The organism is Comamonas sp. wu1-DMT (genome assembly GCF_040187805.1).
GTDB lineage: Bacteria > Pseudomonadota > Gammaproteobacteria > Burkholderiales > Burkholderiaceae_C > Comamonas > Comamonas thiooxydans.
Genome location: NZ_JBANEM010000001.1, coordinates 114215 through 565358, shown reverse-complemented (window position 1 = coordinate 565358; position 451144 = coordinate 114215). Strand labels below are relative to the sequence as shown.

General features: G+C 61.1%; 408 protein-coding genes, 2 tRNA genes, 12 pseudogenes and 6 riboswitches (2 of these 428 cut by a window edge). Of the genes and pseudogenes, 197 read left to right on the top strand and 225 right to left on the bottom strand.

Annotated elements, in window-relative coordinates:
• Together truB and typA are read left to right on the top strand one after the other, a co-directional pair.
• On the top strand, positions 1-134 hold the final stretch of the coding sequence (gene truB / locus V8Z78_RS02615) for a tRNA pseudouridine(55) synthase TruB (protein WP_003063153.1). 859 nt of this gene lie to the left of the window's left edge; 134 of the gene's 993 nt are visible here — the last part of the coding sequence; its start codon lies off the left edge, out of view; the stop codon is at positions 132-134.
• Positions 131-1957, top strand: a complete 1827-nt coding sequence (gene typA / locus V8Z78_RS02610; RefSeq protein WP_003063151.1) for a translational GTPase TypA — start codon at positions 131-133, stop codon at positions 1955-1957. The genes truB and typA overlap by 4 nt, the downstream gene beginning before the upstream one ends.
• Before the next feature lie 327 nt (positions 1958-2284).
• Here typA and V8Z78_RS02605 read toward each other — a convergent pair whose 3' ends face one another.
• Positions 2285-2590, bottom strand: coding sequence for a c-type cytochrome (locus tag V8Z78_RS02605; RefSeq protein WP_003063149.1), 306 nt, complete (start codon positions 2588-2590; stop codon positions 2285-2287).
• Between the two features lie 113 nt (positions 2591-2703).
• Between V8Z78_RS02605 and V8Z78_RS02600 the strand changes: the two genes are divergently transcribed.
• The 7 genes from V8Z78_RS02600 (at position 2704) to V8Z78_RS02570 (ending at position 11472) form a co-directional block, all read left to right on the top strand.
• Entirely contained in the window at positions 2704-2943 is a 240-nt protein-coding gene (locus tag V8Z78_RS02600) for a TIGR04438 family Trp-rich protein (RefSeq protein ID WP_003063147.1), read from the top strand.
• A 140-nt stretch (positions 2944-3083) separates the two neighbouring features.
• Entirely contained in the window at positions 3084-4943 is a 1860-nt protein-coding gene (ilvD, locus tag V8Z78_RS02595) for a dihydroxy-acid dehydratase (protein WP_349730840.1), read from the top strand.
• A gap of 116 nt (positions 4944-5059) precedes the next feature.
• Entirely contained in the window at positions 5060-6067 is a 1008-nt protein-coding gene (locus V8Z78_RS02590) for a Bug family tripartite tricarboxylate transporter substrate binding protein (protein WP_349730839.1), read from the top strand.
• A 145-nt stretch (positions 6068-6212) separates the two neighbouring features.
• The gene (lgt, locus tag V8Z78_RS02585; protein WP_003080469.1) at positions 6213-7055 is read left to right on the top strand and encodes a prolipoprotein diacylglyceryl transferase; all 843 of its coding nucleotides are present in this window, start codon (positions 6213-6215) and stop codon (positions 7053-7055) included.
• Between the two features lie 155 nt (positions 7056-7210).
• Complete coding sequence (locus V8Z78_RS02580) at positions 7211-8626, top strand: malonyl-CoA decarboxylase (RefSeq protein WP_134737291.1); 1416 nt, start codon at positions 7211-7213, stop codon at positions 8624-8626.
• Between the two features lie 113 nt (positions 8627-8739).
• Entirely contained in the window at positions 8740-9756 is a 1017-nt protein-coding gene (locus V8Z78_RS02575; protein WP_003063139.1) for a Bug family tripartite tricarboxylate transporter substrate binding protein, read from the top strand.
• Between the two features lie 162 nt (positions 9757-9918).
• Positions 9919-11472 carry a malonate--CoA ligase gene (locus V8Z78_RS02570; protein WP_034361621.1) on the top strand — a complete coding sequence of 518 codons (1554 nt, stop codon included), beginning with the start codon at positions 9919-9921 and terminating at the stop codon, positions 11470-11472.
• 320 nt (positions 11473-11792) lie between these two features.
• Here V8Z78_RS02570 and V8Z78_RS02565 read toward each other — a convergent pair whose 3' ends face one another.
• Entirely contained in the window at positions 11793-12236 is a 444-nt protein-coding gene (locus V8Z78_RS02565) for a universal stress protein (protein ID WP_003063135.1), read from the bottom strand.
• A 188-nt stretch (positions 12237-12424) separates the two neighbouring features.
• On the opposite strand from V8Z78_RS02565, the gene V8Z78_RS02560 reads away from it, so the two are divergent.
• From V8Z78_RS02560 to V8Z78_RS02520, 9 genes are all read left to right on the top strand, one after another.
• Positions 12425-14809 carry a heavy metal translocating P-type ATPase gene (locus V8Z78_RS02560; RefSeq protein WP_349730970.1) on the top strand — a complete coding sequence of 795 codons (2385 nt, stop codon included), beginning with the start codon at positions 12425-12427 and terminating at the stop codon, positions 14807-14809.
• Entirely contained in the window at positions 14809-14946 is a 138-nt protein-coding gene (gene ccoS, locus V8Z78_RS02555) for a cbb3-type cytochrome oxidase assembly protein CcoS (RefSeq protein WP_003056328.1), read from the top strand. The genes V8Z78_RS02560 and ccoS overlap by 1 nt, the downstream gene beginning before the upstream one ends.
• A gap of 63 nt (positions 14947-15009) precedes the next feature.
• Entirely contained in the window at positions 15010-16446 is a 1437-nt protein-coding gene (gene ccoN / locus V8Z78_RS02550; protein ID WP_034351806.1) for a cytochrome-c oxidase, cbb3-type subunit I, read from the top strand.
• A 19-nt stretch (positions 16447-16465) separates the two neighbouring features.
• A complete protein-coding gene (gene ccoO, locus V8Z78_RS02545) occupies positions 16466-17098 on the top strand; it encodes a cytochrome-c oxidase, cbb3-type subunit II (RefSeq protein ID WP_003063130.1) in 633 nt (210 codons plus the stop codon).
• A gap of 17 nt (positions 17099-17115) precedes the next feature.
• Positions 17116-17253 carry a cbb3-type cytochrome oxidase subunit 3 gene (locus V8Z78_RS02540; protein ID WP_003063128.1) on the top strand — a complete coding sequence of 46 codons (138 nt, stop codon included), beginning with the start codon at positions 17116-17118 and terminating at the stop codon, positions 17251-17253.
• 27 nt (positions 17254-17280) lie between these two features.
• On the top strand, positions 17281-18192 hold the full coding sequence (gene ccoP, locus V8Z78_RS02535; RefSeq protein ID WP_003063126.1) for a cytochrome-c oxidase, cbb3-type subunit III: 912 nt from the start codon (positions 17281-17283) through the stop codon (positions 18190-18192).
• Between the two features lie 82 nt (positions 18193-18274).
• The gene (ccoG, locus tag V8Z78_RS02530; RefSeq protein ID WP_034351807.1) at positions 18275-19717 is read left to right on the top strand and encodes a cytochrome c oxidase accessory protein CcoG; all 1443 of its coding nucleotides are present in this window, start codon (positions 18275-18277) and stop codon (positions 19715-19717) included.
• Positions 19718-19842: 125 nt separating this feature from the next.
• Entirely contained in the window at positions 19843-20148 is a 306-nt protein-coding gene (locus V8Z78_RS02525; RefSeq protein WP_003063123.1) for a FixH family protein, read from the top strand.
• Positions 20149-20405: 257 nt separating this feature from the next.
• A complete protein-coding gene (locus V8Z78_RS02520; RefSeq protein ID WP_003063120.1) occupies positions 20406-20669 on the top strand; it encodes a hypothetical protein in 264 nt (87 codons plus the stop codon).
• Positions 20670-20732: 63 nt separating this feature from the next.
• On the opposite strand, the gene fnr is transcribed toward V8Z78_RS02520, so the two are convergent.
• On the bottom strand, positions 20733-21455 hold the full coding sequence (fnr, locus tag V8Z78_RS02515) for a fumarate/nitrate reduction transcriptional regulator Fnr (protein WP_034351808.1): 723 nt from the start codon (positions 21453-21455) through the stop codon (positions 20733-20735).
• A gap of 268 nt (positions 21456-21723) precedes the next feature.
• Between fnr and hemN the strand changes: the two genes are divergently transcribed.
• The 5 genes from hemN (at position 21724) to V8Z78_RS02490 (ending at position 29097) form a co-directional block, all read left to right on the top strand.
• Complete coding sequence (gene hemN, locus V8Z78_RS02510) at positions 21724-23106, top strand: oxygen-independent coproporphyrinogen III oxidase (RefSeq protein WP_179626036.1); 1383 nt, start codon at positions 21724-21726, stop codon at positions 23104-23106.
• A gap of 3 nt (positions 23107-23109) precedes the next feature.
• Positions 23110-23823, top strand: coding sequence for a sulfite exporter TauE/SafE family protein (locus V8Z78_RS02505; RefSeq protein WP_349730838.1), 714 nt, complete (start codon positions 23110-23112; stop codon positions 23821-23823).
• A gap of 110 nt (positions 23824-23933) precedes the next feature.
• The gene (locus V8Z78_RS02500; protein WP_349730837.1) at positions 23934-25178 is read left to right on the top strand and encodes an HD-GYP domain-containing protein; all 1245 of its coding nucleotides are present in this window, start codon (positions 23934-23936) and stop codon (positions 25176-25178) included.
• Entirely contained in the window at positions 25175-27664 is a 2490-nt protein-coding gene (locus tag V8Z78_RS02495) for a sensor domain-containing protein (protein WP_280007639.1), read from the top strand. The genes V8Z78_RS02500 and V8Z78_RS02495 overlap by 4 nt, the downstream gene beginning before the upstream one ends.
• Before the next feature lie 182 nt (positions 27665-27846).
• Positions 27847-29097, top strand: coding sequence for a helix-turn-helix transcriptional regulator (locus tag V8Z78_RS02490; protein ID WP_003063107.1), 1251 nt, complete (start codon positions 27847-27849; stop codon positions 29095-29097).
• A gap of 1185 nt (positions 29098-30282) precedes the next feature.
• Here the strand turns inward: V8Z78_RS02490 and V8Z78_RS02485 are convergent.
• The 4 genes from V8Z78_RS02485 to V8Z78_RS02470 form a co-directional block, all read right to left on the bottom strand.
• Positions 30283-31122: an SDR family NAD(P)-dependent oxidoreductase gene (locus V8Z78_RS02485; RefSeq protein WP_003063105.1), complete on the bottom strand. Its 840-nt coding sequence runs from the start codon at positions 31120-31122 to the stop codon at positions 30283-30285.
• A 403-nt stretch (positions 31123-31525) separates the two neighbouring features.
• A complete protein-coding gene (locus V8Z78_RS02480; protein WP_034361570.1) occupies positions 31526-32599 on the bottom strand; it encodes a linear amide C-N hydrolase in 1074 nt (357 codons plus the stop codon).
• A 262-nt stretch (positions 32600-32861) separates the two neighbouring features.
• A complete protein-coding gene (locus V8Z78_RS02475) occupies positions 32862-32990 on the bottom strand; it encodes a hypothetical protein (RefSeq protein ID WP_003063099.1) in 129 nt (42 codons plus the stop codon).
• 104 nt (positions 32991-33094) lie between these two features.
• Positions 33095-34015 carry a GGDEF domain-containing protein gene (locus V8Z78_RS02470; RefSeq protein WP_003063096.1) on the bottom strand — a complete coding sequence of 307 codons (921 nt, stop codon included), beginning with the start codon at positions 34013-34015 and terminating at the stop codon, positions 33095-33097.
• Positions 34016-34631: 616 nt separating this feature from the next.
• On the opposite strand from V8Z78_RS02470, the gene V8Z78_RS02465 reads away from it, so the two are divergent.
• Together V8Z78_RS02465 and V8Z78_RS02460 are read left to right on the top strand one after the other, a co-directional pair.
• Positions 34632-34847 carry a hypothetical protein gene (locus V8Z78_RS02465; protein WP_003063093.1) on the top strand — a complete coding sequence of 72 codons (216 nt, stop codon included), beginning with the start codon at positions 34632-34634 and terminating at the stop codon, positions 34845-34847.
• Positions 34848-35433: 586 nt separating this feature from the next.
• Positions 35434-35639, top strand: a pseudogene (locus tag V8Z78_RS02460) (transposase); the annotation flags it as partial.
• Between the two features lie 416 nt (positions 35640-36055).
• Here V8Z78_RS02460 and V8Z78_RS02455 read toward each other — a convergent pair.
• Together V8Z78_RS02455 and V8Z78_RS02450 are read right to left on the bottom strand one after the other, a co-directional pair.
• On the bottom strand, positions 36056-36763 hold the full coding sequence (locus V8Z78_RS02455; RefSeq protein ID WP_231879631.1) for an aspartate/glutamate racemase family protein: 708 nt from the start codon (positions 36761-36763) through the stop codon (positions 36056-36058).
• Positions 36760-37548 carry a glutamine amidotransferase gene (locus V8Z78_RS02450; RefSeq protein WP_100086386.1) on the bottom strand — a complete coding sequence of 263 codons (789 nt, stop codon included), beginning with the start codon at positions 37546-37548 and terminating at the stop codon, positions 36760-36762. Before V8Z78_RS02450 ends, V8Z78_RS02455 begins: the two co-directional genes overlap by 4 nt.
• 88 nt (positions 37549-37636) lie before the next feature.
• On the opposite strand from V8Z78_RS02450, the pseudogene V8Z78_RS02445 reads away from it, so the two are divergent.
• Positions 37637-38516, top strand: a pseudogene (locus V8Z78_RS02445) (LysR family transcriptional regulator).
• A gap of 18 nt (positions 38517-38534) precedes the next feature.
• On the opposite strand, the gene V8Z78_RS02440 reads toward V8Z78_RS02445, so the two are convergent.
• A complete protein-coding gene (locus tag V8Z78_RS02440) occupies positions 38535-39488 on the bottom strand; it encodes a LysR family transcriptional regulator (protein WP_223305718.1) in 954 nt (317 codons plus the stop codon).
• Positions 39489-39593: 105 nt separating this feature from the next.
• Here V8Z78_RS02440 and V8Z78_RS02435 point away from each other — a divergent pair, with 105 nt between their 5' ends.
• Both V8Z78_RS02435 and V8Z78_RS02430 read left to right on the top strand, forming a co-directional pair.
• The gene (locus V8Z78_RS02435) at positions 39594-40580 is read left to right on the top strand and encodes a Bug family tripartite tricarboxylate transporter substrate binding protein (RefSeq protein ID WP_349730836.1); all 987 of its coding nucleotides are present in this window, start codon (positions 39594-39596) and stop codon (positions 40578-40580) included.
• 9 nt (positions 40581-40589) lie between these two features.
• The gene (locus V8Z78_RS02430; RefSeq protein WP_003063076.1) at positions 40590-41777 is read left to right on the top strand and encodes a M20 aminoacylase family protein; all 1188 of its coding nucleotides are present in this window, start codon (positions 40590-40592) and stop codon (positions 41775-41777) included.
• Between the two features lie 87 nt (positions 41778-41864).
• On the opposite strand, the gene V8Z78_RS02425 is transcribed toward V8Z78_RS02430, so the two are convergent.
• Positions 41865-42764: a PhzF family phenazine biosynthesis protein gene (locus tag V8Z78_RS02425; RefSeq protein ID WP_349730835.1), complete on the bottom strand. Its 900-nt coding sequence runs from the start codon at positions 42762-42764 to the stop codon at positions 41865-41867.
• A 547-nt stretch (positions 42765-43311) separates the two neighbouring features.
• On the bottom strand, positions 43312-43656 hold the full coding sequence (locus V8Z78_RS02420) for a MarR family winged helix-turn-helix transcriptional regulator (protein ID WP_349730969.1): 345 nt from the start codon (positions 43654-43656) through the stop codon (positions 43312-43314).
• 422 nt (positions 43657-44078) lie between these two features.
• On the opposite strand from V8Z78_RS02420, the gene V8Z78_RS02415 reads away from it, so the two are divergent.
• From V8Z78_RS02415 to V8Z78_RS02405, 3 genes are all read left to right on the top strand, one after another.
• Positions 44079-45029, top strand: coding sequence for a PDR/VanB family oxidoreductase (locus V8Z78_RS02415; RefSeq protein WP_003063064.1), 951 nt, complete (start codon positions 44079-44081; stop codon positions 45027-45029).
• Positions 45030-45068: 39 nt separating this feature from the next.
• Positions 45069-46133 (top strand): aromatic ring-hydroxylating dioxygenase subunit alpha, encoded by a 1065-nt coding sequence (locus tag V8Z78_RS02410; protein ID WP_349730834.1) that lies wholly within the window; start codon positions 45069-45071, stop codon positions 46131-46133.
• Between the two features lie 196 nt (positions 46134-46329).
• Positions 46330-47691 (top strand): MFS transporter, encoded by a 1362-nt coding sequence (locus tag V8Z78_RS02405; protein WP_349730833.1) that lies wholly within the window; start codon positions 46330-46332, stop codon positions 47689-47691.
• 57 nt (positions 47692-47748) lie between these two features.
• On the opposite strand, the gene V8Z78_RS02400 is transcribed toward V8Z78_RS02405, so the two are convergent.
• The 3 genes from V8Z78_RS02400 to V8Z78_RS02390 form a co-directional block, all read right to left on the bottom strand.
• A complete protein-coding gene (locus V8Z78_RS02400; RefSeq protein ID WP_349730832.1) occupies positions 47749-48198 on the bottom strand; it encodes a thermonuclease family protein in 450 nt (149 codons plus the stop codon).
• A 411-nt stretch (positions 48199-48609) separates the two neighbouring features.
• A complete protein-coding gene (locus tag V8Z78_RS02395) occupies positions 48610-48990 on the bottom strand; it encodes a cell division protein ZapA (RefSeq protein ID WP_003063055.1) in 381 nt (126 codons plus the stop codon).
• 40 nt (positions 48991-49030) lie between these two features.
• Complete coding sequence (locus tag V8Z78_RS02390) at positions 49031-49240, bottom strand: hypothetical protein (protein ID WP_003063053.1); 210 nt, start codon at positions 49238-49240, stop codon at positions 49031-49033.
• A gap of 241 nt (positions 49241-49481) precedes the next feature.
• Positions 49482-49723, top strand: a riboswitch (cobalamin riboswitch).
• A gap of 244 nt (positions 49724-49967) precedes the next feature.
• Between V8Z78_RS02390 and V8Z78_RS02385 the strand changes: the two genes are divergently transcribed.
• From V8Z78_RS02385 to cobT, 15 genes are all read left to right on the top strand, one after another.
• On the top strand, positions 49968-51671 hold the full coding sequence (locus tag V8Z78_RS02385; RefSeq protein WP_349730831.1) for a TonB-dependent receptor domain-containing protein: 1704 nt from the start codon (positions 49968-49970) through the stop codon (positions 51669-51671).
• Between the two features lie 30 nt (positions 51672-51701).
• Positions 51702-53096 (top strand): cobyrinic acid a,c-diamide synthase CobB, encoded by a 1395-nt coding sequence (locus tag V8Z78_RS02380; RefSeq protein WP_349730830.1) that lies wholly within the window; start codon positions 51702-51704, stop codon positions 53094-53096.
• A 50-nt stretch (positions 53097-53146) separates the two neighbouring features.
• On the top strand, positions 53147-53728 hold the full coding sequence (locus tag V8Z78_RS02375) for a bifunctional adenosylcobinamide kinase/adenosylcobinamide-phosphate guanylyltransferase (protein ID WP_034361613.1): 582 nt from the start codon (positions 53147-53149) through the stop codon (positions 53726-53728).
• Positions 53725-54636 carry an ABC transporter substrate-binding protein gene (locus tag V8Z78_RS02370; protein WP_349730829.1) on the top strand — a complete coding sequence of 304 codons (912 nt, stop codon included), beginning with the start codon at positions 53725-53727 and terminating at the stop codon, positions 54634-54636. The genes V8Z78_RS02375 and V8Z78_RS02370 overlap by 4 nt, the downstream gene beginning before the upstream one ends.
• A complete protein-coding gene (locus V8Z78_RS02365) occupies positions 54633-55682 on the top strand; it encodes a FecCD family ABC transporter permease (RefSeq protein WP_349730828.1) in 1050 nt (349 codons plus the stop codon). Before V8Z78_RS02370 ends, V8Z78_RS02365 begins: the two co-directional genes overlap by 4 nt.
• Entirely contained in the window at positions 55679-56476 is a 798-nt protein-coding gene (locus V8Z78_RS02360; RefSeq protein ID WP_349730827.1) for an ABC transporter ATP-binding protein, read from the top strand. The genes V8Z78_RS02365 and V8Z78_RS02360 overlap by 4 nt, the downstream gene beginning before the upstream one ends.
• Positions 56477-56536: 60 nt before the next feature.
• The gene (gene cobO / locus V8Z78_RS02355) at positions 56537-57106 is read left to right on the top strand and encodes a cob(I)yrinic acid a,c-diamide adenosyltransferase (RefSeq protein ID WP_003063040.1); all 570 of its coding nucleotides are present in this window, start codon (positions 56537-56539) and stop codon (positions 57104-57106) included.
• Positions 57107-57142: 36 nt separating this feature from the next.
• Positions 57143-57895, top strand: coding sequence for a 5,6-dimethylbenzimidazole synthase (gene bluB / locus V8Z78_RS02350; RefSeq protein ID WP_349730826.1), 753 nt, complete (start codon positions 57143-57145; stop codon positions 57893-57895).
• Positions 57892-58974 carry an adenosylcobinamide-phosphate synthase CbiB gene (cbiB, locus tag V8Z78_RS02345; RefSeq protein WP_003063036.1) on the top strand — a complete coding sequence of 361 codons (1083 nt, stop codon included), beginning with the start codon at positions 57892-57894 and terminating at the stop codon, positions 58972-58974. The genes bluB and cbiB overlap by 4 nt, the downstream gene beginning before the upstream one ends.
• The gene (locus tag V8Z78_RS02340; protein WP_314352906.1) at positions 58967-59974 is read left to right on the top strand and encodes an aminotransferase class I/II-fold pyridoxal phosphate-dependent enzyme; all 1008 of its coding nucleotides are present in this window, start codon (positions 58967-58969) and stop codon (positions 59972-59974) included. Before cbiB ends, V8Z78_RS02340 begins: the two co-directional genes overlap by 8 nt.
• Before the next feature lie 65 nt (positions 59975-60039).
• Positions 60040-60825: a HipA family kinase gene (locus V8Z78_RS02335; protein ID WP_314352907.1), complete on the top strand. Its 786-nt coding sequence runs from the start codon at positions 60040-60042 to the stop codon at positions 60823-60825.
• Positions 60812-61213: a DUF3037 domain-containing protein gene (locus V8Z78_RS02330; protein ID WP_279087015.1), complete on the top strand. Its 402-nt coding sequence runs from the start codon at positions 60812-60814 to the stop codon at positions 61211-61213. The genes V8Z78_RS02335 and V8Z78_RS02330 overlap by 14 nt, the downstream gene beginning before the upstream one ends.
• A 3-nt stretch (positions 61214-61216) precedes the next feature.
• Positions 61217-62683 (top strand): cobyric acid synthase, encoded by a 1467-nt coding sequence (locus tag V8Z78_RS02325; RefSeq protein ID WP_314352867.1) that lies wholly within the window; start codon positions 61217-61219, stop codon positions 62681-62683.
• 105 nt (positions 62684-62788) lie between these two features.
• Positions 62789-63217, top strand: coding sequence for a hypothetical protein (locus tag V8Z78_RS02320; RefSeq protein ID WP_349730825.1), 429 nt, complete (start codon positions 62789-62791; stop codon positions 63215-63217).
• Positions 63218-63400: 183 nt separating this feature from the next.
• On the top strand, positions 63401-64513 hold the full coding sequence (cobT, locus tag V8Z78_RS02315; protein WP_279087012.1) for a nicotinate-nucleotide--dimethylbenzimidazole phosphoribosyltransferase: 1113 nt from the start codon (positions 63401-63403) through the stop codon (positions 64511-64513).
• A gap of 55 nt (positions 64514-64568) precedes the next feature.
• On the opposite strand, the gene nth is transcribed toward cobT, so the two are convergent.
• From nth to V8Z78_RS02300, 3 genes are all read right to left on the bottom strand, one after another.
• Positions 64569-65225, bottom strand: a complete 657-nt coding sequence (nth, locus tag V8Z78_RS02310) for an endonuclease III (protein ID WP_012837964.1) — start codon at positions 65223-65225, stop codon at positions 64569-64571.
• 89 nt (positions 65226-65314) lie between these two features.
• Positions 65315-67024: a ShlB/FhaC/HecB family hemolysin secretion/activation protein gene (locus V8Z78_RS02305; protein ID WP_349730824.1), complete on the bottom strand. Its 1710-nt coding sequence runs from the start codon at positions 67022-67024 to the stop codon at positions 65315-65317.
• Positions 67025-67156: 132 nt separating this feature from the next.
• A complete protein-coding gene (locus V8Z78_RS02300) occupies positions 67157-68686 on the bottom strand; it encodes a collagen-like triple helix repeat-containing protein (protein ID WP_349730823.1) in 1530 nt (509 codons plus the stop codon).
• Positions 68687-68985: 299 nt separating this feature from the next.
• On the opposite strand from V8Z78_RS02300, the gene V8Z78_RS02295 reads away from it, so the two are divergent.
• Both V8Z78_RS02295 and V8Z78_RS02290 read left to right on the top strand, forming a co-directional pair.
• The gene (locus V8Z78_RS02295; RefSeq protein WP_003063017.1) at positions 68986-70182 is read left to right on the top strand and encodes an aminotransferase-like domain-containing protein; all 1197 of its coding nucleotides are present in this window, start codon (positions 68986-68988) and stop codon (positions 70180-70182) included.
• Positions 70179-70400, top strand: coding sequence for a SlyX family protein (locus V8Z78_RS02290; RefSeq protein ID WP_003063015.1), 222 nt, complete (start codon positions 70179-70181; stop codon positions 70398-70400). Before V8Z78_RS02295 ends, V8Z78_RS02290 begins: the two co-directional genes overlap by 4 nt.
• 125 nt (positions 70401-70525) lie before the next feature.
• On the opposite strand, the gene V8Z78_RS02285 is transcribed toward V8Z78_RS02290, so the two are convergent.
• From V8Z78_RS02285 to V8Z78_RS02275, 3 genes and pseudogenes are all read right to left on the bottom strand, one after another.
• Positions 70526-70669, bottom strand: a complete 144-nt coding sequence (locus V8Z78_RS02285) for a DUF3149 domain-containing protein (RefSeq protein WP_349730822.1) — start codon at positions 70667-70669, stop codon at positions 70526-70528.
• Between the two features lie 208 nt (positions 70670-70877).
• Positions 70878-72306: pseudogene (locus V8Z78_RS02280) on the bottom strand (M20 family metallopeptidase).
• Between the two features lie 90 nt (positions 72307-72396).
• The gene (locus V8Z78_RS02275; RefSeq protein ID WP_003063010.1) at positions 72397-73422 is read right to left on the bottom strand and encodes a tripartite tricarboxylate transporter substrate binding protein BugE; all 1026 of its coding nucleotides are present in this window, start codon (positions 73420-73422) and stop codon (positions 72397-72399) included.
• A gap of 687 nt (positions 73423-74109) precedes the next feature.
• Between V8Z78_RS02275 and V8Z78_RS02270 the strand changes: the two genes are divergently transcribed.
• The 4 genes from V8Z78_RS02270 (at position 74110) to V8Z78_RS02255 (ending at position 77749) form a co-directional block, all read left to right on the top strand.
• Positions 74110-75012, top strand: coding sequence for a glutamate ABC transporter substrate-binding protein (locus tag V8Z78_RS02270; protein ID WP_003063006.1), 903 nt, complete (start codon positions 74110-74112; stop codon positions 75010-75012).
• Positions 75013-75015: 3 nt separating this feature from the next.
• A complete protein-coding gene (locus V8Z78_RS02265; protein WP_349730821.1) occupies positions 75016-75678 on the top strand; it encodes an amino acid ABC transporter permease in 663 nt (220 codons plus the stop codon).
• Complete coding sequence (locus V8Z78_RS02260; RefSeq protein ID WP_003063002.1) at positions 75675-76475, top strand: amino acid ABC transporter permease; 801 nt, start codon at positions 75675-75677, stop codon at positions 76473-76475. The genes V8Z78_RS02265 and V8Z78_RS02260 overlap by 4 nt, the downstream gene beginning before the upstream one ends.
• A 266-nt stretch (positions 76476-76741) precedes the next feature.
• Entirely contained in the window at positions 76742-77749 is a 1008-nt protein-coding gene (locus tag V8Z78_RS02255; RefSeq protein ID WP_003063000.1) for a LysR family transcriptional regulator, read from the top strand.
• Positions 77750-77867: 118 nt separating this feature from the next.
• Here the strand turns inward: V8Z78_RS02255 and cobF are convergent, their stop codons facing one another.
• The 4 genes from cobF to V8Z78_RS02235 are packed head-to-tail and all read right to left on the bottom strand — an operon-like array spanning position 77868 to position 81053.
• Positions 77868-78626 (bottom strand): precorrin-6A synthase (deacetylating), encoded by a 759-nt coding sequence (cobF, locus tag V8Z78_RS02250; RefSeq protein ID WP_349730820.1) that lies wholly within the window; start codon positions 78624-78626, stop codon positions 77868-77870.
• Entirely contained in the window at positions 78626-79420 is a 795-nt protein-coding gene (gene cobM, locus V8Z78_RS02245) for a precorrin-4 C(11)-methyltransferase (RefSeq protein ID WP_057092089.1), read from the bottom strand. The genes cobF and cobM overlap by 1 nt, the downstream gene beginning before the upstream one ends.
• Entirely contained in the window at positions 79417-79860 is a 444-nt protein-coding gene (locus V8Z78_RS02240; protein ID WP_003062995.1) for a cobalamin biosynthesis protein, read from the bottom strand. Before V8Z78_RS02240 ends, cobM begins: the two co-directional genes overlap by 4 nt.
• Positions 79857-81053 carry a bifunctional cobalt-precorrin-7 (C(5))-methyltransferase/cobalt-precorrin-6B (C(15))-methyltransferase gene (locus tag V8Z78_RS02235; RefSeq protein WP_003062993.1) on the bottom strand — a complete coding sequence of 399 codons (1197 nt, stop codon included), beginning with the start codon at positions 81051-81053 and terminating at the stop codon, positions 79857-79859. Before V8Z78_RS02235 ends, V8Z78_RS02240 begins: the two co-directional genes overlap by 4 nt.
• Between V8Z78_RS02235 and V8Z78_RS02230 the strand changes: the two genes are divergently transcribed.
• Positions 81046-81801: a cobalt-precorrin-6A reductase gene (locus V8Z78_RS02230; RefSeq protein WP_314352874.1), complete on the top strand. Its 756-nt coding sequence runs from the start codon at positions 81046-81048 to the stop codon at positions 81799-81801. The two genes, V8Z78_RS02235 and V8Z78_RS02230, sit on opposite strands and share 8 nt — an antisense overlap.
• A 31-nt stretch (positions 81802-81832) precedes the next feature.
• Here V8Z78_RS02230 and cobJ read toward each other — a convergent pair whose 3' ends face one another.
• The 13 genes and pseudogenes from cobJ to V8Z78_RS02165 all read right to left on the bottom strand — a co-directional run bounded on the left by cobJ (position 81833) and on the right by V8Z78_RS02165 (position 99082).
• A complete protein-coding gene (gene cobJ, locus V8Z78_RS02225) occupies positions 81833-82621 on the bottom strand; it encodes a precorrin-3B C(17)-methyltransferase (protein WP_349730968.1) in 789 nt (262 codons plus the stop codon).
• A 25-nt stretch (positions 82622-82646) separates the two neighbouring features.
• Complete coding sequence (gene cobI, locus V8Z78_RS02220) at positions 82647-83387, bottom strand: precorrin-2 C(20)-methyltransferase (RefSeq protein WP_046461938.1); 741 nt, start codon at positions 83385-83387, stop codon at positions 82647-82649.
• 11 nt (positions 83388-83398) lie between these two features.
• On the bottom strand, positions 83399-84028 hold the full coding sequence (locus V8Z78_RS02215; RefSeq protein WP_057092092.1) for a precorrin-8X methylmutase: 630 nt from the start codon (positions 84026-84028) through the stop codon (positions 83399-83401).
• Positions 84012-85283, bottom strand: a complete 1272-nt coding sequence (locus V8Z78_RS02210; protein WP_223305711.1) for a ferredoxin-like domain-containing protein — start codon at positions 85281-85283, stop codon at positions 84012-84014. The genes V8Z78_RS02215 and V8Z78_RS02210 overlap by 17 nt, the downstream gene beginning before the upstream one ends.
• Before the next feature lie 198 nt (positions 85284-85481).
• Positions 85482-85721, bottom strand: a riboswitch (cobalamin riboswitch).
• A gap of 173 nt (positions 85722-85894) precedes the next feature.
• Complete coding sequence (locus tag V8Z78_RS02205; RefSeq protein WP_314352876.1) at positions 85895-86515, bottom strand: vWA domain-containing protein; 621 nt, start codon at positions 86513-86515, stop codon at positions 85895-85897.
• Between the two features lie 44 nt (positions 86516-86559).
• Positions 86560-87775: pseudogene (locus tag V8Z78_RS02200) on the bottom strand (magnesium chelatase ATPase subunit I).
• Complete coding sequence (gene cobN / locus V8Z78_RS02195) at positions 87772-91608, bottom strand: cobaltochelatase subunit CobN (protein WP_349730819.1); 3837 nt, start codon at positions 91606-91608, stop codon at positions 87772-87774. Before cobN ends, V8Z78_RS02200 begins: the two are co-directional and overlap by 4 nt.
• A gap of 62 nt (positions 91609-91670) precedes the next feature.
• Complete coding sequence (cobW, locus tag V8Z78_RS02190; protein WP_046461942.1) at positions 91671-92717, bottom strand: cobalamin biosynthesis protein CobW; 1047 nt, start codon at positions 92715-92717, stop codon at positions 91671-91673.
• A 33-nt stretch (positions 92718-92750) separates the two neighbouring features.
• On the bottom strand, positions 92751-93572 hold the full coding sequence (locus tag V8Z78_RS02185; protein ID WP_046461943.1) for a (2Fe-2S) ferredoxin domain-containing protein: 822 nt from the start codon (positions 93570-93572) through the stop codon (positions 92751-92753).
• Positions 93569-94603 carry an ABC transporter substrate-binding protein gene (locus V8Z78_RS02180; RefSeq protein WP_255443166.1) on the bottom strand — a complete coding sequence of 345 codons (1035 nt, stop codon included), beginning with the start codon at positions 94601-94603 and terminating at the stop codon, positions 93569-93571. Before V8Z78_RS02180 ends, V8Z78_RS02185 begins: the two co-directional genes overlap by 4 nt.
• A gap of 35 nt (positions 94604-94638) precedes the next feature.
• Complete coding sequence (locus tag V8Z78_RS02175; protein ID WP_255443165.1) at positions 94639-96663, bottom strand: TonB-dependent receptor; 2025 nt, start codon at positions 96661-96663, stop codon at positions 94639-94641.
• A gap of 252 nt (positions 96664-96915) precedes the next feature.
• Positions 96916-97174, bottom strand: a riboswitch (cobalamin riboswitch).
• Positions 97175-97223: 49 nt separating this feature from the next.
• The gene (locus V8Z78_RS02170; RefSeq protein ID WP_052951092.1) at positions 97224-98021 is read right to left on the bottom strand and encodes an ABC transporter ATP-binding protein; all 798 of its coding nucleotides are present in this window, start codon (positions 98019-98021) and stop codon (positions 97224-97226) included.
• On the bottom strand, positions 98018-99082 hold the full coding sequence (locus V8Z78_RS02165) for a FecCD family ABC transporter permease (protein ID WP_314352908.1): 1065 nt from the start codon (positions 99080-99082) through the stop codon (positions 98018-98020). The genes V8Z78_RS02170 and V8Z78_RS02165 overlap by 4 nt, the downstream gene beginning before the upstream one ends.
• A gap of 225 nt (positions 99083-99307) precedes the next feature.
• Positions 99308-99549: riboswitch (cobalamin riboswitch) on the bottom strand.
• Positions 99550-99877: 328 nt separating this feature from the next.
• Here V8Z78_RS02165 and V8Z78_RS02160 point away from each other — a divergent pair.
• Together V8Z78_RS02160 and V8Z78_RS02155 are read left to right on the top strand one after the other, a co-directional pair.
• Positions 99878-100373: pseudogene (locus tag V8Z78_RS02160) on the top strand (DUF2721 domain-containing protein).
• A gap of 14 nt (positions 100374-100387) precedes the next feature.
• Positions 100388-100717: a hypothetical protein gene (locus V8Z78_RS02155; RefSeq protein ID WP_046461945.1), complete on the top strand. Its 330-nt coding sequence runs from the start codon at positions 100388-100390 to the stop codon at positions 100715-100717.
• 1 nt (position 100718) lies between these two features.
• Here the strand turns inward: V8Z78_RS02155 and V8Z78_RS02150 are convergent, their stop codons facing one another.
• Positions 100719-101639: an HTH-type transcriptional regulator ArgP gene (locus V8Z78_RS02150; RefSeq protein ID WP_349730818.1), complete on the bottom strand. Its 921-nt coding sequence runs from the start codon at positions 101637-101639 to the stop codon at positions 100719-100721.
• 91 nt (positions 101640-101730) lie between these two features.
• Here V8Z78_RS02150 and V8Z78_RS02145 point away from each other — a divergent pair, with 91 nt between their 5' ends.
• Positions 101731-102381: a LysE/ArgO family amino acid transporter gene (locus V8Z78_RS02145; protein ID WP_003062963.1), complete on the top strand. Its 651-nt coding sequence runs from the start codon at positions 101731-101733 to the stop codon at positions 102379-102381.
• A 58-nt stretch (positions 102382-102439) separates the two neighbouring features.
• Here the strand turns inward: V8Z78_RS02145 and V8Z78_RS02140 are convergent, their stop codons facing one another.
• Both V8Z78_RS02140 and V8Z78_RS02135 read right to left on the bottom strand, forming a co-directional pair.
• Positions 102440-102748: a hypothetical protein gene (locus V8Z78_RS02140; RefSeq protein WP_003062961.1), complete on the bottom strand. Its 309-nt coding sequence runs from the start codon at positions 102746-102748 to the stop codon at positions 102440-102442.
• 164 nt (positions 102749-102912) lie between these two features.
• Positions 102913-103389, bottom strand: a complete 477-nt coding sequence (locus V8Z78_RS02135) for an Lrp/AsnC family transcriptional regulator (RefSeq protein ID WP_003062959.1) — start codon at positions 103387-103389, stop codon at positions 102913-102915.
• An 88-nt stretch (positions 103390-103477) separates the two neighbouring features.
• On the opposite strand from V8Z78_RS02135, the gene V8Z78_RS02130 reads away from it, so the two are divergent.
• From V8Z78_RS02130 to V8Z78_RS02115, 4 genes are all read left to right on the top strand, one after another.
• A complete protein-coding gene (locus V8Z78_RS02130; protein ID WP_046461946.1) occupies positions 103478-104377 on the top strand; it encodes an EamA family transporter in 900 nt (299 codons plus the stop codon).
• Between the two features lie 465 nt (positions 104378-104842).
• Positions 104843-106765 (top strand): PrkA family serine protein kinase, encoded by a 1923-nt coding sequence (locus V8Z78_RS02125; protein WP_003062956.1) that lies wholly within the window; start codon positions 104843-104845, stop codon positions 106763-106765.
• Positions 106766-106841: 76 nt separating this feature from the next.
• Positions 106842-108110, top strand: coding sequence for a YeaH/YhbH family protein (locus V8Z78_RS02120; protein WP_003062953.1), 1269 nt, complete (start codon positions 106842-106844; stop codon positions 108108-108110).
• Positions 108107-109741, top strand: coding sequence for a SpoVR family protein (locus V8Z78_RS02115; protein WP_003062951.1), 1635 nt, complete (start codon positions 108107-108109; stop codon positions 109739-109741). Before V8Z78_RS02120 ends, V8Z78_RS02115 begins: the two co-directional genes overlap by 4 nt.
• 243 nt (positions 109742-109984) lie before the next feature.
• Here V8Z78_RS02115 and V8Z78_RS02110 read toward each other — a convergent pair whose 3' ends face one another.
• Positions 109985-110770, bottom strand: a complete 786-nt coding sequence (locus V8Z78_RS02110; protein ID WP_003055852.1) for a MetQ/NlpA family ABC transporter substrate-binding protein — start codon at positions 110768-110770, stop codon at positions 109985-109987.
• A 167-nt stretch (positions 110771-110937) separates the two neighbouring features.
• Here V8Z78_RS02110 and V8Z78_RS02105 point away from each other — a divergent pair, with 167 nt between their 5' ends.
• Positions 110938-111177: a DUF3820 family protein gene (locus tag V8Z78_RS02105; RefSeq protein WP_003062948.1), complete on the top strand. Its 240-nt coding sequence runs from the start codon at positions 110938-110940 to the stop codon at positions 111175-111177.
• A gap of 226 nt (positions 111178-111403) precedes the next feature.
• Here the strand turns inward: V8Z78_RS02105 and V8Z78_RS02100 are convergent, their stop codons facing one another.
• Positions 111404-113233, bottom strand: a complete 1830-nt coding sequence (locus V8Z78_RS02100; RefSeq protein WP_012838052.1) for a sensor domain-containing diguanylate cyclase — start codon at positions 113231-113233, stop codon at positions 111404-111406.
• Between the two features lie 395 nt (positions 113234-113628).
• Here V8Z78_RS02100 and V8Z78_RS02095 point away from each other — a divergent pair, with 395 nt between their 5' ends.
• The 8 genes from V8Z78_RS02095 to V8Z78_RS02060 all read left to right on the top strand — a co-directional run bounded on the left by V8Z78_RS02095 (position 113629) and on the right by V8Z78_RS02060 (position 124241).
• Positions 113629-114135, top strand: a complete 507-nt coding sequence (locus V8Z78_RS02095; RefSeq protein WP_034361556.1) for a sigma-70 family RNA polymerase sigma factor — start codon at positions 113629-113631, stop codon at positions 114133-114135.
• 5 nt (positions 114136-114140) lie between these two features.
• Positions 114141-115094, top strand: a complete 954-nt coding sequence (locus V8Z78_RS02090) for a DUF4880 domain-containing protein (RefSeq protein ID WP_349730817.1) — start codon at positions 114141-114143, stop codon at positions 115092-115094.
• 111 nt (positions 115095-115205) lie between these two features.
• Positions 115206-117647: a TonB-dependent siderophore receptor gene (locus V8Z78_RS02085; RefSeq protein WP_349730816.1), complete on the top strand. Its 2442-nt coding sequence runs from the start codon at positions 115206-115208 to the stop codon at positions 117645-117647.
• Between the two features lie 238 nt (positions 117648-117885).
• Positions 117886-119253, top strand: a complete 1368-nt coding sequence (locus tag V8Z78_RS02080; protein WP_349730815.1) for a sigma-70 family RNA polymerase sigma factor — start codon at positions 117886-117888, stop codon at positions 119251-119253.
• A gap of 185 nt (positions 119254-119438) precedes the next feature.
• Positions 119439-121772, top strand: a complete 2334-nt coding sequence (locus V8Z78_RS02075; protein WP_349730966.1) for a TonB-dependent siderophore receptor — start codon at positions 119439-119441, stop codon at positions 121770-121772.
• A gap of 164 nt (positions 121773-121936) precedes the next feature.
• Positions 121937-122227, top strand: coding sequence for a DUF3649 domain-containing protein (locus V8Z78_RS02070; protein WP_003070308.1), 291 nt, complete (start codon positions 121937-121939; stop codon positions 122225-122227).
• Between the two features lie 2 nt (positions 122228-122229).
• Entirely contained in the window at positions 122230-123900 is a 1671-nt protein-coding gene (locus V8Z78_RS02065) for a PepSY-associated TM helix domain-containing protein (protein ID WP_349730814.1), read from the top strand.
• Entirely contained in the window at positions 123897-124241 is a 345-nt protein-coding gene (locus V8Z78_RS02060) for a DUF3325 domain-containing protein (protein ID WP_349730813.1), read from the top strand. The genes V8Z78_RS02065 and V8Z78_RS02060 overlap by 4 nt, the downstream gene beginning before the upstream one ends.
• Positions 124242-124583: 342 nt before the next feature.
• On the opposite strand, the gene V8Z78_RS02055 is transcribed toward V8Z78_RS02060, so the two are convergent.
• From V8Z78_RS02055 to mfd, 6 genes are all read right to left on the bottom strand, one after another.
• The gene (locus tag V8Z78_RS02055) at positions 124584-125105 is read right to left on the bottom strand and encodes a hypothetical protein (protein WP_034351899.1); all 522 of its coding nucleotides are present in this window, start codon (positions 125103-125105) and stop codon (positions 124584-124586) included.
• Between the two features lie 314 nt (positions 125106-125419).
• Positions 125420-125977 (bottom strand): NADPH-dependent FMN reductase, encoded by a 558-nt coding sequence (locus V8Z78_RS02050; RefSeq protein WP_179626065.1) that lies wholly within the window; start codon positions 125975-125977, stop codon positions 125420-125422.
• 143 nt (positions 125978-126120) lie between these two features.
• Positions 126121-126834 (bottom strand): phosphoserine phosphatase SerB, encoded by a 714-nt coding sequence (gene serB, locus V8Z78_RS02045; protein WP_046461953.1) that lies wholly within the window; start codon positions 126832-126834, stop codon positions 126121-126123.
• Positions 126835-126989: 155 nt separating this feature from the next.
• Entirely contained in the window at positions 126990-128012 is a 1023-nt protein-coding gene (locus tag V8Z78_RS02040) for a Bug family tripartite tricarboxylate transporter substrate binding protein (protein WP_349730812.1), read from the bottom strand.
• 181 nt (positions 128013-128193) lie between these two features.
• Positions 128194-128865, bottom strand: coding sequence for a hypothetical protein (locus tag V8Z78_RS02035; protein ID WP_349730811.1), 672 nt, complete (start codon positions 128863-128865; stop codon positions 128194-128196).
• A gap of 90 nt (positions 128866-128955) precedes the next feature.
• The gene (gene mfd / locus V8Z78_RS02030; protein WP_349730810.1) at positions 128956-132447 is read right to left on the bottom strand and encodes a transcription-repair coupling factor; all 3492 of its coding nucleotides are present in this window, start codon (positions 132445-132447) and stop codon (positions 128956-128958) included.
• A gap of 276 nt (positions 132448-132723) precedes the next feature.
• Here mfd and ispD point away from each other — a divergent pair, with 276 nt between their 5' ends.
• Both ispD and ispF read left to right on the top strand, forming a co-directional pair.
• On the top strand, positions 132724-133491 hold the full coding sequence (gene ispD, locus V8Z78_RS02025; protein ID WP_349730965.1) for a 2-C-methyl-D-erythritol 4-phosphate cytidylyltransferase: 768 nt from the start codon (positions 132724-132726) through the stop codon (positions 133489-133491).
• A gap of 122 nt (positions 133492-133613) precedes the next feature.
• On the top strand, positions 133614-134096 hold the full coding sequence (gene ispF / locus V8Z78_RS02020) for a 2-C-methyl-D-erythritol 2,4-cyclodiphosphate synthase (protein ID WP_003070287.1): 483 nt from the start codon (positions 133614-133616) through the stop codon (positions 134094-134096).
• A 34-nt stretch (positions 134097-134130) separates the two neighbouring features.
• Here the strand turns inward: ispF and V8Z78_RS02015 are convergent, their stop codons facing one another.
• The 3 genes from V8Z78_RS02015 to ompR form a co-directional block, all read right to left on the bottom strand.
• On the bottom strand, positions 134131-134526 hold the full coding sequence (locus tag V8Z78_RS02015) for a GFA family protein (protein WP_349730809.1): 396 nt from the start codon (positions 134524-134526) through the stop codon (positions 134131-134133).
• Between the two features lie 60 nt (positions 134527-134586).
• Positions 134587-136089: a sensor histidine kinase family protein gene (locus tag V8Z78_RS02010; protein ID WP_034363318.1), complete on the bottom strand. Its 1503-nt coding sequence runs from the start codon at positions 136087-136089 to the stop codon at positions 134587-134589.
• Positions 136090-136277: 188 nt separating this feature from the next.
• On the bottom strand, positions 136278-137009 hold the full coding sequence (ompR, locus tag V8Z78_RS02005) for an osmolarity response regulator transcription factor OmpR (protein WP_003055820.1): 732 nt from the start codon (positions 137007-137009) through the stop codon (positions 136278-136280).
• A 314-nt stretch (positions 137010-137323) separates the two neighbouring features.
• Here ompR and V8Z78_RS02000 point away from each other — a divergent pair, with 314 nt between their 5' ends.
• Entirely contained in the window at positions 137324-138073 is a 750-nt protein-coding gene (locus V8Z78_RS02000) for an SIMPL domain-containing protein (protein ID WP_003070281.1), read from the top strand.
• Positions 138074-138217: 144 nt separating this feature from the next.
• Here the strand turns inward: V8Z78_RS02000 and V8Z78_RS01995 are convergent, their stop codons facing one another.
• Positions 138218-139000 (bottom strand): 3-hydroxybutyrate dehydrogenase, encoded by a 783-nt coding sequence (locus V8Z78_RS01995; protein ID WP_349730964.1) that lies wholly within the window; start codon positions 138998-139000, stop codon positions 138218-138220.
• A 24-nt stretch (positions 139001-139024) separates the two neighbouring features.
• Positions 139025-139309 (bottom strand): hypothetical protein, encoded by a 285-nt coding sequence (locus V8Z78_RS01990; protein ID WP_034392459.1) that lies wholly within the window; start codon positions 139307-139309, stop codon positions 139025-139027.
• Between the two features lie 123 nt (positions 139310-139432).
• On the opposite strand from V8Z78_RS01990, the gene V8Z78_RS01985 reads away from it, so the two are divergent.
• From V8Z78_RS01985 to V8Z78_RS01930, 12 genes are all read left to right on the top strand, one after another.
• A complete protein-coding gene (locus V8Z78_RS01985) occupies positions 139433-140041 on the top strand; it encodes a hypothetical protein (RefSeq protein ID WP_349730808.1) in 609 nt (202 codons plus the stop codon).
• 570 nt (positions 140042-140611) lie between these two features.
• Positions 140612-141895 carry a replication initiation factor domain-containing protein gene (locus V8Z78_RS01980; RefSeq protein WP_349730807.1) on the top strand — a complete coding sequence of 428 codons (1284 nt, stop codon included), beginning with the start codon at positions 140612-140614 and terminating at the stop codon, positions 141893-141895.
• The gene (locus tag V8Z78_RS01975; RefSeq protein WP_349730806.1) at positions 141892-142212 is read left to right on the top strand and encodes a hypothetical protein; all 321 of its coding nucleotides are present in this window, start codon (positions 141892-141894) and stop codon (positions 142210-142212) included. Before V8Z78_RS01980 ends, V8Z78_RS01975 begins: the two co-directional genes overlap by 4 nt.
• A 407-nt stretch (positions 142213-142619) precedes the next feature.
• Entirely contained in the window at positions 142620-142832 is a 213-nt protein-coding gene (locus tag V8Z78_RS01970) for a hypothetical protein (RefSeq protein WP_349730805.1), read from the top strand.
• Positions 142833-142899: 67 nt separating this feature from the next.
• Positions 142900-143034 (top strand): hypothetical protein, encoded by a 135-nt coding sequence (locus tag V8Z78_RS01965; protein WP_349730804.1) that lies wholly within the window; start codon positions 142900-142902, stop codon positions 143032-143034.
• A gap of 102 nt (positions 143035-143136) precedes the next feature.
• Positions 143137-144489, top strand: a complete 1353-nt coding sequence (locus V8Z78_RS01960; RefSeq protein ID WP_349730803.1) for a hypothetical protein — start codon at positions 143137-143139, stop codon at positions 144487-144489.
• Positions 144490-144491: 2 nt separating this feature from the next.
• Positions 144492-144965, top strand: a complete 474-nt coding sequence (locus tag V8Z78_RS01955) for a DUF2523 family protein (RefSeq protein ID WP_349730802.1) — start codon at positions 144492-144494, stop codon at positions 144963-144965.
• Complete coding sequence (locus tag V8Z78_RS01950; protein WP_349730801.1) at positions 144962-146227, top strand: zonular occludens toxin domain-containing protein; 1266 nt, start codon at positions 144962-144964, stop codon at positions 146225-146227. Before V8Z78_RS01955 ends, V8Z78_RS01950 begins: the two co-directional genes overlap by 4 nt.
• A gap of 311 nt (positions 146228-146538) precedes the next feature.
• Positions 146539-147153, top strand: coding sequence for a recombinase family protein (locus V8Z78_RS01945; protein ID WP_039048585.1), 615 nt, complete (start codon positions 146539-146541; stop codon positions 147151-147153).
• Between the two features lie 49 nt (positions 147154-147202).
• Complete coding sequence (locus V8Z78_RS01940) at positions 147203-148219, top strand: alpha/beta fold hydrolase (protein WP_349730963.1); 1017 nt, start codon at positions 147203-147205, stop codon at positions 148217-148219.
• A complete protein-coding gene (locus V8Z78_RS01935) occupies positions 148216-150447 on the top strand; it encodes a RelA/SpoT family protein (RefSeq protein WP_003070275.1) in 2232 nt (743 codons plus the stop codon). Before V8Z78_RS01940 ends, V8Z78_RS01935 begins: the two co-directional genes overlap by 4 nt.
• Before the next feature lie 105 nt (positions 150448-150552).
• Positions 150553-150629 (top strand) — tRNA-Val (locus V8Z78_RS01930).
• A 540-nt stretch (positions 150630-151169) separates the two neighbouring features.
• On the opposite strand, the gene V8Z78_RS01925 is transcribed toward V8Z78_RS01930, so the two are convergent.
• The 7 genes from V8Z78_RS01925 to V8Z78_RS01895 form a co-directional block, all read right to left on the bottom strand.
• A complete protein-coding gene (locus V8Z78_RS01925; protein WP_231879635.1) occupies positions 151170-152210 on the bottom strand; it encodes a quinone oxidoreductase family protein in 1041 nt (346 codons plus the stop codon).
• 22 nt (positions 152211-152232) lie between these two features.
• Positions 152233-152979, bottom strand: a complete 747-nt coding sequence (locus tag V8Z78_RS01920) for a porin (RefSeq protein WP_349730800.1) — start codon at positions 152977-152979, stop codon at positions 152233-152235.
• Positions 152906-153241: a porin gene (locus V8Z78_RS01915; RefSeq protein ID WP_349730799.1), complete on the bottom strand. Its 336-nt coding sequence runs from the start codon at positions 153239-153241 to the stop codon at positions 152906-152908. Before V8Z78_RS01915 ends, V8Z78_RS01920 begins: the two co-directional genes overlap by 74 nt.
• Positions 153242-153331: 90 nt before the next feature.
• Positions 153332-154321 carry a Bug family tripartite tricarboxylate transporter substrate binding protein gene (locus V8Z78_RS01910; protein WP_349730798.1) on the bottom strand — a complete coding sequence of 330 codons (990 nt, stop codon included), beginning with the start codon at positions 154319-154321 and terminating at the stop codon, positions 153332-153334.
• 224 nt (positions 154322-154545) lie between these two features.
• On the bottom strand, positions 154546-155463 hold the full coding sequence (locus V8Z78_RS01905) for a dioxygenase family protein (RefSeq protein WP_349730797.1): 918 nt from the start codon (positions 155461-155463) through the stop codon (positions 154546-154548).
• 37 nt (positions 155464-155500) lie between these two features.
• Positions 155501-156448 carry a tripartite tricarboxylate transporter substrate binding protein gene (locus V8Z78_RS01900; protein ID WP_349730796.1) on the bottom strand — a complete coding sequence of 316 codons (948 nt, stop codon included), beginning with the start codon at positions 156446-156448 and terminating at the stop codon, positions 155501-155503.
• A 137-nt stretch (positions 156449-156585) separates the two neighbouring features.
• A complete protein-coding gene (locus V8Z78_RS01895) occupies positions 156586-157131 on the bottom strand; it encodes a cupin domain-containing protein (RefSeq protein WP_003070264.1) in 546 nt (181 codons plus the stop codon).
• 177 nt (positions 157132-157308) lie between these two features.
• Here V8Z78_RS01895 and V8Z78_RS01890 point away from each other — a divergent pair, with 177 nt between their 5' ends.
• Positions 157309-158232 (top strand): LysR family transcriptional regulator, encoded by a 924-nt coding sequence (locus V8Z78_RS01890; RefSeq protein ID WP_502878833.1) that lies wholly within the window; start codon positions 157309-157311, stop codon positions 158230-158232.
• 2 nt (positions 158233-158234) lie between these two features.
• On the opposite strand, the gene V8Z78_RS01885 is transcribed toward V8Z78_RS01890, so the two are convergent.
• The 3 genes from V8Z78_RS01885 to V8Z78_RS01875 form a co-directional block, all read right to left on the bottom strand.
• Positions 158235-160007, bottom strand: a complete 1773-nt coding sequence (locus V8Z78_RS01885; RefSeq protein ID WP_349730794.1) for an amidohydrolase — start codon at positions 160005-160007, stop codon at positions 158235-158237.
• A gap of 400 nt (positions 160008-160407) precedes the next feature.
• Positions 160408-161100 (bottom strand): isochorismatase family protein, encoded by a 693-nt coding sequence (locus tag V8Z78_RS01880; RefSeq protein WP_003070256.1) that lies wholly within the window; start codon positions 161098-161100, stop codon positions 160408-160410.
• A 137-nt stretch (positions 161101-161237) separates the two neighbouring features.
• Positions 161238-162152: a LysR substrate-binding domain-containing protein gene (locus tag V8Z78_RS01875; RefSeq protein ID WP_003070254.1), complete on the bottom strand. Its 915-nt coding sequence runs from the start codon at positions 162150-162152 to the stop codon at positions 161238-161240.
• A gap of 638 nt (positions 162153-162790) precedes the next feature.
• Between V8Z78_RS01875 and V8Z78_RS01870 the strand changes: the two genes are divergently transcribed.
• The 9 genes from V8Z78_RS01870 to V8Z78_RS01830 all read left to right on the top strand — a co-directional run bounded on the left by V8Z78_RS01870 (position 162791) and on the right by V8Z78_RS01830 (position 168724).
• Positions 162791-163708: a LysR family transcriptional regulator gene (locus V8Z78_RS01870; protein ID WP_349730793.1), complete on the top strand. Its 918-nt coding sequence runs from the start codon at positions 162791-162793 to the stop codon at positions 163706-163708.
• 156 nt (positions 163709-163864) lie between these two features.
• Entirely contained in the window at positions 163865-164743 is an 879-nt protein-coding gene (locus V8Z78_RS01865; RefSeq protein WP_057092112.1) for a pirin family protein, read from the top strand.
• Between the two features lie 125 nt (positions 164744-164868).
• Positions 164869-165756: a DMT family transporter gene (locus V8Z78_RS01860; protein WP_003070248.1), complete on the top strand. Its 888-nt coding sequence runs from the start codon at positions 164869-164871 to the stop codon at positions 165754-165756.
• 29 nt (positions 165757-165785) lie between these two features.
• The gene (locus V8Z78_RS01855) at positions 165786-166208 is read left to right on the top strand and encodes a DoxX family protein (protein ID WP_003070246.1); all 423 of its coding nucleotides are present in this window, start codon (positions 165786-165788) and stop codon (positions 166206-166208) included.
• 99 nt (positions 166209-166307) lie between these two features.
• Positions 166308-166937 carry an isochorismate family cysteine hydrolase YcaC gene (gene ycaC, locus V8Z78_RS01850; RefSeq protein ID WP_003070244.1) on the top strand — a complete coding sequence of 210 codons (630 nt, stop codon included), beginning with the start codon at positions 166308-166310 and terminating at the stop codon, positions 166935-166937.
• A 50-nt stretch (positions 166938-166987) separates the two neighbouring features.
• Complete coding sequence (locus V8Z78_RS01845; RefSeq protein WP_131361387.1) at positions 166988-167251, top strand: hypothetical protein; 264 nt, start codon at positions 166988-166990, stop codon at positions 167249-167251.
• A 115-nt stretch (positions 167252-167366) separates the two neighbouring features.
• Complete coding sequence (locus tag V8Z78_RS01840) at positions 167367-167765, top strand: Rieske (2Fe-2S) protein (RefSeq protein ID WP_349730792.1); 399 nt, start codon at positions 167367-167369, stop codon at positions 167763-167765.
• Between the two features lie 124 nt (positions 167766-167889).
• Positions 167890-168111 (top strand): DUF2789 family protein, encoded by a 222-nt coding sequence (locus V8Z78_RS01835; RefSeq protein ID WP_349730791.1) that lies wholly within the window; start codon positions 167890-167892, stop codon positions 168109-168111.
• Positions 168053-168724 (top strand): NADPH-dependent FMN reductase, encoded by a 672-nt coding sequence (locus tag V8Z78_RS01830; protein WP_349730790.1) that lies wholly within the window; start codon positions 168053-168055, stop codon positions 168722-168724. The genes V8Z78_RS01835 and V8Z78_RS01830 overlap by 59 nt, the downstream gene beginning before the upstream one ends.
• Before the next feature lie 158 nt (positions 168725-168882).
• Here the strand turns inward: V8Z78_RS01830 and V8Z78_RS01825 are convergent, their stop codons facing one another.
• The 5 genes from V8Z78_RS01825 to V8Z78_RS01805 all read right to left on the bottom strand — a co-directional run bounded on the left by V8Z78_RS01825 (position 168883) and on the right by V8Z78_RS01805 (position 175561).
• Positions 168883-169980: a formylglycine-generating enzyme family protein gene (locus V8Z78_RS01825; protein WP_003070234.1), complete on the bottom strand. Its 1098-nt coding sequence runs from the start codon at positions 169978-169980 to the stop codon at positions 168883-168885.
• An 18-nt stretch (positions 169981-169998) separates the two neighbouring features.
• The gene (locus V8Z78_RS01820; RefSeq protein WP_349730789.1) at positions 169999-171792 is read right to left on the bottom strand and encodes an arylsulfatase; all 1794 of its coding nucleotides are present in this window, start codon (positions 171790-171792) and stop codon (positions 169999-170001) included.
• Positions 171793-171905: 113 nt separating this feature from the next.
• Positions 171906-172880 carry a VOC family protein gene (locus V8Z78_RS01815; protein ID WP_349730788.1) on the bottom strand — a complete coding sequence of 325 codons (975 nt, stop codon included), beginning with the start codon at positions 172878-172880 and terminating at the stop codon, positions 171906-171908.
• A gap of 23 nt (positions 172881-172903) precedes the next feature.
• Complete coding sequence (locus V8Z78_RS01810) at positions 172904-174679, bottom strand: FAD-dependent monooxygenase (RefSeq protein WP_349730787.1); 1776 nt, start codon at positions 174677-174679, stop codon at positions 172904-172906.
• 27 nt (positions 174680-174706) lie between these two features.
• The gene (locus tag V8Z78_RS01805; protein ID WP_057092117.1) at positions 174707-175561 is read right to left on the bottom strand and encodes a fumarylacetoacetate hydrolase family protein; all 855 of its coding nucleotides are present in this window, start codon (positions 175559-175561) and stop codon (positions 174707-174709) included.
• Between the two features lie 115 nt (positions 175562-175676).
• Between V8Z78_RS01805 and V8Z78_RS01800 the strand changes: the two genes are divergently transcribed.
• Positions 175677-176396: a GntR family transcriptional regulator gene (locus tag V8Z78_RS01800; protein ID WP_179626076.1), complete on the top strand. Its 720-nt coding sequence runs from the start codon at positions 175677-175679 to the stop codon at positions 176394-176396.
• A 228-nt stretch (positions 176397-176624) separates the two neighbouring features.
• On the opposite strand, the gene ccmI is transcribed toward V8Z78_RS01800, so the two are convergent.
• The 23 genes from ccmI to V8Z78_RS01685 form a co-directional block, all read right to left on the bottom strand.
• On the bottom strand, positions 176625-177896 hold the full coding sequence (gene ccmI, locus V8Z78_RS01795; protein WP_349730786.1) for a c-type cytochrome biogenesis protein CcmI: 1272 nt from the start codon (positions 177894-177896) through the stop codon (positions 176625-176627).
• Positions 177893-178375 (bottom strand): cytochrome c-type biogenesis protein, encoded by a 483-nt coding sequence (locus V8Z78_RS01790; RefSeq protein ID WP_057092130.1) that lies wholly within the window; start codon positions 178373-178375, stop codon positions 177893-177895. The genes ccmI and V8Z78_RS01790 overlap by 4 nt, the downstream gene beginning before the upstream one ends.
• Positions 178372-178890, bottom strand: coding sequence for a DsbE family thiol:disulfide interchange protein (locus V8Z78_RS01785; protein ID WP_057092131.1), 519 nt, complete (start codon positions 178888-178890; stop codon positions 178372-178374). The genes V8Z78_RS01790 and V8Z78_RS01785 overlap by 4 nt, the downstream gene beginning before the upstream one ends.
• A complete protein-coding gene (locus V8Z78_RS01780; RefSeq protein WP_349730785.1) occupies positions 178890-180896 on the bottom strand; it encodes a heme lyase CcmF/NrfE family subunit in 2007 nt (668 codons plus the stop codon). The genes V8Z78_RS01785 and V8Z78_RS01780 overlap by 1 nt, the downstream gene beginning before the upstream one ends.
• Positions 180893-181405, bottom strand: coding sequence for a cytochrome c maturation protein CcmE (gene ccmE, locus V8Z78_RS01775; protein ID WP_280008228.1), 513 nt, complete (start codon positions 181403-181405; stop codon positions 180893-180895). Before ccmE ends, V8Z78_RS01780 begins: the two co-directional genes overlap by 4 nt.
• Positions 181402-181545 (bottom strand): heme exporter protein CcmD, encoded by a 144-nt coding sequence (gene ccmD / locus V8Z78_RS01770; protein ID WP_179626081.1) that lies wholly within the window; start codon positions 181543-181545, stop codon positions 181402-181404. The genes ccmE and ccmD overlap by 4 nt, the downstream gene beginning before the upstream one ends.
• Positions 181545-182306: a heme ABC transporter permease CcmC gene (gene ccmC / locus V8Z78_RS01765; RefSeq protein ID WP_280008227.1), complete on the bottom strand. Its 762-nt coding sequence runs from the start codon at positions 182304-182306 to the stop codon at positions 181545-181547. Before ccmC ends, ccmD begins: the two co-directional genes overlap by 1 nt.
• 1 nt (position 182307) lies before the next feature.
• Positions 182308-182904, bottom strand: coding sequence for a heme exporter protein CcmB (ccmB, locus tag V8Z78_RS01760; protein ID WP_003070163.1), 597 nt, complete (start codon positions 182902-182904; stop codon positions 182308-182310).
• Positions 182905-182957: 53 nt separating this feature from the next.
• Positions 182958-183647 carry a heme ABC exporter ATP-binding protein CcmA gene (ccmA, locus tag V8Z78_RS01755; protein ID WP_349730784.1) on the bottom strand — a complete coding sequence of 230 codons (690 nt, stop codon included), beginning with the start codon at positions 183645-183647 and terminating at the stop codon, positions 182958-182960.
• 4 nt (positions 183648-183651) lie between these two features.
• Entirely contained in the window at positions 183652-184299 is a 648-nt protein-coding gene (locus tag V8Z78_RS01750) for a cytochrome c3 family protein (protein ID WP_003070157.1), read from the bottom strand.
• A 24-nt stretch (positions 184300-184323) separates the two neighbouring features.
• Positions 184324-184830 carry a nitrate reductase cytochrome c-type subunit gene (locus V8Z78_RS01745; RefSeq protein ID WP_003070155.1) on the bottom strand — a complete coding sequence of 169 codons (507 nt, stop codon included), beginning with the start codon at positions 184828-184830 and terminating at the stop codon, positions 184324-184326.
• 17 nt (positions 184831-184847) lie between these two features.
• Positions 184848-187337 carry a periplasmic nitrate reductase subunit alpha gene (napA, locus tag V8Z78_RS01740; RefSeq protein WP_349730783.1) on the bottom strand — a complete coding sequence of 830 codons (2490 nt, stop codon included), beginning with the start codon at positions 187335-187337 and terminating at the stop codon, positions 184848-184850.
• Complete coding sequence (locus tag V8Z78_RS01735; RefSeq protein WP_349730782.1) at positions 187330-187632, bottom strand: chaperone NapD; 303 nt, start codon at positions 187630-187632, stop codon at positions 187330-187332. Before V8Z78_RS01735 ends, napA begins: the two co-directional genes overlap by 8 nt.
• The gene (napE, locus tag V8Z78_RS01730) at positions 187625-187786 is read right to left on the bottom strand and encodes a periplasmic nitrate reductase, NapE protein (protein ID WP_003070148.1); all 162 of its coding nucleotides are present in this window, start codon (positions 187784-187786) and stop codon (positions 187625-187627) included. The genes V8Z78_RS01735 and napE overlap by 8 nt, the downstream gene beginning before the upstream one ends.
• 780 nt (positions 187787-188566) lie before the next feature.
• Positions 188567-189031: a nuclear transport factor 2 family protein gene (locus V8Z78_RS01725; RefSeq protein WP_003070146.1), complete on the bottom strand. Its 465-nt coding sequence runs from the start codon at positions 189029-189031 to the stop codon at positions 188567-188569.
• Between the two features lie 18 nt (positions 189032-189049).
• Positions 189050-189844 carry an SDR family oxidoreductase gene (locus V8Z78_RS01720; RefSeq protein ID WP_046462009.1) on the bottom strand — a complete coding sequence of 265 codons (795 nt, stop codon included), beginning with the start codon at positions 189842-189844 and terminating at the stop codon, positions 189050-189052.
• A gap of 42 nt (positions 189845-189886) precedes the next feature.
• On the bottom strand, positions 189887-190366 hold the full coding sequence (locus V8Z78_RS01715) for an SRPBCC domain-containing protein (RefSeq protein ID WP_003070142.1): 480 nt from the start codon (positions 190364-190366) through the stop codon (positions 189887-189889).
• A 13-nt stretch (positions 190367-190379) separates the two neighbouring features.
• Positions 190380-190835, bottom strand: a complete 456-nt coding sequence (locus tag V8Z78_RS01710) for a nuclear transport factor 2 family protein (RefSeq protein WP_003070140.1) — start codon at positions 190833-190835, stop codon at positions 190380-190382.
• Positions 190836-191095: 260 nt separating this feature from the next.
• A complete protein-coding gene (locus tag V8Z78_RS01705; protein WP_046462010.1) occupies positions 191096-192283 on the bottom strand; it encodes a sulfotransferase family protein in 1188 nt (395 codons plus the stop codon).
• Complete coding sequence (locus V8Z78_RS01700) at positions 192280-193389, bottom strand: DUF1214 domain-containing protein (protein WP_148747893.1); 1110 nt, start codon at positions 193387-193389, stop codon at positions 192280-192282. The genes V8Z78_RS01705 and V8Z78_RS01700 overlap by 4 nt, the downstream gene beginning before the upstream one ends.
• 113 nt (positions 193390-193502) lie before the next feature.
• Positions 193503-195416, bottom strand: a complete 1914-nt coding sequence (gene cysN, locus V8Z78_RS01695) for a sulfate adenylyltransferase subunit CysN (RefSeq protein WP_046462011.1) — start codon at positions 195414-195416, stop codon at positions 193503-193505.
• A complete protein-coding gene (cysD, locus tag V8Z78_RS01690) occupies positions 195416-196414 on the bottom strand; it encodes a sulfate adenylyltransferase subunit CysD (protein WP_349730962.1) in 999 nt (332 codons plus the stop codon). The genes cysN and cysD overlap by 1 nt, the downstream gene beginning before the upstream one ends.
• A 262-nt stretch (positions 196415-196676) precedes the next feature.
• Complete coding sequence (locus tag V8Z78_RS01685; RefSeq protein ID WP_349730781.1) at positions 196677-197330, bottom strand: helix-turn-helix domain-containing protein; 654 nt, start codon at positions 197328-197330, stop codon at positions 196677-196679.
• Positions 197331-197453: 123 nt separating this feature from the next.
• Here V8Z78_RS01685 and cysQ point away from each other — a divergent pair, with 123 nt between their 5' ends.
• From cysQ to V8Z78_RS01670, 3 genes and pseudogenes are all read left to right on the top strand, one after another.
• Positions 197454-198227: a 3'(2'),5'-bisphosphate nucleotidase CysQ gene (gene cysQ / locus V8Z78_RS01680; RefSeq protein WP_256630306.1), complete on the top strand. Its 774-nt coding sequence runs from the start codon at positions 197454-197456 to the stop codon at positions 198225-198227.
• An 80-nt stretch (positions 198228-198307) separates the two neighbouring features.
• Positions 198308-198694 (top strand): annotated as a pseudogene (locus tag V8Z78_RS01675) (Bug family tripartite tricarboxylate transporter substrate binding protein); the annotation flags it as partial.
• Positions 198695-198728: 34 nt separating this feature from the next.
• Positions 198729-199280 carry a tripartite tricarboxylate transporter substrate binding protein gene (locus tag V8Z78_RS01670; RefSeq protein ID WP_349730780.1) on the top strand — a complete coding sequence of 184 codons (552 nt, stop codon included), beginning with the start codon at positions 198729-198731 and terminating at the stop codon, positions 199278-199280.
• 358 nt (positions 199281-199638) lie between these two features.
• On the opposite strand, the gene V8Z78_RS01665 is transcribed toward V8Z78_RS01670, so the two are convergent.
• Positions 199639-200577, bottom strand: coding sequence for a LysR family transcriptional regulator (locus V8Z78_RS01665; RefSeq protein WP_349730779.1), 939 nt, complete (start codon positions 200575-200577; stop codon positions 199639-199641).
• A 148-nt stretch (positions 200578-200725) separates the two neighbouring features.
• Here V8Z78_RS01665 and V8Z78_RS01660 point away from each other — a divergent pair, with 148 nt between their 5' ends.
• On the top strand, positions 200726-201190 hold the full coding sequence (locus V8Z78_RS01660) for a (2Fe-2S)-binding protein (RefSeq protein WP_003070120.1): 465 nt from the start codon (positions 200726-200728) through the stop codon (positions 201188-201190).
• Between the two features lie 17 nt (positions 201191-201207).
• A pseudogene (locus V8Z78_RS01655) lies at positions 201208-203470 on the top strand (xanthine dehydrogenase family protein molybdopterin-binding subunit).
• Positions 203471-203488: 18 nt separating this feature from the next.
• Here the strand turns inward: V8Z78_RS01655 and V8Z78_RS01650 are convergent.
• Together V8Z78_RS01650 and V8Z78_RS01645 are read right to left on the bottom strand one after the other, a co-directional pair.
• Positions 203489-205876, bottom strand: coding sequence for a DNA polymerase II (locus tag V8Z78_RS01650; RefSeq protein ID WP_349730778.1), 2388 nt, complete (start codon positions 205874-205876; stop codon positions 203489-203491).
• Positions 205877-206263: 387 nt separating this feature from the next.
• Positions 206264-207193, bottom strand: coding sequence for a LysR family transcriptional regulator (locus V8Z78_RS01645; RefSeq protein ID WP_502878829.1), 930 nt, complete (start codon positions 207191-207193; stop codon positions 206264-206266).
• A 68-nt stretch (positions 207194-207261) separates the two neighbouring features.
• Between V8Z78_RS01645 and V8Z78_RS01640 the strand changes: the two genes are divergently transcribed.
• Positions 207262-208260 carry a Bug family tripartite tricarboxylate transporter substrate binding protein gene (locus V8Z78_RS01640; RefSeq protein ID WP_349730776.1) on the top strand — a complete coding sequence of 333 codons (999 nt, stop codon included), beginning with the start codon at positions 207262-207264 and terminating at the stop codon, positions 208258-208260.
• 23 nt (positions 208261-208283) lie between these two features.
• A complete protein-coding gene (locus tag V8Z78_RS01635; RefSeq protein WP_057092144.1) occupies positions 208284-209909 on the top strand; it encodes an FAD-dependent monooxygenase in 1626 nt (541 codons plus the stop codon).
• A gap of 162 nt (positions 209910-210071) precedes the next feature.
• On the opposite strand, the gene V8Z78_RS01630 is transcribed toward V8Z78_RS01635, so the two are convergent.
• Together V8Z78_RS01630 and V8Z78_RS01625 are read right to left on the bottom strand one after the other, a co-directional pair.
• Positions 210072-211328, bottom strand: a complete 1257-nt coding sequence (locus V8Z78_RS01630) for a hydantoinase/carbamoylase family amidase (RefSeq protein ID WP_003070096.1) — start codon at positions 211326-211328, stop codon at positions 210072-210074.
• A complete protein-coding gene (locus V8Z78_RS01625) occupies positions 211325-211996 on the bottom strand; it encodes an orotate phosphoribosyltransferase (RefSeq protein ID WP_003070093.1) in 672 nt (223 codons plus the stop codon). Before V8Z78_RS01625 ends, V8Z78_RS01630 begins: the two co-directional genes overlap by 4 nt.
• 177 nt (positions 211997-212173) lie before the next feature.
• On the opposite strand from V8Z78_RS01625, the gene V8Z78_RS01620 reads away from it, so the two are divergent.
• Entirely contained in the window at positions 212174-213094 is a 921-nt protein-coding gene (locus tag V8Z78_RS01620) for a LysR family transcriptional regulator (RefSeq protein WP_003070090.1), read from the top strand.
• A gap of 131 nt (positions 213095-213225) precedes the next feature.
• Here V8Z78_RS01620 and V8Z78_RS01615 read toward each other — a convergent pair whose 3' ends face one another.
• Genes V8Z78_RS01615 through V8Z78_RS01605 form a run of 3 tightly spaced genes read right to left on the bottom strand, consistent with a single transcriptional unit; the run spans position 213226 to position 214448 of the window.
• Positions 213226-213645 (bottom strand): YeeE/YedE family protein, encoded by a 420-nt coding sequence (locus V8Z78_RS01615; protein ID WP_003070086.1) that lies wholly within the window; start codon positions 213643-213645, stop codon positions 213226-213228.
• Between the two features lie 18 nt (positions 213646-213663).
• Positions 213664-214107 carry a YeeE/YedE family protein gene (locus V8Z78_RS01610; protein ID WP_349730775.1) on the bottom strand — a complete coding sequence of 148 codons (444 nt, stop codon included), beginning with the start codon at positions 214105-214107 and terminating at the stop codon, positions 213664-213666.
• Entirely contained in the window at positions 214104-214448 is a 345-nt protein-coding gene (locus tag V8Z78_RS01605; protein ID WP_046462027.1) for an ArsR/SmtB family transcription factor, read from the bottom strand. The genes V8Z78_RS01610 and V8Z78_RS01605 overlap by 4 nt, the downstream gene beginning before the upstream one ends.
• Positions 214449-214541: 93 nt before the next feature.
• Between V8Z78_RS01605 and V8Z78_RS01600 the strand changes: the two genes are divergently transcribed.
• Positions 214542-215447: an MBL fold metallo-hydrolase gene (locus V8Z78_RS01600; RefSeq protein WP_003070075.1), complete on the top strand. Its 906-nt coding sequence runs from the start codon at positions 214542-214544 to the stop codon at positions 215445-215447.
• Here V8Z78_RS01600 and V8Z78_RS01595 read toward each other — a convergent pair whose 3' ends face one another.
• The 4 genes from V8Z78_RS01595 to V8Z78_RS01580 form a co-directional block, all read right to left on the bottom strand.
• Entirely contained in the window at positions 215448-216935 is a 1488-nt protein-coding gene (locus V8Z78_RS01595) for an MBL fold metallo-hydrolase (protein WP_349730774.1), read from the bottom strand.
• 17 nt (positions 216936-216952) lie between these two features.
• Positions 216953-218350, bottom strand: coding sequence for a DUF1254 domain-containing protein (locus V8Z78_RS01590; protein WP_349730773.1), 1398 nt, complete (start codon positions 218348-218350; stop codon positions 216953-216955).
• A gap of 124 nt (positions 218351-218474) precedes the next feature.
• Positions 218475-219860: a DUF1329 domain-containing protein gene (locus V8Z78_RS01585; RefSeq protein WP_057092150.1), complete on the bottom strand. Its 1386-nt coding sequence runs from the start codon at positions 219858-219860 to the stop codon at positions 218475-218477.
• Positions 219861-220280: 420 nt separating this feature from the next.
• Positions 220281-220691: a hypothetical protein gene (locus V8Z78_RS01580; RefSeq protein WP_349730961.1), complete on the bottom strand. Its 411-nt coding sequence runs from the start codon at positions 220689-220691 to the stop codon at positions 220281-220283.
• Between the two features lie 328 nt (positions 220692-221019).
• Between V8Z78_RS01580 and V8Z78_RS01575 the strand changes: the two genes are divergently transcribed.
• From V8Z78_RS01575 to V8Z78_RS01560, 4 genes are all read left to right on the top strand, one after another.
• Positions 221020-222066: a methionine ABC transporter ATP-binding protein gene (locus tag V8Z78_RS01575; protein ID WP_046462032.1), complete on the top strand. Its 1047-nt coding sequence runs from the start codon at positions 221020-221022 to the stop codon at positions 222064-222066.
• Between the two features lie 5 nt (positions 222067-222071).
• Complete coding sequence (locus V8Z78_RS01570; RefSeq protein ID WP_003055731.1) at positions 222072-222737, top strand: methionine ABC transporter permease; 666 nt, start codon at positions 222072-222074, stop codon at positions 222735-222737.
• Between the two features lie 141 nt (positions 222738-222878).
• On the top strand, positions 222879-223187 hold the full coding sequence (locus tag V8Z78_RS01565; RefSeq protein WP_012838140.1) for a single stranded DNA-binding domain-containing protein: 309 nt from the start codon (positions 222879-222881) through the stop codon (positions 223185-223187).
• 204 nt (positions 223188-223391) lie between these two features.
• Positions 223392-224192: a MetQ/NlpA family ABC transporter substrate-binding protein gene (locus tag V8Z78_RS01560; protein WP_003070058.1), complete on the top strand. Its 801-nt coding sequence runs from the start codon at positions 223392-223394 to the stop codon at positions 224190-224192.
• 243 nt (positions 224193-224435) lie between these two features.
• Here the strand turns inward: V8Z78_RS01560 and V8Z78_RS01555 are convergent, their stop codons facing one another.
• The 7 genes from V8Z78_RS01555 to V8Z78_RS01525 form a co-directional block, all read right to left on the bottom strand.
• A complete protein-coding gene (locus V8Z78_RS01555; RefSeq protein WP_034363254.1) occupies positions 224436-225149 on the bottom strand; it encodes a nitroreductase in 714 nt (237 codons plus the stop codon).
• 25 nt (positions 225150-225174) lie between these two features.
• Positions 225175-226389 carry an acetyl-CoA C-acyltransferase gene (locus V8Z78_RS01550; protein WP_349730772.1) on the bottom strand — a complete coding sequence of 405 codons (1215 nt, stop codon included), beginning with the start codon at positions 226387-226389 and terminating at the stop codon, positions 225175-225177.
• A 5-nt stretch (positions 226390-226394) separates the two neighbouring features.
• A complete protein-coding gene (locus V8Z78_RS01545; protein WP_349730771.1) occupies positions 226395-227906 on the bottom strand; it encodes an AMP-binding protein in 1512 nt (503 codons plus the stop codon).
• The gene (locus tag V8Z78_RS01540) at positions 227903-228496 is read right to left on the bottom strand and encodes a biotin transporter BioY (protein ID WP_003070053.1); all 594 of its coding nucleotides are present in this window, start codon (positions 228494-228496) and stop codon (positions 227903-227905) included. Before V8Z78_RS01540 ends, V8Z78_RS01545 begins: the two co-directional genes overlap by 4 nt.
• Before the next feature lie 10 nt (positions 228497-228506).
• The gene (locus tag V8Z78_RS01535; RefSeq protein WP_003070052.1) at positions 228507-229100 is read right to left on the bottom strand and encodes an energy-coupling factor transporter transmembrane component T family protein; all 594 of its coding nucleotides are present in this window, start codon (positions 229098-229100) and stop codon (positions 228507-228509) included.
• On the bottom strand, positions 229093-229842 hold the full coding sequence (locus V8Z78_RS01530; RefSeq protein ID WP_349730770.1) for an energy-coupling factor ABC transporter ATP-binding protein: 750 nt from the start codon (positions 229840-229842) through the stop codon (positions 229093-229095). Before V8Z78_RS01530 ends, V8Z78_RS01535 begins: the two co-directional genes overlap by 8 nt.
• A gap of 617 nt (positions 229843-230459) precedes the next feature.
• On the bottom strand, positions 230460-232604 hold the full coding sequence (locus V8Z78_RS01525) for a TonB-dependent receptor family protein (protein ID WP_349730769.1): 2145 nt from the start codon (positions 232602-232604) through the stop codon (positions 230460-230462).
• Between the two features lie 473 nt (positions 232605-233077).
• Between V8Z78_RS01525 and V8Z78_RS01520 the strand changes: the two genes are divergently transcribed.
• The 6 genes from V8Z78_RS01520 to V8Z78_RS01495 all read left to right on the top strand — a co-directional run bounded on the left by V8Z78_RS01520 (position 233078) and on the right by V8Z78_RS01495 (position 239143).
• Positions 233078-234172 (top strand): LuxE/PaaK family acyltransferase, encoded by a 1095-nt coding sequence (locus tag V8Z78_RS01520; RefSeq protein WP_280008195.1) that lies wholly within the window; start codon positions 233078-233080, stop codon positions 234170-234172.
• On the top strand, positions 234169-235635 hold the full coding sequence (locus V8Z78_RS01515) for an acyl-CoA reductase (protein WP_349730768.1): 1467 nt from the start codon (positions 234169-234171) through the stop codon (positions 235633-235635). The genes V8Z78_RS01520 and V8Z78_RS01515 overlap by 4 nt, the downstream gene beginning before the upstream one ends.
• Positions 235636-235660: 25 nt before the next feature.
• Positions 235661-236398, top strand: coding sequence for an ABC transporter ATP-binding protein (locus tag V8Z78_RS01510; protein WP_223305728.1), 738 nt, complete (start codon positions 235661-235663; stop codon positions 236396-236398).
• Positions 236395-237183, top strand: coding sequence for an ABC transporter permease (locus tag V8Z78_RS01505; RefSeq protein ID WP_003070878.1), 789 nt, complete (start codon positions 236395-236397; stop codon positions 237181-237183). Before V8Z78_RS01510 ends, V8Z78_RS01505 begins: the two co-directional genes overlap by 4 nt.
• Positions 237184-237205: 22 nt before the next feature.
• Positions 237206-238204, top strand: a complete 999-nt coding sequence (locus V8Z78_RS01500) for an ABC transporter substrate-binding protein (protein WP_003070876.1) — start codon at positions 237206-237208, stop codon at positions 238202-238204.
• A 159-nt stretch (positions 238205-238363) separates the two neighbouring features.
• Entirely contained in the window at positions 238364-239143 is a 780-nt protein-coding gene (locus tag V8Z78_RS01495; RefSeq protein ID WP_435386707.1) for an SDR family oxidoreductase, read from the top strand.
• A gap of 42 nt (positions 239144-239185) precedes the next feature.
• On the opposite strand, the gene V8Z78_RS01490 is transcribed toward V8Z78_RS01495, so the two are convergent.
• Together V8Z78_RS01490 and V8Z78_RS01485 are read right to left on the bottom strand one after the other, a co-directional pair.
• Entirely contained in the window at positions 239186-239587 is a 402-nt protein-coding gene (locus V8Z78_RS01490; protein WP_050788992.1) for a hypothetical protein, read from the bottom strand.
• A gap of 233 nt (positions 239588-239820) precedes the next feature.
• Complete coding sequence (locus V8Z78_RS01485) at positions 239821-240438, bottom strand: FMN-dependent NADH-azoreductase (RefSeq protein WP_003067966.1); 618 nt, start codon at positions 240436-240438, stop codon at positions 239821-239823.
• A 194-nt stretch (positions 240439-240632) separates the two neighbouring features.
• Here V8Z78_RS01485 and V8Z78_RS01480 point away from each other — a divergent pair, with 194 nt between their 5' ends.
• From V8Z78_RS01480 to V8Z78_RS01450, 7 genes are all read left to right on the top strand, one after another.
• Positions 240633-241574, top strand: a complete 942-nt coding sequence (locus tag V8Z78_RS01480) for a LysR family transcriptional regulator (RefSeq protein WP_012838156.1) — start codon at positions 240633-240635, stop codon at positions 241572-241574.
• 142 nt (positions 241575-241716) lie between these two features.
• A complete protein-coding gene (locus V8Z78_RS01475; RefSeq protein WP_003067964.1) occupies positions 241717-242304 on the top strand; it encodes an RBBP9/YdeN family alpha/beta hydrolase in 588 nt (195 codons plus the stop codon).
• Between the two features lie 217 nt (positions 242305-242521).
• Entirely contained in the window at positions 242522-243523 is a 1002-nt protein-coding gene (locus V8Z78_RS01470; protein ID WP_003067963.1) for a sulfate ABC transporter substrate-binding protein, read from the top strand.
• Positions 243524-243690: 167 nt separating this feature from the next.
• Entirely contained in the window at positions 243691-244548 is an 858-nt protein-coding gene (gene cysT, locus V8Z78_RS01465; protein ID WP_034352054.1) for a sulfate ABC transporter permease subunit CysT, read from the top strand.
• A 1-nt stretch (position 244549) separates the two neighbouring features.
• A complete protein-coding gene (gene cysW, locus V8Z78_RS01460; RefSeq protein ID WP_034352057.1) occupies positions 244550-245590 on the top strand; it encodes a sulfate ABC transporter permease subunit CysW in 1041 nt (346 codons plus the stop codon).
• Between the two features lie 29 nt (positions 245591-245619).
• Positions 245620-246747: a sulfate/molybdate ABC transporter ATP-binding protein gene (locus V8Z78_RS01455; RefSeq protein ID WP_003055644.1), complete on the top strand. Its 1128-nt coding sequence runs from the start codon at positions 245620-245622 to the stop codon at positions 246745-246747.
• A gap of 166 nt (positions 246748-246913) precedes the next feature.
• Complete coding sequence (locus V8Z78_RS01450; RefSeq protein WP_039048628.1) at positions 246914-247414, top strand: disulfide bond formation protein B; 501 nt, start codon at positions 246914-246916, stop codon at positions 247412-247414.
• A gap of 117 nt (positions 247415-247531) precedes the next feature.
• Here V8Z78_RS01450 and V8Z78_RS01445 read toward each other — a convergent pair whose 3' ends face one another.
• Together V8Z78_RS01445 and V8Z78_RS01440 are read right to left on the bottom strand one after the other, a co-directional pair.
• Complete coding sequence (locus V8Z78_RS01445) at positions 247532-248248, bottom strand: glutathione S-transferase (protein WP_012838161.1); 717 nt, start codon at positions 248246-248248, stop codon at positions 247532-247534.
• Between the two features lie 139 nt (positions 248249-248387).
• The gene (locus tag V8Z78_RS01440; protein ID WP_003067957.1) at positions 248388-249251 is read right to left on the bottom strand and encodes a LysR family transcriptional regulator; all 864 of its coding nucleotides are present in this window, start codon (positions 249249-249251) and stop codon (positions 248388-248390) included.
• 113 nt (positions 249252-249364) lie between these two features.
• Between V8Z78_RS01440 and bla the strand changes: the two genes are divergently transcribed.
• From bla to V8Z78_RS01420, 4 genes are all read left to right on the top strand, one after another.
• Entirely contained in the window at positions 249365-250270 is a 906-nt protein-coding gene (bla, locus tag V8Z78_RS01435) for a class A beta-lactamase (protein WP_003067956.1), read from the top strand.
• Between the two features lie 479 nt (positions 250271-250749).
• On the top strand, positions 250750-251217 hold the full coding sequence (locus V8Z78_RS01430; RefSeq protein ID WP_039048631.1) for a sigma-70 family RNA polymerase sigma factor: 468 nt from the start codon (positions 250750-250752) through the stop codon (positions 251215-251217).
• Positions 251214-252197 (top strand): FecR family protein, encoded by a 984-nt coding sequence (locus V8Z78_RS01425; protein ID WP_057092164.1) that lies wholly within the window; start codon positions 251214-251216, stop codon positions 252195-252197. Before V8Z78_RS01430 ends, V8Z78_RS01425 begins: the two co-directional genes overlap by 4 nt.
• Before the next feature lie 144 nt (positions 252198-252341).
• Entirely contained in the window at positions 252342-252893 is a 552-nt protein-coding gene (locus V8Z78_RS01420) for an STN domain-containing protein (protein WP_502878828.1), read from the top strand.
• Between the two features lie 209 nt (positions 252894-253102).
• Here V8Z78_RS01420 and V8Z78_RS01415 read toward each other — a convergent pair.
• From V8Z78_RS01415 to V8Z78_RS01250, 34 genes and pseudogenes are all read right to left on the bottom strand, one after another.
• Positions 253103-253752: pseudogene (locus tag V8Z78_RS01415) on the bottom strand (DNA adenine methylase).
• Positions 253673-253906: a Com family DNA-binding transcriptional regulator gene (locus V8Z78_RS01410; RefSeq protein ID WP_349730767.1), complete on the bottom strand. Its 234-nt coding sequence runs from the start codon at positions 253904-253906 to the stop codon at positions 253673-253675. Before V8Z78_RS01410 ends, V8Z78_RS01415 begins: the two are co-directional and overlap by 80 nt.
• 142 nt (positions 253907-254048) lie before the next feature.
• Complete coding sequence (locus tag V8Z78_RS01405) at positions 254049-256214, bottom strand: phage tail protein (protein ID WP_349730766.1); 2166 nt, start codon at positions 256212-256214, stop codon at positions 254049-254051.
• A complete protein-coding gene (locus V8Z78_RS01400; protein ID WP_349730765.1) occupies positions 256207-256437 on the bottom strand; it encodes a hypothetical protein in 231 nt (76 codons plus the stop codon). Before V8Z78_RS01400 ends, V8Z78_RS01405 begins: the two co-directional genes overlap by 8 nt.
• Positions 256438-256447: 10 nt before the next feature.
• Positions 256448-256663, bottom strand: coding sequence for a hypothetical protein (locus V8Z78_RS01395; protein ID WP_349730764.1), 216 nt, complete (start codon positions 256661-256663; stop codon positions 256448-256450).
• A gap of 12 nt (positions 256664-256675) precedes the next feature.
• Positions 256676-257494, bottom strand: a complete 819-nt coding sequence (locus V8Z78_RS01390; protein ID WP_349730763.1) for a phage/gene transfer agent baseplate hub protein — start codon at positions 257492-257494, stop codon at positions 256676-256678.
• Entirely contained in the window at positions 257491-259194 is a 1704-nt protein-coding gene (locus V8Z78_RS01385) for a hypothetical protein (protein ID WP_349730762.1), read from the bottom strand. The genes V8Z78_RS01390 and V8Z78_RS01385 overlap by 4 nt, the downstream gene beginning before the upstream one ends.
• A complete protein-coding gene (locus tag V8Z78_RS01380; RefSeq protein WP_349730761.1) occupies positions 259194-259781 on the bottom strand; it encodes a hypothetical protein in 588 nt (195 codons plus the stop codon). Before V8Z78_RS01380 ends, V8Z78_RS01385 begins: the two co-directional genes overlap by 1 nt.
• 321 nt (positions 259782-260102) lie before the next feature.
• Positions 260103-260978, bottom strand: coding sequence for a hypothetical protein (locus tag V8Z78_RS01375; RefSeq protein WP_349730760.1), 876 nt, complete (start codon positions 260976-260978; stop codon positions 260103-260105).
• Between the two features lie 12 nt (positions 260979-260990).
• Positions 260991-262571 carry a hypothetical protein gene (locus V8Z78_RS01370; RefSeq protein ID WP_349730759.1) on the bottom strand — a complete coding sequence of 527 codons (1581 nt, stop codon included), beginning with the start codon at positions 262569-262571 and terminating at the stop codon, positions 260991-260993.
• A 291-nt stretch (positions 262572-262862) separates the two neighbouring features.
• On the bottom strand, positions 262863-264122 hold the full coding sequence (locus V8Z78_RS01365) for a phage tail length tape measure family protein (protein ID WP_349730758.1): 1260 nt from the start codon (positions 264120-264122) through the stop codon (positions 262863-262865).
• Between the two features lie 128 nt (positions 264123-264250).
• The gene (locus tag V8Z78_RS01360) at positions 264251-264799 is read right to left on the bottom strand and encodes a DUF6631 family protein (protein WP_349730757.1); all 549 of its coding nucleotides are present in this window, start codon (positions 264797-264799) and stop codon (positions 264251-264253) included.
• Between the two features lie 3 nt (positions 264800-264802).
• Entirely contained in the window at positions 264803-265588 is a 786-nt protein-coding gene (locus V8Z78_RS01355) for a phage tail tube protein (RefSeq protein ID WP_349730756.1), read from the bottom strand.
• Between the two features lie 31 nt (positions 265589-265619).
• Positions 265620-265820, bottom strand: coding sequence for a DUF7210 family protein (locus tag V8Z78_RS01350; RefSeq protein ID WP_349730755.1), 201 nt, complete (start codon positions 265818-265820; stop codon positions 265620-265622).
• 7 nt (positions 265821-265827) lie between these two features.
• Entirely contained in the window at positions 265828-266268 is a 441-nt protein-coding gene (locus tag V8Z78_RS01345; protein ID WP_349730754.1) for a phage tail terminator protein, read from the bottom strand.
• An 8-nt stretch (positions 266269-266276) separates the two neighbouring features.
• The gene (locus V8Z78_RS01340; protein ID WP_349730753.1) at positions 266277-266810 is read right to left on the bottom strand and encodes a gp436 family protein; all 534 of its coding nucleotides are present in this window, start codon (positions 266808-266810) and stop codon (positions 266277-266279) included.
• The gene (locus tag V8Z78_RS01335) at positions 266807-267082 is read right to left on the bottom strand and encodes an HI1506-related protein (protein WP_349730752.1); all 276 of its coding nucleotides are present in this window, start codon (positions 267080-267082) and stop codon (positions 266807-266809) included. The genes V8Z78_RS01340 and V8Z78_RS01335 overlap by 4 nt, the downstream gene beginning before the upstream one ends.
• A 38-nt stretch (positions 267083-267120) precedes the next feature.
• Positions 267121-268011, bottom strand: coding sequence for a Mu-like prophage major head subunit gpT family protein (locus V8Z78_RS01330; protein WP_349730751.1), 891 nt, complete (start codon positions 268009-268011; stop codon positions 267121-267123).
• Between the two features lie 29 nt (positions 268012-268040).
• Positions 268041-268451 (bottom strand): hypothetical protein, encoded by a 411-nt coding sequence (locus V8Z78_RS01325; protein ID WP_349730750.1) that lies wholly within the window; start codon positions 268449-268451, stop codon positions 268041-268043.
• A 35-nt stretch (positions 268452-268486) separates the two neighbouring features.
• On the bottom strand, positions 268487-269632 hold the full coding sequence (locus tag V8Z78_RS01320) for a phage protease (protein ID WP_349730749.1): 1146 nt from the start codon (positions 269630-269632) through the stop codon (positions 268487-268489).
• 81 nt (positions 269633-269713) lie between these two features.
• On the bottom strand, positions 269714-270265 hold the full coding sequence (locus V8Z78_RS01315; RefSeq protein WP_349730748.1) for a phage virion morphogenesis protein: 552 nt from the start codon (positions 270263-270265) through the stop codon (positions 269714-269716).
• Between the two features lie 116 nt (positions 270266-270381).
• Positions 270382-271617, bottom strand: a complete 1236-nt coding sequence (locus V8Z78_RS01310; RefSeq protein ID WP_349730747.1) for a PBECR2 nuclease fold domain-containing protein — start codon at positions 271615-271617, stop codon at positions 270382-270384.
• Positions 271610-273196: a DUF935 domain-containing protein gene (locus V8Z78_RS01305; protein WP_349730746.1), complete on the bottom strand. Its 1587-nt coding sequence runs from the start codon at positions 273194-273196 to the stop codon at positions 271610-271612. Before V8Z78_RS01305 ends, V8Z78_RS01310 begins: the two co-directional genes overlap by 8 nt.
• A gap of 166 nt (positions 273197-273362) precedes the next feature.
• Positions 273363-274901: a terminase large subunit domain-containing protein gene (locus V8Z78_RS01300; RefSeq protein ID WP_349730745.1), complete on the bottom strand. Its 1539-nt coding sequence runs from the start codon at positions 274899-274901 to the stop codon at positions 273363-273365.
• Positions 274901-275476, bottom strand: a complete 576-nt coding sequence (locus V8Z78_RS01295; protein WP_003055984.1) for a phage protein Gp27 family protein — start codon at positions 275474-275476, stop codon at positions 274901-274903. The genes V8Z78_RS01300 and V8Z78_RS01295 overlap by 1 nt, the downstream gene beginning before the upstream one ends.
• Positions 275477-275479: 3 nt before the next feature.
• Positions 275480-275794 (bottom strand): hypothetical protein, encoded by a 315-nt coding sequence (locus V8Z78_RS01290; RefSeq protein ID WP_003055982.1) that lies wholly within the window; start codon positions 275792-275794, stop codon positions 275480-275482.
• Positions 275784-276143, bottom strand: coding sequence for a hypothetical protein (locus V8Z78_RS01285; RefSeq protein ID WP_003055979.1), 360 nt, complete (start codon positions 276141-276143; stop codon positions 275784-275786). Before V8Z78_RS01285 ends, V8Z78_RS01290 begins: the two co-directional genes overlap by 11 nt.
• Complete coding sequence (locus tag V8Z78_RS01280) at positions 276140-276370, bottom strand: TraR/DksA C4-type zinc finger protein (RefSeq protein ID WP_349730744.1); 231 nt, start codon at positions 276368-276370, stop codon at positions 276140-276142. The genes V8Z78_RS01285 and V8Z78_RS01280 overlap by 4 nt, the downstream gene beginning before the upstream one ends.
• Positions 276367-276894, bottom strand: a complete 528-nt coding sequence (locus V8Z78_RS01275; protein WP_349730743.1) for a lysis system i-spanin subunit Rz — start codon at positions 276892-276894, stop codon at positions 276367-276369. The genes V8Z78_RS01280 and V8Z78_RS01275 overlap by 4 nt, the downstream gene beginning before the upstream one ends.
• Positions 276891-277514 (bottom strand): transglycosylase SLT domain-containing protein, encoded by a 624-nt coding sequence (locus V8Z78_RS01270; RefSeq protein WP_349730742.1) that lies wholly within the window; start codon positions 277512-277514, stop codon positions 276891-276893. The genes V8Z78_RS01275 and V8Z78_RS01270 overlap by 4 nt, the downstream gene beginning before the upstream one ends.
• Positions 277515-277517: 3 nt before the next feature.
• Positions 277518-277958: a putative holin gene (locus V8Z78_RS01265; protein ID WP_349730741.1), complete on the bottom strand. Its 441-nt coding sequence runs from the start codon at positions 277956-277958 to the stop codon at positions 277518-277520.
• Positions 277959-278039: 81 nt separating this feature from the next.
• Positions 278040-278492 (bottom strand): hypothetical protein, encoded by a 453-nt coding sequence (locus V8Z78_RS01260; RefSeq protein ID WP_349730740.1) that lies wholly within the window; start codon positions 278490-278492, stop codon positions 278040-278042.
• The gene (locus V8Z78_RS01255) at positions 278485-278922 is read right to left on the bottom strand and encodes a hypothetical protein (protein ID WP_349730739.1); all 438 of its coding nucleotides are present in this window, start codon (positions 278920-278922) and stop codon (positions 278485-278487) included. Before V8Z78_RS01255 ends, V8Z78_RS01260 begins: the two co-directional genes overlap by 8 nt.
• A 48-nt stretch (positions 278923-278970) precedes the next feature.
• Positions 278971-279399, bottom strand: a complete 429-nt coding sequence (locus tag V8Z78_RS01250) for a helix-turn-helix domain-containing protein (protein WP_349730738.1) — start codon at positions 279397-279399, stop codon at positions 278971-278973.
• Between the two features lie 99 nt (positions 279400-279498).
• On the opposite strand from V8Z78_RS01250, the gene V8Z78_RS01245 reads away from it, so the two are divergent.
• A complete protein-coding gene (locus tag V8Z78_RS01245; RefSeq protein ID WP_003055965.1) occupies positions 279499-279741 on the top strand; it encodes a DNA-binding protein in 243 nt (80 codons plus the stop codon).
• A 118-nt stretch (positions 279742-279859) separates the two neighbouring features.
• Here the strand turns inward: V8Z78_RS01245 and V8Z78_RS01240 are convergent, their stop codons facing one another.
• Positions 279860-280192, bottom strand: a complete 333-nt coding sequence (locus V8Z78_RS01240; protein ID WP_349730737.1) for a hypothetical protein — start codon at positions 280190-280192, stop codon at positions 279860-279862.
• 96 nt (positions 280193-280288) lie between these two features.
• Between V8Z78_RS01240 and V8Z78_RS01235 the strand changes: the two genes are divergently transcribed.
• The 23 genes and pseudogenes from V8Z78_RS01235 to V8Z78_RS01125 all read left to right on the top strand — a co-directional run bounded on the left by V8Z78_RS01235 (position 280289) and on the right by V8Z78_RS01125 (position 296357).
• The gene (locus V8Z78_RS01235; protein ID WP_349730736.1) at positions 280289-280762 is read left to right on the top strand and encodes a hypothetical protein; all 474 of its coding nucleotides are present in this window, start codon (positions 280289-280291) and stop codon (positions 280760-280762) included.
• Positions 280763-280764: 2 nt separating this feature from the next.
• The gene (locus V8Z78_RS01230; RefSeq protein WP_349730735.1) at positions 280765-281043 is read left to right on the top strand and encodes a hypothetical protein; all 279 of its coding nucleotides are present in this window, start codon (positions 280765-280767) and stop codon (positions 281041-281043) included.
• Positions 281040-281345, top strand: a complete 306-nt coding sequence (locus V8Z78_RS01225; protein ID WP_349730734.1) for an IclR family transcriptional regulator — start codon at positions 281040-281042, stop codon at positions 281343-281345. Before V8Z78_RS01230 ends, V8Z78_RS01225 begins: the two co-directional genes overlap by 4 nt.
• A 6-nt stretch (positions 281346-281351) precedes the next feature.
• Positions 281352-281591 (top strand): hypothetical protein, encoded by a 240-nt coding sequence (locus V8Z78_RS01220; RefSeq protein WP_349730733.1) that lies wholly within the window; start codon positions 281352-281354, stop codon positions 281589-281591.
• Positions 281588-282538, top strand: coding sequence for a hypothetical protein (locus V8Z78_RS01215; RefSeq protein WP_349730732.1), 951 nt, complete (start codon positions 281588-281590; stop codon positions 282536-282538). The genes V8Z78_RS01220 and V8Z78_RS01215 overlap by 4 nt, the downstream gene beginning before the upstream one ends.
• A gap of 18 nt (positions 282539-282556) precedes the next feature.
• Positions 282557-284356: an integrase gene (locus V8Z78_RS01210; RefSeq protein ID WP_349730731.1), complete on the top strand. Its 1800-nt coding sequence runs from the start codon at positions 282557-282559 to the stop codon at positions 284354-284356.
• 7 nt (positions 284357-284363) lie between these two features.
• On the top strand, positions 284364-285620 hold the full coding sequence (locus V8Z78_RS01205) for an ExeA family protein (RefSeq protein ID WP_349730730.1): 1257 nt from the start codon (positions 284364-284366) through the stop codon (positions 285618-285620).
• A complete protein-coding gene (locus V8Z78_RS01200) occupies positions 285613-285948 on the top strand; it encodes a hypothetical protein (protein WP_349730729.1) in 336 nt (111 codons plus the stop codon). The genes V8Z78_RS01205 and V8Z78_RS01200 overlap by 8 nt, the downstream gene beginning before the upstream one ends.
• Complete coding sequence (locus V8Z78_RS01195; RefSeq protein ID WP_349730728.1) at positions 285941-286144, top strand: hypothetical protein; 204 nt, start codon at positions 285941-285943, stop codon at positions 286142-286144. Before V8Z78_RS01200 ends, V8Z78_RS01195 begins: the two co-directional genes overlap by 8 nt.
• Entirely contained in the window at positions 286141-286380 is a 240-nt protein-coding gene (locus V8Z78_RS01190; protein ID WP_349730727.1) for a hypothetical protein, read from the top strand. The genes V8Z78_RS01195 and V8Z78_RS01190 overlap by 4 nt, the downstream gene beginning before the upstream one ends.
• A complete protein-coding gene (locus V8Z78_RS01185; protein WP_349730726.1) occupies positions 286380-286781 on the top strand; it encodes a hypothetical protein in 402 nt (133 codons plus the stop codon). Before V8Z78_RS01190 ends, V8Z78_RS01185 begins: the two co-directional genes overlap by 1 nt.
• Before the next feature lie 24 nt (positions 286782-286805).
• Complete coding sequence (locus tag V8Z78_RS01180; protein WP_349730725.1) at positions 286806-287453, top strand: DUF3164 family protein; 648 nt, start codon at positions 286806-286808, stop codon at positions 287451-287453.
• Positions 287453-287902, top strand: coding sequence for a hypothetical protein (locus V8Z78_RS01175; RefSeq protein ID WP_349730724.1), 450 nt, complete (start codon positions 287453-287455; stop codon positions 287900-287902). The genes V8Z78_RS01180 and V8Z78_RS01175 overlap by 1 nt, the downstream gene beginning before the upstream one ends.
• Positions 287899-288291, top strand: a complete 393-nt coding sequence (locus V8Z78_RS01170; RefSeq protein ID WP_349730723.1) for a DUF2528 family protein — start codon at positions 287899-287901, stop codon at positions 288289-288291. Before V8Z78_RS01175 ends, V8Z78_RS01170 begins: the two co-directional genes overlap by 4 nt.
• Positions 288288-288449: a hypothetical protein gene (locus V8Z78_RS01165; protein ID WP_349730722.1), complete on the top strand. Its 162-nt coding sequence runs from the start codon at positions 288288-288290 to the stop codon at positions 288447-288449. The genes V8Z78_RS01170 and V8Z78_RS01165 overlap by 4 nt, the downstream gene beginning before the upstream one ends.
• A gap of 82 nt (positions 288450-288531) precedes the next feature.
• Positions 288532-289137, top strand: coding sequence for a gp16 family protein (locus V8Z78_RS01160; RefSeq protein ID WP_349730721.1), 606 nt, complete (start codon positions 288532-288534; stop codon positions 289135-289137).
• Positions 289138-289150: 13 nt separating this feature from the next.
• Positions 289151-289525: a Mor transcription activator family protein gene (locus V8Z78_RS01155; protein ID WP_349730720.1), complete on the top strand. Its 375-nt coding sequence runs from the start codon at positions 289151-289153 to the stop codon at positions 289523-289525.
• Positions 289526-289570: 45 nt separating this feature from the next.
• Entirely contained in the window at positions 289571-290254 is a 684-nt protein-coding gene (locus V8Z78_RS01150) for a hypothetical protein (RefSeq protein WP_349730719.1), read from the top strand.
• 135 nt (positions 290255-290389) lie between these two features.
• Positions 290390-292411 (top strand): annotated as a pseudogene (locus tag V8Z78_RS01145) (TonB-dependent siderophore receptor); the annotation flags it as partial.
• Between the two features lie 10 nt (positions 292412-292421).
• Positions 292422-294062 carry a PepSY-associated TM helix domain-containing protein gene (locus tag V8Z78_RS01140; RefSeq protein WP_057092166.1) on the top strand — a complete coding sequence of 547 codons (1641 nt, stop codon included), beginning with the start codon at positions 292422-292424 and terminating at the stop codon, positions 294060-294062.
• Entirely contained in the window at positions 294059-294376 is a 318-nt protein-coding gene (locus V8Z78_RS01135) for a hypothetical protein (RefSeq protein ID WP_280031979.1), read from the top strand. Before V8Z78_RS01140 ends, V8Z78_RS01135 begins: the two co-directional genes overlap by 4 nt.
• Complete coding sequence (locus V8Z78_RS01130; protein ID WP_003067950.1) at positions 294373-294729, top strand: DUF3325 domain-containing protein; 357 nt, start codon at positions 294373-294375, stop codon at positions 294727-294729. Before V8Z78_RS01135 ends, V8Z78_RS01130 begins: the two co-directional genes overlap by 4 nt.
• 197 nt (positions 294730-294926) lie before the next feature.
• On the top strand, positions 294927-296357 hold the full coding sequence (locus V8Z78_RS01125; RefSeq protein WP_046462050.1) for a chloride channel protein: 1431 nt from the start codon (positions 294927-294929) through the stop codon (positions 296355-296357).
• Between the two features lie 414 nt (positions 296358-296771).
• Here V8Z78_RS01125 and V8Z78_RS01120 read toward each other — a convergent pair whose 3' ends face one another.
• From V8Z78_RS01120 to V8Z78_RS01110, 3 genes are all read right to left on the bottom strand, one after another.
• Positions 296772-297419 (bottom strand): dihydrofolate reductase family protein, encoded by a 648-nt coding sequence (locus V8Z78_RS01120; RefSeq protein WP_046462051.1) that lies wholly within the window; start codon positions 297417-297419, stop codon positions 296772-296774.
• A 230-nt stretch (positions 297420-297649) separates the two neighbouring features.
• On the bottom strand, positions 297650-300043 hold the full coding sequence (locus tag V8Z78_RS01115; protein WP_349730718.1) for an adenosylcobalamin-dependent ribonucleoside-diphosphate reductase: 2394 nt from the start codon (positions 300041-300043) through the stop codon (positions 297650-297652).
• 253 nt (positions 300044-300296) lie between these two features.
• Positions 300297-301976 (bottom strand): 2-isopropylmalate synthase, encoded by a 1680-nt coding sequence (locus tag V8Z78_RS01110; RefSeq protein WP_349730717.1) that lies wholly within the window; start codon positions 301974-301976, stop codon positions 300297-300299.
• 269 nt (positions 301977-302245) lie between these two features.
• On the opposite strand from V8Z78_RS01110, the gene V8Z78_RS01105 reads away from it, so the two are divergent.
• Positions 302246-303061 (top strand): AraC family transcriptional regulator, encoded by an 816-nt coding sequence (locus V8Z78_RS01105; RefSeq protein ID WP_003067943.1) that lies wholly within the window; start codon positions 302246-302248, stop codon positions 303059-303061.
• A 102-nt stretch (positions 303062-303163) separates the two neighbouring features.
• Here the strand turns inward: V8Z78_RS01105 and argA are convergent, their stop codons facing one another.
• The 15 genes from argA to V8Z78_RS01030 form a co-directional block, all read right to left on the bottom strand.
• Positions 303164-304510 (bottom strand): amino-acid N-acetyltransferase, encoded by a 1347-nt coding sequence (gene argA, locus V8Z78_RS01100; protein ID WP_003079639.1) that lies wholly within the window; start codon positions 304508-304510, stop codon positions 303164-303166.
• Between the two features lie 474 nt (positions 304511-304984).
• Positions 304985-305896, bottom strand: a complete 912-nt coding sequence (locus V8Z78_RS01095; protein WP_057092169.1) for a type II secretion system F family protein — start codon at positions 305894-305896, stop codon at positions 304985-304987.
• 27 nt (positions 305897-305923) lie between these two features.
• The gene (locus V8Z78_RS01090) at positions 305924-306913 is read right to left on the bottom strand and encodes a type II secretion system F family protein (protein ID WP_039048642.1); all 990 of its coding nucleotides are present in this window, start codon (positions 306911-306913) and stop codon (positions 305924-305926) included.
• A gap of 21 nt (positions 306914-306934) precedes the next feature.
• Complete coding sequence (locus tag V8Z78_RS01085; RefSeq protein WP_280009184.1) at positions 306935-308350, bottom strand: TadA family conjugal transfer-associated ATPase; 1416 nt, start codon at positions 308348-308350, stop codon at positions 306935-306937.
• 27 nt (positions 308351-308377) lie between these two features.
• Complete coding sequence (locus V8Z78_RS01080; RefSeq protein WP_057092171.1) at positions 308378-309538, bottom strand: CpaE/TadZ family protein; 1161 nt, start codon at positions 309536-309538, stop codon at positions 308378-308380.
• Between the two features lie 15 nt (positions 309539-309553).
• A complete protein-coding gene (locus V8Z78_RS01075) occupies positions 309554-309997 on the bottom strand; it encodes a TadE/TadG family type IV pilus assembly protein (RefSeq protein ID WP_280009186.1) in 444 nt (147 codons plus the stop codon).
• The gene (locus tag V8Z78_RS01070; RefSeq protein WP_057094671.1) at positions 309994-310437 is read right to left on the bottom strand and encodes a TadE/TadG family type IV pilus assembly protein; all 444 of its coding nucleotides are present in this window, start codon (positions 310435-310437) and stop codon (positions 309994-309996) included. Before V8Z78_RS01070 ends, V8Z78_RS01075 begins: the two co-directional genes overlap by 4 nt.
• Before the next feature lie 5 nt (positions 310438-310442).
• Positions 310443-311669 (bottom strand): pilus assembly protein TadG-related protein, encoded by a 1227-nt coding sequence (locus tag V8Z78_RS01065; RefSeq protein WP_057092173.1) that lies wholly within the window; start codon positions 311667-311669, stop codon positions 310443-310445.
• 116 nt (positions 311670-311785) lie between these two features.
• A complete protein-coding gene (locus V8Z78_RS01060) occupies positions 311786-311992 on the bottom strand; it encodes a Flp family type IVb pilin (protein WP_057092174.1) in 207 nt (68 codons plus the stop codon).
• 187 nt (positions 311993-312179) lie between these two features.
• Complete coding sequence (locus tag V8Z78_RS01055) at positions 312180-312389, bottom strand: Flp family type IVb pilin (protein WP_034408050.1); 210 nt, start codon at positions 312387-312389, stop codon at positions 312180-312182.
• Between the two features lie 163 nt (positions 312390-312552).
• Positions 312553-312882 carry a hypothetical protein gene (locus V8Z78_RS01050; RefSeq protein ID WP_034408052.1) on the bottom strand — a complete coding sequence of 110 codons (330 nt, stop codon included), beginning with the start codon at positions 312880-312882 and terminating at the stop codon, positions 312553-312555.
• 14 nt (positions 312883-312896) lie between these two features.
• Positions 312897-314465, bottom strand: coding sequence for a type II and III secretion system protein family protein (locus tag V8Z78_RS01045; protein WP_057092176.1), 1569 nt, complete (start codon positions 314463-314465; stop codon positions 312897-312899).
• A gap of 66 nt (positions 314466-314531) precedes the next feature.
• The gene (cpaB, locus tag V8Z78_RS01040; RefSeq protein WP_057092177.1) at positions 314532-315377 is read right to left on the bottom strand and encodes a Flp pilus assembly protein CpaB; all 846 of its coding nucleotides are present in this window, start codon (positions 315375-315377) and stop codon (positions 314532-314534) included.
• Between the two features lie 32 nt (positions 315378-315409).
• Entirely contained in the window at positions 315410-316000 is a 591-nt protein-coding gene (locus V8Z78_RS01035; RefSeq protein WP_057092178.1) for an A24 family peptidase, read from the bottom strand.
• Between the two features lie 849 nt (positions 316001-316849).
• Positions 316850-318043 (bottom strand): MFS transporter, encoded by a 1194-nt coding sequence (locus V8Z78_RS01030; RefSeq protein ID WP_057092179.1) that lies wholly within the window; start codon positions 318041-318043, stop codon positions 316850-316852.
• 133 nt (positions 318044-318176) lie between these two features.
• On the opposite strand from V8Z78_RS01030, the gene V8Z78_RS01025 reads away from it, so the two are divergent.
• The 3 genes from V8Z78_RS01025 (at position 318177) to V8Z78_RS01015 (ending at position 323706) form a co-directional block, all read left to right on the top strand.
• The gene (locus V8Z78_RS01025) at positions 318177-319457 is read left to right on the top strand and encodes an XAC2610-related protein (protein WP_179626122.1); all 1281 of its coding nucleotides are present in this window, start codon (positions 318177-318179) and stop codon (positions 319455-319457) included.
• A 153-nt stretch (positions 319458-319610) separates the two neighbouring features.
• The gene (locus V8Z78_RS01020) at positions 319611-321836 is read left to right on the top strand and encodes a TonB-dependent receptor (protein WP_349730716.1); all 2226 of its coding nucleotides are present in this window, start codon (positions 319611-319613) and stop codon (positions 321834-321836) included.
• A gap of 16 nt (positions 321837-321852) precedes the next feature.
• The gene (locus V8Z78_RS01015) at positions 321853-323706 is read left to right on the top strand and encodes an enterochelin esterase domain-containing protein (RefSeq protein ID WP_349730715.1); all 1854 of its coding nucleotides are present in this window, start codon (positions 321853-321855) and stop codon (positions 323704-323706) included.
• Positions 323707-323802: 96 nt separating this feature from the next.
• Here V8Z78_RS01015 and V8Z78_RS01010 read toward each other — a convergent pair whose 3' ends face one another.
• From V8Z78_RS01010 to V8Z78_RS00995, 4 genes are all read right to left on the bottom strand, one after another.
• Positions 323803-325467 (bottom strand): zinc ribbon domain-containing protein, encoded by a 1665-nt coding sequence (locus V8Z78_RS01010; protein WP_349730714.1) that lies wholly within the window; start codon positions 325465-325467, stop codon positions 323803-323805.
• Positions 325468-325532: 65 nt separating this feature from the next.
• The gene (locus V8Z78_RS01005; RefSeq protein WP_057092184.1) at positions 325533-326195 is read right to left on the bottom strand and encodes a hypothetical protein; all 663 of its coding nucleotides are present in this window, start codon (positions 326193-326195) and stop codon (positions 325533-325535) included.
• Positions 326196-326213: 18 nt separating this feature from the next.
• Entirely contained in the window at positions 326214-327026 is an 813-nt protein-coding gene (locus V8Z78_RS01000; protein ID WP_349730713.1) for a zinc ribbon domain-containing protein, read from the bottom strand.
• 467 nt (positions 327027-327493) lie between these two features.
• Entirely contained in the window at positions 327494-328672 is a 1179-nt protein-coding gene (locus tag V8Z78_RS00995) for a metallophosphoesterase (RefSeq protein WP_349730712.1), read from the bottom strand.
• Between the two features lie 175 nt (positions 328673-328847).
• On the opposite strand from V8Z78_RS00995, the gene hrpA reads away from it, so the two are divergent.
• Positions 328848-332903 (top strand): ATP-dependent RNA helicase HrpA, encoded by a 4056-nt coding sequence (hrpA, locus tag V8Z78_RS00990; RefSeq protein ID WP_349730711.1) that lies wholly within the window; start codon positions 328848-328850, stop codon positions 332901-332903.
• Between the two features lie 30 nt (positions 332904-332933).
• Here the strand turns inward: hrpA and V8Z78_RS00985 are convergent, their stop codons facing one another.
• Positions 332934-333860, bottom strand: a complete 927-nt coding sequence (locus tag V8Z78_RS00985; protein ID WP_003066462.1) for a LysR family transcriptional regulator — start codon at positions 333858-333860, stop codon at positions 332934-332936.
• Between the two features lie 176 nt (positions 333861-334036).
• On the opposite strand from V8Z78_RS00985, the gene V8Z78_RS00980 reads away from it, so the two are divergent.
• From V8Z78_RS00980 to V8Z78_RS00965, 4 genes are all read left to right on the top strand, one after another.
• A complete protein-coding gene (locus V8Z78_RS00980) occupies positions 334037-334873 on the top strand; it encodes an alpha/beta hydrolase (protein ID WP_003066465.1) in 837 nt (278 codons plus the stop codon).
• A 179-nt stretch (positions 334874-335052) separates the two neighbouring features.
• On the top strand, positions 335053-336291 hold the full coding sequence (locus V8Z78_RS00975; protein ID WP_057092190.1) for an efflux RND transporter periplasmic adaptor subunit: 1239 nt from the start codon (positions 335053-335055) through the stop codon (positions 336289-336291).
• A 22-nt stretch (positions 336292-336313) separates the two neighbouring features.
• Entirely contained in the window at positions 336314-339544 is a 3231-nt protein-coding gene (locus V8Z78_RS00970) for an efflux RND transporter permease subunit (protein ID WP_349730710.1), read from the top strand.
• 12 nt (positions 339545-339556) lie between these two features.
• On the top strand, positions 339557-341020 hold the full coding sequence (locus tag V8Z78_RS00965) for an efflux transporter outer membrane subunit (RefSeq protein ID WP_349730709.1): 1464 nt from the start codon (positions 339557-339559) through the stop codon (positions 341018-341020).
• 158 nt (positions 341021-341178) lie between these two features.
• Here V8Z78_RS00965 and V8Z78_RS00960 read toward each other — a convergent pair whose 3' ends face one another.
• From V8Z78_RS00960 to V8Z78_RS00950, 3 genes and pseudogenes are all read right to left on the bottom strand, one after another.
• The gene (locus tag V8Z78_RS00960) at positions 341179-341841 is read right to left on the bottom strand and encodes an aspartate/glutamate racemase family protein (RefSeq protein WP_003066474.1); all 663 of its coding nucleotides are present in this window, start codon (positions 341839-341841) and stop codon (positions 341179-341181) included.
• 27 nt (positions 341842-341868) lie between these two features.
• A complete protein-coding gene (locus V8Z78_RS00955) occupies positions 341869-342735 on the bottom strand; it encodes an amino acid ABC transporter substrate-binding protein (protein ID WP_080554162.1) in 867 nt (288 codons plus the stop codon).
• Between the two features lie 84 nt (positions 342736-342819).
• Positions 342820-344096, bottom strand: a pseudogene (locus V8Z78_RS00950) (aspartate aminotransferase family protein).
• 260 nt (positions 344097-344356) lie between these two features.
• Between V8Z78_RS00950 and V8Z78_RS00945 the strand changes: the two are divergent.
• The 3 genes from V8Z78_RS00945 (at position 344357) to V8Z78_RS00935 (ending at position 347494) form a co-directional block, all read left to right on the top strand.
• Positions 344357-345226, top strand: a complete 870-nt coding sequence (locus V8Z78_RS00945) for a MurR/RpiR family transcriptional regulator (protein ID WP_003066482.1) — start codon at positions 344357-344359, stop codon at positions 345224-345226.
• A gap of 271 nt (positions 345227-345497) precedes the next feature.
• Entirely contained in the window at positions 345498-346898 is a 1401-nt protein-coding gene (locus V8Z78_RS00940) for an MBL fold metallo-hydrolase RNA specificity domain-containing protein (RefSeq protein ID WP_003066484.1), read from the top strand.
• Between the two features lie 77 nt (positions 346899-346975).
• Positions 346976-347494, top strand: a complete 519-nt coding sequence (locus V8Z78_RS00935; RefSeq protein ID WP_003066487.1) for a hypothetical protein — start codon at positions 346976-346978, stop codon at positions 347492-347494.
• Here the strand turns inward: V8Z78_RS00935 and V8Z78_RS00930 are convergent.
• Positions 347491-348003, bottom strand: coding sequence for a pyridoxamine 5'-phosphate oxidase (locus tag V8Z78_RS00930; protein ID WP_171832504.1), 513 nt, complete (start codon positions 348001-348003; stop codon positions 347491-347493). The two genes, V8Z78_RS00935 and V8Z78_RS00930, sit on opposite strands and share 4 nt — an antisense overlap.
• Before the next feature lie 182 nt (positions 348004-348185).
• Here V8Z78_RS00930 and V8Z78_RS00925 point away from each other — a divergent pair, with 182 nt between their 5' ends.
• The gene (locus tag V8Z78_RS00925) at positions 348186-349874 is read left to right on the top strand and encodes a long-chain fatty acid--CoA ligase (RefSeq protein ID WP_057092192.1); all 1689 of its coding nucleotides are present in this window, start codon (positions 348186-348188) and stop codon (positions 349872-349874) included.
• Positions 349875-349891: 17 nt separating this feature from the next.
• On the opposite strand, the gene V8Z78_RS00920 is transcribed toward V8Z78_RS00925, so the two are convergent.
• The 8 genes from V8Z78_RS00920 to V8Z78_RS00885 all read right to left on the bottom strand — a co-directional run bounded on the left by V8Z78_RS00920 (position 349892) and on the right by V8Z78_RS00885 (position 360810).
• Positions 349892-349987, bottom strand: a tRNA-Sec gene (locus V8Z78_RS00920).
• A 184-nt stretch (positions 349988-350171) separates the two neighbouring features.
• Positions 350172-352097, bottom strand: coding sequence for a selenocysteine-specific translation elongation factor (gene selB, locus V8Z78_RS00915; RefSeq protein ID WP_003066493.1), 1926 nt, complete (start codon positions 352095-352097; stop codon positions 350172-350174).
• Positions 352098-352193: 96 nt separating this feature from the next.
• Positions 352194-353633 carry an L-seryl-tRNA(Sec) selenium transferase gene (gene selA / locus V8Z78_RS00910; RefSeq protein WP_057092193.1) on the bottom strand — a complete coding sequence of 480 codons (1440 nt, stop codon included), beginning with the start codon at positions 353631-353633 and terminating at the stop codon, positions 352194-352196.
• Positions 353634-353721: 88 nt separating this feature from the next.
• Positions 353722-354687 carry a formate dehydrogenase accessory protein FdhE gene (gene fdhE / locus V8Z78_RS00905; protein WP_349730708.1) on the bottom strand — a complete coding sequence of 322 codons (966 nt, stop codon included), beginning with the start codon at positions 354685-354687 and terminating at the stop codon, positions 353722-353724.
• Between the two features lie 82 nt (positions 354688-354769).
• On the bottom strand, positions 354770-355396 hold the full coding sequence (locus V8Z78_RS00900; RefSeq protein WP_003066500.1) for a formate dehydrogenase subunit gamma: 627 nt from the start codon (positions 355394-355396) through the stop codon (positions 354770-354772).
• Positions 355393-356322 (bottom strand): formate dehydrogenase subunit beta, encoded by a 930-nt coding sequence (fdxH, locus tag V8Z78_RS00895; protein ID WP_003079546.1) that lies wholly within the window; start codon positions 356320-356322, stop codon positions 355393-355395. The genes V8Z78_RS00900 and fdxH overlap by 4 nt, the downstream gene beginning before the upstream one ends.
• A gap of 12 nt (positions 356323-356334) precedes the next feature.
• Positions 356335-359400, bottom strand: coding sequence for a formate dehydrogenase-N subunit alpha (gene fdnG / locus V8Z78_RS00890; RefSeq protein ID WP_145914916.1), 3066 nt, complete (start codon positions 359398-359400; stop codon positions 356335-356337).
• A gap of 234 nt (positions 359401-359634) precedes the next feature.
• Positions 359635-360810: an AI-2E family transporter gene (locus V8Z78_RS00885; RefSeq protein ID WP_057092194.1), complete on the bottom strand. Its 1176-nt coding sequence runs from the start codon at positions 360808-360810 to the stop codon at positions 359635-359637.
• A gap of 220 nt (positions 360811-361030) precedes the next feature.
• Between V8Z78_RS00885 and V8Z78_RS00880 the strand changes: the two genes are divergently transcribed.
• The 5 genes from V8Z78_RS00880 to V8Z78_RS00860 all read left to right on the top strand — a co-directional run bounded on the left by V8Z78_RS00880 (position 361031) and on the right by V8Z78_RS00860 (position 368814).
• Positions 361031-363910: a 2-oxoglutarate dehydrogenase E1 component gene (locus V8Z78_RS00880; RefSeq protein ID WP_349730707.1), complete on the top strand. Its 2880-nt coding sequence runs from the start codon at positions 361031-361033 to the stop codon at positions 363908-363910.
• Between the two features lie 63 nt (positions 363911-363973).
• The gene (gene odhB / locus V8Z78_RS00875; RefSeq protein WP_179626137.1) at positions 363974-365221 is read left to right on the top strand and encodes a 2-oxoglutarate dehydrogenase complex dihydrolipoyllysine-residue succinyltransferase; all 1248 of its coding nucleotides are present in this window, start codon (positions 363974-363976) and stop codon (positions 365219-365221) included.
• 81 nt (positions 365222-365302) lie between these two features.
• On the top strand, positions 365303-366730 hold the full coding sequence (lpdA, locus tag V8Z78_RS00870; RefSeq protein WP_034352346.1) for a dihydrolipoyl dehydrogenase: 1428 nt from the start codon (positions 365303-365305) through the stop codon (positions 366728-366730).
• A 151-nt stretch (positions 366731-366881) separates the two neighbouring features.
• Positions 366882-367979, top strand: a complete 1098-nt coding sequence (gene zapE, locus V8Z78_RS00865) for a cell division protein ZapE (protein WP_057092196.1) — start codon at positions 366882-366884, stop codon at positions 367977-367979.
• A 67-nt stretch (positions 367980-368046) separates the two neighbouring features.
• Entirely contained in the window at positions 368047-368814 is a 768-nt protein-coding gene (locus V8Z78_RS00860; protein ID WP_349730706.1) for a hypothetical protein, read from the top strand.
• A gap of 106 nt (positions 368815-368920) precedes the next feature.
• Here the strand turns inward: V8Z78_RS00860 and V8Z78_RS00855 are convergent, their stop codons facing one another.
• Entirely contained in the window at positions 368921-369694 is a 774-nt protein-coding gene (locus tag V8Z78_RS00855; protein ID WP_012838214.1) for a PP2C family protein-serine/threonine phosphatase, read from the bottom strand.
• A 136-nt stretch (positions 369695-369830) separates the two neighbouring features.
• Between V8Z78_RS00855 and yoaA the strand changes: the two genes are divergently transcribed.
• Positions 369831-371909: a DNA repair helicase YoaA gene (gene yoaA, locus V8Z78_RS00850; protein WP_057092198.1), complete on the top strand. Its 2079-nt coding sequence runs from the start codon at positions 369831-369833 to the stop codon at positions 371907-371909.
• Between the two features lie 56 nt (positions 371910-371965).
• Here yoaA and V8Z78_RS00845 read toward each other — a convergent pair whose 3' ends face one another.
• Positions 371966-372757 (bottom strand): outer membrane protein assembly factor BamD, encoded by a 792-nt coding sequence (locus V8Z78_RS00845; protein WP_003069900.1) that lies wholly within the window; start codon positions 372755-372757, stop codon positions 371966-371968.
• A 240-nt stretch (positions 372758-372997) separates the two neighbouring features.
• Here V8Z78_RS00845 and dnaE (V8Z78_RS00840) point away from each other — a divergent pair, with 240 nt between their 5' ends.
• The 3 genes from dnaE (V8Z78_RS00840) to clpA all read left to right on the top strand — a co-directional run bounded on the left by dnaE (V8Z78_RS00840) (position 372998) and on the right by clpA (position 379482).
• Positions 372998-376531 (top strand): DNA polymerase III subunit alpha, encoded by a 3534-nt coding sequence (dnaE, locus tag V8Z78_RS00840; RefSeq protein WP_057092199.1) that lies wholly within the window; start codon positions 372998-373000, stop codon positions 376529-376531.
• A gap of 198 nt (positions 376532-376729) precedes the next feature.
• A complete protein-coding gene (gene clpS, locus V8Z78_RS00835) occupies positions 376730-377095 on the top strand; it encodes an ATP-dependent Clp protease adapter ClpS (protein ID WP_034349666.1) in 366 nt (121 codons plus the stop codon).
• Between the two features lie 62 nt (positions 377096-377157).
• Positions 377158-379482, top strand: a complete 2325-nt coding sequence (clpA, locus tag V8Z78_RS00830) for an ATP-dependent Clp protease ATP-binding subunit ClpA (RefSeq protein ID WP_012838218.1) — start codon at positions 377158-377160, stop codon at positions 379480-379482.
• A 351-nt stretch (positions 379483-379833) separates the two neighbouring features.
• Here clpA and V8Z78_RS00825 read toward each other — a convergent pair whose 3' ends face one another.
• From V8Z78_RS00825 to cyoA, 9 genes are all read right to left on the bottom strand, one after another.
• Complete coding sequence (locus V8Z78_RS00825; protein WP_349730705.1) at positions 379834-380085, bottom strand: hypothetical protein; 252 nt, start codon at positions 380083-380085, stop codon at positions 379834-379836.
• Positions 380086-380235: 150 nt separating this feature from the next.
• A complete protein-coding gene (locus V8Z78_RS00820; RefSeq protein ID WP_046462093.1) occupies positions 380236-380664 on the bottom strand; it encodes a hypothetical protein in 429 nt (142 codons plus the stop codon).
• Between the two features lie 156 nt (positions 380665-380820).
• Complete coding sequence (locus V8Z78_RS00815; protein WP_349730704.1) at positions 380821-381357, bottom strand: response regulator transcription factor; 537 nt, start codon at positions 381355-381357, stop codon at positions 380821-380823.
• 15 nt (positions 381358-381372) lie between these two features.
• The gene (locus tag V8Z78_RS00810) at positions 381373-382674 is read right to left on the bottom strand and encodes an ATP-binding protein (protein WP_012838221.1); all 1302 of its coding nucleotides are present in this window, start codon (positions 382672-382674) and stop codon (positions 381373-381375) included.
• A 120-nt stretch (positions 382675-382794) separates the two neighbouring features.
• Entirely contained in the window at positions 382795-383577 is a 783-nt protein-coding gene (locus V8Z78_RS00805) for an SURF1 family protein (protein ID WP_280039731.1), read from the bottom strand.
• 8 nt (positions 383578-383585) lie between these two features.
• Positions 383586-384011 (bottom strand): cytochrome o ubiquinol oxidase subunit IV, encoded by a 426-nt coding sequence (cyoD, locus tag V8Z78_RS00800; protein WP_003067192.1) that lies wholly within the window; start codon positions 384009-384011, stop codon positions 383586-383588.
• The gene (cyoC, locus tag V8Z78_RS00795) at positions 384012-384644 is read right to left on the bottom strand and encodes a cytochrome o ubiquinol oxidase subunit III (protein ID WP_003055501.1); all 633 of its coding nucleotides are present in this window, start codon (positions 384642-384644) and stop codon (positions 384012-384014) included.
• On the bottom strand, positions 384637-386643 hold the full coding sequence (cyoB, locus tag V8Z78_RS00790) for a cytochrome o ubiquinol oxidase subunit I (protein ID WP_179626143.1): 2007 nt from the start codon (positions 386641-386643) through the stop codon (positions 384637-384639). The genes cyoC and cyoB overlap by 8 nt, the downstream gene beginning before the upstream one ends.
• Before the next feature lie 62 nt (positions 386644-386705).
• A complete protein-coding gene (cyoA, locus tag V8Z78_RS00785) occupies positions 386706-387761 on the bottom strand; it encodes a ubiquinol oxidase subunit II (RefSeq protein ID WP_046462095.1) in 1056 nt (351 codons plus the stop codon).
• 338 nt (positions 387762-388099) lie between these two features.
• On the opposite strand from cyoA, the gene V8Z78_RS00780 reads away from it, so the two are divergent.
• Positions 388100-389440, top strand: coding sequence for an MFS transporter (locus V8Z78_RS00780; protein WP_012838225.1), 1341 nt, complete (start codon positions 388100-388102; stop codon positions 389438-389440).
• A gap of 117 nt (positions 389441-389557) precedes the next feature.
• Here the strand turns inward: V8Z78_RS00780 and V8Z78_RS00775 are convergent, their stop codons facing one another.
• Positions 389558-390556 (bottom strand): Bug family tripartite tricarboxylate transporter substrate binding protein, encoded by a 999-nt coding sequence (locus V8Z78_RS00775; protein ID WP_003067198.1) that lies wholly within the window; start codon positions 390554-390556, stop codon positions 389558-389560.
• 188 nt (positions 390557-390744) lie between these two features.
• Here V8Z78_RS00775 and V8Z78_RS00770 point away from each other — a divergent pair, with 188 nt between their 5' ends.
• Positions 390745-391656, top strand: a complete 912-nt coding sequence (locus tag V8Z78_RS00770; RefSeq protein ID WP_003055493.1) for a LysR family transcriptional regulator — start codon at positions 390745-390747, stop codon at positions 391654-391656.
• A 145-nt stretch (positions 391657-391801) separates the two neighbouring features.
• Here the strand turns inward: V8Z78_RS00770 and V8Z78_RS00765 are convergent, their stop codons facing one another.
• Positions 391802-392590 (bottom strand): IclR family transcriptional regulator domain-containing protein, encoded by a 789-nt coding sequence (locus V8Z78_RS00765; RefSeq protein ID WP_003067200.1) that lies wholly within the window; start codon positions 392588-392590, stop codon positions 391802-391804.
• A 180-nt stretch (positions 392591-392770) separates the two neighbouring features.
• Between V8Z78_RS00765 and pobA the strand changes: the two genes are divergently transcribed.
• From pobA to V8Z78_RS00745, 4 genes are all read left to right on the top strand, one after another.
• Entirely contained in the window at positions 392771-393946 is a 1176-nt protein-coding gene (gene pobA, locus V8Z78_RS00760; protein ID WP_349730703.1) for a 4-hydroxybenzoate 3-monooxygenase, read from the top strand.
• 199 nt (positions 393947-394145) lie between these two features.
• Positions 394146-394925 (top strand): 2OG-Fe dioxygenase family protein, encoded by a 780-nt coding sequence (locus V8Z78_RS00755; protein ID WP_003067204.1) that lies wholly within the window; start codon positions 394146-394148, stop codon positions 394923-394925.
• Positions 394926-395120: 195 nt separating this feature from the next.
• Positions 395121-395594 carry a hypothetical protein gene (locus V8Z78_RS00750; protein ID WP_004340638.1) on the top strand — a complete coding sequence of 158 codons (474 nt, stop codon included), beginning with the start codon at positions 395121-395123 and terminating at the stop codon, positions 395592-395594.
• Between the two features lie 155 nt (positions 395595-395749).
• Entirely contained in the window at positions 395750-396187 is a 438-nt protein-coding gene (locus tag V8Z78_RS00745) for a universal stress protein (RefSeq protein ID WP_003079494.1), read from the top strand.
• A gap of 66 nt (positions 396188-396253) precedes the next feature.
• Here the strand turns inward: V8Z78_RS00745 and V8Z78_RS00740 are convergent, their stop codons facing one another.
• The 17 genes and pseudogenes from V8Z78_RS00740 to V8Z78_RS00660 all read right to left on the bottom strand — a co-directional run bounded on the left by V8Z78_RS00740 (position 396254) and on the right by V8Z78_RS00660 (position 414953).
• Positions 396254-396811: a bacteriohemerythrin gene (locus V8Z78_RS00740; protein WP_003079493.1), complete on the bottom strand. Its 558-nt coding sequence runs from the start codon at positions 396809-396811 to the stop codon at positions 396254-396256.
• A gap of 85 nt (positions 396812-396896) precedes the next feature.
• Positions 396897-397880, bottom strand: a complete 984-nt coding sequence (locus V8Z78_RS00735) for a Bug family tripartite tricarboxylate transporter substrate binding protein (protein WP_179626144.1) — start codon at positions 397878-397880, stop codon at positions 396897-396899.
• A 523-nt stretch (positions 397881-398403) separates the two neighbouring features.
• Positions 398404-399168 (bottom strand): SDR family NAD(P)-dependent oxidoreductase, encoded by a 765-nt coding sequence (locus V8Z78_RS00730; RefSeq protein WP_349730702.1) that lies wholly within the window; start codon positions 399166-399168, stop codon positions 398404-398406.
• Positions 399169-399260: 92 nt separating this feature from the next.
• Positions 399261-399974, bottom strand: a complete 714-nt coding sequence (locus tag V8Z78_RS00725) for an ABC transporter ATP-binding protein (RefSeq protein WP_034352393.1) — start codon at positions 399972-399974, stop codon at positions 399261-399263.
• Complete coding sequence (gene livG, locus V8Z78_RS00720; protein WP_003079486.1) at positions 399974-400741, bottom strand: high-affinity branched-chain amino acid ABC transporter ATP-binding protein LivG; 768 nt, start codon at positions 400739-400741, stop codon at positions 399974-399976. Before livG ends, V8Z78_RS00725 begins: the two co-directional genes overlap by 1 nt.
• Before the next feature lie 55 nt (positions 400742-400796).
• Positions 400797-402035 carry a high-affinity branched-chain amino acid ABC transporter permease LivM gene (locus V8Z78_RS00715; protein WP_004340655.1) on the bottom strand — a complete coding sequence of 413 codons (1239 nt, stop codon included), beginning with the start codon at positions 402033-402035 and terminating at the stop codon, positions 400797-400799.
• Positions 402035-402958, bottom strand: coding sequence for a high-affinity branched-chain amino acid ABC transporter permease LivH (livH, locus tag V8Z78_RS00710; protein ID WP_004340658.1), 924 nt, complete (start codon positions 402956-402958; stop codon positions 402035-402037). Before livH ends, V8Z78_RS00715 begins: the two co-directional genes overlap by 1 nt.
• 96 nt (positions 402959-403054) lie before the next feature.
• The gene (locus V8Z78_RS00705; protein WP_004340660.1) at positions 403055-404176 is read right to left on the bottom strand and encodes a branched-chain amino acid ABC transporter substrate-binding protein; all 1122 of its coding nucleotides are present in this window, start codon (positions 404174-404176) and stop codon (positions 403055-403057) included.
• Positions 404177-404527: 351 nt separating this feature from the next.
• Positions 404528-405190, bottom strand: a complete 663-nt coding sequence (locus tag V8Z78_RS00700; protein ID WP_039048679.1) for an RluA family pseudouridine synthase — start codon at positions 405188-405190, stop codon at positions 404528-404530.
• Between the two features lie 20 nt (positions 405191-405210).
• Positions 405211-407391, bottom strand: a complete 2181-nt coding sequence (locus V8Z78_RS00695; protein ID WP_034362511.1) for a PAS domain-containing hybrid sensor histidine kinase/response regulator — start codon at positions 407389-407391, stop codon at positions 405211-405213.
• Positions 407378-407584, bottom strand: coding sequence for a hypothetical protein (locus tag V8Z78_RS00690; protein WP_131361350.1), 207 nt, complete (start codon positions 407582-407584; stop codon positions 407378-407380). Before V8Z78_RS00690 ends, V8Z78_RS00695 begins: the two co-directional genes overlap by 14 nt.
• Before the next feature lie 49 nt (positions 407585-407633).
• Positions 407634-410537: an aminomethyl-transferring glycine dehydrogenase gene (gene gcvP, locus V8Z78_RS00685; RefSeq protein ID WP_349730701.1), complete on the bottom strand. Its 2904-nt coding sequence runs from the start codon at positions 410535-410537 to the stop codon at positions 407634-407636.
• A 90-nt stretch (positions 410538-410627) separates the two neighbouring features.
• Positions 410628-411176 carry a MolR family transcriptional regulator gene (locus tag V8Z78_RS00680; protein WP_349730700.1) on the bottom strand — a complete coding sequence of 183 codons (549 nt, stop codon included), beginning with the start codon at positions 411174-411176 and terminating at the stop codon, positions 410628-410630.
• Between the two features lie 47 nt (positions 411177-411223).
• Positions 411224-411599 (bottom strand): annotated as a pseudogene (gcvH, locus tag V8Z78_RS00675) (glycine cleavage system protein GcvH).
• Between the two features lie 122 nt (positions 411600-411721).
• Entirely contained in the window at positions 411722-412858 is a 1137-nt protein-coding gene (gene gcvT / locus V8Z78_RS00670) for a glycine cleavage system aminomethyltransferase GcvT (protein WP_349730699.1), read from the bottom strand.
• Between the two features lie 64 nt (positions 412859-412922).
• A riboswitch (glycine riboswitch) is annotated at positions 412923-413048 on the bottom strand.
• Positions 413049-413067: 19 nt separating this feature from the next.
• Positions 413068-413178: riboswitch (glycine riboswitch) on the bottom strand.
• 88 nt (positions 413179-413266) lie between these two features.
• Positions 413267-413857 (bottom strand): energy transducer TonB, encoded by a 591-nt coding sequence (locus V8Z78_RS00665; RefSeq protein ID WP_046462103.1) that lies wholly within the window; start codon positions 413855-413857, stop codon positions 413267-413269.
• Positions 413858-413870: 13 nt separating this feature from the next.
• The gene (locus tag V8Z78_RS00660; protein WP_145914917.1) at positions 413871-414953 is read right to left on the bottom strand and encodes an MBL fold metallo-hydrolase; all 1083 of its coding nucleotides are present in this window, start codon (positions 414951-414953) and stop codon (positions 413871-413873) included.
• A 150-nt stretch (positions 414954-415103) separates the two neighbouring features.
• On the opposite strand from V8Z78_RS00660, the gene V8Z78_RS00655 reads away from it, so the two are divergent.
• Positions 415104-415433, top strand: coding sequence for a hypothetical protein (locus tag V8Z78_RS00655; protein WP_280008503.1), 330 nt, complete (start codon positions 415104-415106; stop codon positions 415431-415433).
• A 69-nt stretch (positions 415434-415502) separates the two neighbouring features.
• Here the strand turns inward: V8Z78_RS00655 and V8Z78_RS00650 are convergent, their stop codons facing one another.
• From V8Z78_RS00650 to V8Z78_RS00630, 5 genes are all read right to left on the bottom strand, one after another.
• Positions 415503-417116: a DHA2 family efflux MFS transporter permease subunit gene (locus V8Z78_RS00650; protein ID WP_349730698.1), complete on the bottom strand. Its 1614-nt coding sequence runs from the start codon at positions 417114-417116 to the stop codon at positions 415503-415505.
• Positions 417117-417131: 15 nt separating this feature from the next.
• Complete coding sequence (locus V8Z78_RS00645) at positions 417132-418412, bottom strand: HlyD family secretion protein (RefSeq protein WP_004340680.1); 1281 nt, start codon at positions 418410-418412, stop codon at positions 417132-417134.
• Between the two features lie 151 nt (positions 418413-418563).
• Complete coding sequence (locus tag V8Z78_RS00640; RefSeq protein ID WP_179626145.1) at positions 418564-420048, bottom strand: efflux transporter outer membrane subunit; 1485 nt, start codon at positions 420046-420048, stop codon at positions 418564-418566.
• A gap of 60 nt (positions 420049-420108) precedes the next feature.
• A complete protein-coding gene (locus tag V8Z78_RS00635) occupies positions 420109-420684 on the bottom strand; it encodes a MarR family winged helix-turn-helix transcriptional regulator (RefSeq protein WP_100086419.1) in 576 nt (191 codons plus the stop codon).
• 221 nt (positions 420685-420905) lie between these two features.
• Positions 420906-421376 (bottom strand): CopD family protein, encoded by a 471-nt coding sequence (locus V8Z78_RS00630; protein ID WP_039048689.1) that lies wholly within the window; start codon positions 421374-421376, stop codon positions 420906-420908.
• 156 nt (positions 421377-421532) lie between these two features.
• Between V8Z78_RS00630 and V8Z78_RS00625 the strand changes: the two genes are divergently transcribed.
• Positions 421533-421781 (top strand): hypothetical protein, encoded by a 249-nt coding sequence (locus V8Z78_RS00625; protein ID WP_012838249.1) that lies wholly within the window; start codon positions 421533-421535, stop codon positions 421779-421781.
• A 106-nt stretch (positions 421782-421887) separates the two neighbouring features.
• Here the strand turns inward: V8Z78_RS00625 and katG are convergent, their stop codons facing one another.
• Both katG and V8Z78_RS00615 read right to left on the bottom strand, forming a co-directional pair.
• Positions 421888-424089 carry a catalase/peroxidase HPI gene (katG, locus tag V8Z78_RS00620; RefSeq protein WP_349730697.1) on the bottom strand — a complete coding sequence of 734 codons (2202 nt, stop codon included), beginning with the start codon at positions 424087-424089 and terminating at the stop codon, positions 421888-421890.
• 343 nt (positions 424090-424432) lie between these two features.
• Positions 424433-424975 (bottom strand): PAS and helix-turn-helix domain-containing protein, encoded by a 543-nt coding sequence (locus tag V8Z78_RS00615; RefSeq protein ID WP_003055436.1) that lies wholly within the window; start codon positions 424973-424975, stop codon positions 424433-424435.
• 74 nt (positions 424976-425049) lie between these two features.
• Here V8Z78_RS00615 and V8Z78_RS00610 point away from each other — a divergent pair, with 74 nt between their 5' ends.
• The 7 genes from V8Z78_RS00610 to dnaE (V8Z78_RS00580) all read left to right on the top strand — a co-directional run bounded on the left by V8Z78_RS00610 (position 425050) and on the right by dnaE (V8Z78_RS00580) (position 434555).
• Complete coding sequence (locus V8Z78_RS00610; RefSeq protein WP_003079441.1) at positions 425050-425748, top strand: CoA transferase subunit A; 699 nt, start codon at positions 425050-425052, stop codon at positions 425746-425748.
• A 3-nt stretch (positions 425749-425751) separates the two neighbouring features.
• The gene (locus V8Z78_RS00605) at positions 425752-426228 is read left to right on the top strand and encodes a DUF3806 domain-containing protein (RefSeq protein ID WP_012838251.1); all 477 of its coding nucleotides are present in this window, start codon (positions 425752-425754) and stop codon (positions 426226-426228) included.
• Between the two features lie 30 nt (positions 426229-426258).
• The gene (locus V8Z78_RS00600; protein ID WP_063661116.1) at positions 426259-426897 is read left to right on the top strand and encodes a 3-oxoacid CoA-transferase subunit B; all 639 of its coding nucleotides are present in this window, start codon (positions 426259-426261) and stop codon (positions 426895-426897) included.
• 197 nt (positions 426898-427094) lie between these two features.
• Positions 427095-428447: an HD-GYP domain-containing protein gene (locus tag V8Z78_RS00595; RefSeq protein WP_349730696.1), complete on the top strand. Its 1353-nt coding sequence runs from the start codon at positions 427095-427097 to the stop codon at positions 428445-428447.
• A gap of 283 nt (positions 428448-428730) precedes the next feature.
• The gene (imuA, locus tag V8Z78_RS00590) at positions 428731-429654 is read left to right on the top strand and encodes a translesion DNA synthesis-associated protein ImuA (RefSeq protein WP_349730695.1); all 924 of its coding nucleotides are present in this window, start codon (positions 428731-428733) and stop codon (positions 429652-429654) included.
• A 1-nt stretch (position 429655) separates the two neighbouring features.
• Entirely contained in the window at positions 429656-431152 is a 1497-nt protein-coding gene (locus V8Z78_RS00585) for a Y-family DNA polymerase (protein WP_349730694.1), read from the top strand.
• Complete coding sequence (dnaE, locus tag V8Z78_RS00580; RefSeq protein WP_349730693.1) at positions 431145-434555, top strand: DNA polymerase III subunit alpha; 3411 nt, start codon at positions 431145-431147, stop codon at positions 434553-434555. The genes V8Z78_RS00585 and dnaE (V8Z78_RS00580) overlap by 8 nt, the downstream gene beginning before the upstream one ends.
• A 36-nt stretch (positions 434556-434591) precedes the next feature.
• On the opposite strand, the gene V8Z78_RS00575 is transcribed toward dnaE (V8Z78_RS00580), so the two are convergent.
• Positions 434592-435500, bottom strand: coding sequence for a LysR substrate-binding domain-containing protein (locus tag V8Z78_RS00575; protein WP_004340705.1), 909 nt, complete (start codon positions 435498-435500; stop codon positions 434592-434594).
• Between the two features lie 114 nt (positions 435501-435614).
• Here V8Z78_RS00575 and V8Z78_RS00570 point away from each other — a divergent pair, with 114 nt between their 5' ends.
• The 9 genes and pseudogenes from V8Z78_RS00570 to V8Z78_RS00530 all read left to right on the top strand — a co-directional run bounded on the left by V8Z78_RS00570 (position 435615) and on the right by V8Z78_RS00530 (position 445552).
• Positions 435615-436601, top strand: a complete 987-nt coding sequence (locus tag V8Z78_RS00570; protein ID WP_349730692.1) for a Bug family tripartite tricarboxylate transporter substrate binding protein — start codon at positions 435615-435617, stop codon at positions 436599-436601.
• Positions 436598-437846, top strand: a pseudogene (locus V8Z78_RS00565) (CaiB/BaiF CoA transferase family protein). Before V8Z78_RS00570 ends, V8Z78_RS00565 begins: the two are co-directional and overlap by 4 nt.
• Entirely contained in the window at positions 437843-439072 is a 1230-nt protein-coding gene (locus tag V8Z78_RS00560; protein WP_349730691.1) for a CaiB/BaiF CoA transferase family protein, read from the top strand. The pseudogene V8Z78_RS00565 and the gene V8Z78_RS00560 overlap by 4 nt, the downstream one beginning before the upstream one ends.
• Before the next feature lie 25 nt (positions 439073-439097).
• A complete protein-coding gene (locus V8Z78_RS00555; RefSeq protein WP_004340712.1) occupies positions 439098-439607 on the top strand; it encodes a MaoC family dehydratase in 510 nt (169 codons plus the stop codon).
• A 79-nt stretch (positions 439608-439686) separates the two neighbouring features.
• Positions 439687-440679, top strand: coding sequence for a Bug family tripartite tricarboxylate transporter substrate binding protein (locus tag V8Z78_RS00550; RefSeq protein WP_349730690.1), 993 nt, complete (start codon positions 439687-439689; stop codon positions 440677-440679).
• A 14-nt stretch (positions 440680-440693) separates the two neighbouring features.
• Entirely contained in the window at positions 440694-441851 is a 1158-nt protein-coding gene (locus V8Z78_RS00545) for an acyl-CoA dehydrogenase family protein (RefSeq protein WP_349730689.1), read from the top strand.
• Positions 441852-441865: 14 nt separating this feature from the next.
• Positions 441866-442903: an acyl-CoA dehydrogenase family protein gene (locus V8Z78_RS00540; protein WP_349730688.1), complete on the top strand. Its 1038-nt coding sequence runs from the start codon at positions 441866-441868 to the stop codon at positions 442901-442903.
• A 30-nt stretch (positions 442904-442933) separates the two neighbouring features.
• Positions 442934-443722: a crotonase/enoyl-CoA hydratase family protein gene (locus tag V8Z78_RS00535; RefSeq protein WP_004340721.1), complete on the top strand. Its 789-nt coding sequence runs from the start codon at positions 442934-442936 to the stop codon at positions 443720-443722.
• Between the two features lie 279 nt (positions 443723-444001).
• A complete protein-coding gene (locus V8Z78_RS00530; RefSeq protein WP_041744100.1) occupies positions 444002-445552 on the top strand; it encodes a methyl-accepting chemotaxis protein in 1551 nt (516 codons plus the stop codon).
• Between the two features lie 183 nt (positions 445553-445735).
• On the opposite strand, the gene V8Z78_RS00525 is transcribed toward V8Z78_RS00530, so the two are convergent.
• Both V8Z78_RS00525 and V8Z78_RS00520 read right to left on the bottom strand, forming a co-directional pair.
• Positions 445736-447949: an AsmA family protein gene (locus tag V8Z78_RS00525; protein ID WP_314352115.1), complete on the bottom strand. Its 2214-nt coding sequence runs from the start codon at positions 447947-447949 to the stop codon at positions 445736-445738.
• A 283-nt stretch (positions 447950-448232) separates the two neighbouring features.
• Positions 448233-449183, bottom strand: coding sequence for a LysR family transcriptional regulator (locus V8Z78_RS00520; RefSeq protein WP_349730687.1), 951 nt, complete (start codon positions 449181-449183; stop codon positions 448233-448235).
• A gap of 113 nt (positions 449184-449296) precedes the next feature.
• Between V8Z78_RS00520 and V8Z78_RS00515 the strand changes: the two genes are divergently transcribed.
• A complete protein-coding gene (locus V8Z78_RS00515) occupies positions 449297-450412 on the top strand; it encodes an aryl-sulfate sulfotransferase (protein WP_314352111.1) in 1116 nt (371 codons plus the stop codon).
• A gap of 29 nt (positions 450413-450441) precedes the next feature.
• On the top strand, positions 450442-451144 hold the 5' portion of the coding sequence (locus tag V8Z78_RS00510; RefSeq protein ID WP_349730686.1) for a Bug family tripartite tricarboxylate transporter substrate binding protein. Its footprint extends 293 nt past the window's final position; the window shows 703 of its 996 coding nt (coding positions 1-703); its start codon is at positions 450442-450444; its stop codon lies beyond the right edge, outside the window.

Genomic DNA, 451144 nt, shown 5'->3' with positions numbered 1-451144 from the left:
ATGCCCTTTTAGGGGTAGGCCGTGTGGCGAGCGGGGAATTGATTCCCGAGCGCCTGCTCAGTCCGCTAGAAATTCAACAAATTTTGGAAGGAACGCCGCGTCCACAAGCAAGCGGCATTTTGGAAACATTATGAGCAAACAAATCCGCAACATTGCGATCATCGCGCACGTTGACCACGGTAAGACCACCATGGTGGACCAGCTGCTGCGCCAGTCCGGCACTTTTGCCGAGCACGAAAAAGTCGTCGACACCGTGATGGACAACCATGCCATCGAACGTGAGCGCGGCATCACCATTCTGGCCAAGAACTGTGCCGTGTCCTGGAAGGACACCCACATCAACATTCTCGACACGCCCGGTCACGCGGACTTCGGCGGCGAAGTGGAACGTGCCCTGTCCATGGTCGACGGCGTGGTGCTGCTGATCGATGCGCAGGAAGGCCCCATGCCCCAGACGCGCTTCGTGACCAAGAAGGCTCTGGCCCTGGGTCTGCGCCCCATCGTGGTGGTGAACAAGGTGGACAAGCCCGGTGCCAACCCCGACAAGGTGATCAACGCCGCTTTCGACCTGTTCGACAAGCTGGGCGCCACCGACGAGCAACTGGACTTCCCCGTGGTCTACGCCTCCGGCATCAACGGCTGGTCGTCCAAGGAAGAGGGCGAGCCCGGTGCCAAGTGGGGTGAGGACATGTCCGCCCTGTTCGATACCATCCTCGACCATGTGCCTTCCGTGCAGGGCGATGCCAGCGCTCCCCTGCAACTGCAGGTCTCCGCTCTGGACTATTCCACCTTCGTGGGTCGTATCGGCGTGGGCCGCATCACCCAGGGTACGCTCAAGCCCGGTCAGCAAGTGGCCGTGATGGCCGGTCCTGACGGCAAGAGCTACAGCGGCAAGATCAACCAGGTGCATACCTTCCAGGGTATCGATCGCGTGCAGGCCACCGAAGCTGGTCCTTCCGAGATCGTGCTGATCAGCGGTATCGAAAACATCGGTATCGGCGAGACCGTCACCGATCCCGCCAATCCTCAGCCTCTGCCCATGCTGAAGATTGACGAGCCCACGCTGACCATGAACTTCTGCGTGAACACCTCGCCCCTGGCAGGTCGTGAAGGCAAGTTCGTGACCAGCCGCCAGATCTGGGACCGTCTGCAAAAGGAACTGCGCTCCAACGTGGCTCTGCGCGTCAAGGAAACCGACGAAGACGGTATCTTTGAAGTCTCCGGCCGTGGTGAACTGCACCTGACCATCTTGCTGGAAGAAATGCGCCGCGAAGGCTACGAGCTGGCAGTGTCCAAGCCCCGCGTCGTGATGCAGATGATCGACGGTGAAAAGCACGAGCCCATCGAGCTGGTGACTGCCGACATCGAAGAAGGCCACCAGGGCGGCGTGATGCAGGCACTGGGCGAGCGCAAGGGCGAGCTGGTGAACATGGAACCCGATGGCCGCGGTCGCGTCCGTCTGGAATACCGTATTCCTGCCCGTGGCCTGATCGGTTTCACCAACGAATTCCTGAACCTGACACGTGGTTCCGGCCTGATCGCCAACATCTTCGACAGCTACGAACCCCATAAGGGCGACATCGGCGGCCGCAAGAACGGCGTGCTGATCTCCATGGACGATGGTGAAATCTTCACCTACGCCCTGGGCAAGCTGGACGACCGTGGCCGCATGTTCGTGAAGGCCGGCGACCCCGTGTACGAAGGTATGATCATCGGCATCCACAGCCGCGACAACGACCTGGTGGTGAACGCCACGCGTACCAAGCAGCTGACCAACTTCCGTGTTTCCGGCAAGGAAGACGCGATCAAGATCACGCCTCCCATCGAGCTGTCGCTGGAGTACGGCGTGGAATTCATCGAAGACGACGAGCTGCTGGAAATCACCCCCACCAGCCTGCGCGTGCGCAAGCGTCACCTGAAGGAACACGACCGCAAGCGTGCTTCGCGTGATGCGTAATTCACAGGCCTAGGCTGTGAATCCAAAAAGGCCCTTCGGGGCCTTTTTTATTGCACGCTGCTGCCTGACAGTCTGCATTGCAACGGCTGCGGTATTGATTCGTCGCTGCACGAGCCACGGGCCGAGTTGCTGCCGAGTTGCAGCAGTCAAGTGTTGCAGATGCTGACCTCACGGGTGCGGAGCGAAGTCTGGAATCCTGGTGCCGTAGGGCTGATGGAAGAGCAGGGCGATCCGCTGAGTCGCGGTAGCTTCAGAAACAAAAAACCGCATGGGAGCCATGCGGTTTTTGATAACGGCCCTGTCTCGCGCCGTTGAGAAGCAGTCGATTTACTTCTGCGTCAGAATCCAGGCCACCAGCTTCTTGGCATCGGCGTCGTTCACCTGGGGATTGGCGGGCATGGGCACGGGGCCCCACACGCCGGAGCCGCCCTTGATGACCTTGGCAGCCAGCTTGTCGGCGGCGTCCTTCTGGCCTGCATACTTGGCGGCCACATCCTTGAATGCGGGACCAACCAGCTTCTTGTCAACAGCGTGGCAGGCCATGCAGTTCTTGGACTGCGCCAGGGCCTGATCGGCCATGGCAGGGGCCACGGCAGCGGCGGAAAGGGCGAAAGCGATCAGAAATTGCTTCATCATGAGTTCCCAGGGTGCGGGGTTAAAGTTGATCTTTTAGCGCATTGTAGTGCTTGGCTTGTGTACTCTCCAGTGCACTCTGTGTTCTGGAAAATCAACAAAAAAGGGGATGTATGTATCTGTTAGGTTTGGCGATCGTGTTGTCGCTGCTCAAGCTGGCTCAGATCGGGCCTGTCGCAGGCTGGAGTTGGTGGCCGATTCTGGGCGTTTATGGGGCGGCTGCCGCCTGGTGGGCCTGGGCCGATGCTTCGGGCTATACCAAGCGCAAGGCCATGGAGAAGATGGACCAGCGCAAGAAAGAGCGTATCGAACGTCAGAAGCAGGCCATGGCACCGGGCCAGCGACGTCGTTGAGCAGTGAATCAGGCATCGTGATTGACGATGTCTTGTGATTGTTTTGCCTGACAGCCCGCCATGGGCTAGGCATCGCTGCCTTGCAGTGCTGGGCCATAATCCAAAGAATCATTTCCCGATAACGTCTTATAGCGAACCCCATGCCCGCATACCGTTCCAAAACCTCCACTGGCGGCCGCAACATGGCCGGTGCGCGCGCCCTGTGGCGTGCCACCGGCATGAAAGATGGCGATTTCGACAAGCCCATCATTGCGATTGCCAACTCCTTCACCCAGTTCGTGCCCGGTCATGTGCATCTGAAGGATCTGGGGCAACTGGTCGCGCGCGAGATCGAAAAGGCCGGCGGCGTGGCCAAGGAGTTCAACACCATCGCCGTGGACGATGGCATCGCCATGGGCCATGACGGCATGCTGTATTCGCTGCCCAGCCGCGACCTGATCGCGGACTCGGTCGAGTACATGGTCAATGCCCATTGCGCCGATGCGCTGGTGTGCATCTCCAACTGCGACAAGATCACCCCCGGCATGCTGATGGCCGCGATGCGCCTGAACATTCCGGTGATCTTTGTTTCCGGCGGCCCCATGGAAGCCGGCAAGACCAAGCTGGCCAACCCCGAAACCAAGACCATAGAGTTCAAGAAGCTGGACCTGGTGGACGCCATGGTGATCGCGGCCGATCAGCGCTATTCCGATGCCGAAGTGGCCGAGGTGGAGCGCTCCGCCTGCCCGACCTGCGGTTCCTGCTCGGGCATGTTCACCGCCAATTCGATGAACTGCCTGACCGAAGCGCTGGGCCTGTCCCTGCCCGGCAATGGCACCGTGGTGGCCACGCATGCCGACCGCGAAGAGCTGTTCCTGCGCGCTGGCCGCCGCATCGTCGAGCTGGCCCGCGACTACTACGACAACGACAACGACAGCGTGCTGCCGCGCTCCGTGGGCTTCAAGGCCTTCGAGAACTGCATCACGCTGGACATCGCCATGGGCGGCTCCACCAATACCATCCTGCACCTGCTGGCCATCGCCCAGGAAGCGGGTATCGACTTCACCATGGCCGACATCGACCGCCTCTCGCGCGTCGTGCCCCAGCTGTGCAAGGTGGCACCCAACACGCCCAAGTACCACATCGAAGACGTGCACCGCGCTGGCGGCATCATGGCCATCCTGGGCGAGCTGGACCGCGCCGGCAAGCTGCACACCGATGTGCCCACGGTGCATGCCAAGACCATGAAGGATGCGCTGGAGCAGTGGGACATCATGCGCACGCAGGACGAGGCCGTGCGCCACTTCTACATGGCCGGCCCCGCTGGCATTCCCACGCAGGTGGCGTTCAGCCAGAACACCCGCTGGCCCAGCCTGGACCTGGACCGTGCCGAAGGCTGCATCCGCAGCTACGAGCACGCTTTCAGCAAGGAGGGCGGCTTGGCCGTGCTGCGCGGCAACATCGCGCTGGACGGCTGCGTGGTGAAGTCCGCAGGCGTGGACGAGTCGATCCTGGTCTTCGAAGGCCCTGCCCATGTGGTCGAGTCGCAGGACGAGGCCGTGGCCAACATCCTGGCCGACAAGGTCAAGGCAGGCGATGTGGTCATCGTGCGCTACGAAGGCCCCAAGGGCGGCCCCGGCATGCAGGAAATGCTCTACCCCACCAGCTACATCAAGTCCAAGGGCCTGGGCAAGGCCTGTGCGCTGCTGACGGACGGCCGCTTCTCGGGCGGTACCTCCGGCCTGTCCATCGGTCACTGCTCTCCCGAAGCGGCAGCCGGCGGCGCGATTGGCCTGGTGCAGAACGGCGACATCATCCGCATCGACATTCCCAACCGCAGCATCAATATGCTGGTCAGCGACGAAGAGCTGGCCCGCCGCCGTGAAGCGCAGAATGCCAAGGGCTGGAAGCCTGCCCAGGCCCGTCCCCGCAAGATCTCTGCGGCCCTCAAGGCCTATGCCAAGCTGGTGACCAGCGCCGATACCGGCGCCGTGCGAGATCTGTCGCTGCTCGACGATTAAGTTACGTTTGTTTCGTCATTTCGTCAGCGCGGACTTTGCCTGCTGACGGACAATCCCACAGCCGCTCGATGCAAGTCGCGCGGCTGTTTTTATTGTCTTGCCAGAAAGTGATCTCCATGTCTTTCGCTGTTCGCCCCTCCTTCTTGTTGAAGACAGCAGGGCTGCTGGCCTTGCTGGGGGCATTGACGGCGCAGGCTGCAGAAGGGCGTTACCCGCAGCGTCCCGTGCGTCTGGTGGTCCCTTTCACGCCCGGAGGCTCCACCGATATCGTGGCGCGCCTGGTTGCCGATGCCATGCACACAACCCTGGGTCAGCCCGTGGTGGTCGACAACCGGTCCGGCGCCAGCGGCTTCATCGGGGCCGAGGCCGTGGCCAATGCGGCGCCTGACGGCTACACCATAGGCCTGGGCACCATCAGCACGCTGGTGGTCAATCCCGTCATGCTGCCCCAGTCGGCACGCATAGATCCTGCCAAGGCCTTTGTACCGGTGGTTGCACTGGCGTCCATTCCGTCGGTGTTTTCCGTGCATCCCAATATGGGTGTGCAGAACTATGCCCAGTTCCTCACTCTTGCGCGCAGCAAGCCGGGTCAGTTCAATATCGGATCGGCCGGAATCGGCTCCATCGGGCATCTGATTGCCGAGCGCCTCAATGCCGATCTCAAGCTCAAGCTGCACCATATTCCCTACAAGGGGCAGGGGCCGGTGATCAGCGGCGCGCTGTCGGGCGAGACCCAGGTGCTCAGCGATCAATACCCTTCGTCGGCTCCGCATGTGGCTGCGGGCCGCCTGGTTCCGTTCGCCGTGGCCGCGCAGGAGCGCTTGCCGACCCTGCCGCAGGTGCCCACGTTCAGGGAGTTGGGCCACCCTGCGCTCAACGATCTGGCCATCACCTGGTTCGGCATCGTTGCTCCGGCAGGAACGCCGCAGGCCGTCGTGACCAGGCTCAACGGCGCTGCCAACGCGGCCTTGCAGGATCCTGCCGTGCAGGAGCGGTTGCAGACCATGGGCGTGCAGGTATTGGGCGGCACACCGCAGCGATTGAGCACCATGATGGATGAGACCGCCAAGGTCGTGCGTCAGACCGTGCGCGAGCAGGGCCTGGCGGTGGACAAGCCGCATTGACACTTGAAAGAGCGCCGTTGACGCCGGATGCAGCAGGATGCCAGGTCGAGGTTTTTCGCATCAGGGGGCTTTGAGCCGGTGAATGAGGCTCTGCAACGTTCTCGGAGCATGCAGTTTTGCAGAAACGTCATCGGCCTGCGGCACAATGCCTGACATGCTGATGTATCCGCACATTGATCCTGTAGCCGTGCAGATTGGCCCGCTGGCCGTGCACTGGTATGGCATTACCTATCTGGTGGCCTTTGGTCTGTTCCTGTTTCTGGGCACGCGCCGACTGCACCACCCTCCATTCAAATACATGACGGGCGAGCGTGCCTGGGCGCGCAAGGATGTGGAGGACATTCTCTTTCTCGGCGTGCTGGGCGTGGTCGTGGGCGGGCGCATCGGCTACTGTCTGTTCTACAAGCCCGGTTACTACCTCTCGCATCCGCTGGAGATTCTTGCCGTCTGGCAGGGTGGCATGAGCTTTCACGGCGGCCTGCTGGGCGTCATCGGCTCCATGATCTGGTTTGCGCGCTCGCGCAAGCGCAACTGGTTGGAAGTCGCAGATTTTGTGGCGCCCTGCGTGCCCACAGGGCTGGCTGCGGGCCGCATCGGCAACTTCATCAACGGCGAGCTCTGGGGGCGTTTTGCGAGTGCGGATCTGCCCTGGGCCATGGTGTTTCCGCAAAGCGGCTCCATGCTGCCGCGTCATCCCTCGCAGATCTATCAGTTCCTGATGGAAGGGCTGCTGCTGTTCATCATCCTGTGGCTTTACGCGCGCAAGGAGCGCAAGCCCGGCCAGGTCGCGGCGGTTTTTCTGATCGGCTATGGGGCCTTCCGCTTCATCGCAGAGTACTTCCGCGAGCCCGACGACTTTCTGGGCATTCTCTCGCTGGGCATGAGCATGGGGCAGTGGCTGTGCATTCCCATGATCGTGGCCGGTGTGCTCATGTGGGTGTGGTGCGGCAAGCGCCAGGCCTACGCAGTTCAGCGGACTACGGCCTGAAGGCCGAATCCTGAAAAACGCAGACTTCGGTCTGCGTTTTTCATGGTGTGGTGTACGAGGCTGAAAAACTGCACATAATGGCTGAAAGCGTTACTGCAATTGCGGTATCTGCTTCTTCAATGAGAGCATGATGGTGCTGGAACAAGGAGATGCATATGGGGTGGGCAGCCGAGTGGATTGAGCAAACCAAGCTGTGGGTGCGCGGTGCCGAGGGCGAGAAGGGCGACGCCCAGCATCGTCCGCTGGCGCAACGTCTGGAGGCCACCTTGCGTCGTGGGGAGGAGGCGCTGTCGCCGCGCGAGCTGCGCCGCTTGCTGCTGGACATGCAGCAGGTGGCGGATACCGCGCTCAGCGACGTGGAGGGCGGCCGTCACGCGCAGCTGCTGATGGATTGGTATGCCAAGGCCGATCTGGCCGCACGCAAGGACTTCTGGCTGCTGGCGATCGAAAAGTTCGGCCCCGATGCCAAGGCCCTGCAGGCGGCCCGCGAGCGCTACGACAAGGCGGGCAGCGATGTGGAGCGCAGCGAGGCCGAGATGAGCCTGCGCCGTGCCCTGGTTTCGTCGCGCACGCGGCTGCTGCAGCGTTTTGCCCAGCCCAAGGGCGGCATGGGCTTTCTGGTCGACATGCGCGCCGAGTTGCTGGCCTTGCCCAAGGCGGAGCAGCACTATGTGGCGCTGGACGCCGAGCTGGAGCATCTGTTTTCCAGCTGGTTCGATGTGGCCTTGCTGGAGCTCAGAAGCCTGAACTGGGATTCGCCCGCATCGCTGCTCGAAAAGCTGATCAAGTACGAGGCTGTGCACGACATCCGCAGCTGGGCCGATCTGAAGAATCGCCTCGACAGCGACCGCCGCTGCTATGGGTTCTTTCACCCGCGCATGCCCAATGTGCCGCTGATCTTTGTGGAGGTGGCACTGCTGGACAAGATGGCAGGCAGCATGGCTCCGTTGCTGGACGAGGCCGCGGCGGCTGCCGATCTGGCCAAGGCCAACACCGCCATCTTCTATTCCATCAGCAACACCCAGACCGGACTCAAGGGCGTGAGCTTCGGCGATTCGCTCATCAAGCATGTGGTGGAGACGCTCACCCAGGAGTTTCCCAAGCTCAAGCAGTTCGCCACGCTGTCGCCGATTCCGGGACTGCGCAGCTGGCTGAGCAAGAACGGCGATGCGGCGCTGGCGGAGCTCGACGACAAGCAAAAGGCAGCCCTGGAAAAAGTCGCCGGCGGAGTGAGCGCTGCGCAATTGCTGGCCGCGCTGGACGATCCGGGCTCGCTGCCGGAGAAATCGGTGGTGCGTCAGGCCGCCATGTTTTGCGCCGCGCGCTATCTGGGTCGGGAAACTGCCAAGGGGCGTCCGCTGGATGCCGTGGCACGCTTTCACCTTGGCAACGGTGCGCGCGTGGAGCGCCTGAACTGGGCGGCAGACCTGTCGTCCAAGGGGCTCAAGCAATCCATGGGGCTGATGGTCAACTATCTGTATGACCTCAAGCGCCTGGACAAGCACCGAAGCCTGTTGGCGCAGAGCAAGATTCCCGTTTCCTCGGAGATCGAATCGCTGTGCAAGGGTTGAGTGCATCGCGACTCGCGCTGCGCCCGGCCTGAGCCGGCTTTTGCTGCTGCGTCTTCCAACCACAAGCCTGGCTGCAGCGATGCCTGCTGACCAGGCGCGCAGAGGAGACATAGATGCAGGATTCTTGGGAAAAGAGCGTGGGTTTGCAGCGGCGCACACTGCTGGGGGCGACGGGGGCGCTGCTGGCGGCTGGGGCATCGGGCTGGACGGGCATGGCCCAGGCATCGGAGTGGCCGAGCAGGCCTGTCAATCTGATCGTGCCTTTTCCTGCCGGCGGCGGCACCGACACCTTTGCCAGGCCTTTTTCTGCCCAGTTCGCCAAGACCTCGGGCAAGACCCTGGTGATAGACAACCGCGGTGGCGCGGGCGGCACGCTGGGCGCCAGCATTGCGGCCAAGGCCGCACCCGACGGCTACAACTTCTTCATGGGCGGCACCCACCATGTGATTGCGCCATCGGTCTACCCCAAGCTCGAATACGATCTGGAGCGCGACTTCATCCCGCTGGCGCTGCTGGCCAGCGTGCCGCAAGTCGTGGTGGTCAATCCCAAGAAGGTGACGCATGCCAGCTTGCAGGCTCTTGTACAGGATCTGCGTGCCAACCCCGGCAAGTACAACTATGCCTCGGCAGGGCCGGGTTCCTCGCACCATCTGGCGGGCGAGTTGTTCAAGCTGCAGACCAAGACCCAGATCACCCATATTCCCTACAAGGGTGCGGGCCCTGCGCTGCAGGACCTGATCGCCGGCAATGTGGACATGCTGTTCGATGGCCTGGGCTCATCGGCCCAGCATATCAAGGGCGGCCGCATCAAGGCCTTGATGGTGGCGGGCGCCAAGCGCAATCCCGCCTTCCCCGATGTGCCCAGCGCGGCCGAGTGCGGCCTGCCGGATTTCACCGTCACCACCTGGTATGGACTATGGGCGCCCAAGGGCACGCCTGCCGCCGTGCAGCAGCAGATGCTGGACGAGGTGCGCAAGATCGGAGCCGCCGAGGACATCAAGGCTGCCTGGGCCAAGAACGGCGCCGATTACGGCCAGCTGAGCCAGCCGCAGTTTGCCGCCATGGTGCAAAGCGAGATCCAGCGCTGGGCCCATGTGGTCAAGGCGGCGAATGTGAAGATTGACTCCTGAGCCCGCTGGCTGCCTTGCGGGGCGCCCTTTGCCGGCGCCCCATTTTGAAGAAGTGATTTTTTCAGTGCCTGGCGCCACCGGCCAGGCCAGGGCAGGGCCTATGATGGCCGTGGACCTTTTGCTTTCACCGTTTCCGAGTTCGACAGCATCACGATGACCGACATGCCTCAAGCCAATCTTTTCAGCGCGCTGCGCGCTGCGTTTCCTGCGGATCTGACGAAAATCGCCGTGGAGGCCATCGAGCCCGATGGCTCCAGCCTCTACTACACCTGGGCCGATCTGGAGCAGGGCAGTGCACGCATGGCCAATCTGCTGGCCTCGCTGGATCTGCCCGAAGGCAGCCGCATTGCGGTGCAGGTGGAAAAGTCGGTCGAAGCCATGATGCTCTACCTGGCCACGCTGCGCAGCGGCCATGTGTTCCTGCCGCTGAACACCGCCTACCAGAGCGCCGAGATGGAGTACTTCATCACCAATGCCGAGCCGGCCGTGGTGGTGTGCGCCCCCGGCTGTTTTGGCTGGGTGTCCAAGATTGCCTTCAACCACGGCGTGGGCCATGTCTACACCCTGGGAACCGATCGCACGGGCAGCTTGCTGGAGCGTGCGGCCCACCACAGCGACGAGCATCAGGTCGTGCCACGTCGCGCCGACGATCTGGCGGCGATTCTCTACACCAGCGGCACCACGGGGCGCAGCAAGGGCGCCATGCTCAGCCACGGCAATCTGCTGAGCAATGCGGCCATGCTCAAGGTGTACTGGGGCTGGCAGGAAGGCGATGTGCTGATTCACGCGCTGCCCATCTTCCATGTGCATGGCCTGTTTGTCGCCATTCACGGGGCGCTGCTCAACGGCAGTCCCATGATCTGGTTTGCCCGCTTCGAGCCCGAGGCCGTCATGGCGCGCTTCAAGGATGCGACCGTCTTCATGGGGGTACCAACCCTTTATGTGCGCATGCTGGCCGATGCCAGGCTGGACCGCGACATGGCCGCGCACATGCGTCTGTTCATCTCGGGATCGGCTCCCATGCTGATCGAGACCTTCCGCGCCTGGAAGACGCGTACCGGTCACACCATCCTGGAGCGCTATGGCATGAGCGAGACCATCATGCTGACCTCCAACCCTTATCAGGCCGATGCGCGCTACGGCAACGAGGCCGAGCGCCGCGGCGCAACCGTGGGCTTTCCCCTGCCTGGCGTGGGCGTGCGCATTCATGGCGATGACGGCAAAGCCCTGCCCGCAGGCGAGATCGGCAATATCGAGGTGCAGGGCCCCAACGTCTTCAAGGGCTACTGGCGCATGCCCGAGAAGACGGCAGAGGAGTTCACGGCCGACGGCTGGTTCAAGACCGGCGATGTGGGCATGCAGGACGAGCGCGGCTATTTCAGCATTGTGGGGCGCAGCAAGGACTTGATCATCTCGGGCGGCTACAACGTCTATCCGGCCGAGGTGGAGGGCTTCATCAACGATCTTCCCGGCGTGGACGAAAGCGCCCTGGTGGGCGTGCCTCACCCGGACTTTGGCGAGGTCGGCGTTGCCGTCATCGTGCCGCGCAAGGGCGCGCAGCTCGATGGGCTGAAGATTCTGGAGTCGCTCAAAGCCAGGCTGGCCAATTTCAAGGTGCCCAAGCGCTGCTATGTGGTGGACAGCCTGCCGCGCAACACCATGGGCAAGGTCCAGAAGAAGCTGCTGCGCGACCAGTATCAGCAAGAGTTCTCCTGAAGCCGGTCGAAGCGGACGCCAGGCGTTGGTTTTTGGCTGCAGTATTGGCTGCGTTTCAGGCGCTTGTCTTTTGACTTGACTCCTGAAAAGTGAGCTGATTGCGCAGCTTGCAAGACGGATTCAGCATTGAATCGATCCAAAAATAAAGCAGCTTGTACGCAAGCTGCTTTTAATTTGTGAGTGGCAAACGGCGGCCCCTGAGCGGCCTGTGTCACTGGATATCAGGGGCAAGTCCAGCAAGGGGCGCCCGGCGAGGGCCGTCCCCCAGTACAGATGCCGTCCCCTCAAGGGAAGCCGCTAAGCGGCTCAGGGGGATCCGATCAGCGCAGCACCAGTACCGGCACCGGTGAGTGCGTCAGCACATGCTGGGTTTCGCTGCCCAGCAGCAGGCGCTGCAGACCCTTGCGACCGTGCGAAGCCATGACGATCAGGTCGCAATCATGCTTTTTGGCCATCTCCACAATCGACTCGGCCACCAGGTCTGAGTGGGCGATTTCGGTCGTGACATTGACCTTGCGCTCATGGCCAAAGGCTTTGACGCCGTTCAGCAGGGTCTGGGCCTGATTGGTCCATTGCTCCTCAATGCGCTTGGCCTCCTTGATGTCCAGCAAGTCGCTGCCTTCCAGATAGCTGCGCGGATAGTGCGAGACAACCTTGAGCGCAATCACGCTGGCGCCGCACAAAGCGGCCAGATCCAGGCCTGCATGCACAGCCTTGTCTGAGAGTTCGGTGCCGTCGGTAGCAATCAAAATGCGGTTGTACATAGCTTTCTCCTTAGGTTGCATGCGTTGTAAATACAAGCATATGTCGATTGGGCAGTTAACGGTTGATTAATGTCAAGGTGGGTATCATCTGGCGTCGTTACGCTTGAAACATGTCCCAACACACTACTGTCCAGCCTTCCGCGGCAGAGCATGCTGTTGCTGACACCGGTTTCCTGAACTTGTCCCAGATGCACAGTCATCTGCTGGACGATCCGCAAGAATGGAGCTCGTTTGGTCGCCCCGCCGGCCAGAGCTCCAAGGCCCCAATCTCCGAGAATGCAACCGATTCCCCGGTGTGGGATTCCTTTGTGGTTCTGGAGGGCATGCACTGTGCTGCATGTGCGCTGACCATCGAGGAGGCGCTTCGGGCTGTCCCCGGAGTGCAGGCAGCCGAAGTCAGTGCCGCAACGCGCCGAGCCCGTGTCGAGTGGCGTCCTGCCCAGGTGCTTCCATCGCAATGGATGGAGGCCGTGTCGCGTGCCGGCTATCGCGCCTTGCCCGCGCGCGACGCGTTTGCGCGCGAGCTGCGCCAGGCCGAGACGCGCCGTGCCCTGTGGCGCTGGCTGGTGGCCGGCCTGTGCATGATGCAGGTGATGATGTATGCATGGCCAGCCTACACGGCGCGGCCCGGCGACCTGTCGCTGGAGATGGAGACCTTGCTGCGCTGGGCATCCTGGGTGATTTCTCTGCCCGTGGTGCTGTTTTGTTGCGGCCCGTTCTTCAAGAGCGCGCTCAAGGACATCACCCAGCGCCGCGTGAGCATGGACCTGCCCGTGGCCCTGGGCATGTTGATCACCTTTGTCATCAGCACGCTGGGCACTTTTGATCCCTCCGGTCCTTTCGGTCAGGAAGTCTTCTTCGACTCGCTGACCATGTTTGTCTTCTTCCTGCTTACAGGACGCTGGTTGGAGCTGCGCCTGCGCGACCGCACGGCCGGTGCATTGGAAGCAGTGATGAACCGGCTGCCGGATTCGGTGCTGCGTCAGCAGCCTGACTCGGGAGAGTTCGTGCGTGTGGCCACGCGCCGTCTGCGTGTGGGTGATGTGGTGCGTGTGCTCACAGGCGAGGCTTTCCCCGCAGACGGCCGGATTCTGCGCGGCACCACCCATGCCGATGAGGCGCTTCTGACTGGCGAGTCCACGCCTGTTTTGCGCGCACAAGGCGATGCAGTCACCGCCGGCAGCTACAACCTGGACAGTGTTGTCGAGGTGAGAGTGGACAGCGTGGGTGAGGGCACCCGCTTTGCGCAGATCGTGAATCTGATGGAAAGCGCTTCGCTGCAAAAGCCAACCCTGGCCCAGTTGGCCGACAAGGTGGCCCGGCCTTTTCTCGTCGTGGTGCTGCTGGCGGCGCTGGCCGCCGCCATCTGGTGGTGGCCCGCCGACCCGGGCAAGGCCATGATGGTGGCCGTGGCCGTGCTCATCGTCACCTGTCCCTGTGCGCTTTCGCTGGCCACGCCCGTGGCCATGCTGACGGCGGCCGGCACCTTGGCTCGCAGCGGCGTGCTGGTGCGCAATCTGCAGGGGTTGGAGGCGCTGGCCGCCGTGGATACGCTGGTGTTCGACAAGACCGGAACGCTGACGCGCGACGGCCTGGTGCTGCGCGCGCTGACACCTGCTGAAGGTCAAAATACTGATGAGCTGCTGGCGCTGGCCGCCTTGCTGGCGCGCCAGTCCATGCATCCTGCTTCCAAGGCACTGGCGCAGGCGGCCGAGGTGGCCGAATTGCCTGCCAGCGCATGGCTGCTGGATTCCGTCCAGGAAATCGCTGGCAGCGGCCTCGATGTCTGGGTGCAGGCGCGCAGCAATACCGCCTTGCGCCGCCATCTTCGTCTGGGCTCGGCCGCGCATTGCGGCGTACCCGAGTTGGCACCGCATGAGCCAGGGCAGAGCGTGGTGTTGGCCGAGGAATCGCAAGATGGCTGGCTGCCCCTGGCGCAGTTCCATCTGAGCGAGGACGTGCGCCCCGAAGCGGCCCAGGTCATTGCCGACCTCAGGCAGCAAGGCGTGACGGTGCAACTGCTCTCGGGTGACCGCTCTGCAGCGGTGCAAACCGTGGCCGCCAAGCTGGGCATAGAGCAGGCGCAGGGCGACTGCAAACCGCAGGACAAGCTGGCCGCCATGCAGGCGGCACAGGCTGCAGGGCATAAGGTTGCCATGGTGGGCGACGGCCTGAATGACGGCCCAGTTTTAGCCGGAGCGCATGTCTCTTTTGCTTTTGGTAAAGCAGTGCCGCTGGCACAATCGCGAGCAGACTTCGTGGTACTGGGAGACAGCCTGGAGTTAGTGTTGCAAAGCCTGTTGCTGGCCCGACGGACCCTGTCCGTGGTGCGCCAGAACCTGGGCTGGGCAGCAGCCTATAACGCGATCTCTATTCCTCTGGCCCTCGTGGGCTGGATGCCTGCCTGGCTGGCAGGGCTCGGCATGGCGCTGAGCTCCTTGCTGGTCGTCGCCAACGCAGCCCGTCTTGCACGTGCGTTGCCGCTGCAGGCAGCCGATAGCAACGCGTCCGCCCCCGCCGCGCACCTTGCGCCGCGGGGCACCGTCATGCCACTGACTCAAGGAGGCCATTGATGGACATTTTGTATGTATTGATTCCGCTGTCGGTTGTTTTGGTCATGGCCATTGTGGCTGCCCTGTGGTGGGCCGTGTACCGGGGCCAGTTCGAGAGCGTGGAACAAGAAGGCGAGCGCATTCTTCGCGACGATTGATGTGGCTCAACGAGTCCGACCAGAAACCAATGAACACTTTGCAAGATATCTAAGAGGTGCCCGATGGAAGCAACAAATAACAATGCTGTCTATTACGACGACACCGTCGTAAGACAGTTCTCTATCATGGCCGTGGTATGGGGGGTGGTAGGTATGGCGGTGGGCGTGTTTATCGCGTCCCAGCTGGCCTGGCCGGAACTCAACTTCGGCATTCCATGGCTGAGCTACGGACGTCTGCGTCCGCTGCATACCAATGCCGTGATCTTCGCTTTTGGTGGCTCGGCGCTGTTCGCGACCAGCTACTACGTGGTGCAACGCACCTGCCAGACCAAGCTGTTCATGCCCAAGTTGGCTAGCCTGACTTTCTGGGCCTGGCAACTGGTTATCGTCGGCGCAGCCATCAGCCTGCCTCTGGGTTACACCCAGGGCAAGGAATACGCCGAGCTGGAATGGCCTCTGGACTTGCTGATTGCCGTGACCTGGGTGTCCTATGCCATCGTGTTCTTCGGCACTATCGGTATCCGCAAGGTCAAGCACATCTATGTGGCCAACTGGTTCTTCGGTGCTTTCATTCTGGCCGTGGCCCTGCTGCACATCGTCAACAATATTTCCATCCCCGCCGGCTGGATGAAGAGCTACTCGGCATACGCCGGCGTGCAGGACGCGATGGTTCAGTGGTGGTACGGGCACAATGCCGTGGGCTTCTTCCTGACCGCCGGCTTCCTGGGCATGATGTATTACTTCATCCCCAAGCAGGCGGGCCGTCCCGTGTATTCGTATCGCCTGTCGATCGTGCACTTCTGGGCGCTGATCTTCACGTACATGTGGGCGGGTCCTCACCACCTGCACTACACCGCTTTGCCTGACTGGACTCAGTCCGTGGGCATGGTGTTTTCGCTGATCCTGCTGGCTCCCAGCTGGGGCGGCATGATCAACGGCATCATGACGCTGTCGGGTGCCTGGCACAAGCTGCGCGACGATCCCATCCTGCGTTTCCTGATCGTGTCCCTGTCGTTCTACGGCATGTCCACCTTCGAAGGCCCGATGATGGCCATCAAGACCGTGAACGCGCTGAGCCACTACACCGATTGGACCGTGGGCCACGTGCACTCCGGCGCTCTGGGCTGGGTGGGTCTGATCACCATGGGCTCTCTGTACTACCTGATCCCCCGTCTGTTCGGCCGCGAGAAGATGCACTCCGTGCCCGCGATCGAGCTGCACTTCTGGATGGCGACCATCGGCATCGTGCTGTACATCGCAGCAATGTGGATTGCCGGTGTGATGCAGGGCCTGATGTGGCGCGCTGTCAACCCCGACGGCACGCTGACCTACACCTTCGTGGAAAGCGTGAAGGCGACCTATCCCTTCTATGTGATTCGCGTGACTGGCGGTCTGCTGTATCTGGGCGGCATGCTGGTGATGGCATGGAACACCTGGAAGACCGCAATGGCCGGCCGTTCCGTCAAGGTGGCAGTGCCTGCCGTGGTGGCTCACGCCTGAGCATTGAGGAGCAAAAGCAATGTCTGATCAAAATAACGCAGCTCCCAAGAGCTTTTCGCACGAGAAGATCGAGACCAGCAACTTTTTGCTGATCGCGCTGACGCTGTTCGTGCTGACCATTGGCGGCCTGGTGGAAATCGTGCCGCTGTTCTTCCAGAAGTCCACGACCGAAGCCGTGGCGGGTCTCAAGCCCTACACACCGTTGCAGCTGATGGGGCGCGACGTCTATCTGCGCGAGGGTTGCTACAACTGCCACTCGCAGATGATCCGTCCCTTCCGCGCCGAGACCATGCGCTACGGCCACTACTCGGTGGCTGGCGAGTTCGTCTACGACCACCCCTTCCAGTGGGGCTCCAAACGTACCGGCCCCGACCTGCATCGCGTGGGCGGCAAGTACAGCGACGAATGGCATCGCATCCACCTGAACAACCCGCGTGACGTGGTGCCCGAGTCCAACATGCCTGCTTACCCCTGGCTGGAAGCCAACAAGGTGGATGACACGGCCGTGGCAACGCGCATGAGCGCGCTGCGCAAGGTGGGCGTGCCGTACACCGATGCGGAAATCGCCGGTGCTCAGGCCGAGGTCAAGGACAAGACAGAGATGGAGGCAGTGATTGCCTATCTGCAGGTCCTTGGTCGCGCCGTCAAGTAAGAGAGAAAGGGCTGGAAATGGATATCACCACCATGCGTATCGTGGCCACGCTGGCATCGCTGGCGTGTTTCGTGGGCATCTGGTGGTGGGCGTATGCCCGCCGCAACCAGGCCCGTTTTGACGAGGCAGCTCAGGTTCCATTCCTGGAAGACTGAGTCTGATCACCACAACGAGAACATCCCATGAGCGATTTCATTAACAATTTCTGGTCGGTGTATGTCGCGGCGATTACGCTGATCGGCATCTTTGGCTGCTTGCTGCTGCTGATTCTGGTGGCCCGCAAGAAGGTCGTGCCCTCGGGCGACAACACCACAGGCCATGTCTGGGACGAAGACCTGCGTGAACTCAACAACCCCATGCCCAAGTGGTGGATGGGTCTGTTCGTGATCACCGTGGTTTTCAGCCTGGGCTATCTTGTGGTCTACCCAGGTCTGGGCGGCTTCGGCGGCAAGCTGGACTGGAGCCAGACCGGCGCCTACGACAAGGAAATGGCCAAGGCCAAGGCAGATCTGGAGCCTCTGTATGCCAAGTTCACCAGTATGCCTACCGAAGAAATGGCCAAGGACCCTCAGGCCATGGCCATTGGCGAGCGTCTGTTCATGAACAACTGTGCGCAATGCCACGGCTCTGACGCTCGCGGCAGCAAGTCCTTCCCGAATCTGGCGGACGGCGACTGGTTGCATGGCGGATCTCCCGAGAAGATCAGGGAGACCATCACCAACGGCCGTATCGGCATGATGCCGCCCATGGCGGCAGCCGTGGGCTCGGCGGAGGATGTGCGCAATGTGGCGCACTATGTGCTGAGCCTGTCGGGCAGCCCTCACGATGCCGTCAAGGCTTCGCAGGGCAAGTCCAAATTCGTGGCCTGTGCGGCTTGTCACGGCATGGACGGCAAGGGCAACCCCGCGCTGGGAGCTCCTAACCTGACCGATGACATCTGGCTGCATGGCTGGGGTGAGGCGGCAATCGTCAACATCGTCAACAACGGCAAGCACAATGAGATGCCTGCCCAGAAAGAGAAGTTGACGGAGGCGCAAATTGCCGTGCTGGCTTCCTATGTCTGGAGTCTTTCGAATACGCAAAACCAGAAGTAATGCGTTTTTAAAAGGCGGTGCCCTGGCACCGCCTTTTTCGCGTTTCAATTTTCAGTAATTACAAAAATATTAAGGAACTGCGATGCCGTGCGATCAGGGGAAGCCCCGAAAAGTCATACCGATCACGCCTGAGCCTCATGAGGGCGGGCCTGAGTTGGTGCCTATGTTCGCTTCCGAGCAAAAAGTGTACTCACGCTCTATTAGCGGCGTGTTCTCACGGTGGCGCTGGGCCATGGTGTTTCTGACCCAGATCGTCTTCTACGGCCTGCCCTGGCTGCAGTGGGGCGAGCGCCAGATGGTGCTGTTCGATCTGGGGGCTCGGCGCTTCTATCTGTTCGGACTGGTGCTGTACCCGCAGGACTTCATCTATCTGACGGGGCTGCTGATCATCAGCGCACTGGGGCTGTTCCTGTTTACCGCCGTAGCCGGGCGTCTGTGGTGTGGCTTCTCCTGTCCGCAGACGGTCTACACCGAGATCTTCATGTGGATCGAAAGCAAGGTCGAAGGCGATCGCAGTGCCCGCATGCGTATCGACAAGAGCGGCTGGACTTTGGAGAAGATCTGGAAAAAGTCGCTCAAGCAGTTTCTCTGGATCGCTCTGTCTCTTTGGACAGGTTTCACCTTTGTCGGCTACTTCGTGCCCATCCGTGAGTTGGGTGTGGAGTTGATGGCCTTCCAGGGCAGCTGGCAGATTTTCTGGGTGGCGTTCTACGGCTTCGCCACCTACGGCAACGCCGGCTATATGCGCGAGCAGGTCTGCAAGTACATGTGTCCCTATGCACGCTTTCAGAGTGCCATGTTCGACAAGGACACCATGATCGTCAGCTACGACGCCGAACGTGGTGAAGCTCGCGGCCCGCGCAAGAAAGACGTCGACTACAAGGCACAGGGCCTGGGGGACTGCATAGATTGCAAGCTTTGCGTTCAGGTCTGCCCCGTGGGCATCGATATCCGCAAAGGGTTGCAGTACGAATGCATCGGCTGCGGTCTGTGCATCGATGCCTGCAACTCCGTGATGGACAAGATGGAGTATCCGCGTGGCCTGATCCGATTGACCACTCAGAATGCCGTCGCCAAGGCCTGGAAGCAGGTGCAGGTGATTCGCCGCATTTTCCGCCCGCGTGTGCTGATTTACTCGGCCGTGCTGGTGGCCCTCAGCGCCGCCATGATCGCCAGTCTGGTGCTGCGCGAGCCGCTCAAGGTCGATGTGATTCGCGACCGTGCTGCGCTTTCGCGCATCGTGGCGGGCGGCAAGCTGGAGAACGTCTACCGTCTGCAGATCATGAACGCCACCGAGTCCGAGCAGCGCTACCGTATCAGCGCCGTGGGCCTGGAGAATCTGGAAGTCGCATCCGAGCAGGAAGTGAGCGTTGGCCCTGCAGAGACGCGCGGCATTGCGGTGCGGCTGCAGATTCCGTACGGCTCAGCAACTCCCGGCTCGCACCCCGTACACTTCAATGTGGATGCAGTGACTGCCGGAGCAGGGCGTATTTCCGAGAAGACGGTGTTCCTGGTGCCGCGTTAATGCCAGGTCTTGACGGTCTTCGTGAGCCATCACGGAGGCCGGACAAGGGCACCGCCAATCGGCAACAATTTATGCCACCCTGCCGTGTGTGTCTGGGTGGTCAGAATTTGGAAAGAGGTTTCATCATGTCGGCAGCACAAGCCAAGGTCTCGCAAACGGCCAAGATCATCCACCCCGAGGACGGCAAGCCCTGGTGGAAGTTTGCCCATGTCTGGCTCATCATCGCCGGCCCGGTGATCGTGGTGATTGCCGGCTTTGTCACCGCATACATCGCACTGAGCAGGCCTGATCCCGTGATTGACCCTGACTACTACCGCCATGGCATGGAAATCAACCAGCGCCTGAGCGAAAGTGAAAAAAGCCTGGCCCCAGCAGTCACCGGCCGCAATCATGCGGCCACGCCAGCCAAGGACCATCCGCTGGATCGCTGAGCGCTCCGGCGCTTGCTCCGCCAAGGTCGCTTTTGCGGCCTTTTTTGTTGCCGATATCAAAATCAGAGCGTGTTGCGCATGTTCTGTCTAACGTTGATGTAGAAGCAAATAGTTTTTTGATATCCAGATGGCGCAGGATGCTACTGAAAAGAGAGTGGTTCAGGGTTTCCCGCCACGGTGCATGCCCGCAGTCCTGCATGAACGGTCACCACTGTTGTGCAAAATATGACCAAGCCCACAGCCCAAGGAGAATCAGGATGGATGCTCGACGCTGGATGTGGATTGTCTGGCCGGCCTTTCTGGCGGCGGCAATCATGGAGATGGTGGTTTTCGCCTTTGTGGACCCGCTGGATGTGCACTGGCTGGGCTCCCCCCTGGACTGGTCGCGCCAAGCCATCTATACGGTCGCTTTTTTTGCCTTCTGGGTCGTGACCCTGATCGGAGGTGCGATGACGGTGATGCTGGGTCGCTCCGTCAGCGATCTCAATGGCGGCATCGTTTCCGAGCCTCTGCCCGATTAATTCGCACAGACAAAAAAGCCCGCTGTCCGCGGGCTTTGTCTTGAGAGTGTCTGTCGACTCGGTTCAGTTCTGGCATTGCTGGCTGTTGACGATGCGTTTGAGCGCCTCGGTATCCAGGATGCGCAGGTGGCGCTGCTTGACTTCCACAATGCCTTCCTCTGCAAATTTGGAGAAAGTGCGGCTCACGGTCTCGAGCTTGAGGCCCAGGTAACTGCCGATTTCTTCGCGCGTCATGCGCAGCACCAGTTCCGACTTGGAAAAGCCGCGTGCCGACAGGCGCTGAACCAGGTTCAACACAAAGGCCGCCAGGCGCTCTTCGGCACGCATGCTGCCCAGCAGCAGCATCACGCCATGCTCGCGCACGATTTCGCGGCTCATGACCTTGTGCACATGGTTCTGCAGGGCCGTGACCTCGCGCGAGAGCTGCTCCAGTTTGTCAAACGGCATGACGCAGACCTCGGCGTCTTCCAGGGCCACGGCATCACAAGTGTGGTGGTCGTTGACGATGCCGTCCAGACCAATGATTTCGCCAGCCATCTGAAAGCCTGTGACCTGGTCGCGTCCGTCTTCGGTGGCCACGCTGGTCTTGAAGAAGCCGGTTCGAATGGCATACAGCGAGGTGAACTCTTCGCCATTGCGAAACAGCAGACCGCCGCGCTTGACCTTGCGGCGCGTGGCCACAATCTCGTCAATGCGCTCCATTTGTTCATCGTCCAGGCCCATGGGCATGCACAGTTCACGCAGATTGCAGTTGGAGCAGGATGCTTTGATGGTCTGAAGATTCATGGGCTTTTTGCAACGGCGCAGACAGACACGGAGTGGAGAGTCGCGCTGGTCATTGACCTCGTGGTTGAAGATGAGATGGATCAAATTGTCGCAGCACTTGCCTTGAGGTCTCTTGATTTTCATCAAGGACAGGGTGATTGCCTTGGGGCACATTGCCTGTATTCGTTCAAAAACATGCGCTTTTGCCTATTTTGGGCATGATTTTCAGGATCTGATTTCCATTGAAATCTGCTCTATACAGAGTGTGGGCGCACCCTAACTCCCAGTTATGACCGCAGTCACGCCTGAGTTGCTGAGCCGCTTTGATATCCCCGGCCCACGCTACACATCGTTCCCAACAGCCGACCGTTTTGTTGAGGCTTTTGGTGCAGACGACTACATACTGGCACTCAAGCAGCGCAAGACGCATTCTGGCTCGCGCGCTTTGCCCCTGTCCGTTTATGTGCATGTGCCGTTCTGTGAGTCGCTTTGCTATTACTGCGCCTGCAACAAGATCGTGACCAAGCATCATGAGAAGGCTGCCGAGTATCTGGACTACTTGAGCCGTGAGCTGGCCATGCATACCGAGCATTGCGGCAAAGGTCAGCTCGTAAGCCAGCTACATCTGGGCGGAGGCACACCGACCTTCTTCAGCGATGCCGAGTTGCAGCAGCTGATGGTCTTGATGCGTGAACATTTCAAGCTGGATCCCGCGGGCGAGTACTCCATCGAGGTCGATCCGCGCACCGTCAGCAACGAGCGGCTGAGAGCTCTCAAGAACATGGGGTTCAATCGCCTGAGCTTTGGCGTGCAGGACTTTGATCCCGCGGTGCAGAAAGCGGTGCACCGCGAGCAGCCCGCCGAGCAAGTATTTGCGCTGGTGGCCGAGGCGCGCCGCCTGGGCTTTGTCTCCATCAATGTGGACCTGATCTACGGGCTGCCCAGGCAGACGCCCGAGTCTTTTGCGCGCACGCTGGCACAGGTCAATGAGCTGCGCCCCGATCGCATTGCACTGTATGCCTATGCGCATCTGCCCGAGCGCTTCAAGCCGCAAAGGCGCATCGAATCGGCAGACCTGCCCATGGGACAGGACAAGCTGAACATGCTCTCCGGCGCAATTGATGCATTCATGGATGGCGGCTATGTCTATGTAGGCATGGACCACTTTGCGCTGCCTGACGACTCTTTGGCCATTGCCAAGCGCCAGGGGCGCCTGCATCGCAATTTTCAGGGCTACAGCACCCAGCCTGATTGCGATCTGATTGCACTGGGCGTATCGGCTATCGGCAAGGTGGGCGCGACCTACAGCCAGAACGTCAAGACTCTTGAAGAGTATTACGATGCCGTCGATGGCGGCATGTTGCCCGTGCAGCGCGGACTGGCACTTTCACGTGACGATCTGGTGCGCAGAGCGGTCATCATGTCCATCATGTGCCAGGGCTCCGTCCTGTATGAGCCCATGGAGCAGGCCTGGCTTATCAATTTCCGCGAATACTTCGCTGCGGAGCTGGATGCGCTGGCAGAGATGCAGCGCAACGGCTTGGTCGAGCTGTCCGCCGAGGGCTTCAAGGTCACTGGCCTGGGCTGGTTTTTTGTGCGCGGAGTAGCCATGCTGTTTGACCGATATTTGCAGGCCGACCGGAACCGCGCCCGCTTTTCGCGCATCATCTAGCGCATGTTGTTTTCGCTGGTCTGGACTGCTTTGATCATGGGGCTCGTGGGTGGGCCCCATTGTCTTGTGATGTGCGCTGCCCCCTGCAGTGTGGTCACAGCAGCGAAGCCTGTCAGCGGCGGGCAGCCAGTTGTCGTGCTCGGCCTGCAAAAACGCCAATGGCTGCGTACCAGCCTGTTTCATCTGGGGCGCATCGCTGCCTATGCCCTGCTGGGCGGGATCGCGGCCGTGGCCATGGAAAGTCTGGCCTGGCTGACCAGTCAGACAACGGCATTGCAGAGACTTTGGACGCTGATGCATGTGGCGGTCATGGCCTGGGGACTGGCCATGGTGGTGCAGGCGCGGCAGCCAGCCTGGCTGGAGCGGGCGGGGCGTTCCGTTTGGGCCAGGGTTCAGCCCTGGGTCACCGCGCCGGGCGGCAGTCTGGCAGCAGGCTTTGCCTGGGCACTGATGCCTTGTGGTTTGCTGTATTCGGCGGTGTTGGTGGCGGCCTTGAGTGGCGGCGCCTGGCAAGGGGCTTTGTCCATGGTAGCCTTTGCCGTTGGTGGTGCACTGTGGCTGCTGGCGGGTCCCTGGCTGTGGCAACTGGGACAGTCGCATGTCAATGCATTGCGGGCTAGGTGGGGCACCAGAGTTGCAGGTCTGATGCTGATTGGCGTTGCGAGTTGGGCTTTGTGGATGGACCTGGTCTACAAACCCAGCCTTTGGTGCCGATAAGTCACACAAGAGGGGATTGTTGATGCTGTTTGCATCCCAACAGACCCTAGTCATGCTTGAGCAGTCATGGAACTGCGGAATAATGTCTTATCTTGTGTGTAGCGCTCAAAGTGAATCGTTTCGTTGCTATTGATATCGGACAACTGCGTATTGGCATGTATGTCCATCTGGAGACCGGCTGGTTGCGCCATCCGTTTCCCGTCAGCAGCTTCAAGATTGTCAATGACGAGCAGTTGCAGACACTTAGGACCCTGAAGCTCAAGGCAGTTCAGGTCGATCTATCGAGAAGCGATCTGGAGGAAGCGGCAGCGCCTCCGGCCGCAGACCCTCAACCCGCTCCTATCCCCCCCGAGAACGATGCGCATGCATGGCGTAACAGTATTTTGGGCGTGCAGTCCAGGTTTCTGGGCGCGGTTTCCGTATTTGATGACGTGCAAGCCTTGTTGCCTGTCAACCCCGAGAAGGCGCGGACAACGACGGATATGCTGGTTGCACAGCAAGTCGTCAAACTGGCGCAGGCTCGTGATCTGAGTTTGCATCTGCTCGCGGATACGGGGGGCGCCACCTTTGGCGTACATGGTGTCAACGTCTCCGTGCTGAGCCTGTTGCTGGGTAAGACGCTGGGCCTGTGCGATGACGTATTGACGGATCTGGGCACGGCGGCCCTGTTGCATGACATCGGCAAGCCGGGGCTTGAGATTTCCGCATCGGCCAATGCACTGAATCAGGGCACGGGCCGCACGCCTCTGCGAGAGACCGTGTATGCGCGTCATGTCGGAGAGTCGGTGGCATTGGCTCTATCCATGGGCTATCCTCCTTCCGTCACGACGGCCATCGCCCAGCATCATGAATGGGCCGATGGGTCAGGCTTTCCACTTGGCTTGCTGGCCGAAGATATGGACATTGCCGGACAGATCCTGGCGCTGGTCAATAATTTTGAGCGCTTGTGCAATCTGCCATTGCAAGGCAACGAAATGACGCCTCATGAAGCCATGGCTGCACTGTATGGACAGTATCGCCAGCGATATGCGCCCGATGTGCTCAAGGCATTCGTGCAGACCTTGGGGGTCTATCCGCCGGGCTCTTTGGTGGAACTAAGCGATGGGCGGATGGGCGTGGTGGTGTCTGTCAACACCAGCCAGTCGCTCAAGCCGCAGGTGCTGACCTATGACATGCAGGCGCCGCAGAAGCTGCGGTTCGTAGATTTGCTTGAATATGTGGGTTTGGGTATTCGCCGGGGCTTGACGCGAAATCAGCTTTCTCGAAATGCGTTAGAAGCTTTACAGCCGCAAAGGCGTCTTTGCTACTTTTTTGACAGTTCTGCAGCACCTGCTGCCGAGAAAGACCTCGCGTGACTTTGCAGCAGAGTTTTCTGATTGACCCTCTGCTTGCCTCCATGCTCGATGGTTTGCAGGAGGCGGTCTGGCTGCTGGATGCGCAGACATTGCGTGTCGTGCATGCCAATGCAGCCAGTATGCAGCTCACAGGCTACACGCCCGAGCAGGCGCAGGAGCAGTATGTCGATGTGCTGTGCGCCTCTCTGGTGCAAAAGGCGTTCTGGCAGGATGCCTCAAACTGGGTGGGTGGGGCGAAATTTCTCACAGAAATCTGTACAGCCAATGGTTCATTGACAGCTGTGGAGATGGCGGTGGGCTCCATCGCCCTGAATCCACGCTGGTTGATGCTCACCATGCTCGACCGCAGCGAGCAGTTGCGGCACGAGAGCGAACTGGACATGCTGCTTGCAGAGTTGCGGGCGACGCTTGAGTCCGCTGCAGATGGCATGCTGGTCTGTGATCTGCGCGGCGGCATTCGGGCATTCAATCACCGTTTCGCGGAGCTGTGGCAACTACCCGAACCACTGCTCGTGCAGCGAGATGATGCGGCCGTCTTTGCCCATTTGGAAGCGCAGACCATCAGCAGCGAGAGTCAGTTCACTCTTCTACAGGATGCGCAGGACCTGTCGGCTCCTGAAACCTCGGAGGTACTGCAGCTGCTCAGTGGCAGGGTTCTGGAGCGCCGCTCCGTGCCTCAGCTCAGCCGCGGTGTGGCGATAGGGCGTATCTACTCCTATCGAGACATCACGGTGGAAGCCAGCTCGGCGACAGAACTGCGTCTGGCTGCAAGAGTGTTCGAGTCCAGCCTGGACGGTATCTTCATTGCCGATGCCAATGGTGTCATCGTTCAGGTCAACCCGGCTGGCGGGCAGTTGCTGCATGGCAAGGCGGTGCTGGGGCTCGCTGCCTGGACTCTGTTCGAGTCCGAGGGAGGGCCTGTGTCCGACCTGCTGGAGCTGGCCGCTGCGCGCTGGGATGTGGGCAGCTTCTGGGAGGGCAATCTTTGGCTCAAGCAGAGTGAAGGTCAGCGCTGCGCGGTCTGGTTGTCCTGGGTGGCATTGCGTGACGGCTATGGGCGTCTGGTACAAAGCATTGGCTTTATGCGCGACATGACCATGCAGCGCAGTGCCCAAAAGCAGATTGAGCAGCTGGCTTACAGTGATGCGTTGACAGGGCTGCCCAATCGCCTGAGTTTGAGCCGTCACGTGCAAGCCGCCATCACTGCGGCGCGCTTCACACAGCAGCCCTTCAGCATTCTGTTTCTGGATCTGGACCGTTTCAAGATCATCAACGATTCACTGGGCCATGACTTCGGCGACCGGGTGCTCAAGCTGGTTGCTCAGCGGCTGAGCGGACTGCTGCGCCCTGCCGATGTGCTGTGCCGTCAGGGCGGGGACGAATTTGTTCTCTATCTGCATGATTGCACGGGGGAAGGGGCTTCGGCCGTGGCCGCCCGTATTCTGGACGAAATGCGCCAGCCCTTCATGCTTGACGGTCTGGGCTTTTCCGTTCAGTGCAGCATTGGGGCTGCGCAATTTCCGGCGGATGGTTTGACGCTGGACGAGCTGATTCGTCAGGCCGATATCGCCATGTATCGTGTCAAGGAGCGTGGACGCGGCAATTTCAGTTTCTACCAGCCGCAAATGAGTGCGGGTCTGCTCTCGCGCATGAAGCTGGAGCATGCCATGCGCCAGGCGCTGGACAAGGGGCATATGGCCGTGCACTTTCAGCCACAGGTACATATCCGTTCGGGTCGCATCGTGGCGGCAGAGGCTTTGCTTCGATGGACGGACCCCGAACTGGGGGTGATCTCTCCCGCAGCCTTCATTCCCTTGGCGGAGGAGTCCGGCTATGTGGTTGCGCTGGATGCCTGGGTGCTGGAGCAATCAGTACAAGAGGCGGCGCGCTGGCTGGCTATGGGCATGCCCGTCAAGGTATCGGTGAATGTCTCCGCGCTGGAGTTCAGGCAGCCGGACTTTGTGGACCGACTCAAATATGTGCTGGAAGCCAGCGGCTTGCCGGCACAGTGGCTGGAGCTGGAACTGACCGAGAGCATTTTGCTGCAGGAGGCGCAGGAAATGGCTTTGCGCGTGCATCAGATCGCAGAACTGGGTGTGGGCCTGGTCATTGACGACTTCGGTACCGGCTATTCGAGCTTGGCTTATTTGAAAAAACTGCCGATCTCCAAGATCAAGATCGACCAGAGTTTTGTGCGCGGCCTGCCGCACGATGCGGGAGACAAGGCCATTGTGGGCGCCATCATCAGCATGGGGCAGGCATTGGGTGTGGAACTTGTGGCAGAAGGCGTGGAAACGCAGGAGCAATGCCAGGCAATTGAGCAGTTACAGGGTGACTACTTTCAGGGCTATCTGTGCTCGCCAGCCTTGCCTGCGGAGCAATTTCGAAAGCGCTTGGAGTTGGGTGCATCCGAGCAGGAGCCGAGAGTTCAGCCGTATTCGTCGGATGACGATGCCAGTGGCATTCATATTGCAGGTCTGCAATAGTTGGAGGACATGCTTTTTTGCTAGGTTTCCTATCGTCTGATTTGACGATGCGCAGTTTGTGGGGGCTCAGCAAAATCAAGGCATTTCTTGGGCCGACTTCCGGGTGCGTGCATCAATGAAGAACGCGCGCAGAGTTGAGTAACTGTGCGTTATTTGATGGGCCGGATTTTTTGAGACAGCAAATGCCCAAAAGCGATTACGCAACTTTTGATTTCTACAACTATCGCTCGGATGCTCTTCAGGCCGTCACCGGCTTTCCCGTCCCGTATGCCGTGGAGACTGAGGCCGCTTCTTCGCCGGAACAGGCCTCGGTCATCGGTACCGAAGCCCTGAGTCAACTGATTACTGCGCTGTACGAGTCAGCCATGGACCCGCAGAACTGGAAGGTATTTCTGGAGCTGCTGCGCTCAAGTGCCAATGGCAACTACGCCTCACTCGTGGTGCGCGACCCTCATGGTGAGAATGTGGGCTGGGTGATTTCAGCATCGAGCGGTCGCTCCGAAGTCATTCCTTACGACCCCTATGCGCAATGGAGCCCGTTTCTCGGTATCGCCAAGGACAAGGTGCTCACCCTGTCGGATGTGATGACGGAGGCCGAATGGCATTCCTGTCGCTACTACACCGACTGGTGCAAGGGGGTGAACATCGAGCACATTCTGGCCGTGGATGTCATGACCGATAACGGCTGCTCCTATGGTTGGCGTATCACGCGGCCTACGGCGGCGGGAGCATTCGAGTCAACACATCTGGACGTGGTGCGCATGTTGGTGCCGCACCTCAAGCGGGTGTTGAACATGCAGCTGAATCTGCATCGTGACAGGCAGGTCATTTCGCTATACGGGCGTGCCACTGCGCAGCTGATGATGGGCGTGGTCATTCTCGATCAGACGGGGAAGCTGATCGAGGCCAACCCAGCAGCCACCACCATTCTGAACGTGGGCGATGGAATACGGGTCAACAACGGTGCGCTCGAGGCCGTCTATGCCAATGACAATCGCCGGCTGCAGCGTCTGATCCGCGATGCCTTGCTCTCTCCCAGGCTGGAGAGCGTCTCCATGACCGAGGGCATGTCCATCACTCGCCAGTCCGGTCAACTCAACTGGGGCGTGGTGGTGCAAAGCATCTCTCCAGATGAATGGACCGAAGGCAAGCAGCGTCCCAGCGTAGCGGTTTTTCTGCGTGATACGACGGGGAAGGCAGAGCCGCCCGTCAAGCTCACGCAGCAGCTTTTCCATCTGACTCCTGCAGAGACAGCAGTGGCCACGCATCTGAGCAACGGCATGTCTTTGGAGGAGGCGGCCGAGGCCCTGGGTATCAAACCCAATACCGCCCGCGCCCATTTGCGCTCCATTTTCTCCAAGACCGGGGTACGTCGTCAGACCGAACTGGTGCGACTCTTTCTCAACAGTGTGGCCTGGTTGGGCAATCATTGATTCCAGCCCGGAAAGCAGGCAAAAAAGGCCCGCATTGCGGGATGTTTCTTGTGCCTAGCGGGAAGCTGTTGTCAGCCTGGGGTTTGCATCCGTCATCGCCTCATGCTTGTTGGAGTCGCAGTCATGATGCTTGAAGTCGTCATTCACTGGCTGGGTCATGCCTTAAAGGTCGGCACTATCACGGCGGAGACGCTGCCTGCAAGGTTGAAATCAGCTTTGAATGCGAAGGCAGATGCGCCACCGACGTCTGGAGCTGTCGAATGCCGGTCGCAGTCTTTCTGTTAGTCGCTTAGTGCGCTTGCTGCAGAGGCGAGAGCATCGAGCACTGTCGGCTGGGTTGCCTGCGCAGGCTGCATGCTGGGGAACAGGGTGGCAGTTGTTTGCAATGCTTTGCGGCATGGTCGGGTATCTTGCTTTCCATTTCGGCTCCTCGAATAAGAAAAGCACGCGACGGGCCGGGGTGTTTGTCGACAGTGGCTGCAGGGCGGTGCTCGTCCCTGGCCTTCTTGAAAGCTGGAGGAGATGGATGAATGGCAGCTGCCGCAGCGCTTACCAGATTGAGTGTCGAGTACAGGACTCCAGAAAGTAAAATCCACATAGTGGAGAGCTATGGGTAAACTATTGCTGATTAATTCAGTGAGGCATGTATGGATCGAATGGATGCCGGCGCAACGTATGAAATGAGCCCGCGCAGGGTTGTGTTTGAGTACAGGACCAACGGTGAGGCTCGATCAGCAGCTATCAGTGGCGATGCGCTTGAGCGCCTGACGAGAGCCAAGGAACTTGCTGGAGCGGGGCAGAACCTGGCTGCATACAGAGCCCATTGGCAAGCAATTCATGGGCTGGCTGCGACAAAGCACAATCAAGGTCAGGGGCCTGTCGTCATCCGCGTCGGTGATATTCAAGCTCGATAGAGTGATGTGAGACCTGTGCCAGGCTCTCTGTGCTCATGAAGGAATCGGGCGGCAATCTTTCTTGCTTCCTGAATCTGGGCGTCAAGCCATTCGGCCTTGGCGGTTCGCTCTGTACCTTGCGAAGCGGCTGCAGAGGGTATGGGGCTTGCTTAGTGGTGCAGTGCGCATGGTGCTCCAGGAAGCAAAAGCTCGCGCGATGGCGAGCCTGTCTGTTGGTTGAGGTGGCTTGTCAGAGCCCACTCATGCGGCTCACGGTTGGAGTGCAGTTAATTCATGTTGGGCGTCGTGGCGTTGGCAGATGGCCGCCGTCGACGTAGATGCTCTGACCGGTGATCCATTCGCCTTGGTCGCTGCACAGGAATGCGACCAAGTGGGCGATATCTTCGCCGGTACCTGCCCGACCCAGAGAGATGTAGCCGGCGATCATGTCGTCCCACACTTTGCCGCGAGGCACATCATCCAGACGACTTGTTTCCACGATGCCGGGAGCCACGACATTCACGCGAATCTTCTTGGGGCCAAGCTCTCGCGCCATGATGGTGGTCAGGCCATTGATGGCCACCTTGGTGGTGGCGTAGGCGCCAGTGTCGGGTGCCAGCAGCTGCGCTGCCAGCGACGAGATATTGATGATGACGCCGCCTTCTCCCTGTGCCCCCATTTGTTTTGCGAACGCACGAGACATATAGAAGGTTCCGTTCAGGTTGACATTCATCACCCGATGCCATGTATCGATGGATAGCTCCGTCACCGGGATGCGGTCGTCGCCGCGGGTTGCGCCCGCGTTGTTGATCAGAAAATCCACACGTCCCCATTCTGCAATCGTACGTGCAAGCAATGCATCGATGGACACTGGGTTGCTGACATCGGAGACCACAGGCAGGGCGCGGCGCCCGAGCTGACGGATTTCATCCGCCACCGATTCGATATCTCGCCAATGCGCTTTGCGCTCATCTTCCGGATAGGTGTCGGGGGCGCGGCCCGTGCCCGTCAGGACAACATCACAACCCGCCTGCGCCAATGCCAGTGCAATGGGGCGACCGATGCTGCGCATCCGGCCTGCACCGGTGACCACGGCCACTTTGCCTTCAAAACCAGTCAACGTATACGACATGCCACTTCCTTGCGATAGGGACCCAGAACATTCAGACGCATCAAGATTCTTCGGTCTGGCTTGATGCTCCTGCACTCCAATCTGCGCATCAAGGACGATGCAGCCGTTGAAGATCGAGCAACTCTTCAGCCGGATTCTTGAAGTGGCGGAGTTGAGGGAAATCGTCTGATGGGACTAGGGATACGCGCCCATTGAAGGGTTCCTGCTTGCTGGTCAGTCAGGGATCTTTTGGGGTGCGCTGAGTGCAAGTGGATGAGGTCGGTACGCCTTTTTGCGGTAGGACTGTGGTAACTCAGAAGCGGGGTTGGCGGACCGTCAGCATTGGCTGAAACATCGCGCTCCAGAAAGAAAAACCCGCACGATGCGGGTTTGTATCAGGGCAGAATCATTGGCTGGGAAATGATCAGATGCCTTGAAATTTAAACGGCTCGGATGCCTTGAATTGGCCAGTGGCATCCCCTGAATACGTGTGATTCTGGTCCGGTCCCAGATCGATCTTCATGACCTTGCCTTTTTCCTTGCTGAAGTCCAGTGCCTTCAGGTCCACCCAGAATGTGTTGGGTGTCAGTGCCGACTCAAAGAAATACAGCTTGCGCTCGTGATCAAACACGGTGCGCCAGCGGGTGGAGGATATATTGGGCTCTTCCGGAGTATTAAGGCCGTACGGCACGGAGGCATTGCGGATCACGCTGAAGACGCTGGCCAGTGCCTTGTTCGGACCTTGATCCTTGGGTATTGCGTTCACGTAGAACGAAGCGCGGGCGAAGCGGTCTGCTGCACGGTTGGTGCCAGGCAGCATTGTGGTGCCTCCAATCTGTTTCCAGTATGCATTGAGCGCCAGTTGCTGGTCGAAGGTTGGCGAGTTTGTCATGACCTGGTATTGGCGACCATGATGAATGACTTGCTTGCCTGCGATGTATTCCACGATCGCGCTATCGCCGCTGGAGTCGGAGATTGAAAGGTGTACGGTTGTCAGCCGGTTTTCACCGGGCATGGTGTCGGATACGAGGGTGAATGGTTCCTTACTTAGCGCAGCTACCGCCTGCTGCACTGTTGCAAAGTTGTCCAGTACATATTGAGCCCAGGCGGCAATCGACAAGCCTGGCTTGCTATTGGTGCCAAATGCAGGGTATTGCGACTCGACGAGCCATAGAAGGTTGGCATTCAGACCGGCTTCGTTGACTCCGTCGGTAGTGGAAATGTCATAGCCTGAAGTGATGACGCTGCCGTACTTGGACGTCCAGCGCACAGTATTGGGGCCGGTTTCGCCAGTGCGCTGCATGCCTCGCGGCAGTACCCAGAGGTTGCTGACGATGTCACTCTTCCAGTCCATGGATCGTGCGGTGATCACGTGGCCGTTGGCGCCGTGAAATACCAGCCGTGTGCATGCCCAGGAACTGGACACGGCCGCTAGACCTGAAACTCCAAGCAGCAAGGCTGCCACACGAGGGCGGATACACGGCATATTCATCTTCATTGAGCCTCCACGGTTAAAAAATGTGAATGGTGCCAAGCATGCCACATGCATCGGTAGTGAGATATTGATCGAACTCCAGCGACGTAGATGCCAAGCCGTAAACATTCAAATGGCCTCAGTACCTGCTCTTGCAACAAGTCCAGCAAGGCAGTGGCGATTCATGAACCTCGGGTGCATGTGCTTTTCCAAACACAAAATTCCGCTGCATGGCAGGAAGGGCTCGATAAGTGGATGTTGAAAACGGCTGTTCGCATGGCATGTTTTATCTCCGGGCGCGGCCTTCGCCTCCCTGTGCCTCAATCAGATCGGTAGTCAGGCGCGAGGGCTTGTCCCTGGCAATGGCACCTCCTGTACCAAGGAAAGCTGCATCGTCCAGGCTCTCGGCGTCCATGACCGCATCAAGAAGCGCAAAGTGCTTGATGGCGGTGGGCGGGAATGACCATTCACAAGGAAGCGATCTGACGGCTCAGGGTCTTGGCAAGCGAAAGATTTGAACTAGGCGAGAACTACGCGATTGCGTCCAGCGGCCTTGCCTCGATACATAGCAGCATCAGCGCGCGAGATGAGGGCTTCTGCGGTTTCTCCCTGTCGATACTGAGTCACACCCAACGTACATGTCACTCGCAGATCTTTGTGCACTAACTGTGTCCACGGGAGTGCTTCTGTGCTTTCGCGAATTCTTTCGAGTAGCACTCCTGCCTGGGCCAATGGTGTATCACAGAGCACCAGAAGAAATTCCTCTCCGCCGTAACGACCAGCGCAATCGGTTGCACGAATCTGCGAAGACAGAAGTTGCCCAAAGGCTCGAAGCACTTGATCTCCTCCTTCATGACCGTAACGGTCATTGACCTGTTTGAAGAAATCAATGTCAAGCAATGCGATGCAAAACGGGGCGTCTCTGCGTTGAGCCGCATGAATACATTGTTGCAGTCGATCCATGACCCCTCGGCGGTTTGCCAGTCCCGTCAAGTCATCGTTGCGCACCAAGTTTTCAATCTGCTTCAGCGCGAGGGCCAGTTTTTCATTACTCGCACTGAGTCGATATTGCATGCCACGAAAGTAGGTGACCAGCACGCTGCATCGGACGACTGCTCCGAGCATGACGCCGACAGTGAGGAACTGCCCGATGAGGGTGTCGGTGGTCATGCGCATCTGTGGCCCTGCCCAGTAAACAGCCAGCGCAATTGCAATGAGCGTGCAACTCCAGGTCATCCAGAAACTTGTACGCCGCGGCGCAAGAAAGCCGTCGGTACTGAAGACCAGAAGCATAACCAGCGCCTGGAACGCAACCTGAGGAGCTGCGACAAGCAAGCCCAGCACCCCTGTAACCGAGACCAGTTGGTGCCAGAAGAACAAGCCAGGGTCACTCTGAGTCTGGCTCCAGCCACTGGCGTAGGCCCAGGTGATGAAGGCCATCCCTGCACCTATCCAGAGCCCATACAGCAGCACTGCATGCAACGGCACGTAGCCTGCCCAGCAGTGGCCGAGAAATAGCATGAAGGCATATAGATGGCTCAATAGGACCGAAGCGTGCAACTGCCAGGTGCGCTTGCGCCAGCGTTCGAAATGCTGAGTTTCATTGGCAAGAGGCGATGAAGACCTAGGGCCCCACAAAGGTGGTCCGCGTGTTTTTTCAGGGGAGTGAGCCATTGCCGGTTAATGGTCGCCAAAGTGCGATTGGTTGTTGCAAATAACAGTTTGCCCGAATTCCGGCCCCGGAAAATTACGGTGGGTGACCTGACAAAGCTTGGGTCGAACTGATCGCTAACGGTGCATACGGCAAGGTGACCCAGAGCCATCGGAAGGCTATATCGGTAGAAGTGTTTCCTGGCGCCTTCAACTCGACATGCCGACCTACGACACTGCGGTAAATGATCATGCTCCTGAACATTGCGATCCAGAAACAAATAAAGCCCGCTTGAGCCGGGACGGTGCACGAATTGGGTAGGCAAACAGGAAGTTCAACAAGAACTTACATGCAGCGCGCGCGGCAAGACTAGCCTGCAATGCTCCACGTTCTTAAGGAGTTGCTATGAAAGCGCTACTTTTAATCGCGGCACTTGCCAGCATGCTGGCAGGATGCTCAATGATGCCGGGACGTAGTTCCGGGTCTATGCCTGCCGAGAGTTCCAGCCAGACGATGGGCGGCATGAATATGATCGGCGACCGGGATCGCTGGATGCATGACGACAATGGGCGTCCTTGGACCGGAGGTGATGGTGCCTTCTATGGCGCTCAGAACATGTAGGGGAGTGGCAGGGTCAAGCTTTTGCTTCGAGGCACTGCACGGCCCTTTCGTCCGGCCGCTCGGCATGCGTGCCTGGGCACACGAATTCGTCGCGCAGTGCCTTCACTGGAACAAAGGGCTCATCAGCCTGCCAGAAAGAGCCGATCAGTCTCGACATCAGGTAGACAGCCAAGTTTTATGGCTTCAAAGCTTCAAAAAACAGAGCGCATCAATACTGACTGTTGTATGAATTAGGTAAGCAAAGTAGCCGTTCAACAAGAATTTACAGTGGGCACACGCCCCAGGAATAGCCTTGAAGACTCCTTCTTCTCAAGGAGTTGTCATGAAAGCGCTACTTTTAATTGCAGCAGTAGTCAGTACGCTGGCGGGTTGCTCGATGATGCCAGGGCGTGATGCCGGACACATGTCAGAGCAAGGTGTCCAGCGGACGATGGGAAGCAGTGATATGCGCTATGAATGGGGGCGTGGAGCGTATCAAGGTCCGGGAAGCATGCCGCTGTGGGCAGGCGGGGATGACACTTCTGGAGGCCTTGGCTGGCGTCGTGATTAAGCAGGAAGAACCACATCTTGCAGCGTTGTTGCATAAATCGCTTTCTGCCGTCGGGTAGCCTCGGACGGTGAGTCAGTCCCCCGCTATCGCACAAACCACTGGAAACAGTACAACGCAGTGCTCAAGGCGCGAGGCTCCCTGACCATCTTGTTGGACAAGGATATGTCATGGTTTGCCGCTATCAGCGGCAAACGTGGGCGTAGCCGCAGTTCTCGCATGCAGCTATCCAGTTCTGCTTGACCAGTCTGGCACGGCACTGATTTATGCAACAGTGCCAACCGGAAGTGAAACTGCCTATGGATGACAGAGGCGCAACTATCGTCACTAGCGCAAATGCCAGCACATTTGCAACTTTGATAAGTACCGAGCATGCGGATGAGTAAAGTGGCGCAAGAGGCCAATACTTGTTACTCGTGTCGATTAGTCTGAGCTTCGACCCGATTGGATTGAAGACCAGTCCAGCCTGTGGTGGTGATTCAAGAATCAGAGCCTGTCAGAAAAAGACGAACGCGAAATTCTCGCTCACCTTGCTGCAGTCCACAGGTAAAAGCAGTCGGTCAAGGAAATCTTCTGGGCGTCTGCTTCTGACGGATTGTGGCTGTCGCTGGTCGACCCAGAGCAGACCGCAAGAACGTGGGTAGCTGGGCCTGAAGCAAGCTCAGCTAGAAAGCACCGCACGAATCAAAGCCTCTACGTGAATTTCGACGGTATCAAGGCAAGGAACAGGGCTGTTGCTGTCACTAAGGATCAGAGGCAGTTCAGTGCAAGCGAGTGCTACATGGTCGATACCTTCGCGTTGCTGCAAATCCTGAATGATGGCGACGAACTCCTGTCGGGTGTTCTCTTTGACAAGGCCGTGTTCAAGCTCGGCCTCGATCTTGGCTTGGATGCGCGCAATCTGATGCTCACAGGGCACGATAACTTGTATGCCCCGATCTTCAAAAGGTGTCTTGAAGAATGTATTCGTCATGGTGAACACAGTACCCAGCAAACCGACTCTTTGCGCACCTCGCTCCTTTGCCGCATTGCAGGTGGCGTCAATGGCACTCACTATGGGAATCGGCGACAGCGGAAGTATGCGGTCCAGAACGATGTTGGGCGTATTGCCAGTCAGCCCCACCATGTCCGCACCACCGGCGGCCAGGCAGTGAATTGCGCCGAGCACGTAGTCGGCAAGCTGGTCAAACTCGCGTGCACGACAAAGGCTGAATACCTTGAAAGCGTTGAGGCTTTCGATGGACAGGCGAGGCAGATTCTCCTTGCCTACCTGTGTCTGAACGCCGTGAATGATCTTTCGGTAATAGGCCACGGTGGACTCCGGGCCTATGCCACCAATGAGGCCGAGTTTCTTCATTTCGCTGTTCATTGAGGTAATTCCGGGTGCTTGCCCATGGCTGCATTCAGCGAGGCTGCTGCATTGCCTGCTGGAGCGGTTCCAGCATGGGTTTCGATGAAGCGCCTGAGCAGCATCAACGGCGTTGGTGTGGGGCTAACGCCTTGCAGCATGGCCGCTGGATCTAGACCTTCCGCGCGAAGCAGTTGCGCTCTCGCATTGATGCAGGCCGCCATGACTTCCGATGTGAACTCTGGATGAAACTGCACGGACACTGCGGTGGGGCTGTAGCGGACGATCTGATGAGGATCGTGAGCTGAGCGAGCCAGTGCCCTGGCTCCATTGGGTAAGCACAGGATGGTCTGAAGATGTGTGAGGTGAGCCTGGAAGCGAGGTGGGCATCCGGCGAGCCAGGCGTCCGGCTCTGCAGCCGAGAGCTGTTCGATTTCCAGACATCCCATCTCTCTGCCGTCAGGGTGGTAATCCACGATTCCTCCCAGTGCGTGGGCCATAAGCTGATGCCCATAGCAAACGCCCATGAGCGGCATCCCCTGTGTCACAGCCTGCCGTATCCATTTGGCTGTCGCTTCGCTCCAGGGGTGCTGATCGGTCACCATGGACCACGAGCCCGTGATGATCGCCGCACGGTGCTGTCCGGGCTCGGGCAGAGATTCCCCTTCATACACCTTCACTATGTCAATGGTTTCGGGCCTGCAGCCGATGGCTGTCAGAAACCACTGGGGAAGATCGCCTGTGATGGCTCGAATGTCCTCGGGCGGTGTGCCCGCCTGGATCAGCAGCAAAGATTGATAGTCCACGAGAAATGGGGGAAGGTGGCAAGACCTCACACTTTAGTGAAACAAAACCATCATGAATACTGAATTTCAATGATGAGAAAATCTTGAAATGAGAAAGATTGATCTGGAATCGCTGGCGTTCTTCAAGTCTGTTGTGGATACCGGTAGTGTCACCCAGGCTGCCAGGCAGATGAACCGCGTGCAGTCCAATGTCACCACGCGCATCCGCAATCTGGAGGAGCGCTTGGGCGTGCAACTCTTTCTGCGGCATGGCAACCGGCTCAAGCTCTCGGCCGAAGGCGAGGTGCTGCGCGGCTACGCCGAACGGATACTGCGACTGTCGTCAGAGGCCGAGTCCGCGATGCTGCTTCGCGCGCCGCAGGGTACGCTGCGACTGGGCACACTGGAGAGCACGGCTGCGGCGCGACTCCCCCCCGTTCCTATCCCGATTTCATGAGCGCTACCCGGATGTGTTCATTGAACTGGTTACCGGATCCACATCACGGTTGCTGGACATGGTTCAGCGTTATGAAGTGGATGCAGCGCTGATTTCTGAGCCCTTCACTGCACCGGAGCTGGCGACCCAGAAAGCATTCGATGAGGAACTGGTGCTCATTGCTGCACGCTCGGCTACCGGTGTGCTGGATCCGGAACAGCTGTCACGTTGCACAGTGATTGCATTCCCTGCAGGCTGTTCGTACCGGCGAATCCTGGAGGAATGGTTTGCCAGTACCGGAGCTGCTCCTCACCGCATTCTGGAGATGGCGTCCTACCACGCCATCGTGGCTTGCATTGCAGCCGGTACGGGCATTGGCATCATGCCGCGCTCCATCTTGAAGGTCGTACATGCTGAACCACAGTTGCAGGTGCTTTCCCTGCCCAGACGCTACGCAGAAGTGACCACGCATCTGGTCTGGTTGCCACGGCAGGAGTCAGCCTCCACGGAGGCATTGAGGCAAATGCTGGCCGCCGATCTGCCCCCCCAGTGAAGTGGTGATGACAGGCCTTTATTGCGACCTATGCATCAAGAACTCCGCCAGCATATCCACTCCATGCTTTTCGGGAGTTTCAGGTAGCAACAAGCCGATTGCTGCCAATGTGCGGGGAAACTGCAGAGCCAGCACCTTCAGCCAACCAGCCTGGACAAAGGGCTGAACCACGCTCAGAGGGGTTAGCGCCACCGCATACGTGGCGCGCAAATACTCCAAAAGCATGGGCAGAGATCGCGTGATGAGAGGCGAGCGCTCTGGGAGGTGTTCGCAAGACTCGAACAGACGCTCGAAAGCTTCATGCATCTGCGTGGATAGTGGTGCCAGAACCCATTGCTGCTCAAGCAGCTGGCTTGCGTGCAGGTTACGTTTTCGATGCAGCGGATGGGTGGGGGCTGCCACCACAACCACTTCGTCCTGCAGCAGCGGCACAAAACGCGTTCCGCTGATAGCAGCCGCGGGCGCGCGTACGAGCACCATATCGAGCGTGCGCGCCGCCAGCCCAGCTAACAGAGCATGGTGACTGTCTTCCACCACCTCCACACGCAGTTGCGGATGCTGCTGAAGGAATGGCGGAAGTTCTCGACCCAGGAACCCCGACAGAGCCCCTGTGATGGCTCCGACACTGAGTATCCCCTGCACGCCTTCGGCGGCTGCCGCCAACATTTCTGCGCAGCCATTGAGCGAGCCCAGCATGTTGCGCAATAGCGGCAGAAGGTCGCGGCAGATCAAAGTGGGGCGTACTCCGCGCGCATGGCGCTCGAATAGCGGCAAACCCACCATCCGCTCAAGCTCCGACAAGGCTTTGGTTGCTGACGACTGTGTTTGCCCCACAACCTCGGCAGCGCGCTGGATGCTGCCCAGGTCGGCAATCAACACGAGCAGTTGCAGCTGTCGCAGCCGCGTGCGTGCCAACAGACGATTGAGCAAGGCAGAAGAACGCCCAGAGCTGGGTAAGTGCGAGGTAGTCATAGATTGCATAGCTCAATGCAATTTAGCACTTAAAGGATGGATGTTCTGCCCCAGACTTCTCCCTACCCGCTATCGAGTTTCGCCATCAATAAAAGGAGACATGTCATGACCTCTGCGCCTCACTCATTGGCCCGTAGCCTGATTCGCACTACGGCCACCGCCTGCGCCTTATGGGCATTGGCTGCCTCTGCCATGGCGGAAAGCTTTCCAGAGAAGCTCATTACCTTGGTTGTTCCGTTCGCCTCGGGCGGCTCCATTGATGCTGCCATCCGTGTGGTGCAGCCCAGGCTGTCGGCTGAACTGGGCCAGCCTGTGGTCATTGAAAACCTGGGTGGCGCTGGCGGAGCTCTGGGCGCAGCCAAGGTAGCCAATGCCGCCAAGGATGGGTACACGCTGCTGGTTGGCTCCATCAACGATGTGGTGCTGGTGCCCATGCTCAACAAAAACGTGCGCTATGGCACCAAAGACTTCGCACCTGTCGGTCCTATCAGCTCGAACTCGCCGCTGCTGGTCGCCCGCAAGGATTTACCCGCGAATGACCTGGATGGCGTGATCTCTGCATTGCGAGCCAAGCCAGATTCGATCAGCTATGGCAGTCCCGGCATGGGCACCATGCAGCATCTGGTGATGGAGGATCTGCAGCAACGTGCCAATGTGCGGATGCTGCATGCGCCGTACAAAGGCGCAGGCCCCCTGCTGACGGACTTGCTGGGTGGCCAGATCGACTTGGCCGTAATGGTGCCCGCTACGGCTCTGCCGCATATCGAAGCCGGGCGCATCAAGGCTCTGGGTGTGGCGAGTCTGCAGCGACAACCCATGATCAAGAATATTCCCACGCTCAACGAAGGCAAGGTCGTCAAAGGCCTGGAGATGAATGGCTGGATGGGGCTCTTGGCTCCCAAGGGCGTAGCACCAGATCGTCTCGCTCGTCTGAAGACGGCGTTGGAAGCTGCTCTTGCATCAAAAGGCGTTCCCGAGCAACTGACCGCCATGGGCATGCAAGTGGCGACAGCGGCGGAGCAGAGCCAGTTTGCCGATCAAATCGCGCGTGACCAGGCCAAGGCCCGTAGCTTGAGCGTGAAATTGCAATAAGAGCGCACCATGCCAATTATTCAAGCCATTGCCGACAACCCTGAATTCCGTCAGATCCGTCGTGACCTGCATGCCCATCCTGAGCTGGGCTTTCAAGAGGAGCGCACGAGCGCGCTGGTAGCCGACTACTTGTTGCACTGGGGCTATGAAGTCACGCGCGGCGTGGGCGGCACGGGGGTAGTCGGCACACTCAGGCGCGGATCGGGAGGGCGCAGCATAGGCCTGCGTGCAGACATGGATGCTCTACCCATGCAGGAACTCAATACCTTCGAACACCGTTCGCAGCATGCAGGCCGTATGCATGCCTGTGGCCATGACGGGCACACGGCAACATTGTTGGCGGCTGCCTGGCATCTAGCCCAAAGCGGCAAGTTTGACGGCACGCTGCACTGTATATTCCAGCCCGCTGAAGAAGGTGGGCAGGCCGGTGCCCGCGCCATGATTGAAGATGGCCTCTTTGAGCGCTTTGACTGTGATGCCGTCTTCGGGCTGCACAATGCGCCAGGACGGGCTGTAGGCAGCTTTGGCGTGCGAGCTGGTCCTTTCATGAGCTCCAGCAATCGCTTTCGCATTGATGTCCAAGGCAAGGGAGCCCATGCCTCACAGCCTGACACTGGTGTGGATCCGCTGATGTGTGCAGGCCAGATCCTTATCGGTTTGCAGACCATCATTTCGCGCAACCGCACACCTGACGACGCAGCGGTGCTATCCGTTACCCAGATTCACGGCGGTGATGCCGTCAACGTGATCCCGGACGGCGCCTGGCTGGGTGGCACCGTGCGCACGCAAAGCGCCAGTACATTGGACATGATCGAGCAGCGCATGAAGCATATCGTGCAAGGTTCGGCCATCGCTTATGGCTGTGAAGCGCGGTTGCACTTTGAACGTAACTATCCGGCGCTGGTCAATGACCCGGAACAAACTGCATTTGCGGTATCCGTCATGCGGGAGGTCGTTGGAATTGAACAGGTCGATGACAATGCGCCCCGGCTTACCAACTCCGAGGACTTTGCCTTCATGCTTCAACAGCGTCCCGGTTGCTACGTATTGCTGGGCAATGGAGAGGGCGAGCACCGTTTGCCCGGCCATGGACCTGGACCTTGCCAAGTGCACAACCCTTCGTATGACTTCAACGATGCGCTGATTCCTGTCGGTGCCAGCTATTTTGCGCGACTGGTGGAAAGCTTTCTGAAGTGAACTGCAGCCAGGCAGGCATAGTTGGTGAAGTTACATGGATATCTCTGTAAAAAGTTCGGCACCAGCCGTTGCTAGTGTTTGCTGCTCTTACAGTTGGACTGTGCCTTGCATGCAGGTGACTGTGTGGCCTCCAATCCACAGTTGTTGTTGTGCATCCTGCTGCACGGACACTCGGCCATTGCGGCCCACGCGGGTCCCTTGGCTTGCCATGTAGGGCGCCTGCACATGTTCCTGGGCGATTAGCCACTGAGCCAGGCTGCCATTCAGGCTGCCGGTGACCGGGTCTTCCACTCCGGTGCTGGAAAAGGCGCGCACCTCCAGCTGTGTCTGTATCTCCTGGCAGGCGCCGCCGATAAGTGGCATCGCATTGGCGGTCTGATACAGAGCAGCGACCCCCACCTTGTGGCCCAGGGCCTTGATACGTGCCAAGTCGGGCTCCAGGCCGAGAACGCTGTCGGTATTGTCCAGCAGCAGGCACAGCCACTGTGCTCCATTGTCCAGGTAGGCGGCATCCTGTACCTGGGCTGCGTCTATGCCCAGAGCCTCGTAGATCAGGTGCAAATGGTCAGGCAGGGGCAGGGCCTGGTGGGCCGGAGTGGCGAACGCCAGGCCGTGGATCGAGCGCTGGATGGGGATCAGGCCCTTGACGCACTCTTGCACGATGCGCTCGGAATGGTTGGGGACTCCGCCCTGGGCGAGCCAAGCGTGGCAGGTGCCCAGCGTCGGGTAGCCGGCAAACGGCATCTCGGCGGCCGGGGTGAAGATGCGCACCCTATAGTCGGCCCCCTGGGCGCGGCCCGCGTCCGTCGGGGGCAGGACAAAGGTGGTCTCGGACAAGTTGGTCCAGCGCGCAAAGTTTTGCATCTGTGCATCGTCAAGGCCGCGTCCATCAAGCACCACAGTCACGGGGTTGCCGCAGTAGGGAACGGCCGTGAAGACATCCACGGTCATGAAAGGGCGGAGCTGAAGGGGAACGGCGGTGGCCATGGCGGAGGGATGTTGGTGGACAGCGGCAGATAAGAAAGCGCACAGCCTGCGAGAAGCAGCGCGCGAGCTAGGGTATGCCTGCGACGAGGGTGGCGCTGAATCATGTCATACGCTTGCTGGCGATTTCACGTCGGAACGGCTGTTTTGTGTTGAACGGCGACAGTCGCAATCGGGCAGAAGCAGGTCCCAGGATTAAGAGTTGGAATGGCCGCTTACCGAAGTACGTCAATTGCTTCCACGAGATTTATCACCTGCCATTGCATGCTGCCGGAGGCCTGCGTGCCCTGGGGCCGCAGTTGCACGCTCATGAGCTGTCAGCTTGATGCTCTCATCCCGCAGTATTTGCAGCATCCAAAATTCTGCAGAGGGTCGGCAGCACCTGCAACGTGCTGCTCTATCTTCGGAGCCAGTCGCTCGGCTGTGCGACTAGGCACGAACCGAATCGAACTACCGCTTCTGCGTTCAGCGACAGGGTGATGCTTGCCCAGAGCAGACAGCTATAGCACCTGAATTAAGCCGCGCAGCGAAGCGACGTGGCTTTGTATCCCTAGGGCCTGTACGCGTTGACGTGATCAACTTGCTTGTGGAGACGGTTGAGCATATCGATCAGCAACTCCACTTCTTCATGTGTCAGCGTTTGCAGAAGGCGACGCTCTCTTTCTTTTGCCACATCGAAGATCTGATCATGCAAATGTTGGCCCTCTGCGGTGAGGCTGAGGGTGTATCGCCTCGCGTCTACCGCATCAACTTGCGACTGCACATAACCTGCGTTTTGCAGAACTTGAACAGATTTGCTCACTGCACTCTTGTCCAGTCCGACTACCTGGCATATCCGCTGCGCAGGAATGTGGTTCTCCACCGCCAGCATGGACAACACACGCCACTCGACGATGCCTACATCGAAGTTCTCTCGATAGACCTGTGATGCCCCGGAGGACAGCTTGTTCGCGATGAAGGCCAGTAACGCCGGCGCGTAGCGCTCAAGGTCGAGTTTCTTTTTTTTTCTTCATGCAATCTATGCCAACTTAGGGTAAATATTAGTTGAGATCTCAACAGATTTTTCTACACTGACGCATCTTTGCTTGCACTATAGCTGCGTTTTATTGGTTGATATCTCAACAAAATTTCGAGGCCAACTAGTCAACTGTGAACGGGATCTTGAACATGAGCCATCAATCGATCAAACGCTAAGCCTTGCTCCGCGAGTCCAACTACCCGGTAGCGGCAACTTAGAACAGGCAACCCAATTACAGCCAAAGTCCATGACGCTCTGTGTCAGGGAGAGGCGTTGGCTTTTTCAATAGAGAGTCCCACATGCTAGAGCTTGTTGTTCAACGAAGAGTGCAGGAAGCTGAAGACATCATCAGCCTTGACTTCATATCTGCGCAAGGAACGGTTCTTCCCGCATTTGAACCAGGAGCCCACATTGATGTTCATTTGCCGAATGGTCTGATCCGGCAATATTCCTTGTGCCATCCAAGCGAATCCCGATCTTCAGCCAAGTACACGATCGCAGTTCAGCGCGAGAAAGAGTCACGCGGTGGCTCGATTTCCGTGCATGAACAGCTCACGGTTGGCTCTAGGGTTCATGCCAGCGAACCCAGAAATCTATTTGAACTGGCACCCGCAGCGAGAAAGCATCTGCTTCTAGCTGGAGGTATCGGGATTACGCCGCTGATCTGCATGGCGCAAGCACTCGCCCTCCGGCAACATGACTTTGAGCTTCATTACTTCTGTCGATCTCAGGCCCGCGCAGCCTTTGGCGATCTGCTGAGATCGGACTCCTTGGCGCAGTCAGTGCATTTGTATCTGGATGGCAATACCAGCGCCCACTTGGCAGAACTTCTGAAAAGGCCTGATCCAGACACTCATATCTACGTGTGTGGTCCAAGTGGCTTCATGGACTGTGTGCTTGGCATTGCATCGGAGCGTAATTGGCCATTAGGCAATGTGCACAAGGAGTTCTTCGCCGCTGGCTCATCGCCGCAGGAAGGCGACCAGCTGTTTGAAGTGCAGATTGCCAGTACAGGATACCGATACGAGATACCGGTGGGTGCATCGGTGTTCGAAGTGCTTGATCAAGCCGGCGTGGATATCCCCGTGTCTTGCGAGCAAGGCATATGCGGAACTTGCGTGACCCGTGTGCTGGAGGGTGTTCCAGATCACCGTGACCAATACCTGACGGACGCAGAGAAGGCTGCGAACAAGTGCTTCACGCCTTGTTGCTCACGAGCTCGCAGCAAGCTGCTGGTGCTCGATCTTTGATTTCAGCTTTCCCTCAACGATTTTCCAAGGAGACCTACGATGACCACTATTTCGATTCATCCTGCTCGAGAGAGCGCTGTGCCGCAAAGGAGCAAATTTCCTCTCAATCAGTGGTATGTCGCAGCACATTCACCAGAGCTGGCCGACAAGCCGGTTGGGCGTAAGTTACTGGGAGAGGCTGTAGTGCTGTTCCGTATCGGTGACGGCACAGTGGCGGCACTTGAAGATCGTTGCTGCCATCGTGCTTTGCCGTTGTCCGCTGGAACTGTGGAGAGCTGCGGATTGCGCTGCGGCTACCACGGTCTGCTCTACAACCATGAGGGCAAGTGCGTGGAGATCCCCGGCCAGGAGAAAATTCCTACCAAGGCCAAAGTTTCGGCCTATCACGTACAAGAGCGGGACGGACTCATTTGGATCTGGTTTGGTAAGCCAGAGAATCCCGAGCCTATGTGCGACGCACCCTCGTATTCGGTTCACAGCTCGCCAGAGTATGTCTATGGAGGCGACGTTTACCACTACAACGCACCGTACCAGCTCATCCACGACAACCTGTTGGATCTCAGTCACCTTGGTTATGTGCATTTGCACACCATCGGGGGCAATGCCAAGCTGCATATGAATGCAGAAATGAAGGTCGAAAGCGAAGGAGACTTTGTCAGAGTGGTGCGGTATATGCCCGACTCGGTACCGCCTCCGACATACTCCGCAGCTTATCCTTTCAAGGGGAATGTGGACCGTTGGCAGGAGATCGAATTTCGCGTATCCCATCTGCTGATCTGGACAGGTGCTGTCGATCAGGGAACCGACGCTATGGACGATCCACAAAGAGGTGGCTTTCACATGCGCGGCTTTCATGGGGTTACGCCAGAGAGCGAGACGACTTGCCACTACTTCTGGACCATGGCGACCAATCCGGCCAAGGACGTGGAGGAGGTCAAACGCAAGGTGCTGGAACAAACCGAGCTCACTTTTGACGAAGACAAGGTCGTGATTGAAGCGCAATATCAGAACATGATCCGCTTCGGACCCAAGTCCATGATCGATATCCACGTCGATGTGGGAGCGAATCGCGCTCGACGGATTATTGAAAGATTAATGGCTTAACTCCCAATGCGAAAGGCATGAGCTGTTCTGGCTCAATCCTCTCAAGTACACCCTGCATCAACGGTAATCGCCGGTATCTAGCCCGCGCCTTATCGCCACTCAAATCCGCTTCAGAAAACCCAGGTGGACTGCTTTAGCCATGAGCAGGCCAAGGCCAAGCTACGCCTGACGTAGCAACTTATAAAAGGAGACAACCATGAACTCTTCAGTCGTGGGGAAAATGGATGACAAGCCAATGTCTGCATACCAATGGTTTGTCATCGCACTATGCTTTCTCATCAATATGCTTGATGGGTTTGATGTGCTGGTGATGGCTTTCACAGCTGCCTCGGTTGCCAGTCAATGGGCGTTGAGTGGCGTACAGCTGGGCTATTTACTCAGTGCAGGGCTTGTGGGTATGGCCCTGGGTTCCCTGGTTATCGCCCCTTGGGCAGACAGGATAGGTCGACGGCCGCTCATCATGCTGTGTATTGCGATTGCTGGCGTTGGCATGTTGGCATCTGCATATACACAGTCCGCAGTTCAACTGGGAGCGCAGCGACTGTTCACCGGGTTGGGCATCGGAGGCATTCTAGCCAGCAGTTACGTGATCGCTGGCGAGTATGCATCTAGTCGCTGGCGTGGTTTGGCCATCAGTTTGCAAGCCACGGCATATGCCTTGGGGGCCACTATTGGGGGGCTGATTGCAACACAACTGATCCCTAGCCTAGGCTGGCGATCAGTATTCCTGTATGGCGGGGTGGCGACATTGGTGACTTTGCCAGTCATGTTTTTGTGGTTGCCTGAATCGTTGGATTTCCTGATTGCTAAGCGTCCCTCCAATGCGCTTGGGAAGATGAACATCATTCGATTGAAAGTAGGATTGGAGCCTCTGGCGCAAATGCCCGCTTTCAATCAATCGACGGCAACAGCAGGAGCGAACCGTGTTGCCAGCTTGCTTGCACCTGGACTTGCCGCGTCTACCTTGCTGATTTGGGCCGCCTTTTTTATCGTTATGTTCGGCTTTTACTTTGTGATGAGCTGGACCCCGAAGTTGCTGGTGACGGCGGGATTGTCCAACCAGCAAGGTATCACTGGTGGCGTTCTGCTCAATGTGGGAGGCATTGTCGGTACTTCGCTAATTGGTTTCCTGGCAGCAAAGTACCGCCTGTCCCGGGTACTCATGCTCTACCTCATCATTAACGCAGCATTGATGTGCACGTTTGTGAGCCTGCTTGGTAACTTGGGGATGGCATTCGCTGCCGCCTTGGCCATTGGCGTGTTTGTCAATGGATGCGTTGCTGGCCTTTATGCTTTGACACCAAACATCTATACAGCGACACAGCGCGTCACGGGGCTAGGGTGGGCAATCGGTGTGGGGCGTATCGGCGCGATTGTCTCGCCATTGGTCGCGGGCAAGCTCATTGACGCCAGTTGGAGGCCTGACGAGCTCTTTTCGCTCTATGGTCTTGTCTTCTTGGGTGCCGCATTAGCCGTTTATCAACTACAGCGCAGGAGTTCTGCTTCAACTGCGCCTCAGCCATTGGTGATGCATGATGCCCCTGAAACAGCCGATTGATATGAACTTCTGACCGCCTGCTCCTGGCCGTTAGCACTGGTTCGCGGACCTCGCTACCTACGGCGCGGTTGGCTCTGGATCACGCCACAGCGCGACTTTGCGTGCCATTGCCTCTTGCTCGGCAAACTCATACTGTCCGCGCGCCTGGGGAGACTGTTCGTGGCCACAGGCGCGGGACCATCGGGCCATGCCTTGGGTGATCATGGCCAGGCCGGCATCGAGTGTGCGCGGCCCGCTGGATGCCGACGCAGGCGTCACCCAAACAGAGCAGACCTGTCGCTGGAACCGATCTGCCTTGGTGCAGCGCAGTTCGGCCTCCTTAAGAAATATCAGCTCAGCCAATGCCTGTCGGACTCTCTCTCCGAATGGCTGCTTGCGCTCGGGTGCATCGATGCCCTGCAGCCTGACCGTGACCTGCTCATAAGCGCCAGGCTCACCACAGCGCACGGTCAGGGTGCGACCGTATGAGATGCCGATGACGAGGCAGAGGAGGGTAGCTGCAAGCATGGCTTCAGTCTATTGGGCAAGAAAAAGGCCCGCAACGCGGGCCAATCATCAATCCAGATAGATGCACAAGTTGTTGATTTCAATTGCCTGCAATTGCTCGGCTTTGTTTGATTCTTCAGGCCATCTTCGTGGCTGGAAAGCAAGCAAATCAACAGCTTGTGTGTGTAAAGGTGTCTGCAAATGCCACCGGTTCGTCATCCTGAACCGGGGGTTCAGGTGGGCAAGAGCAACCTATCGTTGGGTTCATCTGACGCGAGACGATCACGCTCAATAGGTGATTTATCAAGCCCATGCTCGTTGAGCATTGGTTCAAGGAAATATAAAAACCGGCAGATTTGCAGACGGTTTTATTCTAACGGGTATTGGCAGTCACGCGGAGGTCATGACTGCTTTGCTGCTGAGGTTACCTGATCAGAGCAGCCTGGCGTCAGCATCCAGTGCCTGATCGAGCTTAAGCACCAGTTGCTCGGCAAGCTCCTGCTGGCGCTGCAGCTCAGCCTGGGCGGCCTCATTGACCTCGGCGGGGGCGAACTGCTCCTGAGCAAGCGCCTGCATTTCTGCCTGGGCGTTGGCCATAAGGGCTTGCTGGGCATCGCGGTCAAGCACGTCGAAAGCCATATTGAGGGCTGCCAGCACTGCCACGCGCTCGCGCGAGCGGACCTTGCCGCTGTCGCGGATGCGGTTCATGGCTTCGTCCACGCGGCGAACGGCTTCCTGCACACGTTCTTCTTGACCATCGGGGCAGGTCAGCACATAGCTTTGCTGCATGATTTGCACATCGATCTGCTTCATGGGCGTCAGTGGCGGGTCTGGTGATGGAGGGTGACGACTGTCACTCTCCCTGGTTGGCGGGCAGGCGTTCGATCAAGGCATCGACGCGCGCACGTGCGGCCTGCAGGCGCAGACGCAGCAAATCGCGCTCTTGCGTCAGAGCGATGACCTGATCGGTGAGCAGGGTGTTGGTGCGCTGCAGTTCCTCGTGGCGCACCAGCAGACGCTCTACGCGCTCGGCAATGAGATCAAGAGAGGGCTGGGTGGTCATAGACTCTGCCATTGTAGGTCTTGCAGTCCGTGGGTGAGTATAAATGTGCAGGCAAATTCAGCAGTTTGTGTAGGAGCACAGGCTGCTTGACTGCCGCAATCGTAAAACTGCAATATTTCTCTCAAAATCGTAGCGTGCTGCACAAGTTCTGTGTACCTCAAACGCATATTTAAGGTAAAAAATCGTCACCTGAGCCGCGCTCGGTTACTCCGAATGAAGGATCTGCGCCGCGTAGCGCTCATTACAATGGGCGTCTGTTGGTGCTCGAGGCCGCTTTTCTGTGGTCTCAGTTCAACGGGAAGCAGGGAGGTGCTGGCCAGACACACTGGCACACCGAACCTGCGCTGCCCCCGCAACGGTCGGCGAATGGAGTGCGCAGCACTCCTCCTTTTCCATTCATAGCCACTGGCGCTTGCGTGCTGGGAAGGCTGGCAAAAGGAAGAATCGCCTAGCCCGGATACCGGCCAACATGGGTTGCCTGCATTCTGTGCAGGTATGTTTGCTCAATGTCGGCGGGTTGGCTGGGTTGGGCGCTTTCTTGCAGATTCCTCATGCCTAGAGTTTCCTCGCCAGTGCGCAGCGTGGCGCCATTTTCCCGCACCCGTGTAGCAGTTGCGGCTGTGCTTTTTTTTTGCTTCTTTCTCTAGTCTGAGTACCCATGCGCAAACTGCGGGGGGGGCGTCAGCTGGCTGAGACAGTCGTCACTGGCAGCCGTGCTGAGGCTTCTGTGGACCAGCTGGCGGCAGATGTGACCGTAATTGACACCAAGAAGATTGAGCGTGCGGTTGGCAGCAGCCTGCCAGAGCTACTCCAGCGTGAGGCCGGGCTGCAGATGAGCAGCAATGGTGGCCTTGGGAAGGAGACTAGTGTCTTCACACGTGGCACGGAGAGTCGCCACACTATTTTGCTGGTGGATGGTGTGCGTTATGGTTCTGCGACTAGCGGTGGTCCTTCTTGGAGCAATATTCCGCTGGCTTCCATTGAGCGCATTGAAGTGATCAAGGGCCCCGCTTCATCCTTGTACGGCAGCGATGCGGTGGGCGGGGTGGTGCAGATTTTCACCAAAAAGGGGGTGGGTGATAAGCCTTTCAACCCCTACGCCAGCGTGACGCTTGGAAGCGATCACTTTGCACAGGCTGCTGCAGGTCTGAGTGGTTCGCAGCAAGGCTGGAACTATTCGCTGAATGCCCAGCGTACGACGGAGCATGGCTTCTCTTCTACTAACCCTAAAGTGCCATACGGCAACTTTAATCCGGACCGTGATCCTTTTCGTCAAAGCTCACTCAATGCCTCCTTGGGCTACGAGATCAACCCCAATTGGCGCGTAGATGGCAGCGTGCTCTATTCCGAGGGTGTCAATCATTTCGATGACGGCCCGGGCGTGGATACACGCAGCGCTCTGCGCTCCCAAGTCAGCACGGCATCTGTCACAGGCAGGATCTTGCCGGATTGGAAGTCCAAGTTCACTATTAGTCATTCGCGCGATGAAAGCAATGCCATCGCGTCGGCCCAGTCGTACAACTTGCCTGGTCTGTTTGCAACGACACAGCGCCAGTACCAATGGCAAAACGATATCGCTACGCCTGTGGGTCTGGTGGTGGCGGGTCTGGAGCGTCTTGAGCAAGAGGTCAAGAGCAGCACCAAATACTCGGTGACCGAGCGGACAGTGAACTCCGGTTTTGTGGGTCTGACCGGTGAAAAAGCAGGCCATAGCTGGCAGGCGAATCTGCGCAGAGACGACAACTCCCAGTTCGGCAGCAAGAATACCTGGGGTGTTGGATATGGATTGCAGCTGAGCTCTCAATGGCGGATGCATGCGTCCCACGGAACCAGCTTTGTCGCGCCGACTTTCAATCAGTTGTACTGGCCTGACTATGGCTCGCCGGACCTTAAGCCGGAGCAGGGACGCAACACTGATGTAGGAGTGACTTGGAGCGAGGGCGGTCACTCTGTGAAGCTGGTCCGCTTTGATAATCGTATTCGTGGCTACATCGCGAACACCACCAAGCCAGAGAACATTCCTCGCAGTCGTATCAAAGGTTGGACCTTGGGGTATAGCGGCCAGTTCATGGGCTGGACCCTGCGTGCTGACTACGATCAGCTTGACCCGCGCAACAGCCTGACTGGCACGCTGCTGCCACGTCGTGCGCGCCATGTGACGCGGCTGTCGGCGGACAAGGATTGGGGTGGCTGGACCTTTGGCGCTTCTGCCCAGTCTGTGGGCAAGCGCTATGACGACGTTAAAAACACACCAGAAAAGCTACTGGGGCAATACACAACCGTGGACTTGTATGCCAGCTACCGTCTGGACAAGGACTGGACGCTGTCTGCCAGGGTATCCAACCTTACGGACAAGGACTACACCACGGCCTATGGCTACAACACGCGCGGCCGTGCAGGTTATCTGACCTTGCAGTGGCAGCCGCGATGAGAGGTGACCAGTGCAATCGAGGTGTTTGCAATGACTGAGATCACGCGCTGCCCGGCGCTGCTGATCAGTGCTCCGGCCTCCGGCCAGGGCAAGACCACCATCACGGCTGCCCTGGCTCGCCTGCATGCGCGCCAGGGACGCAAGGTGCGCGTATTCAAGTGCGGGCCGGATTTTCTGGACCCCTATTGGCACGAGCTGGCCAGCGGTTCGCCCGTGCATTCGGTGGATTTGTGGATGACGGGCGAGGCGGATGTGCGCCAGCGTCTGCATGAGGCGGCCCAGGAGGCCGACCTGATTCTTGTCGAAGGCGTGATGGGCCTGTTCGACGGCAACTTCAGCGCGGGCGATCTGGCGCAGTTGCTGGGTCTGCCTGTGCTGGCCGTGGTCGATGCCTCGGCCATGGCGGGCACTTTCGGGGCGCTGGCCTATGGCTTGCAGCATTACCAGGGCGGTCTGCGCTGGGCCGGCATGCTGGCCAACCGCGTGGCCACGGCTCATCATGCCGATCTGCTCAGGCAAGGCCTGCGCGACCAGTCGCTGTGGCTGGGTGCCATGCCCGGTGTGCAACTGGGCGATGCAGCGGTCAAGGCCAAGTCAGCAGCGCTGCTGCCCGAGCGCCACCTGGGCCTGATCGCAGCCCACGAGCTCGGCGATGCCTTGGAGCGCCTGGACGCTGCGGCCGACGCCCTGGCCCAGACTCCCCTGGGGCAACGGGCCTGGAGCTCGGACGACGGTCAGCCCAGCTGGCAGGACTGGAACGTGGACTTTGCAGCGCCAGACATTTGCGCCGATCAGCCTCGCGTGGAGCCTTGGCTGAGCGGACGTCGCATTGCCGTTGCGCGCGACGCGGCGTTTTCCTTTATTTATCCCGCCAATCTGGACTGTCTGCGTGCCATGGGGGCCGAGTTGTGCTTTTTCTCGCCGCTGGCTGGCGATGCGCTGCCGCCCTGCGATGCGATCTGGCTGCCCGGCGGCTATCCGGAGCTGCATGCCCGGGCCTTGCATGAGAACCGGCCGTTGCGCGACGGCCTTGCCGAGCATATGGCGCAGGGCAAGCCGGTCTGGGCCGAGTGCGGCGGCATGCTTGCCCTGTGTGATGGAGTAACTGCCCTGGACGGCAGCACCCAGCCCATGTGGGGGCTGCTGCCAGGTCAGGTTGTGATGCAGAGCCGGCTTGGCGGTCTGGGCATGCAGCAGCTGGCGCTCGATATGGGCTTGCTGCGCGGCCATACCTTTCACTACACAAGGCTGGAGACGGCCATGCCGGTGCTCACGCGCAGCAGCCGTCCCGGCGCAGCCGTACAGGCAGACCGTGGCGAGGCACTTTATCAATATGGCAGTGTGCGTGCCAGTTACTTTCATGCCTGGTTTCCGTCCTGCCCGGCAGCGGTGGCGTCGCTTTTTGGCGCAACAATCGAAGACTGAGCCTTTTGTCCATCACCACCATGAGCCCTGCAAGCACCACCTCCTTCGTCATGCCGCGTACTCAGCTGATTCTGGGCGGGCAAAAAAGCGGTAAATCCCGTCGTGCAGAGCTGCTGGCGCGCCAGTGGCTGCAGACGGATGCCGGGAATCAGGCTGCGCTGGTGGCGACCGGCCAGGCCTGGGATGCGGAAATGAGCGAGCGCATTGCGCGCCACCAGCGCGACCGCGCCGAGCGCGTGCCAGGCATGTTGACCATAGAGGAGCCTCGCGAGCTGGCCCAGGTGCTGGCCCGGCACAGCAGCCCGCAGCGCCTGCTGGTAATTGATTGCCTGACCTTGTGGCTGACAAACTGGTTGATGCCGGTGCAGACCGGGAATTCTGAAGACAGCCCATCTCCAGCTCCGGACTGGCAATCACAGCTAGCTCTCTTTCTGAAAGCGCTTGACGAAGCTGCCGGCCCCGTGATTCTGGTCGGCAACGAAATCGGTCTGGGCGTGATTCCCATGGGGCGCGAAGTGCGCGCATTTGTCGATGCGCTGGGCTTGCTCAATCAGCAGGCGGCAGCGCATTGCGAAAGCGTCACGCTGATGTGCGCCGGCTTGCCTCTGGCGTTGAAAGGGCCGCAGGCATGAGGGCCACCGTAAAACAGTTTGCCGCTGCTGCGCTGCTTGTTTGCGGCCTGGCCGGGGCTTTGTCGGTGGCGGCGCAGTCCGTGCAGATCATCGATGCACGTGGCGCGCAGGTGCAATTGGCCAAACCGCCGCAGCGCATCGTCAGCCTGCTGCCCTCGCTGACCGAGAGCCTGTGCGCGCTGGGCGGTTGCGAGCGTCTGGTGGGGGTGGATCGCTATTCCAATTGGCCCGCCCATGTGAAGACCGTGCCCGTGGTGGGGGGCGGGCTGGATCCGAATATCGAGGCTATTGTGGCACTAAAGCCAGATCTGGTGCTGGTTTCCATGGCATCACGGGCCATTGCGCGAATGGAGGCACTGGGCCTCAAGGTGGTGGCGCTGGAGCCGCGTACCCACGAGGAAGCGCACACCGTGATGCAGAAAATAGGTCAGCTGCTCGCCTTGCCTCCCACACAGGGCGCAGACCGCGTCTGGGCCGCTATCGAAGCCGGCCTGAACAAGGCCGCTGCCAGCGTGCCCGAAGCCATGCGCGGTCAGCGCGTGTACTTTGAAGCCAGTCGCGGCCCGTATGCCGCCGGTGAAAAATCCTTTATCGGCCAGACACTGACGCGGCTGCATCTGCGCAACGTGGTCGACGCCAGGCAAGGGCCGTTTCCGCGCCTGAATCCCGAATATGTGGTCAAGCAGGACCCAGACCTGTTGATGGCCGGTGAGCGCTCCTGGAAAAATGGCATGCCCGAGTATCCGGGCTGGGCGCAAATGCGAGCCGTGAAGCAGGGGGCTATTTGCTCCTTTACGCCCGAGGAATCCGACATTTTGGTGCGCCCAGGCCCCCGCATGGCCGAAGGCGCGCAGCTTATCGCCCGATGCCTGAAGGGACTGGCCGCCAAGCAGGGCAAGAGTCAATGAGCGACAAGCCCTCAGGCAGCACTCATGCTCCCTATATACAGGCAGGTATTGCCGCGCCCTGGCTGCTGATCTGGCTGGCGCTGGCTGCAACTGTGCTGGTCCTGCTGGGCGCGGGAGTTGGTAGCACGGGTTTTGAGAGCGTACTCAATGCCCGCCAAGACCCGCTAGCCTGGCAGATCGTGATGGATATTCGTCTGCCGCGCACGGCGGCGGCCTTGCTGGCCGGAGGCCTGCTGGGGCTGGCCGGAGCGGTGGCGCAGGGCGTGTTTCGCAACCCCCTGGCCGATCCTTATTTGCTGGGCAGTGCCTCGGGCGCATCGCTGGGCGTGGCGCTGGCCATGGGAGCTCTGGGCGTTTCGCCTTTTGCGCTGACCGGGCTGGCGCGCTGGGGCGTGACGGGCGCGGCTTTTGCGGGTGCCGTGCTTGCCGTGGTGCTGACCCTGGTGCTGGCCAAGGGCGTGCAGAACACCATGCGACTGCTGCTGGCCGGCGTGGTGGTGGGCGTGGTGCTGGGGGCCGTGGCGTCGCTGGTGGTGCTGATGAATCCCGATATTTTGCAGGCCATGCAGTCCTTCATGCTGGGCAGCACAGCCTTTGCGGGCTGGCCTGCCTGCAGGCTGATGCTGTGGGTGCTGCTGCCCACGCTGGTGCTGTCATGGAGTCTGAGCCGCGTGCTCGACGGGCTGGCACTCGGCGAGGCCACGGCTCATAGTCTGGGTCTGCTCCTGGCGCCGCTGCGTCTGCTGCTGATCGTGCTGCTGGCGCTTGCCACGGGCACCGCCGTGGCGCAGACCGGTTTGATCGCTTTTGTAGGCCTGGCTGCGCCCCATCTGGTGCGTTCCATGGTGCGCGCGCTGCACCGCTGGCTGCTGGTGCTAAGCAGTCTGATGGGGGCGGTGCTGCTGCTGGCCGCCGACCTGCTGGCGCGATGGTTGATCGCACCGCAGGAGCTTCCCGTGGGTGTGCTGACGGCGGTGCTGGGAGGCAGCTATCTGCTGTGGCTGATGCACAAGCGTGGCGCCATGCCGTCTGGAGAGGGCGCATGAGCAGCAATATCGAGACTGGAATCGCGTTGGCGACCGAGGCTCTGAGCGTGCAGCTGGGCGAGCGTGAAGTGCTGCGCCAGATCAGCCTGCGCATTCCCCGGGGTCGCTGGACGGCCATCGTTGGCCCCAATGGCGCGGGTAAATCCACGCTGCTGCGCGCCATGGCCGGCATGCGTGCCGCCAACCAGCGGCAAAGCGGCGCGGTGCTTTTGCAGGGCCGTGAGCTCGGCGACTGGAATGGCCGCGAGCGTGCCAAGGCCCTGGCCTGGCTGGGCCAGAATCAGCCTGTTGCGGCTGATATGGCCGTGTATGACGTGGTCATGCTGGGGCGTTTGCCCTACCAGGGTTGGCTGGCTCCGGCCTCGAACGCCGACCGGCAGGCCGTGGAGCAGGCGCTGCGCCAGACCCATGCCTGGGACTGGCGCCAGCGCAGCATAGGCCAGCTATCGGGAGGTGAACGTCAGCGCGTGCTGCTGGCAAGGGCCCTGGCCGTGCAGGCACGGACTCTGCTGATGGATGAGCCACTGGCCAATCTTGACCCGCCGCACCAGACCGACTGGATGCTGACGGCCCGCAGTCTGGTGCAGCAAGGCGCGACCCTGGTCAGCGTGCTGCACGAGTTGTCCTTCGCCTTGCTGGCTGACGAAATGGTCGTCATGCAGGCCGGCCGTATCACCCACCAGGGCGCTTGCAGCGATCCCGCCACCCATGCCGCGCTGGAGTCCGTGTTTGACCGGCGCATACAGGTGCGCGAACTCGATGGCCTGTGGCTGGCCCTGCCGCGCCTGAGCTGAGCTCGGTCGCAATTCTTGATTTTTTGCCCTTTAGCCCTTGATAGACAAGCGAGAGTAGCTATGAATATTGAAAATCCTCCCACCGAGAAGCCTTACGAAAAGCCCGAGGGCGAGCGCCGCGGCCTGATCATCGTCAACACCGGCAATGGCAAGGGCAAGAGTACGGCCGCCTTTGGTCTGGCCTTTCGCGCCACGGGCCGGGGCAAGGCCGTCAAGGTCTATCAGTTCATGAAGGTGCCTACGGCCCGCTTTGGCGAGCACCGCCTGGCCGAGCAGGTCGGTCTGCCCATCGAAGGGCTTGGCGACGGCTTCAGCTGGAAGAGCAAGGACCTCGATCACTCCGCCCAACTGGCGCGTGACGGCTGGGAAAAGGCCAAGGCCGATATTCTCTCGGGCGAGCTGTTTCTGGTCGTGCTCGACGAGATCACCTATCCGCTGATCTATGGCTGGCTGCCGCTGCAGGAGGTGCTGGACACGCTCAAGGCACGCCCCAAGGATGTGCATGTCTGCCTGACAGGCCGCCGCTGCCCGCAGGAAATCATCGACATCGCCGACACCGTGACCGAGATGACGCTGATCAAACATGCTTTCCAGGCGGGTATTCCCGCTCAAAGAGGTATCGAAGACTGATGGCTTTTGCCATGTCTGTGGCGCGACAATAGTTCCATGACCGAATCCAAGACCAGCTCTTTCGCGACGATTGCCGCAACGCCTTTCACCGAGGCCGAGCGGGCTGCCGTCTACCGCGCCATCTATGAGCGCCGCGACATGCGTCATTTTGCGGGCGGTAAGGTCCCCGACGAGGTCTTGCTGCGCCTGTTGCGCGCCGCGCATCACGCGCCCAGCGTGGGGTTCATGCAGCCCTGGCGCTTTATTCGGGTCAAGAGTGCCGAATTGCGCTTGCAGATCCACGGCCTGATCGAGGAGGAGCGCGTGCGCACTGCCCATGCTCTGGGCGAACGTGAAGAAGACTTCATGAAGCTCAAGGTTCAGGGTGTGCTCGATGCGGCCGAGGTGCTGGTTGTCGCCATGCCGCCGGGACGCGAGGCCCATATCTTCGGCCGCCGCACCCTGCCCGAAATGGATATCGCCAGCAGCGCTTGTGCCATCCAGAACCTCTGGCTGGCAGTGCGTGCCGAAGGTCTGGGCATGGGCTGGGTCTCGATTTTCGATCCGCTGGCGCTGGCAAGGCTGTTGCAGATGCCTGAAGGTGCCCACCCGCTGGGCGTGCTCTGCCTGGGCCCAGTCGATGCCTACTATGCCGAGCCCATGCTGCAGCAGGAAAAATGGGCCTGCCGTGCGCCTCTGGAAGACATGCTGATGGACGATGTCTGGGACGACTCGCGTGTGATGGCCGCGGCGACCAAGGGCAAGCCGGGCAGCGGGCCGTGCGCCGCGAAGAGCAAAACAGACACATGACGAGTTTTGGCTGGACTGAGCTGATCGGTCTTTCTCTCAGTCCGCTGGCATGGCTCTATCAGACATTTACCGCCAGTGATCTGGCGGCGTCCAACTGGGCTGCCAATGTGCAGGCCGGCTTGCTGGCCTTGCTGGTTGCCTTGCTGCTGGACCGGCTTTGGGGCGAGCCGCCGGTGTGGCTGCACCCCGTGGTGCTGATGGGCAAATTGCTGGGCTGGTCGGGGCAAGCGCTTGCACCGCGTGTTGAAGTGCCGCGCGACTATCTGCGTTTTTGCCTGGCAGCAATTGTCTGGTGTGCGCTGGCAGCTCTGTTTTTCATGGTTTATGGCCTGGCCCAGTTCATGCTGGGTTTTGCGCCCTGGTGGCTCTGGGGTCTGGTGATGGGGGTGTTGTTCAAGCCGCTGTTGTCCTGGCGCATGCTCAAAGATGAGGTGCAGGCCGTGGAGGCCGCACTGCAGCAATCGCTGCCCGCAGGGCGGGAGCGCCTGAGCTGGCTGGTGAGTCGCGACACGACACAGCTGGACGCGGCCACCGTACGCGAAAGCGCCATCGAGACGCTGGCCGAGAACCTCAGCGACTCCGTGATTGCTCCGCTGTTCTGGTTTGCCGTGGCCGGCTTGCCCGGGGCGGCCGTCTATCGTTTTGCCAATACGGCCGATGCCATGTGGGGCTACCCCGGCTGGCGAGGCCAGGGCGAGCGCCGCCGCCACTGGCAATGGGCAGGCAAATGGGCGGCCCGCGCCGACGATGTGCTGAACTGGATTCCGGCGCGCATCACCGCAATGTGGCTGGCGCTGCTGGCCGGCGGCCTGTCCTGGACCGGTTTGAGGCGCGATGCAGCCGTGACACCGTCGCCCAATGGCGGCTGGCCCATGGGCGCCATGGCGCAGGCGATAGGGGTTCAGCTTTCCAAGCCCGGCGTCTATCGACTCAACCCGCAGGGACGGGCACCGCAGGCGGCTGATCTGAAGCTGTCTGTAAAATTGGCATCAAAAGTGATTAAGTTGCATGTGCTGCTTGCATTGATTGCTATGATTTTGATGTTTTTGTGGAGAGGAAGGCTGCTTGCCAATGTTTGATGTGAATGCGGCAGCCATGCATGGCGGTACTGATGCGCTGGGCGTTCCGGCGCATGATTTTTCGACCAATCGCAATGCCTGCGGGCCTTGTCCCATGGCCGTGAAGGCGTTGCAGGCCGCCCATGTAGCGCAATACCCCGATCCGCAATACGGGGCATTGCGCGCGCAGCTGGCGGCTTTTCATGGCGTGGCGGTCGAGCGCATCCTGATCGGCGGCAGCAGCAGCGAGCTGATTCATCGCCTCACGTTGCACGCTGTGCGCAGCGGTGCCAAAAGCGTGCAGTTTCCCCAGCATCACTATGGCGACTATCTGCAGGCTGCGCGGGTGTGGCGGCTGGCGCTGTGCCGCCGCACAGAAGCGGCCGTGGCGCCGGTGCTCAGCTGGGCCTGCGAGCCTTCAAGCCCGCTGGGGGCGATGGAAGACATCTGGCCTGCCTGGCAGCAGCCGCCGGCGCAGAAGGAATGGCGCGTGCTGGATTGCGCCTACCGTCCGCTATGGCTGGAAGGCGAGCCGCCCGAGCGCGATCTCGACACGGTCTGGCAGCTGTGGACGCCGAACAAGGCCCTGGGAATGACGGGTGTGCGCGCTGCCTATGCGATTGCGCCCATGCAGGCCGCAGCGGCAGAGCTGCAGGCGCTGAATGCGCTGGCGGCATCCTGGGTGGTGGGCTCGCATGGCGTGGCCATGCTGCAGGCCTGGGTGACGGACGAGGTGCAGCAGTGGCTGGCCCACAGCCTCATGACCTTGCGCCGCTGGAAGGCGCAGCAGCTGGCGCTGTGCGAGAGGCTGGGCTGGCAGGTCGTTCCCGGTCATCAGGGCAATTACTTTGTCGCAGGTCTGCCGCCTGCAGAGCTGGCCGCGCCTCTTGCCGGCCTGCGTGCCCAGGGCATCAAACTGCGCGACTGCGCAAGCTTTGGCCTGAGCGGCCATGTGCGGCTGGGCGTGCTGCCGCCCGTGTCGCAGGCCGCTCTGGAGCAGGCCTGGAAAAGCATCCAATGACCTTGCCGATCAGACCTGATGGGCGCAAGGCGCTACCATTTCTCATGGACACTGAAACCTTGAAGCTGCGCTCGGTGCTGGTGGAGCGCTATGTCACGCCGCTGCGCGAAGGCGGCTCCATGCCGGCAATTGTCGAGACTGACGATCTGGGCACCTATGTGCTCAAGTTCCGGGGCGCTGGGCAGGGCGTGCGCGCGCTGATGGCCGAGATCATCTCTGGCGGCGTGGCACGTGCGCTGGGCCTGCCGGTGCCCGAAATCGTGCTGCTGCACTTGAACGGCGACCTGTCCCGCACCGAATCCGACCCCGAGATTCAGGACCTGATTCGCGCCAGCGACGGGCTGAACGTGGGGCTGGACTATCTGCCGGGCTCCATCAACTTTGACCCGGCGGTGGACGTGGTGGACGACGACTTTGCATCGCGCCTCGTGTGGTTCGACACCCTGGTCAGCAATGTGGACCGCACGGCGCGCAACACCAATATGCTGATGTACCAGAAGCAGCCCTGGCTGATCGATCATGGCGCGAGTCTGACCTTTCACCATGCCTGGAACGGAGTCGTCGCCGATCCGGCCAAGCCTTTTGCGCCCAGTGCCGAGCATGTGCTGCTGCCGCAGGCCAGCCAACTGGCGCAGCTGGATGCGCAGCTGGCCGCCAAGCTTGGGCCCGAAGTGCTCAAGAGCATCGTGGACGAGGTGCCCGACTGCTTTCTGGAGCAGGCCGCTGCCGACAAAGAGGGCGATGTGCTCAGGAATGTGCAGGCCCATCGCGCGGCCTATGTGAATTATTTCGTGGCCCGGCTTGCCGAGCGTGGCCGCTGGTTGCAAGGAGTGATCGATGCACGCGCATGAGGTCTACGACTACGCCATCGTGCGGGTAGTGCCGCGCGTGGAGCGTGAGGAATTTGTGAACGCGGGTGTGATCCTCTCCTGCCAGCGCACCGGTCATCTGCAGGCTGCCGTGGCCCTTGACGAACAGCGTCTGCTGGCGCTGGATCCGAATGTGGATCTGGAGGCCGTGCACCGTCACCTGGGCTCCATCGTGGCCATCTGCGAAGGCAGGATCGATGGCGGGCCGATCGCGCAGCTGCCCATACGGGCGCGCTACCACTGGCTCACGGCCAAGCGCAGCAGCATCATCCAGACCTCGCCCTCGCATATGGGCATGTGCACCCATCCCGGCGAGGCGCTGGCCAGAATCCTGCAGCGCGTGGTGCTGCCGATCCCAACCGAGACTTAAGACATGACAGCACGTTGCATCATGGTGCTGGGCACCAGCAGTGGCGCGGGCAAAAGCTGGGTGGCCACGGCGCTGTGCGCCTACTACCGCAGCCAGGGCCTGAAGGTTGCGCCGTTCAAGGCGCAGAACATGAGCAACAACGCGCGTGTTGTGGCCACGCCTGAGGGCCGCTGGGGCGAGATCGGCACGGCCCAGTATCTGCAGGCGCAGGCCGCGGGTGCGGTTCCCGATGTACGGATGAACCCGCTGCTGCTCAAGCCCGAGGCTGACACGCGCAGCCAGGTCGTGCTGTTCGGACAGGTCAATGAGGAGCTGAGCGCCATGCCCTGGCGAGGTCGCAGCCTCAAGGTCTGGCCGCAGATCGCGCAGGCGCTGGACGAGCTGCGTGCCGAAAACGATGTGGTGGTGATCGAAGGCGCGGGCTCGCCGGCCGAAATCAATCTGCATGCCAGCGATGTGGTCAATATGCGTGTGGCCAAACATTGCAACGCACACTGCCTGCTGGTCTCGGACATAGACCGAGGCGGAGCCTTTGCCCATCTCTACGGCACCTGGGCACTGCTGCCTAAGGATGAGCAAAAGCTCATCAAGGGCTTTGTGCTCAACAAGTTCCGGGGTGATGCAGCACTGCTGGCACCGGCGCCCCAGATGCTGGAAGAGAAGACGGGTGTGCCCACGGTGGCTTGCATTCCCATGCAGTTCCAGCATGGTCTGCCCGAGGAGGACGGCGTGTTCGATGATCGCGGCAGCACGGGAGCCGGGCGGGCCGTTCACACCACGATTGCCATCATCGCCTATCCGCGCATCAGCAATCTCGACGAATTTCAGCCCCTGTTGCAAGTGCCAGGCGTGCGCGTGATCTGGGCTCGCTCTCCCGCGCAACTCGCCGAGGCGGACTGGGTCATTCTGCCGGGCAGCAAGGCCACGGCTGCCGACCTGGCCTGGATGCGTGCACAGGGGCTGGATGCAGCCGTCGTCGCTCATGCCGGACTCGGCAAGCGGGTGCTGGGTATTTGCGGCGGTCTGCAGATGTTGGGCGAGGCGCTGATCGATCTGCATGGAGTGGACGGCAATGCCGCAGGCCTGGGTCTGCTGCCGCTGGCGACCCTGTTTGCGCAGGACAAGACTGTGCAACCCACGACCCTGCAACTGCCTGCGTTGCAAGCCCCATGGAATGCCCTGAGTGGCGTGCCGGCACGTGGCTACGAGATCCACCACGGCCAGACCCAACTACGTGCCGACATGCAGATGGCCAGTGTGCGACCGGCTCAGGAACTGTTGCCCGGCATGCTATGGCAGGGAGGCAACAGCGCTGTCATCGGTACCTATCTGCACGGCCTGTTTGAAAACGCCGAGGTGATCCATGCGCTGTTCGGCCACGATGCACCCAGCCTGGAGCAGGTGTTTGCGCGGTTGGCGCAGGGCGTGGGGCAATGGTTTGAGCCGACTGCGCTCCCGCTTACTCGCTGATTTGTAGGATTGATCCTGCGGACTCATAGCCGCTGAACCGATAAACCCTGCCTGAGAGTGCGTGCAAGCTGACCGAGCTATTCACTTTTTGGAATGGAGTTGCGTATGGCTTTTTTCAAGGTTCAGACTCTTCAACTAGCTTTGGGTGCGGCGGTTTTGTCGCTGGCAGGCATGGCCAGCGCACAGGTGGATGCAGCCAAGCCGGCGGCTGAAGCAGCTGCGATGGATGCGGCCAAGCCCGCGATGAAAAAGCACCACCATCGCCATCATCACAAGGGCCAGCGTCCCATGCGCGAGAGCAATTCGTCTTCACGCGAGGCGATGGCGGCAAGTGCCGAAGCCAAGAAGGGCAAGCCCGACGACGGCCAGGGCATCAGCCAGTACGAGCGCAATGCCTACGCCCGTTGCGGTGTGTTCAAGACCGAAATCGACCAGCAGGCCTGTATGGCGCGTGTCAAGGATGGCGCGGTCAGCGGCTCGGTCAAGGACGGAGGCATTCTGCGCGAAATCACGGTTGAGGAAGTCATTCGCTGAGGCTTTGCCGCGTCTTCCGCCAAGGCCCTTAGGGGCCTTTTTTCATGCAGCTTCTGAGCAATCGTTGAACTTGGCGTTGCGGCGCCGATGAAAGCGCGATACTTGCAGGATCCCAAAAACGTGCCTTCCGCATCCCGGTGGTGGATGGCACTCAGGCCTGATGCACCGGGAATGACTGCACGCATGAGTTCCGCTTCTTTTTCCGAATTCCTACCGTCCACCATCTGGTCCTGTCCGCAGGTGCAGGACATCCATGACGCGGCGCTGCAAGCCCGCGTCCAGCATCGCCTGGATTTCAAGACCAAGCCCCAGGGATCGCTGGGCGTGCTGGAACAACTGGCCTTGCGCATTGCCGGCATCGTGGGTTGCGAGACTCCCAATCTGTATGCACCGCAGATGGTGGTGTTCGCTGCGGATCATGGACTGGCTGCTCAGGGTGTGTCGGCCTATCCGGTCGATGTGACTTGGCAGATGGTGGAAAACTTCCTCGCTGGCGGCGCGGCCGTAAGCGTGCTGTCTCTGCAGAACGGAATTGATCTGAATGTCGTGGACTGCGGCGTGGCCCGCGACTTTGAGGTGCGCGAGCAGGATCCTGCGCACAAGCTTCCCAAGGCCCATGAGCCACGCCTGTGGCGGCGCAAGGTGGCCTATGGCACGGCGGACTGCAGCCAGGGTCCGGCCATGACCGAAGCGCAATGTGCGATGGCGCTTCGCAATGGCGGGGAACTGGTCAAGAAACTGCCGGGCAATGCGCTGTTGCTGGGCGAGATGGGCATAGGCAATACATCCAGCGCTTCATTGCTGCTGGCGCGTCTGTGCGGCGAGCCGATAGAGGAGGTGACCGGGGTGGGCACGGGCCTGAGCAGCGAAGGTCTGGCGCGCAAGATCGCCGTGCTCCGTCAGGTGCTGGATCTGCATGTCGACGTGCAAGATCCCCTGGCCGTGCTGGCAGCTATGGGCGGACTGGAGATTGCGACCATGACGGGAGCCGTGCTGCAGGCCGCTGCAGAACGCCGCCTGATCGTGGTGGATGGCTTCATCACCACGGCCGCCGTGCTGGTGGCCAGCCGTCTTCAACCCCATGTGCTGCAGCGCTGCGTGTATGCGCACCGATCGGGTGAGCCGGGTCATGCTCGTATGTTGGCTCACCTCCAGGCCCAGCCCATGCTGGACTGGCAATTGCGCCTGGGCGAGGGTTCTGGCGCGGCGCTGGTCTGGCCGCTGCTGCGCTCGGCCTGCACCATGCTCAACGAAATGGCCAGTTTTGAATCGGCCGGCGTCAGCGGCAAGAGCTGAGGAACTTGAAAAAATATAGCTGCAAGCGCTTTGTGGATATTCGTTTGAGGCGTTTTCAGCTCTTTTTTCCAGCTGCCGGTGCCGGGGTTTTGGGTGTGAAATCGCAGTATTTTGAAGCCACGCATTCCCAGCAGCGGGGCTTGCGCGCCTGGCAGACATAGCGGCCCAGCAGGATCAGCCAGTGATGGGAGTCCACCGCGTATTCGTCGGGTACGCGCTTGAGCAACTGCTTTTCGACTTCCAGCGGATTCTTGCCGGGTGCCAGCCCCGTGCGGTTGCTGACGCGGAAGATGTGCGTGTCCACGGCCATGGTAGGCTGACCGAAAGCCACGTTGAGCACCACATTGGCGGTCTTGCGGCCTACGCCGGGAAGGGCTTCCAGCTCTTCGCGGGTTCTGGGTACTGTGCCTCCATGCAGCTGAACCAGCATGCGGCAGGTCTCCATCAGATGCTTGGCCTTGCTGCGGTACAGGCCTATGGTCTTGATGTAGCTCTCCAGCCCCTCAAGCCCCAGATCCAGAATGGCCTGCGGAGTGTTGGCAACAGGAAAAAGCTTGCGCGTGGCCTTGTTCACCCCTACGTCGGTGGCCTGGGCAGACAGCAGCACGGCGGTCAGTAACTCGAACACCGTGGTGTATTCCAGCTCGGTTTGTGGCGTGGGGTTGGCGGCCTTGAGCGCAGCAAAAAACGGCGCTATATCGTTTTTCTTCATGGGCGATATTGTGGCTTGTCGTTCAGGGGGCGGAACAAAGAAAAAGCCGCTGCGTTACACAGCGGCTCGGCGGGCGGAATCGCAGCAAGTCAGGGATCCAGGTTGTAGCTCAATACAAGGCTGTAGCGCAGTTCCCTATCGGGATTGTTGACAGAGCGATCGCCCAGCGGCTTGCTCATGGCAAGGTCCAGTGCATAGTGGCGGCTGTCGGACAGGCGCAGCCCCAGGCTGGCAGAGCGCAGCGTATTGCCTTTGACTCCGCTGGTCTGCTGATGCGTGCGTGCCCATTCGTAAAGCAGATAGGGCTCAGCCGACTTGATCCAGGCCTGGTTGATGAGGAACTGGTAGTTGAGTTCGGCACTGGCACCCATGCCGGAGTCGCCCGAGAACTCGCCAGCCTGATAGCCGCGGCCGAAGCGGTTAGAGCCAAAGGAGATTTTCTCCGGGATGGGAAGAATGTCGGCACTGTATTGCCCGCCCACGGCAAAAGCGGCGCCCATCTTGTTCGCGAAGCGATGGCGCTGTGCATAGTCGGCGGTGATGCGCGTGAAGTCCAGCTTGGCAGGGTTTTCAAGCTTTTGCAGCAAGCCCTGCCGATAGTAGAGGTCCAGATTCTTGTAGGCCCCCAGGCTGTCCAGGCCGTGGGCCAGCAGGACCGACGCCGAACGGGTGGTGGTCTTGCCAAAGGACGCCCAGGCCATTTGCGCATAGAGCGTGCGAACCTTTTCCTCGCGCAGCAGGGAGGCCTGGCTATCGGCCAGTTCACGGCTGTAATTGATGGCATACAGACCCGCCGTGGTGCTGAGCTGGGTGGTATTGCTCAAGATCCATGGGTGGCTGATATTGAAGTCCAGCTTGCGTTGCTGTGTCAGGTCATCAATGCCGGGAATGCGCGTTGCCGGCGGGTTGAAGCTGCGGTAGTCGGAATAGCTGACACGTGCCTGCGTGCCCTCGGGCGTTAGCTGCTGAGTGAAACCGATGCTGCCGAAACGCTCCTTGTCGGGGTTTTGCAACATCGCCGAAGCCTGAAGCTGGCTGCCTGACCACAGAGGGTCGTTCAGGGTGAGGGAGGCAATGATGCGCGGCGTTGGCTTGCGCGCCTCGCCCCCGACGGTGACTGCAATGGGCTTGTGCTTGGATTTGATGACCAGGGGCACTGCACCATCGGTGGTGGTCGGCAGATTGGCCGACGCGGTGATCTGCACTCCTGGAAGGCGTGCCATCAGCTGGGTCTGGTGCTGAAAGGTTTTGGTGGTCAAAGGCCTCTCATTGAGCAGCGGCTGGGCAATTTCGCGTATCTGGTCCTCGGAGCGACCGAAATTTCCCTCCAGATTCAAGCTCTGCACATAGCCTTCGACCACGATGACCTGCACCGCGCCATTGGCAAAGTCCTGCGGAGGAAGGTAGGCAAAAGACAGGGCGTAGCCATGGCGTTGATACAGCTCGCTGACCTTCTGGGTCGCGGCATTGAGCTCGCCCACCGTATGCGTGCCATTGATGAAGGGTGTGAAAAGTGCGCTAACTTCTTCGAAAGGAATCGCCGTGCTTCCCTGCACATTGACGCCACGTACTGCGACCCGGAGGTTGATGAGGTCCTGAAGACTTGGCTGGGGCTTGTCTATCTGCACCGGAACCTGCCTGGGCTGCTGTTGCAGATTCCTTGCCGATTCGGGCGTTTGGGGCAGGCTGTTGAGCGGATTGCCGCCCTGCTGTGACCAGGCCAGAGGAGCCCAGGCCGCAAGTGCCAACACCTGAATCCTGGGGCCGATGCGGCCCTGTGGTTTTGCTTTTGACTGCAAAAGTCCCTCCTATTCTATTTTTATGACTCTCATTGTTCCCTACATCCCCAGAACTGGGTATGGGGTTGTCGTAAAAAAGCCCGCCTGCAGGCGGGCCAGGCTCAAGCGGTGCACAGACCACCGCCGTTCGCCTTATTTGCTGGTGGCTACCGCTCCACCGCCCAGGCCGAGCGCCAGATTGCCGCCCAGCAGTCCACCCAGCAGGCCGCCCGAGGTGCTTGCACCACCTGCTGCTCCTGCGCCTGCAGCGACATTGGTCACGCCGCCAAGTACACCGCCCACAAGGCCTGTGACTGCGCCAACGGTGTTGCCGACCAGGCCTGTCACCGCAGTGCCGGCACTGCCGCTGCCTCCTGCTGGAGCGCCTGCCGATCCCGTGACACCGCCGACAAGCCCTGTGACGCCGCCCAACACGCCTCCGACCAGATTGCCTGTTCCTGCGACAGGGCTACCGGCATTGCCGCCACCGCTTGCTCCACCGGTCACGCCACCGACCAGGCCCGTGACGCCGCCCAGCACGCCGCCGACTATATTGCCAGCTCCACCAGCGGAGCCGCCTGCGCCGCCCGTGACATTGCCGAGCACGCCACCGAGCAGGCCGCCGCTAGGTGTGCCGGGGCCAGTCACCACGCCGCCCAGGCCGGCCACGGTCTGGCCGACGCCCGAGACCACACCGCCGAGCGGAGCAACAACGGGAACTCCGGTGCTGGTGACGGAAGCTCCCACATGATTGACGACTCCGCCCACGGTACCCAGCAAGCTGTTAACCGGCTGGCCCAGGCCAGTGGTCTGAACCAGATTCTGGGTGGTACCGAGTACGGTGCTCAATACCGGTGTGGCGACCTGGCTGACCTGAGTCGTAAGACCCGAGACCAGCGGGTTGCCGGTCAGCTTTGCCACCGTGCCCTCGACGCCGGAAACGGTGGTGCCCAGGATTTGCACCGTGCCGCCCGCCAGGCCCGCCACATCGCCGACCACGCCAAGCTGAGGAGTGTCCAGCGCACTGACCGTCTTGCCTGCCGAAGTGACCGCAGCGCCCAGATAGCCGACAGCAGGAGCCACGCCTTGCAAGGTGGTGCCGATGGGGTCGGCCGTCTTGCCGATCTGGCCCAGGCCTGCGCTGACGCCGCTACCCACGCTGTTGACGGCATTGTTCACATTGCCAAGAATGCCGCCGGCCGGCTGGGCCACACCGCTCAGAGGCGTGCCGTTGGTGGCCGTGCCCAGAGTGGAGGTCACGATGTTGTTGACGTCGCTGATGACGCCGCTTGTTCCGGAAAGCGTTCCAGTGACATCCGCCACGGTGTCGCGCACCGGCGTGAGCGGAGTGCTTGCCACAGGCGGGTTGCCCGTGCCGCCATCACCGCCACCGGTGTTGCCACCACCAGTACCGCCGCCTGTGCCTCCACCTGTTCCACCGCCAGTTCCACCTCCGGTACCGCCACCAGTGCCGCCGCCGGTGCCACCACCAGTGCCGCCTCCGGCAACAACATCTCCACCGCCGGTGCCGTCGGGTCCGAGGTCGCTGCGCAGAGAGCCGCTAGAGCCACAGGCAGCCAGACTGGCAACCAAGGCTACGGCACACAGGCTGCGTAGGCTCAACGGGGTTTTGCCGTCAATGGCAACAGACAGTGCCTTGCCGGTAAAAGTAGTAGTACGCATAAATCCTCCATCCCAAAAACAAGTGAAAAAATCCGTCAAATACGCGGTCCGTTGATCGGTAGGCGTATGTTCTTGTCAGAGCCTTGGCGCTGTCCAATTCAAAGTTTGAGACACGAAGTTATGCGCAATTAACAATTGCTATCAACTTTTGTAGTTTGGTAGGAGTTTGATTACTTGCAGCATGGAATAGCGCCTACATAAAAGCCACTTCCTGTCTCTGGGGCGATTCGCACGCCACAATGGGCATCTGCCGCTCAAGCAGCGACGAGATTCCCGTAGCGCTTTAACCAAGAAAACGTATGCAATTTGCCAAACGACTCGATAACGTAGAAACCTCTGCGATCCGCGAACTCTTCAAGCTGCTGGGCAAGCCAGGCATCATCAGCTTTGCGGGCGGCTTTCCGGACAGTGCCATGTTTGACGTAGCGGGCATCAGCGCTGCCTCCGCGGCAGCCCTGCAGCAGGAGGCGGGAGCCGCATTGCAGTACGGTGCGACAGAGGGTTACCAGCCGCTGCGCGAGCAACTGTCGTCCTTTATGGCTGGCAAGGGCGTGCCCGATGTGGCGCCCGATCAACTCATCGTCACCACCGGCAGCCAGCAGGCACTGGACTTGCTGGGCAAGACCATGGTGGGAGAGGGTGACAAGGTCATCGTCGAAGGCCCCACTTTCCTGGCCACGATTCAGTGTTTCCGCCTCTATGGCGCAGAGGTGATCTCCGCCCCTGTGGACGAGCATGGTGTGAAGACCGACGAACTGGAAAAGCTGATTGCCGAGCACAAGCCCAAGCTGGTCTATCTGATCCCGACCTTCGGCAATCCCAGTGGTGCCATGCTGAGCCTGGAACGCCGCAAAAAGGTGCTGGAGCTGGCCGTCAAGTACCAGACTCTGGTGGTGGAAGACGACCCCTACGGCGATCTGTACTTCAATGAAGCGCCTCCTGCCAGCCTGCTGTCGCTGACGCGCGAAGTTCCTGGCAGCCGAGAGTGGCTGGCTCACTGCGGTTCATTGTCCAAGGTGCTCAGCCCCGGTCTGCGTATCGGCTGGCTGATTGCACATCCCGAATTGCTTGCTCGCGCCGTGATGTGCAAGCAGTTCAGCGATGCCCATACCAGCACCTTTGCCCAGGCCACTGCAGCCCAGTATCTGAAGTCCGGCGCCATGCCCAAGACCCTGGCCCATGTGCGCGAGGTCTATGCCAAGCGTGCCGAGACCATGGGCGATGCGCTGCGCGAGCAACTGGGCGATGCCGTCGAGTTCGTGCAGCCTGCCGGCGGCCTGTTCATGTGGGTGCGTCTGACGGGCGCGCGTGGCCAATTGGCGGATGCGGCCGTGCTGGCCAAGAAGGCTATTGAAGAGGGCGTGGCCTTTGTACCGGGCGCTCCGTTCTATGCACAGAACCCCGATACGGCGACCTTCCGCCTCTCGTTTGCCACGGCTGACGAGGACAAGATTCGCGCAGGCATTGCTCGTCTTGCCAAGGCGCTGAAGTCATGAGCGACAGTCACGAAGCCTTGCAAGAGCGAATCATGGAGCTGGAGATCAAGGCCAGCTACACCGAGGATTTGCTTGAGCAACTCAATATGACGATCTACCGCCAGCAGCAGCAGATCGATCTGTTGATCAACGAGGTGAGGGAACTCAAGCGCCAAGCGCCAGAAGGCGGGGGCGCGATGGTGCGCAATCTGCGCGACGAGTTGCCGCCGCATTACTGAGCACGCTGGGCGATGCGGTCAAGAAAAAGGCCGGAGTGAAAGCTCCGGCCTTTTTTGCACTCGAACCGCACCATATCGCCAGCAACCCAAGGCAGTACATGCGCAGCGTGCTATGAAGTTTGGATTTACTCCAATGGGGCGCTGGCAACGTTCTTCATCTTGCCAAGAAAGAGGCGGGTAAAGAAAGCGGCCATGACGATGATCAGCAAAATCACGGCCAGGCTCATCAGTCCGTAGTCGGTTGAAAAGAGATCGATCATCAGCTTCATGGTGCCTCCCTGTTGAGTTTCCGCAGTCTTGCGGCATGTCTCACTATGGCCGCTCGGCCTGGCCGGGGGCTTGTGCTGCATCAAGCTTTGACCGCAGCCGCTTTGAGGCAGAGCAAGCATGGCGAATCCTCAATCCTGGCGAGCGTTTTCAGGGGCTTTTGCTTTGAGGTTGCCGAAATTCCTTTCAGAGGAGGGAGGCGTTGCCAACTTACTTTCGCAAAAAGGGCAGGGCTACCTCTTCTGGAATAGGGCAGACATAGGGCTTGCCCTCACGGCGTTGCACTAGTTCTTCCTTGGCGCGTTCCAGCAACTCGGGCTGGGCGAACAGTTCCACAGCGGTGGCGGTCAGAATTTTTGCGGCGTGCACCATGCCGGTGTGAGCCAGGCCGGACTGCCCCTGCGACACCATCTGCCAGGAGTGCAGCGGTGTGCCAAAAGCATAGCAGGCCACCCAGGCCTGAACCGTGGGCGTGATCCAGCTCACATCGGCCACGTCGGTGGAGCCGAACATGATGTCTTTGGCGTTCGGGTCGTAGGGCGTCAGACCTTCAAAAATGGCCGGCACCTTGCCGCGCAGCACGCTGGCCAAAGGGCGGCTGACGGCATCGACATCGTTTTTGTCCAGCGTGGCCTGGAACTGGCCGGCAACAGCATGCGCCTGTGCATTGGCTTGCAACTGTCCCAGTGCCTGCATCTGCGCATGCATCACGCTGTTCAGCGTGCTGTTTTGCAGCAGATTGGAACAGGCCTTGTCGAAGATGATTTCGAGCTTGCAGTCCGTCATCAGTGCGGCGCCACGCGCCACGTTCTGAACGCGCTCATAGAGTTCGGCGGCTTCGTGGTTGCGTGCTGCCCGCACCAGATACAGCACTTCGGCGCGCGCCTGCACGACATTGGGCGACAGACCACCGCTATCGGTGACGGCGTAGTGCACGCGGGCGTCCGAGGGCATGTGCTCGCGCAAATAGTTCACCCCCACGTTCATGAGCTCCACTGCATCCAAGGCGCTGCGGCCCAGGTGGGGCGAGTGCGCGGCATGCGATGCCTTGCCATGGAAGACAAACTTTGCCTGAATATTGGCCAGCGTGCTCTGGCTGAACAGACCGGTGTAGCTGGCTGGGTGCCAGGTCAGTGCTGCATCCACATCATCGAACACGCCGGCGCGGGCCATGAAGGTCTTGCCGGAGCCGCCTTCCTCGGCTGGACAGCCGTAATAGCGCACGCGTCCGCTCGTGCCGGTGCTTTTCAGGTGCTGCTGCAGCGCAATAGCGGCAAAGTGCGCAGAAGTTCCCAGTAGATGGTGGCCGCAGCCGTGGCCGGCCAGACCAGGGCTGTCGGTGGACGGGGTGCAAACCAGAGCACCGCTTTGCTGGTTCAGGCCTGACAGGGCGTCGTATTCACCGAGCAAGGCAATGACCGGGCCTGCATCGCCCCATTCGGCCATGAAGGCGGTGGGGATGTCTGCCACATCGCGCGTGATGCGGAAACCAGCCTGCTGCAGCGCATCGATGTGAAGCTGGGCCGAAGCGTTCTCGGCATAGCGCAGCTCGGCCAGAGACCAGATCTGGTCGGCCAATGCCGTCATGCGTGGTGTCTCGCGTTGAAAAAAAATCCTGCAGGGCGCTCATCGCTTGCATGGCAAAAGGGTCCTTGAGCTGTGGTGAAGAAGATAGGGCATGAAGAAGCAACCGGCCGGCTGCAGCGAGTGCCGGCTGCAGGGCGGGCTCTTATTCGGGCTTGACGCCGGCCTTGTCGAGCAGGGCCTTGTTGCGCTTGAGTTCGGCGGCGATCTGGGCCGGGAACTGGGAGGGCGCTGCCTCGGTCGCCGTCGCGCCCAGATTCTTCAGGTGCTTTTGCACCTCGGGCAGGTGTACTGCCTTGACAGCCGCATCCTGCAACTGCTTCACGATGGGGGCCGGTGTGTTGCTGGGGACGACCAGACCGAACCAGCTGATGCCCAGTTCGTTGAGTTCGTCGTAGCCCAGTTCCTTGAAGGTCGGCACATTGGGCAGGTCGGGTGAGCGGCCATGTGAGGCCACCACCACAGGCAGCAGCTTGCCGCCCTTGATCTGTGGCATTGCCGAGGGCAACTGGTCGGTCATGATCTGAACCATGCCGGCCAAGGCGTCATTGAGTGCAGGGCCGTTGCCGCGATAGGGCACGATCTGGATCTGGGTCTTCATGGTTTCGTTGAACGAGGCAACCATCAGATGTCCCAGCGTTCCCAGGCCTGGCACTCCGGCACTGTAGGTGCCGGGCTGGGCCTTGACCTTGGCGAGAAAGTCCTTGAAGTTGTTCACGCCCATCTTGGGGTGGGCCATATAGACCGAAGGCATGGTCACCAGATTGGCAACCGGCAGCAGCTTGCCTTCAATCTTGCTGGCGCGTTTGTAGAGCAGGGGGTTGATGGTGGCTGTGCTCACGGTAGCCATGCCAATGCTGTAGCCGTCCGGAGCTGCCTGGGCGATGGCCTCGCTGCCGATCAGTCCTCCTGCGCCGCCCTTGTTGTCCACGATCACCGGTTGCCCCAGCGTGGTGCGCATGCCTTCGGCAATCACGCGGGCCACGATGTCGGTGGAGCCGCCGGCGGCAAAAGGCACGATGAGCTTGACAGGCTTGCTTGGATAGGCGTCAGCAGCCAGCGCCTGCGGCGCAGCCAGGGTCCACAAGGAGCTGGCAATCGCCAGCGAGAGCAGGCCGACGCTGCGATTGAGGCCATTTGTGCAGCCGCGAGTGCGTGAAGAGATGGGCATGGAGGGCTCCTGAAAGATATCGGCCGATGCGTGCCTGCACCATCAGTGCTGTTCACGAACTTCTGCCGTCATGGGAATGAAATATAGAAATTCCGGAGCCTGGGCAGTACATGTTATTTGCGGTTAGCTATAAGCTTTGTCGATACCTCGGGTGCGCCTCTCTCTGTGGGGCTGGATGGCTTCTAGTAAAAACCCTTGTATTTCTCGCGATCATTGATCATGTTTGCCATGGACAGTGCCTGGGACAGAGATGCCGCTCAATATCGCTGGATCTGTTTAGGGGTTGTGTGTATTTGCTCACGCTCGGCGACAGCGGTGGTTTCGACTTCTCAAGTTGATGACTTGAAAGCTGCCGTCGAGGTTCTATCAGCAGGTTGCCTTGGCGGTGTGATCGAGCGGCTGCAATATTGCCTTGCCCGCGGCAGGTGCTGCTTGGCCGGCATGGACGCCAGAAATTGCATCGAGCTTGAGTTCAGACTGCTTGCCAGGATTCATAGCTGGACGCCGGCCGGGTCAGACTCTCGAATGAGTGCTAGGCAAGGCCTGGGACTGTTGGCGGCGTCGTGGCCTGTTGGGGCACAAGGGCTGTATTGTGTGCACAATGGTGGCTACGCTCGGACGAGCGGCTCGCGCATTACAAATGCTGCTTTATATTGATTCGCGTCGCAGACCATCCAAGAAGACCGCATGTCGATCAAATCCATTCTGAAATCCACCGTGGTGGCACTGACGATCGTGACCGGTGGGTCGCTTTTCGCACAGGGCACTCCCATCAATGCAGCGGCCTATGACGCACTGGTTGTGCAAGGGCCTGTGGCCGATGCGGCGACCATCGCATCGAGCACCTGGGCCAGCAAGATCAAACAGGCTGGCACGCTGCGCCTCGGCAGCACGCAAACCTCGAATCTTTTCTCGCTGCTCAATGAGAAAGACGGCAAGATCCGCGGCTTTGACCTGGGTCTGGCCCAGCTCATCACTCGCTACATTCTGGGCGACGCCGCCAAGTACCAGTTCACGCAGGTGACCTCGTCCACGCGCGAGCAGGTGCTTATCAATAATCAGGTGGACATGGTCTTCGCCACCTACTCCATCACTCCTGCTCGCGCCGAGAAGATCTCGTTTGCCGGCCCTTACTACACATCGCAGTCCGGCGTGCTGGTCAAGTCGAACAACAAGACGGTTCAGTCTTACAACGACCTGGGCGGCAAGAAGGTGGCCACGCAAGCGGGCTCCACGGGGCCTGCGATATTGGCCCAATATGCTCCCAAGGCTGTCGTGCAAGAGTTTCAGACACATCAGGAAGCCCTCGATGCACTGCGTCAGGGGCGCGTGGATGCCTACGTGACTGATTACACGCTGCTGCTCAACGCCCTGAGCCTTGGCACCAGCAACGCGCGGCTGGCGGGTGCGCCATTCGGCGCGCAGGACCCCTATGGAGTTGGACTGCCCAAGGGCTCGGACGGCGTAGCATTCATCAATGCCTTCCTGAAGAAGCTGGAGGCTGATGGTACCTGGGCCAAACTTTGGACTATCTCCATAGGGCAGCGTACCGGTAGCACGACTGTTCCGACGCCGCCTGCTCTGCCTTGAACAATGGGTGAGGTTTCCAGGCTCCTGGCCGATTATGGGCCTGCCTTCTGGCAGGCCCTCTTGCTGACATGGAAGCTCACGATGGTGTCCTTTGTGCCCGGGGTCATGCTGGGTACGGTCGTCGCGGTGCTTAGGCTTATGCCATTGCCGCCGTTGCGCTTGGCTCTGACCGTCTACGTCGAGATCTTCCGCAATATTCCCAGCGTAGCGCTGCTGATCTTCATCGTTTTCGCGCTACCCGATCTCAACATCGTGATCGACTATGAGCCCAGCGTGATACTGACGCTGACGCTGGTCTGCTCCGCATTCACGGCGGATTACCTGCGCTCGGGTATCAACACCATTCCCGGCAGCCAGATTGAGGCAGCACTCAGCCTGGGCATGCGGCCGCTGCAGATTGTTTCTGCCGTGGTCTTGCCGCAGGCGCTGCGTTCGGTGGTGCAGCCGATGACTTCGTTGCTGATTGCATTGATGCTGTCGACATCTCTGGCGTCGCAGTTGCCGTTTCCAGGCCGGGAGCTCACTGCGCTCGTATCCAAGATCGCCAACGACTCGGCGCTCGGCATTGCCGCGTTCGCAGTGGCCGCCACCATGTATGTGGTGACAGGCCTGCTCATCGCCTGGGCCGGCGCAGCTCTGGAAAAGAAAGTGCGGATACTGCGATGAGCCGCTCTCTGGAGGACATTCTGTTTGCTGCGCCGGGCCCCCAGGCCCGGGCCGTCGCCAACGCGGTGAGCGTGATCGCCGCAGCCGTGCTGCTTTTGCTGGCGGTGGCCATCGTGTTCCGCTTCCATTCGGCAGGGCAGCTCGATGCCCCGTATTGGGAATTCTTTGCCTGGCCGACGACCTGGAGCTTTCTTGCCAAAGGTCTGCTCGGCACGCTGGCATCGTCGGCGATGGCCGCCGTCATTGCTCTGGCCCTCGGGCTGGTGCTGCTGCTGGGGCGGCTGTCGCGGCTGAGGCTGATGCGTTGGCCCAGCATTGCTGTCATCGAGTTCCTGCGCGGCACGCCGACGCTGCTGCTCATCTATGTTTGCTTTCTGGTGCTGCCATCGGTCGGGATCAAGCTGAGCACCTATTGGATGCTGACCTTGCCCATAGGCCTGAGTACCGCAGCCGTGGTTGCCGAGGTATACCGCGCGGGCGTGCTAGCCGTTCCGCGCGGCCAGACCGACGCCGCGCGAAGCCTGGGTTTGACCGAAGTCCAGGTCTTTTTCTTCGTCGTTTTTCCTCAGGCCCTTCGCTACATCGTTCCGGCACTGGTTGCGCAACTGGTCATTGTGGTCAAGGACACCACCTTCGGCTATGTCGTTACCTATGGTGAGCTCATGCAGAACGCCAAGGTGCTGATAGCGAACTACCACTCGCTGGTGCCTGTGTACCTGGTTGTGGCGGCGCTTTACTGCCTTGTGAACTATGCGATTTCAAAGGCGAGCCAGCGACTAGGTAGGCCCATGCATTGACCGCTCTCGGGTGGTTCGCGGGCGGCTGGTACGGCGCTCTGTCATCCGCAGACGGGGCAATTGCATGACAATGCGGTGTCGCGGCGTTTCCTCCGACCGTTCAAGCGGGAGTGAATGCATAGTCGGATGCGTGCAAACCATCCGAATCATGCTCACTTCGGTGCTCGATGCGAGCGGCTCGCTCTCGAACACGGGCTGTGTTCGGTGCCGGCGTTGGCGAGATGCTGCAACGAACTTTGTGGAAGCGATCGACATCCGTTGAAATCATGGCTGCTGACTCGTCTTTTTCTCAGATACAGGCCGGAGCAGGGGCTGCAAGCCCCGAGGGCCGCTTGCTCTTTTCCCGTATGGTCAAGCAGGTGCGGCTGCGTCAGTTGCAGCTTTTGCTGGCTTTGCAGCAATGCGGCTCGGTCATGCAGGCGGCAGTGGAGCTGAGCATGAGCCAGTCAGCGGCTACCCAAGCCCTGGCCGAGCTGGAGCGGGTGCTGGATATCAAGCTGTTCGAGCGCCATGCACGCGGCATGCGGCCCACAGTGGCAGGCCAGGCCTTGATCGATGCGGCACGCGGCATGCTGGTGGGATTGCAGGAAGTGTCCGAATCGCTGGCCTCCATCCGTCGCGGGGCTTCGGCAGCGTTACGCCTCGGGGCCATTCCGGCAGCTGCGCTTTCGGTGCTCTCACAGCTGCTGCCACGCTTTTACGAGGCACACCCGCAGGTCTATGTGGATGTGCATGAGGATGCCAGCGCCCCTTTGCTGTCGCAGCTCATGGCCTCCGGTCTCGATGTGGTGTTCTGTCGCCAGCCCCAGCTTTTGCCGGTGGAGTTTTCCTTCGAGCCGCTGCTGCTGGATGCCGCCGTGGTGATTGCGGATGCTGATCATCCGCTGGTCGGGCGGCGCGATGTGCCGCTGCCTGCCTTGAGGGGCGCACGCTGGGTGCTGCCGAGCTTTGGCATCGCGGTGCGCAATATCGTGGAGACCGAGGTGCTGCCCGTGCTGGAGGATGCCTCCTGGTTTCCGGCCTCCACGGTGTCCCTGCCCGTGCTCGAGGGCCTGCTCACCCAGCCTGGGGCCGTATCACTGGTGCCCCGCAGCATTCTGCCGGGACTGCGTTCCCAGGGGCGTGTGCGTGCGCTGGATGTGCGTATGGAGGGCGGTTTGCCGCCGTTGGGCGCGGTGTATCGCACAGACCATGCGCCAGCGCTGCTGCAGGAGATGCTCAGGCTCTGGCATCGGCTCGAGCTGCCTCATGCATCAGTACCTGCGTCCGCATAGGCTGGCATCGGCAAGCAAGCTGAACACCCTAGGCCATCGAGTCCTTGATGAAGTGACGCACACCGCACGGTGATCCGGTGTGTCCGCCAGGCGACGGATGCGCCTGGGCGACCTTGGGTCAGGGGGCCGCGACCCTGCGCAGCAGGTAGATGTCCATGATCCAGCCATTTTGCGCGCGGGCCTGGGCGCGCCTGCTGGTGATGTCTGGCGCGATGTCGCAAAGCCGGCCATGCATGAGCAATTGCTGGGGCATGCCCAGATAGGCGCCCCAGTAGATGTCGACATCGGTGTCTTTCAACTGTTCATAGCTGCGTTGACCATCCAGCATCACGATCAGGGTGTTCACCCCGGATGGCCAGCCGTTTTCGCGCAGCTGGCGACCGGTGGTGATCAGAAAGGGTTCGCCGATCTCATTGAGGGCAATGCCGTGGGCACTGCACAGCACCTGCATGGAAGTGATGCCAGGCACGACGCATACCTGTTCGCGGGCCAGGCCCAGACGCGAGGCAATGCGCAACGTGCTGTCGTAGAGGGCCGGGTCGCCCCAGACAAGCAGGGCCACGCGTCCCGAACGGGCAGGCAGGCGGTCCTGAAGACTGGCTTGCCAGCGCCGGGCAATGGCCTCATGCCATTCGTCCACCTGCTGGTCGTAGTCCGATCCCTGCTGACGGCGTTGCGGCATGTCGAAGTGAGCAATTCGGCTCTCTTCCACGGCCAGGCTTTGCAGCAGCGACAGGCGGACCTGGGCCAGCTCGGCCTTGCTATCCTCCTTGTGCGGCAACAGAACCAGGTCGGCGCTGCGGATCGCTTTCTCTGCTTCCCGGGTGAGGTGATCGGGGTTGCCCGTGCCGATGCCGATCAGGAACAGCTCCAGCATCAGGCGTCCTCGGTTCCGCGAGGGAAGCGCGGTTCGTCTCCGCGCGGCCGGTAGCGGCGATCGTAGTCATTGGCATAGAGTCGGCTGTTGCCGAAATCCTGCTGGCTCAGTGTGGCCCCGACCAGAATCAGTGCGCTGCGCTGCAGCGGATTGGATTGGGCGGCGCTGGCGATATCTCCCACGCGGGTGCGCAGCAGTTGCTCGTCCGGCCATGAGGCGCGCCAGACAATGGCTGCAGGGCAATCCGGGCCGTAATGGCTGGTGAGTTCCTGCTGCACCTGCTCGGCCACATGGACCGACAGATGAATCGCCAGCACGGCGCCGGTCGCCGCGAAGGCGGCCAGGGTTTCGCCGTCGGGCATGCTCGACGCCCGGCCCGAGGTACGTGTCAGCACCACCGATTGGCAGGAGCCGGGCAGTGTCAGCTCGGCCTCCAGCGCAGCGGCTGCGGCACTGAAGGCGGGGACGCCGGGAGTGACGGTGTAGGGGATGTTCAGCTCGCGCAGGGCGCGCAACTGCTCACCCATGGCAGACCAGATGCTCAGGTCGCCGGAATGCAGGCGGGCGACATCCAGCCCTTGTTCGTGTGCAGTCTGGATTTCGGCCACGATGTCTTCCAGCGACATGGGGGCGGTGTTGACGAGACGGGCTCCGGCAGGGCAGTGCGCCAGCAGCTCGCTGGGTACCAGCGAGCCTGCGTACAGGCACACAGGTGAGGCGGCCAGCAGATCACGCCCGCGAACGGTGATGAGGTCGGCCGCACCGGGGCCGGCTCCGATGAAATGAACGGTCAAGGCAAAACTCCAGGGATAAATGGTGTGGGCAGAGGCAAGCCGGCAATCGCCAGCGTCGCACGTCGGTCTGCCGAAACGGTGCGCAGCACCAGCAGCCGGCTATGGGCCAGGGCGGCGCCGGCATGCAGGGCCAGGGCTTCTGCAACGCTGCCCGTGGCAAAGCGCTGCTGCAATCTTGCCGAATGCGACGGCGTGGCTATATGCGCAATCGCGCTTTCGGCACAGGTCTTCCAGTCGATATGGCCAGGAATCTGGCTGGCCCAATCCTGCAAGGCGCGCGCTGCTGAGGTCTGGCTCCTGGTGGCCAGCAGGGCAAAGGTCCAGCGGCAGGGCGCTGAATCCGCGCTCTCGAGGCTCTGGCAGGCCTGGGTCCAGCAGCTTTCGAATGATTGAGGCAGAGCACCGGCTTGAAAGCCCCAGCCTGCGAACAGATATCTCATTGGCTGCTCCAGACCCACTGCACCAGGGGGCGGGCTGGGGACCAGGAATGCATGCTGCCCAGGCTCTGAGCTTCGCTCCATTGCAACTGATACAGCTGGCCGCCATGCGTACGGTGCAGCTCCAGCAGCAGTGCCTGGGTGTGCAGCGCCACGGCATTCACCACGAGGCGCCAAGGCCCGGAAAGACGCATGCACAGGGCATTGAACAGCTCCGCGCTGAAGCCGCCGCCGACAAAGACGGCCTGCGGCTCTGGCTGCAGACGGGGCAGGGCTGCCAGGGCATGGTCATGAACCACTTCGAGCGCTGCCGCATAGCGCTGCGCATTCTGCGCAATATTGGCCGTACGCGCGGCATGCTGCTCCACGCAGATGGCCTGTCCGCCAGCCAGACACCACTCGACGGCGACCGAGCCCGAACCCGCACCCAGATCCCAGAGCCACTCGCCCTGGCGCGGAGCCAGCGCAGCCAGCGTCATGGCGCGCACCGGGCTTTTGGTGATCTGCCCGTCGTGTGCAAACTCACCGATGGGTCTGCCTGGTACCCGGGACAGACCTTTATCGCCGCGCGCTTCGAAAGCCGCAGTCACAGGGGCCTTGGCCGGCTGGGTTGCCAGCAGGGCGGCCAGCTCGCGCACCGTGCCGCTGCGTATGTCCTGCTGATCGCTGCCTGCCTGCTCCACCAGCCACAGAGGGCTGTCGCCCCAGCCCTGCTGCAGCAGCCATTGAGCCAGAGTGTGAGCGGCCGGGCCATCGCGCAACAGGCAGATAAAGCGCTCTTGAGGCGCCAGCAGAGGCGTCAGGCTGCTCAGGCTGCGGGCATGCAGGCCCAGGCAGTGGGTGCGCTCCTGGGACCAGCCCAGCTCGCCTGCAACCCAGGAAAATGTCGAGGGTTGAGGGTAATTGCGCCACTCGCCCAACTCCAGGTGCCTGGCCAGCGATGCCCCGGCACCGAAGTGAAACGGATCGCCGGACACCAGCACGGCCACGCCTTGCTGTCCACGCAGCTGCAGCACGGGCTCGACGCTGAAGGGGATCGGCCAGGCTCTGCCACGCGCTCCTGCTTGCGCCAGCGCCAGATGACGCGGACTGCCGAACACAACACTGGCATCATCCAGGGCTTGTCGCGCTGCAGGGCTTAGGCCTTCCAGCCCTGACGGATGAATTCCGATAATTGAAAGCCACGGATTGGCCATGACCCAAGTTCTCCTGTTAGGCGGCACTTTCGATGCCTATATCTTGTCCACGCTGCTGCATGAGGCCGGGGTGCAAGCCATCTATTCCTATGCCGGGGCCACCCAGACGCGTCGTACTCCGGCCTTGCCCGTGCGTGTGGGCGGTTTTGGCGGCGTGCAGGGGCTGGTCGATTACCTGAGTGCGCATCACATCACCCATGTCATCGACGCCACCCACCCATTCGCCGCACAGATGAGTGCCAATGCCATTGCGGCCTGCGCCCAACTGGATCTGCCCTTGCTGTCCATGGAGCGGCCAGCCTGGCAGGCGCAGCCTGGCGACCAATGGCAGCATGTGCCGGATATGGCGGCTGCCGCACAGGTCTTGAGTCGGTCTTTGAAGCGAGTGTTTCTGGCCATAGGACGCAAGCAGCTGGCGGCGTTTGCGGGTCTGGACGACGAGCACCAGTTTGTGCTGCGCGTCATCGACCAGGAGGGCGGCGCCTTGCCTTTGCCGGCATCCAGCTATGAGCTGATCGTGGCGCGCGGCCCGTTCCGGCTCGCCGATGAGCTGGCGCTGCTCGGGCAGTACCGCATCGATTGCATCGTCAGCAAGAATGCCGGTGGCGCAGATACCTATGCCAAGATCGAGGCTGCGCGGCAGCTGGGCATTCCGGTCATCATGGTCGACAGACCGGTGCTGGCGCCGCGCACCCAGTGCCAAAGCCCTCAGCAGGCCATGGAGTGGCTGCGCCGCCAGCGCTGCTGAGCAACCGCGCCTGGCAAGACCTTGCGCGCACTCAGGCATGGTCTGTCACGGCAGAGGCAGTGCTGCTGCCGGCCTCATAGCTGCGCGGGGTGTAGACATGCCTGCCAACCCGCCTGGTCTGGCTGTTACCCACAATCACCACCGTGCGCATATCGGCCATGTCGGCTCGTGCGTCCAGCAACTGCACGACCCGCAGCGTCTCATCGGGGCGGCTGACGTTGCGAGCAAAGCAGATCAGGCGCTCGGGCTCGCATTCCTGCTGCAGCACCTGCAGTGCCCGGGAAAAGCCTTGCGGGCGCGATCGGGAGCAGGGGTTGTAGAACGCCATGGCGAAATCGGCCTGGGCGGCCAGACGGATGCGGCGCTCGATGATGCTGGCGGGTTTGAGGTTGTCGGACAGATTGATGGTGCAGAAGTCATGCCCCAAGGGGGCGCCCAGGCGGGCTGCCGCTGCCAGCATGGCGGTGATACCCGGCTGCACCTGCACGTCCACACCCTGCCAGCGGGCTTGCTCCTCGGGGCTGGCCTGCTCCAGCGTCTCGAACACGGCACTGGCCATGGCGAACACGCCCGGGTCGCCCGACGAGAGCATCAGCACCTTGCGGCCCTGGGCTGCAAGATCCAAGGCATTGCGCGCACGCTCCAGCTCCTCGCGGTTGTCGCTGGCGTGCAGCTGCAGATGTTCCAGACCCTGCAGCCGCTCCACATAGGGAAAGTAGCCGAATGCATCGCTTGCGCTGGCGATGCTGTCGCGCACCTGCTGCGTCAGCAGAGCATCATCGCCCGGGCCCAGGCCCAGCACCAGGAGTTGTGGAGGCATTGTGGTCGTGCTCATGACAGCGCATTCACATGTCGTTTGCCGGGCGGCGGCCCTGGCCGTGCACGACGATGATGGCGAAATAAGGGCAGCGCTCGGGTGCGTCGCTCAGCGGCATGACCTGCTGATCGCTCATGGTGCCGTTGATGACCAGCCAGGCGCGGTCCAGCTTGCCTTGCTCGCTCAGCAGCGCACGGATGCGGCCCAGATGCCGTCCCACCTTCATGATGACCAGCGCGTCCGAGCGCGCCATATGCTCGCGCAGCGGTGTATCGGGCAGGGTCGCGGGCAGCACGCTCATCACATCGTCACCCCAGGTCATGGGAATGCCGGTGGCATGCCAGCAGCCCACCATGCCGGGTATGCCGGGCAGCACCTCGACCGTCACCTGCGCCGCCTGGCGCAGACGCACATAGAGGTGCATGAAGGAGCCGTAGAAGAATGGATCGCCTTCGCAAAGCACGATCACATCCTCGCTGCGCGTCAGCTGTGTCAGCCGGGACTGCCAGTCCTGATAGAAGCTGGACAGCTGGGCGATATAGCGCGGGTCGTCGTGCGGGATCTCCGTGGTCAGCGGGTACTCCATCGGGTACTCCGTGACCTCGGCATGCAGCAGGCCGTTGACCAGTTGCCGCGCCTTGCCCGGGTGACCGCGTTTGCGGAAGTAGGCCACATGGCGGGCGTTCCTCAGCAGGCGGTCGGCCTTCACGCTCATCATGTCGGGATCGCCGGGACCCAGTCCCACGCAGAAGATTTTTCCGTGATTCATGGTGACTCTTCCTACTCCACCGTGGTTGCCAGCGCGTTGATGGCGGCAACCGTGATGGCGGAGCCACCGAGGCGTCCTTGCACGATGGCAAACGGAATCTGTCCCCATTCGCGCAGAGCGTCCTTGGACTCCGCAGCTCCCACAAAGCCGACCGGGCAGCCGACGATGGCCGCCGGGCGCGGACAGCCCGGGTCCTGCAGCATATGGAGCAGATGAAACAGGGCCGTCGGCGCATTGCCGATGGCGACCACGGCGCCGTCCAGATGCTCGCGCCACAGCTCCAGTGCTGCGGCGCTGCGGGTGTTGCCCATGTCGGCTGCCAGCGCTGGCACACGCGGGTCCTGCAGGGTGCAGATGATGGGGTTCTGGGCCGACAGGCGCTTGCGCGTGATGCCCTCGCTGACCATGCGTGCATCGCAGAGCACGGGTGCTCCGCGCCGCAGTGCGGCTTCCGCCGCTTCGGCAAAGGTCGGGGAGAAATGGATACGTGCGGCCAGCTCCACCATGCCGGCTGCGTGAATCATGCGGCAGGCGACCCGCTCTTCCACGGGGTTGAAGCGCTTGAGATCGGCCTCTCGGCGGATGATGCTGAAGGATTGCCGGTAAATCTCTTCACCGCACTTTTCATAGTTGTAGGTCATTGAGTTGTTGCTGTATATCGTGAGGATCGGAGTTCAGAGGCCGATAGGGAATGGATGCCCTGGCTGACGGTTGCGCTTCGGCGGGGCTGGCGTGCAGCCATATCTGGCCCGTTGTGTCCTGGCTGGCAAACACCACACTTGTCGCATCGGCAGGCAGGGCACAGAGCTTGGCGCAGCCGCTGATATGAAGATGCCGGTCCGCTGCCTGTGAGCTGGCGAATTGCAAGGCCATGGGCTGGGCCGGGATATGGGCCTGAGGGCAGTTGGGTGCTCCGGTGCAGGCCGAGACCCGCAGGCGCACATCCGTGGACTGGCTGATCCAGTCCCTGGCATCGAGCCGGGCAGGCAGTGAATCCAGGTGCTTGTTCGGCAGAAGCAAGGATTTCCAGGGCGTGACCCGGATCTCCGCTTGTTCGGGCATGAGAGCTGCCAGCTTCTGTATGGCCCATGCGTCCAGGCGTCCCAACGGGGCGCCGAGCAGCAGGCCGTGAGGGTTGGGCGCTCCGGGCCGCAACGACCTGGCAGCGTTCCTGTCCAGAGTCCGGGGCTCAAGGTGATGACTTGCCTTGGCGAGTCCGCAGACCTGACGGTCGATGGGCTTGACAAGGCCGCGCAATCGGCCTGCCGTCTGCGAGCTGCGCTCACGGGCAAACCACAGGGCAATCTGTATGGCTGCCTGCACAGCAGCCGGTGCAGTCTCAAAGCCATACCAGTCTTCCGATTGGCCCAGGGCAAGCCCATAGCCTCCATCGGCGCAGGCCCATAGCTGAAGGTCGGAGCTCAGGCTTCGGAGATGACACTGCGGATCGTCGACCAGCATGTCGAATTTGCCGGGCAGGGCCGGCATGTTCTGCTGTTGCAGGGCCAGGGGACTGAGATCACGCGCCGTTGCCACGGAAAGCGCCAGAGCCAGTGCATGGGTGCGATCTCCTCTTGTATAGAACGGAGTGCAATGCACGGCAGGCGCCAGATCTGCCTGTTCATCGGCTGGGGCCAGTCTCGAGACAACGAGCGCCGTGCGCAAGGCAGGCAGGGCCGATTCGTGCACGCCGCGCAATTGCAGATTGCCGAGGCGGGTCAACTCGATCTGGCCCGAGGCATGGGTTCGTGCGAGGTCGGCCAGTACCAGCCACTGAACGGCGGTTAGAGATGCGCAGCGAGGGCGTACGCGCACAATCCAGCCGTCCTGTGCCTGCATGGGTTTCCAGGTGCTGGGACACCAGCCACGAATCTGGATGGGCTCAGGGCTGGACAAGCTTTGCTCCAGGCGACGAGGCCAGGGCACGGCCGGCCCACTGGGACAAATCGGACTGGCAAATTCCATGCAACATAGGTCATCCACGGTCGGTTTGGCCGATACCCGGGCCAGACAAACAAAATGTGCAGAGGGAAATGAAGAGGTGATAAGCCGCACGCAGGCGTTGGCATATCACAAGCCACATGCAACCCCGCTGCGCCTTGTACACACCAGGCCGGTCTCCGGACTTACAGAGCCCACCTGAGGGTGGCATGTCGATGCGCCTTCCCGCTTTCGCAGTGGCGGCCATGGCCGTGGGCCAGAGCATGCATCTCCATATCTCTGATTACCGTTGCGGGTGCAGTGCAGGATTGGTGGGAACTCCATTCACCTGCTTCTCGTTTCACCTCCGCGTGCCAAAGCACGCTATGAGGCACCTGTGGTGGCGCGATCTTACGCGATAACCTGGTGCACACGGCCGAACTCATCGGCCTGGCAGCAGCTTTCCTGCCGCCTGTGCGGCGACCGGATATCGATAGGGCGGGCAGGGGGCGGCGTGATGTCCTGTTAGATGATTATCAAAATAGATAGCTATTAACGCTTTCCTGTTAAGCGGTAGATGCCTTTTCTTAGCTAAATTTCAGCGGCAGTCGCAAGGTATCCGGCCAGACCTTTACCAACCGCTCGGCACCGCCAAACAGACGCTTGCTCTGGACCGCAGCGGTTTCACAGTCCACCAGAACCTGTGCCACGGCAGGAGCAGGCCAGCGCTCCAGCTGCAGCACATCGGGGCTGCGGAAGTCGCTGATCAGCCACAGGCAGGATGATTGCCGGGAGTATCTGGCAGTCATCTGCCAGCCCGCCTGCAGGGCCTGGGCCAACGGCGTGCCGCCTCCGCCGCGTAGCGGCTCGATCAGATCGGCATTCCAGCGTGGCGCCCGCGTGGGCTCCAGCAGCCAGTGCAGCCGGCCTGCGCCGAAGCAGAGCAGGGCCACGGATTCGCGCTGCAGATAGGCCCGGCGCAGCCACTGCAGCAGCAGGCCCTTGGCCTGGGCGAATGCGCCGCTCTCCACCATGGAGGCCGAGCAGTCCAGCAGGAACAGGTGTTGCCTGCGTACAGCTCCCTCGGGCTGGCGCCAGCGCAGATGTGCGTGTACCAGTGGCTGGTCCTGGCGTTGCCGCAGGGTGGCTGTCCAGTCAATCGATGCCCCTGGCATCTTGTGGACGCTGGGTACGGCATGGCTGGCCAAGGCCAGGCCATGGTTTTCGGAGCCGATTTGCCCCCGGCCGGCGCTCAGCGCAGCGGACCGGAGGCTCGGGCTTTTTTTTGCGGCCAGGGCCTCCAGGGCTGCCTGTGCCATGGCATCGGCCTGTTGTGCATCGAAGGCGGTGCTGCTCACGGCTTGAGCCTGTCCCCAGCCGGCAGGCGGCTGTTCGAGGCTCGGGCCTGCCTCTTGAGGCAAGGAGCTGGTGGCGCCGGGCTCGCGGGTAGCCGGTGAATGAGATGCTGGTGCCTGGGTATCAGGCTCTGTGCGGGCTGCGCTGCCCGCGCCTGACGGTGTGGCGGGCGTTGCCGGCGGCTGGGCGGAAGGCGTGGCTGCAGGGGGCTGCCGCAGCTGGCTGGAGCTGCCCGGATCTGGCTGGCTGGCGCGATGCTGCAGCACCAGTGGCGCGACTTCGGACACATGTGCGGGCGTGATGCTCTGACTGCCTTGCCAGGCCGCCAGAGCGCGTGCAGCACGCAGCATGACCAGGTCGGCACGCAGTCCGTCCACCTGGGCGGCAATGCACTGCAGGGCCACGGCCTCGTGGACGGCATCGCTCCATGTCAGCTCCGAGGCATTGCGGCAACGGCTGCGGGCCAGCGTCAGCCTTTGGCGAATCTCCTGCTGCCCGGTTGCATGAGATCGGGCGAAGCCCTGGGGATCCTGATCAAAGCGCAGCCTTGCCTTGACGATGCTGCTGCGCAGCTGCGGGTCCTGAGCATTGTCCAATTGCACACAAAGGCCCAGTCGGTCCAGCAACTGTGGCCGCAGCATGCCTTCTTCGGGGTTCATGGTGCCGATCAGCACAAAGCGCGCGGCATGGCTGTGCGAGATGCCGTCGCGCTCTATGCGATTGATGCCGGAGGCCGCCACGTCAAGCAGCACATCGACGATGGCATCGGGCAGCAGATTGATTTCATCGACATAGAGCACGCCGTCGTGCGCCTTGGCAATCAGACCCGGAGCGAAGCCCACTTCGTGGCCTGAGAGCGCCTTGGACAGGTCCAGACTGCCGGTCACATGCTCGATGGAAGCGCCTAGCGGCAGGGTGACAAAGGGCGCAGGGGTCAGCAGGTCCGCCAGCGCGCGGGCCGCCGTGGACTTGGCCGTGCCGCGCGGGCCTCGAATCAGCACGCCGCCCAGCTGCGGCTCTATCGCGGCGAGCAGCAGGGCCTGTACCAGGGTGGGCTGCCCCTGTATCGCCGAGAGTGGGAATACGGGTGCCGGATCGTGGTTGGGGCTCATTGGGAAACCTGTCCTTCCATGAATTCTTCGTGCTCCAGCATCTGGGCCAGCAGGTTCTGGCGGTGCGCGCCGGGCTGTTCCCACATGCCGCGGTCTATGGCTTCCAGCAGGCGCGAGACGATATCGCCCAGTGCTTGTGGATTGTGCTGGCGCAGAAACTGTCGCACGTTCTCGTCTTCCACATAGGCCTGGGTGACCATGGCGTAATGCTGGTCCGAGACCAGCGCGGTGGTGGCATCGAAGCCGAACAGATAATCCACCGTCGCCGCTATCTCGAAGCCGCCCTTGTAGCCGTGGCGCATGGCGCCCGCAATCCATTTGGGGTTGGTGACGCGGGCGCGCACCACGCGGCCTATCTCCTCGGCCAGGGAGCGAATCCTGGCAGACTGAGGATTGCCGTGGTCGCCATGATAGATGGCAGGGTCGCTGCCGCCCAGGTGCCGCACGGCCGCCACCATGCCGCCCTGATGCTGGTAGTACTCGCTGGAGTCCAGCAGGTCATGCTCGCGGCTGTCCTGGTTCTGTAGAACCACATCGAGTGCCTGCAGACGCTGCTCCAGCGCGGCGCGGGCCGGCACGCCATCGGCCTGCTGGCCGTAGGCATAGGCACCCCAGTGCAGATAGTGGCGTGCAAAGTCGCCCGCATCGGTCCACTGACCGGTACGCAGCATCTCATGCATGCTGGCACCATAGCTGCCGGTGGGCGCTCCGAAGACGCGCCATAGCGCCTGTTCGCGGGCCGCGTCGGCGCTCAGGCCCTGGTCCATGGCGGTTTGCGTGTCGCGCAGCATGCGGGCGCGGATAGGGTTGTCCTCGGCGTCCTCATCGAGCTCGGCCACGGCACGTACCGCGGCATTGAACATCTGCACCACATTGGGAAAGGCATCACGGAAAAAGCCACTGATGCGCAAGGTCACGTCAACGCGCGGGCGGCGCAGGCCCACGGCGGGAATGATTTCGAAGTCGGTCACGCGCTGGCTGCCGGCCGCCCATTTGGGACGCACACCGATCAGGGCAAAGGCCTGGGCGATATCGTCACCGCCGGTGCGCATGGTGGCTGTTCCCCAGACGGAAAGACCTATGGCCTGTGGATATTCGCCATGCTCCTGCAGATAACGCTCCAGCACGCGCTGCGCGGACTGCTGCCCCAGTGTCCAGGCAGTCTGGGTGGGGATGGCACGGGTGTCCACGGTGTAGAAGTTGCGCCCTGTAGGCAAGGTGTCGCAGCGCCCGCGCGAGGGTGAGCCGCTGGGGCCCGGCGGCACAAAGCGTCCTTGCAGTGCTTGCGAGAACTGCAGCAGCTCCTGCGGGCCGCAGGCATCCAGTGACGGTGCAATCTGCTGCTCTATGCGCGTCAGCACTTGGAGTGTGTGCGGCCAGTCGCGGGCCAGCGCGGGATTGGCAATGACCTGCAGGGCCAGCAGCTCGAGCCGCTCGCGCGTGTCGCCGCCATGGCGCCAGGTGCCGGCATCCTGCTGCTGCAGCGCGGCCGGACGCGGGCCGTTCCAGGGCGCGGCGGCATCCATGTCCAGCGGGTTCCAGTCCATGGCCGGCAGCAGGTCGGCTGTCAGCGCGTTGAGCAGGCCTTGCTCGCTGCCGGCATTGCCGGGATAGCGTGCCAGCGAGAGCAGGGTGGATTCGCGCAGTTGGCCCTGTGGCGAGCTGCCGAAGATATGCAGGCCATCGCGGATCTGGGTTTCCTTGAGTTCGCACAGATAGGCATCGATGCGTTCCAGCAGCAGCTCGTCGGCGCCGGGCTGCGCGCCCGCCGCTTCGAGGCCGAGTTCGCGCAGCAGATCCTGCTGCCTGGCGCAGTCCAGAATCTGCTTGCGCAGCATGCCGGAGCGGCGCAGATCGACCAGCAGGGCTTCGTAGTATTCGTCCACCAGGCGCTCTAGCTCCTGCATGGGGCCGTGGTTTTCGGCGCGCGTGAGTGGCGGCATCAGATGGTCGATGATGACAGCCTGGCTGCGGCGCTTGGCCTGAGCCCCTTCGCCGGGGTCGTTGACGATGAAGGGGTAGACATGCGGCAGCGGGCCGAGAATGGCATCGGGCCAGCATTGCTGCGAAAGCGCCAGGCTCTTGCCCGGCAGCCATTCCAGATTGCCATGCTTGCCCACATGGACCATGGCGTCCACGCCGAATACATCGCGCAGCCAGAAGTAGAACGCCAGATAGTGATGGGGAGGCACCAGCTCGGCGTCGTGGTAGCTCGCGTAGTCATTGCGCCCATCGAGCGAGCGCGCGGGCTGTATGCCGACAAAGACATGGCCCAGCTGCAGGCCCGCAATCATGAACCAGCCGTCGCGCAGCATGGGGTCCTGTTCGGGCGCACCCCAGCGCTCGGCTATGGCCTGGGCCATATCGCCGGGCAGCTTTGCCAGGCGCTGTTGATAGGCCTGCAGCGAATAGCCCTGGCTCGCGGGACGCAGAGGCCATTTTTTCGGGTCATTGGCAATGCCTTGCTGCAGCAGGCCCATCAGAGCCAGACCGGAGTCGGGCCGCGCAGCAGCATCGCCCAGCTGCCAGCCGTCACTTGCCAGCTGATCCAGCAGGGCGATCACGGATTCCGGCGTATCGAGACCCACGCCGCTGCCCATGCGTGCCTCGCTGCCTGGGTAGTTGGCCAGTATCAGCGCGGCTTTCTTCTGCGTTGCAGGCTTGCTGCGCAGCCGACACCAGCGCCAGGCCAGCTCGGCAATCCAGGCGACGCGGTCGGGCTCGGCCTGGTAGCTGATCACATCGGTTTGCGTCAGCTCGCAGCGATGGGCCAGGCCTTTGAAGCTCATGGCGCGCGTCATGATGCGACCGTCCATCTCGGGCAACACCACCTGCATGGCAATGTCGCGCGGGCGCAGGCCCTGGCTGTCGGCCAGCCAGTCCTCGCGGTTGCTGCCGCTGGCAATCACCTGCAGCACAGGGATGTCGCCCGCCAGCGCATCGGCCGCTTCACCAGTGCGCGCATGTTCTCCCAGTGCGGCAAACGCCGTGGTGTTGAGAATGATCTGCACCTGGTGGGTGATGCACAGGGAGCGCAGCGTCTGCAGGCACAGCCCGTCCTTGAGCGACTCCAGGGCCAGCGGCAGCGGGTTCAGGCCGCGTGCGAGCAGGGCGTCGGCCATGAGGTCGAAGGCCTCGGTATTGGCCGCCAGCAGATGCGAGCGGTAGAAGACCAGCATGGCCACGGGGGCGCCGGGCGTCCAGCGTGCCTGCAGGTCGTCCAGGCCCGGAAGATGCCCTGCATCGTCAGCCAGCCAGGCTTGAGGCACATGCACGGCCACGGGGGGCAGCACCCGCACGGGCGCTCCCTCGCGGCCCTGGTTCAGGCCCCAGGCTGCCGCCATGTGCAGGAACTCGCGTGCATTGCCCAGGCCGCCGGCGCGCAGGTATTGCCATAGAGCACGGCTTTGCTCGGGCTCCAGCGTGCCCTTGGCCAGCAGCTCCGGATCTTCCTGGTTGTCGCCAGAGAACATGGCCAGCTTCTGGCCCTTGCGGCGCGCCAGCTTTTGCAGCTGCTCGATGCCGTAGGGCCAGGTGGACTCGGCTCCCAGATGATCAACGATGACCAGCCTGGCATGCTGTAGCACCTCGTCGATATACAGATCGAGCGAGGCGCTCTGGCGCAGATGCAGCAGGTTGGCCAGGCGCAGCGTGGGCGTGGAACTCGCGGCCCGGGGCTCGGCCTGCAGCCACATCCGGTAGGCATCGGCCAGCAGCGACAGCGTGGTGTCTGCGGAACTGAGCACCACCATGTCTGCAGGCGTCTGGTCCAGACGGGTGATGATGCTGTCGTCTTCGACAAAGCCGCCAGGGCGGGAGCTGAGCAGGTGCATGATTCAAAAAGATAGCTTTATCCGCTTGCCAGTAAAGCGATAGAGGCCGATTTGCTTGGATTTTATGCCTGGGCGCCCAGCAAGGCCTGGCGCAGCACGGCGGCGTCCAGCTGCTTGCCGATGAACACCAGACGCGTGGCCGCAGCTTCGCCGTCGGCCCAGGCACGGTCGAAATAGGCATCGAAGCGGCGGCCCACGCCCTGTACCAGCAGACGCATCTTCTTGCCCGGCAGCGCGGCAAAGCCCTTGACGCGCAGCACGCCATGCTGCTCCACGATGGACTGCAGGGCCAGCATCAGGCGATCACGGTCCACGGCACCCAGGTCCAGGTGCAGGGAGTCGAAGGCATCGTGGTCATGGTCTTCGTCATGGTCGTGGTGGCTGTGCTTGTCGTCGATCGACAGCTCGGCGGCGCAATGCTGGCCCAGCAGCACGTTCAGGGGCACCTGGCCCTGCACGGCTTCGATCATCTTCACACTGGCTGGCACCTCTTCGGCCACCAGGGCACGCACCTGGCCGAGTTGTTCGGCCGTGACCAGATCGGCCTTGGACAGCACCACCAGGTCGGCGGCCGAGAGCTGATCCTCGAACAGCTCGTGCAGGCTGGCGTCGTGGTCCAGATTAGGGTCGGCCTGACGCTGTTCATCGACGGCATGCGGGTTATGGGCAAACTGGCCGGCAGCCGCAGCGGGCGTGTCGACCACGGTGACCACGGAATCGACGGTGAAGACATTGGCAATATCGGGCCACTGGAAGGCCTGGACCAGGGGCTTGGGCAAGGCCAGGCCGCTGGTTTCGATCAGCAGTACATCGATGTCGGCGCGGCGCTCGGCCAGGGCCTTCATGACGGGGAAGAACTCTTCCTGCACGGTGCAGCACATGCAGCCGTTGGCCAGCTCGTAGATCTGGCCGTCGGCACCACCTTCTTCCTTGCAGCCTATGGCACAGGTCTTGAGGATTTCGCCGTCAATGCCCAGTTCGCCGAACTCGTTGACGATGACCGCTACGCGCAGACCCTTGGCCTGCTCGAGGATATGGCGCATCAGCGTGGTCTTGCCGCTGCCGAGAAAGCCGGTGACGATGGTGGCGGGGATCTTGGTGGTTTGCATGGATCTATCTCCGGTAGAGGAAAGCAAGAGAAATCAGGGGCGCTTCAAGGTGACTGGTCCGTGGACATGGCGCTCCGCGTTGACGCGGTCATGCAGCACATGGCCCTTGAGGGTGGTCACCATGTTGTCGGCATCCATGGGACCGTACCAGACGCCGTCGGGGTAGACGATCATCAGCGGGCCATGGTTGCAGGGGTACTGGCAGCCGGTCTGCAGCGGCTGCAGCTGGCTTTTCAGTCCCGGGGTTTCGCGTATCGTTCGTGTCAGCGTGGGCCATAGCTGCAGCGCTCCCTTGGCTGCGCAGCGCGGGCCAACGCACCACAGCACATGATGGCGATGCTCGGGCACCAGCGACCAGCCCTTGGGGTCGTGCTCCCATGGATCGTCGCCCAGCACCTCGGGCACATCGGGCTGGCGCAGTGCCTCTTCCACGGACCGGGCCAGCAGCTCGGTCAGGCCGGGCAGCTGCAGCAGCGGTTGACCAAACACCAGACGCGGAGAGGGCTGTGAGGAATCACGTTCTGCACGCCAGCGCATGATGAGCTTGTGCAGCCAGCGGCGCAGCGACGCCTCGTCTGGCACCATCACGGGCAGGATCAGAATGGTCCGGGCGGCGGAACACAGGTCCAGCGCCTCGTTCAGTGTGGGCTGGGCTCGGTCCACATAGGCGGTGCTCACCTGCTGCACAGGCCTGCCCGCAGCAGTCATGGCCGTCTCAAGTCGTGTGGCCAGGTCCCCGAGCTCCGTCAGGCCTGCGGTATAGGCGCCACCCCGGCTGAGCAGGATGATGGCCAGCGAAGGCGCTGCGGCTTGTTTGAGGTCGGCAGGTTGGGTGGTGGGGGGATGCTTGTTCACGGCAGTTCTCCGGCCGCGAATTCGACGGGCTGAACGCTGATCTTGCGCTCGGGGTGCAAGGCGGCGGCCAGGCGCTGCGCGGCTTCGATATTGCGCGGGCCGGGCGTGGCCTCGGCATAGCTCATCACGAAGAACCGGCGATTGCGAACGGCGGAAACCGCTTCAAGCTCCTTTTTTTGCAGCAAGAACTCGATCTTGCCCTGGGCGTCGGGCTGGCCATAGTCAATGATCACGATCCACTCGGGGTCGCGCTCTATCACGTCTTCCCAGTTGCCGCGCTGCCAGTTCTGGCTCAGGTCTGCAAAGATATTGCTGGCACCGGCTTCGTCCAGCATGGCTTGCGGCATGCCGAAGTGGCCGACGGTGACGGGAATCTCCTGGCCGCTGTCGTAGACAAAGACGCGCGGCAGTGCGCGATTGCCTTGCATCTGCTGGCGCAGCTGGGCCTGGGAGGCCCGCAGTTTGTCGATGCGTGGCTGGGTCTGCTGGAGGACGCCAAAGATGCGGCTGATGTTCTCCATGTCCAGCAATGCATCGTCCAGCGCGATGCGCTCGCGCTTTTGCACGCGGATGCAGGACTCGGACAGCACATAGGAGGCGATGCCGTGGCTGGCCAGGCGCTCCGGGGTCACGGCACCTTGGCGAAAGCCATAGCTCCAGCCGCCAAAGACAAAGTCGGCTTCGGCGCCCAGCAATACCTCCAGGTTCATGCCCTGGGATGAAAGATCGGGCAGGCGCTGCAGCCAGGGCTTGAGCTGGGGGCTGATCTCCTTGCTGGAGGGAATGCCCGAGTAGCCGACCAGGCGCCGGCCCAGACCCAGATAGAGAAAGCTCTCGGTGATGTTGACGTCGTGGGTGACGGCGCGCTGGGGAACCTTGTCATAGCGCACGGTCTGCCCGCACACCGGCAACTCCAGCGCCGGTTGATGCTGGCGCGTCGGCGCCGCAACCGCCTGCGGCTCGGGTGCTTTGTCGCAAGCGGCCAGCAGCAGTGATGCGGCCAGCAGCGCCGAGGCACAGGGGCGATTCAAGCAAATAGCTTGCATGGCAACAGGCCTGGGCAACATCAGAAGCGCATCAGAGCCGACAGCTCCACGCTGCGTCCGCGTCCCAGCAGCCATTGATTGCTGCTTTGGGCCGATGTGGCGTAGAGGCGGTTGGTCAGGTTGCGGCCCACCAGACGCAGCGTGGTGCGCGGGTTCATATCCCAGCTCAGCACGGCATCGGTCACTACATAAGAGGGCAGGCGGGTGGTGTTGGCGTTGTCGGAAAAGCGGTCGCCCACGTGGCGCAGGCCCAGCGAAGCCTGCCATGGGCCGGTGCGGTAGTGGCCCCATAGGTTGGCCGTCACGCGCGGAACGTTGCTGGGGCGGTTGCCTGCACGGTCCACACCCTTGCCGCCTTCGAGCAGACGATCGAACTTTGCATCCACATAGGACAGATTGCCTTCGAAGCGCAGTGTCTTGCTGGCATGGATGAGGCCGGTCAGCTCCAGCCCCCTGGACGACTGCTTGCCGCCCTGAACCGATAGTGCCGGACGATCGGGGTCGCGGGTGATGATGTCGTCCTTGACGATACGATAGGCCGCCACGGTCCATTCGCCACGTCCATCGGCCAGTTGCTGCTTGTAGCCGACTTCGACCTGGCGGCCCTGGCTCAGGCTGAAGCCCGATTGCGATTGGGCAATCGACAGCAGGCTGGTGACGGGGTCATGGCCGGTGCTGGTCTGCACATATGCGCTGTTGAGCGCATCGAACTTGTGGGTAAGGCCCAGGCGCCAGGAGGTGCCGTTCAGCGGCTTGTCAAAGCCCGATCCGTCCTGAATATTGTTGCGAGAGAAGGCATACCAGTCGCGGCGCATGCCGGCCATCAGCAGCCATTGCTCGCTGATCTTCCAGGCATCTTCGAGATACAGCGCATTTTGGCGGATGCTGGAGTTCATGCGCGGCAGATAGGCGTCAGGGCTGTCCCAGTAGCCATGCTGCGGGTTGAAGGCCGAAACCGTGGACTGACCGGTGTAGGGCGAGTTGCTGCTGCTGGTGAACTGGGCGTTGGAGATGTCCCAGCCCATGGCGATCTGGTGGCTGGCGGCCTTGAGGTCCAGCCCCATGCGATTGCCCGTCTGCTGCACATCGTGGCCGATTTCCAGATAGTCGGATCGCCCCACCTGACCGGTGGCAGGCTGGTAGTCGTAGGCCTCGATATTCTTCCAGTGGCGATCGGACTTGAAGTGATAGAGCTCGTTGCGCACCGTCAGCGTGTCGCTGGCACGCCACTGGGCCTTGGCACGGAAGCGCTGGTCCTTGAACTGGTCGATGGCATCGAGCACGTTGTAGTTCTTGTTGCGCAGTTCCTTGACGATCTGCCCGTCGATCACGGGCGAGCCGAAATAGCGCTCGGGCTTTTGCTGGCTGATGTCGGCACTGAGGTCCACGGTCAGATCATTGCGCGGAGTCCAGCGCAGCGCGCTCATCAGCTTGCCGCTGCTGGCCTTGCCCAGCTCGCGCTCGCCGTCGGTGCGGTCGCCATAGGCATCGAGTCGGTAACTCAGGGTCTCGCCCAGTGCGCCACTGGCGCCGATGCCGGCATAGGCCTTGCCGTGGCTGCCTGCTCCCAGCAGCACTTCGGTGGAGCGTTCGCGGCTGGGCTGCTTGCGGATGGCATTCATGGTGGCACCTGTGGTGCCGCTGCCATACATCAGCGATGCGGGGCCGCGCAGCACTTCGATGCGCTCATAGCCCCAGCTGTCGCCCGGATAGTTGACGGTGCCCGAGGCCACGCCCAGCATGATGCCGTCCTCTGCAATGCCGATGGAGTTCACTCCACTGAAACCGCGACTTGAAAAAGACAGCCCGCCGTTGCCAGGGGCGCCCGAGGCGCTCAGGCCCACGGTGCGAGTGACGGCGTCGGAGACCCGGTAGTCAGCACGCTCGTCGATCTGCAGCGAAGACACGCCGCTGACACTGGCCGGAAGGTCCAGCACGGGTACGTCCACATGGGACGCTGTGGTTGCCGGCTGGCTGGTCTGCAACTCATGCGAGTGCAGACGGTTTTCCCGCACCGTGACTTCGGGCAGGGACTGCTGGGCCATGCCTACGACCGGGCAGAGCAAGAGCAGCTTGAGTGCGGTGCTGCCTAGATGGCGCAGGTGAGACTTGGAGTTGAGGACGGAATGAAAAGCAGCAGAGGTTTGTGGATGAGAGCACATATCACGAGGCCGAAACTGCCTGAAGGGATAGCTGTGCCGCAGACAGGTCCGCCTTTTTCAGGCATGACGCAATCCACTTTCTGGCCGCTATCCGCACCCCGCAGACAGTTTTCGTAAATACCGCCCCGAGGGGCGGAGTTGAGTCATCGGCAGGCCGGTCTCCGGGCTCACAGGCAATTCATCGCTGAATTCACGACTCGCCTTCCCGAAAGATGCAGACCGTCGCGAGGCGAGGGGCCGGATCATGTCCAGTGGCTGCGAGCGCCGATGCGCTCGCATGAGTGTGTTGACCTGTTTACCGTTGCGGGGGCAGCCAAGGCTTCCTGAGCTTGCGATCAGACCTTGTTCCCGTTTCACTCGCGTTCAAGCGAGCACCTTCCGAAACGAAGCGCCATCAAGGCGCCGCGAGAGTTTATCAGTCCCCGGGCGAAACGCGCAGGGATTTAGAGCAACTCGTCCGGCATGAACTCGATCAGCGGTCTGCCGCTGCGCTCGCTCAGGCGTACCTGGGCACGTACGCCGTAGACTTCGGCAATGGTCTGAGCGGTCAGCACCTGGGCCGGTGTGCCCTGTGCCACCAGCTCTCCTGCCTTGAGCAGGTACAGGCGGTCGCAGTAATGGGCAGCCAGTGGCAGCTCGTGCAGCGCGGCCAGCGTGGTCAGGTCCAGGCTGCGGATCAGGTTCATCAGCTCGAACTGGTGGCGTACATCCAGGTGGTTGGTGGGCTCGTCCAGCACCAGCAGCCTGGTCTGCTGGGCCAGTGCCCTGGCCATGAGCACGCGCTGCTTTTCGCCCCCTGACAGGGTGGAGAACATGCGCTGTGCCAGCGACTGGGCATGGACCTGAGCCAGGGACTGGGCGACGATGCGGAAGTCCTGCTCGCTGTCCCGGGCGAAAGAGCTCTGGTGCGGCGTGCGGCCCATGAGCACCACATCGCAGACGCGCAGATCGAACTCGCTAGCGTTTTCCTGGGTCAGCACTGCCATGGCGCGGGCATTGTCGCGGGCGCTGCGCTGCCAGATGTCCTGTCCGTCTATGCAGACCGCGCCGCTGGCAGGCCTGAGCATGCGGTAGATCATGCGCAGCAGGGTGGACTTGCCGCTGCCGTTGGGGCCGAGCAAGCCGACCAGTTCGCCATGCCGGATATGCAGGCTGATGTCCTTGACTATGGATGCGGCAGCCGTCTGCCAATGCAGGCCGCTGGCCTCCAGCAGGCAGGAAGAGCTGGGTGCGGAACTCACGGATTACCCTTTTCCCGCACGCTCTTGCGGCAAAGCATCCAGACAAAGAAGGGGCCACCCAGCAACGAGGTGATGACACCCACGGGTACTTCGGCGGGGGCAAAGCTGATGCGCGAGAACACATCGACCCAGATCAGAAAGATGGCGCCTGTGAGCGCGGCCACAGGCAGCACGCACCGGTGCTCGGAGCCGACCAGCATGCGGGCGACATGGGGCACGATGAGGCCGACAAAGCCGATCGGACCCGTCAGTGCCACCAGCACGCCCGTTACCATCGAGACCAGAACGAATAGCCAGCGCCTGGTGCGGGTGGTATCCACCCCCAGCGTGGTCGCGGTTTCTTCGCCTGCCAGCAGCGCATTGAGCGAGCGGGCCTGTGCCAGCAGCAGGGCCACGCCCGCAGCCAGCAGGGCGGCCGGCAGGCCCAGCTCCTGCCAGCGGGTTCCAGCCAGGCTGCCCAAGGTCCAGGTGAGCACGGAATTGGCCAGCTCGCGCTGATCGGCCGTCAGCACAATCAGACTGGTGACGCCGCCCAGGCAGTAGGCAATGGCCACGCCGCCCAGAATGAGTCGCGATGCCTGCAGTCGTCCATTGGCATGGGCCAGGAAATACACGGCCACACAGGCCAGCAGCGCACCGCTGAAAGCGCCCAGCGGTAAGGCCAGTTCGCCGGCAAATGCCAGTGCGCCGAAGGCCAGCACGCTCACTGCCCCCACCGACGCACCGGATGAAACGCCCAGCAGATAGGGGTCGGCCAGCGGATTGCGCACCATGGCCTGCATGGCAACGCCCACCAGCGCAAGGCCTGCGCCGGTCAGGGCTGCTAGCAATACGCGCGGCAGGCGCACGCGCCAGACAATCTGGTACTGGGCGCTGCTCCAGCTGCCGGAAGGCCAGTCCAGGCCCAGGCGCTGACCCAGCTCGTAAGCCGTGATTTGCCAGGCTTGCCCGGGGGCGATCCGTACCGGCCCCAGGGTGATGGCCAGAGTCAGAGACAGCAGCAGCACTGCCGTCAACACGGCCAGCCACAGCTTCAGCTGATGGCGTTGCTGGACGAACATCTGTGTCAACGGCTGGGTCATGGCTGAAGCCAGGCGGGCATGGTGCCGGCAGGCCCAAAGCGGGAGGCGAAAGCCTGTGCGAGGTGTCTCATTGTCATCAGCCAGGGCAGAGGGTCTGCATGCTGGTGACGAGATCGGGCGGAGGGCGGGCCTCGCAGCCTGTTGCCGTCACGCTGCTCCCCGCAGACGCTCGTTGCACATGCCGACTGCCGGAACTGGGCCCGGGCGGTCAGCGCTCAACAGGCCGGTATCCGGGCTGGCAGATTGCGCGAGGCATGTCACTTCGCCTTCCCGGCGTTCCCGCGCACCTCCGAAGAGGCCACGTAGAACATCAGTGGCGGGCTTGTGCAAGCGCAAAAGCCATGAAGTGATTCGATCTGCTTACCGTTGCGGGGGCAGCCAAGGCTTTGAACCTTGTTCCCGTTTAACCCGATGAAGTACCGGGCACCTGTTGCATGGGGAAAAAAGCCTGCGGCATCGCAATGCCGTGACTTGTTTCGCTGAAAAATTATATAGCAGCGCATCCAGACATCGTCTGGGAGATCTGGGTGATTCCTTTGAGGCGTCGAGGCGCAGAGACGGGGTGGCCATCGCGTTCAGCGCGACGCCGGTGCTGCAAGGCACAGAGTTCATGCCCTGTGTCGACACCGTCTGCGATCGATATCCGATGCCCAAACAGGCTGCAGCCGCCTGAAATGTCGGTGGCGACTGCTTTTGAGTGGCCGCAGTCAAAACTGAGCTGATATTTGTGCATAAAAATAGAGGCTGAGACAGCCCCCTGATTTTGAGGACACCATGAGCATCTGGTCCATCGACGCACAGACCGTCACCCACAGCATTCAGCTCGCTGTTGCGCCGGTTTTTTTTTCTGACTGCCGTGGCCGGCATGATTGGCTCCGTAGCGGGGCGGCTGGCCCGCATCATTGACCGGGCCCGCAAGCTGGAGGAAAGCCTGCGCACCCTGGACGATCACGACCTGATCGCCCGCCATCTCAAGGAGCTGCATTTTCTGCGCGAGCGCGGGCGGCTGGCCAACGTCTCCATCGCGCTGCTGACGCTGTGCGGCATGTGCATAGGGCTGACCATCGTGCTGCTGTTCGTGGGCCAGGCCTACGGCGTCAGCGGCCACGGCTATGCCGTTTTCAGCTTTCTGCTGGGGGTGCTGGCCTTTGTGCTGGCGCTGTGCTGCTTCCTCTGGGAGACCATCATGGCGACACGCATTCTGGACTTTCATATGCTCACCCAGGCCAGGGCGGCCGTGCGCCATGTGGAGTCCGAGCATCGCCCCTGATTGCGCTGCGAGACATGTTTTTCCTGCCTCTGATCCTGGTGCCCATCGTCTTTCTGATGGCACTTGCTCGCCTCTATCAGATTCCCGTGCAGCTGTGTTCGGGCCGGTTGCTGCTGGTCGAGCGCGGCAGGCCGGTCTTGCGTCTGACCACCTTGCTGGCCTATGCCGGCCTGCTGGCAGGTAGCGGGGCATTGCTTGCGGCCTTGGTGTATGCAAGCTTTTTCGCGGCCGACCGATGGTCGGCCTATCTGCATCTGGTGCCTTATCTGGCGCTTTATCCCTTTCTCTACCTGGCGGCTGCCTGGGTGTTCTATTACGGCCTGAAAAAGTCTTCAGCAGACTGAGCTAGTCCTTCATGGGCTCCAGCCAGGCAGCTGCGGCATGGATGATGCAGTCGGTCAGGCGTTGCAGGCTGGCCTGGGCATTGCGGGTATGGGCCCAGTACATGGGGATGTGGAGATCTCTGCCCGGGAGCAGTTCCGTCAAATCGCCACTGGCCAGCTGCGGGGTGATCAGCTGGGCCGGGTGCATGCCCCAGCCCATGCCCAGTTCCACGGCACGTGTGTAGCCCTGGTTGGAGGGCAGAAAGTGACGCGCATTGTTGCGCCGTCCGTCCAGCCCCAGGCCGTGCAGCCATTGGTCCTGCAGGCTGTCCTTGCGGCCGTAGTACATCATTGGCGCCTTGGCCAGCATCTGGGCCAGCTCCCGATCCGACTCGGCCTGGGCCAGGTGGCGCTGCACAAACTCCGGGCTGGCCACGGCGATATAGCGCATGCGGCCCAGCGGCCAGGTGTTGCAGCCTGCAATCGCCGAGCCCGTGGCCGTGACGGCGGCCATGACTTCGCCTTCCTTGATGCGTTTGGCCGTGTGGTCCTGGTCGTCAATGCTGATGTCCAGCAGCTCGTTGCCATCCTGCGTGAAGGCCGCCATGGCATCTATGAACCAGGTCGACAGGGAGTCGGCATTGACCGCCAGCTTCAGCGTGGGCAGGGCGGTCTGTCCTTCGGGGACCAGCTCGGGGTTCTTGCGTCGCAAATCGTTTTCCAGCAGCGCCACCTGCTCCACATGCAGGCACAGGCGTCGGCCGGCCTCCGTGCCGGTGCAAGGCGTGCCGCGCAGCACCAACACCTGCCCCACGCGTTCCTCGAGCAGCTTGATGCGCTGGGAGATGGCGGAGGGGGTGACATGCAGCTTGCGCGCCGCACGCTCGAAGCTTCCCTCGCGCAATACAGCGGCAAGCGCTTCCAGTCCCGCGTAGTCCAACATTAGAAATTCTTCATTGAATTGAGTAAATGTAATTTTACTTAATTGCTTCGCAGAGCAAGAATCCGGGCCGGTTTGGAGGAGTCAGCGACTCATGGACATGACAACTAATTTCTATTCCGCCTGGATTGCAGGCTTTACGGTGTGTGCTTCGCTCATCGTTTCCATAGGTGCCCAGAACCTGTATGTGCTGCGACAGGCAGTGCATGGCGAACATGTGAAGGCCTGCGTGGCTCTGTGTGTGCTCAGCGACGGGCTGCTGGTTGCGCTGGGGGTGGCCGGCATGGCGCAGATGCTGGCCAGCTATCCGGCATTGGCCCAGTATCTGACGCTGGGTGGCGCCGCATTCTTGCTGGCCTATGGCCTTTTCGCCTTGCGGCGCATGTGGCTGGCCCCGGATGCCGCCATGGAGGCCGGCGAGCGCAGGGCTGCACCACGCGGAATGATGAGCGTGCTGGCTGCGCTGGCAGCCATCACTTTGCTCAATCCTCATGTGTACCTGGATACGGTGTTGCTGATGGGCTCGATTGGCGCCCAGCAGGAGGGTGCGGGCCGCTGGTCCTACGTGATGGGGGCAGCCTCGGCCAGCTGCCTCTGGTTTGTGCTGCTGGCGATGGCGGGGCGCCGTCTCAAGCACTTGTTTGCCAACCCCGGTGCCTGGCGCGTCATGGACGGTATCACCGGTGTGATGATGCTGTGTCTGGCCTGGTGGGTGGCAAACAGCGCTTTGGGAATGGAGATTTGAGTCTCAAGTTGCGCCAGCGCCATTCATTGCAGGCTCTTTCACACCCCCACATCGGGTTTCAAGCCTCTGCGGCTTGTTCCCACAGACCCACGGCTTCGATGAGGTTCCAGCTATTGCATTCAATGCGGTAGTGGCCTGTGGCTCCGGTCTTCTGGCTCTGGCCCTCGATCACCACAATATGCCTGCCATGGCGCTGGGCTTCGGAGAGCGGGCGGATCTTGTCATAGTTGTGCCTCTCGGCAATGTCGCCACGAAAGGCAATCGTCACTTGCTCGCGCCGGGGGAAGTAGTCCTTGGCATATTTGTCCAGAGTGCGATCGGCAACCAGCGTGGCCATATCGGGCGAGGTGGCGGAAGAAGCGTTCATCGTGTCTCCTCAAGAGTGGACTCTTGTTTGTGTGCGGAATCTGAGCCGGTTTATGACGTAATTGTTGCATTTTGTTTCCAGTGGCGCCAGTGCCAACCTCCATGACAAAAGGCAGACCTCGTCCTGCATCAACTCCGGCCGGGCGGTCGCACGGCGGAACCGCCTTATGGCGCAGACAACGGCAGCTGCAGACCTGTCTTGATGCGCTCCAGCGCGATCGAGGTGCTGTAGCGGCGAATGTTTTCGTCCCCTTCGAACAGGCGTTTGCAGATGGCCTGGTAATCATCCATGTCGGTTGCCGTGACGACCAGGATGTAGTCGGTTTCGCCCGTCACATAGAAGCACTGCTGCACAGCCGCTTCGTCGGCGATACGCGCCCTGAAGCCGCGCGACAGATCCGGCCTGTCATTGACCAGCTGCACGGTGATGACCGCAGTCAGCGTGCGGCCCACCTTGACGGGCTCCAGCACGGCCACATTGGCGGCAATCACCCCGGTTTCCTGCAATCGTTTGATGCGCCGCTGCACGGCTGGGGCCGAGAGGTTGATGTGCTCAGCAATCAGACGCTGCGGCATGAGGTTGTCACGCTGGAGCAGGGCAAGAATCGCGTGGTCAAAGGAGTCCAGGTCGGCAGCAGGCATGGTGTTGGATGGGTTGAGAGCGAATCTTGCAGATTCAGGGCTGAAAACGAGCAAATTTCGCGGGTGACATGCAATATCGTACTCACCTATGTCAAAGAACAGCTGGAATCATTGGTGGCCCGTGTTGGCCGTGTTGGGCTCGGTCACTGCACTCGGGCTGGGGACTTCGCTGGCCAAGCAGCTGTTTCCCCTGATCGGTGCCCAGGGCACATCGGCACTGCGAGTGGGCTTTGCAGCGTTGATTCTGGTGTGTGTCTGGCGGCCTTGGCGCTGGTCGCTCAACCGTCAGCAGGCACAGGCTCTGCTGATTTTCGGCATGGCACTGGGCGGCATGAATCTGATGTTCTACATGGCGCTGCGCGATATTCCGTTTGGCCTGGCCGTGGCCATCGAGTTTTCGGGACCGCTGGCCGTGGCCATCTACTACTCACGACGCGCTTTGGACTTTGTCTGGCTGGCGCTGGCGGTTGTCGGCCTGGCACTGATTCTTCCTCTGGGTGGCAGTGCTTCGGGCCTCAACCTGTCCCCGGTGGGTATTGCCTGCGCGCTCGGAGCCGCCATCTGCTGGGCCTCCTACATCGTGCTGGGGCGCAGGCTGGGCCATATCCCCAGCGGCCAGGCCGTCTCCCTGGGCTTGCTGTGCGCGGCGTTGGTGGTGGTGCCGTTTGGTGTGGCAGAGGCTGGAGTCAAGTTGCTGACGCCGTCGATTCTGCTGTTCGGGTTGATGGTGGCGGCCATCTCCAGTGCCTTGCCTTACTCACTGGAAATGCTGGCTCTGCGCCGTCTGCCGCCTGCCACTTTCGGCATCGCGCTGGCGACCGAACCGGCCATTGCAGCACTGATGGGCATGCTGCTGCTCAGCGAGAACCTGACGGCCACGCAGTGGACCGCCATTGCCTGCATCATGGCAGCGGCCATGGGCAGTGCCGTGACGCGCGCAGGTACCAAATCGCCCGCAGTGGATGCTTCGGCAGCCACTTCCGGATGAATACCCATGCTATGAAAAGAGATGCTGCTAGCGCTTGCTCATCAATGCTTTGCCGAAATATTTCTAGTGAATAACCCTTGGAATTTAAGCGGCAAGCTCTGTTTTCTGTAGCTGCAATGGTTCGAAACGCTGCTTGTGCAGCGTTTTTTGTTGCCGCCCAGATTGCCTATAAAGCGATGTTCCGATCAGTTTTGCTAGTCGTCGAAATCTTGAATGATGGCAGATAGATAGGGGGCTTTATTGCTTCCATGAGGACAGACTTCTATGCTCATTTCGAGTCATATTTTTTTGACCGATTTTTGCGCTATCCGGTTTGCGGTTTTGGCTGTCGTGGCTACTGCGTATTTGTAGGAATCTCGGTCTATTCAAATTAGGAGCGAGGTGCTACAACGGACGCACACGGTAACGAATGCCTTGCAACTTTGCGGCACTGATTCGAGCCCTGGTGCCGCCACGGGAGGTCATATGGATGTCATCAGCAATTCCGCAGCACGCTACGTTCGCCTGCGTGAAGAAGAAATGTCGCTGGACGAGTACCTTAGCCTTTGCCAGCGTGATCCCATGGCCTACGCCGGAGCCTCGCAGCGCATGCTGTCCGTCATCGGTGAGCCCGAAATGGTGGATACCCGCAACGATCCCGTGCTGTCGCGTCTGTTTGCCAACAAGGTCATCCGCCGCTATCCCGCATTCTCTGAGTTCTACGGCATGGAAGATGCCATCGAGCAGGTGGTGAGCTTCTTTCGCCATGCGGCCCAGGGCCTGGAGGAACGCAAACAGATTCTCTATCTGCTGGGACCTGTGGGCGGCGGTAAAAGTTCGATTGCAGAGCGTCTCAAATACCTGATGCAAAAGGCACCGTTCTACGCGCTCAAGGGATCGCCTGTGAACGAGTCGCCACTGGGTTTGTTCGACCCCGTGGAAGACGGCCCGGTGCTGGAAGACGAGTTCGGCATTCCGCGCCGCAGTCTGCAGCATGTACTCTCGCCCTGGGCCGTGAAGCGGCTGGAGGAATTCGGCGGAGACATTCGCCAGTTCCGAGTGGTCAAACGCTACCCCAGCATTCTCAAGCAGATAGGCATTGCCAAGACCGAGCCCGGCGATGAGAACAACCAGGATATTTCCAGCCTGGTGGGCAAGGTGGACATCCGCAAGCTGGAGAACTTTTCGCAGGACGACACCGACGCCTACAGCTACTCCGGCGGCTTGTGCCTGGCCAATCAGGGCCTGCTGGAGTTCGTGGAAATGTTCAAGGCTCCGATCAAGGTGCTGCACCCCCTGCTGACGGCCACGCAGGAAGGCAATTACAAGGGCACGGAAGGCTTTGGCGCGATTCCGTTTGACGGCGTGGTGCTGGCGCACAGCAATGAAAGCGAATGGAAGGCCTTCCGCAACAACCGCAACAACGAGGCGTTTCTCGATCGTATCTACATTGTCAAGGTGCCTTACTGCCTGCGCGTGAGCGAGGAAGTCCGCATCTACGAGAAGCTGATCCGGGAGTCTTCGCTGGCCAACGCCATCTGCGCGCCTGGCACGCTCAAGATGATGGCGCAGTTCTCCGTGCTCACGCGCCTCAAGGAGCCAGAGAACTCCAGCATCTTCAGCAAGATGCAGGTCTATGACGGCGAAAGTCTCAAGGACACTGATCCGCGCGCCAAAAGCTATCAGGAATACCGTGACTACGCGGGCGTGGACGAGGGCATGGAGGGCATCTCCACCCGCTTTGCCTTCAAGATACTGGCCAAGGTCTTCAATTACGACAGCACCGAAGTGGCGGCCAATCCCGTGCACCTGATGTATGTGCTGGAGCGGCAGATCGAGCGCGAGCAATTTCCGGCCGAGCTGGAGACCAAGTACATAGGTTTCATCAAGGAATATCTGTCCCAGCGCTATGCCGAGTTCATCGGCAAGGAAATCCAGACTGCCTATCTGGAGAGCTATAGCGAGTACGGTCAGAATATCTTTGACCGCTACGTCACCTACGCCGATTACTGGATTCAGGACAGCGAATACCGCGACACCGATACCGGCGAGGTGTTCGATCGCAATGCGCTCAATGCCGAGCTGGAGAAGGTGGAAAAGCCGGCCGGCATTGCGAACCCCAAGGACTTCCGCAACGAGATCGTCAACTTCGTGCTGCGGGCCAGGGCCAACAACCAAGGCAAGAACCCCAGCTGGACCAGTTACGAGAAGCTGCGCGTGGTGATCGAGAAGAAGATGTTCTCCAACACCGAGGAGTTGCTGCCGGTGATCAGCTTCAACGCCAAGGCCAGTGCCGAAGATGCGCGCAAGCATGAGGACTTCGTCACTCGCATGGAAGCCAAGGGCTATACGCCCAAGCAAGTGCGTCTGCTTTGCGAGTGGTATCTGCGCGTGCGCAAGAGCAGCTGACAGCGGTGTCGGTGGCCCGGCACGGCCACCGACAGGACGGTTGAGTTGAGAACAGCCCCTGGAGATGGGAGCACAGATGGCACTGCATATCATCGACCGCAGGCTCGCAGGCAAGAATAAATCGGTGGGCAACCGCGAGCGGTTTGTGCGGCGTTTCAAAGAGCAGATCGCGGAGGCGGTGCGCAAAGCCGTGTCTGCGCGCGACATCCGCCATATCGATCAGGCGGAAAGCATCACCATTCCGAAAAAAGACATTCAGGAGCCGGTCTTCAGGCATGGTCAGGGCGGTATCCGCGATATGGTGCTGCCTGGCAATCGCGAGCATGTGCGCGGTGACCGCATTGCCCGGCCGCCTGGTGGGGGCGGCGGTTCGGGGTCGCAGGCCAGCGATAGCGGTGAGGGGCAGGATGACTTCACTTTCACCTTGACCAAGGAAGAGTTCATGGAGCTTTTCTTTGAAGATCTGGCGCTGCCGCGCCTGCTGCGCAACCACATCGGCAATACCTTGCAATACAAGACAAGGCGCGCCGGCTACAGCCATGACGGCACGCCCAGCAATCTGGCGCTGGTGCGCACGATGCGCGGCGCCCTGGGGCGGCGCATTGCGCTGACCAAAGCTCCGCACCGTGAGCTCAAGGTACTGGAAGAACAGCTTGAAGCTCTGCTGGCGCAGGATGACGGCACCAGTGAGTCAGTAGCCGAGCTGCAACGCCGTATCGATACCTTGCGTGAGCGTATCGGCGCAGTGCCTTTCCTTGAACAACTGGATCTGCGCTTTCGCAATCGCAGCAAGGTGCCCGTGCCCAGCAGCCAGGCCGTGATGTTCTGCGTGATGGACGTGTCCGGCTCCATGGATCAGGAGCGCAAGGAGCTGGCCAAGCGCTTTTTCATCCTGCTGTATCTGTTTCTCACAAGGCATTACGACAAGATCGAGATTGTTTTCATCCGCCACCACACCCAGGCGGCGGAAGTCACCGAAGACGAGTTCTTTCACTCCACGGAAAGCGGCGGCACGGTAGTCAGCAGCGCGCTGGTCCTGCTCGAACAGATCATCAGGGCCCGCTACCCGGTCAACGACTGGAATATCTATGTCGCCCAGGCCAGCGATGGCGACAACTTCAGCGACGACGGCGGCAAATGCCACAGCCTTCTGGCCGAAAGAATATTGCCGCTGGTGCGCTACTACGCTTACCTGCAAGTGGTGCTCGAGGAGCAGAGTCTCTGGGAAGAGTACAGCCGCCTGCTACCGCTGTTCCCCCATTTCGCCATGCGCAAGGTATCGGCAGCCAACGAGATCTACCCGGTGTTCCGCGATCTCTTCAAGAAGGATGGGGTATCGATATGAACCTCAATCTCTATCCCGTGCTGGATCTCAGCGCCAGCAGAAAGGCCGGAAATTCGCATGCCCAGGGGGAGCCGCGCTTTCGCGATGTGCCGCAGGCACCTTTGATGGCATCCCAGCGACCGGCGTCTCCCTTGCCCGACCCCAGCGACTGGACTTTCGAGCTGATCGAACAGTATCACGCGGCGATTGCTGCCACGGCTGAGCGCTACGGCCTGGATACCTATCCGAATCAGCTGGAGATCATCACGGCCGAGCAGATGATGGATGCCTATTCCAGCGTGGGCATGCCGGTCAATTACCGGCACTGGAGCTATGGCAAGGAGTTTCTGGCCACGGAGCGCCGCTACCGACGAGGCCATATGGGATTGGCCTATGAGATCGTCATCAATGCCAACCCCTGCATCAGCTATCTGATGGAGGAGAACAGCACGGCCATGCAGGCCCTGGTGATTGCGCATGCGGCCTATGGACACAACAGCTTTTTCAAGAACAATTATCTGTTTCGCATGTGGTCCGACGCGGGCAGCATCATCGACTATCTCGTCTATGCGCGCGACTATGTGGCGCAATGCGAGGAACGCTATGGCTTCGACACCGTGGAGCAGTTGCTGGATTCCTGCCATGCGTTGTCGAACTTTGGTGTGGACCGCTATTGCCGTCCCTCGCATAAAAGCCTGTCGCGCGAGCGCGCCGAGAGAGAGGCACGTGAAGCCTATGTGCAGCAACAGGTCAATGTGCTGTGGCGCACGCTTCCTGCCCGAAGGGACAAGGACAAGGACAGCACGACGCAAGGCAGCGAGCGCTTTCCCAGAGAGCCCGAAGAGAACATCCTCTATTTCATCGAGAAGAACGCTCCCTTGCTCGAACCCTGGCAACGAGAGATCGTGCGCATCGTGCGCAAGATCGCCCAGTATTTCTATCCGCAGCGCCAGACTCAGGTGATGAACGAGGGCTGGGCCACCTTCTGGCATTACACATTGCTCAACACTCTGTATGACGAGGGTTGGCTGACCGATGGCGTGATGCTGGAGTGGCTGTCATCGCATACCAATGTGATCTACCAGCCGCCCGCTGGCCACCGGGCCTTCAGCGGCATCAATCCTTATGCGCTGGGCTTTGCCATGTACCGTGATATTCGGCGGATCTGCGAAAAGCCGACCGAGGAAGATCGCCGCTGGTTTCCCGACATGGCTGGTACGCCCTGGCTGCCGGCGCTGCACCACGCCATGCGCAATTACAAGGACGAGAGCTTTGTCGGCCAGTTTCTGAGCCCGCACCTGATACGCGACATGCGTTTGTTCTCTCTGCACGATGACCCTGAGGAACGTGATGTTCTGGTCAGTGCCATTCACGATGAAGATGGCTACCGCACACTGCGCCAGTTGCTGTCTCAGCAATACGACCTGGGGACGCGCGAACCCAATATTCAGGCCTGGAGTGTGAATCTGCGCGGCGACCGCAGTCTTACTCTGCGGCATACCCAGTACCAGGGCAGGCCGCTGGCAGAAGATGCACAGGAGGTTCTCAAGCATGTGGCTCGCCTGTGGGGATTTGGCGTGCATCTGGAAAGCGTCAACGGCGATGGCGAGACACCGGTTTTGCTGCACTCGGTGCCTGCACCCTCGCATTGAGAAATCTCAAGTGGAAGTTGCTTTAAGCCCTTGCCTGTAGAGCGCTATAAGCGATCAAATCAAAAGAAAAAGCGCTGCAGAAGCAGCGCTTTTTTCTGGCTCAGGTCGTCAAGTGTGGCCGGTGGCCGGTTCTGTCCGGCCCCGGGGCCACAGCAGGTGCCTGTGCCCACCGTGCTCTTCGCAGCGCGACCGTCATCCCCTGTAGAGGATGGGGGGCACCAACGTTTCTAAGGCCTTTGCGAATCAGAACGCGGGAACCACGGCGCCCTTGTACTTTTCCTGAATGAACTTCTTGGTGTCTGCAGAGTGCAGAGCGCTCATCAGCTTGGCAATGTCGGCGCCGTTGGCGCGATCCTTGCGGGCCACCACGATATTGGTGTAGGGCGAATCGGCACCTTCGATGAACAGGGCATCCTTGGTGGGGTTGAGCTTGGCTTCGATTGCGTAGTTGGTGTTGATCAGGGCCAGGTCGACATCAGCCAGTGCGCGGGGCAGCAAAGGCGCTTCCAGTTCCTTGAACTTCAGCTTCTTGGGGTTCTTGACGACGTCCAGAGCAGTGGGGGTCAGGCTCTTGGGATCCTTGAGCTCGATCAGACCATGCTTGGCCAGCAGAATCAGTGCACGGCCGCCGTTGGAGGGGTCGTTGGGAATGGCCACGGTAGCGCCATTCTTCAGATCCTTGATGTTCTTGATCTTGCTGGAGTAGGCACCGAAGGGCTCCACATGAACCTTGCCGTTGGGTACGGCCACCAGCGAGGTCTTGCGGTCCTTGTTGTAGCTGTCCAGATAGGGCTGGTGCTGGAAGAAGTTGGCATCCAGCTGCTTGTCTTCCACGGCAGCATTGGGCTGCACGTAGTCGCTGAACTCCTTGATTTCCAGATCGATGCCCTGAGCCTTCAGTGCGGGCTTGATGTGATTGAGGATTTCGGCGTGAGGAACGGCCGTGGCGCCCACCTTGAGCACGTCAGCAGCCTGGGCCGACAGCGCCAGAGTGGCAATAGCGATAGCAGAGAGAGCTTTCTTCAACATTGGTTCTGACCTTCTTCAGCAAGTTGCAATAAATTCCGGGCCTCATCTGGACCGCAGCGAACTAAGGTGCATAGTCTAGTGCCGTGTACCGACGTCTGCAGGACATTTTTCTTATTTGGTTATAAGAGCGTCGTTTTTTATACAAAATCTGATTTCGATTGACTGCCATGAATCCCGAAATGCTGGAGCGCCTGGTGCGCGTGCCTATGCCTTATGGCAAGTACAAGGGCCGTTTGATTGCCGATCTGCCCGGCAACTACCTCAACTGGTTTGCCCGCGAGGGCTTTCCCAAGGGCGAGATCGGTCAGTTGCTGGCCTTGATGCAGGAGCTTGACCACAACGGACTCAGCGCCTTGCTGGAGCCCATTCGCAAGGCTGCAGGGCTGCCGCCAAGAGCACAGGAATAGGCAAGAGAGGGCTGGCTGCGGTCGGCCAGATGAATATGCGGCAGGCGGGCCTGCAAAAGCCCTGGCAGTTTGCCTTTGGCCGGAAGCAGGTGACTGGCCCTTGGGCTTGGCCGACTGCGGCCGCGGCCAGGCCGCGAGTCTCCAAAATGACCTGCTTTGGCCTTGACGGCGTTGTCAATCATAGGCTCTGGACATATACAGATGCAGCTGGTCGCAGGGTATGGCCTCAAGCCTCGGAGTCTTGCGAGAGGTCCGAATGCTGAACAATGCGTCCCTTGCCTGCATGTTTGGCCGAGTACATGGCCTCGTCCGCACTCTGCATCAGGTTGGCCGAGGAACTATCTGCGGTGCTGATGGAGATACCGATGCTGCTGCCGACTTGCACCATCACTCCACCATTCAGTGCAATGGGCTGGCGCACGGCTTCCATGCAGCGCTTCATGACAGACATGGCCTCACCGGGAGTGTGCAAGCCCGATAGCAGCACCACGAACTCATCGCCGCCCAGGCGGGCAACGCAGTCGCCGGCACGAGCCTGGGCCGTCAGTCGGGCAGCCACCACACGTAAAACCTCATCGCCTGCGTCGTGACCCTGGGTGTCGTTGACCTGTTTGAAACCATCCAGATCCATGAAGCACACTGCAAGCATCTGGCCGTCTGCCAGCTCCTGGTTCAGCGTTTCCTCAAGTGCTCGGCGGTTCGCCAGACCCGTCAGAGCGTCGTGGTTGGCAAGGTGATTGGCGGCTTGTTCGCCTCGCTTGAGGGCGTCAATGTCCACCAGAATCCACAGCGACTCTTCGGCATTCAGCAGTGTGCCGGATGCATCCACCCACAAAAGCTTGCCCTCGGCATTCTGCACCTGGAACTGAGCGTGAAATTTGCCCCGAGCCAGCAAAGAGCCATAGGCTTTTTCGCCGATACGCCTGTAAGAGGCTTCGTCGGGGTAAAGCATGCGCGTGGATGCACCCTGCAGTGCAGCTGCTGGCTGCTTGAGCAGACGGCGCATGGCGGGGTTGGTCCAGACGATCTTGCGCTCGCGCAGGCGAGCCATGCCGATCAGGTCATTGTTGATGACCAGTTCCTGCTCTTTGCGGATGCGGCGTTCACGCTGCTGCAGCCGGTACAGGGCTACCGAACCCAAAGCAATCAGGGCAATGCACAAGCCGGCGAGACCCCATGCACGCCAGGCGGAGGCGCGCCACATGGCCATATAGGCTTCCGTACCCAGCCCGGTAAACACCGTCAGAGGATATCCGGGCAGCCGATGGTAGGCCGTGATGCGCTCCACGCCATCGATCAGGGTCGGTGTGATGTACCAGCCTTCCTCGCTGTTGCGGCTGATGGCCTGGTGATATTCGGACGAGACAGCGGCCTTGCCGATACCTGCGTCGGCATCCTGGCTTGCAGCCGGATAGCGCGCGACCAGCAGTGCCTGATCGGTGCGCAATGCCATGGCGCTGCTGGTGCCGAACGACTGGCGCTGGAATAGCTGGTGAAAATGTTCGGCCGCGACAATGGCATAGACGATGCCCTGAAACTGGCCGCCCTCGGCCTGAAGACGCCTTGCCAGCACGATAGACCATTTTCCGAAGGAGTGGCTGATCAGAGGCTCGGACACCACCATTCGGTCCGTTGCGCGGGCTTGAGCGAAATAGGCGCGTTCCGCCACTGAAAACGGCACATCAATTTCGCTGGGAGTGATGAGTACCTCGCCAGCACTGTCTGTGATGCGCAGGGCGGTGACAAAAGGAATCAGGGCACGCTGTTCCTGAAGCATTTCGTACAAGGCAAAGTTGGCCGCGGAAAGTCCGTCAAGGCTGCGTGCGCGGTAACGACTGGCAATCGATGACAGAGCGTTGTCCACCAGTCGCACCTCTGCAGCCAGCTCCAAGCTCAGGCTGCGCGCTTGGTGCCTGGTGACGGCTACTCCCAGGTCCATGTCCGCGCGGTAATTGGCATGCACGCCAAGCCAGGTGGCAAAGCACAGCAAGGCCGCTACCAGCAGGTTGCCGAGCACGATGCGATGCAAAAGCTTGTGAGAGCGAAAGCTTGTCATCTTGATTCTTGAGGTCCTTGAATACCAACCTGGGTCGGAAACGGCTCGGTTCCGGACACTTGCATCAACCACCTGCCGAGTAAAGCATCGCAGAGCTCAACAGCGCAATAGTCTTGCAATCATCCAGCAGGTGTCGGGAGCTTGCTGCGAGCATGCTCCCGAGAGGGGCGCCGCCTGCGCGAATGGCCAGAAGTGGGGCTCCAGGCATCGATGTGTTCCTGGTGCGTGATTGTGCAGGGGCGAGCCCTTTCTCCATGCTTGTCGCGGGCACAAGGCGATGCGTTCCGGCAGATGAGGGCTCTGAAGCATATGCGGAAATAGTGAAGGCCTTGAGAAAATCTGAAATGAGAATTGATATCATTTAAGGTCTTTTTGAGATCTATTCCCATTGCACCATGCCCGTTGTCGAAACAGCCTCCCATCGTGAAGTCGCAGCGCTTTACACAGATCATCACGGTTGGTTGCAGGGCTGGTTGCGCCGAAAGGTCGGCAATGCCTTTGACGCAGCAGATCTGACGCAAGACACTTTTGTCCGTATCCTGGGCGTGCGTGAGCCGCCGCGTCTAGAGTCGCCGCGTGCTTATCTGACCACCGTGGCCAAAGGGGTGCTTGTCAACTGGTGCCGGCGGCAGGCGCTGGAGCGTGCCTATCTGGAGGCTTTGGCCCTGTTGCCGGAACCTGAAGCACCGTCGCCGGAGCACCGGGCCCTGGTGCTGGAGGCCCTGCATGAGATAGATGCCATGCTTGATGCCTTGCCGCCGCTGGTACGGCGCACTTTTCTGCTTTCGCAGCTGGAGGACATGAAGTACGACGATATCGCCTCGCAGCTGGGCGTATCGCTGACCAGCGTCAAGCGCTACATGGCCCAGGCTTTCAGGCAGTGTCTGGCGTTGATGGAATGACTGCAATGGATGCACGTTTGCTGGACGAGGCTGCGGATTGGCTGGTCCGTCTGAACGATGAAGGCCTGACGGCTGCCGAACGCGTTGCCTTCGAGCGCTGGCGCCAGGCCAGTCCGGCCCATGAAGGTGCCTGGATGCGGGCCGAGCGGCTGATGGACAAGCTGGGCGGGTTGCCGCCGGCGCTGGCCATGCCGGCGCTGGGCCGATCACAGCGTCGCAGCCGACGGGCCGCTGTGGCCAGGCTGGCTGTTTTGCTGGCCGCCGTGCCTGGTGGCTGGATGAGCTGGCGTTTGGCACAGCAGCAGGGGTGGGCAGCCGACCTGCGTACTGTCGCGGGCGAGCAGCGCCTCGTGACATTGGCCGACGGCAGCCGTTTGCTGCTGGATACAGGAACGGCCGTCGATGTCCGGTTTGATGCTCATCAGCGCCTGATACATCTGCACCGGGGCTCGATCTTGCTGGAAACTGCTGCCGATCCCAGTGGTGTGGACCGGCCGTTGCTGGTGGCGACGGCCGTGGGGCGCCTGAGGGCGCTGGGCACACGCTTTTCGGTGCAGCAGAACAGCGAGGGCAAATTCGTGGATCTGGCCGTAACCCAGGGTGCGGTCGAAGTCACATTACTCGGAGCCTCCCGGCCAGCGCTGGTGGTGCCCGCGGGCAACTGGGCGAGGTTGACTGCGCTGGGAGCAGGGGAGCTGCAGGCGGTACGACCGCAGCAACTGGCCTGGGTGCACGGCATGCTGGTGGCGGACGCCATGCCCATGGCAGAAGTCTGCGCCCAGCTGTCGCGTTACCGGCCCGGCCTGCTGCACTGTGCCCCGGATGTGGTGTCCATCAAAGTGTCGGGCGCGTACCCTTTGGCCGATACCGACCGGGCCTTGGCCATGCTGGCCGAAACCTACGCCGTGACGGTGCACCGGCGCTGGCAGGGTTACTGGGTCACGGTGGCGGCCCGCTGAGTTTACAAGCAAGGCATCTTCAAAAAAAAATGCACGAAGGTGAGACTTTCCGGGAAGTTGTTTGGCAAGCAAGGTGAACCACTCATTTTTGCTTCCAAAGGACTGTCTTTCATGCCTGCTTCCATGGCCTCCCGTTCCCTATCGAATCCTGTAATCAGCCCGGTTGCGCGCGCCGCGCAGCTTGCCTTGCTGGGCTGGGCGCTGGCGGCGACCACCGTGCAGGCTGCCGAGCCACCCGCAGCCGGGCAGGCTCAGGCTTACCGGATAGAAGCAGGGCCGCTGGGCCGGGTGTTGTCCGAGGTGGCAGCTACGGCCGGCATGGCACTGTCGTTCGATCCTGCGCTCACACAAGGTCGGCAAAGCCCGGTGCTTTCCGGCAGCTATACGCCGCGCGAGGCACTGCAGCGCCTGCTGGCTGGCAGCGGGCTGGAGCTGGTGTCGCGTCACGGCGGCAGCTACACCCTGCAAAGGCAGTCCGTGGCGCCCGTCTCGAGTGAGGAGGGCAGCACGCTGTCCGAAGTGCGCGTCACGGCTCAAGCCGAACGCAGCGGCACCACGGAAGGCACGGGCAGCTACACCCAGACCGGTCCCAGCCGCACGGCAACGGGTCTGGGCCTGACTCTGCGCGAGACGCCGCAGTCGGTAAGCGTGATGACACGCCAGCGCATGGATGACTTCAAGCTGGAGACGCTGGCCGATGTGCTGGAGCAGACGCCGGGCATTGGCGTCTATCGCCAGAACAACGCGACGGACTTTCAGGCCCGCGGCTCGGAGGTGAATCTGCAGGTCGACGGCATGTCCCAGCTCAGCAACGGCTGGTACTTCGTCACCAGCACCATGTATGCACTGGACGATATGGCGGAGATGGACCGCGTCGAGGTGCTCAAAGGCTCGTCGGGACTGGTTGTCGGCAAGGGCGGCTATGGTGCCACCGTCAATCTGATCCGCAAGCGTCCCACGCGCGAGTTCCAGGCCAGCGTGCGCGCCAATGCCGGCAGCTGGGATACCTACCGTGCGCAGGCCGATATTGGCGGCTCGCTCAACGAGGCGGGGACGCTGCGCGGCCGCGTGGTTGCGTCCATGACAGATGCGGGCAGCTTTCGCGACAACGAAAAGAGCAACAGCAAGATGCTGTTCGGCACGCTGGAGGCCGACCTCACCCCCGATACCTTGCTGAACCTGGGCATCACGCTGCGCCAGCGTGAGGCACGCGGCTTCGGCACGACCCGACCCATCCAGCGCTACACCGCAGCGGGTGCCGAAGTGGGACTGATGCCACGCTCGTTCAACAACGGTGCACCCTGGTCGGGCTATGAACAGGAAAGCACCGAGCTCTTCGGCAGCGTGGAGCAACGTCTGGCTCATGACTGGACGGCAAGCCTGAAGTTCTTCCATCAGAGCGTGAAGATGGACGACATGAAGCTGGGCTATCTCTGGAACAGCACCACCGCTGCCTATCTGCCATGGCAGGACGTGGAAAACCGCAACTGGTCGGTCAATCTCGATGTCAAAGGCCCTTTCACCCTGCTGGGCCGCACGCACGAGCTGCTGGCCGGCGTGGGCATGTCGCGCTACCACAGCGGCTTGCTCTACGGCAGCTCCAAGAACGTCCCGCTGGCCAATCTGGGCCTGAGCTATGCCCAGGGCGGCGGTGCGCTGGCCCAGCCCGATTTCGGCAACTGGAACTATGACCGCCATGTCTTCAACCAGCGTCAGCAGTATGCCTATACGGCAGGGCGCTTCCGCCTGGCAGAGCCGTTGCAGCTGATAGCCGGCATGCGTGTGACGCAGTACCGCCAGCATGATGTGACGCCCACCTGGTGGAATTACGATATGCGCGAAACCGTCACCACGCCTTATGCGGGCCTGGTCTATGAAGTGCACCCCCAGGTCTCGCTGTATGGCAGCTACGCGACCATCTTCAAGCCGCAAAGCGCCCAGGACGAGCAGGGGCGTACCCTCGATCCCGAGCAAGGCAAGACCTATGAGGTCGGGGCCAAAGGCGAGTTCTTCGACAAGCGGCTCAACGCCAGCATCGCCCACTTCTGGATGAAGACCGATAACTCGGCCGAGGAGACAGGCGGTTTCACCCCTGGCGGCGATATGGCCTACCGAGCTGTCAGCGGTGCCACGCGGCGTGGCTGGGAGCTGGAACTGTCGGGTGAGCTGGCACGCGGCTGGCAGGTGCAGGGCAGCCTGGTGCAGCAAAACAGTTCGCTGACCAGCTCCAGCCAGTATCCCAAATACCAGCTCAAGCTCGGCAGCACCTACCGCTTCGACGGCGGCTCGCTGCGCGGCCTGACGGTGGGAGCAGCCACTCGCTGGCAAAGCAAGACCTCGACCAGCGACAGCCGCAACACTCTGGCGCAGCAGTCCTATGCAGTGCTGGATCTGATGGCCCGCTACCAGGTCGACAAGCATCTGTCGCTGAGCCTGAACGTGAACAACCTGCTGGACAAGAAGTACTTTGCCGGCGTTAGCAGCCTGGGCGGCCTGTACTACACCTGGGGTGCGCCGCGCAGCGTGAATGTGGGCATGCGCTACGACTTCTGAGCGGAGGCAAGGGGCTATCAATAACCATAGCTATCATCGATTGATGCTATTACATTTCGGGTATTTTTATATCTGAAATCATATAGATGATGGTGAAGATAGCTATTGTTTTATTGCTCCAGTGCTAGAGCCTGCAATCTCTTGCGTTCCATATGCGCGGCTCATTCTGAGCGCAAAGTCCTGGGTGAAATGATGTTGTTGAGAATGATTCCTATTTATTGGGATATGATCCACTTCCATGGAAATGACAGCCTCTTTCACCCGCGCGCTGCTCTCGGGCTTCGACCGGGCCTATGCGGACCTTTTGCGCGCTGCCACGCGCAGCACGGGCTGCCGCGAGGAGGCCGGTGATGCCGTGCACGACACCTGGTTGAGGCTGGCAGAGCATGCGCAAGCGGCTCAGGCTGAACAGGCCGGGCCTGCCGACAGCAGCGGTGCGGCCCCAGGGCCGCGCGATGCGACCGCCTATCTGGTCGTCATGGCACAGAACATGGCCCTGGATGCACAACGCCGCCGCAGGCGCCATGGGCGTTACCTGGACGCCGAGGCCGTGCGCGAGCAGATGGCTCCCAGCCATGCGCCCGACGTGGCCGAGTCCGTCATGTACCGGCAGGCGCTGGCTGCGCTGGAAGCCGCGCTGGTCGCGCTGCCCGAGCGCAGCCGCAAGGCCTTTGTTGCTCACCGCGTGCATGGCGTGCGCCAGCCCGAGATCGCGGCGCGCCTGGGCGTGTCGCTGAACACGGTGGAGCGTGACCTTATCCAGGCCAATGCCTGCATCGAGGATGCGCTGCACCGCTGGCGCGGCAGCAGCCCGGCCGGTGCACAGCGCGCGGGCCATGCGGGGCGGCGCCGCAGCCTGGGCGCCTTGCTGGGACTGGCGGGCGTGGGGCTGGGCGGGGCTGCCGCCTGGCAGCAGTGGCTGCTGTATCGCCAGACCCATATGCAGTGGCAGGCCAGCTGGAGCAGCGCACGCGGCCAGCAGGTGCGCCACGGCCTGCCCGACGGCTCGAACCTGCTGCTGGATGCGGCCAGCAGTGCCCGGGTGCAGTACTTCGTGGCGCGGCGCGCGGTCACGCTCGTCCAGGGGGCGGCCTTCTTCGAGGTGGCTCGCGACGAGGAGCGGCCTTTCACGGTCGATGCGGCGGGCGTGCGGGTGACGGTGCTGGGCACGCGCTTCGGCGTGGACATCGAGGAGGGGGGCCAGGGCGGACAGCGGGTTTCCGTGCAGGTGGCTTCCGGCCGGGTGCGGGTGCAGACGCTTGGCGCGGATGCCCGGTCCTGGCAGACGCATGAGCTGGGCGCGGGCCAGGGGCTGCGCCTGGAGAGAGGCGCGGTGGTGCGCACGCAGGCTGCATCCGGGGATGCGGCGGCCTGGCGCCATGGCGAGCTGGTGTTTGCCGACACCACGTTGGGCGAGGCGCTGCAGCGGCTGGGGCGCTATGCGCCTTTTGAGCTGCAGGCTACCCCCGAGGCCGCGCGCCTTCCTTTGAGCGGGCGCGTGCGCATCGCCCAGGCCCATGCCTGGGTCAGGGCCCTGCCGCGGGCTTTGCCGGTGCAGGTGCGCCAGCAACCCGGTGGCGGCCTGCTGTTGGCACTGGCTCCGTGAGTGGCCCCGCAACCGGCGCGGTGAGCGGACCAGTTTTTTTCAGGGTTGTTGCCGTGCCATACGTCAAGACAGTGATCTCCGGGTATTGACCTCATCACTGATTCAAGGACGACTTGCATGCATCCGCTTCTTCCCCATTTCCGTTTCCATCCATTGGCCCGGGCGCCGTCTGCCTGGGTCTGGCCATGCCGCTGCAGGCCGCCTGGGCCCAGGCGCCAGCGCAGGCCGTGCCTTTTGACATCGCTGCCCAGCCGCTGGGCGGTGCGCTGCACGAGCTGGCGCGCCAGGCCGGCCTGCAGCTGGCTCTCGATCTGGCGCTGGTGCGGGGCCGGCAGGCGCCCGCGGTGCAGGGCCACCGCGATGTGGGCGCGGCACTGGAGTCGCTGCTGCGCGGCAGTGGCCTGCAAGGGCATGTGGAGCAGGGCATGCTCACCGTACAGCCCGTGCCTGCGGCCACGGGCACGGAGCCGTCCACGCTGGCTGAGGTGAAGGTGGTGGCCAACCAGCTTGGCGAGATCACAGAAGGCTCGGGCCTGTACACGCCGGGGGCCATTGCCACGGCCACGCGGCTGGTGCTGACGCCGCGGGAGACGCCGCAGTCGGTGAGCGTGGTCACGCGCCAGAAGATGGACGACTTCCAGCTCAACTCTATTGACGAGGTGATGGAGCACACGCCAGGGGTGAGCGTGGTTACCTACGACAGCGAGCGCACGGTCTATTACGCGCGCGGTTTTGCCATCAACAATTTCCAGTACGACGGCATTCCCATGCTGCGCGACTCGGGCTATTCGGCGGGCAACACGCTTAGCGATACCTCCATCTACGACCGCATCGAGGTGCTCAAGGGCGCCACCGGTCTGCTCACGGGCAGTGGCGACCCGGGTGCCACCATCAATCTGGTGCGCAAGAAGCCCACGCGCGAGTTCCAGGGTCATGCGACTCTAGGCGCGGGAAGCTGGGGCAGCTACCGAGGCGAGCTGGACCTGAGCGGCGCGCTCAACGAGGCGGGCAGCGTGCGCGGCCGGGTCATGGCGGCGCGTCAGGACCGGCACACGCAGCTGGACCATTACAGTCGCGATGCCTCGGTGTTCTACGGCATCCTCGAAGCCGACCTGGGGCCGCGCACGCTGCTGACCCTGGGCGCGGACTTCCAGAACAACAAACCCAGGGGCTCGACCTGGGGCGGTATACCGCTGCTCAACGCCAACGGGGACTTCAACGATATGCCGCGTTCGTTCAACAACGGCGCCCGCTGGAGCCGCTGGGAGCAGTACACCCGCACCGCGTTCGCCACGCTGGAGCATAGTTTCGACAGCGGCTGGGTGGCCAAGCTGCAGCTGAACCGGCAGATCAACGGCTACGACGCCAACCTGGGGTCGGCGGCCGCGGGCTTTCCCAATCCCGCCGACGGCTCGGGCGTCAGTATGTGGGCGGGGCAGTACATAGGCCGCACCACCAGCAATGCGGCCGACTTCTATGCCAGCGGCCCGTTCCGGCTGGGCGGGCGCGAGCACGAACTGGTGCTGGGAGGCAGTCTGACCAACCGGCACTGGAAGAACCGCGGCTGGTGGGATACCGGCAGCTATGACAAGACGGTGGACAACTACTATCTCTGGAGAGGCGATGTGGCCGCCCCGGCCTGGGGAGCTATGCCGGACTTCACCAACGACGAGACCACGCGCGAGCGCGGCCTGTATGCGACCGCACGCTGGAATCTGCGCGACGACCTGAAGCTGATCACCGGCGGGCGCTGGTCCAATTACACCAACCGCGCTCAGCAGCTCAGGGAGTCGGGCGTCTTCGTGCCCTATGTGGGGGCTGTGTACGACATCGACGACACCTACTCGGCCTATGCCAGCTATTCGGGCATCTTCAAGCCTCAGTCCGCCCAGGACGAGCAGGGGCGCACGCTGGAGCCGTTGCAGGGCAAGAACTACGAGCTAGGCGTCAAGGCAGCCTTCCTGGACGGCAGGGTCAATGCCTCGGCCGCGGTGTTCCAGCTGGAGCAGGACAACTACGCCCTGGAGACCGGCGGCGTGACCCCCACGGGCGCCACGGCCTACCGCGCGGTTCAGGGCGTGGAGACGCGCGGCTACGAGTTCGAGGTCTCGGGCCAGCTCACCCCGGCCTGGCAGCTGCAGGCGGGCTTTTCGCATGGCGTGGCGCGACAGCAGGGCGAACGCGTGTCCACGCTCACGCCGGCCAACCAGTTCAGCTTCTACAGCAGCTACCGGCTGGGCGGCAGCCTCAGCGGTCTGACCCTGGGCGGCGGCGCGCGCTGGCAGGACAAGACCTGGGGCGACATCTCCACGCCCGCCGGCGGCACCGTCACGCATACCGTCAAGGGCTACTGGATCGTGGATGCCATGGCGCGCTACGAGTTCAGCAAGCAGCTGTCGGCGTCGCTGTCGGTCAAGAACCTGCTGGACAAGCGCTACTACACAATCTTCAACTGGTACAACACCTACACATGGGGGACTCCGCGCAGCGTGAGCGTGAGCATGACCTACAAGTTCTGAGCCATGGGGCCGGCTGCCCTGGCGCATGGCGCCGGGCGCATGCTGCATCGCGGGGTGACCCTTTTGGGGTTTTCGTTTGTCATACAGGAAGAGAGGGCGCACGCGCCCGCTCCATCCCAGGAAAAACCGATAACTACCCAGGCCACCATCCCGATCTTCCTCCCATGATTCCATCCAACGCTGCCCCTGCGGGCGCTCACCTTCTTTCCCGGCTGCTGGCGGCCGTTGCCGGCGGCTATCTGCTGGCCAGTGCCCTGGCCGTATTCCTTGCCACGGTCTTGCCTGCATCGCGTGCCGAGGCCGTGCTCGCCGGCATGCTGTGGAGTTTTGCGCTGCACGTGCTGGCCGTGATCTGGGCGTTCTCGCCGGTGTCGCCCGGCCGCGTCTGGCTGGGCCTGCTGCTGCCGGCTGCCGTCATGGCAGCGGCATCGGCGTGGCTGGCAGGGGGAGGCTGAGCATGGCCGAGCAGAAAAAAACCTCCGGAGCAGGCCAGGGCGGCTTTCGCCAGGCCCAGGCCTGGCTGCACACCTGGTGCGGACTGTGGTTCTCATGGCTGCTGTTCGCGGTGTTCCTGACGGGTACGCTGGCTGTCTTTGCGGAGCCTATTTCGCACTGGATGACGCCCGAGCACCATGCAGAGGAGGCCGAGCAGGCGGCAGCCGCCGGCCAGCAGGGGGGCGACCTCGCGCAGCGGCTGGCATGGGGCGTGGCCTATATGGAAAAACACCATCCGGGCGCAGAAATGTGGGAACTATGGCCCTCGGATGCCCAGGGAGCCGGCGACCTGCGTGTGTACTGGTTCGATGAAAAGCGCCAGTACGCCTCGGCACAGCTGGATTCCGCTACCGGACAGCCGCTGCCAGCTCATGGCGTCGTGCGCGCCACCCAGGGCGGCCACCATTTTGTGGATTTCCACTATCGGCTGCATGCGGGGCAGGCGGGACTTTGGGTGGTCGGCATTGCTGGCATAGCCATGCTGGTGGCGTTGGTCAGCGGCGTCATCACGCACAGGCGCATCTTCAAGGATTTCTTCACCTTTCGTGCCCACAAAGGTCAGCGCAGCTGGCTGGATGCCCACAATGCGGTGGCTGTGCTGACGCTGCCGTTCCAGATCATGATTGCCTACACGGGCATTGCCATCTCCGCGTCAACATTCATGCCGGCCGGCATTGCGGCCTATTTCGGTACGGGCAGCCAGGGGCTGCACTCCTATGTGGTGGCGCTCAACGAGTCGGACAGGCCTGAGCGTTCGGGCCGGGCGATGGCTGTTCCGGGCCTGGAGCCGTTTGCTCTGCGCGGTCAGGCGCTGATGGGCCAGCCTGTACGGGCTGTGGTCGTGGACAGCCCCGGTGACGCGGCGGCGCGCATCGGTGTCTATGGCTGGAACAGCGACGAGGAAATGCAGCAGCGCCTGAGCCCCACGACTGGCATGGTGATGTTCTCGGCAGCAACCGCAGAAGTGCTGAAGCTGCGCCAGCCTGGCGATGTGGACGGTGCTGGCGCCTCCATGACCAAGTCGGTGATGGGCAGTTTGCACCAGGTGGAGTTCGGCGGGCAGCCGCTCAAATGGCTGTATTTCCTCTGCGGGCTGGCCGGTAGCGCCATGATGGCAACCGGGGCCATCCTGTTCATGGTCAAGCGTCGCAGCAAGCATCTGGGCAGGCAGGCTGGCGAGTTCGGTAGCGCCACGGCGCGCGTGTACCGGCTCGTCGAAGGACTCAATGTTGCGGCCATCGCAGGTCTGAGTCTGGGCTGCATAGGCTATCTGTGGGCCAACCGCCTGGTTCCCGTCGGGCTGTCCCATAGAGCGGGTTGGGAGCTGGCGGTGTTTTTCGGGCTTTGGAGTCTGGCGCTGCTGCATGCCCTGGTGCGTGCGCCCGCCGCGGCATGGCAAGAGCAACTAGGCCTGCTGGCCCTGTTGTGTCTGCTGCTGCCGCTGCTGAACTGGATCACGGTAGCGGACAGCCTGCCGGCCCAGATTGCTCGCGGCGACTGGGAGAGTGCGGGTGTGGAGTTGTGTGCCGTGGCGCTGGGATTGCTTGCCGCCTGGGCCTGGGCTTATCTGAGGCGCCGCGGCGCCGATGCAGCGCGGCGTGTTCCTGCAGTCAAGATGGAGGTGGGTGCATGAATGCACTGCAAGCATCGGTGCTGGCTTTTGCGCTGGCCTTTGCGGGCATGGTGGCGCTGGCTTTTGCCATGGAGCGCCATCATGAACAGCTCACGGGAGCCATGGAGATTTCTCGGGCTCGATCACGGCTGCTGCGCTGCGCGGGAGCATTGCTGCTGGCGGTGGCCGTCATGCCCTGTCTGTGTGCCTGGGGCTTCTCGGTGGGATTCGTGGCCTGGCTGGGTTGGCTGTCGATAGGAGCGCTGCTCGCCGTCGCCCTGATCAGCGCCGCCGCCCGCTGGGCCGCTGCTGCTGGCTGCATTGTTGCTGCGGCGGCTCTGGCTTGGGTCTGGCGCGTGTGACAAGGATCTGGCGGCTCATCATCGCCAGGTGCCGAGCGGATGACGCTTGATGCGTGCATGTCCTTCGGTGTCTTGCCGAGCTTCGCGTAATCGGCAGGCGCCGTGTGCCAGCCTCATGGGTCCACAGGCCTGGGCATGCCCTGCTGTCGTGTATGGTCTGCGTTGCAGACCTTGTCTGCTGCCAGGAATGCACCGTAGCTGGCAGCTTGCGGTGGCTGGCAACACCCGGAGGCACGCAAAAAAGAATGAAAAAAGGGATGCAGAGCGCATCCCTTTTCGAATGAGACCGGTAGGTCTGAATTCCTGGCCGGCCTGTATTGAGGCCCGGTTGCGGGCTGATGATTACTTGGCGGCTGCGCGTGCGGCTTCCGCCTTGGCCTTGGCCTCGTCCAGCTTCTTTTGCAGAGCGGCGGCTTCCGCTTCAGCCTTCTTGGCCTCTTCTTCCTTGGCCTTCTTGGCTTCGGCTTCCTTGTCGCCGCCACCCATGGCGCCGGCAATGGCATTGCCAGCCATGGTGCCGGCCACGGCGCCAACGGCAGCACCTGCCATGGTGCCCATCATGCCGGAGCCACGAGCGGCAGGAGCCGCTGCTGCTGCGGGAGCAGCCGCAGGAGCTGCCGCAGCGGCGGGGGCTGCGGGTGTGGCAGGTGCAGCAGCCTTGGGTGCGGCGGCGGCAGGAGCCACGGGGGCGGGCTGAGCGGGCGCCTTGCTGCCGATGCTGGCAGGGCGAACGGACTTGCTGCTGCCCATGCGCTTGGCCTGAGCCAGGGAAGGCACGGTCAGCGATGCGATGGCGATGGCAATCACGGAGGCAGCAGCACGGTACGAAGTCTTCACGAATTGGTTTCCAGTCATGGTTGTCATAGATGGCCGCCTGCTTTTCAAGGGTGCAGACAACCAGCGAGCCTTGCGACGCTTGTCGCATCAGGTTTGCTTGCTATGGTATTTAAAGTCAATGGTTGGATTTTCAAGGTGCTGAACTGAAACTGTCCGTAAAAGGACAGGGCTCAGACCCTGGCGGCCGGATGTTGTGTGATGTATGAGGCCGCACGCTATTGTAGGAACACTCTGCATGCGCAAAAGTTCCAGCAGTCTTCAATGCAGGGAAATAGTCATGAAGTGCTCCGCAGCGCCTGAAGCGTAAGCGGGGCATGCTAGCGAATCAGAGGGGAATTGCTTTAGCGCTTCTGGTGCAACTGCACCCAGTCCAGAAAGCGTGTCATGTACTTGACGAGGAAGTCATGACTGCCCTGGCCGATCTTGCCGTCGGCGTCGAGCAGCGTGTCGGACCAGCGCACAAAGCCCTCGGGCTGGGGCAGGGTGGGCATGTCCAGCGACACCAGCACATTGCGCAGGTGCTGCTGGGCCATGGCCGTGGCAGCCGCGCCGGGCGAGCTGCCGATCACGGCGGCCGGCAGTCCTGCCCAGACGGATTGGCCATAGGGGCGGCTCAGGCCGTCGAGCACGTTCTTGAGCGATGCGGGGATGGAGCGGTTGTATTCGGGCGTCACGAACAGAACGCCGTTGCAGCCGCGAATCAGGGGTTTGAGCTCGTCGAAAGGCTTGAAATCGGGGGTGTTGTCGAAGTCGCGGTTGTAGACCGGCAGGCGGCTGATATCGATGAATTCGAAGTCGGCCTTGTCCTGCATGAGTGCGGCCAGGCCCTGGCCGAGCTGGCGGTTGATGGACTGCTTGCTGAGACTGCCCACGATGACGGCGATTCTGAGTTGGCTCATGCTCTGACCTTTCGACCGGGTTGGGGGAGATGCATGGCACTGTAGCAAAGCTGCCGGGGATTGCCGCGCCGCAGCGGGCGCAAAAAAGCCGCGGTCCCCGGGAGCTGGGACAGCGGCTTGGTGCTGGGCTGGTCTGTTTCAGCCTATCGGAGCACTTCCAGCAGGCGATCCAGACCGCCCTCGTTGATGGCGACCTTGGCCTCGTTGCGCACGCGTGGCTTGGCGTGGAAGGCCACGGACAGGCCGGCCGCCTGCATCATGGGAATGTCGTTGCTGCCATCGCCCACGGCAATGCACTGGCTGGCATCGATGCCGATCAGCGAGGCCACTTCCAGCAGGGTACGACGCTTTTCCGCACCGTCGCAGATATCGCCCCAGGCCTGCTCGACCAGGCCGCCGGTCAGTGCTCCGTCCTTGATCTCCAGCACATTGGCGCGCACAAAGTCGATGTCCAGCAGGCCGCGCACATGCTCGGCAAAGTAGGTGAAACCGCCCGAGACCAGCAGTACCTTCAGGCCGGCGGCCTTGGCGGCCTTGACCAGGATTTCAGCGCCCGGCGAGAGTTTCAGGCGTTCGGCCAGAACGCGGGCCATGTCGGCCTCGGTCACTCCGACCAGCTTGCCTACGCGCTGGCGCAGGCTGTCCTTGAAGTCGGTGATTTCGCCGCGCATGGTGGCTTCGGTAATCGCCGCCACTTCGGCCTTCTTGCCTGTGGCGTCGGCGATCTCGTCGATGCACTCGATGGTGATCAGCGTCGAGTCCATATCAAAGGCGATGAGCTTGTAGTCCGCCAGCTTCTGGGGAGCGGTAAAGCCGCGGATCATCAGGCCGGGGGCGAATTCGGTGGCGTCGGTCATTGCGAGTCGTGCGAATGAGGAGGTAGCAGAAAGGGGAATGGCAGAGATCGGGTCTGCGCCATTCCTCAAGATGGCCGCCATTATCCGCTGTTGTGGCGGGCTTCGGCTGGCCATTCACTCAGGAGTCTGCCCCCTGGTGCTGCTTGGGGCGGCGCCTACTGCGGCTGAATGCCGGCGGCCTTGACCAGTTCTGCATGCAGTCTGATGTCCTGGGCCACGGTCTGCCTGAGCTGCTCGGGCGTCGATGGCGCGACTTCCATGCCGTTTTCACCCAGCTTGGTCTTGATCTCGCTGTCCAGTGCAACGCGCACTGCGCGGTTGAGCTTGTCGATCACGGGCTGCGGCGTCTTGGCCGGTGCGAATAGGCCGACCCAGGCCGAGAGGCTGAGGTCGGCAAAACCGCCTTCGGCCATGGTCGGGGTGTTGGGCAGCATGGCCGCGCGCCTGGGTGCCATCAGCGCCAGGGCATGCAGCTTGCCGGCCTGGATATGGGGCAGGGCTTCAGGCAGCACGGCAAACAGCATGTCCACATTGCCCGCCAGCGTATCGTTGACGGCTGGCGCGCCGCCTTTGTAGGGCACGTGCAGCATCTTGGCCAGGGTGCGCGTCTCGAACATCAGCGCGGCCAGGTGCTGGGGGCTGCCGTCGCCGGATGAGGCAAAGGTCAGCTTGCCCGGTGCGGCCTTGGCTGCCGCCACCACGGCAGCCACACTGGGGAATTTCTGCCTGTCCTTGACCACCAGCACCATGGGCTGGTTCACCAGCTTGCTGATGGGTGCGAAGTCGGTCTCGGGGTCATAGGGCAGGGATTTGAAAATGCTCTTGTTGGTGGTCAGGAATGAGGCCGGCGAGACCATCAGCGTATAGCCGTCCGGGGCGGAGCGTGCCACGGCCGGCGTGCCGATCTGGCCGGAGGCGCCGGCGCGGTTGTCCACCACAAAAGGCTGCTTGAGTTCGCTGGCCAGCTTTTGACTCACGACTCGGGCAATCATGTCGGCGCTGCCTCCGGCGGGCAGGGCAACTATGACCTTGACCGCGCGCTCGGGATAGGCGTCCTGTGCCTGCGCTGTGGCGGCAAAGCCTGCCGCCACAGCGCAGGCCAGTGCGGGGCGAGCCATGGCATGAGCGGCATGGCGAATTTTGCGGTTAGCGATATTGCGGACGGGTTGGAGCAGCATGCGATCCCTCTTTTTCTCAAGATATGCACCAGCTTGGTGATGGCAGCAGTGCGATAGCCCGATGATGAGCAAGCCCTGTGCCAGTTGCCTTGGCGTTTTGCCGGATGGGAAAGATGCGGTTTGCGCAGTGGACGGGAAAGTGGCAGAGCTGAAGTGGCAGAGCTGATGCGCCTCGACGGCTTCAGCTTTCAGAATTGCCAGGCGGCTGCAGATATATGGCATCCGACCAGGTAGCCACCCAGTGCGGGCGAAAGACTACGAACACCGCCGTCAGCATGCCGGTGGTTACGCCATCGGCCCAGGCCATGAGCCAGCGGGCCATGCGCGAGAGGTCTTCGTTGACATTGGGCAGCACATGGCCTGCCCATTGGCCGACCAGAGACGCGACAAACAGACACAGAACTGTGCCCAAAAAGCCGCGCAAAAGAATGAATACAAAAATGTTGTGCCAGCACCAGCGGCGCACTGCCACACCCCAGAGCATGGCCAGCGTGGCCGGCACCAGACCTTGCCAGACCACCATGCCAAGGGCTTCCTCCAGTCCCAAGCCAGGAGCCAGTGCAAAAGCTATGGCGCCCACCGAGAGCAGCACGGGTACTGCAAGCGGCCAGCCTATCAAAAGAACGACCAGCGGTGCACCAGACCAGCGCAGCTGCAGCGGCATCTGGTGCAGCGCAGGCAGCGCCCAGACCCAGGGCAGCAGCACCAGAACGGCCAGCAGCGGTGTGATCAGCGGCGACAATATCGGGTCATGCATGCCGCCGGGGCCGGCCCGGCTGCCCAGCATGCGCCAGGGGCGGCAGAGCAGGGCCAGCAACAGGGCCAGCAGGGCAATGGCGGCTTCAAGAAACATGGGGGCTAGGCAGATCAGGTTCTGACGCCATCTTGCACCGTCTGCATCGGTAGGGCCTCAATAGCCCTGCTGGCTTTGTCAGCAGCCCTGTCAGGCATGAACGGCAGTTTCGTTCTTGAGCGGCTGGCCCAGGCTGCGCAGCACATCGCGCACCATCTGCGCACGGTCCTTGGGGTTCTCCAGTTCTTTTTCGATGCGCAGCTTCTCGTTGCCTGCCAGCTTGATGTGCTTGTTCTTCTGGATCAGGTGAATGATGTTCATGGGATCGATCGGCGGCTGGGGCTTGAAGCTGATGTTGATCACGCCAGGAGCTGCATCGACCTTCACAACACCATAGGGCTGGCTCAGCACGCGCAGGCGGTGCACGTCGATCAGGGTCTGGGCCTGGGGCGGCAGCTTGCCGAAACGATCCACGATCTCCTCGAGCAGGGTATCGATCTGATCGGCCGTCTTGGCCGTGGCCAGCTTCTTGTAGAACGACAGGCGCAGATGCACGTCGCCGCAGTAGTCGTTGGGCAGCAGGGCCGGGGCATGCAGATTGATATCGGTGGAGGCCGACAGCGGCGAGAGCAGATCGGGTTCCTTGCCGGCCTTGAGGCTGCGCACGGCCTCGGACAGCATCTCGTTATAGAGCTGAAAGCCCACTTCCATCATATTGCCGCTCTGGTTTTCGCCCAGCACCTCGCCAGCGCCACGGATTTCCAGGTCGTGCATGGCCAGATAGAAGCCAGAGCCCAGCTCCTCCATCTGCTGTATGGCCTCCAGCCGCTGCTGGGCCTGCTTGGTCAGGCCGTCCAGGTCCGGCACCATCAGATAGGCATAGGCCTGATGGTGGCTGCGTCCCACGCGGCCACGCAGCTGGTGCAGCTGCGCCAGGCCGAACTTGTCGGCGCGGCTGATGAGAATGGTGTTGGCCGATGGCACGTCGATGCCGGTCTCGATGATGGTCGAGCACAGCAGGATGTTGTAGCGCTGGGCCACGAAATCGCGCATCACACGCTCCAGCTCGCGCTCGGGCATCTGGCCGTGGGCCACGGCGATGCGGGCCTCTGGCAGGATTTCCTCCAGCTTTTGCTTGCGGTTCTCTATGGTCTCGACCTCGTTGTGCAGGAAGTAGATCTGTCCACCGCGCTTGAGCTCGCGCAGCACGGCTTCGCGAATCACGCCCGTGCCCTCGTTGCGCACAAAGGTCTTGATGGCCAGACGCCGCTGCGGCGCCGTGGCAATCACCGACAGATCGCGCAGCCCCTCCAGCGCCATGCCCATGGTGCGCGGAATCGGGGTGGCCGTCAGTGTCAGCACATCGACCTCGGCACGCATGGCCTTCATGGCCTCCTTGTGGCGCACGCCAAAGCGGTGTTCTTCGTCGATGATGAGCAGGCCCAGGTTCTTGAACTGCGTGGACTCGGACAGCAGCTTGTGCGTGCCGACCACGATATCCACCGTGCCGTCCGAGATGCCCTTGATGGCCGCAGTGATCTCCTTGCCCGAGCGGAAGCGCGACACCTCGGCCACCTTGATCGGCCACTTGGAGAAGCGGTCCACCAGGGTCTGGTAATGCTGCTCGGCCAGCAGCGTGGTGGGGGCGAGGAAGGCGACTTGCTTGCCGCCCATGGCTGCCACAAAGGCTGCACGCAGCGCGACCTCGGTCTTGCCGAAGCCCACATCGCCACAGACCAGGCGGTCCATGGGCTGGGGGCTGATCATGTCCTGCACCACGGCGTGGATGGCGGCACGCTGGTCGGCCGTTTCCTCGAAGCCGAAGTCGGCCACAAACTGCTCGTAGTCGGCCGTGGGGAAGCGGAAGGCATGGCCCTGGCGCGCGGCGCGGCGGGCGTAGATATTGAGCAGCTCGGCAGCCGAGTCGCGCACCTGTTCGGCGGCCTTGCGCTTGGCTTTTTCCCATTGCGTGCCGCCCAGCTTGTGCAGCGGCGCATCGTCGGGCGAGACGCCGGTGTAGCGGCTGATCAGGTGCAACTGGCTGACGGGCACATAGAGCACGGCATCGGCCGCATATTCCAGATGCAGAAACTCCTGCAGTGCTGGCGTGCCGTCCGGGTTCTTCTGGCCCATGTCCATATTGATCAGCCCGCGATAGCGGCCTATGCCGTGGTCGGCATGAACGATGGGGTCTCCCACCTTGAGCTCGGACAGGTCCTTGATCAGGGCCTCCACATCGCTGACCTGCTCCTGGCGGCGGCGACGGCGGCCCGTGGGGCTGCTGGCGAACAGCTCGGTTTCGGTGACGAAGTCCAGGCCTTCCTCGACCCAGGCAAAGCCCGTCATCAGGCTGGAGGTGGCGATGCCGACCTTTTCCGTGGCATCGGCCTGGAACTCGGCCAGAGAATCGAACACGGGCGGGTTGACGCCCGAGGCGCGGAAAAAGTCGAGCAGACTCTCGCGCCTGCCATCGGATTCGGCCAGAAGCAAGACCCGACTTGCGCTGGATGCTATATGTTTTTGCAGCTTGGCCAGCGGGTCATCGGCTCCGCGCAGCACGGAAAGGTCTTCGAGCTTCTGGAAGATGGCGCTGTCGGCCACATCTTCGGTGCCCGGGCGCAAGGCCAGCTGGGCATGTTCCTTGCTGCGGGTATAGAACTGGTCGGCACTGAGAAACAGCGTCTCGGGCGGCAGCGCCGGGTGGTCGGGGTCGCCTTGCACCAGGCGGTAGCGGTCCTTGGTATCCTGCCAGAAGCGCTGGAAGGCCGGCTCCAGATCTCCATGCAGCACCACAGTGGCCTCATCGCCCAGGTAGTCAAAGACGGTGGCCGTCTCGTCAAAGAACAAAGGCAGGTAGTACTCGATGCCGGCCGTGGCAATACCGACACCCATGTCCTTGTAGATGCGGCTGCGCGTGGGGTCGCCTTCGAGCAGCTCGCGCCAGCGGCTGCGGAACTTGGCGCGCGCCTCCTCGTCCATAGGGAATTCGCGGCCTGGCAGCAGGCGCACCTCGGGCACGGGGTAGAGGCTGCGTTGCGTGTCGGGGTCGAAGGTGCGGATGGAGTCGATCTCGTCGTCGAACAGGTCCACGCGGTAGGGCTGGAGCGAGCCCATGGGAAACAGATCGATCAGGCCGCCGCGCACCGCGTATTCGCCATGGCTGACCACCTGGGACACATGCTGGTAGCCCGCCAGCGTGAGCTGGGCCTTGAGCTTGGCCTCGTCCAGCTTCTGGCCCTGCTTGAATTCAAAGGTATAGCCGGCCAGAAACGAAGGCGGAGCCAGGCGATAAAGGGCCGTGGTGGCGGGCACGATGACCACATCGGCGCCATGCTGCTTGTCGCGCTGGTTGATGCGCCACAGCGTGGCCAGGCGCTCGCTGATCAGATCCTGGTGCGGCGAGAAGCTGTCGTAGGGCAGGGTTTCCCAGTCGGGAAACAATGCGCAGCGCAGCTCGGGGGCGAAGAAGGCCATCTCTTCCATGAGACGGTGGGCGTCGGCGGCATCGGCCGTGACGATGGCAGTGACCCGGCTGTCTTGCTTTTCGCGCTCGCCCAGCCTGGCCAGCAGCAGCGCGTCGGCGCTGCCAACTGGACGGGGCAGGTGAAAGCGTTTACCGGGAGTGAGCTTGGGCAGTTGCATGGTTTTTCACAGACGAACGCAGGCAGCGACGCACAGGAGCGGGCTGGATGCGAAAAAACGGGGACAGATTGAATGCGGGCGAGTCCGGCCATCAAAGGCAGGGCTCACAGCCCAATCAGCGCGGAGCTGATGGTTGGCGGCGCATTCACTCAAAATGGGGACACCTCAAGGCGATGCAAGCCGAAAGCAGGTCGTCGATGGATCTCAGGGGCTTTCGGACGAAATGGTGATTTTAAAATACTGTGCATGACAGATCGGTTTTTCTCGCCTGAGTCCATGACGGACGACAAGGCAAACGCTGCGGCGGCTTCATCGCCAGCATCTGCGCCCCGTTGCTGGGGGCTGATTCCCTGCGCGGGCGTCGGTCTGCGCGCCATTGCCGCAGACTCCCCGGCCCCCGAGCTGCCCAAGCAATACCAGAGTGTTGCGGGCCAGCCCATGGTCATGCACACGCTGGCCGCCATGTTGGCGGTGCAGCGCATGCACCGTGTGCTGCTGGTGGTCTCTGCTTCCGATAGCTTCTGGCAGGAGCGCGCCACGGACGCCCGGCTCAGCATTGCTGCCTGTGGCGGAGCCACCCGTGCCGAGACCGTGAGCAACGGCCTGCAGGAGTTGCTGCGCATGGGAGCCAGCGCCGAGGACTGGGTGCTGGTGCATGACGCGGCGCGCTGTCTGGTCGCATCGGCGCAGGTCAATGCCTTGATCGATGCCTGCCTGCCGGATGCGGTGGGTGGGCTGCTGGCGCTGAAGCTGCCCGACACCCTCAAGCAGCAGGCTGCTGGTGCAGGCCCGGCACGTGTGGCGCAGACGGTGGAGCGTAGCGACAAATGGCTGGCTCAGACGCCGCAGATGTTCCGTATCGCAGCCTTGCTGGCTGCGCTGCAGGCGGCGGGCGCTGCCGTGACCGATGAAGCCAGCGCCATGGAACTGGCCGGTCACTCACCGAGACTGGTGCCGGGCGGTGCGCAGAACTTCAAGGTGACCTACCCCGACGACTTCGCGCTGGCCGAGGCCGTGCTGCTGCAGCGCAAGGCGCGTGGCTAGACGGATTCGCCATCGACAGGGCTTGACGACGGGCAACGCCGTGCCCGACCCGGATTGGCACAGATAGCATTTAATTTGATAGCTGCTTGCGCTTCATGAGCAAGGGTTTGATAAGGATTTTTATGAATTTTCGTATTGGTGAAGGCTGGGATGTCCATGCCCTGGTTCCCGGACGCAAGCTGATTCTCGGCGGTGTCGAAGTGCCTCACAGCCTGGGCTTGCTCGGTCATTCGGATGCCGACGTGCTGCTGCACGCGATCACCGATGCCTTGTTCGGCGCAGCGGCACTGGGCGATATCGGCCGCCATTTCTCGGATACCGACGCGCAGTTCAAGGGGGCGGATTCCGCCGTGCTGCTGGCCGAGGCTGCCAGGCGCGTGCGCGCCAAGGGCTTCGAAATCGGCAATATCGACAGCACCATCGTGGCTCAGGCGCCCAAGCTGGCACCCCATATCGAGAAGATGCGCGAGCGCATTGCCCAGGTGCTGGAGCTGGATGTGGAGCAGGTCAACGTCAAGGCCAAGACGGCCGAGAAGCTGGGGCCTGTGGGTCAGCAGCAGGCCATGGAGGCTCGCGCCGTGGCCTTGCTGGTACGGACTGCCTAGCCACGTTTGGCGCAATGGCCGCTGCGAAAGCCGGTCATGAATCGCCGTAGAGGGCTTGCACCTCGGCCCCGGTCAGGGTCGGGGTGTCATTGGCCAGCGCGTAATAGTCGGGCTTCTCGTCGATATAGATCTGCTGTGCCAGTGTCAGCCCCTGTGCATCCTGGAACAGCCCGGCAGACAGAAAATGCTCGTTGCTTGCCAGCAGGCGGTAGAAGAGGTGGGTGCCGCAGTTGCTGCAGAAGACACGCTCGGCCCAGGGCGAGGATGCATAGCGCGTGATCGGGCCGCTGGTCTGCACCGCCGTGCCGCCATGCAGGGTGAAGGCCGGGCCTTCTCCCCAGCGCCGGCACATGCTGCAGTGGCAGACATGAACTTCGTGGGTGTCGGGCGCGGTGACGAGAACGGATTTGCACAGGCATCGGGCTTGCATGGTGAGCTCTCCGGCAGATGGTTGAAAGGCGATGCCGATTGTGCAATGAGGCGGGCAGATTCAGTCTTCCATGGTCTCATCGTCTTTCTTGTCGCGCGGCAGATTGCGCTTGACCTGGGGGCGCTGCAGGCGCTGTTCGGGCGCCGCACCGGCCGTCACACCCATGGCGCGCTGCAGCTGCAGATGGGCGACCAGGCCGCCCGTCGATGAGTTGGAAAGGGCAAACATGCCGCCCATGCGCTGCACTGTCTTGTCCACGATGGACAGACCCAGGCCTGCACCTGCGGCTGCCGTGCGCGCCGTGTCGCCGCGGAAGAAGGGCTGGGTCAGGTTGGCCAGCTGCTCGGCCGGCACCCCCTTGCCATGGTCGCGGATGCGGATAACCACCCATTTCTCGCTTTCCTTGGCAACCACGTCCACCTCGGTGGTGTCGGTGGACGGGGTCTTGCCATAGCGGCGTGCGTTCTCGAAGAGGTTGGAGATCACGCGTGCCAGCTCCACCTCGTCGGCCATGACGTAGAGGTCTTCGGGCACGTTCATGGTGATCTGCAGCTCACGGTGGTCCTGCACGGCATAGACGCAGGAGGCAACCACGGCGTGCAGATCCACGGGGCTGAGCATGACGCGATGATCGGGGCGGGCGTAATCCAGGAACTTGTCGATGGTGGCGTCCAGCTGCACGATGTCGGCCACCATATGCTCGCGCGCCACATCGTCATAGACGCTCATCTCGGTTTCCAGACGCAGCCGCGCCAGCGGCGTGCGCAGGTCGTGGGAGATGCCGGCCAGCATCACGGCGCGGTCCTGCTCCAGCTTGGCCAGCTTCTGCGCCATGCGGTTGAAGCCGATATTGACTTCGCGGATTTCGCTGGTCACAGCCTCCTCGTCAAGCTGGCTGGCGTCGAAGTCCCCCTCCCGCACGCGATTGGCTGCATAGGACAGTTGTTTGAGCGGCCGGTTGATCAGGCGGGCGATGGCGGCCGCGCCGATGAGCGAGAGCAGGGCGGCCGTGATCAGCCAGATCAGCCAGGTCTGGCCGCTGGCGGGAGTGAAGCGCGACTGGTCCATCAGCATCCAGTTGCGATCGCCGTTGATGGTGAAGCCAACCCACAGGCCGGGCTCTCCGTTGACGCTGCGCGCCACCACGGTGCCGTAGCCCAGGCGGGTGGTCAGCTCCTCGGTCAGCTTCTGGCCAAGGGCGTTTTGCTCCAGCAGTTCGAAGGAGTCGCCGGGCTCGCGGGGCAGAATGCGCACGCCTTCCTGGTCGGCCATGGTCTTGATCAGGGAGACGCGGTTGATCGCATCCGAATGCTCGAGGGCAGCGCGGCTCAGATTGACCAAAGAGGCCACTTGCTTGGCCGTCTGCAGCGTGCGTGGCTCGAAATCCAGTGCCCGCAATGTCTGCAGCCAGGCCAGAATGCTGCCCACCAGCAGCAGGGCCAGCAGGCAGAAAGTTCGCCAGAACAGGTTCAGCCCCACAGGGGAGCGAGCTGTGCTGCGCCGCTCGTACTCCAGAGGTACGGGGCTGGTGGCGTCGGGCGGCGGATGGTGAAAAGCGCTCATGAACAGCAATGCGGAAATAACTGGACCCGAGGGTACGCCCAATATGGGCGACGCGGGTTACGGTTTGTCCAAAAAGTGTCTATCTACTGGTGGTTGTTGAAAGAGCTTGACTTATGGGCCCTATGGGCCGGTACCCAAGCGCAACAAGCCGCGCAGCGGGCGGCTTGTTGCGATGGAGGCGGGCAGAATCAGTTCATGCCATCGGGTACGAACACATAGCCCACGCCCCAGACGGTCTGGATATAGCGCGGTGCGGCAGCGTCTTCCTCGATCAGCTTGCGCAGGCGGGAAACCTGCACGTCCAGGCTGCGGTCGAACGGCTCGAATTCGCGGCCACGGGCCAGCAGGGCCAGCTTTTCGCGAGACAGAGGCTGGCGCGGGTGGCGCACCAGGGCCTTGAGCATGGCGAATTCGCCGGTGGTGAGTGGCAACTCCTCGCCATTCTTTTGCAGCACGCGAGTGCCCAGGTCGAAGGTGAAGGGGCCAAAGGTCACCACCTCGTTGTCGCCAGAAGGCGCGCCCGGTGCTTCCTGAGGCGGGCGGCGGCGCAGCACGGCATGAATGCGGGCCAGCAGTTCGCGGGGGTTGAAGGGCTTGCCCAGATAGTCGTCGGCGCCCACTTCCAGACCCACGATGCGGTCCACATCCTCGCCCTTGGCGGTCAGCATGATGATGGGCGTGCGGTCATTGGCGGAGCGCAGGCGGCGGCAGATGGACAGGCCATCCTCGCCGGGCATCATCAGATCCAGCACGATCAGGTCGACAGTCTCGCGCAGCAGGATGCGGTTGAGCGCCTTGCCGTCCTCGGCAATCATGATCTCGAAGCCTTCCTGCGTCAGATAGCGGCGCAGCAGGTCGCGGATGCGTGCATCGTCATCCACCACGAGGATCTTGTCAGTACGGTTGTTCGTCGTTGCCATGATCGTCCTTGTCGATTTATTTGTAACTGGCCCATTGTTATCGCTAGATCAAAAAAAATCCAGCAAAACAAGCTCAAGTCTTGCTACTTGTTACGATTGTTGCGTTTATTAATGGAACAATAAATGTTTCATGAGGAACTTTTCAAGAGTATTTTGCACTATTGTTTCAGTGTTTGTTCTGTTGGTGTGTCGAATGTGGAGTATTCGTACATAAAGTCACACTCTGGGCTGACATGCTGCGCTGCAGCGACTTTGCGCAATGGTGAAATGCATGTGTATCTGCATGGCCTGATTTACTTACAAGGGTGAACCGCATGAATCAATTTTCCAAGTCTTCCTCTTCCTCTCGCGCCGCGGCTGCCGCACTTGCGCTGGCTGCGGCCTGCGCTGGCGGCAATGTATGGGCCCAGGGCGCCGCTCGCGACATGCAAAGACCTGCCAATGTGGTGCAGCTGTCGGCTCAGGGAACGGTGGAGGTCAAGCAGGACTGGATGACGGCAACGCTGTCGGCCAGCAAGGATGGCCGCGATGCAGCGTCCGTTCAGACCCAGCTGCAAAAGATCGTGGAGTCCGCCATGACCACGCTGCGTAACGAAGCGCAAGGCCGGCAGATGGAGCTGAGCACCGGTAATTTCTCCATCTCGCCGCGTTATGGCAACAACGGCAAGATCGAAGGCTGGCAGGGCCAGGCAGAGATCGTGCTGCAGGGGCGCGACTTCGTGCGCATCACTCAGGCAGCGGCCAAGGTGCAGGACATGACGCTGGCCAGCATGAGCTTCGGCCTCTCGCGCGAAGCGCGGGAAAAGGTGGAGGGCGAAGCCCAGGCCAAGGCGATCGAGAGCTTCCGCCAGCGTGCTGCGGCCATCTCCAAGAGCTTCGGTTTTGCGGGCTACAGTCTGCGCGAGGTCAATGTGAGCAGCAGCGGCGGCGGCGGGCATCCCATGCCTCGCCCGCGCATGATGAGCATGGCCAAGGCCAGCTATGCGGATGCCGCGCCCGTGCCGGTGGAGGCGGATCGCACCGAGGTGACGGTCAGCGTCGGTGGCTCGATTCAGATGCAGTGATCGGATTTGCGCGACGCATATAAAAAAGGAGCAGCTTGCGCTGCTCCTTTTTGATTTTCATCATGATTTGATGCTGAATATGTTTTCTGGCAAGCGCTAGATGCTATCTAATTGATAAGCGCATGCGTTGGAGCCGAGCGGCTTTTATTGTGCGGCCCAGCCGCCGTCCATATTCCATGCCACGCCGCGCACATTGTTGGCTGCGGCCGAGCAGAAGAAGACGGCCAACTCGCCCAGCTCTTCGGGTGTGGTGAACTGCATCGAAGGCTCTTTCTCTCCCAGCAGCTGCCTGGTGGCGTCTTCATTGCTGATGCCTTGGGCGGCAGCCTTGGCATCCACCTGCTTTTGTACCAGCGGCGTCAGCACCCAGCCGGGGCAGATTGCATTGCAGGTCACGCCGGTGGTGGCGTTTTCCAGCGCCGTCACCTTGGTCAGGCCGACGATGCCGTGCTTGGCGGCGACATAAGCCGACTTTTCGGCCGAGCCGACCAGCCCGTGTACCGAGGCCACATTGATGATGCGGCCCCAGTTGGCCTGCTGCATGGCGGGCAGGGCCAGGCGCGTGGTGTGGAAGGCGCTGCTCAGGTTGATGGCGAGGATGGCATCCCACTTCTCCACGGGGAAGTCCTGCATCTTGGCCACATGCTGAATGCCGGCGTTGTTGACCAGGATGTCGACGTGGCCGAATTCGGCGGCGGCGTATTTCATCATGGCTTCAATGTCGGCGGCCTTGCTCATGTCCGCACCGTGGTAGCCGACTTCGATACCGGCTGCTTTGCCGGCATCAAGCACCTGGGTGCGTGGTGCTTCGACATCGCCAAAGCCGTTGAGCACGATATTGGCACCCTGGCGTGCCAGAGCGATTGCGATACCTAGGCCGATTCCGCTGGTCGATCCCGTCACGAGAGCGGTTTTGCCTTTCAACATGGACATACAAGGTCTCCGAATGAATTACGAACGGTTGGGGAACGCATCGAGCATAGCTTGAAGCATCTGCTTTGCGCCTTTTTGGATCTCGTCTTGATCGTCTAAGTCTTCGCTGAATGCTTCAAGTATCGCCCGCGTAGGGTCCTGTCCGGCTATTTCCGCGAGGCGTGCTCTGGTTCGCGCATTGCAGTGCCTTTTCCCTTGCTTCATCTGGGTGAGATTCCCTGCGGGTATCTCTAGCATGAGGCCTAGCTTTCGCAGGCTTCCGGCCTTCTTTGCTGCCTCTTCGATCAGAGATGCGGTGCTCATAGCATTCGGTTCCTAACAAAAATTGCGGTTGGCTGGTGTTATCAAATGTGATATTGTTATCACGTTTGATATCGTTATCTCATTTGATAGTTTGCCCTATCAGATGTTGCAGGAGCCGCCAGCATGTCTAAAACCGTTTGCGCATCTTCGATAAGTCCTCCGCCTGTTCAAAAAGACCTGGGTGCTCGCCTGGCGGCTTCCGTCCAGGTCGATCAGGTGGAGGGCACCATTTCTCAGTCGATCCTCAAGTCATCTATTCGCGCATTGCTTGCTGGCGACTTGTCTGGCATCAGCGTCCACCGGAACCCAGGCGGCGCAGGTGGCGCTTGGGGTGACGGTGCAGCAGGCAGCTTGAACCGGGCTTCTGAGATTCCATCTCTGACTCCGGCTTTGATCGCGGAATACAGCACCCAGTATGTAAGCAGCATTCCTATGGCTGCTGCTATGAATGGCAATAGCAGTCCTAACCCGATAAATCCCACGGCGGCTTCTCCCTCTTTAGAAGCTGCTGATCTTAGAACGACTCCCCATCGCGCCGGCGCTAGGGGCACCATCAGCAGAATTAAGGCTAGGTGGAAAAGAGAGTGGGCAGAGGTAGGCCCATTCATAGGCGCCGCTCTTTTGGGTCTGCTCCTGGATTTCCTTGAAGTGCTCATCTTTGTTGGCATTCCCATCGTGACCATTGCGGTGGTCGTCGTTTTCGCGGTGCATTTCTTCCGGGTGGCCGCATGAGAGTTCACCCTCAAGGTTGCCAGTGCATCACCTGCGATTGCCCACCATCGCGCCGTCCGAGCAACGCGGGCGGTGATCGCATTCAGGTTCTTCGCGCACAGGCCATGCGAGCCATTTCGGCAAAGCCTCCTGCATCCGTTCAATCCGGCGGCGTGGTCGCTTCTCGTGACTACAAAGACCGCTGTGCTGTCCTCAATCGTTTCGCACGCGGCGGAAGCCTCACACCGCAGGTTCGTGCTGCTCTCAATTGGTTTGCAGCGCATGAGAGCGCAGGGGGGCCCCCGCTTGCGGGGGGGGCCTGCGCCGATGGCGCTGCTATCAATTTTGGGGGGTACGAAGGCGCTGAAACATCACCCGTCCCCGTTAGTAACACGGGGACAACTTCTACAGGGCGGGGCGTATGAAAAAGCGCTTTACCTTTCGTCGCTCTGTTGGCCTTACTCCCTCGGTTGCAAAGCGTGTCAACGCCGTGGCTCGTTTTGAGTCTCGCTCATTCGAATCTGCAATGAGGCTTCTGATTGTCGAAGCGCTGCGATCGCGTGAATCACTCAAGCGAGCTGAGGTGCAGCAATGAACGCTTCTAAGAATGATCTCGTCCTGGTCAACAACGAAATCAAGCTGCGTCTGCAGGTTGAACGTCAGGCCTCCAGCAACCTCGTTCATGTCGATTGGATCGCTTTCACAGTGCAGATGCGTCATGCACCTGTGCCCACTGTTGAAACTCTGTTCCCGACCTTTGATGAAACCATCTGGCAAGACGGTGGCCCGCTGGATTCACGTTCCGTGCATGAGCGCGAAGAGGGCAGGCGCATGGCCCTGTATCACCGCGTCAAGCTGGTCAACATGCTTCGCGAGCTGGAGGATGAAGACTACACAGCGCATACGCAAGCCTTTCAGATGGCAGAAGACGTTGCGGCCATCCTCGGCCCTGATTTCATCGCCAATTCAGACCTCTGTCGTGGCCTGAATTTCTACAAGCACCGCTACAACATTGAGCGCTGCGGCCGCACAGTCGGCTGGGTCGGATTCCTCTCCGTCGCCAAGGGTGCACGGAGCGAAGCTCAGGCCAAAACCATCCATGTGAACCTTGAGGGCATGGCCTGCACATTTGCGAAAGCAGGCTGGCGTGAGGAACTGGCCGACTACATAGACGAACACCGCGGCTTGATTACCCGCTGCGATTTGGCTCTGGACTTCTTCCAAGGCGTGGCCGGAGGCTGGTCTCGCTTTAAACCGGAATATGACGCCGGCTTGATGGATCACATGGGCCGTCGCCCGAAGGCTAAGGCATGGGACGAATGGGATGGGCTAGGGGAGGGCCGCTCCATATATCTCGGCTCCCGCCAAGCGGGAAAGCTCACCAACATCTACGAAAAAGGAAAGCAGCTTTTTGGGGCCAAGGATGCCACCGACTGGACACGCATAGAACTGCGCTACGGCAACCAAAAACGCGTTCTGCCCACTGACCTGCTGCGCAACCCGGACGGGTGTTTTGCCGGTGCTTCTACATGGCACTCAACCATGCTCGGTGAAGCCGGCGCAATGGCAGCTCCGCTACCGATCAAGACAGAGCCTCGCCTGCCAGAACAAACCATCCTGGCCGAGTGCGTCCGCAATGCCCGCTGGGCCATGAGCACCGCAGGAAAGAGCCTCGCTCTCGCCCTCAAACACCTCGACTACGAAACCTTGCTGGGCTTCGTTGACAACTGCGCCGAGATGCCTAACCGCCTCTCCAAGTTCAGCAAAGAAGAGGTGGAGAAAGCCTACGCGCAAGCGTTCAAACAAGTTTCTGCCTCCGGTTCGGGCCGTACCGGTTTCAAGGCTGATCAGGCCATCACAGAGGAAATCCAATGAAGTTTCAATCCAACGCTGTTCTGCATGGCATCAAGTCGTCTAAGGGCGAAATCGAAGGCCGTGGCTTTGACTCCACCACCTTCCACCTGTCCGTGGACATTGCTGACAGCAACAGCGGCGAAGCCATGGGCGTCGTGACGCGCCCCTTCAAGCTGGGCACTTCCGAGGAATACAAGAAGTGGCAGAACTACAAAAACACATGGCCTGCAACCGGTGTGCCTGTGGTGTGCGAATTCGACATCGTTGCCGGTGCTGAGCAAGCCTCCAAGCTGGTTCTGCTGTCCATCAAGCCTGCTCCCACGCAAAAGGCCGCCTGATGCCGCGCTACGTGATCCAGTCCGGCACTACAGGCCAGTTCCTGGCCCCGTCTTTCGAGCACGGGGAACCGGAGTGGGTCATGTTGCTGAGTGAAGCCGGTGCGGTCGATGACCTTGAGTCTGTTGCACAGCTCATTGAAGACCACACCGAGCCTTTCCACCGCGCCCAGGTCGTAGACCTCTCCGAGATATGAGCGCGCTCAACCTGCTTTGGTTTCTCCCCCTGTGCTGGTGCTATTGGCGTGCCATCTGCGCAGGTGTTCGTTGCACGCTGGATGAGGTGATCCGATGAACTGCGAAAGCTGCGGCGCTGAGTTTGATGCCGAAGACATTGATTGGGACATGGAGGGCGATGGTGATGACATCGAAGGTCAATGTCCTGAGTGTGGCTCCAAGGAAATTCATTCGTGAAATTCATCACCTGCGCCGCTGATGTGCTGCCTTGCCCTCTGGATCAACAGCAGCTCGTGTCGCTGGCTGAGCTGGTGGCAGAAGCAGTCGCCCAGATTGATGCCGCATCTATCGCACAGGCGTATGCGTTCGGTGCTGGCTCGGTCATGACTTGGTGGGGTCTGTCCTTTGGACTGGCCGCTGCCATCAAGGCACTGTCAAAAGCATAGCCGGTAGGGGCTTGACAAGGCTCACTCCGGGTGCGCTGTTGCACCGTCTTTTCGTAAAGGAAAAATCATGGCAGAAATCTTTGCTGCAATCGACCTGACCACCGTGGCCGCTGCCGTTATTGGCATTGGCGTGACTGTGATCGGCGTTCACATGGCCTTCAAGGGTATCGACCTGGGTAAGCGTGGCGTGAAGAAGGCCTAAGGGGTAGGTCATGCTTACAGGGGCACTGATTGTTTTCATAAAGGTCGTTGTGGCCTTGATTGGGGCAATCAGTGCCCTTGTCTTTTGCTTGGTGGTGCGGCCATGACGCGCACATTCAGGTTTCTTATTTCGTTGACATTGGCTCTGCTGGGTTGTTCAGCCTTGGCGCAGACTTGTGAAATTCCACGCTCTCAAATCGGCGGTCAGTATTACTACGGCGAAATGTCCATTTGCACTGTTGCTGGCGGGCGCTATAAGCCGCCTGTGAGTGTGACTAGAGCGAAAATCTCTGGTTCTCAAATTGCCTGCTACGGCCCGTCAAAGCAGGGCGATGGATCCACTATTGAGGTGGTCCAGTTTTATGTGGATTTCTCTATCGCCCCATGTCCTGTTTGTCCTTCCGGTCAGACTTTCGATAAAACGGCGGGGCAGTGTGTTGCTTCTCAACAGTGCTCCGGTGTTTCGTCCTATTGCTCCACATTGAAGGGCAGTGTTGCCATGTTTGAGAAGCCGGGGCAAGTCGATATGTCCGGCGGCTCCTGCTTGAAGGCTCCCGATTTTCAAAGCTGCAGCCAGGGGTGTGCGACGTCCGCAGTCGGCATGGGCGTGCAGTACAAAAACAATGCTGGGCAGTGGATGAGCGCGCAGGAATTGAAGGTTACGGGCGGCACTTGCAATGTGCCTCCTGAGTCCGATCAGCCGGCCCAAAAAGATACCGATTGCGCTGGCGGCTATGCCGAGATGAACGGCGTCAAAAAGTGCGTTCCTGCCGAGGCAGCAAAGGGCGACACCAAAGAGAAAACCACCGAAAAAGCAGACGGCTCAAAAGAGACGGTGAAGACAGAAACCAAGTGCGAAAACGGCGTTTGTGAGACCACGAAAACCACCACCAAAACCGGTGCAGACGGAAGCAAGAGCGTGGACTCTTCCAAGACCTCTCAAGACCAGAACAGCTATTGCTCCAAGAACCCTACGAGCACTGTCTGTGCGGCTGCAAACGGTGGCAAGAATCCTGGCTCTGGTGGGTCTGGATCTGGTTCCGGCAGTGGTTCTGGGAGTGGCACAGGTAGTGGCAATGGCAGCGGCAATTGCACGGGTGATAAATGCGACGGCGACGGCAATGGAAGTGGAAATGGTTCCACCACCGTAGAGGTGCCGGATATAGAGGTGAAAAAGCTCTATGAGCGCAAGTATCCAGAGGGCATCAAGAGTGCCTGGAATAGCTCAGGGATCAAGGCTGCATCGGGCAAGTTTGAGTCTCTTGCAGCTGCGTTTGTGCCGCCTTGGCAGGATGCAAAAGGCCAGTGTCAGAGCTTCGGAATGAGCGTTGATGTGGGCTTTGTGACCTTCGGCCGGCATGACTTCTCGCCGTCTTGCTCTATCTGGCTTTTCATCTGGGTTTGCATGCAGGTTGGTGCGGTATTGCTGTTCCGCGCGTTGGTGTTTGGAGGTTAGATATGCAGCAGTTGTTAGCGCTGATTCTGATGGTGCTCTCCATGCCAGCTTGGTCGGCAAACGATAGTGGCTCTGGTGATGCCAATACGGGAATACTGTCCAAGATATCTGCGGCAATTGATCAGGTTGTTGCCTATATCAAGGGCATTTTTGAGAGCCTCAAGAAATTCGTTGATTGGCTCGGGAAAATCTTCCTGGAGGTGTTTTCAGCCCTCTGGGACATGATCACAGATGCCTTTGTCTGGCTGCTAGAAGGCGTTTTCAAGCTGGCGGCTGGCCTGCTTGATGGTGTTGCTGATGGCTTCGGATTTGCTGAGCTCAAGAACACGTTCTTGAACGTCTGGAATCAGATCCCCCCAGAGGTCATTTCGATGATGCAAGTCATTGGCGTTCCATCTGCTTTCAGCATCGTGGTGCTGGGTATTCTGATTCGCATCTCAATGCAGCTCATACCGTTCGTGAGGCTCGGCTCATGATCAATCTGCTTGAGGGTGTTCCCGGCTCCGGCAAGAGCTATGAGGCCGTGGTCTACCACGTGCTGCCAGCACTGCAGAGTGGTCGCAAGGTCATCACAAACCTGCCGCTCAATATGGAAGCGTGGCAGTTCCTTTATCCCGATCTGGTGCCGCTGATTGAGCTGCGCAGATCCAGTGCTCCAGTTCTTGGAAAGTGGGATGCTGAGGCTGCAAATCGTGGTCAATCAGCGTATGTCGTTGGCGAGTTCAATGGCGATGCAACGGGCAAAACGCATGACGGTTTGCCTTGCCAGGATCCGCCTAAAGGCGTTGCGCTTTTTGGCTCCGTGTGGGACTTCTACAGCACATGGCGCGGCAAGAACAACATTGGCCCGCTGTACGTCATTGATGAATGCCATGTGAGTTTTCCGAGGATCACCAGGCGCAATCCGATGGGCACGCCGGAGCAGGTCATCCAGTGGTTCAAGATCAGCCGTCACTTCGGTGCTGATGTGTTGTTAATGACGCAGCGCATGGGCGCGCTGGATGAAGACATTGCCGGCCTGGCTGAGTTTCATGTGCGGGTGCGTAAGGCCGCATTCCTGGGGCGTCCGCAGAGCTATGTGCGCAAGACCTTCGCGGGCCTCAAGGGAGGTGAGGTCAGCAGCGAAGAGCGTGAGTACCTGAGCCAGTATTTCCCCCTGTACAAGAGCCATACGCAAGGTAGCACGGTCAAAGAAGCCTCTGCGCAGGACGTCAACCCGGCCTATCTGAAATGGCGCAAATGGAGCCGGATTTTCTTTGTCTTGGGCGCGCTCTTCTTGGGCTGGACGTTCTACAAGATATTCTTTGCAGAGAGCAAGCCCAAAATGGCCGCGCTGCAGACCGCAAACACGCCTAAGCCGCTCCTGCCGTCCATGAAGCCTGCCCAGTCGCAAAGCGCGTCTGTGCCCGCATCAGTGCCTGCACAGGAGGCTCAGAGGGCACCAGAGGCACCGCCGAAGCGCTCAATGGGGCCTGACCCCCTAGAAAACCGTTTGATCCATCTGACGGGCTGTATGGAGAGCAGTAAGACACATGACCGCGTCTGCACGCTGACGGTGAGCCAGAACGGCATGCCCATCTTCCACGTCACGAATAAAGAGCTGGAGCAGGTTGGCTTTCAGTTTAAGTACCTGGGTCACTGCGCCGCGCACCTGAGCTGGGACGGCGTTATGCGGGCGGTAGTCTGCGACTCACCCAGCGTGGGTATGCGAGTGGCAGGCGTCAAAAGCTCCAGCTGATGGGGGTATCGGGGGCCGCGCCCCTGATGTCAACCGTCGATCAAGCATTGCCAGTTACACCGACCTGGCTGCGCGCGGCACCTCCCGCAGTTACATGGACCTGGCTCGCGTGGCGCGCTTCCGGCAAATATCGGGCCTTCGCTCCGTGTCCTGAGAACAGCCGCCGTAGGCGCTCAAGCCCCAGCAAGTGATTTTGCTCACTTTTTAGTAGCGCATTTGCGCTATGAAAAGAGAAGCGGTAAAGCTAATTAGGGCTTCAAAAATGGCCTGTCTCAATAGCATTCCAACTATCAAAACAACGGAGGGGAAAAGTGCTGATTGGATATGCTCGCGTCTCAACTAGGGAGCAGGAGACTTACCTGCAAATTGATGCGTTGAATAAGGCAGGTGTTTCAAAGATCTATCAAGAGAAGGCAAGTGCTGTAAGTGCGAGGCCTCAATTGCAACGCTGTCTGTCGTCTTTGAAGGCCGGTGACATCCTTGTGGTTTACAAAATGGACCGTGTTGCCCGGTCTCTTAAGGATCTGCTTGGGATTCTGGAAAGCGTCCAGTCTGCCGGCGCGCATATCCGGTCTTTGACTGAGCCGCTTGATACCTCTGTGCCGGTAGGTATCTTTATGGTGCAGGTTCTGGGTGCTGTTGCTCAGTTAGAGCGCTCCATCATTAGAGAGCGTGCTTTGGCGGGGCAAATAGCCGCCTATAACAGAGGGGTAAGGTGGGGTGGGAGTAGGGGGAAGCTCAGTGATATTGAGCAAAACGAGCTGAGGCAATTAAAGCAGTCCGGAGCCACCTTAAAGCAGCTTATGGCGAGGTACGATATCTCCATGTCCACGGTCTGCCGATATCTGAATCCACAGACCTCTCGCAACGTCCGTCCAAAGTTGCCTGTACTTGGAGCTTATGTTGATGACTCTCTCAACGATTGACGATGCGACGACAGCCATTATCGGCCCCGGTCTTGAAAACGCGTTCTCCATGAATCAACCTACGCTGAATTACGTATCGTGTCCCGGAGCCTCTGCAACGGCTCCCACCTGGGCCAGTGCTCAGCGCCGCCAACAGGTCGAGGCGCAGCCCGAGGGAACACACCGCATGGCGTACTGGGAATGGAACCATACCGGCAATCCAAGACATCCTCATGTCATCGTCTGCGTGCACGGCCTCTCACGCCAGGGGCGAGACTTTGATGTGCTGGCAACCGAGCTCAGCCGCTTTGCCCGCGTGATCTGCCCCGATGTGGTGGGGCGCGGCGAAAGCGACTGGCTGGCCGACCCCATGGGTTATCAGCTGCCGCTGTATGCGGCCGATATGTTGGCGCTGCTGGCCCAGTTGCATGCTCAGGCGCCGATTGAAACCCTGGACTGGGTCGGTACCAGCATGGGGGGCTTGATCGGGATGGGGGTCATGGGGCAGCCCGGTCTGCCGCTGCCGGTGCCTGTGCGGCGGCTGGTGCTCAACGACGTAGGGCCGGCGATTGAATGGGAGTCGCTGGAACGAATCGGCTCCTATGTCGGAAAAGGCTTGCAGTTTCCCAACTTTGAGAGCGCTGCTGCTGCCATGCGCTTGATTTCCGAGGGATTCGGCCCACATAGCGATGAGCAATGGAGCCGGCTCTCGCAAGCCATGATCAAGCCAGATGCCCAAGGGGGCGTGGTGCTGCATTACGACCCCCGTATTGCAGTGCCCATGGCCCAGATGACGCGCGAGACTGCTCAGGCCGGTGAGGCCTTGCTCTGGCAGCTTTACGACCAGATCAAGGCACAGGTATTGCTTATCCGAGGGGCCGAGTCCGATCTGCTTTCCAGCCGTACCGCCAAGGCCATGACCGAACGTGGCCCCAGGGCGCATTGCACGGAACTGCAGGGCGTGGGACATGCCCCGACGTTGGTAGTGCCGGGGCAAGTGGCGTTGATACAAAAGTTTTTACAAGGGGATAAGGGTTTGCCTGCGAACATCAGTCTTGCGCAGCAGGCCCAAGAGGAAGCTGCATGAAGACCAGCGATACCGTAACCACAGTCTCTGACGCCGCACCCAAGCTCACGGAGCCTACGCCGCATCTGATTACCGCCACATCCGAGGTTTTGCCCGATCAAGTCAATGCGCTGGCGCGCGCCCGTGCCTTTGCAGAACCTCTGATTGCCGGCGAAGTCATGGAGACCGGTGAAAACACCCTGACCCACGCCGACGCCGTTGCCGCCATCCTCAAGAAAATCGGTGGCTCGGAAACCATGCAGGCGGCCATTTATCTGGTGCACGCCAGCGTGCACCTGAACAAGCCGCAGGAAGTGATTGCCAAGGCGTTTGGCGATAATTTTGCGACCCTGGCGGTCGAAACCATCAAGCTCATCCGGGTGCAGCAGCAGGCGCGAGACGCCGAGCTGAGCAGCCAGCATGTCGATGGCGTGGCCACCCAGACCGAGAACGTGCGCAAGATGCTGCTGGGCTTTTCGCGCGATCTGCGCGTGGTGCTGCTGCGCCTGGCGTCGCGCCTGCAGACGCTGCGCTACTACGCGGCCGAGAAGAGCCCGGTTTCACCCAGCATCGCGCGCGAAGCGCTCTATGTCTTTGCGCCACTGGCCAACCGTCTGGGAATCTGGCAGATCAAATGGGAGCTCGAAGATCTGGCTTTCCGTTTTCTGGAGCCCGATACCTACCGCCAGATTGCGCGTCTGCTCGACGAAAAGCGGGTCGAGCGCGAAGCCTATATGGAGCAGATGCGTGCGAGGCTCGAGGCCGATTTGCGCGCCCACAGCATCAGCGCCTCGGTTCAAGGGCGTCCCAAGCATATCTACAGCATCGTCAAGAAGATGCGCGGCAAGTCGCTGAGCTTTGACCAGCTGTTCGATATCCGTGCCATGCGCGTCATCGTGCCTACGGTCAAGGACTGCTATGCAGCCCTGTCCTGGGTGCATGAGCAGTTCACGCCGCTGGAAAAGGAGTTCGACGACTACATCGCCAAACCCAAGCCCAACGGTTATCAGTCGCTGCACACGGTGGTGCGCGATGAAACCGGCCGCACCATAGAGATCCAGATCCGCACCCAGGCCATGCACGACCATGCCGAGCATGGCGTGGCCGCGCACTGGGCTTACAAGGAAGCAGGTACCAAGGGCTATGCGGGCGTGTCTGCGTCCAGCGAATATGACGCCAAGATCGCCGTGCTGCGCCAGTTGCTGGCCTGGGGTAGCGACCTGACGGGCTCGGCCCAGCGTGGTCTGTTTGAAGATCGCATCTATGTGCTGACTCCCGATGCGGCCGTGATCGAGCTGCCGCAAGGGGCCACGCCGGTGGACTTTGCCTACTCGGTGCACACCAGCCTGGGCCATCGTTGCCGCGGCGCGCGTGTGGACGGAGCCATGGTGCCGCTGAACACCGCTCTGGAAAGCGGCCAGACGGTAGAAATCAACACGGCCAAGGAAGACCGCCCCTCCCGCGACTGGCTCAATGCCGAGCTGGGTTATCTGGTCAGCAACCGCGCCAAGGCCAAGGTGCGCGCCTGGTTCAATGCCCAGGCCACGCACGAAACCGTCTCGCGCGGGCGCGAGGCCGTTGAAAAGCTGCTGCAGCGTGAGGGCAAGACGGCGATCAAGCTTGAAGAGCTGGCTGCACAGCTGGGCTTCAAGTCTGCCGATGCACTGTTTGAAGTCGTGGGCAAGGACGAGTATTCACTGCGCAATATCGAGGTCGTGCTGCGTCCCAGTGAAGAAACGCCAGAGGAAGATGCATTCACGCCGGTGCGCAAGGCGCGCGGCCATGACTCTTCGCGCGGCGGGGTGCTGGTGGTGGGCGTCGATTCGCTCATGACCCAGCTCGCCAAATGCTGCAAGCCGGCTCCTCCGGACGAGATCGGCGGCTTTGTGACTCGTGGCAAGGGTGTGAGCGTGCACCGCTGCGATTGCTCCAATTTTCGCGAGATGATGGCCAAGAGCCCCGAGCGTGTCATCGAAGTCGACTGGGGCACTCCCAAGCATGTGGACAAGGGTGGACCGGTTTACCCTGTGGACGTTGCGGTGGAGGCGGCCGACCGTCAAGGCTTGCTGCGCGATATCTCGGACGTGTTTGCACGCGAGAAGACCAATGTCATCGGGGTGCAGACCCAGTCCGTCAAGGGGACGGCGTGGATGACGTTCACGGTGGAGGTGGCAGATTCGGGTCGCCTCAACAAGGTGCTAGGCATCGTCGCCAGTGTGTCCGGCGTTCGCTCGGCCAGAAGGCGCTGATGTAAGTCCCAATTGCGCCTGACAGTGCTCGATGACAAGAAAATGTTAGCTCTCAAAAAATGAGTGAAAAACCCGTGCTACAATTGCTTCATCGAACAGAACAACAGGCGCGTAGCTCAGCTGGTTAGAGCACCACCTTGACATGGTGGGGGTCGTTGGTTCGAGTCCAATCGCGCCTACCAAACGTGCAGACGAAACCAGAGTCTGCAGCAAAAAATGCCCGCTGAGAAGCGGGCATTTTTGTTTTGTCGGTATGAAGCCGTTAGCGGGAAACGGTACTCAAGCAGGCATTTTTAGGCACAAAGTTGTACTTTCGCTCCAGATAGCAGAACCGGACAATCGTGGGTGATGCTGGGTTCTGCGGTGAAGCCGTCAACCATAAACGTGTAGAGCATCCTCATGATGCGGGCGAGACTGCAACTGAGAAAACGCAAGCGCACGAATATCCCAGTGGCACATCGCTGCAGCTTGGACAGACCAATCACTGTCTATCAGGTATGGTCCATTAACTTTGTATTTGGGCGCACTACTGAGGGATGATGCATCAGAAGCCTTACCGTGATTGATGGCTCGACCCATGAAGCTGTGGAATTCGGCCAGAGCGAGCTTTGAGCGGTTAGCACCTAGTGCGAGTTCTGGATTAGCTTATCGATACGAGGGCTTTCCTGAAGCCAATCGGCCAACTTTTCCTAGGTTGCCCCGGTAGTTAAACTTATTGGCGCCTATATAGTGAATACTATTCGCTCTGAAGATGGTCTTTGCCATGTGGTTTCTACGTTAGTCAGTGCAACCGCCTCTGCATCAACCTGCAATCCGGCGGGTTCTACCGCATGCATCAGTTTTCCAACTACCTGGACGATTTTCTGGGGCGAAACACTACCTAATCCACTGCCCAATAATTCCAAGCCAGAGCTACGAAGCGTGCCAGGATTCAGTGGAATACTTGTCCCAGCTAGCATGCCGATGTTGACGAAGCGCACGCGCGGAGAAGCTTCGCGATGACCATGAGTGCCAACTGCATTGATGATGCTGGCAGCTGGAGAGCCCCACAAATAGTCGAGCACAATGTCGATGCCGTTCCTTTCGAACTCATCGCGCAATGCGGCAGTGAGTTTGTCTGCCGGTTGATCCAGGCTAATGAAGCTATCGGCCCCTAATGCATGTAGCTCAGTTTCCATGGCAGGATTGCGCGCGGTAGCAACCACTCGCGAAGCTCCCAAGAACTTTGCCACTTGAATGGCCAAACGGCCAGACGTACCAGCAGCGCCATTAATTAGCACGCGCTCGCCTGCTCGAAAGCGTGCACGCTCCTGGAGGGCCGCCCACGATGACATACCAGGAAGCGCAATCGCCGCTGCAGTGACATCGTCAAGGGAGTCAGGAACGATTACGCAACAATCGGTTTTCACAGCAACTATCTCTGCCATTGCTCCAATGGGAGCACGTGGAAATGCAAAATACACCCGTCTGCCATCTGCCAAAGTCGCTATGCCGTCGGCGCCTGGTACCACGGGCAAATTCTTGCCGCTGCTGTAATGCGAGCCGTTTGCTTGAGCACGCACTAACTGGCTCAGCGCTGCAGCGCGAACTTGTACCAACACTTCTCCTTCGATTGCCACAGGAGCCTCAATGCTGCCATAGCGTGGTGGGCTGTCAAAAGAATGAACTATCGCGGCTTTCATCGTTAAAGACTCCGATATAGAAAGATATACGGGCGTGAGCCCACTTGCTCGCTTATTAGGTGCGCTCACGCTTTTTTGCATTGGCCCTCAGTGACGAGGACTCTCAAAATGCGTGATTGATGCCGAACTGAACGCCTTGCGAGTTCTGCCCAGAAGCTCCTTCAGGGGAGACATCGGCGGTTACATAGGCCGAGTTGCCTTTGTTGCTGATGTGGGAGTAGGCCGTGTAGAGAGTAGTGCGTTTGCTCAGTTGGTGGGTATAGCCCACGGCGATCTGATTCGCCTTGTCATCGGTCCCCGATACCTTGGACTGGGCTACGGATGCTTTGACAGTGCCTACACTACTGACAGGCAGAGCAGCACCGATCAGCACGTTGGTCTGTTTGTAGCTGTTGAGCTTTTGCTGGAAATAGTTCGCATAGGCCTTGACAACGCCGAAATCGTAGGTCCCGCCAAGGGTGACAGTCTTATAGTCGCCCGCAGTCATTTTGGTCTGTCCATATGCTGCCGCAATGTTGAGCGGTCCGCTTGCATAGCCAATGCGGCCGCCAAGGTACTTAGCACCATCCACGTTCTCACCTGCTGCATACGAGAGCTGACCGTATATCCCGAGTTGCATTTTGGGCAGAAAGTAGCCGATTGAATTGCTCGCGCGTGACAAAGTCTTAGCGCCATTTGATCCCAGTGGCCAGCCATCAATGAGGTTGCTGCTGCCGCCTACCCCTACGGTGCCAAAAGGTGAAAACTGAGAGATGTTCCAGAAGGCTGGGGTGTAATCACGGCCAAGACGAATCTCGCCAAACTGCTGGCTGGTCAGGCTTACTGTGGAGCGACGACCAAAAAAAAGCACTTTGTGTCGTCCCTGTATCTGGCAGAACTGCGGCTTCTAACCAGAATCCTGCGGAGAGTCCTCCTCCTAGATCTTCCGTGCCGCGAAAGCCAATGCGGCTGGGGAGCATATAGCCGCCTTGATCCATACCAGTAACATGTCTGCTACCAGCTTTTGCGTAAGTGACATTAAGGTCAAGACTGCCAAAGACTGTGACGTTGGATTGTGCGTGGGTCACAAAAGCCGAAGTCAAACCAAGCACTGCAAATATGGTGTTTCTCATGCGAAAAGCTCTTGAATTTGGACTCCCTGTTCAGCATCGCAGAACAGGGAGAGGTGATACGGGGATACAACCAGCGGGGCGAGCGGCAGGTTAGGAGTCCAAGCGAATACCTGCTTGTTTTATGAGGGCGGCTGTGGCGACGTATTCGTCTTTGACAAACCTCGCGAACTCTGGCTGAGGCATAGGTGATGCATCCACTCCAAGCTTTTCAAAGCGAGAGAGAGTTTCAGGGGATTTCAGAGCCTTGACTGCCTCAGTGTTCAGTCGGGTAATGACTTCCTGAGGCGTTTTCGCCGGTGCGAACATGCCGACCCAAAACAGTTGATCCGCATCGCGGATGCCGCATTCCGTTGTGGTAGGCACATCGGGTAGCAAGGCTGAGCGTTTGGAGGCTCCAATGGAGAGGGCATTGAGCTTGCCGGCCTTGACCAGTGGTACGGCCAGCGCAAGCGGCAGCAGAAACCAATCAAGGCGCCCGCCGATGACGTCATTCACGCTTTCTGGGGTTCCGCGATAGGGCACATGCAGCACGTCCAGACCAGCGGCCATGCGAAATTTCTCGCCTGCAATATGCGCACCACTTCCACTGCCAGATGATCCATAGCTGTACTTGCCTGGAGATTTCTTGACTTTAGCGATGAGGTCTTGCAACGATGCAAAGCCCTTTTGTGGGGAGACGACAAATACATTGGGCATCGACGCCAGCATTGCGACCGGTGCAAAGTCCCTCAATGTGTCGTATTTCAGCATGGGGTACAGCGATGCATTGGCAACATGTCCTGCTGAGTGAATCAGCAAAGTTTGGCCGTCTCCTGCAGCAGTGGCTACCTGGGTCGCGCCGAGCGTTCCACCTGCACCAGGTCGGTTGTCAACTACAAATGGTTGTCCAAGGTATTTGTCCAGCCGTTCTCCAACAATGCGACTAATCACGTCGGTAGTGGACCCCGCCGTGAAAGGAACCACCACCCTGACAGGACCACTTGGGTAATGAAGCGGTTGTGAAAAGGCTCGAGAGGGTATTGCGGCCGCACCGCAAGCGGCTGCAGCCCACTGAAATAGTTGTCTGCGATCGATGCTCATCGTTTGTCTCCTTAGGGTGTTGTCTTACTGTTTTCTTGAGGCACTTCTTTGGTGCCTTCTGGCTCTGTGGACGATTTGCAGAAAGGGGCCGAAAGACTTTTTAGAGGACGTGTTCAGCCCCCGTCTCATATGCCAATACGGTTTGATCTAGGTGTGCAGTTACACGCTGCTTTTTCCTGGCGAAGGCGCTATGGGCCTATCAGAAGCTGTAGTGAGCCTGACTATTACGGTAGAGGAGGGGTTGGAAGGCGTGTCTCACCTGGCTCCAGACACAGCTCTACATCCAGATGGAAATGTCCTTGGCTATCCGGCTGGAAGTCGCGCAGCAAAGAGCCCACAGCGCCGAATGCAGCATCGCTGAATGCAAAGGGGTCACGAGAGTCAAAGATTTGGGTTGTGAGGACCTTGTGCCCTGGCGCGATGGCGATGAAGTGCAGGTGTGCAGGGCGCATGTGATTGCGACCTTGCAGTGCCAGCAGCTCCCCGCAGGGACCATCAATGGGGACGCCATAGCCTGATGGCCGCACACTCTCGAACCAGAACTGTCCATTAGCATCAGTCTCGAACACGGCTCGCAGGTTCATGTCTTCCTGCTCTGGATCCTGGTTTTCATACAGCCCTCCAGGGGCTGCTTGCCAAGTCTCGATCCGTGCTCCGACGATAGGCTTGCCATCGGTGGAGACAACTTTGCCCTGCACGAACAAAGGGGAGCCGACGGTGTCTTCAGAGGCAATGCGAACACCGTTGGACATCAGAGGTTGATTGGCTCGCCAGAATGGTCCGATCAATGCGGGCTCTGTACCTCCCGCGGCAAGAATGGCCTTGGCATCCAGCAAAAGGACGTGGGTCGCGAGGCCAAGGATGTCAGCCAGCAAAATCCCTTCGTGCTTCTCAGGTCCTGTGGCCTGTCCCACTCTCACCATGAAATCGAGCCCCTTGTGCAGCTCGTCATAAGTCAGCTTTACCTCGGAGGCAAAGGCATGGATGTGCCGGATCAGGGCATCGAGAACCTCACGTGTACGTGGGTCTTTCGTGCCTTGATTGGCCTGCAACACAGCTTGCAACAGAGCTTGAGGATTAGCGGGAATTGCCTGCTGTACTTGCTTGTCTGCTCTTGGACGTTCTACTGCGGTGATCGACATATGTTTCCTTGGATTTTTTGGAGAGGCTGCTTGAAGGTCAGTCAGCCCGGATATGGCCTGTAGCTGCAACTTTGGCCCAGCGAGGGACTTCTTCAGCGACTCTGGTGGCGAGCTCGGACGAAAGACTTCCCACTGCGGTGAAGCCCATATCACGCAAGCGCTCTGCAACGTCCGGAATCTTGAGGATTCGACGCACCTCGGCATTGATGCGCTCTATGGCCGCTGACGGTGTGCCCGCTGGAGCAAACAGCGCTTGCATGGTCTCGGAGCGATACCCCGGAAAGCCACTCTCTGCAATGGTCGGCACCTGAGGTAGGTCAGGCCATCGCTGGAGACTGCCCACCGTCAATGCACGCAGCAAGCCACCTTCAATCTGCGGGCTGGCAACCGGGAGTGCCACAAGTGCGCAGTCCACCTGCCCGCTCAAAACCGCCTGGACGGCAGGAGCAGAGCCGGAGTACGGCACATGCAGTAGATTGACCTTGGCTCGTTGCCATAGCAGCTCTCCGCCCAGATGAACACTGTTGCCTTTGCCGGGCGTTGCATAGTTCAGGGCGCCATCCTTGGCTTTTGCTAGAGATAGAAGGTCAGAGAGCTTGGTAAGGGGGCTCTTGGCCGAAACGACAATGACATCTGGCGAAGTGACGACCAACGAGATAGGGGTGAATTGCCTGACAGGGTCGTATGGCCGCTTGTCAGGATAGAGCGCAGGATTCGTGACGAATGATGACGATGCCAGTAGCAGGGTTTGACCGTCTGGCGTGGCTCGTGCAACACCGGAAATCCCAATATTGCCGCCTGCGCCTGCCCGATTTTCGACGATGACTGCCTGACCAAGCACATGCGCCAAGTGTGTTGCCAGCAGACGTGCCACGATGTCAGAGGTACCGCCAGCAGCAAACGGAACGACGATACGCACAGGTACCTTGGGCGACCAAGTGTCCGCTGCGTGTGCTGCGGACGGTCGCGCCAATACCGGCACCATGGCTGTGGTTCCGGCCCAGGACACTGCCATTTGCAGCATCCGGCGCCGGCTCCATGCATCTGAATGATTGCCATGTGTCATGACTATGTCCTCAGTAGGCGTTGCGTGCGGCTGAAAGCAGGTCTGCTGGACACGCATCACTTTTGCGCGGCTGCTGGCGCGGGAGTTTCGGCGATATAGCCGTCTTGGCCGTAAACCAGACCCGTGGCTTCAGCTGCTTTGACGACGTCGGGGTGCCATGCGATACGGCCGCATTCTTCGTCAGTCCCCCCCACTACCGAATACACCACGAGGGCATGGTCGTTAGGGTTGCGAAAACCTCGCATGGTGCCAATTGGACAGGAGATCACGTCCCATTGGTTGAGCATCACCGAGTACTGCCCCTTCTCGCCCCAGATCACTTCCATCTGACCATTGAGAGGACAAAACACTTCCTCCGTCTTGTGTGCATGCAGGCTTGCACCCTGTCCGACGGGGATCTCAATGAATGTCACGCCAAAGCGGTGATTGCCGGGAATCGCAGGTTGAACGCCTTTGTTTTCCAGCACGCCACGATTCATGATCTTGTAGATGTTCTTCTTCATGCCGGGCAAACGGCTTTCGATGAAGGTTTCTCGGTAAGGCTCTACTTTGCCCCAGCGGGCAATGCGGGTTGCTTCCATTTCTTGAGGGTTGATATCCATTTCGATTCCTTAATGCGATTGATGATTGAATGAACAGAAAGCCTATGAATTTCTCTCTGTAGGTAGGACTTTAGGAATTTGACTCAATGCAGTCCAAGACCATTTATCGACTGACTCAATAACATTTCGGCATCAAGAATTGATTGCATACTTTGAGCAAGAATTTCAAGGGGCATGATGGACTTGCGACAACTTCGATACTTCGTGGTTCTGGCTACTCAGCAGCATTACGGACGTGCGGCCAGTGTTTTGCATGTAGCGCAACCCGCGCTAAGCCGCCAGATTCAGCTTCTGGAGGACGAACTGGGCGTGCAGCTCTTTGAGCGGCACGCGCGAGGGGCAACTCCAACTGCAGAAGCCCTGTTCTTGCTGGAGCGAGCGTCATTTCTGCTTCGCTACGCTGAGCAGATGAAGCAAGACATGACAGCACTTCAACGCGATGCGCGAGGGCCAGTGGTTATAGGTATGTCGCCCGGCCTGGCCCAATTGCTTGCGGTTCCTTTGACGAAGGCCGTACATCAGAATCTGCCAGGTGTCCGGTTGAGAGTCGAAGAAGGATTCTCACCAGCACTGCACTCCATGCTGCTGCAAGGCGCCTTGGATATCGCTGTACTCAACGGTCCAGTGCAGCTCTCAAACCTGGTCAGCTTCCCCTTGCTAAACGAAGGGATCTGTCTCATCGGACGTAGCGACGACCCTGTCTTAAGGTCACGAAAAATCTCCATCCAAAAACTTGAAGGAGTGCCTTTGGTGATGACGGGACTAGCTAAGTCTGGTGTACGTCTGGAGCTGGAGGCTGGCGCTGCACACGCAGGTGTGACTCTGAACCAGGTAGTTGAAGTCAACACGATGGAGGTGGCGAAGCGCTTGATCTTGGAGAAGGTCGGGCTAACGGTGCACTTTGCTGCGGCTGTAAAACAGGAGCTAGAACTGGGTGTACTGGCTGCAGTCCCCATTGAGGGACTACGACTTCGCCGTATTCTTGCCAGAGTTGCCGACAGGCCACCCTCTAAAGCGACCGAGGAACTCATTCGCATCTTTCACGATGTGGTTCGCCAAGAGGTGCAAAACGGCCATTGGCCGAATGCATCTCTTTTTTGAAGCTATCTCTTGCCGGGTGATCTCACTGCAAGCTGCGACTGGCTATCCAGCCAGCCTTGCCCATGCACAACACGTCCTCCGAGTAAAGTCAGCAGTGCCTGCGTGCGATGTAATTGGCTTGCAGGAACATGCAAGGGATCCTGATTGAGTACAGCGAGGTCGGCGAGCTTGCCAGCCATCAGGCTGCCGCGTGTGTGCTCTGCAAATGCCAGCCATGCCGCATTGGTCGTATATAGGGTCAGAGCCTGCTCAGGTGTCAACAGCAGGTCAGTGCGGCGCTGCACGGTGCCCCCCAGCGAGCGTCCCGTGACTTGGTACTCAATGGCTTGCCAGACGCCTGCCACTCCAATGCGTGTGGCATCAGTTCCCCCTGCGACCATCATCCCCATATCCATGGCAATCTTGGTCGGTGGTGTTCGCTCAGCGATCTCACGCCCATTCGCTGCAAGAATGGCTGGTGCTTCGAAATATGGGCCCATCTGCACGCTATAGGATAGCCCCAGGGCATGCATGCGTCGCAGTGTTTGGACAGAGCCCGTGTTCAGATGCGCGAGTGACCATCGCAAGTCCTTGATCGGATGCACGCGCGCGACGTCTTCGATCGCGTCGAGAATAGATCGCGCACTGTCATCCGTGTAGGCATGCAACTCCAATGGGATACGTCGTTGGGCTGCAAAACTCAGTACTTTGCGCATCTCTTGCTGATCGCCCTGCGCAGAGGTAAAACCTGGCTCCATCCGCACGGCATCGTTCATTGCTGAGACTAGGTTTTCTCCCAGACCCAGGAAGGCCAAATAGCCATCGTCTTGAACCGGAGGGCGAAACTCCATACGCGTCTGTACCCATGCCGTTTCGTTACCACCCGGCGGAGCAAACAGGCGGTAGCCTACACGAACACTCAGTTCCTTGTTTTGATGCAGTGCGAACAAGGGCTCGAATGCGGACGGACCTCCCGCTGAAGGGTCGATAAATCCCGTCACTCCGTGTACGTTTAGGTCATGAAAGAAGGCTCGAAGGTTCGCTTGCCGATCCAGCCCCTGGCTGATTTGGGCAAAGAGCATATTGAATGGACCGATGCCGCCTAGCAGCTTACCTGTCGCTTTGCCTGCTTGGTCACGCTCCACAATGACTCCTGCCGGAACAATTGGCTGAGTTGAATCGAGTGCCAGCACTTCGATGCCGCGGCGGTTCACCAGGGCATAGTCGTAAAGTGACTGCACATACGCCGGATGATCGGGGATCGAACGACTGAGATCGGATACCGTGGGCGCACGCTTTTCGACAAACTGCTCGGGTATCCACGAACCGACTACAGCGACCCATTGATCTGCAGTTCGTTTTTTTGCGGCTTGCTGTAAGCGCTGCAGGCCCTCTTGTAAGCTCGAGGCGTCGTACCAGTATGTTTCGAACAGGTAGCTCTGACCACCACGAATGCCATGCAGGTGAGCATCGATCAGACCAGGAATCACAACTCGCCCTTTCACATCAAGAATGCGAGTGTTTGGGCCAATATACGGCTGAACATCGGCGTCGGAGCCAATTGCGCTCAAATACTCTCCTCTTACCGCGATCGAGGTAGCACGTGGCTGCGCTGGATCCATGGTCAAGACCTGAGCGTTGCGAATGATGAGGTCGGCCGCAGGACTAGTGGATGATGCCTTGATCGTCTCGGATCTGGGTTGTGAGTGCACCAGGGTACTGCAAAAGCCGCATGCTGCCAAAATCGCCTGTAGTGCAAGACGGCGCGGAACAGAATGGTTGATGACGTTTTTCATATTGGAGGAAATCGTCCTGACAAAGCGGCGCTTTCAAAGGTTTGGACGAGGCAGAGGCACCCGCAGCAGCCAGGCTGAGTTGTTCTGAGACAGGGTGTTACGACCAGCGTTGTGAGCAGCACGAACATGGCCGCTAGGCGCTAGGTCAATTAGGTTTCAAGGGGGCGCGATCGATCCAGCACCATTGAGTCCGGTGAAGAGGTTGGATTTGGCTTTCGGAACTCTGATTCCGTCGATGGTGATCTGAGCTTCATGAACGGAGTCATACAAATCACACCCTCGGCGATGGACTGATCTATCGAAAAAGTCTTTGCTGTGCCGCTACCATGCACCGTGCACACCTTTACAAGGTCTGGTACACCTTGGACGTTTTGCACGGTAGCGGTACTTGGTTGTCGAGTTACTTGCGCTGCGAGTCGAGTTGCTCGTTCTTTTGAACAACCTCTTGAGCTTTGGCATAGCTCTCGATCAGCAACTGATAGTTGGGGAAGATGCCCGTGTAAGCCTTGGCCCATTCGGCGGCATCATCACGGTTCCATGTCTTCTGCAGTTCGGAGGCTACGGCTGCGGTGTCAATGGGCACCACACCAGCCTGCATCATGCGAGCCAGAGTGATTTCTTCGGCCATCTTGGAGTAGGTCCCGGAGGCGTCGACCACTGCGAAAACCTGGTATCCATCAGCCACGGCAGCGATCGATGGAAAAGCCATGCAAACACTGGTAATGGTGCCTGCAATGATCAGTTGCCTCTTGCCGGTTTCTTTTACGGCCTGTACGAAATCTGGATTGTCCCAAGCATTTATTTCTCCCTTGCGGGCGACATATCTGGCGTGTGGAGCGTTCTCATGAATCTCGGGGATCAGCGGACCATTTGGGCCTTGCGGTACAGAAGCAGTAGTGATTACTGGGATTTTGGATAGAGTCGCGATTTTGGCCAGCGTAGCCGCAAGGCGGCGCAGCGTGGTAAAGGGCATGTCGTGTACCGTCTGGAACAGGCCGCTTTGGTGATCAATCAACAACATTGCAACGTTACCAGGATCAATGACTGGCTTTGCACCGTTGAAATTTGCAGGGATAGCTACTTGACTGTTCATGATGGAGGCTCCTGAAGAAGTGACTGCATCCTGTCGGCTCAGCCGTACTGGTCACGCTTGGCGACTGGTTGCCGAAGCACTTTAGCCCGCACAAATAACAGGCGGTAGTCCTTGATTTGACGTAGGAGCGTTCTATTTCAGGAACACTGACGCAGAGCTGCTGCATCCATGTCAAACCGTTCGGCTAAGAAATCAAGAAACTTACGCACCGCGGGCTGTAGACCTCGCCTGGTTGGAAAAACAGCATGAATGAGAGCTCCCTTGGAGCTCCATTCGGGTAAAAGCCGTACTAACTCTCCACGCTCCAGTTCTCCCTCAAGAATCATTGAAGGTAGGTGAACAACCCCCATGCCGGCAATTGCAGCTGCTCGAAGTGAATACATATCATCTGTGACGAAGCGTGGTCTATGGGCGATTGACGCAACAACTCCACCTGGTCCAATAAGGTGCCATTTATGATCACGCTCATCACTCAGGCTAGGCAGGTCAGCGAGGTCGGCTGGAACAGTCGGTATGGGGAAGTGTTGACAGAAACTTGGGCTCGCTACGAGGCACCAATCGCGTTGTGCGAGCTTTCGCATTGCTAGGCTACTGTCCTCTAATGGAGGCGTACGCGCCCGGATTGCTATGTCATAGCCTTCTGCGACGAGATCGACAGGCCGATTGATGCCTTTCAAATGAACTTCAACCTTCGGGTTCAATGACATGAACTCAACCACAATGCTTGTGACTCGAGAGTGAAGCAGAGCGATTGGACAGCAGACGCGAATGACTCCACATGGCTCACTAAAGACCTGTTCCACTTCTTCCTGAGCTGCCTTGGCGTTTAGCAGCATTGCTTTACAGTGACGGTAATAACTCGCACCGATATCCGTCACGGAGAAATGTCGGGTGGAGCGATGAAGTAGCCTGACGCCAAGACGCGCTTCCAACGATGCAATACGTCTACTAAGCTTGGACTTAGGCTCGCCCAGCGCTCGTGAGGCCGGAGCAAAGCCTCCGTGGTCGACCACATGAGCGAAGTACATGAGATCGTTGAGGTCTTGTTGCATACTTTTCGGCACTTTTGAACTGCCCCCGAAGTTCTGGGAAATTTCATGACTTGAGCCGGTCGACCAACGCGGTTTTCTGGCTTACTGCGCATCGATAGTAGTTGCGCACGACTTCTGACGGCAGGATTTAACCGCTGGATGCGAGCAGACAATTACGGTTACACAACGTACTCATTCGAGTGCTGTGAGCTTCTCTGCTTTTTCGTTTTCTATGACCGTTAGGTGGCTGGTGAGTAGGCTCCGTTGGTCTCGTTGATGGTGGAGCTGTTGCAACAATCAATTGCAAGCCCGCCATTGCGTACTCGGGCATTTTTTCTTGGACGTTCTGAGGAAGGCTCCTCTGTGGAGACTGGCTTTGTCTTGCCAGTGCATCTCGTTGTGGGCTGGACAACGCCTGCGCAGCGACTCAGCAATCTCATTGCCCGTACCGGCATACAACAACAATCGATGAGGACTGGCAATTGCAGATCTTGGCCCAGGTGGCAGTGTTGTTGACGGGAGGGCTTGTCCTCGACCACAAACCGTTTCACTGAACTGCAAGGTATGTTCAATGCTATCGGCCGGATTTGATGATGCGCCACAATGCTGAACCATCATGTGCGGCAGATTTGCCACAGTTCTTTGTTTCGTCACCACCCATGCGCGACCTCAATGATTTGTACTACTTCGTCCAGGTAGTGGACCATGGTGGCTTTGCACCGGCTGGCCGAGCTCTGGGCATGCCCAAGTCCAAACTCAGCCGCCGTATTGCCCTGCTGGAGGAGTCCCTGGACGTACGGTTGCTGCAGCGTTCAAGTAGGCGCTTTGCTGTGACAGATATTGGCCAAGAGTATTACCAGCGCTGTCAGGCCATGCTCGTGGAGGCAGAGTCTGCGCAGGAAGTCATTGATCGAACCCACGAGGATCCTCAAGGCATCGTGCGTCTAAGCTGCCCACTGGCGCTTCTGGACTACCAAGTTGGTGACATGTTGGCACGCTTCATGGTGCAGCATCCGCGTATTCAACTTCAGGTGGACAGCACAAACCGTCGGGTAGATGTAATTCGTGAGGGGCTGGACCTGGCTCTGCGTGTACGTTTTCCGCCGCTCGAAGACAGTGAGTTGGTAATGAAGACTTTAGGTGAGAGCACGCAGTTTTTGGTGGCTAGCCCCAAGCTTGTGAGCGCAATGGGCGGGATGCCGCAACTGGCAGATCTTTCGCAGTGGCCAAGTTTGGGCGACGGTCGGCTGCAACGTAGTGAAAGCTGGCAGTTGCAGGGGCCGCAGGGCGCAACGGCAGAGGTGCATTACCAGCCACGTATGGTCTGCGAAGACCGTATCGCCTTGCTGCAAGCGGCATTGCATGGGGTTGGCTTAGTGCAGTTGCCGGCCATGATGATTCTGGATGATTTGCGTAAGGGATGCTTGGTCGATGTCATGCCCGGCTGGAAGCCTCGTGCGGGCATCGTTCACGCCGTGTTCCCGTCTCGCCGTGGGCTGCTGCCTTCGGTAAGGTTGCTGCTCGACTTTCTTGGGGTGGAGTTCACCGCTTTGCAGGCTCAAATCAAGCAGGCATGACGTCTAGGCCCAGCTGGGAGTGGGCAATGCACTATCGTTCTAATTAATGAACGCTGGTGGCAAGAATTCCAGTCTATTCAGCGCTCGTGTGCGCCTCTACAGTTACTTCTAACCCGTTCGCAAGTCCTACGTTCTTGCGCACTTCAGGAGAAGTAAATGCAAAAGACCATTCAAGGAATTTACAGCGCACCTCAGCAGCACTGGGTAGGCGATGGGTTCCCCGTGCGCTCTCTGTTTCACTACAGCCAGCACGGAACTCAACTAAGTCCTTTTCTGCTGCTGGACCATGCTGGTCCATACAACTTTGCTCCCTCCACCAAGCGTAGAGGCGTGGGTCAACATCCGCATCGTGGATTTGAGACCGTAACAATCGTCTACGACGGTGAGGTCGAGCATCGTGATTCCACGGGGGCGGGTGGCGTCATAGGCCCCGGCGACGTGCAATGGATGACCGCTGCTAGCGGCATCCTGCATGAGGAATTTCATTCATCTGCCTATGCAACGCGTGGCGGCCCCTTCCACATGGTTCAGTTGTGGGTCAATCTGCCGTCCAGCGTCAAGATGGCGGAGCCTGGTTATCAGTCGATCACTAATGCAGAAATTCCCGGTGTCCCGCTTCCCAGCAACGCCGGGCAAGTGCGAGTCATTGCCGGAAACCATCAAGGACATATAGGTCCGGCACACACCTATACACCCATCAACGTCTGGGATGTACGGATGACAGCTGGCAAGTCCGCAATGCTGCATATTCCGCAAGGGCACACACTGGCTGTGGTGATGCTGCATGGGTCGGTGCAGATCAATGGCCGGGATGCTGTTCGTACCGACCAGGTGGCACATCTGAGTATGGACGGTACGCAGGTGTTGCTGGAGGCGAACAACGACAGCTCGTTGCTTGTGCTCAGCGGGACACCGATCGCGGAGCCCATTGTCGGATATGGCCCGTTTGTGATGAATAGCGAGGACGAAATTCGCATGGCCGTCACAGACCTCAACAGCGGCAGATTTGGCCAGATCCATACGTCTGCCTCCTAGATCGCACGGTGCATGAAATCAGCCAATGGCTGATGTTATTGCTACCTCTTTCTCAATCCTTGTCAGCCGTCTTTCGTCTTCAACTTCGAGGCGTGGGAGAGCCGCGCCTTTATCTGGGATAAAAAATGAACGCCAAACTTTCAGCTGCAGCCGCAGCCATTCTCTGGGGATTCACCTATGTGCTGACCACCACGTGGCTGCCTCCGCATCCCCTGTTCCTCGCTGCATTTCGTGCTTTGGGAGGAGCGCTGGTCTTGCTGGCCATTGTTCGCTGCGTGCCCCCGCGTGTCTGGTGGGGACGACTGGCGGTGCTGGGAACGTTGAACGCAGGGCTTTTCTTCGGCTTGTTCTTTGTGGCTGCAACCCGCTTGCCTGGCGGTGTCGCTGCAATCTTCCAGGCCCTGACGCCATTGGCGGTGATTTTCATTGCCTGGGGCGTTCTCGGCGCACGTCCTACAGCCACCAAGATTGGTTCAGTTTTGCTGGGTGCTTTGGGGGTTTCACTGGTCGTTCTATCAAGTAATGCGCAGCTTGATTCGCTGGGTATTGCGGCCGCCATTGGAAGCATGCTTTCCATCGCTGCTGGTGGGGTGCTGCTGAACAAGTGGGGGCAGCCGCCCATGCCTTTGCTTGGCTTTACAGGATGGCAGTTGTTGATTGCCGGTGTGGAGTTGTCTCTTGTTGCCGCCATCGCTCAAGATGTGCCAGCGCAACTAAATGCGGCCAATGTTTTGGGCTTGGGCCTACTGGCTGTGGCGCTGACTGCCGTTCCGTTTGCTTTGTGGTTCGGAGCCATTGAGCGCGCTGGTGCGGTGGCGGTTGCTCCTTTCATGCTGTTGGTGCCGGTCACAGCCTTCGTGCTTGACGCTCTGGTCAAAGGGGTTCAGCCCACGGGCTTGCAAGTAGCTGGAGCCGTACTGGTCATGGGGGGCCTGATGCTGAGCCAAAAAGCGGCCGGTAAGCCAGGTAACAAATCCACACGTCATGTGCGCAACACCGTGGCGCAAGATTAAATAAAACCGTTATCAGTTTGGAGCTTGCCATGAATGCCTTGATTGACGGCGTGCTGCGTTCCCGGTTTTTCTACCTGCTGGCCACTGCCTTGCTGACCTACATCTTTTGGTTGAGTGGCTTGAACAAAGTTTTTGACTTTCAAGCTGCCATCGGTGAGATGGAGCACTTCGGTCTTCAGCCCGCCGCGCTGTTTGCAATAGTCACCATTGCAGTGCAGCTTGTGGCCTCGCTGGCGATCATTACCTGCAGCCGCTGGGCATGGCTGGGCGCCGCAGCGTTGGCGGGCTTCACTTTGGCCACGATTCCCATTGCCCACCGCTTCTGGGAGATGAATGGCATGGAAGGCTTTCTCGAAAAAGCTCTAGTGCAGGACCACATGAGCGTCATAGGCGGGCTGGCGGTGGCGGCCATCCTGGCTCACCAGCGACGTCAGTCTTTGACTAAAAACTGAGCCGCTTCCCCTGCGTTTCAACCATCGGTTTCATCCTGACCTCGAAAGGGCCAGGCTTCCCCGCCCGCCTGGGCATCCATGCTCTCCTAGGAGATTTCCATGAGCAACAAACCTTATGTCCGCCTCGACAAGAACAACGCTGCCGTGCTGATGGTCGACCACCAGACCGGTCTGCTGTCCCTGGTACGCGATATCGACCCCGATAAGTTCAAGAACAACGTGCTGACCCTGGCCGATATGGCCAAATACTTCAAGCTGCCCACAATTCTGACCACCAGTTTCGAGAACGGCCCCAACGGGCCTCTGGTGCCTGAACTGAAGGAGATGTTTCCTGATGCTCCATATATTGCCCGTCCCGGCCAGATCAATGCCTGGGACAACGAGGACTTCGTCAAGGCCGTCAAGGCCACGGGCAAGAAGCAGCTCATCGTGGCCGGCGTGGTGACTGAGGTCTGCGTGGCCTTCCCAGTGCTGTCTGCCCTGGCCGAAGGCTTCGAGGTATTCGTGATCGCCGATGCCTCGGGCACCTTCAACAGCATGACCCAGCAGGCTGCCTGGAGCCGCATGGAGCAGGCTGGAGCCCAGCTCATGACCTGGTTCGGCGCGGCCTGCGAGCTGCACCGCGACTGGCGCAACGACATTGAAGGTTTGGGGACTCTGTTCTCCAATCACATCCCTGACTACCGCAACTTGATCACCAGCTACAACACGCTGACGAGCGCCAAGTAAAGCTGTTTGACGCCTCGCTTTGACAATGCTGTCGAGCGGGGCGATTCGGCATGATTAATCAACAGAGTGCTATGCAGAACACTATTGAGTTTGTGAACTCGCTGGGCGATGTGATCTTGCGCACTGCCGATGGAAGTTATGTGCTGGCTCAGCAGATTGACGCTAAGCCGTTGAGGGCAGCGCAGGTTCTAGAAGGTGTGCTGAATACCGTCGGTATCGAGGTTGCAACAGATACAGAAAATGGAACCGCATACGAGTTTTTCATCGCAGCCTACGGCCTGTCGCGTGATGCTGCGTTCGATGGCTTTTCATGAAGCCAGATGAACTATGCCAAATATATAGTTGCAGGTGCTGTGGCTTACTAGATGCCTTGTCATTTTGTGCTGAAGCGCGGAAGCTATTGCCACCATCGACATCAAGGAGACCGTCATGACTCAGTGGATCGAAGCCATCAAGCTCACCGAACTTCCAGAGGGCTCTATGCGCGCCATCAACGTTGGAGGTGTGGAGATTTTGCTGACCCATGTTGACGGTTCCATCCATGCGATGGGCAACCGATGTGGGCATATGAGTGCGTCACTGGCCGAAGGCGCGCTGGTTGGTCAGGTTGTGACCTGCGCATTCCACTCTGCACGATTTGACGTAACGACGGGTAAGAAGGTTTCGGATGCTGTTGTTCTTCCTCCCCCTGCAATCGACAAAGCCCCTGCGGAAATGCTGCCGTATTTGCAAAAGGCTGGACGCCTCTCTGCACCGATCAGGACTCATGACTGCCCACTCTATGACGTTATGGTGGATGGCGAAATGATCAAGGTGCAAATCGAGTAGTCAATGGGTATTTCTCTCGCGGCAACTTCTATGTTACCTAACAAAGCTGTGGGAATGAAGGCGAGCAAGCTCACGAACAATCCTGGCCTCGAGATGTTTTTGTCCTTACTAACAATTGATATCTATGTCCGATAATTTCTTTCGCTTTCACGATTTGTTTGCTCAATTGGGTCTTCCCAATTCGCCTGATGCCATCGCAGCTTTCCTCAACCAGCACCGACCATTGCCCAATGACGTGCTTTTGGCAGATGCTGATTTTTGGGATGAATCACAAGCACAGTTCATTCGTGAAAAAAAAGCTCGAAGACTCGCCGGAGTGGACTCAACTGATCGACCAGCTCAGTGAAGCGCTTCGGGAAAATTCGGGTAACCGGAACATGTTCGGATCCTGTCGCGTACTAGCTCTTTCGGGAAGTTTGCGTCATTCATCATTCAATACTGCCTTGGCCCGTGCAGCGCAGGCAATGGCACCACAAGGTATGAATGTCGAAGTCGCAACTTTGCACGGCATTCCGCTCTACGACGCGGACCTGGAAGCCAGTGACGGCATTCCGGCTGCGGTACTCAAATTGAAAGAACAGATTCTGGGAGCAGACGCTTTGCTGATGGTCACTCCTGAGTACAACAACGGTGTTCCTGGTGTCTTCAAAAATGGCATTGACTGGCTTTCGCGCGCAGATATGAAAGCCATTTTTTCCAAACGTCCAACAGGCATGATCGGCGCATCCATGGGCGGTTTTGGCACTTTGTCTTCTCAGGCCGCTTGGTTGCCTACTCTTAAAATGTTGGGCGTCACGTTGTACAGCGGCAGCTCCGTATTGGTATCTCGTGCGCAAAGTGCATTCGGTGCTCAAGGCGAGTTGTTGGATGAGTCGAGCCGCAAAAATCTGAGCGCTTATCTCGATGGTTTCAACGAATTTGTGCAACTCATCAAAATTGCTCATCTGAAATCCAGGTAAGGGGTGCACTGGGTTACGGCAGGCTCGTTCCTGAAGTGTGACGCCCAGCCCTAGAAGCAACGCTTACCATGCCTATAACTGGCGCGCAGGTCGCTCGACCTGCGATGCAGATCTCATTCGGTAGGTAGGGTATCTGTCTCTATTTTGGACAGCGATCCTTAGTGGACCTTATCCATGACGAGCCTGAAACCTACGTTGTTGCTTGCACTCCATGGATCCTGTCCTTGCCGGGCGCTGACTCGGTAGCCTTCGCAATAGTCTTCATTGCACAAGAAGGAGCCTCCACGGATTACACGTTTGGGAGCATCGCTGCGCAGACCGTCGGGGTCGAAAGAGTTGCTAGGGCCCTGGGGGTTGCTGATGTTCTGCATGCGAGCTTGTATGCTGAAGGCGTCATAGCGGTACCAGTCTGCCGCCCATTGCCAAGCATTGCCAGCCATATCGAATAGACCATATCCATTGGGCTCGTAGTTGGCGACAGGCTCTGTTCCCGGAAGGATCTTGGGCTGGGCTTGAGGGAAGCTGGCTGTTCGACTTTTCCAGATGCTGGCCATGACGTTGCCATTTGGCTCCGCAAGGGTTCCCCAGGCATAGTGTTGTTGATTCAGTCCACCTCGGGCCGCATATTCCCACTCGGCTTCAGTCGGCAAACGCTTGCCGATCCAGCGTGCGTAGGCTTGGGCGTCTTCATAGGAAACTTGAACGACCGGGTGATCGTCCTTGCCTTCAATACTGGAGTTGGGGCCGGAAGGATGGCGCCAGTCGGCGCCACCGACGTACCGCCACCACTGCATGTAGTCGCGCAGAGAAACGGGTTGTCGCGTCCCAACGAACACCGATGCGCCTGGTATCAACACTGATGAATCGGGCCGAGGTGTGCCTACTGGTAGCTGGGCCTGCAGGCTTTGCCAGTCGGGAGTCTTCTCCGCAGTGGTTACATAGCCTGTCGCATGAACGAACTCCGAGAATTGGCGGTTGGTCACATGGGTCTTGTCCATCCAAAAACCCTGGAGCTCTACCTTGTGACCCGGCATTTCGTTGGGGAGTGCCTTGCTGCTGGTGTTGCCCATGAGGAAATGGCCCGATGGTATCCAGACCATGTTTTTTGGAGCACGCAGACCATCGCCCAAGGTGCCGGCATCAGGCTCACTGGGTAATAGCTGCCAGACGGTGGTCGCTCCTATGAGTAGCAGACTGGCCGCCACCACAATGCGGCGACCATGATGCGAGGAGCGGAGCTTTTGCCGAATTTGCATTGCCGTGTCGCTGTCCGTTCAATCTTGCCCAGGATTGAGAATTTGGTGAGGGGTGCGTTTGCGCCAGTCAAAGTAACCAAATAGCTGATCATCCAGGTACTTGTAATCCCAGGTCATGACACGGTTGTTCTTGGCCCACTGGTCGTATCGTGCGGCCATGTCAGCCACACGCTGTGGGTACTGTTGCGCCAGGTCATGGGTTTCGCCGCGATCGGCATCGGTGTCAAATAGTTGCCAGCGCTCCTCCCCGTGAGGCTTGGGCAACCAGGAGATTTTCCAGCGTCCTTGACGATAGGCTTTGTTGCCGAAGAGCTCTTCGCCGCGCTCAAAGTCAGGCTTGCGCGCACTCTTGCTTGCTCCCAGCAAGACAGAGGCAAACGAATATCCCTTGAGTGGCTCCAGTGGTACGCCGTTTCGGTCATTGCCGCGCTGAGTGCGTGTGAGATCGGCAATGGTTGGCAGGATGTCTTCGACGCCCAGAAAGCCGTCATTGATCTTGCCCCCTGAGTTGACTGTGGGGCCTCGCACGATCATGGGAGAGATGGTTCCCCCCTCAGTCCCGACCATTTTGAACAATTTGAATGGTGCCGCACTGGCGCTAGCCCAGCCGGGGCCTACGCCTGCAAACGACAGGGGTTGGCCTACTTTGGAGCTGGTGGTATCGAAGGTTTTCTGAATCCACTTCCCGTCGGCATTACCGGGATACAGATCCATGTAGGCCGCTGAGGGGCCGTTGTCCGAGAAGAAGAAAATCACCGTGTTGTCGTAGGCACCGCTGCGCTTGAGTGAGTCGACAACACGGCCGATATTCCAGTCCATATTGTCCAGCATGGCAGCATAGACCTCCATGAGCCGCTCCTGGCGCTTGCGCTCCGCCGGATCGAGCTGCACCCATGGCTTGAACAGTGGGGCCGTGGTGTGCATCTTTGTGCCTGCTGGAATCACTCCCATTTTTTGCATGCGTGCGAAGATCTTTTCGCGTGCCTCGTCGTAGCCGCCGGAGAACTTGCCGCGGTATTTCTTAATGAAGTCTTCTGGTGCATGCAGAGGGTCATGTACTGCCTGGAAGGCCAGATAGCCAAAAAATGGCCTGTCATTGCGCTGGGCTTCAGACAGGTAACCCAGGAACCTGTCGGTATAGATGTTGGAGGAAAATTCGCCGGTATCACGGGCAATGGGCTTGTCATCCTCTGTGAAGACCAGTTTGGGATTCACCCCCAGCAAGCCGTTGTCATCCCAATGGCTACCGCCAGGGCCGACCAGCACATAGGAGCGTTGAAATCCACGTGCTTTGGGCAATTGTTCTGGCTTGCCGCCCAGGTGCCACTTGCCCGCCATGAAGGTGGAGTAGCCCTGTTCCTGAAGCATCTCGGCAATGGTCTTAACCCTATTGTTTAAAGAGCCGATATAGCTGCCAGGGTACTTGTCCATCTCCGGCGTGCGGTATTCGCCCATGGAGCCCATGCCGGCCAGATGGTTGTCGACACCTGTGAGCAATTGAGCACGGGTGGGGGAACAGGTGGCGTGGACATGGAAATTGGTAAAGCGCATGCCCTCTTGGGCCATGGCGTTGAGGTTCGGCGTAGAAATTGCATCCTGGCCAAACGGCTCAATGTCGTTGAATCCCATATCGTCGGCCAAGATGACGATGACATTGGGAGGCTTGTTCTGGGTGCTGGTCACTTTTGCGACCGGAGCAGAAGAGGTCTGCTCAGGCATCGAACTGCCGGTACCGCATCCGCTAAGCCAGGCACAAGCAGAAAGCACGGCAGTGGCGTAAGCGACTTTGCGCAGAGCGTATTGAGCGGGCATGAATAAGCTCCTTTGGACAAAGGTTGGACAGGGGCACCTGTCCCATGACAGGTGCCTCTAGAAGACTGAATGAGAGAGGCGGCCGGTTGACGGCCTGGATGGCGAAAGAGGGCTTAGGCTTCAGTGTTGAAGATGAAGTCCTCCGGCACACTCGGCCCCCAGAGGTAAAGCGAATCTTCCGGAGGAAAGTTGCCGTCTTGCCAGACGGTGCCTGCGGGCACATAGTCGATGTCGAATGAGTACTCGGCAAACGATCCCCATGGGTCCTGCACATAGTGGAAGTAGTTGGAACCCAGCACATGGCGGCCTGTACCCCAGCCCTTGGTGTAGCCGGCGTTGCGCATCTTCTCTCCTCCTTCCCCAACGTCGTCGATGCTTGGGACATCCCAGGAGCTGTGATGCCAGCCACGCGCCGTACTGGAGGCAAATGCAACTAGGTGGTGATCGCATCCATGGCGCGCGTGCATGAAGGCCACGACATCCTGAGATCGGTCCGACAAGCGCAGGCCCAATGCATCACGATAGAAGTTGATGGAGCGGTTGATGTCCGAAGTGAACAGCAAGACGTGAGACAGGCGTGTGGGGCGCACGGTTCCGACCTCGCCGCGCATGCTCGCACCACGCCGGCCTGCAGGGTGATACCGCGGCGAGAGGTTGACGAGCTGGGTTGAGGCAGACGCCATGGAGACGGCCGCCGTGGACGGCATGGTTTTGATGCCGACCTTCAGCTGCAGCAGATTGCCATCAGGGTCCAGAAACCAGAAACCCTGTTCCGTGACATGAGCCAGATCCGGCGAAGCTGGCTTGCCGTGGTTGGCAAGTATCTGCTCGCGCAGGCTTTCGAATTCCTCGGCAAAGCAGTTCAGGCTCAGATAGGCCATGCACTTGCGATTGCCTTTGAATAGGCGCCCCCAGACATGGGGCTTGCCTGTGCAGCGCAAAGCTATCTGCTGCGAGCCGATGGCCTCGATATCCAGTCCAAAGTGCTTGTAGAAGTGCTCTGCCTCGGCCAGAGAAGGTACCTGCAAGGCGAAGTGATCTATGGAGTGAACGCCAAAGCGGGATTCATGAGCTTGGTTCCAGGACATGTGTGTCTCCTCTTTTTCCGGGCTCACGCTGCTGCGGAAGCTTTGGCCGGCAATGCCAATATCTGCTGCAGCACTTGCTCCAAGGTCTGAGCGGGCTGAGTACAGGAGTCGATCTCGGCAATGCGCCATGCGACGTGACGGTCGGGCCGTACAAGCAAGGCACCGCTGTCGCTGATGTCGCTGAGCTGCTGCCAGCGGCCATATACATCCTGCGCATCGCAGTCCGGGCCACCAATCGAAATCACCTGCAGCGGTACGTCCAGGTTTTTCTGCACCTGGGATGCGGCCCCGCGCCACGCATCGCCGCCGATACCGACGATGAGCGTGAAGCGGCCCTGTCCAACCAGGTCCAGCGTGGAGAGGCTTTCCTGGCCGCGCTGCAGCCATGCATGGGGGAGGCTGCGCCCGGGAAAGGTACTGGCCTGGTAGTACAGTTCGGGATCGCGCAGTGGCACGGGCGCGGTGCGGCCATCGGCCACAACGGCATCAGAGGCGTAGCACTGCCCCAGTTCGACGCCGTGGCAATTGAACTGGTAGTTCTGCAACTGCACGGCCTCCTGCAGGGCTTTGCGGCGGGATCGCCCGCGTGCGCTGTCGCTGAACAGCTCGCGTACGTTGGCCCAGCCTGCCTCCTTGTCTTGTCCTGGGGCAAAACCCATGGCATTGGAGATCGGCAGCATGTTACGCACGGACTTCATGGCTCGCTCCACCACCTTCTGGCCGACGGGCTGGCGCTCTGCACTGTAGGAGTCGAGCAGGGCGGGGCTGGCCTTTCCTTGAAGCACATAGGCCAGCTTCCAGGCGAGGTTGAAGCTGTCCTGTACGCAGGTGTTGGTGCCCAGGCCATTGGCTGGCGGGTGGCGATGCGCCGCATTGCCCGCGATGAGCACGCGCCCCTTGTTCATGGTCTTGGCATGCACCTGATTGATGGTCCATTTGGAGACGGCCTTGATCTTGACCTGAACCTGTGGATCTCCAATGGTGGACTGTGCACGTTCGATCAGCGCCTGTTCGCTCAGGTCGGGCTCGCCCTGGCTGGGGTCGTACATGAACAGCAGCACCCACTCGGTAAACGGCTTGACGCAGATCCAGGTGCCGCTACCCACCCAGTAGTTGTTGCCGGGCTGGGTCATCCAGTACAAGGTGCCGGGGCGGTGCGCCGTGTATTGGGTCAGGTCCGCCTCCAGCCACACATTGATGGCGGCACCCAGGCCCATCTGGCCCTCGGTTTCAAAACCTATGGACTGGCAGACCACGCTGTTGTCGCCGTCGGCGCCAATCGCATATTGCGAGACTATCTCAAACTCCTCGCCGGTGATCCGGTCGCGGCAGACGGCATAGACGCGCTGGGCATCCTGGCGCATGGAGAGCAGCTCGGTATTGAACAGAAACTCGCCACCCAGATCGCGGGCATGGGCGAGCAGGACCGGCTCCATCACATGCTGGGGGATGTTGCACATTGATGAAGGGCTGGCCAGCTCATAGTCCATGCGCCGTTCCGGACCGGAACCCCAGGTTTGCAGGCGCGCGATCTCGGAGCCTGCGAAGCTGGTGGCCCAGATGTTGTTGCTCATCAGGGCGTTGGGCGTGGCCGCGGCCTTGACCTTGTCCTCGATACCCAGGTCGCGGAACACCTCCATGGTCCGTTGGTTGGTGATGTGAGCACGCGGGGAGTTCGCGGTTCCCGGATAGCGGGTGATGGTGAGCGTCTTGACGCCATAGCGGGCGAGGAGCCCGGTGGCGGTGAGCCCCGTGGGGCCAGCTCCGACGATCAGCACCGGAGTTTCGATTTGGCGCATGGTGTCTCCTTTTTTCTGGCCGCTGGCTCAGACGGCCTGTTCGTCGCGGATGTCGTTGCGCAGCAGTCCCAGCTGCTCGATCTCGACCTCCACCACATCGCCGTGCCTCATATAGAGCTTCGGGGTGCGGCCAAAACCTACACCTGCAGGCGTGCCCGAGAAAATTACATCGCCGGCCTGCAGTGTGATGGCCTCGCTGATCGTGGAAATCACCGTAGCCACATCGAAGAGCATGTCACGCGTGTTGGACGATTGCACTGTTTCACCGTTAAGACGGGTTTCAATTTTCAGGCCGCTACCGCCAGGAGGCAGCTCATCGGCGGTCACGATGAAAGGGCCGAAGGTGCCGGTGCCATCGAAGTTCTTGCCCACCGTCCACTGCGGAGACTTGAACTGGTACTCGCGCACGGAGATTTCATTGCCAACTGCATAGCCGAATACGCAGTCCAGTGCGTTTTCCTTGGAAATATGGCGGCCTCCCTTGGCCAGCACGACGACCATCTCGCCCTCGAAATCCAGCGAATCGCTGACCAGCGGACGCTCAACCACGGCCTGGTGCGCTCCCAGGCTGGTGGCGGCGCGCAGGAACAGCGTGGGGTAGTCGGGCTGGTCGTACGGGCTTTCCTTGGTGTGATCGGCGTAGTTCAACCCGACGCAGAAGGTTTTGGGGGGCTCGGCAATCGGGGTGGCAAAAGTGGCGCTTTGAGGGGCAACGAACTCCGTCGCCTCCGATGCAAGACGCTGGAATTCCGAGAGGCTGGTGCCGGCGCGCAGCAAGTTGCCGATGTCGGCTCCAGGTGCAGTGGGCAGCAGGGCCAAACCTTGATCGGTGAGGGCTGCCGCGTGGCGTGTGCCGTTGACGAGGAGGGTGGTGAGCTTCATGAGAGGTCCTTCTAGCTAGCAATGAGTAAATCATATATTTTTTCAAAAAAATATATATTTTAGTTTTCCCTATATAAAACCTAAAATAGCTAGCACGCCAACGAGCCACTTCAGCATGACCGCAGCCTCGGAAACCTTCAAAACCACGGCATCAGCCTTGGCTAATGGAATACGCGCAGACATCATCAGTTGCACTCTTGCGCCAGGTGCGCGCCTACGCATCAAGGATTTGTGCGAACGCTATGACAGCGGCGCGATTCCTGTGCGAGAGGCGTTGTCGCGTTTGGCGTCCAGTGGGTTTGTGATTGCAGAGGACCAAAAGGGCTTTCGAGTCGCCTCAGTCTCGGTAGATGAGCTGACGGACATCACCAACACCCGTGTCCACATCGAATGCGAGGCTCTTCGCCTGTCCATCGCAAACGGTGGCCTGGATTGGGAGGAAAAATTGGCTGGGGCCTATCACCGTCTGAGTCGGCTGCCAATGCTTGGCGAGGGACAGGGTGTCGAGCCGGAGTGGGAGAGGGCGCACGCCGCATTTCATGGCGCACTGATCAGTGCTTCTGGCTCCAGGTGGCTCAATACCTTGGCCGAACTGCTACGCGATCAGACAACCAGATATCGGCATTTGTCAGTGGCAAATCTGCATGCCGACACATCTCCAGTGCCGGTCCACGGTTTGGAGCGAGATGTTGCAGACGAACACCTGCAGTTATTGAATGCAGTGCTCGCACGCGATGTAGCGCTCGCCACGAAATTGCTTAGGGAGCACTTATGGGCAACGTCTAACCTTGTTCTCAAATTGGCACAGCCCAAGATTGGGGAAACATTGCGCTGATGGAGACATGCGTTAGGTGAGCTTCGACACTGAGTTGATCAGCCTTTTTCTAGATAATTGCAAGCTCTCATAGAGTTGCGCCTCTCGAACTCTACCGGAGGCAAACCATGGCGAAGGCGAGTGCATGGCTGTTGCAGGCCGATAGAGCCTGTCTGCCAGCTTTGATCGCTGACCCGCAGCACCAGTCTTGAGTTGTCTGCCTGGCTGCTTGCGGTCCAGACACACTTGCTAGAAAGCCGGATTCAATTCCAGCAGCAGGTTCGAGGAGCCGGGAGTCACCGAGAATGACTGACTGTAGATATCTCCAGCTTGTGGCATGGCTTGGCCGTCCAGCGACAGCCGCGCCTGCAAACGTAGCTCCGGGAATGACGACAGCGAAACTGCAGGATCGAGCAGGTTCTCCGGCCCCAGCGTGAAATGTGCCGGCAGGGAGGTCGCAGGCAGGCGCAACACTGCCACAGGCCGGGGGTGACCGTCGGCGCGAGCCACGACAAAGACCTGAGCCTTGGCCAACCGGGCTGGTTCTGATGGATTGGCCTTGGAGGCTGCCCATCGCAATTCTCCGCTCAGGCGGCTTTTGGATGCGGCCGCAGTCCTGGCAGTGCTAGTCGAACTGTCTTCAGACGCCAAAGCCTCCAGCTTGAGCAGATCATCTTGCACTCGCAGTGCCATGTCCGATCCTGGCTCCAACTGGCGCAGCAGGGCTTGCCAGTTCTTTTGTGCCTCATCCAGCTTGCCGTGGCGCGCGGCGGCACTCCCTGCAAGTGCCAGTGCCTTGGGTTGATCGGGCTGCAACATCAGTGCCTGCTTTATGGCCTCGCCGGCTTCGCCATCCAGATCACCGCCCTGCGCCGATGCCAGCGCGTCGGCCAGATTGGCCCATAACCTCGCCTGGACTTCCTCATCCGCCGCGCTACGCTGCGCTTCCTGCAAAGCCCGCCGGTACGCTTGGGCCGCAGCGTCAAAGAGCTCCATAGTTTCATAGGAGCGGGCCAGCATCACCCAGCCAGGCAGGTTCTGGGGTTGCTCCTCTAGGCGCCGGGCCAGCCCGTCCACCATGGCTTGCACCTGAGCATCCCCCACGCCGTCTCCGTGCGCGCCTGGCTGCTCCTGCGCCAGTTGCGCTGCAGCCTTGGGGTCACCCACCTGCAGGTACAAAGCGAACGCGGCGACAGGGAGCAGCACCGCCAACAACAGCGCGCTGCCACGGCGCAGCCATGGACTTTGGCGCCAGGCAACCGATGCTCGGGGTCTGTCCAGTTCGTTGAGCAGACGCCGCTGAAGTTCTTCGACCGCTTGAGCATGGTCGGTCTCGCTCAGGCGCCCGCCTGAGCGCTCCAGCTTCAACTCAGCCAACTGGGCCTGGTAGAGGCGGCGCAGCGCTTCATCAGGATCGCTGGCGGGCAATGGGACCTCGGCCAGCAAAGGCGGCAGCAGTACCGCCAGGCTCAGCAGCATCAGGGCGATGGCACCCAGCCACAACCAGTGCATCGCAGTCATGAGCTCTCCTTCTTTGCGGCCGAGTCCAGCCACTGGCGCGCACGATCACGCTGCTCAGGGGTCAGCGGGACATCCGGCACGAGCCTGCGGCGCAGTGTTCTGCGCAACAGCACAAAGCCTCCCAGCGCGGCCAGGAAGGGGCCGCTCCACAGCAGCCAGGTCGACGGCTTCCAGGGCGGGTTGTAGCGCACAAAAGCACCGTAGCGCTGCTCGAAGAAGGCGATCACCTGGTCGTTGCTTTGCCCCTGCTCGAGCTGATGGCGGATTTCCCGGCGCATGTCCTCGGCCATGGGCGCGCGCGATTCGGCCACGGTCTGGTTCTGGCAGACGACACAGCGCAGCTGAGCTGCCAGCGTCATTTCACGATCCAGCAGTTCCTGGTCTTGAGCGGTCTGCACTATCTGCCCGGCCTGGGCCAGCATTGCCATGCAGGCCAGCAGGGCCACTGTGCAGGCTGCGCCGGTGCTTCGCGGTTTCATTGGAGACTCCTGATGACCGGCAGCAGCCGATCGCGCCATATCTCGGCGGTTACCGGGCCTACATGGCGATAGCGCACGCGGCCCTGGCCGTCAATGACAAAGGTTTCCGGCACTCCCTGGATGCCGAAGTCCATGCCCACGCGGCCATCGCCGTCCATGGCCGAGGCGCGGTAGGGGTTGCCCGCCACTCGCAGCAGCGCGCGGGCCTTGTCCGGCTGATCCTTGTAGTTCAGGCCGTAGACGGCGACTGCGTCGCGCTTCGAGAGTTCGGCCAATACGGGCAGCTCCTGTCGGCAGGGTGCGCACCATGAGGCCCAGACATTGAGCAACCATGCCCGGCCTCGCAGGTCCTGCAGTTGGAGGATTTGCTGCGGGTCTTCGAGCAGAGGGCGGTCTATGGCTGGTGCGGGCTGTTCCAGAAGTGCCGAAGGCAGGGCCCGTGGGTCACGCTGCAGGCCAAGCCCGAGCATGATGGCCAAGCCTAAAAATATTGCCAGAGGCAGGACAAAGCGCATCAGGCAGCTCCTTGCAGGGCCGGAGCGCCAGACTGGCGGTGCGCTCGCTGCTTGGCCGTACGAAAACGCCGATCCATGAGGCTCAGACCAGCGCCCAGAGCCATCATCAGTGTGCCTATCCAGACCCAGTCCATGAAAGGCTTGACCTGTAGGCGCACGGTCCAGCGCAGGCCTTGATCGTCCAGTGGATCGCCCAGGGCCACGAAAACGTCGCGCGTCCAGCCGCTGTCAATGGCGGCCTGGCTTAGTGCCATGCCTTGAGCCCGATAAACTCGTTTCTCGGGAAACATGCTCCAGCTATCCCGCCCCGCTCGGCTGACGGTGAATTGGGCACGCTGCGCGTCATAGTTGGGGCCGGTGGCCGGGCCAAGGCTGTCGAAGCGGAAGCGGTAGCCACCCACCTCGGCAGTCTCACCCTGTGCCAGCGTGGTTTCGTGCCGGCTCTCCAGCCCGTCGGCCAGGCTTACCGCCAGCACGAACACGCCCGCACCAGCATGGGCCATCAGCATGCCCCACCAGCCCCAGGGCTGGCGCGACAGGCGCTGACCCAGATGGCCGATTTCCAGGCCTTGTCCCAGACGCTGCCAGATATGGACCAGTGTGCTGAGCAGGCACCACAGGCCCAGGGCCAGGCCCAGCAAGGTGGCCGGGGAAAGGCGCACACCCATCCAGCCGCCTGCCAGTGCCAGCACCGCCGAGCAGACAAGGCTCAGCACAAGGGCTACGCGAAGGCGCCGCCACAGCTCGCCAACCAGGCTGCTCTTCCAGCGCGCCACCGTGCCCACGCCCATCAGTGCCAGTGCCGGCAGCACCAAGGGCAAAAAGACGGCCTGGAAGTACGGCGGTCCCACGGAGATCTTCTCGCCGCTCAGCACATCGAGCGCCAGCGGGTACAGTGTGCCTATGAGCACCGCCAGCGCGGCGGCGGTGAAGAGCACGTTGTTGATCAGCAAAAAAGTTTCGCGCGAGAGCATGGCAAATTCCCCGGAGCCGCGGCCCAGCTCCGGTGCGCGCCAGGCGAACAGCCACAAAGAGGCACCCACAACGGCCACGATGAAGCACAGGATGAAGAGCCCCCGCCCTGGGTCCACGGCAAAGGCATGAACCGAGGTAAGCACGCCTGAGCGCACGAGAAAGGTACCCAGCAGGCTCAGTGAAAAGGCGCAGATGGCTAGCAGGGCGGACCAGCTGCGGAAGGCACCTCGCTGGTCGGTCACGATCAGCGAATGCAGCAGGGCCGTTCCCACCAGCCAGGGCATGAAAGAGGCGTTTTCCACCGGATCCCAGAACCACCAGCCTCCCCAGCCCAGCACGTAGTAAGCCCAGGCGCTGCCCAGCAGAATGCCCAGCGTCAGAAAGCCCCAGGCCGCCAGCGTCCAGGATCGCGACCAGCGCGCCCAGGCAGCCCCCAACTCGCCCGAGATCAGTGCCGCCAGCGCGAACGCAAAAGGCACGGCAAAGCCCACATAGCCCATGTACAGCAGCGGCGGATGCAGCACCATGCCGGGGTCTTGCAGCAAGGGATTGAGGTCCTTGCCTTCGGCCGCTGCGGGGATCAGGCGCGCAAACGGATTGGAGAGAAACAGCAGGAACAGCAGCAGGCCCACACTGATCCAGCCCAGCACGGCGAGCACGCGCGCCACGAAGGCCGGCGGCAGGTCTCGGCTGCGCCAGGCCACCGCCAGGGTCCAGCCCGAGAGCATGAGCTGCCACAGCAGCATGGAGCCTTCATGCCCACCCCAGAAAGCTGCCAGCTTGTAGGCCATGGGCAGGTCGCTATGCGAGTTTGCCGCCACATACAGCACCGAGAAGTCTTCGCGCCAGAAGCACCAGAACAGGCTGGCCGAGGACAGCACGCACAGTACACATAGCAGCAAGGCCGCAGGCCGGGCCAGCTTTACCCAACCCGTCAGTCCCCAGTGGGCTCCAGCCAGTGGCAGCACTGCCAGCAGTACTGCCGTGACCAGGGCCAGTACCAGAGCGAACACACCGAGTTCAGCGATCATGTACGGCCTCCCTTGGTGGCGGTATGGGCACTGTCCTGGCCGGCTTCCTTGACAGTGTCATCCCCGGCAGATTTTTCTGGTGGCTTTCCGGCGGCGTTTTTCAAGGCATGGGCCGCTTCGGGTGGCATATAGTTCTCGTCGTGCTTGGCAAGCACCTCGGAGGCCTGGAAGGCTCCGTCCGCCTGCATACGGCCCGATACCACCACACCTTTTCCCTCGCGGAACAGGTCGGGCAGCAAGCCTCGATACTGCACAGGCACACTGCGCACTTCATCGGTCACGGCAAAGCGCAGCAGCATTCCGTCGCCGCTGCGCTGCAGCGAGCCTTGCTCCACCAGGCCCCCCAGGCGAAAGGCTGCACCATGCGGAACCTCGCCCGCGTGAACCTGGCTGGGGCTGTAGAAGAACATCACATTGGAGTTGAGTGCTCGCAGCACCAGCGTGACGGCCACGGCCACCAGCGCAAGTCCTGCCAACACCCACAGCAGGCGACGCTGGCGCGGCTTCATGGGTTCTCCCTGGTTGCGAGTCCGGATGAGGCTTCAGCCTTCAGTCGACTGCTGCGCACATAAATGCTGACCAGCTCGATACACAGCGCCATCGCGCTTACACCGTAGGCCAGAGCAATGAAAAAAGCATGATCCTGCATTACAGACTCTCCTCGCGGGCTCGCTCCAGAATCAGGCAACGTGCCCGCACCAGGGCGACGGCCAGCGTATAGGCCCAGCAGGCCAGCGTCATCAGAAGCATGCCGGCCAGCATGGTGTGCGTCATGCTGGGAGCCGCATCCATGCGAATGCTTGCGCCCTGATGCAAGGTGCTCCACCACTGCACCGAGAAATAGATGATGGGAACATTGACCACGCCAGCCAGCAGCACGATGGCGCCGGCACCGTCGGCCCGACGCGAATCCTCTATGGCCGAGACCATGGCCATATAGCCCAGATACAGGAATAGCAGGATCAGCTCCGACGTCAGGCGGGCATCCCATACCCACCAGGCTCCCCAGGTCGGCTTGCCCCAGGCAGCCCCGGTCCACAAGGCGATGGCCGTGAACAACGCACCCGTAGGTGCCAGGGCCCTTGCCAGCAGGGGCGAAAGGCGGGTGCCGTAAATCAACCCCAGAGCGGCATGAACCGCAGCCACCAGATAGATGAACATGGACATCCAGGCTGCCGGCACATGCAAAAAGATGATGCGGTAGACCTCGCCTTGCTGATGATCCGTAGGTGCCAGACCAAATCCGACCCATAGACCCGCGGCGGCCAGCACGGCAGCCAGCACGGCCATCCAGGGCCAGACTCGACCCGCCCAGTGGTAAAAAATCGGGGGTGAGGTCAGTTGGCGCCATTTGCGGCCGCTGGACCCTGCTGCAGGCGTCGGTGATGCATTGGAAGTAAGGGAATTCATATCACTCCAGCGCGAGGCGCAAGGCAGCTGCTATAGCCCAGGGGCCGGCCAGTAACGCCAGGCACAGGCAGGCACCCAGCAGATTGAGTGCAGGCGCTGCACTCAGCCCTTGCTGCGCCTGGGCCACGGCATGGCTGCCAAAGATTAGGATGGGCACGCTCAGCGGTAGCACCACCAGAGCCAGCAGCAACTGCCCCCGCACACCCAGTGTCAGTGCCGCGCCCAGAGCCGCCAGCAGGCACAGGCTGGGCGTTCCCAGGGCCAGCGATGCCAGCAGAACGCCGACCACCGCTTGATCCAGGCCATACTGCCAGCCCAGTAAGGGAGCCACCAGCAACAACGGCAACACGCCCAACAACCAGTGTGCGGCCACCTTGAGGCCCACCAGCAGCGAAAGGGGCGCCGGCGCCAGCAACCACTGCTCCAGCGACCCGTCGGCCATGTCGCTCTCGAACAGCCGGTGCTGCCCCAGCAGCACGGCCAGCAAGGCTGCGACCCACACAATGCCCGGCGCAATCTGCCTCAGCAAAGCAGCGTCAGGCCCCAAAGCCAAGGGGAAAAGACTGCCTACCAGCACGAAGAAAAACAGCCCGCCCAAGGCATCTGAAGGCCTTCTAGCGGCCAACTTCAACTCTCGTGCACACACAGCTATCAGCAAGCAGCCACCTGCTCATTCATTGCCGTCCTGATCACGGAGCGGGATAAATCCAGCACCGACACCCGGGGCGTCGGCAGCACCAGGTTGCGGTGCGAAGCCACCACGGCCATTCCTCCGGAGGCCAGATGCTGCTCCAGTGCCTCGCCCAGATATTGTTCGCCTTGGACATCCAGGCAGTTGTCGGGTTCGTCCAGCAACCACAGCGGACGTTCGCCCAGCAAAACACGGGCCAGCCCCAAACGCCGACGCTGCCCCTGGGACAGGCGGCCAAAAGACCGTGCGACGACTTCCGTCAAAGACAAGGCCTGCAAAACGGCTTGCACGCGTGCTTCATTCCAGCTCACTGCCATCAGGTCCAGCGCAAAGCGCAGATTCTCCATCCCTGTCAAGGCATCGCTCATTCCTGCCTGATGTCCCATATAGGCCAGTTGCCGCTGGTAGGCCGGATCCTGGGGGGACAGCGTACCGCCGCACCACTGGAGGTTTCCAGTGCGCCATGGCAGAAGGCCGGCCAGACAACGCAGCAAGCTGCTCTTGCCCGCGCCGTTATGACCTCTGAGCATCAGCAGCTGACCGCCACCGAGTTCCAAGCCCTGATCGCGCAGCACCACCCGGCCGCCGCGTATACAACCCAGGCCGGATATGCAAAGCAATCTGGAAGCAGCCGTGTCCAAGCCATTCATCCCGCTACTGCACCGACGCAACCGAAGCCTCAGCTGGCCCCGGCACTTTCTGACCTGGCGTGTCGCTGGGGCCCTGTCCGGGAGGGATGTGAGGCAGCTTATGGGCAATGCCCTTGTGGCAGTCGATACAGGTTTTTTCCTTGCTGGCCAAATAGGTGCTGTGCATGTTCTGTGCACGCAAACTCTGCCGTGTCATATCCATGGAGTCGTAGTTATGGCAGTTGCGGCACTCCAGCGAATCGTTGGCCTTGAAGCGAGCCCACTCGTGCTGCGCCAACTCCAGCCGCTTGGCTTCGAACTTTTCAGGCGTGTCGATCGTGCCGAAGATCTTGCCCCACACTTCCTTGGAGGCCTGCATCTTGCGAGCGATCTTGTCGGTCCAGTCGTGCGGCACGTGACAGTTGGAGCACACGGCACGTACGCCCGAGCGGTTGGTGTAGTGGATCGTGCTCTTGAGCTCTGCAAACACGTTGTCCCGCATCTCATGACAACCCGTGCAGAATTTCTCCGTATTGGTCAGCTCCATGGCGGTATTGAACGCGCCCCAGAAGAGAATGCCGCCGATGAAGCCGCCGATGGTCAGAAAGCCCAGGCTGAAATGTACGCTGGGGCGGCGGATCACCGCCCAGTAGCGCTTGAGAAGTGTCAACATAGATGAGCCTCGTGCGCCGCAGCGTCAGTTTTTCTTGGATGCCTTGCCCGACTGGGACTGCAGGGCCTTCAGAATCACGGTATCCACGTCTTCGAAGGTGTTGCTGACCAGAGGGCGGACGGCATCCTGGGCCACGTGGCATTGCTGGCAGAAGTAGCGCCGCGTGGATACCTGCCCCAACATGCGCCCGTCGCGATCCATGTAGTGCGTGACCGATACCGGCACGGCCTGCGAGATCTCGGCCTTGGTTCGCGAGTGGCAGTCCATGCATTTGTTGAAGTTCTTGTCGACCTGATAGCCGTCCACGCGATGGGGAATCGTGGGAGGTTGCCAGGTGTAGTTGCGCGTGCGGCGCACGTCATCGTTGACGGCATTGCCAAGCACTGGTGGCTTGGTCGCCTGCATGATGGGTGTAGGGCCGCGCGCCGAGTCATAAAAGGTATCCGCGATAGCGGCTGGCGTCCAGGCCATACCTATATTGAGCATGAGCAGCATGCCCACAAGACGGACGAATTTGCGGACGAAGTTCATGGTCAACCTCTCTTTCGTCAAACCTTGGTGACCTTCACAGCGCACTTCTTGAAGTCCGTCTGCAACGAAATCGGGTCAGTAGCATCCAGCGTCACCTTGTTGATCAGCTGGCTGGCGTCGAACCAGGGGACATAGACCAATCCGCGCGGTGGCTTGTTGCGGCCGCGGGTCTCGACGCGCGTGCGCATGGAGCCACGCCGCGAAGACAGCTCCACTTCGCTTCCGCGGCGCACGCCCAGCGCCTTGGCGTCATCAGGATGCATGTAGCACAGTGCGTTAGGCACGGCACGATGCAGCTCGGGTACGCGCCGGGTCATGGATCCTGAGTGCCAGTGCTCAAGCACTCGGCCCGTGGAAAGCCAGAACGGATAATCCTTATCCGGAGCCTCAGCTGGTGGTTCATAGGGCAAGGCAAAGATGTTGGCCTTGCCGTCGATATTGCCGTAGAACTGGTAGCCCGTGCCTGCCTTCACATAGGGGTCCGAGCCTTCGCGGTAACGCCAGAGCGTTTCCTTGCCGTTGACCACGGGCCAGCGCATGCCGCGCACCTTGTGGTACTGGTCAAACGGTGCCAGATCGTGGCCATGGCCACGGCCGAACGAGGCGTATTCCTCGAACAGACCTTTTTGCGGATAGAAGCCAAAGGCCTTGGCTTCCTCGTTTTCATAGGCGGGGTCCATGTCGGCCAATGGGAACTTGTCCACGTTGCCGTTGCGGTACAGCACCTCGAACAGGGTCTTGCCGCGCAGCTGGGGCTTCTTGGCCAGCAGTTCTTCGGGCCAGACTTCCTCGACCTTGAAACGCTTGGAAAACTCCATCAATTGCCACAGGTCGGAACGCGCCTCGCCAGGAGCCTTGACCAGCTGGTGCCAAAAGTGGGTGCGGCGCTCTGCATTGCCATAGGCGCCTTCCTTCTCGACCCACATGGCCGACGGCAAGATCAGATCGGCGGCCACGGCCGTGACTGTGGGATAGACATCGGAGACCACCACGAAATTGTCGGGATTGCGGTAGCCCGGATAGCCTTCCTGGGCCAGGTTGGCGCCAGCCTGAATATTGTTGTTGACCATCACCCAGTAGGCATTGAGCCTGCCGTCCTTGAGTGCACGGTTTTGTTCCACGGCGTGGTAGCCGGGCTTGGGGGGAATCGTGCCTTCCGGCAGTTTCCAGATGGTTTCCGCAGTCTTGCGATGCTCTGGGTTCGTCACCACCATGTCCGCTGGCAGGCGGTGGGAGAAGGTGCCCACCTCACGCGCCGTTCCGCAGGCCGACGGCTGTCCCGTTAGTGAGAACGGGCTGTTGCCGGGTGTGGCGATCTTGCCCAGCAGCAAGTGAATGTTGTAGACCATGTTGTTGGCCCATACACCGCGTGTGTGCTGGTTGAAACCCATGGTCCAGAACGACACCACCTTGCTATTGGGGTCTGCATAGAGTTCGGCAAGGGCCTTGAGGCGGTTGGCCGGTACACCCGTGAGCTTGGTTGTGTACTCAAGCGTATAGGTGGATACGAACTTAGCGTATTCCTCATAGTTTATGGACTTGGCACCGTTGGGATCCTTGGCGTTCTTGGCCGCCTTCTGCAGAGGGTGCTCGGGACGCAGCCCGTAGCCGATATCGGTGTTGCCGAGCTTGAAATTGCAGTGCTTGGAGACGAAGTCCTTGTTGACCCTGCCCGTGGTGATGATGTGGTTGGCGATGTAGTTGAGTATGGCCAGATCGGTCTGAGGCTTGAAGGTCAGAGACATGTCCGCCAACTCATACGAGCGGTGCTCGAAGGTGGACAGCACGGCCACCTTCACGCCAGGTGTGGACAGGCGCCTGTCGGTCACGCGCGTCCACAGCACCGGATGCATTTCCGCCATGTTCGAGCCCCACAGCACAAAGGCAGTCGCGGCCTCGATGTCGTCATAGCAACCCATGGGCTCGTCCATGCCAAAGGTGCGCATGAAGCCGGCAACTGCCGAGGCCATGCAGTGGCGTGCATTGGGATCAATGTTGTTGGTGCGAAAACCCGCCTTGAACAACTTGGAGGCGGCATAGCCCTCCCATACCGTCCACTGGCCGGAGCCAAACATGCCCACCGCGTCGGCCCCCTTGGCCTTGAGCGTCTTTTTGAACTGCTCTGCCATGAGGTCGAAGGCCGTATCCCAGGAAACCTGCTGGAATTCGCCATCCTTGGCATAGCGACCATTCTTCATGCGCAGCAACGGCTTTGTCAGACGATCACCGCCATACATGATCTTGGACAGGAAGTAACCCTTGACGCAGTTCAGTCCCCGGTTGACCTCGGCCTCAGGGTCACCCTGGGTGGCCACTACGCGGTTGTCCTTGACGGCCACCATGACGCCGCAACCTGTACCGCAAAAGCGGCATGGCGCCTTGGACCACTTCAGGTCGGCAGCCATTGCACCTGCATCCTGGGACAGAACTTCTATGGGTATGCCTGCAACGGCCCCTGCGGCTGCGGCTGCAGATTGACGGACAAAATCACGCCTAGTGCTAGTCATGTGTTACCTCTTGGTTTAGCGACTGCCAGTTCTCAACATGCTGATAAACCAGGGATGCGTTGATTACGCCATCGAGCAGCTCAATCTGAGACACGCAATCAAGTATTTCCCTTGCATGGGGCGCTTCCAAGGTCACCACCAACTTGCCGGCCGGATGACTTCCATGTATTTGGGCGCCTTTGATCATGACGATGCCAGCAGCTACTTGTGCCAATGCTTGAGGAAGCACATGCACAACCAGGCTGGTGATATGCAAGTCGGTATGAGTTTCAATGGGCTCAGATTCTTCATGCATGTGGAGGGCCACCGATGATCATCTGATAAAACCAGATCGCAAAGCCGTAAGACGCAATCAGTACAACGGCCAATATAGGTGCCATAACAACTGCGAGAAATGCGAAGCTGCGCAACTCCTCGGTACGAGTCGATTCAGGCTGAGGTTCTGTCATTAGCAATCCCCCTTGGCTTGGATGCCTGAGCATCCATGATTTGGCGATAGAGATCCGATAACGAACTTTGCCACGAGATTACCTACAAAATTGACTTGCAACAAGGTTCTTCTCGATTCGTTGCTTTACATCAATTCCTTCATTAAGATTTCATTAAGTCAATTGACATTCAAGTAAATGCCTCGGGCGTTGACTAAATAGTCGGCGGAATCAAGCGCGGCTTGGATCAGCACTCTGCAAACTGAATTCGCGCCTCAATCTCGCACTGACCCATTGAAGTTGAGGCGTGAAATCTGGCCTGAAACTGATAGCCGCCGCCGCCGCCGCCGCCGCCGCCGCCGCCGCCGCCTGCTGCTCGCTTGAAGGCCGTCACTGGATCACTTGACCTCCATGGAGAGGTAATCGGGGTATTGTGCAGCCGTAATCAAGGATGGCAATCAGCGGGAGAAAGCCAGTCCTGCACAAGAGATTGCAGCAGATCGTGGATTTGGTGGCTCAAGAGAGCGCAGGACCTCGCGGCATTCAAGACGCGCTCCTCTCGGCCAGACAGGAAGCGATAACGAGGCTCATGCGAGCTCAACCTGGATTTGTGCAAGCTCAAAGCATCACCGTGCCGAGCACGATGCGCATCGAACCAAAAAGCGCTCCACAAAAGCGCTTTATAGGACCAAAAGGATCTAGGGGCAGAGCTCCGCTCTTGCTCGTCCATCAACTCACATTGGACTGTCCCCAGGCATGTCTACCTGCTAAGGGAAAGTCCAATCGCAATCCCAGTGTCACCTATAAGCTGCTCGTAATAGGTTGCGATGTGATGCGGCAACCACTGCTCAGAGGCTCAATCATCTCCAGCAGCCGCTTGTAGCCCGTGCGCTGCACCCGCCACTGACCGGCGACCCGGGTATAGCAGTCCTCGTATAGCGCACTGCCGGTGAGTATGGTCTGCTCATCCAGATTGATGAACAGATCATTGAGGTACCAGATGCCGGTGGCCGTGTCACCGTCGACCTTGATTTCCGGTGTATGCCCGTTGTGCATGCCAAAGCGTCGATGAGTGAAGGCATTGCGGTAGAAGTTCATGGCTTCATCAATGCCATTGATCTCATACTGGTAAGTCGGGCTGTCGAAGCGAATATGGACATCATCGGCCAGAACTGTTTTCAGAAGCTCCAGATTGCAGGTGTCGATGCCGCGAAAGTAGCGCGCCTTGAGCTGTTTGATTTCTTCAATATCCAGAAGAGTTTGCATGCTGTTCCCCGCTGGAGTTTAGTGAGGCAGGTAATGGCCGCCACTGACGTCCAGTTGGGCGCCGGTCACCACGCGCGCATAGTCGCTGGCCAGATACAGCGCGGCAGAGGCGCAATCGGCATCGTCGGGGATCTCGTTGCGCAAGGGAATCTGCTGGGCAATCACATCGACCAGCGATTCCATAGAAACGCCCTGGCGCTTGGCTTCCGCCTGGAAATAGCCTTTGACCGGTGCGCCCCACATCCAGCCGTTGTAGGTGCTGTTGACGCGGATGCCGAAGGGCCCCAGGTCTTCTGCCAGATATTGCACAGCGGTCTTGAGCGCGCCTTTGGATACTGCGTAACCGGCTTCGAGCTGATTGGGGCGGCGCGTTGCCATGGTATTGATCATCACAATGCTGCCGTCTTTTTGCTTTTTCATCTGCGGCACCACGGCCTGGGTCATGTTCATGGATCCGTACAGATTGACTTCCATGACCTTGCGCCAGTCATCCATGGACGAGTTGCTCGAAGATCCCCAGGTCCCGTGTGCATAGGCCGAGTTGATCAGCGCATCGATGCGGCCGAACTTGGCGATGGTTAGCTCTGCAAGCCGCTGGCATTGCTCGGGCTGGGAGATATCGGTGGCGACTTTGAAGACTTCGCAGGAGTAGCCTGCATCACGAATGGCTTGCTCTGTCTCATCCAGCATGGACTGCGTGCGGGCAGCCAGCACCACGGCTTTGGCCTGATATTCCGCCGCGCGCAGGGCTAGCTTGATGCCCATGCCGGGGCCGATGCCAGAGATGATGATGACTTTGTTCTTCAAAAGCATGGTGGTTTCCTTGGATCTATAGGCTTGGAAATTGGCTGTCTTTCAGAATGCAGCCTTGGTGCGGGCGAAATGCAGTTCCTCTGAGCGGTTTTTGACATCGACCGCCACCTGATCAAAGGCGACCTTTACCCAGGCACCATGCTCGCGCATGATCGTGTCAGCGTTCAGTCCCAGGAACTGGTCGGTGGTGAAGTAGGTGCAGCGGTTGGCGTCAATTGCCTCTATGTATTGATCGCGGCGTGCGGCATCCTTGTTCTCAGGCACTGGGCGCTGCTCCCAGGACAGCAACTGCTCGGGTTCAAACGCGACCAGATACTCGTTGACGGGCCAGACTTCGCCCGTCAGCGGGTGGCGGGTTTTCATCTCGACCAAGTCATTGAGCTTGAGCCCACAGCGGATGTCGGGGCAGAAGCGATTCCAGAGGTGATAGTTTTCCAGGTCCGCAAGCACTTCCCAGACCACGCTGGCAGGTGCATTGATTTCCACTTTGATGGAGGTGACGAGATTGGCAGCTTTGGTCATCTTGGATGTCGCTTCAGTTGATGGGCTTGGAGGTGATCTGCAACTGCTCGCTCAGCGGCTCAACGGTCTCGAGCAGAGTCTTGTATCCAGTCTCCGCAATCCACCAGCGGCCATCGCGCTTGAAATAGCGGTCTTCATAGATGGCACCGCCGTGCATATGCGTTTTCTCTTCGAGGTTGATGAAGACGTAGTTCAGATACCAGAGCGCGGTAGCTTCGTCTCCCTTGACCTCGATCTCCGGCGTGTGGCCGTTATGCATGGCCAGGCGGGTTTTGGTGAAGGAGGTTTTGTAGAAGTCCAGCGCCTTGTCTATGCCCTCCAGATGGAATTCATAAGCAGGGCTTTTGAAAGCCAGCTTGATGTCTGATGTCAGCATGCCCCTCAGCAACTCCAGGTTGCAGGTATCGATGGCGCGAAAGTAGCGCGCCTTGAGCTGTTTGATCAGCTCAATGGCTTCTAAGTCCAACATATGTTTTGTCTCCTTTTGTGATGAGCCGGTCTTGGGCGCCGACTTGATAAAAGCTGCATGAGGATGCAGTCCGGGCTTCTGAAGTCCATGATGAGATCCTCGGATTCGGACAGGTATTGCTGCCGCCGGCGCAACAGTTCTTCATCCCCTTGGGGTCATGGAAGCTGTCAGCACTGCCAATGAGGAACTGGCGCCAGCTGTCAGCCGAATGTCGCTCGGGGCGCCGCAAACTGAACATGATTTTTCCCTGGAGCCACCTCTTAGCTTTGGCTTTGCAGATGCCTGGCTCGATATAGCGCGTAGTCGCTTCGCATTTGCTGCTCGCTCAGACCAAAGGTCTCCAGGCTGTAGTCATGGCTCGCACGTTTTTCACGGCCATTGCTGGAAAGCCATTGCTGCGCGTCGGCACGGGCTTTATCTGTGAATGGCATATTGGCGAACTGATAGACAGCCTCCAGTACCTCCATGGGCTTGGCCACAGTGTCCGAGAAGTGGATATCCAGAAAGCGCCGGCTGTCCTGCTGGTCGCGGACCTGCATGGTGTGATGAATGCCACGCGCCATGCGGCTGCTCCACTGCCGGCCTGCCGAGCTAGGGTCAGGCTGGTCGCTGTAGATCTGCCACAGCGTATGCGCCATGCTGGCCATGGATGGGATGGTCTGAGCGGGCTCGCGATGGGTCAGGATGACCTGAGCCTTGGGGAAGACGGACAGCAGGATTTCTAGTGTATGCAGATGCTGGGGCGCCTTGAGCAGCCATCGTTGGCCCTGCGCTTCGCCACGTTGATGCTTCTGCCATTGAAGAAACTGGAGCATCTTCTTGAGCTGCACATAGACAGGGCGCTGATCCTGCTGATCGAGCCAGGAGGTGTAGCTGGGCACATCGGCGTAAGCGTCCATGGCGCAGAGAAAGGAATGCTCCATGAGCATGAATTCCTCGTCGCACAGCGTGGCGTTCATGGGGTGGATGGACAGAATCTGGGGAATCGCCTCAATCGTCTGCGCTACTTCCGCCTTGGCCATTGCAATGCGGTTGGCGCAGTCCTGCGGGCCTTCGCCGGTCAATGGTGCAGGGTAGCGGGTCTCCCACCAGGCAGCAGAGTAAAAGCGCGGGTCTACGGCCAGTGTTCGCTGCAGCATGGTGGTGCCGGTGCGCGGCAGGCCCACGATGACCAATGGGTCTTCGATCTCGATCTTCGAGATTTCGGGGAAGCGCTGGAGATAGTCCTCCATGAGCAGGCGATTGACCAACTGGCCCACGAGTCGCTCGCGCATCATGGCAATGCCGGTTGCCGATAGCTTGGCTTCGGTGTTCAGGGCTCGCGTCAGAACTTCCAGCGCTTGTCGGTAGTTGTCGTTGCCAAAATCGTTGAGGCCTGGTGCACGCTCACATGCTGCTTGCAGCAGTTCTTCGACGTGCAGAGTTTGGGGTGTCACAGGGGCATTCATACAGTCTCCAGCAACTGGTCTATCGAGATCACTTTGGTGGTGGGGTGGCACTGCTCCTTGGCGCCAACCCAGCGCAGGCACATGGTTCCCTGGCGTACGCCGGCGGTTTGCAGCCAGTTGGCAATGCCGGGGTCTTTTTCGCTCAGCACCAGAGTGACGCCGCCGTTTTCGTCGTATTGCGCCTGGTGCTTGTTGATGCAGATCTGGTGGTAGCGGTAGTCCAGAGACTCCAGCCAGTAGTTATTGATCTGCAGATTCCAGAACGAGCATTCCGGCACCTTGTCGATATGAATGACCAGGGCCTGGTCCTTGCGTAGCTCCCAGTGCGAGTGGTAGTAGAAAATATTGGGGTCACCGCCCACGGACTGGCAGTAGGCCTGATCGGCTGGCGGCAACTGATTGCTATGTGGAAGATAGCTTTGTGCCCAGTCGGCAAATAGCTTTGCCGTGTTCTCGACAAAAGACGTTACGCGCTGCAGCGATTGCGCCAGAACCAAGGGATCCAGCGGGCCGGGGGTGTCCGTGGTGCCAATGCGCTCGATGGCAAGCTTGGCGGGCACTTCGCTCTTGCGATCCATGAAGGTTTGGCGCACCAGCAGCGACACCGAGGCATCCTCCATGGGCAGCCAGTTACCCGGCTGCGGGTCACGGCTGACGATGAGTTCGAAGTCACCGTTCTCGTCAGTCTTGAGTTGTGTGGCGTCGATAAACCCGGTGACAACCATGCGGCCATCGGTTTCATAGCCGCCTTTTTGCGTGCAAAAGCTCAGGTACGAAACCGTGCCTCGGTTGCCATGAATGCGGTATTTCATGGACCCGTTGAGGCGTGAGTATTCGTAGATGTTGTCCGGGTTGTCCGCGCCAATCTTGGCGGTTTCGTGCGAGGTCTTGAAGAAGCTGGGAAACGCCGGGTCGGCGAATTCCACATGCATCTCCAGCGCGATGCGCAGCAGTCGGGTCAGATAGCGATAGCCTTCTGCCCGCGTTGCGGGGTCGGCAGGGGTTTCGGGACGCAGAATCTGCTGGCCGCAGCGTTTGAGGTGATCGCAGAACTGCGACCAGGTTTCGCCGCTGAGCAGTTGCTCATTAATGGTTTGGGTATCCATGATCTGGCTTTCTTTGTGTGCCGCGCATTGCCAGGTGGTGGCTGTGTGCGGTGGGTGAAAGAAGAAAGAGGGGCGTTGCAAAGGCTGGCAACGCCACAGTTCATCCAGTTGCTTTAGTCTTCCGCGGCGATGATTTCGCGGGCCACCAGTTCGGCGATGATCTTGTCCACCGCCTCTTGCGCAGTCATCGCGGGGGTGGAGATATGAATGTCTGGAGACTCCGGCACTTCAAACGGTGAGTCGATCCCCGTAAAGTTCTTCAGCTCACCACGGCGCACTTTCTTGTAGAGGCCCTTGGGGTCACGCTCTTCGGCAACGGAAAGCGGTGTGTCGATGAATACTTCGAGGAACTCACCATCCTTCACCAGCTTGCGCGCCATTTCGCGTTCTGCCTGGAATGGCGAAATGAAGGCGGTGATGGCAATCAGCCCGGCGTCCACAAACAGCTTGCCCACTTCAGCGACGCGACGAATGTTTTCGACGCGGTCTGCATCGGTGAAGCCAAGGTCGCGATTGAGGCCGTGGCGCACGTTGTCGCCGTCGAGCAGATAGGTATGCCGGCCACGCGCATGCAAACGGGTTTCGAGCAGATTGGCAATGGTGGATTTGCCAGCGCCCGACAGACCGGTAAACCATAGCAAGGCAGGTTTTTGATGCAGGCGTTCGGAACGCGCTTCCTGGTTCACATTCACATGCTGCATATGAATGTTCTGCGAGCGACGCAGCGAAAAGTCGATCAGACCCGCGCCCACCGTGGCGTTGCTCAGGCGATCGATCAGGATGAAGCTGCCAGTTTCGCGATTGTCCTTATAGGAATCGAAAGCGATAGGCTGGCTGCTGGACAGATTGCAGACGCCGATTTCATTGAGCGCCAGTTCCTTGGCGGCCAGATGCTCCAGCGTGTTGACATTGATCTTGTACTTGGGGGCGGCGAAGGTGACGGGAATCGTCTTGCCGCCGATCTTCATCAGATAGGGCCGGCCGCCGAGCATGGGCTGCTCGTGCATCCAGATGAGCGTGACCTGGAACTGATCGGCCACATCGGAAGGTGCATCCGCAATCGCAATCACATCGCCCCGGCTGCAGTCCACTTCGTCGGCCAAGGTCAGGGTAACAGACTGGCCTGCACCCGCCTGCTGCAGATCTCCATCCTGGGTAACGATGCGCGCAACCTTGGTCACGCGTCCGCTAGGCAGGATGCGGACGCTGTCTCCGGGGTGAACCTGACCGCTGGCAATGCAGCCCGCAAAGCCGCGGAAGTCGAGGTTGGGGCGATTGACCCATTGCACAGGCATGCGAAACGGCAGCTTTTGCTGGCGTGCTTCGTCGATTTCCACCGTCTCCAGATAGCCCATGAGTGTGGTACCGCGGTACCAGGGCATGTGCTCGCTCTGCTCGGTGATGTTGTCACCACGCAAGGCCGACATGGGGATGGCCGTGATGTCTTCCAGATTGATCTTCTTGGCGAACTCGCGATAGTCGGCCACGATGTCGTTAAAGATCTTTTCGGAGTAGCCCATCAAGTCCATCTTGTTGACGGCCAGCACGATTTTACGGATGCCTATCAGTGATGCCAGATAGCTATGGCGCCTGGATTGCGTCAGTACACCGCGGCGCGCATCGATCATCACCACGGCCACATCGGCGGTGGAGGCACCAGTGACCATATTGCGGGTGTACTGCTCATGGCCGGGTGTGTCGGCCACGATGAACTTGCGCTGGTCGGTCGAGAAGAAGCGGTAGGCCACATCGATGGTGATGCCTTGCTCGCGCTCTGCGGCCAGACCATCGACGAGCAGCGCGAAGTCCAGCTCGCCGCCTTGCGTGCCGACTTTCTTGGAGTCCGCGACCAGTGCTTCCATCTGGTCCTCAAACAGCATCTTGGATTCGTACAGCAAGCGTCCGATCAGCGTGCTCTTGCCGTCATCCACGCTGCCGCAGGTGATGAAGCGCAGCAGGCTTTTCTGCTCGTGCGCCTTCAGGTATTTCTCGATATCTTCAGAGATGAGTGCGGATACATGTGACATCAGAAATACCCCTCTTGCTTCTTCTTTTCCATGGATGCGGCCGAGTCGTGGTCGATCATCCGGCCCTGTCGTTCCGAAGTACGGGTCAGCAGCATTTCCTGAATGATCTTGGGCAAGCTATTAGCGTCGGATTCGACGGCACCCGTCAGGGGGTAGCAGCCCAGGGTGCGAAAGCGAACATTGCGCATCATGGGAACTTCGCCACTCTTGAGCGGCATGCGCTCGTCATCGACCATCAGCAGCGTGCCGTCTCGCTCCACCACTGGGCGAGGCGCTGAAAAATAGAGTGGAACGATGGGGATGTTTTCGAGATAGATGTATTGCCAGATATCCAGCTCGGTCCAGTTGGACAGCGGGAACACTCGGATTGATTCGCCTTTGTTCTTGCGTGTGTTGTACAGATGCCAGAGTTCCGGACGCTGGTTCTTGGGATCCCAGCGGTGCTGGTCCGAGCGGAAGGAAAAGATGCGTTCCTTGGCGCGAGACTTCTCTTCATCGCGGCGCGCGCCACCAAAGGCGGCGTCGAAGCCATACTTGTCGAGAGCTTGCTTCAGGCCCTCGGTCTTCATGACGTCGGTATGAATTTGCGAGCCATGCTTGAACGGGCTGATGCCCATTTCAAGACCTTCTGGGTTGATGTGGACCAGCAGGTCCATGCCCAGCTTGGCTGCCATCTGATCACGAAAGCGGTACATGTCCTGAAACTTCCAGGTCGTGTCCACATGCAGCAAGGGGAAGGGCGGCTTGGCGGGGTAGAAGGCCTTCATCGCCAGATGCAGCATGACCGCACTGTCCTTGCCGATGGAGTAGAGCATGACGGGGTTTTCTGCCTCGGCAACAACCTCGCGCATGGCCTGAATGCTTTCGGCTTCCAGCCTTTGCAAATGAGTCAGCACCACAGATTTCTCCTTGGTTTTTTGTTTTGAGTGCTGCCAACTGTAGGAGTCCGTTAAATCAAATCTTTGCGCGAATTGATGTTTTAGAAGTTGCTGCGCCATGCTCGCCATAGGGTCCAGCTTCGGTGGCGTTGGGGTTCTGACGGCGGTGTTCTTCGGCGCCAGCGATACGTCTTGCGCAGTCTTCAAGATGCTGCTGGCCAATTCGTTCGACTGGCTGAGCATCTCTGTGGCAGCAGGCAGATGAAACAGGCGCAGCCGGTCGTGGCTGTCGCTGGCAAGCGATGAAAAGGTGGCTGCGCGTTGCCACTGCATGGCGGCAAGCAGGGCAAAGATCTTGCCCTCGCTGGAGCACCTGAGGCGATCAAAAAAAATCTTCCAGATGCGCAGCGCACAGGCTGCCTTCATACGGTTGCCAATACACCTTGCCGCGGTTGTTGACGGCACGCAAGATGCCATGCCTCAGGCGTCCGGGGCAGTTGTTGTGGGCACCAAAATCATCGATCCAGACAATGCTGGCGCTCTCTTTTCTTGCTTGCTCGCAAATATCCAGATAAGTGGTGGCATACCAGCGCTGCACATTGCTGGATGCCTGCTTCATGCGCTTTGCAGGACGGTCGGCATTCAGGTTCCAGCGCTGCAGGTACTGGGCGTTGGTACGCTCGGGCAAGTCAAGCTGCTGGCGCTGCAAGATCAGTTGCTGCATGGCTTCCAGCTGCCACAGCAAAAACGGCAGGCCATGGTCGGCGGGCTGGGTGCTGACCAGTTGCACATAGATGTCCTGCTCCTGTATGGCCGACAAGGAGCGGCCTTCGCCAGGTTTGCGGCCTCGCTCGCGCACAAGGACAGCGCTCCATCCCCCTTCCAGCCAGGCTTTGTGGGCGGCAATGATGGTTGGTGTGGACAGGCCGGTCGCCTTGCCGACCTCTTTGAGCGTTTTGCCTTCAAGCCGCAATTTCACGGCTTGAATTCGCAGTGGATTGATTTCCTGGACACTGAGTTTCTTACCAACAGCCATGCGCATTCCTGTTAAACATTCACTCGCTTATTCGCGAAGATCCGGACGCATTTACTGTCGGCCTGTCCTCTGATCGGCGCATAGGCCAAACGGACCACATGAATAACAAAACAGGAGATTTTTGTGACTCAGACTCGAAGCGCACTGCTTGAAGACGTAATGGCCATCACCCGTGAAGCGGGTGCTTTAATCATGAAGATCTACCGCTGCGACTTTGAGGTACGGGGCAAGCAGGATGCATCGCCCGTGACTGAAGCCGACGAAAAGGCCGAGCGCCTGATTCTTGAGCGTCTGGGCGCCTTGCAGTCGCAGTTTCCCGTCGTCTCCGAGGAGGCGGCTGCAGCGGGATATGTGCCTGAGATGGGGCAATGCTTCTGGCTGGTTGATCCTCTTGACGGGACCAAGGAATTCATCAACCGCAATGGCGAGTTCACAGTCAATATCGCGCTGATCGAAAATGGAACCCCTGTGCTGGGTGTCGTTTTCGCTCCAGCGCTGGATCGTATGTACGCGGGAGCCATAGGACTTGGCGCATTGCTGGAGGTGCAGGGAAAGCGCCAAGCCATCGAATGCAGAAGCATTCCGGAGGATGGCCTTGATGTGGTGGCCAGTCGTTCACACGGCGATGCCGATGCGCTTGATCAGTTTCTCAATGGGCGCTTGGTGCGGTCACTCAAAAGTGCAGGCTCATCGCTCAAGATTTGTCTGATCGCAGAGGGAGAGGCTGACCTCTATCCACGCTTGGGGCGCACCATGGAGTGGGATATCGCTGCGGGTCATGCGGTGCTGGCCGCGGCAGGCGGCCAGATTCATGCGCTCAATGGAGATGTTCTGAGCTACGGCAAGCGAGATTTGAGTAACCCTCATTTTTATGCCTGCTCGGCAGATTACCGCTGATTTCAAGCTTTCGCACAGCATTGCCTCCCGCCCTGAATGCCCTGAGTGCGAGCACTCAAAACCTCTCTGTTCTCCGATAGATGAACTTTGCTGCGACGCTAATTCGAGCTTGCCTGCTTTGCGGGCTGCTGATGAGTGCAGCCTGTGCCGACAAGGCTGCGTCTCGCCAACCCGTCAAAATCGTTGTCGGATTCGAAGCCGGTGGTGCTATGGATACCTTGGCGCGTGCGTTTGCAACCCAGCTCTCAGCGCGATTGCAGCGTTCCGTCTATGTGGAAAACAGAGTGGGGGCAGGTGGAGCCATTGCCGCGAACTATGTTGCGAAATCCAGGCCTGATGGAAATACGTTGCTCTTGGCGTCGCCTGCCGAGATCTTCATCAATCCCATTTACACCAGAAGCCAGGGGTCGGGCGAAGTCGCTGACATGGTGCCGGTGGCCAAAATTTCCTCTGCTCCTATTGTTCTTGCCACGCGTGGCGACTCCGCAATACATCAACTGAGTGATATCGCAGCTGCAGCACAAAAAAAATACCTGCTGCCTGAGTTTCGCATCCTCAGGAATTGGCAGCTTGCAGCATTTGGTGGGAGAGAGCTTGGGCAAAGCCCTGGGTGTGGAGCTATTGCATGTTCCATACGGGGGAGCTGCTTCCGCAACTGCAAGCCTGATGAGCAATCAAGTGGACCTGCTCTTTGCGGGGCTTGCTCCCATAGCCCCCCATCTGCAAAGCCAAAAGATGCACGCAGTGGGCATTGCATCGGCCCACAGGTCTAGGCGTTTCTCCGATATTCCTACGTTTCAGGAGAAGGGGCTCCAGGGCGTCAGCTTTGAATACTGGCAAGGAATCTTTCTTCCAAAGGGAGCGTCCTCCGAACTGGCTCTATTTCTATCCGCCGAGATCAATAACGTGATCAAAGACACGGGCTTTGTGGATCAACTAGAAAATACAGGCTTTGAGGTTGCATACAAGGACTACAAGCAATTCAAAGCATTTTTGCAAGCTGAAGATCAGAGCTACCGAAGCTTCTTTGAGAGAGACGGTGTTTTATATTGACCCCATGAATTCTTTTGGGGCTCAAACTTAACTAGATCATTGGATGTAGAAATCGTCGCGCAGGATCTGCTCTTGCTCAGTTTGAACGGCAGCATGGAGTCTGCTGCGCTTGTTCCAGAGCCCTGATGGCGGACCTCAAGCAAATAATCGGGCTGGAACTGACATTCATGGTCTCCTGCTGGCCAGAAACCTGGCGTTGACGGTAGCTCGCGATGCGGACATGAGCAGCAACCATCGTTGCCAAGCTACGGCAGGGGGATTTCCGTCCTTTGAAGAATATCCGGCGATGGGACATGAGGCTTAAACGAATAAATGACGGGAAGTCGCTGATCAAGAAAGACATCAGAAGCAGCCGCGATCAGGGCCTCATTTGCCCGCGGGTTGTTTCGGACAAGCCATTGCGCTGCACATGCTGGACCAGAAAATCAAGAAATATCCGGGTCTTGAGAGGCAGATGTGTGCGGTGTGGGTAATAGGCATAAAAGCCAGGAAAGCTTGCCCAATAGGGTTTCAGCACTTCAATCAACTGGCCTGTTTTGAATGCGTCGGTCATGGATTCGCGCCAGCCGGTAATCACCCCGATGCCATCAAGGGCCGCGCGCATGGCCGTGTCGCTATGGTTGACTGTCAGTGGCCCGCTCACGGAGCGCTCGCTCAGTTTGCCGTCGATATTGAATTCCCACTTGTAGAGTGCGCCGCTGCTGCTCATGCGGTAGTTGATGCATAGGTGCTGCTCCAGCTCGTCGGGGTGCTTGGGTGTGCCGTGTGTCCTGAGGTAAGCAGGAGATGCACCGAAACACATGGTCAGATCCTGTGTGAGTGGCACGGCAACCATATCGCCCTCCAGCGACTCGCCATTGCGTATGCCGACGTCAAATCCTTCTCGCACGATGTCCACAAAGCCGTCGTCATAGACCAGCTCGACGTGAATGTGCGGATGCATTGCAAAGAACTCGGCGAGCATGGGCTCGACGAGCACCTGGCCAGCAGGATGAGAGATGGTGAGGCGCAGCGTGCCGCCTTCGACGCCAGCTTGGAGCTGAAGATCCTCGGTCGCTTCGCGCAGATTGGTGAGAGCCGGGGAAATGCGTTCCAGATAGATTCTTCCGGCTTCTGTCAGGTTGAGGCTGCGCGTTGTTCGATCGAACAGGCGTACATCCAGACGGGTTTCCAGCTTCTTGATCGTCTGGGACAGGGCGGCTGGCGTGACCCCGATGGCGTGGGCGGCGTAGGTCAGACTGCGATGCTGAGCTACCTGCTCAAAGGCAGCCAGATAGGCGAGTATTTCGGGCTTCATGTCCTCTATTTTTAAGTAAAACTTAATAACTTAAATAGTCTGCTTGACTTTTTCTTTTGCATTGCCTGGCGCACACTGCCTCTGCTTCACGCGCTGCCCAGGTGCCTGCAGCAGTCACCGTGTCGAAAAGCAAATAAGAAAGCCCCCCATGCCTGTCAAATTCACTCTCAACGGCAAGCCCGCATCGGCTGATGTGGATCCTTCAACGCCCATCCTCTGGACCCTGCGTGACACACTGGGTATGACAGGGACCAAATTCGGTTGCGGCATGGCCATGTGCGGGGCATGCACTGTGCATCTGAATGGCCAGGCCATCCGTTCTTGCATCACGCCCATATCGGCGGCGCAAGGGCAAAAAATCGACACCATCGAAGCGCAGGCCGCAGACAAGGTGGGAAAGGCTGTCGAGGATGCGTGGGTTCGCAACGATGTGGCGCAATGCGGCTATTGCCAAAGTGGGCAAATCATGAGTGCGACCGCGCTGCTCAAAAGCAATCGCCAGCCCAGCGATGCGGATATCGATGCAGCCATGGCGGGCAATATCTGCCGCTGCGGAACCTATACACGCATTCGTGCAGCCATCCACGATGCTGCCAAAAACCTGTCGGCCTAAAAGAAGGAGCACATCCCATGCCTATTCCCAACCATCTTTTTGCCGATCTGCCCAAAGGTCTGCGTGCGCTGGCGGCTGACTCCATAGATGCAGGCCTAAAGCTCGAGCGGCGCGATTTCCTCAAGCTGGCGACGGCCTCGGGTTTCGCGCTGGGTGTATTTCCCGCGGCTGTGTCGGCACAAGCGAAGGGTAACGAACAGGTTTCTACAAGCGCACTCAAGCCTTACCAGCAGCCATCGGCTTTTGTGAAGATTGACCGCGATGGAGCGGTGACTATCACCATCAACCGTCTGGAGTTCGGCCAAGGCGTGCAAACCGGCCTGCCCATGGTGCTGGCCGAAGAGCTGGACGCCGATTGGTCCAAGGTGCAGAGCGCGCACGGCAATGCCGATCCCGCATATCTGGATCCGGTCATGGGAATGCATCTCACGGGCGGCTCCACTGCCATCAAGAACTCGTATGTCCAGTATCGTGAACTGGGGGCGCGTACTCGCTCCATGCTGCTGGCCACGGCTGCCAAGCGCTGGAGTGTAGACCCGCAGTCCTTGCGCACTCAGGCAGGACAGGTGATCGGGCCTCGGGGCAAGAAGCTGGGCTACGGCGAGTTGGCGGATGAGGCCATGAAGATGCCTGTTCCGCAGCAGGTGAAGCTCAAGGACGCCAAAGACTTTCGCATCATCGGTCATGCCACGGGACGGCTCGATGCACGCGCCAAGTCCAGCGGCAGACAGTCATACGGCATCGACATGCATCTGCCGGGTATGTTGACCGCAGTTGTGGCGCATCCGCCGGTGTATGGAAGCAAGATTCAATCGGTGGACGATGCGGCAGCCAAAGCCATCAAGGGTGTGCGTGCAGTGCTTCGTGTGCCCAGCGTGTGGGGGGGGCGAGCTGGTTGCGGTGCTGGCCGATGGTTACTGGCCAGCCAAGCAGGGTCGCGATGCCCTGAAAATCCAGTGGGACAGCGCAGCGGTTGGCAAAGTCGATTCGGCTCGGCAACTGGCGCAGTATCGTGAATTGGCCAAGAAGCCGGGCGCACTCAAGTTTGATGCCGATGTTTCGGCACTGAACGGTGCTGTTCACAAAATCAGTGCCGAATATGTCTTCCCCTACCTTGCCCATACGCCGATGGAGCCGCTGAACTGCACGGTGCGTGTGACAGGTGCAGGAAAGGATGCCAAGGTTGAGCTTTGGTTGGGCACACAGGCTCCGGGCTGGGAGGTTGCAACCGCTGCGCGCGTGCTTGGCGTGGCTCCTCAGAATGTTCGAGTCAATGTTCAGATGGCAGGGGGCGGTTTCGGCCGCCGCGCCAACCCGCGCAGTGACTACGTGGCCGAAGCCTGCGAGATTGCCAAGGCTGCCAGAACATCTGGTATTGAGGCACCGGTGCGCATGATCTGGAGTCGCGAGGACGATGTCAAAGGTGGCTATTACCGACCCATGCATGTGCATCGCGCCGAGATAGGTTTTGACGGTAAGGGAAAGGTGATCGCCTGGGATCATGTGATCGTAGGCCAGTCGCTTGCCAAAGGCACGGCGTTTGAAGGCTTCATGGTCAAGAACGGAGTGGACACCACGACGGTTGAAGGAATGAAAGAGCCGTACGACCTGCCGATGCGACTCTCGGTGCATCACCCCGAACTCAATGCGCCGGTTCTGTGGTGGCGCAGCGTGGGCTCCACACACACCGCTTATGTGATGGAGACCTTGATGGACGAAATCGCCCGAGTTGTAAAGCAGGATCCTGTCGCATACAGGCTGCAGCAGTTTGGCGACAGGCATCCGCGTCACAAGGCCGCGTTGCAACTGGCAGTCGAAAAGTCGGGCTATGGAAAGCGCCAACTGGCCGAAGGCAGAGCCTGGGGCGTGGCCGTGCATCAGTCTTTTGATTCGGTGGTTGCCTATGTGGTCGAGGCATCGATGAAGGACGGCACTCCCAAGCTGCATGCGGTTACAGCTGGCGTGCATTGCAATCTGGCGGTGAACCCTCGAAGTGTCGAGGCCCAGGTGCAGGGTGGTGCCTTGATGGGTCTCGGCATGTGCTTGCCTGGCGCGGCCATCACATTCAAGGATGGGCAAGTGGAGCAAGGTAATTTCAATGATTACACTGTGGCCCGCTTAACCGATATGCCCGCGATCACCGTGCATATCGTGCCGAGTGCCGATGCACCCACAGGTATGGGTGAGCCGGGTGTGCCGCCATTGGCCCCCGCTTTTGCCAACGCCATCGCCAAGCTGAGCGGTCATACACCACGCGAGCTGCCTTTCCCGAAAGCGTAAGAGCATGAGCTTGGATCGCTAGAAAAGCTCCTGCTGAGAAGATGTCAGAGTGACGAAATCCTCTCCGAGGGGGATCAAGATCGAGTCGGCAATCGGCTTGATCTGCTTCGCCAGATAGTGCTCGTAGTCGATGCGTGAGCGGCGGATTTCCAAAGGCTCAGGGCCATTCCTGGTCATGACGTATTGGATCCAGCCGCCGTTCTGGTACTGCCTGGGTCGCTCCACGCGATCGTTGTACTCATCGGCAATGCGGGCGGCACGGACCTGTGGTGGCACATTGGCCACGTAGGCATCCAGGCGATGCCGCAGGCGTTTGCGGTAGATGAGCAGATCATCCTTCTTGCCCGCCAGCGTCGAATGAGCGTACTCGATGACGAACTCGCGGTAAGGGGCACCTTGGAAGACGCGCGAGAGCAAGCCCTCCTGGAACTGCCGCGCCAGCGGTGTCCAGTCGCTTCGCGCCATTTCAAGGCCGCGGTAGATCATCGATTCGTTTCCGGCGGCGTCTACACTCAGGCCGGCATAGCGCTTCTTGCTGCCGACGTCCGAACCGCGGATGGTGGGCATGAAGAACTTCTTGTAATACGTGTCGAACTCGATCTCAAGAAAGCTCTTCAGGCCTTGCTCTTGCTGGAGGGTTTGAATCCACCACGCGTTGATGTCCCGGGCCAGCTTGGCTGCCACGGCATATGCCTCTTCGGTGCTATGGGGCCTCTTGAGCCAAATAAATATGGAGTCCGTGTCTCCATAAATAACCTCGTAACCGCGCTCTTCAACCAGATCCCTTGTGAGCTTCACCATTTCGTGGCCACGTAAGGTAATGGCTGAGATCAAATCCGGATTGAAGAATCTGCATTCTGACGCGCCTAGTACCCCTGCGAATGAGTTCATCACCAGCTTGAGCGCTTGCGACAGTGGTTCGTTCCTGGCGCGTTTGGCCTCATCTCGGGCCTGCCAGAGGGTAGTCACGATTTCCGGAAGACAGTGTTTCTCGCGAGAAAAGAGCGTGCCCCTTGGGCCTTTGATCAAGAGCTCGGAAGAGCTCGCATGTCGACCCTCTACCAAACCCACGGGGTCAACGAGGAAAGTGCGAATGATTGATGGATAGAGACTCTTGTAGTCCAGAACCACGACGGAGTCGTAGAAGCCAGGCTTGGAGTCCATGACATAGCCACCGGGGGATGACTTTCCTTGAACATCGCCCACGTTGGGCGCGACATACCCCATGCGGTGCATGCGTGGCAAATAGTGATGGCTGAATGCAGCAATGGAGCCACCGAACTGGTCGAGCTGCAGGCCCGTGGTGTGGGCGCGCTCCATCGCAAACTGCAGCAGCTTCGCCTTTTCGAAGATTCGTAGAACCAGCTCGCAGTCGCGTATGTTGTAGGCGGCAAGAGCGGGCTTGTCTAGCTGGTAGCGCCGCTCGATTTCCGCCATCTTGTCGTACTCGTCTCCGATGTCCTTGCCTTCGCCCAGAAGCTCTTGCGCGACGTTCTCGAGGCTGAAGGACGGGAAGCTCCAGACCGCGGCCCTGAGCGCTTCAATCCCGTCAACGACAACTCGTCCAGGCATGGGAGCAAACAGATAGCCTTGTTTGCCGGGATGGGTTCGCCATGCAATGGGCTTGCGCTCACGCCCAAGGAGTAGCGGTGTTGCACATTCGTCTGCAGTTTTCTGCAGCACACGAAGGTCGAACTGAATGACATTCCATCCAATGATCACGTCCGGATCATTGCGTGCAAACCAATCGTTGAGCCTGTCAATCATGGCTTTGCGTGTTGTGCAATGAATCAGCTCGAAACCAGGCGTTCTTACGGGTTTGGCAGTAGGCTCACCCAGCATGAAAACGACGCGCTCCGCCATGCCGTCCAGTGCGATCGAATACAGATCTTGGTGCTGACTGGTCTCGATGTCCAATGACACGACCTTCAGAACCGGCCGGAAATCGGGCGCAGGAACAAGCTTGCAGTTCACCAGCGTCGCATGTTCTGTCCGCCCGCCTTGCAGCGTGACGCCCGCCGTGATGAAGCGCTCCATCAAGTAACGCTCATGTGGTCGAACATCAGCTTCAAGAAGGGGAATGCCTAGTTGCTGGAGAGTGCGTGCAAGTCGCCGTAATTGACGAAAACTCCTGGCATAGATACCCAAGACGGGCTCTTGCTGAAAACTCTTCAGGCCCAGTTCCCGCAATTCCACTCCAGCCAGGGGCGGGAGTTGCGCTTCTACCGCTTCTCTGTGCCGGGCCTCGACGAAAGCCACAGATTTCTGAGCAGCGAGGAGGACCTTCAGGGGGCCGCTATCGGTAGCCAGCCAATACTCAAGCTCGACGCCCGCCGGTGTGTCTCGCCAATTGCGAGTAAGGATGAATCCCTGGCGTTCTGGAGATAGCACGAAAGATGAAGTCAAGCGAATGTGACCGTCTTGAACCGGAGTTCAAGGCCCTGGCGGTGTGTGATGGCATGAGCTTGCGGAGCAAGCCACATGTCTCGAAAGAGGTGCCAATGAAATGATACCCAGCAATCATGACCACGTTTTTCCAACAGCGCCATGTCAACAGCACTCCAGGCGTTCCACAGATCTAAAGCGGATGGAGCAAATAGATGGAGTGATGCAAATGTTCCGCGAGGGCTGAAAGCCGTCATCAAGTTGTTGCCGATCAATGACTGCCTCTATCGATAGCAGCTATTGCGAGAGGCTTGGTCCGAAATTTCGAACTGGCGTGAGAGTTATACGAGGCGCCAGGGTTCGAGTTTTCAGGCCATATGCGAGGACGGATGGATCCAGAGGAGGGCGTCAAGCCAGGTCATCTGACATGGCAATATGCATTTTCAAGGCTTCTATGAATTGAGTCTCGGCAAGCTGTCGATCTGCGCCTCTCCGTAGCGCGACGTACATATTGAGGTGAACGGCTGGTTCGGTCAGCATCGCTATGTTCAAGCCGTGCTGCTGGCATTCCTCCATCATGAAGGAGGGTACGACCGCGTTACCCAGGCCCGCTTCCACCATGGCAATCATGGTGCCCAGAAAATTCATTTCTGCCCGCTCTTCCTGGCTTGCCTTGACGCTGGGAAGATGCTTGTCAATCAAGGCCTGAATCGGGTTTGACATCGGCAAAGCAATCATGGGTAGGCCATCCAGAGATTTCCATGTTCGGTTCTGGACATGTGTGTTGCGCCGCCTCTCTCCTGGGCTGATGCTCATGAGCCGGAATCTGCACACCGATTCTCTGAGAAGGCCAGCCGCAGGCTTCACAAAAAATGCCATGCCCATATTGGCATGTCCTTCAAGAACGGCTTGCCGAACGGAATCGAGGCTGCCATCCATGACCTGGATTCGCACCTCGGGATGTTTGCGTGCAAATTCAGCCACGACCTTCGGTAAAAGACAGGTCGCGATCACAGGCGTCGCGGCAATGGTCAGGGTTGACCGAGAGGCCAAGGTGCTGCCTTGTAACGCGACACCCAGTTGCCACAGTTCCGTCACCACTCTCTCGGCATAGGGCTGCAGCAGCCGGCCTGCGTCGGTCAATGCCACTGCACGTGTGGTTCGCTCGAAGAGCCTGACCCCCAATTGGCGCTCAAGCTCCTTGACCAGCATGCTGACTCCTGAAGGAGACAGATGAATGCGCTCTGCCGCTGCCGCAAAGCTGCCGCACCTGCATATCTCGAGAAACGCCTGCAGTTGACGGCTCCCGACATTAATCAGCTTTACTGATGAATTCACCAAAAATTCCCGTTTGATTCAAATCAATGGACGCGGTGCAATTGCAGCACAAAACACAAGGAGACACCATGCTTACACCTTCAATAGGAGGGCTGGCCCTCAGCCGCCGCAAGGCACTTATTACCCTGGCTGCCACAGCCACGACGGGCCCTCTCGGGCTTTCGGCATTCGCGAATACGCAGGCTCCTGTGCGGCTGGTTGTGCCATTCACACCAGGCACGGGTATCGATCTGATTGCTCGAGTCATCGGTCCCAAGCTCTCGGAGCGCTTTCAGCGTCCCTTCATCGTGGACAACAAGCCTGGGGCCTCGGGCAACATCGGTACCCTGGAGGTGGTCCGGTCCACTCCCGACGGAACGACTTTGCTTGTCACCGTGAACACATTGGTGATGAATACCGAGCTATATCCGAAGATGGGATATAGCCCGGTTCGCGATCTCAGCGCCATCAGCCAGACCAGCGTAGGTCAATTGGTGCTGGTCACGGGCTCTCAATCCCGGATCACGGATCTGAAGGAGCTCATCAGCTATGCACAGAAAAATCCGGGCATGCTGAACTATGGCTCGCCAGGTGCCGGAACCCCCCATCACCTGGCAACAGAGCTGCTCAAGAGCAAAGCCAGGATATCGCTCACACATGTCAGCTATCGCGGCACGGCCCCGGCCTTGACCGACTTGCTGGGCGGACAGATTGATCTGATGTTTCTCCCTATCCACGTTGCTTTGCAGCACATCAAGGCAGGCAAGCTTCGCGCGCTTGCGATCAGTTCAGACACGCCATCCCCGCTGCTGCCTCAGGCGCCCTCGCTGAGGAGTCTGAACCTGGGCGATATGAATGTGGACATGTGGTATGGCTTGTTGGGGCCCAAAGGCCTGTCTCCCGAGTTTGTGCGCAGCATCAACGAAGCCCTGAAGAGCATTCTTGCTCAGCCTGAAGTTGCCAAAGCCTTCGAGTCCCAGGGCATGACACCCCAGCACAGCACTCCCCAGGCCTTCCAAACCTTGATCGAAGCCGATGCCAGGCGCTGGGGCAATTTCATCAAGACCCAGGGCATTACGGCCGAATAAGCCAGCCATAACAAGAGGATCAAATGAATATGCAAGTCAATCAGACACAAGCGCCAGACAAGGATGCAGATGTAATCATCGTGGGCGGCGGCCCCGTGGGCATGGGGCTGGCTATAGAGCTGGGCCAGCGCGGTATCCGCTGTATCGTCGTGGAGCGCTACGCCAAGCCGCAACCGATTCCCAAGGGGCAGAACCTGACCCAGCGCACCATGGAGCATTTTCACGCCTGGGGTGCAGAAAAGGAGCTTCGCGCAGCTCGTACCATCCCGCCCGAATACGGCATAGGGGGCCTGACGGCCTACAACACATTGCTGGGGTCTTATTCTTACGACTGGCTTCAGCGCGATCTCGTCAAGCCTTATTACTTCACGGCGAACGAGCGCCTGCCTCAGTACGCCACGGAAGCGGTTCTGCGGGATAGAGCCGCTGAGCTGCCCTCTGTTGAAACCTTTTATGGCTGGAATTTCGATAGCTTGCGGCAGGACGACGAGGGGGTCAGCGTCACGGTGTCCGAAAAGAACGGATCGGATAGCAAGACGCTGCGGGCTAGTTATGTCGTGGGCTGTGATGGAGCACGCTCTGGCGTCAGGCAGCAAGCGGGCATCACCCAGACCAAGACCGATCATGATCGCCTCATGGTACTGCTCGTATTCCGCTCACAGGGACTGCACAAGTTGCTTGAGCGCTTTCCCGGCAAGTCTTACTACAACGTGCTTCAGCCTGAACTCAAGGGCTACTGGAAATTCTTCGGCCGCGTCGATCTGGGCAATACCTGGTTCTTCCATGCGCCAGTGCCACCGGGAACCACGGCAGACAACTTCGACTTCCAGGCTTATCTGGAAGATGCTGTCGGAGCATCTTTTGATGTCGAGTTCGAGCATATAGGCTTCTGGGATCTGCGCTTCATGCTTGCCGACAGCTATCGCTCAGGCCGGGTCTTTATCGCCGGGGATGCAGCGCACAGTCATCCACCCTATGGCGGCTATGGGGTGAACTCAGGCCTTGAAGATGCACGTAATCTCGGGTGGAAGCTGGCAGCCGTGCTGAAGGGCTGGGGCAGCGAAAAGCTGCTGGACTCCTATGACCAGGAGCGCCGTCCTGTATTCAGATCCACCATTGACGACTTTATTGCCAAGTCCATAGAGACCGATCACCAGTTTCTGGACAGCTTCGATCCAGAAAAGGATAGAAGTGCCTTTGAAGCAGCCTGGAGTCAGCGGGCAAATGGGGCCGCAGGTGAGGTTCATGCTTTCGAGCCCAACTATGAAGGCTCTCCAATTGTGCGCAGTGCTCGGGAGTCGGCCATCGGCAATTGCAGTGCCAAGGGCTCACACATATTCACCGCACGTGCCGGTCACCACCTGGCTCCAGCCGCGCTCGACGATGGCCGGAATGCATTCGAGCATTTGGGGGAGGGCTACACGCTGCTGGCAGCCGATATGCCTGCGCAAACGCTTGAGACGTTTCGATATGTTGCCGGCACCAGGCAGCTGCCTCTGACCATTGTTGAAACCGCAAAAACGGATGAGTTTGCGCGCTACGGGTCAGACTTGATACTGGTTCGTCCGGATGCATTTGTCGCTTGGACGAATAGCGAGAAATTCATATCGAACGAGGATGTGGAAAATCTGCTCAAGGCAGTCATCTGAAAGATCGAGAACAGCTCGATGCTCCCTCGCTTGAGTCGAGCCTGGGCTTGGGCGAGGGGCAGCCTTGGCTACCAAGACTGGCTTCCCGGTAGCAGGCGGCAGCGCAATCATGGCTGCCGGCTTGCAATACGCTCGGAAGTGCCCGGCTAGAGCGGGCAGGGTTCAGACAATCAGCGCGCGAGTCAACAAATCCACTCCAGCTAGGAAGTCGCCGATGTCCATGGCTTCATGCGGATTGTGCGAGCCATTTTCGTTGCGAATGAAGACCATGGCCGATGGCACGCCTGCATTGGCGAACACTGCTGCATCATGGCCGGCACCGCTTGCCATGCGCTCCAGTTTCATACCTTGCTCAGCGGCTGCTTCCAGACGGTTCAGCCAGCTTGCATCCATGGTGGCCGGTTCCGTGAACAGGCGCTCGTCGAACTCGAAACGCACGCCGCGGGCGCGCTCTATGGCCTGACACTCTTCGCGCATCAGGGTGTAGAAGCGCTCCAGCGTCTGGGTGTCCTGGCTGCGCACCTCGAAGCTGAATGCCACTTCGCCGGGAATGACGGAAACGGCATGCGATTGCGCCGAGGTGGAGCAAATGCCCGTGGTCATCACCATGTCCATGCCCATCTGCAGCAGCACGCGCCAGTGTTCGTCCATGCGTGACAGCAGTTCGGCAACCGCCAGCAATGCATCCTTGCGCAGCCAGCGCGGCACGGCGCCCGAGTGGCCGGTTTCGCCGATGCAGCGGATCAGGTTGTGACGGACGTTGCCGCGGATGCCTGTGACTAGGGCCACCGGCCAGCCGCGATTGACCATGACCGGCCCCTGCTCGATGTGCAACTCCAGATAGGCAGATATATTCGCGAGATCCAGCAGCGGCTCGGCGCGTTGAATGGCGTCGATATCGGCGCCGCAGCGCGACATGGCTTGGCTCAACACGCCTGCGCCATCGCGGTGAGGGCGTTTCAATGTGGCGGCGGGCAGCTTGCCCAGCAAGGACAGAGAGCCGAGGTAGGCCTTTCCATACCAGGCGCTTTCCTCGCCGCGCAGGGCAAGAACGCGCAGTGGCGGAGCCTGTTCGTGGCGACCGCGCAGCTGCAGCAGCATCAGCATGCCGGCGACAATGCCTGCCAGTCCGTCGAAGTTGCCGCCCTGCGGTACGGAATCGGCATGAGAGCCAACCACGACGTAGGGTTCCGTCCGGTTTTCCTCTGGCAGACTCAACCACAGGTTGCCGGCTCGATCCCATTCATGGTTCAGGCCCAGATCTTCGGCCCGCTCCTCAAGTATGCGCAGCGCAGCAGTCTCGCCTTCGCCGTAGCTTTCGCGAGTGACGCCAAGGCCGTCGCGGGTGGCATCGCGAATTTCAGAGAGCAGGGCTTGCGCGAGTGCGCTGGTATCCGTCATGGTGTTGCAGGCCATCATGCTCCGCTACCTCCGTGTCGGATGGACCAGTCCACGGGCGAGGCCGAGAAGTCCGCCAGCGTGGCCTTTTGCTCGGCACTGAGCTGTCCGCTCGCAAGCAGCGCTTCATGCAGCTGATTCCAGGTCGCCAGAGCATGCAGGGACAAGGCGTGATCGGCCAGGGTGCCTGCTTGGGGGGCATAGAGCGCATAGTCGAGCAGAACCAGCACGTCCTCGACCACGGGACCGGCGCGGCGCAGGGCGGCAACCGTCCCGGCCTTGGAGCGACCGTCTGTGGTGACGTCATCCACCAGCAGGACCTTGGCATCGGCAGGCAGGCGGCCTTCGAGCTGGGCTGTGATGTCCCAGCCGACAGGACGCTTGCGCAGATAGAGCATGGGCAGCTCAAGTCGCTCGGCCAGCCATGCCGCAAAGGCAATACCCGAGCTTTCGGTTCCCACGATGGCATTGATGCCGCGGGCTGCAACCAGTGGCCGCATGCAGCGGGCTGCGATGTCCATGATTTCGCTGCGCAGAGCGACATCGGACATCAGGACCTGGGCATCCACATAGACCGGGCTGGCCCAGCCCGAGGTGTAGATGAACGGTTGATGCGAAGCAATGCGTACAGCACCGAGGCCGACCAGGGCCCGGGCAACGCGTGGCGCGTCGGAAGCGGATAGAAGCATGAGCGTGTGTGTTGGCAAAGTGGGCATGTTAAGTAGGCAGGCTTGCGGCAAGAAGTGGCTAAAATTCCTCGAGCCGTTCCAAAACGTGATGGCTTGAGCTGCGCGTCTGGGTGTTGACCGCTGCGTCTTGTTTGAAATCCCTGGCTGCGCTTCCGTGCGCCTGCTTGTCATCGCCCCATGTCCGACTTCACTTCGCCGCGCAGCTTTTTGCGCCAGATAGACCTTTCATCGCTGGATCTGTTCGTGCTGATCTGCGAACACGGCAGTATTGCGCGAGCGGCCGAGCAGGGCGGCATGGTCGCCTCGGCGGTCAGCAAGCGTGTTGCCGAACTGGAATCCCTGGCCCGCACTCCCTTGCTGCTGCGCCATGCCCGCGGGGTGCGCCCGACCCCTGCCGGAGAGTTGCTGCTCGCGCATGCACGCACGATTCTTCTGGGTGTCGAACACCTGCGTGACGACCTTGGCGAATATGCGCGGGGCGTACGTGGGCTGGTGCGCCTCAGTGCCAATGCCTCCGCCGTGGAGCAGTTCTTGCCCGAGGATATTGCTGTCTTCGTGAAGCATCATCCCGATATCCGCATCGATCTGCGTCAGGCAACCAGTCGCTCGGTAGCGCGTGCTGTGCGCGATCACATGGCTGATCTGGGGGTCTGCAGTCCAAGCGACGAAGTCGAGGGCCTGGAGTCCATGCCGTACCGGCATGAACGCATGGTATTGATCATGCCCAATGACCACGCTCTGGCCCATCATCAGGAACTGGCCTATGAAGAAGCACTGGACTATGCCCAGATCGGTTTGCGCGACAGCAGCATCGTTCAGGAGGTGCTCAATCAGGAAGCCCGCGCCGGCCGACGAATGCTGCGCCAGCGCATCGAGGTCGACAGCCTGAGTGCCATGTGCCGAATGATCGAATGCGGGCTGGGTGTAGGCGTCATGCCCGAAGGCGCATACCAGAGACTGGGCGAGGCTCGTGCTCTGCATGCGGTGCCGCTGACCGATGCCTGGGCAGAGCGCAGCCTCAAGCTGTATGCCAATAGCTTTGCCGACCTGCCTGCGCCGGCCAGACATTTTGCGCAGGCACTGATGCCGAAAGAGTGAGGCAGGGGGGGGCGTGAAGCGCTAGGGGCGGTGCTTGCCGCTTGCAAAGCCATGGACAAGAGGCGCAGTCGGCTTGCACGGTCCAGGGGCCTTGGTTGCTGGGGGCCTCCCGATCGGATCGCAGCCAGATCTCAGCTATTTTTTGCAGCCCACAGATGCTGCGCCCACATGCCAGCCAGCATGGCGGCGACAAACAGCCAGACCTGCGGTGTAAGGGTCGCCAGATTCATCAGCGCAGGGCCGGGGCAAAAACCTGCCAGTCCCCAGCCTATGCCAAACAGGGCTGAGCCTGTCAGCAGCTTGCGATCAATGACGGTGCTGGCCGGTAGTTGCATGGGCTCGCCCAACAAAGCGGTCTTGCGGCGCTTGGCCCAGGTGAAGGCAATCAAGCCTACGGCGATGGCTCCGCCCATGACGAAGCCCAGCGAAGGATCCCATCGACCGAAAAAATCCAGAAAGTTCTGCACCTTGGCGGGGTTGCCCATACCCGAAAGAATCAGACCCAGGCCAAACACCAGTCCGCAGAGCAAGGCAGCAATATTGATGATCATCATGTTCTCCTTGCTGACTCAAGCAATGACATGGCGCATCACGAACACGGTGATGGCGCCTGTGGCGATAAAGGTTGCCGTAGCGGCCAAAGAGCGCGGCGACAGGCGTGACAGACCGCACACGCCGTGGCCGCTGGTGCAGCCCGAGCTCATACGTGTGCCGACGCCCACCAGCAGGCCGGCGGCGATGATGATTGCTGGGCTGGAAGGCAGCTGCATGGCTGGCAGCGGGGCAAACAGCGACCAGACCAACGGCGCGGCAATCATGCCCAGGATGAATGCCAGGCGCCAGCCCCACTGCCTGACAGAGGACCAGGTCGGCAACTGCAGCAATGCCCCGGCAATGCCGCTGATGCCCGCCACGCGACCCAGCAAGGCAATGAGCAGGGCAGCGGACAGACCGATCAGCAGGCCGCCGACCAGAGATGTCCAGGGCGTGAATTCACTCCATAAGATGTTCATGCTGTCTCTCCTGGTTGGCAGAACAATTGATACAAGGTTTGCATCAGCTGCAGGGCGCGGGCATCGGCCAACTGATACCAGATGAACTTGCCTTCGCGGCGGGTGGTGACCAGACCCTCGCGCCGCAAAATGCCCAATTGCTGGGACAAGGTAGGCTGGGACACGCCTGTCAGTTGCTCCAACTCGCCCACGGTGCGCTCCTGCAGGGAGAGCTGGCACAGCAGCAGCAGTCGGTCTTCATTGCCCAGTAGCTTGAGCATGACCACAGCTTCGCCTGCATGGGCTCGCACGGCATGCAGATCCAGCGTGGCCTGTGCTTCGTCAAAGGTTGATGAGCTCACTGTTTCACTTTCAAAATATTTTCATATATTATATAAAAAAGTAAATTAATTGGTGTGCTTCGGTGTTTCGGGTACATCGTTTTAGGAGTCACCATGTCCGCCAATGTGATGCATATCGAGCCGTTTTTTGATGCGGCTACCGGTACCGTGAGCTATGTTCTGGCCGATACGATCAGTGGTCAGGCCGCAGTGATTGACCCGGTGCTGGATTTCGAGCCCAAATCCGGCACCCTGAGCAGCCGCTCCGCGGACAAGCTGATTGACTATGTGCGAGCCAATGGCTGGCAGCTGCAATGGATTCTGGAAACTCACGCTCATGCGGATCATCTCTCCGCGGCCCAGCATATTCGTCACCATCTGGGCGGCAAGGTGGCGATCGGTGTCCATATCCGCGATGTGCAGGCCGTGTTTCGCAAGATCTATCACTTCGAGCGCAGCTTCTTGCCTGACGGCAGCCAGTTCGACCATCTGGTGCAGGATGGCGAACGCCTGCCTCTGGGTCAGTTGGAGTTGCTGGCCATGCATGTGCCCGGCCATACTCCGGCCGATATGGCCTACCGTGTGGAGGATGCCGTGTTTGTGGGCGATACCTTGTTCATGCCCGATGTGGGCACGGCACGTGCCGACTTTCCCGGCGGCGATGCGGCGACGCTCTATCGTTCGATTCGGCGTATCCTGGAACTACCTGGGCAGACCCGCATTTGGGTCTGCCACGACTACCCGCCGGCTGGTCGCAAGCCGCAATGGCAGACCACGGTACAGGCCCAGCGCGACAGCAACATCCATGTGCATGATGGCGTCAGCGAGGCGGAGTTTGTGCAGATGCGCACTGCACGCGACGCTACGCTGGATATGCCCACGCTGATTCTGCCTTCGGTGCAGGTCAATGTGCGTGCCGGCAAGCTGCCGCCTGCACAGGACGATGGCCGTACCTATATTCAGCTGCCCATCAATGCCTTTGCCAAGAATGGGCAGCTTCCGCAGGGTCTGCAGCAGTGATTAACGCGCTGTGCTGCCCTGACTGGCGCTTGCCGCGCGTGTGCTGTTCAGCTCATTGAGCTTGAGCTGCAGGCGCACCATGTGCTCGGCATAAACCAGTACTTCCTGCGTGGGCAGAGGCTTGGCAACACGCGCGGAATAGACCTTCAGTGCGCCTTGAGCCACCTCGGGGTCATCGCTGTCTGCATACCAGGCCCAGTCGGCCAGATGGGAGGCCAGCTCCGGATTGCTGTCTGCCAGCGCCACAGCGCGCTGAATCACCGGCCTGGCACCGCCGGCTAGCTGCACGATTTCTTTGGCCTCATTGGCCAGGGGTGCCGGGCGCCAGTGCGATGGAATATCGTCCCACCAGCCGCTGTACTCGCTGACTACCATGCGGCCGATGTCCTTGGCCGAGACATAGAGCTCGCGCGCATCGCTTCGCCGGGCCAGCTCTGGCGGTAGTGTGATTTTGTCAATCACCAGATCGCGGCGCTCGCCGCTGTTGAGGCCAGCCACCACTTGCCTGGAGATGCTATCCAGCATCTGGGCCTGGGCGGGCAGTCGGTCCTGAATTTCCTCGGGCTTGGTGATGGCCGGGCCATGCGCAGGCAGCAGCAGCTCGGGTTTGAGTGCTGCCATGTCGCGCAGGGCCTGGGCCCACTCCTCGGGGTAGCGCTGGCGGCGCTTGCCGTTGCCAGCATTGGGCAGAAAGCCCTGGAAGTAATCCGCGCTGGCCACGATCTTGCGGCCTGGCACGGCAACCCAGATCTGGTCTTCGGTCTCGCCGCGGGCATGGGTCAGCACAAAGTCTTCGCCGCCAATTTTGAGTGTGATCTTGTCCCTGAAAGTCTGGGTGGGCCGAACTGCATCTGCCCAGGTGCGGGGCACATCGGCCACGCTTTGCTGGTTATTGCGCGCAATCAGACCGTTGCTGCGCATGTCCAGCTCCATCTGAGTGATGAAGCGCTGCTCGGTCACTACACGCGGTTTCTGGTCCATCAGCGCCCAGGCGCCAAAGGCATGGTCGGCATGAAAGTGCGTGAGGATGACGGTGTGCAACGGCTTGCTGCTCAGCTTCTGCAGCGTTTCGGCCAAGGCCGGGCCTGCAGGTGCGTAGCCGCTATCGACCAAGACCAGGCCTTCGTCGGTCTCGAAGACCACCACATTGACGATGGGAAAACGCAGCAGCCAGGTGCGTGGAGCCACGGTCTCGACTTTGAGCTTGGCTCGGGCATCTGCAATGGCGTTCTGGTCGGTTCGGCTGTACATGCTGTTGGCTACTGCATACGACAGCTCGGTGCCAAAGCCGCCGCCTTCCATGATGGACCTGACCATCTGCGGATTGGCCTTGAACACCTGGGCGCGGGCAGCAAGCACGGCGGGGCTTTTCGCTCCCGAACCTCCGCGATCATCCTGATCGTGGGCATTGGCCGTGCCCGTACCGAACTGGCCCAGTGCCAGGGTCGTGACAAAGGCGTATCGGGAGAGCCGAGATATTTTTTTCATGTTTGCCATCACTGCATTCATTGGGCGTTGATCCGTTGCACCGGCTCCAGAATCCACGAAGGATCCAGAACCTCGGGCCAGGGCTGATAGGCGCGGGCCATCAGATAGAACAGATTCTTCTCGGGCGTGGGCAGCCAGTTGGCACGCTTGTCAGGGCCCGGGTCCGTGGGCTGCAACCAGATGTCCAGGCTGCCGTCGGCGTTGAACTTCATGCCCTTGGTGCGGTCGCCAATGGAGTAGCGGTTGATGGGGTTTTCCACCATGTACTGCCCCCCGGTTGCGAATTCATAAAGAGAGATAGACCAGAATGCATCGGCGGGCAAGCGACCTTGAGGCAGATGCAGGCGATAAGCCTGTCCCTTGCCGAGCGCCTGATTGTTGCCGTCCACACTGGCAGCGAAATAGCTGGCTTCTGCCGCGGCCAGCCCAAGAATGCCGCCCGACATGGCTGCCGATTGGGCACGCATGGCGTAGTTTGTGCCAAAGCCGTCAGGCAGGCGATAAGGGGTCCAGCCGTTTCTGCGTCTAGGGTCAGCCGTCTTGCGGTCGGCATTCAGGCGATTTTTGAGTTCGTTTTTCTCGATCTCGGGTGCCAAAGCCAGCCAGCGCTGCTGCACGGACTCGGGCAGCTTGTCCCAGCTGCAGGCCTTGCCGCAGATGCCCACGCTGGCAAAGCGCTGCAGCAGTGCCTGCTCCGTGCCGGGCGGTGGGTTGCGTGCCAGGGCCTCATTGCTCACATCGACAAAGCGGCTCCAGTCCTGGGCTAGCGGCTTGATCTTCGGACTCTCTTCGTGAGTCTTGAGCACAGGCTCCATGCGAAACCCATCCTGTACTGCATGGGCGGTCTTGAGGTCATCTTCACCGGTAACCAGCACGCGCAGATTCAGATAGACATCACGTGTAGGCGCGCGCACGATCTGGTCGACCTGCGGAATCTTGCCGCTCCAGCGGGGGCCGACCAGGGCGACCTTGCGTGACTTGGTGCCCCCAATGCGCCTGCCCACGTAGGAGAAGGTATTGAGGTCTGCGCCAATCATGGCAATCACGTAATAGCGGCCATGGGTTTCCGGCAGAGACAGCACCAGTGGAGATTTCTCCAGATCCAGCCAGGAGGTGGAGTAGAAGGTGTCTCGAATCGGGCCGTTGGCCCAGCGGTCCTTGGGCGTGGCCAGGTGGCGCGAGTGGCGGAAGTGGTTGAGCGTGGTGGCGGTGGCAGAGTCCTTGACCTCCAGGGCTTCATGCCGCATTTTCATGAATTCCTGATAGGGGTAGGCATAGAGCATGGCCTCGCGGATCAGGCTGTCCAGAGCCTGGTCGTCGGTAGCTGCGGCCGTCTGGGCATGGGCCATGCCCAGGCAAAGGCCCAATGCAGCAGCCGCCATGACGCGCAGCCCGGCGCGATTCAACTTTGACATGTGATTGAAATGGTGTTGTTGTGGTGATGACCGGGGCCGGTGGCCTTTTCCATCCCGGCCCGGTTCTTTCTGAGGCGAGCACCGCATACAGCGCGTGCTGGCGGCTCATGGGGGAACAAGCCACTCAGGTGCCGGCGTTGCGCGTGGCTTCAGGGGTGAACATGGAGGGGGTCATGTCTCCCTTGTTGAGCACGGGGCCCTTGGGGCGCTCCTGGAACAGGTTGTAGGCCACATAGCCGCCGCCGACCAGGTCGTGGTAGAAGGCCGTGCCTGCATGCCAGGCGTTGGAGTCGAACGCGTAGTAGTAATTGATGAGGCCTTGCTGCCACAGATTGCCGCGTGTATCGTAGAAGTCGCTCATCACGGCGTGGCCGGTGTCTTCGTCAAGGAAAAGCACGCGCTTGCCGTAGAGATGGCGATAGCCTTCCTTGAGCGTGGCTTCCAGCACCCAGACGCGGCGCAGTTCGTAGCGCATGTACTCGGGGTTGGCATGGCCGGGCTTGAGCAGGTCGGCGTACTTCACGGTATTGGCGTGAATCTTGTACGCGTTGGCGGGAATGTAGATTTCCTTCTTGCCCAGATTCTTCCAGTTGTAGCGCTCGGGCGAGCCATTGAAGAGACGGTCGGAATCAATCGTCATCTTGGCACCCACACCGCCACCCATGGGCTGGTCAAAACCATACTCGGGAATCTGACGCACTCGGCGTGTGCCCGGGTCATAGCTCCAGCCCAGGCGCTTGTCCTTGCCGAAGTTGACCGGCTCCCGGCTGACGCTGACCCCACCTTTCTCGCGTTCGGGCAGCTTGACCGCATTCATGCCCTGGGCCATGGTGCCTTCCAACGGCTTGCCAGCCTGCTCGGGGGAGTTCAGCAGGCTCATGCTGCGGTTGTCGGCGCGGCCGAAGACGGTGGAGCCATCCTGCATCACATAGGCGTTGTCACGCAGTGTGTGTTCGGTGAACGAGCGCAGCGGAAACAGGTTGTTGAAGGCCAGCTCCATGCCGGTCTTGGGGAAGGGGAACGGTATGGCACCCTTGACCGCGTTGTCGGCACCCATTCCGTCTGCGCTGATCACGGCGTTCTGCGCATTGGCTTTGGCCGAGGCGCAAGCAAAGTCCGGATAGCGGAAGTCACGATGGCCCGGATACACGGGAATGCTGAAGGTCTTGGGGTAGCGCGCAAACATGGCCTTCTGGCCTTCGGTCAGATTGGCGGCGTACTTGGCGACATTCTCGGCTGTGATGGAGAACAGGGGCTTTTCATTGGCATAGGGGTCCACCGGGTGCTGACCCGCATGCGGCGTGTACTGAATTCCAGGTGGTGTTCCCAGCCATTTGCCCGTGTATTCGGGCACGCCGCTGGCGGTGCCGGCCTTTTCGGCGCCGATACAGGTCAAGGACTTGCCCAGCTTTTCAATTTCTTCGGGGCTGCCTTTGGCGGCGGCTGCACCAGCCATGACGCTGGTCACGGTCAGCGCGATCAGGGCGCGGTAGCTCACGTTGCTTTCCATCACGAATCCTCAAAGATGTATGTGTGCAGCATTTGCACTATCGATCTGCCCGCGAATCGGGCCAAGGTCTAGTCCAAGACAGCTAGTCGCTGACTTGGCGCCTGTCGATGAATTCAATGTTCAAGCGAGCTTTGCGGCCCACCATCACTCGTTTGGACTAGCCCGTAAGGCCTAGCGAAGTCACCTCAGAGACAGACTGCTGCTCCAGCCTCGCGCTGACTGGATCAGGCAAGGGAAAACCTGTGGTATCCGACCTCGGGAAAACCAAGATGAAAATGCGTTTGAGGGAGGCCCGGCGTGATGCTTTTGAAAGCGAAAGGCCACCATGGGCCGGGCGGCGTAGGCCGCAAGGACTACCGGTGTCTGAAGGACCAGGTGGTGAAGTGCCTGCTTTGTTGCCGGGCGTTGCCCTTGCTTGGCTCAGCTGCCGGGCATGCCAAACAAGTCATGTGCATCCAGCAGGGCCCAGGCAATCTCGGGCCTGCGCTCCAGCCCCTTGCGGATCGCGGCGGGAATGCTCTGACGCGTTTTGCGGCATAGACCGGGCATATCTCCGAGATCGATCTGGATGCCGCGCATGGTGCGCACCTCGTTGTTGCCGGGAGTGATGCGTATCTCCAGGCCCAAGAGCGCGTGAATGCGCTGCTGCATATGCTCGAGATCAACCAGGCTGCTGATGCTCTCCAGGCGCTGCAGCAGCTTTTTCTCTTCCTCGCGCGTGAGCTGCAGAATGCGCAGATCCGCGTCCGGCATGCCAAGCAGCTGCTCGCGTCGGCAGTCGCAGGCGCCGGGTGGGCATTCGACACGGATGGGCAGGGAAGGCGGCTGCATAGGGCGGCAGAGAAAACCAGGGGCAGATGCAAGCATGCTAAGGCCTGCAGTGCCGCGCCGCCAGTGGGGACAGGCCCGGGCAAGACCTGCGTTTGATGGCTTGCTGGGGGCGCCATAAGTGAATTCACTTGTCCCAGTTGCTCTCAGGTTTGCCTAGACTCAGGCATTATTGAGGGTTACTACTAAAAGTAGGCTGGCTTGATCTGCCGGTTTCTACCAGAACGAAGGCCTGCATTGCCCGCTGCCCGGCAGCGCTGCAGCTGGGATGGGATCAATCACTTTTTATAGCGTCAAACGCATTATTCATGCGTGATTCGCGATATTTTTCATGATAGAAATTCGGGATTTATCCCTGACATACCAAGGCCCCAAGGGCCCGGTGCACGCTTTGCGTGGCATCAATCTGGAAATCGCTTCGGGCGAGGTGTTCGGCATCATCGGCCGCTCCGGCGCGGGCAAAAGCTCGCTGGTGCGTTGTCTGAATCTGCTCAACCGCCCCACAGAAGGCAAGGTCATCGTCAACGGACGCGATCTCATGCAGCTGTCCGACGGCGAGCTGCGCGCCGCGCGCCGCGACATCGGCATGGTGTTCCAGCACTTCAATCTACTGTCCTCGCGCACCGTGTATGACAACGTGGCACTGCCGCTGGAACTGGCCGGTATTTCCAAGGACGAGATTTACCAGCGCGTGACGCCGCTGCTGGAGCTGGTGGGCCTGGATCATCTGGCCGATCGCTATCCGGCCCAGATTTCCGGTGGGCAGAAACAGCGCGTGGGCATTGCCCGGGCGCTGGCCAGCAACCCCAAGGTGCTGCTGAGCGACGAAGCCACATCGGCACTGGACCCCGAAACCACGCGCTCCATTCTGGATCTGCTGCGCAAGGTCAATCGCGAGCTGGGCGTGACCGTGGTGCTGATCACCCACCAGATGCTGGTGATCAAGCAGATCGCCGACCGCGTGGCCGTGATCGACGGTGGCGAGATCGCCGAGCTGGGGCCCGTGATCGACGTCTTCACCCGCCCTCAGAAGACGATCACCAAGAGCCTGATCGACGAAATCGTGCCCCAGCAACTGCCCGAATCCGTGATGACCCGCGTGAACCAGCTGGCCGCTCAGCTGCAGCCTGGACAGCAAGGCCAGCTGCTGCGCCTGTCCTATGCGGGTGAGAGCGCCTATCAGCCGATTCTCTCGCACCTGATTCGCGAGCTGGGTCTGGATCTGTCGATTCTGCACGGCCAGATCGACGAGATTCAGGAGCAGACCTTTGGTTCGCTGGCTGTCTATGCCAGCGGCGAGGCAGCCAAGATTGATGCTGCCGTGGAGCACCTGCGTGCCAGCGGTGTGCAAGTGCAGATCGTGTCCAGCAAGGATTGAGAGCGATGTTTGAGAATTTTTCGGAAATGATGCTCCAGCTGCTGCTGGATTCCTTCTGGGAGACGCTGATCATGGTCGGCATCTCGGGCCTGATCGGCGGCCTGATCGGTATTCCGCTGGGCGTCTTCCTGCGCCTGACCGACCATGGCGGCATCTTGCAGAACGGTCCGGCCAACAAGGTTGTCGGCTGGATCGTGAATGCGCTGCGCTCCACCCCCTTCATCATCTTGCTGGTGGCCATCATTCCGCTGACGCGTCTGATCACGGGCTCCTCCATCGGCACCTGGGCGGCCGTGGTGCCGTTGACGATTGCGGCGGCGCCTTTTGTGGCCCGTCTGGTGGAGACCGCCTTGCGTGAAGTCGATGGCGGCCTGATCGAAGCGGCCCAGTCCATGGGGGCGACCACCGGCCAGATCGTCTGGAAGGTGCTGCTGCCCGAGGCGCTGCCTGGCATCGTCGCTGGTCTGACCATCAGCTTCGTCAGCCTGACCGGCTACTCGGCCATGGCAGGCGCCATCGGCGGTGGTGGCCTGGGCGACCTGGGTATCCGCTACGGCTACCAGCGCTTCTTGCCCGACGTGATGCTGGTCGTGGTGATCATCCTGATCTTCTTTGTGCAGGCCATTCAAAGCCTGGGCGACTGGGCAGTGCGGCGCCTGAGCCATCGTTGAGCCGTGCCGTACATTACAAAAAATTAAGAAAAGGGCTGCTGCCTGGAAACAGGCGCCGCCCTAAAATGCAGGTTCAAGATTTTTTGAAAGGCCGCTCTTGCTCAAGGGCGGCCATGATTTTTTCTGGGTAGATAACAGCAAATGATGGATGGTTTGATTACCGGCCGACTGACCGGCATCCCCGAGAGTCGCGTAGACCGCAACCGCCGCCCCTATATGGTGGCCCGCATGCGAGCCAATGCCGGCGATGGCTCCTCGATTCCCGTGAATATCGTCGCTTTCGACAACGCACCCTGCGCCGTGCTGCGCAGTCTCTCCGAAGGCGATGCGATTGCCTTGCGTGGCAGCTTCACGCCCAAGGTCTGGATCGACAGGCAAGACGAGTCCCATGCTGTGCTCGACGTGGTGGCCCAGCAAGTGCTGGCAGCACCCACGATGTCCGATCTTTGACAGCCTGCGCATGCAGACAAGCCCGCTACCGTGAAGGAGCGGGCTTTTTTTGTGGGCGCTTGGGTTGCCGCATGCAACTCGTTACGGCTTGCATTGTCAATCTGTAGTTTGCATCTGAGCAATCTGTCTAAGAAACAGCGCTCTGGCACATGAAACTGACGCTACAGTCTTAGCCACTCTCAATCTTTGGCACAAGGAATCTGCATGTTGAACAAGCGCTCGCTTTTGCGCACCACATTGGCCGTGGCTGCTACAGCTACCCTGAGCTTTGCCGCCCAGGCCCAGGACAAGACCATCAAGATCGGCGTGACCGCCGGTCCTCACGCGCAGATCATGGAAGTGGTCAAAAAGGTTGCTGCCAAGAATGGTTTGAACCTCAAGGTCATCGAGTTCGGCGACTATGTCCAGCCCAATGCAGCGCTGGCCGCCGGCGACCTGGATGCCAACAGCTACCAGCACCGCCCCTATCTGGATGCCCAGATCAAGGATCGCGGCTACAAGATCAGCTGGGTGGCCGACACGGTGAATTTCCCCATCGGCATCTACTCCAAGAAGATCAAGGCCTTGTCCGAGCTCTCCAGCGGCGCCAAGTTCGGCCTCCCCAACGACCCCACCAATGGCGGCCGCGCGCTGCTGCTGCTGCAGGCCCAGGGTCTGATCAAGCTCAAGGAGGGTGCTGGCCTGAAGGCGACACCTCTGGATGTGGTCTCCAACCCCAAAAAGCTCAAGTTCGTCGAGCTGGATGCAGCCCAGTTGCCACGTTCGCTGGACGATCTGGATGCCTCCACCGTCAACACCAACTTTGCGATCTCGGCTGGTCTGAACCCCAAGAAGGATGCGATTGCGCTGGAGTCGGCCAAGAACCCCTATGTGAACATCATGGTGGTGCGCGATGCCGACAAGAACCAGCCCTGGGTCGCCCAGCTGATCAAGTCCTATCACTCCGATGAGGTGCGCCAGTTCATCGACAAGGAATTCAAGGGCTCGGTCTTCCCGGCGTTCTAGAAGCTCCCCCTGAGCCGCTTTGCGGCTTCCCCCTGAGGGGGACGACAGCATTGCTGCGCGGCGGCGCTTGCTGGCTGTCTCTTTGATGGGGCATGCCTGACTGAGGGCATTGAACTAAGCGCTGCACCTGCAGCGCTTTTTTGCTCTCTTGTTGATAGCTGCCTGCGCTGGCTGCACATTGATTTTCGCTTCTTTCTATGGAAAACCATTTAATCACTGGCGCTGGCAGCTATTGTTTTTTGCTTATTCCATGACCTGAAACCATTCAGCCAGCGGTGCACGCGTGGTCTGGGTCTGGTTGACTGGGGCGGCCTCGTCGGCCCAGCCCAGGGCCAGGCCGCAGACGATGTGCTTGTTCTCGGCCAGGCCCAGCACGCGACGCACGGTAGCCGGGTACGAGGCCAGGGCACCGATGGCGCAGCTGCCCAGGCCCATGGCGGCGGCCGCCAGTTGCAGTCCGTAGAGCGTCATGCCCAGGTCCATATAGCCACCGGGGCCGTAATGGGCGTCGATGGTGACGACCAGCGCCACGGGTGCATCGAAGAAGCGGTAGTTGCGCGCAAATTGCGCTTCGCGCCCGGCGCGGTCGTCGCGCGCCACGCCAAGGGCGCCGTAAAGCGCCTGTGCCGAAGCCACCTGGCGCTTGCGCAGCTGCATGGGCATGGGACGCGGAAAGTAGGCGTAGTCCTCGCATTCGGGCACCTGGCTTTCAACGTCCTGCAGCAGGGCGGCAGTCAGTTGCTCGCGCAGCTTGCCGCGCACTGCGATCAGCTGGCCTGGTTGCAGATTGCCGCCGCTGGGCGCCTGGCGCGCCGTCAACAGCAGCTGCTCCAGCAGCGCGTCAGGCACGGCATCGGGCATAAAAGCACGTGTGGAGCGGCGCTGCTGCATCAGCGCCATGCCTGCTGGCAAGTCGAAGCCTTCAGATGTTTTTACGACTGAACCGTTGCTGGACATGGGGTAATAGCTATCAAAAATGAATTCAGGGAGCGGCTTGCAGCCATTGCACCAGGGTTGCGGCTCCGATACCGCCGGCACCGGCGATGGCCGCCAGGCCGAGTGCGGCCTTGGGTGTCCATGACTGGGCCTGATACTCAAGCTGAGCCAGGCAGCGCACCAGCGCAATCGCGCCTGACGCGCCTATCGGGTGACCGCGCGCCAGGCCGCCGCCTGCGCTGTTGATCTGCTCGGGCGCGAGGCCCATGGCGGCGCAAAAGGCCAGGCCTTGAACGGCAAAGGCGTCATGCAGTTCGATGGCCGATAGGTCTTGTGCCTTGAGCTGTGGGCTTGCCAATGCCTGGCTACCCCTGGCCAGCGTCATCTGCGCCGCCGCAATGGCCGCCAGCAGCGGTGTTTCGGGTGCGGCGCCCACGCTGGCGCTGGCCAGCCATTGCGCGCGGGGCTGCAGATTCCAGCGTGCGCAGGCCTCGGGCGTGGCCAGCAGGATCAGGGCCGCACCATCGGCCTTGGCCGAGACGGTCAGCGCACTGAGCGCATGGGCGGTGATTTCGTCGGCACTCGAACCCTCATGGCTGCCCCGGGCCACCACCGGCATGCGCGCGGCACGCCCGGGGTGGAGGGCACGCGGATAGGCGTCTGCCGCAAGCCCTGCCACAGGCACGATTTCGGGGGCGAGTTGCGCCTGGGCGGCCAGGGCCCGGCTGTGGCTCAGCAGCGCATACTGCTCCTGCTGGCTGCGACTGAAGCCATGCGTGAGCGCATAGTCGGCCGCCGATTGCAACATATCGGGGTCGCGCTCGGGATCGGGGGCAAATGGCGGGCGGTCATAGCTTTGGGGCTGCTCGCCTGGGAGCTGCGGGCGGGTCTGGCGAATGGGGGCGCGGCTCCAGGCCTCGATGCCGCCGGCAATCACCACCTCGGCCTGACCCGATTGCAGCAGACCCACGGCCATGGCCACCGCATCCAGGCCCGAGCAGCACTGGGTATCGATGGTGTGCGCGGCGCAGCCGTCGGGCAGGCCTGCGGCCAGTGCCAGCATGCGCGCCGGGTTGCCGCCAGCTCCCAGGGCGTTGCCGACGACGACCGCATCCACGGCATGGGCCGGCAGGCCGCTTTGCTGCAGCAGTGACAGCAGCAGCGGCCGGCCCAGTTCATGAGGGCTGAGCTGGGCCAGGGCCGAGCCTAGCGGAGCCACCGGGCTGCGTGCCCAGGCAATGATGGGGGTCTTGCTTGGCATGGGCCTCAACTCTGCCACGGCCGCAATGAGGGGCGCTGGGCAGGGGATATGGCAGCTCCCGCAGGCCCGGCCATGCTGGCGCGCAAGGCCTGAGCCAGCTGGCCGTGATCGGTCTTGCCGCTGGCTGTCTGCGGCCAGTGCTCGCAGATCCACCATTGGCGAGGCACCTTGAAGGCTTCGGTGCGCTCGCGCAGCCACTGGTTCAGCTCCAGGGCCGTAGGCACCTCGGTCTGCGGCCTCCATTGCAGCACCGCGTGTACCTGCAGGCCGCGCAGCGCATCGGCCTGGCCGTGCAGCGAGACCTGGGCAATCGCCGGGTGGCTGGCCAGCAGGTTCTCCACTTCCTCGGGAAACAGGTTCTTGCCCTGGGTGACGATCATGCGGCTCTGGCGTCCTGCCAGGCACAGCATGCCGCGTTCGTCGATATGGCCCATGTCGCGCACGGACAGCCAGTCGCCATCGCGCAGCACGGCCGTGGCGTCATGGGCGTCGCCCACATAGTCCATGAACAGCATGGGGCTGCGGATATAGATCAGGCCGTCGCTGGCGTGGCTGGTGCCATGCTCGGCCAGCGCATTCTCGGCGGCATCGCTGCCGGTGGGGCGAATGGATAGCTCCACATTGCTGAACGGTCTGCCCACGGCCTGCGGGCCGCTGGCTTCGTCGGCATCCATCCAGGCGACAAAACTGGCTTCGGAGGCGCCATAGAACTCAATGATGCGGGCCTTGGGGAACAGGGCGCGCAGCGCCGGCGTGTGGGCGCGCATCCAGCGCGCGCCGCTGATGGTGATCAGTTCGACCTCGGGAATCGGTGCGAGCTGTCTATGCTGCGCCCATTGCAGCATCAGCAGCAACTGGCTGGGCACGGCGACAAGACAGGGGGTATCGCCGCCTGCCAGGGTTGCAAGACAGCGCGAGGCAGAGAACTTCTCCTGCATGACGGCGCCGCAGCCATACCAGATGCCTTGCATGGCTCCGAACAGAAACAGCGAGTGCGAGATGCGCCCCGGTGCCAGCGTGCGCTGGGCGACGACGGGGCCGAAATCCTGCAGGCCGACGCGAAAGCTCTCCGTCCACGACAGATGGTGGCGCTTGAAGCCCTTGGGCAGGCCGGTGCTGCCCGAGGTAAAGCCAGTATAGAAGGCTGCCGTCGGTGCCGCCGCATCCAGCTCGCAGGGCTGCTCAGGCAGCCAGCTTTCAATGCGCTGGCGCACGGCCGGTTGCCAGTCGGGGTCGGCGACTGCCGCGCAGCGGCCACTGTGGATCACGGCCAGAAAGTCCACCAGCCGCTCCAGCGTTGAGCGGTTGGCATCCAGCAGCAGCATTTGCGGCGCGCGTTGCGCCACCAGACGTGCCGAGCGCTGCTCGACCTCGGCATGCAGCTCTCCAAAGGTCCAGGAGCCGGCCTCGCTCTGCAGGGCCACCACATCGGGCCGGTGTTGCGCCCAATAGGCCAGCGGGCCATGAACCAGCTGCCACAAGCCCTGCAGCGGCGCCGCCGCGGACAGCGCGTTCACCGGCGACCGCCAAAACGCCAGTCAGGCATTCCGCGCGCCACGGTGTGGACGATGATGGCGCAGAGAACACATTTGATGAAGTCGCCGGGGACAAAGGCCAGCGTCACGGCAAAGGCCTGACTCAGGCTCATCTTGGCGATCAGCATCAGGCCCAGCACGCCAAAGGCATGCAGGCACAGCAGGCCGCCGATCAAGGAGGCGATGAAGGCGCTCAGCGCCGTGCGACGCGGCGTGCTCTGCGGCAGGGCAGCCATGACGGCGCCAGTAATGCCTGCGGCCAGCATGTAGCCGATCAGATAGCCGGCAGACGGTGCCATGAAGACTCCGATGCCGCCGCGACCGCCCGACAACAGTGGCAGACCTACGGCCACGGCCGCGAGAAACAGTGCCATGGACTGCAGACCGCGCCAGGGCCCGAGCATGACGCCTGCCAGCATCACGCCCAGCGACTGGATGGTGATGGGCACGCCGAACGGCAGGTCGATCTTGGGAATCAGGCCCATCACGGCCATCAGGGCGGCGAACAGCGATACCTGAGCCATGGAGCGTGCGCCGCCGCGCGATACGGTGTGAGAGGGTGTGGTAGTCATCAATGCTCTCCTAGAAACCCAGTCTTGCCCAGAGGGCGTCGGCCACACGGCGCGTGGCCTGCAGCATATGAATCGTCAGCGGTGCAATCAGGCGCAGGCCGCCGCTTTTGCCGGTGCGCAGGCGGTATGCCTCGTCCAGCTTTGTCCATTGCACAAAGAAATGTTCGGTAAAGCGCAGCATGAGTGCAAGCTGCATGGCCACGCGCTCGGTGGGGATGCCCAGGCGGGCCAGCGGGGCCAGCAGCCATTCCAGTACCTCGACTAGATCGCTGGGGCGGGTGGTGATGGTCAGCGCAATGCCCAGGGTCGAGGCGCAGACCAGCCGAAGGCTGCTGACGGTTGCCAGCACAGGGTTGCCCATGAAGACATGAAAGCCCGCCACCAGCAGTGCCGCGACGATCACCGAGCGCATCAGCCGGCGCGCCACCTGTGTGGCCTGACCCAGCGAGATCCAGAGAAGCAGGCAAGCCACGCCGCAGCCCGCCAACACCCAGGGGCTGGCTATCAGAAACAACAGCGTGCCAAAAACCGCCAGCAGCAAGAGCTTGAGGCCGGCCGACCAGCGATGCAGCCAGGTCGCAACTTCGCTGTAGAGACTACCCATGCAGATCTCCGTACGAGCTTTTCTTCAGCAACTGCTCCTGCACTGAGGTCTCGTAGGCGCTGCAGATGTCGCGGCCCGGGCCGTCGGCGCGCAGCCGGCCTTGCTCCAGCCAGATCACGCGCTCAAAGTCACGCACATGGTCGAGCACATGGGTGGAGACCAGCACCTGTTGCGGTGCGGTGGCAATATCCTGGGCCAAGCGGGCTTGACCGGGCAGGTCCAGGCTGGCGAAGGGCTCGTCCAGCAGCAGCAGTTGCGGTGCGGCAATCAGCAGCGAGAGCCAGCACACCTGCTGGCGCTGGCCCTGGCTCAGACTGCTGACAGCACGCTCGGCCCAGTGGGCCAGGCCGCGTGCGGCCAGCAACTCGCGCGCCCTGGCTCTGGCCTGCTGCTTGCTCAGGCCCTGGGGGCGAAGGCCCAGGGCCAGTTCTTCCTCCACGGTGGGGAAGATGATCTGATCGTCCGGATTCTGGAACATCAGGCCGATCAGGCCGGGCTTGTGCCGGCGGGCCTGCAGCAAGGGCATGCCATCCACCAGTACTTGTCCGGCCTGGGGCAGCTCGAGCCCGCAAAGCAGGCGAAACAGGCTGGACTTGCCCGCGCCGTTGTTGCCGATCACGCCGATGCGCTGTTCCGTCAGGGCCAGGTTCAAACCGTCAAACACCTGGGTCTGGCCGCGCTGCAGCCGTATGTCGACCAACTGCACGCCCTGTTGGGCGGGGCTTTGCAAACCGTCACTCATACATCAGCTCCGGCTGCTGGAATGGCAGGGCTGCAAGGTGCCGGGCTGGAATGTGGATGACAAGAAACGAAAAGGGCTGACATACGGAGGAGTCTGAAACCGTGCCCCGGCTTAAAACATACGAGGCAGCGCTGGTGGCGGATTCTAGCGCTGTGAATTTGCTTTCAAAAGCCCGCCATCTGAGCTCTTTTTATGTGAATTTCCTATAAGAAATGATTTCTTTACTTTGGGGAGTCACCTGTTGCCATTTGCCCTGCATTTCGTAGAAGTTGCACGCCTGATGGCAGCGTGTTGCAGAGTGAAGAATTTCTGTGTGTCGTTCATGCCTGCTTCAGGGGCTAACTTCGCTCAAACTGCACGAGCGCTAGCGTGAAGATTTGTGAGATTGGACGTGGATAGCCATGTTTTGACGTGGCTTGCACTGCTGAAGGGCGCAAGCTTGCTGGAGGCATCTATCGTCAGGCAGTCAAACCGGCGCGAGATTGGCGGCTTTCGGGCTCAAACAGGCAGTTTGCAGGCACCAAAATTTTTCTGAAGAAATCGCTTTTGAGCCGTCCGGATATAAAAAAGCGGGCTCTGGGCCCGCTTTTTGCTGTCCGGCAACTCGGATGACCTAGCTAGAACTGGTAGCTGAGGCTGGTTCCGGCCATCCATTGGCGCCCCGGGGCCGGTTCGTAGTAGCGGCCCTCGGGCTTGGTCGCTTCGTTGACGATGACCGAGCCCACATAGTTCTTGTCCGCCAGATTGTCGACGCGGGCAAAAGCACTGAGCTTCCAGGCGCCCAGGCGCCGGGTGTAGCCCACGCTCAGGCTGGCCACGTTGTAGCTGGGGGCATAGACCTGGTTCTTGTCGTCAGCGGCAATACGGCCCACATGACGCCAGTCCAGACCCACACGCCAGTCGGTGGCGGGAAGCCATTCCAGCCCCAGGTAGCCCAGATGTCTGGCCGTGCCGGCAATGCGGTTGCCGGCGGGAATGCAGTCCTGGCCCTTGCTGTCGCAATAGCCGCTGCGCAGACTGGCATCGAGCAAGGTCAGCGCGCCGTTTAGGCGCAACTGGGGCATCAGCCAGGTGCTGGTGCTCAGCTCCATGCCGCGGCGGCGGGTCTTGCCGGCATTCTGATAAGAGGTGCGGCCGTTGTCGTTGCTGGCCACCACGATTTCATCGTCGGTGCTGGTCTGGAACAGCGCGGCAGACCAGTCGCCGCGCAGGCCGGCCACATTGAAGCGTTGCTTGATGCCCAGCTCGGCACTGGTCGATACCGCAGGCTTGAGGCCGAAGTTCAGTCCGGGAAGCGGGTTGGGGCCAGGGCGGTATGAGATCTCGTTGAAGGTCGGTGTTTCCATGCCGCGACCCAGCGAGGCATAGACATTGATGTCCTGATTGAGCTCGTGATGGAGCGAAACAACCGGCAGCAGCTTATGGAATCCGGCATTGCCGCTGTCGTTGTTGTCGGCCAGGAAATGGTCGCGCGACTGGAACTGCACATTGCTCCAGCGCAGGCCGGCATCGAGCTTCCAGCGCGGTGCAAAGGCCCAGGAGGCTTGCAAATAGGGGTCTATGCTGGTGAGGGTATTGCGCTCGTCACGCACCAGCTCGCCGACCACGCCCAACTGGTTGCCCACAAAGTTCTTGTAGCCCTGGCGGTCTTCCCTGACAGTGTTGGCGGCCAGGCCCGCAATCAGGCCCAGGCTGCGGCTGCCCAGCTCGTATTTGCCGCTCCAGCGCGCATCGATGCCGCCATAGTCGCGCTTGAGACCGATCACCCCACCCCTGTAGCCGGTCTGCGATGCCTTGGGCGTGGACTGAAACTGCATCATTTCGCGCTGACCGGCATAGGCCATGAGGCGCAGCGCCTGGCCGCCGTCCAGCTGGCGCTCATAGGTCAGGCCGGCCTGGGTCTGCTTCACGCTTTTGCGCGAATCGTAGAGCATGGGGTTGGACGCCACAGCCTTCGGATCTGCCGCCCAGTCCTTGGGCGTGATGCCGCCGGGGTCCTTGGCATCGATGTCCACATGGTTGGCCACCAGGGTCAGCTGGCTGTATTCGTCGGGCTTGACATCGATGCGGGCGTTGAACAGGTTTTTGTCCGCCGCGCTCTGGGCCCGGTAGCCGTCGGTGAGGAAACGGCTGGCGCTGAGCACATAGCCAATCCCGTTGGCTTCGCCCTTGGCCTTGAGGCCCAGGCGCTTCTGCCCGTCGCTGCCCAGTGCAAAGCTGCTTTCCACCGAGGGCGCGCCCTCGCCGCGTTCGGTATAGGCATTGATCACGCCGCCAGAGGCGTTGCCGTAGAGCGCGGAGTAGGGGCCGCGCAGCACTTCCACGCGCTCCAGCGAGGCGATATCGATATTGTTGGTCTGACCCTGGCCATCGGGCATGGTGGAGGGGATGCCGTCCACATAGATCTGTATGCCGCGCACACCGAAGGTTGAGCGCGCGCCAAAGCCGCGAATCGACAGCTGCAGGTCTTGCGCGTAGTTCTGGCGGTTCTGCAACTGCAGTCCCGGAGCTGCGCTCAGGGACTCCGAGAGATTGACTTGCAGATTGCGCTCGCGCATGCGCTCGCCGTCGAGCACGGTGACGGAGGCAGGGGTCTGCTCAAGCGCGGACTCCTGCAAGGTGCTGCGCACGGTGACTTCGGACAACTGGGGCAGGTCCGGCTGGGCGGCGGCTTGCTGGGCCATTGCGGACTGTGCCGTCAGCAGCAGTCCGGCGGCGGCCACAGGCCAGCCTGCCAGATGACAAAGGCGCGAAAAATGCATGTGAATATCTCTGGGGCTCGGGGTGGACGTTCGGTGCCCTGGATGGCGCAAGCTCTGTTGACGGCGTTTCTTGCTACGGCGTGAAGCTCGCTCAGGCAGTGCGCGCCTGCGTCATTGTCGGTGCCATGGCAAGGTGCGTGTCGGGCACGCTCGCAATTTTTGCTCCGATTGTATTTGGGTGGTAATGTTTTAATGATTTCTACTGTGGATGACCTTCTTCTCCGTGATAGAGCATTACCCCAGGTTACAAGTGACGCGACTTTCATGCGGCGGCTCCGGCCCCTTGCAGCGATGCCGTTGGGGTAAGATGGCGCCGCGCTCCGGGGTGCACGCCAGTGCTGAGATCTACACCCGCGAACTTGACCCGGTTCATACCGGCGGAAGAAGAGCTTGCAAGCTGACCTCCGGGCAGTGCGTTCTCGCATGGTCAGCAAGCCTTCGGAGCATGATGTCCCCGCTCTCGAAGGAATTTCATGGACAAGGCCGCTTCGCTGGTCGCCGATCTGCTTGCTTTCATCGCAATGGATGACTGCACCGACGACCAGTTCAATCAACTCGCCCTGCGCCTTTTCGCCTACCAGTACGAATGCAATGCGCCGTTTCGCAGCTTTTGCCAGCGACGCGGTGCCACGCTGCGCAATGTCAGGAGCTGGCGCGATGTTCCGGCCGTGCCCATCGATGCCTTCAAGGCCATGGAGCTGCGCAGCGAGCCGCCGTCGCCCGCCGAGCGCGTGTTCATGACCAGCGGCACCACGGGCCGCGCTGCGCGCGGACGTCATTTTCATCCGCAGCTCGATGTCTACGACCTGTCCATGAAGCGCTATTTCGCCAGACGCTTCATGCAGGGTCTGGAGCGCATGCCCATGGGCATTCTGTTTCCCGATGAGCAGGCCATGCCCAATTCCTCGCTGGCTCACTATCTGGCACTTGCCCAGTCCGAATTCGGCTCGGCAGGCAGCCGCTACTATCTGAACTCGGAAGGGCTGGACATGCCTGCCCTGTGTGCCGCGCTGGAAGAGTCCGAGCGCAGCGGCCAGCCCTTTGCATTGCTGGGCGCGAGCTTCAGCCTGGTCCATGTGATGGATGCCCTGCGTGCGCAGGGCCGCAGCTTTCGCCTGCCCGCAGGCAGCCGCGTGCTGGATACGGGCGGCTACAAGGGGCAGTCGCGCGAGCTGCCGCTCGAGCAGTTCTATGCCGAGCTTTCCCAGCTGCTGGGCGTGCCGCGCAGTCTGTGCATCAATATGTATGGCATGACCGAGCTGAGTACCCAGTTCTATGACGATGGCAATGCGGTGCTGCCTTCGGTCAAGTCCGGTCCGCACTGGATCCGCTCGCGTCTGGTCGAGCCGATCACCGGCAGGGACGTGGCAGCTGGTGAGCGCGGCATTCTGGTGCATTGCGATCTGGCCAACTACAACGCGGTGACCACCATCCTGACCGAGGATGTGGGCCTGTGGGCCGGCCCGCAGGAAAAAGACGGTTTTTTGCTGCTTGGTCGCGCCGAGGGTGCTGTCGCCAAGGGCTGCTCGCTGGCGGTTGAAGAGTTTGTGAAAGCTGCCGGCGCATGAGCGAGCAGCGCAAGCTACAGCGTATCAAGGCTGGCTATCTGCCGGGCCTCGGCGACGACGAAGTGCAGTGGCAGACGCTGGACTTCGGGTCCCGCGACGGTCAGAGGCTGGAAGTCAGCGTGCCCGTGCTGACGGCGCCGCAGATGCAGGCACTGGCCTGTCGTGTGCGCAAGGCTGCGGCTGCCCATCTGCGCCCCATGCCGGTGGCCGAGATCATCGATGCCATCGATCGTGCGATGGCCCGCCTGCTGGACCGTAACGACATCCATCGCCAACAGGCCGAAGCCTGGCTGCCCGTGGTCAGCGGCTATGACTCCGATATGGTGCGGCTGGGGCTGACAGGATTTTTCAAGACCTTTCGTGCGGCGCAGCTCAAGCGCTTTGTGGCCGAGGATTTTCCCAACCCGGCAGTGCTCGACGGCTTTCAGCCGGCAGCCAAGGGCGGAGCCGTACGTGCTTTCGGCCCGGATCTGCTGGTGCATAGCTGGGCCGGCAACGTGCCTGCGCTGTCGCTGTGGAGCTTTGTCTGCGGCTTGCTGGTCAAGGCCCCGGCGATCGGCAAGCTGGCCAGTGCCGAGCCCTTGTTTGCGGGGTGGTTTGCACGCTTGCTGGCAGAGGTCCACCCGCCGCTGGCCGATTGCCTGGCCGTGGTGTGGTGGCGCGGTGCAGGTGGCGAGGAGGCCGACGCGCTCTATGCCCAGGCCGATACGGTGCTGGCCTATGGCGGCAACCAGACGCTGGATGCGCTGCGTCGTCGCCTGCCCGTGACGACGCGCTTTTTGCCCCATGGCCACAAGCTGGGCTTTGGCCTGATCGACGCGCAGGCGCTGGATACGCTCAAGGCTCCTGGCATGGCAAGGCTGGCCGCCTGGGACGTGATGCGCTATGACCAGCAAGGCTGCTACTCGCCCCATGTGTTCTATGTGCAGCGTGGGGCGCCGGTTTCGCCGGGTGCTTTTGCCGACTATCTGGCGGCCGAGCTTGCCAATCTGCAGCGACGATTCGCACGCCGCGAGCTGGATCTGGAAGAAGGGGCGGCGCTGGCCCGCTGGCAGCAGAACATGGAGTGGGGCGGTGAACCTCACCAGCTGCTGGGGCCGGTGGATGCGCCCTGGAGCGTGGCCTACAGCGAGAGTCTGCAGCCCCTGGCACCGACCGCGCTGTACCGCACGATTGCCGTGGTGGCCGTGGACCGGCTCGATGCCGTGCTGCCCGTGGTGGCCGCTCAGCGTGACTATCTGCAGACCGCAGGCATTGCGGCCGGCCCCGAAGAGCTGTACCGCTTGGCCGGGCTGCTGGGCGCGGCTGGCGTCACGCGCATCAGCGCCATCGGCTCCATGAGCATGCCCGAGGCGGGCTGGCACCATGACGGGCGCTTCAACCTGCTGGATCTGGTGCGCATGACGGAGATCGAGCAGTCGGCAGAACTGGCGGCCCAGCCGCTGGCCGATTATGCGGATTGAGGGGGCGGGTACGGTCGTGGCATTCATGGAGTTCAAGCAGGCCCGATTCAGCTACCCGGGACGAGTGCCCGTGGTGGATGGCGTGGACTGGCAGGTCGGGGCCGCAGAGATCCACTGCCTGCTGGGGCGCAGCGGCTGCGGCAAGACCACGCTGCTCAAGCTGGCGGCAGGCCTGCTCAGGCCTCAGTCGGGGCATGTCTTGCTGCGCGGCAGAGAACTGGCAGCGCCGGGGCCGCAGCTGGGCTTTATGTTCCAGGCACCGACGCTGCTGGATTGGCATACGGTGATCGACAATGTGCTGCTGCCCGTGTCGCTGCAGCGCAAACCCACGCAGCAGGACCGACAGGCGGCCATGCAGTTGCTGGAGCAACTGGGCCTTGCCGAACATGCTTCGCTCTATCCGCGCCAGCTCTCGGGCGGTCAGCAAAGTCGCGTGGCGCTGGCGCGAGCCCTGATTCTGGAGCCGCCGCTGCTGCTGCTCGACGAGCCTTTTGCGGCGCTGGATGCCATTACGCGTGCCGAGCTGCAGGACGATTTGCTGCGCACCTGCCAGCGCCATGGCACGACGGTGCTCTTTGTTACCCACGACATCAACGAGGCCGTCTATCTGGGCGACCGCATTGCACTCATGCATGGCGGCCGCATCGTGGACGACTGGTCCGTCGAGCTGCCACAGCCGCGCCAGCAGAGCCTGCGCCACGGTGCGGCGTTCAACGACTATTGCGCGCGCATTCGCGCATCCATGGACCGAGGTTGCGCATGAGCAGCTTGCTGAACAAGACACATTGGCTGTCCGCCTCGCTTTTGGTAGCCGTTCTTGCAATATGGGAGCTGGCTGCGAGGCAATTTGGCTTGTCGGCGCTGGTGTTGCCCGCGCCCTCGGCGGTGGCGCTGTCGCTGTGGTCGGGTCTCGCGTCCGGCTATTTCTGGCCGCATCTCTGGGCTACCTTGCAGGCCTTGCTGCTGGGGCTGCTCATAGGCAGTGCCGTGGGCTTGCTGGCTGGCATGGCTCTGGCCGAGTCCGAGTTGCTGGAGCGCGTGCTCAAGCCCTATGTGGTGGTTAGCCAGGTCGTGCCCAAGCTGGCTCTGGCGCCGCTGTTCGTGCTGTGGTTCGGCTTCGGCATGCTGCCGACGGTGCTGATCACGGCGCTGATCTGCTTTTTCCCATTGATGGAAAACACATTGACGGGCCTGCGGCAGGTGGATGGCCAGCGCCTGCAGCTGTTTCGCATGCTGGGCGCAACCAGGCTGCAGACCTTGCTGCGCCTGAAACTGCCGACCGGGCTGCCCGCGATTCTGGCCGGGCTGCGCGTGGCTGTCGTGCTGGCCCTGGTCGGTGCCGTGGTGGCCGAGTTCATGGGTGCAAGCCAGGGCCTGGGCGCCGTGGTCATTGCCGCACAGGGAATGATGGACACCACGCTGATGTTTGCGGCGCTGGTGCTGATTGCCGTCATGGGTCTGCTGCTGTATCAGGCCTGCCTTGTTCTGGAGCGCTATTTGCTGTGCTCCCATCACTTTTCAACCTCGCAGTCGGGCGATCAGGCCTGATTGCATCTTCAAACCATTTGTCATGCACTCCAGCAACCAGACTTCGTTCATCTCTCGCCGCAGCCTGCTCGGCGCCTGTGCAGGCCTGAGCGGCCTTGCCATGACCGGCACCAGCATGGCGGTTCCTCTGCAGGGCAAGATTCGCCTGGCCGGCTGGAGCAAGCCCATCAGCGAGATCACCAATATTCTGGTCGAGCCCGAAAAAGGCTTCTTCAAGGCGAACGGCGTGGAACTGGCCTATCTGCCCGGAGCGGGCGGCGGCGATGCGATTCGCAACATCCTCAGCGGCCAGGCCGACGTGGCGTTTACCGACCCCGGTTCCTTCTTCATGGCTCTGGACAAGGGTGAGAAGCTGGTGGCGATCTACGACATCTATCCGCAGAACGTGTTCAATGTGGTTTCGCTCAAGTCCTCGGGCATTCGCAAGCCCGCGGACCTCAAGGGCAAGAAGATCGGTGTCTACAGCCTTGCCAGCGGCACGCGCCAGAACCTGTTGGTGATGCTGCATCAGGCCGGCCTCAAGGAGTCGGATGTGAGCATTGTCGTGACCGGCCTGTTGAACTTTGCGCCCCTGATGCAAGGGCAGGTTGACGCCACGGCCGCCACGGATACCGGCCTGGCTGTGGGACTGCGCAAGGGCATCGGCGAAGTCAATGTGATGCAGGTCAGCGACCACCTCAATATGTCCAGCGACATGTTTGTGGTGCGCGAGGAGGTGTTCCAGCAGAAGAAGGACTTGCTCAAGGCATTCGTCAAGGGCTACCGCGAAAGCGCTGCCTGGATGATGGCGAATCCCGAGGAGGCCTCGGTGCTGGCCAGCAAATATGCCATCGACGGCACGCGTCGCGATATCAATCTGGATGTGATCCGCCTGCGTAACGCCTCTTCCATGCCGGCAGTCCAGGGCCAGCCGCTGGGCAGCTTCGATATGGCTGCGCTGCAAAAAGGTGCCGATGCCTATCGTGCGCTGGGCATGGTGCAGCGTCAGATCAAGGTGGCGGATGTGGTTGTGCCGCTGTAAATCTCCCCCTGGAGGCGCGTTGCCTGGGCGGCCTCGCGCCTTGGGGGAGGACAGCATTGCAGTGGGGCGGCGAGGCCGCCAAGGCCCTTGCCTGCTGTCTCTTCCCTGGGATCTGCCAGTGTTTGAACGGAAATCGTGAATATGAGTCAGTCTTCTTCAATGGGCTTGCGCGGCAAGGTGGTGCTGGTGACGGGCGCCAGCCGCGGCATCGGTGCGGCGATTGCCCTGGCGTTTGCGCGCGAGGGGGCGGCGGTGGCCGTCAACTACCTGTCCAATGACGAGGCTGCAGCCAGCACAGTGGATGCCTGCCTGGCCGCGGGCAAGGACTCGGGCGGCGATGCCTGGGCGGTCAAGGCCGATGTGGGCTCGCCCGATGCGGTGCAGAGCATGGTGGACAGCATAGTGCGCGAAGCGGGGGGCATCGATATCGTGGTCAACAATGCCTTCAGGCCCTATGCATTCGATCCGGAACGCCGCAGCCGTTTTGACGATCTGCAATGGGCGGACTATCAGGCACAGTTCGATGGGGCCGTAGGCGCAAGCTTCAATGTCTGTCGTGCGGTGCTACCGCTGATGCGCCAGCGCGCGCGCGGCAGCATTGTCAATATCGTCAGCAATCTCGTGGAGCAGCCTGTCGTCGCCTATCACGACTACACCACATCCAAGGGCGCTCTGCTGGCCTTCAGCCGCAATCTGGCCAGCGAGCTCGGGCCAGTGGGCATCCGCGTTAACTGTGTGGCGCCCGGGCTGGTCTATCCCACGCAGGGCACACAGGGCAGCAAGGAGTCTTTCCGTGAATCGCTGATGGCGGCCACGCCGCTGAGGCGGCTGGCACGGCCCGAGGATGTGGCAGGGCCGGTGCTGTTCCTTGCGTCGGAACTCAGCGGTTTCATGACTGGGCAGCTGCTGCTGGTCGACGGCGGTCTGGTGATGCGCTGAGCTTCCAGGCAGCCAAGGCAAAGCCTGTCTGCCTTCTTGCCCTTACTGCTTGGCGGATGCTTGGGCGTGATCTATCGCATCGATGATGGCCACGCCGGTCTGCTGCACGCCCGGAGCGTTGAAGCCGGGGCCTGGCGTGACGGCAGGGTGGCTGAGCAGCTTCTCGGCCATGCTGGGCGCTGCGGCAGGAGCGCTGGTCTGTACGGGGGAAGGCGGGTTGGCGGCAGGCTTGGCAGTTGCCTGTTCGGTGGAGTCCAGATAGTCGTTATAGCGCTTGTAGGCCTGACGCTCGCTGCGAGTCTGCTCCTGCTGCTGCTGTGAATGCTTGAAGTATCGATAGGCGACCGTACCCAGAATCAGTGCTGCCACCAGAAATACGGCAATAGCGGTGACGACGAGGTTTTCGTCGGAGCGCTGAGGCGATTGACGGACGGCGGTGGGCATGGGACGGGAAGCTGGCATCTGGGAAAGCATGTCCGAGCAACCGAGACTCGGACCTGATCGGTATCTAACTGTTTTCAGCGTATCAAAAATAGCCGGTTCAGGCCTTCAGATCGGCAGTTTTTTCCAGAACTTCAGTCGGAAATGTCCAAAACCTTGGTCGTGAGCAAGTTTTTTTTTGCGCAAAAAAGCCGGTACGCCCTGGGCGGTACCGGCTTTTGCAGCTTTGCCAGCTATCAGGCAGCGACGGCTTGTGCTTGCTCGATCTGAGCCTTGGCTGCTTCCATGGCGGCAGCCTTGGCGTCGGGGCCCATGGCCACGCCTTCGGCACGAACGATGGTCACGTCGGTCACGCCCATGAAGCCGAAGATCACCTTCAGGTAGCTTTCCTGGTGCTCCATGGCCTGGCCCGCTTCGCTGGTGGAGTATGCGCCGCCGCGAGCGGAAGCGACGATGACCTTCTTGTCGCCGGCCAGACCCACGGGACCGGTGGCGGTGTACTTGAACGTACGGCCAGCCTGGGCGATGCGGTCCAGCCAGGCCTTCAGCTGCGAGGGGATGGTGAAGTTGTAGAAGGGGGCACCCACCACGATCACGTCAGCAGCCAGGAATTGGCTGACCAGCGCTTCGGAGACGGCGTTTTCCTGGCGTTCGACTTCGGTGGCAGCGGCCTGGCCGGTGCGAAAGCCCAGAGATTGCGCGCTCAGGTGGCTGGGGGCGCTCACGGCCAGGTCCAGGTAGTCCACCTTGGCTTCGGGGTTGGCCTGCTTGAGGTTGGCAACGATATCGGCTGTCAGGGAGCGGGTAACGGAACTGGAGCCAGTGATGGAAGAGTCGATGTGCAGGATTTGCATATTGGTACCTATACCTCTAAAAATGAGTAAAAGAGCACTTCTTGCCCAGCTCAGATGCTGCGTTGCGGCAAAACAGTGATTCGTTTTGAATTGCAATGGGATAGATTGTAGATTTGTTTAGATTCGGCAATAAGTCTGCAAAAATGCGATAGATCGTTCCAAATATCAATTCAATCGAGTCCAAGGATATATGCATGGTGGATCTCAACGACATGCTGTACTTCGTCGAAGTGGTCGAGCGCGGCGGCTTTGCCGCTGCGGGGCGGGCACTGGGTATTCCCAAGTCGCGCCTCTCGCGCCGTGTTGCTGAACTTGAGGCCCACCTTGGGGTGCGCTTGCTGCAACGCACCACCCGCAAGCTGTCTCTGACACAAGTGGGGGAGACCTTTCTGCGCCACGGCCAGGCCATGCGCGATGCCGCCCTGGCAGCGTCGGATGCCGTGGCCGAAGTCCAGACCGAGCCGCGCGGCACCATTCGTGTGACCTGCCCGGTGACGCTGGCGCAGACCGTCCTGGGCGAGTTGATGCCCGAATTCCTCAAGCGCTGCCCGCTGGTGCAGGTGGAGATGCAGGTCACCAACCGCCCAGTAAATCTGGTCGAGGAGGGGGTTGATGTCGCATTGCGCGTGCGTGCCACGCTGGAGGACAGCGGCTCCATGGTCGTCAAGCGACTCGACAGCTCGCGCCAGATTCTGGTGGCCAGCCCCGATCTGCTGCAGCGCCAGGGCACCCCCAGGTCGCTGGAGGACCTGCAGTTGCTGGACAGCATGGCGATGACGGCAGTCGACGGTCATTCCAGCCTGCTGCTCGTCGGGCCCGAAGGCAAGGAGCACCGGCTGCAGCTGCAGCCGCGCTATGTGGTCGATGACTTGCTGACGCTGAAATTTGCGGCCCTGGCCGGCAGCGGCATGTGCTGGCTACCTGACTATATGTGTCAGGATGAATTGACCCGGGGCACTCTGGTGCAGTTGCTGCCGCAATGGGCACCTCCGCGCGGCATCGTGCATGCGGTGTTCCCCTCACGGCGTGGGTTGGCACCGGCGGTGCGGCATTTCCTGGACTTCCTTGGGGAGCGCATGCCGGGCAGCAGCATCTCTGCCGTGCAAAAGGCAGCATTGGCCTCGGCGCAGCATTAGCTTCTGCCCATAAGATAACAACAAAACATTCGTTGGGATTTGGGCAGGCCTTGCCCACAATGACTGCCTTGTTATCAGATCAGGAGCACGCCGGACTTTTTTCCTCTGGCCCGGCTGTCGCTCCGAGATTACAGGAGGCAGCATGACATCCCCATTTCGCATCGTGATCGTGCCTGGCTGGCGCAACTCCGGTCCCGGCCATTGGCAAAGCCTGTGGGCAGAGCAGCTGGAAGGCGCCGTGCGTGTACAGCAGCAGGACTGGCTGGTGCCGCACCGCGATGCCTGGGTGGCGGAGCTGGAAAGAGTCTTGCTCGCCGATGAGCGACCTGCCGTCATCGTGGCCCATAGCCTGGGTTGCATCACGACCGCGCATCTGGGCGAGGCTGCTGCGGCGCGCGTGCACGGCGCCTTGCTCGTGGCTCCTGCCGACCCCGAGCGTCGCGCCCAGCTTGCCGACTTCGCCCCCGTGCCCTATGCGCCGCTGCCCTATCGCAGCGTGCTGGTGGCCAGCAGCAATGATCCGTTCTGCCCCATTCGCCGTGCGGGCGCTTATGCCAGGGCCTGGGGCAGCGAGCTGGTGCGTTTGCAGAACGCCGGACATATCAATATCGAGTCGGGCTTTGGCGCCTGGCCACTGGGGCTGGCACTGCTGCAATCGCTGACCGAGCAGGGCGGCTGGAATGCTCAGACCTCGACCCGGCCCTTGCAGGCAACTGCACTTGCGGCCTGAAATCCAGGGGCTGTTCCTCTTTCATGCTTTTCTTTTGATAGCTGTATGCGCTTTCTGATAGAGCGCTTACGGCTATTTTTACTTTGAACTCGCGTGCTGTTTTATTCTTTATATTGAATTTCAGAAAAACAAAGAAAAATATATTCTTTTGAGTTTTAAGGAGTCGTTCGCACAATGTCTACATCTATACACATTGCTCAAGAAAAGGCAGCGAACCATGCATTCCGTGAAGCTCAAGACATTGTTGGCATCCATCGCACTGGCAGCAGCAGGCGCTGCCTCGGCACAGACTCAGCTGCTCAATGTCTCCTATGACGTGGCCCGCGAGTTCTACAAGGATTACAACGCTGCATTCATCGCCCATTACAAGAAGACCAAGGGCGTGGACATCAAGGTGGATCAGTCCCATGGCGGCTCCAGTGCCCAGGCCCGCGCCGTCAATGACGGCCTGGCTGCCGATGTGGTGACTTTCAACACGACCACCGATGTGGATTTCCTGGCCCAGAACGGCGTGGTCGCCAAGGACTGGAACAAGAAGTTCCCGCATGACGCATCGCCCACTACATCGACCATGCTGTTCCTGGTGCGCAACGGCAATCCCAAGAACATCAAGGACTGGTCCGATCTGGTGCGCCCAGATGTGAAGGTTGTGGTGGTCAACCCCAAGACCGGCGGCAATGGTCGCTACGCCTATCTGGCCGCCTGGGGCTCGGTACGTGAGAAGGGCGGCACCGATGCGCAAGCGGCCGAATTCGTGCAAAAGCTCTACAAGAACGTGCCCGTGCTGGGCAAGGGCGGCCGCGATGCGACCAGCATCTTCTTGCAGCGCAATATCGGCGATGTGCTGATCACCTTCGAATCCGAAGTCGTGTCCGTGGACCGTGAATTCGGCCAGGGCAAGGTCGACGCCGTCTACCCCTCGGTGAGCATCGTGGCCGAGAATCCAGTGGCTGTGGTCGAGCGCACCGTGGCCAAGAAGGGCACGACCCAGCTGGCCAACGACTATCTGCAGTGGCTGTACTCTGACGAAGCCCAGGAAATCGCTGCCAAGCATGCGATCCGCCCGCGCTCCGAAGCAGTGCTGAAGAAGCACGCCGACCAGTTCAAGCCCATCAAGCAGTTCACCGTGGCCAAGTACTTCGGTTCGCTGACCGAAGCGCAGAAGGTGCACTTCAACGATGGCGGCCAGTTCGACAAGCTCTACACCCCCGGTAAATAAAGACTCCCTTTGAGCGGCTATGCCGCTTCCCCCTCTCTCGCTGCGCGGGAGGGGGCGACGCCCCAAGCGTAAGGGGCGGCCCTTGCTCGGCGTCCCTGTGGGGCGCCTGCCTGTTCATAGGCCCGGCATGTTGGCTGCAATCACTTTTTCTACATCGCCTTTTGAATATGTCCTCTGCTGCTCTAGCCCCCCGCAAGGCGCGTAGTGCCAAGCGAGTGTTGCCCGGTTTCGGGTTGACGCTGGGCTACACCATTTTTTATCTGAGCATCATCGTGCTTATCCCGCTGGTAGCCCTGCTGTTCAAAAGCTTCTCATTGACCTGGGAACAGTTCTGGACTGCGGTATCGGCGCCGGCCGTGGTCGCTTCCTACGAGCTGTCCTTCACCATGTCCTTTATCGCGGCCTGCGTGAACGTGGTGTTCGGCATGCTGATCGCCTGGGTGCTGGTGCGCTACCAGTTCCCCGGCAAGAAGGTGGTGGATGCGCTGGTCGATCTGCCGTTTGCGCTGCCTACGGCCGTGGCCGGTATCTCGCTGTCGGCGCTGTATGCGGGCAATGGCTGGATCGGACAGTACTTCGAGTCGTTGGGCATTCAGATGGCCTACAACCCCAAGGGCATCGCCATTGCACTGATTTTCATCGGTCTGCCTTTTGTGGTGCGTACCGTTCAGCCGGTGCTTGAAGACTTCGAGAAGGAGCTGGAAGAGGCGGCAACCAGCCTGGGCGCATCGCGCTGGCAGATTTTCTACAAGGTCATACTGCCGCATATCGGTCCGGCGCTGCTGACCGGCTTTGCCATGGCTTTTGCGCGCGCCGTGGGTGAATATGGCTCGGTGATCTTCATTGCCGGCAACATTCCCATGGTCTCGGAAATCACTCCGCTGATCATCATGGCCAAGCTGGATCAACACGATGTGGCTGGTGCCACGGCCGTGGCCGTGGTGATGCTGCTGATCTCTTTTGTATTGCTGCTGCTGATCAACGCACTGCAGGCATGGCAGCGCAAGGCGCAGGGAGGCCGCTGAGATGTCTTCGATTCACGCAGCGATTCAGGCGCTGTTTCCCAATCTGCTGCCCATCTGGGCGCATCTTTTCACCATCGTCGCCATTGCTCTGCTGGTCCTGGTCGTGCTCTACAAGATCACGGCCCCGCCCAAGAGCGCCAAGCTGGAGAAGATGACCACGACCGAGCCGCGCTGGGTGCGCTGGGTTCTGACCACAGTGGCCCTGCTGTTCATGTTGATCTTCCTGATCCTGCCGCTGCTGTCCGTCTTTGGCGAGGCGCTGCGCAAGGGCTGGGATGTCTACGTCACGTCGCTGGGCGAGCCTGATGCGATCTCGTCCATCAAGCTCACGCTGATCACGGCGCTGATTGCCGTGCCCCTGAACCTGGTCTTCGGCGTGGCCGCCGCCTGGTGCATCGCCAAGTACGAGTTCAAGGGCAAGGCCTTTTTGACCACCTTGATTGACCTGCCATTCTCCATCTCGCCCGTGGTTGCCGGTCTGATGTACGTGCTGGTGTTTGGCGCCAACGGCTGGCTGGGCCCCTGGCTGGCCAAGCATGAGATCCAGATCATCTTTGCCGTGCCCGGCATCGTGCTGGCCACCGTGTTCGTGACCTTTCCCTTCATCGCCCGTGAACTGATCCCGCTGATGCAGGCCCAGGGCAGCGACGAAGAGCAGGCCGCCATCGTGCTTGGCGCCTCGGGCTGGCAGACCTTCTGGAATGTCACCCTGCCCAATATCAAATGGGGTCTGGTCTATGGCGTGATTCTGTGCAACGCCCGTGCCATGGGCGAGTTCGGTGCCGTGTCCGTTGTCTCCGGCCATATCCGGGGCCAGACCAACACCATGCCGCTGCATGTGGAAGTGCTGTATGCCGACTATCAGGCGGCAGCCGCCTTTGCCGTGGCATCGCTGCTGGCGCTGCTGGCGCTGGTGACACTGGTGATCAAGTCCCTCGCCGAATGGCGTGCCGAGCAGCAGGCCAGGGCCGCTGCCGAAGCACCGCCCGAGCGCCCAGGCCAGATCAGCCTCGCAACGAACAAAACCGCCAAGGCAGCCTGAGCTGCCCGGATCAGAACAAGAGATTCATCATGAGTATCGAAATTCGTAATGTCAGCAAGCAGTTCGGCGATTTTCAGGCCCTGCGCGATGTGAGTCTGGATATCAAATCGGGCGAACTGATCGCCTTGCTCGGCCCATCGGGCTGCGGCAAGACCACGCTGCTGCGCATCATCGCGGGTCTGGAGACTGCCGATGTGGGCAGCATCCACTTCAGCGGTGAAGACACCACCGATGTGCATGTGCGAGACCGCAACGTGGGCTTTGTGTTTCAGCACTACGCGCTGTTCCGCCATATGACGGTGTTCGAGAACGTGGCTTTCGGCCTGCGTGTCAAGCCGCGCAAGGAACGCCCCAGCGAGGCAGTGATCAAGGAAAAGGTCATGAAGCTGCTCAAGCTGGTGCAACTGGACTGGATTGCCGAGCGCTATCCATCGCAACTCTCGGGCGGCCAGCGTCAGCGTATCGCGCTGGCCCGTGCCCTGGCTGTCGAGCCCAAGGTGCTGCTGCTTGACGAGCCCTTTGGTGCCCTGGATGCCAAGGTGCGCAAGGAGCTGCGACGCTGGCTGCGCCAGTTGCACGACGAGTTGCATGTGACCTCCATCTTCGTGACCCACGACCAGGAGGAAGCCCTGGAAGTGGCGGATCGCGTGGTGGTCATCAATCAGGGCAAGATCGAACAGGAAGGCACGCCCCAGCAAGTCTGGGATAACCCCGCCACTCCGTTTGTCTATGGCTTCCTGGGCGATGTGAACCTGTTCAAGGGCCGCGCCAGCGATGGCCGGGTCTATCTGGACGAAGGCATGCAGCTGGACAGTAGCGATGCGCGCGGTGCCCAGGACAGCCAGGCTTTTGCCTATGTGCGACCCCATGATCTGGAAGTGGAGCGCTATTCCCCGGGCCAGAACCTCGACGCCCAGGGGCGCCCCACAGGCATCGTGGCTCAGCTTTCGCGCGCCATTGTGGTCGGCCCCATTGCAAGGCTGGAACTTATTCCCTCCGAGACCACACCAAATGCCAGCCATGCCGGGGAAGACGGGTTGATTGAAGCCCAGATTCCCGCACAGCAGTTCAAGGACATGGGTCTGCGCGAAGGTGAAACCCTGGTGGTGACGCCGCGCCGGGCCAAGGTGTTCCTGGATGAGGCGGCTGGGATTTGATACCCCCTGAGGCGCTATGCGCCTTACCCCTGCCTCTCAGGCGGGAGTCTCAGAGTCGCCGAGAGGCGGCTCTGGCTTGCAGTCTCCTGCGAAGGAGTCGTGCAGGCATCAGAGGGCGTTATCCTTGGTGCTGGCATGATTCAGAAATTTCGCAGAAAGAATATTGATGCTTCAATGGTTTGAAACCGCGCCGCGGCGCATCCTGGCGCTGATCAGCGTCGCCTGTGTGGCCATGCTGGCGTTTGGCCTTTACTTGCAGCATGTGGTGGGTCTGGAGCCTTGCCCCATGTGCATCGTACAGCGCTATGCACTGATTTTGGTAGCTATCTTCACAGGGCTGGCAAGCTTTAGAGACCAAAAAGGCTGGTGGATGAGCTTTGGCATTCTGGCCCTGCTGGCCAGCGGTTTCGGTGCATTTGTGGCGGCACGCCAAAGCTGGCTACAGTGGTATCCACCCGAGTTTGCGACCTGCGGCCGTGACTTCTACGGCATGATCGAGCACTATTCCTTCAGCCGCTCCATTCCCATGATCTTCCAGGGCTCGGGCGACTGTGCGGCCATTGACTGGACTTTGCTTGGCGGCTCCATTGCCAACTGGTCGTTTGTCTGCTTCGTGGCGTTTTTCGTGATTCTGGCCATGCTGTTGATCAAGGGCGTAAAGCGCTGAATCCCGGCGACATCCAAACTATGAAGCCCCGGCAAGCGTAAGCTGCCGGGGCTTTTTCATGGCTTGGAAACACTGGCCGTAGCTGTCACTCCAGCAGCTGCAGCCATGGTTTCACCATTAGAGGCTTTCCACGCTCTCGCCAACAAATGTCGGCCCCTTGCTGCCGGGCAACCAGCCTGGATAGGTTTCCATGACTTCGGCAAACAGGGCCGAGTCAATCCAGCGCTGCAGCCAATGCTGCAGATGAGGCCAGGGCTGCTCGTTCCACTGCGCTTCGTCGATGCGCGCGTACTGGCGCACAAAGGGGCGCAGTGCCATATCGGCCAGACTGGGGTTCAGACCGAACAGATAGCCGGTTTCCTCGAGCTGATCGTTCAGTGCCGACAACCAGGTCAGCGCGTCGGCCTGGGCCTGGTTCACGGCCTCGGCATCGTGGCGCTCGGGGTATTTGCAGCGATCAAGAGCCTGTTTGAAAAAGCCGTCGTTGCGCTCGATCAGAGCCAGCATGTCCTCCAGGCTGCCATGCGTGGGTTGCAGCCAGCCATCGGGGTCGTTGCCGTGCAGCGCATGCAGCATCACCTCCAGGCTCTGATCAATGACTTTTCCGTCCTGCAGCACCAGCACGGGCACCGTGCCCTTGGGCGATGCGTCGAGCAGTGCCTGTGGCTTGTTGCGCAGATTGATTTCACGCAGTTCGCAAGCCAGGCCCGCATGGGCCAGCGCCAGACGGGCTCGAATGGCATAGGGGCAGCGACGGAAGGAGTACAGGACGGGCAGGGTGGCGGCGGCAGTCAAGGCAGGTATCTGATGAGATGAATGAAACCAAAGCGCCATGGCGCTTGCTGGGCGTGTACTGTACCTCTTGCCCTGAAGCCATGCAGACCTGTGCGGCTTAGATGTTTTGGAGTACTCACGGATTGATAGCTTGAAACGATTGGAGTGAAACGGTTTTAGCCATTAAAGAGCGCTGGTTTCAGTCAGTTTGCAACTGGGTCATCAGCCATTGTCTGAAGGTTTGCAAGGCGGCGCTGGCCTGACGCGATTTGAGATAGGTCAGCCAGTAGGCGCCGGTGTCGACCTCATGGGCAAAAGGGCGCACCAGCCGGCCCTGTTGCAGCATGTGCTCGAACATGCGTGCGGGCAGCAGGGCAATGCCTGCGCCCTGAGCGGCGGCCTCGGCCAGCGTTAGCGAAGAGTCGAACATGGCTCCGCGCGCCAGCGGGGCTGCCTGGTCAAGGCCGGCAAACCAGCCTTCCCATTCCTGGGTGCGATAGGAGCGCAGCAAGGTTTGCCGGGCCAGGTCGGCAGGCTCGCGCAGCTGTTGTGCCAGCATGGGGGTGCACATGGGCGAGAGCGGTGCGCGCAGCAGCATCTGCGCGTGCGTGCCATGCCAGGCACCGTCGCCAAAGCGCACGGCGGCGTCCAGCCCTTCGCCGGCCAGATCCACGCGATTGTTATTGGTCAGCAGCCGAAGATCTATGTAGGGGTGCAACTGCTGGAACTGGCTCAGCCTGGGGATCAGCCAGCCTATGGCAAAAGTGCCGACCACGCCCACGGTCAGAATTTCGCGTGGTCGTGGTTCTGCCACCTGCTGCAGCGATTGCTCTATGCGCTCAAAGCTCTGTGCCACCACGGGCCACAAGGCCTGGCCTTCGTCGGTCAGGGCCAGGCCGCGCGGCAGGCGGCGAAACAAAGGCTTGCCAAGGCGCTCTTCGAGATTACGGATGTGCTGGCTGACGGCGGCCTGCGTCACATGCAGCTCCTGCGCGGCGCGAGTCAGGCTCTGGTGACGGGCGGCCGCATCAAACATGCGCAAGGCGTTCAGTGGTAGCTGCATATCTCAATCAAGATAAAAGTTTTTCTAATGGATGGTGTCAATTATTACTGCTGGTTCATACGAATCTACCGATTTATGCTTCAAACCATGACAGTTAACCAAAAGAGGATCTTATGCAGCGACGCAGCATGCTGACAACAGGACTGGCCTTGGGGCTGGGGGCCTGGGGACTGAGCGGCTGTGCTTTTATCTCCAAGCAGCAAGCCGCAGCAGCGAGAACATTGAGCGACGAGTTGGCGGCGTTGGAGATTCAGGCCCAGGGCCGATTCGGCCTGTATGTGCTGGATACCGTCAGTGGCGCCGAGGCGGGCTGGCGCGGCGATGAGCGCTTTCCCATGTGCAGCACCTTCAAGACCTTGTTGGCTGCACGCATGCTGTATCTGGCACAGCGAGATGAAATTCGTCTGTGGCGCAAGCTCTATTACTCTCCTTCCGAAGTCGTGGCCTGGTCGCCGATATCCGAAAAGCGCGCGGGTGCCAATGGCGGCATGACGGTGCAGGAACTGTGTGAAGCGATGGTGCTTGTCAGCGACAACACGGCGGCCAATGTGCTGCTGGAGGCCAGCGGCGGGCCGGCGGCGCTGACGCAATGGCTGCGCGAACTGGGGGACGGCATCACCCGGCTGGACCGCAACGAGCCTTCGCTGAACACTGCGCTGCCCGGCGATGAACGCGACACAACGACGCCGCAAGCCATGGTGCAAAGCCTGCAGAAACTGCTGCTGGGCGATGTGCTGGAGGGCTATGCCCGCGCCTTGTTGCAGCAGTGGCTGGTGGACAGCCGTACCGGTGACAAGCGCGTGCGCGCCGGCATGCCCGGCGACTGGACAGTGGGCGGCAAGACAGGCAGCGGAGAGAGGGGCACGGCTTGCGACACTCTCATCGTCTGGCCTACCGCACAATCTGCGCCGCTGCTGGTGACGGCGTATCTGACCGGCAGCCCGCTCGATGGGGCGGGGCGAGAAGCCGTGTTGGCCAGGGCTGGCGAAGCGATCAAACGCTGGTATTACACGATCTGAACCAGCGGCGGTCATTTCGATCGTGGGCAAGGATCTTGCATGCCTGCAGGCTTGGGGGAAGCTCTGTTACAGAAGCCTGACCATCCACTCGATTGCAGCCGCAGGATGCTCTGTGGGCTTGCCTTTCAGGCTTGAGGTTTGCTGCCAGGCAGGGTAGGGGGCTGACCAATCACAAGTCCTGTCCGAGCCTTGCGCTTGAACTTGGGTGGGCCCGGCAGCAGTTGTTGCGCCTGAATGGCTGATAGCAGGAGATGACCCGGGGCGGAGCTCACCCAGTCGCGCCAGCGTTGCAGGCGCACGTTCAAAGTTTGTCGCGACGCCGGCTCTGCATTGATGCGAAGAGGCGTCGAGATCTGTCATTTAATGAGATTGATTCTCATTTTCTGATAGAGTCTGCGCTTTCCCGCTCCGTAGCTGCATGTTTTGCGGCCGATTCAAGAGCCTGGGCGGCATGCCTCGCAAGAGGTCGAGGTGTACCCGTGGTTGCGCACTATTACGCAGAACTCGTCAGTTTCTTTGCTCGCTCGCTCAATAGCCGGGATGCGGCTGCGGATGTCGTGCAGGAAAGCTATGCCCGCGTCTTTGCCATGCAGTCGCGAGAGCTTGCGGTACGGGATTTGCGAGCACTGCTGTTTCGTACCGGCAAGAACATTGTGATCGACGATGCGCGCCGCCGCGCTGCAGAAGCACGCATGCTGGAAACCCTGGCGGTAGTGGGGGCCGATGAGGCGCCCTCGGCCGAGCGTCAGGTGCAAGGGCGACAGCAACTGGTCTTGCTGTCACGGCGCCTGCAAGCCATGCCGCGCAAGCGTCGCGAGGTGTTTGTGCTGGTACGCATCTATGGCTTCAGCCATGCCGAGGCAGCAGCGCATATGAATATCAGCGAAGCCGCCATCGAAAAACATGTGGTGCGTGCCGTCTGCGATTGCATGGGGCTCAAGTCATGAAGGCCGAGATGCCCGAGCGCAAACGGCTGGAATACGCCTTGTTGCTGATTGCTCGCCAGCATGGCGCAAGTACCGAAGCAGCGCAGGTAGCGGTAGAGACGCTGGAACGCTGGCGTGCCAGTGAGCCCGCGAATGAGCTGGCGGCCCAGGCTGCCATGGCGGGCTGGGCGCAGACCGATGGCAGTGCTTTGCAAGGCGATATGCCCATGCCCGCCACCCAGTCGGCGCGTGCGCAGCAGACGCGCCGGCGTGCGCTTTCCGTGCTGGGAGTCGCTGGTGTGGCGGGCCTGGCCGGCATGCTTGGCCGCTGGCACTGGCTGCAGCCAACGGAGCAGATCGCGCTGCATACAGGCCACGGCCAGCAATTGAGTCGCCATCTGGCTGATGGCAGCCAGCTCGATTTGGCGCCTGGCACCGATGCCTTGGTGGTGCTCTACCGTCAGCGCCGCGAGATCCATCTGCGCCAGGGCGAAATCCGGCTCGACGTGGCCCATGATGCACAGAGGCCGCTGGAGGTCCACACGGCCCTGGGCCGGGTGCGTGTACTGGGTACGGTTTTTTCTGTGGCCCTTAGGCCTACCGGCCTGCAGGTCAGCGTCGCCCAGGGCCGTGTGGCCGTGTGGCAGCAAGCCCGCATGACGGATCAGAATCCCGATGCCATGCTGGGCGCCGGCCAAGGCCTGCGCATCTATGCAGGCGGCGAGCTCGCGCACTACTCGCTCAATGCTTCGGATGTGGGCGCCTGGCGCGAAGGCTGGCTGGTGTTCGACCGCACGCCACTGACCGAAGTCGTGGCGCGCTGGAGTGACTATCTGGCCCAGCCGATGCTGCTGGACGATGGGGCTTCTTTGCAATCCCTGCGATTGACCGGCAGCTTCAAGCTGCGCGAGCCTGCCATCTTCATTGCCAGCCTGTCGCGCTCCCTGCCGGTGCGCGTGGAGCAACTGGCCGATGGCCGCACCATCATCCGTCGGCGCTGACGGCCGGCAAGGCCGGATGAAAATTTTTGTCCGGTACAAACCGTTTCATGCGTCTTCACTGTGAAAGCACTTTGACAAGCAGTTCACAGGATGTATTTGATGAAAAGAAATCACTCTCATTTTTCTTCTAACCAAGGGAAGGGTTTGGCTGCGGGTTCGCATGGTGGCAGTCTGCGCAGCGTGGCTCTGGCCAGTGCCTTAGCTTGTCTGAGCTGGTCGGGCCTGGCGGTGTTGCCGACGGCTCATGCCCAGAGCGCCAGCAGCCAGACAGCCATGTCCACATCGCGCAGCCTGAGCTTGCCTGCGCAGCCCCTGGGACAGGCATTGAATGCACTGGCCCGCACCTGGGGGGTGTCGGTCTCGGTTGACGCTGCATTGGTGGAAGGCCGCACGGCGCCGGCGCTGCAAGGCGTTCATACCTTGAACGAGGCGTTGGGCAAGGCACTGACTGGGAGCGGGCTGGAAGCGGTACCTGCCGGGTCGGCCATCACCGTGCGCCGCCACAGCAACCAGACCGGCATGCTGGGCGAGGTGACGGTGACGGCCCAGGCTGAACGCGAAGCCACGGAAGGCAGCGGCTCGTATGCCGCCTCATACGTGTCCCTGGGCAAAGGGCAGGACATCCGCGAGACACCACAGTCGATCTCGGTGGTGACGCGCCAGCGTGAAGCGCGGCGCGATAAGTTGGCGCTGTGACGTGTGATAAATCACCTCGCTCACGGTTTCAATGGGTGCAAAGGAATTACAGAATCAGGGGCTCAGACAAAAAAGCCAGCAGTCGCTGGCTTTGCTGTTTCTGATCCATGGGATGGGCAGGATACCGGCCGTGGGGTAACGCCACGGGTTGCGCCTTTCGGCTGGCCCTTTCCGACCTGCACCATCGCCGGAGACTATATCAGTCCACCCTAGAACAGGCCCGCAGGCTCAGCAGCCCTGTTCCAGCTGTAGATGACCAGCTCCCCGCGTTCGACGCGGTTTGAGCCGCCGCCCACGGTGTAGTCCAGCTTGAGTGCTTCCATCTCAAAGTCCTTGAAGCACTCCCTGATGGCCGGGTGGTCGTTGATGCTGATGACGGCCTTGCCCTTGATGGTCTTGAGCTTCTTGGCCATCAGCTCGTATTGCTCCCAGGGGAATGGCATGCCGTAGCCCTCAGTCTCCCAGTACGGTGGGTCCATATAGAAGAGCGTGTGGGCCCGGTCGTAGCGGTCCATACAGGAGGCCCAGTCGAGCTGCTCTATATATGTACCGCCCGCTGGATATCGGTCAGGGTTTCTGGGCGGGTGTCCTGCAGCCACTTGAACACTTGGCGGCTGGTCAACGCCCATTTGAACTGGCGCACGAACTCCTCCAGGTGATGGGTGACCACCCTATATAGATTGACCAAGTCGCCATTGACGTCGTTGAGCACCTCGACGTTGGCCGGGTGGCGGGCGAAGTAGACGGCCGCGCCGCCCGCGAAGACCTCGACGTAGCAGTCATGCGCCGGAAAGCGCTTGAGCAGCATGTCGACCAGGCGGCGCTTGCCTCCGATCCAGGGAACGATGGGGTTTGTCATTTATCTCAGCTTCCGGCCCTCGCTGGGGCTCTTTTGGGGCGCTCTGGGCGCTCAGCTGATTGAATGCTCCGCAACGGGGGCACTTGATGGCCAGGCGGATGTATTCGCCCTCGGCCAGTTTGCGGCGGCAGTTGCCGCATCTAATTTCATTCATTGCAAGCCAGTTTCAGCTGTTGAAAGACGATAGACTTGCCGGGCTCTCGAGAGCGGCGGGTCTTCGCCTGACTTGCAGGTCTAGTCTGCGGGTCGGGGGCTTAGCCAGGTGTTAGCGCACTTGACTAGGTCGCCCGTCTTTTTTATCGGGTCACGGTCCACTCCTGGGCCTGCTGGCTAGTCCTGCCGCCAAGTTGGCTATCCAGTACCACCCGCAGTGAAGTAAACGGCCCGCCATCGGTCAGTTCGTCGGCTGCGCTATAGGTCTGGCTGGTGCTAGACAAGCCCGAATAGGTGCGACGCAGCGTGGTGCCCGTATAAATGCGCAGGCGGTAGCTCGTGCCACTGGACGGGCCTATATTGCCTGCCGTGGCGTCAATCAACTGGTCGGCTTGGGTGATGCGGTCACGGCTGGCCCAGCTCACGGACAGTTCCCCTGTGATTTGCTCTGGCCATGCTTGGCCGTTGATCTTGAGGTTGCCCGGTGGGTATGGCAGGCCAGCGCGTCCGATCATGGCCAGGCTGTCAACCGGGGCGGCGCTTTCGGCCAGCAGGCCGCTGCCGGTGCGGGTCAGCAACTTGGCGTTGACCGTCACGCCCTGCGAGTACTCCGCCTGGGGAATGGCAGCAAAGTCGTCATAGAACCAAACGCGGGCACCGGCCGCATGCGGTTTTGGCACGGTGTCAGCACAGCCCCGGCCGAGGGTACACACGCCAGTTTGAGGGTTGATGGCATCCACGCGCACGATCTCATCGTCAATCAGAGCAGCAGTGCCTACCCGGACATCATCCAGACGCGTGGCATTCAGGGCTGTGATCTGGGTTGTGCCAGGTGTGATGCCCACAGACAACGTGCCGCTGGGGCAAAACGGGCCATCCAGTGTGGTGATGGCATAAGCGGCCGGTGATATACGTGTGGCCACCTCATAGCCCATGGACAATGAAGTCGGTGCGACGGCCGCAATCATCATATGGGCTGCAGCTGGGTCAAGCGCTTGTGCCTCGGCTGAGCCAAGGGCCTGCACCAGCTCACGATATGGCGCTTCAAACGGGCGGCGCAGGGTCACTGGCGCGGGCAGCGAGCTGGGCGGGACATAGCCTGGCGGCTCCGCAGGGATCAGGCTGGTGGCTGGCAGGCCAAACACATCCTGCACGGCCGTGATGGTCACGGTGCCATCATCCAGCGTGCCGTACTCGCAGGCCCCGGCGCGCAGCACCATGCGGGCAATGCCTCGGCGGCTGTCGCTGATGGCGAAGACACCGCCCGGCATGATGTCGGCCCCGCGTCTATCTAGGCGTAGCTTGAAGCGGCGGATAAAGCCGCTGGTCACCCGCAGCTCGCGCTGGGCCACGCGACTGGCCAGGCTGGCGGTGGGCAGACCAAACATATCCAGCGTTGTGGAGTTGGTCACGCCACCGGCCGCATGGATAGCGCCCAGGTTCTTGGCCCGGACCTGCTTGTCCTGCTTGGCCACGGGGTCGCGGTATTTGACGATGACTTCATTGGTGCCGCCCAGCTGGATGGCGCTCTCATCGTCGTCAATGCCCAGCAGCCCGGTGTCAAATGTGAAATGTGGCAGATCGTCCACGAGGTAGTTATCTCGCGTGGGCCAGAGCACGATCTTGCCCGTGCGTCGGCTTGTGAAGACCGAGGCCCCTACATGGTCCAGCACCGTCTGGGCAAACTTGTCGATGCCGTCCGAGCGTGTCCATTTGAGGCACAGGCCAAAGCCTTCAGCCGCAAACAGATCCGCCGCAGCTTGCCAACTGGCCTCGTCCATGCGGCTTGTGGGCAGGCCCCGGCCCATGCGTGGGTCTGTGTAGGCCTGGTACAAGATATGGGCCGGGTTCATCGCGTGGATGGCCCCGTCTTCAAGGAGCACGCGGGCCTTGGCCGGATACCAGACCGCATCAGCATTCCAGCCCTGCACCGAACGCCTAGCGCGAATGGCCCAGGTCTTGGGGTACGGACTCATGGCGCAGATTAGGCCGTCAAAGAACATGGTGCTCACGCCCCGGAATGCCGGAACCAGGCCACCCAGCATCTCAGCGAGGCGTGCATGCACTGGCTGGGTCTTGGCGCCCATCAGCACGGCGAGCGTGCCCTGAATGCCGCCTTCCTTCTCTTCGCCGCCGAACAGCTCGGGCTTGTCTATATAGACCTCAGTGTTGCCGGTGATGCTCCCCTTCCAGGCTTCCTTGTCGCCCACGCGGATCTCGACAATCTCGTCCAGGGGGCCACGACTCAGGGCCATGTGAATGCCCATGAAGTACTTGTAGCCGATGGTGACCTTTGATTTCTTACCCATTGGGCTGCTCCTGGTCTACGGCTGAAGCCCTGGCGTGTTCGATCACACGGTGGGCCAGCTCGTCGCCAGTGGCGGCCAGTTCGGCCTCCTCGATGCCGTGGGCCACGAAGTCGGACCAGCTCAGGCCATGGGCCGCAAACCACTCGCGGCAGCCTGCCGCGCAGTAGCCCGTGCCGCCGTTGAAGTTGGGCACGCTGTAGAGATGATGGGCATGAATCTGCATATAGCCTCTTTCAGCGACGGATGGGGCTGGTGCGGTAATTGCCTACGCCAACGACCATCCAGTCTTCAATCCACACATCCCCAAAGATGAACACCTGGGCCGTGCCTTCTGTGGACTGTGGAAAATCAAAATCCTCAAACGCCGCAGGCTTGGGCATTGCGGCCTTGGGCCGGGTGGCATAGCTGATGATTACGCTGGCCACAAAAATGGCGAATTGCACAAACATGGCATGCGCTCCTCAGAAAGCCGGATCGCCGTCAAATGGCGATTTACCGGGCATGTGACGGAATCCGCCGTAGTTGTTCATGTTGTTGAAGCGTCCGTTGCAGGTGGCGCTGCTTTGATCACAGCCCTCAAACAGATTGATGGCCATGCCCACGGCAAGCCCGCTGGTGCCGCCCAGCAGCGTGATGACCTGGCCAGCCTCGCCGTCGATGCCGCGCCGCTCAGTGCGGCCGTTGGACTGCCACTCCACGAAACCCGCAGCGAACACTCCCGCGCCTGCTGCGTTGTGGGTGATGCTGGCCCCGTCCATGGCCGAAACAGTCGCCTGCACCTTGTGCAGCTCGCGGTTGGCACCGCACTCCGAGTCGTAGACACTGTGCGGGCAGCCTCGCTGGTAAGTCAGGCGCAGGCCTGGGCGGCGCATGCTGGCAGAGAGCGATTCGCAGACCAGCTCACAGCGGTCATCCTGGGGCCAGCGCACGCCGGTGATGGACCCAATCCAGACCACCACGCTGGAGTCCATGGCATCTGCCTCGCCCCAGTGGAAGTCCCTAATCGTCACAAACACCTCGTCCGAAGGCGGCGCACCGCGAAAGAGCTGGGCTGGGGGCAGATCCTGCGGGGCCGTGATCTTGACCGTGTCGGCCGAGACTTGGCCCGTCATACGGATGCCGTCATCCATGATGGCCAGCGAGCGGTAGACGATGCCCTGCAGTTTGATATTGCGGTCTGCCGTGCAAAAGGACCAGCGCTGATTGCCGCCCAGCTCAAACAGATACAACCGTACAGGCTGGCCGTCATGCAACGATGTTTCACGACTTGTAAAAGTCATACGGTCTCCAGGTCGTCACGCACGCCGCGCCATGTGATGGATGCCCTGGCCAGGCCGTCCTGCGCATCGCTGTGATGGGTCAGTTCAAGCGCATCGTCTGCTGCGCGGCACAGGGCCATAAAGCTGATGCGCCAGACGTCTGCAGGGTTGATCACTCCTGGCAGGTCAGAGTCCAGGCTCAGGTTCTCGGTGGCTGCATCCTCGGCTGCAGCCGTGATACGCCGGTAAATGACGGTGCCGCTGTGCAGCTCGATGCGGATGTCCTGGCGGCCCTGAGTCTTGACGCCAAAACGGGCATAGCCGATGCGCTCCACAGTCAGCAGCGAGCCCGAGGCGGGCTTTGTCAACGTCAGGTCCCAGGCGTGCGTGGGCACCCAGACCGACTTGGCACGACCGCGCAGCCCGTAGGCAAGACTGCGCCAAGCGGCGCGTTCCTCGCGGCCCTGCAAGGCCCAGCGGTGCTGCTGCACGCTAATGTGTTTGCTGGCTGTATCTGTGACGGCGGGCAGTGCTGAGCCGTTGTCCAGCGTCTGCAACAGCCGCTCGTAATTGAGTGTCAGGTCTTCGGACTCATCAGGGCGCAGCTCAAACACGGGGCGGCCCCGGTACAGGGCCTGTGGCAATGCCGCACTCCAGTCAGAAGGCTCGGCAAGGTCAAACTTCAGCTGCGCACGGTTGTGCTTGTCGGTGAGTGGCTTGCTCTCAATGCTGGCAATGCGTGCTGTGCGTACGGGGTACAGGCGCGTACCTGCAGACCAGCGCTGCTGTGTCGGCCGCGTGAGCTGCAGGCCCGTGGCGTCGATAGCCAGAATTTCCACGGCCTCGGTTTCAAACGCCGACTCGCCGCGCAGCAGTGCAAGGCCTCCGGCTCGGAATTCAAATAGCGAGACCGCGCAATTGATGCGCAGAGAGCCAGCGGCCAGGTCTGCAGCCAGGAACTGAATGTCGTGCCAGATCGGCAGTGCCCAGACCCTGCGACCCCAGCCCGCAACAGACATATCAAAAAATGCCCGCTCCCGGCCTTCGGTCAGCATGCTTGCGTCAAATGAACGGCGCGGCGAGACACGCAAAGACCGGCGCTGCTCACCGCCGCGTGGGCTGGTCAACACATCGGTCAGCCACTCCAGCCGCTCGGCAACCGGTGTGGACCAGTCCGGCACAAAGCCCCAGGGCACGATGCGACTGCCTGTGATGTGCAGCGATGCAGAGCCGGTTGGCAGTAACCAACGCACATAAGTGTCCAACGTGCTGGGCCCGTCTTGGGTGACATTGATCAGCCAGTCCGTTTCCTGCAGACCGCCCAGCACCATGGGCAATGCAGCAGGCGGCGTGATAGTGATGCCGGTGTCGTCGCACTCCACGCCTTGCACGGCGATTGGCACCAGGTGTGCATTCCAGACCCGCACCGTGGAAACTTGGACGCTTGCGATATTGCCCAGCACCAGCTCATTAGGGGCGACATGCACCCGGTGATAGAACTCATCGGTGAAACTGTGCGAGCGGTATCCTTGCAAGGCACGCGGGTTCGCTAAGGCAGGCTTGCGCTGGAGCACGGCCGATGTCGTCCGCGTTGCAGGCTGGGTATGTGGTGGCCAGGCCACGTCGACCTCGCCCGCAAAGTTGATCAGCCCCGAGGCCAGCAGAGGGTTGTCTGCGACCGCCTGACTGCTTTTGGAGATATATCCAGCAAGGACTGCCATCACGCGCCGTCGTATCGGATTGCCCAACCAAACGTGCCGGTATGGGTGGCATAGGAGCCAGGATCAGGGATGGATGCGTTTTTTCGGAAGAAGGGATAGACCTTCCAGCGGTCTGGCCCAAAGCTCAGCACCTGACCGGGGTCTATGAAATTGATGCGTGCATAGCGCGCATGCCCCAGGTCTGCAATCAAGCGAGCCTTGCTCTCAGGTTGCTCTTGGTAGACCGTGATCGGCAGCAACACGGTCTCAGAGTTCCACACACTGGGCAAGCGTCCGATCAAGGGGGACTGCAATGAAATTCCCACAAGGCGTGGCTGACTAGTCTGTCCGCTCCAGACATTGTTGCTGTCTGTCTGCACGCTCTCATAGGCATAGATGCCACTGGAGCGGGTACTTGCCCAGAAAGGTGCGCAGCAAGAGTTGCTGGTATCCGAAATGCCGCCATTGCTGCTGATGTAGGTATTGCTGCCGCCTGTATCACCACTGCCGCAGCCGGAAGTCCATGCGCCGGTTCCTGTGAGCCCTGGCACATTGCTTGTGCCAAAAGCCAGCCAATAGTAGTCAGTCACATTGAGGTTGATGACCACATAGACTTCATCGGGCAGTAGGCCGATGTGAATGTGATAAACGGCCGGCCAGCCTGGCTGGCCCCATGTAGCTCCGGTTGTGGGAGGGCCGCAGCGGGATCTGCTGCCCGCTGGCCCCAGCAAAGTGGCTCCGCTTTGTCCGGTGCCGCCTTCAACGTTCAGACCACGGTAAGTCCCAGTCGATACCGCCGAGAGTTTGAAAAACGCATTGCCTTTTGAAAGGATGCCGGAGCTGTATGTCCAGCCATTGGCGGTGCATGCATTGGCGACTGCGGTCAGCAGCTCGTCGTATGTACTGATAGAGCCTGTGTAGTACGGCATTCAGGCCTCCATGCGAATCGCGTAGTAATCGTTATGGCCGGTGCGCCACACGTCTTGCATCACGACATGCTGCAGGCCGTTGATCAGCACAGTGTTTTCAACAGCGTTGTTGAAACCGCTGATGTGAAACACGCCGTCCAACTCACCCAGCAGCCCCTCCTGCGATGTATTGAGCACAATAGGTGTCAATGTGTAGAAGCCATTGGCATCTCGTACGGCATAGCTCGAGCTGCCAAAATACAAGTTGCTATAGGGGTAGGCTTCGGGCGTCTTCCACACTCCGTCGTTGAAGCGTAGGCGCATGTTTGGATAAGTGGTGCTAGAGCTGTTGTAGCGTCCATAGCCACCCTTGACCCAGCAGGTATGTGTGCTATCTGAGAAGCGGGTTGCAGGCTCTCCGCTCAGCATGCCCCCCACCACAACCGGATAGGGATACTGGCTGGGGCGGCCGTAGGGCAGCATCTTGCCCAGATACATGGATTCGTAGACCGGAGTGCCGACCTTCATGGCCAGCACCAACCGCTGGCCGTTGAGGGTCAGCCAGTAGTCAATGCGCAGGTTATGGGCCGGAACGCCCGAGAACATGGCCCCCGGCTGTGCTGCAAACGTATTGCCCGCCACATACCCCGTAAAGCCTGCGGCAGTGAGGTTGTAATAGTCGGCATTGGCGTTGTCGTACGTGCGCATGCCCACATAAATTTGCTCTGTGCCTGACAGGCCAGGCGCACGCAGAATCAGCTCGTGGCTGGCTGCGTTGTCGATATAGCGCATCACCGTCCATCCATTGGCCTCGGCAAACTCCTTGACCACCTGGAGCATGTTCTGATGGGCCAGCTTGCCACCGCTGTTGGTGACAAAGCCTATCTTGTGGGGCATCTCAATCTCTCCTCATAGCTCCAAAATTTGTCGAAACTTGGCAGCATTGCGGCTGAGCAAAACCGTCATGGCTTTTTCGCCCTTGCTGCTGGACAGCACCTGGGCAATGCGGTCAGGGTCGTCGACCAGGTAGAAGTTCTGCTGGTTGTCCAGCTTGGTGCTGCCGCCCATCGCCGGCGCAGCGGGCTTGAAGTTGCCCATGGACGGAATGCCCAGCGATGCGCCAGCCCCCACGACCAAGCCGCCGTCTGCGTAGGGAAGCCAGTCATTGAGGGCTTTCATGCCGACCTGGTTGAAGCGGGTCAAGAAGGCCAGCGCACCAGGCTGGCGCACCACTTCCTGGCGATGTACGAATTCATCCGCGTGAACCACACCTGCGTATTGATACTTGGCGCCAGGACCGGTCCAGCCACCGCTGGAGAAGCCCGCACCGAGGGCGCCGATGACGCTGCTGGCCCCGGAGCCGGCAGAGGATGCAGCGATCGCCTGCAACGCCACGGCAGCAGCTGTTGCGGCCGTGGCCATGGCCGTGGTGGCTGCGGTAGCGGCAGTGGTTGCAACCGTATCGGCCACTGTGGCTGCGGTGGATGCGGCGGTGGCCGCTGCATCGGCAGCAGTACCAGCGGTGTCCACCACAGCGCCTAGGCCTGCGGCTGCGGTGCTGGCTGCGGAGGCAGCGCCCGCGCCTGCAGCCGTCTTGCTCGCCCCGTTGATCAGGCCCATCACGCCTTCCTGAGCACGCAGGGCCAGCTGCTGGGCTGCCCACTCGCCCATGCCTTGGGCCAGGTTGCTCAGCAGGCCACGGACGGCCTCGCCCAGGGAAGCGGTGCCATCAGCCAGGCTCTTGAGCGAATTTGAAAGGCTGTTTCCGAAAGCATTGCCGAATGCCTGGCTGACTTCGTTGGCCTTGGTGCGCAGGCCTTGGATGCGAACTTCCAAGTCCTTGACGCGGTCGATGGCGGCCGGATTGCCGGTGATTTCGGCCAGCTCGCGCATCTTGGGCAGCAAGGCCTCCACCTGTGCGGCCGTGCTGGTGTTGATATTGAGGATCTGGCGCTTGGCCTCCAACTCGCCCGTCAAGCCTGCCGTGACCTGGTTGGCCAGGGACTGCTCGGTGCGCGACTGGTCCGAGAAAATGCGGTCTGCCTGCTGCTGCAGGCCCTCCAGCTGGGCGCGGGCGCTCTCAATGCCCACGAGCTGGTCGACCTTGGCCAGGCCCGACAAGTTGCCGGTCTTGCCCAGGTCATCGCGCAGCTTGCGGAATCGCTCCTCGATCCGGGTGACCGCTGCCTCGGCCGTACGCCCTTGCGCCTGGCTGATGCTTTCGTCTACAGCGGCCAGGCCTTGGGTGATGCGCTCATTGCGGGCCTTGGTGTCTTGCAGGTCCTTGGTGGACTTGTTCAGCCGGTCGGTCTCAGCTGCCACCTGGCGCAGCTGGGCAATGCGGGCGTCATCCAGCTTGAGGGCGTTTTTGTTGACCGTTAGCCAGGCCTCCAGCTTGGCCGTGGCCTGGTCCGTACTACTGCCCACATTGTCCTGGGCATTGGCCAGGCCCTGCTCAGCCTGCGCGCGAGCCTGCTGCAGCGTCTGCAACTGGGTCTGGAAGGCCGTGTCTACTGGGTTGACCTTGGGACCTGCGCCTTTCGGGGTCTTGGGCGTGAGCTTTTCCGTCTCGCGGTCGATCTGGTCCTGAATGTCCTTGTCAGACTTGCCCAGCAGCTTGCCTTGCTCCCGAATTTCCTTGACAGCATCGGCAAGCTGTTCTTTCCAGTTGCGCAGGCTTTTTGCTCGGCGATCCCAGGAGTCGGTGGCCGCGATACCTGCTGCCGCGTCTTGTGCCCGCTTTTGCTGCGCTGCGGCTCTTTCGTCTTCTGCGCGCTGCTGCTACTGCAGGTCGGTAACCTTTTTCAGTGCCTTGAGACGGTCGTCCTTTGTGGAGTCATAGCCCTCAATACCAAAAAAGCTGGCGATCTTTGAGCCCTGGGTGGACTTCTCGGCCAGGAAGCGATACTCCTTCTGAGCCTCGGCCAATTGCGCCGCCAACGGCGCGGTGCGTACGGAGTCCTTGATCGCCTGCCACATGCTGCTGGCTTTGTCGCCCACCCACTGGAATGACTTACCCAGGGCATTGAGAGACTGCTGCACCTCATTGGCACGCTGATTCATGGCCAGCGCATAGGAGCGCTGAGCAAGCGCTGCAGCTTCCTCCTTACGCCCTTGTTCATCCAGTGCCTTGATCTGCTGATAGATGGCCAGCGTCAGGTAGTTGTATTGCTCATTGAGCTTCTTGCTTGCCTCCACCGGAGCCTTGCCCAGCTCGGCAAACTGCTGGACCATGTCATCCACAGCAGCCCCTGTGGCGCGGGCCATGCTGACAGTGGACTGCGCCGCCAGTGCAATGACTGAGCTGGTGACACGGCCAGTCGCAGCAAGGCCGGTCACAGCCTCGTTGGCCAACCCATAGGAGCCGGTCATTTCCCCGACTGCTCGCGTGACGCTGGAAAGTTGGCTGACGGTGGTTCCAGCGGCATTGCCGTTGAGCACGATGGCCTTGGTGTAGCCCTCCGTTTCCTTGGCGGCGGAATGCCAGGCAACGCCAAGGCCCACCACGGCAGCGGCCGCCACGGTGTAGGGGTTGACCATGCCCAAGGTCGCGGCGCTCACAGCCTTGACCGCTGGAACGATTCCCCCATACATATCCTTGAGCTGGCCGCCTTGCTGGAGAGCAACAGTGATCGGGTTTTGGCCCGTCGCCAACCCCACGGTGATATCCGTCATCTGCGCGGGCAGCATGCGGTTTGCTGCGGCGAGCTGCTTGGCTGAGATGCCAGCAGCCTGGTTGGCCTTGGCCGCGCTGTTGACGGCCTTGGCCTGAGCCTGGGCAGCGGTTGCTGCCACTTTGCTGGCATCGGCCATACCCTTGGTATCTGCCCCAGCTGTCTTGGCGGCCGCCCCCATGCCCTTGGCAGCAGTGCCCGCCTGCTTGGCGCTGTCCGACAGCTTATCGATGGGTGCGGCGTTGATCTTCTGAGCGCCCTGGCCAACAGCCTCGGCATCCGCACGCAAGGCTTTCAGCTCGGCCCGCGCCTGGCTGACATCGGCTTGAAAGCGAAGCGCGACGTTCATGTCGCTGCTGTTGGCCATGGTCTATTTCCTCAGCTCGTTCATTCGGTCTTTGGCGGCATCGCCACCGGCCATGCCCGCGTTGACGTCCATCAGGCGCATGGCACTGCGCTGGCGCTCCAGCTGCAGGGCCTGCCTATAAAACAGCTTTAGCTGTCGCTCGGTGTAGGTGCCGAGGTCGCCGCGCTGGTGCCCATTGGCGATGAGGGTGGCGTAGATGGTCCCCCAGCTGACAGTGCTGTCTGCGCTGCGAGTGCCACGGCCTTGGCCTTCATGACGGCGCTTGCCTGCTCGATGACCTGCCGGTTGCTGGCGCGCCGCACGAAAAAATGCCCGTTGACACCCCACCAGGTCATCAGCACCGTTTCAAACTCGCCGGGGCTCAGGGTGTCCAGCCAGGCCACATCTCGGTTCACCGACTGGGCAATCAGCGGAATAAGACCGTCCGAGTGCCTTGCAATGGCATCCAATGCGACCTCATAGCTGGGTTCCTGTTCGCCAGCCAGTAAGGCGGCAATGGCTGCCACCAGGGGCTCGGCCACAGGCAGCGCCCGCAGCCATTCGACATTGCCGTATTCGCGCACCATGACGCTCTCGCCGCCCAGCACCAGGACGCGCTCGGGGTGCAGTACTTCCATATCGCTGGGCTCTCGGGCTGCTGCTGGCGCAGCAGCGGCTTTTTGAACAACTTGGGCCATGACTCACTGGATAGGGTTGATCTTGACGTAACGGCCAAAGCGGCCCAACGGACCATTTGCTGGGCGAGAGGAGTCAGCTAAGCACTCCGCGTCAATGCTCATCCCTGCCAGCTCATTGCCGCTGGTGATCAAGGCTAGCTCCTGCAGTGGTGCAGTCGATACTTTGTAGAACTCGACAATCACTGGTTCATTGTTTTCCGCAAGGTTGATGCCTTCGTAGCGCAGCTGGATGAGCTTGGGGGCAGCATTGAAGAAGGCCACCTGGCGGGCACCCGCTTGCTTATATGCAGCCTTAAAGGGCTGCGTAATGCCGGGGACTGTTGGAAGGCTCAGCAGTTCAATGCTGCCGTGCTCCAGATAAGCGTCGTAGTGCTCGGGGTCCAGCGTGACAGGCGATCCCGAGCTGTCGGTGATAACCAAGTCCGAAACGTTGTAAGGCTTGTCCAGCTTGATCACATCCCCCACAGCCACGGGGTTAGGGAACATCTCGCCAGTCACAGTGCCTGCGGAAATTTCCGACACGGTGCCACGCAGTTGCTGCGCCAAACTATCAGGGTCCACCTGGTGCAAGACCGCTTTCAGCGTACGGTCGCCGCCAATGGAGAAGCTGCGAATCTTCGACTTCTGCCCGCTATAGCTCTCTTTGTGAGCTGCCTGTTCGTCGGTCCCCCCAAACGACAGGGCAGATACGTCACCCCACCAGCCCCAGCCTCCACCGCCAGTGGAGCCAAAAGGGCGAGAAAACACACGGCCCTGGCCGTAGAAGAGAGTCTCTAAAAGCTTGCTCATGAGGATGGTCTCCTGTGAAAGCGGTTGTCAATCAGGCCTGGCCAGCAGGAGCTGCGGAGGTCTGCTCAGTACCCACCACGCCGGCCTTGCGCAGCCATTCGTCGGTGGCCTTGTCCACCGTCAGTTCGGCGTCCTTGTCGTAGTCCTTGCCTTCATGGGTGTGGGGCTTGCCCAGCTTGACCTTCACGGTCTCAGCAGGCTTGGCAGTGGTTTCAGGCTTGGTGGTGCTCATGAGGTCCTCACTTTTGGAGTAAATGGGTCAATTGATAGGACTCGACGTAAAGCACCGTCGAGTTGTCGTAGTCCATGACTTCGCCGGCCTCCCAGGCCAAGGCGGTTGCGCCTGGCACAGGGGGGACCCAGCCAATCAGGGCCGAGCGGGTCAGCCCGATGAACTTGCGCAGCTCGTCGCCCAGCTGGTCCCCGGCACCAGGCCGGTAATTGCGCACGGCAAGCGCCACACCAAAACGAGTGACGGCGGGCTGCACGCGGGCACTGCGCGGGCCTGGGGCTGCATTGCCCGACTCACCAGCAAAGATCACAAAGGCGCTGGGCACGGCAAAGCCACGCAGCTCCTGCACGGCGGCATAGTCGGCAGCGCCGCCGACCTGACGCAGTTCTGTGACCTGGGCCTTGAGGCGCTCAATGACCAGGCCGGTGTCGAAGGGTTCAAAGTTCATGGCGCGCCTCACCGAAACCTGTTGAGCTGCTTGCGGCCAAAGACCGGCTCTGGGTAGCTGAAGCGCACATCGGTGCTGGCACCGCCCGTGGCGACGGTGTCGTCGGCACCCAGGCTGAACTTGCCGTCTGCCGTGAGCTGCAGCAGCCTCAGGGCGTCGCGGTAGTCGCGCACGATGGGGTCGTTGCTCTCCATGCTGATGCGGCTCTTGTGGAGCAGATAGCGGGCAATGGACCGGCTCCAGCCCGTCACCAGGCGGGGCACGGGGGCCAGCGGCAGCGGGTAGCCGCGCTTGGCCAGGAATCCGTCAATCAATGCATCAGCTTCAGCAACGGCGTCCTGAATGCGCGCCATGGCCGCATCGGCATCGGCCTGGTCCTCGGCGGGCCAGCTGCTGCGGTCGCCACCGCGCAGGGTGGCATCCATCAGAGCGGTATCCACAATGCGCTTGTGCTCAGGCGTGGCCACTTCGGCCAGTTCCTTGGCGCCTGGGCGCTCTGCCAGGTCGATTGGGCTGATGTAGGCCATGGCGCTCGGGCTCACTCGCTAATGCTCTCTTCAGCCGGCTTCGCGGCGTCGGCGTCGGCCGTGGCAGGTGCCTCCACCTCCACAGGGATGACAACCAGCATGGGCTCGGTTTCCAGCTGATCCAGCTGCTTGTCGGTCAGCTCGCTCAAGCGAATAGTCAGCCCCTCTTCGGGGAAGGCAAAGCCTGCTCGGCGAAAGCCTGCACGCTTGGGGATGACCTTGACGGCCTGGTTGGATGCGCCTGCAGGCTTGCTCTTTTGCTGCGCGGGCTTCTTTTGGTTGCTCATGTGTGAGTGCTCCTGTGAGTGAACGGAGATTCGGTGGCTCAGGCCAACCAGGGGCAGACCACGACCTTGGCCGTGTTGCGCATGACGTTGGTGGCACCGTTGGCCAGACGCTCAGCGGTGACCACTTCCAGCGCAGCCTGCTCGAGACTGGGTGGTACCCACAGCTCGGTAGGTCGCACGTTCAGCGGCTTGCCGTTATCACCCTTGAGGCTTTGCATGGAAGCGCGCATGTCTGCGTAGGCCTGTTTGTCCAGCGTGTTCTTGGAGGCGTGGGCCAGCTGCCACAGGCCAAAGCCAACGTTGCTACGGCCATCGGCACCCCAGATGAATTTGTTCTGGTTGAAGACGTTGTCGTCCGTCAGGCTGGTTTTGGACACAAAGGCGTATTCGCGACGCTTTTGAAAGATCAGGGGCTTGATCACCTTGGTGGTGTCCATCAGGAACCAAGCATCGCCCGATCCCCCCTGGAAGTTGCTGACACTTGCCTGTTTGCCTGGCATGCCCACGGGGTGGTCGGTATCGAAGAAATACTGGCCGTCGTAGCAAGCCTGGCTAAAACCGTTTTTCAGCAATTCAAAGACCAGCTCGTCGGGGTGAGTCGCGGCATCCTGGCCCAGTTGCTCAAAGACCGGCTTGTAGACGCCGTACTGGTCGTCTTCAATCTCGTCACGGTCGACGCCTACCGTGTTCTCGAAGGTCTTGTTCTTGATGCTGTAGTCATGTGCGAGCAGGTTTTGTACCTGGCGCTCGCCCAGCCACTCGCGGAACTTGGTGATCTTGCCCAGCCAGCCGTACTTCTGCTCGCTTGTGCTGCTGGGGACCATGGTGGCGATGCCGCTCCACTGAGAGGAGGCCGTACCAAGGCCATTTTTGAACGCGGCGCTGAAGGCCTGGTTCAGGATCGAGAGGTTTGCGTGATTGATGATCATGGTGAGTGGTGCTTTCCAGAAAGGAGCGATCAGCGGAAGTCGACCCAGACGCCATCGGCATCCACGTCAAACACACGGCCAGCGCGGCTGCGGGTGCCGGTGCCGTCTGTCTTGGCCACGGTCTGGTCGTCCACGATGAAGCAGTCCTTGCCGATATCGGCCAAGGTGATGGCATCAGTGGCCGCGGAGTTGGCAAACTGACTGGGGCGCACGCTCACGCGCACTCGAATGGCTCCGGCTGCGCCTCCCGTGTTGTCAGCGCGGGCCTCAGCACAACCGCAACCAACCAGACCCAGAGCTGTGGAGCCTGGAACGGCAAAGCCTGCTGCGTTGATGGCCACCAGCGAACCGCCAAAAATGCGTGCATTGGCAGCGACAGGCGGTTCTTTCTGGTCGCCATTGCGGGTCAGCGTGTTGCGGTCTTGAATAAGTGCGGTCATAACTTGCTCGCTTGAAGGGGTTGAACCGGGTCAGGTCAGGCTGCGCCGCCTGCCTTGTATTGCTCGGGCGTCAGGCCCATGGCCGAGCACACGGCTTGCTCGGAAGTGCTGAGCTGCGCATCACCCTTGGCTGTGCCAGTGGGCGGCAGGCCACCGGTCTGGGTGCCCGTCAAGGCTGCAATGGGCTGGGCCTTTTCCAGATAGGACGTCAGCGCGGCCATGTCTTTCTTGCCCAGATCACGCGCCCAAGGCTCCATGGCAGCCATCAAGCGGCCATCGGCCAGTGCGGGCTGGATCAGCTTGTCGACCTGGTCAGCTTGCTGCTGAGCCGTCAGCGCAGCCAACTGGGTTTGCATGGCCGTCACGGTCTCGACCGGTACAAACTTGGCGGGGTCAGGTGCCTTGGTGGTGAGCGCGCTGCAGGCGGCCGTGACGGCGGTGGCACCGTCTTCGGCCTTCAAAGCCAGCGCAGTGCGGGCCGCCTCGGCGGTGTCCTTGTGGGCTTGTACGGCCGTCAATGCGGCTTGCTCGGTGGTGGTTTCGGGCAGGCCGAGAGTGGCCAGCAATGCTTTGAGCAGTGGGTTCATGGGGTCCTCGGTGGGATGAGATGGCGGGGTGGAAAACTGCGCCGATGCGGCGGCCTGCATGGTGTTGAGCGCCTGCATGCCGTGAATAGCCGGGTTGTTGGTGAGCGCGCCCATGGTCACTTTGAGCACTTCGCCCGTCTCAGCCGAGTACAGGAAAACGGGGCTGAAGTAGCGGTACTCACCAGAGGCAATGGCTTGCAGGGCGCGGGCAGTCAGCTCGACCTCGGCAAACAGACCAGAGCCTTCGGCCCAGCGCAGCCCATGAATCCAGCCCGCAGCAGGCGCTGGCTGGCCGTTTGCTTCCTTGTGCAGGGTCTGGTGCTCGTAGTCGATGACGGGGGGCTGAGCCGCGTCGAATCGGCCAATGACCTGGGTGGCGATGGCTGCATTGATGCGCCAGGCCGGCACATCCATGACGCGGCCGTCGCTGGGCGTGAAGTCCTGGCCTGGTGTCAGCTGTATCCAGTAGCGGCCATTGGCATTGGCCTGCTGGGCGTTGATGTCACCCAGCGTGAAGCTGCAGGCAGCGACCGCTGCTTTTCTGATCAGCGCGGCACCGCTCAGGATGGCAAGGCGAATGGGTTTGGAAGGCATGCCCGCCATGGTCGGCGGGCGGGACTGCGCGGTCTTTTGGCCGAGGGCACAAGATACGCCCTGCGCTGTGGCTAGGTTGGCTTATTGGCCGGTTAGCCAGTCCATGATTCGCAGGCGGATCTGTTCCTGGTCGCCCGCATTGACGCCGAGGTAGGGGCGCGCTGGCATGTTGACCTGGTGCGCCCCGATGCTGACCTGCAAGGAGCGCTTGGCCTTTTTCTTCTTCACGAACAGGTGCTTGGCCTTGCCCGCGCCAAAGTGGACCGTTGCCTGGCGCGCTGGCTGCTGGATGGTGCCACCGAACTGGTGAATCGCGCCATATTTTGCGTTGGTGCCTACGCGCACGGCATCGTCCCCGTCCGGCTGCCAGTGGATCTGGCCCCGCAAGTAACCGCCCAGGGTCAGGATTTTGTCCTTGTTCTGCTTTTTGCGGCGCTGGTAGCGCGGCTGCAGAGGCTTCCAGGCAGTACCGTCAGGGCCAGCCTGGGTCTCGAAGCGGTTGCGGGTGCTGTCCTGCAAGTACTCGCCTATGCGCGCCAGCAACGGCGCAGTGTTGCCCATGGCTTCATCCATGCGTGCCAGTACATCAGGCCCTGTGATGACCGTATCAATGGTGAGATTTGCCCCTGCCATGTTTTGCGCTCCTGTGCTTAAAATGTCATCAACTCATCGGGGGAGAAGACTGCGCCAAGCCAACCGACCCTACCCCCGGAGGACCCCAGCATGTGTGCGCCGTGCTGGGGTTTTTTTTATTCCTCTCGGGAGTACAGGCGGGTTCCGACCCGCCAGTCCTGACTGCTCTGGGCGGCACCTTGAAACGTCGTTACGCCGGCCCAACCATCGGAGCCCAGCTCAAAGACGGCCAATGTGGGCACCTCTTGCCCCTCGACGGCAAAGCGGGCGATATAGCGGCGACGGATCACAGCCTTGCCCAGGGCATAGAGCCACTCCAGACGCACCCAGATTTCATCGGGCTCCAGCAAGGCCCTGGCTAGCAGCGGTATGAACACCTCGCGGCCCAGTTTCTGCACCTTCCAGTCGCCCTGGGCCGTCTGAAACAGTTCCTTGCCTACGACCAGGCGCTCGCCAATCGCATCGCGCACGATGCTGGGCTGCTCAAGGCTGGCCCCCAGCGGCTCCAGAAAGGCCTTCACATACTCCTCGGGCGGCAGGCCCTTGGGCAGCAGCAGATCGCTGGGCACCGGGCGCGGCGGCGGCAGGGCTGTCTGCGGCTGCAGATTGGGCAGGCCATGGCCACCGGCGCTGCCTGGCACTGGCGGATCAGGGCGCTCAGGCGGGATGGCGCTGCGCAGGCGTGCACTGCCGGGTGCGTACTCAAAGCCAGGGTCTATGCCCTCGGGCACGCTGACGGTGCGCGGCCCATTGGGGCTGCGCTGGCCAATCAGATGCTCGGCCCATTTGATCTCAGGCGTGGGGTCTGGCCCCTGCTTGCCCAGCCGCAGCAGGTCGCGCTGCCACAGACCCTTGACCTTGCACTGGCAGCCCCAGCCGTTGGGCGGGAAGTAGAGCTTCCACCAAGGGTTGTCACGCTCCAGCACCAATCCGTCAAAGGCCACATGCTGGGCTCGCGGGTGCTCTACCCAGTCGCTATGCTCGTATTGCCAGTACGGCGCGTGCTGCAGCTGCTCCCAACGGCCGGCAGCAAAGCTGGTGGCCAGGTTGGTCTCGTAGATGACCTTGCTGCGCCAGTTGCGGCCGCCGTTGTAGTCCCAGCCATGCTTGGCCACGATGCGGTCGAAGTCCTTGCGGAAGTCTTCCAGCGTGCTGCCTCCAGTGATGGCCTTGTCCACCGCTGCCCGGAAGTCCGAGACGATGGCGTCTCTATTGGCCCCGGCCACCACAAACGCCCAGTCATGCTCCTGGGTGTAGATGTCCGTCCAGCTGGTCGTGGGCAGATTGAGCTTGCGCCGGAAAAACTCGGCCTGCTCCTTGAAGGGCAGAGAGCCATAAGCCGCATCAGCCATTCACGGCTCCAGCCTCCTGAAGCACTTCCGTGCGCCCAGCCAGTTGCGCGGCTGCCAAGGCTTCGGCCATTGCCTGGGCGTACTGGTCCAGGGTCATGCCGGGGATGAGCCGCTCCAGGCCGTCGCGGATCTCGTCGAGGCTGGTCGCAGACTCCACCAGTTTGCGAATTTGCGCAAACCAGGGACCTGTGGCTTTTTCGAGCTGGCTGGCCAGTTGCGGCTGCATGGCCTGGGCTGGCGTTGGGTCTGGGTAGTTGATGCGGCGGGCAGTCAGCGCGGCCGTCCCCGTGGGCACGTCCTGGACTTGGGGCGTCATGCCCAGCACGGCCTGGCCAGGCTGGGGCATGGGGATACCCAGCTTTTGATTGGCCCATTCCTGGGGAATCTGAACGTTAATACCCACCAATTTGGGCAACGCATCTGCCAACACCTTTATGTCCTCTGTCTCGCCCGTGATCAGCCCGAAGCGTGGGCAGCGCTTGATGCCATCGAGTGCCAGGCCGTTCATGGCCGCAATGGCATAGACCAGGTCGCGGGTGATCGTGGCGTTGAGCTGGCGGATATCTCCGTCACGCAGGTCCTTGCGCACTTCGTTGTGCACATTGCCCAAGGCATTGGTGCTGGCCGCGCCATCTGCGCCGCTGGTCAGCGTGCCGCCCAGGATGACCTTGGACTGGTTGCGCTCGCACCAGCTGATCATCAGCTCAAAGGCCTTGGGGTCGCCGGTGGCAGCGTCCTTGAAGTCAATCAGCATGCCCTCGGGGATGATCCCGGCCGCATTGTGGCCAATGCCCACCAGGGCACGCAGCAGCGTGGCCTTCTCGCGCTCGCTGGCGTTGGGCGGGTACTTGCCCAGGCGCACGGGGATACCGTAGATCTCCAGAAACTCGGCCAGGTCGCCCACGCTGTAGTTCTTGAAGAGGTAGGTCCAGACCAGCTGGCGAAACAGCGCAGTGCGTTCCAGATAGCCGCTTTTGGCCTTGTGGATGTGGGTGATCCAGTTGCCTGGACGTAGCACCTCACCCTGGATGCCGTCGGCATCCGTGGTGTTGCTGCGCAGGCGCAGCTCCTGACGGTAGCCCCGGTGCAGCTGAAACCAGCTTTGCGGCCGGTGAGTCACAGTCTTGGGCAGCCAGAAGCCATCGGTGCGGTGCCATTCCATTTCAAGGCATGCAAAGCCTTTTCCGATGGCATCGGTCGCATCAAAGATTACGTCCTCAAAGTCGGGGATGGACTGCACCAGCTCGCCCAACTGCTCGGCGTTGCGCTTTTCCAGGGCGCTGGCGTTGTCGGGTGCGGTGATCTCCCAGTCCAGAATCAGTGCGCGGCGGCGCTTGCCCATTTCGCTGGCAATGTGCCCGTCCTTTTCTTCCATGTCCTCAAACAGGTCGAACTGGGCTGTGAGGTCGCCTTGCTCTGCCGCGTCCAGGATGGTGGCCAGCTTGGAGGGCGTGAGGCCACGGGTCGGGTGGGTCTGCAGTTCGCGCTGCAAATGGCCCAGCTGGGAAGTCTGCGGTTTGTCCACGCTGGCCAGGTCGATGGGCTGGCCGTCAGCGCCCAGAATCATGCTTTTTGCCATGTCGGCACCTCGCTTTGTGTTTTGCAGTTGGGCGTATGCAGCTCGCCTCCGGCGGGAAGCCGTTTAGGCGCGTTTACAAGGCACCGGATGCAGCAAACCGGGGGCATTGCATGTCCACCGGCTAAAAATCGCTTAAATCGCTGTTTTCGGGCTTGGTGGTTTTGCATCACCAGCCCTCGTGTTCGGGAATGTGGAAGTCGTCGTCTTGACGGTCCGGGTTGGCTCGGTTGTCAAAGCCTCTGGTATGGCCTGGCACCTCTGTGTAGCCAATAGGGGCGATTTGCAGCTTGGCGGCCGCATGGGCGTACACACAGGCCATGGCCCGGTCGCCATGGCTGTCGCCATCTGTCTTGCCCTCCGGGATACGCGCCACGCCGCGCACCAGCTTGAAGGCGCGGTGGTCCTGCAGCAGACCGTCGTGCTTTGGCAGTGTGATGGTGCCGTCTTCAAACGCGGCCTTGTAGCCGGGCATGTTGTCGCGGTACCAGGCCTCGGTGGGCATCAGCTTCAAGACAATCGAACCGTACTTATCCTCAGCTGCTTCACCGATAAAGCTGCCATTGCCTCGGCTGTCGATGACGATTCCCGATTTGCGTGGCAGCACATCGCAGATGGCGAACAACACCTGCAGCTGCTGGTTGTAAGGCACGTTCTTGAGCTCAACCAGGAACGGGACACGCTCATGCAGATTGCTGGCCACCTCGACGGGCGCGATCACCGATAAGTCGCCCGACCGCGCAAAGTCCATGCCCAGCGCATGGCGCAGCTCGGGATTCAGGCGCTTGAGCAGTGGTTTCAGCTCGGTGTCTATCCACTCCTGCATCAGCACCTGGCGTACCCCAGGGCTGGACTGGTTGAAGTCCTTGGTGCCTGTGAAACGGATCACCGGAGCCTCGACCATGCGGGCCTCAACCTGGACACGAGTCAGCCATGCACCGCCGCCCTGGGCTGGCACGCAGAACAGTTCCTCATCCTGGTTGGGGCGATATCGCGCAATGATCTCTTCGCGCCAGGTGGCCTCGCCCTCGGCCGTCCAGGGCTTCTTGTTGACTGCGCAAATCTTGCGATACAGGCCATCTCGCAAAGCATCATCAAAGTCCACGCGATGCAGGCTGTAGGGGTAACGGCCTGCGCGCACATCGTTGATCAGCTCATTGAACGGGTTGTCCTCGCCGTTGTGGGTGCTGATGATGCGAATCTGTCCGCCCCACATCGTCATGGCCATGGCGGCTTTGAGCAGCTCCTTGATATCGTCCACAAACGCGGCTTCGTCAATCACCAGGCGCTCACCGGGACGGCCCTTGGAGCGCAAGTTGCGTGGGTTGCTGGTGAAGGCTTGAATCTTGTGGCCGCTGTCGAAGTTGATGGCGTAGGAGAGGATTTGCTTGTCTTCCTCCTCGATCACAGACTCTTCAATCTGGCTAGCCGCCGCATTGAAGGCCTTGGCCCAGCTCGCGCAGTCCTGGATGAACCCCTGAGTCATCTCCTTGTTGTAGGAGATGTAGTAGACGTTGGCCCCTTCAGCACTGGCCGCATAGAGCACATCGTCGGCCGCCTCGGAGTAGCTCAGACCGATACGACGTGACTTCTCCATGATCTTGACCGGGGACTGGTCCTCCACCCACTTGACCTGGTAGGCCATGAAGATGGCCTCGCTCAGTTCCGTGGGCTCGGGAGCTTGCAGCTCAGCGGGTGCCTGGGTCATTACATGGCCCCCTTGATGGCGGCGCGCAGCGCGGCCACGCCACCGGCAGACAGGCCTTGAGCTTTGGCCGTAGTCGCGGCTGTAGCGGCAGCGTCTTCCAGCGCACGCTTTCGGGCCTCGGCTTCCACCTTGGCCTGGAACTGCTTGAGATTGACGCTGGAGCGGGTCAGCGTGGCAATGTTCTTGGCGGCTTTGGACAGTAGCTCAACACGCTCGGCAGGATCGGCTTCAGGGTCGTCGGCTTCCTGCAGCAGCAGGATGGCGTCAAACAGCTCCGTCTGGACCATGGCTGTCAACGCCTCGGAGCGAGCGTCTTTATCGTCGCCGGTGTGGGCCTGAATGAGGCGCGCAGCCTCCGTACTGGCACGGATGGCGGATAGTCGGCGGTCCAGCTTGGCACCATAGCGATGCAAGGCCGAGCGGCTGGGCAACTCACCGGCCGAGGCTTCCGCAGGAAAGCGCTGCTGCAGATCTGCAATCAGCTCGTCCAGCGTCTGGCTGCCTGTAGCCAGCATGGCCTGGATATAGGCCTTGACCTCCGGCGTCATGCGGTCGATGGAGCTTTTACGGCCCATAGCTCAGCCTGCCCAGTATTTGGCGGGGCGGGCAATACCCGGCTCGCAATCAATCGTGTATTCGGCAATGTCCACACCAAAGCGGGTGAGCTCGGCGTACCACGGGCCGCTGGGGGACTTGGTGATCTTGACCAGCTCCCGGTCCTCCAGATAGTCCAGCTCGCGGCGCATCTCCAGCGCCGTGGCGTCTGGGTAGATGGACTGGGCCACGGCCAGAATGGGCGACTCTTGCGCGCCCATGGGGCGGGCGTTGTTCAGGGTGAGCAGGATCAGCCAGCGCAGGGATTCGCGGCGGATTTTGGCTTGGTCAATTTGCATGATTCCCTCCAATGCTTGCAACTCTGAGTTGGGCTGTTTCGAGCTTGGAGGCCAGTGCGTCCAGCTTGGCTTCAATGACGCTCTGGCCTCGGATGTAGTCCTCGCGACGCACGTAGTTCAGCGGCATATCGGCCTTGAGCTGGCCTAGTTCGCGCTCAATGCGCTGCCACTGGCTGGCCTCTTCCTTGTTGGCCTTTTCCATAGCGTCCAAGCGGCCCAGCACCTGTAGATGCGTTGCGTCTTGGTGCTTCTGGGCCTGGGCTACACCGAATTTCATGACGGCCACCAGCACGCCCAAGCCCGAGCCCAACAAGCCCACCAACTGCCAGAAATCAATCGTCAGGCTCACAGTGCCCGTCCTTTCTTGCGCTCTTGCGCGCTTTCACACTTCACACAGCGCTGGCAACCAGGCACAGCCTTGCGTCGGGCTTCAGGTATCAGTGCCCCGCAGGCGCACTTGGCAGCTGAGTCGGCCTCCGTCTTACCCGCAAGGCCTGCGCGGCGCGTCTGCTCGCGCAGCGCGTCCTCTCGCAACTGCAGCTCACGGGCCTGGGCACGGTCAAAGAAGTCGGTCAATCTGCGGCTCCTGCGCTGGGCTGCAGGGGCTGTCCTGCATGGCAGACGCTGACTGCGAACTGCTGCAGTCCTGCGACCTGGTCTCGGAGCTGGTCAGCTTCTGCAGCCAGGTCGACATACGCTTCTGCGCTTTCTCCGAATAGCTCTCGGGCGGTGGCGGCTTCGCCAGCGCAGGCGGCAAGGCCGGCATCTCCAGTTGGGTAGGGATTGGCGCGGGATTTGAGACGGGCAAGCTCTGCGCGCAGGCTGCGCAAAGAAGCGGCAGCAGAGTCAGCAGCAGCCTGGCTGGCCGCCGCGCGTTGGGTGTTGTCATGGGCGACTTTCTCGGCATTGCGTTGGCGCAGGGTGTTGCCTGCAGCGGTGACCTGGCTCCGCAGGCGTTCCTGGTCGTCCCAGGCCTTTTGCACGCGACCTGCGCCCTGGGCATCACCTTGGGCGATCAAATGGTCCTGGTACAGGCCGAAGCCCCAGTAAGCTGCGGCAACCGCCAGGGCCACCAGCAGATAGCGCGCTGCGGGCTTCATAGGCCAGGCCCCCAGCTCAGATAGCGCGGCTGCAGCTCGACCAGGATGCGCTGGGGGTAGCCGAGGTTTTCACGGCAATGGACGGCCGCGCGGCGGGCTTTGCCGCAGGCCGCATCCACTTGCTGCCGTGTGGGCCGAGCGGCCCCGGAAACCGCTGCTTCACGTTGCCAGTGGCCAAGCCCGCCGTTGTAGCCGCGCAGGGCCACCCACATGCGGTCGTATGCGTTGTAGTGAGTGGGCGTGCGGTCGTAGAGGTATTTGTCATAACCGACCAGGGCGCGCAAGGCCCAGGTGGTGTTGTGAGGCTGGCAGTCGGCCGGAGACAGCTTGTTCAGCTCACACCACCAGGAGGCAGTGGCAGGCATGAACTGGGCGAGACCTCGGGCACCGACGCGGCTGACGGCCTCTGGCTTCCAGGCGGACTCCTGTTGCACCTGTGCGGCAAAGACGGCCACCGGGGCACCCAAGCCCCAGATGGAGTTGGCAGTGCGCACCAGCAATGCCCTATGCGGCTGGGCAGCTGCTGGCACCTGGGCCTGGGCGCTGTGGCAGTAGCTCAGTGCTGCCGAGACTACGGCCACGCCCACCAGGATGGCGGCGCGAATATGGCGGCTGCGCATGGCTCAACCGCCCAGGCTGATAGCGAGAATGGCGGCAGACATGATGAGCGCACGGCGCAGCATGCAGCCCAGCATGAAGTAAACCCGCGTCGGGTCGATGGGGCCGCACAAGCCCTCGGCAATGCAGCTGATGGGAATCTCGCGCCCATCGTCAGTCTTCACAAAGCCTTGCGCTGATTCTTCCTCGGTCAGATCCAGTTCGTAGTCCGCATCCAGGTCGCGCAAGGCAGACACCTGGGGGCGCGCATAGGGAAAGACGGCACGGTCAATCCAGTAGCCAGCCAGGGCGGCCAGGGAGATCAGATTGAGCTTGTAGAGGCTGACCGGCAGTTGCTGCGGCGCGATCAGAAAGACGGCCAGCGAGAGGACCAGGGCAATCAGCCACCAGCTGGTCATGCGCGGCAGCTTGGATTGGCGAAGGCTTTGGGCAGAAGTGGATGACATGAACGTCCTCGGTGTGAACTTTCGGGTTTGAAAGCCCACACTCTGGACGTCAGAGTGGGATTGGTCTTTTGGCCGAGGGCACTATGGGGCGCTGCCGAACTTGGCCCGATGCTGCTCGGTCAAGCCGTTGCAAGTCTGCGCAACGAACTGTTTGGTCTGTTCGTCCAGCGCCGGGTTCTTGTGATCCCTCCAGCACAGATCAATTGCCGCGCGGCTCTCGGACTGACCATCAGAGGGAAGCCTGCTGGCAACGATGAAAAATAACGCCACCAACAGCGCCAAGCTGGCCACCCCGTATTTGAGCCATGCAATCGCTTTGCTTTTGGGCTTCGCATTGGCGATAGCGCCACCTTGCTGCCGCACGCGCTCGGTCATGTAGAGCGCTTTGGCCTTGGCTTCATCACCTTCAGCCTGAGCAAAGCATCTGGCCCATAAGCCTTTGTTCCGCGCGTTGGCATCGTCTGCTTCGCGCTCAGCGTTCAGCCACAGGGCGTCTGAATTCCCCATTTCTTTCTCCTGGACGTTGTTAGCCAACTCTCATGCTGGGGCGAGCCTTGGCCTCGTTTTCAAGGCAAGTTTCTACCCAGCGCCTGGTGCGCTTGCACTGCAGATCGTCCAAGCTCTTGACGTGGATTGTCTTGAAGTGTTTTTGCATGAAGGCCTCAGCACACTCTCTGGCCTCGGTACTCAAACGCATGATGCGTAGTACCTCAAGCTGTTCGGCTGTTGCCGCCCTTTTTTCTGTGGCTGCCAAAGGGGCATCCATCAGTGGGGCAGGCCCGGTCTCGTTGGCGGCCGGTGTTGCGGGCGAATCAGATGCCATCACGTAGAACGTGTTGTAGATCGTCTGATTCATGGTTTTCTGACTGTGTGTCAGGTCACCTCCAACGCTTCCTACCTGGACGCTGCCGTCGCCCACATCCTGCATCTTTTGCTTGGGCATCAGTTTGCTGAGCCACTGCATCAACTCCCTCAATTTCACCCTGTCTCCCTTTCAGTCGTCGCTGTTCGGCTACTTGGCTCTTTTCTTATCGGATTTTGGAATCGGGTTGTAGTCGCCACCGACATGGCCTATTTGCACAGAGCCGGAGCCCGTGTGCTGCATCACTTGGCCACCGCCAGATGAGCCCCCTTGCAAGGCCCCAATTGCGGCAGCCTTAACCGCCAGAGGGGCAGCGCGAAAGAGCTTCAGCAGCTCAAGTTCGTCTGGCGTGAGCGCGTCGGTACTGGCCGTCTGGGCACCGGTCACGACATAGCCGACGTCTACCCCAACACGCGCCCATACGGCCAATGCCTTGGCATTCGGGTAAGCGGTCTCTTTTTCCCAGGAAGCCTGGGAGCTTTTAGATGCCTCCGTCATCGCCGCAAAAGCCGGTTGGGAGAAGCCCAAGCGCTCGCGCTCTTCCTTCAGGCGTTCACCTATTCCAGTTTTCTGATTCATTTACCTTTGATAGATCAGAATTCTGAGCTATCATCCGTTCACACAAGTTCAAACAAACGCGCACTAGCGCCAACTAGTACGCACAAACCGGGATGCAACATGCCAATCAAAAAACGCTCTGAGGTCCGCGCTGAGTTCGCCCGCCTGGGACTGTCGTACTCGGCCTGGGCTACGCACCACGGCTACAACGTGAACCTCGTAATCGCCATCCTCAACGATGACGACGAGAACCCAGCACGTAAGTGCGGCCGTGGAGCCTCGCACAACATCGCTGTGCAGCTGCGCCTCAAAGATGGCGAAGTGCAGCAAGTTGCTACGCCTCGTATGCCTGTGTTTGCTTGATTGGCTGTTATGTCGCAACAAGATATTACAGGCAAATCTCAGGCTGATCGGGCCTTGGCCGGTAGAGGAATCGTGCTCTATCGCCTCAGCGATGCGTGGCAGGGCTACTGCCAGGCAATCAAAGTGCAGGTTTCAGACGTGGAGGTACTGGCTGCCCAGGGTGAAATTCTGGAGGCGTTTCCCCTTCTATCAAAGCGCCTAGCTGGCATAGATAGACGTGCCACTGCTGTTGTACGACCCGCAAGCGCTCCTTTTGTTCGTCTGGTGCCAGTTGCCACATCTGGTCCAAGCGCTGAGCTGTCGCCAGCAACGCAGGACGCGGCAGCTGCCTTGTCATCTCAGTCAACAGCCAATGGTGTGCCCACAGCTGGTCTTGCAAGGGCAGCAGGCGGTCTTGCACTGCGCGGTCAATCAGTTTCTGCATCAAAGACAGGTCGGCGTTTTCGGCCATTGGTTCGCTCCAGGTTTTCTCTGGTCTCCAGTGTCCGTGCGTCGCGCATTTCCATGCAGTTTTTTGTTTTGAAGCAAGTCTGTGGAGGTACTTCAAATGCCGCCTCGTAATTGGAAACGCTTTCGCGCCAACAACTTGCGGGATGCCATGCGTGCCTGCAAGGACTATGCGCAGGAAAAGCACCAGCTGTCTGTGGCCCGCATTGCAGAACTGATGGGCGATGTGACAGAGGACTCTCTGTACGGCTGGCTGAGCAAGGGCCGCATGCCCGTGGCGTTGGTGCCTACCTTTGAGTTGGTGTGCGGCGCGCACTTTGTGAGCGACTGGCTGGCTGCTTCGGCAGGCCGCATGGTGATTGCGATGCCCAAGGGTCGCAAGCCCAGCGAGGCCGAACTGCACCAGATCACCGAGGACTGCTCCACCGCCATGCGCAAGCTGGCGGCGTTCTACGCCGACCCCACCAAGGCCGATACGGCCGAGCTGATGGAGCTGCTGCAGAGGCACCTGGAGCAAGTTGCTTTTCAACACCGCAACGTGGGCCAGTACATCGCGCCCGAACTGGAGTTCTGACCATGGAAAAAGACATCTTTGACCAGATTGCCAGTGGCAAGGCCCCCACTGTGGCAACTGAGCTGGCCCCCGCGCCAGTGCCGCAGGCTCAAGTCGCCAGCCGTGAAGCGCAGCTGATCGGGTACGCACTGAGCCGCCATGTGCCCGCCATGCAGCGCGGCTTTGAAGTCCTCACCTCCTACGGCCCTTGGCGCGTAGATGGTGAGCTGGCTCTGCTGATGGCCGAACTGATGCGACAGCACCTGATGAATCAGCTTGCCACTGTGGAGGCTCGCCAATGAGCACCGCACAAACCACAACTAAGAGCGCTCAGCCCGTCTTGGCCGTGATGGAGGCCCTGTGTGGTTTTGCGATGACAGGGGCCACCAACAAGGACCTGGCCGAAGCCTGCAAAACCACGGCGGTGGTGGTTACCCGCGCCACTCAGACGCTGATAGTCCACGGGTGGTGCCGCAAGAGCGAGGAAACAGGGCGCTTTTACCCCACACCGCAGTTCACGCGGCTGACTTTTCGGGTGCTGGATGACTGCCAGCGCCATGAGCAGCGCATGGCCGATGCACGCCATTCCTTGACGGGACAGTGAGCCGCCATGCCGACCACGACATGCACGGTGGCCTTTTACCCACCTGGCAATAGCCACAACCGAATCCTGGTCCCCGAAGTGGAGCTAGGCCCAGACGGAAGCCTGGAGCACGCCAAGGCCTACGCCCAGGACGCCATCACCGCCCTGGCAGCCCTGCCGCAAAGCCAATGGCGCATGAAGGTGATCCAGACCAGCCAGGTGCAGGACACAGACCCCATTACCGACAACAAAAGGACAGACACATGAGCCGCAAGACAAGCCAAACCACAGCCCCTACCGATCTGGTAGACATTTCTCCCGCCGCCACGGCGCGTATTGAAGCCGTGCAGGACTCCCTTGCAGTGCAGGCCATGGAGGCCTCGGCCAACGCCAAGGCCGTCGCAGTAGAAATGGGCTATGAAGGGACATTGTCCGTGGGCGCTCTGGAAGATGAAATCCGCTTTTACCAGCGCCGTACGGTGGAGGCCATCCTTGAGACGGGCAAGCGTCTGCGGGTACTCCAAGAGCTAACTCCTCGCGGCGAATTCGATGATCGGATTGAAATGCTGGGATTCACCCGCAGGACGGCCTACCGTTTCATGCAGGTCGCATCTAAGACGGCGAAAAGTGCCAATTTGGCACTTTTGAGCACCCAGGTTAAGAACGCCTCTGCGTTTCTTGAGCTTGTCACCCACGATGACGACGCGCTGGAGTCCCTCAAGGACATGGACGACATCGACCGCATGAGTGCCAGCGAGCTGCGCTCGACTTTGCGCCAGGCCAAGGAAGACAACAAGTTCCTAGCAGAGAAGCGTGACAAGGAGCAGCAACGTGCCGACAACGCCGAAAAAGCCCTGAAGTCTGGCGGCCCCAAAGCCCGCAGCCTGGAGGCTCGTGTAGCCGACTTCAGCAAGGAGGTGGATACGGAACAGGACGCGGCTACGAACGCGCTGCTGGCGATGGATCAGCAGGTCAAGGCCCTGGATACCTGGTACCTGGAGTATGCCGCCCAGCAGCCAGGCTATGAGCCCGGCGACCGAGTAGACATGCCTGTGGAAGTGCTCGCTCTGGTGCAAAAGCTGTGCGGCAATGTGAACCGCATTGCTGCCAGCGTCGGCGGTCTGCAGCATCTGATTGGCAACACCTTCGGTCACGAACTGGAGGCCGTCACCATCCACGAGATGAAGACCACCGCCACGGCGGAGGCCGAGTAAGCCATGGAGGACTACGACATGGCATCACTCGCACCGGCGACTTGCGATTACATCCGCGATCTGGCCCGCAAGCTGGGTGCGGCACCGCACAAAGCCCGAGGACCACTGATTGACGGCGCAGCCGAATTTCTGGGCATGAGCAAGCAGACCATTTACCGCCATCTGAAGGCGGTGGCGGGCTGGGAGAGCGGGCGCAAATGCCGCGCCGACAAGGGCAGCACCAGCGTGAACAGCGATGCGCTGCTGACCCTGGCCACGATGCAGCGCGAAAGCGTGCGCGACAACGGTAAGCAGACCATGCACACGCCCGTGGCACGCAGCGTGCTGGAGGCCAACGGCTTGCCAGTTGGTGTGAGCAATGCCCACCTGAACCGCCTGATGCGCGACCGCGGCCTGAATGTGGAGACCCAGGTGGCGGCTTCGCCAGCGCAAAAGCTGCGTTACCCGCACCCGAACCACACGCACCAGGTGGACCCCAGCCTGTGCCTGGTGTACTACCTGAACGGCCGCCAATACATCATGGAAGACCGCGAGTTCTATAAGAACAAGCTGGAGAACTATGCCAAGGTGAAGTTCAAGGTGTTTCGCTACGCCATGTGGGATGGTGCGAGCGGCTCCATCCAGCCCTGGTACACGGAAGCCGCAGGCGAGAGCCAGGCCAGCCTGTTCAACTTTCTGATGCATGCCTGGAGCAAGCAGGACGGGCGTCTGTTTCATGGCGTGCCCAAGGTGCTGATCTGGGACAAGGGCAGCGCCAACCAGAGCCACGCCATCCGCAACCTGCTCAAGAGCCTGGAGGTGGAGGCCATTACCCACGAGGCTGGCAACAGCCGCGCCAAGGGCGGCGTGGAGAACGCCAACAACATCATTGAGACTCAGTTTGAGAGCCGCCTGCGCTTTGAGCCTGTGGACAGCATTGATGAGCTCAATGCCGCGGCCCTGGCCTGGAGCGAGGGCTACAACGCCAATCTGATCCCTGGCCAGGACACGCGCCTGCGCCGCGAGGGTTTGGCGATGCCCGTGGCCCGCTATGACCTTTGGCAGCGCATTCGCAGCGAAGAGCTGCGCCTGCTGCCCGATGTGGAGGTGTGCCGCGCCCTGATGGTGGGCAAGGAGGAGGAACGCAAGGTGGATGGTCACGAGAACATCACCTTCCGCCACCCCAAGGCCGACCGCACGCAGACCTATTGCCTCAAGGGCATGGACGGCGTGAATGTGGGCGACATGGTGAGCGTGCGCCCCTTGGTGTACGGCGAAGATGCCATCCAGGTGGAGCTGGCCCGCTTTGATGGTGAGCCTCTCATCTACCGCGTGGAGCCGGAGCGGGAATACGACGGCTACGGCAATCCGCTGTCTGCGGCTGTTCCTGGCGAAGGCTACAAGTCCCACACCCAGACTCCTGCGGAAGTCGCAGGCCAGGCCATGGACGAGCTGGCTTTCCCCGGCCAGGACGCTGACCAGGCACGCCAGAAGAAGGTGGTGCCCTTCGGCGGCGCGATCAAGTCGCACAGCTATCTCAAGGATGTGGAGCAGCCCAGCTATCTGCAGCGCCCCGGTGTTGAGATTGAAGCGCCGGCCCACGCCACACCAGCTGCGCCGCGAATGCTGGATTCCACCGTCGTGATGCTGCGGGTTCGCTCCGAGCTGGGACGCAACCTGACCGCCGAGGAAAACCAGTTCATGACCGCACGCTTTGCGGGCGGCGTACCGGAAGACCAGCTGGACGCACTGATCGACCAGTTCAAGAACCCACCCCAGGCCCAGGACTTTGCGGACATGCAGCCCCTGCGTGCTGCTGGCGGTCTGCGTGCTGTCTGAGGAGCCTATGAGCGACAACTACATGAAGCTGGCCCTGCACGGGATTCTGGTGCAGCTCAAGCAGTCACAGGCTGAGCTGGCGCGGCATTGCCGCGTCTCGCGGGCCACGATCAATTTGATCTGCAAGTTTGATCAATGGCCCAAGTCCGCAAAGACCAACCAGACCATGCTGCGGCCTCTGATTGAAGAGTTCCTGCGCTGCCACGGTGCCACCGATGAGCAAGTGCTCGGGGCCTTTGAACCACTTTTCGAGGGGGCGCACCCGCTGTGTTCCAGCACAGCGTGTGCCCTTTATTCCCAAGGCCAGAAGGCCAAAAACCAAGAGGATGATATGAACGTACGTCACAGCCGCCTGACTTCTGAGACCCGCCAGCACTTTCGGATTCTAAAGGACCCGTTTGTGGACGAGCTGCGCTCCATCGCAGACGTGTTTGAGTCAGACGATATCCGCTATGTGCGTGCCGCTGTTCGTCAGACGGCACTGCACGGCGGCATGCTCGCCCTGGTGGCCGAATCCGGCGCGGGCAAGAGCACCATTCGCAAGGATCTGATCGAGTGGATCAAGACTACAGGCGAACGTATTGAGGTGATTGAGCCCTATGTGGTGGCCACCAGTGCAGCTTCCAAGGCTGGCCGTTTGCTGGTTGCCGCAGACATCGTCGGCGCGGTGATTCGCAGCCTGGCACCCAACAAGCCTGTGCGCTCGTCGCTGGAGGCCCGTACCCACCAGATGCACCAGATGCTCAAGGAAGGGGCCAGCGATGGACGCAAGCATGTGGTGGTCATTGAGGAAGCCCATGACCTGGCTATTCCGACGCTCAAGGCGCTCAAGCGCTTCTATGAGCAAGAGGATGGCTTCAAGAAACTGCTGTCCATCATCCTGGTGGGCCAGAACGAGCTGGCGGACAAGCTCAGCGAGAAGGACCCCGAGGTTCGCGAAGTGGTCCAGCGCTGCGAACTGATCACGCTACCGCCCCTGGATAACAACCTGGGCGCATACCTGCAGCACAAGTTCAAGCGCGTGGAGGCCGATATGGCCAACGTGCTGGAGACCGAGGCCATCGACGCCATCCGCGCCGTGCTGCGCCGCGATGAAACCCGCTCCTTCGGCGGCAAGCGCACCACCAAGAACGTTTCCAAGTGCCACCCCCTGGCCGTTAACAACCTGGTCACACGCGCCATGAATATGGCTGCGGGCATCAGTGCCAAGACGGTGAATGCGGCTCTGATCCATGCGGCATTCCAGGAGAGCGGCAATGCCTGAGCGCGTTAAGTCCGAGGCTGCGGCGCTTCGCCGTATGGCCGGCCATTCGCGCTTGTTCAGCATGGCTTGCGGTCGCAGTGGCTACGTGGAGTGCGCCACCTTCCGCTTGGCGGGGCGATTCATCAAGTTTCTGTGGATCAACGTCTATGACGCTGAGGGCAACGAGGTACTCAGCGCCTGCAAGGTTCGCCCACAGGCACGGTTCCGGCCCTGCCGATTTCTGCCCAGCAGCTGGGTCTTTGAGCAAGTAATGGCGGCAGAGGGCTATCGCCCTAACAGCTGGATTCGCGTTCAGTTTCCCGCCTTGAGTGGAGATCCCAATGCATAAAAAGGTCATTTCTCTGACTGCATACAAGGCCTTGCGCCTTGTCTGGATCAAGCGCCGCGCCCGGGTGCTGCAGCGCGCATTCAGCGCAGACCGGGCCACAGCCGTTCTTGAAGCCACTCAGGACTGGTATCGCTTCAACGGCAAGGCCTTGCCCAACCGCGCAATTCGTCGAGTTCAAGAGGAGGTATCTGCATGAAGCGCTATTTCTTTGAGCCTGGCGCAGTCCAGTGCTACCGCAAGCGCGGCCTGCGCGCACGCCTGGAGCGTGGCCTCCAAGCATTCAAGGGCTTGCTCCAGGCGGCTTTGGGCAGCCATCCGTCCGACTCCATCGGCCACTTTGTGTTGCTGGGCGCGATGGTGGTGGCCGCCGCCGCTTGCCTGGGTTCGCTGGCGGGCTATGTGCAGTTTGAGCTGGGAATGGGGGTGATCTGATGGCACTGAAGAAAAACCGCCTGAGCGAGGACAGCAAGCTTCTGCTGGACCACATCAAGGCTCACGGCCCGCAGAACCTCGCGCAGCTGCGCCCTGTGACGGGTGAACTAGAAAGCGACCTGGTCAAACGCCTGCGCAACCTGCGCACAGGCGGCTGGCTGGAGATTGTGGAGGGCGCACCAGAGCTGCGCTGGAACATCTGCAGCGTGGCCGCTCCACTGTTTGACCTGGGCCTGACACCAGGACGGACTGGCAAGGGCACGCCCAAGCTCATGGGCGACATGCCCGCACGCAGGCAGATCAATGTGATGGAGGGCAAATACGAGCCCAAGCCATTCACGCCTCCCCGTCAGGGGTCACTGGATTTCAGCGCAATCGCCAGCCGTGGCGTGCGCTGCTGATAAGCAATTAAGGAGCAACGACAAATGACTCAACAAAATATTCGTGAAGATATTTCTGCCGAGGCCGAGGTGCCCGCTGGGATGATGCGTGACGGTCAGGGGCGTCTCTGGCCTATGAGCCTGGTCAAGCCTATCGACCAGGCGCGTGATGCGCTGGTGCACGAGCTGGTGGCCATCGCCAAGGAAGAGAACCAGCGTCTGACACAGGCCAAGGCCAAGATCTTTGGCGACGTCGCGGCTTTCGTGGACCTGAGCGCCGAGCAGTATGGCGTCCACCGTGGTGGCAAAAAGGGCAACATCACGCTCTTTACCTTCGACGGCCGCTACAAGCTGCAGATCGCTACGTCCGAGTCCATCCGCTTTGATGAACGCCTGCACGCTGCCAAGGACCTGCTGGACCAGTGTGCAGCTGAGTGGACAGACGGCTCTCGCGATGAGGTCCGTATCGTGATCCAGGAGACGTTCCGTACTGACAAAGAGGGAAACCTTAGCGTGGGCCGCATCCTAGGTCTGCGCCGCTGGGATATCAAGGACCCACGCTGGAAAGAGGCCATGCGCGCCATTGGTGACTCCATCCAGGTGGTGGGCTCCAAGCAGTACGCCCGCTTTTATGAACGCGTCGGTGACACAGACCGCTATGCGCCCATTCCTTTGGACATGGTGGCTGTGTGATGAATCAAATCAATATCACCCCGGAGCACGTCGCCATGGAACGCGATGCTTTTGAGACCTTCTATGCGGCTTTGTGGAAGAAGCAGACCGACAAGACAGAAAGCATTGAGTTTCTGACCGGTGTAGTTCGCTCCATGCGCGATGGCGACCAGTACGAGCAAGGCAAGGACTACCTGAATTTTCTTTGGGAGGGCTGGCTTGGCCGAGCCACAGCGCAAGACCTTCTGAATGGTGCCTCTGGGAACAAGCCGCTGTTTGCGGTCCTCGCTCCATGTGGCCAGGGCGTGGTCTTGACCAACGAGACTGACGCGCGCTGGACAACAACGGGGAGAGGTACAGGTTCTGATGGTTTCGGCGTGCCCACCATTGGCGATGATTTTCGCCGTACCTACAAGGGCGAAAAGCTGCGCCTGGTCACAGTTCAAATTTTGGAGGAAGTGAAGGCATGAGCAATATCAAGACTTACACGGTGAAGGCATCCTGGTTTAACGATGCCGAGGTCACTCTCAAAGTGGATCACGACCTGCTGACACCAGACTTGGCCACTGAAATCAACACTTTCTGGTCCAACGCGGACAGCCGCTTGGCCGCAGAAAACGAGAACGTGGTGCGTGTCGTCATTCGCATGTTTGGCGCACGAGCCATTGCCCTGGCGATGGAGCAAGGTGGCTGGGACTTTTCCAACAGCTCCCCTGCAGCCGGACTTCGGACTGCGCAAGAGGTCATTGATGACTTTGGCGAAGGCTGGCCCAAGGCTGAGGAGCTGGGCATCTCGGTCATCCAGGTTGCTGCCGATAGTGTCGGCTTTGACGATGTTGAGCTGGAGGTTGCAGCATGAAGAGCATTGAATCTATCGCCAAAGCCGCCTACGAGGCCTTCCGCCACCGCCTGACGCCGGTTCCCGTCGTGACCTGGAATGAAATGGCAGAGCCTATACGCCAGGCCTGGATCGCCGCAGCGCAGACCATGGCCGACGAGATCCGCCAGGTGCATTGACGTCGGCTGCCACCACTCAAGCCCCCATGCAGCCGCTGAGCCATGGGGGCTTTTTCATACCCCAATGAAGTCAAAAATGGCAATGACAACACAAACCACATACCGCAACCGGCTCATCAAGCTGATTCAGGTTGCCCGCCGCGACCTGGGCCTGGACGAGCCCAACTATCGCGGCATCCTATTCGCCCAGGGCGGCAACGACTCCCTGGCGGCCATGTCCATCGACGGCATGCAGAAGGTGCTGGACTATCTCAAGGGACAAGGCTTCAAGGTGCGATCGACCAAAACCGATCGCAAGCAGGCCACGGGCCTGGACGCCAGCAAGGTGCGCGCCCTGTGGCTGTTCCTGCACGAGCTGGGAGCCGTGCAAGACCCATCAGAAGCGGCGTTGACGGCGTATGTGAAGCGCATGGTCAAGGTGGATGACGTGCAGTGGATGCGCAGCGGTCGCCGCGTTGAAACGGTGATTGAGTCCCTGAAAAAGTGGGCCATGCGCTACCTGCCTGCAGCCGTGGCCACACTCAAGGAGGAAGTGCGCGATAGGTATCACAAGGGGCTCCTGAGCGAGGCACAGACAGGCTGCGCTGCTCGCGGTTTTGAGCGCTCAACCCAAGGCGATGGGTTTGATGTGCAGTGGGAAGCATGGGAGAATCTACGCACTGCCGCAGGGCGTCCATTCCCCATCTGAAGACTCGATTTCAATGGCCACTCACGTCGACCGTGACTCCAACATGGCGATCCGCAGGAACCAGTTCCTAGCGGACCTGAGGGACGTGGCCAAGAAGCACCTGCAGGAGCATGTCTCCGGCCCAGCTGCCGACCTGGTTGCGGGTTCGCTGACAGATCATCTGGCTGATTATTGGGGCGGCCAGCTGATCAACATCCCCAAGGACTACCGATGGAAGCTCAGCCAGCGCGAAGCTGAGATCTATGCCGAGTTCAACGGCTACAACATCGCGGACCTCGCCCGAAAGTACGATATGCACGAGCGCAGCATGCGCAAGCTGCTAGACCGGGTCAGAAAGCGCATGGCGGCGGCAACTGACCGCCGCACCAGAGACCTCTTCAACGACTAAGGCCCCAGAATCTGGGGCCTTATTCATTCAACAGAGCTGACTCTCATGTCTGTAGCTATTGCATCTCGCAACTATTTGTCAGTTGCGCATCTATCGGCCGCTTCGTTGTTCGCTAAACAGAGTAGCGACATTGAATCATCAGGCACAGTGACGTCACTCGACGCCACAGTGCTCAGGCAACACCACGCTTGTGTGGTTTCCGCTGTGATCATGTCAGCAGCATTTTTAGAGGCCAACATCAATGAGCTTTTCTCTGACTGTGCAGATGAGCAGTTTGCAAGGAGCCTCTCAACTTTGCGCGCAAAGGACCTCATGGGCCGCTTATGGAAAAAGGGAGTCCCTCGCACAGCGTCCTACTCGATACTTGAAAAATACGAAATTGCGCTGGAGTTGAATGACAAAGCAGGCTTCAATACTGGGGCTACTCCCTATCAGGATGTCAAGCTGCTGGTCGAGCTTCGCAACGCGCTCATTCACTTTGAACCGGAAACAATCCCGAGCCACAGTGTGAACGAGGCACAGAAGGTCCATAAGTTTGAAAAGCGGTTCGCAGGAAAATTTAGCCCCAATGCGCTCACAGGGGCTAAAAATCCGTTTTACCCAGACAAGCTGTTGGGAGCAGGCTGCGCCAACTGGGCAATCATGTCAGCGGTTGCGTTCACAGATGAATTCTGTGAACGGCTCGGTACACAGCCAATCTATGAGTATGTCCGAGGCCACTTTTTCTGAGGTTCTTGTGGTCCGATGAAGCGTTTCAACTAATGCAACTCAATTTCAGATTTGCGTTGCACTACGTCGCGGTAAGTCCCACAACGTTTCGATTTATCACGCCACTCCCTCTATCTTTATCTCACTCCCTTTCACCAGCGCATTGAAGATCAGGCCATGAGCAATGTGGGGGAGGTGATGCAGCAGACCACCGGCGTGACGGTGGACTATGGCGGCGCGGGTGGACTGGGCGGTGCGGCCACCAAGTTTCTGTCGCGCGGCTTCGAGATCAGCAATGTGCAGATCGACGGTGCCAGTGTGGACGCGTTCAGCCAGCAGCTGTTCGACCCCAATCTGGCCATGTATGACAGTGTGCAGGTGGTGCGCGGCGCCAACGGTCTGTTCAGCGGTAATGGGGAGCCTGGCGGTGCCATCAATCTGGTGCGCAAGCGTCCCACGGCGCAAAAGCAGATTCTGGGCTCGGTGGGCGTCGGCAGCTGGAGTCGCAAACAGGCCGAGCTGGATGTTGCGGGCCCGTTGAATGAAGCAGGGAGCCTGCGAGGTCGTGCCGTGCTCGCGCATTCGGACAAGAACTTTTTCTATCGCGGAGCGGATTCGCAAAACAGCTTGCTCTACGGCATTCTGGAGGCCGATGTGACCAGCTCCACGCGTGTGAGCCTGGGAGCCAGCTACGACAAGCTCAAGGCCACTCCCTGGCGCGAAGGCCTGCCGCGTGCCGCCAATGGCGACGATCTGAAGCTGTCCCGCAAAACTGCGCTGATGGCGGGCTGGAGCCACTACGACAAGAGCGCCAAGGAGATTTTTGCGCAGCTCGACCAGCAACTGGCGGGGGACTGGAAGCTCAAGGCTCAAGTCAATTATCAGAAGGTGGACAGCGATGCGCGGCTGGCGAGCCTCAGCGGAGCCGTTGACCCTGCAACAGGTCTTGGCGCCAACTGGACCGGCTTTTCCAACGACTTTCGTTCGGAGAAAAAAAGCCTGGATGTGCATGCCAGCGGCCCGTTCTCGCTGTTCGGCCGCAAGCACCGCTTGCTGCTCGGCGCGGACTGGAGCAAGGTCCGTGACGATCAGGACACCTATTACTCCGAGATGGATACGCCACTGTCTCTGACCAATGTCTATGAGTTCGATCCCGGCCGAATTCCCTCGGCAGTAAGCGAGCGCAAGACACGCAGCTATCCCGGCTACGGCGCCACGCAAAAAGGCTTTTATGGTCGTGCCAACCTGAGCCTGACGGATCAGCTCACTGCCATTGTCGGAGGACGTTATGCCAGCTACTCCTACGACACGCCATACATCAACTACAACGCCGATGGCAGTGTTCGGGCGAGCGGTCGCGAGTACTACAGCGAAAGCGGTATCTTCACCCCCTATGCAGGCCTGGTCTACGACCTGGGCAAGCAGTGGACAGCCTATGGCAGCGTGACCGAGATCCACAAATCGCAGGCCAATATGCTGGCCGGGCCGGCACCGGGGGCCGCGCTGGACCCGATCAAAGGCCGCAGCTTCGAGCTGGGCATGAAGGGGGAACTCGCCGATGGCAAGCTCAATACAGCGCTGGCTCTTTACCGTATCGAGCGCAAGGGGCAGGCGGTGCGTGATCCGCGTTATCCGGAAACGGATGTGGGGAATCTGGGCCTGAGCTGCTGCTATGTCGCGCAGGGCAAGATCATCAGCCAGGGGCTGGACATGGAAGTGACCGGTCAGCTGGCGCAGGGCTGGCAGCTGTTTGCCGGCTATACCTACAACCACAATCGCAACAAGACCGACCCGTCGCAACTGGTCTACAGCTCCATCACACCCAAGCACCTGTTCAAGCTGTGGAGCACGTATCAGTTGCAGGGTCAGCTCTCGCCATGGACGGTGGGCGGTGGCGTAACGCTGCAAAGCGCCACCTATGTCAGCGGCACGGCCAACAGCTACAACCCGGCATCGGGCCAATACGATGGCAATGCCGTTCCCTTCCGCTTCACCCAGGCCGGCTACGCCGTCTGGGGTGCCAGCGTGCAATACCGCATCAATCGCAACTGGTCGGCTGCACTCAATGTGCACAATCTGTTCGACAAGACTTACTACAAGACGGTTGGGACCTCGGGCAGCGGCAACTGGTATGGCGAGCCGCGTAGCGTGCTGCTGACCTTGCGTGGCGCGTTCTGAGCGGGCTGACATGAGCGGCAAGCCAGCATCTCAGCCCGGACTTCGCCAGACCATGTCATGGCTGCACACCTGGTGCGGCCTGGTGTGCGGCTGGCTGCTCTGCGCCATTTTCCTGACGGGCTCGATCAGTGTGTTCCGTGAGCCCATCACGCGATGGATGCAGGGGTTGCCACTGGAGGGCAGCGGCCAGCAGCCGCTTTCTCCGCAAGAGCGTCTGCAGGCCTTGCGGCTGGCCGAGCAGCACCTGAGCAAGACGGCGCCGGATGCCAGTATCTGGCGCATCGGTCTGCCGCTGCACGCAGGCGATGGGGTCAAGGTATTCGCGCGTACCCTGGACGGCGATCAGCAGGCCAGCCTGCATGCACAGACGGGCGAAGCCTTGCCCGAACCCGCCACGCGCGAGACCGAAGGCGGCCGGCATTTCATGTCCTTTCACTATTCCTTGCAGGGCGGTATCGCTGGCTTCTGGGTGGTGGGACTGGTGTCGATGTGCATGATGGTGGCGCTGGTCTCCGGCGTGATTGTGCACCGGCGCATTTTTCAGGACTTCTTTACCTTCCGGCCCGGCAAGGGCCAGCGCTCCTGGCTGGATGCTCACAATGCATCGGCCGTGCTCACGCTGCCGTTTCTGTTCATGATCGTCTACACAGGACTCGCGCATTTCTACACCAGCTATATGCCTTGGCCGCTGCAATCGCTGTATGGGCAGGACCGTTCGGCCTACAGCCGCTACGAGTCCGAGTTGAATGCCAGACCCGAGGCGAATACGCTCTCGAATGTGCCTGCCATTGCAGCTGTGGACCTTGTCAGCCTTGCGCAGCAGGCCCAGTCCCTGCTGACGGAGCCCGTTGTGGGCGTGGTGGTGCAGCGACCTGAGGGGGCGCCGGCCACGATACGCTTCACGGAAGGCAAGCCGGATACGGCAGTGACGCGCCGCCTGGTCAACGCCGCGCGTGCCGTGACCTTCGATGCCGTCAGCGGCCAGGTGCTGCTGCCACCTGCAAATCCCCTGTCCCGCAATCTGGCGACCGACACCTATCCCGTCATCAGCGCGCTGCATCTGGTCACCTTTGGTGGCTGGACGATGAAGTGGCTGTATTTTGTTCTGGGTCTGATCGGCACCGCGATGATTGCCAGCGGATCGATCTTGTTTGCAGTCAAGCGTCGTGCAAAAAGCGGTCATGAATGGGGTGTGGCCACGCATTTCATGTACCGCTGTATCGATGGGCTCAATGTGGCTGCATTGGCAGGCTCGGCGCTGGCGTCCATTGCCTATCTGTATGGCAATCGTCTGCTGCCCCTGGTGCTGGAGGCGCGTTCCAGCTGGGAAATCCACGTGTTCTTTGCGGTCTGGGCTCTGAGCCTGCTGCATGCGCTGCTGCGCACGGCGCGCCAGGCCTGGTGCGAACAGCTATGGATGCTGGCCTTGCTGTGTCTGGGCTTGCCGCTGCTCAATGTCATGACTACAGGCCAGCACCTGCTGCTGTACCTGGCGCAGGGCGATGGTCAGCGGGCAGGGCTGGAGCTGACCTGCATGGCGCTGGGCCTGCTGGTGGCCTGGGGGGCATGGCGGCATGAAAAGTCGCGGCGTAGCAAGAGCGTGAAGCAGCCGCGTGCGGGCCGTGGCGCGGTCACGGGAGGTCTCACATGAAAGCGGCGGCAATGACCCAGGCACAGACAAGGCGCTATCGCTGGGCCGTACTGCTGCGCGTGCTGATGGCTGCGCTGGGCGGCTATGCGCTCACGGCGCTGGCCTGCGCCGTGATGGCCCATGTGCTTGTGGCCGTGGGCGCTATGCAGCGTGCACCTGCCGTGCTGCTTTCCACCTTGCTCAGCTTTTTGCTCTACACCGCAGTGGCGCTCTGGGCCTTCCATGTGCGCAGCCTGCTGCGCGTGATGGCATGGATGGCGGGCTCGGCAGTCTTGTTGACAGCTGCGCTGCAGGCGCTGAAAGGTGTGGCATGAGCCTGTGGCAGGTGATGGCCTGCGCCCTGGCGCTGTGCTTGGCAGGCATGCTGGTGCTGAGCCAGGTCATGGACAGGCATTGCGATCAGCTTGTATCGCGTGGCGAGCCCGGGCCGGCGCTGCGGGTCGTGCTGCGCCTGGCGGGGGCGGCACTGATGCTGCTCGCACTGTGGCTGTGCATGGGCTTGTGGGGTGCTGCGGTGGGAACCATCGTCTGGCTGGGCTGCCTCAGTGTGGCCGCGCTGGCACTCACATGGCTGCTCGCCTATGTGCCTGGGCCCGGTGCAGTGCTGGTGGCCATGGGAGGTCTGGTCGCCTTGGCCGGGACGCTTTGGGTGGCATTCACGGGATGAGTTAGACGGCATGACCGCATGGGCATTCCCTCGGGCTTTAGCCGGGCGATTCGCAATAGATGTGCGAATCGGGCGGTCGTTGTAAAAACCTGTGTGGGCAATCGTTGTGGCTATTGCCGATCTGGCAAGCCCTTGGGCGGGCGCAGAATGTGGGTCTTCGCCCATTTTTGCAGCCGCCCCGAAACGATTGCCCGCCCATGCAGCAAGAGCCAGATTTCTTTCACAACCTCAATGAGGAGATGCGCGACGGAAAGCGCTGGCTGGAGCGGACGGTGGTGCTGGCCTATGCCGCGGCAGCGGGCCTGAGCGTGGTGGCTTTCACGCTGCTGGCAGAGGCGGCGTTCGGATTTTTCGAGAGCATCTACCACGGCGTCCACGGCTGGCTGGTGTTGATCTGGATGCCGGCCATCACGGCGGCAGCGGTCTGGGCCACGCGCAAATGGGCTCCGGGTGCCAGCGGCTCGGGCATCCCGCAGGTGATTGCCACGCTTGAACCATCGGTCGATGCCAGTCTGCGCAAGCGCTTTGTGTCGCTGTGGCTGTCGTTTGCCAAGATCGTGCTGTCCAGCGCGGGATTTCTCGCTGGGCTGTCGATAGGGCGCGAAGGGCCGTCGGTGCAGGTGGCTGCCGGTGTCATGCATTCGGCGCGGCGCTGGCTGGGCCCCAAGTCCGTCATCAACACCCATGCCTTGCTGGTGGCCGGTGGGGCGGCAGGTATTGCAGCAGCCTTCAACGCCCCGCTGGCGGGCGTGGTGTTTGCCATCGAGGAGCTCTCGCGCAAGCTGGAGTCGCGCTCCAGCGGACTCATCATCGCGGCCATTGTGCTGGCCGGTCTGATGGGGGTCTCGGTCTTCGGCAATCTGAGCTATTTTGGCCGCATCCGCGTGGCCGAACTCGGCTGGCGTGACCTGCTGCCTTGTCTTGCCGTGGCGCTGACCTGCGGCGTGCTGGGCGGCCTGTTCGCCAAGCTCATGACCCACTCGCTGACTTCATCCACGGAGCGCCTCAACAAGCTCAGGTCACGCTTTCCCATCCGCTTTGCGGCAGTGCTGGCCCTGCTGATTGCCGTCATCGGCGTGGTCACCGGCGGCGCCACCTTTGGTGCGGGCTCTGAAGCCGTCAAGCATATGCTGCAGGGCGAGGCCGATGTGCCCGAGTTCTATGTCACGCTCAAATTCATCGCTACCTGGCTATCGGCCTGGGTGGGCGTACCCGGCGGTATCTTTGCGCCCTCGCTGTCGATTGGTGCAGGCGTGGGGAATAACGTTGCATCGATTGTTGGAACTGCGGATATAGCGCCTGCATTGATAGCGATGGGCATGGCTGCCTTTCTGGCGGCGGTCACCCAGGCGCCACTGACGGCTTTCATCATCGTGATGGAGATGGTGGACGGCCACTCACTGGTGCTGAGCCTCATGGCATCGGCCATGATCGCCAGCATGATCTCGCGCATGATTGCGCGGCCGCTGTATGAGTCGCTGGCCTTGCACATGCTCCAGATGGCAAGGGCCTCTTTGCCCAAGGTGCCGGAGCCTGAAGCCGCTGCGGCTCCAGCGGAGTCCACACAGCCTGTGGCGCGGGACGAGTCTTCCGAGACTGATGCACTGCAAAAGTCGCGTCAAGGCTAGGCTGTCGGTTGAATCCATCAGCAGCGTCTACGCGGAATTGAACTAGCTTGGGCCAACGGTGCTTATGCTCGGGTGAAATCAGTAGTTCAGGTGATTCTGGACGCGAGGCGCAGTCGGTGAGTCAGGCCTACAGGCATGTGATATCCAAAGAGCGAGAAGTGGGGCGACCTCGCCATTGGTGAGGTATGTGACGTCTACGACTGAGGCCACTTGCAGCACCGATCTGGCCTATCGTTCCAGTCGGTCATCTTTTTCGACTTCCGAAGCCAAGCGTTAAGCAAGCGTCCTGGATACGACTGCCGCTGGCCATCGCGGTTGGAACATGAGCGTCACAAGTGTCAGGTCCATGGGCTTGAACAGTCCGGGCAGCCAGGAGTACGCCTGTGGTATCAAGTGCGACCCGGTTTTCAGGTGTTAGGCTTGTTTGTGCACCATCACATGCATGGCTCGTTCGCCCTGCCTCACTTCGGCGACCTCATAGCCCAGAGCGCGCATGTCCAAGCCTTGCCAGAGGTTTTCGCCGGACCCCATCAACAGAGGACGTACAGCGAGGTGAATCTCATCGACCAGTCGCGCCTGCAGGAACTGTCGCACGGTGGCTACGCCGCCGCCAATGCGAATATCGCGATCACCTGCGGCTGTCTTGGCTTGCGCCAGCGCTGATGCAATGCCATCCGTGACGAAGTGAAAATCAGTGCCTCCCTGCATGCGCAGCGAGGGCCGCGCGTGGTGGGTCAGGACAAATGCGGGCACGTGATAGGGCGGCTCATCGCCCCACCAGCCCTTCCAGCTTTCGTCGGGCCAATGGCCGCGTATCGGTCCGAACATATTGCGCCCCAGAATCCACGCGCCGATGTTCTCGAAGGAGCGTTCGGCCATCTGATTGTCGACACCTGTTTCGCCGATCTGAGACCCCCCATGCATGCGCTGAAAGACTTGGGTGGGGAAGAACCACTCAAGGATCTCAGGTCCACCGACGCCGAGCGGGTTCTGCAAATCCTGGTTGGGGCCGGCGGAGTAACCGTCCAGCGAGATGCCGAAGCAGAGGACTTTGACTTTCATGACGGAACACCTTTCAGGTTAGAGAGCGATGATCGATGGCCTCGATATCAACGTCTGTACTTAGCGTTTCCACATGCCTCGGTCACCCGTCGCATTGTTGAGCTCAGGGTGTTGGGTCCGAAGTCGCGTCTGACCGCTGCTTTGGGTAGCCACCTGAATGGACGCTGCTGCTGTGGACTCAGTCATCCATCGCACTGCTCAGCTTGATCGCGACTCAAGCTATCCATTTTTCAACCGCATGACCCCACAAAACCGCAGGCGGTACAGAACTGACAGCCATCTTTTTTGATCATGGCATGTGCTCCGCAGTCGGGACACTTTTGACCGCTGACTGGGGCATTGTTCTCGGGCGGAGATGCCGGCGTAGCCGCCGTGCTGGGCGCCGGCTGGGGCAGGCCGCGATTGGCGATGATGCTTTGAATCGCATAGGCCAGCAGCGCCACTTCGCTGTCATGCCAGAGCGGGATGCGGCTGCCGTCGTCACGCGTCCTGTTGCCGTAGCGCACCGGGCCGCGATCCCAGGCCACTTTGCGCAGATCGGCCAGGGCCTTGTCGAGAAAGCCGCCACGCGCGGCCAGGCTCAAGCTGCGCATGGTGGCCGTGATCCACTGCTGGCTTTCCCCGGTCTGGCCCACGGGCATGAAGAATTCGATGGGACGCTCCACACCGTCGACCACCATGAAACTGACGACCAGATAGAGACGCCGTATGCCGTCATGTGTGAAATACTCGATCTTGTCCACCACGGCATTGAGCGGACCCTCGGGGCGGCGCTCGATCACGGCCGTCATGCCGCTGCTGCTAACCGAGTTGATTGCAGCCTGCGATTTACCGGTAGGCGCTTGAGAGGGGGCGGGGGCTGAATCGGTAGACAGAACCGCGCCCAGCGTGTCGTTGGGACGGTAGGTGGCACAGCCTTTGAGGCCGACCTCCCAGCACTCCATATAGAGGTGCTTGAAGTCCTCGAACGGATAGTCGGCCGGGATATTGACGGTCTTGGAAATCGAGGTGTCGATAAAGGGCTGGACGCAGCGCATCATGGCCACATGCTCGCTGGCGCTCAGCTCCAGGGCGCTGACAAAGCACTCGGGCAGCGGGGCATCGTCGCCGTGCAAGGCCTTGTAGAGGCGGTAGGCGTGATCTTGCACAGTGTAGAACTGCTCTCCGCCGTTGGCCGTGCGCTTTTTGCGCGTATAGGTCCACGAGAAGGCCGGCTCGATGCCGTTGGACGCATTGTCGGCAAAGGCCAGTGATACCGTGCCCGTGGGGGCGATGGACAGCAGATGACTGTTGCGCAGCCCATGTTTTTTGATGGTAGCGCGCAGCTCCTTGGGCAAGCGTTTGGCAAAGCCGCTTTTCAGATACTGCTTGGCGTTGAACAGAGGGAAGGCACCTTTTTCCCGTGCCAGCTCCACCGACGCGGCATAAGCCGCATCGCGCATGGCACGGGCTATTGATGCGGCCTGCTGCAGGCCAGCATCGCTGGCGTAATGCAGGCCCAGCAGAATCAGGGCGTCTCCCAGCCCCGTGAAGCCCACGCCGATGCGGCGCTTTTGCTGTGCCTCGCGCTGCTGCTCGGGCAGGGGCCAGACGGTGGCGTCCAGCACATTGTCCAGCATGCGCACCTGAACCGCGACGGCGGCGCGAAAGGCCTCCATGTCGAAGAAAGCCTGAGGTGTGAACGCATCACGCACAAAGCGCGTGAGTATGACGGGACCCAGATCGCAGCAGCCATAGGGCGGCAGGGGCTGCTCGCCGCAGGGGTTGGTGGCGGAAATCTGCTCTGCATACCAGAGGTTGTTGTCGGCGTTGATATTGTCGAGGAACAGAATGCCAGGCTCGGCAAAGTCATAGGCCGACTGCATGATGGCGTCCCAGAGCGTGCGCGCAGGCTGGCTGCGATAGACCCAGAGACCATCGTCGCGGCGATGGGCGCCGGCCTGCATCTGTGCCTCGCTGGGACTGGCGACATGCACCAGCTCCCATTCGACATCGTCCCTGACCGCCTGCATGAAGGCGCTGCTCACGCCCACAGAGACATTGAAATTGTTCCAGCGCCCCTTTTGTCGCTTGGCGGTGATGAACTCCAGTACATCGGGGTGGTCGATGCGCAGCACGCCCATCTGGGCTCCGCGGCGCGCACCGGCCGACTCCACCGTGGTGCAGGATGCATCGAAGACATCGATGAAGGAGCAGGGGCCCGACGCAAAGGAGTTGGTGCCGCGCACCAGCGCACCGCGTGGACGCAGGTTGGAGAAGTCATAACCCACGCCGCCACCGCGGCGCATGGTCTCGGCTGCCTGAGAAAGCGCTGTGTAGATGCCGGGGTTGCCCTGGCTGTCGAAACCATTGGTGGCGTCGGCGACGGGCTGCACAAAGCAGTTGATCAACGTGGCCTTGGTGTCCAGCCCCGCCGCTGCCATGATGCGGCCGGCACCGATGGCACCGCGCTGCAGATTGGCCAGAAATTGCTGTTCCCAATGCGTTTGAAGCTCAGGCTTTTCAACAGCGGCCAGGGCTCGTGCCACGCGGGCAAACAGCTCTTGCTCGGATTGCTCGCCGTCGGCCAGATATTTTTCGGCCAGCACATCCTGGCTGATGGCCTGAGGAGGGAGTGTGTTCATGGCATGCCTCATGCTAATCGGATGCTGACTTTGTAGCCCAGACTGTTTGGTGGTGCTGTGATGCAGCGCAACATCGGCGATGCACCAAGTGGCCAGAAGCCTCCATCGCCAGAACGGGCCCGCCCCAAAATTGTGACAGACCCGCCGAAAATAGACGGAAAAGACCGGGGCGGCGTATGAGGCAGGGCACCGCGCAGGCCGAGCTTCAAACGGTATCGGCCGACAAGAGGGAGACGCAACGATCTATCGAAGGCTACGCGCGGGTCTGAATCATGTCCCCCTCAAAGCGCGCAGCGGCATTCACGACCGCCATCACTGATGCGGTGACGATGTTCGCGTGCATGCCTACGCCAAACCGTGAGCCGGGCACGCCAGGCCATGCGGCTTCGATGACGGCAACGGCGCAGGCGTCGGCGCCGTTGCCCAGGCTGCGCTCTTCGTAGCTGTCGATGCGCAGCGGCAACTCCAGTGCAGCGACGGTGGCTGCAATAGGGCCGTTGCCGATGCCGCTGCGCAGCCTGGGTTGCCCGTTGGCGTCGTGCCAGTGCAGTTCGATACCCTGGCCTTGCGGGCTGTCGAACAGGTGATGGCTTTCATAACGCAGTGACCGAGACCCGGCTTGGGCATGCAGGTAGGTGGCTTCAAACAGCTCCCAGATCTGTGCGCTGCTAAGTTCGGTTTCGCTGCTGTCGGCCCAGGCCTGGACAATGGCGCTGAACTCGATCTGCATGCGCCGCGGCATGGTGATGCCCCTGTCCTTCTGCAGCAGGAAAGCAATACCGCCCTTGCCGGACTGGCTGTTGACGCGCACGATGCTGTCATAGGTTCGTCCCAGGTCCTGCGGGTCTATGGGCAGATAGGGTACGCGCCACGGGGCGTTGGGTTGTTGCGTCGCAAAGCCCTTGGCAATCGCATCCTGGTGTGAGCCGGAAAATGCCGTGAACACCAGGTCGCCCACATAGGGGTGGCGCGGATGGATGGGCAGGGCCGTCGAAGCTTCGGCAATGCGTGCCACGGCAGCGATGTCGGAGAAATCCAGGCCCGGAGCAATGCCTTGGGTGTAGAGGTTCAGGGCCAGCGTCACCAGATCCACATTGCCGCTGCGCTCGCCGTTTCCGAACAAACAGCCTTCCACACGCTGGGCACCGGCCAGCAGGGCCTGCTCGGCACAGGCCACGCCGGTGCCTCTGTCGTTGTGGGGGTGTACCGAAAGCGTGATGTGCTCGCGCCGTGCCAGACGCCGGTCCATCCATTCGATCTGGTCGGCAAACACATTGGCGGTGGAAACCTCCACCGTGGTCGGCAGGTTGATGATCATGGGGCGCTTAGGACCGGCATCCCAGGCTGCAATGGCGGCATTGCACACGGCCAGGGAAACGTCCAGCTCGGCCATGCAAAAGGTTTCCGGGGAGTACTGCAGCACCCATTCGGTTTCGGGGTGCTGCTCGGTGAGTTGCCTGAGGTGGCGTACATGGTGCTCCACCATGGCAATGATCTGCGGCACTTCCATGCCAAAGACGATTTCGCGGAAGGCCGGTGCCACGGCGTTGTACAGATGCACGATCACGCGGCGTGCGCCCGCCACGCTGCGCACCGTGGTGGCAATCAGGTCCTCACGCAGCTGGGTGATGACCATGGGCGTGACATCGTGCGGAATCAGTTGCGCTTCGATGAGGTGGCGCACGATGTCGAAGTCGGTCTGCGAAGCGGAGGGGAAGCCGATTTCAATTTCCTTGAAACCGATGGCGACCAGCTCCTCGAACAGCCGCAGCTTGCGCTCGCGGTTCATGGGTTCGAACAGCGCCTGGTTGCCGTCGCGCAAATCGGTCGAAAGCCATACGGGCGCTTGGGTCAACGTACGGGCAGGCCATTGGCGGGTGGGCAAGTCCACAACGGGAAATGCGCGGTATTTGGTAGAGGGATCAGCCAGCATAGAGACCTTGGAGTTGAAGAAACGATCACCTGGTCTCCCTGCCCGGATGGGGCTGGCTAAGGCCGGGGTCTGGGAAGACCAGGATGGGACCATGCGCGAACGCGTGCATGCGGACCCCGACCAGATGTCAGAGTCAGTAGGCGTAGCGAAAGCGGGTGGCGGTGTTTCACGGCAAGGTGCTTGATGGAGGCAATGCGGCTACTTTATGTCGCCAGAGGTATAGACTTCTATCGATAGATATTCATTTGTTGTAGAAATTTGGACATCTCATGGGTTTTGCTTCCCCCGAACATGGTGCGCATGCGCTGGATCTGCAGCATGCCCAGGCCTCTTCGCTGCCTGTCACGGGCGTGGAGCAGCGCTATCCGCCAGGCCATGTGGTGCCGCAGCACAGCCATGCGCGCGGCCATCTCATCTATGCGTCTGAAGGTGTGTTGCTGGTCGAGTCCCCCAGCGGCCAATGGCTGGTTCCGCCGACCACGGCAGTGTGGCTACGCCCGGGCATGCTGCACGGGATCACGGCGACCACGGCGGTGCGGGCCTATGGCCTGTTCGTCGACGAGGCCTGGTCCGCACAGCTGCCGGCCCGGGACGGCGTGCTGCATGTCGCGCCGCTGGTGCGCGAGCTGATGACAGCTCTGGTGGCATTGCCCCACGAGGGGCCGCATAGGCCGCGCGATGCCTTGCTGGGCAGTTTGCTGCTGGAGGAACTCAGCGCCCTGGCCCCGCTGCCGTATTACCTGCCCTGGCCCCAGGATGCGCTGATGCGACGTATCTGCGAGAGCATGCTGAGTGCACCGGCGCAGCGCACCACGGTGGAAGCCCTGGCGCGGCAGCACGCGCTCACGCCCAAGACGCTGCATCGCCGCTTTCTGAAAAGCACCGGAATGAACTGGGGCAGGTGGTATCAGCAGATGCGCCTGATGGCTTCCATCCCCCAGTTGCTGCAGGGCATGGCCATCACGACCGTGGCACTGGAAAGCGGCTATGAAAGCCATAGCGCATACACGGCTGCGTTTCGCCGCCAGTTCGGCCGCCCGCCATCGGAGTTTGTTGCGTCGGCAGGCCGGGCTACGCGGCCTTAGCCGTTCTTGCAACGCCTGCCGCATCAAGATCTTTTGCTCCGAAAATAGCTTCCAACGCTTGTTTATCAAGCGCCGGAAGCTATTTTTAATAGTGAAGGTGGATTAGAGCTTCTTCACCAGCACCTGGCTCTTGCGGCCCCAGTTGTACTTGGCCTTGCGGGCCTCGGGCAGCCATTCGGGCTCGACAGGCTGAAAGCCGCGCTTGATGAACCAGTGCATGGTGCGCGTGGTCAGCACAAACATGGTTTCGCAACCCAGGGCGCGGGCGCGTTGTTCGATGCGCTTGAGCAGCTTCTCGCCATCGCCCGTACCCTGGCTCTTGGGAGAGACGGTGACGGCGGCCATCTCGGCGGTCTTGGCTTCCAGATAGGGGTGCAGGGCGGCACAGCCGAAGATCACGCCGTCGTGTTCGATGACGGTGTAACTGGCGATATCGCGTTCGATCTCGGTGCGGTCGCGCTTGACCAGCGTGCCGTCGCGCTCGAAGGGCTCGATAAGCTGAATGATGCCGCCCACGTCGTCGATCGTGGCCTCGCGCAGTTCTTCGAGCTTTTCGTCGATGACCATGGTGCCTATGCCGTCGTGCACATAGATCTCCAGCAGCAGCGCTCCGTCGGTCGAGAAGGGCAGGATGTGGCTGCGCTCCACGCCATGCTCGCAGGCACGCACGCAGTGCTGCAGATAAAAGCCCACATCGGTAGGCTGCTGTGCAGGCGGAAGCTGGGCCAGCAGGCGGCGCGCGGCGTCCAGCGGCAGCTCGGTATCAATGGGGTTGTTCTCGTCGGCCGGGCCGCTGGGGTCCATGCGCACGCCAGGCACTTCGGTCAGGAACAGCAGCTTGTCGGCCTTGAGCTCGATCGCCACGCGGGTGGCCACTTCTTCCATGCTGAGATTGAAGGCCTCGCCCGTGGGCGAGAAGCCGAAGGGCGAGACCAGCACCATGGCTTCTGAGTCCAGGGCGCTGCGAATGCCTTCCACGTCGACCTTGCGCACCAGGCCGGAGTGCATGAAGTCCACGCCGTCGACAATGCCCACGGGACGGGCCGTGAGGAAGTTGCCCGAAATCACGCGCACGCGCGCACCGGCCATGGGCGTGTTGGGCAGTCCCTGGCTGAAGGCGGCTTCGATCTCGTAACGCAGCTGGCCGGCCGCTTCCTGGGCACAGTCCAGCGCAATGGAGTCGGTGACTCGCATGCCGTTGTAATAACGCGGCTCCTGGCCTTTGAGGCGCAACTGCTCGTTGACCTGGGGGCGGAAGCCGTGCACCAGCACGATCTTGACGCCCATGGCCTGGATCATGGCCAGATCCTGGACGATGGAGCTGAGCTTGCCCGCATCAATGGCTTCACCGGTCAGGCCCACCACAAAGGTCTGGTGTCGGAACTTGTGGATATAAGGGGCCACAGACCTGAACCAGGGAACAAAGGTGAAATTGAAGACGGTGGACATGGCAGTGCGCGAAAACCTCGAAAAGCGGGAAAAAAGGCCTGCGTCGGGTATTACGCAGGCCTGAGGCGCAAAGTGTAGCGGTTACTCGCTTGCCTTAGCTGGTTGTTGCAGGGTTTTGTGCGCGCTGATCGCGCAGTTTGTGGCTTTTGTGGCGTGAAGTTTTTAAAAAATGACGGCTTGTATTTGAGCAGAGCTCCGAGTGGCAGTCAGCGTCGAAACCATGCGAGGCAAAGATAGACACTCGGTCAATCGTCCGGTTGTCGTTTGCGCAGATCTATCCCTACGTTTCATTTCGCGGCGCATTCTTCGACCATGTCGAGAGGGGGCTCCGGCTCAAGTTGTCAATCCAAGCGTCATGGAGTGAGCACATGCCCTCTGCAGGTCATTGCCGTCCCTGTGGATTAGATCAAAGTGGTTGGGATTGCTTTCAGGATATCTAGCCCGAGAGGCGAATCCGAACCACTGTTGGAGCCCTCACATGCTACCGCCCATCATGGGCAGGATCATGCGCACGATTCGAATGATGGCCGGACCCAGAACCACCATGATGATGGCCGGGAAGATGCAGGTCACCAGCGGCAGCAGCATCTTGGTGGGGATCTTGGCAGCGAGCTCTTCGGCGCGCATTTGCCGTTTGTGGCGTAGATCATCCGAGAAAACCCGGAGCGATTCGCCTATGCTGGTACCAAATCGGTCTGCCTGCGCCAGCATGGCCGTAAAAGTGTGAATTTCATCTACACCGGTGCGGGCGGCCAGATTTCGCAAGGATTTTTCGCGAGTGCTGCCGGCACGCATTTCCAGGTTGGTCCAGTGGAGCTCCTCCGCCAGGGCTTCACTTTTGATGCGAATTTCATCGGTTACCTTGCCCAGCGCGGCATCCAGGCCCATGCCTGCTTCTACGCAGACCAGCATCAAATCAGCGGCATCGGGAAAATTTTCAAAGATCTCGCGCTTGCGGCGCGAGGCCATCCAGCGCAGAACCAGATTCGGCAGGTAGCAGGCCACAAGAGCGGTCACCAAGGGGAAGAACAATAGCTGGGTGCTATCTGCCTTGCTGGTTGCCCGCATGAGCGAGTACACCGCCAGCCCCAAAGCAATAGGCAGCAGCGTTTTGACTCCAAAGTACAGCAGTGGTGCACTCTCGTGGCGGATGCCGGCATTCAGAAAGCGCAGCCGCAATGGCGTTGCATCACTGTCTTTGGTGGGTGACGACAGGTGTGCAAATGGGCCGACCAGCTTGACGACTGTTTCTGTCCACCCTTTGTCTTGAGAGGTGGGGGTAAGTGACTGTAAGCGTCGCTCGGCGACTGTTGGTGTTGCCCAGAAGAACAAGGCTCCAGCAGCCAGCATGACGGCGGTGAAAGTGAGCAGGGCGACGATCAACATGGAGGACTCCTTGCGTTTCAGATGGACTCAAACCCTGATACGGGCGATGCGGCGCAGCAGCAACAGGCCTATGACCATCAGTGCGGCCAACCATTTCAGAATGGTGATGCCAATAGGGTCAGTCCAGAGCGGATGCATGAATTCCGGGTTCATTAGATTGAGCAGAGCGGCCAGTCCAAATGGCATCAAACCCAGGAACCAGGCCGACATTCGCCCGTCAGCGGAGAGCACGCGGACCTTGGCATGGAGCTTGAGCCGCTCGCGGATCAGGCGACTCAGGTTGCTGAGCATCTCGGTGAGGTTGCCGCCAGATTCGCGCTGTATGAGTACGGCGACGATGAAGTAGCGCAGATCTGTGATCGGTACCCGCTCACCCAGATTGGTCAAGGCCTGCTGTAGCGATGTGCCATAGTTGATCTCATCATGCACCAGGCGGAACTCGTCGGCGATAGGTTCGGTCAGTTCCTCTCCAGCCATTTGCAGGCTTGCGGAAAATGCATGGCCTGCGCGCAATGCGCGCGCTATAAGGTCCAGCGCTTCTGGGAGTTGGTGCTCCATACGTTTCAGGCGCTGCAGTCTTTTGCGTTGCAGAAACAGCCATGGAAGGGAACCCAGCACCAAGCCTGAAAGCACGCCCAACTCCATGGGCTGGCGAAGCATGATGGTTGTCAGCATACCTAGCGCAAACAGTATTGCACTGCCTAGCAGCAAGCCCGAAACCGTCCAGTCCAGGCCTGATTGAACAATGAAGCGGTCTAGCTGATGTGCGCGCGGCATGGTTTGCAGCACACGCTGCATTCTGGGCATATCGCTAAGTACGCGCTCCTTGACCAGCTTGGTCGGATTGCTGTTGTCATCGGCTGCTGATAAGGCTCTGAGCCGGCGCTCAAGCCGCTTTGCCTCAGGACTCTTGTACTTCTTCCAGATCGTGTGCAGTGCTTCCAGTAGCAGGAGTACTGCTACAAACACCAGACCGATGATTACCAGGATCGAGTGGGAAGAAAAAAAGGACAGCATGGCGGCACCTTTTTGCGGAGTTCATTGATAGTGGCGCTCTGGAGCGAAGATGCTGTCGGGCAACGCAATGCCGAAGCCTTTTAGCCGATCGGCGAACTTGGGTCTGACACCCGTGGCGTGGAAATACCCCTGGACTTCGCCACTTGCGCTGATCCCGGTCTGGGTAAAGGCAAAGATCTCCTGCATGGTCACCACATCCCCCTCCATGCCCGTGATCTCCTGGATGCTGGTGATCTTGCGTTTGCCATCCGTGAGCCGGAGTGCCTGCACGATCACCGTAATGGCCGATGCAATCTGTTGGCGTGCGGCCTGGTGCGGCAGATTGAGGCCTGCCATGCCGACCATGTTCTCGAGCCGAGCCAAAGAGTCGCGTGGCGTATTGGCATGGATGGTCGTCAATGAGCCTTCGTGGCCGGTGTTCATGGCCTGCAGCATGTCTACCGCTTCGGCGCCCCGGACTTCGCCGATGATGATGCGGTCAGGGCGCATGCGCAGTGCGTTACGCACAAGGGATCGCTGCGTGATTTCGCCACGGCCTTCTATATTGGGCGGGCGCGTTTCCATGCGCACCACATGAGGCTGCTGCAGTTGCAGCTCGGCCGCATCCTCGATGGTGACCACGCGTTCCGTTGTAGGAATATAGCTAGAGAGAATGTTGAGCAGGGTTGTCTTGCCGGCCCCGGTGCCGCCAGAGATGATCATGTTCACCTTGGCCTTGGCCAGAGCCTCAAGAACCAGGGCCATGCCAGGTGTCAGGCTTTTGAGATCGTTGATCAGATTTTCCATGCGCAAAGGGATGCGTGCAAAGCGCCGGATCGACATCATGGGGCCATCAAGGGCCACGGGCGGGATGACTGCATTCACGCGCGAACCATCTGGCAGGCGGGCATCGACCATGGGGCTGGATTCGTCGATGCGCCGGCCTATGCGTGAAACGATTTTGTCAATGATGCGCAGCAAATGCTTTTCATCGGTAAAGACAACGGGTGTCAACTCCAACCGGCCCTGGCGTTCCACATAGATCTGATCGTAGCGATTGACGAGGATGTCCGATACCGAAGGGTCGGCCATCAACAGCTCGAGTGGACCGAAACCCAGCATCTCGTGCTGGATATCTCGGATCAGCATTTTTCTTTCAAGATCGTTGATGGCCGCGGAGTCCTCAGTCAGTAGTCGCTCGGTCATGGTCGCAATTTCTTGCTGCAGTGTCTGCACGGATACTGCATCCAGGGCAGCAAGATCAAACCGCTCCAGCAGCTTGGCATGAATGCGGCTTCTGAGTGCCAGATAGGCTGCAGAGTGACCATAGATGGGGGTGGATGGCGGAGGAGGCTCTGCTGCCGGCACGGCCGACATATCTGTGGACTCAGACACGACCTGCAGCAGAGGCTTGGGCGTGCGTGTCGATGGCGCGGTCAAGAAATCTCGTAGTGACATGACAGTCTCCTTCTGCAATACGGATGCCTACGCCCGGCGAAAGAGCCGGTTCAAAAAATTACCGTTTTCTTCATGAGTTCGAGGTGACAGTGCATCGGCCCAGGCCGTCAGCTCGCGCACCACGCTGCTACTGCGAGCGGATTCGGCCAGCGGTGCTCCAGCGTTGATGGCTGCTTGTACTTCCTGGGCTGAGTCGGGAATGCTGCGCCATTGCTGCTCCAGGCCCAGGGTCTTGCGCACTTCAGACAGACCGATTTCGCTGCGCCTGTCCACCCTGTTCAGCACCGGATGCAGGCGGCTTTCCGGGTAGCCCAGATCGTGGAACATGCGCAGCAGCTTTTGCGCATTGCGCACGGCGGGTACGTTGGGCAGCAGCACAGGAACAATGCACTGCGCTTTGTCGAGCACGCGCAGAGCCAAGGGGTCCAGCACGCGCCCCATGTCCAGCAGCACAAAGTCATAGCGCGTGGCAGCCAGTTGCACGATGGCTTCAATATGCCCGGGCTCCACTTCCATGGCATGCATGGCATCTTCGGGGGCCGCCAGCACATGCAGACGCGGTGTGATCTTTACCGTGCTGGCTGTGAGAAAAGAGGCGTCAAGACGGTGAAGATCGCGTGCCACATCTGCCAATGTCGAGCTTGGTTTGCCTTCATGCAGATAGGGCAGCGCATCGCCAAACTGCAGATTCAGGTCGATCAACAGCACGGAGTGCTTTTGCGCCAGTGCCCAACCCAGATTGGTGGCCAGGAAGGTGGCCCCGGCACCGCCCTTGCAGGGCAGAAAGGCCATGACTTGCCCTTGTGCACGGCTGGGGGAGCTGTCCTGCAATTTGCTGGCAAGGCGCTGAACGGCATCGGCCAGCGCCTGCGGCGGCGGCGGCGATGGCAGAACCTCGCGCACGCCCGCCCGCATGGATTGCAGCAGAAACTCTGGTGTCTGCTGGGCGCACAGCAGGACCACGGCCATACGTGGGTGATGGGTGGTTACCTGTTCCACAGGAGCCAGGTCTGCGGGGTCGCAGCACATACCATCGACGATCATCAGATCCGGCTGCTCCTGCTCGGCAATCGTGGGCATGCGGGTCTTGCCACCCTCGAAGGTCTGCACCAGATGCGATTGCTCTTGCAGCACATGGGCCATCTCGCGGAGATGGGCGGTGTTGGGGGAGATGATGGCGATTTTCATACGAGTTCTCGCTGGTCAAGGAGTGCAGTCCGATTGGGCGTTGGAGTCCTGGTACATGATTTCACGCGGTAGGGTGGTGCTAAATCCCTGCATGCCGATGACCGTCTGCGCCGCCGAACCCACGATGGGCGCGATCCATTGGAACTTCAGGCCGTCTTTGGGGATGCTTACCGTGACGCTCTTGCAGGTAGCCGTCGTGCAGCTGTCGGGTTTCCAAATCACGTCCACAGCGGTGATTTGCGGCAGCCGGTGCTGCATGTGCTGAAGCACCTTGGTTTGTCGGTTCTGGTCATCGCACACCACCGCATAGCGAGCACCGGCACGCGTGGCTTCGTTGGCTGCGGTCCAGGTGTAGAGCAGGCGGCTGAAATCCACCACACCCAGCAGGAACATCAGAAAGATCAGCAGCCCCAGTGCAAATTCAATGAGTGTGGAGCCGCGTTGAGTGAGGTGTTTCATGTCAGCGTCCTCATCGTGGCGGTGATATTGCCGAAGTTGATGCCGCCGTTGGTGAACAGCTGCAGGCCGAACACGCTGGATATCGGTGACGTGAAGTGATACCCGGTAACCGTGACGGTGACGGTATTGATCAGCGGGAGCGCACCCGTGGTCTGCCAGCTGCAGCTCACAGCGCTGGTCTTGAGTCCGGGGGCGAGGGGTTGGCTGCCCGCCGTCGTTGTACCGTAGACCACCAGATTCTGGGCGTCAGGGCATAAGGTGTTAGGCGTGTTTGCCGAGAGATAGCGCGCGGCATCGCGTACCGACTTGGTCACCGTGTTGTATTCGTAAAGGGCACGGCCGAACTCGATGACGATCATGCTCAGCATGATCATGAAAGGAATGCTTAGCGCCAGCTCAATCAGCGCTGCCCCTTGTTGTTGATGCTGATATTTGCGCATGAGGTTCACCTTACAAGGACGGGTACCAATGGGCCGTATGTACCGCCTGCCAGGCCGGTGGTGGTGCAGGGACTGTCTAGGTCGGTGGCATTGCCCCGGTATTCAAGGGAAATGTCCTCTTTGATTGGGCTGGGAAGCGGTTGCAGCATCAACATGCAGGCGAAATTGACGACATAGCCACCGGTATTCACTACAGGGACGAGTACCAGGCGGCGGTCGGCACCAAAAAGTTTGATCTCGGCGGTCCCTATCACGGTTTCATTGCCTTTGGCGGGACAGCTGGGCCCACAAGGGGTAAACGATTGGCGCTGCGTTATGAAGTTGGAGGTGCCGCCTTGAGCAGGACCGTCGTAGGCATTGAATTTGCTTGGCCAGTTGGTGTCGGTGTAGATATAGCCCGTGTAATCGGGGCGGCTCGCACTAGGGTTCTGAGACGGGGTGTCTGAAGCCTTTTTGTAAATACCAAAACGATGGTTCCAGTATTCGAAAGCCGAGGCTTTCAAGCCGTTGGTATCAAGGGGGAGTTGGGGAAACTGGGTGTTGCAGTATTTCCCTTCCAGCTCAGCCCATGTTTCAGTGGCACTGGTGGAACCATCCAGATTGGACCAACCGAAGTCGCTGCCGCCACCCGATTTGGTCATGGCGACGATCCAGGTGCCTTTGCCGCCACCGGGCGAACTGTTCAGTGCATCGAACTTTGCCTTTTTCAGTTGCACGGGAATTGGGCAGGCACTTTGTGAAGGCGCGCGAGTTGCCACGGCCCTCGCTTCCACGGTGCCTGTATTGGGCCAGGTGGCGCTATCGCCGGTAAAGGCCCCCATGGCTTGCAGCAGCCAGAGCTTGATGCTGCTCATGGAGTACTGGCATTCGGCATAACGTGCCAGCTTGCCGTCCGATGTCGGAGTGACGTAATCCTGTTTCCGAAAGCTGATGCCAGTGGCGGGGAGCTTTCCCTGTCCGTTCCAGTTAGCGGATTGCAGATTGGCGTTGTTGCTGTTACCCGCCGCCATGCCTGCGTTCTGGGCGCGCGTGATGGCGTCAGATTGACCATTGAGTTCTCGTGCCGCTGCCAGCGCGCAGCTGTCCATGGCCGTCTGCAGTTCGGTCTTGACGATAAACAGCCGGCCCAAATCCAATGCAATGCCCATAAAGCCCAGCAGGAACAGCATGAACAGGGCAAAGGTAATCAGAAAGGCACCATGCTGCCGCCGCTGTGCGGCAGAACCACGCATGGGCCGGGCTTTGGACCTGAGTTGTGGGTGGTTTCTCATGATGTGCTCTGAATGGAGTAATTTGTCGGAGAGCCATGACGGACCAGACGACCGTCATGGCTTATCTGCGGACAGAGTTAGGTGCAATTCGTGTTGGTCAGACAAGCCTTGACTTTGGTGAGCCAATCATCGAAGAGGGTGCTGCCTAAGGAGGACTTCATCAGAACAATCAGTCCAATGGAAACTACGGCTACGACGAGCGCGTATTCGATGATCTGCGCGCCTTCGTCATCCTGGATAAAGGCTTGCAGGGAATGGCCAAAATGCTGAGTGATGCTGTTCATGGTGATACCTCAAAGTTGGGTCAACGGCTCCATGCTGGCGCTGTAGCGCGGCGCCAGAACCGCGCATGTGCCGGGTTGTGGTCCAGTCGTGCGGGCTGTTTTTCATGGTGCAATGCGCCTTGATCGGTTCTTTGCTAATGGCCATGACAGTGAGCGCGGCTCCGTCATGGCTTACCTCTCAATACAGTCAGGTGCAGCTAGCCGAGTTGGTCAGGCAAGCCTTGACTTTGGTGAGCCAATCAGTGAAGAGGGCGTTGCTGATTGAAGACTTCATCAGAAGAATCAGTCCGATGGACACTACGGCTACGACGAGCGCGTATTCGATGATCTGCGCACCTTCTTCATCCTGGACAAAGGATTGCAGGGAATGGCCAAATTGCTGAGCGATGCTGTTCATGGTGATACCTCTAAAGTGAGTAACGGATCGAAAACATCTACACGGGTTGGGTGCCGGTTTGCAGGGCCGGCGGCAAGTGGCGTGCAAGGCCGCGATGCGATCTGCTCTCCTTTCAAATTCAATGGTGTGGAACTGATGAACTGAGATCTGGAGATTCCAAGGACTAGGGCGTACCGCCGCTGCCTCCTCCTGCGCCGCCGCTTTGGTTGCCGGTCAGCGAGCCGCCAATGTTGATGACATTGACTGCCTGCGGTGGCGTTTTAAAGCTGCGCTCGTAGCGCTCCATGGTGTGCGCTGCGGCTCGACCGTCCATGCCGGTGGCTCCATCAACACCGACGCCAGGAGTCTTGCCGGCTTCAGGGTTGAGGGTCATCTGCATGCGGGCGGTGCGCACAGCCTCGCCAAAACGAGCGTCGTAGTGAGGGGTTGTGCTGCCGCAGCCCGCCAGCAGGGCGGCGAGGGCCACGGGAAATAGGATGCTGCGTTCGATCATGGCTTGCCTCCGGTTCAGGTGGGCGGGTTCAGGGGGGCGGGACGGTCAACCGAGGGCTCGGCCGGTGCTTGCGGTTGCAGCTCCTGAGGTGCTGCTACCGGGGCAAGAGCCGGAGCTGGGGTTGCAGTGCCGGACGGCATGGCTGCGGCGGGCGCAGTCTTCGCGGCTGACGCGGGCTTGGAGCTCTCCAGCGCACCGTTGAGATAGACCTCGGCGCGTGAGGGCGGGACATGGTTGTCGGTGGGCACTCTGGGTGCTTCTGCGAGTGCCTGCACCAGGCGCGGAGTGATGATGAACATCAACTCGGTCTGATCGGTCTGGAACTCGGTGCTGCGGGCCAGTGCGCCGAGAACCGGTATTTCCCCCAGTCCCGGAAAGCGTTTGACGGCCTCGGTGATGTTGTTTTTGATGAGACCGGCAATGACCAGACTTTGCCCGTCATTGAGCTGCACCGTGGTGTCTGCGCGTCGCACCGAAAGCGAGGGAATGACGGAGGTGACGCCGTTGATGGCGGTGAAGGGTGAGCCTGTCTGAGACAGGTCGGACACTTCTGAGACCAGCTTGAGATTGACGCGCGAGCCACCCAGTACGGTGGGCGTGAACTTGACGCCGATGCCGAACTCTTTTTCCTCCAGCGTCATCACTGGCACGCCAGTGGTATTGCTCTGTGCCACGGGAATAAAGATCTTGCCGCCCGAGAGAAAGCTGGCCTGCTGGCCGCTGATGGCCATGATGTTGGGCTCGGCCAGAATACGTACCAGGCCGTCGTCTTTTTGGCCGTCAATGCTGATCGAGCCTTTGCCTATGCGCATGGCGCTCAGCAGCCCGCCGCCGCCACTGAGGAAGTTGGAGGCGATGGAGAATGTATTCATGCCATTGCTGGTGATGCGCTGGCCCGCAAGACTGGCACCGAGCTTGTCGAGCAATGTCTTGCTGACCTCGGCTATCTTGACCTCCAGCATCACCTGGTGAGGCGAAGTGGTGCGCAGCAGGTTGACGATCTTCTTGCTGTCGCTGTAGGCGCCGGCGAGCGTCACCACATCGTCCAGGCGCAGCGGATTGCTGATCTCCCCGCTCAGGACCAGGGCATTGTCGGCGCCCTGGACGCGGATGCTGCGTTCCTCGGGCATGAGCTCGCTGAGCTTGGCCTGCAGCGGCCCCGGGTCCATGGTGACGATCACGTCCTTGATGAAGCAGGCACCCTGGGCGTTTTGCAGGATGACGTTCATGGAGCCGGACTTGCGGCCGCGAAAGAACAGGTCTCGTGGGCTGAGCAATTGCACCTCGATATCACCCATGCCGTTCTGCATTTGCGGTTGGGCATTCGCGGCCATGGGCGCTGCTGACTGGCCCGCTCCGGGCGTCTGGCCGCTGACCAGGATGCGCGCCATGGGCGAGCTCAGCGGAATGACCACGGATTTCCCCAGCGTGACGGTGGTCGGATCCTCCGTGCGGATGGCCGTGCAATTCCTGGCGGGCAGGGTGGTGCGGGGAGCTGCGGGAGCTGCCGCAGCCACGGGGCCGGGCTGGGCAGGTGTGCCCGCAGATTGGGCCAGCACAGGCGCTGAGCTGGCGAGCAGCATGCTAGCTGCTATATATAGGTGATGATGTTGCACAGCCGACCTCTCTGAGTTGTTGCGAGTAGAAGATCAGAAGCAGTTGAGAGTTCGAGCGCCGCCCTGGATCACTTCGACACAGGTGGCTGTCGAAGCCTGGGGTGCGGGCCTGGCTCGCTGCATCACGGGTTTGGCGGGTGCTGCGACCTTGACGGGGGCAGGCACGGGCTCAGGTGTTCCAAACAGCTGGTGCTTGGTGATGCCGACGGTGCTGGTCGGGTCCTTATCGACCTGGTTGCGCAGCACCAGTGAAAGATTGCCCACGCTGCGTGCAAGATCGAGCCTCTCGGCATCTTCCGGGCTCAGCTCGAGGGTGACGGCGCTCACCACCTTGGGTTTGGTCTCGTCACGATCGGCTTCCTGGGCCACGGCCAGAACCAGCACGTTCTCCAGCACGGTTTTGCTGATCTGGCGCGACTCTTCTGTCTTGCCGTTCTGTTCCTGCTGGGCATTGACCACCACATCCACGTAATTGCCGGGCAGGGCGAAGCCCGCAACACCGACCACATCGTTGACGCGTACCGTCATGGCCCGCTTGCCCGGAGCGATGACGGCTGCCAGTCCGCCTTTGGTGCCTACGGGTGCCAGCTTGCCTTCGAGCACGGCTTCGCCACGCAGCACGCCGACCTTGACGACGCGATCCTGCAGCTGTTGCATGTCATGGAATGCGCCATCGGGTATGGAGCCCCGCGGCCAGTCCACTGTGTTCAGCATGTTCGGCAAAATCTTGCCGCCCAGTGGAATGTCGGTGGCAGCGACAACCACCTTGTCGGCGTCCAGGCTGCCGCGTTGGGCCACCCAGTTGGCGGCGTAGACAGCCGCTGCCAGACTGGCCAGCGCTGCGAGGATAAACAGACCCAAAGCTTTGAGGTTTTTCATGGGAGGCTCCCGCTATGCCGTGATGTAAGTGACTAGACCCAGGTGAACTGCCGAGCGACCAGGAACGCCAGGGTTCCCAGGGCGATGCTGACGCCGTAAGGCAAGGTGCCTACCGAATGCGCCGAGTTGGAGCGGGCATCGGGACGGATCCCCGCAGCGACATTGACGTAGAGCAACTGCACTGCCTCGGCCGAGTTGCGCACCAGCTTGCCGGCCATGCGATGCCAGAGTGCGTAGCTGATGGCTGCCAAGCCGCCGGTGATAAAGACAAAGATCACGACCTGACAGGTGGCGGCGGGGCCTAGAAAGCTGCCGACCATGGCCATCAGCTTCACGTCGCCGGCTCCCATGGCATGCAGCAGATAGAGAGGCAGCATCAATGCCAGGCCTACCGCCATGCCGCCCAGCGCCGAGAAAAAGCCGCCGCCATGGGGGTGGTGGGCCAGCAGACCATAGAGCAGGGCCAGGGTGATGCCACCGAAGGTCAAGCGATTGGGGATGCGCCGTGTGCGTAGGTCACTGATGCTGGCTGCCAGCAAAAGCAGCAACAGGATCAGCGAACGCGGCTCGGTGAAAACGGCGGCCACGAGTTCGGATGCTGCGCTGAGTTCGGAAGATGTCATGGTCAATCTCCAGTCCTGTGTTCAGCGAATCCTGTTCGGGCCTCAGAGTTGACGCTGGCGGTCTGCTGCGTTCAGCTCATCTGACTGATGTCTACAGGATTCGGGCGATATGTGACTAAATACAATTTTTCTATCAACTTCATTCTTTTGTTTAATTTTGTGGAAATACTATTCCTATAGAAATCGCTTATCAATATTCTGGTTCGTAAGAATTTTTCTAATCTGCATGAGATGCAAATGTGACGCCGTTGTAGGTTGCGTAAGCAGTGGTCTCATGCGCTTGATGACGCAGATCGGCCCGCGGTCGGTGTCGGCTACAGAGCGCGATCGCAAGGCCTTGCCTGGAGCCCGCCCGCAAAGGAGCCAGGCAGGCGGCATAGACGCTGCACGGTTTGAAGACAGAGCTGGCCCGGCGGGGGCCGGCAGGCGCTGAAATGCGCGATGTGCGTTACCCATGTTCCGGGGCCTGAAGTGGCCGCTGCTGCATGGCGGGCAGGCCCGGGCGTCGGCATCACGGCCCGGGAGCAAGGTTGCGGCGGGGCTGAGTAGCCGCTTTGAGGGATGAGGTCAGGGTAATCCTCAGCAAGCTGCAGCCCGGCTGGAGGCCTGCATTTCCTTCCTGGCCTGTCGGCGGCGGTCCTGCCGACGGTCTGCTGCGAGCGTTGACCCGGCCTTCAGGCAACACCCGATCGGTGCATTCACAGGGAAAGCTATGCTATATAAAATATAGCTTGTAGCGCTTTACCTAAATGGATTTCATGGATGAAATCAATTGATTCCATTGCCAGTAAAGTGGTGACAGCTATCTATTTTGATAGCTGTCTGAAGGCGGGAAACATCGGAGCAGCTTCAGGCCTTTGCTCTGCGCTGGCTGTGCAGGCCCAGCAGCACCAGCACGACGGCCACCAAGGGCAGCATGCCGATATTGATGCCGTTCCAGCCAGCGCTGTGCAGCAGCTGGCCCGATCCGAACGAGGCCACGGCCACTGTGCCGAAGACCAGGAAGTCGTTGAGTGCCTGCACCTTGGCGCGCTCCGAGGGGCGGTAGCACTCGGTCAGCAGCGCCGTGGCGCCGATGAAGCCGAAGTTCCAGCCCACGCCCAGCAAAATCAGCGAGCCCCAGAAGTGGAAGATATCCAGGCCCATCAAGGCCAGCACACCGGCCGCGCCTATCATCAGCAGGCCCAGAGCGGTCACGGGCCGCTTGCCATAGCGTGCAATCAGCTTGCCGGTAAAAAAGCTGGGCACGAACATGGCGAGCACATGCCATTGGATGCCCATGGCGGCTTCGCCCACGCTGTGGCCGCAGCCCACCATGGCCATGGGCGCAGCGGTCATCAAAAACGCCATCAAACCGTAGCTGACCACACCGGCCGCGCAGGCCACGACGAACTGGGGCGTGCGGGCAATCTCGCCCAGAGGCCTGGCGTCGCCGGCCACGGCCTGCTTGCTCTGTGGTGGAGGCAGACGCAGGCCCATGAGCAGGGGCAGGGCCAGCAAGGCCAGGGCCGCCTGGCTATAGAAGCTGCCGGCAAACGGGGTGGCAGGCAGGGCGTCACGGGTCCAGATCACGACCTGCGGGCCGATGATGGCGGCAATCAGGCCGCCGATCATCACGCGCGAAATGGCCTTGGCCTGCTGCGCGGGCTCGCTCACCAGATCGGTGGCGGCGAAGCGGTAGCTCTGCACGCAGGCCGCATAGAAGCCGGCCAGCGCCGTACCGATGCAGAAGGTGACGAAGTCGCTGTGGGCAATGCCTTGCGCGGCGACCACGCCGGAGATCACGCCCAGAATGGCGCCCAGCACATAGGCCGCGCGGCGGCCCATGCGGTTCATGATCCAGGCCGCAGGCAGGGTGGACAGCGCCAGCCCGAGCTGGTAGATGCTGACCGGCAAGGTGGACGCCGTGGGATTGGATGACAGCTGCTGCCCGACCAGCCCGCCCAGCGAGATGATGATGGGCGGAGAGGCACCTCCCAGGGACTGGGCTGCGACCAGCAGGCCCATATTGCGGCTTTGTTGTGTGTTGTTGTCTGATTGCATAAATCGCTTTGGCTGCCCATGCTTGTACGCAGATTTGTCACATCTTGCAGCATTCATATTGGCCGCACATTAAAAGGTTTGCTGCGGCCATGATGCAGTCGCGAGCCTGGTGATCGAAGTGAATGGAAGTGATATGACGTTGAAATGCCTGAGTGACTGGGCTGCGAGCCTGAACATCGCTATGGCGCTCATGAGCTGGGCGTCGATGGCGCATGCCGAGACGGCAGACACCCCGCATGAAGCGGTGGTCTGGTCGGCCAGCTATCGCGGCGAGATTGCCGGCAAGGCAGTCAAGCTGGAGTTGTGGCGGCTCGACGGAGCCGTCGGCGGCAGCTATTGCTATGAACCCTGCAATCGGCCTGGCGCCACGCTTGATCTGGAAGGCTCGGCAAGCGGACAGCTGACCGAGACGCCGATGGCGGGTGCCAGCGATCCCAGGCCGTCGGGCCGCTGGTCGCTGGCGGCCTTGCCTGGCATGGCGCCGCCGCGTCTGCAGGGACAGTGGCAGTCCATGGATGGCAAAAGACGCTGGCCGGTCAATCTGCTGCGCCAGCCCCCGGCTTTTCCCCATGCACTGCATTACGAGCTGCGTCTGCTGATGAATCAGAGGCTGCGCTCCCTGGCCGACTGCGGCGAACATACGGATCTTCAAGTTTCCGCCATTCAGGTCTATGAGAAGGGGCGTCTTAAGCAAAGCCTGCCGACCGCCGCCGTGGGCAGTTGCTGGCTGGTGCAGCCGAGCTGGGTGGATGCGAATTTTGACGGCTGGCCGGATCTGACCCAGGCGCTGGATCTGCCTGCAGGGCCGAATATTGCGCACCGCACCTGGCTTTACGACCCGGGAGCGCAGAAGTTGGTGCTGGGACCGCAGTCCCTGCAGGACATCAGCTCGCCCGCCTTCGATGGCAAGGCCAAGCGCATCTACAGCGAATGGCGTGCCAGCTGCTGCAGCCATGGCGTGGACATCTATGCCTGGAAGGCTGCGGGGCCGGAGCTGGTCGAGCAGGCCGAAAGCCATATGCTGCCGGTGCGCAAGGGCGGCAAGCTCATGGCCTGCTATCAGGTACCGGACTATGCGCAAGGCCATGTGCGCTGGCCTGCCGGTCTCTACCAGCGCGGCGGCGAGCTGAGTCTGGCGCAGGAGCCTGCTGCCGACTGGTGTGATACCGATCCCGCTGCCACCATGAGCCAGAACCTGGTCCAGGTGCTGGCCGAGCCCAGAGCCGGACAGCCACCCCAAGTCCTCAAGGCCTATGGCGCAAGCTACCGCAAGGTCGATACGCCCCAAGGTGTCCGTTACTGCCCCGATATCGCGGTCTTCGATGCCGATGCCCGCAAGGTGGTGCGTGTGCTGATGAGCGAGAACGCCGAGCAGGACTGCGAGGTGGAAAATCCAGCTCGGGTCCAGCATTGAAAACGACTTATCGCTATGCATGGAAATCGCTTGCTGCTATCGTTTTAAGAAAGTTTGCTTGTTATACAATTTAACAAATTGAGACTCATTCTCAACAAGCCTTAGCCACGCACTTCGTTTTAGCCATAGGAGATCAATCAAAACGAGGTCTACATGGCAACCCCAGTTCGTGGCGGCGCAGGCAAGGCGCCGTCGGCTTCAGCGCTTGCATCCACGCAGTTCGCGCCATTCGCGCATTGGCTTTCTTCTGCGGCCTGCCGCAGCCCCCGCTCAGCCGTGGGGCTGGCGGTGTTGGTGGTTTTGAGTGCCGGCGCCCAGGCGCAGTCCCAGACGCCGGATGCGCAGGAAAAACGCCTGAGCGAAGTCACGGTTTCCGGTAAGCAGGACGGCAGCGCTCTGCCCGCGCTCGCCCCTGGCGCCCAGGTTGCCAAAGGGGCGGCGCTGGGGCTGCTGGGCAATGTGGATGTGATGGATGCTGCTTTCAACATCACCGCCTACTCCGAAGAGCTGATCCGCGACCAGAATGCGGCCACGCTGGCTGCCGTGCTGGAAAACGACTCTTCGGTGCGCTTTACCACCAATACCGGCCATGTCAACGAGAACTATGTGATTCGGGGCTTCGACGTCAACGCCAGCGAAGTGGCATTCAACGGCCTGTACGGCCTGGCGCCCGACAGCCATGTGCCGACCGAGATGGTCGAGCGCGTGGAACTGCTCAAGGGCCCGGGCGCGCTGCTTGGCGGCATGGCTCCCAATGGAGCGGTGGGCGGTGTGGTGAATGTGGTCAGCAAGAAGCCGCTGGCCGAGGATTTGACACGGCTGACCACCACCTTCACTTCGGGCTCGCAGCTGCAGGAGCATGTGGATGTATCGCGGCGCTTTGGCCCCGAGCGCCGCCTGGGCATACGCTTTAACGGCGCGCTGTCCAGCGGGGAAACCGAGGTCGACGACCAGAAGCGCCGCCGCCGCCTGGGCGCCGTGGCGCTCGACTATCAAGGCGATCGCTTCACGCTGGGACTGGATGCCTATCACTACAAGGTGAATCTGGACAACGGCAGCCCGGTGATGGTGAGCTTTGGCAAGATGAAGAATCTGATCGGCGCGCCGAACGCCAGCAACAATCTGTTCCGCGGCGTCAACACCGAAGTGGAGAACAAGTCGGTGGCACTGCGCGGCAGCTTCGAGCTGAGCGACAGCTGGCAGCTCTACGGCAGCCTCGGCAAGGCCTGGCATGACTATGCTGGTCAGCCCACAGGCACACGCGTGGTGCTCAATGCCGTGGGCGACGGTTCTGCCGTGGGTCAGACCTATAACCTGCAGGGCTATACCAACAGCACGGCGCTGGACGCGGGTTTGCGCGGCCGCTTCAAAACCGGCGATGTGGGCCATCAGCTGGTGTTCTCGTTCAACGAGCTGCAGCAGCAAAGCGGGCGCGCGCTGCCCATCGTGGTCAGCAGCAGCTACACCACCAATATCTACGATCCGGTGCTGCCGGTTCTGGCCGGACCGCGCAATGCCGTGCGCCAGGAAAACGACAATGTGATCCGCAGTTTCGCCGTGGCCGATACCCTGAGCCTGCTGCAGGACAGGCTGCAGCTGACGCTGGGCGCACGCCACCAGCGCGTGAATCAGAAGATGAAGGGCTACGACGCGAGCGCTGTGACTCCCATGCTGGGTCTGGTGGCCAAGCCCTGGGGCGAGGATTTGTCCTTCTACGCCAATTACATTGAGGGGCTGAGCCCCGGTCTCGAGGTCGGCTCCACCTATGCCAATGCAGGCGAGACATTCGCGCCCTACAAATCCAAGCAGATGGAGGCGGGAGTGAAGTGGCGCCGCGCAGGCTGGACGAATACGTTGTCGCTGTTCCAGATCGAGAAGCCTTCGACCACCATCGATACGGCGGCCAATACCCTCAAGCTCAATGGCGAGCAGCGCAATCGCGGCGTGGAGTGGAATACCTTTGGTGCCGTGAGCTCCAGCTTGCGCGTATTGGGCGGCATCACGTACCTGCAGCCCAAGCTGACCAGCACCCAGGGCGCCAACAACGACGGCCATGATGCTTTCGGCGCGGCGCGCTGGGCGGCCAATCTAGCGGCAGACTGGGATGTGCCGGGTGTGGCCGGTCTGGCGCTGAACGCACGCATGGTGCATACAGGCAAGCAGTGGGTCAACTCGGCCAACACCTTGCGTGCACCAAGCTGGACGCGCTTTGATGTCGGCGCCCGCTACACCACGCGCGTTGCCGACAAGAAAGTGGTCTTGCGCGGTACGGTGGACAACGTCTTTGGTCGCAGCTACTGGGCTGGAGCCTTTGCCGACAACTTCCTGACTGTGGGTGCACCGCGCACCGTGCGCATCAGCGCTGCCGTGGACTTCTGAGGCGAGGGAAGCATCAATGCATGAAGATCTTCAAGGTTTGTGCCTGCCGATGATGGGCCACAGACCATCGGGCAAAGGGCTGCGCTCCTTGCTTGTTCCAGGTCTGCTGGCAGCGGCCAGCGTCGGCATCGGCGGCTCGGCCGGTGCGGCCCGGCCTTTGCCTGGCGGCACTGTTCACAGCGCGGGCAAGGCGGCCTCCTTGCTTTCGGTGCAGGAGCCGTTCTCCGGCAGGCTGGCGTCGGGACAGAAGCTGAGCCTGCAGCTGGAGGCTCCGGCCGGCGCAGTGGTTCGCGGCAATCTGCAGGCGTTGGGCGTGGTGCTGGATGTGGAAACGCCTGACGGGCGCCATCTGCGGCGGCTGAGCCAGGGCGCAGGCGTCGATCACGCATTTACCTGGCAAAGCCGGGGCATGGCGAAGGAGCGTCTGGTGCTGCGCGCCGAGAAGGTCCAGCCCTATGCGTCGGCGGCAAACGGCGTGTTGGCGGCGCAGGACGGACACATCGGTGCTCCGACCTATGCTGCGCCCATTCCTGGCGCCTACGAGCTGACGATCACCCAGGTGCTGGCGCCGTTGGCGGCCAGCCATGCGCCTGCCGCAGAGATCGAACCCGAGCCGCTGCGCAGCCCCAGACTCAAGGCCTTGCAGGCGCGCCTGGCGCAGGGCGGCGACAGCCGCAGCTTCTGGCTGGAAATGGAACGCCAGGGCACGCCGCTGATCGAGCCCTGGGATGCGGAGCACCAATTGGTGAGCTTTGTCTGGCGCGGCGCCGGGCAGTCCGTGCGGCTGTTCGGAAGTCCATCGGGCAACCATGAGCCTTTGCAGCGCCTCGGAAGCAGCGATGTCTGGTGGGCCAGTTTCGTCATGCCCAGGGATGCACGGCTCAGCTATGGTTTTGCTCCCGATGTGCCTGCAGTCTCGGCCGATGCCATGATTCAGCGCCGAGCCATTCTGTCCACTTTGCAGCGCGACCCTCTCAATCGCCAGAGCTGGGGGCGGTCTGCGGATCTGCAGGCAGTGCAGGATCGCTACGACGGACGCTCCGTGCTGACGCTGGCCAAGGCGCCGCCCCAACCCTGGAGCCAGTCCCGCGCCAGCGTGGCAGCTGGCCAGTTGCAGCGTCACTGGCTGGGCAGCCAGGCACTGGGCAATGGACGCGATATCTGGATCTACAAGCCGCAGGGCTGGCAGCAGGCCGATGCGGCTCAGCGTTCCCTGCTGGTGCTGTTCGACGCCCAGGCCTATCTGCGCCAGGTTCCCACGCCCGCCATCATCGACAACCTGATGGCCGACGGCCTGCTGCCTGCAACAGCCGTCGTGCTGGTGGCCAATGGCGCAGGCGACGCGCGCAGCCGCGAACTGCCGCCCAACCCGGTGTTTGCCGACTTCATGGGCAAGCAGCTCATGCCCTGGCTCAAGGCTCAGGGCATCGCGGCCGGACCTGAGCGCACGGTGATCGCAGGATCGAGCTATGGCGGCCTGGCTTCAAGCTATGTGGCGCTGCGCTATCCGCAGTGGTTTGGCAATGTGCTCAGTCTTTCGGGCTCCTATTGGTGGGCTCCCAAGGGCGAGTCGCCCAATTGGCTGGCTCGCCAGTATGAGCAAGCACCGCAACTGCCCATTCGCTTTTACTTTGATGCCGGCCTATACGAAGGGGCTCGCGGTGGTCAGGCAGGCATACGCGAAACCAGCCAGGAGCTGGGTGATGTGCTGCGTGCCAAGGGCAACAAGGTCGTGCAGCGTGTGCACAGCACCGGTCATGACTATGTGCACTGGCAGGGTTCGCTGGCCTGCGGGCTGCTGGCGCTGACGGGGCGCGAGCCATCGACCGAGGGGCTCAAGGAGCAGGTTGAACAGGCTTGCGGGCTCTGAGTCTGGGAAGCACAAAAAAAGGGGCTGAAAGCCCCTTTTTTGCTTTTGGCCTGCAGCGCTCGTTCGCAAGCGCTGCAGGCTTTTCCATGCAAGCTTCTACTTGAGCTTGTTGCCGCATTCGCCGCAGAACAGGTCATTGGCGGCTACCGGGGCGCTGCAGGCTGGGCAGCTCGGCGCAGCCTGAGCCTGGCGGGCTTTCTCGGCGGCCTCTGCTTCGGCGCGGGCGCGGGCTGCTTCACGCTCGGCAGCCTGCTGCCTGGCCAGTTGCTCGGCTTCTGCTTGCTGACGTGCTTCTTCGGCAGCCTGTGCAACTGCGCGCTCCTCAGCGGCCTTTTGCTGTGCTGCGCGCTCTGCGGCCTGGGCTTCGGCAGCCGCACGTTCGCGTGCAGCTTGCTCGGCGGCCTCGGCTTCAGCCTTCAGGCGGGCTGCTTCGGCCTCGGCGCGCAGGCGTGCCGCCTCGGCTTCGCTACGCTGGCGGGCGGCTGCCTCTTCAGCGCTTTGACGTGCTTTTTCCGCCGCATCGGCGGCAGCACGCTCGCGCGCCTGCTGCTCTGCAAATGCCTGTTCGGTGGATGCCGCTGTGGCGGCAGTCAGGCCTGCGGCAGCCGCTGCTGCGCCAGCCGTTGCTGCGGCAGCCGTTACCGCGCCAGCGTTGGCATTGCTGTCGTTGCCGGGCGGGGTGTCGGTGGCGGCGGGCTTGGCTGTGGCTTCCTGCAGGCGCTCGCTGGCAGCCTGCTTGGCGCGCTCGGCCGCAGCCATGGTGCGTTCTGCGGCAGCCATGGTCTGGGCCTTGGCTTCCTCGGCTTTTTTGCGCACATCGCCAATCAGGCTGTCCAGCGCACCCTCGGCCTCGGCCGGGTCCACGCTTTCACGAGCCTGCAGATAGATCAGATTCATGCCCATGATGGCCACCTGGGCCAGCAGTGCGCCCACCACGCAGTAGAGAACGCCCAGGCCGGCGATGAGGCCGGTGCTGCCGCCACCCATCATGCCCATGGGGTTGAAGCCACCACCGTAGCCACGGCCGTAGCCGCCGCCCATGAACATGCCGGCCATGGAGCCGGCATCTCCGGTAATGCTCATGGCCATCCCGGTCAGGGAGACGGTGGCAGGCACCAGTCCGGCAAACAGCATGAAGCAGACCAGGCCCAAAATGACATAGAGCACGACTTCCATCAGTACCACTTCGACCAGACGCCTGCGAGCGATGCTCAGCACATTGGCCAGCGCAGCCTTGACGGACAGGCCGCTCCACAGCGCAGGGCCCATCAAGGGGCCGACGACCCAGATCATGGCGATCAGCAAGGCTGCGGCGACCAGCACCAGAATCGGGTGGGCCACAAAGGCCAGAATGCCGCCGAGCACGGGAATCTTGCAGATGAAGTAAATGACGGCAGCCAGCAGGTAGTAGGCCAGCGTGGCAACAAATATCGCGAGTCCGACCAGCAGGAATTTGGGCAGGCACAGCAGCCCGGCCGATGCCGCTGCCGAGAAGGAGCGTACGGGCTCGTTCCTGGCCTTGTCCATGAGCATGATGCCGACGCCCGAAGAGCCGGCCAGCAGTGCGACCAGGGCCGCCAGCATGAAGATCAGGTACATGAAGAAGCCGGCCTTGACCAGCATCCAGGCCGCGCCTGCTATCAGTGCACCGGTCAGCAGCAGTGTCAGAAAGCACAGCAGCAGCGGTCGCCATTGCGTCAGTCCTTCGGCGGCTCTGGCGAGGGTGGCAAAACGTATTTCTCCCAGGGGTTGCTCTCTCATTTTTCGTCCTGTCTGGTGGTTGAGGCTGGCTGGTGTGGCGCGATGAGCCGCTGGCTGGCCGGGGGTCAAAGCTTGCCGCGGATTTCGCCGGCTTCTATGGAGTAGCGCTCCACGCCGGCGGGCAGGCCAGTATCGATCTTCTTGATGACAGTCACGGGTTTGCCGCCTTTGGACTGGGTGGTGCCAGTGGCGGTATTCACACGCCCGGCCCTGACATCCTCGTCGGACTGATCAACCACGATGATGGATGAGCCCCGGTTGTCGGCCAGTTCATTGGCCAGTTCCTTGAGCACATTCATGGCCTGCGTATATTCCTTGCGACCCTTGGCAGCCAGCGGCATCTCCACGGTCAGTGCTGAGAAACTGCGCATCTGGTGTGTCTGTCCCGACTGCCCGTCGGCAATGCTGACGGTCCTGGTCTGTAACGGCCCGGCCACGGCGCGTTGTTTGGCCGGCAGCTTCTGCATGGCTTGCACGGCCTGGGCCTGCATGCTCTGCGCATGCTGCGTCTCCTGATCCAGAGCGGCCTGCAAGCGGGCAAAGCGCTCGTTCTGTCCGCCCGAAACAGCGGTTGCGGGCGCGCCGCCGCCAGGGCCGCAGCTAGGGTCTGCGGAATTGGTGACGCGCGAGAGCATGCAGCTCAGCGATGTGGAGGCATCTTGCAAACTGGCGCAGCCGCCGAGCAGGGTTGCGGCGCAGGCGAGCACAGTGAGTTTGAGTTTTTTCATGGCTTTCAATCCAGCAGGTCATCCAGGGATGGCGCGGCATTCTTCTTGACTGCAGGTGTTCTTGCAGGGGCCGGCACGGGCGGTTTGCCAGATGCCGGGGCTGAGGACGGCTCCGGGCTGGCCGCAGGCGCGGGTGCGTCGCTGGCAGTGTTTGCTGTCGTCGCTGCGGGGGGGGACTGCGGTGGCGGGCGCGTTGTCTACGGCGCCGGCAATCGAGGCATTTTCGGCAGGTGTCGTTTGCGCTGCGGTACTGCCGCCCAGCGGGCCGACCAGGGCGTCGGCCTTGGCCTTGTCTTCCGGAGAAATCCCATCCTTGCCGGCTTGGGACGAACTGGATGCGCTATTGCCCGAGCTGGTCAGGCCCTTCATATTGCTTGCCATCATCACACCGCCTGCAATGGCTGCGACCAGCAGTGCCAGCGCCACCCATTTGATCCAGGCATTGCTGCCGCGCACCGGTTCCTGGGGAAAGGCCGGCGTGCGGTCATTGCGCTGCGCAAAGCTTGCGGCAGGCTCCGACTGTGGCGGCCTTGGCGCGGGTGTATCCATGGGCTCGATCAGGGGAGGGGCCAGGCTTGCGCTGTCAATGGTCTGCGAGGCATCTGAAGGCATGGGCGGCGCAGCTGCCACTGCGGCATGGCTATCGCCGGGGCGCTCGAACACCAGGCCGCATCGTGTGCAGAAGCGGGCCTCGGGCTTGCAGACAGCCTGGCATTGGCTGCAGGTTTTTTCAACAGCAGTGATTGCCGCTTCCGGTGCTTGTCTGGCGCCGCAGTTCTTGCAGAACTTGGCATTCGGAGAGAGCGGATTGCCGCATTGGGAACAATTCATGGTCTGCAATCGAGAAAAGAGTCCGCTGGAATGGCCGCTCGGCGGCATTGCTGCCTGGGCAATGCGTGGAATATGGGCCGGTTTTTGCGCATTGGCATGAACCGGTACGGACCCTGAAAAATGATTTGTATCTTAGCGGCGCATTTGCCGCAGCCTGTCGGATCGCTTTACGGGAATGTAAGCACGTTCGGTTTTGACAGCTTTTTGTCAGGCATGGCAATCCATGAATGGGGTTTGGATTAATGGAGCTGCGCGGAGTTTCAAGGGATTTATGGCGTAAGTGACTGATTTGAAAAGAAGGCAATAAATCAGGTGCTTTATGGAAGCCGGGATTGCCGGGAAAAGCTCGGATCTCGAAATCTGTTTGATTTTTGCAAATGCTTCAAATGGTTGAGAGTGTTTTGCGCTGTAAAGATTTCAACGAAATACAAGTCTTGCTGAACCCCGGGAGTCAGCAAGGCCGGTAATCACTGCTGCGCAACCAGCGTCAGCAGCTCGATTCGCGGCGCCACGCCAAGGCGTATGGCAAAACCGGCCCACAGGCCTGCTCCGCTGCTGACCAGCAGCTTCATATTGCCGACGTCATATTCGCCGCGCACAAAACCGTTGTTGACGGGAGCCACCAGCCAGCGGTCCATGCCCAGGATCAGTCCGCCGTGGGTATGGCCCGATATCTGCAGATTCACGCCCTTGGCCGCGTTGTCGCGCGCGAACTTGGGCTGGTGCGCCAGCAGGATATGAAACGCTGCCCCGGCCTTGCGGGCCTGGGCGGCAACCGCATCCACATCGGGGGGAACGCCTTCGGCGACCTCGGGGTCGGCGTTGTTGGGCGAGGTCCGGCCGAACACCGGGTCGCCGATGCCGGACAGGGCCAGCTTGCTGCCCTTGATGTTCAGCAGCTGCATGCGGTTTTCCAGCAGATTCAGGCCCAGGCGGCGGAACTCGGCCATCCAGGCGTTGTAGCCGCTGTAGTACTCGTGGTTGCCCGGCGCCGCCCAGACGCCGTAGCGCGCGCTCAAGGCGGCCAGCGGCGCCACATGGGCGCGGCTGGTGGCGACATCGCCGTCCACCATGTCGCCGGGCAGCACGATCAGGTCGGGCGTGGTGGCCAGGGTGCGCTGCACGATGGTCTGCACATAGCTTGCATCATTGACCGGGCTGGCGTGGATATCGGCCAGCACGGCAATGCGCAGGCCCTGCAGGGCGGTGGGCAGGTTTCTGACCGCGATCTGTTGCTCATGCACCCTGGGCGGCGGAAGGGCGTTGAAGATGCCGATGGCGCTCAGGCAGCCGGTCGCCACCACGGCGGCTGCGGTAAGTGCGGGAAGGTGCAGCAGCTGCGCCAGGCTGGTTCGCCCCATGAGTCGGGCAATCAGCCACAGCAGATCGCGCAGCAGCACGAACAGCGCCAGCATCAGCAGCATGGCCAGAATCCAGCCGCCGGGAACCTGCAGGCGCGCCACCACGGCGTAGGGCAGGGCATTGGTCTGCACGGCCTTGAGCAGCAAGGCGGGAGCGATGCCGAGCATGCTCGTGATCAGAACTGCCAGCAGGCGTGCCAGACGGGAGGTGCCGTTGAGGCTGGAGACAGGCCACCAGAGCCAGAGAGCCAGAAGAGGGATGACGAAAGCAGCAGTCGAGACCATGGGCAGGAGGGAAACCGAAAATTGCCGCGAGCATAGCAAGCGTTGGCGTCCCCGCGATGAACGCTGCTGCAGCCGCTATCGCTGGTACAACGCAGGGCGTTGAAAATTGCGCGGCACGGCTGCTTTTGTCATCACTGCGCAAGACCGGCCAAGGACGGGGATAATCCCAGCCCTTATGTCTTTGAAGATCAACTTCCCCGAGTCGCTCCCCGTATCCAGCCGTCGCCAGGAAATCATGGAGGCCATGGATCGCCATCAGGTCATCATCGTCTGTGGCGAGACCGGCTCGGGCAAGACCACGCAGTTGCCCAAGATCGCTCTGGCGCTGGGCCGGGGCAGGCTCAATGCCGCGCCCGATGCCAACGGCCAGGTGCGCGGCCATCTGATCGGCCACACCCAGCCGCGCCGCATTGCCGCCAGCTCGGTGGCCAAGCGCATTGCCGAGGAGCTGAACACGCCGCTGGGCGAAGTGGTGGGCTACAAGGTGCGCTTTCAGGACACTCTGCAGAAGAACGCCTCCGTCAAGCTGATGACCGACGGCATCTTGCTGGCCGAGACCCAGACCGATCCGCTGCTCAAGGCGTACGACACGCTGATCATCGACGAGGCGCATGAGCGCAGCCTGAACATCGATTTTCTGCTCGGCTATCTCAAGCAGATCCTGCCCAAGCGCCCCGATCTCAAGGTGGTGGTGACCTCGGCAACCATCGACGCGGACCGCTTTGCCAAGCACTTCGAATCGAAGAGCGGTCCTGCGCCCGTGATCATGGTTTCGGGCCGCACCTATCCGGTGGAGATGCGCTATCGCCCGTTCGAGGGTGAAAAGGACAAGGATCTGAACGACGCCATTGCCGATGGCGTCGATGAACTCTGGGCCGGCGGCAAGGGCGGCGATATCCTGATCTTCCTGCCCGGCGAGCGCGAGATTCGCGAAGCCGCCGACCATCTGCGCAAGCATTTGCAGCACTCGCCCACGCTGCGCAGTGCCGAAGTGCTGCCGCTGTTCTCGCGCCTGTCGCAGGCCGAGCAGGACCGTATCTTTGACGGCCATACGGGCCGGCGCATCGTGCTGGCCACCAATGTGGCCGAAACCTCGCTCACGGTGCCGGGCATTCGCTATGTGATCGACGCCGGTACGGCGCGCGTGAAGCGCTACTCCTTCCGCAGCAAGGTGGAGCAGTTGCTGGTCGAGCCGATCTCGCAGGCCGCTGCCAACCAGCGCGCGGGCCGTTGCGGTCGTGTGGCCAACGGTATCTGCATTCGCCTGTATGACGAAGAGAGCTTTGTCAGCCGCGACCGCTTCACCGACCCCGAAATCCTGCGCTCCTCGCTGGCCGGCGTGATCCTGCGCATGAAGTCGCTGGGTCTGGGCGATGTGGTGCATTTCCCCTTCCTCGAAGCGCCTTCGGGCCGCGCCATTGCCGACGGCTATCAGTTGCTGGCCGAGCTGGGCGCGGTGGACGATCACGGCCATCTGCTGCCCATGGGCAAGGAACTGTCGCGCTTGCCGCTGGACCCGCGCGTGGGCCGCATGATTCTGGAGGCGCGCGAGCGCCGCGCTTTGGCCGAGGTGCTGATCATCGCCTCGGCTCTGAGCGTGCAGGATGTGCGCGACCGCCCCATGGAAGCGCAGCAGCAGGCCGACCAGGCACATGCCAAGTTCGACGACGAGAAAAGCGAGTTCAGCGGCTATCTGCGGCTGTGGAAATGGCTGTCGGATGCGCGCGGCGGCAAGGTCGTGGCCAAGAGCCGCAAGGAGATGGTGGCCCAGCACGCGCCTGCGGCCAAGCCCAATGCGCGCAACCAGGCCTTCCTGCCCGTCAGCCAGCGTGCCAGCGGCGCGCAGCTCGAAGGCACGGTGGAGGAGAGGCTGGCGCTGTTCAACCCCGCCGAGCAGGCCCAACCTGCCGACGAGGCCACACACAAGATCAGCAACCGCCAGTGGGAGCAGCTGCTGCGCCAGAACTTCATCAATATCCGCCGCGTGCGTGAGTGGCGCGACATCCACTCTCAGCTGCTGACCGTGGTCAAGGAGCAGAAATGGCTGCTCAACAACGAGGCTGCCGGCTATGAGGCCGTGCACCTGTCCATGCTGTCGGGGCTGCTCGGCAATATTGGCTACAAGGCAGAGGAAAGCGAGAGCTATCTGGGCGCGCACGGCATCAAGTTCCACCCGCATCCCGGCGCTCACCTGAGCAAGAAGCCTGGCCGCTGGATCGTGGCGGCCGAGCAGGTCGAGACCTCGCGCCTCTACGGCCGCGGCATTGCGGCCATAGAGCCGCAGTGGCTGGAGGAGGTGGGCGGCCACCTGCTCAAGAAGCAGCTGCTGGACCCGCACTGGAGCAAGAAGCAGGCCGATGTGGTGGCGCTCGAGCGCGCCACGCTCTACGGTCTGGTGGTCTACAACGGCCGCCGCGTGAGCTACGGCCGCGTCGATCCGCACGAGGCGCGCAATCTCTTCATCCGCCAGGCGCTGGTGGAGGGCGAGTGGGAAACGAAGTGGCATTTCCTGCCCGCCAACCTCAAGCTCATGCGCAAGGTCGAGGAGCTGGAGCACAAGAGCCGTCGCCAGGACGTGCTGGTCGACGACGAGCTGATCTTTGCCTTCTACGACCAGCATCTGCCCAAGGATGTGTACAGCGGCGCGAGCTTCGACAAGTGGTTCCGCGCCGAGAGCAGGAACCAGCCCGAGCTGCTGCGCCTGTCCAAGGACGAGCTGATGCGGCACGAGGCCGCAGGCATCACCACGGACAAATTCCCCAAGACCGTGAAGCTGGGCGGTGCCGATTGCAGCGCCAGCTATCTGCACAGCCCCGGCGACGCGCGCGACGGCATCACGGTCACCGTGCCGCTGTTCGTGCTCAACCAGGTGTCGGAGGAGCGCGCCGAGTGGCTGGTGCCGGGCATGCTCAAGGACAAGATCCAGGCGCTCCTGAAGAGCCTGCCCCAGCGCCCGCGCAGCCGTTTTGTGCCGCTGCCCGAGAGCGCGGCGCGGCTGGCAGAGCTGTTCACACAGAGCGAGCGCTGGGCGCAGGGAGGACTTATCGATGCCTTGCTCAAGCAGGTGCGCGACGAGACCTCGCTCGATGTGAAGCGCGCCGACTTCAAGCTGGACATGCTGAGCCCGCATCTGTTCATGAACTTCCGCATCACCGACGAGCATGGTCGCCAACTGGGCCAGGGCCGCAATCTGGGGGCGCTCAAGGCCGAGTGGGGCGCCAAGGCTCGCGGCGCTTTTCAGGCGCTTGCTTCATTAAAGGTAGCTGCTAGCGCTGATGAGCAGGTCACTTCAGAGCAGAAAGCATCTGAAAATGATAAGGGTAAGGCGCAAGCAGCTCCTAAAAATGATAAGTCTGCGGCGGGCAAGCCGGCCCAGTCGCATGATGCACGCTACAAGGACTGGAGCTTTGGCGAGCTGCCTGAGCTCATGGAGATCAAGAAGGGCGGCACCACGTTGATCGGCTTTCCGGCCCTGATCGACCATGGCGACGCCGTCGGCATCGAAGTCTTCGATGAACCCGAAGCCGCTGCCGCAAAGCACCGCGTGGGCCTGCGCCGGCTGTTCGCGCTGCAGATTCGCGATGCGCTCAAGTATCTGGAAAAGAACATTCCCGATCTGCAGAAGATGGCCGTGGCCTATATGCCGCTGGGCACGCAGGAAGAGCTGCGCGGCCAGATCATCGATGTGGCCATAGACCGCGCCTTCCTGCAGGAGCCGCTGCCGAGCAACGAGGCCGACTTCAAGCAGCGCGTGCAGGACGGCCGTGGCCGCCTGACGCTGATTGCCAACGAGGTGGCTCGCATGTCGGCCACCATTCTCGCCGAGTACGCAGCCGCCGCGCGCAAGATCAAGGACACCAAGAACGCGCCGGAGGCCACCAAGGATGCGAGCGAGCAGCTGCAAAAGCTGATGCCCAAGAACTTCATCGCCGTGGCCCCCTGGGCGCAGCTCGGTCATTACGCGCGCTACCTCAAGGCCATTAGCTCGCGTCTGGACAAGTACCGGGCCGACCCGGCGCGCGATGCCGCCAAGCTCAAGGAGCTGCTGCCGCTGGAGCAGCGCTACTGGCGGCTGGTGGCCGAGCGCAAGGGGCAGGTCGATGCCCGCATGCAGGAGTACCGCTGGATGCTGGAGGAACTGCGCGTGAGCTTTTTTGCCCAGGAGCTGCGCACGCCGTATCCGGTCAGCGCCAAGCGGCTGGACAAGGTCTGGGCGCAGCTGCAGCAGTGATGACGGCCTGACGCGCGCGGCCCTGCCTGACTAGGCGGGCCGGCTTTCGCCCTGCAGCAGCGGATTGCGCGAAAACAGCTCCACGACCCAGTCCACAAAGGCGCGCACCTTGGCGCTGAGGTGGGAGTTGGGCGGATAGACCACGTAGATCGGAAGCAGGGGGTGCTTCCAGTCCTCCAGCACGCGTTGCAGCTGGCCGTTTTCCAGGTACTTGTGAATCTGGAAGCGGCTGAGCTGTCCTATGCCCTGGCCGGCAAGGATGGCGCTGATATAGGCATTGCCTTCGTTGACGCCCAGGTGGGCGGGACTGGCGATCTCTATCACTTCGCCGCCCTTGTGGAACTCCAGCGGATAGCGCCGCGCCGAGACAGGGGAGAAATAAATCACATTGCGATGGCCGGACTCCAGATCGCGCGGGTGCCGGGGCACGCCGTGGCGCTGCAGATATTCGGGTGCGGCAACGGTGATGAATTCCAGATTGCCGATGCGGCGCGCCACCAGGGACTGGTCGGCCAGCTCGCCGCCGCGGATTACGCAGTCCACGTTGTCGCTGATCAGGTCCACGGTGCGGTCGCTCACGCCCAGATCGATCTGTATCTCGGGATAGCGAGACTGGAACTCACTCAGATGGGGAATGATGAGCAGACGCGCCACCGTCGTTCCCACATCCACGCGCAGACGCCCGCGCGGCGTGGTGCGGGCCTGGCTGACGCTGGCCTCGAGGTCGTCGAAGTCGGCGAGCAGGCGCACGGCGCGGTCGTAATAGGCCGCACCATCGGCGGTCACGGTGACGCGACGCGTGGTACGGTTGAGCAGCTTCACGCGCAGGCGCTCTTCCAGCGCCTGAACGTTCTTGGTCACACTGGCTTTTGGCATTTGCAGCGAATCGGCTGCACGCGTGAAAGTGCCGGCTTCCACGACCCGCGCGAAAATACGCATGGCCTGTATCTGATCCATGGGATCTCCTTGTCCTCGCGAAAACCCGGACTCGCCGAGGATGCGGGATTCTCACACACAGCTCAAATCGTCATTGTTCGAGAATTGGAAACAGTGTGGTCGCGTTTGCGGGGTTTATGCCGTCACTTGCTGTTGCTACATTTCTGTTCCATCACCCGGTCCTGTCCGGAAAATCCATGTCAAACACCAAAGCCACCGCATCGCAGCCGATTCCTCATACCGACACCACGATCTCCGTGGCCGACGGTGTACAGGCCGATGTGCGCATATACGGCGGCAAGCGGCGCGGCGAAGTGGTCCCGCTGGTGCTGCATTTCCATGGCGGCGCCTTTGTGGCCGGCGATCTGGACAACGGTTGCACCGTCGGCAGCTCGCTGGCGGCGGCCGGGGCCTGTGTGGTGTCGCTGGCTTATCCGCTGGCACCCGAGCATCCGTTTCCGCGTCCGCTGGAGCTGGGCTACGAGGTGCTGCTGTGGGCCTACAAGCAACGCAGCAAGCTGGCCGGAAAGGGCGCTCCGCTCTATCTGGCCGGTGAAGAGGCCGGCGCCAATCTGGCGGCCGGCGTCTGCATGATGGCGCGGGATCAGCAGCAGCCTCCGCTGGCCGGGCAGATTCTGATCTCTCCCATGCTGGACCCTTGCTCGGCCACGCCTTCGCAGCGTGCCGCCCAGGGAGAGTCCGTCGAATGCAAATGGGCTTCGGGCTGGTGCCAGTACCTGGGCGAGCCGCATGATGCGGAGCACCCCTATGCGGTGCCGGCGAGGGCCCGCCGTCTCGCGGGACTGCCGCCGACGCTGATTCTGGTCGGCGAGGCCGATCCCATGCGGGATGAAGCACTGAACTATGGCGCGCGCCTGGAAGCTGCCGGCCTGAGCGTGCATCGCCATGTGTTTGCCGAAGCCGGGCAATGGCCGCAGGCGCTGCTGGAGCAGCCGCCCGAGTCCTGCCCTTGCGCCGCGCAGCTGCAGGAGCAGCTACGCCAGTTTTTCGAAACCACTCGATGTCGGCTCTGAGCTGATCTTTCCCTGCTGAGACCGCTGACCTGATCCGGCCCCGTGGGCCGGAAGCAGCACGGCTGCGCCTTTTTCTTCTCTTTCTCATTCGATTCCTGGCCTGAGCGCTGGAAGGGATGAGTCTTGCCTGCCGCCGAAAGAGCCGCTACCGCTTTCAACCCTTGAATAGAGACATTGCCATGAACGAGCACTCCAAACTCTCCAACCGCCGCCGGTGGGCCGCCGTCGGCGTCGCTGCTGCCGTGATCGCCACGACTGCCGCCATGCTGGGCCTGTCATCGCATGCCGAAGCGCCCGCTGCGCAAGCCGCCGCGCCGGCTGTGCCGGTTTCGGCAGCCCAGGTCCTGCAGCAGGACGTAACGCTGTGGAATGAATTCTCCGGCCGCCTTGAAGCCGTGCAGCGCGTGGATGTGCAGCCGCGCGTCTCGGGAGCGGTGCAGGCTGTGCATTTCAAGGAAGGCGCGCTGGTCAAGGCCGGTGATCTGCTGTTCACCGTGGACCCGGCGCCCTATGTGGCAGAAGTCGATCGCGCCGAAGCCCAGGTCGTTGCCGCCAAGGCGCGCATGGCCTATACCCAAAGTGAGTCTGAGCGCGCCACGCGTCTGTGGGACGAGCGGGCGATCGCGCAAAAGGAATACGACGAGCGCGTGAATGCCCGGCGCGAAGCCGATGCGAATCTGCGCGCCGCCCAGGCTGCACTGCAGACCGCCAAGCTGAACCTGGGCTACACCCAAGTCAAGGCTCCGGTGAGCGGGCGCGTGGGTCGCATCGAGGTCACGGTGGGCAATCTTGTGAGCTCGGGGGCCGGAGCGCCGGTGCTGACCACCCTGGTGTCGGTGGACCCCATGTATGCCAGTTTCGACGCAGACGAGCAGATCGTGGCCCAGGCGCTGCAGGGTCTGCAGAGCGCAAGCCAGGGACGCAGCACGCGTGCGCTGATTGAAACCATTCCCGTTCAGATGGGGGTGGGTACCAGTGGCGGCACGCCTTATGCCGGTCATCTGCAGCTCATAGACAACCAGGTCGATGCCAAGAGCGGCACGGTGCGCGTGCGGGCCGTGTTCGGCAATGCGGACGGCACGCTCATGGCCGGCCAGTTCGCGCGCATTCGCATGGGCCAGCCCCAGACCACCCAGGCCGTGCTCATCAACGAGCGCGCCGTGGGCACGGACCAGAGCAAGAAATTCGTGCTGGTGATTGGCGCTGACAACAAGGCCGAGTACCGGGAGGTGCAACTGGGCGCACCGGTGGACGGCCTGCGCGTGGTCACTTCGGGCCTCAAGGCCGGCGAGCGCATCGTCGTCAACGGACTGCAGCGTGTGCGCCCCGGCGTGGTGGTCGCGCCTCAGGACGTGCCCATGGATGCCAAGGCCGAGCTGGCCGATGGCCGCGGCGCCGCCAAGCAACCCACGGTCTGAGAACCCTTAATCCTCCGACACCATGAACCTTTCCCGATTTTTCATCGACCGCCCGATCTTCGCGGGTGTGCTGTCGGTGCTCATCTTTCTCGCTGGCCTGATCGCCATGCGAACGCTGCCGATCTCGGAATACCCCGAGGTCGCTCCCCCTTCGGTGGTGGTGCGCGCCCAGTACCCGGGCGCCAACCCCAAGGTGATTGCCGAAACCGTGGCCACGCCGCTGGAGGAATCCATCAACGGCGTGGAAGGCATGCTCTATATGGGCAGCCAGGCCACGACCGACGGCGTGATGACGCTGACCGTGACCTTCGCGCTGGGCACCGATCCCGACAAGGCTCAGCAGCTGGTGCAGAACCGCGTTTCCCAGGCCGAGCCGCGCCTGCCCGAGGAAGTGCGCCGCCTGGGCATCACCACGGTCAAGAGCGCGCCCGACCTGACCATGGTCGTGCACATGGTCTCGCCCAATGGCCGCTATGACATCGACTATCTGCGCAACTATGCTGTGCTCAACGTCAAGGACCGCCTGGCGCGCATCCAGGGCGTGGGCCAGGTGCAGATCTTCGGCGGCGGCGACTATTCCATGCGCGCCTGGCTGGACCCGCAGAAGGTGGCGCAGCGCGGTCTCTCGGCCGCCGATGTGGTGGCTGCCATCCGCGGCCAGAACGTGCAGGCCGCGGCCGGCGTGGTCGGTGCCTCGCCCGGTCTGCCTGGCGTTGACATGCAGCTGTCCATCAATGCCCAGGGTCGTCTGCAGACCGAGGAAGAGTTCGGCGACATCATCGTCAAGACCGGTGCCGACGGCGCGGTGACGCGCTTGCGCGACGTGGCCAGGCTGGAGCTGGGTGCGGCCGATTATTCGCTGCGCTCCCTGCTCAACAACGACCCCGCCGTGGGCATGGGCGTGTTCCAGGCCCCGGGCTCGAACGCCCTGGAGATCTCGGCCAATGTGCGCTCCACCATGGCCGAGCTGCAAAAGCACATGCCCGAGGGCGTGGAGTTCCGCATCGCCTACGACCCCACGCAATTCGTGCGGGCCTCGATCAAGTCCGTGATCCAGACCCTGCTCGAAGCAGTGGCCCTGGTCGTGGTGGTGGTGATCCTGTTCCTGCAGACCTGGCGCGCATCCATCATTCCGCTGCTGGCCGTGCCGGTGTCGGTGGTGGGTACCTTTGCCGTGCTGCACCTGCTGGGCTTTTCCATCAATGCGCTGAGCCTGTTCGGCCTGGTGCTGGCCATCGGCATCGTGGTGGACGACGCCATCGTGGTGGTGGAGAACGTGGAGCGCAACATCGAGGCCGGTCTGTCGCCGCGCCAGGCTACCTACCGCGCCATGCAGGAGGTGAGCGGGCCCATCATCGCCATCGCCCTGGTGCTGGTGGCAGTGTTCGTGCCGCTGGCCTTCATCAGCGGCCTGACGGGCCAGTTCTATCGCCAGTTCGCGGTGACCATCGCCATCTCGACGGTGATCTCGGCCATCAACTCGCTGACCCTGTCGCCCGCGCTGTCCGCGCTGCTGCTGCGCGGCCACGATGCGCCCAGGGACGCGCTGACACGCGGCATGGAGCGCGTGCTGGGCGGGTTCATTCGCCGCTTCAATGCCTTGTTCCGTCGCGGCTCGGATGCCTATAGCGGCGGCGTGCAGCGCGTCATCGGCCGCAAGGCGCTGATGCTGGTGATCTACGCCGTGCTGGTGGGCGCGACCTGGGGTCTGTTCAAGCTGGTGCCCGGCGGCTTTGTGCCGGCCCAGGACAAGCAGTATCTGGTCGGTTTTGCCCAGTTGCCCGATGGCGCCACGCTGGACCGCACGGAAGACGTGATCCGCCGCATGGGCGAGATCGTCAAGAACAATCCCAATGTGGAGGATGCCATCGCGTTCCCCGGACTGTCCATCAACGGCTTCACCAACAGCTCCAACTCGGGCATCGTCTTTGTCACGCTCAAGCCCTTTGCCGAGCGCAAGCATGCCGACCAGAGCGGCGGTGCCGTGGCGGGCCAGCTCAACCAGGCCTTTGGCAGCATCCAGGAAGCCTTTATCGCCATGTTCCCGCCGCCCCCCGTGGCAGGCCTGGGCACGACCGGCGGCTTCAAGCTGCAGATCGAGGACCGTGCCTCGCTGGGCTACGACGCCATGGACGCGGCCGTGAAGGCCTTCATGGCCAAGGCCTACCAGACGCCCGAGCTGGCCGGCCTGTTCACAAGCTGGCAGGTCAACGTGCCCCAGCTCTATGCCGCCATCGACCGAACCAAGGCGCGCCAGCTCGGCGTGCCCGTGACGGATATCTTCGAGACACTGCAGATCTACCTGGGCAGCCTGTACGCCAACGACTTCAACCAGTTCGGCCGCACCTATAGCGTGCGCGTCCAGGCCGATGCCGCCTACCGGGCGCGTGCCGAAGACGTGGGCCTGCTCAAGGTGCGCTCCACCACAGGCGAGATGGTGCCTCTGTCGGCGCTGATGAAGCTCGAACCCAGCTTCGGGCCAGAACGCGCCATGCGCTACAACGGCTTTCTGGCCGCCGACGTGAATGGCGGGCCCGCGCCCGGCTTCTCCTCGGGCCAGGCACAGGCCGCCGTCGAGCGCATTGCTGCCGAAACCCTGCCGCCCGGCATAGGCTTCGAGTGGACCGAGCTGACCTACCAGGAAATCCTGGCCGGCAATTCCGCCGTGCTGGTCTTCCCCATCGCCATCCTGCTGGTCTTCCTGGTGCTGGCGGCGCAGTACGAAAGCCTGACCCTGCCGATTGCCATCATCCTCATCGTGCCCATGGGCCTGCTGGCCGCCATGACGGGCGTGTGGCTGAGCGGCGGCGACAACAATGTGTTCACGCAGATCGGGCTCATCGTGCTGGTGGGGCTGTCGGCCAAGAACGCCATCCTGATCGTGGAGTTCGCCCGCGAGCTGGAATTTGCCGGCCGCACGCCCGTGCAGGCCGCCATCGAAGCCAGCCGCCTGCGCCTGCGCCCCATCCTCATGACCTCGCTGGCCTTTGTCATGGGCGTGCTGCCCCTGGTGCTGTCCACGGGCGCGGGAGCCGAGATGCGCAGCGCCATGGGCGTGGCGGTGTTCGCCGGCATGATCGGTGTGACGGCCTTTGGCCTGTTCCTCACGCCGGTGTTCTATGTGGTGCTGCGTCGTCTGGCTGGCAACCGGCCCCTGCAGCAGCACGGCAGCCATGTGGCGCTGATCAGCGAGCCGGGTCACGGCGCCTCGGCCCTGCCCATGCCTGCTGCGCCGCGCGGCCATGACGAATAAGCCCAATCAACCATGGATTCCGATATGAAAACGATGCAAGGCATTCGATCCCTGATGCCGTCCCTGAGCGTGCTGACGGCAGCTTTGGTGCTGGCAGGCTGCGCCAGCGCACCGCCCACGGTGGCCGAGCATGCCGGCGTTGCCGTGCCAGCAAGCTTCAGCGCCCAGGCCGCAGCCGCGGGCTGGACGCAGGCTGCCCCGGCCGAGGCTCAGCCGCGCGGTGCCTGGTGGCTGGTATTTGCCGACGCCGAACTCAGCGCTCTGGTGGAGCGCGCGGGTGAAGCCAATGCCGATGTGCAGACCGCTGCGGCACGCCTAGCTGAAGCCCGCGCTTTGCTGCGCTCGGCCGATGCCCAGCGGCAGCCGCAGATCGGGGCCTCGGGCGGCGCTGTGCGCCAGGCCGGGCTGAGCACCGCGAGCGGCATGCAACCCGCAACCCTGGTCACGGCCGGCTTGAACTTCTCTTACGAAGCGGATCTGTTCGGCAGGCTGTCGCGGGCCAGCGAAGCGGCACGCGAGGATGCCAATGCACGCGAAGCACTGCTGCAGAGCACGCGCCTGATGGTGCAGGCTGATGTAGCGCAGACTTATCTGCAGCTGCGTTCGCTGCAGACCGAACGCCAGCTGGTCGAGCAGAGTCTGGTGGCCTATCGCGAGACCTTGACACTGATCGAGAAGCGCTTCCGGGCCGGCGATGCGGCAGAGCTGGATGTGGCGCGCATGCAGACCGAGGTTTCGGCCACCGAGGCCGAGACGCTGGCGCTGGAGCGCCAGCAGGCGGCCCTCACGCATGCGCTGGCCGTGCTGGTCGGCGATGTCGCCACTGGCTTCACGCTGGCTGCACAGCCTGTGCTGGCAACGCTGCCTGTGATTCCGGCAGGCGTGCCTGCGACGGTGCTGGCGCGCCGCCCCGATGTGTCGGCGGCCCAGGCTTCGGTGCTGGCTGCCCAGGCGCGCGTGGGCGTGGCGCAGGCTGCATGGTTTCCGGCCATCACGCTCACGGGCAATGGCGGCTATGCCTCGCCGGAGCTGGGCGATCTGTTCAAGTGGTCGGCACGCTCCTGGGGCATAGGCGCCTTGCTGTCCCTGCCCATCTTCGACGGCGGCCAGCGCGCAGCGCAGGAAGAGGGCGCCCGTGCGCGTCTGGAGGCAGCCGTGGCCGCCCAGCGCGGCCAGGTGCTCGCGGCCTTTCGGGATGTGGAGGATCAGCTCAGTGCCTTGCGTCTTCTCTCGGGTCAGGCCCATGTGCTGGGGCAGGCCGTGCAGTCTTCCGAGCGCGCCACCCATCTCTCGGACGTGCGCTACCGCAACGGTCTGGTGAGCCAGCTGGAGCTGCTCGATGCACGCCGCAACGAGTTGCGCAACCGGCACCAGGCCCTGCAGGTGCGCACCGCGCAGTACACGGCCACAGTGGCGCTGATTCGTGCGCTGGGCGGAGGCTGGGATAGCGGTGAGCCGCCTGCGGCTCGCGGATGAGGAGGGGCCTGTTCCGGGCAGGCCTGAGCTGGGCCCAGATGCAGCATCATCGCAGGCTCTGTGCCGGCCCGCGTCTACCGCTGTCAGCAGCTGCCTCTCTGCGTTGAGTGATGAAGCTCGGCACAAAGGTCTTCGGCCGCTAAGAGGCGGGCTCTAGCCTATCCCCACGTGGTGACCGGATTGCAAAGCGCAGTCCTCAGTGCGCGTACCGCGCTATCTACCGTGGTGAGTACCGGCAGGTTCGACGCTTGCTCGCAAACCGCCCTGGCTCTTGCCATGCTGAACTGCGCCAGAGCGATACGGGTACATCCTTCGTCTCTCAATCGAGCGGCTTGGGCTGCAATGAGCGCGTCGTGGCGGGCCAGGTCTCCCGCATTCATGGCCTGCAACGCGCCTTCGGCCAGAGCCAGAACGAGGTCGGCATCCGGACCGAACTCGGGCGGCATCGACTTCAGCGTGGGAGCAAAAGTCGCGATGAGTCCAATTTTTCCGGGCTGTCGCAGTGCTTCGGCCACCATGGCCTCATTGGGCCGAAGCACCGGGAGGTCGGCATGCCGCGCAGCGACCGCATCGATGCAGGGTCCGAATGCCGAACAGGTGAAGAGAATAGCCTGGGCACCCGTGCCCACTGCGTAGTCGGCCAGGACCTCGAAGCGCCTGTGCATGGCTGTGTCGAGTCCGTGGCTGCTTCGTGCGAGGTCTGCCGACAGGCTGTCGTCCAGCAGGTTCATGCGAACGGCTTGCGGCCAGTCTCGGTCGAATGCGGCGTTGATGGGCTCGACCGAATGGCTAAGGGCGTGAATGAGAGCAATCCGAGTCATATGTTGGTGCCTGGAAGTTCGAGGATGTCAGATGCCCTTTGAAGAAGGGTTCTCGAAGCCTTCTCTGGTTTCTGCGTTGAGTGGGTAGTTGATGTTGGTCCCCTTCGGTGGAATCGGCGACATGAACCACTTTTTGTAGAGTGTCTCCATTTCGCCTGATTTCATCATTCCGACCACCACGCGGTCTACCAGCGCCTTGAACTGCGGGTCGTCCTTGCGCAGCATCAGAGACTGATTTTCTGTGCGCAGGTTTTCACCCGTGATGATGAATTCCTTCGGGTTCTGGGTGTTCGCGATAAGACCTGCCAACAAGATGTCGTCGAGCACGAAGGCGGCTGCGCGGCCCGAATTCAGCAGCAGAAAGGAGTCGAGATGGTCTTTCCCGGACAATTGTGTGACCTCCAGCACCTTGCCACGGTTGGTTTCACGCAGGAGTCGGAACGAAGTCGTGCCTGCGGTGGTGACAACCGACTTGCCTTGCAAGTCAGCAATGCTCTTGATGCCTGAGCTGGCCTTGACTGCCATGCGCACGTTGTATCGGAAGATGTCCGGAGAAAATGCCACGTCCTTCTGGCGTTCTACCAAATTGGTCGTGGAGCCGCACTCAAGGTCGACCGTCCCGTTCGTCACAAGAGGGATGCGGTTCTGCGACGTCACCACCTGGTACTTGATATCGATTTTGGGCTGTTTCAGCTCGGCCTTGATGGCGTCCACAATTTTCATGCAGATGTCGAGGCTGTAGCCGATGGGGGTGGCGGTATCGGAGATGTATGAGAATCCGAAGGAGGCCTCGCGGTGACCCAGGGTGATAGTCCCGCTCTCCTTGATCTTTTTCAAAGTAGGCGACTCCTGTGCGAGGGCATCCAGTGCGGGGACAAGAGCAGTGGCCATCATGGCAGCAGCCGCGACGTTTCGGATAGACAAGCGCATGGTATTCCTGAATGAGAGAGTGGGGTTGAGAACGGGGAGTGGGAGTCTTCAGGCCGCGATGGCGGCTTGCCGGGTGATGGCGTCCACGGACTCTGCCAACAGACTGGCAATGGTCTTGAGCTCATCGCGGCTGGCGATATAGGGCGGTGCAAGCAGCACATGGTCTCCGTTGACTCCATCGACAGTGCCTCCGAACGGATAGCACAGCAGGCCCCGCGCCATGGCGTCCTTCTTGAGATTTGCATTGACCTTGAGCGCCGGGTTGAAGGGGCGTTTCTCGGCTTTGTCTGCAACCAGCTCAATGCCCCAGAAGAAGCCACGACCGCGCACGTCCCCCACGTGAGGGTGGTCGGCGAAGGTTTCGCGCAGCAGCGCACCGAAGAAGGCGCCGTCCTCCTGCACCTTGGCCAGAAGTCCGTCCCGGTGGATGACCCGCTGGACGGCAAGCGCCGCAGCACAGGCGACGGGGTGTCCTAGATAGGTGTGCCCGTGCTGGAAGAAGCCGCTGCCGAAAGACATGGCGTCAACAATGTGCTTTTTTGCAAGCACCGCGCCTATGGCCTGATAGCCGCCTCCCAGTCCCTTCGCGACGGTCATCAGGTCCGGGCTGATGCCTTCCTGCTCGCAGGCATGCAGAGTCCCGGTCCGTCCCATGCCGCACATTACTTCATCGAGGATGAGAAGCACGCCATGGCGGTCGCAGACTTCGCGCACGGCCTTGAAGTAGCCAGGTACCGGAGTCAACACGCCTGCAGTTGCTCCGCCCACGGTCTCTGCCACAAAGGCGATGACTCGCCCCGGACCTTGGGCGAGGATGGCCGTATCCAACTCTTGCGCCAGCCGTTGTCCATATTGCTCGGGAGTTTCTTCGGCGCGTTGTTCGCGATACGGGTAGCAAGGCGCCACATGCGTGGCAGGTACCAGAATGGGAGCGAAAGGGGCGCGGCGCCATTCGTTTCCGCCGACGGCCAGAGCACCCAGGGTATTGCCGTGGTAGCTCTGTCGCCGGGCAATGAAATGTGTGCGCTCAGGCTCTCCGATTTCCACAAAGTACTGGCGTGCCATCTTCAATGCGGATTCCACAGCCTCGGAGCCACCGCTGACCAGATACACATGGCTCATGCCTTCAGGCGCTGTGCGGATGAGCTCGTCTGCGAGTTCCTCGGCCGGCGAGAGCTGAAGAAACTGGTATGCGCATAAGGGAGCTGGTCGATCTGGGCGTGCATCGCCGCAATCACGTCTGGATGTCCGTGGCCCAGTGATGAAACGGCTGCGCCCCCGGATGCGTCCAGGTAGCTATGGCCGCTGGCATCCTGAATTCGCATGCCGTGAGCCGATACGGCAACGGGTGGGGCGGTTCGCAGATGGCGGTGAAAGACGTGCGTCATGTGGAAGATTCCGAAAGCTGATACGGGTGCTTGGAGGCGTTGCTGTGTTTTGGAACTAATGTTCTATTAAAAGTATTTAATGGAACAAATGTTTCGTCAAGAGGTATTTTGCTGAGTTGTATGCTTTGGGAACATTTGTTCCATAAGCTTTCCAGCCAAGCATCTGGCGAGGAAAGCTTTCGATTGAGTCTTCAACCATGACTGTCAAAGACGAGCTGCGAGGCCGCTTCAACTCACTGAGTCCAGCTCTGCAGCGGATTGCGAAATACGTGCTGGACCATCCCAACGAAGTGGTCACCAGTTCGATGCGCACCGTGGGTATCAGTGCGGATGCACGTCCGGCGACGCTGGTGCGATTTGCTCAGCAGCTAGGATTTGCCGGCTGGCCGGAACTCAAGCAGGCGATTGCGCAGGAGATGGGCTTGGGTCGGGAAGCCTATGGCGACAGGGCCCGCTCTTTGCTGGAGCGCGCCAGTGAGCAAGGTCTGGCGGGCGAGATATTTCAGGTTCACAAGGCGAACCTTGAGGCCACGGAGCGTCATAGCAGGAGCGGGCTCAACGATGCGGCCGTCTTGTTGGAAGCGGCGCCCAATGTTCATGTAGCGGGGTTTCGTGCCTGCTTTCCCATCGCGTTTTCTTTCGTCTATGTGTATCGGCTTTTCAGAAATTCCGTGCATCTCATAGACGGCCAGGGCGGCTCTCTGGAGATGCAGACTCGATCCATGACCGAGGAGGATGCACTCCTGGTCATCAGCTTCGCGCCCTATTCCCGGGAGGTGCTGCAGGTGGTGGAAGCAGGCAAGCGTGCTGGCTGCAAAGTAATTGCCATTACCGATAGCGATGCCTCGCCGCTGTCGCTTTTGGCGGATGTGACGTTGCTTTTTTCGACACAGAGTCCTTCATTTTTTCCATCGATTACCTCGGGGATGGCATTGACAGAGTCGCTGCTGGAACTACTGGTCAGTCGCGCGGGCAAGCCGGTCATCGACCGCATTGAGAGGGCAGAGGCCCACCTGTTCGAGTCAGGCGCCTATGTGGATGCCGGGGGCCGTAGCCGAGGCAGCTAGTACCGCCGAGGGCGCGGGGCACCTAGCTCGTAACAGAGTGACGCGGCAGGGCACCCCATCTCCAATGACGCAGCAGCTCAGGAGGGCATGTATTGGAAAAGCCGGAGACGGCAGCGAGCCGTTGGTGCGGGCAATCGACGCAGCCCGCACGTGGTCGCTATGGTTTCGGTTGATTTGATGGGCGTCAAGGCAAGACTTGAGGCTCTGGAAACGCAGGTACCAGTGGTGCTAGATTCATTGACGGTCCATGTGGATCGTCAATGGGTGCTTCATGAACATCACTTTTCACGGTGCGGCGCAGTCGGTTACGGGCTCCTGCTTTCTGGTCGAGGCGCATGGGTGTCGCTTTCTGATCGACTGCGGCATGGCCCAGGGCGGCCGCGAGGCTGACGAGCACAACCAGCAAGCCTTTGCCTTTGATGCCGAGGGCCTGGACTTCGTCGTTCTGACCCACGCGCACATCGATCACAGTGGCCTGCTGCCCAAGCTCGTGGCTCAGGGCTTCAAGGGCCCTATCTATGTCACTCTGGCCACCAAGGACCTGCTCGAAGTCCTGCTCAAGGACAGTGCCCATATCCAGATGATGGATGCCGAACGGGCGGCGCGGCGTCAGCGCGAAGGCAAGCGGCGCGAGCGAGAGCCGGCGGTTCCTCTGTACTCGCTGGCCCATGTGGCGAGCACGCTGGAGCAGGTCCAGGCCATGCCTTATCGCCACAGCTTCGAACCTCATCCTGCGGTGACAGTATGTTTTCAGGATGCCGGGCATATTCTGGGCTCGGCCATTGTGGAGCTGTGGCTGGCAGATGGTCATGGCGGCTCGCGCAAGCTGGTGGCCAGCGGCGATCTGGGCCAGCCGGGGCGGGTGATCCTGCGCGACCCCACGCCGATCATGGATGCCGATCTGCTGCTCATCGAGTCCACCTATGGCGACCGGCAGCACAGGAGCACGGGCGATACCCTGGAGGAGCTGGTCGATGTGGTCACGCGCACGGTTCCCCATGGCAATGTGGTCATCCCGGCATTTGCCGTGGGGCGCACGCAGGAGCTGCTCTATCACTTTCTGCAGCTGATCCAGCAGCAGCGTCTGCCGCCGGTAGAGATATTTGTGGATTCACCCATGGCGGTGGCGGCCACGGACATCACGCTGCGGCACTTCGGCGTGTTCGACGAGGAGGCCAGGCAGTTGCTGGGCAGCGTCAAAAGACTCAAGGAGTCGCCGCACATTCATTTCATCAGCGATGTGGAGGACTCCATAAAGCTCAACCGCATCAGGAGCGGCGCGGTCATCATCTCGGCCAGCGGCATGTGCGATGCGGGGCGGGTGCTGCATCATCTGAAGAACAATCTCTCCAGGCCCGAGTGTGCCGTGGTGATCTGCGGCTTTCAGGCCGAAGGTTCGCTGGGGCGCAGACTGGTTGACGGTGCCAGGCTGGTGCGCCTGCTCGGCGATGAAGTCGAGGTCCGTGCCGGCATCCATACCCTGGGCGGCTTTTCGGCCCATGCCGACCAGCAGGCCCTGCTGGACTGGGCGGCCGCGTTCACCCGCCCGCCGCAGCAGACCTTTGTGGTGCATGGGGAGCCGCAGGCATCCCGGGCCTTGGCCGCGCTGCTGCACGAGCGCCTGCATTTCTCGGTGCAGGTTCCGCAGCCCGGCCAGGTCTTCGAGTTCTAGCGCGTGCCGGGAGTCTCCGATATGCGTAATCCTCCTTGCGCGCGCCCTGTTGCATGATGTTCTGGCGGCGAAGGCTGATGCCGGTCGAGACCGGATTCGTGCAGCGGCTTTTCGGCACTGCGCTGGATGAGCTGCTGCCCGGCATGCGTCTGCATGTGCGGCGTCTGGGCGATACCAGGCGGGCGCTGTCCCTGGGGGGCGGGCGCATCTATCTGCCGCGCAGCTTTTTTGAGCAGGCTGACCCGCATCGGCCGCTGCGGCTTGCCCACCCTGTGGTGGCAGGCGTCTTTGCCCATGAGCTGCTGCATCAGTGGCAGCGTCTGCAAGGCCGAGCGGTGACGTGGGAGGCGTTCGGCCTGCATCTGCGCGCGGCATGCCTGCGGCGCGACCCCTATCACTATCGGGTCTGTGCAGATCCGCAGCAGATGCTGCAGTGCTTTCTGGACGCAAGCGTGGAGCAGCAGGGGCAGATCTGGCAGGACCATGTTCAGGCCCTGGTGCAGGGCCAGCCTCTGGCCTGCATGTGCCTGATTGCCGAGCATGTGTTCCAGGCTCAAGCTGGCCAATCCAGGTTGGGCCGGGTCAGCAAAGGCTAGGCAGCCGGGTTGAGTGCGGCTATCAGATCGTGCTCGTCCACATCGCGCGCCGCGCCGAACCCTGCGACATGCCTGCCGCTTTGCGGCGTGATGCAGACAAAACGAAAGTCGCCCAGAGCCGTCATGGGCTCGGCTTCGGGAAAGCGCTCCAGATAGCTGGCCCGGGCGCCTTGCCACAGGCCGCTGTCGCGTGGCGGAGTGGATGCCACGCCCTGGATGCTGATGCGCTCCAGCGCATGCACGGCTTCGCCAGCGGACTCTGGCCTGCTCATCAGCAGGCTGACGGCGGGATGCCGCTCCATGGCCTGTGTGTGGCTGGCCAGCGCGCTGACATGCAGTACCAGACAGCTGAATTCGCCATTCCAGGCCCATGGCACCAGAGACAGGCCCGGGGCCGGAAGATATCCGGGCGCTGAAGAGCCGGCCTGCGGCTGTACGGCCAGGGCGGCGGTGCGCTGGCTGGCGAGTAGCTGGCGCAGCGACTGCTGCAGGCGTGATTCATGAGGCATTTGCGCATGGTAAGCCATAGCGCAGAGCCGGAGCAGGGCGAGCCGCGCCAGGCCGCACCAGTCGTCACCTGCGTGACCGACTGTTGGGGGCATCCCGGATGCCGGGCCGAGGTTGCAGGCCTAGTCTTGCGGATTGATTAGTCCACCCGGACTATGTATACGCTTTTCTGATTGCCTGACTCATGCCCGCTCACCACAAGTTTTGGCCTAATCGGCTGCCATATTCCATCACCGTTCCAGCAACTAGCGTCTGGGAAAACCTTGCTATCAATGCCAGGCGCTACCCGGACAAGGCCGCGCTGGTGTTTCTGGGGCGCACCACGACCTATAAGCAGCTGTGCGAGGGCACGGAGCGCATGGCTGCCTATCTGCATGGCCTGGGCGTGAAAAAAGGCGACCGCGTCATCGTGCTGATGCAAAACAGCTCCCAGTTGGTGCTGGCGCATTACGCCATCTTTCGCGCCAATGCGGTGGTGGTGCCGGTCAATCCCATGAATACGGCAGAGGAGCTCAAGCACTACATCACGGATTCGGGCGCCAAGGTGGCCATCACCACGGCCGATCTGGCGCCGGAGCTGGCCAAGGCCAGCAATGCACTGGAACCCTCCGAGGCGCTGCAGCACTTGCTGGTGACACGGTTCACCGACGGCTTTGATGCCGATGTGCAGGGGCCGGATGCGCCGCCCGAAGCCTGGCGCAACTGGCTGCTGGGCGAGCGCGAGCCTGCCAGCTTGAACCACGGCCAGGTCCATGCATGGACGCAGGCGCTGGCCTGCAGCGAGCTGCCTCCACCGCATACAGCAGGCCGTGACGATCTGGCCGTTCTGCCCTATACCAGCGGCACCACGGGCCAGCCCAAGGGTTGCATGCACCTGCATCGAAGCATCAACCACAACGCCGTCTCCGGCGCGCTGTGGGGCACGGGCACCAGCGAGAACGTGGTGCTCGCCGTCGTGCCCATGTTTCACATCACGGGCATGGTGTCCGTGCTGCACAGCGCCATCTACGTAGGGGCGACGCTGATCATCATGCCGCGCTGGGAGCGTGAGCTGGCAGGGCGCCTGATCTCGCACTATCAGGTCACGAGCTGGACCAATATCCCGACCATGGTGATCGATCTGCTGGCCAGTCCCAACTTTGCGTCTTTCGATCTCTCCAGCCTCAAATACATCGGCGGCGGCGGCGCCGCCATGCCCCAGGCCGTGGCCCAGCGACTGCTGGAGCAATACGGCCTGCGCTTTTGCGAGGGCTATGGCCTGACCGAAACTGCCGCACCCTCGCACAGCAATCCGCCCGACCATCCCAAGCAGCAATGCCTGGGCATTCCCTTCATGAGTACCGATGCGCGCGTGATCAGCCCCGACACGCTGGAAGAGGTGGCCCAAGGAGAGCAGGGCGAGATCGTGGTCAACGGCCCCGAGGTGTTCGAAGGCTACTGGCAGCGCCCCGAGGCGACCGAGCAGAGCTTTATGGAGCTTGATGGCAAGCGCTTTTTCCGCACCGGCGACCTGGGGCGCGTGGATGAGGATGGCTACTTTTTCATCACCGACCGGCTCAAGCGCATGATCAATGCCAGCGGCTTCAAGGTGTGGCCGGCCGAGGTGGAGTCGCTGATGTTCCGCCATCCCGCGATTCAGGAGGCCTGCGTGATCTCCGCCAAGGATGCCTATCGCGGCGAGACCGTCAAGGCTGTGGTCGTGCTGCGTGCCGGCCATGAGGCGACGACGGCAGAGCAGATCATCCAGTGGTGCCATGACAATATGGCAGTCTACAAGGCCCCACGTCGGGTGCAATTCGTGACGGCTTTGCCCAAGAGCGGCAGCGGCAAGGTGATGTGGCGAATGCTGCAGGAGCAGGAAGCCGCGGTCTGAAATGCAAAGAGGGGGAGTGGCGGAAAGCAGCTGGAGTCGAACCAACCCGGGAGCGGCTGACGCCCCCCACCGGGTTTGAAGCCCGGCCGCGCCACCGGGCACGATTGCCTTCCTTCGAGTCAAGAGTGGAGGTTGCCACTCTTGTAGAAGATAAGACGGTGATTGTAGCCAGCAATCCGGCACCTGATGACAAACAGAACGTCAAGGCCGCATATCCGGCTCTATTCTGATTTGATAGCTTGTTGCGTAAGCGGGATAAGGAATCTGGACTGATTTCCGCTGATTTTCATTGCAGGCTCAGCGTGGCGTGCTATTCCAATGAACATCAGGGCGCAGCAGATGGGCGTCGCGCACGCGGCGCGTGTAGCCGGTTCGGTCGAAGAATTCGAGAATCTGGATGGCGCGCTTGCGGCCCAGACCCGTGGCGTCGCGGAATGCGCTGGCTTCCACTTCACCCCTGGCGTGCTGGCTGGCGATGTCGGCAACCAGGGCGGCGAGTTCGTCCATGCGCGACGGTGCATAGAACAAATCCTTGACGACCTGGAACAGCTGGCCCTGGCGCGAAAGCTTTTTGAGCAGCTGGCGCACCAGCTCTTCGCCAGCTGCATGGTCGCGCGCCAGATCGCGCACCCAGGGCGGGTCATAGCGGCCTGCAGCAATGGCGGGCAGCAGTTTTTCGGCCAGCGTCTGCTCGGCGCTGCTCAGCTGCACGCTGTGCTGCGGCAAATGCAGCCAGGCGCCGGTGCTGGCTAGCAACTGGCTGTTGAGCAGGGCATCGACCAGGCCCTGATAGAGCGCGTCGTAGCTGCCTTGCTGCAGGCCGGGCAAGGCCATGCGCCTCAGTCTGGCCGCGTTGACGCCGGGCTCGTCGGGCGATTTTTCATGAAAGCGCGCCAGGCTGTCGATGACCTGGGTCTGCAACTGCTGCCAGCGCTGCAGGCCAAGCACCAGGGCATCGCCGCCGGCGATGGGCAACTGGATGGTGTCGGCAAGGCTGGCCTCGGGGAAGGCATGGCCGCTCAGACGCACCAGCTGCGAACGCGCAATGCCGTGCGGGGCCTGTGCGATCAGCGGTCTGAAGTCGTTGCGGGCGATTAGCTGCTCCATGGCGTCGAGGTAGGCCATGCGCTCTGCGCTGCGGCGCTTGCGGCTCGGGGCATAGGGGTCGAGCACCATGCCGCCGGCGATGGTGCGGCTGGCCTGGGCGTTGCGCAGAATCAGGCGGTCGCCGGGCAGGGCAAAGACCGGCGCATCGAGCACCAACTGCACGCGGGCCTCGGTGCTGGGCTCTATGGCCTCGTCCTGCAGCAGCGCCACATGGCCCGTGGTGCGCTTGGTGCCCAGGTGCACATGGACTGGCGTCCACTGGGCCAGCAAGGGCGCTTCGCCGAGCAGGTGCAGATGAATGTCGAGGCGGTCCGTGGCCTGCAGCAGGCGTGGGTCCATGATCCAGTCGCCGCGTTCGATCTCGTCCTTGCCTATGCCCGCCAGATTGAGTGCGCAGCGCTGGCCGGCGACGCCGCTGTCGCTGCTCTGGTTCTGTGCATGAATGCTGCGCACGCGCACGGCCTGACCGCTGGTCGAATGCGCCAGCGTGTCGCCCACTCGCACCTGGCCATTGAAGACCGTGCCCGTGACCACCGTGCCCTGGCCCGGCAGCGTGAAGACGCGGTCCACGGCGAGCCGGAACAGTCCGTCTCGGGGACGCGCCTGCATCATCTGGGCCTGCACCTGCAGATGTTCGCGCAAGGCCTTTACGCCGGCATTGCCGGGTTCTGCGGCATTGGTCTCGAAGATGGGGCTGTCGGCCAGTGCAGTGACGCCGAGAATGGCGTTGATTTCGCGATGCACGTCGGCAATGCGCTGCGGCAGCACGCGATCGACCTTGGTCAGCGCCACGCTGCCACGCCTGACACCCAGCAGCTGCAGAATTTCCAGATGCTCCAGGGTCTGGGGCATCACGCCGTCGTCGGCAGCCACGACCAGCAGGGCGTGGTCAATGCCCACGGCTCCGGCGGCCATGGTGTGGACGAATTTCTCGTGGCCCGGCACGTCGATGATGCCCAGCACATCGCCGTTGGGCAACGGGCTGTAGGCATAACCGAGCTCTATGGAGATGCCGCGGGCTTTCTCTTCCTTGAGACGGTCGGTTTCCACGCCCGTGAGCGCACGCACCAGCGTGGTTTTGCCGTGGTCGATATGGCCTGCGGTTCCGATGATCATGGTGTGCTTGTAGTTTTGTTGGCTGCTGGCGCTTGTGTATCAAGCGATGCAAGGTGTTTTTGTATAAATTCCAGGGGCCGGGGCCATGGGACTGCCTCAGGCCAGCTGCGGCAGCTGCGCGGCAAACAGGGCCTGCGCCGGGTGTTCGAGACAGCGCAGATCCAGCCACAACGCATCGTCATGCAGCCGCCCGATCACGGGCCGGGGCAGGGCGCGAAAGCGCGCTTCGAGCCGGGTCAGCTGGCGACCCGCATGCTTGCCGCTGGCCGGATAAATCCTGAGGCCGAAGCTGGGCAGATTTTCCACGGGCAGGGCGCCGCTGCCGATCTGGCTGTTCATGGCCGCGATCTCCACCACATAGTCCTGGCCCAGTGCCTGCTGCAGCAGAGGCTGCAGCTGCTCGGCCTGGATCTGCATGTCGGCGGCCTGGCGCGTGAACAGGCGCAGCGTGGTCAACTCCTGGGCGAGCTTTTCAGGGTTCAGATACAGGCGCAGCGTGGGCTCCAGTGCCGCCAGGGTGATCTTGCCCACACGCAGCGCGCGTTTGAGCGGGTTCTTCTTGATCTGGGTGATCAGCTCCTTTTTGCCGACGATGATGCCGGCCTGCGGGCCGCCCAGGAGCTTGTCGCCACTGAAGGTGACGATGTCGGCACCGGACTCGACCGTCTCGCGCACCGTGACTTCATAGGGCAGGCCCCAGTCGCGCATGTCGATCAGCGTGCCGCTGCCCAGGTCCACAATCATCGGCAGATTGCTGTCGTGCGCAATGCGGGCGACATCGGCGTCGCTCACCGCCTTGGTAAAGCCGGTGATGGCGTAGTTGCTGCAGTGCACCTTCATGAGCGCGGCCGTGTTCTCGTCTATGGCCTCTGCATAGTCTTTCTCATGCGTGCGGTTGGTGGTGCCGACCTCGACGAGCCTGGCGCCGGCGCGGGTCATGACATCGGGAATGCGGAAGGCGCCGCCGATTTCCACCAGCTCGCCGCGCGAGACCACGACTTCCCTGCCCGTGGCCATGGTGGACAGCACCAGCAGCACGGCTGCGGCGTTGTTGTTGACAACGGTGGCGGCTTCAGCGCCGGTCAGCTCGCAGATCAGCGACTCGACCAGATCGTCGCGATCGCCGCGACCGCCGTCTTCAAGGTCATATTCCAGGTTGGCCGGGGAGTTCATGGCCTGTACCACGGCATCGATCGCGGCCTGCGGCAGCAATGCGCGGCCCAGGTTGGTGTGCAGCACCGTGCCGGTGAGATTGAAGACGGCTTGCAGGCGTGGCGCAAACCGGGCCTGAAGCTGGCGCTGCGCAGCTTGCACGACGCTGGCGATGTCGGCCTGCACGCTCTGGCCAGGCTGATCGGCAAAACCCAGGAGCTGCTGGCGCAACCCCGTCAGCACATCGCGGACTGCCTTGGTGCAGGCATCGAGGCCGTAGGACTCGCGCAGCACCTGCATCTCGATCGCGAGCAAGACCTTGTCCACGGCGGGAAGCTGAGATGGGTGCGAAATTTCAGGGGCGGTCGCTGCGGTATTGCTCATGGCCAAGGTGTGTCGGGTCGTCAAAAAATGAAAAAGGCGGCAGGAGTTCCTGCCGCCTTCATTATGGTGGCGGTTGGAGCCGGCAGGTTTACGCCGCAGGGTCCACCAGTTCGTGATCGGCCTCGCCTTGCTGCTCTTCGGCCACGGCCACAAACAACAGAGGATTGGCGCTGGCGCGCTGGAACTGGGTCTCGCTCATCAGCAGATCCAGCATCAGGCTGGCCAGATCGTCGACGAGAGGTTCGACCATGGGGTTCTTTTCCTGATTTACGATCTTGCGGTAGCTGCCGCATTCGTCGCATGTCTCGGCCAGAACTTCTTCGCCCGAACCGTCAATGCCCTGGTAGTGGATGCCCTTGGTCGATTCGCAGTGCGTGCACTTGACGCGAACCATATGCCATTCGCAGGCACAGGTGCCGCAATGAGCGTAACGGTGACCGGCCACTTTGCCGCCAATGCGGATGACGCTGGCCACAGGCTCGCTGGCGCAGACGGGGCAGATGCTGGCGGGGTCGGTGTAGGGAACGTCGCGGCCACTGAGACTGGCCGAGCGCTTGGCAAAGGTCACTTGCAGCGCAGCCATGATGAAGGGTGCCATGCCCACGTGGCGGGCGGCGACTTCCTTTTCCAACAGCTTTTTGGCAATGTCTGCACGGGTCTCGGGAGTCAGTGCACGCAGCTCCTTGAGCAGGGGCTGCAGCGGTGCAGGCAGGCCTTCGCTACCCTGCAGCGTGTCGAGCATATTGTCCAGTACGGCTTGCCAGGCGGGATCGATGGTGTCCACTGCGGGCAGCAGGGGCATGGAGTGCTCCTGAGCACGCGCCATGAGTTCGGCATCGGGCGCAGATATCTCGATGGTGGCGGCAGCCTTGTGCTGCGCATCCATGATCTGGGCCACAAACAGCAGATAGTCTGCAATGGGATTGCCGTTGGCCAGCTGGCGCAGGCGTGCAGCGCGTTCGGCGAACAGACTGCTTACCTGGGGCAGCAAGATGCGGGGAAAGCTGGTGTGATCCAGTGCTTCGATTTCACCGGGTTGAAGAATGCGTTGCATTGACAGGGTTTCCAAATGAATCAGCCGCCGAGCGCCGATAAACGCTTGGCGGCTGGGTTGTTAGGGGAGAGGACTAAAAACCTTAGTCGTTGTCACCCGTCATCTTGCGGTACCAGCCGCGGTGGTGTTGCTTGGCCCAGGCTCGCGTTACTGTGCCATAAAGCATGGCGCGAATGGTGCCACGAGTCCAGATGGCGGCATACACGTGCATGATGATCAGGCCGATCATCCACACGGCAGCGATGGCGTGAACCACCGAAGCCGCTCGCACCACGTTGACCGGCAATGTCCACCAGGCGCGCCACATCAGAAAGCCGGTGATCACGATCAGCAGCATGCCGATTACCAGGCCCCAGAACAACAGCTTCTGACCACCGTTGTACTTGCCCTGTTCGGGCATGTCGTGGTCGTCGCCATCGATCATCTTGTTGACGTTCTTGAGCCATTCGATGTCGCGCGGCTCAACGATGTTGAGCTTGGCAAAACGGCAGGCCATGATGACGAAGAATGCGCCCATGACAACCCCGATGTAGGGGTGCAGGATGCGGGTCCAGGGACCGCCACCGAACAGATTGGTCAACCAGAAGAAGGCCGGGTGAAAGAACGCCAGACCGGACAGGGCCAGCAAGATGAAGCAAATGCCTACCACCCAGTGGTTGGCGCGCTCCGATGCGTTGTAGCGCACGAGGTCGCGAGGATTGCGTTTCATTTGCCGTTCTCCTTGTTCAGCGCTTCGGCGTCCTTGCGTTCCATTTCATCCTCAAGGTCCTTGGACACGTCGTTGGGTCCCTTGGTGATGTAGTGGAACAGGCTGCCGATTGCGGCTGCACCCAGTGCGGCCATGGCCAGAGGCTTGGCTACACCCTTCCACAGCGACACCATGGGGCTGATGGACGGATCGTCCGGCAGGCCCTTGTACAGCGAAGGTTTGTCCGCGTGATGCAGAACGTACATCACGTGCGTGCCGCCCACGCCTTGCGGGTCGTAGAGGCCTGCTTTTTCGTAGCCGCGTTCCTTGAGGTCCACGACACGGCGGGACGCTTGCTCCTGCATGGCTTCCTTGGTGCCAAACTGGATAGCGCCCGTGGGGCAGGTCTTGACGCAGGCGGGCTCCTGGCCAACAGCCACGCGATCCGAACACAAGGTGCACTTGTACGCCTTGTTGTCCTTCTTGGAGATGCGCGGAATGTTGAAGGGGCAGCCCGTGACGCAGTAGCCGCAGCCCACGCACTGGTCTTGCTGGAAGTCCACGATGCCGTTGGCATATTGGACGATGGCGCCAGGCGAGGGACAGGCCTTCAGGCAGCCCGGGTCTTCGCAGTGCATGCAGCCGTCCTTGCGGATCAGCCACTCCAGGTTGCCTGTGGCTTCGTTTTCGTACTCGGCAAAGCGCATCACGGTCCAAGACTCCGACGTCAGATCCGTCGGGTTGTCGTAGACGCCTGCGGCAACCGTGCCGATTTCGTCGCGAAGGTCGTTCCACTCCATGCAGGCGGTCTGGCAAGCCTTGCAGCCAATGCATTTGGAGACGTCGATCAGCTTGGCGACTTCCCCCGCGTGCGCACCGCGTGCGCTGGGTGCGGGGGTCGTCGTGGCCGAGCGGCGTTTGATATCGAGAGACATGGTTGAGGACATCAGCGTGGCTCCTTAGATCTTTTCCACCTTCACGAGGAAGGTCTTGGATTCAGGGGTCAAGCTGTTACCGTCACCCACGGAGGCTGTCAGGTTGTTCGCCAGATAGCCCTTGCGTCCCGTCGTGGAGAAGCCCCAGTGAATAGGCACACCCACATGATGGATGGTCTTGCCATCGATCTTCATGGGCTTGATGCGCTTGGTCACCACGGCAACCGCCTTCACGAAACCGCGCTTGGACGAAACCTTGACCTTCTGGCCGGTCTCTATGCCCAGTTCCTTGCCCAGTGCCTCGCCGATTTCCACGAACTGCTCGGGCTGAACGATGTTGTTCAGCTGAACATGCTTGGTCCAGTAATGGAAGTGCTCGGTCAGGCGGTAGGTCGTGCCTACATGCGGGTAGTCCTTGGGGTCGCCCTGCGTGTCCTTGGCAGTTGCCAGGATGCGCATCACGGGGCTGATGACGGCCTGCTTGTTGTTGGGGTACATGGGGTTGTAGCCCAGCGGGTTGTCAAACGCCTCGTAGTGCGTGGGGAACGGACCTTCTGCCATGCCCTTGCGGGCAAACAGACGGGCCACCCCTTCGGGGTTCATGATGAAGGGATTGATCACCTCGGGATCCAGGCCCACGGCCACGTCCGGCACGTCCGCTCCACCCCACTGCTTGCCGTTCCACTTGATCAGCACGCGTTCGGGGTTGAAGGGCTTGCCCTGGCGGTCGCAAGACGCGCGGTTGTAAAGCACGCGGCGATTCGCAGGCCAGGCCCAGGCCCAGTTCAGCGTGTTGCCTATGCCTGTGGGATCGCTGTTGTCGCGGCGCGCCATCTGGTTGCCGGAAGAGGTCCAGCTGCCAGCCCAGATCCAGCAGCCACCCAGGGTGGTGCCGTCATCGCGCATTTCGCCAAAGCCCGCCAACTGCTCGCCGGCCTTGCGGATGAGCTTGGTGGGGTCCTTGGGATCGAACAGATCCACCAGCGCACGACCGTTGTATTCCTTGGCCACTTCCTCGGAAGAGGGGTGATCGGCTTCGGCATAAGGCCAGTACAGATTGGTGATGGGCTCGGAGAACTTGCCGCCGTCCTTCTGATAGAGAGCCTTCAGGCGCAGGTGCAGACCGGACATGATGGCAATGTCGGTCTTGGCCTCTCCTGGGGGCTCGGCAGCTTTCCAGTGCCACTGCAGCACGCGCGAGGAACTGACCACGGCACCGTCTTCTTCAGCGAAGCAAGTGGTTGGCAGGCGGAACACCTCGGTTTGAATCGAAGCCGAGTCCACGTCGTTGAATTCGCCGTGGTTCTTCCAGAATTCCGAAGTTTCCGTAACCAGCGGATCCATGATGACCAGGAACTTCAGCTTCTTGAGACCGTCGCGCACGCTGTTGCTGTTGGCCAGAGCCGCCAAGGGGTTGAAGCCTTGAGCGATATAGCCGTTGACCTTGCCCTGCGTCATCATCTCGAAGATCTGCAGCATGTCGTACTGCTTGTCCAACTTGGGCAGATAGTCGAACGCCCAGTTGTTTTCAGCAGTTGCGGCCGGGCCCCACCATGCCTTCATCAGGCTGACATGGAACTTGGGCGTGTTCGACCAGTAATTCATCTGACCGGGACGCAGCAGCTTGGGCGTGCGAGTGGCGATGTACTGGTTGTAGTCCTGTTCGGCTTCGTTCGGCAGCGTCAGGTACCCGGGAAGCGAAGCAGACAGGATGCCCAGGTCCGTCAGGCCCTGGATGTTGGAGTGGCCGCGCAGCGCGTTCATGCCGCCGCCAGCGACACCGATATTGCCCAGCAGCAGCTGGATCATGGCACCGGTACGCAGGATCTGCGCACCCGTGGTGTGCTGGGTCCAGCCCAGTGCGTACAGGATGGTGGCAACACGGCCGGCTTCGGCGGTCGAAGCAAGCTTCTCGCACACGTGCAGGAATTTTTCCTTGGGTGTGCCGCAGATGGATTCCACCTTCTCGGGGGTATAGCCGGCGTAGTGCTTCTTGAGCCACTGATAGACGCAGCGAGGGTGTTCCAGAGTGGGGTCCACCTTCACGAAGCCGTCTTCGCCCAGTTCGTAGTCCCACGACGCCTTGTCATAGGTACGCTTTTCAGGGTTGTAGCCGGAGAAAATACCTTCGTCGAACGCAAAGTCCTCGCGCACGATGAATGAGAAGTCCGTGTAGTTCTTCACATACTCGTGGTGGATCCTGTCGTTGGTCAGCAGGTAATTGATCACGCCGCCGAGGAAGACGATGTCCGAGCCGGAGCGGATCGGCGCATAGAAGTCAGCCACGGATGCCGAGCGGTTGAAGCGCGGATCGACCACCATGAAGTGAGCCTTGTTGTGCTCCTTCGCTTCGGTCACCCACTTGAAGCCGCAGGGGTGTGCTTCGGCGGCATTGCCGCCCATGATCAAAATAACGTCCGCGTTCTTGATGTCGACCCAATGGTTCGTCATCGCTCCACGGCCAAACGTCGGGGCAAGACCTGCCACCGTCGGGCCGTGTCAGACACGTGCTTGGTTATCGAGTGCAAGAAGGCCCCAGGAGCGGGCCACTTTGTGCGTGATGTAGCCGGCTTCGTTGCTGGAGGCCGAAGCGGCCAGCATGCCGGTGGTCAGCCAGCGGTTGACCTTCTGGCCTTTTTCGTTGGTTTCAACGAAATTGGCGTCGCGGTCTTCCTTGAGCAGCTTGGCGATGCGGTTCAGTGCCTCGTCCCAGGACATGCGCTTCCACTCGGACGAGCCGGGGGCGCGGTATTCGGGGTACTTGAGGCGGCTGGGGCTGTGGACAAAGTCCAGCAGCGATGCGCCCTTGGGACACAGCGTGCCGCGATTGACCGGATGATCCGGGTCGCCTTCCACGTGCATCACGGACAGACGGGAGTTTTTCCCGCCGTCGCCCAGGGAGTACATGAGGATGCCGCAGCCTACGGAGCAGTAGGTGCAGGTTTGACGGGTTACGGTGGTGGCTGACAGTTTGTACTGTCGCACCTCAGCAAGGGCGGCTGTGGGTGAGAAGCCCATCAGCGCCAAGCTTGAACCCGCCAGAGTCGAACCAGTCACTTTCATGAACTGGCGTCTGGAGAATTGGTCCATTGTGGGGTACCTTTTCGTATGAACGCTTATGTGAAAGCAAATTTTACGACCCCCCCCCATTTTTGATAGCAGTTACAAACCCTTAATTCTTGAGTAACGTTGAGCGACTTTGAGTTTTATGTTTCGTTTTTGTTTTTCTTAATGACGGCGATAGTTTTCAACCTGCACCTCTAAACCTATCAACTTTCTGCTCGAAAAGCCATCGGTCAGCAGGCCGGGTTGAACAGGAAATCCCTAATCTGTGTCGCTTTTGCGTGTTTCGGCAGGAGGGGGAGCGACGGTGGGAGCAGGGCCTTCTACAGGTTGTTGCGGATCGGTTGTTGTGCGCTTTTGCGCGATTTCCCGGTTCAGCAGCTTTTCCTCCTGCTCCTGCATGGTGGCAAACAACTCCCAGGCCGCCATGAACAGGGCGGCAATGGCGGGACCGAGCACAAAGCCCGAAAGACCGAACAAGGCCATGCCCCCCAGGGTGGAGATCAGAACCACATAGTCGGGCATCTTGGTGTCCTTGCCGACCAGCAGGGGGCGCAACACGTTGTCCACCAGGCCGATGACCAGCACACCATAAGCGGCAAGGATCAGCCCCTTGGTGACGGCGCCCGTGGCCAGAAAGTAGATAGCCACCGGCCCCCAGACAAGGCCTGCCCCCACTGCTGGCAGCAGCGACAGAAAGGCCATGACCACGGCCCAGAGTACTGCGCCCTGAATGCCCAGAATCCAGAAAATCAGCCCACCCAGCGCGCCCTGGGCGGCTGCAACGGCCAGATTGCCCTTGACTGTGGCCCGGATGACGGTAATGAACTTGATGGCCAGTTCGCGCTTGTGTTCGGGTGCGAGCGGCGTGGCTGCCCAGATGCGTGCGACCAACTCCTTGCCGTCACGCAACAGAAAAAAGATCAGGTAGAGCATGACGCCAAAGCCCACCACAAAGCCCAGGGTGTTCTGACCCAGCCCCACAGCCTTGGTGGCGGCGAGCTTGCTGGCCTGCAGGGCAATGTTGGAGAGCTTGGTCTGGATTTCCTCCAGAGTGCCCAGGTGCAGTTTTTCCATCCATGGCGTCAGCCAGGATGGCAGTGCATTGAAGACTTGCTCCACGTAGCTGCCGGCGGACAGGTTGCCGCTGCTGATTCGATCGTAGATGGCGGCAGTCTCCTTGATGAGCGAGAGGCCTATCAGAGACAGCGGCAAAATGACCATTACCAGACTAATTAGCAAGGTTGCCAACGCGGCCAGCGTGGGCTTGTTGGGCATGCGCATCAGCAGCTTGCGGTGCAGGGGGGCGAAGACGATGGCAAACACCACGCCCCAGAAGATGGCTACGGCATATTCCTCTAGAACCAAGCCGAATCCTGCGGTTACTGCTATTAAAAGAAGAATGAATGCACGTTTGTGAAGCGGCAAAAGCGGCATGCGAGTCCTTGTTTATGGAGTTCCCGCAATGTAAGCGACTCCCAGGGGTGTAAACATCTTGTCTTTTATAAGACCAAGACTTTGAACAGTGGCACAATGGCTGCCGCAACTCAAGGCCCTTCCCCAGCCACAGTCGCATCCGCCAATCGGTACAGCCGTGTCGCGGGAGGTTCTACAAACCAGCTAATGCTTTCCGAAGGAAAGCGGAGGTCAGCGAGATATGAGCGATCAGTCAACGATCTATCAAGCCTATCAAGGCAACACCTATCTGTTCGGCGGCAATGCGCCTTATGTCGAAGAGATGTACGAGAACTACCTGGCCAACCCCGGCTGCGTTCCCGATTCCTGGCGTGAATACTTCGATGCCCTGCAGCATGTGCCTGCAGTCGACGGCACCGACAACAAGGACGTTCCCCACCTGCCCGTGATCAATGCTTTCGCAGAGCGCGCAAAGCAGGGCGGTACCAAGGTGGTGGTGGCTTCCGGCGCTGACTCAGAGCTGGGTCGCAAACGCACGGCCGTGCAGCAGCTGATTGCAGCCTACCGCAACGTGGGTCAACGCTGGGCCGATCTGGATCCTCTGAAGCGCACCGAGCGCCCCGAAATTCCCGAGCTGGAGCCTTCCTTCTACGGCTTCACCGACGCCGACCAGGAAGTGGTGTTCAACACCAGCAACACTTTCTTCGGCAAGGAAAGCATGACTCTGCGCGAGCTGATGAATGCTCTGCGCGAAACCTACTGCGGCACCCTGGGCGCCGAGTACATGTATGCCACCAATCAAAATCAGAAGCGCTGGTGGCAGCAACGCCTGGAATCGATCCGCTCCAAGCCCGTCTTCAATGCGGACGAGAAAAAGCGCATCCTGGACCGCCTGACCGCTGCTGAAGGTCTGGAGCGTTATCTGCATACCAAGTATGTGGGTCAGAAGCGCTTCTCGCTGGAAGGTGGCGAGTCCTTCATCGCCGCCATGGACGAGCTGATCAACTCCGCCAGCGCCAAGGGCGTGCAGGAAGTCGTGATCGGCATGGCTCACCGCGGCCGTCTGAACGTGCTGGTCAATACCCTGGGCAAGGCGCCCAAGGATCTGTTTGCCGAGTTCGACCACACCGCTCCTGAAGATCTGCCTGCCGGTGACGTGAAGTACCACCAGGGCTTCAGCTCTGACGTGTCTGCCAAGGGCGGCCCCGTTCACCTGTCGCTGGCCTTCAATCCCTCGCACCTGGAAATCGTCAACCCCGTGGTGGAAGGTTCGGTGCGCTCGCGCATGGACCGTCGCGACGACCCCATGGGCAAGCAAGTGCTGCCCGTGCTGGTGCACGGTGACGCAGCCTTCGCCGGCCAGGGTGTGAACCAGGAAACCCTGGCACTGTCCGAAACCCGTGGCTACACCACCGGCGGTACGGTTCACATCATCATCAACAACCAGATCGGTTTCACGACCTCTGACCCTCGCGACCTGCGTTCCACGCTGTATTGCACCGACATCGTCAAGATGATCGAGTCGCCCGTGCTGCACGTGAATGGCGATGATCCCGAAGCCGTGTGCCTGGCCATGCAGCTGGCCCTGGAATTCCGTATGGAGTTCTCCAAGGACGTGGTGGTCGACATCATCTGCTTCCGCAAGCTGGGTCACAACGAGCAGGACACACCTGCACTGACACAGCCTCTGATGTACAAGAAGATCGCTGCCCACCCCGGCACGCGCAAGCTGTACGCAGACAAGCTGGCGACGCAGGGCCTGGGCGACACGCTGGGCGACGATATGGTCAAGGCCTATCGCGCCGCCATGGACGAAGGCCGTCACACCCAGGACGTGGTGCTGACCAACTTCAAGAGCAAGTACGCCGTGGACTGGAGCCCCTTCGTGGGCAAGACCTGGACCGACGCCGGCGACACTGCCATCCCTCTGACCGAGTGGAAGCGCCTGGCCGAGAAGATCACGACCCTGCCTGCCAGCGTGAATCCTCATGCTCTGGTCAAGAAGGTGTACGACGACCGCGCAGCCATGGGCCGCGGCGATGTGAACGTGGACTGGGGCATGGGTGAAACCATGGCCTTCGGCTCCCTGGTCGCTTCCGGCTATCCAGTGCGTCTGTCGGGTGAAGACTCGGGTCGCGGCACCTTCACGCACCGTCACGCTGTGGTTCATGACCAGAAGCGTGAAAAGTGGGACGAGGGCACATATATTCCTTTGCAGAACGCTGCCGAGAATCAGGCTCCGTTTGTCGTGATCGACTCCATCCTGTCCGAAGAGGCAGTGCTGGGCTTTGAATACGGCTATGCATCGAACGATCCCAACACCCTGGTGGTGTGGGAAGCCCAGTTCGGCGACTTCGCCAACGGCGCCCAGGTGGTGATCGACCAGTTCATCGCATCGGGTGAAGTGAAGTGGGGTCGTGTCAACGGCCTGACACTGATGCTGCCTCACGGCTATGAAGGCCAGGGCCCCGAGCACAGCTCGGCGCGTCTGGAGCGCTTCATGCAGCTGGCTGCCGACACCAATATGCAGATCGTGCAGCCCACAACGGCCAGCCAGATCTTCCACGTGCTGCGTCGCCAGATGGTTCGTGGCCTGCGCAAGCCGCTGGTCATCATGACTCCCAAGTCGCTGCTGCGTAACAAGGACGCCACGTCGCCCCTGTCCGAATTCACCTCTGGTGGTTTCCAGACCGTGATCCCCGAGCAGGACGAAACCATCGTCAAGAACGCTGCCAAGGTCAAGCGCATCATCGCCTGCTCGGGCAAGGTGTACTACGATCTGGTCAAGAAGCGTGCCGAGAAGGAATCCAAGGACGTCGCCATCATCCGCGTCGAGCAGCTGTATCCCTTCCCCCACAAGGCGTTCGCCGCCGAAGTGAAGAAGTACGCCAACGCTACTGACATCGTGTGGTGCCAGGATGAGCCTCAGAACCAGGGTGCCTGGTTCTTCATCCAGCACAACATCCACGAGAACATGCGTGAAGGCCAGAAGCTGGGCTACTCCGGTCGCGCTGCGTCCGCTTCGCCCGCCGTTGGCTACGCACATCTGCACCAAGAGCAACAAAAGGCACTGGTGGAAGGCGCATTCGCCAAGCTCAAGGGCTTTGTCCTGACCAAGTAATACAGGCGACACCCCCTGTCCGAGGACAGGGGGCACAAGAAACATCTTTGGAAAGAATTCAAAATGGCAATCGTTGAAGTTAAAGTCCCCCAGCTGTCCGAATCCATCACTGAAGCCACCATGCTGACCTGGAAGAAAAAGGTCGGCGAGGCCGTGGCCGTCGATGAAATCCTCATCGAAATCGAAACCGACAAGGTCGTGCTGGAAGTGCCCGCTCCTTCGGCTGGCGTGATCACCGAAATCCTGCAAGGCGACGGCGCAACCGTGGCTGCCGAGCAAGTGATCGCCAAGATCGACTCCGAAGCCGTCGCCGGCGCCGCTGCTCCTGCTGCCGCCCCCGCTGCTGCTGCTGCTGCGACTCCTGCTGCTGCCCCCGTGGCCGCCGCTCCTGCCGGCGCCGACAAGAGCGGCGTGGCCATGCCTGCTGCTGCCAAAATCCTGGCCGACAACAACCTGTCCGCTGCCAACGTGGCCGGCACAGGCAAGGACGGCCGCGTGACCAAGGGTGACGCTCTGGGTGCCATCAAGGCTGGCGCAGCCATCCCCACCGGCGCTCCCAAGGCGGCTCTGCCTCAGGTGGCAGCTCCCGTGACCAAGGAAAACCTGGGCGACCGTCCCGAGCAGCGCGTGCCCATGACACGTCTGCGCGCCCGTATTGCCGAGCGTCTGCTGCAATCCCAGGCCACCAACGCCATCCTGACCACGTTCAACGAAGTGAACATGGCTCCCGTGATGGAACTGCGCAAGAAGTTCCAGGACCAGTTCACCAAGGAACATGGCGTGAAGCTGGGCTTCATGTCCTTCTTCGTCAAGGCTGCAGTGCATGCCCTGAAGAAGTTCCCCGCAGTCAATGCCTCCATCGACGGCAACGACATCGTCTACCACGGCTACTTCGACATCGGTATCGCTGTGAGCTCGCCTCGCGGCCTGGTGGTGCCCATCCTGCGCAATGCAGACCAGATGAGCTTTGCCGACATCGAAAAGAAGATTGTCGAATTCGGTCAGAAGGCCAAGGAAGGCAAGCTGGGCATTGAAGAAATGACCGGCGGCACCTTCTCCATCTCCAATGGCGGCACCTTCGGCTCGATGATGTCCACCCCCATCATCAACCCCCCTCAGTCCGCCATTCTGGGCGTGCACGCCACCAAGGATCGCGCCGTGGTCGAGAACGGTCAGATCGTGATCCGTCCCATGAACTACCTGGCCATGTCCTATGACCACCGCATCATCGACGGCCGCGAAGCCGTGCTGAGCCTGGTGGCCATGAAGGACGCGCTGGAAGATCCTTCTCGCCTCCTGTTTGATCTGTAATTCAGCAGATCGAGCTTCTACAAAGCCCACCACCAAAAGCGGTGGGCTTTTTTCGAGTTAAACAGAGAAAAGATTCAAATCATGAGCAAGCAATTTGACGTCGTCGTGATCGGCGCAGGCCCCGGCGGCTACATCGCTGCCATCCGCGCTGCACAACTGGGTTTCAACGTCGCCTGTATCGACGAGTGGAAGAACGCCGCTGGCGGCGCTGCCCCCGGCGGCACCTGCACCAACGTGGGCTGCATTCCCTCCAAGGCGCTGCTGCAGTCTTCCGAGCATTTCGAGCATGCCAAGCTGCACTTTGCCGACCATGGCATCTCCACCGGCAAGGTCGAGATGGACGTGGCCAAAATGATCGCCCGCAAGGAAGCGATCGTGAAGCAGAACAACGACGGCATCCTGTACCTGTTCAAGAAGAACAAGGTCACCTTTTTCCACGGCCGCGGCTCCTTCGTCAAGGCTGTCGAAGGCGGCTATGAAATCAAGGTTGCCGGCAAGGAAGAGGAAGTCATCACCGGCAAGCAGATCGTGGTGGCCACTGGCTCCAACGCCCGTGCCCTGCCCGGCGTGGCTTTCGACGAAGAGAACATCCTGTCCAACGACGGCGCTCTGAGCCTGGGCAAGGCTCCCAAGAAGCTGGGCCTGATCGGTGCCGGTGTGATCGGCCTGGAAATGGGCTCGGTCTGGCGCCGTCTGGGTACGGAAGTGACCGTGCTCGAAGGCATGGACAAGTTCCTGCCCGTGGTGGATGAGCAGATCGCCAAGGAAGCCAAGAAGGCTTTCGACAAGCAAGGTCTGAAGATCGAGCTGGGCGTGAAGATCGGTGAAGTCAAGTCCGGCAAGAAGGGCGTGACCGTTGCCTACACCAACGCCAAGGGCGAAGCCCAGACCCTGGAAGTGGACAAGCTGATCGTGTCGATCGGCCGTACCGCCAACACCATCGGCCTGAACGCAGAAGCCGTGGGCCTGGCTCTGGACGAGCGCGGCGCCATCGTGGTGGACGATCTGTGCAAGACCAATCTGCCTGGCGTGTGGGCTGTGGGCGACGTGGTGCGTGGTCCCATGCTGGCGCACAAGGCCGAGGAAGAAGCCGTGGCCGTGGCCGAGCGCATTGCCGGCCAGCACGGCCATGTGAACTTCGCCACTCTGCCTTCGGTGATCTACACCAGCCCCGAAGTGGCATGGGTGGGTCGTACCGAGCAGCAGCTCAAGGCTGAAGGCGTCAAGTACAAGGCTGGCTCCTTCCCCTTCCTGGCCAACGGCCGCGCGCGTGCACTGGGCGACACGACCGGCATGGTCAAGTTCCTGGCCGACGCCGAGACTGACGAAATCCTGGGTGTGCACATGGTGGGTCCCATGGTGTCCGAGCTGATTTCCGAAGCCGTGGTGGCCATGGAGTTCAAGGCATCGAGCGAAGACATCGCCCGTATCTGCCACGCTCACCCCTCGCTGTCCGAATCCACCAAGGAAGCGGCTCTGGCTGTGGACAAGCGTACCCTGAACTTCTAAGTTTTTTCAGTCTTGCGCGCAGGTTTTGACATGGCTGTGAAGTGCCCGCGCGCAGGCTGAGTTTCTTTTAGAATTTAGAACAAAATGGCTGCTAACGCTTAGTGCATAAGCGGTAGCAGCTATTGTTTTTTGAGCATCTGGAGACAAGACGGTGAATGTAAGACAAGCCTACGAGGCGGAACTGGCCGCCAAGGGTTTCAAAAGCGATCCCGCGCAGTTGCGTGCAGTCGATGCGTTGCAGCGCTGTGCCGACGAGTGGGCTGTGTACAAGGGCAAGCGCTCCAATGCTCTCAAGAAACTGATCAATCACCCCGATCTGCCCAAGGGCGTCTATATGTACGGCGGGGTGGGGCGCGGCAAGAGCTTTCTGATGGAATGCTTCTTCAATGCCGTGCCCCTCAAGCGCAAGGTGCGACTGCACTTTCACGAATTCATGCGCGAGGTGCACCGCGAGATGCATCTCATGCAAGGCACGCAGAATCCGCTCGATGCCCTTGGCGCCAAGATCGCCAAGAAGTACAAGCTGATCTGTTTTGACGAGTTTCATGTCGCCGACATCACCGATGCCATGATTCTCTACAAGCTACTCGAGTCGCTGTTTGCCAACGGCGTGGGCTTTGTGACGACCTCCAACTTCGAGCCTGACGGTCTCTATCCTGGTGGTTTGCACCGCGACCGGATCCTGCCTGCGATTGCCCTGCTCAAGGAGCGCATGGAAGTGGTGAATGTGGATAACGGTACTGACTATCGTCGCCGCACTCTCGAAGATGCCAAGCTCTATCATTGCCCGTTGGGCTCGGACGCCGATGCTGCGATGCAGGAGACCTTCGATCGCCTGGCCGAAGCCCATGACGAAGAGCCGGTGATGCAGATCGAAACCCGCAAGATTGCAGCCAAGCGCCGTGCTGGCGGCGTCGTGTGGTTTGACTTCCGCGAACTCTGCGGTGGCCCGCGCTCGCAAAATGACTATCTGGAAATTGCCACGCAGTTTCACACCATCTTGCTGTCCGATGTGCCCGAGCTGCATGTGAACATGGCTTCGGCCGCACGGCGCTTTACGCTGCTGGTGGACGTGCTCTACGATCGCCATGTCAAGCTCATTGTGTCGGCTGCCGTGCCGCCCGAGAAGATCTATACCGAAGGTCCTCTGTCCCACGAGTTCCCGCGCACCGTTTCGCGCCTGAATGAGATGCGCTCCAAGGAATATCTGGCGCTTGAGCGCCGCGTGGTGGACACCAGCTTGACCTGATCGCCTGCGGGCAACTGCCTGCGGCCTTAAGATGCCAGCCTGTACTTCGAGTTCTGAGTTGATGACGATGCCCACTATCCTTGCCCAGCCGATCCGCCACCGCATTGCAGGCTTTGCACTGGCGCCCCTGGCCGCCATCTGGCTGGCTTGTGTGCCGGCAATAGCCCAGGTAAAGGTGGATTCGGCGCAGCAGACCGACAAGCAGGCGCAGAAGGAGGTTGCCGACAAGGCGCGCCAGCAATTGCACCAGCAGCGCGAAGCCGAGCGCGACGAGATTCTCGGCAAGCGCGCCGTTATCGAGCAGCAGCGGGTGGCTGATGAAAAGCTCTGCTACCAGAAATTTGCCGTGGAGGGCTGTCTGGCCGATGCCCGCAGGGCGGCACGTGAAAAAGATGCGCCGCTGCGTGCGCGCGAGCTGGAAATCAACGACGCGGAGCGCAAGGAAAAGGCGGCGGCCAAGCTGCAGGCCATTGAAGAGAAAAAAGCCGAAAACGCTGCCGTTCCCATGAAGTCTCAGCAACGCGAGAAGAATGGCAAGAGCCAGCCCCAGCCCCAGCCCACCGGCCCGGGTGCCAAACCTGCGGTTGACGAGCAGGCGGCGCAGGCACAGCGCCAGACCGAGGCTCAGCAGCGTGCCAGCAAGCAGGCCGACTATGTGCGCCGCCACGAGCAAAATCGTGCACAAGCCGATCAGGGGCGAGCCGAGCGTGAAGCCAAGGCCCGGGCAGATCATGAGGCCAAGCTAAAGGCTGCAGCCGAACACAAAGCCAGGGCTTTGCAGCAGGCCAAGGAGCGCGGTCAGACGGCGGCGCCGCTGCCAGCACCTGCTCCCTGATACATTGAGGATCGACAGTGCTCTACAGCAGGGTGCTGCCGAGAGAATGGCTGCAAGCGCCTGTTCCCAAGGTGCTCAAGCAGTCTTGTCTGGACTGAATAGCTCTTCAAGCGTTTGCCGCTGCGGCTGAGGTGTCCAGCTTGAGTATTGCCAGCGAGAGGTTGTCACCACCCCCGGCCGCGCGCCGCCTGGCTTTTTCAATCAGAAATTGCGAGGCTTCGCGTGGCGAGAGTCCGTCGAGTACAGTGCCCAGCTCCTGTGCGGTGAAGTAATGCCACAGGCCGTCCGAGCAGGCCATCAAGCTGTCGCCCGGCAGCAGTTTCTCAATCATGTGGTGGCTCATGGGCGGTGGCGGCTCGGCACCCAGGCAGCCCAGCAAGATATTGGACTGTGGGTGGTGCTGAGCCTCGGTTTCGGTGAGCTCGCCGCGGTCGACCAGTGCCTGTACATAGGAGTGATCAAGCGAACGGTGCACGAGGGAAGAGCCGCGAAAATGGTAGAGCCGCGAATCGCCGGAGTGCATGAAGTGGCAGCGACTGTCGGGCAGGACCACAAAGACCGCGATGGTGCTGTGGGGCTCCTGTTCCGCTGCTATGGCGGTAAGGCGAATGACGGTGTGGGCATCCTGCACAATGGTGCGCAGCATGCGTGTGCAGTCTTCCTTGGCGGGCTCAAAGCGCTCGAAAACCTGGCGGGCCGTCAGCATGACCTGATCGGATGCCTTTCTCCCGCCGCTGCGCCCGCCCATGCCATCGGCTACCACGCCGAGAATGCAGCCCTTGGCATAGGGATGCGCCATGAGCAGAACCTGGTCCTGCTGGTATTCTCGGTCACCGCGATGAATGCCGGTGGCCGCCTGAATGCGGTAGCTGGATGACATGAGTGTGTGCGAATGCGCTCGCGGAGCGAGATTTAACGTTGCGTTACATTTTATCGGGCGGAGGCTGGGCCTCGGCGAATATTTGCGATCTTATGTGAGCTTGCGCTGACTTGGCTTGTTGGAAGGTGAAACGGTTTTGACTCATTTGCAGGAGGCGGTCGCGCAGGTGTTTGCACAGCAAGGTGCGCTCTCGCTGGCTGAGCCCGCATTCACGCCGCGCCCAGGCCAGACCCGCATGGCGCTGGCGGTGGCTCAGGCCATAGAGGAGGGCGGGGTGCTGGTGGTGGAGGCCGGCACGGGTGTTGGCAAGACCTACGCTTATCTGGTGCCTGCCTTGCTCAGCGGTCAGCGCGTGCTGGTGTCCACGGCCACCAAGGCGCTGCAGGACCAGTTGTTTGCCCGTGATCTTCCGCGCCTGGTTCATGGTCTGGGCCTGCCTCTGCGCATGGCCAGGCTCAAGGGGCGTTCTTCCTATCTATGTACGGAGCGACTGGAGCGTGTGCGCCAGGGTCGCACGGCTCCCCAGGATCCGCAGGTGCTGCGCGCCGTGGCCGATGTAGAGCGCTGGGCCAGGGTCACGCGTACCGGTGATCTTGCCGAGCTGACGGCGCTGGATGAGCGCTCCCCTGTGATGCCCTTGGTGAGCTCCACCAAGGACAATTGCATAGGGTCTGACTGCCCGCACTGGCAGGGCTGCCATGTCAATCAGGCGCGTCAGCAGGCGTTGGAGGCCGACGTGGTGGTGGTCAATCATCACCTGCTGTTTGCCGACCTCGATGTGCGCGACAGCGGCATGGCTCATCTTTTGCCCAACACCGGCGTGGTGGTGATCGATGAAGCCCATCGGCTCAACGACATCGGCGTGCAGTTTGCCGGAGAGGCTCTGTCCAGTCAGCAGTTGGTGGGGTATGCACGCGATGCCCTCAGGCTGACGCAGGAACATGCACGCGGCATGGCCGACTGGCTGGTGCTCTGTGCCACGCTGGAGCAGGCCATGCGTGAGTTGCGCCTGCAGGCCGGCAAGCCTCCGGTCGGAGGACGGCTTGCGTGGCAAGCGGTGACCCCGCAGGGACTGGATGCGGTGAAATGGCGTGCGGCACTGGTGCGGCTGGGGCAGAGCCTGCGTGCCTTGTTGATTCCACTCTCAAGCCTGGAGGGGGCAGGGGCAGAGCTGCAGCGTCTGTATGAGCGCGGAGCAGAGTTGCTCGCGCGACTGGCACGCTTTGCTGCTCCTGCAGATGATGAATGCGTGCGCTGGCTGGAGGTCGGGGCGCAGTATCTGCGCATGCTGGAGTCTCCGCTGTCGATTGCCCGCATCATGCAGCAGCGGCTGCTTCAGCGCTCGCTGGAGGATGCCGGCACGGACAAGGGCGAGGAGCCCGATTCTTCAAGGAAGAAGGCCTGGATCTTCACCTCGGCCACGTTGGGCAATGACGCCCAGCTGAGCTGGTTTGTCGAGTCCTGCGGCCTGCGCGGAGCACAGGTGCTGCAGGTGGAAAGCCCGTTTGACTACCATCGGCAAGCCGGTGTCTATGTGCCCCAGCCCTTTGCTGCGGCCGGCAGCGCACAGCACAGCCAGCAGGTCGCCCAGCTGGTGCTGGATGCAGCGCAGCGCATAGGCGGCCGCACCCTGGTGCTGACTACCACCCTCAAGGCCCTGCACGCGATCAGCGCATCGCTGCGCACCAGCCTGGGCCTGTTTGCTGATCTCGATGTGCTGGTACAGGGCGAGGCGCCCAAGCTGGCCTTGATTCAGCGCTTTATGGCCGCCGGAGCAGTCGCCGGACGAGGAGCTGTTCTGGTGGCTTCCGCCACTTTCTGGGAGGGGGTGGACCTGCCCGGCGACATGCTGCAGCTGGTGGTGATCGACAAGCTTCCGTTTCCGCCACCTGACGACCCGCTGGTCGAAGCCCGTTCGCGACTGCTGGAAAGCGTGGGGCGAGGAGCGTTTCATGATTACATGCTGCCCGAGGCGGCACTGGCCCTCAAGCAAGGGGCCGGGCGTCTGATCCGCAGTGAAGCCGATCGTGGCGTGCTGGTCATCTGCGACAGCCGCTTGATGACTATGGGCTATGGAGCGGAGTTGATGTCGGCGCTGCCTCCCATGCGCGTGCTGGGCAGTCAGCCGGAGTTCGAGGCGGCGCTGGAGCAGTTGTCGGCGCAACATGCCGGGCGTGACGGCGAGCAGGCGCCGGCGCAGGATTCAGAGGTGTAGAAATGAAAAAGGATGCGCTTGACGCATCCTTTTGTCCCTTGGGCGGCAAACGCTGCTTACCAGAGCTTCCACCAGGATTCTTTTTTCTTCTCTACGCTTTGCTCGGTGTTGGCGCCATAGCTGCTCTCCAGCACGCGCTGGGCGTCGTCACGCAGCTGAGTCATGCCCAGGGCGTCATAGGATTTGACGAGGATCACCATGGCTTCGCGCACCGCAGGCACGTTCTGGTAGTCCTTGATGGCAGCCTGCGCACGGGCAATGGCCGCCACATAGGCGCCTCGGCTGTAGTAGTACTTGGCGACATGGACTTCGTACTGGGCCAGCGAGTTCACTATGTACTGCATGCGCTGGCGGGCATCATCGGAGTACTTGGAATCTGGAAAGCGGGTCACCAGTTCGCGGAAGGACTCGAACGAATCCTTGGCGGCTTTCTGGTCGCGTTCGGATAGATCCTGGCGGGTCAGCCAGCCGAACATGCCCAGGTTGTCATTGAAGTTGACTAGGCCCTTGAGGTAGAGGGCATAGTCCATGGCAGGGCTGGCAGGATGCAGCTTGGTGAAGCGGTCCAGCGTGGCCAGAGCCTGCACTTTTTCGCCGGCCTTGTACTGGGCATAGGCTTTTTCCAGCTGAGCCTGCTGGGCCAGTGGCGTGCCAGCGGCACGGCCTTCGAGCTTTTCAAACAGCGGCACGGCCTTGTCATAGGCGCCGGAGGAAGATTCATCGCGCGCTTCGGTATAGATGCGCTCGGGTGTCCACTTGGCCGTCGGGTCGTCCTTGGTGCTGGAGCATCCCGCCAGCGTGGCGGCGATTAACACGGCAGGGACTAGAGTCAGTGAAATACGCGGCATGGTGGACAGTTTTCTGACAATCATTAGCGGTAATAGGAGGCAGGCCCGTCGCATCTGGCGGCAAGGCGCAAAACCTACACCATACACCACCAGGCCCGGACCTTCCTGAAAAAGGATCGACGCATTGTAATGGGCCGCCGGATCGCGCTCGCGAGTTGCTGGCGTCTTTACGCTACGGCAGCAGCGAATCTAGAGGCATTGAGTCCGCAGGGACGAAGCGCTCTTCCTACAATAGCGGCCATGTTTGTCCATCTGCGCCTGCACACCGAATTCTCCGTCGTCGACGGAACCACCCGCGTCAATGCCATGATCAAGGCCGCTGCCGAAGACGGGCAGGTGGCGATGGCCATTACCGACTTCAACAATCTGTTTGGCGGTATCAAGTTCTATCGCGAAGGCCGTGGCAAGGGCGTCAAGCCTCTGCTGGGCGCCGAGATCATGCTCGAAGGGCTGGGCGACGCGCCGCCTTCGCGGATCATCGTTCTTGTGCAGAGCAAGCAGGGCTACCACAATATTGCCGAGCTGCTGGCACGTGGCTGGACGCGCAATGTAGTGCGTGATCAGGCGCAGCACAAGTGGGAATGGCTGCAGGAACTGGGCGAGGGACTGATCGTGCTGTCCGGTGCGCAAGCCGGCCCCGTGGGCATTGCCCTGACGCGTGGTGATGAAAAAGGGGCGGCCGAGATTGCCCAGCGCATGGCCACCATGTTCCCGCACCGCTTCTATATCGAGCTGCAGCGCGCGGGCCGTGCCGATGACGAGTCGCATGTGCTGGCGGCCGTGAAGCTGGCCAGCCGCTTGAATCTGCCGGTAGTGGCGACACACCCGATCCAGTATGCCAAGCCCGACGATTACGAGGCCCACGAGGCCCGCGTCTGCATTGCCGAAGGCGAGATCCTGGGCAATGCCAAGCGGGTGCGCAAGTTCACGCGCGACCAGTATTTCAAGACCGCTGCCGAGATGGAGCAGCTGTTTGCCGACATTCCTAGCGCGATCGAGAACACGGTGGAAATTGCCCGCCGCTGCAGCCTGACGCTGGAGCTGGGCAACCCGCAGTTGCCCAATTTCCCCGTGCCGTCCGGCATGAGCATGGACGAGTTCTTCCGCCACGAGTCCTACCAGGGGCTGGAGGAGCGCCTGGTCCACCTCTATCCCGATGCGGCCAAGCGCGACGCCCAGCGCTCGCGCTATGTGGAGCGGCTGGAGTTCGAGCTGGGAACCATCATGAAGATGGGCTTTCCGGGCTACTTCCTCATCGTGTCGGATTTTATCAAGTGGGCCAAGGCCAATGGCTGCCCAGTGGGGCCGGGCCGTGGCTCGGGTGCCGGCTCGCTGGTGGCCTATGTGCTCAAGGTGACTGACCTGGATCCGCTGGAATACAACCTGCTGTTCGAGCGTTTCCTCAACCCCGAGCGCGTGTCCATGCCCGACTTCGACGTGGACTTCTGCCAGCAGAACCGCGACCGCGTGATCGACTATGTCAAGGACCGCTACGGCCGCGATGCCGTCAGCCAGATCGCCACCTTCGGCACCATGGCCGCACGTGCGGCCATCCGCGACGTGGGCCGCGTGCTGGACATGAGCTACACCTTCTGCGACGGCATCTCCAAGCTGATCCCGAACAAGCCCGGCCTGCATGTCACGCTCAAGTACCCGCCCAATCCGCCCAAGGAAGGCGACAAATACACCTATGCCATCAAGGAGGAGCCGATTCTGGCCGAGCGCATCGAGCGCGAGGAAGACGTCAAGACCTTGATCGAGATGGCGCAGAGCCTGGAGGGCATGACGCGAAACATCGGCATGCATGCCGGCGGCGTAGTGATTGCGCCGGGCAGGCTGGCCGATTTCTGTCCGCTGTACCAGCAACCCGGCAGTACCTCGGCCGTGGCCATGTACGACAAGGATGACGTGGAGGCCGTGGGCCTGGTGAAGTTCGACTTCTTGGGCCTGGCCACGCTGACGATCCTGGAGATTGCGCGCGAATTCATCATGAAGCGCCACAAGGGCCAGGAGAACTTCCAGTTCGAGAACATTCCGCTGGACGACTACCCGACCTACAAGCTGTTCTCCGACGGCAAGACCGAAGCCGTCTTCCAGTTTGAATCGCGCGGCATGCAGCAGATGCTCAAGGAGGCCAAGCCCTCGCGTCTGGAAGACCTGATTGCGCTGAACGCTCTCTACCGCCCCGGTCCCATGGACCTGATTCCCACCTTCATTGCCCGCAAGCACGGGCAGGAAGTCGTGGAGTACCCGCATCCGCTGGTCGAGTCGGTGCTCGCCGAAACCTACGGCATCATGGTCTACCAGGAGCAGGTGATGCAGACCGCCCAGGTGCTGGGCGGCTACTCGCTGGGCGGTGCCGACTTGCTGCGCCGGGCCATGGGCAAGAAAAAAGTCGAGGAGATGGTCAAGCACCGGGGCATCTTCCGCGAGGGTGCAGCCAAGAACGGACTGAGCGAGGAAAAGGCCGACGAGGTCTTCGACCTGATGGAGAAGTTCGCGGGCTACGGCTTCAACAAGTCGCACGCGGCAGCCTACTCCCTGCTGGCCTATCACACGGGCTGGCTCAAGGTGCACTACACGGCCGAGTTCTACTGCGGCAATATGACCGTGGAAATGGACAACACCGACAAGCTCAAGGTGTTGTACGAGGACGCGCTCAAGATGGGCATCACTTTCGAGATGCCCGATGTGAACCGCGGTGTGTACCGCTTCGAGCCGGTGACCGACAAGGTCATACGCTACGGCCTCGGAGCCATCAAGGGAACGGGGCAGGCGGCCATCGAAGCCATTGTGGCTGCGCGCAACGGCGAGGGCACAGGCCCCAACGGCCACGAGAAAGGCCCGTTCAAGAGCCTGTTCGACTTCTGCCTGCGCGTGGATCGCAGCCGCATCAACAAGCGCACCGTGGAAGCCTTGATCAAGGGCGGCGCCTTTGACACGATAGACATGAACCGCGCCTCGCTGATGGCGACGCTGGACACGGCATTCGGCTTTGCGGCGACCTCGATTGCCAATGCCGATCAGGGCGGTCTGTTCGACATGATGGGCGATGATGCGCTGGGCTCGAGCACGGCGGAGCCGCCCATGGCCGATGTGCTGCCCTGGGGCGTCAAGGAAAAGCTGACGCTGGAGAAGACGGCCATCGGTTTCTACCTGACGGGCCATCTGTTCGACGAGGTCGAGGCCGAAGTGCGCCGCTTCGTGCGCACTCCTATCGGCGAGATGCGCGACAGCCGCGAGCCGCAGACCATGGCCGGCATCATCGGCGGGCTGCGCACCATCAACGGCCAGCGCGGCAGGCTCAGCATCTTCACGCTGGACGACAAATCGGCGGTGATCGAGGCCTCGGTCGACGAAAAAACCATGGCAGCCTGCGCCGATGTGCTCAAGGAAGACGAGTTTGTCGTGGTTTCGGGTCGTCTCCAGCCCGACCGCTTCAGCGGCGGCCTGCGCATGAAGGTGCAGCAGATGTGGAGCCTGGCCGATGCACGCTGCCGTTTTGCGCGCTATCTGCAGGTCAGCGTCGGGGAGAAGATGCCCGATGTGCCGGCGCTGCTGCGCCAGTTCCCGGCCAAGGTCGAGGAAACCGAGAGCGGCAATATCAACCATGGCGTCAAGGTACGTCTGGACTTGATATGCCGCGACGAGCGCGGCTCGGCCAGTTGCGAGCTGGCGCTGGGAGAGAGCAGCCGCTTCTATCCCTCGGATGCCGCACTGGCTGCCTGGTATGGCTCGGCCGCAGCAGGCCAGGTCAAAGTGGTTTATGAATAGACATCATGGCTGGCCTTGAGGGCCGATTGCACTCGAATGTCGGATAAGAGCCTGATTTTTTGATAGCGCAGAGCGCTTGCTGGTTAAGGGATTTCCATGGATTTCCCTTGGTTTTGCCAAATTTGCTTCCGGTCGCCTTGAAATCCCTAACAATGCTATGCATATGCCAGCGCAAAAACATTGCAACGGCTCGCTAGAATGGATTTCATGGCTACCCAACTCCCATCAATTCCCCCGGTCTCGCCAGCGATCAGAACGCCTGACGATGGAGATTCCTTGGTGCTCGAGCGGCGCCGCCAGCGGCTGCAGCCGCCACGCATGTATCAGGTGGTGATGCTCAACGACGACTTCACACCCATGGAGTTCGTGATTGCCGTGCTGCAGGAGCTGTTCGGCAAGGACCGAGAATCGGCCACGCAGATCATGCTCAAGATTCATTTGGACGGCCGCGGTGTCTGCGGCGTCTACAGCCAGGATGTGGCGGCGACCAAGGTCGAGCAGGTACTGCAGGCGGCCCAGAAAGCGGGCCATCCCTTGCAGGCCACATTCGAGCCTGTTGAATAAGCGCAGTCCGCCCTCAGATTAGTTAGCAGAGAGTCAACCAAGCAAGCCGAAAGGAGTCGCACATGATCGCTCAAGAACTGGAAGTCAGCTTGCACATGGCGTTTGTCGAGGCCCGTCAGCAGCGCCACGAGTTCATCACCGTGGAGCATCTGCTGCTCGCCCTGCTGGACAACCCCAGTGCAGCTGAAGTGCTGCGCGCATGCGCGGCCAATATCGACGACCTGCGTTCATCGCTGTCCAACTTCATCAAGGACAACACACCTCAGGTGGACGGCACCGAAGAGGTGGATACGCAGCCCACGCTGGGATTCCAGCGTGTGATTCAGCGCGCCATCATGCATGTGCAGTCCACAGGCAATGGCAAGAAGGAGGTGACGGGCGCCAATGTGCTCGTGGCCATCTTCGGCGAAAAGGACTCGCATGCCGTGTACTACCTGCACCAGCAGGGCGTCACACGCCTGGACGTGGTCAACTACATTGCTCATGGCATCAAGAAGGGCGAGCCGCCCGAGCCTGCCAAGGCCGAGTCTCCCTCGGAGAGCGAAGAAGGCGCGGCTGGCGAGCGCAATGAAAAGGCCTCGCCGCTGGAGCAGTTCACGCTGAACCTGAACCAGGCCGCCAAGGAAGGCAAGATTGATCCGCTGATCGGGCGCGAGTACGAGGTGGAGCGCACCATCCAGATCCTCTGCCGCCGCCGCAAGAACAACCCGCTGCTGGTGGGCGAGGCCGGTGTGGGCAAGACCGCGATTGCCGAGGGTCTGGCCTGGCGCATCACCGAGGGCACGGTGCCCGAGGTGCTCAAGGAAGGCGTGGTCTACTCGCTGGACATGGGCGCGCTGCTGGCCGGCACCAAGTACCGCGGCGATTTCGAGCAGCGCCTCAAGGGCGTGCTCAAGTCGCTCAAGGACAAGCCGCATGCCATCCTGTTCATCGACGAGATCCACACGCTGATCGGCGCCGGTGCGGCCTCGGGCGGCACGCTGGACGCGTCCAATCTGCTCAAGCCCGCGCTGTCCAGCGGTCAGCTGCGCTGCATCGGTGCGACCACGTTCACGGAATACCGTGGCATCTTCGAGAAAGACGCGGCCCTGTCGCGCCGTTTCCAGAAGGTGGATGTGGTCGAGCCTACCGTGGCCGAGACCGTGGACATCCTCAAGGGCCTGAAGTCGCGCTTCGAGGAACACCACAGCATCACCTATGCGCAGGAAGCCCTGCAGGCTGCTGCCGAGCTGTCGGCCAAGTACATCAACGACCGTCACCTGCCCGACAAGGCGATTGACGTGATCGATGAGGCCGGTGCTGCCCAGCGCATCGCGCCCGAAGCCCAGCGCAAGCAGACCATCGGCAAGGCCGAGATCGAGGCCATCGTGGCCAAGATCGCCCGCATTCCGCCGGCCAATGTCAGCAACGACGACCGCAGCAAGCTGCAGACGCTGGAGCGTGACTTGAAGAGCGTGGTCTTCGGTCAGGACAAGGCGCTGGAAGTGCTGTCGTCTGCCGTGAAGATGGCGCGCTCGGGTCTGGGCAAGCCGGACAAGCCGATCGGCTCCTTCCTGTTCTCCGGCCCCACGGGCGTTGGCAAGACGGAAGCTGCCAAACAGCTGGCCTATATCCTGGGCGTGGACCTGATCCGCTTCGACATGTCCGAGTACATGGAGCGTCATGCGGTCAGCCGCCTGATCGGCGCTCCTCCCGGCTATGTGGGTTTTGACCAGGGAGGTCTGCTGACCGAGGCCGTGACCAAGAAGCCGCATTCGGTGCTGCTGCTCGATGAAATCGAAAAAGCGCATCCGGACATCTTCAACGTGCTGCTGCAGGTCATGGATCACGGCACGCTGACCGACAACAACGGACGCAAGGCCGACTTCCGCAACGTGATCATCATTATGACCACGAATGCGGGTGCCGAGACCATGAACAAGGCCACCATCGGTTTCACGAACCCGCGTGAAGCCGGTGATGAAATGGGCGATATCAAGCGCCTGTTCACGCCCGAGTTCCGCAACCGTCTGGATGCCATCGTCAGCTTCAAGCCGCTGGACGAGCAGATTATCTTGCGCGTGGTCGACAAGTTCCTGCTGCAACTCGAGCAGCAATTGGCCGAGAAGAAGGTGGAGGTCACCTTCAGCGACAACCTGCGCAAGCATCTGGCCAAGAAGGGCTTCGATCCGCTCATGGGTGCACGCCCCATGCAGCGCCTGATCCAGGACACCATCCGCCGCTCGCTGGCCGATGAGCTGCTGTTCGGTCGTCTGACCAATGGCGGGCGCCTGGAAGTGGAGTGGGACGAAGCGGGCAACGAAGGCAAGGGTGATGTCAAGCTCACCATTACCGAGCTGCCCAAGGACGCACCCAAGGCCGAGCCCGAGCAGGCCGTGGCCGAATAAGGCCTTCGTCAGCGCCCGTATGGGGTGCTGAAACCAGAGACCGGCAGTGGCGACACTGTCGGTTTTTTGTTGTCCGCCTGGCCTGTATTTGCTCTCTTTATGAGAGCTTCTATCGATTGTGTAGCATGTAATTCAGGTGTTTTTATGCTTGAGTGCTGCTGGTCGCGGGCGAAGTCAGCTATGAATGATGATTCGCCCATCAGGTTCTATGGACTGGTCCTGGCGGATGCAGCAGCTGCCAATGCGGTCGTTTCGGTGCTTGTAGCCTGAATGGGCGCAGGCTTTGGCAGGATGTTTTGTCCTGCGGACCACGATAGGGCCGCACGTCAATGCCCAGGCAGGGCTGCCTGATCAATCGCGCAGGTACAGAAGCAGCATGACGATCGGAGTGCCGATCAGAACGCCGATGATGGAGAACAGGGGGCCATAGACGAGCAGGCTTATCTCCAGGGCGCGCATGCATTCCGCTATGCCTTCATTCAGGCAGCTGACCCCGTCGGGCGGCAGGAAGATGCTGTGAAACGGCAGAAAAAGCGCCGCCACGGCGAGACTGGCAAGCAGTGCCAGAAAGGCGGAGAAAACAAGTCGGCTCAGGGTTTTCATATAGTGCATCTCCGCGGCAACTATAGATGGCTCAGCCGTGAATGCGGGGCTTCGCGGCCGACTCGGACCGGACCCGGTGCGCTGCCCTGTCGTGACGGCCGGCCGAGGTGCTGAGCCGGACTGCCGCAAGAAAACGGCTTTGGAGCATGCCTAGGTCCTGCCTGCTGTACCGCGTGCGGCCTGGCTGATGAAGTTGAGCGCAGCGACGATGATGCCCTTGGTCAGAGGCAGCAAGGCAAAGAACAAAAAGAAGAGGTGGTTGGCCTGCCACAGCGGCATGGTGCGCAGATGTGCGAGCCAGCTTTGAACATGGCCGCCGGCCACGGCGGTCGCGATGGCGGCGGCGAGCAGGGCCAGCAGCGTGACGGCCAGGGCCTTGGTACGTTTGGATGCGCGCTCGAAGGCGAGCGTGACAGGGCGGATCAGGCAGCAGCCAAAGACCAGGGCGCAGAGAAAAGGCACCAGGTCCACTGCTTCGCCCCGTAGCAGCCAGGGCAGGGCCGTCGCATAGGACAGAACCAGCAGGCCGAGGCCGGTGGCTCCTATGAGTCGGGGTTGCCGCTGTTGCTGCTGCTTCATGGACGTCTGCCGGTGCGCTGGAACGAGGTCGCGAAACCAATGAAAAAAGGAGCTGTTATCGCTTGCTGCATGACGATTTCAGATACTTTCATATTTGAAAGGCAATGCTGAAGAGCGGAGTCAGCTATCAACATTGCTGCTTGCGCCAGACGCCAGTTACTTGACCTGGCGCTTTTCCAGCTTGCGGGCCAGCGTGCGCCGATGCATGCCCAGGCGGCGTGCGGCCTCGGAGATATTGAAGCCGGACTCGGCCAGGGTCTCGTGAATATGCTCCCATTCCAGCGTCTTGATGGAGGTGGTCTGGTTGCTGACCTCCACGTCGGTGCGGCCTTCGACCCGCCCGAAGGCGGCTTCGATATCGTCGGTATTCGAGGGCTTGGCCAGGTAGTGGCAGGCTCCGAGCTTGACGGCTTCCACCGCCGTGGCAATGCTGGCGTAGCCGGTGAGCACGACAATCAGCGCATCGGGGTTGTGCAGATGCAGCATCTGCACGCAGTTCAGGCCCGAGGCATTGCCGGCCAGCTTCAGGTCCATGACCGCATATTGTGGCCGGTGCTGGGTCAGCAGCAGCTGCACTTCCTCGCCGCTGGTGGCATGCAGCACACGGTAGCCCCGGCGCTCGAACGAGCGCTTGAGGGTGCGTGCAAATGCCGCGTCATCTTCAACCAGCAGCAGTAAACGGTCTTCTTCCATGCAAACCACAATGTCTTAAATCGCGAGAGCGGACTGGGGCAGGCTGACCTCCACCAGAGCACCTCCGCCTTGCTGAGCCGGCAGATTGCCGGCATGAACGCGGCCGCCCAGGGCGCGGGCCACGTTGGTCACCAGAAACAGGCCCAGGCCGCGACCGGGGCGCTCTTGCTTGGTGGAGACATGGCACTGGCCCAACTGCTGCAGCACGGCGGCATCGAAGCCCGGACCATGGTCGCGCACCTGGATGCGTATCTGGTCGTGATCGCTGCTCAGGGTCAGCTCCACCCAGTCGGGCGAGGCTTCGAGGGCATTGTCCAGCAAATTGCAAATCATTTGCTGCAATGCAGTATCCGAGAGCATGGCGAAGTCCTTCACGCCCTGCTGGTGCAGCGCAAAGTGCTGCAGGCTGTTATGGGTCTGCCAGTGGCTGACCACGCCTTGCACAAAGCTCGCGAAGGTGGTGCTTTCCGTGCCTTCGGCCCGGGTCTCGCCGGCCGACAGCAGCACGCCCGAGACGATGGACTTGCAGCGCAGCAGCTGGCGCTGCATTTCCTGCAGGTCCTCGCGCAGATCCTCGTCCTGCATGAGGGCCGGCATATGCTGCCAGTCGCCCAGGATCACGGACATGGTGGCCATGGGCGTGCCCAGTTCGTGGGCCGCGCCGGTGGCCAGCAGGCCCAGGCGCACGATGTGCTCTTCCTCGCTGGCGCGCTGGCGCATATTGGAGATGCGCTTGTCGCGGCGGCGCGTGTTCTCGACGATGCGCGTCAGAAAGACGATGGTCAGGATGCTGGTCAGCGCAAAGCTGATGAGCACGCCCACCACATAGAGGCTGGGCAGGCCTTCCTGACTCACGAACTGCACATGCAGGGGCTGGTGAAACAGAGTCAGGCCCAGGACTCCGACAAAAGAGGCCGCGACCACGCACCAGGTGTAATGAGCGGGCAGCAGCACAGCGCTCAGAATGCCCTGCAGCAGATACAGATAGATAAAGGGGTTGCTGGCACCGCCGCTCAGGTACAGCTGAATGGTCAGGGCCAGCACATCGGCCAGCAGCGCATAGAAGACGCTGCGCGAGGTCACGGGGCGGTGCAGGCCCTGGCTCCAGTAGATATAGGCCAGGTTGGTGGCCACCAGGGCCACCAGCACCAGCGCCATGGGCAGCAAGGGCAGTGCAATCTGAAAGCCGTAGTGCACCAGCGAGATGGTGACGACCTGGCCGACCACGGCAATCCAGCGCAGCTGAATCAGCAGCTGCATGTTCTGCCGCTCGGTCAGGCGCTGTACGCGAAACAGGGAATCGGAAATTTGGCTCACCGCGCAATTGTCACCGAGCAGGCCTGCCACGGACGCCTCTGGGGCTATGCGTTCCTGATGTAGGAACAGTTTGAATGGGCCGAAAAAAGCGCTCCGGGGAGCGCTTTTCAGGGGGAGGCATCAGCTTTTGGCAACCGCCTTGTCGTGCCGGCGTACCAGCCAGGCCGCTCCGATCACCATGATGGCCAGCCCATACCAGGTAAGCGCATAGACCAGATGGCTGTTCGGGAAGCGGATGACCGTCATACCGGGGCGCAGGACTTCGGTGCCGGCCTCTGCCCGGGCATAGGCCGGGTTGCTGGCGGGCACACCCTGGTCTATGAAGTAGGGGGCGGGCCTGCTCAGGCCCTGGGCCTGGGCAATGGCGGCGACATCGCGTGAGTACCACTGGCCGTTGGCCGGGTCGTTCTTGCGCAGAAAGCCGCCGCCGGGCTCGCTCATGCGCATCAGGCCGATGACGGTGACGGTCTCGGCGGACGGGCCGGCTTCGGCAATCTGCTTGAGCCATTGGCCGCGCAGCTTCTCGGGCGTGAAGCCGCGGTTGACCAGAACCTGTGTGCCATCGCCCAGCTGCAGCGGCGTCATGAGCCAGAAGCCCGCGCCGGCCTCGGTCAAGGCCTTGGCCAGCACGCTTTGCTTGTCCAGCCATTGGCCCTGAGCCTTGACAGGCAGGTACTCGTGGCTGGCGGCATTGATCTGCGGCCACTGGCCGGGCTCGGGAACCGCCACGGGGGCGCTGTGCACGCGCTGCTCCACGCGCTCGATGAGATCGAGCTTCCAGGCGCGGCGCTGCACCTGCCAGGTGCCCAGAGCCATGAAGCCTAAAAACAAGGCGATGCCCACAAACGCGAGCATCGCCTTGGCGAAGGGAGAGCGCTGCCGCGCAGCGCTCTGGTTCTTCATGAGGTCAGTCAAGGTGTGACAGCTGCGGGAGCCGTGTGACCTGCGTGATCTGCATGGCCTGCAGCCTGGTGCATTTCATGACCGGGCATCATGTTGGTGTTCATGTGGAACATGACCCAAAGCGTGCCGGAGATCGCAATCGCCAGGAAGATCACCGTGAAGATGGTGGACAGCATGGTCCAGCCGCCCTGGATCTTGCCGTTCATGTGCAGGAAGTACACCATGTGCACGATCACCTGGATCACCGCGAACAGGCCCAGCACGGCCACGGCCGTGGTGCGGTCGGTGATGATGTTGTTCATGACCAGGTAGAAGGGGATGGCGGTCAGGATGACGGCCAGGATGAAGCCCTTCACATAGTCGCCCATGGTGACGTGCAGGTCGTCGTGATCGTGGTGATCGTCATGACCGGCGTGGATATCGTGTGCGCTCATTTACAGCACCCCCATCAGATACACAAAGGTGAACACACCGATCCAGACCACGTCCAAGAAGTGCCAGAACATGGACAGGCAGTTGATACGGCGCACGTTCTCGTTGATCAGGCCGTGCTTCTTGATCTGGATCATCAGGGTGATCAGCCAGACCAGACCGAAGGTCACGTGGATACCGTGGGTGCCCACCAGCGTGAAGAAGGACGACAGGAAGGCGCTGCTCTGAGGCGTCGCACCTTGATGGATCAGGTGGTGGAACTCATAGAGTTCCACGGCCAGGAAGGCTGCGCCCAGCAGGCCGGTGACGGCCAGCCACAGCAGAGTGCCGTTCACGTTCTTCTTCTGCTTTTGAAGCATGGCAAAGCCGAAGGTGATGGACGACATCAGCAGGAAAGCCGTGTTGACGGCCACCAGCGACAGATCGAACAGATCCTTGCCCGAGGGGCCGCCTGCATAGCTGCGGCCCAGCACGCCATAGGTGGCGAACAGTGCGGCAAAGATCAGGCAGTCGCTCATCAGGTAGAGCCAGAAGCCCAGCGAGGTGCCGTTTTCCGGATGAGGCTCGTGCGCGAGGTGGTACTCGCGAGTAGCCAGGGCGGCTGCGCCGCCGGCGTTGATATGTGTATTAGACATGGGCTGCTGCAAGCTGCTTGGTACGTGCTTCTTCCGATGTGGCCACTTCGGCCGCAGGGATGTAGTAGTCACGCTTGTAGTTGAAGGTATGAATGATCGAAGCCAGGATGGTCGCGGCGAACGAAGCGATCACCAGAGGCCACATATGCCAGATCAGAGCAAAGCCCAGAACCGTGGACAGGCCGGCAATCACCACGCCGGCGCCGGTATTGGCGGGCATGTGGATGGGCTCGAAGCCGTTCAGCGGACGCTGATAGCCATGCTTCTTCATGTCGGTCCAGGCGTCGATGTCGTGCACCACGGGGGTGAAGGCGAAGTTGTACTGGGGAGGGGGCGAGGAAGTGGCCCATTCCAGGGTACGGCCTTCCCATGGGTCGCCGGTCACGTCACGCAGTTCGTCGCGCTTCCAGATGGACACGGCCAGCTGGATGAAGAAGCAGCCGATACCGGCAGCGATCAGGGCAGCACCGCAGGCAGCGATGATGAACCAGATCTGCAGCGAGGGATCGTCAAAGTGGTTGGCACGGCGAGTCACGCCCATCAGACCCAGGATGTACAGGGGAGTGAAGGCAACCCAGAAGCCGACCAGCCAGAACCAGAACGAAGCCTTGCCCCAGAACTCGTTGAGTCGGAAGCCGAAAGCCTTGGGGAACCAGTAGTTGATGCCGGCAAACACGGCAAACACCACGCCGCCGATGATCACGTTGTGGAAGTGGGCGATCAGGAACAGCGAGTTGTGCAGCACGAAGTCTGCGGGAGGCACGGCCAGCAGCACGCCGGTCATGCCGCCGATGGCGAAGGTGACCATGAAGCCCACCGTCCACAGCATGGGTACCGAGAAGCGGATGCGACCGCGGTACATGGTGAACAGCCAGTTGAAGATCTTCGCGCCCGTGGGGATGGAGATGATCATCGTGGTGATACCGAAGAAGGTATTCACGCTGGCACCCGAGCCCATGGTGAAGAAGTGGTGCAGCCACACCAGGTAGGACAGGATGGTGATACACACGGTGGCGTAGACCATCGAGGTGTAGCCGAACAGGCGCTTGCGGCTGAACGTTGCCACGATTTCGGAGAACACGCCGAAGCAGGGCAGGATCAGGATGTAGACCTCGGGGTGGCCCCAGATCCAGATCAGGTTCACGTACAGCATGGGGTTGCCGCCCAGCTCGTTCGTGAAGAAGTTGGTGCCGACGTAGCGGTCCAGCGACATCAGCACCAGGGCTGCGGTCAGCACGGGGAAGGAGGCCACGATCAGGGCGTTGGTGCACAGGGCAGTCCAGGTGAAGACGGGCATCTTCATCAGGTTCATGCCGGGAGCGCGCATCTTGATGATGGTCACGATCAGGTTGATACCTGACAAGGTCGTGCCCACACCGGCGACCTGCAGGCCCCAGATGTAGTAGTCAAGACCCGTGCTGCCGCTCTGGTGCCCCAGATTGGACAGGGCCAGCCAGCCGGAGGTGGAGAACTCGCCCAGGAACAGGGAGATCATGACCAGCACGGCGCCGCCGGTGGTCATCCAGAAGCTGAAGTTGTTCAGGAACGGGAAGGACACGTCACGTGCGCCGATCTGCAGAGGAACCAGGTAGTTCATCAGGCCGGTCACGAAGGGCATCGCCACGAAGAAGATCATGATCACGCCGTGGGCCGTGAAGATCTGGTCGTAGTGGTGAGGAGGCAGGTAGCCCATGTTGTCGCCAAAGGCCATGGACTGCTGCAGACGCATCATCACGGCATCGGCAAAGCCGCGCAGGAACATGACCAGACCGAGGATCATGTACATGATGCCGATCTTCTTGTGGTCGATGGAGGTGATCCAGTCGTTCCACAGCGGAGCCCAGAGGCGGAACTTGGTGATGCCGCCGACCACGACGAGGCCGCCAAGCACCACGGCAATAAAGGTCAAGAGCACGATGGGCTCATGCGTCATGGGAATCTGGTCCCATGTGATACGGCCCAACAGCCAGTGGGAGGCCGGGGTTGTTGTTTCAGACATGTTGAGTCTCTTCTGTCGTATTGGAGCGGCTGAGCGGTGAGCGCATCCGCACCGTGAACTACTTATTGCTGTGCGACAGCTCCGGAGGCGGCGACTTCGTCGAGCAGAGCGACAACGCGGTCAGCGTCTTTGGAAGTGCAGACATCCAGGGGCAGGGTCACGCTGGAGGTCTTGCTGTGGTGTGCAGGTGGCCTGCCGCCGGCGGCGTCGATGGCCATCATCTCGTTCATGCACATCTTGCCGTCTTCCACGCAGCGGTTGAGGACCTTGTGGTACAGGCCTTCGTCCACGCTGGCGAAGCGTTCAACGGGGTTGCGCTCGCTGGGCTTGGCCAGATCGATATAGGCATCGCGTGTCAGAACCTTGCCTTCGGTCTTGGCCTTGGCAATCCACTGATCGAACTGCTCGTTTTCCAGACCGTGGAACTTGAAGGTCATGCCCGCAAAACCAGCGCCGCTGTAATGAGAGGACTTGCCGCCATAGACACCGGGCTTGTTGATCACTGCGTTCAGCTCGGTCTGCATGCCGGGCATGGTGTAGATCATGCCGGCCAGATCAGGAACGTAGAACGCGTTCATGGTGTGGGTGGAGGTCAACTTGAAGTGAATGGGGCGATCCACCGGGGCAGCCACTTCGTTGACGGTGGCAATGCCTTGCTCGGGGTAGAAGAACAGCCATTTCCAGTCCAGCGACACGACCTGGATCTCCAGAGGCTTGACGTTGGGGTCCAGAGCCTTGGTGGCGGAGATGCGGTCCAAGGGACGATAGGGGTCGAGCTTGTGGGTGCTGATCCAGGTAATGGCGCCCAAAGCGATGATGATGAGCAGGGGAACCGTCCAGATCACCAGCTCCAGCGCGGTGGAGTGGTGCCATTCGGGGTCGTACTTGGCTTCGGTGTTGGACTGGCGGTATTTCCAGGCAAACAGCAGCGTCAAAAAGATGACGGGGACGATGATGAGCAACATCAGCAAAGTGGCCGTAATGACCAGATCGCCTTGCTGCTTGGCGACATCGCCAGCTGGGTTGAGGACGACGGCCTTGCTGCAACCGGCGAGGGTTGCGGTCAAAGCGGCCGCTGAGAGCCACGCGGGCCCACGGATTTCCTTGATTTTTAACATGCTTTGGGCGTGACAAAGTCGCGCTTAGGTGTAAACGCGGATTACTGGATCTCGGCAAATGTAATACCAAACAGGGGCTTGTCCATTGGACATTTTGTCCAAGGTCAACAGCTCGGGATTGGAAATGCGCTATGCGACAAGGGTTTAGCGGCTTTGGCGTGTGGACAAACTTTGAGCTGACAGGGCTTGAAATTGTCAAATCAGCCCTCAAAAACGGGGCCTGCACAGGGCTGGTCTGACAGTGCTCAGGGCAAAAACTCTATTGCAGCTGCACATGCTTGGGCGTAGAACGGAAAGCGTCCCCGGGACTGAAAAGTAAGACAAGGAGTTGTACCTTTATGACAAGCATGAACCCGTCCGTTGGTCTTACTCAGCAAGACTATGAGAACTCGGAAACCCTGGCCTACGCGGATACCGACGAGGATGTGACCCCCGGCGAGATTGCCGTGGGGGTGATCATCGGGCGCTCATCCGAGTACTTCGACTTCTTCGTGTTCGGCATTGCCTGCGTGTTGGTGTTTCCGTCACTGCTGTTTCCCGATCTGTCCAAGCTCGATGGCACGCTGGCGGCATTTACCATTTTCTCGCTGGCCTTTGTGGCCCGTCCTGTCGGCACGGCGCTATCCATGGCCGTGCAGCGCCGCTGGGGGCGAGCCACCAAGCTCACTCTGGCCTTGTTGCTGCTGGGCGTCTGCACCGTGGGCATGACCTTCCTGCCCAGCTATGAAGTCGCTGGCATGAAAGCGGTCTGGGCGCTGGTGATCCTGCGCGTCGGGCAGGGCCTGGCTCTTGGCGGTACCTGGGACGGTCTGCCTTCGCTGCTGGCCATGTCGGCACCCAAGGACAAGCGCGGCTGGTATTCGATGATCGGGCAGTTGGGGGCTCCGCTGGGCTTCATCATTGCCGCAGCGCTGTTCGCTTATCTGTATTCGAGCCTGAGTGCCGACGATTTTCTCAGCTGGGGCTGGCGCTTCCCGTTCTGCGTTGCCTTTGCGATTAACGTGGTGGCCTTGTTTGCTCGTCTGCGCCTGGTTGTGGGCCAGTCCTATACACAGGCGCTGCAGGAGCGCGAACTGGAGCCTGTCAGCGTCACACGTTTGATGGCCAGCGAAGGCCGCAATGTGATGATCGGCGCATTCGCGGCGCTGGCCAGCTTTGCACTGTTCCATCTGGTCACCGTGTTCCCGCTGTCCTGGATCTCGATGTACTCGAATCAGTCGGTGACCGATGTATTGGTGGTGCAGATCATCGGCGCACTTCTGGCGGGGATGGCCATCATGCTCTCTGGCTGGCTGGCCGACCGTGTGGGCCGCCGTAATACGCTGGGCACCATGGCTTGTCTGATCGGCATCTTCAGTTTCCTGGCGCCCTGGCTGCTGGGCAGCGGTACGGTGGGAAACAATGTCTTCATCATTGTGGGCTTCATCCTTCTGGGATTGTCCTACGGGCAGGCATCGGGTACCGTGACCTCCAACTTCTCGCCTCACTTCCGCTACACCGGTGCGGCCTTGTCCACCGATATGGCATGGTTGATCGGTGCGGCGTTTGCGCCCCTGGTGGCCTTGGGTGTCTCGGCAAAGTTCGGACTGGTGGCTCTGGGTATCTATCTGCTGTCGGGCGCCTTGTGCACGCTGGCGGCCCTGGGCATCAACCGTGCCATCGAGGCGCGCGACCAATAAGAAGTCAGTGAACTTCCCTGAAAAACGCCCGGTGCTTGCATCGGGCGTTTTTCTTGATACCAGAGGACATGAAAAAGCCGCCTGCAAGAGGCGGCTTTTTATCGATTGGAAGACGGATCAGTCCAGAGCCAGACCGGCCTTCTTGATGACATCACCGAAACGCTTGCTCTCGGAGGCCATGAAGGCCTTGAACTCGGCAGGGGTGGGATTGAAGGATTCGTAGCCGAAGGCTGCGAACTTGTCCTTGACGTCCTGGCCTGTCAAGGCCTGGCGCACATCGGTGCGGATCTTTTCGATCACGGCGGGGGGTGTACCGGGGCGCACGGCCAGGGCGTTCCAGCCGATGGCAGTGAAGTCCTTGGGGCCGCCCGATTCGGACACCGTGGGCACGTTCTCGAAGCCGGCAATACGGCTGGGAGCTGCCACGGCCAGGAAGCGCAGCTTGCCGCCACGCACCAGCGGGCCTGCCGTGCCCAGGGAGCCCAGGGCAAAAGTCAGCTCGCCATTGGCAACGCCCTGGTACAGCTGGCTGGTTTCCTTGTAGATCACATGCTCCATCTTGGTGCCGGTCTGGTTTTCCAGCAGGGCCGAGCCCAGGTGAACAGGGTTGCCCACGGACCAGGAGCCGTAGTTCAGCTTGCCGGGGTGCGCCTTGGCGTCGGCAATCAGGTCGCCGATGGTCTTGTAAGGGCTGTTGACGGGCACGCAGACAAAGAAGAAGTTGCGGAACAAGGGCATCAGGATTTCGAAGTCCTTGTTCAAGTCATAGGGCAGCTTCTTGAACAGGTGGGGGTAGGCGGCGATATGGACGTTGTCCAGCTGGATCATGTCCGTGCCGTCGGTGGCACCGCGCTTGAATTCATTGATGGCGATGAAGCCGTTGCCGCCGGGACGATTTTCCACCACCACGGGCTGACCCCAGGCGCGGCCCAGCTTGTCGGCCACCAGGCGTGACAGGCCATCGGGGCCACCGCCTACGGGGAAGGGGTTGATGATGCGTGAGGACTTGGTGGGCCACTTGTCGCTCTGGGCGAAAGAGGGGGCTGCCACGGCTGCGGCAATGGCGCCGAGTGCGAATGCAGCTTGGCGACGGCTCATATTGAGCTGATGGGTCATTTTGTCTCCCTGGAAGGATGTCGATGATGAATTGCGTGTGGACCACGCATTGTTGATATCGTCGGCTGTTATTTTTAGATATTCAGGCCCAGTTGATTACATTGTGTCACTTGGGGCATAAACACCTAGGTCTAGCTGAGGCTAGCAGCTATAGCAAAATAGCATAGCTTGTTTTGAAAGGTGTGAGCATGAATCTGCAGCAGATAGAGACCTTTGTTCGGGTGGCCGAAGTGGGGAGCTTCAGCAAGGCTGCGGTACTGCTGGACACCGCCCAGCCAGCGCTCAGTCGTCAGGTGCGGGCCCTTGAAACCGAGTTGCGCGAGACCTTGCTGATCCGCACCGGGCGCGGCGTGACGCTGACCGATGCGGGGCGCCGCCTGCTCGAGCATGGCCATGCCATCATGCAGCGCGTGGCCATGGCCAAGGAAGACCTGGGCAGTCAGCGCGACGAGCCCGTGGGGCGTATCACGGTCGGCTTGCCGCCGAGCCTGGCGCGGCGCCTGACCTTGCCCCTGATCGACGGCTTCAGCCGCGAAATGCCCAAGGCCAGGCTGGCGGTGGTCGAAGGTTTTTCGATGAATATCTCGGAGTGGCTGACTTCGGGGCGCATGGATCTGGGCCTGGTTTACACGCCGGAGCCGCACCCGCAGATCGAGGTCTCGCCCGTGCTCGAAGAGCGCCTGTGCCTGATCGGCCCGGCCAGCACGCTGGCAGGGCGCACCAGCATTCCGTTCGAGCATCTGGCCGAGTTTCCGTTGATCATGCCCCAGCACGGGCAGATTTTCCGCAAGCTGATGGAGGCCCAGGCCACGCTGTCCCAGGTCAAGCTCAATGTGGTCTGGGAGGTTTCCAGCGTGCCCGCCATTCTGGATCTGGTGCGCGGCGGCTATGGCTATGCGGCGCTGACCGATAGCGCCATGCACAGTCATGCCACGGATGCATCGCTGGTGGAGGTGCCCATCAAGTCGCCGCATATCGTCAGCACCTTGTGCCTGGTGCAGCCTGCCAAAAAGAAGTCCACGCCGCTGATGCGCCGCACGGCCGAGCTGCTGCGCCGCCTCAGCATGCAGGTGTGCTCGGTGGAAAGCGGGCATATCTGAACGACTGGCCTGCTCCGGGGCACTGCCGCTGCTGGTTCATGCTCCTTTTAGGGGAGCTGGTTGCGCTTGTTGAATAAGGATTTCAAACTTGTTTGTACATGAAATCAATGAATGGTAAGCGCAATAAGCTTTGATATTGATAGCGTCAAAGCTGAGGGCGCAAGGTTCTGGCGGCTTCCTGCAGCAGCGGCAGTATTTCCTGCTGCATGGTTTGCGGGCTCATGCGTTTGGCCGATGTCACCACATTCAGCGCTGCCACGGTGCGCCCGCGCATATTGCGCAACGGCACGGCCACGGCCTGAATGGCCAGTTCATGCTCCTCAAGCGCCATGCAGTAGTCGAGACGGCGCACCTCGTCGAGCAAGGCCTTCAGCGCCGCACCATCGGACACCGTGTGTGCCGTCAGCTTGGGCAGGTCATAGCTGGCCAGCCAGTCGTCGAGCTCCGAGCTCGAGAGCGAGGCCAGCAGCACCCGGCCGGTGGACGTGGCATGCGCCGGCAGGCGCGTGCCCAGATGCAGTCCGTGGGCCATCAGGCGCTCGCCCTTCTCATGAACGGCGCTGCGCGCGACGATGACGACTTCGCGGCCCTCGCGCACCACGCAGGAGTAGGACAGTCCGGTCTGCGCGGCCAGCCTGTGCAGCACGGGTTGCACGATGCGCGGCAGCCGGGCCGAGGCCAGATAGCTGCCCGACAGGCGCAGCACCTTGGGAGCCAGCCAGAAATAGCTGCCATCGGTTTCCAGATAGCCGAGATAGGCCAGGGTGAGCAGATGGCGCCTGGCGGCAGCGCGCGTGATGCCGGCGCGCTCGGCGGCCATGGTGGCATTCAGGCGCTGGCGCTCGGTGTCGAAGCTTTCCAGTACGGCCAGGCCCTTGGCTAGGCCGGCAATGAAGTCTGCCGGGGCGATGGAGGGGGAGCCATGGTCATTCATGGAGGCTTCCGCAGTTCTTGTTTTGCGCGATCATCGTTCTCATTGTGCGATTATCGCGCAAACAACGATTCTCTCCTTTGTCTTGACGCAGCACAAAACTTAGTCTTGCTGCACAGCGCAACCGGCGTCGTCACGCTCGCCGGTTGAGAGGTTTTTGAGCCATAACAAGGAGTCATATTCATGCGTACACAAGTCGCCATCATCGGTGCCGGTCCCTCGGGTCTGCTGCTGGGGCAACTGCTCTACAAGGCAGGAATCGACAACATCATCATCGAGCAGCGCAGCGCCGACTATGTGCTGGGCCGCATCCGCGCCGGCGTGCTGGAGCAGGTGACGGTGGATCTGCTCAAGCAGGCGGGTGCCGACAAGCGCATGAATGAGGAAGGTCTGCCTCATGACGGCATCGAGCTGCTGTTCAAGGGCAAGCGCCATCGCATCAATCTGCATGACCTGACCGGCGGCAAGCGCGTGATGGTCTACGGCCAGACCGAAGTCACCCGCGATCTGATGGAAGTGCGGGCTCAGGAAGGCCTGACCACGGTCTACGAGGCCAGCAATGTGCAGCCCGTGGACTTCGAGGGCGACAAGCCCAAGGTGCGTTACGAAAAAGACGGCCAGGTGCACGAGATAGAGTGTGACTTCATCGCCGGCTGCGACGGCTTTCACGGCATCTGCCGCGCCAGCGCTCCTCAGGACAAGATCAAGACCTTCGAGAAGGTCTACCCCTTCGGCTGGCTGGGCCTGCTCTCGGATACGCCGCCCGTGTCGCACGAGCTGATCTATGCCAACACCGAGCGCGGCTTTGCCCTGTGCAGCCAGCGCAGCGCCACGCGCAGCCGCTACTATCTGCAGGTGCCGCTGACCGACAAGGTCGAGGACTGGAGCGACGAGGCGTTCTGGGAGGAGCTCAAGAAGCGCCTGGACCCCGAAGCCCGCGCCAATCTGGTGACCGGCCCATCGCTGGAAAAAAGCATTGCGCCGCTGCGCAGCTTTGTGACCGAGCCCATGCGCTTCGGCCGCATGTTCCTGGCCGGCGATGCCGCGCACATCGTGCCCCCCACCGGCGCCAAGGGCCTGAACCTGGCAGCTTCCGACGTGGGTTATCTGTCGCAAGCCTTTGTCGAGTACTACAAGGAGCAGTCCGAGGCTGGCATCGACCGTTACTCCGAGCAGTGCCTGCGCCGTGTCTGGAAGGCCGAGCGCTTCTCCTGGTGGATGACTTCCATGCTGCACAACTTCCCCGGCGAGGGCGAGTTCAACACCAAGGTACAGGAAGCCGAGCTGGACTACATCGTCCACTCCGAAGCCGGCTCGACCTCGCTGGCCGAGAACTATGTGGGTCTGCCTCTGGTTTAAGCCCCCGACCGCCTTGCCTTCGCCACCATGGTGATGAAGGCCCGGTGCCCGATCACGGCACCTCGCGTTCTGCCTGCATTGCTGTGTGCGATGCAGGCATTTTTTTTCATCCATGCAATTTGGTTGATGCTGCCTTGCGTAAATTTCGATGCCGAGCCACAAGCCAGCGGGGCCTGCGAGGAGTAAGCTTGCCGACCTTATGGCGCACATCATGTTTTCCCCTCCCTATATTGCCGCTGCCGAGGCAGCCCAGTCCTTGCGCACGCGCGGCTATGCCGTGCTGCAGCCCGAGGACTTCGCCCAGTGGATGGGCCTGAGTGTGGCCGATCTGCACGCCATGGATGCGGACTGGCAGGGTCTGCCGCCCGATGCCTTCCTCAAGGATGGAGGCCGCTATCGCCGCCGCCGCCATTCCTGCTTTGTCAGCGAAGGCGATCAGGTGCAGCAGGTGCCTCATCGCGCCCACTGGCAGCCTGTGGAATACAACGCTCTGCATGGCGGCATGCAGCGCATGTTCGAGCCCATGCTGGAGAGCACGACGACGAGCGCGGCATGGCTGGAGATGATCAATGCCCTGGGGCAGCTGGCCGATCAGGTGTTCTGCACCGACGAGCTGCATGAGCGCTGGTTTGTCGAGGCGCACCAGTTCCGCATCGACACCACGGACGGCATCGGCCGTCCCACGCCCGAAGGCGCTCACCGCGACGGCGTCGATCTGGTCGCCGTGCTGCTGGTGGGACGCAAGGGCGTCAAAGGGGGCGAGACCCGCGTGTTCGAAGCGACCGGCCCCAATGGCCAGCGCTTCACGTTGACCGAGCCCTGGTCGGTGATGCTGCTCGACGATGCGCGCATGATTCATGAGACCACGCCGATCCAACCTGCTGAGCCCGGTGGTGTGCGCGACACGCTGGTGCTGACCTATCGCCGCGGCAACTTCCAGGGGGCCGAGCTCCAGGGGCAGCAGGGCCAGGCCGCTTGAGCTTGATTGGGCCGGACGGCTTTGTTCTGAAAATTTGAGCAAAACTGTAACGTGCTCAATGCATCAAAGTGACGCCCTCGACACTGCATGATGCAGGCTTGTTGCGGCGAAGCTTTCGCCCCTTCAAGTCTTTCCTGCATCCAACAAGCCAGAACAGCTGGCCGACACCACGCCCTGCAGGGCGTGGTTTTTTATATGAATCGCTTTTACGCCCTTAGTATTTCAGTGCTGACCGCTCTTGTCACAGTAGCGGCCTGCAAGCCTTCGCAAGACCGTCCGGCACAGGCGGCCTACACCAAGGAGCCCACGATCTACTTTCGCAATGGCCTTGAGATTACCCTCGGCGATGCCTCGGTGCCGGTTCACGGGGTGGAGGAATGCCCTTATGGTCTGGCCGCGCCGGCCGGTGCCGTGGTCGAGCTCAATGATGCCAAGTGCATCAGGCTGTCGGACGATACCGAGCAGATCGTCGTGATGCTGGACCTGCCGGGCGGCATCGTCCAGGAGGAATGGACCGTGCGCCGCGATGCACCGAGCAAGCCTCATGAGCCGGCTTTCAAGAACGTCTCCCTGCTGCGTCCCGACGGCACGCGCATCACTATCACCGACAAGTCCGACACTCTGCTGGACAAGTGCTACGAGTACCAGGCGGCCCATGTCTGCATCTGAGGCAGATGGCTTGGAGTGAACTTTAGGGTTGATTCATGTCAACACGCTGAGGCATGATGAAGGCAGACTGCATGCTATTCCAAGAGCGGCATTTGCCCTGGGTCCCTGGTCCGGGTTCCGTGTCGCCTGCAACCTAGAAGGAGAAACATATGTCCATGTTCAATCACATCCTGGTTCCGGTCGACGGCTCCAAGCCCTCCATGCTGGCCGCACGCAAGGCCGCTGAACTCTCCAAGGTTTTCGGCAGCGCCGTGACGGCGGTGTATGTGGTCGATCCCTATCCTTTCACCGGCGTGGGCGCCGACTTTGCCTATGGCCAGTCCCAGTATCTGAGCGCGGCCACCGCCGAAGCCAACACCGCCCTGGATGCGGTCAAGGCCATCATGGATGAGGCGGGTGTGCCCGTGAAGACCCTGGTGGGTGAGGGTCATGCAGTGCATGAAGGCATCGTTCGCACCATGGAGAGCGTGGGCGCAGACCTTGTCGTCATGGGCTCGCAGGGGCGACGCGGCCTTGAGAAGCTGATGCTGGGCAGCGTCACGCAACGTGTGCTGGGCGCAGTCAAAATCCCGGTTCTTGTGGTGCGCGAGTGAGCGTAAGGCGGCTGCCCACGAAGCAACGGCTCCTCAGGGAGCCGTTTTTCTGATGAGCCAGAGTGCTCAGCGATTGAGCAGCCGGGCCAGCCAGCCTTTTTTCTTGCGCTGCAATTCCAGCTCCTGAAGCACCTCGGCCTTGAGCTGTTCCTTCTGTGCAGCTTGTCCGCTCTCTTTGGACATCATGCGCAGATAGACCTTGGCCGAGTCCACATAGCCATGGTCTTCGTTGCGGATGTGGTTGAACAGCCAGCGCGAAAGCATGCCGTGTAGTTCGGCGGCCACATCCTCACCCGCATCGAAGCGGGTCTGCATCTCGATCACGCGGCGCGTGAACAGCTCGTGCACTTTTTTGTGCGGGCCGGCGAACATATAGCCGGCGCTCTCGATCAGGCTTTCCTCGAAGACGAAGTGCGAGACGGTGTAGTCGATCATCTCGCCGATGACATCGCCCAGACCTTCGCGATCTGGCGAGCTGCGCAATTCGTAGAGTCTGTTGATGTAATCGACGATGCGGCGGTGCTGCCGGTCGATCTCCGCAATACCGGTGTCCAGCTCGGGGACCCAGACCAGCAATGCCATGATGTTCTCCAGAAATTCAGGGGTTTCCGCAGAAGTATTCACGAGCCTGTCATAGGCTGCATTGATTCAGATCAGGCCTGCCCACGCCAGGCAGGGCGGCGCGAATCCTGCGCGCCGCGTCGGGATGTCACTCGATCTTGGCGCCCGAGGATTCGACGACCTGCTTGGACTGCTTGAAGTCGGCCTGGAACATCTTATCGAAGTTGGTCACGCTCATGGACTGAGGCTCGGCGCCCTGGGTCAGAATGGCCTCGCGCACCTCGGGCATGGCCAGCAGCTTGTTCACTTCGACATTGACCTTGGTCACGATGGCTGCGGGTGTGCCCTTGGGCATGAACAGGCCGTACCAGGTGCTCACATCAAAGCCCTTGAGACCGGACTCGGCCAGTGTCGGGGTGTCTGGCAGTGAGGACGAGCGCTTTGCCGAGGTCACGGCGATGGCGCGCAGCTTGCCGGCCTTGATCTGGGCTATGGCCGAGGGTACGGAGGACACCAGCAGATCCACATTGCCGGCCAGTGCATCCATCATCGCGGGGTTGGAGCCCTTGTAGGGCACGTGGGTCAGATGAATGTCCGAGGCCTTTTCCAGCATCACGCCGGCCAGATGGATGCTGGTGCCGTTGCCGGGCGAGCCGTAGGTGATCTTGGACGGGTTCTTCTTGGCTGCAGCCACCACGTCGGCCAGCGTCTTGTACGGCGAGTTGGCGGCGGTGGCGATCACGATCGGGGTGTAGGCCACATGAGCCACGGGGGTCAGATCCTTGCTGGGGTTCCAGGGCAGGTTCTTGTAGAGGTAGGGGCCAAGGACCACGTTGTCCTTCTGGCCCATCACCATGTCATAGCCCGTGGGCGCCGCCTTGACCGCTTCGGTGATGCCGATGGTGCCGCCTGCACCCGCACGGTTGTCGGGCACCACGGTCCATTTGCTGACTTCGGTGAGCTTGCTGGCAATCACGCGCGAGAGGATGTCGGTGCCGCCGCCAGGTGGGAACGGCACGATCATGCGCACGGGCTTGTTGGGGTAGTCGGCTGCGGGGTCTTGTGCAGCGGCTGAAAAGCTCAGGCCCGCGCTTGCGATCACGGCTGTGCTGATGAGAATTTGGCGAATCATGAAAAAGAAGCTCCAGAGACGAACGGGGGAGCGCTGGCCCGCAAACAAGGGCGGCGCAGTCGCGGCTGGTGCCTGAGCCTTGAGCTCGGCAGCCAGAGTCACGGAAGGTGGGCTTTTCGATGATCGGGGACGGTGGTTCCGCCATCAATGGGTATTTGTCTTTACCGGGGAGCGCGAGCCATGCCGTACGGACATGATCGCCATCCGCACGCGCTGCACGACAGGGTTGCTGCCGTTGCTAGCACGGGGGCAGCGTACCGATCGGGTGTCGCTGCCGATGTGGCCCACGGGTGCGGATTGTGGTTCTGCGCGCAGCCTCAGAGGCTGCTGCAGACCAGTGGAAACATTCTGCCACGCATGAAAGACTTGCCAGGGCTTGGTTCGAGAATAGGCAGGGCCTGTTCCCCGATTTTTTGCCTGGCCCGGTAGTTCACGGCGACAACAGCTGCAGGCGCCTTTGGCCCTTGGTTTGGATAAGGCGGCTGCAGCCATGTGTTGGAGTCCGGCCGCTCCGAGTGCGATCTCAGGCCTGGCGTACGTCGGCGACTACTTGGTCGCCGAAGTCCGGTCGTTCCAGCCAGGCCAGCACGCGGGCTGCGGCGTCGTCGGCCGAGGTCAGCTGCCCGTTGCTGTGCAGGCCTGCAAAACGGCCCACGTCGGGGAAGTCGGTTGAAGCTGCGCTGCGCAGTTGTACCTGCATATCGGTGTCGATGACGCCTGGCGCCAGAGACACAATGCGTGCGCCGTTGGGCTTGGCAGCCTCTTCCAGCGCCACGCAACTGCTGAACTGGTCCATGCCGGCCTTGGCCGTGCAATAGCTGGCTTGCGAGGCCATCGCGCGGCGGCCCAGGCCCGAGGAGATATTGAGCACCTTGCGGGGAATCCTCCAGCTCTCGGTTGCACCGAGAAAGGCTCCGGTCAGGGCCATGGGAGCCTCAAGACCCACGCGCAGGGCATTGATCATGTCGGCTGAAGGCACCTGAGACAGCGGCGCAATCTGCGGGATGACGCCCGCATTGTTGATCAGGGTGATGCTGGCCCATTCACGCGGATCTATCGTGCCTAGCCAGGTCGCCAGGCGCTGCGCAGCAGCAGCGCTTTGTGCCAGGTCCTGCTCCCATTGCAATAGCTGTGCAGGCTTGCTGGCGCTGGAGGCTAGGGTGGCGCTGGTCTTGCGGGCAATGCTCAGCAACTGATGGCCTTGCTGCAGCAGTTGCTGTCCCATGGACAGGCCCATGCCGCGAGAGCCACCGGTCAGAATCGTTAAGTGCTTTGTCATGCGAAGCATCTTACGGTTGATTGAAGACCGAAAAGAGCAAGCCCCGCAAGACTTGCGTCCGGCGGGGCCTGGCGATGACCTCAGATGAGCTCAGCGAGCTGTCAATGACCCAGATAGGCCTTGCGCACCTCGTCATTGCTCAGCAGGTTGACACCGCTGTCCTCCAGCACCACCTTGCCGGTTTCCAGCACATAGCCTCGGTCGGCAATCTGCAGGGCGCGGTTGGCATTCTGCTCGACCAGGAACACCGTCACACCCGCTGCGCGGATGGTCTGAATGATCTCGAAGATCTGCGCAATGATGAGCGGCGCCAGGCCCAGTGTGGGTTCGTCCAGCAGCAGCAGGCGCGGCTTGCTCATCAGTGCGCGGCCTATGGCCAGCATCTGCTGCTCGCCACCCGACATGGTGCCCGAGCGTTGCGCTGCGCGCTCCTTCAAACGAGGAAAGAGCTTGAACACATGCTCGACGCCGTCGGCGATCTCGGCCTTGCTCAGGAAAAAGCCGCCCATCTGCAGGTTCTCGGTCACCGTCAGGTCCTTGAAGACACGACGGCCTTCGGGCGAGATGGCAATGCCGCGGCGCATGATGTGATGGGTGGACATCTGGGTGATGTCCTCGCCCTCGAACAGAATGCGTCCGCCGCTGGCACGGGGGTTGCCGCAGACCGTCATCAGAAGCGATGTCTTGCCAGCACCATTGCTGCCGATGAGGGTGACGATCTCGCCCTGATCGACATGCAGGCTGACATGATTGACCGCGCAGATCGCGCCGTAATGGGTGGAGACCTGCTCCAGTTGCAACATATGCTGGCTCATCAGGCCTCTCCCAGATAGGCCTTGATGACCCGTTCATCATTGCGAATCGCCTCGGGCAGGCCCATGGCGATGGGCTTGCCGTATTCCATGACCAGAATGCGCTCGGACACTCCCATGACCAGACCCATATCGTGCTCGATCAGCAGCACGGCCACGCCGTACTGTTTGCGCAGATCGTCGATCAGATGCTGCAGGTCTTTCTTCTCCTGCGGGTTCAGGCCGGCGGCGGGTTCGTCCAGCATCAGCACGCGAGGCTTGGTGATCATGCAGCGCGCAATCTCCAGCCGGCGCTGGTGACCGTAGGCCAGATTGCCGGCCTCGCGGTTGGCGAACTGGCGCAGGCCCATCACGTCCAGCCATTGGAGCGCGTTGTCGATCTTTTCCTGTTCGGCACGGCGATAGCCTGGCGTGTTGAACAGGCCGCCGAGCAGCGTGGCGCGCGACTGGCGGTGCTGTGCGACCAGCAGGTTTTCCAGCGCCGTCATGCTCTTGAACAGGCGCACGTTCTGGAATGTGCGCACCACACCGTGGTTGGCGACCTGGTGGCTGCTGTGGCCTGCAATGCTCTGGCCGTCCAGAACGACCGAGCCGCCCGAGGGCTGGTAGAAACCGCTGATGCAGTTGAATACCGTGGTCTTGCCCGCGCCGTTGGGGCCGATGATGGCAAACACTTCCTGAGGGCGTACGTTAAAGCCCACGTTGTCCACGGCCAGCAGGCCGCCGAAGCGCATGCACAGGTCTTTGACTTCCAGCAAATACTCGCTCATGCGTTTGCCCTGCCTGTGGTTGTAGTTATTGAAATAATAGCGTTCAGGTGCAGCTTCATGACTTCACCTCCACTTGGTGTCGCTTCATGGGCAGCAGGCCCTGAGGGCGCCAGACCATCATCAAAATCATGACCAGACCGAAGATCAGCATGCGGTATTCGGAGAATTCGCGTGCCAGCTCGGGCAGCACGGTCAGGATGATGGCGGCCACGATCACGCCCAGCTGAGAGCCCATGCCGCCCAGCACCACAATGGCCAGAATCAGGGCCGACTCGATGAAGGTGAAGGACTCGGGATTGACGATGCCCTGGCGAGCGGCGAAGAAGGCGCCGCCAAAACCCGCGAACATGGCGCCCAGCGTGAAGGCCGAGAGCTTGATCTTCATGGGGTTGAGGCCCAGCGAACGGCAGGCGATTTCATCCTCGCGCAGCGCTTCCCAGGCGCGGCCTATGGGCATGCGGATCAGTCGGTTGCTGATGAACAGCGTCACCATGGCCAGCAGCAGGGCCATCAGGTAGACGAAGATCACCATGTGCATGGAGTTGAACTCCATGCCGAAGAACTGATGAAATGTCGTGCCATCCTCGGTCAGGGGCGAGCGGGTCATGGGCAGGCCCAGCACCGTAGGCTTGGGAATGCTGGAGATGCCGTCGGGACCGCCCGTGAAGCTGGTCAGATTGGTCAGCAGCAGGCGGATGATCTCACCGAAACCCAGCGTCACGATGGCCAGATAGTCACCGCGCAGGCGCAGCACGGGAAAGCCCAGCACGAAGCCGAACAGAGCCGAGGCTGCGCCAGCCAGCGGCAGCGCTTCCCAGAACGTCCAGCCAGCCCAGTGGAACAGCAGCGCATAGGTGTAGGCACCCACGGCATAGAAGCCCACAAAGCCCAGGTCCAGCAGGCCGGCAAAGCCGACCACAACGTTCAGACCCAGGCCCAGCATGACGTAAATCATGGCCAGAGTCGCGATGTCGACGGCATTGCGGCCCGCGAAGAATGGCCAGGAGGCGGCCATCATCAGCACCACAAAGATGACGACGTTGCGCGTGCCCGACTTCATCTGCGGGACAGCCGGCAGATTGACCTTGGGCAGCTTGCCAGCGAGCAGGGGCTTGAGCATCTGCACGACGAAGATGGCAAGGCAGGCCCAGCCGGTCATGCTCCAGTCGGGGGTGATGATGGTGCGCACGCCGGCGCGCTCCAGGTGCAGGCTGAAGATGGGGGTGACGACGATGGCCGTCATCACGGTGGCGATCAGCGCATCGCGCAAAGCGGCGGAAAAGCTGTACTTCATCAGACTTTCTCCACTTCAGGTTTGCCCAGCAGGCCCGAGGGGCGGAACATCAATATGGTCACCAGCAGGCCGAAAGCCACGATGTCCTTGTATTCCGACGAGATGTAGGCGGCTGCAAAGGTCTCGGCTACGCCCAGAATCACACCGCCCAGCATGGCGCCGGGGATGGAGCCTATGCCGCCCAGCACGGCGGCCGTGAAGGCCTTGATGCCGGCGAGGAAGCCGATGAAGGGGTTGAGCTTGCCCACAGCCAGCGCAATCAGCACGCCTCCCACGGCGGCCAGCACGGCGCCCAGCACAAAGGTGAAGGAGATGACCTTGTTGGTATCTATGCCCAGCAGATTGGCCATATGCATATCCTGAGCGCAGGCGCGCGAGGCACGGCCCATGCGCGAATGCTTGATGTACATGGTCAGTGCAATCATCAGCACCACGGTTACTGCGATGATGAGCACGCGGGTATAGGGGATGAAGACCTCGAAATTGCCCATGTGGAAATTGATGGCGCCCGGCAACAGCGAAGGCACGGCCATATCGCGCGCGCCCTGGCCCAAAGCCACCCAGTTCTGGAGGAATATGGACATGCCGATGGCCGAGATCAGCGCAACCAGACGCGGGCTCTGGCGCACGGGCTTGTAGGCCACCTGTTCGACAACCAGGCCGTAGACGCCGGTTACGAATACCGCCACCACCAGCATCAGGCCGATGATGGCCCATATGGGCAGACCGCTTTGCGTGCCAATCGCCGAAAGCGTCACGAGGCCTATATAGGCCCCGATCATGTAGATGTCACCGTGTGCGAAATTGATCATGCCGATGATGCCGTAGACCATGGTGTAGCCAATGGCGATCAGGGCGTAAATGGCTCCGAGTGAGAGCCCGTTGAATAGCTGTTGTATCAGCTGGGGGAGAAAGTCTGACATGTAACGCCACCCTTGAAACAGGAAAAGGCCCGAGGGCCAGATAACAAACATCCGGAGGCATGGCCCCTGCCATTGCCTCCGGAGAGAGTGGTGGAATTACTTGGCGAGCGATTTGCTGCCGTCCTTGTGCCACTGGAAGACCTGGAAATCGAAGGAGTTCAGGTCACCCTGCTTGTTCCAGGACACAGGGCCCAGCACGGTGTCCACGCCCGTGGTCTTGTGCATCCAGTCGGCCACCTTGGCGGGGCTGTCGCCAGCGGCCTTGATGGCGGCCAGCAGAGACTGGGTGGCGGCAAACGAGGTCAGCTGGAAGGCGCCCGAAGCATTGCGCTTCTTGTCCTGGAAGGCCTTGACCACGGCGGCGTTCTTGGGATTGGCGGCAAAGTCGGCGGGCAGGGTTACCAGCATGCCTTCGACGGCAGGGCCGGCAATGGCGTTGACTTCGGGGTTGCCCACGCCTTCAGGACCCATCATCTTGACCTTCAGACCTTGCTCGGCAGCCTGACGCAGCAGCAGACCCATTTCGGGGTGGTAGCCGCCGTAATAGACAAAGTCCACGCCTGCGCCCTTGAGCTTGGTGATGACGGCGGAGTAGTCGCTGTCGCCTGCGTTGATGCCCTCAAACAGTGCCACGTCGATCTTGGCCTTCTTCAGGTCGTCACGCACGGAAGAGGCAATGCCCTGGCCGTAGGACTGCTTGTCGTGCAGCACGGCAACCTTTTTGGGCTTGAGCTTCTCGGCAATGAACTTGGCGGCTGCCGGGCCCTGCTGGTCGTCACGGCCAATGGTGCGGAAGATGAAGTGGTAGTTCTTGCCGTCGGTCAGAGCGGGCGAGGTGGCAGAAGGAGTGACGACCACCACGCCTTCGTTGTTGTAGATGGGCGCTGCGGCAATCGAGGCACCCGAGCAGACGGGGCCGACTACGTAGCCGATCTTGCTGTTGACCACGCGGTTGGCAGCGACGGGGCCTTGCTTGGGTTCGCAGGCATCGTCCACGGGTACCAACTCGATCTTCTTGCCATTGACACCGCCAGCGGCATTGGCCATTTCAACGGCGGTGGTGGCGCCTTCCTTGACCATGTCGCCGTATTGGGTCAGCGCACCGGTGGTGGGGATGACCAGGGCGATCTTGATTTGGGCATGCGCGGTGGAGACCAGGGCGGCACCAGCCAGGCCCAGGGCGGCAACAACGGTTTGCATGCGGAACGGAATGCTCATGAGGACTTCCTTAATCTCGAGAGATGTTCGAAAAGCGCGATTGCTGCCATAGCAGTTCGCGCAAAGAAGCTCAGATTAATCGAGTGGTCAACGAAGGCAACAGGGTATGCAGGGGCTGGTGCAGGCTTTCGGTTTTTGCTATGTCGTGCATAGCAGCTAGTACGCAAGGGCTATGGCGCAGCCTGCATTTGTGATGTATATGCGCAGTCCATGCCTGAACTGTGCGGCAAGTGTCTGCATCAGCGGTCTTTTTGCGCAGATTTCTGTCCTGCCTCAGAGCTGTACCGAAGGGTTTTCTGTTGCGGCGTGGCAACTTTGAGAGCTTGACGGTTGCTGCCGATTTGAGGGGGATTAAAAAAGTGGATCGCTTTTTAGCTGCAGCAGTCCGCCGGTGACCGGATGCACCAGCTCCAGTGCTGCCGCATGCAGCAACAGGCGTGGGCTGGCGCAGGCCACGGCTTCGCTGGCATATAGCGCATCGCCCAGCATGGGGTGGCCTATGGCCGCCATATGCAGGCGCAATTGATGGGTGCGGCCCGTCAGCGGGCTCAGCAAAACCCGGGTGCGGGGTATTCCTGGTTGGACGGTGTGTTCGATCACCTGCCACAGCGTCTGGCTGCTTTTGCCGGTTTCGTGGTTGATGACACGCAGCGGCCGACGCTCCCAGTCGGCCGCAATCGGCAGGTCTATCAGTTGCCAGCCCCTGTCATCCGCTGCTTCGCTGTGCGCCTGCAACTCGCCGGCCACTACGGCGATATAGCGCTTGTCGACCTTGCGTTCGGCAAAGGCCTGGCTGAGCTGGCGTTGGACGGCCGGATTGCGAGCCATGACGACCAGGCCCGATGTGGCCTGATCGAGCCGGTGCACGACCAGTGCATCGCCGAAATGCCGGAGGGCACGCAGGCTCAGGCAGTCTTGCTTGTCGGGGCCGCGACCGGGCACGCACAGCAGGCCCGAGGGCTTGTCGAGCACCAGCAGGTGCTCGTCTTCATACACACAGTTCAACGCACTCATTCAAACAGCTATCGATTGTTTCAGGGGTTGAGCAGTTCATGCACCGTGGCGCAGAACTCCTGCACATCGTTGGGCTTGTGGATCAAGGCTCTGGCTCCGGCTGCGATCGCAGCTTGCTCGATTTCGGCCGTCACATAGCCGGAGGCCAGTGCAACCGGCAGTTGAGGGTTGATCTGCAGAGCCTGTCTGAGCAAGTCCAGTCCGCTGAAACCGGGCATGTTGTAGTCGGTGACTATGAGGTCAAAACGCTGCGGCTCCTGATGCAGGGCGGCCATGGCCTCATGGGGATCGGTAAAGCCCGAGACTTCATAGCCGCGACGGCGCAGCAGGCGCTGAAACAGAAAGACCAGGGCCTGATCGTCGTCCACATACATGACATGGCTGGCGCGCGTGGCCAGGACAGGCTCGGGCAGCGGGGCTTCGGGCTTGTCCATGCGCATGGGCGGCAGCGCAGAGTGGCTGGAAGTCGGGTCGCTGAGAGGAAAGTACAGCGTGAAGCAACTGCCCTGGCCCAGTTCGCTGTGCACATCGACAGCGCCGCCATGGGTGCGCATCACGCCATGTACGACCGAGAGGCCCAGGCCTGTGCCCTGGCCGACCGGTTTGGTGGTGAAAAAAGGCTCGAAGATGCGTCGCTGAGTCGCGACGTCCATGCCTGGACCAGAGTCCTGCACCATAAAGACCAGGTATTCGGCCACGGCCAGACCCAGGCGTTCGCATTGGTAGCTGTCGGGAGCAATGCGCATGGCCCGCATCTGGATGATGCCGCGCTGACTGCCAATGGCCTGCATGGCGTTGTTGCAGAGATTGAACAGCGCCTGTTCCACCTGAGTGGGGTCGGCCAGCAGCGGCGGCAGATCGTTGGATTCCTGCACCTGCAGCTCTATGGAGGGAGGCAGGGTCACGCGCAGCAGGCGAGCCGTGTCGGACATGACTTCCTGCACCTGAACCGGACGGCGTTCGGGCAGGTCATTGCGGCTGAAGGTCAGAATCTGGCGCACCAGATCGCGGGCGCGGCGACCGGCTTTTTCGATCTCGCGCAGGCTTTCCATGGCAGCCGGGTTGCCGCAGCTATCGGCCTTGGCCAGCTCCACATTACCCAGGATTGCGCCCACGATGTTGTTGAAGTCGTGGGCAATCCCGCCGGCCATGGTGCCTACGGCCTGCATCTTGTGGGATTCGCGCAGCTGGGTTTCCAGCGCATTGCGCTGGGCTTCGGCGCGATTGCGGCTGGTCAGGTCGCGCGCAAAGATGGTGGTGGTGTCGCCGCTGCTGTGGTGTTCGAAGGAGACGCTGATTTCCATGGGAATCTCGCGCCCCGACAGGGTCAGCCCCGTCATCTCGCCCAGCACGGCCTGTGTGGTCAGCGAGGAAAAAGCCAGTGCCCGAGCGGCATCGGGTAAAAAGCGCTCCAGCGGGCTGCCCAGGGCATCCTGAGGCGAGCACAGAAACAGGGCTGCCGCCGTGGGGTTGAAGACAGTGATGCGCTGATGCTGATCGACGCAGATGATGGCGTCCAGCGCAGAGTTGATGACCGATTCCAGCCGTCTCTCGCTGGCATAAAGCTGCTGGTTGCGCTCTTGCAGCGCCTTGCGCTCGGCAAGCAGCGGGCCCTGGTTGACAACGGCACACAAATACTGCCAGGTGGCCGGACCGTTTTGCTGGGGCACGACCACGCCGGCCACATGCAGGTCGCCGCAGAGCTCGAATTCTTCGGTGATCTGGAACAGAACCTCGTGCACCTCGGCGCGTCCCATCGCCTTGGCCTGCTCGAAGGCCGTAGTCACGCGCTCTGCGTCGTTGACATGCACAAAGGGCTTGAAGTTGATCAGCAGCCGGTCTTTTTCGGTGGGCTGAAATGCGCGGTGAGCCATGGCATTGGCCTGGACCACCATATCGTATTCATCAACCACCAGCAGCGGCAGCGGAATGCTTGCAAACAGCGTTTCAAACCGCTCCGATGCGCTCTCGGCCACGGCCTGGCTGTAATTGAGTACCTCGTTTTGCAGCTCCAGCTCGTGCTGGTAGTTGCGCAACTCCGCCACCAGGGCCTGCAGCGGGTCTTCATCCTCCGGCACCAATGGCTGGGTGTTGGCGCTCAGGCCCAGCGGCGCAGCACCGGGGGCCAGCAGGGCATGCAGAGGCAGGCCGCCATCAATGACAGGCAGCAAGGGAGGGGGAGTGGGTTCAGAGGAGCTCATGAGACAGGCAGAAGACCTCGGCAGTGTAAGCCGGTCCCTGCACCTGCCCTTGAAAAAGGCGGGCAGTCAACCGGTATTCAGGCAACTCGATGCTCGGTTTGACGGCAGCAACGCCGATTGCATTGATGTCGTGAATGCATTCACTGCGGGCGAACAGCAACGGGCGGGCTGGTGTTCGACATTGATTGAGCATAAAAAAGCCAGTGCGGCGGAGCGCACTGGCTTGGGGGAGACCCTGGCTATCAGTCTTCGTAAGCGTCCATGGGCACGCAGCTGCAAAACAGATTGCGGTCGCCATAGACGTTGTCCACGCGGCCCACGGGGCTCCAATACTTGGCGCGGCGCAGGGCAGGCACGGGATAGGCGGCGGTTTCGCGGCTGTAGCCATGTTGCCAGTCTGCGGCCAGCAAGGCCTCTGCCGTATGGGGCGCGTTCTTGAGCGGGTTGTCATCCCTGGGCAGTCTGCCGGCCTCCACTTCGGCAATCTCGGCACGGATGGCGATCATGGCTTCGATGAAGCGGTCCAGCTCAGACAGGCTTTCACTCTCGGTCGGCTCCACCATCAGCGTGTTGGGCACGGGAAAGGACAGCGTCGGTGCGTGGAAGCCGTAGTCGATCAGGCGCTTGGCCACGTCCTCGGCCATCACGCCGCAGCTGTCCTTGAAGTGGCGCAGATCCACGATGCACTCATGGGCCACGTGACCATACTCGCCCGCATACAGCGTGGGGAAGTGCTCCTTGAGCCGCGCGCTGATGTAGTTGGCGTTGAGGATGGCGGTCTCGGTCGCCAGCTTCAGGCCCGGCTCGCCCATCATGCGGATATACATCCAGCTGATCGGAAGAACGGCTGCATTGCCCAAAGGCGCTGCGCTGACAGCGCCCACCCGGCGGACGTCGCCTGCGGTGGCATGCCCTGGCAGAAAGGGCACCAGATCCTCGACCACGCACACGGGGCCGACGCCGGGGCCGCCGCCGCCGTGAGGAATGCAGAAGGTCTTGTGCAAGTTCAGATGGCTGACATCGCCGCCGAACTCGCCGGGTGCGGCAAGACCTACCAGGGCGTTCATATTGGCGCCGTCCACATAGACGCGGCCGCCATGGCTGTGCACCAGCTGGCACAGTTCCTTGACCTGGGTCTCGAACACGCCGTGCGTGCTGGGGTAGGTGATCATGATGCAGGCCAGATTGGCGCTGTGCTTCTCGCAGGCCAGCTTCAGATCCGCCATGTCCACGTTGCCGTTGTCGTCGCACTTGGTGACCACGACCTGCAGGCCCACCATTTGCGCGCTGGCCGGGTTGGTGCCGTGGGCGCTGCTGGGAATCAGGCAGATATTGCGGTGTGCCTCGCCGCGTGATTCATGGAAGGCCTTGATCGCCAGCAGACCTGCGTATTCGCCCTGGCTGCCTGCATTGGGCTGCAGGCTGATGCCCGCGTAGCCCGTGGCCTGGCACAGCCAGTCGCGCAACTGCCGGTCCAGCTCGGCATAGCCTTGCAGCTGGTTGGCGGGCGCAAACGGGTGGATGTCGGCGAACTCTGGCCAGGTGATGGGAATCATCTCGCTGGTGGCATTGAGCTTCATGGTGCAACTGCCCAGCGGGATCATGCTGCGGTCCAGCGCCAGGTCCTTGTCGCTGAGGCTGCGTATATAGCGCAGCATGGCGGTTTCGGAGTGGTGGGTGTTGAAGACCGGGTGGGTCAGATAGGCCGTGCTGCGCTGCAGGGATTCGGGGATCAGCGAGGTCGGGCCTTCGTCCATGGCTTCGATGGTGGGCAGGGCCTGGCCCTCCTGGGCAAAGATGCTCCAGAGCAGCTCGACATCGGCCCGGGTCGTGGTTTCGTCCAGGCTGATGCAGAGATATTCATCCCAGGCTTTGCGCAGGTTGACGCCTCGGGAGACGGCGCGAGCCGCCAGGGCGTCGGTGGCCTCCCGGGTGTGCAGGCTCACGGTGTCGAAGGCTGTGTCGTGGTGATGGGCGCTGAAGCCCAACTGGGCCAGGCCACGGCTCAGAATCGCTGTGAAGCGTGCCACACGCTGGGCAATGCGCCTCAACCCCTGGGGGCCATGGTAGACGGCATACATGCTGGCAATCACGGCCGGCAGGACCTGGGCCGTACAGATATTGGACGTCGCCTTTTCGCGGCGGATATGCTGCTCACGTGTCTGCAGCGCGAGGCGGTAGGCGGGCTTGCCATGCGCATCGACGCTGACACCCACAAGACGGCCGGGCAGGCTGCGCTTGTATTCGTCGCGGCAGGCCATGAAGGCCGCGTGTGGACCGCCTGCGCCCATGGGCATGCCGAAGCGCTGGCTGTTGCCCACGACAATATCGGCATCCCATTCGCCGGGCGGTGTCAGCAGGGTCAGAGCCAGCAGGTCGGTGGCCACGATGGCGGCGGCCTGCTTGGCGTGAATGGCTTGCACATCGGCCTTCCAGTCCACGATCCAGCCGCTGGACGCGGGGTACTGGATGACGGCAGCAAACAGATCTCCTGCCAGCGCAGCCTCCCACTCTTGCTGGCTGTTGGCGATCACCACTTCGATGCCAATCGGCCGGGCACGGGTCTCGATGACTTCAATCGTTTGCGGGTGCAGATCGCCGGCCAGCACGATGCGATGGCTTCTGGATTTGACGGAGCGCCTGGCCAGCGTCATGGCCTCGGCGGCTGCCGTGGCCTCGTCCAGCATGGATGCATTGGCAATCGGCATGCCGGTCAGGTCGGTCACCATGGTCTGGAAGTTAACCAGCGCCTCCATGCGGCCTTGTGAGATTTCTGCCTGGTAGGGGGTATAGGCCGTATACCAGGCTGGATTCTCGAGGATGTTGCGCAGGATGACGCCCGGCGTGTGCGTACCGTAGTAGCCCTGGCCGATAAAGCTCTTCAGAACCTGATTCTTGCTGGCGATGGCCTTGAGTTCGGCCAGCGCAGCGGCTTCGGTAATCGGCGCCGGAAGATCCATGGGCCTGGCGCGTGCGATGGAGTCGGGCATCACATCGCGAATCAAGGCATCCAGCGAGGGCTTGCCGATGGCGGCCAGCATTTTTTGCTGCTCATCGGCGTCCGGGCCTATATGACGGGGGATGAATTCGTGGCTGTTTTCCAGCGCTTGCAGGGAAGCGACGGGGGCGGGAGGCGACATCAGCATGGGAGGGACCTATTCTCAAATACTGTGACTGACGGTTTGCATGCCAGGCATGCGTGAATGCCGTATGCCTGAAGGCATGCGGCCGGTGCTTCAAGCAGCGCTGGCTTGTTCCAGCGCGGTGTTCATCAGAGCCAGGCGTTCGCTTTCCTGGTCGGCATATTCCCAATCGGGATATTTGCTGCGTGCCACGGTGTTCAGCCATTGCTGGCAGGCCAGGGCGAGCAGGGCCTGCTTGTGCAGATCGGCATCGATGCTGCCTGTGATCTTGAGCTGACCAAAGGCGGTGGCCACGTGTGCGCGGCAGACCGAGCGCAGATAGATCTGGTTCATGTCATCGCTGGCCAGCCACTGGGCCTTGGCCGCATCGTCATGAGCCAGCATGCCCTGGGGCACGGGCAGATCCCAGTCGCTCAGTTGCTGCTGCAAAAAGCGCAGGGCCTTGGCGTTGCCGCCTGTTTGCTCCTGGTACCACTCTTGAAGAGCGGCCAGTGTGTCGCTGCCATCATCGCTGCCGAAGGGGCTGAAGTCGTCACCGCCGTCGTAATAGAAGTCCTGGGCTGCGATGCGTGCAAAGGTCGGGTGGCTGGTCTCGCGGGCGAGACCGACGTCCGGATCGTCGAAATACAGAATGGTGCTCATGGCTGCATGCAAAAACGGCCTTCGCAATGCGAGGGCCGTTGATACGCTTAGTTGTCCTTGGCGAAGTCGTTGTAGGCAGTCTCTTCCATCAGGCCTTCGAGCTCGCCCACATTGCTCATCTTGACCTTGAAGAACCAGCCAGCGGCCAGGGGGGGCGCTGTTGGCGAGCGACGGGTCGTCGCGCAGGGCTTCGTTGACTTCGACGATCTCGCCGGTCACGGGCATGTAGACATCGGCAGCGGCCTTGACGGACTCGACCACGCCAGCCACATCGCCGGCCTTGAAGGTGGAGCCCACGGCAGGCAGGTCCACAAACACCACATCGCCCAGTGCATCCTGTGCGTGTACGGTGATGCCGACGATGGCGGCATTGCTGTCAGCGGCGTTGATCCATTCGTGTTCTTTGGAATACTTGATGCTCATGGAAAGCTCCAGATGGGGGATTCAGGGGAATCGGGTGTTGTTTGAGAAAGGTCCAGCTCGCACTTTAGCGGTGTTCTGGCCGCTGTTTGGCAAACTGGCCCGTCTCATGCGCGGCGGCAGACCTAGCCGCGGTAGTAGCGGGTGGGAACGAAGGGCGTGGCGACTACCTTCATGGGCACGGGCTTGCCGCGCACCATGGCGAAGATTTCCGTATCGATGGCGGCGTAGTCGGGCTCGACATAGGCCAGCGCCACAGGCTGGTTGAGCGTGGGGCTGAGCAGGCCGCTGGTGATGTAGCCGATATGCTGTCCGTCCATGTTTTCCAGCACGGCAGGCTCGCGTACGGGAATGCGTTCCAGCGCGATCAGGCCCACGCGCTTGCGGCGCAGCGACTGAGGGTTCTGCAATTGCTCCAGCACGATGGCCGCACCGGGAAAACCGCCCTCGCGCTCGCCGCCGGTGCGGCGAACCTTCTGCATGGCCCAGTTCAGCGCGGCTTCGACCGGCGTGGTGCTGGTGTCTATGTCGTTGCCGTACAGGCAAAGTCCGGCTTCAAGGCGCAGCGAGTTGCGTGCGCCCAGACCGATGGGGGCCACCTCGGGCTGTGCCAGCAGAGCTTCGGCAAAGGCTTCGGCAGCTTCGCCGGGCAGGGAGATTTCAAAGCCGTCCTCGCCCGTATAGCCGCTGCGCGTGATGTAGAGCGCATGGCCTTGCCAGTCGAAGTAATTGCCGGTCATGAAGAGCAGTTGCGTCACACCGGGAATCAGACGCGAGAGGGCAGTGACGGCTTGCGGGCCTTGCAGGGCCAGCAGGACGCGCTCGGGCAGTGGGACGACCTCGCAGCGGCTGGCGATGCGGCTCTGGATATGAGCGATATCGGCCTCTTTGCAGGCACCGTTGACGATGAGGAACAGATCTTCGCCGCGGTTGACGAACATCAGGTCGTCGAGAATTCCGCCTTGTTCATCGAGCAGCAGGCCGTAGCGCTGCTTGTGCAGGCCCAGGTCCATGACATCGACGGGCATCAGCGATTCGAGCGCGGCGGCGGCATCGGGGCCGCGCAACAGCAACTGGCCCATGTGCGAGACATCGAACAGGCCGGCAGCCTTGCGCGTGTGCAGATGCTCGGCCATCAGGCCTTGAGGGTATTGCACGGGCATGGCGTAGCCGGCAAACGGCACCATGCGGGCACCCAGTTTCTGGTGCAGTGCAAACAGCGGTGTGGAACGCAGATCGGAAGAGGTGTCAGCAGCAGTCACAGGCAAGCGCTCCGGTGGTCAAACCAAAATGAGTGGCCATGCATGACTGGGCCATGCGTGGCGGGCTTGCCCTGCTGTCCGCTTTACCTGAGAGATTCACTGCACGCATTGCATCGGGCAGTTTGCTCCTTCGGTGGATGCCGGCGCACATACGAAATGACGGCCTGCATCTCTCTCCAGCAAGGGACGCTGCAGGTTTGCACACCTTGCAGCGCTTGTCAGTCCTTTTGCCTGAGCGTTTTGACACCGGGTTGGGGGTCTGCGCCTTCGGCGGTGCGAGGCAGCTTCAAGCTGCAGGCACTCTCTCCTGACCTTGGCGATTCTAGCGGTGGGCAAGGGGCTTGCACCACCGAATCGGATGGATTCTGGGGTTTTCGAGCACAGATCGCTGGAATTGAGCTTGCGGTCTCACTGCGGTTCTGTGTTCATGGCGGGCGTACGAGGAACATCGATCTCCTGGCGCGGAAACACCAGTTGGTAGGGTTGTTCGAAGCAGGACGTCACGGGCTGGCCCTGGCGCATGCCGGGCTTGAACTTCCAGCGTTCGAGCGAGCGCATGATGGACTTCACGATGCGGGGATCGGTATCGGCGGGCTGGTAGGCCACACGGCCGAGTTCGCCCTGGGCCGTGACTTCCAGGCGGAAGACCACCGTGGTCTCCAGCCCGTTCGGAAACCAGTGGGCGCTGATGAAAGGCGTGGTGTGGCGGCGTGGCTGCGGTTGCCGATCGAGCTGGGCGGGGGGTGTGCAGTCTGCCTTGATCCAGGCAGGCCATTCCATGCTCTGTGGCCGCCTGTGCTGCGTGTCCAATGGCGGAGCCGGCGTCGGCTCCGGCTGCCCGGAAACTGTGATCGAGATGCCGGCATTCGGTGGTTGCTTGGGCTGGCTGCCATCGGAGAGGTGGGAGCAGGCTCCGAGCAGCAAGGCGGTCAGAGACGCGGCGCAGGCGGCGGCAAGGTGTGAGGTGCGCGAAATGTCCATGAGGACATTGTCGGCCATGCGGGTTGCACCTTCAGGGTTGCGCGGGGCGCAGATCCAGTCCCTTGCTGTCGGCCTCGGCGCAGGCGCGCCACCAGGGCGATCCGGCATGGGGGGCATCCAGGTCCAGGCGCTCACCCATCATGGGCGTGGCGATCTCTATGCCGTGCTGCCTGCCCAGGCTCAGGATCTGCTCGAAGGGGTCCCACCAGGCATGCATGGCGAGGTTGAAAGTGCCGTTGTGTATGGGCAGCAGCCATTGGCCGCCGAGATCCCTGTGTGCCTGCACGGTCTGCGCCGGATGCATATGGACATAGGGCCAGTGGGCGTCGTAGGCGCCGGTCTCCATCAACGTGACATCGAAGGGGCCGAAGCGCCTGCCGATTTCGGCAAAACCGTCGAAGTAGCCGCCATCGCCGCTGAAGAAGACGCGCAGCGGCCTGTCGGCCTGGCGATCTTCTATGGTCCAGGACGCCCAGAGCGTGCGGTTGCCGTCGCGCAGGCTGCGTCCCGAGAAATGCTGGGCCGGCGTGGCCGTGAAGCGCAGGCCGTCGACCTCGCTGCCCTGCCACCAGTCGTGCTGCACGATCTTGTTGGCCGGCACGCCCCAGGCCACCAGTCTGTCTCCCACTCCCAAGGGGCAGAGAAAAACTCCCACCTTGGGCGCGAGCACGCGAATGGTGGCGCGGTCCAGATGGTCGTAGTGGTCATGCGAGAGCAGCACGCCGCGCAAGGCAGGCAACTCGTCCAGGGCAATCGGCGGGGCATGAAAGCGCTTGGGGCCGGCAAACGATAGCGGCGAGGCGCGCTCGGAAAACACGGGGTCCGTCAACCACCAGCCGCCGCGCAGCTTCATCAGCAAGGTCGAATGGCCCAGGCGATACAGGCTGCGTTCGGGCGCGAGGTTTAGCTCGGTCGTGCTCAGCGGCAAAACGGGCAGCGCCTTGCCCGGCTGGGAATCGGCCGGCTTGTTGAAGAAGAACTTCCATAGCGTCCCGGCATCTGGCTTGGGGCTGTTGAGCGGGCGCGGATGCGTGTTGCGAAAACGCCCGCCCGAATACTGGGGCGAGTCCTCGTAGTCGGTGATGGAGGTGGAGAGACTTGGTTTGCGAAACAAGATCAGGCGCCTTATTGAGACATTGGCCGCAGTTTGGGACGGTTTGCAGCGCTCCAAGAGCCGGCTTGCAAGAGGCCGTAACACAGGCACGGCCATTCAGCTGCTTTCTCGGGGCGGATGCGACACTCGCTGTCTGAGGAGCAAATGCACATGAATCCCATGGTTCACAATTTGGAGAGCATGCTGGCGGCCGGCAAGGATGGTGCGCTGCTGCGCTATACCCTGGGCAAGGCCTATGCCGACGACGAGCAGATGGCCGTGGCGCGCGAGCATCTGCGCAAGGCCACGGCACTGGATGCCGAATACTCCGTCGCCTGGAAGCAACTGGGCAAGGTGGAGCTGGCGCTGGGCGATGCGCAGGCGGCGCGAGCCGCCTGGCAGCAAGGGCTGAGTTGCGCACAGGCCAAGGGCGATGCCCAGGTCGTCAAGGAGTTGCAGGTGTTTTTGCGACGCCTGGACAAGCAAGCTGACGGTACTTAGGTGCTGTCAAAAAAATAGCTGAAAACGCTTGTGATTCAAGCATTTTCAGCCAATTTTGTCTGAAGTTAATCAGTGTGCGCCGGCGGCCGCGTCGGCGGCTCCTGCGGCAGAAGCCGGGCGCTTGGTGAACCAGATCAGCACGATCAGGCTCAGGAACAGAAAGGACGATGCCAGAAAGATGTCGTCGGCGGCCCGCGTGAAGGCCTGCTGATCGATCATCCGGTTGATCTGGGCATAGGCCTGCTCGGCACTCATGCCCGCTGCCTGCAGATTTCTGACCGTGCTGGCAAACGTGCCCTGGCCTTGCACCAGCAACTCGGTCAGATGGGCATGGTGCATGGAAGCCCGGCTTTCCCAGAGCGTGGTGGCAATCGAGGTGCCCATGGCGCCGGCCGTGATCCGCACGAAGTTGGACAGGCCTGCGGCGGCCGGAATGCGGTCCGGCGTCAGTCCGCTCAGCGTGATGGTGGTCAGCGGAATGAAGAAGAAGGCCATGGCGCCGCCCTGGATCAGCGTGGGAATCAGGATATGGGCGAAGTCGGTCTCCACGGTGAACTTCGAGCGCATCCACAGCACCATGGCAAACACGATGAAGGCAATCGTGGCCATCTTGCGCGGATCCCAGACACCGACCTTGCGGCCCACCATGGGCGTGAGCAGGATGGCCAGCAGGCCCACCGGCGCCAGGGCCAGGCCGGCCGAGGTGGAGGTGTAGCCCATCCATTGCTGCAGCCACAGCGGCAGCAGCACCACATTGCCGAAGAACAGGCCGTAGGCGATGGACAGCGCGATCGAGCCGGCCGCGAAGTTGCGCCTCTTGAACAGGCGCAGATCGACGACGGGATGGGCGTCGGTCAGCTCCCAGACCACGAACACGGCAAAGGCCACGACGGCGATCACCGCAAAGGCGATGATTTCATTGGAGGCAAACCAGTCCAGCTCCTTGCCCTTGTCCAGCATCAGCTGCAGCGCCGCCACCCAGAGCACAAGCAGGGACAGGCCCACGGTGTCGATAGGCAGCTTGCGCGTGGGCGTTTCGCGGTTGCGGTAGATGCTCCAGGTCATGAGGGCCGAGAGCAGGCCCACGGGCACATTGATGTAGAAGATCCAGGGCCAGGAAATATTGTCCGTGATCCAGCCGCCCAGCAGCGGCCCCACCACGGGTGCGACCAGCGTGGTCACGCCCCATAGCGATAGCGCCACACCGGCCTTGGCGGGCGGATAGCTGGACAGCAGCAGGGTCTGCGACAGCGGAATCATGGGGCCGGCCACGGCGCCTTGCAGCACGCGGAACAGCACCAGCATCTCCAGCGAGGAGGCAAAGCCGCAGAGCCAGGAGGTCAGCACGAACAGCAGCACGCTCATGGTGAACAGGCGCACGGCACCGAAGCGCTGGGTGAGCCAGCCCGTCAGCGGCACGGAGATGGCATTGGCCACGCCGAAGCTGGTGATGACCCAGGTGCCCTGGCTGGGGCTGACGCCCACATCGCCCGAGATGGCTGGAATGGCCACGTTGGCGATGGAGGAGTCCAGCACGTTCATGAAGGTGGCCAGCGAGAGCGCCAGCGTGCCCAGGGCGAGCTGCGCGCCCTTGAGCGGGGCGATGGCTGGCGGCATGTGGCGGGCCGCCGGAGCCGGTGGCGAGGCACCCGCTCCGGGATTGGCAGAAGTCGAGGAAGTCATGGCTGATTCCGCGTCTTATTGCGCAGGCTGGGCTGCGGGCAGATCGGCCAGCTGGGTCAGTGCTGGCAGCTTGTCGCCCGCGATGATGTGCTGGATGCGCTGCTCGGCCTGGGCCAGGCTGCCGTCATAGACCGTGGTCTGGGCCACGGGCTCGCTGCGCGGCGTGCTGGCAAGGGCCTGGCCGTCCTTGTCGCGGATATCGACCTTCGCGTCCATGGACAGGCCCACACGCAGCGGGTGCTGCTTGAGCGCTTCGGGCTCCAGGCTGATGCGCACGGGAACGCGCTGCACCACCTTGATCCAGTTGCCGGTGGCGTTCTGCGCGGGCAGCAGTGCAAACGCCGCACCCGTGCCCGCACCCAGGCCCACGACCTTGCCTTCGTACGTGGTCTTGTCGCCGTAGACGTCGGCGGTCAGCTCCACCTTCTGGCCCATGCGCAGATCGGCCAGCTGGCTTTCCTTGAAGTTGGCATCCACCCAGAGCTTGTGCAGATCGACCACGGTCAGCAGCGGCGAGCCGGCGGCCACGCGCTGGCCCAGTTGCACGCCGCGCTTGGCCACAAAACCGTCCACGGGCGCGATCAGCCGCGTGCGCTGCAGGGCCAGATAGGCCTCGCGCACCTTGGCTGCGGCCGCCATGACGGCGGGGAAGTCCTCGGCCGTCGTGCCCTTGGTCTGGGCTTCGGCGGCCGTCAGCTGGGCCTTGGCAGCACGCACGGCGGCTTCTGCGGCCGCCACGGCGTTGCCGGCGGCCGTGGCCAGGGCCTTGGCATGGTCAAACTCTTCCTTGCCCACGGCACCGGTGGCCGTGAGCGGGCGGCGGCGCGCCACATCGTCGTTGGCCTTGGCGGCATCGGCCTTGAGGCGCAGCAGATCGGCTTCGCGCTGGGCCACCTGGGCGGCCAGCGGGGCGTTGTTGGCATACAGGGTGCGGGTCTGGCGCGCAGTCTGGGCCAGCTGCGACTCGGCCTGGGCCAGTTGCACCAGATAGTCGGCAGGGTCCAGTTGCACCAGTAACTGGCCGGCCCGGACATAGTCGGTATCGTCGGCACCGATGCTGATCACGGTGCCGCCGACCTGGGGCGTGATCTGCACCACGTTGCCGGCCACATAGGCGTTGTCCGTGGTCTGGTAGTTGCGGGCCACCATCCAGTGCCAGCCGCCCCAGGCGATGGCGGCCACGGCGACAGCGGCCGCCACGATGGTCAGGCCCTTGCGGCGGCCCGCAGGGTTGGCGCTGGGCGTAGCTGCCGCAGGAGCTTGGGGAGCGTTCTGAGTAGGCTTGGTGTCGGTCATGATGTTGGCGCTTTGTTATCTGTGAAGCGGTTTTGCGCTATTGAAAAAGAGGAGCTGCTAGCGCTTATCAATAAAAGAATTGAGAGTGTTTTTGCCTTGAATTCAATGGCAGTAAAGCGGTAGCAGCTATTGATTTTGTTGAGTTCGATGTCTATTGCAGTGCAACAGCCGGGGTGTCGTCGCTCCAGCCGCCGCCCAGGGCTGCGGCCAGGGCCACGCGGGTGTCGAGCTCGCGCGCCTGCAGGTCCACGGCCAGACGGCGCTGGTTGATGAGCTGGGTTTCGGTGTTGAGCACGGTGATCTGGCTGCCCAGGCCGGCCTGATAGCGCTGCACGGCAAAGTCATAGGCCCGCTCGGCCTTGGACAGCGACTCGGTTTGCAACTGCTGCTGGCGCTGCAGCGATTGCACGGAGGCAATGGCGTCGCCCGCCTGTTTGACGGCATCGAGCACGGCTCCGTTGTACTGGGCAATGGCGGTGTCGAGATCGGCCTGTTTGCCGCGCAGCTGGGCGCGCAGGCGCTTGCCGTCGAAGATAGGCAGGCGCAGCGCAGGCGTGATGCCCATCTGGCGCGAGCTGCCCTGCAGCAGATTGTCCAGGCCCAGCGCGTTGAGGCCCACAAAGGCGGTCAGATTCACATCAGGGTAGAAGTCGGCCCTGGCCGATTCAATGCCTTGCGTGGCCGCTTCCACGCGCCAGCGCGCGGCCACCACATCGGGGCGACGGCCCAGCAGATCCGCGCCCAGAGCCTGCGGCACGGGCTGGATGCGCAGCACCGACAGTCTGGGCGAGAGCGCATTTTGCGCATCGGGCGCCTGGGCGCAGAGCACGGCAATCGTGCGGCGCGCCAGCGTGATCTGCTCGCCGAGCATCTCGATCTGGGTCTGGGCATCGGGCATGCCGGCCTGGGCCTGGGTCAGTTCCACCTGGCTGTCCAGGCCCGCTCGGGTGCGCTGCTCGCTCAGGCTCAGCAAGGACTGGCGCTGGCCCAGCGTGCGCTCTGCCACTTCCTTCTGGGCAATCAGCCGGGCCAGGGCGATATAGCTGCGCGCCACCTGTGCGGCCAGCTGGTTGGCGGCAGCAGCGCTGTCGGCCCTGGCGGCGCGCGCCTGGCCCAGCGCGGCCTGCAGGTCCGCGCCATGCTTGCCGAAGAAGTCGGGCGACCAGGACAGGCCGGCCTGCAGATTGCCGCTGTTGTAGATATTGCCCGCGATGGGGGCGGGAATCATGCCGTTGGCCGTGTAGCGCTGGCGTGTGGCGTCGGCACTCAGCGTTCCGCGCACATCGCTGGCCGTGCTGCTGGCCGTGGCCAGGGCTGCGGCTTTTTCAAAGCGGGCGTTGCTGGCGGCCAGGCTGGGGCTGCCGGCCAGGGCCTGATCGATGAGCTGATCGAGCTGGGCATCGCCCAGACCTGTCCACCATTGGGAGGAGGCGAGTGCCGTGGCATCTGCAGTGCTGAGGCTGGCGGAGTCGTTCAGGCCGACATCGGCCGAGCCCAGTCGTGCCAGCGGCTGGTGCGCCGGCCCTTGCGAGGCACAGCCTGCCAGCGCGAGCACGGCGGCCAGTGCTGCGGTTGCCAGCAGCGGGCGACCAGGGGCTTGCTCTGCGGCGGGTTTGCGTGAAGGTCTAGAGGTCATGGAAAAGTGCCAGTGGTTTTTATTGAAATAGGGCGGTAAAAAAGTAGGCAGCAGGCCAGCCTAGTGCCTGGGATCGCGGCCTGCCTCGTTCGTTTGGATGGGGGGCTTGCCCGGCTCCTGGGTCAGGGCCTCGCGCAGCGCATCGCCGTTGACCAGCATGCGCTGCAGCATGGACAGCATCAGCGTGCATTCGCTGTGGCTGAAGCCTCGCAAATGGCCGTTGAGCACCTTGGTCAGAACCTTGGGCACCTGGGTGGCGACGCTACGTCCCTCCTCGGTGAGCACCAGGTGCACCACGCGCCGGTCGGTGGTGGAGCGCTCGCGGCGCAGCAGCCCCTTGGCCTCGATGCGGTCCAGCGCGCGCGTCACCGAAGCCGGGTCCATGCCCAGGTCTTTGGCCAGCGTGCTGCTATTGGTGTCGGCGCAGATCAGCAGCTTGTACAGCGGCAGCCATTGCACATAGGTCAGTCCTTGCTCGGCCAGCTGGGCGTCGGCCAGCTGCAGGATGGAGCTGAGCACGCGCCGCATGAGAAAGCCAATGCTTTTGTCCGGCGCGTAGACCCCTGCCTGGTAGAAGAAGCTGGATTCGTCCTGCGGGTCGATGATGGGGTCGGTCTGGTTTTGCAATGGCGCCACCAATATTTGCTTGGTCAATGATTGAGTCGGCAATTATTGTGCAGCTGCAAAAAAATGTCAGCAAGGTTTTGAATGGAGCCGGACCTGCCTGCGCAGTCTCTGTTTTTGTTGCTATGAAAACAAAAGCAGTTTGAGCATTGTTGGTATGCGCTAGAGCCTTGCCGGACTCATAAAAAAAAGCCCGGCCATGAAGACCGGGCTTGCTGAAGGCTGCTTCAGGCTCAGAGCGGCACGCGCAGCACGACCACGATCACCAGACCCAGGGCCAGATTGAAAGAGACCCATTTGCGGATGCTCTCCAGCGCCTTGCCGCCTGCGGGCCAGTCCTTGAGCTGCACGGCCGCATCCAGGCGCTTGAACAGCGCAAAGCGGATATGACCGAACACGGCCATCATCACCAGGCCCAGAATGCTCATCACGATCCAGTTGACTGGCATATTGAACTGGCCGCCGGCCTGGGCGGCCATGGCGTGAATGCTGCCAATCATGCCGATGCCGGTGGCCAGCACGACGACCACCAGCACGAGGACCCAGGCAAAAAAGCGCTGCAGCACGCCATGCATCAGCGTCACGCGCTCGGGTGGTTGCAGGCCCTGGACGGCAGGACGCAGAAAGAAATGTGCGAAGAACATGCCGCCCACCCAGATGATGATGGCCAGAAGGTGCAGAAGTTTGAACAGAATGAAAAGCATGGTTTGTGGGGCTTGATTGGGGGAGACATCGCAAGCCTAACGGAGATCGTCCTACGGGTGGAACACACAGGCCGAAACAGCAGGACTTTCGCTTTGCCCAGGTCTGATTAGACTTGGCTGTAATCCACAACAGCCAGCAATGGCACAGGAGTCCTTATGTCAGAACAAGCCACCGTCGTCGCCTTCAAGCAGTCTTCCGGACGGGTCGCCTTGCGCACCGGCAACGGCCGCTTTGTGCTGGCCGAGCAGACCGATTCCAGCGCGCTGCGTGAAGGACAGAGTCTGAACGGCAATATGAGCGAGTTCGGCCCGGAGGTCTGGAGCGATGACAGCGGGCAAAATCATTACGAAGTCTTTGTGCTGGGCTGGGATCTGTCGCAGGAAGCGGTCGAGCTGGAGATGTGATGTGTTGATCCTGAAAAAACAGCTGCCAGCGCTTGATTGACAGGCGCTGGCAGCTTTTTCTTTTTGGATTTTCCTGGAGCCGGGGCTTTCACCCCGGCGCGCCCTGTTACTTCTTCAGGTCGAAGCGGTCCAGTTCCATGACCTTGACCCAGGCAGCGACGAAGTCCCGGTAGAACTTCTGCTCGTTGCCCTTTTCGGCATAGACCTCGGCCACGGCACGCAGAACGGCGTTGGAGCCGAAGACCAGGTCCACACGGGTGCCGGTCCACTTCTTGGCGCCGCTCTTGCGGTCCACGCCTTCGTAGTTGCCATCCTCCAGAGGCTGCCACTGTGTGCCCATGTCCAGCAGGTTGACGAAGAAGTCGTTCGTCAGCTTGCCCGGAGTCTGGGTCAGCACGCCGTGGTTGCCGGCGGTGTTGATGTTGATGGCGCGCAGGCCGCCGATCAGAACGGTCATCTCGGGGGCCGTGAGCGTCAGCAGCTGGGCCTTGTCGATCAGCAGGGCTTCGGCAGGTGCCGGGAAACGTCCTTGCAGATGGTTGCGGAAGCCGTCGGCCTTGGGCTCCAGCGGCGCGAAGGATTCGGCATCGGTCTGCTCGTCGCTGGCGTCGCCGCGGCCGGGAGTGAAGGGCACGTTGATCTTCACGCCAGCGTCTGCCGCTGCTTTTTCAACGCCCGCGCTGCCGGCCAGCACGATCAGATCGGCCAGCGAGATGCGCTTGTCGCCGTCGGCAGCCTTGTTGAATTCGCGCTGGATTTCCTCGAGCTTGCCCAGGACCTTGGCCAGTTGCGCAGGGTTGTTGGCGGCCCAGTCCTTTTGCGGAGCCAGTCGGATGCGGGCACCGTTGGCACCGCCGCGCTTGTCCGAACCGCGGAAGGTGGAGGCCGAGGCCCAGGCCGTGGCCACCAGCTCCTGCACCGACAGGCCCGATGCCAGCAGCCTGGCCTTGAGGGCGGCCACATCGGCGTCGTTGACCAGTTCATGCTTGGCGGCGGGGATGGGGTCTTGCCAGATCAGCTCTTCCCGGGGGACTTCTGGGCCCAGATAGCGTGCACGCGGGCCCATGTCGCGGTGGGTCAGCTTGAACCAGGCGCGGGCAAAGGCTTCAGCAAAAGCCTGCGGGTTTTCGAGGAAGCGGCGCGAGATCTTCTCGTAGGCCGGGTCCATGCGCAGCGACAGGTCGGTGGTCAGCATGGTGGGCTTTTTGTTGGGGCCGCCATGTGCGTCGGGGATGACATCGCCAGCGTCCTTGGCAACCCACTGAATGGCACCCGCAGGGCTTTTTTCCTGCACCCATTCGTACTTGAACAGGTTCTCGAAGAAGAAGTTGCTCCACTGTGCAGGAGTCTGGGTCCAGGTCACTTCCAGGCCCGAGGTGATGGCATCGCCGGCCTTGCCGGACTTGTAGCTGCTGGCCCAGCCCAGGCCCTGGGCTTCCAGGCCGGCGGCTTCGGGCTCGGCGCCCACATGGCTGGCAGGGCCCGCACCATGGGTCTTGCCGAAGGTGTGGCCGCCGGCGATCAGCGCCACGGTTTCCTCGTCATCCATGGCCATGCGGGCAAAGGTGTCGCGGATGTCATGCGCGGCCGAGAGGGGGTCGCCATTGCCGTCCGGGCCTTCGGGGTTGACATAGATCAGACCCATCTGCACGGCGGCCAGCGGGTTCTCGAGGTCGCGCTCGCCGCTGTAGCGGCTGTGCGGGTTCTGGGTGGGGGCCAGCCATTCCTTCTCTGCACCCCAGTACACGTCCTGATCGGGTTCCCAGGTGTCCACGCGACCGCCACCGAAGCCGAAGGTGCGAAAGCCCATGGTTTCCAGTGCGACGTTGCCGCACAGCATCATCAGGTCGCCCCAGGAAATCTGGTTGCCGTATTTTTGCTTGATCGGCCACAGCAGGCGGCGCGACTTGTCGATGTTGACGTTGTCAGGCCAGCTGTTGAGCGGCGCAAAGCGCTGCTGGGCGCGACCCGCGCCGCCGCGACCGTCCTGAATGCGATAGGTGCCGGCTGCGTGCCAGGCCATGCGGATGAACTGGGGGCCGTAGTTGCCGAAGTCTGCAGGCCACCAGTCCTGCGAGTCGGTCATCAGGGCACGCAGGTCGCGTTTGACGGCTTCATAGTCCAGCTTCTGGAAAGCCTGGGCGTAGTTGAAGTCTTCACCCAGGGGGTTGCTTTTGGCGGAGTGCTGGCTCAGCAAATCCACGCGCAGCTGATTAGGCCACCAGTCCTTGTTGCTGGTGGCGTTGCCTGCGGCGGCGGTTTCGCTGTTCTGTCCTTGGTGGAAGGGGCACTTGGATTCAGTAGTCATGGGGCTCTCCGTTTCAACGATCCGACAGGTCGGTAGGTCCAGGAAACAGATATCAATCAATGATTGACATCAATCAATTCAACTCAATAGCTATTTGCGATTGGTTGAGATGAATTATCGGTGCGCGGCTGGCTTGAAGGGCGTGTTGTGCTATTGAAATTACTAAGCAGCGCCATAGGAAGAAATATGGGTCGAGTCTTGAGCCGACGCAAAGTCGGGTTCAGATACTTCGCAAAGTGACTGAGACTGTGACTTTTTGAGCGTATGCGAGCCTGCCTGTTTACACAAGCATGAGCCATCAAATCAGGTCGTTGACCTACCTGGCCTCAGCTGTGGCAGCAGCTCAGCCGGCTACCAGCTTGTGCACCAGATCGGCTGCGGTGGAGGCGCCGTATTTGCGCATCAGCCGGGCGCGGTAGATTTCCACGGTGCGATGACTGATGGCCAGTGCCTTGCCGATTTCCTTGCTGGTCATGCCTTCGAGAAGGCGCGCAGCGACTTCGCGTTCGCGGCCTGTGAGCTCGGCCTTGACGGGGCGATGGGCCGAGAGGTCCTCGAAGCTCCAGATGCCCGAGGCATGGGGATCGTTTCGGTCCAGCGTGCGGCCGCTGACATGACACCAGAACACCTCGCCATTGGCGCGCTTCATGATGCGGTTGTCGGAATAGATGCCTGTGGTGTTGAGAATCGGGGCAATGCGCGCGCCCAGGCGCTCGTATTCGTCAACGCTGGGATAAAGCACCTGAAAGGTCTGTCCTATGAGTACTTCGCGCGATGCATGGAACATTTCACACAATTGCCGATTACAGTCAATCATGATGCGGTTGCGCGAGATGACGAGACCTACAGGGGCGGCGTCGAACGCCAGCCGGTAATCCACAACCATGGTACTGCTCTTTACGAAAAACTACTTACTCAAGTACGTAGTATCGTAGCGCATCCAATTTCAAGGAGACATGTGTGAAAAAGCTCTACCCATCCGCAGAAGCGGCGCTGCAGGGCGTGGTGTCCGACGGGCAATTGCTGGCCGTTGGCGGCTTCGGCCTGTGCGGCATTCCCGAGGCCCTGATCGATGCGGTTTGCGCCAGCGGCGTCAAGAACCTCACGGTGGCATCCAACAACGCCGGCGTGGACGGCTTTGGTCTGGGCAAGCTGCTGGACACCCGCCAGGTCAAGAAGATGATCTCCAGCTATGTGGGCGAGAACAAGGAGTTCGAGCGCCAGTACCTGGCCGGTGAGCTGGAGCTGGAGTTCACGCCTCAGGGCACGCTGGCCGAGAAGATGCGCGCCGGCGGCGCCGGTATTCCCGCCTTCTTCACCAAGACCGGTGTGGGCACGCTGGTGGCCGAGGGCAAGGAATTGCGCGAATTCGATGGCGAGACCTATGTGATGGAGCACGCGATCGTGGCCGATGTGTCCCTGGTCAAGGCCTGGCGCGCGGACAAGAGCGGCAATCTGCAGTTCCGCCTGACGGCGCGCAACTTCAACCCTGCGGCAGCCACCTGCGGCAAGGTCTGCGTGGTGGAGGTCGAGGAGTTGGTGGAAGTGGGCGAGATCGCTCCCGACGACATCCATCTGCCCGGCATCTATGTGCACCGCATCGTGCACAACGCCAATCCCGAAAAGCGCATCGAAAAGCGCACCGTGCGCGAAGCCTGAAACATGGCGGATACGTCCTATTCGCCCGAGGCTGCCGCCCAGGCCGACGTACCGGTCTTTCGTGCGCTGGCTGCGCAGGAACTGGAGCAACTGGAGCGCGAACGCTTGCTGGTGTGCCAGGTCGCGGCCCGTGAACTGGGGCTGAGCGACTGGAGCATGGATCGCTCTGGCCTGGCGCAGCTGCAGCCGCTGCTCGATCGAGGCCTGGTATCGGCCGACAACCTGCTGCTGGCCCGAGGATTGGGTGTGGTGCTGGGGGACGCGCTGAGCTGCGAAATGGACGATATGGACTGGCATATGGTGAGCGACGACTGGGGAACCGACCCCGTTGTGCGCTACCGCGAAACCAGCATCCAGGTGGGGGCTCGCGACATGGTCCTCAAACGGCTCGAAGACGGCCAGAGCGTCGATCTGCTGCACTTGCTCGATGGTGTGATTTCGCACCTGCAGCCCATGATCGACTCCGGCGACTACCAATAACGTCAATCAAGATTTATTCAGGAGGCTCTTATGCCCTGGACCCAAGACCAGATGGCCGCGCGCGCGGCCCAAGAACTCGAAGACGGTTTCTACGTCAACCTCGGTATCGGCATTCCCACGCTGGTGGCCAACCATACGGGCGACAAGGAAGTGTGGCTGCAGTCCGAGAACGGCATGCTGGGCATCGGCCCCTTCCCGACCGAAGACCAGGTCGACGCCGATCTGATCAACGCCGGCAAGCAGACCGTGACCACGCTTCCCGGCTCGGCCATCTTCGGCTCTGATCAGTCGTTTGCCATGATTCGCGGCGGCAAGATCAATCTGTCCATTCTGGGCGCCATGCAGGTGTCCGAAAAAGGTGATCTGGCCAACTGGATGATTCCCGGCAAGATGGTCAAGGGCATGGGCGGAGCCATGGACCTGGTGGCGGGCGTCAAGCGCGTCATCGTGCTCATGGAACATGTGGCCAGGAAAAAGGACGGCACGACCGACCTGAAGATTCTGCCCAGCTGCACCCTGCCGCTGACGGGTCTGGGCGTGGTGGATCGCATCATCACCGATCTGGGCGTGATGGACGTGACACCCGAAGGCCTGAAGCTGGTGGAACTGGCCGATGGCGTGAGTTTTGACGAGATCCAGTCCAAGACCGGTGTGACGCTGCTGAAATAAGCGGCGCTGCGCTCCCAGGCAAGAACCGCTGCGGCGGTTCTTTTTTTATGCCTTTTTCTGCAGCATTGGCAGAATTAATAGCTGCCGGAGTCGATAGGGCAAGCGATGTAAGCTGTTTTTGCTTTAATTGTGGCCCACAAATTATTGCAATCTGCAACAATCGAGTTTGATTGAGCAGACAGAAACAGAGCGCTTTGATGAGTGAGAACGCTGGTGCGCAGGGGCACGAGACCGATGTACATTTTTTGCGCGCAGTCACCGATATGGCCGAGCATACGGAGGTCATGACAGGCGATGCAATCTATACCGATAAGGGCATGAAACTGGTGGACAAAGGCACACGTGTTGACAGTCGTCTCTATGACCGTCTGGTCATGCACAAGCTGCGTGACCCCATCGATGCCAACCTGATCACGGGCGACCTGGTCGACGTGGCATCCCTGGTCACCCTGGCGCGTCAGCAATGCGAACAGGTCGATCTGCTGCATCGCATGGTGGCGTCCATCGGCGGTATCGAGCGTCTGCTGGCGCCGATCAAGAGTCTGCTGCTGCCCCAGGCCATTGCCTTCAAGCTCACCGTCATGCGCGAGCAGCGCTCCGACCTCTACCAGCACAGCCTGCAGATGACGCTGGTGGCGATCTTTCTGGCACTCAAGAACGGCTGGACCGAGCGCGAATGCGTGCCGTTGGCCACGGCCGCGCTGCTGCACGATGTAGGCATGCTCTATATGGACCCGGTCTGGACCGACCCGGACCACCGCTTGAGCGGCGAGGAACGCAAGCATTTGGTCGCGCATTCCGTCACGGCCATGCTGGTGGTGCGCAGCACCGAACTGTATTCGCGCGCCGTGGAAATCGCCGTGCTTGAGCACCATGAACGCATGGATGGCTCCGGCTATCCGCGCGGCATCAAGGGCAACGCCATTTCGCCCATGGGGCAGGTGCTGCTGCTGGCCGAGGTGGTCTCGGCCTTCTTCGAGAAATTCACGGATATGCCTGGCCAGCGCCTGTCGCTCATGCTGCGCATGAACCACAAGAGCTATCCGGCCGATCTGGTGCACCTGATTTTGCCGCTGCTCTACGACGAAATCAGTCCCGGCAAGCCGCTGGCGCCGCTGCAGGCCGAGTTCTCGCACAGCATCGCGGCGCTGGAGGCCGCGCTGCGCAAATGGAGCGAGCTCAGGCGCGAGTTTCCCGAGCATTGGCAGCAAATGCCTGATGCGCAGGCGGCGGTGCTTGTGGAGACTAATCTTGCACAACTGCAGAAGCAGCTGGCCGAAGCGGGCTCCCACCCCAGTCAGCAGCTGGATGTGCTGAGCTATTTCAAGGATGACGCCCTGGGCATGAGTGAGCTGGCCCTGGTCAACCGTGAGGCCCTGTGGCTGTTGCAGGCCATCATGAACGACTGCCTGCGCCGCTGGCCCACGCTGGGGCAGGGCGGCTCCACGCTGGAAGTCGCCGTGGCCGAATGGTGCGAGGCCTGCGCTCAGCTGATGCCGCAGGCCGGCCGCAGCTCGGCCATGAATGCCGACAGGCAGTCGCTGAATTGAAGGCATCGACCACGAGTTCCGCCCGGGACGGCCGGCCTCAAGTTTGATAGCTGCAGGCGCTTGATTGACAGGCGCTAAACCGGTATTTCTTCAAAACTCTGTGCATCACGTCGCAGCGCGGCGTGCTTTGCTGCGTCTGCTTGCGCCATCCTGAAGAAGTATTTTTGATAGCGCACGACGTCCAATCTACAAGAGTCGACCGTATCTGCTGCCGATATTAAGGCCTTGTTTTGCGCGGAAACCTGAATAACTGTATATTTGTACAGTATTCAAGAGCTTTCGCATGTACACCCAGCCCCTGACATCCTTGGCCCATCCTGGCTCACCGCCCGGCATGACGGAGTCTGTCCGGCAGCAAACAGGTGCAGGGCAGGGCGTGCGGCCGGGTCTGCCCGTTGCGGGCAGCCCGCCTTTGTCCGCCATACGGATTCCAGGTGTCTGGCGCGGCACGGACTGGCAGGCCGGCGCCGGCCCTCAGGTCTGGCCCAGCGGCCATGCTGCGCTGGATGCCGAGCTGCCGGGCGGCGGCTGGCCCGGCAATGCCTTGATTGAGCTGCAGCAACCTGCGCACTGTCATGCGGAGTGGGCCTTGCTGTTGCCCGCGCTGGCCGCCCGTGTCCGGCAGCATGCGGCTTCACTCGGGGATTCGCGGATGGGGCAACTGGTGCTGGTGGCGCCACCCTATCTGCCTTTTGCCCCGGCCTTGCAGGCCGCCGGTATTGACGCGAAGCGACTGTGCGCGGTGCAGCCGGGGCGCAGTGCCCAGGATCTGGCCTGGGCCTGCGAGCAGGCTCTGCATTGCCGGGATGTGCTGGCGGTGCTGGCCTGGTTGCCCGAACTTCCCGCGTCCACGCTGCGTCGCTTGCAGCTGGCCGCCGCTTCGCAGGGCCGGCCTCTGTGGTTATGGCAGGAGCTGCAGGCCGAGCCGCACAGCTCCCCCGCCGCATTGCGGTTGAGACTGGAGAGAGTTACGGCAGACTCCGCTGCCCAGCAGGCGCCGGGTTTGCGGATACAGATACTGAAGCGCCGTGGACCTTTGCTGGAGCGCCCCATACAGCTCGCGCTTTCGCAGTGGGCCTGGCAGCCCGTGCTGCAGGCGCAGGCCCAAAGACATGCGCGCCAGAGCGAGGAGGCTGCCATGCTCATGCAAGGGCGCATGACAGCCGCCGCTCCTGCAACGGCCTCGCCTTGGATGACGGAGGCATGAGATGGGCAGTGCAGAGCACTGGATGGCCTGGCCTCTGGCCTGCCTGAGCGAGTCAAGCCCGGTGCCCGAGAGTTCCTGCTGGTGGGCGCTGGAGTTCTCGCCGCGTGTGGCCTTGCTCGAAGATGCCTTGCTCATGGAGACCAGCATGGTGCAGCGTCTTTGGGGCGGAGCCGAGGTCTTGCTGGCGCGGCTGGACAGTGCTTTTGCGCAAGCTTGTCAGGCTGGCCCCCCGGAGTCCGGGGGCGGCGATGCGGCATTGCAGCCGCTGCGCGGACAGGGCGGCACGGCTTGGCAGGCTTTGGCACGGCTGCGGCTGCAGCAGGGCCGGCCTTGCGGCTCTGTCCCTGTTTCCCTGTCCATGTCCGAGTCATCGCTGCATGCCGATGCGCTGCCGCTATGGACGCTGAGCTCCCTGGAGCAGCACAGCTCCGTGCTGCTGCGCCTGGGCTGCCGGTGCTGGGGCGATGTGCGCGCACTGCCGCGCGCGGGACTGTCGCGCCGCATTGGAGCCAAGGCCTTGCGTGCGCTCGACGAGGCCTATGGTCTGCGGCCCCAGCCGCTTGAGTGGCTGCAACTGCCCCAGCAATTCCTGCTGCGCCACGACCTGGGTTATCCGGCTCACCATGCCGATGCCGTGCTCCATGCCGCGCAGCCGCTGTTGCGCGCGCTGCAGTCCTGGTTGCAGGCCCGTCACCATGCGGTGCTGGCGCTGCGATTGCGCTGGCACCATGATCTGCGTCGTATCGACGGCCAGGAGCTTCCGGCCTCGGAAGCGCTTGTCATCCGCACGGCCCAGCCCACGCAGGGCATGGCGCATTTGCAGCGCCTGTTGCGTGAGCACCTGGGTCAGCAGCGCTGGCGCGCCCCCGTGGACATGCTGGAGTTGCAGGCGCTGGAGACGGTTGCCTGGGCGGCAGAGCCGCTGAGCTGTCTGCCTGCCGTCCAGGGCCAGAGCCCGTCGGACAGCTTGGCCTGGCATGAATGGGTGGAGCGCCTGAGCGCCCGCTGGGGCGAGGAAGCCGTGCAAATGGTGCGGCCGCTGGCCGATCACCGGCCCGAGCAGATGCAGTGCTGGCAAGCTGCGGCGAAGCTGCTGCAGAGCCAGAAGCCAGGCGGCACCAGGGCTAGCGCCAGGGCCGAGGTGGGAGCCGGCTTCGGGCCACGCCGTCAGACCGGCTGTGCCGACCCCTGGCAAGCCCTGTGGCCGCCCTGGCTGCTGTCCAAGCCCCAGGCCTTGCCCGTGCAGGGCAATCGTCCCCAATGGCATGGGCCGCTGCAGCTCAAGGCCGGGCCCTACAGGCTGGAGTCCGGCTGGTGGGATGCGGCTGGCGATGCCCAAGCCGACGCGCCGGCCGGCCTGGCCGTGCGTGACTATTTCGTGGCCTATAACGCCGTGGTCGGCCATGTCTGGATTTACCGCGAGCGCGCCCGTAGCGAACACCTGATGAGCATGACAGCCAGCCCCGCCAGCTGGTTTGCGCAAGGCGTGTATGGCTGAGCAGATCACGGCCGAGCTGCCCGCTCCCGCACTGCGCCTCGCAGGGCCGCCGCCTGCCGCTGTACCGGCCAGCCCCGTGGCCCAGGGCATGGACAGAGGGCCGCTGGCCTATGCCGAGCTGCACTGTCTCTCGCATTTCAGCTTCCTGCGCGGTGCTTCATCGCCTGCCGAGCTGGTGCACCGGGCCAAAAGCCTGGGCTATGCGGCGCTGGCGCTGACCGATGAATGCTCGGTAGCCGGTGCCGTGCGCGCCTTTGAAGCGGCGCGGGACTGCGGCCTGCACCTGATCCATGGCAGTGAATTCGCCTGGGGCCCGCTCAGGGTCGTGGTGCTGGTGCGTGATCTGCAGGGTTGGGGCAATCTCTGTGAATTCATTACCGTTGCACGCAGCCGGGCTGCAAAAGGGGAGTATCTGGTCGATGAAGCCAGCCCCTGGCAGTTGCTGAATCAAGGCTGCGAGTGCCTGCTGCTGCCGCAGCGCGGGAAGCTGGATGCATCAGATTTGATAGCTGTAACGGATTGCCTGGAAAGTGTTTCGGGCTATCTTGATGCTGAAAACCTCTGGCTGGGCGTGGAGCTGCACCTGGCGCCCGACGATAGCCTGTGGCTGCAGACGCTGCAGCAGGCGGGCGCGGTCCTAGGTCTGCGCTTGCTGGCCTGCGGCGATGTCCATATGCATGCGCGCTCGCGCAAGCCCCTTCAGGATGTGGTCACGGCTATTCGCATGGGGCGCACCGTGGCTGAATGTGGCTTTGCGCTGCAGCCCAATGCCGAGCGGCATCTGCGCTCGCGTCTGAGACTGGCTTCGCTCTATCCCAGGGCCATGCTGGAGGCGACGCTGGAGCTGGCCGGGCGCTGCAGCTTCACTCTGGACGAGATCCGCTACCACTATCCTCAAGAGAGCGTGCTGCCCGGGATGACGGCCACGCAGACCCTGGCCTGGCTGACCTGGGGTGGCGCGGCGGGACGCTATCCCCAGGGCATTCCCGAGGACGTGCACGATCAATTGCACAAAGAGCTGGCGCTGATCGAGGATCAGAAGTATGAGATGTACTTTCTCACCGTGCATGACATCGTGCGCTATGCGCGCAGCGTCGGCATTCTGTGCCAGGGGCGCGGATCGGCGGCCAATTCTGCGGTCTGCTACTGCCTGGGCATTACGGCGGTAGATCCGGAAAACAACAATCTGCTGTTCGAGCGCTTTATCAGCAAGGAGCGCAGCGAGCCGCCCGATATCGATGTGGACTTCGAGCATGCGCGGCGTGAAGAGGTCATCCAGTACATCTACGACAAATACGGGCGCGACCGCGCCGCGCTCACGGCCGTGGTCAGTTGCTGGCGCAGCCGTAGCGCGCTGCGCGATGTGGGCAAGGCGCTGGGCCTGCCTGCCGATCTGATCGATGCCCTGGCCAAGGGGCAGTATTGGTTCAGCGAACATGCCCAGGCGCAAGCACAGACGCATGCCGAGGCGGCCGATTCGGCAGAGGAGGACCAGGCGCCCGAAGCTTTGCCCGAAGACTGGGGGCAGCGCAAGCTCCAGGAAGCCGAGGTGCTTGCGAGCGAAATGAATTGTGCTGTGGGCGCGCATCGGCTGCGCCTCTGGATAGAGCTGGCCTGGCAGCTCAGGGACAGCCCGCGCCACCTCAGCCAGCATGTGGGCGGCTTTGTGCTGACCGAGGGTAAGCTCACGCGCCTGGTGCCCGTGGAGCCCGCCACGATGGCCAAGCGCTCCGTCATTCAGTGGGACAAGGACGATCTCGATGTCGTGGGCTTGCTCAAGGTCGATGTGCTGGCCCTGGGCATGCTCACCATGTTGCGCAATGCCTTGAACGAGCGCGCCCGCTGGCGTGGCGAACCATGGGGGCTGCACCAGATTCCGCAGGAGGATGCCGCGACCTACGAGATGATCTGCCAGGCCGATACCGTGGGTACTTTCCAGATCGAAAGCCGCGCCCAGATGAGCATGCTGCCGCGCCTGCAGCCGCGCACTTTCTATGACTTGGTGGTTGAGGTTGCCATCGTGCGCCCCGGCCCGATTCAAGGCGGCATGGTCCATCCCTATTTGCTGGCACGTGAGCGCGCGCGCCGCAAGCTGCCGCTCAAGCTTGAGAAGCCGGAGCTTGCAAATGCGCTCAAGCGCACCTTGGGCGTGCCCATTTTCCAGGAGCAGGTGATGCAGATCGCCATGGATGCTGCCAAGTTTTCGGCCGGCAAGGCTGATGAGCTGCGCCGCTCCATGGCGGCCTGGAAGCGCAAGGGCGGCGTACACAAGTTCGAGCGCCCATTGATCGACGGTATGGTGGCGCGTGGTTACAAGCTGGAATTCGCTCAGGCCATCTTTGCGCAGATGCTGGGCTTTGGCGAATATGGCTTCCCCGAAAGTCATGCCTACAGTTTTGCGCTGCTGGCCTATGCGAGCGCCTGGCTCAAGCGCCATGAGCCGGCCATCTTTCTGCAGGCGCTGCTCAATGCCCAGCCCATGGGTTTTTATTCGCCGTCCCAACTGGTGCAGGATGCACGCCGACACGGAGTGCGCGTGCTACCCGTCGATGTCTGTCATAGCCACTGGCATTGCACGCTCGAAGCTCCTTTGCAAGCCATGCGCGGCGTGGCCCAGCCCCAGCCGGCCGTGCGCCTGGGGCTGAACCGGGTTGCCAGGTTGGGCAAGGCCGCAGCGCTGCGAATCGAGGGTGAAGCTGCGCAGGCTGCCTGGAAGGACGTGAGCGATCTGGCCATGCGAGCCCGGTTGGACAAGGCGGATATGGAAGCCCTGGCCGCAGCGGATGCGCTGCGCAGCCTGGCCGGTCACCGTCGCCAGCAGATGTGGGATGCTGCTGCGCAGGCCAGCCTGCCGCCCATTTTTGCGCAGGCCGCGATTCATGAGCCAGGACTTGAGCTGCCCCAGGCCGCCGAGGGCGAGGAAATCATGTTCGACTATGCCGCCACCGGCCTGAGCCTGCGCCGCCACCCGCTGGCCTTGCTGCGTCCCGGGCTGGCACGCCATGGGCTGAAGACCGCAGCCGAGCTGCGTCATATGCTGCCAGGCCAGAAGGTCCGCGCCTGCGGCATCGTTACCGTGCGCCAGCGCCCGCCTACCGCCAACGGCACGCTGTTCATCACGCTGGAAGACGAAACCGGCGTCATCAACCTGGTGGTCTGGAGCCAGACCTTTGCCCGCTGGCGCTCTGCGTTGCTGGCCTCGCGTCTGCTGGCCGTGGAGGGCATCTGGCAGCGCAGCACGGCCCCGCAACTGGAGGCACCGGAATCAGCAGGGAATATGCCTGCAGCCAAGAAAGTGGATGAGCCTGCGGTTCGCCATCTGGTCGTGATGAAGGCCAGGGATGTGACCCGCTGGCTGGGGCGGTTTGCCGAGGTCGGGCTGAACAGCCGGGATTTTCATTGAGCCTGCCGAGGCTGGTGCGCGCTGGCCGCTGCGAATTCAGGACGCTGCCGGCAGCTTGGCAAATTGCAGTGCATGTTCAATGAGCGTCTGCACTGCCCGGCTGCCCGGCGTGAGCGAATGCACCAGCGCAATGCCCACATGAAAGCCCGGAGGATTGTCCAGCAGCGGCAAACACTTCACGCCGCGCGGCTGAACGAGATGCGAAACGCCCGCGACCAGACCCACGCCCAGGCCGGAAGCCACCAGGCTCATGATGGTCTGCACCTGCATGGCCTCCTGGGCGATGCGCGGGGTGAAGCCCGATTGCTGGCAGCGTAGCTTGGCCAGTGCGGCGAGGCTGGGTACCGTGTCCTGTGGATACATCACAAAAGGCTCATGCGCTGCCTCGGACAGGGCGATAGCGTCGCGCTGCGCCAGGGGACTGTTGTCCGAGACGGCCAGCACGAACTCGTCCTGATCCAGCGGCGTGAGCGCGATGCGCTCATCGAGTTCGAGCACGGGGTAGCGCAGCAGGCCGGCATCGAAGCGCCGGCTTGCCAGCCCTTCGAGGATTTCGGCGCTGGTCGCTTCGTAGAACTCCAGCCCTACCTTGGGGTAGCGCTCGCGAAACGAGGGAATCAGGCGCGGCAGCAGTTCGTAGGTGGCCGAACCGACAAAGCCCAGCCGGATCAGGCCGCCCACGCCTTCCCTGGTATCGCGCACCGCCTGGCGGCATTGCTCGGCATGAAACAGGGTCGCGCGTGCGCTCTCCAGCATGGCCTTGCCGGCAGGCGTCAGCACGACGCCGGTGCTGGTGCGATCGAACAAGGCGCTGCCCAGCTCCTCCTCCAGCTTGCGAATCGAGATGGACAGCGGCGGCTGGGCCATATGCAGCTGCTCAGCGGCACGGTGAAAGTTGCCGGTTTCGGCCAGGGCAATGAACTGCTGCAGTTGCTTGAGATTCATTGATATTCAATCGATATCAAAAACGAAATTTTTAATATTAGACATTAATTTCACGCCTGCCTAAAGTGGGCTCACAAGAAAAACACGGCAGCAATTCCGTATCAGGAGACAAACTTGAAACAAGCACGCAGATACCTGCTGGCGGCACTGCTGGGCTGCGGCCTGCTCGGCGTCGGCATGACCTCCATGGCTCAGGCACCGGCTCAGGGCTTTCCTGCCAAGCCGATCAAGCTCATCGTGCCCTTCGGTCCGGGCAGCGGCACCGACACCTCGGCGCGCTATTTCGGGCGCAAGCTGCAGGAGCTCACGGGCCAGCCCGTGGTCGTCGAAAACAAGGCAGGAGCCAACGGCTTCATTGCTGTCAAGCAGGTGCTGTCTGCGCCCGCCGATGGCTATACCGTATTCATCGGCAGCAACTCGACGCTGGCGGTCAATGCGGCACTGTTCAGGCATCTGCCCTACGACCCCTTAACAGACTTTGCGCCGCTGACCATGATGATGCGCTCGCCCGCCATGCTGGCCGTCGCTCCCCAAGCGACCTACTCCGATCTGAAAGGCCTGATCAACCATGCCAGGGCCAACCCGGGGAAGGTGAATTTCGGGGCCGGCTCGGCCGGCTATCAACTGATGGGCGAGCTGTTCAACGACGCTGCCTGGATCGAAACCGTACATGTCCCGTTCAAGGGGGCGGGGGAAACCACCACGGCAGTCGCTTCAGAGACGGTGGACTACACCTTCGCGGAAGTCACAGCAGTCCAGGAACTGGCCCGCGGAGGGCGTGTCAAGGTTTTGGCGGTGGCCTCCGACAAGCGCGTGAGCACCTCCCCCGAGATACCCACGGCCGCGGAGGCCGGTCTGCCCGGATTCGAGGCCTACACCTGGGTGGGTGCCATGGTGAGCGCCAGGACACCGGCGGCCGAGACTGCCAGGCTCGCCGAGCTTTTCACCGCCATTTCGAAGATGGATGAAACCCGTGCCTTCTACGAGCGTCTGGGGGCCATTCCCATGACCGGCGGCCCGGCACAGATGCATGAATTCCAGAAGAACGAAATCGCGCTGTGGAAGCGCATCGTCGTCAAGGCCAAGGTTCCCCTGCAATGAAAGCCAATGACAGCCAGCCGGCACAGGCGCTGCAGCACATCAAGGTGCTCGATCTTTCAAGGGTTCTGGCAGGCCCGTGGGCGGCACAGACGCTGGGTGATCTGGGCGCCGAGGTGATCAAGGTGGAAAGACCCGGCAGCGGTGACGACACGCGTGCCTGGGGGCCGCCCTATGTGGTCGACCCCGAAGGCTTGCCCACGGGGGAGTCGGCCTACTATATGTGCACCAACCGTAACAAGCAGTCGATTTCCGTGGACTTTACCCGCGGCGAAGGCCAGGAGATCGTGCGTCAGCTGGCGGCCCGATGCGATGTGCTGATCGAGAACTTCAAGACTGGCGGTCTGGCGCAGTACGGGCTTGATTACGCGAACCTCAGTGCCCTGAATCCCCGCCTTGTCTACTGCTCGGTCACGGGCTTCGGCCAGGACGGTCCCTATGCACACCGTGCGGGCTATGACTTTCTGATCCAGGGCATGGGGGGGGCTGATGAGCATCTCGGGCCATGCCGACGGCCAGCCCGGAGGCGGTCCCATGAAGGTGGGTGTGGCGCTGACCGACATCCTCACCGGGCTATATGCCAGCACGGCGATTCTGGCGGCTCTGCAGGCCCGCGAGCATACGGGGCGCGGCCAGCACATAGATCTGGCTTTGCTTGATGTAGGCGTGGCCTGTCTGGCCAACCAGAGCATGAACTATCTGTACGGGGATCAGGTGCCTCAGCGCATGGGCAACGCGCATCCGAATACGGTGCCCTACCAGGAGTTCCCGACCGAAGACGGCCACATGATTCTGGCCGTGGGCAATGATGGCCAGTTTGCCCGTTTCTGCCAGGCTGCAGGCAGGAGCCAATGGGCCGAGGACCAGCGCTTTAGCAGCAATGCGTCGCGGCTGGCCCATAGAGCCGAGCTGGTGGAGATGATCCGCCGCGTGACGCTCACGCGCAGCACCAGGGCCTGGGTGCAGTTGCTGGAGCAGCATGCCGTGCCTTGCGGCCCCATCAACACGGTGCGTGAGGTGTTCGAGGATCCGCAGGTCAGGGCTCGTGGCATGCAGATCGCCATGACACACCCCAAGGCAGGCCAGGTGCCGCTGGTCGCCAGCCCCATCCGTTTGTCGGACACACCGGTGACGTATCGCCATGCACCGCCTCAGCTGGGCCAGCACACACTAGAGCTGCTGGAGCGCCATCTGGGTCTGTCTACTCAGCAAATGCAGGCCTATCGGGACAGCGGAGTATTGGGATGAACAGCCAGGAATCGTTGACGCACACGCGCATCGCGGGCCAGGACCAAGCCCTGGGGGCATTGTCAGGGGTGCGGGTGCTGGATCTTTCCAGCGTGATTTTCGGCCCCATGGCCAGCCAGGTGCTGGCCGACTACGGCGCCGAGGTGATCAAGATCGAGCCGCCGGAGGGCGACTCCACGCGTCACACCGGCCCGGCACTGGAGCCTGGCATGGCGGCCATGTTCATGGGCTCCAACCGCAGCAAGAAAAGTGTGGTGCTGGATCTGAGGCAAGAGCAGGCACAGGCCGCGCTGCATGCGCTGTTGCAAGGCGCAGATGTGCTCATGCACAGCATGCGCCCGCAAAAGCTGGCCAGGCTCGGGCTCGATCCGGACAGTCTGCGCAAGCAATACCCGCGTCTCATCTATGCGGGCCTGCACGGTTTTGGCGAAGACGGCCCCTATGCCGGGCAGCCTGCATACGACGACGTGATCCAGGGCATGAGTGGCCTGGCCGATCTCATGCAGCGCCAGACGGGCGAGGCCCGCTATCTGCCCACGATTGCGGCCGACAAGACCTGCGCTCTGGTGGCCGCGCATGCGGTGCTGGCGGCGCTCTACCAGCGCGAGCGCAGGGGCGAGGGCAGCTATGTGGAAGTGCCCATGTACGAGACCATGGCGGGCTTCAACCTGGTGGAGCATTTCTACGGCATGCATTTCACACCCGCACAGAGTGTCGCGGGCTATCCGCGCGTGATGGCGCCCTGGCGTAAGCCCTACAGGACGCTGGACGGCCATGTCTGCCTGATGCCTTACACCGATGCGCACTGGCGCCGTTTCTTTGCGGCCGTCGGTCAGCCCCAGCTGGCACAGGACCAGCGCTTTGCCACCCAGGCGATGCGCACCCGCCACATCGCCGAGCTGCTGGAGACGATGAGCGGCTACGTGGCGCAAAAGGACACTGCCTATTGGCTGGCCAGCTGCGAACAGCTGGAGATTCCAGCCGCCCCGGTGACTCGCATGGACGATCTGCCCCATGACCCGCACTTGCAGGCCACCGGCTTTTTTGTCGAGAAGAAGGATGCAGCGATGGGGGTTGTGAAATTTCCGCGTTTGTCCGTGCGCATCAACGGCAGCCAGCCACCCATAGGCATGCCCCCGCGCCTGGGCGAGCACACACAGGCATTGCTGCGCGAGGCGGGCTGGGACGACGCGCGCATTGCGGCTTTGCAGTCGAAGGACTGCTGAGCAAACAGCATGAAGCGGAGACAGAATGAGCGTGAGCAATTTGATTTCATCCACTGAAAACCGTGCCGCAGCGCTGGCAGACACGCCGCGCATGGGCCAGGGTTTTGTCTGGCAGGACCTGCGCGTAGGCCAGCAACTGCGCACCTTTCGCCGTACGGTGACCGAGACCGATCTGGTCAACTTCATCAACACCACAGGCATGCTCGAGGCGATCTTCATCGAGGACGGCTATGACGGCGGTGCCATTCAGGGCCGCGCGGTGCCGGGCGCGCTCACCTATACCTTGATCGAAGGCTTCATCCTGCAAAGCATGATCCAGGGCACGGGCCTGGCCATGCTCGAGTTGCATCAGAAGATTCTGGCTCCTGTGGTGGTGGGCGACACCATTGAGGCGCTGGTCGAAGTGATCGACATCAAGCCAACGAGCAAAGGCGGTCGCGCAGTAGTGAGCTCGCGGATCGAGGTCTACAACCAACGTCACCAGCAGGTGATGGCCTATACCGCCGTGCGCCTGCTGGCCGGCCGTGGGGCTTAGATCCGCGCTGCCGCGGATGCCGTTGCACCGGTGCGTACTTTCCAGTGCGCCGAGATGAGAAAACTACAGGAGACACAAGATGAGTTATCGATTTTCACGTCGGTTGTCGCTGCTCGCCGTTGCCGCGCCGGCGGTTGCCGCGCTGGCAGTTTGTGGTGCGGCGCAGGCGCAGGACAACTGGCCCAGCAAGCCGATCACGCTGATCGTCCCTTTCCCGCCCGGCGGTCCCACGGATATGGTGGCACGGGTGCTGGCGCAGCAGGTAGGCCAGCAACTGGGGCAGTCGGTCATCGTGGACAACCGGCCTGGTGCCAACGGCAACATCGGCAATGCGCTGGTGGCCAAGGCGCCAGCCGACGGCTACACCGTGCTCTACAACACTTCCTCGATTGCGCTGAGTTCGTCGCTCTACAAGAAGATGAGCTATGACGTGACCAGGGATCTGCGCCCGGTGGCCTTGACGGCGGTGGTGCCATTGGGGCTTGTCGTCAATCCCAAGGTGCCTGCCAACACCGTGCAGGAGCTCGTGAAGTACGCGCAGGAGCACAAAGGCAAGCTCTCCTACGGCTCGGCTGGCAACGGCAATGTCACGCACCTGGCGGCTTTTCAGGTGGTGCAGCACTACAACATGGATGCAAGTCATGTGCCTTACAAAGGCAGCGCCCCCGCCGACGTGGACCTGGTGGCTGGCCAGATCGATTTCATGACCGACACCATCAATTCGGTGGCGCCTTTCATCAAGGACGGCAGGCTCTGGCTGCTGGCCGTCAGCACGGCCGGACGTATTCCCAATTTCCCCAATGCGCCTACGCTGGCCGAAAGCGGCATGACCGGATTCGAGGCCGGAGCCTGGCAAGGCGTGATGGTGCCCGCCAAAACACCTGTTGCTGTCGTGGAACGCCTGAATGCCGAGCTGATGAAGGCGCTCAAGGATCCGGGAGTGCTGGAGAAGCTGCGCGTGCAGGGTGCGGAGCCGCTGGGGTCTACGTCCAAAGCGTATGGCGACTACATCCAGAGCGAAATCAAGCGCTGGGCAGGGGTTGTCAAAAGCACGGGCGTCTCCCTGGACTGAGAGAAAGCAAGACGATGACCATTCTCGATGGACTGAGCCTGACAGGCATCCCGCCGGAAGGCGAGGCACTGCGCGCCGAGGTGCGTGCTTTTCTGCAGGACGCGGTCAAAGACATTCCTGCGCATGTCCGTGCCAAATCCTGGAGCGGATATGACCCGGCACTCAGTCGCAAGCTGGGTGAAAAGGGCTGGATCGGCATGACCTTGCCCAAGGCTTATGGCGGAGGCGAGCGCAGCGCGTTCGCCCGCTATGTGCTGGTGGAAGAGTGTCTGAACTTCGGTGCGCCTGTGGGCTCGCACTGGATTGCCGACCGCCAGAGTGCGCCGCTGATCCTCAAGTATGGTACGGAAGCGCAAAAGCAGTTTTACATTCCCAGAGTCTGCCGGGGAGAGGTGTTTTTCTGTATCGGCATGAGCGAGCCCAATGCCGGCTCGGATCTGGCAAGTGTGAGGACTAGAGCGGTTCCCAACGAGCAGGGCTTCTTGCTCAATGGCCAGAAGATCTGGACCACCAACGCGCATCACTGCCAGTACATGATTGCTCTGGTACGAACCTCAGGCAGTGCCGAGGACCGTCACAAGGGCTTGTCGCAAGTCATCGTGGACCTGACATTGCCCGGTGTGACGGTGCGTCCCATCCAGGATCTATCGGGTGACAGCCATTTCTGCGAGGTCTTTTTCGAGAATGTGCAGCTGTCTGCCGATGCGCTGATCGGTGCCGAAGGTCAGGGCTGGGAACAGGTTACCGCCGAACTCGCTTTCGAGCGCAGCGGCCCGGAGCGCCTGTTCTCCAGCATCGTGCTGTTCGATCAATGGCTGCAGTATGCGCGCACGCCGCAGGGACGTAGCGAGTCCGGCATGCGGCTTGCGGGCAAGGTGCTGACGCAACTGGCACCGCTGCGCGCGATGTCGGTATCCGTGCAGCAGAAGCTGACCCAGGGAGCAAGCCCTGTTGTGGAGGCCGCACTGGTCAAGGAGCTGGGCACGACACTGGAGCAGATGATCCCGGCGGCCATTGCCGACGAGCTGTTTGCACGACCGGACGAGGATGTGCCGGTGGAGCTGCTGCTGACGCTCAAGTACGTCACCGAAGCTTCTCCCTCGTTTTCCTTGCGCGGTGGCACGCGTGACATTCTGCGCGGCATGATCGCCCGTGGCCTGGGTTTGCGCTGATCGGAGACAAGTTCATGAGCAATAACGATTTGTTTGCAGATGCTGCGCGCAAGGTGCTGGCAGACTGGTGCACCCCTCAGGTGATTCGCGAGATCGAGAGCGCTGGCAGCCGCTCAGCGGCTGTCGCCCGGCTATGGCAGCAACTGGAGGAAACCGGCTTGGCCGATGCCTTGCTTGCCGAAGAAGAGGGCGGTGCGGGTCTGGGCCTGGGCGAGATATTTGGCGTGCTGGAGCAATGTGGAGCTCACGCCCTGCCTCTGCCCCTGGGAGAGACCATGCTGGCACGGGCCATGCTGGCGCAGGCGGATATGGCCTGCCCGGCCGGCAGCATTGCGCTGGCGCAGGGCGCGGTGCAGGCAGATGGCGGTTTGCATTGCGTGCTGGTGCGAGGCGGGCAAGTCGCGGACTCGGTGCTGGTTCAAGTGCAAGAGGAAGCCGGGGTCTGGCATCTGCTGAGCGTGTCTCGGGCAGGACTTGCGCCGCACGCTCTGGTGCTTGACGCGTCGTTGAGCTGGGCGCCGGAGCAGTTGCAGGCAGCCGGAGTCCTCCGGCTCGGGCCGCAATTCGATGCCCGGAGCCTGCAGGCCGCCGTGGTGGCTGCGCAGATGGCGGGGGCCATGCGCGATGTGTTCCAGCGTAGCTTGCAATATGCGAACGAGCGTCAGCAGTTTGGGCGTGCTATCGGGAAGTTCCAGGCGATCCAGCATCAGCTGGCAGTCATGAGCGAGCATGTGTTTGCCGCCCGCATGGCGGCTCAGCTCGGGTGCAGCGGTGACGGCATCGAGCCTGACAGATTGCGTGTGGCCGTCGCCAAGGCACGCTGCAGCGAGGCGGCTTTGGTGGTCACCGAGCTTGCGCATGCGATTCATGGCGCGATTGGCTTCACCGAGGAATATGACCTGCAGCTGTTTACCCGCAGACTGCATGCATGGCGCCTGACGGCCGGCAGCGAAGCCTATTGGCAGGCACTGGCCGGGCAGGCCCTGATGTCGCACGAGGGCATGACACTGGATCTGATTCGACGGATCACCGATGTCGAGGCCCTGGCTTGAAGCAGCTCAACAACTACGGAGATCTGGAACATGGCATTTCTGAACATTGAACGCGATGGCGGTATCTTGACCGTCACCATGAATCAGCCCGAGACACGCAATGCGCTGACCGGCAATACGGCGGTGGCGGAATTCGTGCAGCTCTGCGCAGATGTGCGCCTGGACGCCAGCGTGAAGGTGCTGATCCTGACCGGCGCCGGCTCTATCTTCAGCTCCGGCGGCAATGTCAAGGACATGAGGCGCTATTTCGATGACGCACTCACTCCCGACATGATTCGCGAGGAATACCGTCAGGGCATTCAGCAAATTCCGAATGCCCTCTACCAGCTGGATGTTCCTGTGATCTGCGCCGTCAACGGCCCGGCCATCGGTGCGGGTCTGGATCTGAGCTGCATGTGCGATATCCGGATTGCGTCGGAAAATGCCACTTTTGCGGAGAGCTTTGTTCGCGTGGGCATTGTTCCCGGTGATGGCGGGGCCTGGTTGCTGCCGCGTGTGGTGGGGATGTCAAAGGCCAGCGAAATGGCTTTCACGGGAGAGGCGATCAGCGCGGGCCAGGCATTGGCCTGTGGTCTGGTGAGCCAGGTCGTGCCTCCGGATGAACTGCTGCCGGCAGCCAGGGCATTGGCACTCAAGATTGCAGCCAATCCGGGCGGGGTGATGCGCATGACCAAGCGTTTGCTGCGAGAGGGCCAGAACGCCACGCTGGCTTCGCTGCTGGAAATATCGGCCGGGTATCAGGCAATTGCCCATAAAACGGCCGATCATCGTGAAGCCGTGACGGCCTTTGTCGAGAAGCGGGCTCCCCGCTTCTCATGAGCCGGCAGGTTTGCGTAGCCAGACCAGGTAACAAAGACAGCAAGGGCGCATTTTGCGCCCTTGCTTGTTTTGGCGAAGGCAGCAGCGCCTTGCTTGCTGAGATGATGTTTCGGGTCGGCCAATCCAGCGACGTAATCCCTTGATAATACTAATTACATTGTGTTGCTATTTGCGCTAGGCGAGCGACGCAGCAAGCGGCTTTGCCGGGTTGGCCCCATTTCATGTATCGGAGTGGCCGCTTTGCCGGCTATTTACTTTTCTATGGAATGGATGAAAGCGATGAGATTGACCAAGCTGAACATTGGTGCCCGACTGGGCCTGGGGTTCGCAGTGGTGTTGGCATTTGCCGTGGTGATCACGGTTATCGGCATCTGGCAGCTGCACTCGGTGGGCAAGGCCACGCAGCAGATGATGCAGGAGCCGCTGACCAAGGAGCGCCTGATCAGCGACTGGAACAGCAATGTCAGCGTGGCGGTGGCTCGCACCACGGCCATCGCCAAGAGCAGCGACGCAAGTCTGGTGCAGTTTCTGGCGGCAGATGCGGCCGCCACTACCAAGAGCACGGCCAATGTGCTAAAGCAGATCGAGCCCCTGATCACCCAGCCTGCGGAACGCGAGATCCTGGACAAGATCATGCAGGTGCGCAAAACCTATATTGCCAGCCGCGACAAGGTCAGTCAGCTCAAGGCCGACGGCATGGCCGAAGAGGCTGAGTCCACGTTGATCAACAGCTATGTGCCGGCCGCCCAGGGCTATCTGAAGCTGCTCGGCGAGCTGCTGAACCTGCAGCGCGCCAGCCTCGACGCCAAGGCGGCAGAGGTGGAGCAGATCGAGAGCAGCAGCAGGACGTACTTCCTGGTTCTGGCCTTGCTGGCTCTGGCCATCGGTACCGTCAGCGCCTGGCGTCTGACGCAAGGCATCACCGCTCCGCTCAAGCATGCGGTCAGCGTGGCCCGCCGCGTGGCCGATGGTGATCTCACGGCCCGGATCCATGTGAGCAGCAGCGATGAAACCGGGCAGCTCATGCAGGCCTTGCACGATATGAATACCAGCCTGGATAGGCTGGTGGGGCAGGTGCGTCAGGGCACGGACAGCATTGCCACAGCGTCGGGCCAGATTGCGGCGGGCAACCATGATCTGTCTGCGCGCACGGAAGAGCAGGCCAGTTCCCTGCAGCAGACCGCTGCCTCCATGGAGCAGCTCACTTCCACGGTCAAGCAAAACGCCGATAACGCCAGTCAGGCCAATCAGCTGGCGCTGTCAGCCTCCGATGTGGCCGTCAAGGGCGGCATGGTGGTGTCGCAAGTGGTGGAGACCATGGGGGCCATCAGCCAGTCCTCGCGCAAGATTTCCGACATCATCGGCGTGATCGACAGCATTGCTTTCCAGACCAATATCCTGGCGCTGAACGCCGCCGTGGAAGCGGCCCGTGCCGGCGAACAAGGTCGCGGCTTTGCCGTCGTGGCATCGGAAGTGCGCTCTCTGGCCGGTCGCAGCGCTGAAGCGGCCAAGGAAATCAAGCAGCTGATTCAGGCCTCGGTCACCAAGGTGGAAGAGGGCAGCGCGCAGGTCAGCCAGGCCGGTCAGACCATGGATGAAATCGTCAGCAGCGTGCAGCGCGTGACGGACATCATGGGTGAGATCACAGCCGCCAGCCATGAGCAGACCAGCGGCATCGAGCAGATCAACCGCGCTGTGGCCGAGATGGATCTGGTGACCCAGCAGAATGCCGCTCTTGTGGAGGAGTCCACCGCTGCTGCGCAATCCATGCAGCAGCAGACCAGCGACCTGTCGCAGATGGTCAGCGTCTTCCGCCTCAAGAGCGCCTGATTCCGTGACGCTGCCGCAGTCCAGGCTGAAGGGCTTGCGGTTGCCGCTTCCGCTTTGCTGATCTCCGAGACATGAAATATGGTGTGAGGCACTTCCGCCATATTCCGTCCGAGCGGCTGCCTGCATTCTTTGCAGTGTGCCAGGACTCGATGCTGAGATCGGGCTGTGAGCTGCTTGCCCGTATTAGCGGTTGCGTACTTGAGTCAGCAACTGCTTGCAGTTCACATCGTCGTCAGCTGCAGGTACGGTCAGCGGTACCAAAGCTAGTGCCGCTGGTGCAAAAACGGCAGCAGCCACTGCAGCGCCGGCACGGGCTGCCAGGGGGCCTGGCTCCAGGCCCACATCGGGCTTGGCAAAGCTGCCGCGCACATAAAGTGGCGTGCGCAACGAAAAGAACTTCCACTTCAGCGATTCGGGGACGATGCGCAGATTGAGCTGTTCCTGCGCCAGATTGATCTCGCCCGTGGCCTCAACAACGGCTTCTGTGGTGGCCAGCTTGGCCATGCGTGGGCGGGCAATGCCTTGTTGCACATTGAAGTCGGCCACGGCACAGCGCAACTGAACTTCCTTGTCGCTGCCAAACAGCTTGGCGATGACGATGGAGCCTACGTTCAGCCCCGCGAGGTCCAGCAGTTGCGAGCTGAAAGTGCCGTCGCGTACAAACAGGCGTAGCGAGCCATTGCCTGTGCCCAGCCACTGGGCCAGTGACTCGCCCTGCCCGGTGAGGGCAATGGCACCATCGAGCTGGCCCAGGCTTTTCTTCATCTTTTCGATCTTGGGAAACAGCGCGGAGAGCTTGAGCGACTGCACCTGTCCATTGAGCTTGGCGGCTACCGGCTTGGCATGGCTGTCCACGCGGGCGTCGATATTCAGCGTGCCTTCGGCGAGGCCGAACTTCAGCGGCGACAGGGTGAGCTTGCCGTTGTCCAGCAGAGCGTGCACGCTGAGGTTTTGCAGGGGTAGAGCTTCGGGCCGCAGGATATGGCTGCTTTCATAGTGCAGATCGAGATCCATCTTGTCCCAGTTCTCGGTCTGGAACCGGATCTGCGGCAGTACCCTGCCATTGACGGGCTGGGGCTTGCCGGAGCTGTCAGAAGGTGCTGCGCCGATGACCGGACCCAGGTCCACCAGTCGCAGTTGTTTGGAGCGCAGCTGCGCTGTCAGCTTGGGCCGGGGCTGGGCCGAGCGGTACTGGAGATCGCCGCTCAGATCGCTCTGCCCCAGCTTGCCCTGAAATTTCTCGTACTGCCAGACGGCCTTGCCTGGCTGAAGGCTGCCGATCAGACGGCCACTGGTTTCGAACGGCGGTGTGGCGGGCAGCAGCAGGCCGGTGAGCTCAAACAGGTCGGCCATGCTCTTGCCGCGAACCTTCACTTGAAAGTCCAGTCCGTCCAGTGTCTTGGGATTGTCGAGAATCCCCTCAGCAAATGCTTGCAGGCTACCGACCTTGGCTGAGATGCGCAGCGGAAAGCGCAGCCTATCCTGGCGCAGATCAAGTACTTGCCCCGCCAGACCCTGGGCCTGAATCTGCGCGCGGTTCTTGCCCTGATGCAGATAGCCAGTGAGGCCGAAGCGCATGCCATAAGGCTGGTCAGCGCTGACCGGTCTGCGCAGCGTGTCGATACGGGCGCGCACAGCCATGTTCTTGATGGCGTCGGACCAACCCAGCACACCATCGCTGATGCGCAACTGGCCTAGGTCAAAACTCCACTTCGGGCCGTTGCTTGCGGGCTTGTCAAAGGTCCAGTTGTTCTCGCCCTTGCCATTGCGGGCCAGCACCATGTCGGGAGCCTGCAGCAGCAAGGAGTCGAGCTGCACATGGCGGGCCAATAGCGGCCAAAGGCGCAGGCTGGCCGTGGCATTTGCTGCGGTGATCATGGTGCGGGCATCGCGTTCGGGCGGTTGCTGGCCGGCATCGGCTATGGCGTCGTCGTCATCTGGGAGCGTCTTTTTCTCGTTCGCTGTCTGGCCTTGCACGGGCAGGCGACCGGTGTTGAGTTCCTTGGGCGTCGCAGGTAATACCGGCTGTTTGTCATCGGCTTTTTCAGGCGCCTGTTGAACCAGCCAGCCCTGGGGCTGCGAAAGTGTCAGATCGCTGGCGTGCACCACCACGCCGGGCACCCAGTGACGCCAGCCCGTATCGAGAGGCTGTGGCCAGGTCCACTGCAGCTGCAGATCGCCATTGATGGCGAATTCGCGGCCCGTGGAAGTGCTGACTTTTTCATTGATCCATGGCTTGAGCTTGTTCCAGTCCATGAAGGCAATCAGCAGTGCCGCCGCCAGAATTAAAGCCAGCAGCAGCGCCATCGCAAGGGCTGACCAGCGCAGCCAATGACGTGTCAGGCGCGAATGTGCAGGAGCGGATTCAGGGGCTGAAGTGCTGGTGGGATCGACCATGGCTGTTGCATCCTTTTTTGCCACATGCTATTGCGCATACGTGAAATGCCTCGTCATCCAATTGCCTGATGCATGTATGCCCGCATGCAATGAGCTCAGACTTTGCGACCGATCCGGGAAATGATGCTGCAGCTGGAAGAGTGCTGTTGCTGCGAATGCAAACATCTGCAGCAATGACTGCGGTGATTCATGAAGTGCTGCGAAGTGTTGCTCCATTGTGCAAAGTCATTCCGCTCGGCGTTGAGGTGCCAGTGCCTATCCGGTGCCTGCCGATTCCATGTTGTCAAACGGCAAGATTGCCGATGGACCAGGAAACACCGGTATCAAAGTTTGCCTTCAACTCGTCCGCTGCATGTTCCAGCTCGGTCAGAAACATTTCCATTGCGGCCGCCATCGCATAGCCGGTGCGCTGATAAGCGCAGCTGTGTAGCAGCGAACCGGCATCGTGCAGCGCACGCCAGCTCAAGCGTTCGGCTGCCACGTCTTCCGCCACATTGTCCGGCAGCATGAAGGCCAGTGCCTGGCCGCTTGCCACCAGGCGCCGGGCCATGGGGATGCTGCTGGTTTCCACCAGCGGCTGGATCTGGCTCAGCGCACCGTCGCCCAGACGCTCGAGCATGCTGCGCAACTCCATGTCGGGAGTCATCATGATCAGCGGATAGGCCAGGCAGTCACGCAGACGCAGCAGTCGCGGACGCATTCGCAGAGGGTGGTCCGGAGCCATCACCACGCCCAGGGGCTGTGCCCAGGAGCGCATCTCCTCGACACCGGCAGGAGGTGTTCGGCGCAGGCAGTAGGCCACATTGATCTCGCCCTGAGCCACATGGCGCAGCAGCTCTTCACCGATTCCGGCGCGCACGCTGAAGGTGATGTCCGGATAGCGATGATGCATTGCCGCAATCACCTGGGGCACGAGGTATTCGGCCGTCGCGTGGGGTACACCCACGCTCACATGCCCGTGCCGCAAGGCATTCAGGTCTTCGACCTGGGCAAGGGCATTGTCAAAGTCGCGCTGGCTACGCCTGACTGCTGCCAGCACGATCTCGCCGGCCACCGTCAGCTGCATGCCTCTGGGCAACCGGTCGAACAGAGGCTGACCGACCTGCGCTTCGAGATTGAGGATCTGCTGGTTGACCGCCGCGGCGGTCAGGTGCAGCGTCGCCGAAGCCTTGCGCACCGAACCCCGGCGCGCCACCTCGTCAAAGCATCGAAAAGCCTGAGAAATTGCTGGCATGTCCTGAGTGTAAATTTTTTTCTGACACCTCTTAAAAAACAAACAGCTATTCCTGACGCTGACGAACTTCTAGAGTGGCAGCCATCAATCCCTTCTGTCACAGAAAGAACCCCATGGCTACCACCGTTGACCAGGTCACCCAACGCCGACGCGGAACAGGTCTTATCGCTCATGACAGCGCTCTGAGCGCCGGCGGCTACACATTGATCGCCCCCCAGACGGCGGATGGGCATGTCTACCTCATAGATATCCACGGTCAGGTGGCTCATGAGTGGACTCTGCCCGTGCGAGCCGGCCGCCATGCAGTCATCCTGCCTAACGGCAATCTGGGCTACAACGGCAACCACCGTGAATCGCCGGACCTCTATGCGCCATGGTCTATGTGGCACGGCGGCGATTTCTACGAGGTCAGACCCGACGGGGAGGTGGTCTGGCGCTATGAAGATCCGGCCCATCACCATGATGCACAGTGGTTGCCTAATGGCCATTTGCTCTACGCCGCTTGCGCCCCTGTCCCCCAGGGCTTTGCAGAACGCGTGCCTGGCGGCAGCTCCCAAGGGCCGGACGAGGTGATGTATGGCGATGTGATCCGGGAAGTGGACCGCACAGGTCGATTGGTCTGGGAGTGGAAGGCCTGGGAGCATCTGGAGCCCGAGCACTTTCCCATTCACCCGGGCTTTGGCCGCTATCACTGGCCTTTGGTCAACGGCCTTGGGCTTGCGGTCGATGGAACGGTGCTCATGAGCTTGCGTACGACCTCGGGAATCATTGGCGTGGACAAGGCCAGTGGCAGCGTGACGCTGCATATCCCGCCATCGGTGGTCTCGCACCAGCATGCTCCGGTTCCACTGGCAAACGGCCATATCCTGACCTTTGACAACGGCAACTTCCGCACGGGATCCCATGTGGCTTTCTCGCGTGTGCTGGAAATAGATCCTGTCTCCCATGAGATCGCGTGGAGCTACCAGGACGAGATGGTCAATGCCTTCTACACCGCCTTCATGGGCAGCGCGCAGCGGCTGTGGAACGGCAATACGCACATCACGGAGTCAGCCACGGGACGCCTGTTTGAAGTGACGCCGCAAGGCGAGGTGGTCTGGGAGTTCATCCTGCCCTGGTTTGGCGAGTATCCCGATGCCGCTGCACGACGCACAGGCCCGGGCCGTTTGAACACGGTGTTCCAGACATGGCGTTACCAGGCAGCGCAACTGCCTTGGCTGTCCCGCTGAGCCATTCCAGTTCCAGCAGAAAGATCATTATGCAAATACGACGCAGACAGTTTGCAGCCTGGGCGCTGGGCGCTCCGCTGCTGCAGCAGCTATCACCGGCAATCCAGGCGGCCTCCCAGCCCTGGCCTGCCCAGGCACTGACGGTGGTGGTGCCCTTCGCACCGGGCGGCAGTGTTGATGTGGCTGCCAGACTGGTCATGCCACGTCTGGCAGAGCGCCTGGGCCAGCCCGTGATCATAGAGAACATGGTCGGAGCATCGGGGTCTATTGCCACGCAGCGTGTCATCAAAGCCAGACCCGATGGCTATACCTTGCTCTTCGGTGTGGCCAGCTCTGTGCTGGTCGCGCCGCTGATCTCGCCGACCAAGTTTCGCTACGACGGACTGCAGGAGCTGAAGCCCGTGGCACCTGTAGCCTCTTCGGTCTTTGTGCTGCTCGCACGCCCGGGACTAGCTGCGGGCAGTGCGGACGATCTCATTGAACTTGCGCGCCAGAAGCCGGGGCGACTGACCCTGGGCACCGATGGCATCGGAACCAGCCTGCACCTGACGGGGGAGCTGATTCAGCAGATGTCCGGTATCGATCTGGTACATGTTCCCTACAGATCTGGCCCACAGGTGCTGACCGAGCTGGCAGGTGGTCAGATCGACCTTGCCGTTCTGCCTGTTGCGCTGGCGCAGCCGTTTGTTCTGGAGGGCAAGGTCAAGGCACTGGGTGTGACATCCCGCCAGC

What these genes read in the sequence shown, in the direction of transcription:
- typA (WP_003063151.1), top strand. Translation starts at nt 131, where the DNA reads ATGAGCAAACAAATCCGCAACATTGCGATCATCGCGCACGTTGACCAC.
- V8Z78_RS02605 (WP_003063149.1), bottom strand. Translation starts at nt 2,590, where the DNA reads ATGAAGCAATTTCTGATCGCTTTCGCCCTTTCCGCCGCTGCCGTGGCC.
- V8Z78_RS02600 (WP_003063147.1), top strand. Translation starts at nt 2,704, where the DNA reads ATGTATCTGTTAGGTTTGGCGATCGTGTTGTCGCTGCTCAAGCTGGCT.
- ilvD (WP_349730840.1), top strand. Translation starts at nt 3,084, where the DNA reads ATGCCCGCATACCGTTCCAAAACCTCCACTGGCGGCCGCAACATGGCC.
- V8Z78_RS02590 (WP_349730839.1), top strand. Translation starts at nt 5,060, where the DNA reads ATGTCTTTCGCTGTTCGCCCCTCCTTCTTGTTGAAGACAGCAGGGCTG.
- lgt (WP_003080469.1), top strand. Translation starts at nt 6,213, where the DNA reads ATGCCTGACATGCTGATGTATCCGCACATTGATCCTGTAGCCGTGCAG.
- V8Z78_RS02580 (WP_134737291.1), top strand. Translation starts at nt 7,211, where the DNA reads ATGGGGTGGGCAGCCGAGTGGATTGAGCAAACCAAGCTGTGGGTGCGC.
- V8Z78_RS02575 (WP_003063139.1), top strand. Translation starts at nt 8,740, where the DNA reads ATGCAGGATTCTTGGGAAAAGAGCGTGGGTTTGCAGCGGCGCACACTG.
- V8Z78_RS02570 (WP_034361621.1), top strand. Translation starts at nt 9,919, where the DNA reads ATGCCTCAAGCCAATCTTTTCAGCGCGCTGCGCGCTGCGTTTCCTGCG.
- V8Z78_RS02565 (WP_003063135.1), bottom strand. Translation starts at nt 12,236, where the DNA reads ATGTACAACCGCATTTTGATTGCTACCGACGGCACCGAACTCTCAGAC.
- V8Z78_RS02560 (WP_349730970.1), top strand. Translation starts at nt 12,425, where the DNA reads ATGCACAGTCATCTGCTGGACGATCCGCAAGAATGGAGCTCGTTTGGT.
- ccoS (WP_003056328.1), top strand. Translation starts at nt 14,809, where the DNA reads ATGGACATTTTGTATGTATTGATTCCGCTGTCGGTTGTTTTGGTCATG.
- ccoN (WP_034351806.1), top strand. Translation starts at nt 15,010, where the DNA reads ATGGAAGCAACAAATAACAATGCTGTCTATTACGACGACACCGTCGTA.
- ccoO (WP_003063130.1), top strand. Translation starts at nt 16,466, where the DNA reads ATGTCTGATCAAAATAACGCAGCTCCCAAGAGCTTTTCGCACGAGAAG.
- V8Z78_RS02540 (WP_003063128.1), top strand. Translation starts at nt 17,116, where the DNA reads ATGGATATCACCACCATGCGTATCGTGGCCACGCTGGCATCGCTGGCG.
- ccoP (WP_003063126.1), top strand. Translation starts at nt 17,281, where the DNA reads ATGAGCGATTTCATTAACAATTTCTGGTCGGTGTATGTCGCGGCGATT.
- ccoG (WP_034351807.1), top strand. Translation starts at nt 18,275, where the DNA reads ATGCCGTGCGATCAGGGGAAGCCCCGAAAAGTCATACCGATCACGCCT.
- V8Z78_RS02525 (WP_003063123.1), top strand. Translation starts at nt 19,843, where the DNA reads ATGTCGGCAGCACAAGCCAAGGTCTCGCAAACGGCCAAGATCATCCAC.
- V8Z78_RS02520 (WP_003063120.1), top strand. Translation starts at nt 20,406, where the DNA reads ATGGATGCTCGACGCTGGATGTGGATTGTCTGGCCGGCCTTTCTGGCG.
- fnr (WP_034351808.1), bottom strand. Translation starts at nt 21,455, where the DNA reads ATGAATCTTCAGACCATCAAAGCATCCTGCTCCAACTGCAATCTGCGT.
- hemN (WP_179626036.1), top strand. Translation starts at nt 21,724, where the DNA reads ATGACCGCAGTCACGCCTGAGTTGCTGAGCCGCTTTGATATCCCCGGC.
- V8Z78_RS02505 (WP_349730838.1), top strand. Translation starts at nt 23,110, where the DNA reads ATGTTGTTTTCGCTGGTCTGGACTGCTTTGATCATGGGGCTCGTGGGT.
- V8Z78_RS02490 (WP_003063107.1), top strand. Translation starts at nt 27,847, where the DNA reads ATGCCCAAAAGCGATTACGCAACTTTTGATTTCTACAACTATCGCTCG.
- V8Z78_RS02485 (WP_003063105.1), bottom strand. Translation starts at nt 31,122, where the DNA reads ATGTCGTATACGTTGACTGGTTTTGAAGGCAAAGTGGCCGTGGTCACC.
- V8Z78_RS02480 (WP_034361570.1), bottom strand. Translation starts at nt 32,599, where the DNA reads ATGAAGATGAATATGCCGTGTATCCGCCCTCGTGTGGCAGCCTTGCTG.
- V8Z78_RS02475 (WP_003063099.1), bottom strand. Translation starts at nt 32,990, where the DNA reads ATGGACGCCGAGAGCCTGGACGATGCAGCTTTCCTTGGTACAGGAGGT.
- V8Z78_RS02470 (WP_003063096.1), bottom strand. Translation starts at nt 34,015, where the DNA reads ATGGCCTTCATCACCTGGGCCTACGCCAGTGGCTGGAGCCAGACTCAG.
- V8Z78_RS02465 (WP_003063093.1), top strand. Translation starts at nt 34,632, where the DNA reads ATGAAAGCGCTACTTTTAATCGCGGCACTTGCCAGCATGCTGGCAGGA.
- V8Z78_RS02455 (WP_231879631.1), bottom strand. Translation starts at nt 36,763, where the DNA reads ATGAACAGCGAAATGAAGAAACTCGGCCTCATTGGTGGCATAGGCCCG.
- V8Z78_RS02440 (WP_223305718.1), bottom strand. Translation starts at nt 39,488, where the DNA reads ATGACTACCTCGCACTTACCCAGCTCTGGGCGTTCTTCTGCCTTGCTC.
- V8Z78_RS02435 (WP_349730836.1), top strand. Translation starts at nt 39,594, where the DNA reads ATGACCTCTGCGCCTCACTCATTGGCCCGTAGCCTGATTCGCACTACG.
- V8Z78_RS02430 (WP_003063076.1), top strand. Translation starts at nt 40,590, where the DNA reads ATGCCAATTATTCAAGCCATTGCCGACAACCCTGAATTCCGTCAGATC.
- V8Z78_RS02425 (WP_349730835.1), bottom strand. Translation starts at nt 42,764, where the DNA reads ATGGCCACCGCCGTTCCCCTTCAGCTCCGCCCTTTCATGACCGTGGAT.
- V8Z78_RS02415 (WP_003063064.1), top strand. Translation starts at nt 44,079, where the DNA reads ATGCTAGAGCTTGTTGTTCAACGAAGAGTGCAGGAAGCTGAAGACATC.
- V8Z78_RS02410 (WP_349730834.1), top strand. Translation starts at nt 45,069, where the DNA reads ATGACCACTATTTCGATTCATCCTGCTCGAGAGAGCGCTGTGCCGCAA.
- V8Z78_RS02405 (WP_349730833.1), top strand. Translation starts at nt 46,330, where the DNA reads ATGAACTCTTCAGTCGTGGGGAAAATGGATGACAAGCCAATGTCTGCA.
- V8Z78_RS02400 (WP_349730832.1), bottom strand. Translation starts at nt 48,198, where the DNA reads ATGCTTGCAGCTACCCTCCTCTGCCTCGTCATCGGCATCTCATACGGT.
- V8Z78_RS02395 (WP_003063055.1), bottom strand. Translation starts at nt 48,990, where the DNA reads ATGAAGCAGATCGATGTGCAAATCATGCAGCAAAGCTATGTGCTGACC.
- V8Z78_RS02390 (WP_003063053.1), bottom strand. Translation starts at nt 49,240, where the DNA reads ATGACCACCCAGCCCTCTCTTGATCTCATTGCCGAGCGCGTAGAGCGT.
- V8Z78_RS02380 (WP_349730830.1), top strand. Translation starts at nt 51,702, where the DNA reads ATGACTGAGATCACGCGCTGCCCGGCGCTGCTGATCAGTGCTCCGGCC.
- V8Z78_RS02375 (WP_034361613.1), top strand. Translation starts at nt 53,147, where the DNA reads ATGCCGCGTACTCAGCTGATTCTGGGCGGGCAAAAAAGCGGTAAATCC.
- V8Z78_RS02370 (WP_349730829.1), top strand. Translation starts at nt 53,725, where the DNA reads ATGAGGGCCACCGTAAAACAGTTTGCCGCTGCTGCGCTGCTTGTTTGC.
- V8Z78_RS02365 (WP_349730828.1), top strand. Translation starts at nt 54,633, where the DNA reads ATGAGCGACAAGCCCTCAGGCAGCACTCATGCTCCCTATATACAGGCA.
- V8Z78_RS02360 (WP_349730827.1), top strand. Translation starts at nt 55,679, where the DNA reads ATGAGCAGCAATATCGAGACTGGAATCGCGTTGGCGACCGAGGCTCTG.
- cobO (WP_003063040.1), top strand. Translation starts at nt 56,537, where the DNA reads ATGAATATTGAAAATCCTCCCACCGAGAAGCCTTACGAAAAGCCCGAG.
- bluB (WP_349730826.1), top strand. Translation starts at nt 57,143, where the DNA reads ATGACCGAATCCAAGACCAGCTCTTTCGCGACGATTGCCGCAACGCCT.
- cbiB (WP_003063036.1), top strand. Translation starts at nt 57,892, where the DNA reads ATGACGAGTTTTGGCTGGACTGAGCTGATCGGTCTTTCTCTCAGTCCG.
- V8Z78_RS02340 (WP_314352906.1), top strand. Translation starts at nt 58,967, where the DNA reads ATGTTTGATGTGAATGCGGCAGCCATGCATGGCGGTACTGATGCGCTG.
- V8Z78_RS02330 (WP_279087015.1), top strand. Translation starts at nt 60,812, where the DNA reads ATGCACGCGCATGAGGTCTACGACTACGCCATCGTGCGGGTAGTGCCG.
- V8Z78_RS02325 (WP_314352867.1), top strand. Translation starts at nt 61,217, where the DNA reads ATGACAGCACGTTGCATCATGGTGCTGGGCACCAGCAGTGGCGCGGGC.
- V8Z78_RS02320 (WP_349730825.1), top strand. Translation starts at nt 62,789, where the DNA reads ATGGCTTTTTTCAAGGTTCAGACTCTTCAACTAGCTTTGGGTGCGGCG.
- cobT (WP_279087012.1), top strand. Translation starts at nt 63,401, where the DNA reads ATGAGTTCCGCTTCTTTTTCCGAATTCCTACCGTCCACCATCTGGTCC.
- nth (WP_012837964.1), bottom strand. Translation starts at nt 65,225, where the DNA reads ATGAAGAAAAACGATATAGCGCCGTTTTTTGCTGCGCTCAAGGCCGCC.
- V8Z78_RS02300 (WP_349730823.1), bottom strand. Translation starts at nt 68,686, where the DNA reads ATGCGTACTACTACTTTTACCGGCAAGGCACTGTCTGTTGCCATTGAC.
- V8Z78_RS02295 (WP_003063017.1), top strand. Translation starts at nt 68,986, where the DNA reads ATGCAATTTGCCAAACGACTCGATAACGTAGAAACCTCTGCGATCCGC.
- V8Z78_RS02290 (WP_003063015.1), top strand. Translation starts at nt 70,179, where the DNA reads ATGAGCGACAGTCACGAAGCCTTGCAAGAGCGAATCATGGAGCTGGAG.
- V8Z78_RS02285 (WP_349730822.1), bottom strand. Translation starts at nt 70,669, where the DNA reads ATGAAGCTGATGATCGATCTCTTTTCAACCGACTACGGACTGATGAGC.
- V8Z78_RS02275 (WP_003063010.1), bottom strand. Translation starts at nt 73,422, where the DNA reads ATGCCCATCTCTTCACGCACTCGCGGCTGCACAAATGGCCTCAATCGC.
- V8Z78_RS02270 (WP_003063006.1), top strand. Translation starts at nt 74,110, where the DNA reads ATGTCGATCAAATCCATTCTGAAATCCACCGTGGTGGCACTGACGATC.
- V8Z78_RS02265 (WP_349730821.1), top strand. Translation starts at nt 75,016, where the DNA reads ATGGGTGAGGTTTCCAGGCTCCTGGCCGATTATGGGCCTGCCTTCTGG.
- V8Z78_RS02260 (WP_003063002.1), top strand. Translation starts at nt 75,675, where the DNA reads ATGAGCCGCTCTCTGGAGGACATTCTGTTTGCTGCGCCGGGCCCCCAG.
- V8Z78_RS02255 (WP_003063000.1), top strand. Translation starts at nt 76,742, where the DNA reads ATGGCTGCTGACTCGTCTTTTTCTCAGATACAGGCCGGAGCAGGGGCT.
- cobF (WP_349730820.1), bottom strand. Translation starts at nt 78,626, where the DNA reads ATGCTGGAGCTGTTCCTGATCGGCATCGGCACGGGCAACCCCGATCAC.
- V8Z78_RS02240 (WP_003062995.1), bottom strand. Translation starts at nt 79,860, where the DNA reads ATGAGATATCTGTTCGCAGGCTGGGGCTTTCAAGCCGGTGCTCTGCCT.
- V8Z78_RS02235 (WP_003062993.1), bottom strand. Translation starts at nt 81,053, where the DNA reads ATGGCCAATCCGTGGCTTTCAATTATCGGAATTCATCCGTCAGGGCTG.
- cobJ (WP_349730968.1), bottom strand. Translation starts at nt 82,621, where the DNA reads ATGCCTCCACAACTCCTGGTGCTGGGCCTGGGCCCGGGCGATGATGCT.
- cobI (WP_046461938.1), bottom strand. Translation starts at nt 83,387, where the DNA reads ATGAATCACGGAAAAATCTTCTGCGTGGGACTGGGTCCCGGCGATCCC.
- V8Z78_RS02215 (WP_057092092.1), bottom strand. Translation starts at nt 84,028, where the DNA reads ATGACCTACAACTATGAAAAGTGCGGTGAAGAGATTTACCGGCAATCC.
- cobN (WP_349730819.1), bottom strand. Translation starts at nt 91,608, where the DNA reads ATGCACCTGCTCAGCTCCCGCCCTGGCGGCTTTGTCGAAGACGACAGC.
- cobW (WP_046461942.1), bottom strand. Translation starts at nt 92,717, where the DNA reads ATGCAAACCACCAAGATCCCCGCCACCATCGTCACCGGCTTTCTCGGC.
- V8Z78_RS02175 (WP_255443165.1), bottom strand. Translation starts at nt 96,663, where the DNA reads ATGGCCCAGCAGTCCCTGCCCGAAGTCACGGTGCGGGAAAACCGTCTG.
- V8Z78_RS02165 (WP_314352908.1), bottom strand. Translation starts at nt 99,082, where the DNA reads ATGTTCGTCCAGCAACGCCATCAGCTGAAGCTGTGGCTGGCCGTGTTG.
- V8Z78_RS02155 (WP_046461945.1), top strand. Translation starts at nt 100,388, where the DNA reads ATGTTTTTCCTGCCTCTGATCCTGGTGCCCATCGTCTTTCTGATGGCA.
- V8Z78_RS02150 (WP_349730818.1), bottom strand. Translation starts at nt 101,639, where the DNA reads ATGTTGGACTACGCGGGACTGGAAGCGCTTGCCGCTGTATTGCGCGAG.
- V8Z78_RS02145 (WP_003062963.1), top strand. Translation starts at nt 101,731, where the DNA reads ATGGACATGACAACTAATTTCTATTCCGCCTGGATTGCAGGCTTTACG.
- V8Z78_RS02140 (WP_003062961.1), bottom strand. Translation starts at nt 102,748, where the DNA reads ATGAACGCTTCTTCCGCCACCTCGCCCGATATGGCCACGCTGGTTGCC.
- V8Z78_RS02135 (WP_003062959.1), bottom strand. Translation starts at nt 103,389, where the DNA reads ATGCCTGCTGCCGACCTGGACTCCTTTGACCACGCGATTCTTGCCCTG.
- V8Z78_RS02130 (WP_046461946.1), top strand. Translation starts at nt 103,478, where the DNA reads ATGTCAAAGAACAGCTGGAATCATTGGTGGCCCGTGTTGGCCGTGTTG.
- V8Z78_RS02125 (WP_003062956.1), top strand. Translation starts at nt 104,843, where the DNA reads ATGGATGTCATCAGCAATTCCGCAGCACGCTACGTTCGCCTGCGTGAA.
- V8Z78_RS02120 (WP_003062953.1), top strand. Translation starts at nt 106,842, where the DNA reads ATGGCACTGCATATCATCGACCGCAGGCTCGCAGGCAAGAATAAATCG.
- V8Z78_RS02115 (WP_003062951.1), top strand. Translation starts at nt 108,107, where the DNA reads ATGAACCTCAATCTCTATCCCGTGCTGGATCTCAGCGCCAGCAGAAAG.
- V8Z78_RS02110 (WP_003055852.1), bottom strand. Translation starts at nt 110,770, where the DNA reads ATGTTGAAGAAAGCTCTCTCTGCTATCGCTATTGCCACTCTGGCGCTG.
- V8Z78_RS02105 (WP_003062948.1), top strand. Translation starts at nt 110,938, where the DNA reads ATGAATCCCGAAATGCTGGAGCGCCTGGTGCGCGTGCCTATGCCTTAT.
- V8Z78_RS02100 (WP_012838052.1), bottom strand. Translation starts at nt 113,233, where the DNA reads ATGACAAGCTTTCGCTCTCACAAGCTTTTGCATCGCATCGTGCTCGGC.
- V8Z78_RS02095 (WP_034361556.1), top strand. Translation starts at nt 113,629, where the DNA reads ATGCCCGTTGTCGAAACAGCCTCCCATCGTGAAGTCGCAGCGCTTTAC.
- V8Z78_RS02090 (WP_349730817.1), top strand. Translation starts at nt 114,141, where the DNA reads ATGGATGCACGTTTGCTGGACGAGGCTGCGGATTGGCTGGTCCGTCTG.
- V8Z78_RS02085 (WP_349730816.1), top strand. Translation starts at nt 115,206, where the DNA reads ATGCCTGCTTCCATGGCCTCCCGTTCCCTATCGAATCCTGTAATCAGC.
- V8Z78_RS02080 (WP_349730815.1), top strand. Translation starts at nt 117,886, where the DNA reads ATGGAAATGACAGCCTCTTTCACCCGCGCGCTGCTCTCGGGCTTCGAC.
- V8Z78_RS02075 (WP_349730966.1), top strand. Translation starts at nt 119,439, where the DNA reads ATGCCGCTGCAGGCCGCCTGGGCCCAGGCGCCAGCGCAGGCCGTGCCT.
- V8Z78_RS02070 (WP_003070308.1), top strand. Translation starts at nt 121,937, where the DNA reads ATGATTCCATCCAACGCTGCCCCTGCGGGCGCTCACCTTCTTTCCCGG.
- V8Z78_RS02065 (WP_349730814.1), top strand. Translation starts at nt 122,230, where the DNA reads ATGGCCGAGCAGAAAAAAACCTCCGGAGCAGGCCAGGGCGGCTTTCGC.
- V8Z78_RS02060 (WP_349730813.1), top strand. Translation starts at nt 123,897, where the DNA reads ATGAATGCACTGCAAGCATCGGTGCTGGCTTTTGCGCTGGCCTTTGCG.
- V8Z78_RS02055 (WP_034351899.1), bottom strand. Translation starts at nt 125,105, where the DNA reads ATGACAACCATGACTGGAAACCAATTCGTGAAGACTTCGTACCGTGCT.
- V8Z78_RS02050 (WP_179626065.1), bottom strand. Translation starts at nt 125,977, where the DNA reads ATGAGCCAACTCAGAATCGCCGTCATCGTGGGCAGTCTCAGCAAGCAG.
- serB (WP_046461953.1), bottom strand. Translation starts at nt 126,834, where the DNA reads ATGACCGACGCCACCGAATTCGCCCCCGGCCTGATGATCCGCGGCTTT.
- V8Z78_RS02040 (WP_349730812.1), bottom strand. Translation starts at nt 128,012, where the DNA reads ATGCTGCTCCAACCCGTCCGCAATATCGCTAACCGCAAAATTCGCCAT.
- V8Z78_RS02035 (WP_349730811.1), bottom strand. Translation starts at nt 128,865, where the DNA reads ATGTTTCTTGAAGCCGCCATTGCCCTGCTGGCCCTGTTGCTGGCCCTG.
- mfd (WP_349730810.1), bottom strand. Translation starts at nt 132,447, where the DNA reads ATGCAACTGCCCAAGCTCACTCCCGGTAAACGCTTTCACCTGCCCCGT.
- ispD (WP_349730965.1), top strand. Translation starts at nt 132,724, where the DNA reads ATGACGGACGACAAGGCAAACGCTGCGGCGGCTTCATCGCCAGCATCT.
- ispF (WP_003070287.1), top strand. Translation starts at nt 133,614, where the DNA reads ATGAATTTTCGTATTGGTGAAGGCTGGGATGTCCATGCCCTGGTTCCC.
- V8Z78_RS02015 (WP_349730809.1), bottom strand. Translation starts at nt 134,526, where the DNA reads ATGCAAGCCCGATGCCTGTGCAAATCCGTTCTCGTCACCGCGCCCGAC.
- V8Z78_RS02010 (WP_034363318.1), bottom strand. Translation starts at nt 136,089, where the DNA reads ATGAGCGCTTTTCACCATCCGCCGCCCGACGCCACCAGCCCCGTACCT.
- ompR (WP_003055820.1), bottom strand. Translation starts at nt 137,009, where the DNA reads ATGGCAACGACGAACAACCGTACTGACAAGATCCTCGTGGTGGATGAC.
- V8Z78_RS02000 (WP_003070281.1), top strand. Translation starts at nt 137,324, where the DNA reads ATGAATCAATTTTCCAAGTCTTCCTCTTCCTCTCGCGCCGCGGCTGCC.
- V8Z78_RS01995 (WP_349730964.1), bottom strand. Translation starts at nt 139,000, where the DNA reads ATGTTGAAAGGCAAAACCGCTCTCGTGACGGGATCGACCAGCGGAATC.
- V8Z78_RS01990 (WP_034392459.1), bottom strand. Translation starts at nt 139,309, where the DNA reads ATGAGCACCGCATCTCTGATCGAAGAGGCAGCAAAGAAGGCCGGAAGC.
- V8Z78_RS01985 (WP_349730808.1), top strand. Translation starts at nt 139,433, where the DNA reads ATGTCTAAAACCGTTTGCGCATCTTCGATAAGTCCTCCGCCTGTTCAA.
- V8Z78_RS01980 (WP_349730807.1), top strand. Translation starts at nt 140,612, where the DNA reads ATGAACGCTTCTAAGAATGATCTCGTCCTGGTCAACAACGAAATCAAG.
- V8Z78_RS01975 (WP_349730806.1), top strand. Translation starts at nt 141,892, where the DNA reads ATGAAGTTTCAATCCAACGCTGTTCTGCATGGCATCAAGTCGTCTAAG.
- V8Z78_RS01965 (WP_349730804.1), top strand. Translation starts at nt 142,900, where the DNA reads ATGGCAGAAATCTTTGCTGCAATCGACCTGACCACCGTGGCCGCTGCC.
- V8Z78_RS01960 (WP_349730803.1), top strand. Translation starts at nt 143,137, where the DNA reads ATGACGCGCACATTCAGGTTTCTTATTTCGTTGACATTGGCTCTGCTG.
- V8Z78_RS01955 (WP_349730802.1), top strand. Translation starts at nt 144,492, where the DNA reads ATGCAGCAGTTGTTAGCGCTGATTCTGATGGTGCTCTCCATGCCAGCT.
- V8Z78_RS01950 (WP_349730801.1), top strand. Translation starts at nt 144,962, where the DNA reads ATGATCAATCTGCTTGAGGGTGTTCCCGGCTCCGGCAAGAGCTATGAG.
- V8Z78_RS01940 (WP_349730963.1), top strand. Translation starts at nt 147,203, where the DNA reads ATGAATCAACCTACGCTGAATTACGTATCGTGTCCCGGAGCCTCTGCA.
- V8Z78_RS01935 (WP_003070275.1), top strand. Translation starts at nt 148,216, where the DNA reads ATGAAGACCAGCGATACCGTAACCACAGTCTCTGACGCCGCACCCAAG.
- V8Z78_RS01925 (WP_231879635.1), bottom strand. Translation starts at nt 152,210, where the DNA reads ATGCAAAAAAGCGTGAGCGCACCTAATAAGCGAGCAAGTGGGCTCACG.
- V8Z78_RS01915 (WP_349730799.1), bottom strand. Translation starts at nt 153,241, where the DNA reads ATGAGAAACACCATATTTGCAGTGCTTGGTTTGACTTCGGCTTTTGTG.
- V8Z78_RS01910 (WP_349730798.1), bottom strand. Translation starts at nt 154,321, where the DNA reads ATGAGCATCGATCGCAGACAACTATTTCAGTGGGCTGCAGCCGCTTGC.
- V8Z78_RS01905 (WP_349730797.1), bottom strand. Translation starts at nt 155,463, where the DNA reads ATGTCGATCACCGCAGTAGAACGTCCAAGAGCAGACAAGCAAGTACAG.
- V8Z78_RS01900 (WP_349730796.1), bottom strand. Translation starts at nt 156,448, where the DNA reads ATGGTGCCGGTATTGGCGCGACCGTCCGCAGCACACGCAGCGGACACT.
- V8Z78_RS01895 (WP_003070264.1), bottom strand. Translation starts at nt 157,131, where the DNA reads ATGGATATCAACCCTCAAGAAATGGAAGCAACCCGCATTGCCCGCTGG.
- V8Z78_RS01890 (WP_502878833.1), top strand. Translation starts at nt 157,309, where the DNA reads ATGGACTTGCGACAACTTCGATACTTCGTGGTTCTGGCTACTCAGCAG.
- V8Z78_RS01885 (WP_349730794.1), bottom strand. Translation starts at nt 160,007, where the DNA reads ATGAAAAACGTCATCAACCATTCTGTTCCGCGCCGTCTTGCACTACAG.
- V8Z78_RS01880 (WP_003070256.1), bottom strand. Translation starts at nt 161,100, where the DNA reads ATGAACAGTCAAGTAGCTATCCCTGCAAATTTCAACGGTGCAAAGCCA.
- V8Z78_RS01875 (WP_003070254.1), bottom strand. Translation starts at nt 162,152, where the DNA reads ATGCAACAAGACCTCAACGATCTCATGTACTTCGCTCATGTGGTCGAC.
- V8Z78_RS01870 (WP_349730793.1), top strand. Translation starts at nt 162,791, where the DNA reads ATGCGCGACCTCAATGATTTGTACTACTTCGTCCAGGTAGTGGACCAT.
- V8Z78_RS01865 (WP_057092112.1), top strand. Translation starts at nt 163,865, where the DNA reads ATGCAAAAGACCATTCAAGGAATTTACAGCGCACCTCAGCAGCACTGG.
- V8Z78_RS01860 (WP_003070248.1), top strand. Translation starts at nt 164,869, where the DNA reads ATGAACGCCAAACTTTCAGCTGCAGCCGCAGCCATTCTCTGGGGATTC.
- V8Z78_RS01855 (WP_003070246.1), top strand. Translation starts at nt 165,786, where the DNA reads ATGAATGCCTTGATTGACGGCGTGCTGCGTTCCCGGTTTTTCTACCTG.
- ycaC (WP_003070244.1), top strand. Translation starts at nt 166,308, where the DNA reads ATGAGCAACAAACCTTATGTCCGCCTCGACAAGAACAACGCTGCCGTG.
- V8Z78_RS01845 (WP_131361387.1), top strand. Translation starts at nt 166,988, where the DNA reads ATGATTAATCAACAGAGTGCTATGCAGAACACTATTGAGTTTGTGAAC.
- V8Z78_RS01840 (WP_349730792.1), top strand. Translation starts at nt 167,367, where the DNA reads ATGACTCAGTGGATCGAAGCCATCAAGCTCACCGAACTTCCAGAGGGC.
- V8Z78_RS01835 (WP_349730791.1), top strand. Translation starts at nt 167,890, where the DNA reads ATGTCCGATAATTTCTTTCGCTTTCACGATTTGTTTGCTCAATTGGGT.
- V8Z78_RS01825 (WP_003070234.1), bottom strand. Translation starts at nt 169,980, where the DNA reads ATGCAAATTCGGCAAAAGCTCCGCTCCTCGCATCATGGTCGCCGCATT.
- V8Z78_RS01820 (WP_349730789.1), bottom strand. Translation starts at nt 171,792, where the DNA reads ATGCCCGCTCAATACGCTCTGCGCAAAGTCGCTTACGCCACTGCCGTG.
- V8Z78_RS01815 (WP_349730788.1), bottom strand. Translation starts at nt 172,880, where the DNA reads ATGTCCTGGAACCAAGCTCATGAATCCCGCTTTGGCGTTCACTCCATA.
- V8Z78_RS01810 (WP_349730787.1), bottom strand. Translation starts at nt 174,679, where the DNA reads ATGCGCCAAATCGAAACTCCGGTGCTGATCGTCGGAGCTGGCCCCACG.
- V8Z78_RS01805 (WP_057092117.1), bottom strand. Translation starts at nt 175,561, where the DNA reads ATGAAGCTCACCACCCTCCTCGTCAACGGCACACGCCACGCGGCAGCC.
- V8Z78_RS01800 (WP_179626076.1), top strand. Translation starts at nt 175,677, where the DNA reads ATGACCGCAGCCTCGGAAACCTTCAAAACCACGGCATCAGCCTTGGCT.
- ccmI (WP_349730786.1), bottom strand. Translation starts at nt 177,896, where the DNA reads ATGACTGCGATGCACTGGTTGTGGCTGGGTGCCATCGCCCTGATGCTG.
- V8Z78_RS01790 (WP_057092130.1), bottom strand. Translation starts at nt 178,375, where the DNA reads ATGAAACCGCGAAGCACCGGCGCAGCCTGCACAGTGGCCCTGCTGGCC.
- V8Z78_RS01785 (WP_057092131.1), bottom strand. Translation starts at nt 178,890, where the DNA reads ATGCGCTTTGTCCTGCCTCTGGCAATATTTTTAGGCTTGGCCATCATG.
- V8Z78_RS01780 (WP_349730785.1), bottom strand. Translation starts at nt 180,896, where the DNA reads ATGATCGCTGAACTCGGTGTGTTCGCTCTGGTACTGGCCCTGGTCACG.
- ccmE (WP_280008228.1), bottom strand. Translation starts at nt 181,405, where the DNA reads ATGAAGCCGCGCCAGCGTCGCCTGCTGTGGGTGTTGGCAGGACTTGCG.
- ccmD (WP_179626081.1), bottom strand. Translation starts at nt 181,545, where the DNA reads ATGCAGGATCATGCTTTTTTCATTGCTCTGGCCTACGGTGTAAGCGCG.
- ccmC (WP_280008227.1), bottom strand. Translation starts at nt 182,306, where the DNA reads ATGAATTCCCTTACTTCCAATGCATCACCGACGCCTGCAGCAGGGTCC.
- ccmA (WP_349730784.1), bottom strand. Translation starts at nt 183,647, where the DNA reads ATGAATGGCTTGGACACGGCTGCTTCCAGATTGCTTTGCATATCCGGC.
- V8Z78_RS01750 (WP_003070157.1), bottom strand. Translation starts at nt 184,299, where the DNA reads ATGTTGACACTTCTCAAGCGCTACTGGGCGGTGATCCGCCGCCCCAGC.
- V8Z78_RS01745 (WP_003070155.1), bottom strand. Translation starts at nt 184,830, where the DNA reads ATGAACTTCGTCCGCAAATTCGTCCGTCTTGTGGGCATGCTGCTCATG.
- napA (WP_349730783.1), bottom strand. Translation starts at nt 187,337, where the DNA reads ATGACTAGCACTAGGCGTGATTTTGTCCGTCAATCTGCAGCCGCAGCC.
- V8Z78_RS01735 (WP_349730782.1), bottom strand. Translation starts at nt 187,632, where the DNA reads ATGCATGAAGAATCTGAGCCCATTGAAACTCATACCGACTTGCATATC.
- napE (WP_003070148.1), bottom strand. Translation starts at nt 187,786, where the DNA reads ATGACAGAACCTCAGCCTGAATCGACTCGTACCGAGGAGTTGCGCAGC.
- V8Z78_RS01725 (WP_003070146.1), bottom strand. Translation starts at nt 189,031, where the DNA reads ATGCAAACTCTTCTGGATATTGAAGAAATCAAACAGCTCAAGGCGCGC.
- V8Z78_RS01720 (WP_046462009.1), bottom strand. Translation starts at nt 189,844, where the DNA reads ATGCTTTTGAAGAACAAAGTCATCATCATCTCTGGCATCGGCCCCGGC.
- V8Z78_RS01715 (WP_003070142.1), bottom strand. Translation starts at nt 190,366, where the DNA reads ATGACCAAAGCTGCCAATCTCGTCACCTCCATCAAAGTGGAAATCAAT.
- V8Z78_RS01710 (WP_003070140.1), bottom strand. Translation starts at nt 190,835, where the DNA reads ATGTTGGACTTAGAAGCCATTGAGCTGATCAAACAGCTCAAGGCGCGC.
- V8Z78_RS01705 (WP_046462010.1), bottom strand. Translation starts at nt 192,283, where the DNA reads ATGAATGCCCCTGTGACACCCCAAACTCTGCACGTCGAAGAACTGCTG.
- V8Z78_RS01700 (WP_148747893.1), bottom strand. Translation starts at nt 193,389, where the DNA reads ATGGATACCCAAACCATTAATGAGCAACTGCTCAGCGGCGAAACCTGG.
- cysN (WP_046462011.1), bottom strand. Translation starts at nt 195,416, where the DNA reads ATGTCACATGTATCCGCACTCATCTCTGAAGATATCGAGAAATACCTG.
- cysD (WP_349730962.1), bottom strand. Translation starts at nt 196,414, where the DNA reads ATGGCGCAGCAACTTCTAAAACATCAATTCGCGCAAAGATTTGATTTA.
- V8Z78_RS01685 (WP_349730781.1), bottom strand. Translation starts at nt 197,330, where the DNA reads ATGGCTGTTGGTAAGAAACTCAGTGTCCAGGAAATCAATCCACTGCGA.
- V8Z78_RS01665 (WP_349730779.1), bottom strand. Translation starts at nt 200,577, where the DNA reads ATGAAGCCCGAAATACTCGCCTATCTGGCTGCCTTTGAGCAGGTAGCT.
- V8Z78_RS01660 (WP_003070120.1), top strand. Translation starts at nt 200,726, where the DNA reads ATGCCTGTCAAATTCACTCTCAACGGCAAGCCCGCATCGGCTGATGTG.
- V8Z78_RS01640 (WP_349730776.1), top strand. Translation starts at nt 207,262, where the DNA reads ATGCTTACACCTTCAATAGGAGGGCTGGCCCTCAGCCGCCGCAAGGCA.
- V8Z78_RS01635 (WP_057092144.1), top strand. Translation starts at nt 208,284, where the DNA reads ATGAATATGCAAGTCAATCAGACACAAGCGCCAGACAAGGATGCAGAT.
- V8Z78_RS01630 (WP_003070096.1), bottom strand. Translation starts at nt 211,328, where the DNA reads ATGATGGCCTGCAACACCATGACGGATACCAGCGCACTCGCGCAAGCC.
- V8Z78_RS01625 (WP_003070093.1), bottom strand. Translation starts at nt 211,996, where the DNA reads ATGCTTCTATCCGCTTCCGACGCGCCACGCGTTGCCCGGGCCCTGGTC.
- V8Z78_RS01620 (WP_003070090.1), top strand. Translation starts at nt 212,174, where the DNA reads ATGTCCGACTTCACTTCGCCGCGCAGCTTTTTGCGCCAGATAGACCTT.
- V8Z78_RS01615 (WP_003070086.1), bottom strand. Translation starts at nt 213,645, where the DNA reads ATGATCATCAATATTGCTGCCTTGCTCTGCGGACTGGTGTTTGGCCTG.
- V8Z78_RS01610 (WP_349730775.1), bottom strand. Translation starts at nt 214,107, where the DNA reads ATGAACATCTTATGGAGTGAATTCACGCCCTGGACATCTCTGGTCGGC.
- V8Z78_RS01600 (WP_003070075.1), top strand. Translation starts at nt 214,542, where the DNA reads ATGTCCGCCAATGTGATGCATATCGAGCCGTTTTTTGATGCGGCTACC.
- V8Z78_RS01595 (WP_349730774.1), bottom strand. Translation starts at nt 216,935, where the DNA reads ATGAAAAAAATATCTCGGCTCTCCCGATACGCCTTTGTCACGACCCTG.
- V8Z78_RS01590 (WP_349730773.1), bottom strand. Translation starts at nt 218,350, where the DNA reads ATGTCAAAGTTGAATCGCGCCGGGCTGCGCGTCATGGCGGCTGCTGCA.
- V8Z78_RS01585 (WP_057092150.1), bottom strand. Translation starts at nt 219,860, where the DNA reads ATGGAAAGCAACGTGAGCTACCGCGCCCTGATCGCGCTGACCGTGACC.
- V8Z78_RS01580 (WP_349730961.1), bottom strand. Translation starts at nt 220,691, where the DNA reads ATGCAGCCGCCTTCCCTGCCCATCCGTGTCGAATGCCCACCCGGCGCC.
- V8Z78_RS01575 (WP_046462032.1), top strand. Translation starts at nt 221,020, where the DNA reads ATGATAGAAATTCGGGATTTATCCCTGACATACCAAGGCCCCAAGGGC.
- V8Z78_RS01570 (WP_003055731.1), top strand. Translation starts at nt 222,072, where the DNA reads ATGTTTGAGAATTTTTCGGAAATGATGCTCCAGCTGCTGCTGGATTCC.
- V8Z78_RS01565 (WP_012838140.1), top strand. Translation starts at nt 222,879, where the DNA reads ATGATGGATGGTTTGATTACCGGCCGACTGACCGGCATCCCCGAGAGT.
- V8Z78_RS01560 (WP_003070058.1), top strand. Translation starts at nt 223,392, where the DNA reads ATGTTGAACAAGCGCTCGCTTTTGCGCACCACATTGGCCGTGGCTGCT.
- V8Z78_RS01555 (WP_034363254.1), bottom strand. Translation starts at nt 225,149, where the DNA reads ATGTCCAGCAACGGTTCAGTCGTAAAAACATCTGAAGGCTTCGACTTG.
- V8Z78_RS01550 (WP_349730772.1), bottom strand. Translation starts at nt 226,389, where the DNA reads ATGCCAAGCAAGACCCCCATCATTGCCTGGGCACGCAGCCCGGTGGCT.
- V8Z78_RS01540 (WP_003070053.1), bottom strand. Translation starts at nt 228,496, where the DNA reads ATGACTACCACACCCTCTCACACCGTATCGCGCGGCGGCGCACGCTCC.
- V8Z78_RS01535 (WP_003070052.1), bottom strand. Translation starts at nt 229,100, where the DNA reads ATGGGTAGTCTCTACAGCGAAGTTGCGACCTGGCTGCATCGCTGGTCG.
- V8Z78_RS01530 (WP_349730770.1), bottom strand. Translation starts at nt 229,842, where the DNA reads ATGAGTGACGGTTTGCAAAGCCCCGCCCAACAGGGCGTGCAGTTGGTC.
- V8Z78_RS01525 (WP_349730769.1), bottom strand. Translation starts at nt 232,604, where the DNA reads ATGCATTTTTCGCGCCTTTGTCATCTGGCAGGCTGGCCTGTGGCCGCC.
- V8Z78_RS01520 (WP_280008195.1), top strand. Translation starts at nt 233,078, where the DNA reads ATGGACAAGGCCGCTTCGCTGGTCGCCGATCTGCTTGCTTTCATCGCA.
- V8Z78_RS01515 (WP_349730768.1), top strand. Translation starts at nt 234,169, where the DNA reads ATGAGCGAGCAGCGCAAGCTACAGCGTATCAAGGCTGGCTATCTGCCG.
- V8Z78_RS01510 (WP_223305728.1), top strand. Translation starts at nt 235,661, where the DNA reads ATGGAGTTCAAGCAGGCCCGATTCAGCTACCCGGGACGAGTGCCCGTG.
- V8Z78_RS01505 (WP_003070878.1), top strand. Translation starts at nt 236,395, where the DNA reads ATGAGCAGCTTGCTGAACAAGACACATTGGCTGTCCGCCTCGCTTTTG.
- V8Z78_RS01500 (WP_003070876.1), top strand. Translation starts at nt 237,206, where the DNA reads ATGCACTCCAGCAACCAGACTTCGTTCATCTCTCGCCGCAGCCTGCTC.
- V8Z78_RS01495 (WP_435386707.1), top strand. Translation starts at nt 238,364, where the DNA reads ATGGGCTTGCGCGGCAAGGTGGTGCTGGTGACGGGCGCCAGCCGCGGC.
- V8Z78_RS01490 (WP_050788992.1), bottom strand. Translation starts at nt 239,587, where the DNA reads ATGCCCACCGCCGTCCGTCAATCGCCTCAGCGCTCCGACGAAAACCTC.
- V8Z78_RS01485 (WP_003067966.1), bottom strand. Translation starts at nt 240,438, where the DNA reads ATGCAAATCCTGCACATCGACTCTTCCATCACTGGCTCCAGTTCCGTT.
- V8Z78_RS01480 (WP_012838156.1), top strand. Translation starts at nt 240,633, where the DNA reads ATGGTGGATCTCAACGACATGCTGTACTTCGTCGAAGTGGTCGAGCGC.
- V8Z78_RS01475 (WP_003067964.1), top strand. Translation starts at nt 241,717, where the DNA reads ATGACATCCCCATTTCGCATCGTGATCGTGCCTGGCTGGCGCAACTCC.
- V8Z78_RS01470 (WP_003067963.1), top strand. Translation starts at nt 242,522, where the DNA reads ATGCATTCCGTGAAGCTCAAGACATTGTTGGCATCCATCGCACTGGCA.
- cysT (WP_034352054.1), top strand. Translation starts at nt 243,691, where the DNA reads ATGTCCTCTGCTGCTCTAGCCCCCCGCAAGGCGCGTAGTGCCAAGCGA.
- cysW (WP_034352057.1), top strand. Translation starts at nt 244,550, where the DNA reads ATGTCTTCGATTCACGCAGCGATTCAGGCGCTGTTTCCCAATCTGCTG.
- V8Z78_RS01455 (WP_003055644.1), top strand. Translation starts at nt 245,620, where the DNA reads ATGAGTATCGAAATTCGTAATGTCAGCAAGCAGTTCGGCGATTTTCAG.
- V8Z78_RS01450 (WP_039048628.1), top strand. Translation starts at nt 246,914, where the DNA reads ATGCTTCAATGGTTTGAAACCGCGCCGCGGCGCATCCTGGCGCTGATC.
- V8Z78_RS01445 (WP_012838161.1), bottom strand. Translation starts at nt 248,248, where the DNA reads ATGGCGCTTTGGTTTCATTCATCTCATCAGATACCTGCCTTGACTGCC.
- V8Z78_RS01440 (WP_003067957.1), bottom strand. Translation starts at nt 249,251, where the DNA reads ATGCAGCTACCACTGAACGCCTTGCGCATGTTTGATGCGGCCGCCCGT.
- bla (WP_003067956.1), top strand. Translation starts at nt 249,365, where the DNA reads ATGCAGCGACGCAGCATGCTGACAACAGGACTGGCCTTGGGGCTGGGG.
- V8Z78_RS01425 (WP_057092164.1), top strand. Translation starts at nt 251,214, where the DNA reads ATGAAGGCCGAGATGCCCGAGCGCAAACGGCTGGAATACGCCTTGTTG.
- V8Z78_RS01410 (WP_349730767.1), bottom strand. Translation starts at nt 253,906, where the DNA reads ATGAATGAAATTAGATGCGGCAACTGCCGCCGCAAACTGGCCGAGGGC.
- V8Z78_RS01405 (WP_349730766.1), bottom strand. Translation starts at nt 256,214, where the DNA reads ATGGGTAAGAAATCAAAGGTCACCATCGGCTACAAGTACTTCATGGGC.
- V8Z78_RS01400 (WP_349730765.1), bottom strand. Translation starts at nt 256,437, where the DNA reads ATGCAGATTCATGCCCATCATCTCTACAGCGTGCCCAACTTCAACGGC.
- V8Z78_RS01395 (WP_349730764.1), bottom strand. Translation starts at nt 256,663, where the DNA reads ATGTTTGTGCAATTCGCCATTTTTGTGGCCAGCGTAATCATCAGCTAT.
- V8Z78_RS01390 (WP_349730763.1), bottom strand. Translation starts at nt 257,494, where the DNA reads ATGACTTTTACAAGTCGTGAAACATCGTTGCATGACGGCCAGCCTGTA.
- V8Z78_RS01385 (WP_349730762.1), bottom strand. Translation starts at nt 259,194, where the DNA reads ATGGCAGTCCTTGCTGGATATATCTCCAAAAGCAGTCAGGCGGTCGCA.
- V8Z78_RS01375 (WP_349730760.1), bottom strand. Translation starts at nt 260,978, where the DNA reads ATGCCCCACAAGATAGGCTTTGTCACCAACAGCGGTGGCAAGCTGGCC.
- V8Z78_RS01365 (WP_349730758.1), bottom strand. Translation starts at nt 264,122, where the DNA reads ATGGCCAACAGCAGCGACATGAACGTCGCGCTTCGCTTTCAAGCCGAT.
- V8Z78_RS01360 (WP_349730757.1), bottom strand. Translation starts at nt 264,799, where the DNA reads ATGGCCCAAGTTGTTCAAAAAGCCGCTGCTGCGCCAGCAGCAGCCCGA.
- V8Z78_RS01355 (WP_349730756.1), bottom strand. Translation starts at nt 265,588, where the DNA reads ATGAGCAAGCTTTTAGAGACTCTCTTCTACGGCCAGGGCCGTGTGTTT.
- V8Z78_RS01350 (WP_349730755.1), bottom strand. Translation starts at nt 265,820, where the DNA reads ATGAGCACCACCAAGCCTGAAACCACTGCCAAGCCTGCTGAGACCGTG.
- V8Z78_RS01345 (WP_349730754.1), bottom strand. Translation starts at nt 266,268, where the DNA reads ATGAACTTTGAACCCTTCGACACCGGCCTGGTCATTGAGCGCCTCAAG.
- V8Z78_RS01335 (WP_349730752.1), bottom strand. Translation starts at nt 267,082, where the DNA reads ATGAGCAACCAAAAGAAGCCCGCGCAGCAAAAGAGCAAGCCTGCAGGC.
- V8Z78_RS01330 (WP_349730751.1), bottom strand. Translation starts at nt 268,011, where the DNA reads ATGATCATCAATCACGCAAACCTCTCGATCCTGAACCAGGCCTTCAGC.
- V8Z78_RS01325 (WP_349730750.1), bottom strand. Translation starts at nt 268,451, where the DNA reads ATGACCGCACTTATTCAAGACCGCAACACGCTGACCCGCAATGGCGAC.
- V8Z78_RS01320 (WP_349730749.1), bottom strand. Translation starts at nt 269,632, where the DNA reads ATGCCTTCCAAACCCATTCGCCTTGCCATCCTGAGCGGTGCCGCGCTG.
- V8Z78_RS01315 (WP_349730748.1), bottom strand. Translation starts at nt 270,265, where the DNA reads ATGGCAGGGGCAAATCTCACCATTGATACGGTCATCACAGGGCCTGAT.
- V8Z78_RS01310 (WP_349730747.1), bottom strand. Translation starts at nt 271,617, where the DNA reads ATGGCTGATGCGGCTTATGGCTCTCTGCCCTTCAAGGAGCAGGCCGAG.
- V8Z78_RS01305 (WP_349730746.1), bottom strand. Translation starts at nt 273,196, where the DNA reads ATGGCAAAAAGCATGATTCTGGGCGCTGACGGCCAGCCCATCGACCTG.
- V8Z78_RS01300 (WP_349730745.1), bottom strand. Translation starts at nt 274,901, where the DNA reads ATGACCCAGGCACCCGCTGAGCTGCAAGCTCCCGAGCCCACGGAACTG.
- V8Z78_RS01295 (WP_003055984.1), bottom strand. Translation starts at nt 275,476, where the DNA reads ATGGGCCGTAAAAGCTCCATCGACCGCATGACGCCGGAGGTCAAGGCC.
- V8Z78_RS01290 (WP_003055982.1), bottom strand. Translation starts at nt 275,794, where the DNA reads ATGCAAATTGACCAAGCCAAAATCCGCCGCGAATCCCTGCGCTGGCTG.
- V8Z78_RS01275 (WP_349730743.1), bottom strand. Translation starts at nt 276,894, where the DNA reads ATGAAGCCCGCAGCGCGCTATCTGCTGGTGGCCCTGGCGGTTGCCGCA.
- V8Z78_RS01270 (WP_349730742.1), bottom strand. Translation starts at nt 277,514, where the DNA reads ATGCGCAGCCGCCATATTCGCGCCGCCATCCTGGTGGGCGTGGCCGTA.
- V8Z78_RS01265 (WP_349730741.1), bottom strand. Translation starts at nt 277,958, where the DNA reads ATGTCATCCACTTCTGCCCAAAGCCTTCGCCAATCCAAGCTGCCGCGC.
- V8Z78_RS01255 (WP_349730739.1), bottom strand. Translation starts at nt 278,922, where the DNA reads ATGCAGTGGCTCAGCAAACTGATGCCCAAGCAAAAGATGCAGGATGTG.
- V8Z78_RS01250 (WP_349730738.1), bottom strand. Translation starts at nt 279,399, where the DNA reads ATGAATCAGAAAACTGGAATAGGTGAACGCCTGAAGGAAGAGCGCGAG.
- V8Z78_RS01245 (WP_003055965.1), top strand. Translation starts at nt 279,499, where the DNA reads ATGCCAATCAAAAAACGCTCTGAGGTCCGCGCTGAGTTCGCCCGCCTG.
- V8Z78_RS01240 (WP_349730737.1), bottom strand. Translation starts at nt 280,192, where the DNA reads ATGGCCGAAAACGCCGACCTGTCTTTGATGCAGAAACTGATTGACCGC.
- V8Z78_RS01235 (WP_349730736.1), top strand. Translation starts at nt 280,289, where the DNA reads ATGCCGCCTCGTAATTGGAAACGCTTTCGCGCCAACAACTTGCGGGAT.
- V8Z78_RS01230 (WP_349730735.1), top strand. Translation starts at nt 280,765, where the DNA reads ATGGAAAAAGACATCTTTGACCAGATTGCCAGTGGCAAGGCCCCCACT.
- V8Z78_RS01225 (WP_349730734.1), top strand. Translation starts at nt 281,040, where the DNA reads ATGAGCACCGCACAAACCACAACTAAGAGCGCTCAGCCCGTCTTGGCC.
- V8Z78_RS01220 (WP_349730733.1), top strand. Translation starts at nt 281,352, where the DNA reads ATGCCGACCACGACATGCACGGTGGCCTTTTACCCACCTGGCAATAGC.
- V8Z78_RS01215 (WP_349730732.1), top strand. Translation starts at nt 281,588, where the DNA reads ATGAGCCGCAAGACAAGCCAAACCACAGCCCCTACCGATCTGGTAGAC.
- V8Z78_RS01210 (WP_349730731.1), top strand. Translation starts at nt 282,557, where the DNA reads ATGGCATCACTCGCACCGGCGACTTGCGATTACATCCGCGATCTGGCC.
- V8Z78_RS01205 (WP_349730730.1), top strand. Translation starts at nt 284,364, where the DNA reads ATGAGCGACAACTACATGAAGCTGGCCCTGCACGGGATTCTGGTGCAG.
- V8Z78_RS01200 (WP_349730729.1), top strand. Translation starts at nt 285,613, where the DNA reads ATGCCTGAGCGCGTTAAGTCCGAGGCTGCGGCGCTTCGCCGTATGGCC.
- V8Z78_RS01195 (WP_349730728.1), top strand. Translation starts at nt 285,941, where the DNA reads ATGCATAAAAAGGTCATTTCTCTGACTGCATACAAGGCCTTGCGCCTT.
- V8Z78_RS01190 (WP_349730727.1), top strand. Translation starts at nt 286,141, where the DNA reads ATGAAGCGCTATTTCTTTGAGCCTGGCGCAGTCCAGTGCTACCGCAAG.
- V8Z78_RS01185 (WP_349730726.1), top strand. Translation starts at nt 286,380, where the DNA reads ATGGCACTGAAGAAAAACCGCCTGAGCGAGGACAGCAAGCTTCTGCTG.
- V8Z78_RS01180 (WP_349730725.1), top strand. Translation starts at nt 286,806, where the DNA reads ATGACTCAACAAAATATTCGTGAAGATATTTCTGCCGAGGCCGAGGTG.
- V8Z78_RS01175 (WP_349730724.1), top strand. Translation starts at nt 287,453, where the DNA reads ATGAATCAAATCAATATCACCCCGGAGCACGTCGCCATGGAACGCGAT.
- V8Z78_RS01170 (WP_349730723.1), top strand. Translation starts at nt 287,899, where the DNA reads ATGAGCAATATCAAGACTTACACGGTGAAGGCATCCTGGTTTAACGAT.
- V8Z78_RS01165 (WP_349730722.1), top strand. Translation starts at nt 288,288, where the DNA reads ATGAAGAGCATTGAATCTATCGCCAAAGCCGCCTACGAGGCCTTCCGC.
- V8Z78_RS01160 (WP_349730721.1), top strand. Translation starts at nt 288,532, where the DNA reads ATGACAACACAAACCACATACCGCAACCGGCTCATCAAGCTGATTCAG.
- V8Z78_RS01155 (WP_349730720.1), top strand. Translation starts at nt 289,151, where the DNA reads ATGGCCACTCACGTCGACCGTGACTCCAACATGGCGATCCGCAGGAAC.
- V8Z78_RS01150 (WP_349730719.1), top strand. Translation starts at nt 289,571, where the DNA reads ATGTCTGTAGCTATTGCATCTCGCAACTATTTGTCAGTTGCGCATCTA.
- V8Z78_RS01140 (WP_057092166.1), top strand. Translation starts at nt 292,422, where the DNA reads ATGAGCGGCAAGCCAGCATCTCAGCCCGGACTTCGCCAGACCATGTCA.
- V8Z78_RS01135 (WP_280031979.1), top strand. Translation starts at nt 294,059, where the DNA reads ATGAAAGCGGCGGCAATGACCCAGGCACAGACAAGGCGCTATCGCTGG.
- V8Z78_RS01130 (WP_003067950.1), top strand. Translation starts at nt 294,373, where the DNA reads ATGAGCCTGTGGCAGGTGATGGCCTGCGCCCTGGCGCTGTGCTTGGCA.
- V8Z78_RS01125 (WP_046462050.1), top strand. Translation starts at nt 294,927, where the DNA reads ATGCAGCAAGAGCCAGATTTCTTTCACAACCTCAATGAGGAGATGCGC.
- V8Z78_RS01120 (WP_046462051.1), bottom strand. Translation starts at nt 297,419, where the DNA reads ATGAAAGTCAAAGTCCTCTGCTTCGGCATCTCGCTGGACGGTTACTCC.
- V8Z78_RS01115 (WP_349730718.1), bottom strand. Translation starts at nt 300,043, where the DNA reads ATGAACACACTCCCTCCTCAGGCCATCAGCCAGGATGTGCTGGCCGAA.
- V8Z78_RS01110 (WP_349730717.1), bottom strand. Translation starts at nt 301,976, where the DNA reads ATGCTGGCTGATCCCTCTACCAAATACCGCGCATTTCCCGTTGTGGAC.
- V8Z78_RS01105 (WP_003067943.1), top strand. Translation starts at nt 302,246, where the DNA reads ATGGGTTTTGCTTCCCCCGAACATGGTGCGCATGCGCTGGATCTGCAG.
- argA (WP_003079639.1), bottom strand. Translation starts at nt 304,510, where the DNA reads ATGTCCACCGTCTTCAATTTCACCTTTGTTCCCTGGTTCAGGTCTGTG.
- V8Z78_RS01095 (WP_057092169.1), bottom strand. Translation starts at nt 305,896, where the DNA reads ATGTTGATCGTCGCCCTGCTCACTTTCACCGCCGTCATGCTGGCTGCT.
- V8Z78_RS01090 (WP_039048642.1), bottom strand. Translation starts at nt 306,913, where the DNA reads ATGCTGTCCTTTTTTTCTTCCCACTCGATCCTGGTAATCATCGGTCTG.
- V8Z78_RS01085 (WP_280009184.1), bottom strand. Translation starts at nt 308,350, where the DNA reads ATGTCACTACGAGATTTCTTGACCGCGCCATCGACACGCACGCCCAAG.
- V8Z78_RS01080 (WP_057092171.1), bottom strand. Translation starts at nt 309,538, where the DNA reads ATGAAAATCGCCATCATCTCCCCCAACACCGCCCATCTCCGCGAGATG.
- V8Z78_RS01075 (WP_280009186.1), bottom strand. Translation starts at nt 309,997, where the DNA reads ATGAAACACCTCACTCAACGCGGCTCCACACTCATTGAATTTGCACTG.
- V8Z78_RS01070 (WP_057094671.1), bottom strand. Translation starts at nt 310,437, where the DNA reads ATGCGCAAATATCAGCATCAACAACAAGGGGCAGCGCTGATTGAGCTG.
- V8Z78_RS01065 (WP_057092173.1), bottom strand. Translation starts at nt 311,669, where the DNA reads ATGCGTGGTTCTGCCGCACAGCGGCGGCAGCATGGTGCCTTTCTGATT.
- V8Z78_RS01060 (WP_057092174.1), bottom strand. Translation starts at nt 311,992, where the DNA reads ATGAACAGCATCACTCAGCATTTTGGCCATTCCCTGCAAGCCTTTATC.
- V8Z78_RS01055 (WP_034408050.1), bottom strand. Translation starts at nt 312,389, where the DNA reads ATGAACAGCATCGCTCAGCAATTTGGCCATTCCCTGCAATCCTTTGTC.
- V8Z78_RS01050 (WP_034408052.1), bottom strand. Translation starts at nt 312,882, where the DNA reads ATGATCGAACGCAGCATCCTATTTCCCGTGGCCCTCGCCGCCCTGCTG.
- V8Z78_RS01045 (WP_057092176.1), bottom strand. Translation starts at nt 314,465, where the DNA reads ATGCTGCTCGCCAGCTCAGCGCCTGTGCTGGCCCAATCTGCGGGCACA.
- cpaB (WP_057092177.1), bottom strand. Translation starts at nt 315,377, where the DNA reads ATGAAAAACCTCAAAGCTTTGGGTCTGTTTATCCTCGCAGCGCTGGCC.
- V8Z78_RS01035 (WP_057092178.1), bottom strand. Translation starts at nt 316,000, where the DNA reads ATGACATCTTCCGAACTCAGCGCAGCATCCGAACTCGTGGCCGCCGTT.
- V8Z78_RS01030 (WP_057092179.1), bottom strand. Translation starts at nt 318,043, where the DNA reads ATGCAATCAGACAACAACACACAACAAAGCCGCAATATGGGCCTGCTG.
- V8Z78_RS01025 (WP_179626122.1), top strand. Translation starts at nt 318,177, where the DNA reads ATGACGTTGAAATGCCTGAGTGACTGGGCTGCGAGCCTGAACATCGCT.
- V8Z78_RS01020 (WP_349730716.1), top strand. Translation starts at nt 319,611, where the DNA reads ATGGCAACCCCAGTTCGTGGCGGCGCAGGCAAGGCGCCGTCGGCTTCA.
- V8Z78_RS01015 (WP_349730715.1), top strand. Translation starts at nt 321,853, where the DNA reads ATGCATGAAGATCTTCAAGGTTTGTGCCTGCCGATGATGGGCCACAGA.
- V8Z78_RS01010 (WP_349730714.1), bottom strand. Translation starts at nt 325,467, where the DNA reads ATGAGAGAGCAACCCCTGGGAGAAATACGTTTTGCCACCCTCGCCAGA.
- V8Z78_RS01005 (WP_057092184.1), bottom strand. Translation starts at nt 326,195, where the DNA reads ATGAAAAAACTCAAACTCACTGTGCTCGCCTGCGCCGCAACCCTGCTC.
- V8Z78_RS01000 (WP_349730713.1), bottom strand. Translation starts at nt 327,026, where the DNA reads ATGAATTGTTCCCAATGCGGCAATCCGCTCTCTCCGAATGCCAAGTTC.
- V8Z78_RS00995 (WP_349730712.1), bottom strand. Translation starts at nt 328,672, where the DNA reads ATGGTCTCGACTGCTGCTTTCGTCATCCCTCTTCTGGCTCTCTGGCTC.
- hrpA (WP_349730711.1), top strand. Translation starts at nt 328,848, where the DNA reads ATGTCTTTGAAGATCAACTTCCCCGAGTCGCTCCCCGTATCCAGCCGT.
- V8Z78_RS00985 (WP_003066462.1), bottom strand. Translation starts at nt 333,860, where the DNA reads ATGGATCAGATACAGGCCATGCGTATTTTCGCGCGGGTCGTGGAAGCC.
- V8Z78_RS00980 (WP_003066465.1), top strand. Translation starts at nt 334,037, where the DNA reads ATGTCAAACACCAAAGCCACCGCATCGCAGCCGATTCCTCATACCGAC.
- V8Z78_RS00975 (WP_057092190.1), top strand. Translation starts at nt 335,053, where the DNA reads ATGAACGAGCACTCCAAACTCTCCAACCGCCGCCGGTGGGCCGCCGTC.
- V8Z78_RS00970 (WP_349730710.1), top strand. Translation starts at nt 336,314, where the DNA reads ATGAACCTTTCCCGATTTTTCATCGACCGCCCGATCTTCGCGGGTGTG.
- V8Z78_RS00965 (WP_349730709.1), top strand. Translation starts at nt 339,557, where the DNA reads ATGGATTCCGATATGAAAACGATGCAAGGCATTCGATCCCTGATGCCG.
- V8Z78_RS00960 (WP_003066474.1), bottom strand. Translation starts at nt 341,841, where the DNA reads ATGACTCGGATTGCTCTCATTCACGCCCTTAGCCATTCGGTCGAGCCC.
- V8Z78_RS00955 (WP_080554162.1), bottom strand. Translation starts at nt 342,735, where the DNA reads ATGATGGCCACTGCTCTTGTCCCCGCACTGGATGCCCTCGCACAGGAG.
- V8Z78_RS00945 (WP_003066482.1), top strand. Translation starts at nt 344,357, where the DNA reads ATGACTGTCAAAGACGAGCTGCGAGGCCGCTTCAACTCACTGAGTCCA.
- V8Z78_RS00940 (WP_003066484.1), top strand. Translation starts at nt 345,498, where the DNA reads ATGAACATCACTTTTCACGGTGCGGCGCAGTCGGTTACGGGCTCCTGC.
- V8Z78_RS00935 (WP_003066487.1), top strand. Translation starts at nt 346,976, where the DNA reads ATGCCGGTCGAGACCGGATTCGTGCAGCGGCTTTTCGGCACTGCGCTG.
- V8Z78_RS00930 (WP_171832504.1), bottom strand. Translation starts at nt 348,003, where the DNA reads ATGCCTCATGAATCACGCCTGCAGCAGTCGCTGCGCCAGCTACTCGCC.
- V8Z78_RS00925 (WP_057092192.1), top strand. Translation starts at nt 348,186, where the DNA reads ATGCCCGCTCACCACAAGTTTTGGCCTAATCGGCTGCCATATTCCATC.
- selB (WP_003066493.1), bottom strand. Translation starts at nt 352,097, where the DNA reads ATGATCATCGGAACCGCAGGCCATATCGACCACGGCAAAACCACGCTG.
- selA (WP_057092193.1), bottom strand. Translation starts at nt 353,633, where the DNA reads ATGAGCAATACCGCAGCGACCGCCCCTGAAATTTCGCACCCATCTCAG.
- fdhE (WP_349730708.1), bottom strand. Translation starts at nt 354,687, where the DNA reads ATGCAACGCATTCTTCAACCCGGTGAAATCGAAGCACTGGATCACACC.
- V8Z78_RS00900 (WP_003066500.1), bottom strand. Translation starts at nt 355,396, where the DNA reads ATGAAACGCAATCCTCGCGACCTCGTGCGCTACAACGCATCGGAGCGC.
- fdxH (WP_003079546.1), bottom strand. Translation starts at nt 356,322, where the DNA reads ATGTCCTCAACCATGTCTCTCGATATCAAACGCCGCTCGGCCACGACG.
- V8Z78_RS00885 (WP_057092194.1), bottom strand. Translation starts at nt 360,810, where the DNA reads ATGCCGCTTTTGCCGCTTCACAAACGTGCATTCATTCTTCTTTTAATA.
- V8Z78_RS00880 (WP_349730707.1), top strand. Translation starts at nt 361,031, where the DNA reads ATGAGCGATCAGTCAACGATCTATCAAGCCTATCAAGGCAACACCTAT.
- odhB (WP_179626137.1), top strand. Translation starts at nt 363,974, where the DNA reads ATGGCAATCGTTGAAGTTAAAGTCCCCCAGCTGTCCGAATCCATCACT.
- lpdA (WP_034352346.1), top strand. Translation starts at nt 365,303, where the DNA reads ATGAGCAAGCAATTTGACGTCGTCGTGATCGGCGCAGGCCCCGGCGGC.
- V8Z78_RS00860 (WP_349730706.1), top strand. Translation starts at nt 368,047, where the DNA reads ATGCCCACTATCCTTGCCCAGCCGATCCGCCACCGCATTGCAGGCTTT.
- V8Z78_RS00855 (WP_012838214.1), bottom strand. Translation starts at nt 369,694, where the DNA reads ATGTCATCCAGCTACCGCATTCAGGCGGCCACCGGCATTCATCGCGGT.
- V8Z78_RS00845 (WP_003069900.1), bottom strand. Translation starts at nt 372,757, where the DNA reads ATGCCGCGTATTTCACTGACTCTAGTCCCTGCCGTGTTAATCGCCGCC.
- dnaE (WP_057092199.1), top strand. Translation starts at nt 372,998, where the DNA reads ATGTTTGTCCATCTGCGCCTGCACACCGAATTCTCCGTCGTCGACGGA.
- clpS (WP_034349666.1), top strand. Translation starts at nt 376,730, where the DNA reads ATGGATTTCATGGCTACCCAACTCCCATCAATTCCCCCGGTCTCGCCA.
- clpA (WP_012838218.1), top strand. Translation starts at nt 377,158, where the DNA reads ATGATCGCTCAAGAACTGGAAGTCAGCTTGCACATGGCGTTTGTCGAG.
- V8Z78_RS00825 (WP_349730705.1), bottom strand. Translation starts at nt 380,085, where the DNA reads ATGAAAACCCTGAGCCGACTTGTTTTCTCCGCCTTTCTGGCACTGCTT.
- V8Z78_RS00820 (WP_046462093.1), bottom strand. Translation starts at nt 380,664, where the DNA reads ATGAAGCAGCAGCAACAGCGGCAACCCCGACTCATAGGAGCCACCGGC.
- V8Z78_RS00815 (WP_349730704.1), bottom strand. Translation starts at nt 381,357, where the DNA reads ATGGAAGAAGACCGTTTACTGCTGCTGGTTGAAGATGACGCGGCATTT.
- V8Z78_RS00805 (WP_280039731.1), bottom strand. Translation starts at nt 383,577, where the DNA reads ATGAAGAACCAGAGCGCTGCGCGGCAGCGCTCTCCCTTCGCCAAGGCG.
- cyoD (WP_003067192.1), bottom strand. Translation starts at nt 384,011, where the DNA reads ATGAGCGCACACGATATCCACGCCGGTCATGACGATCACCACGATCAC.
- cyoC (WP_003055501.1), bottom strand. Translation starts at nt 384,644, where the DNA reads ATGTCTAATACACATATCAACGCCGGCGGCGCAGCCGCCCTGGCTACT.
- cyoB (WP_179626143.1), bottom strand. Translation starts at nt 386,643, where the DNA reads ATGTCTGAAACAACAACCCCGGCCTCCCACTGGCTGTTGGGCCGTATC.
- cyoA (WP_046462095.1), bottom strand. Translation starts at nt 387,761, where the DNA reads ATGTTAAAAATCAAGGAAATCCGTGGGCCCGCGTGGCTCTCAGCGGCC.
- V8Z78_RS00780 (WP_012838225.1), top strand. Translation starts at nt 388,100, where the DNA reads ATGACAAGCATGAACCCGTCCGTTGGTCTTACTCAGCAAGACTATGAG.
- V8Z78_RS00775 (WP_003067198.1), bottom strand. Translation starts at nt 390,556, where the DNA reads ATGACCCATCAGCTCAATATGAGCCGTCGCCAAGCTGCATTCGCACTC.
- V8Z78_RS00770 (WP_003055493.1), top strand. Translation starts at nt 390,745, where the DNA reads ATGAATCTGCAGCAGATAGAGACCTTTGTTCGGGTGGCCGAAGTGGGG.
- V8Z78_RS00765 (WP_003067200.1), bottom strand. Translation starts at nt 392,590, where the DNA reads ATGAATGACCATGGCTCCCCCTCCATCGCCCCGGCAGACTTCATTGCC.
- pobA (WP_349730703.1), top strand. Translation starts at nt 392,771, where the DNA reads ATGCGTACACAAGTCGCCATCATCGGTGCCGGTCCCTCGGGTCTGCTG.
- V8Z78_RS00755 (WP_003067204.1), top strand. Translation starts at nt 394,146, where the DNA reads ATGGCGCACATCATGTTTTCCCCTCCCTATATTGCCGCTGCCGAGGCA.
- V8Z78_RS00750 (WP_004340638.1), top strand. Translation starts at nt 395,121, where the DNA reads ATGAATCGCTTTTACGCCCTTAGTATTTCAGTGCTGACCGCTCTTGTC.
- V8Z78_RS00745 (WP_003079494.1), top strand. Translation starts at nt 395,750, where the DNA reads ATGTTCAATCACATCCTGGTTCCGGTCGACGGCTCCAAGCCCTCCATG.
- V8Z78_RS00735 (WP_179626144.1), bottom strand. Translation starts at nt 397,880, where the DNA reads ATGATTCGCCAAATTCTCATCAGCACAGCCGTGATCGCAAGCGCGGGC.
- V8Z78_RS00730 (WP_349730702.1), bottom strand. Translation starts at nt 399,168, where the DNA reads ATGCTTCGCATGACAAAGCACTTAACGATTCTGACCGGTGGCTCTCGC.
- V8Z78_RS00725 (WP_034352393.1), bottom strand. Translation starts at nt 399,974, where the DNA reads ATGAGCCAGCATATGTTGCAACTGGAGCAGGTCTCCACCCATTACGGC.
- livG (WP_003079486.1), bottom strand. Translation starts at nt 400,741, where the DNA reads ATGAGCGAGTATTTGCTGGAAGTCAAAGACCTGTGCATGCGCTTCGGC.
- V8Z78_RS00715 (WP_004340655.1), bottom strand. Translation starts at nt 402,035, where the DNA reads ATGAAGTACAGCTTTTCCGCCGCTTTGCGCGATGCGCTGATCGCCACC.
- livH (WP_004340658.1), bottom strand. Translation starts at nt 402,958, where the DNA reads ATGTCAGACTTTCTCCCCCAGCTGATACAACAGCTATTCAACGGGCTC.
- V8Z78_RS00705 (WP_004340660.1), bottom strand. Translation starts at nt 404,176, where the DNA reads ATGAGCATTCCGTTCCGCATGCAAACCGTTGTTGCCGCCCTGGGCCTG.
- V8Z78_RS00700 (WP_039048679.1), bottom strand. Translation starts at nt 405,190, where the DNA reads ATGAGTGCGTTGAACTGTGTGTATGAAGACGAGCACCTGCTGGTGCTC.
- V8Z78_RS00695 (WP_034362511.1), bottom strand. Translation starts at nt 407,391, where the DNA reads ATGAGCTCCTCTGAACCCACTCCCCCTCCCTTGCTGCCTGTCATTGAT.
- V8Z78_RS00690 (WP_131361350.1), bottom strand. Translation starts at nt 407,584, where the DNA reads ATGCTCAATCAATGTCGAACACCAGCCCGCCCGTTGCTGTTCGCCCGC.
- gcvP (WP_349730701.1), bottom strand. Translation starts at nt 410,537, where the DNA reads ATGCTGATGTCGCCTCCCGCCCCCGTCGCTTCCCTGCAAGCGCTGGAA.
- V8Z78_RS00680 (WP_349730700.1), bottom strand. Translation starts at nt 411,176, where the DNA reads ATGAGCACCATTCTGTATTTCGACGATCCGGACGTCGGTCTCGCCCGC.
- V8Z78_RS00665 (WP_046462103.1), bottom strand. Translation starts at nt 413,857, where the DNA reads ATGGCCGACAATGTCCTCATGGACATTTCGCGCACCTCACACCTTGCC.
- V8Z78_RS00655 (WP_280008503.1), top strand. Translation starts at nt 415,104, where the DNA reads ATGAATCCCATGGTTCACAATTTGGAGAGCATGCTGGCGGCCGGCAAG.
- V8Z78_RS00650 (WP_349730698.1), bottom strand. Translation starts at nt 417,116, where the DNA reads ATGACTTCCTCGACTTCTGCCAATCCCGGAGCGGGTGCCTCGCCACCG.
- V8Z78_RS00645 (WP_004340680.1), bottom strand. Translation starts at nt 418,412, where the DNA reads ATGACCGACACCAAGCCTACTCAGAACGCTCCCCAAGCTCCTGCGGCA.
- V8Z78_RS00640 (WP_179626145.1), bottom strand. Translation starts at nt 420,048, where the DNA reads ATGACCTCTAGACCTTCACGCAAACCCGCCGCAGAGCAAGCCCCTGGT.
- V8Z78_RS00630 (WP_039048689.1), bottom strand. Translation starts at nt 421,376, where the DNA reads ATGCTTTTCATTCTGTTCAAACTTCTGCACCTTCTGGCCATCATCATC.
- V8Z78_RS00625 (WP_012838249.1), top strand. Translation starts at nt 421,533, where the DNA reads ATGTCAGAACAAGCCACCGTCGTCGCCTTCAAGCAGTCTTCCGGACGG.
- katG (WP_349730697.1), bottom strand. Translation starts at nt 424,089, where the DNA reads ATGACTACTGAATCCAAGTGCCCCTTCCACCAAGGACAGAACAGCGAA.
- V8Z78_RS00615 (WP_003055436.1), bottom strand. Translation starts at nt 424,975, where the DNA reads ATGGTTGTGGATTACCGGCTGGCGTTCGACGCCGCCCCTGTAGGTCTC.
- V8Z78_RS00605 (WP_012838251.1), top strand. Translation starts at nt 425,752, where the DNA reads ATGGCGGATACGTCCTATTCGCCCGAGGCTGCCGCCCAGGCCGACGTA.
- V8Z78_RS00600 (WP_063661116.1), top strand. Translation starts at nt 426,259, where the DNA reads ATGCCCTGGACCCAAGACCAGATGGCCGCGCGCGCGGCCCAAGAACTC.
- V8Z78_RS00595 (WP_349730696.1), top strand. Translation starts at nt 427,095, where the DNA reads ATGAGTGAGAACGCTGGTGCGCAGGGGCACGAGACCGATGTACATTTT.
- imuA (WP_349730695.1), top strand. Translation starts at nt 428,731, where the DNA reads ATGTACACCCAGCCCCTGACATCCTTGGCCCATCCTGGCTCACCGCCC.
- V8Z78_RS00585 (WP_349730694.1), top strand. Translation starts at nt 429,656, where the DNA reads ATGGGCAGTGCAGAGCACTGGATGGCCTGGCCTCTGGCCTGCCTGAGC.
- dnaE (WP_349730693.1), top strand. Translation starts at nt 431,145, where the DNA reads ATGGCTGAGCAGATCACGGCCGAGCTGCCCGCTCCCGCACTGCGCCTC.
- V8Z78_RS00575 (WP_004340705.1), bottom strand. Translation starts at nt 435,500, where the DNA reads ATGAATCTCAAGCAACTGCAGCAGTTCATTGCCCTGGCCGAAACCGGC.
- V8Z78_RS00560 (WP_349730691.1), top strand. Translation starts at nt 437,843, where the DNA reads ATGAACAGCCAGGAATCGTTGACGCACACGCGCATCGCGGGCCAGGAC.
- V8Z78_RS00555 (WP_004340712.1), top strand. Translation starts at nt 439,098, where the DNA reads ATGAGCGTGAGCAATTTGATTTCATCCACTGAAAACCGTGCCGCAGCG.
- V8Z78_RS00550 (WP_349730690.1), top strand. Translation starts at nt 439,687, where the DNA reads ATGAGTTATCGATTTTCACGTCGGTTGTCGCTGCTCGCCGTTGCCGCG.
- V8Z78_RS00545 (WP_349730689.1), top strand. Translation starts at nt 440,694, where the DNA reads ATGACCATTCTCGATGGACTGAGCCTGACAGGCATCCCGCCGGAAGGC.
- V8Z78_RS00540 (WP_349730688.1), top strand. Translation starts at nt 441,866, where the DNA reads ATGAGCAATAACGATTTGTTTGCAGATGCTGCGCGCAAGGTGCTGGCA.
- V8Z78_RS00535 (WP_004340721.1), top strand. Translation starts at nt 442,934, where the DNA reads ATGGCATTTCTGAACATTGAACGCGATGGCGGTATCTTGACCGTCACC.
- V8Z78_RS00530 (WP_041744100.1), top strand. Translation starts at nt 444,002, where the DNA reads ATGAGATTGACCAAGCTGAACATTGGTGCCCGACTGGGCCTGGGGTTC.
- V8Z78_RS00525 (WP_314352115.1), bottom strand. Translation starts at nt 447,949, where the DNA reads ATGGTCGATCCCACCAGCACTTCAGCCCCTGAATCCGCTCCTGCACAT.
- V8Z78_RS00520 (WP_349730687.1), bottom strand. Translation starts at nt 449,183, where the DNA reads ATGCCAGCAATTTCTCAGGCTTTTCGATGCTTTGACGAGGTGGCGCGC.
- V8Z78_RS00515 (WP_314352111.1), top strand. Translation starts at nt 449,297, where the DNA reads ATGGCTACCACCGTTGACCAGGTCACCCAACGCCGACGCGGAACAGGT.